This is a genomic window from Klebsiella sp. Q2, assembly GCF_009900705.1.
GTDB classification, from domain to species: Bacteria; Pseudomonadota; Gammaproteobacteria; order Enterobacterales; family Enterobacteriaceae; genus Klebsiella; species Klebsiella quasipneumoniae.
In genome coordinates this window covers 281720-737739 of sequence record NZ_JAAABE010000004.1, presented here as the reverse complement: position 1 = coordinate 737739, position 456020 = coordinate 281720, and the positions used below count along the sequence as shown (strand labels likewise).

At 57.6% G+C, this 456020-nt stretch carries 395 protein-coding genes, 8 tRNA genes, 1 rRNA gene, 4 pseudogenes and 1 riboswitch (1 of these 409 cut by a window edge); of the genes and pseudogenes, 252 read left to right on the top strand and 156 right to left on the bottom strand.

Annotated features, from left to right (window positions below; genetic code table 11):
* The first annotated feature begins 5 nt into the window (after positions 1-5).
* Both rrf and GT756_RS18925 read left to right on the top strand, forming a co-directional pair.
* Positions 6-121, top strand: a 5S ribosomal RNA gene (gene rrf, locus GT756_RS18930).
* Between the two features lie 382 nt (positions 122-503).
* A complete protein-coding gene (locus GT756_RS18925; protein WP_064187564.1) occupies positions 504-1802 on the top strand; it encodes an MFS transporter in 1299 nt (432 codons plus the stop codon).
* A gap of 3 nt (positions 1803-1805) precedes the next feature.
* On the opposite strand, the gene GT756_RS18920 is transcribed toward GT756_RS18925, so the two are convergent.
* From GT756_RS18920 to trxC, 5 genes are all read right to left on the bottom strand, one after another.
* Positions 1806-2129, bottom strand: a complete 324-nt coding sequence (locus GT756_RS18920) for a YfiM family lipoprotein (protein WP_004201811.1) — start codon at positions 2127-2129, stop codon at positions 1806-1808.
* Positions 2130-2170: 41 nt separating this feature from the next.
* Entirely contained in the window at positions 2171-3526 is a 1356-nt protein-coding gene (gene pssA / locus GT756_RS18915; protein WP_004201812.1) for a CDP-diacylglycerol--serine O-phosphatidyltransferase, read from the bottom strand.
* Positions 3527-3646: 120 nt separating this feature from the next.
* Positions 3647-6298, bottom strand: a complete 2652-nt coding sequence (pat, locus tag GT756_RS18910) for a protein lysine acetyltransferase (RefSeq protein WP_065878239.1) — start codon at positions 6296-6298, stop codon at positions 3647-3649.
* 34 nt (positions 6299-6332) lie between these two features.
* A complete protein-coding gene (gene tapT / locus GT756_RS18905; protein ID WP_065878243.1) occupies positions 6333-7031 on the bottom strand; it encodes a tRNA-uridine aminocarboxypropyltransferase in 699 nt (232 codons plus the stop codon).
* A 69-nt stretch (positions 7032-7100) separates the two neighbouring features.
* Positions 7101-7526: a thioredoxin TrxC gene (gene trxC, locus GT756_RS18900; protein WP_002914091.1), complete on the bottom strand. Its 426-nt coding sequence runs from the start codon at positions 7524-7526 to the stop codon at positions 7101-7103.
* A gap of 203 nt (positions 7527-7729) precedes the next feature.
* Between trxC and GT756_RS18895 the strand changes: the two genes are divergently transcribed.
* Positions 7730-8815, top strand: coding sequence for a tRNA/rRNA methyltransferase (locus GT756_RS18895; protein ID WP_023318890.1), 1086 nt, complete (start codon positions 7730-7732; stop codon positions 8813-8815).
* A gap of 56 nt (positions 8816-8871) precedes the next feature.
* Here GT756_RS18895 and ung read toward each other — a convergent pair whose 3' ends face one another.
* Positions 8872-9561, bottom strand: coding sequence for a uracil-DNA glycosylase (gene ung / locus GT756_RS18890; RefSeq protein ID WP_004201816.1), 690 nt, complete (start codon positions 9559-9561; stop codon positions 8872-8874).
* Positions 9562-9872: 311 nt separating this feature from the next.
* Here ung and grcA point away from each other — a divergent pair, with 311 nt between their 5' ends.
* Positions 9873-10256 carry an autonomous glycyl radical cofactor GrcA gene (gene grcA, locus GT756_RS18885; protein WP_094334407.1) on the top strand — a complete coding sequence of 128 codons (384 nt, stop codon included), beginning with the start codon at positions 9873-9875 and terminating at the stop codon, positions 10254-10256.
* 45 nt (positions 10257-10301) lie between these two features.
* Here grcA and srmB read toward each other — a convergent pair whose 3' ends face one another.
* On the bottom strand, positions 10302-11633 hold the full coding sequence (gene srmB / locus GT756_RS18880) for an ATP-dependent RNA helicase SrmB (RefSeq protein WP_114508353.1): 1332 nt from the start codon (positions 11631-11633) through the stop codon (positions 10302-10304).
* 131 nt (positions 11634-11764) lie between these two features.
* On the opposite strand from srmB, the gene GT756_RS18875 reads away from it, so the two are divergent.
* Positions 11765-12502, top strand: a complete 738-nt coding sequence (locus GT756_RS18875) for a tRNA1(Val) (adenine(37)-N6)-methyltransferase (RefSeq protein WP_053810078.1) — start codon at positions 11765-11767, stop codon at positions 12500-12502.
* Here GT756_RS18875 and nadB read toward each other — a convergent pair.
* Positions 12487-14106, bottom strand: a complete 1620-nt coding sequence (nadB, locus tag GT756_RS18870; RefSeq protein ID WP_017900412.1) for an L-aspartate oxidase — start codon at positions 14104-14106, stop codon at positions 12487-12489. The genes GT756_RS18875 and nadB overlap by 16 nt on opposite strands.
* A gap of 319 nt (positions 14107-14425) precedes the next feature.
* Between nadB and rseD the strand changes: the two genes are divergently transcribed.
* The 12 genes from rseD to acpS all read left to right on the top strand — a co-directional run bounded on the left by rseD (position 14426) and on the right by acpS (position 23896).
* Positions 14426-14530, top strand: a complete 105-nt coding sequence (gene rseD, locus GT756_RS26390) for a rpoE leader peptide RseD (protein ID WP_122383554.1) — start codon at positions 14426-14428, stop codon at positions 14528-14530.
* A complete protein-coding gene (gene rpoE, locus GT756_RS18860; protein WP_002914074.1) occupies positions 14527-15102 on the top strand; it encodes an RNA polymerase sigma factor RpoE in 576 nt (191 codons plus the stop codon). Before rseD ends, rpoE begins: the two co-directional genes overlap by 4 nt.
* Positions 15103-15134: 32 nt before the next feature.
* Positions 15135-15785 (top strand): anti-sigma-E factor RseA, encoded by a 651-nt coding sequence (rseA, locus tag GT756_RS18855; RefSeq protein ID WP_004201820.1) that lies wholly within the window; start codon positions 15135-15137, stop codon positions 15783-15785.
* Positions 15785-16741: a sigma-E factor regulatory protein RseB gene (rseB, locus tag GT756_RS18850; RefSeq protein ID WP_004201821.1), complete on the top strand. Its 957-nt coding sequence runs from the start codon at positions 15785-15787 to the stop codon at positions 16739-16741. Before rseA ends, rseB begins: the two co-directional genes overlap by 1 nt.
* Entirely contained in the window at positions 16738-17217 is a 480-nt protein-coding gene (gene rseC / locus GT756_RS18845; protein ID WP_004201822.1) for a SoxR-reducing system protein RseC, read from the top strand. Before rseB ends, rseC begins: the two co-directional genes overlap by 4 nt.
* 185 nt (positions 17218-17402) lie before the next feature.
* Positions 17403-19202, top strand: a complete 1800-nt coding sequence (lepA, locus tag GT756_RS18840) for a translation elongation factor 4 (protein WP_004201823.1) — start codon at positions 17403-17405, stop codon at positions 19200-19202.
* Between the two features lie 15 nt (positions 19203-19217).
* On the top strand, positions 19218-20192 hold the full coding sequence (gene lepB, locus GT756_RS18835; RefSeq protein ID WP_004201827.1) for a signal peptidase I: 975 nt from the start codon (positions 19218-19220) through the stop codon (positions 20190-20192).
* A gap of 249 nt (positions 20193-20441) precedes the next feature.
* A complete protein-coding gene (gene rnc, locus GT756_RS18830) occupies positions 20442-21122 on the top strand; it encodes a ribonuclease III (RefSeq protein ID WP_002914065.1) in 681 nt (226 codons plus the stop codon).
* Complete coding sequence (gene era, locus GT756_RS18825; protein WP_017900415.1) at positions 21119-22024, top strand: GTPase Era; 906 nt, start codon at positions 21119-21121, stop codon at positions 22022-22024. Before rnc ends, era begins: the two co-directional genes overlap by 4 nt.
* A gap of 11 nt (positions 22025-22035) precedes the next feature.
* Complete coding sequence (gene recO, locus GT756_RS18820) at positions 22036-22773, top strand: DNA repair protein RecO (protein ID WP_004201833.1); 738 nt, start codon at positions 22036-22038, stop codon at positions 22771-22773.
* A gap of 11 nt (positions 22774-22784) precedes the next feature.
* Positions 22785-23516 (top strand): pyridoxine 5'-phosphate synthase, encoded by a 732-nt coding sequence (gene pdxJ, locus GT756_RS18815; protein WP_017900416.1) that lies wholly within the window; start codon positions 22785-22787, stop codon positions 23514-23516.
* The gene (gene acpS, locus GT756_RS18810) at positions 23516-23896 is read left to right on the top strand and encodes a holo-ACP synthase (RefSeq protein ID WP_004201835.1); all 381 of its coding nucleotides are present in this window, start codon (positions 23516-23518) and stop codon (positions 23894-23896) included. Before pdxJ ends, acpS begins: the two co-directional genes overlap by 1 nt.
* 12 nt (positions 23897-23908) lie before the next feature.
* Here acpS and GT756_RS18805 read toward each other — a convergent pair whose 3' ends face one another.
* Both GT756_RS18805 and GT756_RS18800 read right to left on the bottom strand, forming a co-directional pair.
* Entirely contained in the window at positions 23909-24169 is a 261-nt protein-coding gene (locus GT756_RS18805) for a YfhL family 4Fe-4S dicluster ferredoxin (protein WP_004144350.1), read from the bottom strand.
* Between the two features lie 56 nt (positions 24170-24225).
* A complete protein-coding gene (locus GT756_RS18800) occupies positions 24226-25074 on the bottom strand; it encodes a MurR/RpiR family transcriptional regulator (protein ID WP_017900417.1) in 849 nt (282 codons plus the stop codon).
* 211 nt (positions 25075-25285) lie between these two features.
* Here GT756_RS18800 and yfhb point away from each other — a divergent pair, with 211 nt between their 5' ends.
* Complete coding sequence (yfhb, locus tag GT756_RS18795) at positions 25286-25921, top strand: phosphatidylglycerophosphatase C (protein WP_004201838.1); 636 nt, start codon at positions 25286-25288, stop codon at positions 25919-25921.
* A 62-nt stretch (positions 25922-25983) separates the two neighbouring features.
* Positions 25984-26493: a tRNA adenosine(34) deaminase TadA gene (gene tadA / locus GT756_RS18790; RefSeq protein ID WP_023318886.1), complete on the top strand. Its 510-nt coding sequence runs from the start codon at positions 25984-25986 to the stop codon at positions 26491-26493.
* Here the strand turns inward: tadA and mltF are convergent.
* The gene (gene mltF, locus GT756_RS18785) at positions 26490-28106 is read right to left on the bottom strand and encodes a membrane-bound lytic murein transglycosylase MltF (protein WP_004201842.1); all 1617 of its coding nucleotides are present in this window, start codon (positions 28104-28106) and stop codon (positions 26490-26492) included. The genes tadA and mltF overlap by 4 nt on opposite strands.
* 175 nt (positions 28107-28281) lie before the next feature.
* Here mltF and purL point away from each other — a divergent pair, with 175 nt between their 5' ends.
* From purL to glnB, 5 genes are all read left to right on the top strand, one after another.
* Entirely contained in the window at positions 28282-32169 is a 3888-nt protein-coding gene (gene purL / locus GT756_RS18780; RefSeq protein WP_065878254.1) for a phosphoribosylformylglycinamidine synthase, read from the top strand.
* A gap of 592 nt (positions 32170-32761) precedes the next feature.
* Positions 32762-34183, top strand: a complete 1422-nt coding sequence (locus GT756_RS18775; RefSeq protein ID WP_004201845.1) for a HAMP domain-containing sensor histidine kinase — start codon at positions 32762-32764, stop codon at positions 34181-34183.
* A 29-nt stretch (positions 34184-34212) separates the two neighbouring features.
* On the top strand, positions 34213-34899 hold the full coding sequence (gene qseG / locus GT756_RS18770; RefSeq protein WP_004201847.1) for a two-component system QseEF-associated lipoprotein QseG: 687 nt from the start codon (positions 34213-34215) through the stop codon (positions 34897-34899).
* The gene (gene glrR / locus GT756_RS18765) at positions 34886-36223 is read left to right on the top strand and encodes a two-component system response regulator GlrR (protein ID WP_004201849.1); all 1338 of its coding nucleotides are present in this window, start codon (positions 34886-34888) and stop codon (positions 36221-36223) included. The genes qseG and glrR overlap by 14 nt, the downstream gene beginning before the upstream one ends.
* Positions 36224-36288: 65 nt before the next feature.
* A complete protein-coding gene (gene glnB / locus GT756_RS18760) occupies positions 36289-36627 on the top strand; it encodes a nitrogen regulatory protein P-II (protein WP_002914032.1) in 339 nt (112 codons plus the stop codon).
* A gap of 74 nt (positions 36628-36701) precedes the next feature.
* Here glnB and hmpA read toward each other — a convergent pair whose 3' ends face one another.
* The gene (gene hmpA / locus GT756_RS18755; protein WP_160124996.1) at positions 36702-37892 is read right to left on the bottom strand and encodes an NO-inducible flavohemoprotein; all 1191 of its coding nucleotides are present in this window, start codon (positions 37890-37892) and stop codon (positions 36702-36704) included.
* A 325-nt stretch (positions 37893-38217) separates the two neighbouring features.
* Between hmpA and glyA the strand changes: the two genes are divergently transcribed.
* A complete protein-coding gene (gene glyA, locus GT756_RS18750; protein WP_002914027.1) occupies positions 38218-39471 on the top strand; it encodes a serine hydroxymethyltransferase in 1254 nt (417 codons plus the stop codon).
* Between the two features lie 55 nt (positions 39472-39526).
* Here glyA and GT756_RS18745 read toward each other — a convergent pair whose 3' ends face one another.
* Complete coding sequence (locus GT756_RS18745) at positions 39527-39949, bottom strand: DoxX family protein (protein ID WP_004201855.1); 423 nt, start codon at positions 39947-39949, stop codon at positions 39527-39529.
* A 300-nt stretch (positions 39950-40249) separates the two neighbouring features.
* Between GT756_RS18745 and GT756_RS18740 the strand changes: the two genes are divergently transcribed.
* Positions 40250-41386 carry a 3-phenylpropionate MFS transporter gene (locus GT756_RS18740; protein WP_160124995.1) on the top strand — a complete coding sequence of 379 codons (1137 nt, stop codon included), beginning with the start codon at positions 40250-40252 and terminating at the stop codon, positions 41384-41386.
* Here GT756_RS18740 and csiE read toward each other — a convergent pair.
* On the bottom strand, positions 41383-42660 hold the full coding sequence (gene csiE, locus GT756_RS18735; RefSeq protein ID WP_048325368.1) for a stationary phase inducible protein CsiE: 1278 nt from the start codon (positions 42658-42660) through the stop codon (positions 41383-41385). The two genes, GT756_RS18740 and csiE, sit on opposite strands and share 4 nt — an antisense overlap.
* 124 nt (positions 42661-42784) lie before the next feature.
* Here csiE and GT756_RS18730 point away from each other — a divergent pair, with 124 nt between their 5' ends.
* The 3 genes from GT756_RS18730 to GT756_RS18720 all read left to right on the top strand — a co-directional run bounded on the left by GT756_RS18730 (position 42785) and on the right by GT756_RS18720 (position 45329).
* The gene (locus GT756_RS18730; protein ID WP_004201860.1) at positions 42785-43423 is read left to right on the top strand and encodes a DUF1007 family protein; all 639 of its coding nucleotides are present in this window, start codon (positions 42785-42787) and stop codon (positions 43421-43423) included.
* Positions 43414-44394 (top strand): nickel/cobalt transporter, encoded by a 981-nt coding sequence (locus GT756_RS18725; RefSeq protein WP_064187555.1) that lies wholly within the window; start codon positions 43414-43416, stop codon positions 44392-44394. The genes GT756_RS18730 and GT756_RS18725 overlap by 10 nt, the downstream gene beginning before the upstream one ends.
* Before the next feature lie 98 nt (positions 44395-44492).
* A complete protein-coding gene (locus GT756_RS18720; RefSeq protein WP_049003911.1) occupies positions 44493-45329 on the top strand; it encodes a hypothetical protein in 837 nt (278 codons plus the stop codon).
* A 46-nt stretch (positions 45330-45375) separates the two neighbouring features.
* Here GT756_RS18720 and suhB read toward each other — a convergent pair whose 3' ends face one another.
* Complete coding sequence (gene suhB / locus GT756_RS18715; protein ID WP_002913995.1) at positions 45376-46179, bottom strand: inositol-1-monophosphatase; 804 nt, start codon at positions 46177-46179, stop codon at positions 45376-45378.
* A 120-nt stretch (positions 46180-46299) separates the two neighbouring features.
* Between suhB and trmJ the strand changes: the two genes are divergently transcribed.
* The 11 genes from trmJ (at position 46300) to sseB (ending at position 55187) form a co-directional block, all read left to right on the top strand.
* Positions 46300-47034: a tRNA (cytosine(32)/uridine(32)-2'-O)-methyltransferase TrmJ gene (trmJ, locus tag GT756_RS18710; RefSeq protein ID WP_017900427.1), complete on the top strand. Its 735-nt coding sequence runs from the start codon at positions 46300-46302 to the stop codon at positions 47032-47034.
* Between the two features lie 252 nt (positions 47035-47286).
* A complete protein-coding gene (gene iscR / locus GT756_RS18705) occupies positions 47287-47778 on the top strand; it encodes a Fe-S cluster assembly transcriptional regulator IscR (RefSeq protein ID WP_002913993.1) in 492 nt (163 codons plus the stop codon).
* A 178-nt stretch (positions 47779-47956) separates the two neighbouring features.
* On the top strand, positions 47957-49171 hold the full coding sequence (gene iscS / locus GT756_RS18700; protein ID WP_017900428.1) for a cysteine desulfurase: 1215 nt from the start codon (positions 47957-47959) through the stop codon (positions 49169-49171).
* A gap of 26 nt (positions 49172-49197) precedes the next feature.
* Complete coding sequence (iscU, locus tag GT756_RS18695) at positions 49198-49584, top strand: Fe-S cluster assembly scaffold IscU (protein ID WP_002913991.1); 387 nt, start codon at positions 49198-49200, stop codon at positions 49582-49584.
* Positions 49585-49601: 17 nt separating this feature from the next.
* On the top strand, positions 49602-49925 hold the full coding sequence (iscA, locus tag GT756_RS18690; RefSeq protein WP_002913979.1) for an iron-sulfur cluster assembly protein IscA: 324 nt from the start codon (positions 49602-49604) through the stop codon (positions 49923-49925).
* A 74-nt stretch (positions 49926-49999) separates the two neighbouring features.
* Positions 50000-50515 carry a co-chaperone HscB gene (hscB, locus tag GT756_RS18685; RefSeq protein ID WP_004201868.1) on the top strand — a complete coding sequence of 172 codons (516 nt, stop codon included), beginning with the start codon at positions 50000-50002 and terminating at the stop codon, positions 50513-50515.
* 15 nt (positions 50516-50530) lie between these two features.
* A complete protein-coding gene (gene hscA, locus GT756_RS18680) occupies positions 50531-52381 on the top strand; it encodes a Fe-S protein assembly chaperone HscA (protein ID WP_004201870.1) in 1851 nt (616 codons plus the stop codon).
* A gap of 1 nt (position 52382) precedes the next feature.
* Positions 52383-52718, top strand: coding sequence for an ISC system 2Fe-2S type ferredoxin (fdx, locus tag GT756_RS18675; RefSeq protein WP_004201872.1), 336 nt, complete (start codon positions 52383-52385; stop codon positions 52716-52718).
* 1 nt (position 52719) lies between these two features.
* The gene (gene iscX, locus GT756_RS18670) at positions 52720-52920 is read left to right on the top strand and encodes a Fe-S cluster assembly protein IscX (RefSeq protein WP_002913954.1); all 201 of its coding nucleotides are present in this window, start codon (positions 52720-52722) and stop codon (positions 52918-52920) included.
* A gap of 107 nt (positions 52921-53027) precedes the next feature.
* Positions 53028-54314: an aminopeptidase PepB gene (gene pepB, locus GT756_RS18665; protein ID WP_004201874.1), complete on the top strand. Its 1287-nt coding sequence runs from the start codon at positions 53028-53030 to the stop codon at positions 54312-54314.
* Positions 54315-54410: 96 nt separating this feature from the next.
* Positions 54411-55187, top strand: coding sequence for an enhanced serine sensitivity protein SseB (sseB, locus tag GT756_RS18660; RefSeq protein WP_004201877.1), 777 nt, complete (start codon positions 54411-54413; stop codon positions 55185-55187).
* Positions 55188-55253: 66 nt separating this feature from the next.
* Here sseB and GT756_RS18655 read toward each other — a convergent pair whose 3' ends face one another.
* The 3 genes from GT756_RS18655 to sseA form a co-directional block, all read right to left on the bottom strand.
* Complete coding sequence (locus GT756_RS18655; protein WP_160124994.1) at positions 55254-56096, bottom strand: hypothetical protein; 843 nt, start codon at positions 56094-56096, stop codon at positions 55254-55256.
* 101 nt (positions 56097-56197) lie between these two features.
* Entirely contained in the window at positions 56198-56848 is a 651-nt protein-coding gene (locus tag GT756_RS18650; RefSeq protein ID WP_160125002.1) for a DUF5066 family protein, read from the bottom strand.
* A 164-nt stretch (positions 56849-57012) separates the two neighbouring features.
* Positions 57013-57870: a 3-mercaptopyruvate sulfurtransferase gene (sseA, locus tag GT756_RS18645; protein WP_160124993.1), complete on the bottom strand. Its 858-nt coding sequence runs from the start codon at positions 57868-57870 to the stop codon at positions 57013-57015.
* Between the two features lie 206 nt (positions 57871-58076).
* On the opposite strand from sseA, the gene GT756_RS18640 reads away from it, so the two are divergent.
* The 12 genes from GT756_RS18640 to GT756_RS18585 all read left to right on the top strand — a co-directional run bounded on the left by GT756_RS18640 (position 58077) and on the right by GT756_RS18585 (position 76152).
* Positions 58077-63026 (top strand): alpha-2-macroglobulin, encoded by a 4950-nt coding sequence (locus GT756_RS18640; protein ID WP_160124992.1) that lies wholly within the window; start codon positions 58077-58079, stop codon positions 63024-63026.
* Positions 63027-65351, top strand: coding sequence for a peptidoglycan glycosyltransferase PbpC (gene pbpC, locus GT756_RS18635; RefSeq protein ID WP_160124991.1), 2325 nt, complete (start codon positions 63027-63029; stop codon positions 65349-65351).
* A 160-nt stretch (positions 65352-65511) separates the two neighbouring features.
* A complete protein-coding gene (gene ndk, locus GT756_RS18630; protein WP_004144312.1) occupies positions 65512-65943 on the top strand; it encodes a nucleoside-diphosphate kinase in 432 nt (143 codons plus the stop codon).
* Positions 65944-66301: 358 nt separating this feature from the next.
* The gene (locus GT756_RS18625) at positions 66302-67468 is read left to right on the top strand and encodes a bifunctional tRNA (adenosine(37)-C2)-methyltransferase TrmG/ribosomal RNA large subunit methyltransferase RlmN (protein ID WP_002913894.1); all 1167 of its coding nucleotides are present in this window, start codon (positions 66302-66304) and stop codon (positions 67466-67468) included.
* Between the two features lie 276 nt (positions 67469-67744).
* On the top strand, positions 67745-68737 hold the full coding sequence (gene rodZ / locus GT756_RS18620) for a cytoskeleton protein RodZ (protein ID WP_017900435.1): 993 nt from the start codon (positions 67745-67747) through the stop codon (positions 68735-68737).
* Between the two features lie 26 nt (positions 68738-68763).
* Positions 68764-69885 carry a flavodoxin-dependent (E)-4-hydroxy-3-methylbut-2-enyl-diphosphate synthase gene (gene ispG, locus GT756_RS18615; RefSeq protein WP_004201890.1) on the top strand — a complete coding sequence of 374 codons (1122 nt, stop codon included), beginning with the start codon at positions 68764-68766 and terminating at the stop codon, positions 69883-69885.
* Positions 69886-69976: 91 nt separating this feature from the next.
* Entirely contained in the window at positions 69977-71251 is a 1275-nt protein-coding gene (gene hisS / locus GT756_RS18610; protein WP_004201891.1) for a histidine--tRNA ligase, read from the top strand.
* Between the two features lie 34 nt (positions 71252-71285).
* Positions 71286-71906, top strand: coding sequence for a YfgM family protein (locus GT756_RS18605; RefSeq protein WP_004201892.1), 621 nt, complete (start codon positions 71286-71288; stop codon positions 71904-71906).
* A gap of 10 nt (positions 71907-71916) precedes the next feature.
* Positions 71917-73095: an outer membrane protein assembly factor BamB gene (gene bamB, locus GT756_RS18600; RefSeq protein WP_004201895.1), complete on the top strand. Its 1179-nt coding sequence runs from the start codon at positions 71917-71919 to the stop codon at positions 73093-73095.
* A 113-nt stretch (positions 73096-73208) separates the two neighbouring features.
* Complete coding sequence (der, locus tag GT756_RS18595) at positions 73209-74687, top strand: ribosome biogenesis GTPase Der (protein ID WP_004201897.1); 1479 nt, start codon at positions 73209-73211, stop codon at positions 74685-74687.
* A gap of 117 nt (positions 74688-74804) precedes the next feature.
* Entirely contained in the window at positions 74805-75884 is a 1080-nt protein-coding gene (locus GT756_RS18590) for a Gfo/Idh/MocA family oxidoreductase (protein WP_160124990.1), read from the top strand.
* A 49-nt stretch (positions 75885-75933) separates the two neighbouring features.
* Positions 75934-76152 carry a zinc ribbon domain-containing protein gene (locus GT756_RS18585; RefSeq protein WP_004201901.1) on the top strand — a complete coding sequence of 73 codons (219 nt, stop codon included), beginning with the start codon at positions 75934-75936 and terminating at the stop codon, positions 76150-76152.
* Here GT756_RS18585 and xseA read toward each other — a convergent pair.
* A complete protein-coding gene (gene xseA, locus GT756_RS18580) occupies positions 76136-77527 on the bottom strand; it encodes an exodeoxyribonuclease VII large subunit (RefSeq protein WP_017900437.1) in 1392 nt (463 codons plus the stop codon). The genes GT756_RS18585 and xseA overlap by 17 nt on opposite strands.
* A 158-nt stretch (positions 77528-77685) precedes the next feature.
* Here xseA and guaB point away from each other — a divergent pair, with 158 nt between their 5' ends.
* Positions 77686-79152, top strand: coding sequence for an IMP dehydrogenase (gene guaB, locus GT756_RS18575; protein ID WP_004151980.1), 1467 nt, complete (start codon positions 77686-77688; stop codon positions 79150-79152).
* A gap of 67 nt (positions 79153-79219) precedes the next feature.
* Positions 79220-80797 carry a glutamine-hydrolyzing GMP synthase gene (gene guaA / locus GT756_RS18570; protein WP_004201905.1) on the top strand — a complete coding sequence of 526 codons (1578 nt, stop codon included), beginning with the start codon at positions 79220-79222 and terminating at the stop codon, positions 80795-80797.
* 138 nt (positions 80798-80935) lie between these two features.
* Here the strand turns inward: guaA and GT756_RS18565 are convergent, their stop codons facing one another.
* Complete coding sequence (locus GT756_RS18565) at positions 80936-82156, bottom strand: MFS transporter (RefSeq protein WP_049003905.1); 1221 nt, start codon at positions 82154-82156, stop codon at positions 80936-80938.
* 73 nt (positions 82157-82229) lie between these two features.
* On the opposite strand from GT756_RS18565, the pseudogene GT756_RS18560 reads away from it, so the two are divergent.
* Positions 82230-83142, top strand: a pseudogene (locus GT756_RS18560) (LysR family transcriptional regulator).
* A 97-nt stretch (positions 83143-83239) separates the two neighbouring features.
* Here GT756_RS18560 and GT756_RS18555 read toward each other — a convergent pair.
* Positions 83240-83413, bottom strand: a complete 174-nt coding sequence (locus GT756_RS18555; RefSeq protein ID WP_017900441.1) for a YfgG family protein — start codon at positions 83411-83413, stop codon at positions 83240-83242.
* Positions 83414-83783: 370 nt separating this feature from the next.
* On the opposite strand from GT756_RS18555, the gene GT756_RS18550 reads away from it, so the two are divergent.
* Positions 83784-86012, top strand: a complete 2229-nt coding sequence (locus GT756_RS18550; RefSeq protein WP_160124989.1) for an EAL domain-containing protein — start codon at positions 83784-83786, stop codon at positions 86010-86012.
* A gap of 55 nt (positions 86013-86067) precedes the next feature.
* On the opposite strand, the gene ppx is transcribed toward GT756_RS18550, so the two are convergent.
* The 4 genes from ppx to purM form a co-directional block, all read right to left on the bottom strand.
* Positions 86068-87600, bottom strand: coding sequence for an exopolyphosphatase (gene ppx, locus GT756_RS18545; protein WP_004201914.1), 1533 nt, complete (start codon positions 87598-87600; stop codon positions 86068-86070).
* A gap of 3 nt (positions 87601-87603) precedes the next feature.
* The gene (gene ppk1 / locus GT756_RS18540; protein WP_002913838.1) at positions 87604-89664 is read right to left on the bottom strand and encodes a polyphosphate kinase 1; all 2061 of its coding nucleotides are present in this window, start codon (positions 89662-89664) and stop codon (positions 87604-87606) included.
* 179 nt (positions 89665-89843) lie between these two features.
* Positions 89844-90485 carry a phosphoribosylglycinamide formyltransferase gene (gene purN, locus GT756_RS18535; RefSeq protein ID WP_004201920.1) on the bottom strand — a complete coding sequence of 214 codons (642 nt, stop codon included), beginning with the start codon at positions 90483-90485 and terminating at the stop codon, positions 89844-89846.
* Positions 90482-91519 carry a phosphoribosylformylglycinamidine cyclo-ligase gene (gene purM, locus GT756_RS18530; protein WP_004201922.1) on the bottom strand — a complete coding sequence of 346 codons (1038 nt, stop codon included), beginning with the start codon at positions 91517-91519 and terminating at the stop codon, positions 90482-90484. Before purM ends, purN begins: the two co-directional genes overlap by 4 nt.
* A 263-nt stretch (positions 91520-91782) precedes the next feature.
* On the opposite strand from purM, the gene bglK reads away from it, so the two are divergent.
* The 5 genes from bglK to GT756_RS18505 all read left to right on the top strand — a co-directional run bounded on the left by bglK (position 91783) and on the right by GT756_RS18505 (position 97142).
* The gene (bglK, locus tag GT756_RS18525) at positions 91783-92676 is read left to right on the top strand and encodes a beta-glucoside kinase BglK (RefSeq protein WP_064187546.1); all 894 of its coding nucleotides are present in this window, start codon (positions 91783-91785) and stop codon (positions 92674-92676) included.
* Positions 92677-92685: 9 nt separating this feature from the next.
* The gene (locus GT756_RS18520; protein ID WP_043520157.1) at positions 92686-94116 is read left to right on the top strand and encodes a 6-phospho-beta-glucosidase; all 1431 of its coding nucleotides are present in this window, start codon (positions 92686-92688) and stop codon (positions 94114-94116) included.
* 226 nt (positions 94117-94342) lie between these two features.
* Complete coding sequence (gene upp / locus GT756_RS18515; RefSeq protein WP_004201927.1) at positions 94343-94969, top strand: uracil phosphoribosyltransferase; 627 nt, start codon at positions 94343-94345, stop codon at positions 94967-94969.
* 86 nt (positions 94970-95055) lie between these two features.
* Positions 95056-96342, top strand: a complete 1287-nt coding sequence (gene uraA / locus GT756_RS18510) for a uracil permease (protein WP_160124988.1) — start codon at positions 95056-95058, stop codon at positions 96340-96342.
* Between the two features lie 98 nt (positions 96343-96440).
* Entirely contained in the window at positions 96441-97142 is a 702-nt protein-coding gene (locus GT756_RS18505) for a DnaA inactivator Hda (RefSeq protein WP_020947395.1), read from the top strand.
* Here the strand turns inward: GT756_RS18505 and GT756_RS18500 are convergent.
* From GT756_RS18500 to bepA, 3 genes are all read right to left on the bottom strand, one after another.
* Positions 97139-98062, bottom strand: a complete 924-nt coding sequence (locus tag GT756_RS18500; RefSeq protein ID WP_160124987.1) for an Rpn family recombination-promoting nuclease/putative transposase — start codon at positions 98060-98062, stop codon at positions 97139-97141. The two genes, GT756_RS18505 and GT756_RS18500, sit on opposite strands and share 4 nt — an antisense overlap.
* A gap of 126 nt (positions 98063-98188) precedes the next feature.
* Positions 98189-98548 carry an arsenate reductase (glutaredoxin) gene (arsC, locus tag GT756_RS18495; protein ID WP_004201931.1) on the bottom strand — a complete coding sequence of 120 codons (360 nt, stop codon included), beginning with the start codon at positions 98546-98548 and terminating at the stop codon, positions 98189-98191.
* Positions 98549-98557: 9 nt separating this feature from the next.
* Entirely contained in the window at positions 98558-100021 is a 1464-nt protein-coding gene (gene bepA / locus GT756_RS18490) for a beta-barrel assembly-enhancing protease (protein WP_004201932.1), read from the bottom strand.
* Positions 100022-100072: 51 nt separating this feature from the next.
* Here bepA and GT756_RS25970 point away from each other — a divergent pair, with 51 nt between their 5' ends.
* Positions 100073-100189: a hypothetical protein gene (locus GT756_RS25970; protein ID WP_032425793.1), complete on the top strand. Its 117-nt coding sequence runs from the start codon at positions 100073-100075 to the stop codon at positions 100187-100189.
* 54 nt (positions 100190-100243) lie between these two features.
* Positions 100244-101308, top strand: coding sequence for an AI-2E family transporter (locus GT756_RS18485; RefSeq protein ID WP_004201933.1), 1065 nt, complete (start codon positions 100244-100246; stop codon positions 101306-101308).
* Between the two features lie 60 nt (positions 101309-101368).
* Here GT756_RS18485 and bcp read toward each other — a convergent pair whose 3' ends face one another.
* Both bcp and GT756_RS18475 read right to left on the bottom strand, forming a co-directional pair.
* Positions 101369-101839: a thioredoxin-dependent thiol peroxidase gene (gene bcp, locus GT756_RS18480; protein ID WP_004201935.1), complete on the bottom strand. Its 471-nt coding sequence runs from the start codon at positions 101837-101839 to the stop codon at positions 101369-101371.
* Positions 101840-101842: 3 nt separating this feature from the next.
* The gene (locus GT756_RS18475) at positions 101843-102409 is read right to left on the bottom strand and encodes a glycine cleavage system transcriptional repressor (RefSeq protein WP_002913804.1); all 567 of its coding nucleotides are present in this window, start codon (positions 102407-102409) and stop codon (positions 101843-101845) included.
* 153 nt (positions 102410-102562) lie between these two features.
* Between GT756_RS18475 and dapA the strand changes: the two genes are divergently transcribed.
* The 6 genes from dapA (at position 102563) to ypfH (ending at position 109214) form a co-directional block, all read left to right on the top strand.
* On the top strand, positions 102563-103441 hold the full coding sequence (gene dapA / locus GT756_RS18470) for a 4-hydroxy-tetrahydrodipicolinate synthase (RefSeq protein WP_017900447.1): 879 nt from the start codon (positions 102563-102565) through the stop codon (positions 103439-103441).
* A gap of 16 nt (positions 103442-103457) precedes the next feature.
* Positions 103458-104492: an outer membrane protein assembly factor BamC gene (bamC, locus tag GT756_RS18465; RefSeq protein WP_004201942.1), complete on the top strand. Its 1035-nt coding sequence runs from the start codon at positions 103458-103460 to the stop codon at positions 104490-104492.
* 228 nt (positions 104493-104720) lie between these two features.
* The gene (purC, locus tag GT756_RS18460; RefSeq protein ID WP_002913801.1) at positions 104721-105434 is read left to right on the top strand and encodes a phosphoribosylaminoimidazolesuccinocarboxamide synthase; all 714 of its coding nucleotides are present in this window, start codon (positions 104721-104723) and stop codon (positions 105432-105434) included.
* Positions 105435-105553: 119 nt separating this feature from the next.
* Positions 105554-106429, top strand: coding sequence for a neutral zinc metallopeptidase (locus tag GT756_RS18455; RefSeq protein ID WP_004201945.1), 876 nt, complete (start codon positions 105554-105556; stop codon positions 106427-106429).
* A gap of 9 nt (positions 106430-106438) precedes the next feature.
* Positions 106439-108442: a tRNA(Met) cytidine acetyltransferase TmcA gene (locus GT756_RS18450; RefSeq protein ID WP_065802928.1), complete on the top strand. Its 2004-nt coding sequence runs from the start codon at positions 106439-106441 to the stop codon at positions 108440-108442.
* Positions 108443-108518: 76 nt separating this feature from the next.
* Complete coding sequence (gene ypfH / locus GT756_RS18445; RefSeq protein WP_004201952.1) at positions 108519-109214, top strand: esterase; 696 nt, start codon at positions 108519-108521, stop codon at positions 109212-109214.
* 48 nt (positions 109215-109262) lie between these two features.
* On the opposite strand, the gene GT756_RS18440 is transcribed toward ypfH, so the two are convergent.
* From GT756_RS18440 to GT756_RS18430, 3 genes are read right to left on the bottom strand one after another with little or no spacing between them, the layout of a single operon-like run.
* A complete protein-coding gene (locus tag GT756_RS18440; RefSeq protein WP_002913768.1) occupies positions 109263-109466 on the bottom strand; it encodes a YpfN family protein in 204 nt (67 codons plus the stop codon).
* 26 nt (positions 109467-109492) lie between these two features.
* Complete coding sequence (dapE, locus tag GT756_RS18435; protein WP_004201953.1) at positions 109493-110620, bottom strand: succinyl-diaminopimelate desuccinylase; 1128 nt, start codon at positions 110618-110620, stop codon at positions 109493-109495.
* A gap of 3 nt (positions 110621-110623) precedes the next feature.
* On the bottom strand, positions 110624-110977 hold the full coding sequence (locus GT756_RS18430) for an ArsC family reductase (RefSeq protein WP_023290610.1): 354 nt from the start codon (positions 110975-110977) through the stop codon (positions 110624-110626).
* 366 nt (positions 110978-111343) lie between these two features.
* Here GT756_RS18430 and ypfM point away from each other — a divergent pair, with 366 nt between their 5' ends.
* The gene (gene ypfM, locus GT756_RS18425) at positions 111344-111403 is read left to right on the top strand and encodes a protein YpfM (RefSeq protein ID WP_100181659.1); all 60 of its coding nucleotides are present in this window, start codon (positions 111344-111346) and stop codon (positions 111401-111403) included.
* A gap of 127 nt (positions 111404-111530) precedes the next feature.
* On the opposite strand, the gene acrD is transcribed toward ypfM, so the two are convergent.
* The gene (gene acrD, locus GT756_RS18420) at positions 111531-114644 is read right to left on the bottom strand and encodes a multidrug efflux RND transporter permease AcrD (protein ID WP_017900450.1); all 3114 of its coding nucleotides are present in this window, start codon (positions 114642-114644) and stop codon (positions 111531-111533) included.
* A 376-nt stretch (positions 114645-115020) separates the two neighbouring features.
* Between acrD and aegA the strand changes: the two genes are divergently transcribed.
* The 3 genes from aegA to GT756_RS18405 all read left to right on the top strand — a co-directional run bounded on the left by aegA (position 115021) and on the right by GT756_RS18405 (position 118768).
* Entirely contained in the window at positions 115021-117003 is a 1983-nt protein-coding gene (aegA, locus tag GT756_RS18415; protein WP_160124986.1) for a formate-dependent uric acid utilization protein AegA, read from the top strand.
* A gap of 58 nt (positions 117004-117061) precedes the next feature.
* Entirely contained in the window at positions 117062-117658 is a 597-nt protein-coding gene (gene nudK, locus GT756_RS18410; RefSeq protein WP_002913754.1) for a GDP-mannose pyrophosphatase NudK, read from the top strand.
* 63 nt (positions 117659-117721) lie between these two features.
* Positions 117722-118768: a DUF1176 domain-containing protein gene (locus tag GT756_RS18405; RefSeq protein ID WP_004201962.1), complete on the top strand. Its 1047-nt coding sequence runs from the start codon at positions 117722-117724 to the stop codon at positions 118766-118768.
* Here GT756_RS18405 and tkt read toward each other — a convergent pair.
* Together tkt and tal are read right to left on the bottom strand one after the other, a co-directional pair.
* Positions 118758-120752, bottom strand: coding sequence for a transketolase (gene tkt, locus GT756_RS18400; protein ID WP_004201964.1), 1995 nt, complete (start codon positions 120750-120752; stop codon positions 118758-118760). The two genes, GT756_RS18405 and tkt, sit on opposite strands and share 11 nt — an antisense overlap.
* 16 nt (positions 120753-120768) lie before the next feature.
* Positions 120769-121725 carry a transaldolase gene (gene tal, locus GT756_RS18395; RefSeq protein ID WP_004201965.1) on the bottom strand — a complete coding sequence of 319 codons (957 nt, stop codon included), beginning with the start codon at positions 121723-121725 and terminating at the stop codon, positions 120769-120771.
* A 294-nt stretch (positions 121726-122019) separates the two neighbouring features.
* Here tal and maeB point away from each other — a divergent pair, with 294 nt between their 5' ends.
* A complete protein-coding gene (maeB, locus tag GT756_RS18390) occupies positions 122020-124299 on the top strand; it encodes an NADP-dependent oxaloacetate-decarboxylating malate dehydrogenase (protein ID WP_064187543.1) in 2280 nt (759 codons plus the stop codon).
* A 53-nt stretch (positions 124300-124352) separates the two neighbouring features.
* Here maeB and hemF read toward each other — a convergent pair whose 3' ends face one another.
* Positions 124353-125252 carry an oxygen-dependent coproporphyrinogen oxidase gene (gene hemF, locus GT756_RS18385; RefSeq protein ID WP_023318852.1) on the bottom strand — a complete coding sequence of 300 codons (900 nt, stop codon included), beginning with the start codon at positions 125250-125252 and terminating at the stop codon, positions 124353-124355.
* Positions 125252-126124 carry an N-acetylmuramoyl-L-alanine amidase AmiA gene (amiA, locus tag GT756_RS18380; RefSeq protein ID WP_004201984.1) on the bottom strand — a complete coding sequence of 291 codons (873 nt, stop codon included), beginning with the start codon at positions 126122-126124 and terminating at the stop codon, positions 125252-125254. The genes hemF and amiA overlap by 1 nt, the downstream gene beginning before the upstream one ends.
* A 211-nt stretch (positions 126125-126335) precedes the next feature.
* Here amiA and GT756_RS18375 point away from each other — a divergent pair, with 211 nt between their 5' ends.
* The 4 genes from GT756_RS18375 to GT756_RS18360 all read left to right on the top strand — a co-directional run bounded on the left by GT756_RS18375 (position 126336) and on the right by GT756_RS18360 (position 128828).
* Positions 126336-126761, top strand: coding sequence for a GNAT family acetyltransferase (locus GT756_RS18375; protein ID WP_002913637.1), 426 nt, complete (start codon positions 126336-126338; stop codon positions 126759-126761).
* A complete protein-coding gene (locus GT756_RS18370) occupies positions 126748-127197 on the top strand; it encodes a DUF2919 domain-containing protein (protein WP_017900453.1) in 450 nt (149 codons plus the stop codon). Before GT756_RS18375 ends, GT756_RS18370 begins: the two co-directional genes overlap by 14 nt.
* 61 nt (positions 127198-127258) lie before the next feature.
* Positions 127259-127834: an RpoE-regulated lipoprotein gene (locus GT756_RS18365; protein ID WP_048295270.1), complete on the top strand. Its 576-nt coding sequence runs from the start codon at positions 127259-127261 to the stop codon at positions 127832-127834.
* A 94-nt stretch (positions 127835-127928) separates the two neighbouring features.
* Positions 127929-128828: a Dyp-type peroxidase gene (locus tag GT756_RS18360; protein WP_160124985.1), complete on the top strand. Its 900-nt coding sequence runs from the start codon at positions 127929-127931 to the stop codon at positions 128826-128828.
* Between the two features lie 227 nt (positions 128829-129055).
* Here GT756_RS18360 and GT756_RS18355 read toward each other — a convergent pair whose 3' ends face one another.
* Positions 129056-129418: an endonuclease domain-containing protein gene (locus GT756_RS18355; RefSeq protein WP_072071552.1), complete on the bottom strand. Its 363-nt coding sequence runs from the start codon at positions 129416-129418 to the stop codon at positions 129056-129058.
* A gap of 200 nt (positions 129419-129618) precedes the next feature.
* Here GT756_RS18355 and cysP point away from each other — a divergent pair, with 200 nt between their 5' ends.
* The 5 genes from cysP (at position 129619) to cysM (ending at position 134457) form a co-directional block, all read left to right on the top strand.
* The gene (cysP, locus tag GT756_RS18350; RefSeq protein ID WP_160124984.1) at positions 129619-130635 is read left to right on the top strand and encodes a thiosulfate/sulfate ABC transporter substrate-binding protein CysP; all 1017 of its coding nucleotides are present in this window, start codon (positions 129619-129621) and stop codon (positions 130633-130635) included.
* A complete protein-coding gene (cysT, locus tag GT756_RS18345) occupies positions 130635-131468 on the top strand; it encodes a sulfate/thiosulfate ABC transporter permease CysT (RefSeq protein WP_160124983.1) in 834 nt (277 codons plus the stop codon). The genes cysP and cysT overlap by 1 nt, the downstream gene beginning before the upstream one ends.
* Positions 131468-132343 carry a sulfate/thiosulfate ABC transporter permease CysW gene (gene cysW / locus GT756_RS18340; protein ID WP_004201990.1) on the top strand — a complete coding sequence of 292 codons (876 nt, stop codon included), beginning with the start codon at positions 131468-131470 and terminating at the stop codon, positions 132341-132343. Before cysT ends, cysW begins: the two co-directional genes overlap by 1 nt.
* A complete protein-coding gene (cysA, locus tag GT756_RS18335; protein WP_004201991.1) occupies positions 132333-133427 on the top strand; it encodes a sulfate/thiosulfate ABC transporter ATP-binding protein CysA in 1095 nt (364 codons plus the stop codon). The genes cysW and cysA overlap by 11 nt, the downstream gene beginning before the upstream one ends.
* 118 nt (positions 133428-133545) lie before the next feature.
* Positions 133546-134457, top strand: coding sequence for a cysteine synthase CysM (gene cysM, locus GT756_RS18330; protein WP_004201992.1), 912 nt, complete (start codon positions 133546-133548; stop codon positions 134455-134457).
* On the opposite strand, the gene GT756_RS18325 is transcribed toward cysM, so the two are convergent.
* Together GT756_RS18325 and ptsJ are read right to left on the bottom strand one after the other, a co-directional pair.
* Positions 134454-134849 carry a nuclear transport factor 2 family protein gene (locus GT756_RS18325; protein WP_004201993.1) on the bottom strand — a complete coding sequence of 132 codons (396 nt, stop codon included), beginning with the start codon at positions 134847-134849 and terminating at the stop codon, positions 134454-134456. The two genes, cysM and GT756_RS18325, sit on opposite strands and share 4 nt — an antisense overlap.
* 163 nt (positions 134850-135012) lie before the next feature.
* A complete protein-coding gene (gene ptsJ / locus GT756_RS18320; RefSeq protein WP_160124982.1) occupies positions 135013-136311 on the bottom strand; it encodes a transcriptional regulator PtsJ in 1299 nt (432 codons plus the stop codon).
* Between the two features lie 82 nt (positions 136312-136393).
* Here ptsJ and pdxK point away from each other — a divergent pair, with 82 nt between their 5' ends.
* Together pdxK and GT756_RS18310 are read left to right on the top strand one after the other, a co-directional pair.
* Positions 136394-137260: a pyridoxine/pyridoxal/pyridoxamine kinase gene (gene pdxK, locus GT756_RS18315; protein ID WP_017900459.1), complete on the top strand. Its 867-nt coding sequence runs from the start codon at positions 136394-136396 to the stop codon at positions 137258-137260.
* The gene (locus tag GT756_RS18310; RefSeq protein WP_017900460.1) at positions 137257-137496 is read left to right on the top strand and encodes a hypothetical protein; all 240 of its coding nucleotides are present in this window, start codon (positions 137257-137259) and stop codon (positions 137494-137496) included. Before pdxK ends, GT756_RS18310 begins: the two co-directional genes overlap by 4 nt.
* 40 nt (positions 137497-137536) lie before the next feature.
* On the opposite strand, the gene crr is transcribed toward GT756_RS18310, so the two are convergent.
* From crr to cysZ, 5 genes are all read right to left on the bottom strand, one after another.
* The gene (gene crr / locus GT756_RS18305) at positions 137537-138046 is read right to left on the bottom strand and encodes a PTS glucose transporter subunit IIA (RefSeq protein WP_000522253.1); all 510 of its coding nucleotides are present in this window, start codon (positions 138044-138046) and stop codon (positions 137537-137539) included.
* 42 nt (positions 138047-138088) lie between these two features.
* Positions 138089-139816: a phosphoenolpyruvate-protein phosphotransferase PtsI gene (ptsI, locus tag GT756_RS18300; RefSeq protein WP_004201998.1), complete on the bottom strand. Its 1728-nt coding sequence runs from the start codon at positions 139814-139816 to the stop codon at positions 138089-138091.
* A gap of 44 nt (positions 139817-139860) precedes the next feature.
* A complete protein-coding gene (gene ptsH, locus GT756_RS18295; RefSeq protein WP_002913505.1) occupies positions 139861-140118 on the bottom strand; it encodes a phosphocarrier protein Hpr in 258 nt (85 codons plus the stop codon).
* Positions 140119-140498: 380 nt separating this feature from the next.
* Complete coding sequence (gene cysK / locus GT756_RS18290; RefSeq protein WP_004202001.1) at positions 140499-141470, bottom strand: cysteine synthase A; 972 nt, start codon at positions 141468-141470, stop codon at positions 140499-140501.
* 176 nt (positions 141471-141646) lie between these two features.
* Positions 141647-142408: a sulfate transporter CysZ gene (cysZ, locus tag GT756_RS18285; RefSeq protein ID WP_017900461.1), complete on the bottom strand. Its 762-nt coding sequence runs from the start codon at positions 142406-142408 to the stop codon at positions 141647-141649.
* Between the two features lie 230 nt (positions 142409-142638).
* Here cysZ and zipA point away from each other — a divergent pair, with 230 nt between their 5' ends.
* The 3 genes from zipA to GT756_RS18270 all read left to right on the top strand — a co-directional run bounded on the left by zipA (position 142639) and on the right by GT756_RS18270 (position 146005).
* Entirely contained in the window at positions 142639-143700 is a 1062-nt protein-coding gene (zipA, locus tag GT756_RS18280) for a cell division protein ZipA (RefSeq protein WP_004202003.1), read from the top strand.
* A 69-nt stretch (positions 143701-143769) separates the two neighbouring features.
* Positions 143770-145785 carry an NAD-dependent DNA ligase LigA gene (ligA, locus tag GT756_RS18275; RefSeq protein ID WP_160124981.1) on the top strand — a complete coding sequence of 672 codons (2016 nt, stop codon included), beginning with the start codon at positions 143770-143772 and terminating at the stop codon, positions 145783-145785.
* 1 nt (position 145786) lies between these two features.
* Positions 145787-146005, top strand: a complete 219-nt coding sequence (locus GT756_RS18270; RefSeq protein ID WP_004202007.1) for a DUF3820 family protein — start codon at positions 145787-145789, stop codon at positions 146003-146005.
* Here GT756_RS18270 and GT756_RS18265 read toward each other — a convergent pair.
* Complete coding sequence (locus GT756_RS18265; RefSeq protein ID WP_094309776.1) at positions 146002-147000, bottom strand: bile acid:sodium symporter family protein; 999 nt, start codon at positions 146998-147000, stop codon at positions 146002-146004. The two genes, GT756_RS18270 and GT756_RS18265, sit on opposite strands and share 4 nt — an antisense overlap.
* An 88-nt stretch (positions 147001-147088) precedes the next feature.
* Between GT756_RS18265 and GT756_RS18260 the strand changes: the two genes are divergently transcribed.
* The gene (locus GT756_RS18260; protein ID WP_004202013.1) at positions 147089-148015 is read left to right on the top strand and encodes a LysR family transcriptional regulator; all 927 of its coding nucleotides are present in this window, start codon (positions 147089-147091) and stop codon (positions 148013-148015) included.
* Positions 148016-148101: 86 nt separating this feature from the next.
* Here the strand turns inward: GT756_RS18260 and GT756_RS18255 are convergent.
* From GT756_RS18255 to GT756_RS18240, 4 genes are all read right to left on the bottom strand, one after another.
* Positions 148102-148177 (bottom strand) — tRNA-Lys (locus tag GT756_RS18255).
* A 4-nt stretch (positions 148178-148181) separates the two neighbouring features.
* Positions 148182-148257: transfer RNA gene (locus GT756_RS18250), tRNA-Val, on the bottom strand.
* Positions 148258-148303: 46 nt separating this feature from the next.
* A tRNA-Val gene (locus tag GT756_RS18245) sits at positions 148304-148379 on the bottom strand.
* Between the two features lie 45 nt (positions 148380-148424).
* Positions 148425-148500: transfer RNA gene (locus GT756_RS18240), tRNA-Val, on the bottom strand.
* 259 nt (positions 148501-148759) lie between these two features.
* On the opposite strand from GT756_RS18240, the gene gltX reads away from it, so the two are divergent.
* Positions 148760-150178, top strand: coding sequence for a glutamate--tRNA ligase (gltX, locus tag GT756_RS18235; RefSeq protein ID WP_004202014.1), 1419 nt, complete (start codon positions 148760-148762; stop codon positions 150176-150178).
* Positions 150179-150231: 53 nt separating this feature from the next.
* Here gltX and GT756_RS18230 read toward each other — a convergent pair whose 3' ends face one another.
* Positions 150232-150624, bottom strand: coding sequence for a YfeC-like transcriptional regulator (locus GT756_RS18230; protein ID WP_114508335.1), 393 nt, complete (start codon positions 150622-150624; stop codon positions 150232-150234).
* A gap of 3 nt (positions 150625-150627) precedes the next feature.
* Positions 150628-150981: a YfeC-like transcriptional regulator gene (locus GT756_RS18225; protein ID WP_004202017.1), complete on the bottom strand. Its 354-nt coding sequence runs from the start codon at positions 150979-150981 to the stop codon at positions 150628-150630.
* Positions 150982-151200: 219 nt separating this feature from the next.
* On the opposite strand from GT756_RS18225, the gene GT756_RS18220 reads away from it, so the two are divergent.
* From GT756_RS18220 to GT756_RS18210, 3 genes are all read left to right on the top strand, one after another.
* Positions 151201-151276, top strand: a tRNA-Ala gene (locus GT756_RS18220).
* A gap of 41 nt (positions 151277-151317) precedes the next feature.
* Positions 151318-151393, top strand: a tRNA-Ala gene (locus GT756_RS18215).
* 209 nt (positions 151394-151602) lie between these two features.
* Complete coding sequence (locus GT756_RS18210) at positions 151603-153774, top strand: EAL domain-containing protein (protein ID WP_004202018.1); 2172 nt, start codon at positions 151603-151605, stop codon at positions 153772-153774.
* Positions 153775-153822: 48 nt separating this feature from the next.
* Here the strand turns inward: GT756_RS18210 and nupC are convergent, their stop codons facing one another.
* A complete protein-coding gene (gene nupC / locus GT756_RS18205) occupies positions 153823-155025 on the bottom strand; it encodes a nucleoside permease NupC (protein ID WP_012540950.1) in 1203 nt (400 codons plus the stop codon).
* 345 nt (positions 155026-155370) lie between these two features.
* Here nupC and GT756_RS18200 point away from each other — a divergent pair, with 345 nt between their 5' ends.
* Complete coding sequence (locus GT756_RS18200) at positions 155371-156612, top strand: Nramp family divalent metal transporter (protein ID WP_004202021.1); 1242 nt, start codon at positions 155371-155373, stop codon at positions 156610-156612.
* A 57-nt stretch (positions 156613-156669) separates the two neighbouring features.
* Here the strand turns inward: GT756_RS18200 and GT756_RS18195 are convergent, their stop codons facing one another.
* Positions 156670-157029, bottom strand: coding sequence for a DUF2502 domain-containing protein (locus GT756_RS18195; protein ID WP_004202022.1), 360 nt, complete (start codon positions 157027-157029; stop codon positions 156670-156672).
* A 130-nt stretch (positions 157030-157159) separates the two neighbouring features.
* Positions 157160-158152, bottom strand: coding sequence for an aldo/keto reductase (locus GT756_RS18190; protein WP_069135910.1), 993 nt, complete (start codon positions 158150-158152; stop codon positions 157160-157162).
* 180 nt (positions 158153-158332) lie between these two features.
* On the opposite strand from GT756_RS18190, the gene GT756_RS18185 reads away from it, so the two are divergent.
* Positions 158333-159994, top strand: a complete 1662-nt coding sequence (locus GT756_RS18185) for an alpha-keto acid decarboxylase family protein (protein ID WP_004202025.1) — start codon at positions 158333-158335, stop codon at positions 159992-159994.
* Here the strand turns inward: GT756_RS18185 and GT756_RS18180 are convergent.
* Positions 159991-161226, bottom strand: coding sequence for an ion channel protein (locus GT756_RS18180; protein ID WP_043520431.1), 1236 nt, complete (start codon positions 161224-161226; stop codon positions 159991-159993). The genes GT756_RS18185 and GT756_RS18180 overlap by 4 nt on opposite strands.
* A gap of 263 nt (positions 161227-161489) precedes the next feature.
* On the opposite strand from GT756_RS18180, the gene glk reads away from it, so the two are divergent.
* Positions 161490-162455 (top strand): glucokinase, encoded by a 966-nt coding sequence (glk, locus tag GT756_RS18175; RefSeq protein ID WP_160124980.1) that lies wholly within the window; start codon positions 161490-161492, stop codon positions 162453-162455.
* Between the two features lie 54 nt (positions 162456-162509).
* Here the strand turns inward: glk and GT756_RS18170 are convergent, their stop codons facing one another.
* Together GT756_RS18170 and GT756_RS18165 are read right to left on the bottom strand one after the other, a co-directional pair.
* On the bottom strand, positions 162510-163247 hold the full coding sequence (locus GT756_RS18170; RefSeq protein WP_004202028.1) for a LytTR family DNA-binding domain-containing protein: 738 nt from the start codon (positions 163245-163247) through the stop codon (positions 162510-162512).
* Positions 163248-163258: 11 nt separating this feature from the next.
* A complete protein-coding gene (locus GT756_RS18165) occupies positions 163259-164956 on the bottom strand; it encodes a sensor histidine kinase (RefSeq protein ID WP_160124979.1) in 1698 nt (565 codons plus the stop codon).
* On the opposite strand from GT756_RS18165, the gene GT756_RS25965 reads away from it, so the two are divergent.
* Both GT756_RS25965 and alaC read left to right on the top strand, forming a co-directional pair.
* A complete protein-coding gene (locus GT756_RS25965; RefSeq protein WP_032428955.1) occupies positions 164955-165053 on the top strand; it encodes a hypothetical protein in 99 nt (32 codons plus the stop codon). The two genes, GT756_RS18165 and GT756_RS25965, sit on opposite strands and share 2 nt — an antisense overlap.
* 286 nt (positions 165054-165339) lie before the next feature.
* The gene (gene alaC / locus GT756_RS18160; RefSeq protein WP_004202031.1) at positions 165340-166554 is read left to right on the top strand and encodes an alanine transaminase; all 1215 of its coding nucleotides are present in this window, start codon (positions 165340-165342) and stop codon (positions 166552-166554) included.
* Between the two features lie 69 nt (positions 166555-166623).
* On the opposite strand, the gene ypdK is transcribed toward alaC, so the two are convergent.
* The 3 genes from ypdK to GT756_RS18145 all read right to left on the bottom strand — a co-directional run bounded on the left by ypdK (position 166624) and on the right by GT756_RS18145 (position 168684).
* The gene (gene ypdK / locus GT756_RS18155; RefSeq protein ID WP_099119320.1) at positions 166624-166695 is read right to left on the bottom strand and encodes a membrane protein YpdK; all 72 of its coding nucleotides are present in this window, start codon (positions 166693-166695) and stop codon (positions 166624-166626) included.
* 337 nt (positions 166696-167032) lie between these two features.
* Positions 167033-168229 (bottom strand): CynX/NimT family MFS transporter, encoded by a 1197-nt coding sequence (locus tag GT756_RS18150; RefSeq protein ID WP_004202032.1) that lies wholly within the window; start codon positions 168227-168229, stop codon positions 167033-167035.
* The gene (locus tag GT756_RS18145) at positions 168226-168684 is read right to left on the bottom strand and encodes a nucleoside deaminase (RefSeq protein WP_004202034.1); all 459 of its coding nucleotides are present in this window, start codon (positions 168682-168684) and stop codon (positions 168226-168228) included. The genes GT756_RS18150 and GT756_RS18145 overlap by 4 nt, the downstream gene beginning before the upstream one ends.
* 131 nt (positions 168685-168815) lie before the next feature.
* Here GT756_RS18145 and cynR point away from each other — a divergent pair, with 131 nt between their 5' ends.
* Complete coding sequence (gene cynR, locus GT756_RS18140) at positions 168816-169724, top strand: transcriptional regulator CynR (RefSeq protein ID WP_160124978.1); 909 nt, start codon at positions 168816-168818, stop codon at positions 169722-169724.
* A 30-nt stretch (positions 169725-169754) separates the two neighbouring features.
* On the opposite strand, the gene GT756_RS18135 is transcribed toward cynR, so the two are convergent.
* The 5 genes from GT756_RS18135 to GT756_RS18115 form a co-directional block, all read right to left on the bottom strand.
* A complete protein-coding gene (locus tag GT756_RS18135) occupies positions 169755-170615 on the bottom strand; it encodes a hypothetical protein (protein WP_160124977.1) in 861 nt (286 codons plus the stop codon).
* Between the two features lie 365 nt (positions 170616-170980).
* Entirely contained in the window at positions 170981-171463 is a 483-nt protein-coding gene (locus GT756_RS18130; RefSeq protein ID WP_004202038.1) for a WbuC family cupin fold metalloprotein, read from the bottom strand.
* A 118-nt stretch (positions 171464-171581) separates the two neighbouring features.
* Entirely contained in the window at positions 171582-172919 is a 1338-nt protein-coding gene (locus tag GT756_RS18125) for a sensor domain-containing diguanylate cyclase (RefSeq protein ID WP_064150940.1), read from the bottom strand.
* A 363-nt stretch (positions 172920-173282) separates the two neighbouring features.
* Positions 173283-173357: transfer RNA gene (locus GT756_RS18120), tRNA-Arg, on the bottom strand.
* Positions 173358-173446: 89 nt separating this feature from the next.
* Entirely contained in the window at positions 173447-174376 is a 930-nt protein-coding gene (locus GT756_RS18115) for a formate/nitrite transporter family protein (RefSeq protein WP_004201800.1), read from the bottom strand.
* 289 nt (positions 174377-174665) lie between these two features.
* Between GT756_RS18115 and mlaA the strand changes: the two genes are divergently transcribed.
* Positions 174666-175427: a phospholipid-binding lipoprotein MlaA gene (gene mlaA, locus GT756_RS18110; protein ID WP_004201799.1), complete on the top strand. Its 762-nt coding sequence runs from the start codon at positions 174666-174668 to the stop codon at positions 175425-175427.
* A 59-nt stretch (positions 175428-175486) separates the two neighbouring features.
* On the opposite strand, the gene fadL is transcribed toward mlaA, so the two are convergent.
* A complete protein-coding gene (gene fadL, locus GT756_RS18105; protein WP_004201798.1) occupies positions 175487-176809 on the bottom strand; it encodes a long-chain fatty acid transporter FadL in 1323 nt (440 codons plus the stop codon).
* 373 nt (positions 176810-177182) lie between these two features.
* Between fadL and GT756_RS18100 the strand changes: the two genes are divergently transcribed.
* The 4 genes from GT756_RS18100 (at position 177183) to sixA (ending at position 181775) form a co-directional block, all read left to right on the top strand.
* Positions 177183-177467, top strand: a complete 285-nt coding sequence (locus tag GT756_RS18100; protein WP_004201797.1) for a YfcZ/YiiS family protein — start codon at positions 177183-177185, stop codon at positions 177465-177467.
* A gap of 158 nt (positions 177468-177625) precedes the next feature.
* Positions 177626-178936 (top strand): acetyl-CoA C-acyltransferase FadI, encoded by a 1311-nt coding sequence (fadI, locus tag GT756_RS18095; protein ID WP_017899503.1) that lies wholly within the window; start codon positions 177626-177628, stop codon positions 178934-178936.
* The gene (fadJ, locus tag GT756_RS18090; RefSeq protein ID WP_023318793.1) at positions 178936-181080 is read left to right on the top strand and encodes a fatty acid oxidation complex subunit alpha FadJ; all 2145 of its coding nucleotides are present in this window, start codon (positions 178936-178938) and stop codon (positions 181078-181080) included. The genes fadI and fadJ overlap by 1 nt, the downstream gene beginning before the upstream one ends.
* Before the next feature lie 209 nt (positions 181081-181289).
* Positions 181290-181775, top strand: a complete 486-nt coding sequence (gene sixA, locus GT756_RS18085; RefSeq protein WP_004201794.1) for a phosphohistidine phosphatase SixA — start codon at positions 181290-181292, stop codon at positions 181773-181775.
* Positions 181776-181793: 18 nt separating this feature from the next.
* On the opposite strand, the gene smrB is transcribed toward sixA, so the two are convergent.
* Positions 181794-182345, bottom strand: coding sequence for an endonuclease SmrB (gene smrB, locus GT756_RS18080; RefSeq protein WP_017899504.1), 552 nt, complete (start codon positions 182343-182345; stop codon positions 181794-181796).
* A 167-nt stretch (positions 182346-182512) separates the two neighbouring features.
* On the opposite strand from smrB, the gene prmB reads away from it, so the two are divergent.
* Genes prmB through GT756_RS18050 form a run of 6 tightly spaced genes read left to right on the top strand, consistent with a single transcriptional unit; the run spans position 182513 to position 187070 of the window.
* Complete coding sequence (gene prmB, locus GT756_RS18075; RefSeq protein ID WP_002913346.1) at positions 182513-183445, top strand: 50S ribosomal protein L3 N(5)-glutamine methyltransferase; 933 nt, start codon at positions 182513-182515, stop codon at positions 183443-183445.
* 42 nt (positions 183446-183487) lie between these two features.
* The gene (aroC, locus tag GT756_RS18070; RefSeq protein ID WP_160124976.1) at positions 183488-184573 is read left to right on the top strand and encodes a chorismate synthase; all 1086 of its coding nucleotides are present in this window, start codon (positions 183488-183490) and stop codon (positions 184571-184573) included.
* Between the two features lie 2 nt (positions 184574-184575).
* On the top strand, positions 184576-185400 hold the full coding sequence (mepA, locus tag GT756_RS18065; protein WP_004201788.1) for a penicillin-insensitive murein endopeptidase: 825 nt from the start codon (positions 184576-184578) through the stop codon (positions 185398-185400).
* Positions 185400-186209, top strand: a complete 810-nt coding sequence (locus tag GT756_RS18060; protein ID WP_004201787.1) for a sulfite exporter TauE/SafE family protein — start codon at positions 185400-185402, stop codon at positions 186207-186209. Before mepA ends, GT756_RS18060 begins: the two co-directional genes overlap by 1 nt.
* Positions 186209-186757: an elongation factor P hydroxylase gene (locus GT756_RS18055; RefSeq protein ID WP_004201786.1), complete on the top strand. Its 549-nt coding sequence runs from the start codon at positions 186209-186211 to the stop codon at positions 186755-186757. Before GT756_RS18060 ends, GT756_RS18055 begins: the two co-directional genes overlap by 1 nt.
* A 31-nt stretch (positions 186758-186788) precedes the next feature.
* Complete coding sequence (locus tag GT756_RS18050; protein WP_004201785.1) at positions 186789-187070, top strand: YfcL family protein; 282 nt, start codon at positions 186789-186791, stop codon at positions 187068-187070.
* Positions 187071-187131: 61 nt separating this feature from the next.
* Here the strand turns inward: GT756_RS18050 and mnmC are convergent, their stop codons facing one another.
* Positions 187132-189120 (bottom strand): bifunctional tRNA (5-methylaminomethyl-2-thiouridine)(34)-methyltransferase MnmD/FAD-dependent 5-carboxymethylaminomethyl-2-thiouridine(34) oxidoreductase MnmC, encoded by a 1989-nt coding sequence (gene mnmC, locus GT756_RS18045; RefSeq protein WP_160124975.1) that lies wholly within the window; start codon positions 189118-189120, stop codon positions 187132-187134.
* 158 nt (positions 189121-189278) lie between these two features.
* On the opposite strand from mnmC, the gene fabB reads away from it, so the two are divergent.
* Together fabB and GT756_RS18035 are read left to right on the top strand one after the other, a co-directional pair.
* The gene (gene fabB, locus GT756_RS18040) at positions 189279-190499 is read left to right on the top strand and encodes a beta-ketoacyl-ACP synthase I (protein WP_002913291.1); all 1221 of its coding nucleotides are present in this window, start codon (positions 189279-189281) and stop codon (positions 190497-190499) included.
* A 209-nt stretch (positions 190500-190708) separates the two neighbouring features.
* The gene (locus GT756_RS18035) at positions 190709-191884 is read left to right on the top strand and encodes an MFS transporter (protein ID WP_043520214.1); all 1176 of its coding nucleotides are present in this window, start codon (positions 190709-190711) and stop codon (positions 191882-191884) included.
* Between the two features lie 86 nt (positions 191885-191970).
* Here GT756_RS18035 and flk read toward each other — a convergent pair whose 3' ends face one another.
* Positions 191971-192948, bottom strand: a complete 978-nt coding sequence (gene flk / locus GT756_RS18030; protein WP_043520216.1) for a flagella biosynthesis regulator Flk — start codon at positions 192946-192948, stop codon at positions 191971-191973.
* A 110-nt stretch (positions 192949-193058) separates the two neighbouring features.
* On the opposite strand from flk, the gene pdxB reads away from it, so the two are divergent.
* The 10 genes from pdxB (at position 193059) to GT756_RS17980 (ending at position 202875) form a co-directional block, all read left to right on the top strand.
* Positions 193059-194195 carry a 4-phosphoerythronate dehydrogenase PdxB gene (pdxB, locus tag GT756_RS18025; protein ID WP_004201779.1) on the top strand — a complete coding sequence of 379 codons (1137 nt, stop codon included), beginning with the start codon at positions 193059-193061 and terminating at the stop codon, positions 194193-194195.
* A 63-nt stretch (positions 194196-194258) separates the two neighbouring features.
* Complete coding sequence (locus GT756_RS18020; protein ID WP_004201776.1) at positions 194259-195272, top strand: aspartate-semialdehyde dehydrogenase; 1014 nt, start codon at positions 194259-194261, stop codon at positions 195270-195272.
* Entirely contained in the window at positions 195272-196084 is an 813-nt protein-coding gene (gene truA, locus GT756_RS18015) for a tRNA pseudouridine(38-40) synthase TruA (protein ID WP_004201775.1), read from the top strand. Before GT756_RS18020 ends, truA begins: the two co-directional genes overlap by 1 nt.
* A gap of 26 nt (positions 196085-196110) precedes the next feature.
* A complete protein-coding gene (locus tag GT756_RS18010; RefSeq protein ID WP_048295251.1) occupies positions 196111-196770 on the top strand; it encodes a DedA family protein in 660 nt (219 codons plus the stop codon).
* Positions 196771-196955: 185 nt separating this feature from the next.
* Positions 196956-197876: an acetyl-CoA carboxylase, carboxyltransferase subunit beta gene (gene accD / locus GT756_RS18005; protein ID WP_004201773.1), complete on the top strand. Its 921-nt coding sequence runs from the start codon at positions 196956-196958 to the stop codon at positions 197874-197876.
* A 75-nt stretch (positions 197877-197951) separates the two neighbouring features.
* Positions 197952-199220, top strand: a complete 1269-nt coding sequence (gene folC / locus GT756_RS18000) for a bifunctional tetrahydrofolate synthase/dihydrofolate synthase (protein ID WP_160124974.1) — start codon at positions 197952-197954, stop codon at positions 199218-199220.
* A complete protein-coding gene (gene dedD, locus GT756_RS17995; protein ID WP_004201770.1) occupies positions 199210-199896 on the top strand; it encodes a cell division protein DedD in 687 nt (228 codons plus the stop codon). The genes folC and dedD overlap by 11 nt, the downstream gene beginning before the upstream one ends.
* A gap of 217 nt (positions 199897-200113) precedes the next feature.
* A complete protein-coding gene (cvpA, locus tag GT756_RS17990; protein ID WP_002913214.1) occupies positions 200114-200602 on the top strand; it encodes a colicin V production protein in 489 nt (162 codons plus the stop codon).
* 33 nt (positions 200603-200635) lie between these two features.
* On the top strand, positions 200636-202153 hold the full coding sequence (gene purF / locus GT756_RS17985; RefSeq protein ID WP_004180758.1) for an amidophosphoribosyltransferase: 1518 nt from the start codon (positions 200636-200638) through the stop codon (positions 202151-202153).
* Positions 202154-202290: 137 nt separating this feature from the next.
* The gene (locus GT756_RS17980) at positions 202291-202875 is read left to right on the top strand and encodes a UbiX family flavin prenyltransferase (RefSeq protein ID WP_004180755.1); all 585 of its coding nucleotides are present in this window, start codon (positions 202291-202293) and stop codon (positions 202873-202875) included.
* Positions 202876-202940: 65 nt separating this feature from the next.
* Here GT756_RS17980 and GT756_RS25960 read toward each other — a convergent pair whose 3' ends face one another.
* Positions 202941-203102, bottom strand: coding sequence for a hypothetical protein (locus tag GT756_RS25960; RefSeq protein WP_064178354.1), 162 nt, complete (start codon positions 203100-203102; stop codon positions 202941-202943).
* A 40-nt stretch (positions 203103-203142) separates the two neighbouring features.
* On the opposite strand from GT756_RS25960, the gene argT reads away from it, so the two are divergent.
* The 5 genes from argT (at position 203143) to hisP (ending at position 207222) form a co-directional block, all read left to right on the top strand.
* Positions 203143-203925, top strand: coding sequence for a lysine/arginine/ornithine ABC transporter substrate-binding protein ArgT (gene argT, locus GT756_RS17970; protein WP_004180753.1), 783 nt, complete (start codon positions 203143-203145; stop codon positions 203923-203925).
* 267 nt (positions 203926-204192) lie between these two features.
* Positions 204193-204975 carry a histidine ABC transporter substrate-binding protein HisJ gene (gene hisJ / locus GT756_RS17965; protein ID WP_002913209.1) on the top strand — a complete coding sequence of 261 codons (783 nt, stop codon included), beginning with the start codon at positions 204193-204195 and terminating at the stop codon, positions 204973-204975.
* A gap of 66 nt (positions 204976-205041) precedes the next feature.
* Positions 205042-205728 carry a histidine ABC transporter permease HisQ gene (locus GT756_RS17960; protein ID WP_004201769.1) on the top strand — a complete coding sequence of 229 codons (687 nt, stop codon included), beginning with the start codon at positions 205042-205044 and terminating at the stop codon, positions 205726-205728.
* Positions 205725-206441, top strand: coding sequence for a histidine ABC transporter permease HisM (gene hisM / locus GT756_RS17955; RefSeq protein WP_002913207.1), 717 nt, complete (start codon positions 205725-205727; stop codon positions 206439-206441). The genes GT756_RS17960 and hisM overlap by 4 nt, the downstream gene beginning before the upstream one ends.
* A gap of 7 nt (positions 206442-206448) precedes the next feature.
* Positions 206449-207222, top strand: a complete 774-nt coding sequence (gene hisP / locus GT756_RS17950) for a histidine ABC transporter ATP-binding protein HisP (protein ID WP_002913206.1) — start codon at positions 206449-206451, stop codon at positions 207220-207222.
* 5 nt (positions 207223-207227) lie between these two features.
* Here hisP and GT756_RS17945 read toward each other — a convergent pair whose 3' ends face one another.
* A complete protein-coding gene (locus tag GT756_RS17945) occupies positions 207228-207755 on the bottom strand; it encodes a GNAT family N-acetyltransferase (protein WP_043520231.1) in 528 nt (175 codons plus the stop codon).
* A 119-nt stretch (positions 207756-207874) separates the two neighbouring features.
* Here GT756_RS17945 and GT756_RS25955 point away from each other — a divergent pair, with 119 nt between their 5' ends.
* Positions 207875-207991: a hypothetical protein gene (locus tag GT756_RS25955; protein ID WP_032425776.1), complete on the top strand. Its 117-nt coding sequence runs from the start codon at positions 207875-207877 to the stop codon at positions 207989-207991.
* On the opposite strand, the gene GT756_RS17940 is transcribed toward GT756_RS25955, so the two are convergent.
* The 3 genes from GT756_RS17940 to yfcG form a co-directional block, all read right to left on the bottom strand.
* A complete protein-coding gene (locus tag GT756_RS17940; RefSeq protein WP_065878310.1) occupies positions 207971-208864 on the bottom strand; it encodes a TIGR01777 family oxidoreductase in 894 nt (297 codons plus the stop codon). The genes GT756_RS25955 and GT756_RS17940 overlap by 21 nt on opposite strands.
* 18 nt (positions 208865-208882) lie before the next feature.
* Positions 208883-209245 (bottom strand): dihydroneopterin triphosphate 2'-epimerase, encoded by a 363-nt coding sequence (gene folX, locus GT756_RS17935; RefSeq protein ID WP_002913200.1) that lies wholly within the window; start codon positions 209243-209245, stop codon positions 208883-208885.
* A gap of 65 nt (positions 209246-209310) precedes the next feature.
* A complete protein-coding gene (yfcG, locus tag GT756_RS17930; RefSeq protein WP_004201763.1) occupies positions 209311-209940 on the bottom strand; it encodes a GSH-dependent disulfide bond oxidoreductase in 630 nt (209 codons plus the stop codon).
* A 169-nt stretch (positions 209941-210109) separates the two neighbouring features.
* Between yfcG and yfcF the strand changes: the two genes are divergently transcribed.
* Genes yfcF through yfcD form a run of 3 tightly spaced genes read left to right on the top strand, consistent with a single transcriptional unit; the run spans position 210110 to position 211971 of the window.
* Entirely contained in the window at positions 210110-210754 is a 645-nt protein-coding gene (gene yfcF, locus GT756_RS17925) for a glutathione transferase (protein WP_004201762.1), read from the top strand.
* Between the two features lie 56 nt (positions 210755-210810).
* Positions 210811-211362, top strand: a complete 552-nt coding sequence (gene yfcE, locus GT756_RS17920) for a phosphodiesterase (RefSeq protein WP_048325233.1) — start codon at positions 210811-210813, stop codon at positions 211360-211362.
* Positions 211363-211419: 57 nt separating this feature from the next.
* Entirely contained in the window at positions 211420-211971 is a 552-nt protein-coding gene (gene yfcD, locus GT756_RS17915) for an NUDIX hydrolase YfcD (RefSeq protein WP_002913197.1), read from the top strand.
* 88 nt (positions 211972-212059) lie between these two features.
* Here yfcD and pta read toward each other — a convergent pair whose 3' ends face one another.
* Positions 212060-214207 carry a phosphate acetyltransferase gene (gene pta, locus GT756_RS17910; protein ID WP_004201759.1) on the bottom strand — a complete coding sequence of 716 codons (2148 nt, stop codon included), beginning with the start codon at positions 214205-214207 and terminating at the stop codon, positions 212060-212062.
* A 190-nt stretch (positions 214208-214397) separates the two neighbouring features.
* Entirely contained in the window at positions 214398-215600 is a 1203-nt protein-coding gene (ackA, locus tag GT756_RS17905) for an acetate kinase (protein WP_004201756.1), read from the bottom strand.
* A 338-nt stretch (positions 215601-215938) separates the two neighbouring features.
* Here ackA and yfbV point away from each other — a divergent pair, with 338 nt between their 5' ends.
* The 4 genes from yfbV (at position 215939) to GT756_RS17885 (ending at position 219556) form a co-directional block, all read left to right on the top strand.
* Positions 215939-216394: a terminus macrodomain insulation protein YfbV gene (gene yfbV / locus GT756_RS17900; RefSeq protein WP_002913194.1), complete on the top strand. Its 456-nt coding sequence runs from the start codon at positions 215939-215941 to the stop codon at positions 216392-216394.
* 87 nt (positions 216395-216481) lie between these two features.
* Positions 216482-216976 carry a YfbU family protein gene (locus GT756_RS17895; RefSeq protein WP_004201754.1) on the top strand — a complete coding sequence of 165 codons (495 nt, stop codon included), beginning with the start codon at positions 216482-216484 and terminating at the stop codon, positions 216974-216976.
* 11 nt (positions 216977-216987) lie between these two features.
* The gene (locus GT756_RS17890) at positions 216988-217647 is read left to right on the top strand and encodes a sugar phosphatase (RefSeq protein WP_004201751.1); all 660 of its coding nucleotides are present in this window, start codon (positions 216988-216990) and stop codon (positions 217645-217647) included.
* A gap of 76 nt (positions 217648-217723) precedes the next feature.
* The gene (locus tag GT756_RS17885; RefSeq protein WP_004201750.1) at positions 217724-219556 is read left to right on the top strand and encodes an SLC13 family permease; all 1833 of its coding nucleotides are present in this window, start codon (positions 217724-217726) and stop codon (positions 219554-219556) included.
* A gap of 45 nt (positions 219557-219601) precedes the next feature.
* Here the strand turns inward: GT756_RS17885 and yfbR are convergent, their stop codons facing one another.
* Together yfbR and alaA are read right to left on the bottom strand one after the other, a co-directional pair.
* Positions 219602-220201: a 5'-deoxynucleotidase gene (yfbR, locus tag GT756_RS17880; protein WP_043520241.1), complete on the bottom strand. Its 600-nt coding sequence runs from the start codon at positions 220199-220201 to the stop codon at positions 219602-219604.
* Between the two features lie 81 nt (positions 220202-220282).
* On the bottom strand, positions 220283-221500 hold the full coding sequence (alaA, locus tag GT756_RS17875; RefSeq protein WP_004201748.1) for an alanine transaminase AlaA: 1218 nt from the start codon (positions 221498-221500) through the stop codon (positions 220283-220285).
* Between the two features lie 875 nt (positions 221501-222375).
* On the opposite strand from alaA, the gene GT756_RS17870 reads away from it, so the two are divergent.
* The 14 genes from GT756_RS17870 (at position 222376) to nuoN (ending at position 239107) form a co-directional block, all read left to right on the top strand.
* Positions 222376-223302 carry a LysR family transcriptional regulator gene (locus GT756_RS17870; RefSeq protein ID WP_004201747.1) on the top strand — a complete coding sequence of 309 codons (927 nt, stop codon included), beginning with the start codon at positions 222376-222378 and terminating at the stop codon, positions 223300-223302.
* A 650-nt stretch (positions 223303-223952) separates the two neighbouring features.
* On the top strand, positions 223953-224399 hold the full coding sequence (gene nuoA, locus GT756_RS17865; protein ID WP_002913181.1) for an NADH-quinone oxidoreductase subunit NuoA: 447 nt from the start codon (positions 223953-223955) through the stop codon (positions 224397-224399).
* Positions 224400-224414: 15 nt separating this feature from the next.
* Positions 224415-225089, top strand: coding sequence for an NADH-quinone oxidoreductase subunit NuoB (nuoB, locus tag GT756_RS17860; protein ID WP_002913178.1), 675 nt, complete (start codon positions 224415-224417; stop codon positions 225087-225089).
* Between the two features lie 87 nt (positions 225090-225176).
* Entirely contained in the window at positions 225177-226985 is a 1809-nt protein-coding gene (gene nuoC, locus GT756_RS17855; RefSeq protein ID WP_004201746.1) for an NADH-quinone oxidoreductase subunit C/D, read from the top strand.
* 2 nt (positions 226986-226987) lie between these two features.
* A complete protein-coding gene (gene nuoE / locus GT756_RS17850) occupies positions 226988-227488 on the top strand; it encodes an NADH-quinone oxidoreductase subunit NuoE (RefSeq protein WP_002913160.1) in 501 nt (166 codons plus the stop codon).
* On the top strand, positions 227485-228822 hold the full coding sequence (gene nuoF, locus GT756_RS17845; RefSeq protein ID WP_002913158.1) for an NADH-quinone oxidoreductase subunit NuoF: 1338 nt from the start codon (positions 227485-227487) through the stop codon (positions 228820-228822). The genes nuoE and nuoF overlap by 4 nt, the downstream gene beginning before the upstream one ends.
* Before the next feature lie 33 nt (positions 228823-228855).
* On the top strand, positions 228856-231582 hold the full coding sequence (gene nuoG, locus GT756_RS17840) for an NADH-quinone oxidoreductase subunit NuoG (protein ID WP_004201744.1): 2727 nt from the start codon (positions 228856-228858) through the stop codon (positions 231580-231582).
* The gene (nuoH, locus tag GT756_RS17835) at positions 231579-232556 is read left to right on the top strand and encodes an NADH-quinone oxidoreductase subunit NuoH (RefSeq protein ID WP_002913156.1); all 978 of its coding nucleotides are present in this window, start codon (positions 231579-231581) and stop codon (positions 232554-232556) included. The genes nuoG and nuoH overlap by 4 nt, the downstream gene beginning before the upstream one ends.
* Before the next feature lie 14 nt (positions 232557-232570).
* Positions 232571-233113, top strand: a complete 543-nt coding sequence (gene nuoI, locus GT756_RS17830) for an NADH-quinone oxidoreductase subunit NuoI (protein ID WP_002913152.1) — start codon at positions 232571-232573, stop codon at positions 233111-233113.
* A 10-nt stretch (positions 233114-233123) separates the two neighbouring features.
* Positions 233124-233678 carry an NADH-quinone oxidoreductase subunit J gene (gene nuoJ, locus GT756_RS17825; RefSeq protein ID WP_004201743.1) on the top strand — a complete coding sequence of 185 codons (555 nt, stop codon included), beginning with the start codon at positions 233124-233126 and terminating at the stop codon, positions 233676-233678.
* Positions 233675-233977 (top strand): NADH-quinone oxidoreductase subunit NuoK, encoded by a 303-nt coding sequence (nuoK, locus tag GT756_RS17820; RefSeq protein ID WP_002913148.1) that lies wholly within the window; start codon positions 233675-233677, stop codon positions 233975-233977. Before nuoJ ends, nuoK begins: the two co-directional genes overlap by 4 nt.
* On the top strand, positions 233974-235815 hold the full coding sequence (gene nuoL / locus GT756_RS17815) for an NADH-quinone oxidoreductase subunit L (protein ID WP_004201740.1): 1842 nt from the start codon (positions 233974-233976) through the stop codon (positions 235813-235815). Before nuoK ends, nuoL begins: the two co-directional genes overlap by 4 nt.
* 298 nt (positions 235816-236113) lie before the next feature.
* Entirely contained in the window at positions 236114-237643 is a 1530-nt protein-coding gene (nuoM, locus tag GT756_RS17810) for an NADH-quinone oxidoreductase subunit M (protein WP_004201738.1), read from the top strand.
* A 6-nt stretch (positions 237644-237649) separates the two neighbouring features.
* A complete protein-coding gene (nuoN, locus tag GT756_RS17805) occupies positions 237650-239107 on the top strand; it encodes an NADH-quinone oxidoreductase subunit NuoN (RefSeq protein ID WP_004201737.1) in 1458 nt (485 codons plus the stop codon).
* 56 nt (positions 239108-239163) lie between these two features.
* On the opposite strand, the gene rnz is transcribed toward nuoN, so the two are convergent.
* Entirely contained in the window at positions 239164-240084 is a 921-nt protein-coding gene (rnz, locus tag GT756_RS17800) for a ribonuclease Z (RefSeq protein ID WP_023318783.1), read from the bottom strand.
* 57 nt (positions 240085-240141) lie between these two features.
* On the opposite strand from rnz, the gene GT756_RS17795 reads away from it, so the two are divergent.
* The 7 genes from GT756_RS17795 to menE all read left to right on the top strand — a co-directional run bounded on the left by GT756_RS17795 (position 240142) and on the right by menE (position 247730).
* Positions 240142-240603, top strand: a complete 462-nt coding sequence (locus tag GT756_RS17795) for a GNAT family N-acetyltransferase (RefSeq protein WP_064178358.1) — start codon at positions 240142-240144, stop codon at positions 240601-240603.
* Between the two features lie 135 nt (positions 240604-240738).
* On the top strand, positions 240739-242028 hold the full coding sequence (gene menF, locus GT756_RS17790) for an isochorismate synthase MenF (RefSeq protein ID WP_049092498.1): 1290 nt from the start codon (positions 240739-240741) through the stop codon (positions 242026-242028).
* Between the two features lie 81 nt (positions 242029-242109).
* The gene (gene menD / locus GT756_RS17785; RefSeq protein WP_048295242.1) at positions 242110-243780 is read left to right on the top strand and encodes a 2-succinyl-5-enolpyruvyl-6-hydroxy-3-cyclohexene-1-carboxylic-acid synthase; all 1671 of its coding nucleotides are present in this window, start codon (positions 242110-242112) and stop codon (positions 243778-243780) included.
* Positions 243777-244535: a 2-succinyl-6-hydroxy-2,4-cyclohexadiene-1-carboxylate synthase gene (gene menH / locus GT756_RS17780; protein WP_160124973.1), complete on the top strand. Its 759-nt coding sequence runs from the start codon at positions 243777-243779 to the stop codon at positions 244533-244535. Before menD ends, menH begins: the two co-directional genes overlap by 4 nt.
* A 14-nt stretch (positions 244536-244549) precedes the next feature.
* Entirely contained in the window at positions 244550-245407 is an 858-nt protein-coding gene (gene menB, locus GT756_RS17775; protein WP_004201730.1) for a 1,4-dihydroxy-2-naphthoyl-CoA synthase, read from the top strand.
* Positions 245407-246372 (top strand): o-succinylbenzoate synthase, encoded by a 966-nt coding sequence (gene menC, locus GT756_RS17770; protein ID WP_064178359.1) that lies wholly within the window; start codon positions 245407-245409, stop codon positions 246370-246372. The genes menB and menC overlap by 1 nt, the downstream gene beginning before the upstream one ends.
* Positions 246369-247730, top strand: a complete 1362-nt coding sequence (gene menE / locus GT756_RS17765) for an o-succinylbenzoate--CoA ligase (protein ID WP_064178360.1) — start codon at positions 246369-246371, stop codon at positions 247728-247730. The genes menC and menE overlap by 4 nt, the downstream gene beginning before the upstream one ends.
* Here the strand turns inward: menE and GT756_RS17760 are convergent.
* The 3 genes from GT756_RS17760 to GT756_RS17750 are packed head-to-tail and all read right to left on the bottom strand — an operon-like array spanning position 247727 to position 250683.
* Positions 247727-249244: a tripartite tricarboxylate transporter permease gene (locus GT756_RS17760; RefSeq protein ID WP_064178361.1), complete on the bottom strand. Its 1518-nt coding sequence runs from the start codon at positions 249242-249244 to the stop codon at positions 247727-247729. The two genes, menE and GT756_RS17760, sit on opposite strands and share 4 nt — an antisense overlap.
* 11 nt (positions 249245-249255) lie before the next feature.
* Entirely contained in the window at positions 249256-249687 is a 432-nt protein-coding gene (locus tag GT756_RS17755; protein WP_004201725.1) for a tripartite tricarboxylate transporter TctB family protein, read from the bottom strand.
* A 15-nt stretch (positions 249688-249702) separates the two neighbouring features.
* Positions 249703-250683 (bottom strand): tripartite tricarboxylate transporter substrate binding protein, encoded by a 981-nt coding sequence (locus GT756_RS17750; RefSeq protein ID WP_017899284.1) that lies wholly within the window; start codon positions 250681-250683, stop codon positions 249703-249705.
* Between the two features lie 133 nt (positions 250684-250816).
* On the opposite strand from GT756_RS17750, the gene tctD reads away from it, so the two are divergent.
* Complete coding sequence (tctD, locus tag GT756_RS17745; RefSeq protein ID WP_004201723.1) at positions 250817-251494, top strand: transcriptional regulator TctD; 678 nt, start codon at positions 250817-250819, stop codon at positions 251492-251494.
* The gene (locus GT756_RS17740) at positions 251481-252887 is read left to right on the top strand and encodes a sensor histidine kinase (RefSeq protein ID WP_160124972.1); all 1407 of its coding nucleotides are present in this window, start codon (positions 251481-251483) and stop codon (positions 252885-252887) included. The genes tctD and GT756_RS17740 overlap by 14 nt, the downstream gene beginning before the upstream one ends.
* Here GT756_RS17740 and nudI read toward each other — a convergent pair.
* Entirely contained in the window at positions 252879-253304 is a 426-nt protein-coding gene (gene nudI / locus GT756_RS17735; RefSeq protein WP_048295238.1) for a nucleoside triphosphatase NudI, read from the bottom strand. The genes GT756_RS17740 and nudI overlap by 9 nt on opposite strands.
* A gap of 105 nt (positions 253305-253409) precedes the next feature.
* Positions 253410-253637 carry a hypothetical protein gene (locus tag GT756_RS17730; protein WP_108450940.1) on the bottom strand — a complete coding sequence of 76 codons (228 nt, stop codon included), beginning with the start codon at positions 253635-253637 and terminating at the stop codon, positions 253410-253412.
* A gap of 80 nt (positions 253638-253717) precedes the next feature.
* Here GT756_RS17730 and GT756_RS17725 point away from each other — a divergent pair, with 80 nt between their 5' ends.
* The 6 genes from GT756_RS17725 (at position 253718) to yfaU (ending at position 259913) form a co-directional block, all read left to right on the top strand.
* Entirely contained in the window at positions 253718-254260 is a 543-nt protein-coding gene (locus tag GT756_RS17725; protein ID WP_004201712.1) for a YfaZ family outer membrane protein, read from the top strand.
* Between the two features lie 102 nt (positions 254261-254362).
* Complete coding sequence (locus GT756_RS17720) at positions 254363-255559, top strand: nicotinamide mononucleotide deamidase-related protein YfaY (protein ID WP_048325207.1); 1197 nt, start codon at positions 254363-254365, stop codon at positions 255557-255559.
* 203 nt (positions 255560-255762) lie between these two features.
* On the top strand, positions 255763-256548 hold the full coding sequence (locus GT756_RS17715) for an IclR family transcriptional regulator (protein WP_048325206.1): 786 nt from the start codon (positions 255763-255765) through the stop codon (positions 256546-256548).
* Between the two features lie 10 nt (positions 256549-256558).
* On the top strand, positions 256559-257764 hold the full coding sequence (gene rhmD, locus GT756_RS17710) for an L-rhamnonate dehydratase (RefSeq protein ID WP_064150950.1): 1206 nt from the start codon (positions 256559-256561) through the stop codon (positions 257762-257764).
* Positions 257765-257805: 41 nt separating this feature from the next.
* The gene (locus tag GT756_RS17705) at positions 257806-259095 is read left to right on the top strand and encodes an MFS transporter (RefSeq protein WP_004201705.1); all 1290 of its coding nucleotides are present in this window, start codon (positions 257806-257808) and stop codon (positions 259093-259095) included.
* 14 nt (positions 259096-259109) lie between these two features.
* Positions 259110-259913, top strand: a complete 804-nt coding sequence (gene yfaU / locus GT756_RS17700) for a 2-keto-3-deoxy-L-rhamnonate aldolase (RefSeq protein ID WP_160124971.1) — start codon at positions 259110-259112, stop codon at positions 259911-259913.
* A 21-nt stretch (positions 259914-259934) separates the two neighbouring features.
* On the opposite strand, the gene glpC is transcribed toward yfaU, so the two are convergent.
* From glpC to glpA, 3 genes are read right to left on the bottom strand one after another with little or no spacing between them, the layout of a single operon-like run.
* Entirely contained in the window at positions 259935-261113 is a 1179-nt protein-coding gene (gene glpC, locus GT756_RS17695; RefSeq protein ID WP_160124970.1) for an anaerobic glycerol-3-phosphate dehydrogenase subunit GlpC, read from the bottom strand.
* Entirely contained in the window at positions 261110-262369 is a 1260-nt protein-coding gene (gene glpB / locus GT756_RS17690; protein ID WP_048295233.1) for a glycerol-3-phosphate dehydrogenase subunit GlpB, read from the bottom strand. The genes glpC and glpB overlap by 4 nt, the downstream gene beginning before the upstream one ends.
* Positions 262359-263981 (bottom strand): anaerobic glycerol-3-phosphate dehydrogenase subunit A, encoded by a 1623-nt coding sequence (gene glpA, locus GT756_RS17685; protein WP_040181368.1) that lies wholly within the window; start codon positions 263979-263981, stop codon positions 262359-262361. Before glpA ends, glpB begins: the two co-directional genes overlap by 11 nt.
* 272 nt (positions 263982-264253) lie before the next feature.
* Here glpA and glpT point away from each other — a divergent pair, with 272 nt between their 5' ends.
* Both glpT and glpQ read left to right on the top strand, forming a co-directional pair.
* Positions 264254-265600 carry a glycerol-3-phosphate transporter gene (glpT, locus tag GT756_RS17680; protein WP_023318769.1) on the top strand — a complete coding sequence of 449 codons (1347 nt, stop codon included), beginning with the start codon at positions 264254-264256 and terminating at the stop codon, positions 265598-265600.
* Positions 265601-265609: 9 nt separating this feature from the next.
* Positions 265610-266680 (top strand): glycerophosphodiester phosphodiesterase, encoded by a 1071-nt coding sequence (glpQ, locus tag GT756_RS17675; protein ID WP_065878332.1) that lies wholly within the window; start codon positions 265610-265612, stop codon positions 266678-266680.
* 463 nt (positions 266681-267143) lie between these two features.
* Here glpQ and yfaE read toward each other — a convergent pair whose 3' ends face one another.
* The 4 genes from yfaE to ubiG form a co-directional block, all read right to left on the bottom strand.
* Positions 267144-267398: a class I ribonucleotide reductase maintenance protein YfaE gene (gene yfaE, locus GT756_RS17670; protein ID WP_004201692.1), complete on the bottom strand. Its 255-nt coding sequence runs from the start codon at positions 267396-267398 to the stop codon at positions 267144-267146.
* The gene (gene nrdB / locus GT756_RS17665) at positions 267398-268528 is read right to left on the bottom strand and encodes a class Ia ribonucleoside-diphosphate reductase subunit beta (protein WP_004140835.1); all 1131 of its coding nucleotides are present in this window, start codon (positions 268526-268528) and stop codon (positions 267398-267400) included. The genes yfaE and nrdB overlap by 1 nt, the downstream gene beginning before the upstream one ends.
* Positions 268529-268629: 101 nt before the next feature.
* Positions 268630-270915, bottom strand: coding sequence for a class 1a ribonucleoside-diphosphate reductase subunit alpha (gene nrdA / locus GT756_RS17660; protein WP_043520274.1), 2286 nt, complete (start codon positions 270913-270915; stop codon positions 268630-268632).
* A 344-nt stretch (positions 270916-271259) separates the two neighbouring features.
* The gene (gene ubiG, locus GT756_RS17655; RefSeq protein ID WP_004201690.1) at positions 271260-271988 is read right to left on the bottom strand and encodes a bifunctional 2-polyprenyl-6-hydroxyphenol methylase/3-demethylubiquinol 3-O-methyltransferase UbiG; all 729 of its coding nucleotides are present in this window, start codon (positions 271986-271988) and stop codon (positions 271260-271262) included.
* 146 nt (positions 271989-272134) lie between these two features.
* Here ubiG and gyrA point away from each other — a divergent pair, with 146 nt between their 5' ends.
* Both gyrA and rcsC read left to right on the top strand, forming a co-directional pair.
* On the top strand, positions 272135-274768 hold the full coding sequence (gene gyrA, locus GT756_RS17650) for a DNA topoisomerase (ATP-hydrolyzing) subunit A (RefSeq protein ID WP_004201688.1): 2634 nt from the start codon (positions 272135-272137) through the stop codon (positions 274766-274768).
* 131 nt (positions 274769-274899) lie between these two features.
* Complete coding sequence (rcsC, locus tag GT756_RS17645; protein WP_043520276.1) at positions 274900-277740, top strand: two-component system sensor histidine kinase RcsC; 2841 nt, start codon at positions 274900-274902, stop codon at positions 277738-277740.
* A 45-nt stretch (positions 277741-277785) separates the two neighbouring features.
* Here rcsC and rcsB read toward each other — a convergent pair whose 3' ends face one another.
* Together rcsB and rcsD are read right to left on the bottom strand one after the other, a co-directional pair.
* Entirely contained in the window at positions 277786-278436 is a 651-nt protein-coding gene (gene rcsB, locus GT756_RS17640; protein WP_004201684.1) for a response regulator transcription factor RcsB, read from the bottom strand.
* A 15-nt stretch (positions 278437-278451) separates the two neighbouring features.
* On the bottom strand, positions 278452-281109 hold the full coding sequence (gene rcsD, locus GT756_RS17635) for a phosphotransferase RcsD (protein ID WP_160124969.1): 2658 nt from the start codon (positions 281107-281109) through the stop codon (positions 278452-278454).
* A 772-nt stretch (positions 281110-281881) separates the two neighbouring features.
* Here rcsD and GT756_RS17630 point away from each other — a divergent pair.
* From GT756_RS17630 to mgtE, 6 genes are all read left to right on the top strand, one after another.
* The gene (locus GT756_RS17630) at positions 281882-282982 is read left to right on the top strand and encodes a porin OmpC (protein ID WP_032733378.1); all 1101 of its coding nucleotides are present in this window, start codon (positions 281882-281884) and stop codon (positions 282980-282982) included.
* 103 nt (positions 282983-283085) lie between these two features.
* Positions 283086-284138 (top strand): FAD:protein FMN transferase ApbE, encoded by a 1053-nt coding sequence (gene apbE / locus GT756_RS17625; RefSeq protein WP_130939500.1) that lies wholly within the window; start codon positions 283086-283088, stop codon positions 284136-284138.
* A gap of 73 nt (positions 284139-284211) precedes the next feature.
* The gene (gene ada / locus GT756_RS17620; RefSeq protein WP_160124968.1) at positions 284212-285276 is read left to right on the top strand and encodes a bifunctional DNA-binding transcriptional regulator/O6-methylguanine-DNA methyltransferase Ada; all 1065 of its coding nucleotides are present in this window, start codon (positions 284212-284214) and stop codon (positions 285274-285276) included.
* The gene (gene alkB / locus GT756_RS17615; protein WP_065697571.1) at positions 285276-285929 is read left to right on the top strand and encodes a DNA oxidative demethylase AlkB; all 654 of its coding nucleotides are present in this window, start codon (positions 285276-285278) and stop codon (positions 285927-285929) included. Before ada ends, alkB begins: the two co-directional genes overlap by 1 nt.
* 74 nt (positions 285930-286003) lie before the next feature.
* Positions 286004-287647 carry a multidrug ABC transporter permease/ATP-binding protein gene (locus GT756_RS17610; protein ID WP_065697570.1) on the top strand — a complete coding sequence of 548 codons (1644 nt, stop codon included), beginning with the start codon at positions 286004-286006 and terminating at the stop codon, positions 287645-287647.
* 148 nt (positions 287648-287795) lie between these two features.
* The gene (mgtE, locus tag GT756_RS17605; RefSeq protein WP_160124967.1) at positions 287796-289232 is read left to right on the top strand and encodes a magnesium transporter; all 1437 of its coding nucleotides are present in this window, start codon (positions 287796-287798) and stop codon (positions 289230-289232) included.
* Here the strand turns inward: mgtE and GT756_RS17600 are convergent.
* Entirely contained in the window at positions 289195-290433 is a 1239-nt protein-coding gene (locus GT756_RS17600; protein ID WP_254067477.1) for a SulP family inorganic anion transporter, read from the bottom strand. The two genes, mgtE and GT756_RS17600, sit on opposite strands and share 38 nt — an antisense overlap.
* A gap of 280 nt (positions 290434-290713) precedes the next feature.
* Between GT756_RS17600 and mqo the strand changes: the two genes are divergently transcribed.
* The gene (gene mqo, locus GT756_RS17595) at positions 290714-292348 is read left to right on the top strand and encodes a malate dehydrogenase (quinone) (RefSeq protein WP_017899305.1); all 1635 of its coding nucleotides are present in this window, start codon (positions 290714-290716) and stop codon (positions 292346-292348) included.
* A 55-nt stretch (positions 292349-292403) separates the two neighbouring features.
* Here the strand turns inward: mqo and eco are convergent, their stop codons facing one another.
* The 5 genes from eco to GT756_RS17570 all read right to left on the bottom strand — a co-directional run bounded on the left by eco (position 292404) and on the right by GT756_RS17570 (position 296523).
* A complete protein-coding gene (gene eco / locus GT756_RS17590) occupies positions 292404-292895 on the bottom strand; it encodes a serine protease inhibitor ecotin (protein WP_004201671.1) in 492 nt (163 codons plus the stop codon).
* Between the two features lie 173 nt (positions 292896-293068).
* Complete coding sequence (locus tag GT756_RS17585; RefSeq protein WP_004201670.1) at positions 293069-294178, bottom strand: AI-2E family transporter; 1110 nt, start codon at positions 294176-294178, stop codon at positions 293069-293071.
* Positions 294179-294363: 185 nt separating this feature from the next.
* A tRNA-Pro gene (locus GT756_RS17580) sits at positions 294364-294440 on the bottom strand.
* A 76-nt stretch (positions 294441-294516) separates the two neighbouring features.
* Positions 294517-296277 carry an LPS biosynthesis-modulating metalloenzyme YejM gene (yejM, locus tag GT756_RS17575; protein WP_004201669.1) on the bottom strand — a complete coding sequence of 587 codons (1761 nt, stop codon included), beginning with the start codon at positions 296275-296277 and terminating at the stop codon, positions 294517-294519.
* A gap of 18 nt (positions 296278-296295) precedes the next feature.
* Positions 296296-296523 (bottom strand): YejL family protein, encoded by a 228-nt coding sequence (locus tag GT756_RS17570; RefSeq protein ID WP_004195346.1) that lies wholly within the window; start codon positions 296521-296523, stop codon positions 296296-296298.
* A gap of 186 nt (positions 296524-296709) precedes the next feature.
* Between GT756_RS17570 and yejK the strand changes: the two genes are divergently transcribed.
* Positions 296710-297717: a nucleoid-associated protein YejK gene (gene yejK, locus GT756_RS17565; protein ID WP_004144267.1), complete on the top strand. Its 1008-nt coding sequence runs from the start codon at positions 296710-296712 to the stop codon at positions 297715-297717.
* Between the two features lie 13 nt (positions 297718-297730).
* Here the strand turns inward: yejK and GT756_RS17560 are convergent, their stop codons facing one another.
* Entirely contained in the window at positions 297731-298498 is a 768-nt protein-coding gene (locus GT756_RS17560; RefSeq protein ID WP_160124966.1) for a DeoR/GlpR family DNA-binding transcription regulator, read from the bottom strand.
* Positions 298499-298579: 81 nt separating this feature from the next.
* On the opposite strand from GT756_RS17560, the gene GT756_RS17555 reads away from it, so the two are divergent.
* Positions 298580-299176, top strand: a complete 597-nt coding sequence (locus GT756_RS17555) for an NUDIX domain-containing protein (protein WP_043520291.1) — start codon at positions 298580-298582, stop codon at positions 299174-299176.
* A gap of 19 nt (positions 299177-299195) precedes the next feature.
* Here GT756_RS17555 and GT756_RS17550 read toward each other — a convergent pair whose 3' ends face one another.
* Positions 299196-300482: a serine hydrolase gene (locus GT756_RS17550; protein ID WP_094311371.1), complete on the bottom strand. Its 1287-nt coding sequence runs from the start codon at positions 300480-300482 to the stop codon at positions 299196-299198.
* 103 nt (positions 300483-300585) lie between these two features.
* On the opposite strand from GT756_RS17550, the gene GT756_RS17545 reads away from it, so the two are divergent.
* Positions 300586-301473, top strand: coding sequence for a LysR family transcriptional regulator (locus GT756_RS17545; protein WP_017899310.1), 888 nt, complete (start codon positions 300586-300588; stop codon positions 301471-301473).
* A gap of 58 nt (positions 301474-301531) precedes the next feature.
* Here the strand turns inward: GT756_RS17545 and rplY are convergent, their stop codons facing one another.
* Positions 301532-301816: a 50S ribosomal protein L25 gene (gene rplY / locus GT756_RS17540; RefSeq protein WP_004201664.1), complete on the bottom strand. Its 285-nt coding sequence runs from the start codon at positions 301814-301816 to the stop codon at positions 301532-301534.
* Between the two features lie 136 nt (positions 301817-301952).
* The gene (locus tag GT756_RS17535) at positions 301953-303710 is read right to left on the bottom strand and encodes a DEAD/DEAH box helicase (RefSeq protein ID WP_017899311.1); all 1758 of its coding nucleotides are present in this window, start codon (positions 303708-303710) and stop codon (positions 301953-301955) included.
* Between the two features lie 147 nt (positions 303711-303857).
* Here GT756_RS17535 and rsuA point away from each other — a divergent pair, with 147 nt between their 5' ends.
* The 3 genes from rsuA (at position 303858) to GT756_RS17520 (ending at position 306445) form a co-directional block, all read left to right on the top strand.
* Entirely contained in the window at positions 303858-304577 is a 720-nt protein-coding gene (rsuA, locus tag GT756_RS17530) for a 16S rRNA pseudouridine(516) synthase RsuA (protein ID WP_004201662.1), read from the top strand.
* Positions 304574-305770 carry a Bcr/CflA family multidrug efflux MFS transporter gene (locus GT756_RS17525; RefSeq protein WP_160124965.1) on the top strand — a complete coding sequence of 399 codons (1197 nt, stop codon included), beginning with the start codon at positions 304574-304576 and terminating at the stop codon, positions 305768-305770. Before rsuA ends, GT756_RS17525 begins: the two co-directional genes overlap by 4 nt.
* Positions 305771-306100: 330 nt before the next feature.
* Entirely contained in the window at positions 306101-306445 is a 345-nt protein-coding gene (locus GT756_RS17520; protein ID WP_002912974.1) for a YejG family protein, read from the top strand.
* A gap of 3 nt (positions 306446-306448) precedes the next feature.
* Here GT756_RS17520 and yejF read toward each other — a convergent pair whose 3' ends face one another.
* The 9 genes from yejF to GT756_RS17475 all read right to left on the bottom strand — a co-directional run bounded on the left by yejF (position 306449) and on the right by GT756_RS17475 (position 318105).
* Entirely contained in the window at positions 306449-308038 is a 1590-nt protein-coding gene (gene yejF / locus GT756_RS17515) for a microcin C ABC transporter ATP-binding protein YejF (RefSeq protein ID WP_160124964.1), read from the bottom strand.
* A 1-nt stretch (position 308039) separates the two neighbouring features.
* Positions 308040-309065 carry a microcin C ABC transporter permease gene (locus GT756_RS17510; protein ID WP_160124963.1) on the bottom strand — a complete coding sequence of 342 codons (1026 nt, stop codon included), beginning with the start codon at positions 309063-309065 and terminating at the stop codon, positions 308040-308042.
* Positions 309065-310159, bottom strand: coding sequence for a microcin C ABC transporter permease YejB (locus tag GT756_RS17505; protein WP_004201658.1), 1095 nt, complete (start codon positions 310157-310159; stop codon positions 309065-309067). Before GT756_RS17505 ends, GT756_RS17510 begins: the two co-directional genes overlap by 1 nt.
* 9 nt (positions 310160-310168) lie before the next feature.
* On the bottom strand, positions 310169-311974 hold the full coding sequence (locus GT756_RS17500) for an extracellular solute-binding protein (RefSeq protein WP_160124962.1): 1806 nt from the start codon (positions 311972-311974) through the stop codon (positions 310169-310171).
* A 68-nt stretch (positions 311975-312042) separates the two neighbouring features.
* The gene (locus GT756_RS17495) at positions 312043-313605 is read right to left on the bottom strand and encodes a cyclic di-GMP phosphodiesterase (protein WP_065878348.1); all 1563 of its coding nucleotides are present in this window, start codon (positions 313603-313605) and stop codon (positions 312043-312045) included.
* Between the two features lie 187 nt (positions 313606-313792).
* Positions 313793-314362 (bottom strand): bifunctional murein DD-endopeptidase/murein LD-carboxypeptidase, encoded by a 570-nt coding sequence (gene mepS, locus GT756_RS17490; RefSeq protein ID WP_004201653.1) that lies wholly within the window; start codon positions 314360-314362, stop codon positions 313793-313795.
* A gap of 427 nt (positions 314363-314789) precedes the next feature.
* Entirely contained in the window at positions 314790-315503 is a 714-nt protein-coding gene (locus GT756_RS17485) for a phosphatase PAP2 family protein (protein WP_172613748.1), read from the bottom strand.
* Between the two features lie 37 nt (positions 315504-315540).
* Positions 315541-316518 (bottom strand): GTP-binding protein, encoded by a 978-nt coding sequence (locus GT756_RS17480; protein ID WP_043520310.1) that lies wholly within the window; start codon positions 316516-316518, stop codon positions 315541-315543.
* 120 nt (positions 316519-316638) lie between these two features.
* Positions 316639-318105: a mannitol dehydrogenase family protein gene (locus GT756_RS17475; protein ID WP_160124961.1), complete on the bottom strand. Its 1467-nt coding sequence runs from the start codon at positions 318103-318105 to the stop codon at positions 316639-316641.
* Positions 318106-318312: 207 nt separating this feature from the next.
* Between GT756_RS17475 and uxuA the strand changes: the two genes are divergently transcribed.
* Positions 318313-319503 carry a mannonate dehydratase gene (gene uxuA, locus GT756_RS17470; RefSeq protein WP_048325164.1) on the top strand — a complete coding sequence of 397 codons (1191 nt, stop codon included), beginning with the start codon at positions 318313-318315 and terminating at the stop codon, positions 319501-319503.
* A 70-nt stretch (positions 319504-319573) separates the two neighbouring features.
* On the opposite strand, the gene yeiP is transcribed toward uxuA, so the two are convergent.
* Entirely contained in the window at positions 319574-320146 is a 573-nt protein-coding gene (gene yeiP, locus GT756_RS17465; RefSeq protein ID WP_002912951.1) for an elongation factor P-like protein YeiP, read from the bottom strand.
* 147 nt (positions 320147-320293) lie between these two features.
* Here yeiP and GT756_RS17460 point away from each other — a divergent pair, with 147 nt between their 5' ends.
* Positions 320294-320548 carry a YkgJ family cysteine cluster protein gene (locus tag GT756_RS17460; protein WP_004201647.1) on the top strand — a complete coding sequence of 85 codons (255 nt, stop codon included), beginning with the start codon at positions 320294-320296 and terminating at the stop codon, positions 320546-320548.
* A 2-nt stretch (positions 320549-320550) separates the two neighbouring features.
* Here the strand turns inward: GT756_RS17460 and GT756_RS17455 are convergent, their stop codons facing one another.
* The gene (locus GT756_RS17455) at positions 320551-321483 is read right to left on the bottom strand and encodes a LysR family transcriptional regulator (protein WP_017899320.1); all 933 of its coding nucleotides are present in this window, start codon (positions 321481-321483) and stop codon (positions 320551-320553) included.
* A gap of 213 nt (positions 321484-321696) precedes the next feature.
* On the opposite strand from GT756_RS17455, the gene GT756_RS17450 reads away from it, so the two are divergent.
* Together GT756_RS17450 and GT756_RS17445 are read left to right on the top strand one after the other, a co-directional pair.
* Positions 321697-322041, top strand: a complete 345-nt coding sequence (locus GT756_RS17450) for a DUF3302 domain-containing protein (protein ID WP_017899321.1) — start codon at positions 321697-321699, stop codon at positions 322039-322041.
* Position 322042: 1 nt separating this feature from the next.
* On the top strand, positions 322043-323179 hold the full coding sequence (locus GT756_RS17445) for an HlyD family secretion protein (RefSeq protein WP_004201644.1): 1137 nt from the start codon (positions 322043-322045) through the stop codon (positions 323177-323179).
* Between the two features lie 34 nt (positions 323180-323213).
* Here the strand turns inward: GT756_RS17445 and setB are convergent, their stop codons facing one another.
* Entirely contained in the window at positions 323214-324395 is a 1182-nt protein-coding gene (setB, locus tag GT756_RS17440) for a sugar efflux transporter SetB (RefSeq protein ID WP_048325162.1), read from the bottom strand.
* Positions 324396-324731: 336 nt separating this feature from the next.
* Between setB and fruB the strand changes: the two genes are divergently transcribed.
* From fruB to fruA, 3 genes are read left to right on the top strand one after another with little or no spacing between them, the layout of a single operon-like run.
* A complete protein-coding gene (fruB, locus tag GT756_RS17435; RefSeq protein ID WP_160124960.1) occupies positions 324732-325862 on the top strand; it encodes a fused PTS fructose transporter subunit IIA/HPr protein in 1131 nt (376 codons plus the stop codon).
* On the top strand, positions 325863-326801 hold the full coding sequence (fruK, locus tag GT756_RS17430; protein ID WP_002912941.1) for a 1-phosphofructokinase: 939 nt from the start codon (positions 325863-325865) through the stop codon (positions 326799-326801). It abuts the gene before it with no gap.
* A gap of 16 nt (positions 326802-326817) precedes the next feature.
* Entirely contained in the window at positions 326818-328512 is a 1695-nt protein-coding gene (fruA, locus tag GT756_RS17425) for a PTS fructose transporter subunit IIBC (protein ID WP_004201641.1), read from the top strand.
* A 52-nt stretch (positions 328513-328564) separates the two neighbouring features.
* Here the strand turns inward: fruA and nfo are convergent, their stop codons facing one another.
* Both nfo and GT756_RS17415 read right to left on the bottom strand, forming a co-directional pair.
* Positions 328565-329419: a deoxyribonuclease IV gene (nfo, locus tag GT756_RS17420; RefSeq protein WP_023318749.1), complete on the bottom strand. Its 855-nt coding sequence runs from the start codon at positions 329417-329419 to the stop codon at positions 328565-328567.
* A gap of 71 nt (positions 329420-329490) precedes the next feature.
* Positions 329491-330540 (bottom strand): YeiH family protein, encoded by a 1050-nt coding sequence (locus GT756_RS17415; protein WP_004201639.1) that lies wholly within the window; start codon positions 330538-330540, stop codon positions 329491-329493.
* Between the two features lie 265 nt (positions 330541-330805).
* On the opposite strand from GT756_RS17415, the gene yieE reads away from it, so the two are divergent.
* From yieE to cirA, 3 genes are all read left to right on the top strand, one after another.
* Positions 330806-331672: a DNA-binding transcriptional regulator YeiE gene (gene yieE / locus GT756_RS17410; RefSeq protein WP_023318748.1), complete on the top strand. Its 867-nt coding sequence runs from the start codon at positions 330806-330808 to the stop codon at positions 331670-331672.
* A 181-nt stretch (positions 331673-331853) separates the two neighbouring features.
* On the top strand, positions 331854-333323 hold the full coding sequence (locus GT756_RS17405) for an amino acid permease (protein ID WP_004201637.1): 1470 nt from the start codon (positions 331854-331856) through the stop codon (positions 333321-333323).
* Positions 333324-333623: 300 nt separating this feature from the next.
* Positions 333624-335597: a catecholate siderophore receptor CirA gene (gene cirA / locus GT756_RS17400; RefSeq protein WP_023318747.1), complete on the top strand. Its 1974-nt coding sequence runs from the start codon at positions 333624-333626 to the stop codon at positions 335595-335597.
* A gap of 70 nt (positions 335598-335667) precedes the next feature.
* Here the strand turns inward: cirA and fghA are convergent, their stop codons facing one another.
* Entirely contained in the window at positions 335668-336501 is an 834-nt protein-coding gene (fghA, locus tag GT756_RS17395) for an S-formylglutathione hydrolase (protein WP_004201634.1), read from the bottom strand.
* Between the two features lie 360 nt (positions 336502-336861).
* Here fghA and folE point away from each other — a divergent pair, with 360 nt between their 5' ends.
* The 6 genes from folE (at position 336862) to mglC (ending at position 343840) form a co-directional block, all read left to right on the top strand.
* Positions 336862-337530, top strand: coding sequence for a GTP cyclohydrolase I FolE (gene folE / locus GT756_RS17390; RefSeq protein ID WP_004201633.1), 669 nt, complete (start codon positions 336862-336864; stop codon positions 337528-337530).
* A gap of 15 nt (positions 337531-337545) precedes the next feature.
* Positions 337546-338703 carry a DUF418 domain-containing protein YeiB gene (gene yeiB / locus GT756_RS17385; RefSeq protein WP_004201630.1) on the top strand — a complete coding sequence of 386 codons (1158 nt, stop codon included), beginning with the start codon at positions 337546-337548 and terminating at the stop codon, positions 338701-338703.
* Positions 338704-338858: 155 nt separating this feature from the next.
* A complete protein-coding gene (galS, locus tag GT756_RS17380) occupies positions 338859-339881 on the top strand; it encodes an HTH-type transcriptional regulator GalS (RefSeq protein WP_160124959.1) in 1023 nt (340 codons plus the stop codon).
* 295 nt (positions 339882-340176) lie between these two features.
* Positions 340177-341175, top strand: coding sequence for a galactose/glucose ABC transporter substrate-binding protein MglB (gene mglB / locus GT756_RS17375; RefSeq protein ID WP_004201626.1), 999 nt, complete (start codon positions 340177-340179; stop codon positions 341173-341175).
* 118 nt (positions 341176-341293) lie between these two features.
* Positions 341294-342814 carry a galactose/methyl galactoside ABC transporter ATP-binding protein MglA gene (gene mglA, locus GT756_RS17370; protein WP_004201625.1) on the top strand — a complete coding sequence of 507 codons (1521 nt, stop codon included), beginning with the start codon at positions 341294-341296 and terminating at the stop codon, positions 342812-342814.
* A gap of 15 nt (positions 342815-342829) precedes the next feature.
* A complete protein-coding gene (gene mglC, locus GT756_RS17365; RefSeq protein ID WP_002912871.1) occupies positions 342830-343840 on the top strand; it encodes a galactose/methyl galactoside ABC transporter permease MglC in 1011 nt (336 codons plus the stop codon).
* A 69-nt stretch (positions 343841-343909) separates the two neighbouring features.
* Here mglC and sanA read toward each other — a convergent pair whose 3' ends face one another.
* The 4 genes from sanA to GT756_RS17345 form a co-directional block, all read right to left on the bottom strand.
* Complete coding sequence (gene sanA, locus GT756_RS17360) at positions 343910-344626, bottom strand: outer membrane permeability protein SanA (protein WP_004201624.1); 717 nt, start codon at positions 344624-344626, stop codon at positions 343910-343912.
* Between the two features lie 275 nt (positions 344627-344901).
* Positions 344902-345786: a cytidine deaminase gene (gene cdd, locus GT756_RS17355; protein WP_049093651.1), complete on the bottom strand. Its 885-nt coding sequence runs from the start codon at positions 345784-345786 to the stop codon at positions 344902-344904.
* Positions 345787-345914: 128 nt separating this feature from the next.
* A complete protein-coding gene (locus tag GT756_RS17350; protein ID WP_004201621.1) occupies positions 345915-346610 on the bottom strand; it encodes a CidB/LrgB family autolysis modulator in 696 nt (231 codons plus the stop codon).
* Positions 346600-347004, bottom strand: a complete 405-nt coding sequence (locus GT756_RS17345; RefSeq protein ID WP_004201620.1) for a CidA/LrgA family protein — start codon at positions 347002-347004, stop codon at positions 346600-346602. The genes GT756_RS17350 and GT756_RS17345 overlap by 11 nt, the downstream gene beginning before the upstream one ends.
* Before the next feature lie 357 nt (positions 347005-347361).
* Between GT756_RS17345 and dusC the strand changes: the two genes are divergently transcribed.
* The 5 genes and pseudogenes from dusC to GT756_RS17320 all read left to right on the top strand — a co-directional run bounded on the left by dusC (position 347362) and on the right by GT756_RS17320 (position 354417).
* Positions 347362-348294 carry a tRNA dihydrouridine(16) synthase DusC gene (gene dusC, locus GT756_RS17340; RefSeq protein WP_021313273.1) on the top strand — a complete coding sequence of 311 codons (933 nt, stop codon included), beginning with the start codon at positions 347362-347364 and terminating at the stop codon, positions 348292-348294.
* 356 nt (positions 348295-348650) lie between these two features.
* Positions 348651-350015: a carbohydrate porin gene (locus GT756_RS17335; RefSeq protein WP_064183471.1), complete on the top strand. Its 1365-nt coding sequence runs from the start codon at positions 348651-348653 to the stop codon at positions 350013-350015.
* Between the two features lie 155 nt (positions 350016-350170).
* Complete coding sequence (bglG, locus tag GT756_RS17330; protein ID WP_160124958.1) at positions 350171-351004, top strand: transcriptional antiterminator BglG; 834 nt, start codon at positions 350171-350173, stop codon at positions 351002-351004.
* Positions 351005-351032: 28 nt separating this feature from the next.
* Positions 351033-353007 (top strand): annotated as a pseudogene (bglF, locus tag GT756_RS17325) (PTS beta-glucoside transporter subunit IIABC).
* A gap of 15 nt (positions 353008-353022) precedes the next feature.
* On the top strand, positions 353023-354417 hold the full coding sequence (locus GT756_RS17320; protein ID WP_160124956.1) for a glycoside hydrolase family 1 protein: 1395 nt from the start codon (positions 353023-353025) through the stop codon (positions 354415-354417).
* 33 nt (positions 354418-354450) lie between these two features.
* Here the strand turns inward: GT756_RS17320 and GT756_RS17315 are convergent, their stop codons facing one another.
* Positions 354451-355185 carry a bifunctional 2-polyprenyl-6-hydroxyphenol methylase/3-demethylubiquinol 3-O-methyltransferase UbiG gene (locus GT756_RS17315; RefSeq protein ID WP_023318739.1) on the bottom strand — a complete coding sequence of 245 codons (735 nt, stop codon included), beginning with the start codon at positions 355183-355185 and terminating at the stop codon, positions 354451-354453.
* Positions 355186-355313: 128 nt separating this feature from the next.
* Here GT756_RS17315 and mdtQ point away from each other — a divergent pair, with 128 nt between their 5' ends.
* The gene (gene mdtQ / locus GT756_RS17310; protein ID WP_064189972.1) at positions 355314-356753 is read left to right on the top strand and encodes a multidrug resistance outer membrane protein MdtQ; all 1440 of its coding nucleotides are present in this window, start codon (positions 355314-355316) and stop codon (positions 356751-356753) included.
* A gap of 33 nt (positions 356754-356786) precedes the next feature.
* On the opposite strand, the gene GT756_RS17305 is transcribed toward mdtQ, so the two are convergent.
* On the bottom strand, positions 356787-357356 hold the full coding sequence (locus tag GT756_RS17305; RefSeq protein WP_023318737.1) for a DedA family protein: 570 nt from the start codon (positions 357354-357356) through the stop codon (positions 356787-356789).
* Between the two features lie 153 nt (positions 357357-357509).
* Here GT756_RS17305 and GT756_RS17300 point away from each other — a divergent pair, with 153 nt between their 5' ends.
* Together GT756_RS17300 and pbpG are read left to right on the top strand one after the other, a co-directional pair.
* A complete protein-coding gene (locus GT756_RS17300) occupies positions 357510-358097 on the top strand; it encodes a Yip1 family protein (protein WP_004201605.1) in 588 nt (195 codons plus the stop codon).
* Between the two features lie 188 nt (positions 358098-358285).
* A complete protein-coding gene (gene pbpG, locus GT756_RS17295; protein ID WP_170921485.1) occupies positions 358286-359236 on the top strand; it encodes a D-alanyl-D-alanine endopeptidase in 951 nt (316 codons plus the stop codon).
* A gap of 343 nt (positions 359237-359579) precedes the next feature.
* Here the strand turns inward: pbpG and GT756_RS17290 are convergent, their stop codons facing one another.
* Together GT756_RS17290 and dld are read right to left on the bottom strand one after the other, a co-directional pair.
* Complete coding sequence (locus GT756_RS17290; protein ID WP_002912829.1) at positions 359580-360134, bottom strand: GNAT family N-acetyltransferase; 555 nt, start codon at positions 360132-360134, stop codon at positions 359580-359582.
* 85 nt (positions 360135-360219) lie between these two features.
* Positions 360220-361965 carry a D-lactate dehydrogenase gene (gene dld, locus GT756_RS17285; RefSeq protein WP_004201602.1) on the bottom strand — a complete coding sequence of 582 codons (1746 nt, stop codon included), beginning with the start codon at positions 361963-361965 and terminating at the stop codon, positions 360220-360222.
* Positions 361966-362159: 194 nt separating this feature from the next.
* On the opposite strand from dld, the gene bglX reads away from it, so the two are divergent.
* The 5 genes from bglX (at position 362160) to GT756_RS17260 (ending at position 368337) form a co-directional block, all read left to right on the top strand.
* Positions 362160-364457, top strand: coding sequence for a beta-glucosidase BglX (gene bglX, locus GT756_RS17280; protein ID WP_160124955.1), 2298 nt, complete (start codon positions 362160-362162; stop codon positions 364455-364457).
* A 136-nt stretch (positions 364458-364593) separates the two neighbouring features.
* The gene (locus tag GT756_RS17275; RefSeq protein WP_049092377.1) at positions 364594-365511 is read left to right on the top strand and encodes an ABC transporter substrate-binding protein; all 918 of its coding nucleotides are present in this window, start codon (positions 364594-364596) and stop codon (positions 365509-365511) included.
* 7 nt (positions 365512-365518) lie between these two features.
* A complete protein-coding gene (locus GT756_RS17270) occupies positions 365519-366676 on the top strand; it encodes an ABC transporter permease (protein ID WP_160124954.1) in 1158 nt (385 codons plus the stop codon).
* Positions 366669-367616, top strand: coding sequence for an ABC transporter ATP-binding protein (locus GT756_RS17265; protein ID WP_017899338.1), 948 nt, complete (start codon positions 366669-366671; stop codon positions 367614-367616). The genes GT756_RS17270 and GT756_RS17265 overlap by 8 nt, the downstream gene beginning before the upstream one ends.
* Positions 367600-368337 carry an ABC transporter permease gene (locus tag GT756_RS17260; RefSeq protein WP_017899339.1) on the top strand — a complete coding sequence of 246 codons (738 nt, stop codon included), beginning with the start codon at positions 367600-367602 and terminating at the stop codon, positions 368335-368337. The genes GT756_RS17265 and GT756_RS17260 overlap by 17 nt, the downstream gene beginning before the upstream one ends.
* Here GT756_RS17260 and GT756_RS17255 read toward each other — a convergent pair.
* On the bottom strand, positions 368312-368425 hold the full coding sequence (locus GT756_RS17255) for a protein YohO (protein WP_002912762.1): 114 nt from the start codon (positions 368423-368425) through the stop codon (positions 368312-368314). The two genes, GT756_RS17260 and GT756_RS17255, sit on opposite strands and share 26 nt — an antisense overlap.
* A 229-nt stretch (positions 368426-368654) precedes the next feature.
* On the opposite strand from GT756_RS17255, the gene GT756_RS17250 reads away from it, so the two are divergent.
* Genes GT756_RS17250 through GT756_RS17240 form a run of 3 tightly spaced genes read left to right on the top strand, consistent with a single transcriptional unit; the run spans position 368655 to position 371574 of the window.
* Positions 368655-370343 carry a sensor histidine kinase gene (locus GT756_RS17250; RefSeq protein WP_004201596.1) on the top strand — a complete coding sequence of 563 codons (1689 nt, stop codon included), beginning with the start codon at positions 368655-368657 and terminating at the stop codon, positions 370341-370343.
* Positions 370337-371056 carry a two-component system response regulator BtsR gene (gene btsR, locus GT756_RS17245; protein WP_004144215.1) on the top strand — a complete coding sequence of 240 codons (720 nt, stop codon included), beginning with the start codon at positions 370337-370339 and terminating at the stop codon, positions 371054-371056. The genes GT756_RS17250 and btsR overlap by 7 nt, the downstream gene beginning before the upstream one ends.
* Before the next feature lie 47 nt (positions 371057-371103).
* The gene (locus tag GT756_RS17240; RefSeq protein ID WP_049092378.1) at positions 371104-371574 is read left to right on the top strand and encodes a DUF1456 family protein; all 471 of its coding nucleotides are present in this window, start codon (positions 371104-371106) and stop codon (positions 371572-371574) included.
* 109 nt (positions 371575-371683) lie between these two features.
* On the opposite strand, the gene metG is transcribed toward GT756_RS17240, so the two are convergent.
* Complete coding sequence (gene metG / locus GT756_RS17235; RefSeq protein ID WP_004201594.1) at positions 371684-373717, bottom strand: methionine--tRNA ligase; 2034 nt, start codon at positions 373715-373717, stop codon at positions 371684-371686.
* Between the two features lie 153 nt (positions 373718-373870).
* On the opposite strand from metG, the gene apbC reads away from it, so the two are divergent.
* Positions 373871-374980, top strand: a complete 1110-nt coding sequence (gene apbC, locus GT756_RS17230) for an iron-sulfur cluster carrier protein ApbC (RefSeq protein WP_004201592.1) — start codon at positions 373871-373873, stop codon at positions 374978-374980.
* On the opposite strand, the gene GT756_RS17225 is transcribed toward apbC, so the two are convergent.
* Entirely contained in the window at positions 374977-375438 is a 462-nt protein-coding gene (locus GT756_RS17225; RefSeq protein ID WP_043520347.1) for a GNAT family N-acetyltransferase, read from the bottom strand. The genes apbC and GT756_RS17225 overlap by 4 nt on opposite strands.
* Positions 375413-375730, bottom strand: coding sequence for an RcnB family protein (locus tag GT756_RS17220; protein ID WP_017899344.1), 318 nt, complete (start codon positions 375728-375730; stop codon positions 375413-375415). Before GT756_RS17220 ends, GT756_RS17225 begins: the two co-directional genes overlap by 26 nt.
* 183 nt (positions 375731-375913) lie before the next feature.
* Here GT756_RS17220 and GT756_RS17215 point away from each other — a divergent pair, with 183 nt between their 5' ends.
* A complete protein-coding gene (locus tag GT756_RS17215; RefSeq protein WP_004201589.1) occupies positions 375914-376813 on the top strand; it encodes a LysR family transcriptional regulator in 900 nt (299 codons plus the stop codon).
* Here GT756_RS17215 and GT756_RS17210 read toward each other — a convergent pair.
* Entirely contained in the window at positions 376803-378146 is a 1344-nt protein-coding gene (locus GT756_RS17210) for an NCS2 family permease (protein ID WP_004201588.1), read from the bottom strand. The genes GT756_RS17215 and GT756_RS17210 overlap by 11 nt on opposite strands.
* A 2-nt stretch (positions 378147-378148) precedes the next feature.
* Positions 378149-379960: an adenine deaminase gene (locus GT756_RS17205; RefSeq protein ID WP_160124953.1), complete on the bottom strand. Its 1812-nt coding sequence runs from the start codon at positions 379958-379960 to the stop codon at positions 378149-378151.
* Positions 379961-380080: 120 nt separating this feature from the next.
* Between GT756_RS17205 and GT756_RS17200 the strand changes: the two genes are divergently transcribed.
* The gene (locus GT756_RS17200) at positions 380081-380995 is read left to right on the top strand and encodes a LysR family transcriptional regulator (RefSeq protein WP_174562447.1); all 915 of its coding nucleotides are present in this window, start codon (positions 380081-380083) and stop codon (positions 380993-380995) included.
* On the opposite strand, the gene GT756_RS17195 is transcribed toward GT756_RS17200, so the two are convergent.
* Positions 380992-381414 (bottom strand): universal stress protein, encoded by a 423-nt coding sequence (locus tag GT756_RS17195; RefSeq protein WP_017899346.1) that lies wholly within the window; start codon positions 381412-381414, stop codon positions 380992-380994. The two genes, GT756_RS17200 and GT756_RS17195, sit on opposite strands and share 4 nt — an antisense overlap.
* Positions 381415-381599: 185 nt before the next feature.
* Positions 381600-381697: riboswitch (TPP riboswitch) on the top strand.
* Positions 381698-381731: 34 nt separating this feature from the next.
* Between GT756_RS17195 and thiM the strand changes: the two genes are divergently transcribed.
* The 3 genes from thiM (at position 381732) to fbaB (ending at position 384502) form a co-directional block, all read left to right on the top strand.
* Entirely contained in the window at positions 381732-382505 is a 774-nt protein-coding gene (gene thiM / locus GT756_RS17190) for a hydroxyethylthiazole kinase (RefSeq protein ID WP_004201581.1), read from the top strand.
* On the top strand, positions 382502-383302 hold the full coding sequence (thiD, locus tag GT756_RS17185) for a bifunctional hydroxymethylpyrimidine kinase/phosphomethylpyrimidine kinase (protein WP_009307429.1): 801 nt from the start codon (positions 382502-382504) through the stop codon (positions 383300-383302). Before thiM ends, thiD begins: the two co-directional genes overlap by 4 nt.
* A gap of 147 nt (positions 383303-383449) precedes the next feature.
* Entirely contained in the window at positions 383450-384502 is a 1053-nt protein-coding gene (gene fbaB / locus GT756_RS17180; RefSeq protein WP_004201578.1) for a class I fructose-bisphosphate aldolase, read from the top strand.
* 60 nt (positions 384503-384562) lie between these two features.
* Here the strand turns inward: fbaB and GT756_RS17175 are convergent, their stop codons facing one another.
* The 3 genes from GT756_RS17175 to GT756_RS17165 all read right to left on the bottom strand — a co-directional run bounded on the left by GT756_RS17175 (position 384563) and on the right by GT756_RS17165 (position 388311).
* Entirely contained in the window at positions 384563-385846 is a 1284-nt protein-coding gene (locus GT756_RS17175) for an RbtT/DalT/CsbX family MFS transporter (protein WP_032456388.1), read from the bottom strand.
* Between the two features lie 80 nt (positions 385847-385926).
* The gene (locus GT756_RS17170) at positions 385927-387534 is read right to left on the bottom strand and encodes an FGGY-family carbohydrate kinase (protein ID WP_160124951.1); all 1608 of its coding nucleotides are present in this window, start codon (positions 387532-387534) and stop codon (positions 385927-385929) included.
* Between the two features lie 27 nt (positions 387535-387561).
* Positions 387562-388311 carry an SDR family oxidoreductase gene (locus tag GT756_RS17165; RefSeq protein ID WP_174562446.1) on the bottom strand — a complete coding sequence of 250 codons (750 nt, stop codon included), beginning with the start codon at positions 388309-388311 and terminating at the stop codon, positions 387562-387564.
* A 255-nt stretch (positions 388312-388566) separates the two neighbouring features.
* Here GT756_RS17165 and GT756_RS17160 point away from each other — a divergent pair, with 255 nt between their 5' ends.
* The gene (locus tag GT756_RS17160) at positions 388567-389568 is read left to right on the top strand and encodes a LacI family DNA-binding transcriptional regulator (protein ID WP_004201573.1); all 1002 of its coding nucleotides are present in this window, start codon (positions 388567-388569) and stop codon (positions 389566-389568) included.
* 14 nt (positions 389569-389582) lie between these two features.
* On the opposite strand, the gene GT756_RS17155 is transcribed toward GT756_RS17160, so the two are convergent.
* Entirely contained in the window at positions 389583-390524 is a 942-nt protein-coding gene (locus GT756_RS17155) for a sugar-binding transcriptional regulator (RefSeq protein WP_004201572.1), read from the bottom strand.
* Positions 390525-390730: 206 nt separating this feature from the next.
* On the opposite strand from GT756_RS17155, the gene dalD reads away from it, so the two are divergent.
* The 10 genes from dalD (at position 390731) to GT756_RS17105 (ending at position 402379) form a co-directional block, all read left to right on the top strand.
* Positions 390731-392098 (top strand): D-arabinitol 4-dehydrogenase, encoded by a 1368-nt coding sequence (gene dalD, locus GT756_RS17150; protein ID WP_032456385.1) that lies wholly within the window; start codon positions 390731-390733, stop codon positions 392096-392098.
* Between the two features lie 9 nt (positions 392099-392107).
* On the top strand, positions 392108-393571 hold the full coding sequence (gene xylB, locus GT756_RS17145; protein WP_160124950.1) for a xylulokinase: 1464 nt from the start codon (positions 392108-392110) through the stop codon (positions 393569-393571).
* 69 nt (positions 393572-393640) lie between these two features.
* Positions 393641-394918 carry a D-arabinitol transporter gene (gene dalT, locus GT756_RS17140; protein WP_032418653.1) on the top strand — a complete coding sequence of 426 codons (1278 nt, stop codon included), beginning with the start codon at positions 393641-393643 and terminating at the stop codon, positions 394916-394918.
* Between the two features lie 49 nt (positions 394919-394967).
* Entirely contained in the window at positions 394968-395630 is a 663-nt protein-coding gene (locus GT756_RS17135; protein WP_160124949.1) for an HAD family phosphatase, read from the top strand.
* Between the two features lie 297 nt (positions 395631-395927).
* On the top strand, positions 395928-397082 hold the full coding sequence (locus tag GT756_RS17130; protein ID WP_004214749.1) for a mandelate racemase family protein: 1155 nt from the start codon (positions 395928-395930) through the stop codon (positions 397080-397082).
* A 119-nt stretch (positions 397083-397201) separates the two neighbouring features.
* Entirely contained in the window at positions 397202-398824 is a 1623-nt protein-coding gene (locus GT756_RS17125; protein ID WP_160124948.1) for an ABC transporter substrate-binding protein, read from the top strand.
* On the top strand, positions 398821-399858 hold the full coding sequence (locus tag GT756_RS17120) for an ABC transporter permease (protein ID WP_043520372.1): 1038 nt from the start codon (positions 398821-398823) through the stop codon (positions 399856-399858). Before GT756_RS17125 ends, GT756_RS17120 begins: the two co-directional genes overlap by 4 nt.
* Positions 399855-400760: an ABC transporter permease gene (locus GT756_RS17115; protein ID WP_004200464.1), complete on the top strand. Its 906-nt coding sequence runs from the start codon at positions 399855-399857 to the stop codon at positions 400758-400760. Before GT756_RS17120 ends, GT756_RS17115 begins: the two co-directional genes overlap by 4 nt.
* Positions 400732-401595 (top strand): ABC transporter ATP-binding protein, encoded by an 864-nt coding sequence (locus GT756_RS17110; protein ID WP_004175147.1) that lies wholly within the window; start codon positions 400732-400734, stop codon positions 401593-401595. Before GT756_RS17115 ends, GT756_RS17110 begins: the two co-directional genes overlap by 29 nt.
* A gap of 10 nt (positions 401596-401605) precedes the next feature.
* On the top strand, positions 401606-402379 hold the full coding sequence (locus GT756_RS17105) for an ABC transporter ATP-binding protein (protein WP_043520375.1): 774 nt from the start codon (positions 401606-401608) through the stop codon (positions 402377-402379).
* Between the two features lie 240 nt (positions 402380-402619).
* Here the strand turns inward: GT756_RS17105 and yegS are convergent, their stop codons facing one another.
* The 8 genes from yegS to GT756_RS17065 form a co-directional block, all read right to left on the bottom strand.
* Positions 402620-403516, bottom strand: coding sequence for a lipid kinase YegS (yegS, locus tag GT756_RS17100; RefSeq protein ID WP_017899357.1), 897 nt, complete (start codon positions 403514-403516; stop codon positions 402620-402622).
* A 242-nt stretch (positions 403517-403758) separates the two neighbouring features.
* Positions 403759-405120: a tRNA 5-hydroxyuridine modification protein YegQ gene (gene yegQ, locus GT756_RS17095; protein ID WP_017899358.1), complete on the bottom strand. Its 1362-nt coding sequence runs from the start codon at positions 405118-405120 to the stop codon at positions 403759-403761.
* A 318-nt stretch (positions 405121-405438) separates the two neighbouring features.
* Positions 405439-406161, bottom strand: coding sequence for a two-component system response regulator BaeR (gene baeR, locus GT756_RS17090; RefSeq protein WP_004201558.1), 723 nt, complete (start codon positions 406159-406161; stop codon positions 405439-405441).
* The gene (gene baeS / locus GT756_RS17085; RefSeq protein WP_057216225.1) at positions 406158-407654 is read right to left on the bottom strand and encodes a two-component system sensor histidine kinase BaeS; all 1497 of its coding nucleotides are present in this window, start codon (positions 407652-407654) and stop codon (positions 406158-406160) included. The genes baeR and baeS overlap by 4 nt, the downstream gene beginning before the upstream one ends.
* A complete protein-coding gene (locus GT756_RS17080) occupies positions 407651-409066 on the bottom strand; it encodes an MFS transporter (RefSeq protein WP_017899360.1) in 1416 nt (471 codons plus the stop codon). Before GT756_RS17080 ends, baeS begins: the two co-directional genes overlap by 4 nt.
* 1 nt (position 409067) lies before the next feature.
* A complete protein-coding gene (mdtC, locus tag GT756_RS17075; RefSeq protein ID WP_004201555.1) occupies positions 409068-412145 on the bottom strand; it encodes a multidrug efflux RND transporter permease subunit MdtC in 3078 nt (1025 codons plus the stop codon).
* Positions 412146-415268, bottom strand: coding sequence for an MdtB/MuxB family multidrug efflux RND transporter permease subunit (locus GT756_RS17070; protein ID WP_017899361.1), 3123 nt, complete (start codon positions 415266-415268; stop codon positions 412146-412148).
* Positions 415268-416506, bottom strand: a complete 1239-nt coding sequence (locus GT756_RS17065) for an MdtA/MuxA family multidrug efflux RND transporter periplasmic adaptor subunit (RefSeq protein ID WP_004201552.1) — start codon at positions 416504-416506, stop codon at positions 415268-415270. The genes GT756_RS17070 and GT756_RS17065 overlap by 1 nt, the downstream gene beginning before the upstream one ends.
* A gap of 300 nt (positions 416507-416806) precedes the next feature.
* Between GT756_RS17065 and GT756_RS17060 the strand changes: the two genes are divergently transcribed.
* Positions 416807-418081 (top strand): dicarboxylate/amino acid:cation symporter, encoded by a 1275-nt coding sequence (locus tag GT756_RS17060; protein ID WP_043520386.1) that lies wholly within the window; start codon positions 416807-416809, stop codon positions 418079-418081.
* Between the two features lie 274 nt (positions 418082-418355).
* Here GT756_RS17060 and GT756_RS17055 read toward each other — a convergent pair whose 3' ends face one another.
* From GT756_RS17055 to yegD, 5 genes are all read right to left on the bottom strand, one after another.
* The gene (locus GT756_RS17055) at positions 418356-418967 is read right to left on the bottom strand and encodes a LuxR C-terminal-related transcriptional regulator (protein WP_004201550.1); all 612 of its coding nucleotides are present in this window, start codon (positions 418965-418967) and stop codon (positions 418356-418358) included.
* Between the two features lie 116 nt (positions 418968-419083).
* Complete coding sequence (locus GT756_RS17050; protein ID WP_004146563.1) at positions 419084-419224, bottom strand: small membrane protein; 141 nt, start codon at positions 419222-419224, stop codon at positions 419084-419086.
* Between the two features lie 237 nt (positions 419225-419461).
* The gene (locus GT756_RS17045; protein ID WP_080847724.1) at positions 419462-420169 is read right to left on the bottom strand and encodes a response regulator transcription factor; all 708 of its coding nucleotides are present in this window, start codon (positions 420167-420169) and stop codon (positions 419462-419464) included.
* Between the two features lie 14 nt (positions 420170-420183).
* Positions 420184-422040 (bottom strand): sensor histidine kinase, encoded by a 1857-nt coding sequence (locus GT756_RS17040; protein WP_049093685.1) that lies wholly within the window; start codon positions 422038-422040, stop codon positions 420184-420186.
* Between the two features lie 288 nt (positions 422041-422328).
* Positions 422329-423681: a molecular chaperone gene (gene yegD, locus GT756_RS17035; RefSeq protein ID WP_004201546.1), complete on the bottom strand. Its 1353-nt coding sequence runs from the start codon at positions 423679-423681 to the stop codon at positions 422329-422331.
* Between the two features lie 137 nt (positions 423682-423818).
* Here yegD and alkA point away from each other — a divergent pair, with 137 nt between their 5' ends.
* The 4 genes from alkA (at position 423819) to asmA (ending at position 427973) form a co-directional block, all read left to right on the top strand.
* The gene (alkA, locus tag GT756_RS17030) at positions 423819-424667 is read left to right on the top strand and encodes a DNA-3-methyladenine glycosylase 2 (protein WP_048295154.1); all 849 of its coding nucleotides are present in this window, start codon (positions 423819-423821) and stop codon (positions 424665-424667) included.
* A gap of 114 nt (positions 424668-424781) precedes the next feature.
* The gene (gene udk, locus GT756_RS17025; protein ID WP_002912442.1) at positions 424782-425423 is read left to right on the top strand and encodes a uridine kinase; all 642 of its coding nucleotides are present in this window, start codon (positions 424782-424784) and stop codon (positions 425421-425423) included.
* Positions 425424-425513: 90 nt separating this feature from the next.
* Positions 425514-426095 carry a dCTP deaminase gene (gene dcd / locus GT756_RS17020; RefSeq protein WP_004151145.1) on the top strand — a complete coding sequence of 194 codons (582 nt, stop codon included), beginning with the start codon at positions 425514-425516 and terminating at the stop codon, positions 426093-426095.
* Between the two features lie 30 nt (positions 426096-426125).
* Positions 426126-427973, top strand: coding sequence for an outer membrane assembly protein AsmA (asmA, locus tag GT756_RS17015; RefSeq protein ID WP_160124947.1), 1848 nt, complete (start codon positions 426126-426128; stop codon positions 427971-427973).
* A gap of 416 nt (positions 427974-428389) precedes the next feature.
* Here the strand turns inward: asmA and GT756_RS17010 are convergent, their stop codons facing one another.
* Positions 428390-429973: a TerC family protein gene (locus GT756_RS17010; protein WP_160124946.1), complete on the bottom strand. Its 1584-nt coding sequence runs from the start codon at positions 429971-429973 to the stop codon at positions 428390-428392.
* Between the two features lie 759 nt (positions 429974-430732).
* Between GT756_RS17010 and galF the strand changes: the two are divergent.
* Both galF and GT756_RS17000 read left to right on the top strand, forming a co-directional pair.
* Positions 430733-431661, top strand: a pseudogene (gene galF / locus GT756_RS17005) (GalU regulator GalF).
* A 360-nt stretch (positions 431662-432021) separates the two neighbouring features.
* Entirely contained in the window at positions 432022-432651 is a 630-nt protein-coding gene (locus GT756_RS17000) for a phosphatase PAP2 family protein (RefSeq protein WP_072420689.1), read from the top strand.
* A 541-nt stretch (positions 432652-433192) separates the two neighbouring features.
* Here the strand turns inward: GT756_RS17000 and GT756_RS25950 are convergent.
* Positions 433193-433319, bottom strand: a pseudogene (locus GT756_RS25950) (hypothetical protein).
* Positions 433320-433605: 286 nt separating this feature from the next.
* Between GT756_RS25950 and GT756_RS16995 the strand changes: the two are divergent.
* The 15 genes from GT756_RS16995 (at position 433606) to GT756_RS16925 (ending at position 454046) form a co-directional block, all read left to right on the top strand.
* Positions 433606-435039, top strand: a complete 1434-nt coding sequence (locus GT756_RS16995; RefSeq protein WP_072420690.1) for a capsule assembly Wzi family protein — start codon at positions 433606-433608, stop codon at positions 435037-435039.
* A gap of 149 nt (positions 435040-435188) precedes the next feature.
* Positions 435189-436328: a polysaccharide export protein gene (locus tag GT756_RS16990; RefSeq protein WP_072420691.1), complete on the top strand. Its 1140-nt coding sequence runs from the start codon at positions 435189-435191 to the stop codon at positions 436326-436328.
* Positions 436328-436762, top strand: coding sequence for a protein tyrosine phosphatase (locus GT756_RS16985; RefSeq protein WP_275268340.1), 435 nt, complete (start codon positions 436328-436330; stop codon positions 436760-436762). The genes GT756_RS16990 and GT756_RS16985 overlap by 1 nt, the downstream gene beginning before the upstream one ends.
* A gap of 17 nt (positions 436763-436779) precedes the next feature.
* A complete protein-coding gene (locus tag GT756_RS16980; RefSeq protein ID WP_160124945.1) occupies positions 436780-438942 on the top strand; it encodes a polysaccharide biosynthesis tyrosine autokinase in 2163 nt (720 codons plus the stop codon).
* 282 nt (positions 438943-439224) lie between these two features.
* Positions 439225-440622, top strand: a complete 1398-nt coding sequence (gene wcaJ / locus GT756_RS16975; RefSeq protein WP_072420694.1) for an undecaprenyl-phosphate glucose phosphotransferase — start codon at positions 439225-439227, stop codon at positions 440620-440622.
* A 282-nt stretch (positions 440623-440904) separates the two neighbouring features.
* Complete coding sequence (locus GT756_RS16970) at positions 440905-441954, top strand: EpsG family protein (protein ID WP_072420695.1); 1050 nt, start codon at positions 440905-440907, stop codon at positions 441952-441954.
* A 27-nt stretch (positions 441955-441981) separates the two neighbouring features.
* Entirely contained in the window at positions 441982-443082 is a 1101-nt protein-coding gene (locus tag GT756_RS16965; RefSeq protein WP_160124944.1) for a glycosyltransferase, read from the top strand.
* Positions 443083-443093: 11 nt separating this feature from the next.
* Complete coding sequence (locus GT756_RS16960; RefSeq protein WP_072420697.1) at positions 443094-443975, top strand: glycosyltransferase; 882 nt, start codon at positions 443094-443096, stop codon at positions 443973-443975.
* 30 nt (positions 443976-444005) lie between these two features.
* Positions 444006-444980, top strand: coding sequence for a glycosyl hydrolase (locus GT756_RS16955; protein ID WP_160124943.1), 975 nt, complete (start codon positions 444006-444008; stop codon positions 444978-444980).
* Positions 444981-445346: 366 nt separating this feature from the next.
* A complete protein-coding gene (gndA, locus tag GT756_RS16950) occupies positions 445347-446753 on the top strand; it encodes an NADP-dependent phosphogluconate dehydrogenase (protein ID WP_072420699.1) in 1407 nt (468 codons plus the stop codon).
* Positions 446754-447111: 358 nt separating this feature from the next.
* Positions 447112-448374, top strand: a complete 1263-nt coding sequence (gene wcaK / locus GT756_RS16945) for a colanic acid biosynthesis pyruvyl transferase WcaK (RefSeq protein WP_072420700.1) — start codon at positions 447112-447114, stop codon at positions 448372-448374.
* A gap of 1 nt (position 448375) precedes the next feature.
* Positions 448376-449599, top strand: coding sequence for a glycosyltransferase (locus GT756_RS16940; protein WP_160124942.1), 1224 nt, complete (start codon positions 448376-448378; stop codon positions 449597-449599).
* Complete coding sequence (locus GT756_RS16935; RefSeq protein WP_160124941.1) at positions 449596-450921, top strand: oligosaccharide flippase family protein; 1326 nt, start codon at positions 449596-449598, stop codon at positions 450919-450921. Before GT756_RS16940 ends, GT756_RS16935 begins: the two co-directional genes overlap by 4 nt.
* Before the next feature lie 280 nt (positions 450922-451201).
* Positions 451202-452368, top strand: a complete 1167-nt coding sequence (gene ugd / locus GT756_RS16930; protein WP_132136536.1) for a UDP-glucose 6-dehydrogenase — start codon at positions 451202-451204, stop codon at positions 452366-452368.
* 652 nt (positions 452369-453020) lie between these two features.
* Positions 453021-454046 (top strand): acyltransferase, encoded by a 1026-nt coding sequence (locus GT756_RS16925; protein ID WP_072420704.1) that lies wholly within the window; start codon positions 453021-453023, stop codon positions 454044-454046.
* A gap of 1180 nt (positions 454047-455226) precedes the next feature.
* Here GT756_RS16925 and GT756_RS16920 read toward each other — a convergent pair.
* Positions 455227-455349 (bottom strand): small membrane protein, encoded by a 123-nt coding sequence (locus tag GT756_RS16920; protein ID WP_000429184.1) that lies wholly within the window; start codon positions 455347-455349, stop codon positions 455227-455229.
* Between the two features lie 399 nt (positions 455350-455748).
* Positions 455749-456020 carry the end of an NAD-dependent epimerase gene (locus tag GT756_RS16915; protein WP_094309014.1) on the bottom strand. It continues 733 nt past the right edge of the window, so 272 of the gene's 1005 nt are visible here — the last part of the coding sequence; its start codon lies beyond the right edge, outside the window — the gene reads right to left on this strand; the stop codon is at positions 455749-455751.

Below are 456020 nucleotides of genomic sequence, written 5' to 3'. Positions count from 1 at the left end.
ATTTGCCTGGCGGCACTAGCGCGGTGGTCCCACCTGACCCCATGCCGAACTCAGAAGTGAAACGCCGTAGCGCCGATGGTAGTGTGGGGTCTCCCCATGTGAGAGTAGGGAACTGCCAGGCATCAAATAAAGCAGAAAGCTCAGTCGGAAGGCTGAGCTTTTTTGCGTTTGTGTCATCCGGCGAGGGTGCCGGCATGCCTCCCCGGTAGCCCGGCCAGGGGGGCTCAGCACCGCCTCCGGCGAAAATCCCACCATATCTCCCTCATCATCTTCATTCAAAGCAACATAAAACCCCGTCGTGGCAATCCCTTCGCCATAATCCACTTTTTCCTTGCTCCTGCGCTGGCGTTGATCGCGAAAACCGTGCTTACGAAAAAAAATGTGAATGCAATCACATATAAAGATATAACAATTATATAACATTTAGTTTACTAACTAATTTGTCTGCGTGACGTGGTACGCCCGACAAGACAGATTGCAGTCTTTGCTGGAGCAATATAACAATGACAGAGAGTAGCATTACCGAACGGGCCGCGCCGGAGCTGGCTGACACCCGTCGTCGTATTTGGGCAATTGTTGGCGCTTCCTCGGGAAATCTGGTTGAGTGGTTTGATTTTTACGTCTACTCATTCTGCTCGCTCTATTTTGCCCATATCTTCTTTCCATCCGGAAATACCACCACTCAACTTTTACAAACGGCAGGCGTATTCGCCGCCGGATTTCTGATGCGTCCTATCGGTGGCTGGCTGTTTGGTCGGATCGCTGACCGCCGCGGACGTAAAACGTCCATGCTTATTTCGGTCTGCATGATGTGCTTTGGTTCACTGGTAATTGCCTGCCTGCCGGGCTATGCAGTCATCGGCACCTGGGCTCCGGCGTTGCTTCTGTTGGCCCGTCTGTTCCAGGGGCTGTCGGTCGGGGGAGAATATGGCACCAGCGCGACCTATATGAGTGAAGTGGCGATTGAAGGAAAGAAAGGCTTCTACGCCTCTTTCCAGTACGTCACGTTAATTGGCGGACAGCTACTGGCGGTATTAGTGGTCGTGGCGCTCCAGCAGGTGCTGAGCGACGAAGATCTGCATGCATGGGGATGGCGTATTCCTTTTGCTCTCGGGGCAGTACTGGCCATCGTCGCGCTGTGGCTGCGTCGCCAGCTGGACGAAACCTCAAAGCAGGAGACCCGGGCGCTGAAAGAGGCTGGCTCATTTAAAGGGTTGTGGCGTAATCGCCGGGCCTTCGTGATGGTGTTGGGCTTTACCGCCGCCGGATCGCTGACCTTTTATACCTTTACTACCTATATGCAAAAGTATCTGGTCAACACGGCGGGAATGACGGCCAGCACCGCCAGCGTGATCATGACTGCGGCGCTGTTCGTTTATATGCTGGTTCAACCGCTGTTCGGCGCTTTTTCGGATAAAGTAGGCCGCCGTACCTCCATGCTGTGCTTTGGCGTACTGGCGACATTATTTACCGTGCCTATCCTGAGCGCCTTGCAAAAAGTGAGCTCCCCCTATGCTGCCTTCGGCCTGGTGATCTGCGCCTTGCTGATTGTCAGTTTCTATACCTCGATCAGCGGCATCCTGAAGGCCGAGATGTTCCCGGCGCAGGTTCGTGCGCTTGGGGTAGGGCTTTCCTATGCCGTCGCGAATGCCCTGTTTGGCGGCTCGGCGGAGTATGTCGCGCTGTCGCTTAAATCGGCGGGGATAGAGCACGCTTTTTACTGGTACGTAACGGTGATGGCGGCCATCGCCTTCCTGGTCTCCCTGATGCTGCATCGCAAGGGCAAAGGCCTGCGTCTTTAGCCGCTACTGGTGCGCCAGTTGCCACACAGCGTAGCCGGTGGTCGCGCCGGCTACATCCCAGGCGAAATCCTTCCAGCTCCAGCCGCTCCCTGCCGGGCGGCTGTCCCAAAGCTCTTTTGAGGCGCCGAGGCTGACAGAAAACATCAGGCCGATAGCGGCGCTGCGGTCCCGGCTGTAACCCTGATGTTGCGCATATTCATTGCCCGCGGCAGACAGCATCGCCGAGGCCAGAAAATGCTGGGCTTTGTCCTGACCGGACCATGCATCATTTGCCATGTGGCTGCAGCCCGTTAACATCAGCGAAGCAATCACGATTATCGTACGCATAGTGCTTCCAGAAAAAAGCCCCGTCGAGGCGGGGCTGATTGTCAGAGAATACGGCTGATCAGCCGGTCGATGCGGATCCGCCGTAGTCGGCGGATCAGTTTACGCACTTTCACCGGGTAGTCGGCAATACTTTGCAGATCCCGATAATGTTTCACCACCGTGGTGTGGGTGCGGATGAGCTTCAGCTCTTTCTCCCGCATGGCCCCCAACTGCTGCTTTGGATCGTGGATCAGAATGGCATTTTCCAGATCGAGTCGCCAGGCGCGCGGGTTAAGGTTGTTGCCGGTGAGCAGCATCCACTCATCATCAACCCACATGCCTTTCAGGTGGTAGCTGTTATCGTCATCCTTCCACAGGCGGACGATCAGCTGATCGGTATTCACATAATACTGCAGCCGGCTGAGGAAACGCCGCAGGTTGATTTCATACAGATAAGGAAGCGCGCCGATGATTTTAAACGGCTGATCTTCGGGAATATAGAAATCGTTAGCGGTTTTATCGCCGACAATAATCTCCACCTGTTTACCGTCGCGTAGCAGCTGGATGATATTTCTTACCAGCACGGCAGGAAGGTTGAAGTAGGGGGTGCAGATCGTTAACTTGTGCTCGGCACAGGGCATCAGGTGAAAGATAGTTTTGTTCAGCAGGCTGGATTTCCCCAGGCCTACCAGCGGGGTGACGGAGAGTTCTTCGTCACCGGCGGTGCCGACAAAATGGTAGCTGCGGTCGCGGAGCTCCTGACGGTACTGGCGAATGTCGTTTTTGATTTCCGGACTTTTTGGCCGATCCGGTCTGTCGAGACGATTCACACCGCGTCCCTGAACCAGATTATTGTCGACCCAGTCAAACATGACGTCCGCCATTTTGCCGTTTCGGATGCACTGATAGCGATCATAGCGGTACTTATCATGCTGATGCAGATAAACATCGTTCAGGCTGGCGCCGCTGTAGAGGACGCAGTCATCGATAATAAAGCCTTTGAAATGGAGAACGCCGAGCGCCTCCCGGGTGTTAATCGGCACGCCGTAAACGGGGATCTCTACGCCCGGATTTTCAGTGGCCATCCGGCAATACCAGTCGGCGTTGGTGTTGGAGGCGGCGGCGCCGATACGGCCACGTTGAGCGCGGTGCCAGTCCACGAGGACGCGAACATCCAGTTGCGGACGCTGACGCTTGGCGTCATACAGGGCCTGCAAAATTCCTTTTCCGCCATCATCTTGCTCCAGGTAGAGCGCAATAATGCATATACGCTGAGTGGCGTTGGCAATCCGGGTCAGTAACGCTTCCCTGAAATCCGCAGGGGCGTAAAAGAACTCTACATCATCAACTGACTGAGAAAGCTTAGGGAGTTGGGCAAGGTGTTGTTGATGTTTATTACGCTTAAATTTTGACAACATCACAGTGCGTTTCTTCTCTGTTTATTGAAGGGTCTTCTGTACCATGCAGACGACGTAAGCGGGCAATAATACCATTACTACCCGCTAATGTGGTCAACAATTGCGGTCAGCGTCGCGCGATTATCCCTGATTCAGGGGCAGCGACAGACTGACAATCCCATCTTCCAGCTGAATATCAACGGTGAATCCCAGCTTTCTGGCGAGGCCGATCATGCCTCGGTTATTCGGCATCGTAATCCCATTCAGCCGTTGCAGGCCATGGCTTTGCGTATAGGCGATCAGCTTTTCCAGCAGCCTTCGGCCCAGGCCTAACCCTTTCAAATCTGAACGGACCAGCACAGCAAACTCGGCATCAATATTATCAGGGTCTGAGATCGCCCGCGTCACGCCAAGGATCTCGCTCTGTTCCGCGGTGGTCCTGACGGCGACAAACGCCATTTCTCGATCGTAGTCGATCTGGGTCATATTGGCTAAGTCGTCATGGGTAAATTCGTTGATCTCACTAAAATAGCGATAATAGAGATCTTCTTTGGTGACCTGGGCGATAAACGCGAGCAACTGCGGTTCATCTTCCGGCAGGATCGGCCGGAACAGACAGCGATCGCCATTTTTCATCACCACCCACTCCTCCAGCTGGTGCGGATAGGGACGAATAGCGAGACGGCTTTCACTGTCGCCGCTGAAGGGAGCAAGCCCAAGGGTAACATCCAGCGCCGTAAACTCGTTGCCGGAGGCGAGCAGGGGATGAATATCCAGGCGCTGGATCTCCGGGCAGTCGACGATCAGGTTCGAGACCTGAACCAGCAGCTGGCTTAAGCCCGCGATATCCAGCGGTCGCAATGCGCTGCGGCCGCGGATCTTCTTATTTTTGATCGCCTGGATCACCAGATAACGCGCCAGGTTCATATTCAGCGGCGGCAGCGCCACGGCGGCCTGGTCCTCGGCCCGCCACTCTACGCCGCCTTCGCCCAACATAATCAACGGGCCGAAGAGGGGATCGTGCTCAACCACCACTCTCAGCTCCTGGGCGCCGGCGCGATTGGCCATACTCTGCACCAGCAGGCCATGAATGCGCGCCCGGGGCCAGGCCAGCCTGACGCGATCGATCATCGCATCCGCTGCCTGCTGCACTTCTGCCGCGGTACGTAGATACAGCATGACCCCCTGTACTTCTGATTTGTGGGGAATATCCGGGGAACGCAGCTTCAACGCAACCGGATAGCCTATCTGCTCAGCAATATGCACCGCTTCCGCGCTGTCAGCGGCGATCCAGGTTGGCAGTGTGTGGATGCCGTAGGCCCGGAGTACCGGGCTGACCTCGTGGGTATCCAGCGTGGTGGCACCGTCATCGATCGCTTGCTGGAGCAGGGCATGCGCCTCGCTGGTATTGGCGGTTAACGAGTCCGGCAGCACGGGGGTCTCGCGTAGCTGTTTCTGGTTGCGGCGGTACTCGACCATATGCATAAAGGCGGTGATGGTCCCCTCCGGCGTACGATAGGTGGGAAGGCCGGCATCGCTGAACAGCCGTCGCGCCTCCTGGGAGGAGAATTCGCCGCACCAGTTGGTCAGCACGGTGACATATTTGCCACGCGGATGGTGCTTCAGGGCGTCGATCAGCGCCAGGGCGCTCTCGGTGCCCGGCGCGGCGGCGCTGGGAGAGTGGATCACCAGCAGCGCGTCATAGTCCTGGCTGTTAAGCAGAATATTCACCGCCCGCTGATAATGTTCGCTGCTGGCGTCATCGCGTAGATCCAGTGGGTTGGCGATCTCGACGCCGCCCGGCAGCGCCTGGCGCAGGGCGTCGCGCGTCTCCTCGCTGAGGGTCGCCAGCTTACCGTTACGCAGCCAAAGCTCATCCAACGCCAGCGCCGCCGGCGCCGCGCCGTTGCTGACGATCATCAGTTTTTCACCGCGCAGCGGGCGCATATGGCTCAGGGTTTCTACGGCGGAGAAGAGCTCATGGGTATCCTGGACCCGCAGTAGACCAGCACGCTGGATGGCCGCATCCCATGCCGGATCCATCCCGGAGTTGACGTGCAACAGCTTCTGAGCCGCGGGACTACGGCCGCTTTTAATCACCAGGATCGGCTTGTTTCGCGAGGCGCTGCGCGCGGCGGAAACAAACCGGCGCGCGTCGCTGAGATGCTCAAGGTAGAGCAAAATGGCGCTGGTTTTGCTGTCGCGGGCCAGAAAGTCCAGCAGGTCATCGACATCTATATCCAGACTATCACCCAGCGCGATGAAGTAGGAAAACCCCATCTCGCGCTGTTGCGCCCAATCAAGGATGGTGTTGGAGACGGCAGCCGATTGCGAGATAAAGGCCAGTTTACCGCGATGGATCGGCACCGGCGAAAAGCTGGCGTTCAACCCTTGCCACGGCGCCAGCAGGCCGAGACTGTTGGGGCCGAGCAGGCGCATCTGATGGCGGGTGGCGCACGCCAGCAGCACCGGATACTGCTCAGGCTGCGAAGAAAGAATGATGCAGGTCTTGCAGCCTTTCTGCCCCAGGGCTTCAAGCAACTCGAGATTACGCCGCGCGTTGGTACAGAGTACCGCCAGATCCGGCGTAAAGGGCAGGCTCTCGATGGTGGGCCACGCCAGCACCCCGAGCACCGCCTTCCAGGCGGGGGTCACCGGCAGCACCGGGCCATTGAAGCCACCGGCTAGCAGGTTGCGCATCATGAGATAGCCAGCGCGCTGCGGTTTCATTGATGCGCCAATAACGGCGATGGACTTTGGTCGCAGCAGTGCTTCCAGGCCTCGTTGGCTCATACCGGTCTCCTTTCATCCCAGTGACCGAATGATTTTAAACGTTTTCCACCGGGTCCGCTGTGATACTGCCCTTATGCTGGGTTTTTCCCGCCAGGTAACGGGTCCGGAAACGGGTGAAGTGTTCGCCAAGCGCTGCGGCGGCTGGTGCATCGCCCGCCAGGTCCAGCAGGGCGATGGCCACTTCTGCGGTACAATATTGTCCGTCGGCGTGCGCCTCGCGCAGATGGTAGGCTGAGATGCGGGACAGATCGACGGAGATTATCGGCAGCGCGTCCAGATAAGGGCTCTTACGGAACATTTTACGCGCTTCGGTCCAGGTGCCGTCGAGCATGATAAACAGCGGCGGTTTGCCAGACGGCGGCGCGCTCAGGACCTGGCGCTCCGGCCCGGCGTAGGAGGCGGGGAACACCACCATCGGCTGGTAATCGGGATGGGCGACCAGGTCAAGCAGCCCCTGCGGCGGCTCGGTTCTCGACCATTGATAAGCCTCGGTATTCGGCAGAATATCGGCGATGAGCCGACCGGTGTTGCTGGGCTTCATCGGTTCCGTATCAAACATCACCAGGCAAAAGCGGCTGGTGGCCTGCGCCGGCGTTAACGTGGCGCACAGACACTGCTTGAGCGGCAGCAGACAGCGCTGGCAGCGGCGGATGCGATTACCGCGCGCAAGGAAAGGGCGGGTGGCTCGCGCGAGACGTTCGGCGCGCAGGCGAAGGACAGCGTTATCAGTCATGGGAGTCGCTAATGAAAAGCGCTATTGTCGCAGAGGCTAAAACGGGGCACAAGCGGTGCCCCGGAAGGATTACTGCTGTCCGGCTTCGTTCAGCCAGCTATCAAATGGCGCTTTTGGCACCGCGCCATTGAGCATGTCGATCACTTCGCCATTTTTGAACATCATAATGGTCGGGATGCTGCGGATACGAAACCGTGCGCTAAGCTCACGTTCCGCTTCGGTGTTAACTTTCACAAAGCGCATCTTCCCGCTACGCTCTTCCGCAACGTCTTCAAAGATCGGCGCGAAGCTACGGCAGGGACCGCACCATGGCGCCCAGAAATCAACAACGACCGGCAGATCGTCCTTTAAGAGTTTATCCAGCGTTGCCCCGGTCGCGTTGATGACGTCGCCGTCAAAAAGATCGTGACCGCAGCGTCCGCACTTTGCGCCATCCGCGCTACGATCGTCCGGGAGGCGGTTCAGAGCCTGACAACTGGCACAAACGGTATTCATAACTAACCTCTGGTTATGGGTTGCAACGTGGCACGTGGCCGATATGTTTCTGTGATGTTACATATTATCGATTAAGTGTTATTTAAGGACAATGCGTTTTGTTCGATGAGTGCAATAGAGGCCGGCTTTTAAACGAAATCATGGCGAAGCGATGACACATCGGGTAATCTGCGCGCTTCGCGCAGCGCAGGTGGAGAAAATTGATGAGCGACGAACTGAAAAATAAAAGCGGCAAGGTCAAAGTGATGTATGTCCGCAGTGATGATGATTCTGACAAACGCACCCATAACCCACGTACCGGGAAAGGGGGAGGTCGTCCAGGAAAATCTCGTGTTGACGGCCGCAGCCGCCCTGCGCGTGACGAACGAAACAGCCGCGGTGACGATCGTAAACGCGATGACCGCAAGCGTGATGAGCGCAAGCGCGATGATTTTCATCGTGACGATGCGTCCCCGTGGCGTACCGTTTCCCGCGCCCCTGGCGATGAGACGCCGGTAAAAGAAGATCACGGCGGGATCAGCGGGAAGAGCTTTATCGATCCGGAAGTACTGCGTCGCCAGCGCGCGGAAGAGACCCGCGTGTATGGTGAAAACGCCTGTCAGGCCCTGTTCCAGAGCCGCCCGGAAGCTATTGTCCGCGCCTGGTTTATTCAGAGCGTGACGCCGCGTTTTAAAGAGGCGCTGCGCTGGATGGCGGCTAACCGTAAAGCCTATCATGTGGTTGATGAAGCCGAGCTGGCGAAAGCCTCCGGGACCGATCACCACGGCGGCGTCTGCTTCCTGATTAAAAAACGCCACGGCACCTCTGTTGCCCAGTGGGTCGCGAAGGCCGCAGAAGAAGATTGCGTTCTGGCGCTGGAAGACGTGGGTAACCCGCACAACCTCGGGGCGATCATGCGCAGCTGCGCGCACTTCGGCGTGAAGGGCGTTGTGGTTCAGGATGCCGGCGTGCTGGAGTCCGGCGCGGCGATCCGTACGGCGGAAGGCGGTGCGGAACATGTTGAGCCGATCACCGGCGACAGCTTCATCGATACTCTTGATCAATTCCGTCAGGCGGGCTACGCGATTGTCTCGACCTCCAGCCATAATGGTACCCCGCTGTTTAAAGCCGAGCTGCCGAAGAAAATGGTGCTGGTGTTAGGCCAGGAGCGCGATGGCCTGTCGGATGCAGCGATCTCCAGCGCGGACCTCAGCGTCGCCATCGATGGTACCGGCAATGTCGAAAGCCTGAACGTCTCTGTGGCGACCGGCGTTCTGCTGGCGGAGTGGTGGCGTCAGAACAAGGCGTAATACCTGTCCCTGAATAAAAAAAGCCAGCTGATGCTGGCTTTTTTTATGGCTGTTGATCACTCGCTTTCGGCGGGAAGGACCGGCATCCAGTCAATCGGCGCTTCGCCGCGCTCGGTCAGCCACTGATTGGTCTGCACGAAATGGTTGCTGCCAAAGAAGCCGCGATGTGCAGAGAGCGGTGACGGGTGCGGCGCCTTCAGTACGCAGTGGCGCTGGCGATCGATAATCGCGCCTTTCTTCTGTGCATGGGAGCCCCACAGTAGAAAGACCACTCCCTCGCAATGCTCATTGATTAACGCGATTACCTTATCGGTAAACGTTTCCCAGCCGAGACTGGCGTGCGAGTGCGCCTGCCCGGCGCGGACGGTCAGGACCGTATTCAGCAGGAGCACTCCCTGGCGCGCCCAGCTTTCCAGGTAACCATGGGTAGGGCGGGTAAAGCCAGGGATAGTGGCCTCGAGCTCTTTGTACATATTTAGCAGCGAGGGCGGGATGGCGACGCCCGGGCGAACCGAGAACGCCAGACCGTGGGCTTGCCCCGGGCCGTGATAGGGGTCCTGGCCGAGAATGACGACTTTGACATCGCCCAGTTCGGTAAAGCGAAACGCATTGAAGACGTCTTTTTGCGGTGGATAGATGGTGATCCCGGACTGGCGCTCTTCGGCGACGGTCTTCAGAGTATTGAGAAAATAGGGTTGTTGCTTTTCATCCGCCAGCACGTCATGCCAGGTTAAAGGGGTGGTCATCTTGCTCTCCTGCAAAGGGTCATTGCTATAGCTTAACGGCTTCTTTCTACAGAACAAAATCGGCACGGCTCAACGCGGGCCTTCATGCAAAAAAAATTGAAAATTTACAAAATTATTTATAGCAGCGCATGGCGTAACTTGATGTAAAACAATAAAATCCTTGCATACCCACTTAGAGTGAGTGGTTTTTATTGATTTACATCAAAGAATGCCGAAGGGGCGGCTGATATATATACACTCATACAACAATGGTTTTACCAATTGGCCGCGAAGAGGCCAAAATCGAATAAACACTGCCTGGGAGGCATCAAATGATTACTGGTATCCAAATTACTAAAGCGGCAAACGACGACCTGCTGAACTCTTTCTGGCTGCTGGATAGTGAAAAAGGCGAAGCGCGCTGCCTGTGCGCCAAAGGTGGTTTTGCGGAAGATGACGTGGTGGCGGTCAGCAAACTGGGTGAAATCGAATACCGTGAAATCCCGGTAGACATGAAACCAGAAGTTCGCGTGGAAGGCGGTCAGCACCTGAACGTTAACGTGCTGCGTCGTGAAACCCTGCTGGACGCGGTTGAACATCCGGAAAAATATCCGCAGCTGACCATTCGTGTTTCTGGCTACGCGGTGCGCTTCAACTCCCTGACGCCGGAACAGCAGCGCGACGTTATCGCTCGTACCTTTACCGAAAGCCTGTAAGGCTAACGCCAGATGTGAAAACGCCGGGATAACCCGGCGTTTTTTTTACTCTTCGTTGGGCGCTGATGGCGTCCCGGCTGCGCTTGGTTTCCGGCGCTTACCGATATTTTTCGTATCGCGGTGGCGCTTTTTCACCCGCGGCTTTTCTTTTTCTTTCTCTTTTTTCTCGGCGCGTTTCGCCAGCACTTTCTTCGATGGTTTACCGGTCAGCTTCTCGCTTGGCGCGCGGGTTTTTGGTCGCAATTCATCAATCACCCGAGCTTTCAGCGGTTCTTCAACGTAGCGGCCGATCTTGCCCAGCAACAGGTGGTCGTGCGCTTCAACCAGCGAAATCGCGGTGCCTTTCTTACCTGCACGCCCGGTACGACCGATACGGTGCAGATAGATGTCGGCGGTGCGCGGCATATCGAAGTTAAAGACGTGGCTGACGTCCGGAATATCGATACCGCGGGCGGCGACGTCGGTAGCGATCAGCACGTTTACGCGGCCATCGGTCAGACGCTTGATGGCTTCGTTACGCTTGGCCTGCACCATCTCGCCTTCCAGCCAGCAGGTGTTAATCCCGGCTTCACGCAGCCAGTTGGCCAGCTCATGCACGCGCTCGCGCTTGCGCACAAAGACGATAGCGCGGGTAGCTTCCGGCTGTTGCAGCAGATTCACCAGCAGTTTGGTTTTATGTTCGATATCGTCAGCGCGGTAGTACCATTGATGGATTTTCTTGCGCTCGCGAGTCGACGGGTTAGCGGAAACTTCAACCGGCTCCTCCAGAAGACGTTCGGCGAAGTCTTTGATCGCATCGCCTTCGAGCGTCGCGGAGAACAGCATAGTCTGCTTGCGCCAGCGGGTTTCACCGGCGATGGTTTCGATATCCTGCGCAAAGCCCATGTCCAGCATGCGGTCGGCTTCATCGAGGATTAGGGTCTCGACGGCGCGGCAGTCGAAGTTCTCTTCTTTTATATACTGCAGCAGGCGACCAGTGGTGGCGACCACGATGTCCTGGTTTTCGCTGAACACTTCCGCGTGGTTCATGTAGGCTACGCCGCCGGTAATGGTGGCGATATCCAGATGGGTATGCTTTGCCAGCTCGCGGGCGTGGTCAGCCACCTGCATCGCCAGCTCGCGGGTCGGCGTCAGGATAAGAATACGCGGCGGGCCGGATTTCTTACGCGGGAAATCGAGCAGGTGCTGCAACGCTGGCAGCAGATACGCCGCCGTTTTACCAGTGCCGGTCGGCGCTGAACCGAGGATGTCACGGCCATCGAGCGCAGGCGGAATAGCGGCGGCCTGAATGGCTGTCGGGCGAGTGAAATCTTTATCCTGGAGGGCCTCCAGCAGGTTTTCGTCGAGTTCAAGTTCGGAAAAAGTCGTTACAGTCATGTTCTACCTCTGAGTGGGCCGCCGATTATAGACGTTACTGACGTAATGTTCATCTGTTTGTAAGGCTATCTGTTCTCCGGTATTGTGCATAGCCTTACGTTCAGGAGTTTTTGTCGGCAAGGTTATTGAGGATGTCTCAGTCGAAGTTTGCGCTGCCGCGCAATGGTTTTACCTTCAAACAGTTTTTTGTCGCCCACGATCGTTGCGCGATGAAGGTGGGTACCGACGGCATTTTGCTCGGCGCATGGGCGCCGATTGCCGGGGTGAAGCATGTGCTGGATATTGGCGCGGGCAGCGGCCTGCTGGCGCTAATGCTCGCCCAGCGTACCGGCGATGATGTATGTGTCGATGCGGTTGAACTGGACGCAGAGGCCGCCGCCCAGGCGCAGGAAAATGCTCTCGCGTCGCCATGGGCTGCGCGGGTTGAGGTCTGTCAGGCCGATATTCATCAGTGGCAGCCGCCGCAGACCCGACGCTATCAACTGATAATCAGTAACCCGCCCTTCTTTGCGGAAGGGGTGCCTTGCGCCACCTCGCAGCGGGAGCAGGCGCGGTATACCACTACGCTCGATCACGCTTCTCTGTTGACCTGCGCCGCTGAACATATCACCGAAGAAGGCTTTTTTTGCGTGGTGCTGCCGGTAGATATCGGTAATGCGTTTATCGAACGGGCAACCGCGATGGGCTGGCACCTGCGACTGCGCACTGACGTGGCGGAGACCGAGCTGCGGCCGCCGCACCGGGTGCTGCTGGCTTTCTCCCCGACGGCGGGGGAGTGTTTCAGCGACAGGCTGGCGATTCGCGGGCCAGAGCAGCAGTATTCTGAAGGCTTTACCGCTCTGACCGAGGATTTTTATCTCTTTATGTGAGCCAGGGGCGACAGTATCGACGGGCCGCTGTTCGGCAGCGGCTGCGGATAGTCGAGGGTGTAATGCAGACCGCGGCTCTCTTTGCGCAACATCGCGCAGCGTACGATAAGCTCCGCCACCTGCACCAGATTGCGCAGCTCCAGCAGATTATTCGAGACGCGGAAGCGGGCGTAATACTCATCCAGCTCCTGCTGCAGCATGGTAATGCGCCGCAGGGCGCGCTCCAGCCTGCGGGTGGTGCGCACAATCCCCACGTAATCCCACATCAGCAGCCGCAGCTCGTGCCAGTTATGCTGGATAACCACCAGTTCATCCGGGATCTCCACCTGACTTTCATCCCACGCCGGCAGGGTGCTAACCTTCTGGGCCAGCGGCAGGCGTCGGGCAATATCTTCCGCGGCGGACCAGCCGTAAACCAGGCACTCCAGCAGCGAGTTCGAGGCCATACGGTTCGCGCCGTGCAGCCCGGTATAGCTGACTTCGCCGATAGCGTATAACCCATCGACGTCGGTGCGGCCATTATCATCCACCATCACGCCGCCGCAGGTGTAATGTGCGGCAGGGACGACCGGCACCGGATCTTTGGTTAAATCAATTCCCAGGCCGAGCAGCTTTTCGTAAATCATCGGGAAGTGCTGGCGAACAAACGCCTCGGGTTTATGGCTGATATCAAGAAACATACAGTCCACGCCAAGGCGCTTCATCTCATGATCGATGGCGCGGGCGACGATATCGCGTGGGGCCAGCTCGCCGCGTTCGTCAAAGTCCGGCATAAAGCGGGTGCCGTCCGGGCGTTTAAGGTGGGCGCCTTCGCCGCGCAGCGCTTCGGTAAGCAGGAAGTTGCGCGCCTGCGGATGATACAGCGCGGTGGGGTGAAACTGATTAAATTCCAGATTTGCCACCCGGCAGCCCGCCCGCCAGGCCATCGCGATACCGTCTCCGGAAGAGACGTCGGGGTTAGTGGTGTATTGATAAACCTTGGCGGCTCCGCCGGTGGCGAGCACCACCGCCTTCGCGCTGCAGGTTTCCACGCGCTCTTTATTGCGGTTCCAGATCCACGCCCCGACCACCCGGCGCGTACCTGGCAAGCCAATCTTATCCGATACGATCAAGTCGACGGCATTGCTGCGCTCAAGGATGCGGATATTGGGGTGGGCGAGGGCTTTATCGACCAACGTCGTCTCCACCGCTTTGCCGGTAGCGTCGGCGGCGTGGAGAATGCGCCGATGGCTGTGGCCCCCTTCGCGCGTGAGATGATAGCTCTCTTCGCCATTGGCCTGGACCTGAGTGTCAAACAATACGCCCTGATCGATAAGCCACTGGACGCATGATCTGGCATTGCTGGCGACGAAGGTGACCGCATGGCGATCGCATAACCCTGCGCCGGCAATCAGGGTATCTTCGACATGGGATTCAATACTGTCCGTCTCGTCGAAAACGGCGGCAATCCCGCCCTGGGCATAGAACGTAGAACCTTCGCTGATCGGCCCTTTACTCAGCACGGTCACCGAACTGTGCTCTGCCAGGCGCAGCGCAAGGGAGAGGCCGGCAGCGCCGCTGCCGATAATCAACACATCACAAGAGAAGTCAGGAGTGGTATTCATCGTCTTTGTTTAATTTACTAAACACATTTAGCTCACAATAGCACCAGCTCGTGAGGAATCGTACATTTTTTTTGGCGGGCGTTGTGACGGCTAAACAGCAGGCGAGCGGAAACGGTCTGGAGCACGGCGAAAATGAGACGCGTGGCAGGTTGATAGCATTGGATTTTATAGTGAAATAAACGCCGTGTTACGATACCCTTCAGACGGGCCTGCGCTTTTTCTTATTGACTAACCTATCGTTTAGCAACCAGGGCATATAATGATTGATAACGATCTGCCGCCGTTGCCAGACAAAAAACAAAAAGCGTAACGGAACTTTATTGTTTTCATACACTCCAACAGTCAGCTTGCTCATAATGCAGATTTTGGGTGGTGTTTTGAAGACGCATGGGAATTGGGTTTGGGGAGACATTACCTCGGATGAGCGAGCAGTTAACGGATCAGGTCCTTGTTGAACGGGTCCAGAAAGGAGATCAGAAAGCGTTTAATTTGCTGGTAGTGCGCTATCAGCATAAGGTCGCGAGCCTGGTTTCCCGCTATGTACCGCCGGGCGATATCGCTGACGTCGTTCAGGAATCGTTCGTTAAGGCATGGCGTGCGCTGGACTCTTTCCGGGGAGATAGCGCTTTTTACACCTGGTTATACCGTATCGCCGTCAATACGGCGAAGAATTATCTGGTTGCTCAGGGACGCCGTCCGCCGTCCAGCGATGTTGACGCCAACGAGGCGGAAAACTTCGAAAGCGGCGGAGCGTTGAAAGAAATTTCGAACCCTGAGAACTTAATGTTGTCAGAAGAACTGAGACAAATAGTTTTTCGTACCATTGAATCGCTCCCGGAAGATTTACGCATGGCAATTACGTTACGGGAGCTGGATGGCCTGAGCTATGAAGAGATAGCCGCTATCATGGATTGTCCGGTTGGGACGGTGCGTTCGCGTATCTTCCGGGCGCGAGAAGCTATTGATAATAAAGTTCAACCGCTTATCAGGCGTTGACGATAGCGGAATACTGGAAAAGGGTATCAGGCATGCAGAAAGAAAAACTTTCGGCTTTAATGGATGGTGAAACGCTGGATAACGAACTGCTCAACGAGCTGAGTCGTTCTTCTGAGATGCAAAAAACCTGGGAGAGTTACCACCTTATCCGCGATACGCTGCGTGGCGATACCGCAGAGGTGCTGCAATTTGATATCTCCGCCCGGGTGATGGCCGCCATTGAAAATGAGCCCGTTCGTCAGACGGCGCCGCTTATTCCTGAATCTCAGCCCGCACCACACCAGTGGCGGCAAATGCCGTTCTGGAACAAAGTGCGTCCGTGGGCCAGCTCACTAACCCAGATGGGCGTTGCCGCCTGCGTATCGCTTGCGGTTATCGTCGGCGTCCAGCACTATAATGGGCAGTCTGATGCCGCTCAGCAGCCAGAGGCGCCGGTGTTCAATACGCTGCCAATGATGGGCAAAGCGAGCCCGGTAAGTCTTGGCGTACCGGCTGACGCATCAGCAGGTAGCGGCCAGCAGGCTCAGGTCCAGGAACAGCGCCGGCGGATTAACGCCATGCTGCAGGACTACGAACTGCAGCGCCGCCTGCACGCTGAGCAGCTTCAGTTTGGCCAGGCCCAGACTCAGCAGGCCGCAGTCCAGGTGCCGGGTTATCAAACTTTAGGAACGCAATCGCAGTAATGAAGCAACTTTGGTGTGCCATGTCGCTCATGGCAGGCAGTCTGTTGTTCTCTGTCAACGCCTCGGCTGATACATCGTCCGGGGCGTTGTTGCAGCAGATGAACCTGGCCAGCCAGTCCCTCAACTATGAGCTCTCGTTCGTCAGCATCAGCAAACAAGGCGTTGAGTCGCTGCGCTATCGTCACGCGCGACTGAACAATCAACCGCTGGCGCAGCTTCTGCAGCTGGACGGTCCGCGCCGGGAAGTGGTCCTGCGCGGTACGGAAATCAGCTATTTTGAACCCGGCCTCGATCCGTTCACCCTGAACGGCGACTATATCGTCGATTCGCTGCCGTCGTTGGTTTACAGCGATTTCAAACGTCTCAGCGCAGCCTATGATTTTATCTCCGTAGGCCGTACCCGTATCGCCGACCGCCTCTGCGACGTGATCCGCGTCGTGGCTCGCGACGGCACGCGCTATAGCTTTATCGCCTGGCTGGACGCTGAGACTAAGCTGCCGCTGCGCGTTGATTTACTCGACCGCGACGGTGAAACGCTGGAGCAGTTCCGGGTCGTCTCTTTCAACGTTGGCGATAACGTCAGCGCCAGCATGGAGACGCTGGCAAAAGCGAATTTGCCGCCGCAGCTGTCGGTGCCTGAAGGGGGCGACAAAGCCAACTTCAACTGGGCGCCGACGTGGCTCCCTCAGGGCATGACTGAGGTTTCCAGCAGCCAGCGTCGTCTGCCCACCTTTGATGGTCCGGTAGAATCACGTCTCTATTCCGACGGCTTGTTCAGCTTCTCGATCAATATCAACCGCGCCACCGCGGCCAGCAGTGACCAGCTGTTGCGCACCGGCCGACGCACCGTCAGCACGACGGTACGCGATAACGCGGAGATCACTGTGGTGGGCGAACTGCCGCCGCAGACGGCGAAGCGTATCTCAGACAGCATTAAATTCAAGGCAGTACAATGATCAAAGAGTGGGCCACCGTGGTTTCCTGGCATAACGGCGTGGCGCAGGTGCACTGCGACGTTAAAGCCTCCTGCAGCAGTTGCGCCTCCCGCGCCGGCTGCGGCAGCCGGGTATTAAACAAGCTGGGGCCGCAGACCAGCCATACCATCAGCGTGCCCTGCGAGCAGCCGTTGACGGCGGGGCAAAAAGTGGAGCTGGGGATCGCCGAGAGCAGTCTGCTGGGTTCGGCGCTGTTGGTCTACATGGCGCCGCTGGTGGGGCTGTTTGTGATGGCGTCGATTTTCCAGGTGCTGTTTGCCAGCGATATCGCGTCACTTTGCGGCGCGCTGCTGGGCGGCGTCGGCGGGTTCCTGGTGGCGCGCGGTCTGTCGCCGCAGCTGGCAGCGCGCCAGTCGTGGCAGCCGGTGATCCTGAGCGTCGCGTTGCCGCCGGATCTGGTGCGTATCGAAACGCCTTCCTCCGACATGGGTCAGTGATTTCACTGGCCCTTATCTTTATTTACCCTTCCTGTTACAACGCCACAATTTCTGCGGTTATGCTGGATCTAACAGCATTTCCTGGTTTCAAGGATGTAGTGTAGAATGCGGCGTTTTCGGATTAAAAAACGTCAGGCACAGTACAGCGGCCTCATGATACTCGTAAGGCATAATTAACTCTAAATATGAAGAATATACGTAACTTTTCGATCATCGCTCACATCGACCACGGTAAGTCGACGCTGTCTGACCGTATCATCCAGATTTGCGGTGGCCTTTCTGATCGTGAAATGGAAGCCCAGGTTCTGGATTCCATGGATCTTGAGCGCGAACGCGGGATCACCATCAAGGCGCAGAGCGTCACCCTGGACTATAAGGCCAACGACGGTGAGACCTATCAGCTGAACTTTATCGACACCCCGGGCCACGTGGACTTCTCCTATGAAGTCTCCCGTTCCCTCGCCGCGTGCGAAGGCGCGCTGCTGGTGGTTGACGCCGGGCAGGGCGTAGAAGCCCAGACCCTGGCCAACTGCTACACCGCCATGGAGATGGACCTGGAGGTCGTTCCGGTACTCAACAAGATCGACCTGCCTGCGGCCGACCCTGAGCGCGTAGCGGACGAGATTGAAGATATCGTCGGGATCGATGCCCACGATGCGGTGCGCTGCTCGGCGAAAACCGGCGTCGGCGTGACCGACGTGCTGGAGCGTCTGGTGCGCGATATTCCGCCGCCGGAAGGCGATCCGGACGCGCCGCTGCAGGCGCTGATTATCGACTCCTGGTTCGATAACTACCTCGGCGTGGTGTCGCTGGTGCGGATTAAAAACGGCACCATGCGCAAGGGCGATAAGATCAAGGTCATGAGCACCGGCCAGGTCTATAACGCCGACCGTCTGGGCATCTTTACCCCGAAACAGGTTGACCGTACCGAGCTGAAATGCGGCGAGGTAGGCTGGCTGGTCTGCGCGATCAAAGACATCCTCGGCGCGCCGGTGGGCGATACCCTGACCGCCGCCCGCAACCCGGCAGACAAAGCGCTGCCTGGCTTTAAGAAGGTGAAACCGCAGGTGTATGCCGGCCTGTTCCCGGTGAGCTCCGATGATTATGAAGCTTTCCGCGACGCGCTGGGCAAACTAAGCCTCAACGACGCCTCTCTGTTCTACGAGCCGGAAAGTTCTACCGCGCTGGGCTTCGGCTTCCGCTGCGGCTTCCTTGGCCTGCTGCACATGGAGATCATTCAGGAGCGTCTGGAGCGTGAATACGATCTCGACCTGATCACCACCGCGCCGACGGTAGTTTACGAAGTGGAGACCACCTCCAAAGAAGTTATCTACGTCGACAGTCCGTCCAAGCTGCCGCCGCTGAATAATATTCAGGAGCTGCGCGAGCCGATCGCCGAGTGTCACATGCTGCTGCCGCAGGAGTTCCTCGGCAACGTGATCACTCTGTGTGTGGAGAAACGTGGTGTGCAGACCAACATGGTTTACCACGGTAAACAGGTGGCGCTGACCTACGAAATCCCGATGGCGGAAGTGGTGCTCGACTTCTTCGACCGTCTGAAGTCTACCTCCCGCGGCTATGCGTCGCTGGACTACAACTTCAAACGCTTCCAGGCGTCGAACATGGTACGCGTCGATGTGCTGATCAACGGCGAGCGCGTCGATGCGCTGGCGCTGATCACCCACAACGATAACGCGCCGTATCGCGGCCGCGAGCTGGTGGAAAAGATGAAAGATCTTATTCCGCGTCAGCAGTTCGACATCGCGATTCAGGCGGCCATCGGCAACCACATCATCGCGCGCTCTACCGTGAAACAGCTGCGTAAAAACGTGCTGGCGAAATGCTACGGCGGTGACGTCAGCCGTAAGAAAAAGCTGCTGCAGAAGCAGAAAGAAGGTAAGAAGCGTATGAAGCAGGTCGGTAACGTTGAACTGCCGCAGGAAGCGTTCCTCGCCATTCTGCACGTTGGTAAAGACGGCAAATAACCCTAAGGAGTTGGCATGGCGAACATGTTTGCCCTGATCCTGGTGATTGCAACCCTGGTGACGGGCGTTTTATGGTGCCTGGACAAGTTCATTTTTGCACCGAAACGTCGTGAGCGTCAGGCCGCTGCTCAGGCAGCGACCGGCGAGCAGCTGGACAAAAAGACGTTGAAGAAAGTCGGTCCGAAACCGGGTTGGCTGGAAACCGGCGCATCGGTTTTCCCGGTGCTGGCGATCGTTCTGGTGGTACGTTCATTCATTTATGAGCCGTTCCAGATCCCATCCGGTTCGATGATGCCGACTCTGCTGATTGGCGATTTCATCCTGGTGGAGAAATTTGCCTACGGCATTAAAGATCCTATCTACCAGAAAACGCTGATCGAGACGGGTCATCCGAAGCGCGGCGACATCGTGGTGTTTAAATATCCGGAAGACCCTCGCCTGGACTACATCAAGCGCGCGGTGGGGCTACCGGGGGATAAGGTCACCTACGATCCGATTGCCAAGCAGGTCACTATTCAGCCGGGCTGCAGCTCCGGACAGGCCTGCGGCAACGCGCTGCCGGTGACTTACTCCAACGTGGAGCCGAGCGATTTCGTTCAGACCTTCTCCCGCAGCAACGGCGGCGAGGCGAGCAGCGGTTTCTGGCAGCTGCCGAAGGGCGAAACCAAAGCCGACGGCATTCGCCTCACCGAGCGTCAGGAGACGTTGGGCGACGTCACGCATCGTATTCTGATGGTGCCGATTGCTCAGGATCAGGCTGGCATGTATTACCATCAGAGCGGTCTGCCGCTGGCCACCTGGATTGTGCCGCCGGGTCAGTACTTCATGATGGGCGACAACCGGGATAACAGCGCCGACAGCCGTTACTGGGGCTTTGTGCCGGAAGCAAACCTGGTCGGAAAAGCCACCGCTATCTGGATGAGTTTTGAAAAGCAGGAAGGTGAATGGCCGACCGGTGTGCGGTTATCGCGCATTGGTGGAATTCATTAATTTCATCTGCTGAATTCACGCCGCTGCTGTTATCGCAGCGGCGTGAATTATTTAGTATTTAAATCCATTCAAACTAACGACATCCCGTGTCGTTGCGTATAGAATATCCCCCCGAAGTTTTTGGTTGTCGCTCTGCCGGGTGACACTGCACACGAAAGCGTATTGGTCTGTTTCAACTTCCTGTTTGAAGCGTATGCTCAGGTCGGTTTCGTGTGCTGCATCTTTGACGCATTCATTTATTGGTAACGCATGAACCCCATCGTAATTAATCGGCTTCAACGAAAGCTGGGCTACACTTTTCATCATCAGGAGCTGTTGCAACAGGCATTAACTCACCGCAGTGCCAGCAGCAAACATAATGAGCGCCTGGAATTTTTAGGCGACTCCATTTTAAGTTTCGTGATCGCTAACGCGCTGTATCATCGCTTTCCTCGCGTGGATGAAGGCGACATGAGCCGTATGCGCGCGACGCTGGTGCGCGGCAACACGCTGGCAGAAATCGCCCGCGAGTTTGAGCTGGGCGAATGCTTGCGCCTCGGGCCGGGCGAACTGAAAAGCGGCGGTTTCCGTCGCGAATCGATTCTCGCGGACACCGTTGAAGCGTTAATTGGCGGGGTTTTCCTCGACAGCGATATTCAGAACGTTGAACGCTTAATTCTCTCCTGGTACCAGACTCGTCTGGACGAAATCAGCCCGGGCGATAAGCAAAAGGATCCGAAGACGCGTCTGCAGGAGTATCTGCAGGGTCGTCATCTGCCGCTGCCGTCCTACCTGGTGGTCCAGGTGCGCGGCGAAGCGCACGATCAGGAATTTACTATCCACTGCCAGGTCAGTGGCCTGAGTGAACCGGTGGTTGGCACAGGTTCCAGCCGTCGTAAGGCGGAGCAGGCTGCCGCCGAACAGGCGCTGAAAAAGCTGGAGCTGGAATGAGCGAAGAAAAAAGTTATTGTGGGTTTGTCGCCATCGTGGGTCGTCCAAACGTTGGCAAATCCACGCTGTTGAATAAGCTGCTTGGGCAGAAGATCTCGATCACCTCCCGTAAAGCGCAGACCACCCGTCACCGCATCGTCGGCATCCATACCGAAGGGCCGTATCAGGCGATTTACGTCGATACTCCGGGCCTGCATATGGAAGAGAAGCGCGCCATTAACCGCCTGATGAACAAAGCGGCCAGCAGCTCGATTGGCGATGTTGAACTGGTCATCTTCGTGGTGGAAGGCACCCGCTGGACGCAGGACGACGAGATGGTGCTCAACAAGCTGCGCGACGCGAAAGCGCCGGTGATCCTCGCGGTCAACAAGGTAGATAACGTGCAGGAAAAAGCGGATCTGTTACCGCACCTGCAGTTCCTCGCCAGCCAGATGAACTTCCTTGATATCGTGCCGATGTCGGCGGAAACGGGGACCAACGTCGACACCATCGCGGCGATCGTGCGTAAGCATCTGCCGGAAGCGATCCATCACTTCCCGGAAGATTATATTACCGATCGTTCCCAGCGCTTTATGGCCTCCGAAATCATCCGTGAAAAACTGATGCGTTTCCTTGGCGCTGAGCTGCCGTACTCCGTCACCGTGGAAATCGAACGTTTTGTGACCAACGAGCGCGGCGGTTACGACATCAACGGCCTGATCCTCGTCGAGCGTGAAGGGCAGAAGAAGATGGTGATTGGCAACAAAGGCGCCAAAATCAAAACCATCGGTATCGAAGCGCGTAAGGACATGCAGGAGATGTTTGAAGCGCCGGTGCACCTCGAGCTGTGGGTTAAAGTGAAATCCGGCTGGGCCGATGACGAGCGCGCCCTGCGCAGTCTCGGTTATGTTGACGACCTCTGAGTTAACGCAACGTGGATGGATGGCAGCGCGCCTTTGTCCTGCATAGCCGACCGTGGAGCGAAACCAGCCTGATGCTGGACGTCTTCACGGAAGAATCCGGTCGCGTGCGCCTGGTTGCCAAGGGCGCACGCTCCAAACGCTCGAATCTTAAAGGCGCTTTACAGCCCTTTACCCCCTTGCTGGTTCGCTTCGGCGGCCGCGGCGAAGTCAAAACCCTGCGCAGCGCGGAAGCTGTCTCGCTGGCGCTGCCGCTCAGCGGCATCACCCTCTACAGCGGTCTTTACGTTAACGAGCTTATCTCCCGTGTGCTGGAGCACGAAACGCGCTTCTCCGAACTCTTTTTTGACTATTTGCACTGCATTCAGGCGCTCGCCGGGGCCAGCGGCTCGCCGGAGCCGGCGCTGCGGCGCTTTGAGCTGGCGCTGCTCGGGCACCTGGGCTATGGCGTGGATTTTCTCCACTGCGCCGGGAGCGGCGAGCCGGTGGACGACACCATGACCTACCGCTATCGCGAAGAAAAAGGCTTTATTGCCAGCCTGGTGATTGATAACAACACGTTTACCGGGCACCATTTGAAAGCGTTGGCGAGTCGCGAGTTTCCTGATGTTGATACGCTGCGCGCCGCGAAGCGCTTTACCCGTATCGCCCTGAAGCCCTATCTCGGCGGCAAACCGCTCAAGAGCCGGGAATTGTTTCGCCAGTTTATGCCCGCGCGAAAGGCGCGAGCGGATAATACGAAGAATGATTAACGAGGATTGTCATGGCTGAATTACTGTTAGGGGTCAATATTGACCATATCGCGACCTTGCGTAACGCCCGCGGCACCGCCTACCCGGATCCGGTTCAGGCGGCTTTCATTGCCGAACAGGCCGGCGCCGACGGCATTACCGTGCATCTGCGCGAAGACCGCCGCCATATCACCGATCGCGATGTGCGTATCCTGCGCCAGACGCTGCACACCCGCATGAATCTTGAAATGGCGGTCACCGAAGAGATGCTGACGATCGCCTGCGAAACCAAACCGCATTTCTGCTGCCTGGTGCCGGAGAAGCGCCAGGAAGTGACCACCGAAGGCGGGCTGGACGTCGCCGGCCAGCGCGACAAGATGCGTGATGCCTGTCAACGCCTGGCGGATGCCGGCATCCTGGTCTCCCTGTTTATCGATGCGGATGAAGCACAAATTAAAGCGGCAGCGGACGTTGGCGCGCCTTATATCGAAATCCATACCGGCTGCTATGCCGATGCTAAAACCGACGCCGAGCAGGCGAAGGAGCTGGAACGCATTGCCAAAGCGGCCGCCTACGCCGCCAGCCTCGGCCTGAAGGTTAATGCGGGTCACGGTCTGACCTATCACAACGTGAAAGCGATTGCCGCGCTGCCGGAAATGCATGAGCTGAATATCGGCCACGCGATTATTGGCCGCGCGGTGATGAGCGGCCTGAAAGAGGCGGTGGCGGAAATGAAGCGTCTGATGCTGGAAGCGCGCGGCTAATGGCCATTCTCGGGCTGGGTACCGACATCGTCGAGATCGCCCGCATCGAAGCGGTGATCGCCCGCAGCGGCGATCGCCTTGCCCGCCGGGTGCTGAGCGACCATGAATGGAGTATCTGGGAGCAGCATCAGCAGCCGGTGCGTTTCCTGGCGAAACGCTTTGCGGTCAAGGAAGCGGCGGCGAAAGCGCTGGGGACCGGGATCCGCAACGGGCTGGCCTTTAATCAGTTCGAAGTTTACAACGATGAGCTGGGCAAGCCGAAGCTGCGGCTATGGGGTGAGGCGCAACGGCTGGCGGAACGGTTGGGGGTGAGCCATATTCATGTCACGCTCGCCGATGAGCGCCATTACGCCTGCGCCACGGTGATTGTCGAAAGCTAAGCGCGACGGCGGTTAAATTTTATCCGCGTGGTGCATCAGGACGAATTTATCCCACAGCTGTTCTTCACTCTCGACGTGTGCCGGATCTTTCAGAATAGTATTCGGGATCGGGCACACCTTCTGGCAGGTGGGCGTATCGTAATGGCCCACGCATTCGGTGCAGCGGTCGCTGTTAATTTCATAAATGCTGTCACCCATCGAAATGGCCTCATTGGGGCACTCCGGCTCGCACATATCGCAGTTGATGCATTTTTTGGTAATTAACAGCGCCATCAGGAAAATCTCAGAAACAACACAAACAGGGCGGGCATTATACGCCCATTTTCTGCTCAGACCAGCTTTTTCACCAGCGCTTCGCTATGGCGAATGCGCTCCGGCGCCCGCTCCAGATCCTGCTGCACCAGCCCCATAAACAGCAGGTCGGTGAGCATCATTTGCGCGCTGGTGGAGGAGATGGCCGCGCTGCGCGTCGCCTGCTCTTCGGCGATAGTATACAGGCAGTGGGTCGCCTGCTGCTGCAGGGCGTTAGGGCTAAAGCCGGTGATCGCCAGGATCTTACAGCCGACGCGCAGCGCTTCACCGGCCGCCATATTGATCTCCCGACGCTCGCCGGAGTAAGAGATCGCCAGCAGCAGATCGTCGCTGGACATGGCCTGCACCGTCGCCAGCAGAGCGTGCATATCCTGCTCAGAGACAGCGTTGACGCCGATCTTCATCAGCTTCCAGCTAAAGTTACGCGCCACCAGGCCGGACGCGCCAATCCCGGTGACGATCACCCGCCGGGCGTTGCGCAGCAGCGTGACGGCTTCCCGCAGCGTCTCTTCAGTGTTGACGTCCAGCGAGGCATGCATGGCGGCGACATTGTCTTTGATGAGTTTCTCGCCCACCAGACGTAGCGGGTCGTCACCGCGAATGTGGTTATGTACCGGGACGGAGTGCGGATCCGGGCTGCTGGCCAGCGCTTCACTCAGCGCCAGCTTCAGCGCCGGAAAGCCTTTGAACCCCAGTTTTTGGGCAAATTTAACCACGCTGGACTGACTCACCCCGGCTTCCGTCGCCAGCTGCTGTGAGCTGAGGTGCCGGGTGTCATCGGGTTGGCTCAGAATAAAATCGGCCAACTTTTTGTCGCTCGCCGCCAGGGTGGGATAGCGCTGACGAATACGCGTTAAACAGTTCATTGGAGCTCCGCTGGAGCCGTCCGGCTCGTGACTGAAAGAATTTTTATTCGATTATAAGGGGTATACCACGAATTAAAAATTCATAAGCCACAATTTTTCCTTCGCCTGCTAATTTAATTCTTCCTTAACGGCAGGGATGTTTTCCCTCTTCATGGCATAAGACTGTTAAGCTTACCCTAACGAGAAGTGAATCCTGAGAGAAGGGGGCAGTTTGCAGCACAGTGAACGGAGAGTGGTGTTTTTCGATCTGGACGGAACCTTACATCAACAGGATATGTTCGGCAGTTTTCTGCGCTACCTGCTGCGCCATCTGCCGCTGAACCTGCTGCTGGTGGTGGCGATGGGGCCGGTGATCCTTGCCGGGCTGGCGGTGTGCGGGCGGGCGGCGCGCTGGCCGATGAGCCTCCTGCTATGGGCGTCAACCTTTGGCCGTCGCGAGGCGGTACTGAAGCGGCTGGAAGCGGAGTTTGTCGGCTGGTTTCGTCATCATGTGACAGCGTTTCCCGTGGTTCATGCGCGGCTGACGGCCTACCTCACCAGTACCGATGCCGACGTCTGGTTGATCACCGGCTCGCCGCAGTCGCTGGTGGAACAGGTTTATCGCGATACCCTCTGGCTGCCGCGGGTGAATCTGATAGCCAGCCGCACCGCGCGCCGCTGGGGCGGCTGGGTATTGACCCTGCGCTGCCTGGGCCATGAAAAGGTGGTGCAGCTGGAGAAAAAGATTGGCGCACCGCTGCAGCTGTATAGCGGCTATAGCGACAGTGAGCAGGATAACCCGTTGCTCGGCTTTTGCCAGCATCGCTGGCGGGTCACCCCGCAGGGAGAGCTGCAGCAGCTGGAGTAATAGTGTGTAATTGATAGCTCCCATGTATAATGCGCCCCGCTTTTTCTGCTGGAGTGGCCGCTGTGTCTGACCTCGAACTCAATGATGAATACTGGATGCGTCATGCCCTGACGCTGGCGAAGCGCGCCTGGGAAGAGGGCGAGGTACCGGTGGGCGCGGTGCTGGTGCATAACAATCAGGTCATTGGCGAGGGCTGGAACCGGCCGATAGGCCGTCACGACCCTACCGCCCATGCGGAAATTATGGCCTTACGCCAGGGCGGACTGGTGCTGCAAAACTACCGCCTGATCGATGCCACGCTGTACGTGACCCTCGAGCCCTGCGTGATGTGCGCGGGGGCGATGGTGCACAGCCGTATCGCCCGCCTGGTGTTTGGCGCCAGGGATGCCAAGACCGGTGCCGCCGGCTCGCTGATGGATGTTCTGCATCACCCGGGAATGAACCATCGGGTTGAGATTAGCGAAGGCGTGCTGGCGGAGTCCTGCTCTGCCATGCTGAGCGACTTCTTCCGCTGGCGGCGGGAAGAGAAAAAAGCGCTGAAGAAAGCCCGGGAGCAGAACGGGGAAAGTTAATACAGGTGGCCCGGGAGTTTCATCCGGGCATTATCCATCTGTTTATCGGCGCGAAACTTGAAAAAGGGCAGGGTGGTCTCCTGCGGCTGTTCGAGCTCATTGGGGAGCACGGCCGGGTAATCTTCCGCCAGGGCCAGCGTTTGCTGCTGCTGGCGCTCCTTCTCTGACAAATAGCCGACAAGGCTTATCTGATATTTGCGGATGTTTTCCACATAGGCGTAGGCCTCATGGCCGCGGGCATAGCCGTATTTTAGTTTGCTGTAATAGGGTTTCTGGCTCAGCAGCGGTAAACGCAGCTTAACGTCCGCCCAGCTGTTAGGATTGCCTTTCTGTTTGCGGGTGAGGGCCATGGCGTCCAGCATATGGGCATAGCCCATATTGTAAGCGGCCAGCGCAAACCAGATGCGTTCATCTTTCGGGATCGAATCCGGCACTTTATCCATCATATCCTGTAGATAGCGCATGCCGCCGTCGATACTCTGCGCCGCATCGGTCCGGTCAGTCAGCCCCAGACTTTGCGCCGTATTGCGCGTGAGCATCATCATGCCGCGCACGCCGGTAGGAGAGGTGGCCTGTGGATCCCAGTGGGATTCCTGCCAGGCGATGGCGGCCAGCAGGCGCCAGTCGATCTCGCGGGCGTACTTTTCAAACAGCGGCTGCACCTCCGGAAGAATGTTTTCCACCGCGCGCAGGAAGGTGCGGGTATCGACGTAATCAAAATCGTTGCCGTGGCCGAGGTACTTCTCCTCCAGGCGCGCCAGGGTGCCGTCTTCATTGATGTTGTTGAAGAAATCAAGCATCGCCGCCGACAGGGAATTATCATCGTCCCGGGCGCTGAACCAGGTGACCGGCTGTTCGTCGGTGATATCGAGGGCTACCGCCAGCTCCGGATGGACGCGCTGAAACAGGCTGACGGCCACCGAGTCGGCGATGGTGTAATCGAGTTTGCCGTCAATCACCGCCTGCATCAGCGCCGTGGTGCCGCGTTTTTCGTCCACGCGCCAGGCAAGATCCGGGTATTTCTCGGCTTTTAAGGTCTGCAGGTCGTTGATCGCCACGTGGCCCGGAGCGATGGCGAGCTGCTCGGCGGTCAGCGCCGCGAGGGTGCGCGGCCGGGTATTGCCGACGCGGTAGACCAGCTGTTGCGAAACAGAATAGTAAGTGGGGCCGGCCTGATAGTTTTTCACCCGCTCCTGGTTATAGACCAGCCCGGCAGCCAGCATATCGGCCTGACCGTCGTCGAGGTCGTCAAACAGCTGGCTGATGTTCTGCCGGACGGTTATCTTAAGCGTCACGCCGAGGTAGTCGGCAAACTGCTTCGCCAGTTCGTAGTCCAGGCCGAACGTTTTATTGTTCATGGTGGCAAAGGTCATCGGCGAGTTGATGGTGCTGATGCGCAGCTCGCCGCGAGCGATAATACCCGCCACCCGGTTCTCGGGTTTACCGGACCAGGGGATCGACGGCCACAGGGCAGCCGCCAGCAAAAGGGTGACAATGCCGATCAGCAGATAATTAATCTTTAATTTTTTCAGCGCGTTAATCTTCTGCAGCTTCAGGTTCCTCAGCAGGCGATGTCCGGAAAAAACGCAAGGTTGTCGTCGAATGAGCGGCATTCTGCTTAAGAATGCGCCAGTTGGCAACTTATTCGCGATAGGCGTCACATTTATTGATAAACAGCATCAATGATTTTATTTCTACGCAAACGGTTTCGTCGGGGCGCAGGATTCACTATAATGACGCCCGTTTCCCCCCCTGGCTCACCCTGAAAGCTTCGAAGACGAGAGACTTATGATGGAAATTTTGCGTGGTTCACCTGCACTGTCGGCATTCCGTATTAATAAACTGCTGGCACGATTTCAGGCGGCCAACCTTCCGGTAAGCGCCATATACGCCGAGTATATTCATTTTGCCGATCTGAACGCCCCGCTGAGCGCTGACGATCGCGAGCGCCTGGCGCGACTGCTTAAATATGGCCCGAGCTTAAACAGCCATACCCCGACCGGTAAATTACTGCTCGTGACCCCTCGCCCTGGCACCATCTCTCCCTGGTCTTCTAAAGCTACCGATATCGCCCATAACTGCGGCCTGGCTCAGGTTGTGCGTCTGGAGCGCGGCGTGGCGTATTATGTTGAAGCCTCGACCCTGAGCGAAGCGCAGTGGACCGCGGTGGCGGCGGAACTGCACGACCGCATGATGGAGAGCGTCTTCGACGCGCTGGAAGCGGGCGAAAAGCTGTTCGCTCACCATCAGCCGACGCCGGTGACCAGCGTTGACCTGCTGGGCGAAGGGCGTCAGGCGCTGATTGACGCCAACCTCCGTTTGGGTCTGGCGCTGGCAGATGACGAAATTGACTACCTGCAGGACGCGTTTACCCGTCTGGGACGCAATCCGAACGACATCGAGCTGTACATGTTCGCCCAGGCGAACTCAGAGCACTGTCGCCACAAGATTTTCAACGCCGACTGGATCATCGACGGCGAACAGCAGCCGAAGTCGCTGTTCAAAATGATCAAAAACACCTTCGAAAAAACGCCGGACTACGTCCTGTCGGCCTATAAAGACAACGCCGCGGTGATGGAAGGGTCTGAAGTGGGGCGCTATTTTGCCGACCACCAGACCGGGCGCTACGACTTCCATCAGGAGCCGGCGCACATTCTGATGAAGGTGGAAACCCATAACCACCCGACGGCCATCTCCCCATGGCCGGGCGCGGCAACCGGCTCCGGCGGCGAGATCCGCGATGAAGGCGCCACCGGCCGCGGCGCGAAGCCGAAAGCGGGTCTGGTGGGCTTCTCGGTTTCCAACCTGCGCATCCCGGGCTTCGAACAGCCGTGGGAAGAAGATTTCGGGAAACCGGATCGCATCGTCACCGCCCTGGACATCATGACCGAAGGCCCTCTGGGCGGCGCGGCGTTTAACAACGAATTTGGTCGTCCGGCGCTGAACGGCTACTTCCGCACCTATGAAGAGAAAGTCACCAGCCATAACGGCGAAGAGCTGCGCGGCTACCACAAACCGATCATGCTGGCCGGCGGTATCGGTAACATCCGCGGCGAGCACGTGCAGAAGGGCGAGATTACCGTCGGCGCGAAGCTGATCGTGCTGGGCGGCCCGGCGATGAACATCGGCCTCGGCGGCGGCGCGGCGTCTTCCATGGCCTCCGGCCAGTCCGATGCCGACCTCGATTTCGCCTCCGTCCAGCGTGACAACCCGGAAATGGAGCGTCGCTGTCAGGAGGTGATCGACCGCTGCTGGCAGCTGGGCGACGCCAACCCGATCCTGTTTATCCACGACGTCGGCGCCGGCGGTCTCTCCAACGCCATGCCGGAGCTGGTCAGCGACGGCGGCCGCGGCGGTAAATTCCAGCTGCGCGATATCCTGAGCGATGAGCCAGGCATGAGCCCGCTGGAGATCTGGTGTAACGAATCGCAGGAACGTTATGTCCTGGCAGTCGCCCCGGAGCAACTGCCGCTGTTTGACGAGCTGTGCCGCCGCGAGCGCGCGCCATATGCGGTTATCGGCGAAGCCACCGCCGAGCAGCACCTGAGCCTGAGCGACAGCCACTTTAACGATCAGCCGATCGATCTGCCGCTGGACGTCCTGCTTGGTAAAACGCCGAAAATGACCCGCGACGTGCAGACTCTGAAAGCCCAGGGCAGCGCGCTGGATCGCCAACCGATCACCATCGCCGACGCGGTTAACCGCGTACTGCACCTGCCGACGGTGGCCGAGAAAACCTTCCTCGTGACCATCGGCGATCGCACCGTGACCGGCATGGTCGCTCGCGACCAGATGGTCGGCCCGTGGCAGATCCCGGTGGCCAACTGCGCGGTAACCACCGCCAGCCTCGACAGCTACTACGGCGAAGCGATGGCGATGGGCGAGCGCGCCCCGGTTGCTCTGCTGGACTTCGCCGCCTCCGGCCGTCTGGCGGTTGGCGAAGCGCTGACCAACATCGCCGCCACGCAGATTGGCGAGCTGAACCGCGTGAAGCTGTCGGCTAACTGGATGGCCGCTGCCGGCCACCCGGGCGAAGACGCTGGCCTGTATGAGGCGGTGAAAGCGGTGGGCGAAGAGCTGTGCCCGGCGCTGGGCCTGACCATTCCGGTCGGCAAAGACTCAATGTCGATGAAAACCCGCTGGCAGGAAGGCAGCGAGCAGCGTGAGATGACCTCTCCGCTGTCGCTGGTGATCTCCGCCTTCGCCCGTGTCGAAGATGTTCGTCATACCGTCACGCCGCAGCTCTCGACGGAAGATAACGCCCTGCTGTTGATCGACCTCGGTAAAGGGCACAACGCGCTGGGCGCGACGGCGCTGGCGCAGGTCTATCGCCAGCTCGGCGACAAGCCGGCTGACGTGCGCGATGTCGCGCAGCTGAAAGGCTTCTGGGATGCGATGCAGGCCCTGGTGGCGCAGCGTAAACTGCTGGCCTACCACGACCGCTCCGACGGCGGCCTGCTGGTCACCCTGGCGGAAATGGCCTTTACCGGCCACTGCGGTGTGGAGGCGGATATCGCCGCGCTGGGCGACGACCGTCTGGCGGCGCTGTTCAACGAAGAGCTGGGGGCGGTGATCCAGGTCCGCGCCGCAGACCGTGAGGCGGTGGAAGCCATTCTGGCGGTTAACGGCCTGGCGGACTCTGTGCATTACCTCGGTAAAGCGGTCGAGGGCGATCGCTTCGTGCTGACCGCCGGCGATCAGACGGTGTTTAGCGAAAGCCGCACCACGCTGCGCATGTGGTGGGCGGAAACCACCTGGCAGATGCAGCGTCTGCGCGACAACCCGGCCTGCGCCGATCAGGAGCACGAGGCGAAAGCCAACGACGCCGACCCGGGCCTCAATGTGAAGCTCTCGTTTGATATTAATGACGATGTCGCCGCACCGTACATTGCCACCGGCGCGCGTCCGAAAGTGGCCGTCCTGCGCGAGCAGGGTGTGAACTCTCACGTTGAAATGGCGGCGGCCTTCCATCGCGCTGGCTTTGACGCCATTGACGTGCATATGAGCGACCTGCTGGCGGGCCGCACCGGTCTCGGCGATTTCCATGCCCTGGTGGCCTGCGGCGGCTTCTCCTACGGCGACGTGCTGGGGGCAGGTGAAGGCTGGGCGAAGTCGATTCTGTTCAACGAGCGCGTGCGCGATGAGTTCGCGACCTTCTTCCATCGTCCGCAGACCCTGGCGCTCGGCGTGTGCAACGGCTGTCAGATGATGTCCAATCTGCGCGAGCTGATCCCGGGCAGCGACCTGTGGCCGCGCTTTGTGCGCAACCACTCTGACCGCTTTGAAGCGCGCTTCAGCCTGGTGGAAGTGACGCAAAGCCCGTCTCTGCTGCTGCAAGGCATGGTTGGCTCACAGATGCCGATTGCGGTCTCCCACGGCGAAGGTCAGGTGGAAGTGCGCGACAGCGCGCATCTGGCCCAGCTGGAGAGCAAAGGCCTGGTGGCGCTGCGCTTCGTGGATAACTTCGGCAAAGTGACCGAAACCTATCCGGCGAACCCGAACGGTTCCCCGAACGGTATCACCGCCGTGACCAGCGAAAGCGGGCGTGCGACCATCATGATGCCGCACCCGGAACGCGTCTTCCGCACCGTAAGCAACTCCTGGCACCCGGAAAACTGGGGCGAAGACAGCCCGTGGATGCGTATCTTCCGCAATGCGCGTAAACAGCTGGGTTAATTTTCCCGCAGCGTGTCACGCGAACGTATCGGCCCCCTGCTCAGGCAGGGGGCTTTTTTTTATCTGTGACGGCCGGCACGCCAGGGTGTCGGGAATCACCGACAACCGGCATATTGCAGTGTCGCCAAAAGGCGACACTTAAGTTATTGATTTAAATGATGAGTAACTTGGGATACATTTGGTGTCGCTAATTGGCGACGCTATGGATAAAAAGTGTACTGCGCTGGGGTGGCTGGCTTTTATGGTTAAAGCCATATATATCAATGTGTTAATAAAATGTTTGGAAAGGTGGCATAGTTCATGCATAATAATAACCAGTGGCTCATTCACCTTCTTATGTCAGCCCCTTCGGGACGCGCTACATAAACTTCGAATGACGCACAAACAGGTGCCTGCCGTCCAACTCCTGATAATAGCCTGGCTTTATCAGACATCGGGCGAAACGTCGAGTAAGGCACCGCCTCATTCCTGAACAAAGCCAGGCCTTGCGCCTGGCTTTGTTGTTTCTGGGGCGCCGTGGCGACGGGTATCGCTTTTGTCCGGCGCGCTCCTCAGTTAGCATCGACCAGAGCTAATGATTGAGACCACACCTTTGAAGCGACTCTCTCTTTTTCCCCGTTCGCTGCGTCAGCTGGTGACGCTCTCCTTTGTGCTGATCCTGCTGCCGTTGCTGGTGCTGGCCTGGCAGGCCTGGCAGAGCCTCAATGCCCTCAGCGCCCAGGCGGCGCATATCAACCGTACGACGCTGGTCGATGCCCGCCGCAGTGAGGCGATGATCAATGCCGCGCTGGAGATGGAACGCAGCTATCGCCAGTACTGCGTGCTGGACGATCCGACGCTGGCGCGCGTCTATCAAAACCAGCGGCAGCGCTACAGCCAGATGCTGGACGCGCACGCCGGCGTGTTGCCGGACGAAAAGCTCTGGCAGGCGCTGCGCCAGGATGTCAGCGATCTGGCGCAGCTGCAGTGTAACAACAGCGGCCCTGACGCCGAGGCAGCCGCCAGACTGGAAGTTTTCGCCAGTAATAACAGCGACATGGTCCAGGCGACCCGGGCGGTGGTCTATTCCCGCGGCCAGCAGCTGCAGCAGGAGATTGCCGAGCGCGGCCAGTTTTTCGGCTGGCAGGCGCTGGTGCTGTTTCTGCTGAGCCTGGCGCTGGTGCTGCTTTTCACCCGCATGATCATCGGCCCGGTGAAAGGTATCGAAAGAATGATCAATCAGCTGGGCGCAGGGAAGTCGCTGGACGACGCGGCATTGTTTACTGGCCCGCGCGAGCTGCGCTCGGTGGGCAAGCGCATCATCTGGCTCAGCGAGCGCCTGGCATGGCTGGAGTCGCAGCGGCATCAGTTTCTTCGCCATCTGTCGCATGAGCTTAAAACCCCGCTGGCCAGTATGCGTGAAGGCACCGAGCTGTTGGCCGACCGGGTCGCCGGACCGCTGACGCCGGAGCAGCAGGAGATCGTCGAGATCCTCGACAGCAGCAGCCGCAACCTGCAAAAGCTGATTGAACAGCTGCTGGACTACAACCGCAAACAGGCCGACGGCCCGGTAGCCCGGGAAGCAGTGGACCTGGTGGAGCTGGTGGAAAACGTCGTGGCGGCGCACAGTTTGCCTGCGCGGGCTAAACTGATGCATACCGAGCTGGCGCTGCGGGCGCGGCATTGTCTGGCGGAGCCTGCGTTATTGATAAGCGTAATGGATAATCTCTACTCCAATGCGGTGCACTATGGCGCTGAATCCGGTAACATTCGTATCCATAGCTACCGGCACGGAGAGCAGGTGCGTATTGATGTCGCCAACAGCGGCGAACCGATCCCGGCCGCGGAAAAAAATATGATTTTTGAGCCTTTTTACCAGGGAAGTCACCAGCGTAAGGGGGCCGTTAAAGGCAGTGGGCTGGGGTTAAGCATCGCCCGCGACTGCGTCCGTCAGATGCAAGGGGAACTCAGTCTGGTTGACGCCCCCGCCGGGCAGGTCTGTTTTCGCATTACGCTTCCCTCAGCGCCGGAATAATCCAACTAATGAATCGATATCGGGGAACTATGTCCCAATTCCTGGCCTGGCGCCGTTCCCTTAGCGGATGGCTGCTCTCAGGCATTGCTTGTCTGACGCTGGCGGGGTGTTCCGCCGGCTTCTCGCCGCATAGTGCGGAAGGTGCCGCCGCCCCCGGGCAGGCGCAGCACCAGGTGGCCGATTTTGTCGCCGTGGACTGCGCTGATATCTGGGCGCACAGCAGCGATGCCAGCGACAAAAACCCCCTCTACTGGCTGCGGGGCATTGACTGCGCCGATCGTCTCGCGCCGGTGCAGGCGCGAGCGGAGGCGAAACGCCATACCGACGACAGCTGGCAGGACGCATTCCGCCGCGGCATTCTGCTTGCCGATGCCAAAATTACCCCTGACGAGCGCCGCGAGCTGGTGGCGCGTCTCGACACCTTCAGCCCGCAAATCGCCGTTCAGGTCCGCCCGCTATATCAGCTCTGGCGCGACGGGCAGACCCGTCAGCTGCAGCTGGTGGAGGAGCGAGCCCGCTACGCGAAGCTTCAGCAGTCCAGCGATAGCGAGCTGGAGACGTTGCGCCAGCAGGAGCAGTCGCTGCGCCAGCAGCTGGAGCTGACCACCCGTAAGCTGGAGAATCTGACGGATATTGAACGCCAGCTCTCCAGCCGCAAGCCGGGCGGCAATTTCGGCAGCGAAAAAGTACCGGAGGTGATCCATGACGATCCGTAAACCGGCGCGTTTGCTGCTGGTGGATGACGATCCGGGGCTGCTGAAGCTGCTCGGCATGCGTCTGGTCAGCGAAGGCTATAGCGTGGTCACCGCCGAGAGCGGACCGGAAGCGCTGCGCGTGCTGGGACGTGAGAAAGTGGATCTGGTGATTAGCGATCTGCGGATGGATGAAATGGACGGCCTGCAGCTGTTCAGTGAGATCCAGAAGGGGCAGCCCGGCATGCCGGTGATCATTCTCACCGCCCATGGCTCGATCCCCGACGCGGTGGCGGCCACCCAGCAGGGCGTCTTCAGCTTCCTGACCAAGCCAGTTGATAAAGACGCCTTGTATAAAGCCATTGATGAGGCGCTGGAGCAGCGATCGCCAGCCACCGACGAAGCGTGGCGCCAGGCGATTGTCACCCGCAGCCCGCTGATGCTGCGCCTGCTCGAGCAGGCCGGGATGGTGGCGCAGTCCGACGTCAGCGTGCTGATTAACGGCCAGAGCGGGACCGGGAAGGAGATAGTCGCCCAGGCGATCCACAACGCCAGCCCGCGTCATGACAAGCCTTTCGTGGCGATTAACTGCGGCGCGCTGCCGGAACAGCTGCTCGAGTCCGAACTGTTCGGCCATGCGCGGGGCGCCTTTACCGGCGCGGTCAGCAACCGCGAAGGGTTATTCCAGGCCGCCGAAGGCGGCACGCTGTTTCTCGACGAGATCGGCGATATGCCTGTCGCCCTGCAGGTGAAGCTGCTCCGCGTCCTGCAGGAGCGTAAGGTTCGCCCGCTCGGCAGCAACCGCGATATCGAGATCAACGTGCGGATCATCTCCGCCACCCACCGCGACCTGCCGAAGGCGATGGCCCGCGGCGAGTTTCGCGAAGATCTGTTTTATCGCCTCAATGTGGTTAACCTGAAGATCCCGCCGCTCTCCGAACGCACGGAAGATATTCCGCTGTTGGCCAACCATCTGCTGCGTCAGTCCGCCGATCGCCATAAGCCGTTCGTGCGGGCATTTTCCAGCGATGCAATGAAGCGGCTGATGGCCGCCAAATGGCCGGGCAATGTGCGCCAGCTGGTGAACGTGATTGAGCAGTGCGTGGCCCTGACCTCGTCGCCGGTGATCGGCGATGCGCTGGTGGAGCAGGCGCTGGAAGGCGAGAACACGGCGCTGCCGACCTTCGTGGAAGCGCGCAATCAGTTTGAGCTGAACTACCTGCGCAAGCTGCTGCAGATTACCAGGGGCAACGTCACCCACGCCGCGCGGATGGCTGGACGCAACCGCACCGAATTCTATAAGCTGCTGTCGCGCCATGAGCTCGACGCCAATGACTTTAAAGAGTAGCTCCGCAACATAGCGCAAGATATGATACGGTAAGCAACCGGTTACGCGACTAAGACAGGAACACCATGAAAAAGATTGATGCGATTATTAAACCTTTCAAACTGGATGACGTGCGTGAAGCGCTGGCCGAAGTCGGCATCACCGGGATGACGGTAACGGAAGTGAAAGGCTTTGGCCGCCAGAAAGGGCACACCGAACTCTACCGCGGCGCGGAATATATGGTGGATTTTCTGCCGAAAGTGAAAATTGAAATCGTGGTGACCGACGATATCGTCGATACCTGTGTGGATACCATCATCCGTACCGCGCAGACCGGTAAAATCGGTGACGGCAAGATCTTTGTCTTCGACGTGGCGCGGGTCATTCGTATCCGTACCGGCGAAGAAGACGACGCGGCGATTTAACGCTCGCCGCTCGTTGCAGTATTGCCGGGTGGCGCTGCGCTTACCCGGCCTACAAATCCCCGCGGCGTCGGGGCTTACAGCACCTTATGCGGGCCGAAGCATTCGTAATGAATGTGGTCTTTATTGACCCCTAATTCTACCAGCTGCTTCGCTGCAAACTGCATAAACGCTACCGGGCCGCAGAGATAATACTGCATCTGCGGGTCGCGAATAGTTTCCGCCACCGCCGCTAAATCCATCAAACCTTCGCTATCAAAACGTCCTGCCTGACGGTCAGCCTCGCTCGGGTTGCGATACCAGACGTGAGCGGTAAACGCCGGCAGCGCCGCGCCGAGCGCCTGCACTTCATCGGCAAAGGCGTGGACCTCGCCATTTTCCGCCGCATGGAACCAGTTCACCTGACCCTGATGATGGCTCTTCGCCAGCGCATCCAGCATCGCCAGCATCGGCGTTTGCCCGACGCCGCCTGAGATCAGGGTGACCGGCGTCTGCGGCTCAACATTAAGGAAGAAATCTCCCGCCGGGGCGGCCAGATAGACCACATCGCCTTCGCTGGCATGGTTATGCAGCCAGTTGGAAACCTGGCCGCCTTCCTCGCGTTTAACCGCGATGCGGTAGCCCTTGCCGTCCGCTTTGCGGGTCAGGGAGTACTGGCGAATTTCCTGATATTCGAAGCCTTCCGGCTTCAGCCAGATGGCCAGATACTGGCCAGGCTGGTAATCGGCGACCGGCTGGCCGTCGACCGGCTCGAGCTCAAAGCTGGTGATAAGCTGGCTGCGCGGAGTTTTCCTGACGATGCGGAACGCGCGGGTCCCTTCCCAGCCGCCGGTTTTACTGGCGTTTTGCTGATAGATCTCGGCTTCGCGGCCGATAAAGACGTTCGCCAGCACCCCGTAGGCTTTACCCCAGGCATCGAGCACTTCCTGGCCCGGACAGAACATTTCATCGAGGGTCGCCAGCAGATGACTGCCAACAATATTGTACTGCTCCGGTTTGATCTGGAAGCTGGTGTGTTTCTGGGCGATCTTTTCCACCGCCGGCAGCAGGGCAGGCAGGTTATCGATATTGCTGGCGTAGGCGGCAATGGCGTTGAACAGCGCTTCACGCTGGTCGCCGTTGCGCTGGTTGCTCATATTGAAGATCTCTTTGAGCTCCGGGTTATGCGCGAACATCCGATCGTAGAAATGGGCGGTTAACTTTGGTCCAGTCTCTACCAGCAGAGGGATGGTGGCTTTGACCGTAGCGATGGTTTGAGCGTCGAGCATAGTGTGCTTCCTTGGGGGTTATCTTAATGATGTATTTTAAATGCATCTTAAGGAAATAACCCTGCGTTGTAAATGGTTCTTTAACACTTTCCGCCGTTGCAGTTACAACATGAAGAATTTGCATCACAATCCTGAAAAGAAATCCGTTGATACTGAGAGAGGCGTTATTGCTCAAAGCCTTGTGTCATGCGGAGCCAAACGTTTGCGTAAAATCCTTTGTCAAGACCTGTTATCACAGAATGATTCGGTTATACTGTGGGCCGTTGTCCAATCGGACCGCCTTTTTAGGCCGAAATTTTATTGTTAGCTGAGTCAGGAGATGCGGATGTTAAAGCGTGAAATGAACATTGCCGATTATGATGCCGAACTGTGGCAGGCTATGGAGCAGGAAAAAGTACGTCAGGAAGAGCACATCGAACTGATCGCCTCCGAAAACTACACCAGCCCGCGCGTAATGCAGGCGCAGGGCTCTCAGCTGACCAACAAATACGCTGAAGGATATCCGGGCAAGCGTTACTACGGCGGCTGCGAATATGTCGACGTGGTTGAGCAACTGGCTATCGACCGCGCGAAAGAGCTGTTCGGCGCTGACTATGCTAACGTCCAGCCGCACTCCGGCTCCCAGGCTAACTTTGCCGTCTACACCGCGCTGCTGCAGCCGGGCGACACCGTGCTCGGTATGAACCTGGCGCAGGGCGGCCACCTGACTCACGGCTCCCCGGTTAACTTCTCCGGCAAACTGTACAACATCATCCCTTACGGTATTGATGAGTCCGGCAAAATTGACTACGACGACATGGCGAAGCAGGCTCAGGAACACAAACCGAAGATGATCATCGGTGGTTTCTCCGCTTACTCCGGTATCGTTGACTGGGCAAAAATGCGTGAAATCGCTGACAGCATCGGCGCTTACCTGTTCGTCGATATGGCGCACGTGGCAGGCCTGATTGCCGCTGGCGTATACCCGAACCCGGTTCCGCATGCTCACGTCGTGACCACCACCACCCACAAAACCCTGGCGGGTCCGCGCGGCGGCCTGATCCTGGCGAAAGGCGGTAGCGAAGAGCTGTATAAGAAGCTGAACTCTGCGGTATTCCCAAGCGCGCAGGGCGGCCCGCTGATGCACGTTATCGCGGCGAAAGCGGTGGCGCTGAAAGAAGCGATGGAGCCAGAGTTTAAAGTTTACCAGCAGCAGGTTGCGAAAAACGCCAAAGCAATGGTGGAAGTGTTCCTGAACCGCGGCTACAAAGTGGTGTCTGGCGGTACTGAGAACCACCTGTTCCTGCTGGACCTGGTGGATAAAAACCTGACCGGTAAAGAAGCTGACGCCGCCCTGGGCCGCGCCAACATCACCGTCAACAAAAACAGCGTGCCGAACGATCCGAAGAGCCCGTTCGTGACCTCCGGTATCCGCATCGGTTCTCCGGCTGTGACTCGTCGCGGCTTTAAAGAAGCGGAAGTCAAAGAGCTGGCTGGCTGGATGTGTGACGTGCTGGACAATATCAATGACGACGCGGTCATTGAGCGTGTGAAAGGCAAAGTGCTGGATATCTGCGCCCGCTTCCCGGTTTACGCGTAAGCGTTAGCGTTGACATCAAAAAGGCCGCGTTTGCGGCCTTTTTTGCATCTGCAGATTAGCGACGGTCGAGGGAGATTGCCCCTGGGCCGGTGATTGCCAGCAGCAGGAAGGCGCCGGCGATGCTGACGTTTTTCCAGAAGTTAATCATGTTCGGCAATACCGCATCGCCAGTCATATCCCAGTAGTGATGGCCAATCACCGCCGTGCCCAGGGTGTAGAAAATAAAGATGACCGCCAGCGGGCGGGTGAAAAAGCCCAGCACAATTAAAATCGCGGCAGGCACTTCCATAATGACGGCGATAATCGCCGCCAGGGTCGGCATCGGCGCGCCGGAGGCGGCCATGTATTGCACCGTACCGCTAAAGCCCAGCAGTTTGGGGTAGCCAAAAAGTAGAAACAGAACCACCACGGCGATGCGGGCGATGAGCAGTAGCAGAGAGCGGGATGCGCCAAAATCAAAATAGCGGAGTGTGTTCATAATCAGCTCGTTATGAGAGACGTGTGATTTAAACGTAATACACAAAGTTGCCAGCCGCCATAGCAGGAAAATAATAATGTCGCGCTTCGTTTCATCAGGATTTCGCCGTATCGTTGGTCGCACTTTGATGCCCGGTTATCGGATTTTATTTAATACAACCGGTGACGGAGTGGGGAGTGCTCCGTGATGCGCGTCACGATTTAAAGACAAATGTACTCAACTTCCATATAGAGAGTGAGACACAGGTTTACTCACGATGGGGTTTATCGCCAGACTATCGCCACCATTCGGGAGGAAATCATGGTCTTGCACTCCACGCGCTGGCTGGCGCTCAGTTATTTAACTTACTTTTTTAGCTACGGTATTTTTCTGCCCTTCTGGAGCGTCTGGCTGGCCGGCAACGGGCTGACCCCGGAAACCATCGGCATTTTGCTTGGCGCCGGTCTGGTGGCCCGTTTTCTCGGCAGTCTGCTGATCGCCCCGCGGGTGAGCGATCCCTCCCGGCTGATCGCCGCGCTGCGCGTGCTGGCGCTGTTAACCTTGCTCTTCGCGCTGGCCTTCTGGGCCGGCACCCACGTAGCATGGCTGCTGGCGATTATCATCGGCTTCAACCTGTTCTTTTCACCGCTGGTGCCGCTGACGGATGCTCTGGCCAATACCTGGCAAAAGCAGATCACCATGGACTATGGCCGGGTGCGGCTATGGGGCTCTATCGCCTTTGTGATTGGTTCGGCGCTGACCGGCAAGCTGGTGAGCCTGTTTGATTACCGGGCGATCCTGCTGATGCTCAGCCTGGGCGTCGCCTCGATGCTGCTCGGCATGCTGCTGAAACCGTCGGTGATGCCCGAGGGGGCGTCGCGCCAGCAGCAGGGGGCCGGAATGGCGGCCTGGCTGACGCTGGTGCGCCAAAGCTGGCGCTTTCTCGCCTGCGTTTGTCTGCTGCAGGGGGCGCACGCCGCCTACTATGGCTTTAGCGCCATCTACTGGCAGCAGGCCGGCTATTCGGCCTCGGCGGTCGGTTATCTGTGGTCGTTAGGTGTGGTGGCGGAAGTGGTGATCTTCGCGCTGAGTAAAAAGGTGTTCCGCCGCTTCAGCGCGCGGGATCTGCTGCTGCTCTCTGCCCTGTGCGGGCTGGTTCGCTGGACGCTGATGGGCTGGACCACAGCGCTGCCGGGGCTTATCCTCGCGCAGATCCTTCACTGCGGGACCTTTACGGTGTGTCATCTGGCGGCGATGCGCTATATCGCCGCCCGCCAGGGCAGCGAAGTGATCCGCCTGCAGGCCGTCTACTCCGCGGTGGCGATGGGCGGGAGTATTGCCATCATGACCGTCTTCGCCGGTTTCCTCTATCAGCACCTGCACCAGGGCGTATTCTGGGTGATGGCCCTGCTGACGCTCCCGGCGATGGCTATACGGCCAAAAGCGGTGGCGGCCTAGTCCTCGAGCATCGCGCAGATATGCTGCTGCTGGCGTTCGGTGAAGCAGTTCTCCGCGTGGATCAGCGGCGGTGAAAACAGCGGCAGCGCCGTCGCATAGGGAGTGACGATAAGCGTCACCCCTTTGGGCGCGCCTTCCTTCTGAAAGCGCTCTACGCTCTGGTATTTGATATTCAGCGGCAGCAGCGTCAGTTCGCGCAGCTGCTGCTCCAGGGCCGCTTCCATATCCGGATTATCATCGGTCAGCAGCAGAACCTGCTTCTCATGCAGGTCGCTTTTCTGCATCAGCCAGGCGCCAAAGATCACCGCGATTAAGCTGGTCTCTTCCTCATTAAAACGGACGTGCCAGGCCTCCTCGAATTCGCTCAATGCCGCCTGGGTGGTGCGTAGTAAACGAGGATAGAGCCGGCTCACTTCCTCCGTGAGCGTGCTGTCGATGCCGATGGCAAACACGCTGCGGATCAATGCCTGCGACAAGTGAATATAAAGCTGGTCGCTCAGCCCCTGCTCGTCACTGAACGACCTGCCGGCGAGCATCTGGAAGCGGTGGATTAGGCCGGAAATAGCCAGCCGCAGGCGTCGATCCTGCGGGTGACCATCGCGAAGCGGATCGGGGGTTTTGAGCATCATAAACAGCAGCGAGAGGAAAAAAGGCTCTCCGACATGCGGCGGAGCGCCGACCCGGCGCTGCCAGTGGCGGACAATCTCCTTCGCCAGAGTGAACTCGGCGGCGGTCTGCGCCCAGCGTTGCTGTTCATCATTGAAGTCGGGTGAATAGCCCCGGTGATGCTCAAGCAGGCAGTACTGCAGGTACAGGCGCAGAAACTGGACGTCCCGGCAGTCGAACTGGCGATTGAGCGCTCGCGCGCAACGGTTCACCAGCGCCTGCAGGTTGGTATCATCGTACAAGGTACGGGCGATGCCTTCCTGTTTAAGCTGCGTTTTCAGCGCCGGGGTAAAATGATGGTTAACGAACTGCGGGCACAGGCGCAGCCCCCGCCGCAGCGCATGCAGCAGGCATAAACGTTGGTCGAGCGCGGCGCCTTCAATCCGATAGCTGCCGTCCACCTGTGACCGAAGGGTCAGGCGGTGGTAACGCTGAATTTCGCGTCCGGTCTCCTCGATATCCTGCCGGGCCGTGGTCTCATCAACGAGGTTGATTCTGCCAAGCCGTTCAGTCGTTACCGACTGTCCGGGCAGATAAAACATCAGGAGCACCTGGCTACGGCGCTGTGGACTGGAAAGCGCAGATGGTGGTTCAATGACGGTCATCATCTGGTAAGTTCCAGTTAGGGTTTCCGCTAAGGATAGACAATGACGGCGGCGGGGGCAGGGAAGTGCGCCCGCTTTAGCTCAGGATTGCTGGCGAAGTTCACAGAATTTTTCACGTGAGGAACAGATGAACAGAGTGAAACAATGCACCAGCGCGGCGTTTTTCATGGTTTTATCATGGACAGCCGCTGCGCATCCGCATAGCTTCATCAGTTTGCAGAGCGAGCCGGTGGTCAAAGACGGCCTGCTGAGCGCCTTTAAAATGCGCTGGACGATGGATGAAATAACCTCATCGGATCTGCTTTACGACGCCGGAAACGCTAAACCGGGCAGCGAAGTATGGAAAAAACTGGCGGCGGAGGTGATGGCCAACGTGCTCGGCCAGCACTATTTCAGCGAGCTGTGGCACAACGGCCAGCGGGTGAAATTTGACAATCGCCCCGACGGCTACGGTCTTGAGCGCGACGGCCTGCAGGCGGTACTGACCTTCACCCTGCCGCTGGCGACGCCGCAACCCGTTGCCGGGCAGACATTTACCTTTTCCACTTTCGATCCGACCTACTATGTCGATATGTTTTATGACAAAGATAGCGATTTTTCCCTGCCCGCCGCGCTGCAGGCCGTCTGTAAGGCAACGGTGATGACGCCAAAACCGAATGACAAAATGCTCTCATACGCCCAGTCGCTGGATAAAGCGGATGCGCCGCCTGAGGATATGGCGCTGGGCAGCTATTTTGCCCAGAAGGTGACGCTGACATGTCAGTAATTTTTACCCCTCGCGCGCGAACTTCGCGCTGGAAAGCGCTGTGGCCGCTGGCGCTGCTGCTGGCCGTGAGCGTAACGGGCGGCATCTGGCTGTGGCTGGCCTGGCCGCAGGTGCTGATGCAGAGCGCGGTCTGGCAGCGCGCGCTCAATCTGGAGCTCAGCCGCCTGCTGCAGGCGGTGGCGGAGAACCCGGCTGCGGCGGGGCTGTCGCTGCTTGGATTCAGCTTCGTTTACGGGGTGCTGCATGCCTTAGGGCCCGGCCACGGCAAAATTGTCATTACGACCTGGCTTGCCACCCATCCCTCAAAGCTGAAATCGAGTATTAACCTGACGCTGGCCGCCTCTTTGTTGCAGGGGCTGGTGGCTATCGCGCTGGTGGTGGTGGTGCTGGCGCTACTGCAGCTGCCAGCGCGCCAGCTGCATCTCAGCAGTTTCTGGCTGGAGAAGGGCAGCTATTTGCTGGTGGGCGCGTTAGGTCTGCTGCTCTGCTGGCGGGCGCTGAAAAAGCTGCGTCTGCTGCTGAGCCGGCCAACGTTTACCGCGTTCACCCCGCATCATGTTCATAACGAACACTGCGGCTGCGGGCATCAGCATCTCCCGGCCCCGGAGCAGCTGCAGGCCGGCGATGACTGGCGGGCTCGCACCGTGATTGTCCTGTCGATGGGCATGCGTCCCTGCTCGGGGGCGATCATGGTCCTGCTGTTCAGCAAAGTGATCGGGGTGTTCAACTGGGGGATGGCGGCGGCGCTGGCGATGGCGGCAGGGACCTCATTGACTATCACGGCGCTGGCGCTGCTGGTGCACAGTTTTCGCCAGCTGGCGGTGAAGCTGGGTCGGCATCAGGCGCCGCCGCTGTGGCGCCAGGTAGGCTGGCTGACGCTGGCGCTGGCCGGCGGCGTCATTTTGCTCGCGGCGGCAGGCGTGATGTGGTTCAGCGCCGTCCCGGCCAGCGGCGGGATCCGTCCGTTTTAGCAGGCGTCGGGCGCAAATCCGAAAGTGGGCGCCGGCGCTTGCCGCTGACGCGGCGATGCTCTAGTTTTCCGCTTTTCGGCGGATGACAAGGAGTCGCTATGGCCGCAAATATCGTTTCTCCCGCGCAGAGCGGGCGGTTCTATTATGGCTGCGCCGGCGCCGCCGGGCTGCTGGCGGGCCTGGCGATCGTCTTCTGGTTTCCAGCCCTGGCCAGCTGGTGGCCGTCCGATCTGGTGCGCGTCTACCACGCCATGCCGTATGTTATGCGATTCGGGGTGGCGAGTGTCGCGGATATCCCGCTGGTGGCCTACGCCACCCTGACGCTGTCAGGCTTCGTGCTGGCCTTTTGCCATCCCGGGCACAGTAAACTGCCCATCGTCGCCTGGGCTGTGCATAACCAACCCTCGCCGCGGGAGATGGTCGACTGGATCCTGCGCAGCTGGGCGTTGCAGTTCGGTTTTCTGGTGATCATTTTCTGGCGTTTCGCGTTTATGAGTAAGCTAAGCAGCGACAGGCTAATGCAGATTGCGGGCATCTGTAACGACGTTTGCTATCTGGCCACGCTGGTGCTGGCAGCAATACTGCTGCGCGACGGCTGGCGCGGCGTTAAAGGCGTTGCCGCACCGGCAGGCAATATTCGCATTCCGCTGATCGTTGCCCTGAGTTTTTATCTGCCGTTTCAGCTGGTATGGATTTTACTCAGTGCGCAGCAGTATGAGCTGCCGCTGTGGGGATGGCTGCTGCTGGTTCCGGCGATGGTGGGCGTGCTGCTCGCTCGCCTGGCGACGGTAGGAATAGCGCTGTGTTTCCGGTGCTGGCTGGGGCCGCAGGGCTGCCTGCGCTGGCGCGGACCGCTGGCTTTATTTAGCGGCCTGACGGTGCTCTGTATTGGCGGTAATGCGGTGATTCGCCAGATCCTGAGGATGCTGTCATGACATAAAAAAAGGAAGCCGCGGCTTCCTTTTTGACATCAGTAAGAGATTAACGCTTCAGCGCATCGCTCAGCTGCTCGCGCATGTTCGCCAGCATCGCTTTTACCACGCGCGGGTTACCGGCAACGATGTTGCCCGTCAGCATATAGTTATGACCGCCGGTGAAGTCACACACGATAGCGCCTGCTTCACGAGCGATCAGCTCGCCTGCGGCGAAATCCCATGGTTTCAGGGCGATTTCAAAGTAACCGTCAACGCGGCCGGCGGCAACGTAGGCCAGATCCAGTGCGGCGGAGCCGGTACGGCGGAAATCGGCGCATTCGGTGAACATGTTGCCGAGAATATTCATGTAAGTGGTGGCGTGCTGCTTCGCCTTGAACGGGAAGCCGGTCGCGATGATGGTGCCGTCGAGGTCGCGAGCGTTGCTGCCGCGCAGACGGTAGCCGTTCAGCTGCGCGCCCTGGCCGCGGGTCGCGGTGAACAGTTCGTTACGCATCGGATCGTAAACCACCGCGACTTCAGTACGGCCTTTGATGCGTACGGCGATGGAAACAGAGAAGTGCGGCAGACGTTTAACGAAGTTGGTGGTGCCATCCAGTGGATCGATAACCCATTGAACATCCTGCTCTTCACCAGCGTGTTCACCGCTTTCTTCGGTGATAATGGTGTGCTGCGGGTAAGATTTGCGAATGGTTTCGATAATAATCGCTTCGGCGGCTTTATCGACGTTGGTCACAAAATCATTGCTGCCTTTCTGGCTGGTTTCTACGGTGTCTGGCGTTTCGTAGTGTTTGGCAATTAAATTACCCGCCTTGCGCGCGGCGCGCACGGCGATGTTCAGCATCGGATGCATCGGTCTCTCTCACTGGATGTTAAAGAACGGGAAAAAACGGCGCATATAATAACAGCGAAATCTGCTTATGTCTCCGTTTTATGGTAGCATGCCCGAATAATCTTTAGCCGAAGAACCATAATGCTGCAAAATATTCGAATCGTACTGGTAGAAACTTCCCACACCGGCAATATGGGCTCCGTTGCCCGCGCGATGAAAACCATGGGCTTAACCAACCTGTGGCTGGTCAATCCGCTGGTGAAGCCTGATTCCCAGGCCATTGCGCTGGCCGCGGGTGCCAGCGACGTCATTGGCAACGCGCAGATCGTCGATACCCTTGATGAAGCGCTGGCGGGCTGTAGCCTGGTGGTTGGCACCAGCGCGCGCTCCCGCACGCTGCCGTGGCCGATGCTCGACCCGCGCGAATGCGGTCTGAAAAGCATCGCCGAAGGCCAGCATGCGCCGGTGGCGCTGGTGTTTGGCCGCGAGCGCGTTGGCCTGACTAACGATGAACTGCAGAAGTGTCACTACCATGTGGCCATCGCCGCCAACCCGGAGTACAGCTCGCTGAACCTGGCGATGGCGGTGCAGGTTATCGCCTATGAAGTGCGGATGGCCTGGCTGGCGGCGCAGGAGCAAGCGCAGCCGGCGGTTGAACATGAAGAGGCGCCGTACCCGCTGGTGGACGATCTGGAGCGATTCTACGACCATCTTGAGCAGACGCTGCTGGCGACGGGCTTTATCCGCCCGAATCATCCGGGGCAGGTGATGAACAAGCTGCGTCGTCTGTTCACCCGCGCACGTCCGGAAAGCCAGGAGCTGAACATCCTGCGCGGCATGCTGGCGTCTATTGAGCAGCAGAATAAAGGTAAGTAAGAGCGTTAACGCCGGATGGCGCTTCGCTTATCCGGCCTACGAATCTACATCTCTGTTGTAGCCCGGGCGAGGCCTTTGGCCGACCCCGGGAGCGGCTCGAAATTAATAACGGCACGGAAAGCCAAATACCTGACTAAAACAGTCAAGTAAATAGTTGACCAAATTACTCGGGAATGTCAGACTTGGCCCTGCTATGCAATACCCATATTAATAAAAAGCCCGGCCAGGGGCGAGTTTGAGGTTAAGTAAGACATGAGACTGACATCTAAAGGGCGTTATGCCGTGACCGCGATGCTTGACGTTGCGCTCAACTCTGAAACGGGCCCGGTGCCGTTGGCAGATATTTCAGAGCGTCAGGGAATTTCGCTTTCCTATCTGGAACAGCTGTTCTCTCGCCTGCGTAAAAATGGCCTGGTTTCCAGCGTTCGTGGCCCAGGCGGTGGTTATCTGTTAGGTAAAGATGCCGGCAGTATCGCCGTCGGCGAAGTCATCAGCGCCGTGGACGAATCCGTTGATGCCACCCGTTGCCAGGGCAAGGGCGGCTGTCAGGGCGGCGATAAATGCCTGACTCACGCGCTGTGGCGCGATCTGAGCGAGCGTCTGACCGGCTTCCTGAACAATATCACCCTCGGAGAACTGGTGAATAACCAGGAGATCCTCGATGTTTCCGGTCGTCAGCATCAGCACGAAACCCAGCGCAATGCGCGCACCCAGGACGCGATCGACGTTAAACTGCGCGCCTGAGTGACCCGTCCCGTTTCGGGCTGCGGCTGACAGGGCGAGGCAGCGCGAAACGGCGGGACAACGATTATAAAGAGCTTTCAGAATCAGGCCGGGATGCTCCGACATTCCGTGTACTCGGTCGTACATCAAGCCGGTTGCCTGATTCCTTGCATTGAGTGATGTACGGAGTTTAAGAGCAATGAAATTACCGATTTACCTCGATTACTCCGCAACCACGCCGGTGGACCCGCGTGTTGCCGAGAAAATGATGCAGTTCCTGACCATGGACGGGACCTTTGGTAACCCGGCCTCTCGTTCCCACCGTTTTGGCTGGCAGGCTGAAGAGGCGGTTGATATCGCCCGCAATCAGATTGCCGAGCTGGTCGGTGCCGACCCGCGCGAAATCGTCTTTACCTCTGGTGCGACTGAATCCGACAACCTGGCGATCAAGGGTGCTGCCAACTTTTATCAGAAAAAAGGCAAGCACATCATCACCAGCAAAACCGAGCATAAAGCGGTTCTGGATACCTGCCGTCAGCTGGAGCGCGAAGGCTTCGAAGTGACCTACCTGGCGCCGCAGAGCAACGGGATTATCGATCTGAAAGAGCTGGAAGCGGCGATGCGTGACGATACCATCCTGGTTTCCATCATGCATGTGAATAACGAAATCGGCGTGGTGCAGGATATCGCTACCATCGGCGAGATGTGTCGCGCCCGCGGTATCATTTACCACGTAGACGCCACCCAGAGCGTGGGCAAGCTGCCTATCGATCTCAGCCAGCTGAAAGTGGACCTGATGTCCTTCTCCGGTCACAAAATCTACGGTCCGAAAGGCATCGGCGCGCTATACGTGCGTCGTAAGCCGCGCATTCGTATCGAAGCGCAAATCCACGGCGGCGGCCACGAGCGCGGTATGCGTTCCGGTACTCTGCCTGTTCACCAGATCGTCGGCATGGGTGAAGCTTACCGTATCGCCAAAGAAGAGATGGAAAGCGAGATGGCGCGTCTGCGCACGCTGCGCAACCGTCTGTGGAACGGCGTGAAGGATATGGAAGAAGTGTACCTCAACGGCGACCTTGAGCAGGGCGCGCCGAACATTCTTAACGTCAGCTTCAACTATGTTGAAGGCGAGTCGCTGATTATGGCGCTGAAAGACCTGGCGGTTTCCTCCGGTTCAGCCTGTACTTCCGCGAGCCTTGAGCCATCCTACGTGCTGCGCGCGTTAGGCATGACTGATGAACTGGCGCACAGTTCTATTCGTTTCTCTTTAGGTCGTTTCACTACCGAAGAAGAGATTGACTACGCCATCAACCTGATTCGTAAATCCATTGGCCGTCTGCGCGAGCTTTCTCCACTGTGGGAAATGTTCAAACAGGGCGTGGATCTGAACAGTATTGAATGGTCACATCACTAATTCGGCACCAATAAGGAGAATTCATCATGGCATACAGCGAAAAAGTTATCGATCATTACGAGAACCCGCGCAACGTCGGCTCTTTTGACAACAGCGACGAGAACGTCGGCAGCGGCATGGTCGGCGCGCCGGCCTGCGGCGACGTGATGAAGTTGCAGATTAAAGTCAACAATGAAGGTATCATTGAAGACGCGCGCTTCAAGACCTACGGTTGTGGTTCCGCTATCGCTTCCAGCTCCCTGGTCACCGAGTGGGTGAAGGGTAAATCCCTGGACGAAGCGCAGGCGATCAAGAACACCGATATCGCCGATGAACTGGAACTGCCGCCGGTGAAAATTCACTGCTCTATTCTGGCGGAAGACGCGATTAAAGCCGCGATTGCGGATTACAAAAGCAAACGTGAAGCAAAATAATTAGTTGAGGTTTTGTTATGTCGATTACTCTTAGCGACAGTGCAGCAGCGCGAGTCAATGCCTTCCTGGCAAACCGCGGAAAAGGGTTTGGCCTGCGCCTGGGCGTGAGAACCTCCGGCTGCTCAGGTATGGCCTATGTACTGGAGTTTGTTGACGAGCCGGCGGCTGAAGACACCGTGTTTGAAGACAAAGGCGTGAAGGTCGTGATCGACGGCAAAAGTCTGCAATTCCTCGACGGCACGCAGCTGGACTTCGTCAAAGAAGGCCTTAACGAAGGGTTTAAGTTCACCAACCCGAACGTCAAAGATGAGTGCGGCTGCGGCGAAAGCTTTAACGTATAATCGGTACACCCCAACCCCACCGCGGTCACGCCGCGCGTGGGGTTTTCGTTTAGATGCATGACCCTGAGGTTACTATGGACTATTTCACCCTCTTCGGGTTACCAGCCAGCTATACCCTCTCGCTTGAACAACTGGCTGTCCGGTATCAGGATCTGCAGCGCCAGTACCATCCGGATAAATTTGCCAGCGCGCCCGCTGCGGAGCAGCTTGCGGCGGTTCAGTATTCCGCCACCATTAACCAGGCCTGGCAGACGCTGCGCCATCCCCTGACCCGCGCAGAATACCTCCTCTCGCTGCATGGCTTCGATCTGGCCAGCGAGCAGCATACCGTTCGCGATACCGCGTTCCTGATGGAACAGCTGGAACTGCGCGAAGAGTTGGATGAGATCGGCCAGGCGAAAGACGAAGCGCGGCTGGAAAGCTTTATCAAACGAGTGAAAGCGCTGTTTGATACCCGCCATCAGCTGATGGTTGACCAATTGCATAATGAGAGCTGGGAGGCGGCGGCGGACACGGTGCGTAAGCTCCGTTTCCTCGATAAACTGCGCAGCAGTGCTGAAGAACTCGAAGAAAAACTGCTCGATTTTTAATTTTCGGAAGCAATTATGGCCTTATTACAAATTAGTGAGCCCGGCCTGAGCGCCGCGCCGCACCAGCGTCGTCTGGCGGCCGGTATCGACCTGGGCACCACCAATTCTCTGGTGGCTACCGTGCGTAGCGGCCAGGCCGAGACTCTGCCCGATCATCAAGGCCGCTATCTGCTGCCGTCGGTGGTGAACTACCACGCATCGGGGCTGACCGTCGGCTATGACGCCCGGCTGAACGCCGCCCAGGATCCCGCCAACACCATCAGCTCCGTGAAACGGATGATGGGGCGCTCCCTCGCCGATATCCAACATCGCTATCCGCATCTGCCGTATCAGCTGCAGGCCAGTGAAAACGGCCTGCCGATGATCCAGACCGCCGGCGGCCTGCTGAACCCGATTCGCGTCTCCGCCGATATTCTGAAAGCGCTGGCTGCCCGGGCCACTGAAGCGCTGGCCGGCGAGCTCGACGGCGTGGTGATCACCGTTCCCGCTTATTTTGATGACGCCCAGCGTCAGGGGACCAAAGACGCGGCGCGTCTGGCGGGTCTGCACGTGCTGCGCCTGCTTAATGAACCGACCGCGGCGGCTATCGCCTATGGCCTTGATTCCGGCCAGGAAGGGGTGATTGCGGTCTACGATCTCGGCGGCGGCACCTTCGATATCTCTATTCTGCGCTTAAGCCGCGGGGTGTTTGAAGTGCTGGCTACCGGCGGCGATTCCGCTCTCGGCGGCGATGATTTCGATCATCTGCTGGCGGACTACCTGCGCGAGCAGGCAGGCTTCAGCGACCGTAGCGACAACCGCCTGCAGCGTGAGCTGCTGGATGCCGCCATCGCGGCGAAAATTGCCCTTAGCGATGCCGAGGTGGCGCACGTTGAGGTCGGCGGCTGGCAGGGCGATATCACTCGCAGCCAGTTTAACGATCTGATCGCCCCGCTGGTAAAACGCACGTTAATGGCCTGCCGCCGGGCGTTGAAAGACGCTGGCGTTGAGGCGCAAGAGGTGCTGGAAGTGGTGATGGTCGGCGGTTCGACCCGCGTGCCGCTGGTGCGCGAGCGCGTAGGCGAATTCTTCGGCCGCACTCCGCTGACCGCCATTGACCCGGACAAAGTCGTCGCCATTGGCGCGGCGATCCAGGCCGATATTCTGGTCGGCAACAAGCCGGACAGCGAACTGCTGCTGCTCGACGTTATCCCGCTGTCGTTAGGGCTGGAAACCATGGGCGGTCTGGTGGAGAAAGTGATCCCGCGTAATACCACCATTCCGGTGGCCCGCGCCCAGGAGTTCACCACCTTCAAAGATGGCCAGACGGCGATGTCCATTCATGTGATGCAGGGCGAGCGTGAGCTGGTGCAGGATTGCCGTTCGCTGGCGCGCTTTGCGCTGCGCGGTATCCCGGCGCTGCCGGCGGGCGGGGCGCATATTCGCGTCACCTTCCAGGTGGATGCCGATGGCCTGCTGAGCGTCACGGCGATGGAAAAATCGACCGGCGTGGAAGCCTCTATTCAGGTGAAACCGTCTTACGGTCTGACCGATGGCGAAATCGCCACCATGATTAAAGATTCGATGAGCTACGCCGAACAGGATATTCAGGCGCGCATGCTGGCTGAACAGAAAGTAGAAGCCGCACGCGTCCTGGAAAGCCTGACAAGCGCGCTGGCCGCCGACGCCGCGCTGTTAAGCGCCGCGGAGCGTCAGGCTATCGATGCTGCTGCGGAGCAGGTACGCGCCGCCGCGGCAGGCGACGACGCCGACGCCATTAAAGAAGCGATTAAAAATATCGACACACAAACCCAGGAATTCGCCGCCCGCCGTATGGATCAGTCGGTCCGTATCGCGCTGAAAGGCCAATCCGTGGACGAGGTTTAAAATGCCAAAAATTGTATTTCTGCCCCACCAGGACCTGTGTCCGGATGGCATCGTTGTGGAAGCTGAGACCGGTGAGACTATTCTGGATGCGGCGCTGCGTAGCGGCATCGAGATTGAACACGCTTGCGAAAAATCCTGTGCCTGCACCACCTGCCACTGCATCGTGCGTGAAGGCTTTGACTCGCTGGCGGAAAGTACCGAAGATGAAGACGATATGCTGGATAAAGCCTGGGGACTGGAGCCTGACAGCCGCCTGAGCTGCCAGGCGCGCGTCACCGACGAAGATCTGGTCGTTGAGATCCCGCGTTACACCATCAACCACGCACGCGAGCACTAATATGGCACTGAAATGGACCGACAGTCGTGAAATCGGCGAAGCGCTGTATGACGCTTACCCTGACCTCGACCCAAAAACCGTTCGCTTTACCGACATGCATCAGTGGATTTGCGATCTGGAAGAGTTTGATGATGATCCGAACGCATCCAATGAAAAAATTCTCGAGGCGATTCTGTTAGTCTGGTTAGACGAAGCCGAATAATTTTCGCGTCATGATTTATGCGGCGGTATAAAGTCGGATGAATCATCGAGCGAGAGAACGTTACGGGCTGCCATACGGTGGCCCGTTTGCTAAGAAGGATAATGATAATGACCGAAGCCATGAAGATTACGCTTTCCACTCAGCCAGCCGATGCGCGCTGGGGAGAGAAGGCGTCTTACAGCATTAATAATGATGGCATTGCCCTGCATCTCAACGGTAAAGACGACCTGGGCTTGATTCAGCGCGCGGCGCGTAAAATTGACGGCATGGGCATCAAGCATGTCGCGTTAAGCGGCGAAGGCTGGAACACCGACCGCGCGTGGGCGTTCTGGGCGGGCTATAAAGGCCCGAAAGGCACCCGAAAAGTTGAATGGCCGACCCTGGACGATGTGCAGAAAAGCGAGCTGGATAACCGTCTGACCATTATTGACTGGGTGCGCGACACCATCAATGCGCCGGCGGAAGAGCTGGGCCCGGAACAGCTGGCGCAGCGCGCCGTCGACCTGCTGTGCAGCGTGGCGGGCGAAAAGATGAGCTATCGCATCACCAAAGGCGAAGATCTGCGTGAGCAGGGCTATCTCGGCCTGCACACCGTCGGCCGCGGCTCCGAGCGTCCGCCGGTTCTGCTGGCGCTGGACTATAACCCGACCGGCGATAAAGAAGCCCCGGTATACGCCTGTCTGGTAGGTAAAGGCATCACCTTTGATTCCGGCGGCTACAGCATCAAACAGAGCGCCTTTATGGATTCAATGAAGTCTGATATGGGCGGCGCGGCGACTGTCACCGGCGCTCTGGCTTTCGCCATTACCCGCGGGCTGAATAAGCGCGTGAAGCTCTATCTGTGCTGCGCCGACAACCTGATCAGCGGCAACGCTTTCAAACTGGGCGATATTATTCATTATCGCAACGGCAAAACCGTCGAAGTGATGAACACCGACGCCGAAGGTCGTCTGGTGCTGGCGGATGGCCTGATTGACGCTTCGGCGCAGAAGCCTGAGCTGATCGTCGATGCCGCCACCCTGACCGGCGCGGCGAAAACCGCCCTCGGCAACGACTACCACGCGCTGTTCAGCTTTGACGATGCGCTGGCGAATCGCCTGCTGGCGAGCGCCCAGGCGGAAAATGAAGCGTTCTGGCGTCTGCCGCTGGCCGAATTCCACCGTAATCAGCTGCCGTCTAACTTCGCGGAACTGAACAATACCGGCAGCGCCGCCTATCCGGCCGGCGCCAGCACCGCGGCGGGCTTCCTGTCCCACTTCGTGGAAAACTACCACCAGGGCTGGCTGCATATCGACTGTTCGGCAACCTACCGCAAATCGGCCGTTGAGCAGTGGTCGGCGGGCGCGACGGGGCTTGGCGTACGTACTATCGCCAATCTGCTGACGGCTGAGTAATGGCCTTGCCGGGTAGCGCTACGCTTACCCGGCCTGGAAAATCCGCAGGCCCGTGCGGACGTCGCGCCGCCGGGCGATTTTTGAAGTAGCCAAACTATGTCCGAAACCAAAAACGAATTAGAAACCCTGCTGGAAAAAGCGGCTACCGAGCCCGCTCATCGTCCGGCATTTTTCAGCGCGCTGCTTGAGGCCACCGTCTGGGTACCGGGCAGCGCAGCCGATGGCGAGCAGATTGTCGAAGATAGCGCGCTGGATCTGCAGCACTGGGAAAAAGATGACGGCACGTCGGTCATTCCGTTCTTCACTTCGCTGGAGGCTCTGCAGCAGGCGGTGGAAGACGAACAGGCTTTCGTGATGATGCCGGCCCGCACGCTGATGGCGATGACTCTCGGCGAATCGCTGTTCCTCAACCCGAAGCTGCCGAGCGGTAAAGAATTCACCCCGCGGGAAATCAGCCATCTGCTCGGGGAAGAGGGCAGCCCGCTCAGCACCCAGACGGTGCTGGAGGGGGGCGAAGCGCTGCTGCTGTCTGAAGTCGCCGAGCCGCCGGCGCAGATGGTGGATTCGCTGACCACGCTGTTCAAAACGCTGAAAACCGTCAAGCGGGCGTTCCTGTGCTCGATCAAAGAGCACGCCGACGCGCCTGCTAATCTGCTTATCGGCATTGAAGCGGAAGGGGATATCGAGTCCATTATTCAGACCACCGGCAGCGTGGCCACCGATACCCTGCCCGGCGATGAGCCGATCGATATTTGCCAGGTGGTAGACGGCGAGAAGGGCATCAGCCACTTTATGATTGCCCATATCACGCCGTTCTATGAAAAGCGCTGGGGCAGCTTCCTGCGCGATTTCAAACAAAACCGCATTATCTGACAGCGGGGGCGCCAGCCCCCGGTTTCGCTATACTTTCAGCTCGATGCCAAAGCGGGTTGGTAAAGATTAATGCAGGGCGGCAACGATTCGCGGATAGGCTGACACCATGTGATAGAGCAGAAATCCCGCCACGCACAGCGTGACGATGCCGTTGAAGAGCGCCATATCCCCGCGCCAGGCCCGGCACCTTTCCTCTCCCAGCAGATAGCGTAGCGCTGCTACCAGCCCGGCGACCAGCATAAACGCCAGTAACACCCCCACCATCTGCGCGCTGACAATATACCAGCCCAGCGGCGTATTCACGCCCCGGGCGCTCATCAGCGCGATCTGCGCCGGCAAAATCGTCTGGAACCCGAGGGTGAGGAGCATCAGAAGGCGCAGATCCGCCAGCTGAGCATCGAATGTGCGGGCCAGACGTCGGGCGTCACGCAGCAGCAGCCCTCCTGATGTCACCGCCGCGGCAACGCTGATGTGCTGGAGAATAAAAATATATAACGCCAGGGTCCCGGATCCGACCCGGGACAAAAAGAACAGATTGCAAAAGACCATGACCAGCAGGCCAAATTTCGTCACCCAGGCACGGAGTACCTCGCCGGGCCAGCGGCGGCTTGACGCCGGATTGTGCATCATCCATGCGGCAAGCGTCGATTTACCATAACCGGGCGCGAGCAGCACCATCAGAAAACCCAGCAGCGCCTGATGACCATACGTGATCAGCGGGACGTCTGCCAAAGTGACGCCGAGAAAGCGGGTATCGACGGAAACGGGCGCAGGAACCAGGCTTAACCATGTTCGGTTCCATTGCGGCCAAAAATAGAGGATCGCGCCGCCGACCAGCAGGCCAGCGATGCCTCCCAGCCAGGGAAGGCGCGGGGAATAAGCAGAATGTGGGTTGGAGACTAATGCCATTTTCACTCCTTGTGGTGACATCAGGTTAGGGATTAAGCGCTCCCTCCTGGAGCTGGCCCCGACGGCGCCCGTTAAGCGCGCTTTCGGCGGGAGATGGTGAATTAGTCAGGGCAACCTTCGAGCCTGGCGTAAAGATCCTCATGAAGATATTCCAGCTCCAGCAAGGCGCCATCGCGTGCCTGGTTGAGGGCTTGCTGATGCTGCCATTCGTCGTGGCTCTCCTCTCCACCGGCAAAAATCTCCTGCAGATATTCAATCAGTGACGATTCTGCCAGCCAAAGGTCATTCTCTTTACCCTCGAAGCGGACGACAGGATATTCACCCTGTTCATCACGCTCGGTGACATAGATAAATACCTGCTGATCTCCGGGATGGCAGAGGCGAATCAGGGCAGGAAGACGCGGATCGTCGTTCCAGACGGGCATCAGCTCTTCAATATCCAGCCCGATCATATCAAGGCCATTCATATAATAAGCATCTTCATCCAGCGAGTCGGAAAGCAGGACGCCATGTTCATCAATGGCGTCCAGAACCGATTCCAGCACCCGTTGACCGTGGGGGCTTGTCAGCTGGCAATCGTAAGCCAGCAGCGCTTTCAAACTTTCCGGAAGCGCCACGGTTTCGCTATTTTGCGGATCGCGGTATTTCCGTACTCGCAGGCGATCCACTTCCTCTACGGACATCGGTTTTGGGGTGGGATTGCGGTTGTGCTTGTGTACGACATCCATGAGATCCGGTAATGAAAAAGCCATCATTCAATTTCCTTATATAGTGGGCGGCAGTAAAGCGAACACGGCAGGCGCAAGCCCTGCGGCAGCACAGAGTAACCGGTTTAGCGGCTGGCAGGAGAAAGAGGCGGGGAAAATCAGAAATTATTTAGTGGCCGCGGAACGGGGCGCCCGCGGCCATACGGCGTTTACTGAGCGGCAGGAGCCGGTTCAATCGGCAGATCGCTGCGCGCCCCCCATTCGCTCCATGAGCCGTCGTACAGGCAGACGCCGTTCACGCCAAGCGTGGTGAGCGCCAGCACCACCACCGCCGCCGTCACGCCGGAGCCGCAGCTGGCGATAATGGGCCGGTCAAAATCGACGCCCTGACGCAAAAAGATGTCGTTCAGCTCGTCGACGGTCTTCAGCTCGCCGTTAATCACCAGATCCGTCCACGGCACGTTAAGCGCGCCGGGAATATGCCCGCGCCGCAGGCCCGGGCGCGGTTCGTCAGCCAGGCCGTTAAACCGGGCCGCCGGACGCGCATCGACAATCTGCGCCGACCCTTCATGGCTGACCAGCAGCACGTCGGTCAGGCGCTTAATTTGCTGAGGATCGAAGCGTACGTCGAATTCCCCTTCGGCCACCTCCGGCACCCCTTGTTCCAGCGGCAGTTCGTCGCGGCGCCAGCCCTCCAGTCCACCGGCCAGAATCGACACCTTCTCCACGCCAAAGGCGCGCAGCATCCACCAGGCGCGAGGCGCGGAAAACAGATTGCCTTCGTCATAAACCACGAGGTGCTTATCGCTGCAGACGCCCAGTTCGCGCATGGCGACGGCAAACGCCTCGGCGCGCGGCATCATATGCGGCAGCGGGCTGGTGTGATCGGACAGCGCCTCGATATCGAAATACAGCGCGTTCGGCACATGGCCGGCGCGGTACTCCGCGGCCATATCGCGCAGGGCCTCCTGTCCGGCGGGCGCCATGCGGGCGTCGATAATCTGGATCTCCGGGTCATCAATATGTTCCGCCAGCCAGTCGGCGGCGACAAAAAACGAGGTGGACATAGGTGCCTCCGTTTTACTATTCATGACTGAATTGTCGGCGTTTTATCGGGTGCTGACAAGTTAAGGACGCCAGAGTGGGGACGACGTCACGGCACTTTTCTGATTAATCGGCAGAAACCCGCGTCATCACTGTTGAGAAGCGCCGCCTTAACGCATAATAAAAAGTGATAATTTGCATCAGGCCCACCGGCCGAGGGGTTAGAAGGATGAAACCATTTCGTTTAGCGGCGCTGTCACTGGCGCTCCTTACCGCATTTTCATTAACCGGGTGTGATGACAGCGGTGCACCGCAGGCTTCGGCCCCGACGCCGGCCGCCGATAGCGGCCCTGGCGCGGCGGCAAAACCGGACAGCGCCCAGCTGGCGGCGCTGGCGGAAAAAAGTCAGGGCAAAGCGCTGACGCTGCTCGACGCCTCGGAGGTGCAGTTGGATGGCGCCGCGACCCTGGTGCTGACCTTTTCCGTGCCGCTGCAGCCGGACCAGGATTTCTCCCGCAGCGTACACCTGGTAGATAAGAAGAGCGGTAAGGTAGATGGCGCCTGGGAGCTGGCGCCGAACCTCAAAGAGCTGCGTCTGCGTCACCTGGAGCCAAAGCGCGAGCTGATTGTCTCGGTCGACCCGACGCTGGTCGCCCTGAACAAGGCGACGCTCGATAAACCATTCGAGAAGACTCTGACCACCCGTGATATCGCGCCAAGCGTTGGGTTTGCCAGCCGCGGCTCGCTGCTGCCGGGCAACGTGATCGCCGGGCTACCGGTGATGGCGCTGAACGTCGATAACGTCGACGTGAACTTCTTCCGCATTAAGCCGGAATCGCTCTCGGCCTTCGTCAGTCAGTGGGAATACCGCAATTCATTAAGCAACTGGGAATCCGACGAGCTGCTGAAGATGGCCGATCTGGTATACAGCGGCCGCTTTGACCTCAATCCGGCGCGCAATACCCGCGAAAAGCTGCTGCTGCCGCTGAGCGACATCAAGCCGCTCCAGCAGCCTGGCGTCTACGTGGCGGTCATGAACCCGGCGGGTCATTATAGCTACAGCAACGCGGCGACGCTGTTTACCCTTAGTGACATCGGCGTGTCGGCGCATCGTTACCATAACCGGCTGGACGTCTTTACCCAGAGCCTGGAAAACGGCGCCGCCCAGTCTGGTATCGACGTCCAGTTGCTCAACGCCAAAGGGCAGACCCTGGCGCAGGCGAAAAGCGATAGCCAGGGTCACGTCACCCTGCAAACCGATAAAGAAGCCGCGCTGCTGCTGGCGCGCAAAGAGGGGCAGACCACGCTCCTTGACCTCAAACTGCCGGCGTTGGATCTGGCGGAGTTCTCCATTGCCGGCGCGCCTGGCTTCAGTAAACAGTTCTTTATGTTTGGCCCACGGGATCTCTATCGTCCGGGCGAAACGGTGATCCTCAATGCGCTGTTGCGCGATAGCGACGGCAAGCCGCTGGCGGAACAGCCGGTGAAGCTGGAGGTGGTCCAGCCGGATGGCCAGGTGATCCGCTCGGTGATGAGCAAGCCGGTTAACGGCCTGTACCAGTTTACTTATCCGCTCGACAGCGGCGCGGCCACCGGCATGTGGCACATTCGCGCCAGCACTGGCGACAATCAGCCCCGCGAATGGGATTTCCACGTCGAAGACTTCATGCCGGAACGCATGGCGCTGAAGCTGACGCCGCAGGCGGCGCCTGTCGCGCCGAATGCCGATGTCGCCTTTGGCGTCAGCGGCGCTTATCTCTACGGCGCGTCGGCCAGCGGCAACCAGCTGCAGGGCAAACTGTTCCTGCGCCCGCTGCGCGACGCCGTCGCCGCTCTGCCGGGCTTCCAGTTCGGCGATATCGCGGAAGAAAATCTCTCCCGCAGCCTTGATGAAGTCCAGCTGACGCTGGATGAAAACGGCCATGGTGAAGTGACGACCTCAAGCCAGTGGCAGGATAGCCATTCGCCGCTGCAGGTGGTGTTGCAGGCGAGCCTGCTGGAGTCCGGCGGGCGTCCGGTCACCCGTACGGTTATGCAGCCGATCTGGCCTGCCGAGGCGCTGCCGGGGATCCGCCCGCAATTTACCCTGAAGGACGTTTACGACTACCGCACTGACACTACGGTGAAGCAGCCGGTGGTGGATGAAAACAGCAACGCCGCGTTTGATATCGTCTATGCCGACGCCAAAGGCGAGAAAAAAGCCGTTTCCGGCCTGCAGGTACGGCTGATCCGCGAGCGCCGCGATTATTACTGGAACTGGTCCGACAGCGAAGGCTGGCAGTCGCAGTTCGATCAAAAAGATCTGCAGGAGGGCGAGGAGTCGCTGGATTTGCAGGCCGGCCAGATCGGTAAAGTGAGCTTTCCGGTAGAGTGGGGCTCCTATCGCCTGGAGGTGAGAGGACCGGACGATGTCGTCAGCAGCGTGCGCTTCTGGGCGGGTTACAGCTGGCAGGATAACAGCGAAGGCACCGGCGCAGCGCGCCCGGACCGGGTCACCATGAAGCTGGATAAACCGAGCTATAAGCCGGGTGACACCATCAGGCTGCACATTGCTGCCCCGGCGGCGGGTAAAGGCTACGCGATGGTGGAATCCAGCGAAGGGCCGCTGTGGTGGCAGGAGATTGACGTACCTGCCGAGGGGATGGACCTGTCGATCCCGGTGGATAAAGCCTGGAATCGCCACGACCTCTACCTCAGCACACTGGTGGTTCGTCCTGGCGATAAATCCCGCTCGGCGACGCCGAAACGCGCGGTGGGCCTGCTGCATCTGCCGCTGGGCGATGAAAACCGTCGCCTGACGCTGGCGCTGGAGGCCCCGGATAAAATGCGCCCCAACCAGCCGCTGACGGTGAAAGTGAAAGCCAGCGTCAAAGAGGGCGAGGCGCCGAAACAGGTGAACGTTCTGCTTTCGGCGGTCGATAGCGGGGTGCTGAATATTACCGATTACGCCACCCCGGATCCGTGGAACGCCTTCTTTGGCCAGAAACGTTATGGGGCGGATATCTATGATATTTACGGCCAGGTCATTGAAGGACAGGGACGTGTGGCCAGCCTGCGCTTCGGCGGCGATGGCGACGAGTTAAAACGTGGCGGTAAACCGCCGGTTAACCATGTGACCATCATCGCCCAACAAGCGCAGCCGGTGGTGCTGAACGATCAGGGCGAAGGGACGGTGACGCTGCCGATCGGTGATTTTAACGGCGAACTGCGGGTGATGGCTCAGGCCTGGACGGCGAATGACTTTGGCAGCAGCGAAGATAAAGTGGTGGTGGCCGCCCCGGTCATCGCCGAGCTGAACACTCCGCGCTTCCTCGCCAGCGGCGACACTACGCGTCTGGCGCTGGATCTCAGCAACCTGACCGATAAACCGCAAACCCTGCAGGTGCATCTTGCCGCCAGCGGGCTGGTGTCCTTGACCGAGGGTCAACTGCCGCCGGTGCAGCTGGCGCCGGGGGCACGCAGCACGCTGTTTGTGCCGGTGAGCGCGCTGGCGGGCTTCGGCGATGGCCAGGTGAACGCCACGATCAGCGGCCTGAGCCTGCCGGGGGAAACCTTCGCCCCGCTGCAGAAACAGTGGAAAATCGGCGTTCGTCCGGCGTTCCCGGCGCAGACCGTCAACAGCGGCGCCGTGCTGCAGCCCGGCGAAAGCTGGCAGGCGCCAGCGGCACAATCGGCAGGTTTCGCCCCGCAGACGCTGCAGGGCCAGCTGCTGCTCAGCGGCAAGCCGCCGCTGAATCTCGCGCGTTATATCCGCGATCTGAAAGCCTATCCTTACGGCTGCCTTGAGCAGACCGCCAGCGGTCTGTTCCCGTCCCTGTATACCAGCGCGGCGCAGCTAAAGGCGCTGGGCATCAGCGGCGATAGCGACGAAAAACGCCGCGCGGCAATCGATGTCGGCATCTCGCGCCTGCTGCAGATGCAGCTGGAAAACGGCGGCTTTGCGCTATGGGATAAAGAGGGGCCGGAAGAGTACTGGCTGACCGCTTACGCCATGGATTTCCTCGTTCGCGCCGGCGAGCAGGGTTACAGCGTGCCGGTCAACGCTATCAATAAAGGCAATGAACGCCTGCTGCGCTACCTGCAGGAGCCGGGGCTGATGACCGTACGCTACAGCGACGACGCCCAGGCCAGCCGCTTTGCCGCTCAGGCCTATGCCGCGCTGGTGCTGGCGCGTCAGCAAAAAGCCCCCCTCGGCGCCTTGCGTGAAATCTGGAGCCGTCACGACCAGGCGCGATCCGGCTTGCCGCTGTTGCAGCTCGGCATCGCGCTGAAAACCATGGGTGATGCGCCGCGCGGCGACGCCGCGCTGAAGCTGGCGGTTGCCACCCCGCGTCAGGATGAGAAACGCTGGCTGGGCGATTACGGTAGCCCGCTTCGCGATGACGCCCTGAAGCTGGCGCTGCTGGAAGAGAATAAGCTGCTGCCGGAGGTGCAAAATCAGCTTTTGAGTACGCTGTCGGAAGAGGCCTATGGCCAGCGCTGGCTGTCGACCCAGGAAACCAACGCCCTGTTCCTTGCCGGACGGACGCTGGCCGACCTGCCGGGCAGCTGGCAGGCGCAAACCTCGCTGCAGGCGGAGCCGCTGACCGGCGACAAAGCGCAAACCCGCAACCTCGACGGCGATCGGCTGGCGGCACTGCAGGTGAGCAACACCGGCAGCCAGCCGCTGTGGCTGCGCCTCGACAGCAGCGGCTATCCGCAAAGCGCGCCGCAGCCGGGCGGTAACGTCCTGGGGATTGAACGAACTATTTTCGATACCCAGGGGCAGCAGAAATCGCTGTCATCACTGCGCAGCGGCGAACTGGTACTCGTCAAGCTGGAGGTGACCGCCAAACGCAACGTGCCTGACGCGCTGGTGGTTGATCTGTTGCCAGCCGGTCTGGAGCTGGAAAACCAGAATTTGGCCAACAGCAGCGCCAGCCTGCAGGAGAATGGCGAAGCGGTGCAAAACCTGCTTAACCAGATGCAGCAGGCGGATATTCAGCATATCGAGTTCCGCGATGACCGCTTCGTCGCCGCAGTCGCGGTCAATGAAGGTCAGCCGGTGACGCTGGTCTATCTGGCGCGAGCGGTGACGCCGGGCACTTATCAGGTCCCGCAGCCGCAGGTGGAATCGATGTATGTGCCGCAGTGGCGGGCGACCGGAGCGGCCAGCGGCCCGCTCACCGTGACGCCGTAAATGCGCGTATTGCCTCGGGTAAAACGCTGCTGGCGCGGGCTGGCGGCGTTTATTTTTCTGCTGTGGCTGGCGGTGCTGGCGGCCGATCGCCTGTGGCCGCTGCCGCTACGGGACGTTACGCCCGCCCGCGTGGTGGTGGCGGAGGACGGGACGCCGCTGTGGCGGTTTGCCGACGCGCAGGGCGTCTGGCGTTATCCGGTCACTCTCGCCGACGTGTCGCCGCGTTATCTTCAGGCGCTCATCCAGTATGAAGACCGCTGGTTCTGGCGCCATCCGGGGGTCAATCCCTTCGCTGTAGTGCGCGCCGCCTGGCAGGATCTTACCTCCGGGCGGGTCATTTCCGGCGGCAGCACGATTACCATGCAGGTGGCGCGCCTGCTCGATCCCCACCCCCGCACTTTCGGCGGCAAGCTGCGCCAGCTGTGGCGTGCGCTGCAGCTGGAGTGGCATCTGTCAAAAAGCGACATTCTGACCCTCTATTTGAACCGCGCGCCATTTGGCGGCACCCTGCAGGGTATCGGCGCGGCCAGCTGGGCCTATCTCGGGAAGCCGCCTGCCAGGCTTAGCTACGGCGAGGCGGCGCTGCTGGCGGTGCTTCCCCAGGCGCCTAGCCGTTTACGTCCGGACCGCTGGCCGCAGCGGGCCCAGGCGGCGCGCGATAAAGTGCTTGCGCGTATGGTCAGTCAGGGCGTTTGGCCGGAGCAGGCGGTAAAGGAGGCGATGGAGGAGCCGGTGTGGCTGTTTCCGCGCCAGATGCCGCAGCTGGCGCCGCTCTTCGCCCGTCGGGCGCTGGCGAGCAGTGGTGATGAAAAGGTGGTGACGACCCTCTATGCCGGACTCCAGCGGCAGCTTGAGGATCTGGCGCTGAACTGGAAATCGCGCCTGCCGCCGCGCAGTTCGCTGGCGATGGTCGTGGTCGATCACACGGATATGAAAGTCCGCGGCTGGGTGGGTTCGGCGGATATTACGGACGACAGCCGCTTTGGCCACATTGATATGGCGTCGGCGGTCCGTTCGCCGGGGTCGGTGTTGAAACCCTTCATTTATGCGCTGGCGATGGATGAGGGGCTGATTCATCCGTCGTCGTTATTGCAGGATGTGCCGCGGCGCTTTAGCGATTATCGCCCCGGTAACTTTGACAGCGGCTTTCACGGCCCGGTGAGCGCCAGCGAGGCGCTGGTGCGATCCCTGAATCTGCCGGCGGTCCAGGTGCTTGAAGCCTACGGACCCAAACGTTTCGCGGCGAATTTGCGCAATGCCGGGTTGCCCCTGATGCTGCCCGCCGGTGCCGAGCCAAATCTGTCGTTGATCCTCGGCGGCGCCGGGGCGAGGCTGGAAGATATCGTCGCGGCATACAGCGCCTTTGCCCGCCACGGGAAGGCGGCGCGGCTGCGCATGAAGCCCGGAGACCCGCTGGTGGAAAGGGCGCTGCTATCCCCGGGGGCGGCGTGGATCGTCCGGCGCATCCTGGCCGGCGAAGCGCAACCGGTTCCCGATGCCTCACTCCCGCAAGTGGTGCCGCTGGCCTGGAAGACCGGCACCAGCTACGGGTATCGCGATGCATGGGCGGTGGGTCTCAATGCGCGTTATCTGATAGGCATCTGGACCGGGCGTCCGGACGGTACGCCGGTGGTGGGGCAGTTTGGTTTCGCCAGCGCGGTGCCGTTGCTCAATCAGGTCAATAATCTGCTGCTCGCCCGCCCGGCGATGAGCCGCGGCGGCCTGCCGGTCGATCCGCGCCCGGCAACGGTCAGCCGCGGGACGCTCTGCTGGCCCGGCGGCCAGGCGCTGCCGGCGGGCGACAGCAACTGCCGTCGTCGCCTGGCCAGCTGGCTGCTGGAAGACATCCAGCCACCGACCCTGCTGCTGCCGGGGCAGGAGGGCGTGCGCGGGATCCGCTTCCCGGTGTGGCGTAATGAACACGGCGAACGGGTGGCGGCGGATTGTCCCGGGGCGCGCGAAACGGTGGTTGAGGTTTGGCCGCTGCCGCTGGAGCCCTGGCTACCGCCGGGTGAGCGTCGCGCCGCGCGTCTGGGGCCGGCATCAAGGGCATGTCCGCCGCTGCAAACTCAGGATGTCGCACCGCTGGTGCTCTCCGGGGTCCGCGAGGGGGCGGTGATTAAACGTCTGCCGGGCGAGGCGCGGGTGATGTTGCCCCTGCAAACCAGCGGTGGGGAAGGGCGGCGCTGGTGGTTTATCAACGGCCAGCCGATAGATGCCGCCGGCGCGAGAACCACGCTAACCCTGGATAAGCCCGGCGAGTGGCAGCTGGTGGTGATGGATGAGGCAGGGCAAACGGCGGCCGCGCGTTTCACCCTGCAATAACCAGGGTAAATTTGTTGTTGGCGGTTTGTGTTTTCAATACTCATCTTATTTTAACAAAATGTTACCTTCATCCGTAGGCAGGGGCGGGGATGCTCATTATAATGCGCGCCAGGCCATACGATCGTATGTGCAACAACAGAACATTTAATTAGAGGTAATCATGGCTATTGAACGTACTTTTTCCATCATCAAACCAAACGCGGTGGCAAAAAACGTTATTGGCAGCATCTTTTCCCGCTTTGAAGCTGCAGGGTTCAAAATCGTCGGCACCAAAATGCTGCACCTGACCGTTGAGCAGGCTCGTGGTTTCTATGCTGAGCACGAAGGTCGCCCGTTCTTCGACGGTCTGGTTGAGTTCATGACCTCCGGCCCGATCGTGGTTTCCGTCCTGGAAGGTGAAAACGCGGTTCAGCGTCACCGTGATCTGCTGGGCGCGACCAACCCGGCAAACGCGCTGGCGGGTACCCTGCGCGCTGACTACGCTGACAGCTTCACCGAGAACGGCACCCACGGTTCCGACTCTGTAGAATCCGCTGCTCGCGAAATCGCGTTCTTCTTTGCTGAAGGCGAGGTTTGCCCGCGCACTCGCTAATCCTCGTCGTCTTTTCAACCGTCGCGGCGTTGGCTGCGCGCGTTCACCCCGGTCACATAGTTATCTATGCTCCCGGGGATTAATGAGAGGCTCCTGCCTCTCACCGGAGGCCAGCCTACGGCTGGTCAAATTCGTTCCCGACGAATTTGTCACTTGCTTGCCGCCTTGCGACAATCGAAAAGCCTTAGAGGATTGAGCAGTCAGTTACAGATTTTTTATCATTGCTTTGTGCAAACGTGGCAATGATGCGCCAGAATTTGTAGAATATAGCGCCCCTGGACGAGCTGTCGCTCTCCGGGGCGTTTCTTTTTCAACCCACCTGGGGCCATAACGTGTAATAACGAGGCCGGAAAACATTATGTCTGAACAAATTGTCACGCCTGATACCGCCGCTCTGACGGTGCCGAACAAAGATGCCAAAATCAACCTGCTGGATTTAAACCGTCAGCAGATGCGCGAGTTTTTCAAAAACATGGGCGAGAAGCCTTTCCGCGCCGATCAGGTGATGAAATGGATGTATCACTACTGCTGCGACGACTTTGATGAGATGACTGACATCAACAAAGTCCTGCGCAGTAAACTGAAAGAAGTGGCGGAGATCCGCGCCCCGGAAGTAGTTGAAGAACAACGCTCAACCGACGGGACCATCAAATGGGCGATTGCCGTTGGCGATCAGCGCGTCGAGACCGTCTATATCCCGGAAGAAGACCGCGCCACCCTGTGCGTCTCCTCCCAGGTAGGCTGCGCGCTGGAGTGTAAATTCTGCTCCACCGCCCAGCAGGGTTTTAACCGCAACCTGCGGGTTTCCGAAATTATCGGCCAGGTCTGGCGCGCGGCGAAAATCGTCGGCGCGGTGAAGACCACCGGCGTACGTCCGATCACCAACGTGGTGATGATGGGCATGGGCGAGCCGCTGCTGAACCTCAACAACGTCGTTCCGGCGATGGAAATCATGCTCGACGATTTCGGCTTTGGCCTCTCCAAACGTCGCGTCACCCTGTCGACTTCCGGCGTGGTGCCGGCGCTGGATAAACTCGGCGATATGATCGACGTCGCGCTGGCGATCTCCCTGCACGCGCCGAACGATACCATTCGTGACGAAATCGTCCCGATCAACAAAAAGTACAACATTGAGACCTTCCTCAACTCGGTGCGCGGCTATATTTCGAAGTCCAACGCCAACCAGGGCCGGGTGACCATCGAGTACGTGATGCTGGATCATGTCAACGACGGCACCGAGCACGCCCACGAACTGGCGGCGCTGCTGAAAGATACGCCGTGTAAGATCAACCTGATCCCATGGAACCCGTTCCCGGGCGCGCCGTATGGCCGCAGCTCCAACAGCCGCATCGACCGTTTCTCCAAAGTCCTGATGGAGTACGGCTTTACCACCATCGTGCGTAAAACGCGCGGCGACGATATCGACGCCGCCTGCGGTCAGCTGGCGGGCGATGTTATCGATCGTACCAAGCGCACGCTGCGTAAGCGGATGCAGGGCGAAGCGATTGACGTAAAAGCGGTCTGACAAATGATGGCCCGTGCAGCGCAGGCGGCACGGGCCATATTTATGACCTATAGCCAGGCGAAATACGCTGATTCGGTTAATAATTACGGTGCGTTTTTGTCGACTTTGAGGCAGTATGTAGCGGCACAACAACCGCTTAGCATTCAATTTTGATTCGTCTCTGTGATCGCGCGGCTGACAGTCCTATACTGTGAGGCTGACGTACCACAGATGTCTCGCGGCGCCGGCTTTTTCCCGCGCTGAACTTTAAATTTCACGTACCAGTAGTTGTAGCGAATGAATACTGAAGCCACTCAAGATCATCAAGAAGCAAACACCACGGGCGCGCGTCTGCGTCACGCCCGCGAACAACTCGGACTTAGCCAGCAAGCGGTGGCAGAACGCTTATGCCTGAAGGTGTCCACGGTTCGTGATATTGAAGACGATAAGGCGCCTGCCGACCTCGCTTCCACCTTCCTGCGCGGTTACATCCGCTCCTATGCTCGCCTCGTACATATTCCAGAAGACGAGCTGCTGCCGATGATGGCCAAGCAAGCGCCCATCCGTGCGGCGAAAGTCGCGCCAATGCAGAGCTTCTCTTTAGGTAAACGTCGCAAAAAACGCGACGGCTGGCTGATGAGCTTCACCTGGCTGGTGCTGTTTGTGGTTATCGGCCTGAGCGGCGCCTGGTGGTGGCAAGACCATAAGGCGCAGCAGGAAGAGATTTCCACCATGGCCGATCAGTCTTCCGCTGAGCTGAACAGCGGTGACACCAGTAGCCAGAGCGTGCCGCTGGATACCAGCGCCCCGGCAGCCCCGACCGCCGATAGCGCTGCGAACAGCGCGCCAACTGATACCGCCAGCGCCCCGACCACCAGCGCACCGGCTCAGACGCCAGCGGACAATAACGCCGTTGTCGCGCCTTCCCAGGCCAATGTCGATACCGCAGGCGCAGCCCCGACGGCGCCGGCTACCCCGGCCACGCCGTTGCCGACCAATCAGGCGAACGTGACGAACCCGGCGGCATCGGCGCAGGATCTGGTGATGAACTTTTCCGCCGACTGCTGGCTGGAAGTGAGCGATGCCACCGGCAAAAAATTGTTCAGCGGCCTGCAGCGTAAAGGCGGAAATCTGAACCTGAGCGGTCAGGCACCGTATAAGCTGAAAATTGGCGCCCCGGCTGCGGTAGAGATCCTGTATCTGGGCAAGCCTGTCGATTTAAGTCGTTTTATCAGAACTAACCAGGTTGCGCGTCTGACCCTTAATGCCGAATCATCACCGGCGCAGTAACAGACGGGTAACGCGGGAGATTTTTCATGCATAACCAGGCTCCGATTCAACGTAGAAAATCTAAACGTATTTACGTTGGTAATGTGCCAATTGGCGATGGGGCTCCCATCGCCGTTCAGTCAATGACCAATACGCGCACCACTGATGTGGCTGCGACCGTAAATCAAATCAAAGCGTTAGAGCGCGTAGGCGCGGATATTGTCCGCGTCTCTGTTCCGACGATGGACGCCGCTGAGGCGTTCAAACTGATCAAACAGCAGGTCAACGTCCCGCTGGTCGCCGATATCCACTTTGACTACCGTATTGCGCTGAAAGTCGCAGAATATGGCGTCGACTGCCTGCGTATCAACCCAGGCAACATCGGCAACGAAGAGCGCATCCGCATGGTCGTAGATTGCGCACGGGATAAAAACATCCCGATCCGCATTGGCGTCAACGCCGGCTCGCTGGAAAAAGATCTGCAGGAAAAATATGGCGAGCCGACGCCGCAGGCGCTGCTCGAATCTGCCATGCGCCACGTTGATCATCTCGATCGCCTTAACTTCGATCAGTTTAAAGTCAGCGTTAAAGCCTCTGACGTCTTCCTGGCGGTAGAGTCTTATCGCCTGCTGGCGAAACAGATCGATCAGCCGCTGCACCTCGGGATCACCGAAGCGGGCGGTGCGCGCAGCGGCGCGGTGAAATCGGCGATCGGTCTTGGGCTGCTGTTGTCCGAAGGGATCGGCGATACGCTGCGCGTCTCGCTGGCGGCGGATCCAGTGGAGGAGATCAAGGTTGGCTTCGATATCCTCAAATCGCTGCGTATCCGTTCCCGCGGTATTAACTTCATCGCCTGCCCGACCTGTTCGCGTCAGGAGTTTGACGTTATCGGTACGGTGAACGCCCTGGAGCAACGTCTGGAAGATATCATCACCCCGATGGATGTTTCGATCATCGGCTGCGTGGTGAACGGCCCGGGCGAAGCGCTGGTTTCCACCCTCGGGGTGACCGGCGGCAACAAGAAAAGTGGCCTGTATGAAGACGGCGTGCGTAAAGATCGCCTGGACAACAACGACATGATCGACCAGCTTGAAGCGCGGATCCGCGCCAAAGCCTCGATGCTCGATGAAGCCCGTCGGATTGACGTTCAACAGCTTGAAGCAAAATAACGTGTTGGGAAGCGATACGCTTCCCGTGTATGATTGAACCTGCGGGCGCGAGGCGCCGGGGTTCATTTTTGTATATATAAAGAGAATAAACGTGGCAAAGAACATTCAAGCCATCCGTGGCATGAACGATTATCTGCCGGGCGAAACCGCTCTCTGGCAGCGCATTGAAGGCTCACTGAAGCAGGTGCTCGGTAGCTACGGTTACAGCGAAATCCGTTTGCCGATTGTAGAGCAGACCCCGTTATTCAAACGCGCGATCGGCGAAGTGACCGACGTGGTTGAAAAAGAGATGTACACCTTTGAGGACCGCAACGGCGACAGCCTGACGCTGCGTCCGGAAGGGACGGCGGGCTGCGTACGAGCCGGCATCGAACATGGTCTGCTGTACAATCAAGAACAGCGCCTGTGGTACGTCGGGCCGATGTTCCGCCACGAGCGTCCGCAGAAAGGCCGTTACCGCCAGTTCCATCAGATCGGCGCCGAAGTTTTCGGCCTGCAGGGGCCGGACATCGATGCGGAGCTGATCATGCTGACCGCGCGCTGGTGGCGTGAGCTGGGCATCTCCGATCACGTCAGCCTTGAGCTGAACTCCATCGGTTCGCTGGAAGCCCGCGCCAACTACCGCGACGCGCTGGTGGCTTATCTCGAGCAGTTTACCGATAAGCTTGATGAAGACAGCAAACGCCGGATGTATACCAACCCGCTGCGGGTGCTGGACTCCAAAAACCCGGACGTGCAGGCGCTGCTGAACGACGCGCCGGCGCTCGGCGATTATCTCGACGAAGAGTCGAAAGCCCACTTTGCCGGCCTGTGCGCGTTGCTTGACGATGCCGGGATCCGCTATACCGTCAACCAGCGCCTGGTGCGCGGTCTCGACTACTATAACCGCACCGTGTTTGAGTGGGTGACCACCAGTCTCGGTTCCCAGGGCACCGTCTGCGCCGGCGGCCGTTACGACGGTCTGGTTGAGCAGCTTGGCGGTCGTGCCACCCCGGGCGTGGGCTTCGCCATGGGTCTGGAACGTCTTGTTTTACTGGTCCAGGCAGTGAATCCGGAATTTAAAGCCGATCCTGTTGTCGATATATACCTGGTAGCCTCCGGAACTGATACTCAGTCCGCCGCCATGCGTCTGGCTGAGCAGGTTCGCGATGCGCTACCGGGCGTGAAACTGATGACCAACCACGGTGGCGGCAACTTTAAGAAGCAGTTCGCCCGCGCTGATAAGTGGGGCGCACGCGTCGCGCTGGTGCTGGGTGAGTCAGAGATCGCTGACGGAAACGTGGTAGTGAAGGATTTACGCTCAGGTGAGCAAACTACCGTAACGCAGGAGAGCGTTGCCGCGCATTTGCGCACACTTCTGGGTTAATCTCCCGGGAATTATTAGTCAGGAGAAGGACTGCGTGGAAACTTTTAACAACGAGAACGATCAGGTCGATGCGCTGAAGCGCTTCTTTGCCGAAAACGGCAAAGCGCTGGCGGTCGGGGTGATTTTAGGGATTGGCGCGCTGGTTGGCTGGCGCTACTGGACCTCCCATCAGCAGGATACCGCCAGAGACGCGTCGCTGGCTTACGAACAGGCGACTTCCGCGCTGAAATCAAATACGCCAGAAGTGCTGTCAGGGGCGGAGAAGTTCGCGGCTGACAATAAAAATACCTACGGCGCCTTCGCTTCTCTCGAGCTGGCACAGCATTTTGTTGAACAGAACGATCTGCCGAACGCCGAAAAGCAGCTTCAGCAGGGGCTGGCTGCCGCGTCTGATGATAATCTGAAATCGGTTATCAGTATGCGTCTTGCCCGCGTTCAACTGCAGATGAAGCAGGCTGATGCGGCGCTGAAAACCCTCGACAGCATTAAAGGTGAAGGCTGGACCGCTATTGTGGCTGATTTGCGCGGCGAAATTCTGTTGAGCAAAGGCGATAAGCAAGGGGCCCGTGCGGCGTGGGAAGCTGGCGTGAAAAGCGATGCTTCTCCTGCGCTCAGCGAAATGATGCGTATGAAAATGAATAATTTGTCCATCTGAGAGGGACTCGATGCAATTGCGTAAATTACTGTTGCCAGGGCTGCTTTCCGTTACCTTGCTGAGCGGGTGTTCGCTGTTTAATAGCGAAGAAGATGTGGTGAAAATGTCACCGCTGCCGACGGTAGAAAACCAGTTTACGCCGTCCACGTCCTGGAGCACCTCGGTTGGCGATGGTATCGGCGAATTTTACTCTAACCTTCATCCGGCCTTCGCCGACGGCGTGGTTTATGCCGCTGACCGTAAAGGCACCGTCAAAGCGCTGAATGCCGACGACGGTAAAGAGGTATGGTCGGTGAATCTTGCGGAGAAAGATGGCTGGTTCTCGCGTACCCCGGCGCTGCTTTCCGGCGGTGTGACCGTCTCGGGCGGCCATGTTTATATCGGCAGTGAAAAAGCGCAGCTGTATGCGCTGAATACCAGCGATGGTACCGTGGCCTGGCAAACCCGCGTCGCCGGCGAAGCGCTGTCGCGCCCGGTGGTGAGCGATGGCATGGTGCTGGTCCACACCAGTAACGGCCAGCTGCAGGCGCTGAATGAGACCGATGGCGCCGTGAAATGGACGGTGAACCTGGATATGCCTGCGCTCTCCCTGCGCGGCGAATCCGCTCCGGCCACCGCCTACGGCGCGGCGATCGTGGGCGGCGACAATGGCCGCGTCAGCGCGGTATTGATGCAGCAGGGGCAGATGATTTGGCAGCAGCGTATTTCCACGGCCACCGGGCCGACGGAAATCGACCGTCTGAGCGACGTCGACACCACGCCGATTATCGTCAACGGCGTTGTCTATGCGCTGGCTTATAACGGTAACCTGACCGCGCTGGATCTGCGTAGCGGCCAGATTATGTGGAAACGCGAGCTGGGTTCGGTGAATGATTTCATCGTCGATGGCAACCGTATCTATCTGGTTGACCAGAATGACCGCCTGCTGGCGCTGACTACCGATGGCGGCGTGACCCTGTGGACACAAAGCGATCTGCTGCACCGTTTGCTGACCGCGCCGGTGTTGTATAATGGCAATCTGGTGGTCGGCGATAGCGAAGGCTATATGCACTGGGTGAACCCGGAAGATGGCCATTTTGTGGCGCAGCAGAAAGTGGACAGCTCCGGCTTCCTGACCGACCCGGTTGTGGCCGATGGTCGACTGCTGATCCAGGCGAAAGACGGTACGCTGTACGCGATTACGCGTTAATTACCGCTGTCGTGAGTGATTAAGAAACGGCCCCTGGCAGACAGGGGCCGTTTTGACTTTTTTAAAAACGTCGTTATGACGATGTTGCTTAGTGATTGTATGAGGCATTTAACATGATACCTGTGGTCGCGCTTGTCGGGCGCCCTAACGTTGGAAAATCCACGCTCTTTAACCGCCTGACGCGCACTCGTGATGCGCTGGTTGCGGATTTCCCGGGGCTGACTCGTGACCGTAAGTACGGTCGGGCCGAAGTCGAAGGCCGCGAATTCATCTGTATCGATACCGGTGGTATTGATGGTACGGAAGAGGGCGTGGAAACCCGGATGGCGGAGCAGTCGCTGCTGGCAATCGAAGAGGCCGATGTGGTGCTGTTTATGGTCGATGCGCGCGCGGGCCTGATGCCGGCGGACATCGCGATCGCTAAACACCTGCGCTCTCGTGAAAAGCCCACCTTCCTGGTGGCTAACAAAACCGACGGCATCGACGTCGACCAGGCGATGGCGGACTTCTGGTCGCTTGGCCTGGGCGATATCTATCCTATTGCCGCTTCGCACGGCCGCGGCGTGACCAGCCTGCTGGAGCAGGCCCTGCTGCCATGGGTAGATGAGGTTAATCCGCAGGAAGAGGTGGATGAAGACGCCGAATACTGGGCAAAATTCGAAGCTGAGCAGAACGGTGTAGCGGAAGAAGAGCCGGAAGACGACTTCAATCCGCAGGATCTGCCGATCAAACTGGCGATTGTCGGACGTCCCAACGTCGGTAAATCGACGCTCACCAACCGCATCCTCGGCGAAGATCGCGTGGTAGTTTACGATATGCCGGGCACTACCCGCGACAGCATTTACATCCCGATGCAGCGTGACGAGCGCGAATACGTGCTCATCGATACGGCCGGGGTGCGCAAGCGCGGCAAAATTACTGACGTGGTGGAGAAATTCTCGGTCATCAAGACCCTGCAGGCGATTGAAGACGCCAACGTCGTGCTGCTGGTGATTGATGCCCGTGAAGGCATCTCCGATCAGGATCTGTCGCTGCTGGGCTTTATCCTCAACAGCGGTCGCTCCCTGGTGATCGTCGTCAACAAATGGGACGGTCTGAGCCAGGAAGTGAAGGAGCAGGTGAAAGAGACCCTCGACTATCGTCTGGGCTTTATCGACTTTGCCCGGGTGCACTTCATCTCCGCCCTGCACGGCAGCGGCGTCGGCAACCTGTTTGAATCGGTACGTGAAGCCTACGATAGCGCTACCCGCCGCGTAAGCACCGCGATGCTGACCCGGATCATGAACATGGCGGCGGAAGATCATCAGCCACCGCTGGTTCGCGGCCGACGCGTGAAGCTGAAATATGCCCACGCCGGGGGCTACAACCCGCCTATCGTGGTGATCCACGGTAACCAGGTGAAGGATCTGCCGGATTCCTACAAGCGCTACCTGATGAACTATTTCCGTAAATCCCTGGACGTGATGGGCACGCCAATCCGTATCCAGTTCAAGGAAGGGGAAAACCCGTTCGCCAATAAGCGCAACACCCTGACGCCGAACCAGATGCGTAAACGTAAGCGCCTGATCAAGCACATCAAGAAAAGCAAATAATCATTAAACCCGCTTCGGCGGGTTTTTTGTGGCCGCCGCGCCGGTAAATGTCAAAACCTTGCGCCATAATCCCGCGATACTTCGCCGGAAACAGACCGGCTCAAAAGTGGACTTATTATGCAGATTGGTTTTATCGGCCTTGGCGCGGTGGTGGAAACTGCCTATTTACCGGCGCTGCGCCGCCTGGGATACCGTATTGATAGCTGCCAGGGCTATGATCTGGATAGCAGCAGAGCGCTGCCGGGGATCCAGCGCCGCAATTCGCTGTCGGCGCTGCTGGCCGAACCCCTGGATACGCTCTTCATTACCACCTCATCTCTCCAGCACTTGCCTGTGCTGGAGAGGACGTTAGCCAGCGCCATTCCCCGCATCGTGGTGGAGAAACCGATTGTGGCCAACCTTGAGCAGGCCGCCCGGCTGCGGGCGCTGCTGGCGCCGGCCGGGGAGGCCGGTCGCGTGCTGGCCCTCGACCACTGGATGGCGCGTGGGTTAGCGCTGAACGCTCTTGCTCCGCCGTGGCAGGCGGAAGAGGAGGCCAGCGGCCTGCCGCCGCCGCACCTTTCAGCGCAGGATATCGTCTGGATCGAAGGCTATTTGCTGGAGCCAAGCGGCTTTAACGCTGCCGGAGAACCGGTCGCGCTCAACTTTGCCACCGGCGAGCTGGATACCCGGCAGCTGCGTCATCCCGACGGCGTGATCCTCGATATCGGTACCCATGTCCTGGCGATGCTGCGTGAAACCCTGCTCGGCTGCGGAGGCGATGTGACGCTGGAGCTCGCCGTCCGGGCGGTGAAAGACCGTCTCGGCCGGGACATTGCTCATGGGGATATGGTCACCGCCGAGGGAGAGGCGCATCTGCAGGGACGTCTGGGCGATATCCCGCTGAATATCTGGCTTAACAAATATGCTGGTCCCGCGGGCGGGCAAAAGGGAATGCGGATAGGGCTGCGGGATGGGCGAATGCTCGCCCTCGATCGCGCCCCTGATGGCGAGGTGGCGACGCTACAGGACGGTGAGCGGATCCAGCGCTGGACCCGGCCCGGAGCGATCTATGCGCACTGTCTCGATGAGCAGATCCTTGGCGCGGAGAATGTGTTTACCCGGGCGACCGAAAGCGTGGCCGGGCTGACGCGGCGTCGGCTTGAGGAAGTGGAGTGGCTGCTCAGGTTGCAGCAGCAATTACGCGGCCCTCATTAAACCCGGAACATGGTAAAATAGATGCAGATAAACGTTGAAAGGAATGCTTATGGAACTTGATTGCCCTCTGTGCCACGCGCCGTTAGATGTCAAAGGCAGCAGCGCGCATTGCGCTCAGTGCGAAAGGGTATTTGCCCTTGAGGCGCGCTGCCCGGAATGCCACCAGCCGCTGGAGGTGCTGAAAGCGTGCGGTGCGGTGGATTACTTTTGCCAGCACGGGCACGGCCTGATCTCAAAAAAACGGGTGGAATTTATTCCGCTGGTTTAGGCGGCGATGGCTTTCTGGCCCGCGTTTTTTTCACCGGCGCAATCTGCCTCACTTCGCTTTCGACCCAGCCGTCTTTCAGGCGGGTGGTGAGCAGATCGCCGGTTTTGACCTGTTTTGTCTGCTTTAGTACCGTGCCGTCGCTCACCGAAGTGACGCTATAGCCGCGCGCGAGGGTGGCTAAGGGACTCACCGCCTCCAGATGGGTCACCGCGTGACCAAACCGTTCACGCCGCTCGCTGAGCCGGCCACGCATCGTTTCCGCCAGCCGGTATTCCAGCTGCTGGAGGCGCGATTGCGCCCGGTGGATGCGCGGCTGCGGGTTGTAGTGATTCAGGCGCTGGACAGTACGCTTTTGCCGCTGATCGGCGCGTTTCAACTGCGATTCCACGGCGATGCGCATCCGCTGGCGCAGGCGTTCCAGAGCGGTCTGCTGGCGGGCCAGCCGCAGCTGCGGGTGCTGCTGCTGCAGACGATGGAACAACTGGGTAAAACGGCGCTGGCGACTGGCGAGGAAATAGTCCATCGCCATCTCCAGCCGCTGCTGCCCGGCCTGCAGCTGGCGCAGCAGCTCCTGCTGATTGCGGCTGACGATCTCTGCGGCGGCAGAAGGGGTCGGCGCGCGCAGGTCGGCAACAAAATCAGCGATAGTGACGTCGGTTTCATGGCCAACGGCGCTGACGATAGGGATCTGGCTGGCGAAGATAGCTCGCGCCACCCGCTCATCGTTAAAACTCCACAGATCCTCCAGCGAACCGCCGCCGCGTCCGACAATCAGCACGTCACACTCCCGGCGCGCGTTCGCCAGCGCGATGGCGCGCACAATCTGCCCGGGAGCATCGTCACCCTGAACCGCGGTCGGGTAGACGATCACCGGCAGCCCGGGGTCGCGGCGCCTGAGGACATGAAGAATATCGTGCAACGCGGCACCGGTTTTCGAGGTGATGACCCCGACGCAGCGGGCGGGGGAGGGGAGCGCCTGCTTATGTTTTTGATCGAACAGCCCTTCCGCGGTTAACTGCGTTTTCAGCTGCTCATACTTCTGCTGCAGCAACCCTTCGCCGGCGGGCTGCATGCTTTCAACGATAATCTGGTAGTCGCCGCGCGGCTCATACAGGGTGATGTTGGCGCGAACCAGCACCTGCTGCCCGTGCTGCGGGCGGAACGTGACCCGGCGGTTGCTGTTGCGGAACATCGCGCAGCGCACCTGGGCGTTATCGTCTTTTAAGGTGAAGTACCAGTGGCCGGAAGAAGGCTGGCTGAAGTTAGAGATCTCGCCGCTGATCCAAACCTGGCCCATTTCGCGCTCAAGCAGCAGACGCACCGTCTGATTGAGGCGGCTTACGGTAAAAATTGCGGGGGATTGAGAGGGTAACATGTGAGCAAGATCAAACTTTAAATCAGCAGGTTATTCAGTCGATAGTAACGCGCTCAGAGGGGATGGCAAGTATTATTTGCAAAAAAGGGTAGATGCAATCGGTTACGCTCTGTATAATGCCACGGCAATATTTATCCACCCTGGTCGAGATATTGCCCATGCTACGTATCGCTAAAGAAGCCCTGACGTTTGACGACGTCCTCCTCGTTCCCGCTCATTCTACCGTTCTGCCGAATACAGCCGATCTCAGCACTCAGCTGACGAAAACCATTCGTCTGAATATTCCTATGCTCTCCGCAGCCATGGATACCGTAACGGAAGCGCGTCTGGCTATTGCCCTGGCACAGGAAGGCGGCATCGGCTTTATTCACAAAAACATGTCCATCGAGCGCCAGGCGGAAGAAGTTCGCCGCGTGAAGAAACATGAGTCCGGCGTGGTCACCGACCCGCAGACCGTTCTGCCGACCACCACCCTGCGTGAAGTGAAAGAGCTGACCGAGCGTAACGGCTTCGCCGGCTACCCGGTGGTTACCGAAGAGAACGAGCTGGTCGGCATCATCACCGGCCGCGACGTGCGTTTCGTTACCGATCTGAACCAGCCGGTCAGCGTCTATATGACCCCGAAAGAGCGCCTGGTCACCGTGCGTGAAGGCGAAAGCCGTGAAGTGGTCTTCGCTAAGATGCACGAAAAACGCGTTGAGAAAGCGCTGGTTGTGGATGAGAGCTTCCACCTGCGCGGGATGATCACCGTAAAAGACTTCCAGAAAGCGGAACGTAAACCGAACGCCTGTAAAGATGAGCAGGGCCGTCTGCGCGTTGGCGCTGCGGTTGGCGCCGGCGCGGGCAACGAAGAGCGCGTTGACGCGCTGGTGGCAGCGGGCGTTGACGTCCTGCTGATTGACTCCTCTCACGGCCACTCCGAAGGCGTTCTGCAACGTATTCGTGAAACACGTGCGAAATACCCAGACCTGCAGATCATCGGCGGCAACGTCGCCACTGGCGCAGGCGCGCGCGCGCTGGCGGAAGCCGGCTGCAGTGCGGTGAAAGTAGGCATCGGCCCGGGCTCCATCTGTACTACCCGTATCGTGACCGGCGTAGGCGTGCCGCAGATCACCGCCGTTTCCGACGCGGTGGAAGCGCTGGAAGGCACCGGAATTCCGGTTATCGCCGACGGCGGTATCCGTTTCTCCGGCGACATCGCCAAAGCGATCGCGGCCGGTGCGGCGGCAGTGATGGTCGGCTCCATGCTGGCCGGTACCGAAGAATCCCCGGGCGAAATCGAACTCTATCAGGGGCGCTCTTACAAATCCTATCGCGGGATGGGTTCCCTCGGCGCGATGTCGAAAGGCTCCTCTGACCGCTACTTCCAGAGCGATAACGCCGCTGACAAACTGGTGCCGGAAGGTATCGAAGGCCGCGTGGCCTATAAAGGCCGCCTGAAAGAGATCATTCACCAGCAGATGGGCGGCCTGCGCTCCTGTATGGGTCTGACCGGCTGTGGTACCATTGACCTGCTGCGTACCAAAGCTGAATTCGTACGCATCAGCGGTGCGGGCATCCAGGAAAGCCACGTTCACGACGTGACCATCACCAAAGAGTCCCCGAACTACCGCCTGGGCTCCTGATTTCTTCGCCCGACCTTGCGTCGGGCGATTTATTTACTCTGTTTCACTTGCCTCGGAATTAGCGTCAATGACGGAAAACATTCATAAACATCGCATTCTCATTCTCGACTTCGGGTCACAGTATACTCAGCTGGTGGCGCGTCGCGTGCGTGAACTGGGCGTCTACTGTGAGCTGTGGGCATGGGATGTCACGGAAGCACAGATCCGCGAATTTAATCCAAGCGGCATCATTCTTTCCGGCGGCCCGGAAAGCACCACCGAAGAGAACAGCCCGCGCGCGCCGCAGTATGTGTTCGAAGCCGGCGTGCCGGTATTTGGCGTCTGCTACGGTATGCAGACCATGGCGATGCAGTTGGGCGGCCATGTAGAAGGCTCTAACGAGCGTGAGTTTGGCTACGCGCAGGTTGAAGTGGTTAACGACAGCGCGCTGGTGCGCGGTATCGAAGACTCCCTGACCGCGGACGGCAAACCGTTGCTGGACGTGTGGATGAGCCACGGCGACAAAGTCACCGCCATCCCGTCTGACTTCGTCACCGTCGCCAGCACCGACAACTGCCCGTTCGCCATTATGGCCAACGAAGAAAAACGCTTCTATGGCGTGCAGTTCCACCCGGAAGTGACCCACACCCGTCAGGGTATGCGTATGCTGGAGCGCTTCGTGCGCGACATCTGCCAGTGCGAAGCGCTGTGGACCCCGGCGAAAATCATCGACGACGCCGTTGAGCGTATTCGCCAGCAGGTTGGCGATGACAAAGTAATCCTCGGCCTCTCCGGCGGCGTGGACTCTTCGGTGACCGCGATGCTGCTGCACCGCGCCATCGGCAAAAACCTGACCTGCGTATTCGTGGATAACGGTCTCCTGCGTCTGAACGAAGCCCAGCAGGTGATGGAGATGTTTGGCGACCACTTTGGCCTGAACATCGTTCACGTGGAAGGCGAGCAGCGCTTCCTCGACGCGCTGGCAGGTGAAAGCGATCCGGAAGCGAAACGTAAGATCATCGGCCGCGTCTTCGTGGAAGTGTTCGACGAAGAAGCGCTGAAGCTGGACGACGTCAAATGGCTGGCGCAGGGCACCATCTATCCTGACGTTATCGAATCTGCCGCTTCCGCCACCGGTAAAGCGCACGTCATCAAGTCTCACCACAACGTGGGCGGCCTGCCGAAAGAGATGAAGATGGGGCTGGTTGAGCCGCTGCGTGAGCTGTTCAAAGACGAAGTGCGCAAGATCGGTCTGGAGCTGGGTCTGCCGTACGATATGCTCTACCGTCATCCGTTCCCGGGCCCGGGCCTCGGCGTGCGCGTGCTGGGCGAAGTGAAGAAAGAGTACTGCGACCTGCTGCGTCGCGCGGACGCTATCTTCATCGAAGAGCTGCACAAAGCTGACCTGTACAACAAAGTGAGCCAGGCGTTCACTGTATTCCTGCCGGTTCGCTCCGTCGGCGTGATGGGCGATGGCCGTAAATACGACTGGGTGGTTTCCCTGCGTGCGGTGGAAACCATCGACTTCATGACCGCGCACTGGGCGCACCTGCCGTATGATTTCCTCGGCCGCGTCTCTAACCGCATTATCAATGAAGTGAACGGTATCTCCCGCGTGGTGTATGACATCAGCGGTAAGCCGCCAGCAACGATCGAGTGGGAATAATCCCCGGCGTTAGTTGAATAAAACGAAACCCTCTGTTGTTACAGAGGGTTTTTTAATTTATGCCCAGCCTCAATCCCGTCATCCCTCACCGCTATCCATCACTGGGTGGTTTCCTGTGTCCCCGGTGAATGTACCCGGTTATGGTTCCGGCAGATGTTCAGCCGGCCCACGTTTTGCCCCCGGGCAGAGGGCTGGACGCTTGTCCGGCTCTGTTTTACCCACCGATCGCGCCATCGCCAGCGCCAGTCCGGCAACGATCAGCGTTAACCCGGTGGAAATCCACATTCCACCCACGATACCCAGCCGATGGTTCAGCCATGCATAGGTAAAGGGGGCGGCCGCCGCCATCAGTTGCCCGGGGATCAGCAGGAGACCCGTGCGGCTGGCGTAGCTTTCTGCGCTAAACAGCGCCAGCGGCAGCGTCGCTTTCACAATCGTCACCAGCCCATTTATCGCGCCATAGCCGAGCACAAACCCGGCTGCGCACCCGGCATACGCCGTGCTGCTGACACCAAGGAGAAAACAGAGCGGCATGGCGAGCGCGGTAAAACGCGTCAGCGCGAGCGGGGTGATGCGTCGACCGGCCAGCACTTCCCCCAGCCGGGCGCCGGTCTGGCCAAATCCCCACAGCATTCCGATGGCAACCGGCAGGCCAAAGTGGCTGATAAACTCCGGCAGATGGGTGGAGGTGCCGGTGGAGATGAAGGTGATCAGCGCAATAAAGAGCGCATAACGTATGCCGTTACGCCGATTGCCATCCGCTGTTGGGGCCTTCGCTTTCGTCGATGAGCCGAGCCGCTGACGAGGCAGCTGATAACTCAGCCATGCGCTCAGCAGGCCAAACAGCGCATAGACCCGCAGGGCATCCTGCCAGGACATCACGGTGAGTAAAGCCTCCCCCAGCGGCCAGAAGAGGGCAGAGGCCAGACCGCCGGCGAGGGTGATTTGAGAGATGGTTTTCCGCGCCTGTTGGCCGTAAAGGTTCACTACCGCGGCGAACAGGGCATCATACAACGACAGCCGCATGCCGACGCCGGTCAGCAGCCAGGCGCCGTACCAGCCGACCAGCGAAGGGCTCCAGGCCATCATCGCGCAACTGGCGGCTATCAGTAAGGTTCCGCTGGTGACCACCAGTCGTCCGCCAAAGCGAGCCAGCAGACTGGCGACCAGCGGGGAGACCGCCGCCATGATCAGCATCGCAAGCGTCAGGCCAAGATAGATCTGCGGCGAGCTCCATCCCTTGTCGGCGGCGATAGCTCCGGCAAAGGTGCCGGGCATATAAAAAGAGATACCCCAGTTGATCAGTTGCTGAGCGCCCGCGGTGAAGGCTAGGCGTCGGGGAATAGCCGGTGTTCCCATGGTTTTTCATTCCGTTAAGAGAGTTGTCCTGAGCATACCCGGCAGGCTATTGTTCTGGCAGAGCGGCCACCTTATGCGCGGTATAAGAGAAACTTTGCATGACAACACTGAACCTGGGAAACCTGGCGACCTTCCGGCTGGTCGTACAGCGCGGCAGCTTCTCAGCCGCCGCCGACGCGCTGGGGATCTCCCAGCCTGCCGTCAGCCTGCAGGTGCGTCAGCTGGAGCAATTTTTACAGACCCGACTGCTGGAGCGCACCGGGCGCGGGATCAAGGCGACGGCGGCGGGAATGGCGCTGCTGGCCCACAGCGAGCAGATCGATCGGGCGGTGAATAGCGCGGTGCAGTCGGTCAGTGCATTTAGTCAGGAAGTTAATGGCTCACTGACTCTGGGGACCGGCGCGACGGCCTGCATTCATCTTCTTCCGCCGCTGCTGCAGCATCTTCGTCAGCAGCACCCACTGCTGACGGTGGGGGTGACCACCGGCAACACGCTGGATGTCGTCCGGGCGGTGGAGGAAAACCGGCTCGATCTTGGGCTGGTCACGCTGCCCGTTCAGGGACGCAGTCTGGCGGTGACCGCCGTGGTGGACGAGGAGTTCGTGGTCATCCATCCCAGCCACGAGGCGGGGATCCCGGCGGTGTGTACCCCTGAGGAGCTGCAGGCGCTGCCGCTCATTGCCTTCGAGGCGGGCAGCGGCACGCGGGATCTGATTGACCGCTGGTTCCGTTCGGCGGGCCTGGCGGTCACGCCGGTGATGCAGCTGGGGAGCATCGAGGCGATCAAACGCATGGTGCGGGCCGGGCTGGGCTACAGTATTGTGCCCCGCATGGCGGTAGAGCAGGCGGAGGATCGCTATGGCTTAACGGTACATTCTCTGGCCCCGTCGCTGTACCGTCAGCTGGCGGTTGTCATGCGTCAGGATAAAGTGATTACCAAAGGAATGGCGGAAATGCTGCGTCTGCTGCAGGCCGTGCGCTTATAAATCGTCAGCGGCAAAACATGCCTCGTCAGGGATAGTGCCTCGGAAACGGGCGTCTCTACCTGCGGATAGTGGCGTATCCGGCATCAGGATCAACGGGTTACTCGCGGGCGGAGGGCTCGACGGTGAGCGTTGACTCCTGCGACGCTTTTTTATCCTGGTGATGATACCAGGCGCCGATGGAGGAGTAGACAAAGCGTCCAAAGAAGAAGAGAAAGCTGATAAGCAGTACGATACGGGTCATGCGACGGTTAAATCGATGTCGTTTACGCATACTGGGTGCCTGACTCACAAAAGGTTCCTTGAAGTATACCCGAAGATGGGCGATGGGGGTATTAAGGCACAGGAACGAGGTGGGGTCAATTGATGCAGATGTAAAAGTGCGGCAGTGAAAACATTAATTAATGTTATATAAGATAATCCTCGTATTTACATGCTCTCTTTATTAGCCACGAAAAGCTGAAAAAATAAGTTTTATTAATGTTGGTGTCAGCATTTGTTGATTTACATCAACAGCCTCATTCTCTTCACCACTAAAATCAGCGGACGTTACCGTATCGTTATTACTTATGCGGTCAGCATGGGGTGGTTGGATGCCTGCCTGAATATGCCTCGCAGGAGCAGAGGCTCTCTGTAGAGCACCTATGAATTTATTAAAATACTATCAACAATATCGCGACAAATGGTGGGCCTTACCGCTTCTCCTGCCTGTGTTATTATTACCCCTTGCCAGAGGGATGAATACATATACCATGCTGAATGGGCACATGGTTTATCTTTATTATCTTCCCCTGGCGCTGGTGCTCAGCCTGATGATGTTTTTCGGCTGGGCGGCGATCCCTGGTATTATCGTTGGTCTGCTGCTAACGCTGGCCCGGGGCATGACGCCGGAGCAGGCCGTTGGCGTACTGTTCCATTTTCTGATCCCCTGCGTGCTCTGCTGGGGCGGATATCGCATCTTTGTTCCCCAACGGCAGCAGGTATCGCACGGTAACGTCAGGCTGATGCCGCATCGTCTGTTCTGGCAAATGCTGCTCCCTTCGGTCATTTTTCTGATTTTGTCGCAGATCGCCGAGTATCTGGGGCTACATCCGCGCACAACGGATATGGCCGGCGTCTCGCCGTTTAGTTTACGGTCGTTAATCACCTTTCAGGCGCTGATGGTGGGGTGCCTGACCGGCGTACCGTTATGTTATTTACTGCTGCGGGTAATTCGTAACCCTTTTTATTTGCGCGGGTATATTTCTCAGGTTCGCTTACAAATTGATCCAAAAATAAAGAAAATTGAAATCATCAGTTGGGCGGCGATATTAACCCTGTTGCTGGGGCTATTATTGATGCCGCTTAATGATACCAGCACCATATTTAGTACAAATTATACATTATCCTTATTGATGCCGGTGATGCTGTGGGGGGCGATGCGTTTTGGCTATCGCTTTATCTCGCTGATATGGACGCCGGTACTGATCGCCGTGATCCATTTTCATTACCGTTATTTACCTATTTATCCAAGTTATAACACTCAGCTGGCGATCACCTCGTCAAGCTATCTGGTGTTCTCGTTTATTGTCGCCTATACGGCGATGCTGGCAACACAGCAGCGGCTGATCTACGCCCGCATCCGACAGATGGCCTTCCTCGACCCGGTAGTACATATGCCGAATCTGCGGGCGCTGAGCCGGGTGCTGAACGGCGCGAGCTGGTCGACGCTCTGTTTTTTGCGTATTCCTGAGCTTGAACTGCTGGGCCGCCACTACGGGGTGCTGTTGCGTATTCAGTATAAGCAAATGCTGGCGAATCACCTGCGTGCGCTGCTGGAGCCGAACGAAGCGGTATATCATCTTGCCGGTCACGATTTAGTGTTTCGTCTCAACAGCGAAGGGCACCAGGCGCGCATTCACTTAATTGAGCGCTCCTTGCGACAGTTCCGTTTTCACTGGGACGGGGTCCCCCTGCAGCCGCGGATCGGCATGAGCTATTGCAACGTCCGCTCGCCGGTGAAGCATCTGTATTTGCTGCTTGGCGAGCTGAACACGATTGCCGACATGTCGCTGGCCAGCGGCCATCCGGAGAATTTGCAGCGCCGCGGCGCCGGGCATGTCCAGCAGGATCTGAAAGACAAAGTGGCGATGATGAACCGCATCCTCAAGGCGCTGGAGCAAGACTATTTTGTCCTGATGGCGCAGCCTATCCAGGGCATTCGCGGCGACAATTACCATGAAGTGTTGTTGAGGATGAAAGGCGAGTCGGGCGAACTGACGGGGCCCAACGAGTTCCTGCCGGTGGCGCACGAGTTTGGGCTGTCCACGCGCGTGGATCAGTGGGTCATTGAGCATACCCTGGCCTTTATGGATGCCAACCGGCGGGCGCTGCCCGGTCTGCGGCTGGCGATCAACCTCTCTCCGGTCTCGTTGAGCCGCAGTCAGTTTCCCGAGGAGGTCGAAAACCTGCTGCAGGCCTACAACATTGAGCCATGGCAGATTATTTTCGAGCTGACCGAAAACTATGCGCTCAGCAACCCCGAGCTAGTTTGCCAGACATTAGAGCACCTGCGGGCACTGGGCTGCCGGGTAGCTATCGATGATTTTGGTACCGGCTACGCCAGCTATGCGCGGTTAAAAACGATGAACGTCGATATTCTTAAAATCGACGGCAGCTTTATTCGCAATCTGCTCGCCAGCAGTCTTGATTACCAGGTGGTGGATTCAATCTGTCGTCTGGCGCGGATGAAGAACATGCAGGTGGTGGCCGAATATGTTGAATCGCCGGAGATACGCCAGGCGGTCATCGCGCTGGGGATCGATTATATGCAGGGCTATGATATTGGCGTCCCGGTGCCTCTGACGCAGCTGGCGGAGGGGATGAGCGCCTGAAGCCGTAAAAAAGCCGGGCGCGATGGCCCGGCTCGCATGATATCCATAGAGGCGATCAGGCGTCTGGCTCTTCTTCCGCAATTTTCAGCAGCCACTCCGGCACACCTTCCCAGTACTGCTGCTCTTTTTCCAGATCCAGCAGCACCAGCGCATTCTGGCTAAACCAGTTGTGCGGGAAGGTCAGCGTCCAGTGGTGAGCTTCCGTTTGCAGCCGTAGCGTCGGCGGCGTGGTGGTGGCCTGACGCTGGTTGTTCAGCAGCACGCCGAGGCGCAGCAGCTGGATCAGCGGCAGAAACTGCTTTTTCCTGAACAGCGTAAAGCGCGGCAGATCGTCGAGTTTTATCGCTTTGCGATGATAGCGCACCAGGGTGGCCATCAGCATCTGCTGCTCCTGGTTGAAGCCCGGCAGGTCGCTGTTCTGCAGAATATAGGCCGAGTGGCGGTGCATGCCGCTGTGGTTAATATTCAGGCCCACCTCATGGAGCATCACCGCCCACTTCAACAGCGCCGCCAGGTGCGGATTGGCCAGCTTGGGATTCTGCTCCTGCCACTGCTCCAGCATAAGGGTGGTGGTTTCCAGCACCCGGCGCGCCTGTTCGCGATCGATGTTGTACTGATTCGCCAGACTCTGCGCCGTACGGCTACGAATATCCTGGTGGCGGAAGCGGCCTTCCATTTCGTACAGCACGCCTTCACGCAGCGCTCCATCAGACAGACGAAGCTCTTTAATGGCTAGCGCGTCAAATACGCCGCACAGAATGGCCAGCCCCGGGGCAAAGACCGCTTTACGATCTTCCGAGAGGCCGGGCAGGCTGAGCGCGTCGAAGTTTTTATGCTTCAGCAGTTCACTGACCAGCATTTCGAGGCGCTCCGGCGTAATAAACCCGTCCTTCTCGCCCATAGCCACCAGCACTTCCTGGGCGGCTTTAATGGTACCGGAGGCGCCCAGCGCCACGGTCCAGCCCTGAATACGGAACTGCCAGGCCAGGGTTTCCAGTTTTTGCACCGCCGCCAGGCGAGCGCGCTGGAAATTTTCTTTATTGATGGTCCCGCCGGGGAAGTAGGCCTGGGAGAAACTCACGCAGCCCATGCGACGGCTTTCCACCAGCCGGGGCTCAAAATCTTCACCGATGACCAGCTCGGTCGAACCGCCGCCGATATCAATCACCAGCTTACGGCCGCGCTCCGGCTGCGTGTGCTCCACGCCCATAAAAATCAGGCGCGCTTCTTCATTACCGGAGATGATCTCGATCGGGTAGGGGATCACTTTTTCCGCGCGTTTAAGAAACTCTGCCGCATTGGTCGCCTGGCGCAGCGTATGCGTCCCGACGATGCAGACGCTGGAAGGGGAGAACCCCTGCAGGCGTTCGGCAAACAGCGACAGGCAGTTCAGCCCGCGGGTCATGGCTTCTTCGCTCAACACCGAGTTTTCATCGAGGCCATCGGCCAGATGTACGCGCTGTTTCAGGCGTCCGATGATCTGCATGGCGCCGTCGACGACACGGGCGATCACCATATGAAAACTGTTCGAACCAAGGTCAACCGCAGCGAACTCCTGCGGCCGAGGGGTTTTTTCGTTTATTGGCATAGGTTAGTCGGGTTGTTCGAGTGATTTGAGATAATCGTAAATCGCCATCTGAGCGCGCACTTTACGGCGATTGCCGCGCGGCACATAGCGATTACTCAGTTCTTTATCAAGATAGCGCGCTTTTACCGTATCGTTGAACAAGATATCAAAAATATCCAGCACCCGCTGTTTCAGGCGCGGGTCGAGCAGCGGGGCGGCAACTTCGATGCGATAATCAATATTACGCGTCATCCAGTCGGCAGAGGAGAGCCAGACCTGCTTATCGCCACCGTTTTCAAAACAATAGACCCGGTCATGCTCGAGGAAGCGGTCCACAATGCTGATGACGCGAATATTTTCGCTGATGCCTTCCAGACCGGGGATCAGCGAGCACATGCCGCGGATTAACAGGTTGACCGGCACGCCGGAGCTGGAGGCGGCATACAGTCTGTCTACCAGTCCTTTATCCACCAGGTTGTTCAGCTTCAGGGTAATACCGGACGGTTGCCCGTTCTGCGCATTGGCGATCTCGCGGTCGATCATCTCATACAGCAGACGACGCGAGTTCTGCGGCGACACCAGCAGGTAATCGAAGCTGACCGGGCGGTAGGGGTTTTCAATAAAGTTAAACACCCGGCGAACTTCATTGGTAATGCGCGCATCGGCGGTTAACAGCGAATAGTCGGTATAGATCCGCGCGGTCTTCTCGTTGAAGTTACCGGTGCCGATGTGGGCGTAGCGCACGACCTCATCGCCTTCTTTACGCGAGATCAGGAACAGCTTGGCGTGGATTTTCAGGCCCGGCGCGGAGAAGATAACGTGGACGCCCGCTTCCGTCAGGCGTTTCGCCCAGTGAATGTTGGCCTCTTCGTCAAAACGCGCCTGCAGCTCCACCACTACGGTGACTTTTTTACCGTTGTGGGCGGCGTGGATCATCGCGTCGATGATGCGCGAATCCTTGGCCACGCGGTAGATGTTGATTTTGATCGCCAGTACGCTGGGGTCGAACGAGGCCTGACGCAGCAGCTCCAGCACATGCTCAAAAGTATGATAGGGGTAGTAGAGCAGCACATCGCGTTCGCGAATGGCGTCGAAGCCGTTGCGGAATTTATCAAACCACAGATGACGCAGGCGCGGCATAGGTTTATTGACCAGATTGGCCTTACCCACGTTCGGGAAGCCGATAAAGTCTTTGAAGTTGTGATAGCGGCCGCCCGGCAGCATTGAGTCATAGTTGGAGATGGAGAGCTTATCGCGCAGCATTTCGACCATCGCGTCCGGCATATCGCGCTGGTAGACGAAGCGAACCGGCTCGGCGGTCAGGCGCTGTTTCAGGCTGGAGGACATCAGCTCCATCAGGCTCGACTCCATCTCATGCACCAGATCGTACTCGGCGTCACGGGTCATTTTCATCGAGTAGGCGTTCAGCGCATCGTAATCAAAGAAGCCTTTAAAGATGTCGTCCAGGCAATAGCGCAGAATGTTATCCAGCAGGATCATTGGTTTACGGCGGCGAGGCGCTTCCGGCGGCAGGTTTACGAAGCGCGGGACCTTATCCGACGGAATTTCCAGCAGGGCATAGTTGATGTTCTCCCCGCGGATAATCTCCACCGCCAGATAGGTGTAATCATCTTTCAGGAACTGCACGAGGTCCGTTTCGCGGTTAATCAGGATCGGCGAGATATGCTGCCGCAAATACTGTTTAAAGTAGTTGCGCAGCCAGGCCTGCTGATTGACGGACAGCTGGCGCTCGTTGATCAGGAAGATCTGGTTGCGCGCCATCTCCAGCAGCAGTTCGTTATACAGACTATCGAATTCCTGATCGGCCTTCAGAACGCGGGCCTGGATTTTGCCTAACAGGTGGCGAGAATGGGCGGTACTGCCTTGTTCTTCACTGATAATAATCCGGCGCTTAAGCTCAGCGAAGCGCACTTTGTAAAACTCATCAAGGTTGTTGGAGTAGATCCCTAAGAAGCGCATGCGCTCAATCAGCGGGTTACTTTTGTCCGCCGCTTCCTGCAGCACGCGTTCGTTAAAAGATAACCAGCTGAGTTCTTTTTCGATGTATAGCTTTTCCTGGCCCATTACCGCTCACACTCCGTTTTACTCACAGGACGTAGACTATTATGACGAATTTTTCTGCATAGCGATTTACTGTGTCACAACTATATGACAGTAAGAAGAATTATTTCTGTGAGATGTTTGATTAATAAACAATTTTAATTAAAAAAAAGCCCCGCGATAGAGAAAGGCGGGGCTGTTGTTCATTCTTCAGCGGCATAGCCCTGGGGGGGAAGTTGTCGTTCATCCAGCCAGGCGTGGTTGCCCACCATGCGCAGACGCCCCTCGACGAACCAGCTGATCACCAGCGGATAAATGGCATGTTCCTGGGTCTGTACCCGCGCCGTGACCTCTTCCTCGCTGTCGCCAGCAAAGACCGGCACTTTGGCCTGCAGGATAACCGGACCGCCATCCAGCTCATCGGTGACGAAGTGCACCGAGGTCCCATGCTCCTCGTCACCGTTTTCCAACACCTGGCGATGGGTATGCAGGCCAGGATACTTCGGCAGTAACGAAGGGTGGATGTTCAGCAGTCGTCCCTGATAGTGGCTGACAAAGGCCGGGCTAAGGATACGCATATAGCCCGCCAGCACCACCAGATCCGGGGCGTAGGCGTCAATTTCATGCATCAGCTGACGATCGAACGCTTCCCGGTCGGCAAACTGACTTTGCGCCAGCGCGTGGGCCGGGATCCCGGCCGCGCGCGCGCGCTCAAGGCCGAACGCATCGGCCTTGTTACTGAATACCGCACGCAGGGTGCCGTTTATCTGTTTCCGGCCACAGGCGTCGATGATCGCCTGCAAATTACTGCCGCTACCGGAAATCAGCACCACAATGTTTTTCATGCAATGACCACACGCTGTTCGGAATCGGAGGCTTTGATATACCCGATTTTCCACGCGTTTTCACCTTTCTCGTTCAGCAGGGCAATGGCCTTGTCTGCTTCTGCTGCCGGCAGGGCGATAACCATCCCCACGCCGCAGTTAAAGGTACGGTACATCTCATGCTGGCTGACGTTACCGGCGGTTTGCAGCCAGTTGAAAACGGACGGCCACTGCCAGGAAGACTCATCAATCACCGCCTGGGTGTTGTCCGGCAGTACGCGCGGGATGTTTTCCCAGAAGCCGCCGCCGGTCAGATGGGCGATGGCGTGGACGTCAACGCTGGCAATAAGGTCGAGAACCGATTTCACATAGATGCGGGTCGGCGCCAGCAAATGGTCGGCCAGCGGTTTGCCGTCAAGGTCGGTGGTCTGTGGGTCAACGCCGCTAACTTCAATAATCTTACGCACCAGCGAATAGCCGTTAGAGTGCGGGCCGCTGGAGGCCAGCGCCACCAGCACATCGCCGTCAGCGACTTTGCTGCCGTCGATGATTTCTGATTTTTCCACCACCCCGACGCAAAAACCCGCCACGTCGTAATCTTCGCCGTGGTACATCCCCGGCATCTCTGCGGTCTCACCGCCCACCAGCGCGCAACCGGACTGCAGGCAGCCTTCGGCGATGCCGTTGATGACGCTGGCTGCGGTATCGACGTCCAGTTTACCGGTGGCGTAGTAATCAAGGAAAAACAGTGGTTCAGCGCCCTGAACCACCAGGTCGTTCACGCACATGGCGACCAGGTCGATGCCGATGGTGTCGTGACGCTTCAGATCCATTGCCAGACGCAGCTTGGTACCGACGCCGTCGGTGCCGGAGACCAGTACCGGCTCGCGGTATTTCTGCGGCAGTGCGCACAGCGCGCCGAATCCGCCCAGTCCACCCATCACTTCCGGGCGACGGGTTTTCTTCACCACGCCCTTAATACGGTCGACGAGAGCGTTGCCTGCATCAATATCCACGCCGGCATCTTTATAGCTGAGAGAGGTTTTGTCGGTCACTGCGAAGTCTCCACGCGTTTGCGGTAAGCAAGAAAAATCGGCGCAATTCTAACAGGGAAAGCAAACGTTTGCGAGCCTGCTTTACAGTCGGCTTAAAACCGTTGGCGGATGGTCAAATTTGATACTGCTCACGAAAATGAAACCGGGTACAGCCTTGTGCTTGCCTCAGTGTCAGGTAATCCCCATCATATTACTGAAACCGGTTTCTGTGATTGATCGCCGTATGGATTACCGGTGATTTATGTTCGACAGGGGAGGGATGAATGAAGATTGCGGCATTTGATATCGGTGGCACCGCGTTAAAGATGGGCGTCATGACCCGCGACGGAAGGCTGCTGGAAACCGCGAAGCAGTCAATCAATGACAGCGATGGCGATCATATCTTACAGACCATGCTGTCGTGGCTGGCGGCCCACCCGTCATGCGAAGGCATTGCCATCAGCGCGCCGGGCTATGTCGATCCGCACAGCGGATTTATCACCATGGGCGGCGCTATCCGTCGCTTTGATAACTTCGCCATGAAATCATGGCTCGAGACGCAAACCGGGCTGCCGGTCTCGGTGGAAAACGACGCCAACTGTGTGCTGCTTGCCGAGCGCTGGCAGGGTAAAGCGGCGGAGATGGCCAATTTTCTGGTGCTCACTATCGGCACTGGCATCGGTGGAGCGATTTTTTGCCAACATCAGCTGATCCACGGGGCGCGTTTTCGCGCCGGCGAGTTCGGCTATATGCTTACCGATCGTCCCGGCGGACGCGATCCCCGTCGCTACTCGATGAATGAAAACTGCACCCTGCGGGTGCTGCGCTATCGCTATGCAGAACATATTGGCGCGCCGCTGGATAGCGTCACTGGCGAAATGATTTTTGACCGCTATGACGCCGGCGACCCGGTTTGCCAGCGTCTGGTCGCCGAGTTCTTCAATGGCCTGGGCCATGGCCTTTATAACCTCGTCAATATCTTCGATCCGCAGACCATTTTTATCGGCGGCGGCGTTGTGGAACGTCCTGGATTTCTGACGCTGCTGCGCCAGCATCTGGCCTGGTTCGGCATTGCCGACTATCTCGATACCGTCAGTCACGGCAACGATGCCGGCCTGATTGGCGCGGTTTACCATTTCAATCAGCACTATCGTTCGCCTGGCGACGATCGACCTTAGGGAGAGACTATGTCCGGATTTAAAGAAGGTTTTTTGTGGGGCGGCGCGGTGGCGGCGCATCAGTTAGAGGGCGGCTGGCAGGAGGGGGGCAAGGGGGTCAGCGTGGCGGATGTGATGACCGCCGGCGCCCACGGCGTGCCGCGGGAAATCACCGACGGCGTGGTGGCGGGAAAAAACTACCCGAACCATGAGGCGATCGATTTTTATCATCGCTACCCGCAGGACCTGGCGCTGTTTGCCGAAATGGGCTTCAAATGTTTCCGCACCTCGATTGCCTGGACGCGTATTTTCCCGCAGGGCGATGAACAGGAGCCGAACGAGGCTGGCCTGCAGTTTTATGACGATCTGTTCGACGAATGTCTGAAACACGGTATTGAACCGGTCATTACGCTGTCGCATTTTGAAATGCCCTATCACCTGGTCACCGAGTACGGCGGCTGGCGTAACCGCAAGCTGATCGACTTTTTCGTGCGCTTCGCCAGGGTCGTCTTCACCCGCTATCAGCATAAAGTGAAGTACTGGATGACCTTCAACGAGATCAACAACCAGGCTAACTACCATGAGGACTTTGCCCCTTTCACCAACTCCGGTCTGAAGTATTTACCGGGTGAAGATCGGGAACCGGTAATGTACCAGGCCGCACATTATGAGCTGGTGGCCAGCGCCCTGGCGGTGAAAGCGGCGCGCGAGATCAACCCTGCTCTGCAGATAGGCTGCATGATCGCCATGTGCCCTATCTATCCGCTGACCTGCGCGCCGGACGATATGATGATGGCGATGAACGCCATGCACCGTCGGTACTGGTTCACCGATGTCCACGTGCGCGGCCGCTATCCGCAGCATCTGCTCAACTATTTTGCCCGCCGCGGCTTTAGCTTGGACATCACCGAAGCCGATCGTCAGGCGTTAACCGAAGGCTGTGTCGACTACATCGGCTTTAGCTACTATATGTCCTTCGCCACCAAAGCCACCGAAGACAACCCCTTGCTCGATTATGATGAAACCACCAGCCTGGTCTCCAACCCGTACGTGAAAAAGTCGGACTGGGGCTGGCAGATTGACCCGGTCGGCCTGCGCTATTCGCTGAACTGGTTCTGGGATCACTATCAGCTACCGCTGTTTATTGTCGAAAACGGTTTTGGCGCGATCGATGTTCGTGAAGCGGACGGCAGCGTGGATGACCAGTACCGTATCGATTATCTCTCCGCGCATATAGCGGAGATGAAAAAGGCGGTGGTCGAGGATGGCGTCGATCTGATGGGTTATACCCCGTGGGGCTGTATCGATCTGGTTTCCGCCGGAACGGGGGAGATGAAAAAACGCTACGGCTTTATCTACGTGGATAAAGATAATGAAGGCAACGGCACGATGGAGCGCAGTAAGAAGAAGTCGTTCGACTGGTATAAGAAGGTGATTGCCAGCAACGGGGAGCAGCTATAATTCCCCCGTGGCGCTGCGCTTATCGGGCCGGCGGGGTTTGCGGTCCGGGTAAGCGTTAGCGCCGCCCGGCAGAACCCCGCGCTAAAACCGGAGCCTCGCCTCCGGTTTTTTTGTCTCTAAATCACTTTGCTTGATATACGTCAAGCAAGATGGGTATGGCCTAATCCGAAAAAAGCGGTATAATCCCGCGATTTTTTTTGTGGCTGCCCCTCAGAGGAGAAAGAGAATGAAGATTGTGGAAGTCAAACACCCACTCGTCAAACACAAGCTGGGCCTGATGCGCGAGCACGACATCAGCACCAAACGCTTCCGTGAACTCGCCTCTGAAGTGGGCAGCTTACTGACTTATGAAGCCACCGCCGATCTGGCGACCGAGAAAGTGACCATCGAAGGCTGGAACGGCCCGGTGGAAGTTGAGCAGATCAAGGGCAAGAAAATTACCGTCGTGCCAATCCTGCGCGCAGGCCTCGGCATGATGGAAGGGGTACTTGAGCACGTGCCGAGCGCGCGTATCAGCGTGGTGGGTATTTATCGCAATGAAGAGACCCTCGAGCCGGTACCTTACTTCCAGAAGCTGGTGTCCAACATCGATGAGCGTATGGCGCTGGTGGTTGACCCGATGCTGGCCACCGGTGGGTCGATGATCGCCACTATCGATCTGCTGAAAAACGCCGGCTGCACCAGCATCAAGGTGCTGGTACTAGTGGCGGCGCCGGAAGGAATTGCCGCGCTGGAGAAAGCGCACCCGGACGTTGAGCTGTACACCGCCTCTGTCGATAAGGGACTGAACGAGCACGGGTACATCATTCCCGGTCTCGGCGATGCCGGCGACAAGATCTTTGGTACGAAATAATCGCATAACGATAAATAAGCCGACTTTGAGAGTCGGCTTTTTTTTGAATAAAACACACATAACTAACCATCTCAGAGGAAAACACTATGACGCGCCGTGCTATCGGGGTGAGTGAAAGACCGCCGCTTTTACAGACTATCCCGCTTAGTTTGCAGCACCTGTTTGCCATGTTTGGCGCAACGGTGCTGGTGCCAATCCTGTTCCACATCAACCCGGCCACCGTGCTGCTGTTCAACGGTATTGGTACGCTGCTGTACCTCTTTATCTGTAAAGGCAAAATCCCGGCGTATCTGGGATCGAGTTTCGCCTTTATCTCTCCGGTGCTGCTCCTGCTGCCGCTGGGCTATGAAGTGGCGCTGGGCGGTTTCATTATGTGCGGCGTGCTGTTCTGCCTCGTCTCCTTTATTGTCAAAAAAGCCGGTACCGGCTGGCTGGATGTGATGTTCCCCCCGGCGGCGATGGGGGCCATCGTGGCGGTTATCGGTCTGGAGCTAGCGGGCGTGGCGGCCAACATGGCCGGGCTGCTGCCGGCCGACGGCCAGTCGCCGGACAGTAAAACCATTATTATCTCGATGGTGACCCTGGCGGTGACGGTGTTTGGTTCGGTCTTGTTCCGCGGCTTCCTGGCGATTATCCCGATCCTGATTGGCGTTCTGGTGGGCTATGCGCTGTCGTTTGTGATGGGCGTGGTCGATACCACCCCGATCGCCCAAGCGCACTGGTTCGCGCTGCCAACCTTCTACACGCCGCGTTTTGAATGGTTCGCCATCTTCACCATTCTGCCCGCTGCGCTGGTGGTGATTGCCGAGCACGTCGGTCACCTGGTGGTGACGGCTAATATCGTCAAACGCGATCTGATCCGCGACCCGGGCCTGCATCGTTCGATGTTTGCCAATGGCCTGTCGACGATCGTTTCCGGCTTCTTCGGCTCGACGCCTAACACCACCTACGGGGAAAATATCGGCGTGATGGCGATTACCCGCGTCTACAGTACCTGGGTTATCGGTGGCGCGGCGATCATTGCGATTCTGCTCTCCTGCGTCGGCAAACTGGCGGCGGCGATCCAGATCATCCCGGTGCCGGTGATGGGCGGCGTGTCGCTGCTGCTGTACGGGGTAATCGGCGCCTCAGGGATCCGCGTACTGATTGAATCGAAGGTGGATTACAGCAAGGCGCAGAATCTGATTCTCACCTCCGTGATCCTGATCATCGGCGTCAGCGGTGCCAAAGTGCACATCGGTGCCGCTGAGCTGAAAGGGATGGCGCTGGCCACCATCGTCGGTATCGCACTCAGCCTGATTTTCAAGCTTATCAGCGTCCTGCGTCCGGAAGAGGTGGTTCTCGACGCCGCGGATAGCGAAGAGGTTAAATAACGATCGTCTGACCGGGCGGCGATCCCGCCCGGTTCTCTCCGGACCTAAATCTGTGATAAACTCTTCGCGTTTTTCTGTAAGCCTATGTTGAGGTCCATCTGAACGCACCGGCACAGCTCTCTTTGCCACTGTATCTTCCTGACGACGAAACCTTCGCGAGTTTCTGGCCGGGTGATAATCCTTCCCTACTTGCTGCCCTCCAGAACGTACTGCGCCAGGAACACAGCGGGTATATTTATATCTGGTCACGTGAAGGGGCGGGTCGCAGCCACCTGTTACATGCCGCCTGCGCCGAGCTTTCCCAGCGCGGGGATGCCGTGGGCTACGTGCCGCTGGATAAACGCACCTGGTTTGTGCCGGAGGTGCTGGAGGGGATGGAACAGCTGGCGCTGGTCTGCATCGATAACATCGAGTGCGTCGCCGGGGATGAGCCCTGGGAAATGGCCATCTTTAATCTCTACAACCGGATCCTGGAATCAGGTAAAACCCGTCTGCTGATCACCGGGGACCGGCCGCCGCGGCAACTGAATCTTGGTCTGCCGGATCTCGCCTCGCGGCTTGACTGGGGGCAGATCTATAAGCTGCAGCCGCTGTCGGATGAAGACAAGCTGCAGGCCCTGCAGCTGCGCGCCAGACTGCGCGGCTTCGAGATGCCGGAGGACGTTTGCCGCTTCCTGCTGAAGCGGCTGGATCGCGAAATGCGCTCGCTGTTTATGACCCTCGATCAGCTGGATCATGCCTCGATTACCGCTCAGCGCAAGCTGACGATCCCCTTCGTGAAAGAGATCCTTAAACTCTAGTCCGCCTGCGGAGTCAGTTCCTCCTCCGTCAGCCCGGTCAACCGGGCGACCAGATCGCGCGCCAGGCCACTGTGTAGCATAGCGGCGGCGATACGCTGCGCCTCTTCCTTCCGGCCTTCCTGACGGCCCTGCGCCAGGCCCTGCGCCAGGCCCCGCTCCAGGCCCTGTTGTTCCAGATATTCCGCAATTGTCATCAACGTCTCCTTGTGCTGCGGCGTACGTAACGCCAGCTCGCGAATGAACTTGATCGGCTCTCGCGCGTTGCCTGCCTGCACCAGATAGTGCATCAGGGCTTGTACCTGCGATTCCGTCGCCAGACCAGTCAATAATAATTCGCTCAGCTTGTCGAGGAGCTGCGCCAGATCGCGTTGTCGAATATGTTTTTGCAGTAACTCCAGCGTCGCCATGCGCTGATGGGTGGCAATGTCGTCATCCGGAATGACGGTAATGTCCGCCAGCGGAAACGCCCCGTGATAAAGGTGGCCGGCCAGCTCCGGAGCGACGAATTCATCGAGCCAGCGCAGCGAGAACGGGTAGGGGCTCACCAGACCGTGGTAGAAGAGAACAGGGATCACCAGCGGCAGCCGATCGTGGCCGGCATCAAGGTGGCGCTGCATGGCTGCGATAGCGTAGCGCATCAGACGAAAGGCCATATGCCGATCGGGCGTGCTCTGGTGTTCGATAAGCGCATAAATATAGTCGTCTCCCGCCGTGGTTTTCAGGGAATACAGAATGTCGGCGTAAAAGGGACGCAGATCGTCTTCGACAAAATGCCCGGACTCGAGATGCAGCGTACGCAGATCGCACACCTTAAGCAGCGTCTCGGGCAGGTACAGCCGCAGAAAATCGCGGGCGGTATCAGGATGGGAGAGATAGCTCTTAAATACGGCATCATGAGGCGTTGAGGTTGGTTTTTTCATGTTCATCCGTCCAGTGGATTGAGCGATAGATGAACAGTAGCACTGCAAGGCGGGCGGGAGGGATTGGCGTGGAAGATCTGGAATCGGCTACGTAAAAAAGCGCCGCGATAGCGCGGCGCGGGTGGGTTAGCTTACGATCTCGAGGACCTGCTCCGGCGGTCGGCCAATACGCGCCTGGCCGCGGCTAACGACAATGGGGCGTTCGATAAGCTTAGGATTGGCGACCATCGCCTGTATCAGCGCCGCGTCGCTGAGCGCCGGGTCGGCAAGATTGAGCGATTTATACAGATCCTCTTTCTGGCGCATGAGCTCGCGGGGGCTCTCCATACCCAGCAGCTGCAGCAGTTGACGCAGCGTCCCGGCATCCGGTGGCGTCTCAAGATAAAGCACCACCTCAGGATCGATGCCGTGGCTCTTCAACAGGCTCAGCGTTTCGCGGCTCTTCGAGCAGCGTGGGTTATGGTAAATTTTTACCGCGTCGGTCATGGGGTCTCCTTACATTTTTTGGTAGGGGCGGAAGCGGGCCTGTAGCTCACGTAGCTGGTCGATGCGGGCATCGTAGCGGGCCTGCTGCAGACTACCGAGTTTCACTTGCGAGCTGGCGCTGCTGAGCAGGGAAATCGCCTGTTCCAGCTGGCCGACCAGCGCCATGCTTTCTGCCCGCGCCGCCAGCTCCTGGTCGCGATTGCCCAGGGCGCCTTCCGCCTGAGCCAGCAGGTCCCAGCCGTTGCCATCCTCTTTATAGGTAAAGGTATAACGATTCAGGATGGTCGCCGCTTCCCCGGGCTGGCCGCCCTGCAGCAGGGCGTTGGCCAGGTTCAACTGCAGCACCGGATTGGTGCGCAGCTCGCGGGCGTTTTTAAGGCGGTTGATGGCGTCGCCGGTTTTCTTCTGCCCGAGGTCGATATCGGTAGCCAGATCGAGATACCAGGGATTTTGCGGATCGGCACTGAGCAGCGGCTGCAGCGTTTTGCGCGCCTGGTCAAAGTTGTTGCTTTCCATCGCCAGCAGGGCGCGGCCATACTGCGCGGCATGCTGCTGGCGGATATTGCCTTTATCCCAGGCGTTGAGCAGATCGGTGCCTAGCTTATTGTCGCCGTTGGTGTACATTCCGAGAGTACGCGCCTTCGCCAGATAGAAGTCCGCTGAGGACTGTACGACAACCGGGCGCATCTGGTTGGCGCGGTTACGGGCATCGGCAAGCCGGCTTTCCGGCAGGGGGTGGGTGAGCAGCATTTCCGGCGGCCGCGTTGAGTAACGCGACTCATCAAGCAGTTTACCCATAAACATCGGCATGGCCTGCGGGTCGAATCCTGAGCGTTGCAGAACCTGAATACCGATCCGGTCGGCCTCTTCTTCGTTCTGACGGGTGAAGCTGATCATGCCCTGTTGGGTGCCGGCCAGCGTCCCGGTCAGCGCCGCCATTCCGGCCTGCGGGCTGGCCATCGCCAGCAGAATTGAACCCAACGCGCCGACCCAGGTCAGCGGCGCATTGCGCTTCTGATCTTCCATTGCGCGGGCAAGATGCCGCTGCGTAACGTGGGAAATTTCGTGCGCCATGACAGAGGCCAGTTCGCTCTCATTATCGGAATAGCGGAACAGGGCCGAGTGGAGGACCACATTGCCGCCGAAGAAGGCGAAGGCGTTGATTTGGTCGTTATTAATCAAATAGAAGTGGAACGGGGTGCGCACCGAATTCGCATGCGAGACCAGACGCATGCCCAGCCCGTTGATGTATTGCACCAGCAGAGGGTCGTTGATCAGCGGCGCGCTGCCGCGCAGCTGGCGGACGTAGTAATCCCCCATCTGCATTTCCTGACCAATCGACAGCGTGCTTCCTGCGGAGGTCCCCATGTCCGGCAGGGTATCTGCGGAGTCAGCAAAAGCAGGGCCTAACGAACCCAGCGTCAGCGACGCGATCACGGTCGCCACCAGCGTTTTCTTCAACTGCCTGAACATAACCTCTGTCCTGTAATGTGGGTGTGCCAGTTTGACCGATTGTGCGACGCAATGTTCCCTGGCCGCATCCCAGCGAGTTTAGCTGGCGTTAGACACATTGAAAATAGGTTCTTCACGGCGGAGACGGGTTTGTCTGCTGCGCATCAAAAAGCGAAGTCTTTTTTGTGACATTTCGATACAATTCCCCCGTTTGTCGCCGCTTTGCGCTTCAGGGAAGGTTTTATGCTCGAGATGTTAATGCAGTGGTACCGCCGTCGATTCAGCGACCCTGAGGCGATAGCGCTGCTGGTTATTTTGCTTGCCGGTTTCGGCATCATGTTCTTTTTCAGCGGCCTGCTGGCCCCGTTACTGGTGGCTATCGTGCTGGCCTATTTGCTGGAGTGGCCGACTGTGCGCCTGGAGCGCATCGGTCTGTCGCGCACCTGGGCGACCTCGCTGGTGCTGATCCTCTTCGTGGGCATCCTGCTGTTGCTGGCCTTCGTGGTGCTGCCGGTGGCCTGGCAGCAGGGGATCTACCTTATCCGCGATATGCCGGGCATGCTCAACAAGCTCTCTGATTTCGCCGCCACGCTGCCGCGGCGCTATCCGGCGTTAATGGATGCCGGCATCATCGATGCGATGGCGGAAAATATGCGCACCCGGATGCTGACGGTGGGCGACTCGGTGGTCAAGTATTCTCTCGCCTCGCTGGTGGGGCTGCTTACGCTGGCGGTGTATCTGGTGCTGGTGCCGCTGATGGTCTTCTTCCTGCTGAAGGATAAAGAGCAGATGCTCAACGCGGTACGCCGCGTGCTGCCGCGCAACCGCGGCCTGGCCGGGCAGGTATGGAAGGAGATGAACCAGCAAATCACCAACTACATTCGCGGTAAGGTGCTGGAGATGATTGTCGTCAGCGTCGCCACCTGGATAGGCTTCATCCTTTTCGGCCTCAACTACTCGCTGCTGTTGGCGGTGCTGGTGGGCTTCTCGGTGCTGATCCCCTATATCGGCGCATTTGTGGTGACCATTCCGGTGGTGGGGGTGGCGCTGTTTCAGTTTGGCGCGGGCACCGAGTTCTGGAGTCTGTTCGCGGTCTATCTGATTATTCAGGGGCTTGACGGCAATCTGCTGGTCCCGGTGCTGTTCTCGGAAGCGGTGAATCTGCACCCGCTGGTGATTATCCTGTCGGTGGTGATCTTTGGCGGTTTGTGGGGGTTCTGGGGCGTCTTCTTCGCCATTCCGCTGGCCACGTTGATTAAAGCGGTGGTGCATGCCTGGCCGGATGGCCTGGTGGTCGACGACGACTAAGGCATTGAGGATAAAAAAAGACGCCGGGCGAGGTTCTCTCACCCGGCGTCTTGCTTTGCATCAGGCGTTTTCTTTCAGCCAGTTCAGCACCACGTCGTGGTGATTGCTGGTTTTGAAGTCATCAAAGACGTGTTCGATTTTGCCATCGGCATCGACGAGGAAGCTGATACGGTGGATCCCGTCGTAGGTTTTCCCCATAAAGGATTTTTCGCCCCAGACGCCAAACTGCTCGCAAACCTGATGGTTTTCATCAGACAGCAGCGTAAAGTTCAGCAGCTCTTTTTCGGCGAAGCGGGAGAGCTTTTCCGGTTTATCGGTGCTGATGCCCAGCACTTCCACACCGGCTTTCTTCAGGTCGTCCATGTTGTCGCGCAAGCCGCACGCCTGGACGGTGCAGCCCGGGGTCATGGCCTTCGGGTAAAAATAAACCAGGACACGCTGTCCCTGGAAGTCGGTTAAATTTACTTCCTCGCCGTCCTGGTCCGGTAAGCTAAATTTCGGTGCAAGATCACCGGCTTTCAGTGGGGTCATGGGTTAAACTCCATCCTGTTCATCATGCTGTGAATAATTAACGATGTTAATACTGCCTTGTGCGTTGAGTTCTGTACATAGGGCTTTGAACGCTTGTTCGATATTTGCTGCATTTTGCGTCGCAGGACTGTGGGCAGTTATCTGAATAAAAAGCTGCGCGGAATCACCGTCTCCCGGCTGCGTGCGGGAAACCAGTTCCGCGATATTCATATTCCATGTATCGCACAGGGCAGTGAAGCGCTCGATGATATGCGGTGAGTCCGGCACCTCAACCTGGACCCAGACGGTGTTTGGCATGGCCTGCGGGGGGCGCGCGGTGGTGCGTTTCATCACGATCAACAGCTCCAGCTCCGCGCCTTTCAGCGGCAGGGTTGATTCGATCAGGTTAATCGCATTCCACGACCCGGAAAGCAGCATGATAAACGTAAACTCATCACCGAGCATGGCCAGCCGGCTGTCTTCGATATTACAACCGCAGCTGCTGACGTGGCGAGTGATCGTATTCACGATGCCGGGACGGTCAGCCCCCAGGGCGGTAATAACCAGATAGTGTTGTAATGAGGCTGTCAAACCTGTTCTTCCTTTAAAAAGGTGAGGTAACATTAGGAAAGCATAAAAAAAACCGCCATACAACATCCCTGATGGCGTCGGGTCTCTTGCTTTTATTGCAGCTCCAAACGTAACATTGAGAATCTTGTCGCACTTCTGCTCTGAGGATGGCCCATGTTCACGGGAAGTATTGTAGCGCTTGTCACGCCGATGGATGAAAACGGTAATGTCTGCCGGACAAGCCTGAAAAAACTGATTGATTACCATGTCGCCAACGGAACCTCGGCGATCGTTTCGGTAGGGACTACCGGTGAATCCGCAACGCTGAGCCATGAAGAGCACGGCGACGTGGTGATGATGACGCTGGAACTGGCTGACGGGCGTATCCCGGTGATCGCTGGAACGGGAGCCAATGCAACCGCAGAGGCGATTAGCCTGACCAAGCGTTTTAACGACAGCGGCGTTGTCGGCTGCCTGACGGTCACTCCTTATTATAACCGTCCTACCCAGGAAGGCCTGTTCCAGCACTTTAAAGCTATCGCCGAACATACTGACCTGCCGCAAATTCTGTATAATGTGCCGTCCCGTACCGGTTGCGATATGCTGCCGGAAACCGTTGGCCGTCTGGCGGAAATTAAAAATATTGTCGGTATTAAGGAAGCTACAGGGAACTTAAGTCGCGTTCACCAGATCAAAGAGCTGGTTTCAGACGACTTTATTCTGCTGAGCGGTGACGATGCGACCGGTATGGACTTCATGCAGCTCGGCGGCGTGGGCGTGATTTCCGTCACCGCCAACGTGGCGGCGCGCGAAATGGCCGACATGTGCCGTCTGGCGCTGGCGGGTCAATTTGCCGAAGCCCGGGCGATTAACCAGCGTCTGATGCCATTGCATACAAAATTATTTGTCGAACCCAATCCTATCCCGGTGAAATGGGGATGCAAGGCGTTGGGTCTTGTGGCGACCGATACGCTGCGCTTGCCGATGACGCCTATCACCGACCAGGGTCGTGAAGCCGTTACCGCCGCGCTGAAGCATGCCGGTTTGCTGTAAAGTTTAGGGAGATTTGATGGCTTACTCAGTACAGAAGTCGCGCCTGGCGAAGGTTGCGGGTGTTTCGCTGGTTCTACTCCTCGCGGCCTGTAGTTCCGACTCGCGCTATAAGCGTCAGGTGAGCGGTGATGAGGCCTATTTACAGGCGTCACCGTTGAGCGAACTTCACGCGCCGGCGGGGATGATCCTGCCGATTCAGGTGGGTGATTACAACATTCCGGTGGCCAACAGCACCGGCGCGGTTGGCAAGGCGCTGGACATTCGCCCGCCGGCGCAGCCGCTGGCATTGGTTAGCGGCGCCCGCACCCAGTTCAACGGCGATACCGCGACGCTGATGGTCGAGAACGGCCGCAGCGGTTCGCTGTGGGCGCAGGTTACCAGCATTCTTCAGTCGAAGAACTACGTTATCGCCAAGCGCGATGATGCGAGCCAGACGCTGAACACCGACTGGGTTGAGTGGAACCGTCTTGATGAAGATCAGCAGTATCGCGGTCGTTATCAAATCTCCGTCAAACCGCAGGGCTATCAGCAAGCGGTGGTGGTCAAGCTGGTGAATCTGGAGCAGGCGGGTAAACCGGTTGCCGATCCGGCGTCACTGCAGCGCTACAGCACCGCCATGCTGAACGTCATTTCGGAAGGCCTGGACATGAACGCCACCAGCGCCCAGAACGCCGCCCAGCGCAGCGCGGGCGCCACCTTCGACGTGCAGAGCGCTGCCGACGATACGGGTCTGCCGATGCTCGTTGTTCGCGCGCCGTTTAACATGGTGTGGCAGCGTCTGCCTGGCGCCCTCGAGAAAGTGGGGATGAAAGTGACCGACAGCACGCGCTCTCAGGGCAGCATGGCGCTGACCTACAAGCCGCTGTCTGACAGCAGCTGGCAGGAGCTGGGCGCACGCGACCCGCAGCTGGCCTCCGGTGACTACAAACTTCAGGTCGGCGACCTCGATAACCGCAGTAGCCTGCAGTTCATCGACCCGAAAGGCCACACCCTGACGCAGTCGCAAAATGACGCCCTGGTAGCCGTATTCCAGGCCGCATTTAACAAGTAAACGAAAGGGCTGGAGCAATCCGGCCCTTTTAATATATAGTGACGCAAACGTGTGCGTATGCACATCATCCTTCAAATTGCCTCTTTGTTGGCCGCCTTCGTTCACCCCAGTCACTTACTTTTGTAAGCTCCTGGGGATTCGCTCAGTTGCCGCCTCGATGCACTTTGAATGATTTTGTGTATAGGTGGAAACGTATTTTTAGGCTCAATATCACTGGAGTAGTGAAAGATGAAAAAGCAAGCTGAGTTGTATCGTGGTAAGGCGAAGACAGTATACAGCACCGATAATCCGGACCTGCTGGTACTGGAATTCCGTAACGATACGTCAGCAGGTGATGGCGCGCGCATCGAGCAGTTCGATCGTAAAGGCATGGTGAATAACAAGTTCAACCACTTCATTATGAGCAAACTGGCAGAAGCGGGCATCCCTACCCAGATGGAAGCGCTGCTCTCCGATACCGAATGCCTGGTAAAAAAACTGGATATGGTGCCGGTGGAGTGCGTGGTGCGTAACCGTGCGGCAGGCTCGCTGGTAAAACGTTTAGGCATTGAAGAAGGAATCGAGCTGAATCCGCCGCTGTTCGATCTGTTCCTGAAAAACGATGCCATGCACGATCCGATGGTCAACGACTCCTATTGCGAAACCTTCGGCTGGGTGAGCAAAGAGAATCTGGCGCGGATGCGCGAGCTGACCTACAAAGCCAACGACGTGCTGAAAAAGCTGTTCGATGACGCCGGTCTGATTCTGGTGGACTTTAAGCTGGAGTTTGGTCTGTTCAAAGGCGAAGTGGTCCTGGGCGATGAGTTTTCGCCGGACGGCAGCCGCCTGTGGGACAAAAACACCCTCGATAAAATGGACAAAGACCGCTTCCGCCAGAGCCTTGGCGGCCTGATCGAAGCCTACGAAGAAGTGGCTCACCGCCTGGGCGTTAAGCTCGACTAACCCGCCCGCCGCCAGAAGATGGCCTCATCTTCTGGCGTCTGTTGCTGTTTCCTGTGGTAATCCTGTGCTGAACCGCCTACGATCTCTGCTATTGATACATAACAGGGAATGAGGTGCTTATGCGCTGGCAAGGGCGTCGCGAAAGCGACAATGTTGAAGATCGACGTGGACAATCAGGCTCGCCGTTTGGCGGCGGCGGGGGCGGCGGCTTCCGTCTGCCGAGCGGGAAGGGCGGCATTGTACTGCTGATTATTGTGCTGGTGGCGGGCTACTACGGCGTGGATTTGACCGGCATGTTGACCGGCGAACCGATGCCGCAGCAGCAGACCTCCACGCAGCGCTCCATCAGTCCGAAAGACGATGAAGCGGCGAAGTTTACTTCCGTCATTCTGGCCACCACCGAAGATACCTGGGGACCGATTTTTGAAAAGATGGGCCGCCAGTACCCTCAGCCAAAGCTGGTGCTCTACCGCGGCGCGACCCGTACCGGCTGCGGTACCGGCCAGTCGGTGATGGGGCCGTTCTACTGTCCTGCCGACAGTACGGTCTATATCGACCTGTCATTCTACGATGAGATGAAAAATAAACTGGGCGCCGATGGCGACTTTGCCCAGGGGTACGTCATTGCCCATGAAGTGGGTCATCACGTACAAAAACTGCTGGGCATTGAGCCGAAGGTTCGCCAGCAACAGCAGCATGCCACCGAGGCCGAAGCCAACCGGCTGTCGGTTAAGATGGAGCTACAGGCAGACTGCTTCGCCGGCGTCTGGGGGCATAATATGCAGCAGCAGGATATTCTGGAAACCGGCGATCTGCAGGAGGCGTTAAACGCCGCCGAGGCCATCGGCGACGACCGTCTGCAGCAGCAGAGCCAGGGGCGGGTGGTACCGGACAGCTTTACCCACGGAACGTCAAAACAGCGCTACACCTGGTTCAAACGCGGTTTCGACAGCGGCGACCCGGCGCAGTGCAACACCTTCGGCAGCGCGCTGTAATCGCCCCTGATGATGGACGCGCTGCTTGACCTCACCGCGCAGATGGCGCGGGAGGGGATTCGCCGCCTGCTGGTGCTCAGCGGCGACGAGGCCTGGACGCTGCAGCAGGCGCAGGCGCTGCGGGAGCGGCTCGGCGGCGATGGCCTGTGGGTGGGCTCCGAGCCGGTTTCTGCGCCCGGCGTGGCGCCTGGCGCCCTGAAGACGCTGCTGGGGCGGGAAGTGATGCACGCCTTTTTCGATGCCCGGCGCGGGTTTGATGTGGCCGCCCTGGCGGCCCTGAGCGGTACGCTGCGGGCGGGAAGCTGGCTGGTGCTGCTGACGCCCTCTTTCGCCGACTGGCCGTCCCGGGTGGATGAGGACTCCCTGCGCTGGAGCGATACGCCCGACCCGATCTCTACCCCCAACTTTGTTCTCCGCTGCTGTCGGCAGTTTATCGCCGACCCCGAGGTGCTGCTCTGGCGGCAGTCGGACTCGCCGCGGCTCCCGCTGGCCGTCCGGCGCCCTGACTGGCATCCCGCCGATGGTCACCCGCTGGCCGAACAGGCGGCGATCCTTGGGCAATTATTGCGTCTACCGCCTGGTATCGCAGCAGTGACGGCTGAACGAGGGCGAGGCAAATCCGCCCTCGCGGGCATGCTGCTGCGCCAGCTCGCGGGCGAGGCCATTGTTACCGCCCCGACCCGCAGCGCCGTCGACGTGCTGGCGAGCTTTGCCGGCGAGGCGTTTCGCTTTATGGCTCCTGATGCGTTGCTGTCGTCGAAGGAAAAGGCGTCCTGGCTGATTGTCGATGAGGCCGCGGCTATACCGGCTCCGCTTCTCCGGCAGCTGGTTAGTCGTTTTCCCCGCACGCTACTTACCACGACGGTGCAGGGTTATGAGGGCACCGGTCGCGGGTTCCTGCTGAAATTTTGCGCCAGCCTGCCCTATCTGCAATTGTTCAGCCTGAGCGCGCCGATCCGCTGGGCCGCAGGCTGCCCGCTGGAGTCGGCCATCAGCCAGCTGCTGATCTTCAGCGATGAGGCATTTCGCGACGCGCCGACGGGGGAGGTAGTCCTGGAGGCGGTCAATCAGTCCAGCTGGCAAACGCAGCCGGCGCTGCCGGAAGCGATGTACCAGCTGTTATCCGGGGCGCATTACCGCACTTCTCCTCTCGATCTGCGGCGCATGATGGACGCTCCAGGCCAGGCTTTCCGCTGCGCTCGCGCCGGCGGTGCGGTGGCGGGCGCCCTGTGGCTGGTGGCCGAAGGGGGACTTTCTCCCGAACTCAGCCGGGCGGTGTGGGCGGGTTTTCGCCGGCCGCGGGGGAACCTGGTCGCCCAGTCGCTGGCGGCGCATGGCGGCAGTCCCCTGGCGGCGACGCTGCGCGGGCTGCGGGTCAGTCGGATCGCCGTCCACCCCGCCCGCCAGCGCGAAGGGCTGGGGCAACAGATGATTGCCGATATCGCCGCCGATGCCGCAGGTTATGATTATCTCTCCGTCAGCTTTGGCTATACCCCTGAGCTGTGGCGCTTCTGGCAACGCTGTGGGTTTATTCTCGTGCGGCTGGGCACCCATCGCGAGGCCAGCAGCGGGTGCTATACCGCGATGGCTCTGTTCCCGCTGACTGCAGCGGGGCATCAGCTTGCGCAACGGGAGGCACAGCGGCTACAGCGTGATGAATACTGGCTGCGCCCGTGGCGGCAAGCGTCCGCGCCGCTGCCGGCCGTTTCAGGGGCTATGCTTAGTGATGAGGACTGGCTGGAAGCGGCGAGCTTTGCCTTCGCCCATCGCCCGCTGGCCGCGGCGCTGGGTTGCCTCAATCGCCTGCTGTTGCAGGTCGACATCCCGTTGCCGGCCCTGCGCGGGCGTCTGCAGGGGGAAGAAGAGGCCGAACTCTGCGCCGCGCTGCAGCTAACAGGGCGTAAAGCCCTGCTGGCGAGATGGCGTCAGGAGGCCGCTGACGCCTTGCGCTTCCTCGATGCAGCGCGCGCCGAGGCGCTGCATCAGCAGGTGGCGAACCTGCAATTTTTTTAACTAACTCATTCAGTTAAATGGCATGGTCATATCTGGCGAGCGGCGTACACTGCCCGCATACACTAAGGAGACAGCCATGAAACACGATCATTTTATTGTTCAAAGCCCTGCGACGCCTGCGCAACAGCTGTTGCTGCTGTTTCATGGCGTGGGGGATAACCCGGTCTCCATGGGGCAAATTGGCAGCTGGTTCGCGCCGCAGTTTCCTGATGCGCTGATCGTGAGCATTGGCGGGGTGGAGCCTTGCGGTCCTGACGGTCGGCAGTGGTTTTCGGTGCAGGGAGTGACGGAAGAAAATCGTCAGCAGCGTATCGACGCCATTATGCCGACCTTTATTGAAATTGTGCGCTACTGGCAGGAAAAGAGCGGCATCAGCCCACTGGCCACCGCGCTGATCGGCTTCTCTCAGGGGGCGATCATGTCGCTGGAGAGCATCAAAGCAGCGCCGGATCTGGCTTCGCGGGTGATCGCCTTTAATGGCCGCTATGCGACGCTGCCGGTTACCGCAACGACGGCCACCACCATTCACCTGATCCACGGTGGTGACGATCGGGTTATCGATCTGGCGTGGGCGGTGTCGGCACAGGAGGCGCTGTTGCAGGCGGGGGGCGACGTGACCTTAGATATTGTGGACGATCTGGGGCATGCCATTGACGATCGCAGCATGCAGTTCGCGATCGAGCGACTGCGCTACACCGTGCCGAAGCACTATTTTGATGAGGCGCTGAGCGGCAGTACGCCGAAAGGGGACGATATCATCGAAATGCTGTAACCCCGGCGGGCGGGGTTACAGGCGGGCGCTACCGCGATAACGGCAAACTTACGGTTTCTTCGACTGGTCGTGCTTCGGCCAGTCGTCGTCATCGTCCCATTTATCGTTAAAATCACGGTGCGGCGGCAGATCGGGTTTGTTGTTGAGGAATTTTTTGTGGTCAACGCGGTTTAGATCTTTAATCACGTTGATAATTACCCCCACCAAAAAGACCAGCACCAGAATCCACCAGTGTTTAATAAGCCATTCCATGCGCGCTTCCTCTTTACGTCAGTACGTCAGGCGACCAGCTGTTCCATTACGCGTTGATACATCCGCGCCAGCAACTGCAGGTCGGCGGCGTTCACACATTCATTAATTTTGTGAATTGTGGCGTTCACGGGGCCCAGCTCAACCACCTGCGCCCCCATGCGCGCGATAAACCGTCCGTCTGAGGTGCCGCCGTTGGTTAACAGCTGCGGTTTGATCTCATTATAGTGCTCAATGGCATTGACGACCGCATCCACCAGCTTGCCCCGTCCGGTAAGGAACGGCTGTCCGGAGAGCCACCACTCCACGCTGTAACGCAGCTGGTATTTTTCCAGCAGGGCGACCACCCGGGCTTTGATCGTCTCGTCAGTCAGTTCCGTACTGAAGCGGAAGTTGAACTGGACGAACATATCGCCAGGGATCACGTTGTTGCTGCCGGTACCGGACTGCACGTTGGCAATCTGCATGCTGGTCGGCGGGAAGTATTCATTGCCTTTATCCCACTCGATATTGACCAGCTCCGCCAGCATCGGCGCGGCGCGATGGACGGGGTTATCGGCAAGGTGCGGATAGGCGACATGGCCCTGTACGCCGTGAATGGTCAGGTTGCAGGTCAGCGAGCCGCGGCGGCCGTTTTTCACCACATCGCCGACCACTTCGGTACTGGAGGGTTCGCCGACCAGACAGTAGTCCAGACGCTCGTTACGCGCCATCAGCGTCTCCACCACTTTGACGGTGCCGTTTTTCGCGCTGGCCTCTTCATCAGAGGTGATCAAAAACGCCAGTCGGCCCCGGTGGTTCGGGTACTGCGCGACAAAACGCTCTGCGGCAACCACCATCGCCGCCAGCGAGCCTTTCATATCCGCCGCCCCGCGGCCAAACAGCATCCCGTCGCGGATGGTGGGTTCGAACGGGGGGTTGATCCAGCGGTCGGCGTCGCCTGCCGGGACCACGTCGGTGTGGCCGGCGAAGGCCAGCGTCTCGCCGTGGCCGCGCCAGGCCCAGAAGTTCTGCGTATCGCCGAAATCCATCGGTTCAACGGTAAAGCCGATCGCACGCAGGCGTTCAATCATTAACGCCTGGCATCCCGCATCATCGGGGCTAAGGGAAGGGCGGCGAATAAGCTGCTGAGCCAGCTCAATGACCGGGCAAGACATAGACTATACCTCGTTAAACTGCTGATAACTTGCTTCACTAAAACCCAGCAGCATAGGACGACCGGGCGCGCAGAGCAATGGGCGTTTGATGATCGCCGGCATTTCCAGCATCAATGCGGCGGCGGCATCGGCATTATCGATGCTGTTGCGCAGCGATTCGTCCAGTTTGCGCCAGGTGGTGCCGCGGGTGTTCAGCAGCGCCTGCCAGCCCAGTTCGGCAATAAAGGTATCCAGTTGCGCGCGGTCGAGGCCATCGGCGCGGTAGTCATGGAAGCGATAGTCAATCTGATGTGCTTCCAGCCAGCGGCGGGCTTTTTTAATGGTATCGCAGTTTTTAATTCCGTACATGGTGAGCATAGATAAACCTTTAACATTCAATTAAGCGGTTAACTCAGATATTTCCGAATATATAAGCCTTATTGAAATAATACGTGATTCAGATGAATAAATATAACTTTTTACCAGGCAATTCATGCAATGCGTTAGGGTGATTAAAATTCGCCCAGCCGCGGGCATGATGTGAGGGCATTAACAATATTACGAAAATGTTGCTTGATGGTGCTCTGCATCACATAATTTTTACATACGAGACGGCATAGTGGCGGCAACCAGAGGTTTTATCTCTGTCAGCGGTCCACAAGACAATCAGAGCAATAGGGGAGCACAACTTCCCATCAGCAATGAAGTTATATAGAATCGACCATAATAATAAGAGAGGCTATTATGATTGAACATGAACTGGGGAACTGGAAAGATTTTATTGAAGGCATGCTTCGTAAATAAATTTCCGCAATGTGAGCAGGGGAATAACGCGACGTAAATAAGCGCGTCATAGTTCTGAACACATAAAGAAGGCGACCATCCAGGTCGCCTTTTCTGTTATTACGGCTCGCCGCCCACGTCCGAGGGTTTATTGCGGACGCTCCTTCAGCGGAAAGCGGCGACGCACCAGCACAAAGAACAGCGGTACGAAAAAGATGGCCAGCACGGTGGCGGAGATCATCCCGCCCATCACCCCGGTGCCGACCGCATGCTGGCTGCCGGAACCGGCGCCGGTGCTGGTGGCCATCGGCAGCACGCCGAAGATAAACGCCAGCGAGGTCATCAGGATAGGGCGCAGGCGCTGACGGCAGGCCGACAGCGTGGCGCTGAGCAGATCCTGGCCTTTCTCGTTAAGCTCATTGGCGAACTCGACGATCAGAATGGCGTTTTTCGCCGACAGGCCGATCACCGTCAACAGGCCCACCTGAAAATAAACGTCATTCTCCAGGCCGCGCATCCAGGTCGCCAGCAGAGCGCCAATCACCCCGAGCGGAACCACCAGCATCACCGAGAACGGCACCGACCAGCTCTCGTACAGCGCCGCCAGGCACAGGAACACCACCAGCAGGGAAATCGCGTACAGGGCCGGCGCCTGAGCGCCGGAGAGGCGTTCCTGATAGGACATGGCGGTCCATTCGAGGCCAAAGCCGGTCGGCAGCTGCGCGGCCAGCTTCTCCATCATGTCCATCGCGGTACCGGTACTGATGCCCGGCGCCGCTTCACCGACGATCTCCACCGCCGAGTAGCCATTGTAGCGCTCCAGGCGCGGCGAACCGGTCTCCCAGTGCGAGGTGGCGAAGGCCGAGAACGGCACCATCGTGCCGCTGCTGTTGCGGACGTACCAGAGATTGATATCGTCAGGCAGCATCCGATATTTCGCCGCCGCCTGGACGTAGACTTTCTTCACCCTCCCGCGATCCATAAAGTCGTTGACGTAGCTCGACCCCCAGGCGGTTTGCAGCGTATCGTTGATGTCATCAATGGAGACGCCCAGCGCCTGAGCTTTACGCTGATCGATATCGACCTGCAGCTGCGGGCTGTCGTCGAGCCCGTTATGCCGGACGCGGGTCAACAGCGGGTTTTTAGCCGCCAGCTCAAGCAGCGTATCGCGCGCCGCCATCAGCGCATCGTGCCCCTTACCGGCGTGATCTTCCAGCTCCATGTCGAAGCCTGCCGAACTGCCGAGGCCGCTGATTGCCGGCGGGCTGCTGGCGATGACCCGGGCTTCGTTGATCTGATTAAACGCTTTGGTGGCGCGTTCAATAATGGCAAAGGAGGAGCCGGTTTGCGGATCGCGCTGGTCCCAGTCTTTGAGGCGCACAAACATGCGGGCTACGTTCTGCCCGTTGCCGCCGGGGCCGGAGCCAACGGTAGCAAACACTGACTCGACGTTCTGCTTCTCGTTATTGAGGAAGTAATCTTCCGCTTTCTGTACCACTTTCAGCGTCTGCTGTTGGGTGCTGCCGCTCGGCAACTGTACCGAGGTGGTGAACATCCCCCGATCCTCCAGCGGCAGGAACGAAGTGGGCAGATGCAGGAACAAGAACACCATCCCGCCGAGCAGGACGATGTAGATCAGCATCCAGCGCAGCGAGCGGTGAAGGATCTTGCCGACGAAAGTTTCATAGCGGCTGGCGCTGCGGTTAAAGGTGCGGTTGAACCAGCCGAAGAAGCCTTTTCGCTCATGGGATTCACCTGGTTTAATCGGCTTGAGCAGGGTAGCGCAAAGGGCCGGGGTGAGGATCATGGCCACCAGCACCGAGAGGACCATCGCCGCGACAATCGTAATAGAGAACTGGCGATAGATAGCGCCGGTGGTGCCGCCGAAGAAGGCCATCGGCACAAACACCGCCGACAGCACCATCGCGATCCCCACCAGCGCGCCCTGAATTTGTCCCATAGATTTGCGGGTGGCTTCCCGCGGCGACAGGCCTTCCTCGCTCATGATGCGCTCAACGTTCTCCACCACCACGATGGCGTCATCCACCAGCAGGCCGATCGCCAGCACCATCGCGAACATCGTCAGGGTGTTGATGCTGTAACCACAGGCATAGAGCACCGCGAAGGTGCCCATCAGCACCACCGGTACGGCGATGGTCGGGATCAGAGTGGCGCGGAAGTTCTGCAGGAAAAGATACATCACGAGGAAAACCAGCAGGATCGCCTCCAGCAGGGTTTTCACCACGTCGGTAATAGAAGCCTTCACGAAGGAGGTGGTCTCGTAGGCGACTTTATATTCCAGCCCGTGCGGGAAATACTGCGAGAGCTCATTGAGGCGAGCGATCACGCGCTCCGCGGTGGCCATTTCGTTGGCGCCGGAGGCGAGCTTAATTCCCAGGCCAGAGGCGGCCTGGCGATTGTAGCGGCTAAGATAGTCATACTTCTCCGCCCCCATCTCCACGGTAGCGACATCGCCGAGGGTCACCTCTGAGCCATCCTGATTGACGCGCAGGGTGATATTGCGGAACTGTTCGGGGGTTTGCAGCAGAGATTGCGCGTTGATGGTGGCGTTCAGCGCCTGCTTATCCACGGAAGGCGTGCCGCCGAGCTGGCCGACGGCAATCTGGGCGTTCTGCGAACTAATAGCGTCGGTAACATCCTTGGTGGTCAGCTGGAAGCTATTGAGCTTTGCCGGATCGAGCCAGATGCGCATTGAGTATTGCGAGCCGTAGGCGTCGATATCCCCCACGCCGTTGACGCGACTGAGCGGGTCCTGAATGTTACTGGCGACGTAGTCGGCGATATCCTGTTTATCCATACTGCCGTCGGTGGAGACGAAGGCGAGGGTCAGGATATTGGTATCGCCGGTCTTGCGTACCGTAACCCCCTGGTTTTGCACCGCCTGCGGCAGTTTACGCATCGCCGACTGCAGCTGGTTTTGCACCTGCTGTACCGCTTCGTCCGGGTCGGTACCGGCGGTAAAACTGAGGGTGATGGTCGCCTGGCCGGTGGCGCTGCTCTGGGATGACATATACATCAGGTTATCGAGGCCGGTCATATTCTGTTCGATAACCTGGGTGACGGTATTCTCCAGGGTTTGTGCGGAGGCGCCAGGATAGTTGGCTGTAACCCGTACATTCGGCGGGGCCAGATCGGGATACTGTTCAACTGGCAGCGACAAAATGGCAAGGGTGCCCGTCAGGCATAACAGGATTGCCAGCACCCACGCAAAAATGGGGCGATCGATAAAGAAATTCGCCATCAGAATGAAAACCTCATATGCACATGTTCTTGTTATTGCACAGCCTGTGCCACTTTAGCGCCAGCGCCTCCGGCAATCGTGGAGAAATTAAGGAGATAGTGTAATTTATCATGTTGCTTTTGCCGTATCGTAAAGAAACATCGACCTTTCGTGCCGCCAGGTCGGCCACACCGCTTCGCCCGCCGCACCCGGGGACGCATTATCCCTTGCCGGTGTGAAACCTGATTTCATATAAGTCAAAAAAATTGATCCAAAACGGATTCTTTCCAGAAAAAGGGTATCCTGGGCAAATGAACATTGTTCCGGCCTCGTCTTGTCGGGTAATAAATAGGCATGCGCATTAAGGGGTTATTCACCAATAAGACAAAAGGAAGCCATGAACCACTTTATATTGAGCGATAGCCGAAAATGTATCGGTTGCCAGGCCTGCGAAGTGGCCTGCGTAATGGCGCATAACGAGGAGCAACATGCGCTGACCCCGCAGCGCTTTTTGCCACGTATCACCGTGATTAAAGCAGAGGGGCAGCGTAACGCCATCACCTGCCGCCATTGCGAAGACGCCCCCTGCCTCCGCAGCTGCCCCAACGGCGCCATCGCCCAGACTGGCGACAGCGTTCAGGTCTGTCAGGAGAAATGCATTGGCTGTAAATCCTGCATGGTGGCCTGCCCGTTCGGGGTGGTGGAGGTGGTGGTGACGCCGCAGGCCGCAGGCCAGGTGAAAGCCGGCGCGCAGAAATGCGATCTGTGCGCGGGCCGCGAGGCGGGACCGGCCTGTGTGGAAAACTGTCCGGCGCAGGCGCTGACCCTCGCCGACGATGAGACATTGACCACGATGGCCAGGCAGCGGCGTCTGCGTTCGGCCTGCCAGGAGGCGCAGCCGTGGCAGCGCGGCGCGGCCCCCGCCAGACAGCCCGACGCCGGCGAGAAGGTCAGGCAGATGGCGATGACGCCGCCGCGCGGAGAGCCGGATAAGCTGCCGGCGGAGGTGCGCAAGAACCACTTTGAGGAGATCTATCAGCCGTTCAGCCCGACCCAGGCCCGGCAGCAGGCCGCCCGCTGCCTGAAATGTGGAGAACACAGCATCTGTGAATGGACCTGCCCGCTACATAACACTATTCCGCAGTGGGTCGAGCTGGTGAAGGCAGGGGATATCGCCGCCGCGGTCGCCCTGTCCCATCAGACCAACTGTCTGCCGGAGATCACCGGCCGCGTCTGCCCCCAGGACCGGCTGTGTGAGGGCGCCTGCACCCTGCGCGAGGAAAGCGGTGCGGTCACCATCGGCAATATTGAGCGATTTATATCCGACCAGGCGCTGGCCAGCGGCTGGCGTCCGGACCTCTCGCAGATTAAGCCGAACGGTAAACGGGTGGCGATTATCGGCGCCGGGCCGGCCGGTCTGGCCTGCGCCGATGTGCTGGTGCGCCACGGCGTGCAGCCGGTGGTCTTTGACCGTCATCCGGAGATCGGCGGTCTGCTGACCTTCGGCATTCCGGCGTTCAAGCTGGATAAGTCGCTGCTGACCCGGCGGCGGGCGATTTTCAGCGAGATGGGCGTCCGCTTTGAGCTCAACTGCGAGGTGGGGAAAGATATCCCTCTGGCGACGCTGCTGGCCGAGTATGACGCGGTGTTCGTCGGCGCCGGAACCTATCGCTCCATGAAGGCCTGCCTGCCGAATGAAGAGGCCCCCGGGGTCTACGATGCGCTGCCGTTTCTTATCGCCAACACCAAACAGGTGATGGGGCTGGCGGAATCGGCGCAGGAGCCTTATGTCAACACCGCCGGGCTGAACGTGGTGGTGCTGGGGGGCGGCGATACGGCAATGGACTGCGTGCGTACCGCGCTGCGCCATGGCGCCCGCCAGGTGACCTGCGCCTATCGGCGGGATGAAGCCAACATGCCGGGCTCGAAAAAAGAGGTCAAAAACGCCCGCGAAGAGGGAGCGCTTTTTGAGTTTAACGTCCAGCCGGTGACGCTTGAGCTGGACGAGAACGGGCGGGTGAACGGGGTTCGCTTTTTGCGCACCGAGCTGGGTGCTCCGGACGCCGGGGGAAGACGCCGCCCGACGCCGATCCCCGGCAGCGAGTTTGTTATGCCGGCAGATGCGGTGATCATGGCCTTTGGCTTCCACCCGCACCGCATGCCCTGGCTGGAAGCTGCGGGGGTGGCACTGGACAGCCAGGGGCGTATTAAAGCCGGAGTGGAGAGCCGTTACCGTTATCAGACCAGCCAGGAGAAGATTTTTGCCGGCGGCGATGCCGTGCGCGGCGCCGACCTGGTGGTGACGGCGATGGCGGAAGGCCGTCACGCGGCGCAGGGGATCCTTGACTACCTGGGGCTGAAAACGACGCCGCTTCACTGACGACAAATCCGGCTCCGCAGCGTAGTATGAGGGCGTCCTTTTACGCTGTGGGGTCGGTATGTCACTCAATATTCACGTCATTAAAGATAAAATCCTCTCTGAGAACTGGTTCGTACTACGCAACATGACCTATGAGCTGACGCGGGCGGACGGCAGCGTGGTGCGCCACAAGCGCGAGGTCTACGATCGCGGCAATGGCGCCACCGTGCTGCTCTATAACCGCCATAAGCAGACGGTGGTCCTGGTGCGTCAGTTTCGGGTCGCCACCTGGGTCAATGGCAATCATGACGGCATGCTGATTGAAACCTGCGCCGGGCTGCTGGACAACGACGAGCCGGAGGCCTGCATTCGTAAAGAGGCAGTGGAAGAGACCGGCTATGAAGTGGGCGAGGTGCGAAAGCTGTTTGAGCTGTTTATGTCGCCAGGGGGCGTCACCGAAGTGGTGCATTTCTTTATCGCTGAGTACAGCGACGCGCAGCGAACGACCAGCGGCGGCGGGGTGGATGACGAAGCCATCGAGGTGCTGGAGCTGCCCTTTAGCCAGGCGCTGCAGATGGTCGCTGACGGGGAGATCCGCGACGGGAAAGCGGTCATTCTGCTGCAGTATTTGCAAACCTCTGGCCTGATGTCGGGGAACTCTGACAAATCCGATTGAGTCAGCGGCTGCCGTTGTCCAGGATAGGCGCCGTGGTTGGGTTTATCTGGGGTCGGGCGGTTCATGCTTTTTCGCATCATTTTTTTCCTCTTTCTGGCGGTGCTGCCTTGCTCACAGGCATGGTCGGCACCGGCGCAGCAGCGCTTCAACGACTGGCAGGTCACCTGTAATAACCAAAACTTCTGCGTCACCCGCAACGTGGGGCTGCATTATGGTCTGGTGATGACCCTCAGCCGCAGCGCCGGGGCGGCTACTGATGCCAGCCTGCGTATCGAACTGGGCGGCACCGGCAATCCGGTGGCGACGCTCGCGCCGATAGCGCCGCGCCTGCTGCTGGATGGTAAACCGCTGTCCCTGACCGACAAGCGCTGGCGCATTGAAGATAAACTCATTAAAACTGACGACAGCGTGACGATCGATGCGTTCCTCCAGCGGGTACAGGAGGGAAAAACCCTCTCGTTGGCCAACGGCCTGCAGACTATCTCCCTGCAGGGGCTGAAAGCGGCCCTGTTTTTTATCGACGCCCGGCAAAAGCGGGTGGGCAGCGAAACGGCCTGGGTTGGCAAAGGGGAGGAGCCGCCGCTCAGCGTACCGCCGGCGCCGGCGCTGCGCGCGGTGGCGAGCGCAGACATGGCGCAGTCGCCGCTGGGGCGTGATGAGCTCAACGATCTGATGGACTATGGCAATGAGCGGATGAGCAACAGTAACTGCTCCCTCGATCCGTTCCGCCGCGAAATTCGCGTCACTGCCCTGACGGATGACAAAGTGCTGCTGATGACCAGCTGCGAATCCGGGGCGTACAACACCGTCTGGCTGGCCTGGCTGGTCTCCCGCCAGCGCCCGTATGTCGCCCGCCAGGTGCGGCTAACGCTGCCATTTCAGCCGCCGGGCGAGGCGCCGCGGGAGATAGAGCTTATTAACGCCAGCTATGATGACCGCCGCCATGAGCTGGTGACCCTGGACAAGGGGCGCGCGTCTGGCGATTGCGGGATCCAGACCCGCTGGCGTTTTGACGGCCAGCGGTTCAGCCTCTCCCGCTACGCGCAGCAGCCGACGTGCGACAACTGGCAGGGGCCAGACGCCTGGCCCACGCTGTGGATCACCCGTTAAGCACCTGTTCGGCGGTGGCGACGATATGGTCGACCGTAAAGCCAAAGAACGGGAACAGCTGCTCCGCCGGGGCGGATTCACCGTAGCCGGTCATGCCGACAATCTTGCCTTTTAAGCCGACATATTTATACCAGTAGTCCGCTATCCCGGCCTCGACCGCCACCCGGGCGCTGACGTCCGACGGCAGCACCGACTCGCGCCAGGCCTCGTCCTGAGCGTCAAACACATCGGTGGAGGGGAGCGAAACCACTCGCACATTCACCCCGTTGGCCAACAATTTTTCCGCCGCCAGGACGGTGATCTCCACTTCCGAGCCGGTGGCGATGAGGATCAGGTCGGGTTTGCCTCCGGCATCCTTCAGCACGTAGCCGCCCCGGGCGATATCCTGCACCTGTTGCGGGGTGCGCGGCATCTGCGCCAGGTTTTGTCGCGACAGGATCAGCGCCGTCGGTCCGCCCTGACGCGCGATGGCCGCCTGCCAGGCGACAGCGGTCTCCACCTGGTCGCATGGGCGCCAGGTGCTGAAGTTGGGCGTCAGCCGCAGACTGGCCAGCTGTTCCACCGCCTGGTGGGTCGGACCGTCTTCCCCCAGACCGATGGAGTCATGGGTATAGACCATGATCTGCCGGGCCTTCATCAGCGCCGCCATGCGCGCGGCGTTGCGGGCGTATTCCACAAACATCAGGAAGGTCGAGGTATAGGGGATGAATCCCCCGTGTAGGGCGATGCCGTTGGCCACCGCGGTCATGCCGAATTCGCGCACGCCGTAGTGAATATAGTTGCCCGCGGCATCCTCTTTAATCGATGTCGAGCCAGACCATATGGTCAGGTTACTCGGCGCCAGATCCGCCGAACCGCCCAGCAGCTCCGGGAGGTGCGGGCCATACGCGTTCAGCGCGTTCTGCGAGGCTTTCCGGCTGGCGATCTTCGCCGGCTCGGCCTGCAGCTTCGCCACGTAGTCGCGGGCGGTCGCGGCAAAATCCTCCGGCAGGGCGCCATCCATGCGGCGGGTCAGCTCAGCGGCCAGCTCCGGGAACTGCTGCCGGTAGGCGGCGAATTTCTCGTTCCAGTCGTGCTCGGCTTTTTCGCCGCGTGGACGCGCATCCCAGCCCTGATAGATCTCTTTCGGGATCTCAAAGGGGGGATGTTTCCAGCCCAGCTGCTGGCGGGCCAGGGCCACCTCTTTTTCACCCAGCGCCGCGCCGTGCGACTCCTCTGAGCCGGCTTTGTTGGGCGAACCGAAGCCGATGATGGTCCGACAAATGATCAGCGACGGCTTATCTTTCACCGCCTGCGCTTCCGTAATGGCCTGTTTGATGGCCTGCGGATCGTGGCCGTCAATGTCGCCGATCACGTGCCAGTGGTAGGCGCGGAAACGTTCTGCCGTATCATCGGTAAACCAGCCGTCGGTTTTGCCGTCGATGGAGATGCCGTTGTGGTCGTAAAAACCGATCAGCTTGCCCAGTCCGAGCGTGCCTGCCAGCGAACAGGCCTCATGGGAGATCCCCTCCATCAGACAACCATCGCCCATGAAAACCCAGGTGTGATGGTCGATAATCTCATGACCGGGGCGGTTAAACTGCGCCGCCAGGGTGCGTTCGGCGATGGCCATACCGACGGCGTTCGCCAGCCCCTGGCCCAGCGGGCCGGTGGTGGTCTCCACCCCGGGGGTATAGCCATGCTCCGGGTGACCCGGCGTTTTAGAGTGCAGCTGGCGGAACTGCTTCAGCTCTGACAGCGGCAGATCGTAGCCGGACAGGTGCAGCAGACTGTAGAGCAGCATCGACGCGTGGCCGTTGGACAGAATAAAACGGTCGCGGTCCACCCAGCCAGGGTTCTGCGGATTGTGCTTGAGAAAATCGTTCCACAGCACTTCGGCAATGTCTGCCATCCCCATTGGCGCACCGGGGTGGCCGGAATTGGCTTTCTGCACCGCGTCCATGCTCAGGGCGCGGATGGCGTTGGCAAGCTCTCTTCGGGACATAGTTTTCTCCGTGAGACTAAAGTGACAGTTTGGCGGCAAGCAGATCTTCCAGTTTGCGTTGATCGACGGCGAACAGGCGGATACCCTCCGCCAGCTTTTCGACCGCCATCGGATCCTGATTATGTTCCCAGCGGAACTCCGCCTCGCTGAGCGGCACCGGGCGCGGCAGGATCTGGCTGGCAGGGATCAGTTTGCGCACCACCGGGGCGTCGCTGGCCTGCAGCTCTTTTAACAGGGGCGGGGCGATGGTCAGCCGGTCGCAGCCGACCAGGGCAAGGATCTGCTCGGTGCGGCGGAAGCTGGCGCCCATCACGATGGTGTTGTATTTATGCTGTTTGAAGTAGTCATAGATATTGCGCACGGATTTCACCCCGGGATCTTCCTCAACCACGTAAGGATCCAGCGGTTTGCGCGCCTGATACCAGTCATAAATACGTCCGACGAAAGGGGAGATCAGATAGACCCCGGCCTCGGCGCAGGCCCGGGCCTGGGCGAAGGAAAACAGCAGCGTCAGGTTGCAGTGGATCCCCTCTTTTTCCAGGGTCTCGGCGGCGCGGATCCCCTCCCAGGTGGAGGCCAGCTTGATCAGGATCCGCGACTTATCAATGCCCATCTCCTGATACAGCGCCACCAGATGGCGCGCTTTCTCGATGCTCTTCTCCCGGTTGAAGGAGAGCCGGGCGTCCACCTCGGTGGAGACCCGGCCAGGAATGCTTTTGAGGATCTCCGCGCCAAAATTGACCGCCAGCTTATCGCAGGCGTGAGTCACCTGCGCTTCACGGCCGCCTCCTTGCTTTTTCGCCCAGGCGATCGCGTCGTCAATGAGTCCGCTATAGGACGCCAGGCCGGCGGCCTTCAGCAGCAGGGAGGGGTTAGTGGTGGCATCTTCCGGATGGTAGTGGCGGATGGATTCGATGTCGCCGCTGTCGGCGACCACGGTGGTGAACTGCTTGATACTGTCTAGCTGATTCATAGATAAGTCCTCCTGGAACAAGGTGTTACATGAGTGCTTGCCGGTATGCGGTATAAATATTGATGAGGTACATAACCAAAAAGCATAGCAGACGGGGCTATTATTGGCGGCGAATCCGGGTAACATAACCGCTATAAATTGATAACAACCAGATCATAGCGATGGCCAGAGTTTGGCGGTGTTCAAAGTTTATCGCCCCGCCAGGAGGGATACTGTCTGCCACTGAAAGGTGAACGACAGGATGGTCATCACGCTTTTTCCCTACGAACGATACGTGAAAGAAAGGAATATAAAATGGATGAGCAGTTAAAACAGAGCGCCCTCGACTTCCACGAATTTCCGGTTCCCGGAAAAATCCAGGTCTCGCCGACCAAACCTCTCGCCACCCAGCGCGATCTGGCGCTGGCCTACTCGCCGGGCGTCGCGGCCCCCTGTCTGGAAATTGAAAAAGATCCGCTGGCGGCCTACAAATATACCGCCCGCGGCAACCTGGTGGCGGTGGTCTCCAACGGCACCGCGGTGCTGGGACTCGGTAACATCGGCGCGCTGGCCGGCAAGCCGGTGATGGAGGGCAAAGGCGTCCTGTTTAAGAAATTCGCCGGCATCGATGTGTTTGATATCGAAGTCGATGAGCTGGACCCGGATAAATTCATTAACGTCGTCGCCGCCCTCGAGCCGACCTTCGGCGGTATCAACCTCGAAGATATTAAAGCGCCTGAGTGTTTCTACATTGAGCAGCAGCTGCGCGAGCGGATGAATATTCCGGTTTTCCACGACGATCAGCACGGCACGGCGATCATCAGCACCGCGGCGATCCTCAACGGCCTGCGCGTCGTTGAGAAGAATCTGTCCGACGTGCGGATGGTGGTCTCCGGCGCCGGGGCGGCGGCAATTGCCTGCATGAACCTGCTGGTGGCGCTGGGGATGCAAAAGCACAACATCGTGGTCTGCGATTCGAAAGGCGTTATCTATAAGGATCGTGAGCCCAACATGGCGGAAACCAAAGCGGCCTATGCAGTGGAAGACGACGGCAAACGCACCCTCGATGACGTGATCGACGGCGCGGACATTTTCCTCGGCTGCTCCGGTCCGAAAGTGCTGACCCCGGAGATGGTGAAGAAGATGGCGCGCGCGCCGCTGATCCTCGCCCTGGCCAATCCGGAGCCGGAAATTCTGCCGCCGCTGGCGAAGCAGGTCCGCGATGATGCCATCATCTGCACCGGCCGCTCCGACTATCCTAACCAGGTCAACAACGTGCTCTGCTTCCCGTTCATCTTCCGCGGCGCGCTGGACGTCGGCGCGACGGCGATCAACGAAGAGATGAAGCTGGCGGCGGTGCATGCCATTGCCGAGCTGGCCCACGCTGAGCAGAGCGAAGTGGTGGCCTCCGCCTACGGCGATCAGGATTTAAGCTTTGGCCCGGACTACATCATTCCGAAACCGTTCGACCCGCGGCTGATCGTCAAGATCGCCCCCGCGGTGGCGAAGGCGGCGATGGACTCCGGCGTGGCGACGCGCCCGATCGCTGATTTTGACGCCTATATCGAGAAGCTGAGCGAGTTCGTCTATAAGACCAACCTGTTTATGAAGCCTATCTTCTCTCAGGCGCGCAAAGAGCCGAAGCGTGTGGTGCTGGCGGAAGGGGAGGAGACCCGGGTGCTGCACGCCACCCAGGAGCTGGTGTCGCTGGGGCTGGCCAAACCGATTCTGGTGGGCCGCCCAAGCGTGATTGAAATGCGCATCCAGAAGCTGGGCCTGCAGATCAAGGCCGGCGTTGACTTCGAGATCGTCAATAATGAATCCGACCCGCGGTTTAAAGAGTACTGGAGCGAGTACTATCAGCTGATGAAGCGCCGCGGCATTACCCAGGAGCAGGCGCAGCGGGCGGTGATTAGCAACACCACAGTGATTGGCGCCATCATGGTTCACCGTGGCGAAGCGGATGCGATGATCTGCGGGACAATCGGCGAATATCATGACCACTACCGCGTGGTGCAGCCGCTGTTCGGCTATCGCGACAGCGTCAGCACCGCCGGGGCGATGAATGCGCTGCTGCTGCCGAGTGGTAACACTTTTATCGCCGATACCTATGTCAATCACGATCCCTCGCCGGAAGAGCTGGCAGAGATCACCCTGATGGCGGCGGAAAGCGTGCGTCGCTTTGGTATTGAGCCGCGGGTGGCGTTGCTGTCGCACTCCAACTTTGGCTCTGCCGACTGCCCGTCAGCCAGCAAGATGCGTAAAACCCTGGAGCTGGTGAAGGCCCGCGCCCCGGAGCTGATGATCGATGGTGAAATGCATGGCGACGCCGCGCTGGTGGAAAGCATCCGCAACGATCGCATGCCGGACAGCCCGCTGAAAGGGTCGGCCAATATTCTGGTGATGCCGAATATGGAAGCCGCCCGGATCAGCTATAACCTGCTGCGCGTCTCCAGTTCGGAAGGGGTAACCGTCGGGCCGGTGCTGATGGGAGTCGCGAAGCCGGTGCATATTCTGACGCCGATCGCCTCCGTGCGTCGCATCGTGAATATGGTGGCGCTGGCGGTTGTCGAAGCGCAAACCGAACCGCTGTAAACGTCATAAAAAAGCCCCGGTACTCCGGGGCTTTTGGTCTGAATTGGCTTCGTTTAGATCCAAGCTTTCACTTTAATAAACTCGCTCAGCGCCGCTTCGGGGCTGCCGGCCTCCGGCTGGTAATCATATTCCCAGCGTACCAGCGGCGGCATCGACATCAGAATCGATTCCGTCCTACCGCCGGTCTGCAGACCGAACAGGGTGCCGCGGTCCCAGACCAGATTGAACTCGACGTAGCGGCCGCGGCGATAGAGCTGAAAGTGGCGCTCGCGCTCGCCGTACGGCGTGGCTTTCCGGCGTTCGACGATGGGTAAATAGGCGTCAGCATAGCCGTTCCCGACCGCCTGCATAAAGGCGAAGCAGTGGTCAAAATCCGGGGTGTTCAGGTCGTCAAAGAACAGACCGCCGATGCCGCGCTGCTCCTGGCGGTGCTTGAGATAGAAGTACTCATCGCACCATTTTTTATAGCGCGGATAGACTTCCTCGCCGAACGGCAGACACAGATCGCGGGCGGTACGATGCCAGTGGACGGCATCCTCTTCAAAGCCATAGTAAGGGGTTAAATCAAAGCCGCCGCCGAACCACCACACCGGGTCGGCGCCGGGCTTCTCGGCAATAAAGAACCGCACGTTGGCGTGGCTGGTGGGCACATAGGGGTTCAGCGGATGAACCACCAGCGAGACGCCCATGGCTTCAAAGCTGCGTCCGGCCAGCTCCGGGCGGTGGGCCGTGGCGGAGGCAGGCATGGCGTCGCCATGGACGTGGGAGAAGTTGACCCCGGCCTGTTCGAACACATTGCCCTCGCGCAGCACCCGGCTGCGTCCGCCGCCGCCGCCTTCCCGCTGCCAGGCGTCTTCAATAAACGGCGCGCCATCTACGGCGCTCAGCTGCTGACAGAGGCTGTCCTGCAGCTGGAGCAGAAAAGTTTTAACCTGCGCGGCATCGGGTTTCATTAACGTCTCTTCGAATGGGCTTTCTGGTTATCGAACCAGTGGAAATAGCTGATAATGCCGTTGGCAATCGCGGTGGCGATTTTCTGCCGGAAGGCGGTGGTGCCGAGCAGTTTCTCCTCGTTCGGGTTAGTAATGAACGAGGTTTCCACCAGCACGGACGGTATGGACGGCGACTTCAGCACCACGAACGCCGCCTGTTCGGTATTGCGGCTGTGTAGCTTATGCACCGGCTTGATCTTTTTCAGGATATGCGAGCCCAGCGTCAGGCTGTTTTTAATGGTGTCGGTCTGCACCAGATCGAACAGCACCTGCTGCAGCAGATGGTCTTTATCCGTCGCTTTCTTACCGGCGACCTCGTCGGCGCGGTTTTCGCGATCGGAGAGGTATTTCGCCATGGCGCTACTCGCCCCGCGGTTTGACAGGGCGAACACCGAGGCGCCGGCGGCGCTCGGGTTGGTGAAGCCGTCGGCGTGGATCGACATAAACAGATCGGCGCCGTGCTGATGGGCAATCTCCACGCGGTCATACAGCGGGATAAAGGTATCGCCGGTGCGGGTCAAGCGGGCGTCAATGCCGTTGCTGCGCAAGATGCTGCGCACGTTCTTAGCGATCGCCAGTACCACATGCTTCTCTTTCGAGCCATTATGGCCGATAGCCCCGGTGTCGATGCCGCCGTGGCCCGGGTCGAGCATCACAATGCGGCGGGCGCCGGCCTTTTTGGCGGCGGGTTTGCTGTGTCCATTTGATGTTTTCAGTGGCTGCTCTTTTGCGCTGACCTGTGCAGTGACGCCGCTCAGCGTCATGGCAGCCAGCCCGGCTTTCAGCACCTGACGGCGCGAAGCAAGTATTTTTAAGGGTTTAAAAGTGCTCATTCGGCCTGAATTGTAAACAAGTGATGTCCAATGTTATATCGTATCGCGTTTGCCGTTACGACCATTCAAAATAAGAATTGTTTTACTTTTCATTTCAATACATGACAAAGTCATATTATGCCATTTTTTGTCGCTGATTTCGCCTGATATTGGCTATCAGTCATATTCGCGCCATAATCACTGTTTTTAACCGTCAATGGTGGGGAATACCATGGAGATTCGCGTTTTTCGCCAGCAGGATTTCGAAGAGGTTGTGACGCTGTGGGAGCGTTGCGATCTGCTGCGTCCCTGGAACGATCCGGAGATGGATATTGAGCGCAAGCTGAATCACGATGTCAGCCTGTTCCTGGTGGCGGAAGTGAACGGCGAAGTCGTCGGTACGGTGATGGGCGGATATGACGGCCATCGCGGGTCGGCCTACTATCTGGGGGTCCATCCGGAATATCGCGGCCGGGGGATTGCGAACGCGTTGCTCAACCGGCTCGAGAAAAAGCTGATTGCCCGCGGCTGCCCGAAAATCAATATTATGGTCCGCGAGGACAACGACGTGGTGCAGGGGATGTATGAGCGGCTGGGCTATGAGTACGCCGACGTTCTGACCCTGGGCAAACGCCTGATTGAAGATGAAGAATACTGAGTTTATCCCCGCCGATTTTGATGCCCATGGCCGTCTGCGCCTGCCTTTTCTTTTCTGGTGCGTACTGTTGTTACAGGCCCGCACGTGGGTGCTGTTCTTGATGGCCGGCGCGTCGCGCCAGCAGGGCGACGCGATTCTGAATCTGTTCTATCCCGATCACGACCGCTTCTGGCTCGGTTTACTTCCCGGCGTGCCGGCGGTGCTGGCCTTTCTGCTTAGCGGCTATCGTCAGCGCCTGCCGCGCCTGTGGCGGGCGATGCGCTGGCTGCTGGTGCTATCGCAAGTGCTGCTGTTGCTCTGGCAGCCGATGCTATGGCTGAGCGGCGAATCGCCCTCATCGCTGACCATTGCGCTGCTGGTCGCGGATGGCTATGCCCTGTGGTGGCTGGCAACCAGCCGTCGCCTCGGCGCCTGTTTTCGCCAGACTAGCTTTTAATGGCACTTTTTACCGATCGTGAACTCCAACATGCGTTGAATGACTCAGAAAGGATTGTGAAATGAAATCGCTACGTGTAATGCTCTGCGCGCTTCCGCTGGCGCTCACCGGCTGCTCAACGATGAGCGCGGTCAACTGGTCGGCGGCCTATCCGTGGAACTGGTTTGGTTCTTCCACCGAGGTGACCGAGCAGGGGGTGGGTAAACTGACGGCGTCCACGCCGCTCAACGAACAGGCCATTAGCGATGCCCTGGGGGGCGACTATCGTTTGCGCAGCGGAATGAAGACCGATAAGGGCAATATCGTCCACTACTTTGAAGCGCTGAAAGACAACAGTGTGGCGCTGACCATCAATGGCGACAACGGCGCCATCAGCCGGATTGAGGTGCGTGATGCCGAAATCAAAACCGCCAGCGGCGTGAAAATCGGCACACCGTTCAGCGATCTGTACAGCAAAGCCTTCGGCAACTGCCAGAAAGGCAGCAATGACAACGGGGCGGTCGTCGAGTGTCAGGCCGAGGGGAGCCAGCATATCAGTTACGCCTTCACCGGCCACTGGAGCGGCCCGGACGAACTGATGCCCTCCGACGATACGCTGAAAAACTGGAAGGTCAGCAAAATTATCTGGCGTCGCTAAATTGATCTGAAGAGACACGACGGCCCTGAAAAACGGTTACAATGGCGCGTTAGCAACGCGACAGCGTTGTGGTTGCATCATTTCAGGAGGAGCGATGTCTCAGGTTCAGAGCGGCATTTTGCCGGAACATTGCCGCGCGGCGATTTGGATTGAAGCCAATGTCAAAGGGGACGTTAACGCCCTGCGCGAAGCGAGCAAAATTTTTGTCGATAAAGTGGCCACCTTTCAGGCTAAATTCCCTGACGCCAAACTCGGTGCCGTGGTGGCGTTCGGCAATAACGTCTGGCGTCAGCTGAGCGGCGGCGAAGGGGCGGAAGAGTTAAAAGATTTTCCGGTCTACGGCAAAGGGCTGGCGCCGTCCACCCAGTATGACCTGCTGATTCATATTTTATCCGCCCGCCATGAAGTGAACTTCTCGGTAGCGCAGGCCGCGCTGGCCGCCTTTAGCGACGCTATCGAGGTGAAAGAAGAGATCCACGGCTTCCGCTGGGTGGAAGAGCGTGACCTCAGCGGCTTCGTCGACGGCACCGAAAACCCGGCGGGGGAAGAAACCCGTCGTGAAGTGGCGGTGATCAAAGACGGCGTGGACGCGGGCGGCAGCTACGTGTTCGTCCAGCGCTGGGAGCATAATCTCAAACAGCTGAACCGCATGAGCGTGCCGGATCAGGAGATGATGATCGGCCGCACCAAGGAAGCCAATGAAGAGATCGATGGCGACGAACGTCCGGTCACGTCGCACCTGAGCCGCGTTGACTTAAAAGAAGATGGCAAAGGGCTGAAAATTGTTCGCCAGAGCCTGCCGTATGGCACCGCCAGCGGTACCCATGGCCTCTATTTTTGCGCTTACTGCGCGCGTCTGTACAACATCGAGCAGCAGCTGCTGAGCATGTTCGGCGATACCGACGGCAAACGCGACGCGATGCTGCGCTTCACCAAACCAGTGACCGGCGGCTATTACTTCGCGCCCTCCCTGGAGCGTATTCAGGCGCTGTAATTTGTCCCCTCACCCTAACCCTCTCCCCAAAGGGGAGAGGGGACGGTACGGTGCGGTTATGGAATCTGCGTGTGGACTCTCTTTCTCCCTCTCCCTGAGGGAGAGGGGACGGTTCGGTGCGGTTATGGAATCTGCGTGTGGACTCTCTTTCTCCCTCTCGTTGAGGGAGAGGGAACCGTTCGGTGCGGTTATGGAATCTGCGTGCGGACTCTTTTTCTCCCTCTCCCTCAGGGAGAGGGGCGGGGTGAGGGCATTGGCGACTCAAGCGCTTCAAGTATCCTCTCCATCACCGCCTCTTCATACTCTTCAAACTCATTATTCCAGAAGCGTAAAACCCGCCATCCCTGACTCTGTAGCCAGCGGGTACGGCGAACATCGTAGACGCGTCTCTGATCGTGTTGACCGCCGTCAAGTTCAATCGCCAGCCGTGTTGCGCAGCAGGCAAAATCGAGAATATAGGGGCCAACGGGATGCTGGCGGCGAAACTTATAGCAAGCAAAACGGCGGTTGCGCAGTAAGTACCATAGTCGACGTTCTGTTGGCGTTAAGCTACGTCTGAGCTGACGAGCAAATATCTGTGTGTTTTTCATATAAACACAGTGCGCGCCTGGCTGCCGTTTGTCACAATGACACGTCTAACCTGCGAGCAGCTTTCAGCTAAGCTTTGCCAGGTGCTTATTCCCTTTTCGACTTCCAAATCGCCAAACGGTATATAAAACCGTTACTCCTTTCGTACCCGTTATAAATATGATGATCATCAGTAAATGATCATTTTTGATAAGGGTGCGCAATGGCCGTTAAATCACTGAAAAAAGGATATCTGGCGCTGGCGGCTTCCCTGCTGCTGGTGGCGCAGGCGCAGGCGACGGAGCTGCTGAACAGCTCCTATGATGTCTCCCGCGAGCTGTTTGCCGCCCTTAACCCGCCTTTTGAGCAGCAGTGGGCGAGGGACAATGGTGGAGACAAGCTGACCATCAAGCAGTCGCACGCCGGTTCTTCCAAGCAGGCGCTGGCGATCCTGCAGGGCCTGAAGGCGGACGTGGTGACCTACAACCAGGTGACGGACGTGCAGATCCTGCATGACAAAGGCAACCTGATCCCGGCCGACTGGCAAAGCCGCCTGCCAAACAACAGCTCGCCGTTCTATTCGACGATGGGCTTCCTGGTGCGCAAAGGCAACCCGAAAAACATTCATGACTGGAACGACCTGGTCCGCTCTGACGTTAAGCTGATCTTCCCGAACCCGAAAACCTCGGGCAACGCGCGGTACACCTACCTGGCGGCCTGGGGCGCGGCGGATAAAGCCGACGGTGGCGATAAAGCCAAAACCGAACAGTTTATGACCCAGTTCCTGAAGAACGTCGAAGTCTTCGACACCGGCGGACGCGGGGCGACCACTACCTTCGCCGAGCGCGGCCTGGGCGATGTGCTGATCAGTTTCGAGTCGGAAGTGAACAATATTCGCAAGCAGTATGAGGCGCAGGGATTTGAAGTGGTGATCCCGAAAACCAACATTCTGGCGGAGTTCCCGGTGGCCTGGGTGGATAAAAACGTCAAAGCCAACGGCACGGAAAAGGCGGCGAAAGCCTATCTGAACTGGCTCTACAGCCCGCAGGCGCAGACCATCATTACCGACTACTACTATCGGGTAAACAACCCGAAAGTGATGGATTCGCTGAAGGATAAATTCCCGCAGACCGAACTGTTCCGCGTGGAGGACAAGTTTGGCTCCTGGCCTGAGGTGATGAAAACCCACTTCGCCAGCGGCGGCGAACTGGACAAACTGCTGGCGGCGGGGCGTAAGTAATGTTTGCTGTGTCGTCCAAGCGCGTGCTGCCGGGCTTGACCCTGAGCCTCGGCACCAGCCTGCTGTTTGTCTGTCTGATTCTGTTATTACCGCTCAGCGCGCTGGTGATGCAGCTGGCGCAGATGAGCTGGGCGCAGTACTGGGATGTGATCACCAACCCGCAGGTGGTGGCGGCCTATAAGGTGACCCTGCTGTCGGCGTTCGTGGCCTCGATTTTTAACGGCGTCTTCGGTCTGCTGATGGCGTGGATCCTTACCCGCTATCGTTTTCCTGGCCGCACGCTGCTGGATGCCTTAATGGACCTGCCGTTTGCGCTGCCGACGGCGGTAGCCGGCCTGACCCTGGCCTCGCTGTTTTCGGTAAACGGCATTTACGGGGAATGGCTGGCGAAGTTCGATATTAAAGTGACCTATACCTGGCTCGGTATCGCCGTGGCGATGGCTTTCACCAGCATCCCGTTCGTGGTGCGTACCGTGCAGCCGGTGCTGGAAGAGCTGGGACCGGAATATGAAGAGGCAGCGGAAACGCTGGGCGCCACGCGCTGGCAGAGTTTCCGCAAGGTGGTCCTGCCGGAGCTGTCGCCGGCGCTGCTGGCGGGCATCGCTCTGTCGTTTACCCGCAGCCTCGGCGAATTCGGCGCGGTGATTTTTATCGCCGGCAACATCGCGTGGAAGACGGAAGTGACGTCGCTGATGATCTTTATTCGTCTGCAGGAGTTTGACTATCCGGCGGCGAGCGCCATCGCCTCAGTGATCCTGGCCGCCTCGCTGCTGCTGTTGTTTTCCATCAATACCCTGCAGAGTCGCTTTGGTCGACGCGTGGTAGGTCACTAATGGCGGAAGTTACTCAATTGAAACGCTACGACGCGCCCCGCATCAACTGGGGCAAATGGTTTCTGATTGGCGTCGGGATGCTGGTTTCCGCCTTCATCCTTGTGGTGCCGATGCTCTACATCTTCATTCAGGCCTTCAGCAAAGGGTTAATGCCGGTACTGGAAAACCTGGCGAACCCGGACATGCTGCACGCCATCTGGCTGACGGTGATGATCGCCTTGATTACCGTGCCGGTGAATCTGGTGTTCGGGACCTTGCTGGCCTGGCTGGTCACACGCTTTACGTTCCCGGGACGCCAGCTGCTGTTGACGATGCTGGATATCCCGTTCGCCGTCTCGCCAGTGGTCGCGGGTCTGGTTTATCTGCTGTTCTACGGCTCTAACGGTCCGCTGGGCGGCTGGCTTGATGCACATAATCTGCAAATCATGTTCGCCTGGCCGGGCATGGTGCTGGCGACGATCTTTGTCACCTGTCCGTTTGTGGTGCGTGAGCTGGTGCCGGTGATGATGAGTCAGGGCAGCCATGAAGATGAGGCGGCGGTATTGCTGGGGGCTTCCGGATGGCAGATGTTCCGCCGGGTGACGTTGCCCAATATTCGCTGGGCGCTGCTGTACGGCGTGGTGTTGACCAACGCCCGCGCCATCGGCGAATTCGGCGCGGTGTCGGTGGTCTCCGGTTCGATCCGCGGAGAAACGCTGTCGCTGCCGCTGCAAATTGAATTACTGGAGCAGGATTACAACACCGTCGGCTCGTTTACCGCCGCGGCCCTGCTGACGTTAATGGCTATTCTGACCCTGTTTTTAAAGAGTATGTTGCAATGGCGTCTGGCCAATCAGGAAAAACGCGCGCAACAGGAGGGAAATCATGAGCATTGAGATTGCCAATATTAAGAAATCGTTTGGTCGCACCCAGGTGCTGAATGATATCTCGCTGGATATCCCTTCCGGACAAATGGTCGCGCTGCTGGGGCCTTCCGGCTCCGGGAAAACTACCCTGCTGCGGATTATCGCCGGGCTGGAGCATCAGACCAGCGGTCATATCCGCTTCCACGGCACCGACGTCAGCCGGATGCACGCCCGCGACCGTAAAGTGGGCTTCGTCTTCCAGCACTATGCGCTGTTCCGCCATATGACGGTGTTCGATAACATCGCTTTTGGCCTGACCGTGCTGCCGCGCCGTGAACGACCCAATGCGGCGGCGATTAAAGCCAAAGTGACCAAACTGCTGGAGATGGTGCAGCTGGCTCACCTGGCGGATCGCTATCCGGCGCAGCTGTCCGGTGGTCAGAAGCAGCGCGTGGCGCTGGCGCGCGCCCTGGCGGTAGAGCCGCAAATTCTGCTGCTGGATGAACCTTTCGGCGCGCTGGATGCGCAGGTGCGTAAAGAGCTGCGCCGCTGGCTGCGTCAGCTGCATGAAGAGCTAAAATTTACCAGCGTGTTCGTCACCCACGATCAGGAAGAGGCGATGGAAGTTGCCGACCGGGTGGTGGTGATGAGCCAGGGCAACATCGAACAGGCCGATGCGCCTGAACGCGTGTGGCGTGAGCCGTCCACCCGCTTCGTGCTGGAGTTCATGGGGGAAGTGAATCGTCTGCAGGGGGTTATCCGCGGCGGACAGTTCCACGTTGGCGCCCACCGCTGGCCGTTAGGCTATACCCCGGCATACCAGGGGCCGGTGGATCTGTTCCTGCGTCCGTGGGAAGTGGACATCAGCCGCCGAACCAGCCTGGATTCGCCGCTGCCGGTGCAGGTCCTGGAGGCCAGTCCGAAAGGACACTACACCCAATTAGTCGTCCAGCCTCTGGGGTGGTATGACGAACCGCTGAGCGTGGTGTTAACGGGCGATGAGGCGCCGTCCCGCGGCGAACGGCTGTTCGTCGGGCTGCAAAACGCGCGCCTGTACAACGGTACCGAGCGTATCGAGCCACGCGGCGAGCTTGCTCTGGCGCAGTCGGCCTGATAGCTTAAATCCATGTGCTTTTGCCGGGTGAGGTTGTGCTTACCCGGTCTGAAATTATCACGCGTCTGGTAGGCCGGGTAAGCGAAGCGCCGCCCGGCTTTTTTATTGAGTAAACATCGTGAATACACTCGAACACACCATCGGCAATACCCCTCTGGTCAAACTTCAGCGTCTCGGACCGGACAACGGCAGCGAAATCTGGGTCAAACTCGAAGGCAATAATCCGGCCGGTTCGGTGAAAGATCGCGCTGCGCTGTCGATGATCGTCGAAGCGGAAAAGCGCGGCGAAATTCAGCCCGGCGACGTGCTGATCGAAGCGACCAGCGGCAACACCGGTATCGCGCTGGCGATGATCGCCGCGCTGAAAGGCTACCGGATGAAGCTGCTGATGCCCGACAACATGAGCCAGGAGCGCCGGGCCGCGATGCGCGCCTACGGCGCCGAGCTGATCCTGGTCACCAAAGAGCAGGGGATGGAGGGGGCTCGCGACCTGGCCCTCGAGATGGCTCAGCGCGGGGAGGGCAAACTGCTCGATCAGTTTAACAACCCGGACAACCCCTACGCCCACTACACCACCACCGGGCCGGAAATCTGGCAGCAGACCGCAGGGCGTATCACCCACTTTGTCTCCAGTATGGGGACCACCGGCACCATTACCGGCGTGTCACGATTTCTGCGCGAACAGAGTAAACCGGTGACCATCGTCGGCCTGCAGCCGGAGGAGGGCAGCAGTATTCCCGGGATCCGCCGCTGGCCGGCAGAGTATATGCCGGGGATCTTTAACGCTTCGCTGGTGGATGCGGTGCTGGATATTCATCAGCAGGATGCCGAGAACACCATGCGTCAGCTGGCGGTGCGGGAAGGCATTTTCTGCGGCGTCAGCTCTGGCGGCGCGGTAGCCGGGGCGTTACGTATCGCCCGCGAAAATCCAGGAGCGGTGGTGGTGGCGATCGTCTGCGATCGCGGCGATCGCTACCTCTCCACCGGCGTGTTCGGCGAGGAACACTTTAGCCAGGGAGCGGGTATTTAATCATCGAGCAGGTCGGTGCCGTAGGAGTTATCGACCGTGCACAACCAGCGCTCCCCCTGCTTCTGAAAGACATAGGTTGCGCGTCGCGTAACCTGTGTTATTCCCTGTGCCGTCGGGATATCCAGCCGGGTCTCCATAATCACCAGCGCATTGCCGCCGCCCTCAATGACCTCCATTTTCCCCTGGGTCACTATCAGCCGGTGCTGGAAATAGTCGGCAATGGCGATAAACGCTTTGCGGATATTCTCTTTCCCTCTGACCACCATGCCCGGTTTGACGACCAGCGCGGCGTCTTCCGCGTAATAGCCCATCAGGGTATCGTAATCTTCCTGCGAGATAGCGCGGTCGCAGGCTTCGATGACTGCTTTTAGGGTCAGGTCAATGTGATGCATCTCTGGTGCTCCTTATTGTGAGCGATGTGTCCGCCACCGTGAGCGTTTCATCCGTTTCGACGATCCGGGCATGCAGGTAAGACTACGCCTGTTTTCGTTTATTTTTACAGTAACTTGTCGGCAGTAGCTACCACTCCCCGATGCGTTCGACGCACTGCCTGCGTCAGGGAGCGTCTAAGACCTGGGCTATATCGGCCGCCAGGCGGGCAATCTCATTGTCATTCAGGCGGCCCAGCGACAGGCGTAGCCCGTGGGAGGGCGTACGAATGCCAAACACCCCCCCCTCGCGGACCAGCCAGCCGGCGCGGGCCAGGCGTAAGGCGTAGGGCTGGCTCGCCGTTGGCAGCGGCAGCCAGAAATTAAGGCCGTCGCCAGGCGTAGCATGGCTGTAGCCGTGCCGGGCCAGCGCTGCCGCCAGTTTCTCATTCTGCTGGCGATAGTGACGGCGGGTTTCCGTCATCGAGGCGATAAACGCCTCATCGGTGAGACAGGCCAGCGTCAGATCCTGCAGCAGATGACTGACCCACTGGCTGCCGGCGTTAAGCCGCAGGCGCAGCGCCGAGGAGGTGTCGATATCGCTGGCGATAAAGGCCAGCCGCAGGTCTGGCCCGAGGGTTTTTGACATCGAACGCACCACCGCCCAGCGCTGGGTGCTCGCGGGCAGAGGAGAAAACCAGGGCGTAGCCGACAGCAGGGCAAAATGGTCATCGACGATCGCCAGCACCTGCGGATAACGGACCAGCACCTCCCGCAGGGCATGCGCCCGGGTTTCCGTCAGGCTACAGCCGGTAGGATTGTGCGCGCGCGGGGTTAAGATCACCGCCCGCGCGCCGTTGCGTAACGCCTCCTCCAGCCCGACAGGATCCATCCCCTCGGCATCCACCGCCACCGGGCAGGGGGTAAAGCCAGCGTAACGCACCATATTGATGCTGCTAAGAAAACAAGGATCTTCAACCACCACGCCGTCGCCGGGGAGCAGCAAGGCGCACAGCAGACGCTCCAGCGCGTCAATCGCCCCGCTGGCGAGGTTCAGGGCAAAGGGAACGGTTATCTCCCCGGCAAACCATGCCTCAGCCCATTCGCCAAGCTGCGGCTCGATGGGGGCATCGCCATACAGGTGGGGCGTGCGGGCAATTTGGCCCAGATAGCGTGCTAAATCAGGCAGTCTGGCGGGGTCCGGATTGCCGCTGGAGAGATCGTTCAGCGGCGTCGTGGGGTCACCGCCCTCCAGCGCCGGCAGCGGATCCCGTGCTTTGATGGCCGTGCCGTTTCGTCCCTGGCTCACGGCCAGGCCAGATGTCACCAGCCGTTTATAGGCGGCGGCGACGGTATTGCGATTCACCGCCAGCTGGCTGGCGAGCTCGCGTACCGGCGGCAGAACTTCTCCGGGCTGCAAGCCACCGCTCTGCACCAGATGGCGGATATGATCGAAGATATCGCTGGCGGTTTTTCCGGCAAACATTATTGACCTATGACAAAATGAAATTTAGCATAGGACGAATCATAATCAGAGCGTGACCCGCTGTCCAGCGGGGGGAGAAAAGATGGGCCAGCAAGATGACATACAATCGGTGCTCTTTCACGACAAAAGCCGGGCGTCGGAAGTCGATATCGTCGCCGTGCAGTCGCAGGTAGTTTACGGCAGCGTCGGCAACAGCATCGCGGTACCGGCGATTAAACAGCACGGTTTGCGCGTGCTGGCGGTGCCGACGGTGCTGTTCAGCAATACGCCCCATTATGAGACGTTCTATGGCGGCATTATCCCGGAGGAGTGGTTTGTCGGGTACCTGCAGGCGCTTGAGGAGCGCGACGCGTTGCGCGAACTGCGTGCGGTGACCACCGGCTATATGGGCAACGCCGTGCAAATTGAACGCCTGGCGCAGTGGCTAACGCGGGTCCGTGACCGCCATCCCGATCTCTGTATTCTGGTGGATCCGGTGATTGGCGATGTCGACAGCGGCATCTACGTCAAGGCCGAGATCCCGGAAGCCTATCGTCAGCACCTGCTGCCGCTGGCGCAAGGGATCACCCCTAATCTGTTTGAGCTGGAGACGCTGAGCGGCCGGCGCTGTCGCAATCAGCAGGAGGCGGTCGCCGCGGCGCGAAGCCTGCTGTCGGACAGTCTCAAGTGGGTGGTGATCACCAGCGCGCCAGGAGAGGCCGCTTCGACAATCAATGTGCTGGTGGTGACGGCCGATGCAGTGCAGGTGGTGGTTCACCCGCGGGTGGAGACGGACTTGAAGGGTACCGGCGATCTGTTTTGCGCTGAGCTGGTGAGCGGGTTGCTTTCGGGCCTGGCGCTGGGGGCAGCGACGGAAGCAGCCGCCCAGCGCGTGCTGGAGGTGATGAACTGGACTGCCGCGCAGGGGTGTGACGAACTGATCCTGCCGCCGCTGGAGCAACAGAGATGAAAAGCTATCGGTTAGTGATCCGTCAGCAGGGACGCATTGTTGGTCATTTTGATACCACAGGGGAGGCGGCGCTGGAGGATGCCTGCGTGGCGCGGTCGCTGTTCGGCCTGGCCGGAGGATATCAGTGCGAACTGCTGGTCTCTGACGGCGAGCGGCGCATTCTGGAGAGCACCCCGGAAGGATTGCGTCTCTTATCTCGCGAAAAATGCTATCAGCCGGTGACCCACGCGATATAAAAAAATGGCGCCTTTCGGCGCCATTTCTATGCAGCAATCATTACTTCTTGATGCGGATTACCGGGGTTTCACCCACGGTCACGCTACCGGACAGTTTGATCAGCTCTTTGATCTCGTCCATGTTGGAGATAACCACCGGAGTCAGGGTAGACTTGGCTTTCTCTTCCAGCAGCGGCAGATCGAATTCGATAACCGGGTCGCCGACTTTCACGCGCTGGCCTTCTTCAGCGATACGCTTGAAGCCTTCGCCTTTCAGTTCAACGGTATCAATACCGAAGTGAACGAACAGCTCGATGCCGCTATCAGATTCAATAGAGAACGCATGGTTGGTTTCGAAAATTTTACCAATGGTACCGTCTACCGGCGCGACCATTTTGTTGCCGGTCGGTTTGATGGCAATCCCATCGCCCACAATTTTTTCCGCAAAAACCACATCCGGCACGTCTTCAATGTTGACGATCTCACCGGAGAGGGGAGCAACAATCTCAATAGTTCCGGTGTCTTTCTTGTCATCAGAAACCAGAGATTTCAATTTATCAAACAAACCCATGATCTTCTCCTAAGCAGTAATTTGGGCCGCGCATCTCGTGGATTAGCAGATTGTTTTTTCTTCAATGAACTTGTTAACCAGCGTCATTAACTCGTCCGTTGTCGGTTGAGCAAGAGCCTGCTCTGCTAATACTTTCGCATCTTCGAAGTTCGTGTTACGAATAATCTTCTTGATGCGCGGGATGGAAATGGCGCTCATAGAGAATTCGTCCAGCCCCATACCCAGCAACAGAAGTGTAGCACGTTCATCGCCCGCAAGCTCACCGCACATGCCAGTCCATTTACCTTCAGCGTGAGAAGCATCAATAACTTGCTTAATCAGATTCAGTACAGACGGTGACATCGGCTGGTAAAGATGTGAAATCATATCATTACCACGGTCAACTGCCAGAGTATATTGCGTTAAATCATTGGTGCCGATACTAAAGAAATCAACTTCTTTGGCCAGATGACGAGCAATGGTCGCCGCAGCCGGTGTTTCCACCATCACGCCGATCTCAATGGATTCGTCAAATGCTTTACCTTCGTCACGCAGTTCCTGTTTGTAGATTTCGATCTCTTTCTTCAGCGCACGCACTTCTTCAACAGAGATGATCATCGGGAACATAATGCGCAGCTTACCGAAAGCGGAGGCACGCAGGATGGCGCGAACCTGATCGCGGAGGATCTCTTTACGATCCATGGCGATACGCACGGCACGCCAGCCGAGGAACGGGTTCTCTTCTTTCGGGAAGTTCATATACGGCAGCTCTTTGTCGCCGCCGATGTCCATGGTACGCACGATAACGGCCTGAGAGCCACAGGCTTCAGCCACCGCTTTATAAGCCGCAAACTGCTCTTCTTCGGTTGGCAGCGCGTCGCGATCCATGAACAGGAATTCAGTACGATACAGGCCTACGCCTTCGGCGCCGTTGCGCTCAGCACCTTCGACGTCGCGAACGGTACCGATGTTGGCGCACACTTCAACCTGATGGCCGTCGAGAGTAATCGCCGGCAGATCTTTCAGTTTCGCCAGTTCGGCTTTTTCTTCCGCAACCTGAGCCTGCAGATTACGCAGCGCTTCAATTTGCTCGTTAGACGGGTTGATCAGAACCTGGTTGTTCACCGCGTCGAGAATCAGATAGTCGCCGTTTTTCACCTGCGCCGTGATGCTGCCGGTGCCCACGATGGCCGGCAGTTCCAGGGAACGCGCCATGATGGAGGTGTGGGAGGTACGGCCGCCCGCGTCGGTGATGAAACCCAGCACTTTTTTCAGGTTCAGCTGTGCGGTTTCAGACGGGGTCAGATCGGCGGCGACGAGGATGACTTCATCCTGAATCGCGCTCAGATCGATGATAGCCAGACCAAGGATGTTGCGCAGCAGGCGCTTACCAATATCACGTACGTCAGCCGCACGTTCTTTCAGGTATTCATCGTCCAGCTCTTCCAGGGCAGTGGCCTGACCGTCGATAACTTCATTGGCTGCCGCGTCGGCAGTCATGTGCTTATCTTTAATCAGGGCTATGATTTCCTGCTCAAGCTCCTCATCTTCCAGCAGCATAATATGCCCTTCGAAGATGGCTTCTTTTTCTTCACCGAAAGTTTCACCAGCTTTGGTTTTGATGACCTCCAGCTGGGCGGAGGCCTTGGCGCGGCCGCTCAGGAAACGTTCAACTTCCTGATCAACCTTATCGGCAGAAATTTTCTTCCGGTCGATGACAATTTCATCTTCCTTCAGCAGCAGTGCTTTGCCGAAGGCGATACCCGGGGATGCTAAAATGCCTGAAATCATAACCCTACCTTACTTGTGACTGATATGAAAAAGAACCCGTGAACTTACTCGAGTTCAGCCATCAGTTTAACCAGATGCTCAACAGCTTTCTGCTCATCTTCGCCTTCCGCGGAGAGGGTCACTACGGTGCCCTGGGTCAGGCCCAGAGTCTGCAGTTTGAACAGGCTTTTGGCGCTGGCGCTTTTGCCGTTGGAGGTTACAGTGATCTCAGAAGTGAAGCCTTTAGCTTCTTTAACAAACTGAGCAGCAGGGCGGGTGTGCAGACCGTTCGGAGCGGTAATGGTAACTTCTTGCTGGAACATTATATTTCCCCAACTTATAGGTTTAGTGTTGTGGACCTAAAGTCTAGTCTAACGACTCGACTTTAGCCTGTATTGTTAGCGCCGGCGTTACGTTTCCGGCCTTGGCGTCGGCAGCGCCTGGCGCTGCGAAGACCTGCGGGCCATTGACGTCTAGCACGTCATTAAACATTATGCCGCGAAAGGAAGACTTGAACCAAATCATAAAATCGATTCAGCTGGCGGAAATCCTCTTCTGAATAATTTCGCGCATCAAAATAAATGTGCTGGTTAAATACCAGACCCTACGAGGTGAATCAATGCCAGGAGGGGTAAAACTTTGACGTATGCCACAAAAAAGCACCTGAAAAGGTGCTTTTTTACACATTATTTACAAGCTGGCACTACTGTTGCAGTTCTTTCTCGGTGAAGAGATCGGCAAACAGCGCGGTGCTTAAATAACGCTCACCCGAGGAAGGCAGGATAACCACAATATTCTTATTGGTAAAGGCCTCATCTTCCTGCAGCTTCAGCGCCGCGGCAACGGCGGCCCCGGAAGAGATACCCGCCAGGATGCCTTCTTCTTCCATCAGGCGGCGTGCGGTGGAGATCGCTTCATCATTGGTGATGCCGATTACTTTGTCCACCAGCTTCAGATCCAGGTTGCCAGGAATGAAGCCGGCGCCGATGCCCTGAATTTTGTGCGGGCCCGGCTTGAGCTCTTCACCCGCCAGCGCCTGGGAGATGACCGGCGAATCGGTCGGTTCAACCGCGACGGTGATCAGATCTTTTTTGCCCTTGGTGTTTTTAATGTAGCGGCTGACGCCGGTCAGCGTACCGCCGGTACCGACGCCGGAGATGAAGACATCCACCTGACCGTCGGTGTCTTCCCAGATTTCCGGACCGGTGGTCTTTTCGTGGATTTCCGGGTTAGCCGGGTTGCTGAACTGCTGCAGCAGCAGGAATTTTTCCGGGTTGCTGGCGACAATCTCTTCCGCCTTCTGAATGGCGCCTTTCATGCCTTTGGCGCCTTCGGTCAGCACCAGGTTGGCGCCCAGCGCTTTCAGAAGCTTACGACGCTCAATGCTCATGGTTTCCGGCATGGTTAGCGTTAGCTTGTAGCCGCGTGCCGCCGCCACGTAGGCGAGGGCGATACCGGTGTTGCCGCTGGTCGGTTCGACCAGTTCCACGCCAGGTTTCAGCACGCCACGCTTTTCAGCATCCCAGATCATATTGGCGCCGATACGGCATTTTACGCTAAAGCTCGGGTTACGAGATTCTACCTTTGCCAGGATACGACCGTTACCAATTCGGTTCAGTCGTACCAGCGGCGTATGACCGATAGTCAGGGAGTTGTCTTCAAAAATCTTACTCATGGCCCGTCCTTAACTGTATGAAATTTGGGGGTACGGCATCAGCATACCCGCTTAAAGAATATGCGGAAGTAAGGATTTAGCATATCTATATGCGTAAGGGAAATAATGATGAGCAAGAAGGAATAAGCGGAGATATAAGGAGCGGCGCTCGCCGCTCCCCGGGAGAGGTGTGACGACTACTTCCAGCTGGCGTGTCTGTCGCGATAGCAATCGACCCACATGGCGGTGGCGCCGCAGATAGCCACCGGGAGGATCACCAGGTTTAACACCGGGATCATGGTGAACAGGCTGGTGAGCGCGCCAAACTGCATATTCATCACCTTGCGGCTGCGCAGCGCTTCGCGCATGGTCCTGAAGGGGACCTTGTGGTTATCGAAGGGGTAATCGCAGTATTGAATCGCCAGCATCCATGCGCTGAACAGGAACCAGAGTACCGGAGCCACCGTCTGGCCAACGCCGGGTATAAAGTAGAGCAGCAACAGCACGATGGCGCGGGGCAGGTACCATGCCAGCTTCTGCCACTCACGCTTCATGATGCGTGGAATATCCTTCATGATGCCAAAGACGCCGACGTCCGGCGGGGTGGCGCCAGTCAGACGCGCTTCCAGCTGTTCCGCCAGCAGGCCGCTGAACGGGGCGGCAATCCAGTTGGCAATAGTAGAAAAGAAGTAGCCAAACACCAGCAGGATCGACAGCACCACCACCGGCCACAGCAGGTAGTTCAGCCACTGCAGCCAGTCAGGTACATGGCTCATCAGCGAAGGGATCCAGCTGTCGAGACGGGTAAACAGCCACCAGAAAGCACCGCCCATCAGCAGCACGTTAACCAGTAAAGGCAGGAAGACATAACGACGTATGCCCGGCAGCCCGATGAGTTTCCAGCCCTGCGAAAAATAGTGTACGCCGCTACGCGGGGTCGGTGCGGATGATGAAACCATAGCCAGGCATTGCTCCTTTTTTAACATCCAGTGTGAATGCTCGCTTATTTTATCGGGTCGTCAGACAATAACCAGTTAGGAAATGTTCGAAAAAACAGCAAAAAGCACGATTTAGTTCATCTTTATGTGGTGAAAGCGACCGACGCACTTGCACTTGAGGTAATCGGCAAATACTCTTAGTGAGTAAATGTTTGCCGTGGTGGCAAGGTGTTAGAACAACAGAGAATATAATGATGCAGGATTTGCGTCTGATATTAATCATTGTTGGCGCGATCGCCATAATCGCTTTACTGGTACATGGTTTCTGGACCAGCCGTAAAGAACGTTCTTCGATGTTTCGCGATCGCCCACTGAAACGTATGAAGTCGCGCGACGATGAGTCGGAAAACGACGACTTTGATGATAATGTTGAAGGCGTAGGTGAAGTCCGCGTTCATCCGGTGACTCACGCTCCGCACGGCGCGCATGGGGAGCATGAAGCCCCTCGTCAGGCGCCGCAGCACCAGTACCAGCCGCCTTACGAGCGCCAGATGCAGCAGCCTGTGCGTCCTGAGGAACCGGTTCGTCAGGCGCCGCCGCCGCGCCAGGCCCCGGTACAACCGCAGGGACAACCGTCTGCGCCGCATGCCGCTCCGCAGCCGGGCTGGCAACAGCCGCAACCCGCGCAGCCGCCCGTGCAACCGCAACACCAGCCGCAGCCTGTTGTGCAACAGCCTGTCGCGCCGCAGCCGGTGACCCCGACCGTCGCCCAGCCGCAGCCGGCCGCTCCGCAGCAGCCTGCGCCACAGCCTGTTGCCGCGCCGCAGCCCGCGGTGGCTGAACCGCAGCCGACAGAGCCGCAGCAGCCTGCAGCGCCGCAGCCGAAAGAGCGTAAAGAGACGGTCATCGTGATGAACGTCGCCGCGCACCATGGCGCGCAGCTTAACGGCGAGGTGCTTATCAATAGCATCCAGCAGGCCGGCTTCAAGTTTGGTGAAATGAATATTTTCCACCGCCATCTGAGCCCGGACGGCAGCGGCCCGGTGCTGTTCAGCCTGGCCAACATGGTGAAGCCGGGGACCTTCAATCCGGACAGCATGGCGGATATGATGACCCCTGGGGTGACTATCTTTATGCAGGTCCCTTCCTACGGTGATGAACTGCAGAACTTCAAGCTGATGCTGCAGTCTGCGCAGTATATCGCCGATGAAGTGGGCGGCGTGGTGCTTGACGATCAGCGTCGCATGATGACGCCGCAAAAACTGCGTGAATACCAGGATCGTATTCGCGAAGTGAAAGACGCGAACGCCTGACGTCCCGCGTTATCTCAACTCCTTCTCAACCCCCGCCTGTCGGGGGTTTTTTATCATTGATGGTGTGATATGGAACCGATCGAACAACAACTGACTGAACTGCGAACCACGCTTCGCCATCATGAATACCTGTACCACGTTATGGACGCGCCGGAAGTGCCCGATGCGGAGTATGACCGGCTGATGCGCGAGCTGCGCGAGCTGGAGAGCCAGCATCCGGAGCTGATTACCCCGGATTCGCCGACTCAGCGCGTAGGGGCGGCGCCACTGACCGCCTTCAGCCAGATCCGCCATGAAGTGCCGATGCTGTCGCTGGACAACGTGTTTGACGAAGAGAGCTTTCTGGCCTTCAACAAGCGGGTGCTGGATCGCCTGAAAAGCACTGACCCGCTCATCTACTGCTGCGAGCTGAAGCTCGACGGTCTCGCGGTGAGCATTCTCTACGAAAACGGCGTGCTGGTGCAGGCGGCGACCCGCGGCGACGGCACCACCGGCGAGGATATTACCTCTAACGTGCGAACCATCCGCACCATCCCGCTCAGGCTGCATGGCGATAATATCCCCGCACGCCTGGAGGTGCGCGGGGAAGTGTTTCTCCCGCAGGCCGGGTTCGAAAAAATCAATGAAGAAGCTCGCCGCACCGGCGGAAAAGTGTTTGCTAACCCGCGCAATGCGGCGGCGGGCTCGTTGCGCCAGCTGGACCCGCGCATCACCGCGAAGCGACCGCTTACTTTCTTCTGCTACGGCGTTGGGGTGCTGGAGGGCGGTGAGCTGCCGGCCAGCCACTCGGCCCGTTTACAGCAGTTCAAAGCATGGGGATTACCGGTGAGCGATCGCGTCACTCTTTGCCATACCCCCGAGGAAGTGCTCACTTACTATCGTAAAGTCGAGGAAGATCGTCCCCATCTGGGCTTTGACATTGATGGCGTGGTGATCAAAGTCGATTCGCTGGCGCTGCAGGAACAGCTGGGTTTCGTCGCCCGCGCGCCGCGCTGGGCCGTGGCCTTTAAGTTCCCGGCCCAGGAGCAGATGACTTTCGTCCGGGACGTGGAGTTCCAGGTGGGTCGCACCGGGGCGATTACGCCGGTGGCGCGCCTGGAGCCGGTCCATGTCGCCGGCGTGCTGGTGAGTAATGCCACTTTGCATAACGCCGATGAGATTGAACGCTTAGGCTTGAAAATCGGCGACAAGGTGGTGATTCGCCGGGCAGGCGACGTGATCCCTCAGGTGGTCAACGTGGTGCTTTCCGAACGTCCGGCAGATGCCCGGGATGTTGAATTCCCGACCCACTGCCCGGTTTGTCAGTCCGACGTTGAGCGAGTGGAAGGCGAGGCGGTAGCCCGCTGTACCGGCGGCCTGATCTGCGGCGCGCAGCGCAAAGAGTCGCTCAAGCACTTTGTCTCCCGTCGCGCGCTGGACGTTGACGGCATGGGCGATAAGATCATCGACCAGCTGGTGGAGAAAGAGTACGTCCATACCCCGGCGGATCTGTTCCGGCTGACCGCAGGGAAACTGACCGGGCTGGATCGGATGGGGCCGAAGTCCGCGCAAAACGTGGTCAACGCTCTCGAGAAAGCCAAAGAGACAACCTTCGCGCGTTTCCTCTACGCCTTGGGCATTCGCGAGGTAGGAGAAGCCACGGCGGCAGGCCTGGCGGCGCATTTTGGCACCCTCGAAGCCCTGGAGCAGGCTTCCATTGAGGAGCTGAAGAAGGTCCCTGATGTCGGCATCGTCGTCGCCACCCATACTTTCAACTTCTTTGCCGAAGAGAGCAACCGCGATGTCATCGCGCAGCTGCTGGCGGAAGGGGTTCACTGGCCGGCGCCGGTGGTGGTGAAGGCGGAAGAGATTGACAGCCCGTTTGCAGGCAAAACCGTCGTCCTGACCGGCAGCCTCAGTCAGTTGTCGCGGGATGATGCCAAAGCGCGTCTGGTGGCGCTGGGGGCGAAGGTGGCGGGCAGCGTGTCGAAGAAAACCGATCTGGTGATTGCAGGCGAAGCGGCGGGTTCTAAGCTGGCGAAAGCGCAGGAGCTCGGCATCGAGGTGATTGACGAAGCCGAAATGATGCGCCTGTTGGGAGAATAACGTGGATAAAGCGCAGCTGGTCGAGATCGCCAATACCGAGATGCCGTTCGGTAAATACAAGGGGCGTCGTTTAATCGATGTCCCGGAGGAGTATTTATTGTGGTTCGCGCGCAAGGATCAATTCCCTGCCGGCCATCTCGGCGAGCTGATGGCGCTGACCCTGCTGATTAAAAGCGAGGGGCTGAGCGATCTGGTCCAGCCCCTGAAGAAAGCGCGTTAGGCTTTGGCAGCGTTAGTCTTTTCCTGAGCGAGACGCGCATCGGTTTGCTGCTTATAGCGCCGTGCCAGCACCGCGCAGACCATCAGCTGGATTTGATGGAAGATCATCAGCGGCAGCACCATGATGCCGAGGATGGAGGTCGGGAAGAGAATATTGGCCATCGGGATGCCGTTGGCCAGGCTCTTTTTCGAACCGCAGAAGACGATGGTAATTTCATCGGCTTTGTTAAAGCCGCAGCGGCGGGCGACGAACACGTTGACCGCGATGACGATGGCCAGCAGCACCAGGCTGACTACCACGATAAACAGCAGCGATCCCAGGCCCACTTTATGCCAGATCCCGTTCACCACCGCCTCGCTAAAGGCGGAGTAGACCACCAGCAGAATCGAGGTCTGGTCGGTCTTACCAATCCACTTCTTATGCTTCGCCACCCAGTTGCCGATCCACGGCCGCGATAAATGGCCGAGCACGAAAGGCAACAGCAGCTGCAGCATGATCTTTCCGACCTGCTCGAGGCTACCGCCTGCGCCGTGAAGGTTCATCAGGACCCCCACCAGCAGTGGTGAAACAAAGATGCCCAACAGGCTGGAGGCCGAAGCTGAGCAGACCGCCGCCGCGACGTTGCCTCCGGCCAGCGAGGTGAAGGCGATGGCGGATTGCACGGTGGCCGGCAGAATGCACAAATAAATAAAACCGCTGTAGAGCATCGGATCGACCTTCACCGGCGCCCACCAGGCAAACAGAACCCCCAGCACCGGGAAGAGGATAAAGGTGCTGCACATCACCCACAGATGCAAACGCCAGTGGCTGCCGCCGGCGATAATTGCCTCCCGGGAGAGTTTGGCGCCATGCATAAAGAACAGCAGGGCGATGGCGGCGGTGGTGAGATGTTCAAAGAAGGGGACGAAAGTGCCACGGGCCGGGAAGAATGAGGCCAACAGGACAACAGTGACCAGGGTTGCCGTAAACGGATCGAGAATGCGGAAAAGTTTCATAAACGCTCCTGAAAAGAGATGCGCTATTGTGCTTTTTTTGATTTGAGAAATAAAATTGATTTATTGCATCTATTCATGAATTAAAAAGATGAATTACTCTCTGCGTCAGTTAAAAGTATTCGTTACCGTTGCCCGCGCCAGGAGCTTTAGCCGGGCGGGGGAGATGATTGGCTTAAGCCAGTCGGCCGTCAGCCACAGCGTCAAGGAGCTGGAGCATCAGACCGGAGTCCGTCTCCTTGACCGTACCACCCGGGAGGTGGTCCTCACCGAGGCGGGTCAGCAGCTGGCAGGCAGGCTGGAGCGTTTGCTCGATGAGCTTGCGGTGACGCTGCGCGATGCCGGTCGGGTAGGCCAGCAGCTGAGTGGCACCGTTAAGGTCGCCGCCAGTCAGACGATTTCCGCCCACCTTATTCCGCAGTGTATTGCTCACAGTAATCGACGTTATCCTGATATCGATTTTGTGCTGCACGACCGGCCCCAGCAGTGGGTCCTGGAGAGTATTCGCCAGGGAGAAGTGGATTTTGGCATCGTGATTGATCCGGGCCCGGCGGCCGATCTGCAGTGCGAGGTGGTCCTGGCGGAACCTTTTTTGCTGCTCTGCCGGGAGGATCATCCTTTTGCCAGCCTGACTGAAGTGCCGTGGCAGGCGCTACAGAATGAGAGACTGATCCTGCAGGACTATGCTTCCGGCAGCCGTCCGCTGATTGATGCGGCGCTCAGCAGGCTGGCTGTCCGGGCGAACATTGTGCAGGAGATTGGCCATCCGGCAACGCTGTTTCCGATGGTGGAATCGGGAATTGGCATCAGCGTACTGCCGGCGCTGGCGCTGCCGTTACCGCAGGGAAGCCATCTGGCGGTGAAGCGACTGACTCCGGTAATGGAGCGGCAGCTGATGCTGGCATGCCGGAAAAACCGCTCGCTGTCGACCGCCGCCCAGGCGTTATGGGAAATCGTGCGAGAAGAAGGGGGCAATCTCACCGCCGCCAGGGTTGAAGATCCGCTGTATCAGCGTTGATCGCGTTTTATCGCCACGGGGAAGCTCGTGGCCGGGGCTGTGTTCCACGCATAGCAAAAAGGCGCCTTTAGGGCGCCTTTTTACATTGGTGGGTCGTGCAGGATTCGAACCTGCGACCAATTGATTAAAAGTCAACTGCTCTACCAACTGAGCTAACGACCCGAAGTGGTGGGTGATGACGGGATCGAACCGCCGACCCCCTCCTTGTAAGGGAGGTGCTCTCCCAGCTGAGCTAATCACCCACTTCGGTACTTCACATTTTGACAGAAAATCCAGCTGGCGAGAAATTGGTGGGTGATGACGGGATCGAACCGCCGACCCCCTCCTTGTAAGGGAGGTGCTCTCCCAGCTGAGCTAATCACCCACTTCTCAATTTTCTGTTCTACACGGCGGAGACTACGTTAAGTAGTGGTGGGTGATGACGGGTTCGAACCGCCGACCCCCTCCTTGTAAGGGAGGTGCTCTCCCAGCTGAGCTAATCACCCCCGCTGTGTGGAGTCGCATTATAGGGAGAGTTGAAAATGAGTCAACGCCTTTTCTAAAGAATTCGTTCGTTCGTCGTAAAATTAAACAAAGCGATCGTAAAACCGGCGTCATAGCATGATTTATAAACAAAAATGGTAAACCGCGACGTTCCGACGGGAACAACATTGAGGAATCAGCCCACGGTGTTAGAATATTGACCCATAATTTCCACCGGACATTGCCGTCTATCGGCATCTTTATTAAACGTAAGGCCAATTCATGAAAATCAAAACTCGCTTCGCGCCAAGCCCAACCGGCTATCTGCACGTTGGCGGTGCGCGTACTGCTCTCTATTCCTGGCTTTTTGCCCGTAACCACGGCGGTGAGTTTGTACTGCGTATTGAAGACACCGATCTCGAACGCTCCACCCCGGAAGCAATTGAAGCCATCATGGATGGCATGAACTGGCTGAATCTGCAATGGGACGAAGGTCCCTATTACCAGACCAAACGTTTCGATCGTTATAACAACGTGATCGATGAGATGCTGGAAGCCGGTACCGCTTATAAATGCTATTGCTCGAAAGAGCGTCTGGAAGCGTTGCGCGAAGAGCAGATGGCGAACGGTGAGAAGCCGCGTTACGATGGCCGCTGCCGCCATAGCCACGAGCATCATGCCGACGATGAGCCGTGCGTGGTGCGTTTCGCCAACCCGCAGGAAGGGTCAGTTATTTTTGACGATCAGATCCGCGGACCTATCGAGTTCAGCAACCAGGAGCTGGACGATCTGATCATTCGCCGTACCGATGGTTCCCCGACCTACAACTTCTGCGTCGTCGTGGATGACTGGGACATGGCGATCACCCACGTGATCCGTGGTGAAGATCATATCAATAACACGCCGCGCCAGATCAACATCCTTAAAGCGCTGAACGCGCCGGTGCCGGTATACGCGCACGTATCGATGATTAACGGCGACGATGGCAAGAAACTCTCCAAGCGCCACGGGGCGGTCAGCGTGATGCAGTATCGCGACGATGGCTACCTGCCGGAAGCGTTGCTTAACTATCTGGTGCGTCTGGGCTGGTCCCATGGCGATCAGGAGATCTTCACCCGCGAAGAGATGATCGAGTTCTTCTCGCTGGGGGCGGTCAGCAAATCCGCCAGTGCGTTCAACACCGACAAGCTGCTGTGGCTGAACCATCATTACATCAATACTCTGCCGGCGGAGTATGTGGCGACCCATCTGCAGTGGCATATCGAGCAGGAAAATATCGATACCCGCAACGGTCCGCAGCTGGCCGAGTTGGTGAAGCTGCTGGGCGAGCGTTGCAAAACGCTGAAAGAGATTGCCCAGAGCTGCCGCTACTTCTATGAAGAGTTCGCTGAGTTCGACGCCGACGCGGCGAAGAAACATCTGCGTCCGGTAGCGCGTCAGCCGCTGGAAGTCGTCCGCGACAAGCTGGCGGCGATTAGCGACTGGACGGCGGAAAACGTCCACCACGCGATTCAGGCGACCGCTGATGAGCTGGAAGTGGGCATGGGTAAAGTCGGTATGCCGCTGCGCGTGGCCGTTACCGGTGCTGGGCAGTCTCCTGCGCTTGACGTAACCGTCCATGCAATCGGCAAGTCCCGTAGCGTAGAGCGTATCAATAAAGCGCTGGCTTTTATCGCTGAGCGCGAAGGCCAGGCGTCCTGACGGGGACGTAGATGATATAACGGCAGGATATAATCCTGCCGTTTTTTTGTCTGTTACGCCGGGCTGGCGATGCCGAGGCGGGCAAGAAAACCGCTAATCCCTTCCCGGGCCAGCAGGTCGCGGAGCTGCAGCTGTTCTGCCGGAGTCATCAGTTGCAGGGTTTCTGTGATTTGCCGCCAGATCGTGTCCGCCTCATTGACCAGGTAAGCGCCTGGCGATTCCGCGAGATGATTGTCGCTAAACAGATGGCGTCTGGCGGGAATGTTAGTTAAAAACTCACGCACCGGTTGGTCGATGACCACCAGTCGCGCTCGTCCCCCTTTAACGCCGGGTATCGCTTCTGTGCGCCATTTCTTCTCCCGAACCCAGCGATTGATCGTTTGTCTGGCCAGCCCCAGGCAGTCGGCAAGCTCTGCGGGCGTCATTTTATCTTTTAGTTTCATCATGGTTTACCGATCGCGGATCCCTAACCGAAGCAGTAACCCGGTGATCCCCTCGCGCAGCAACAGCGACATAAGCTGCTTCTGCTCGCTGGGGGTGAGTTCTTTACAGAGGGTCAGCAGCAGCGATTCCAGATCGCTGTCGTGGGGAGAATAGGTGCCGGGCGTCTCCGCCACGCGCTGGGCGCTGCGGATAAACTCCCTGACTTGCTCATTGACATGGACCAGGCGCGCCTTGCCGCCCTGGACGCCAGGCCGCGGAGAGGTCTGCCAGCCTTCTTTCCGCACCCACTTATTGATAGTTTGCCGACTGTAGCCGGTCAGATGGGCGATTTCTTCAGGTGTCATTCGTTCCTTGAGCATACTATTTCCTGAGTAAATGTATGGGAATTAGCTGTCCATGTTATAGCATCCTTTTACTGGAAAAGGTGACCTGTTTAACTTCTGGCTGCGATAAGGCTCGCAATGTCAGCAGGTTGCCTGCTTTTTCAGCGATTGAATCGAGAAGGATAATTTTGCCGTTGACACCTGAGCGAGGAATTCATATTATGCCGCCCGTCAACACGACACGCTTTACGTTACGGGGCTATAGCTCAGCTGGGAGAGCGCTTGCATGGCATGCAAGAGGTCAGCGGTTCGATCCCGCTTAGCTCCACCAAATTCTGCACCCAGCGGATTTGGTTCGTAAAGAGGTCCTGTGGGGCTATAGCTCAGCTGGGAGAGCGCTTGCATGGCATGCAAGAGGTCAGCGGTTCGATCCCGCTTAGCTCCACCAAAATTCAGAACCCTCGCTTCGGCGGGGGTTTTTGTTTTTATCTATTTTCATGTAAAGCATTTTCTGCTTAAGTCAGTTAATCTCCAGCAATTAAAATCGAAAGTAATTTCAGACTTTTTCCTGATAAATCACCTTGCCTGCCCTAAATAAGCAACATAACATTTCCCCCATTAAACGTAATGAGGTTGCCGGAGTTTTAATTAACAATAATGGTTGATAAAATTAACATTAATATCAAAAAAACTCTGTTGGCCTTTATCGTCTGTTTAGTCGCTATTCCGCTGGCTCGTTTTATTTCACCGCAAACGGTTATTGATGGCAATCTTATTTATATTGCCTGGCTGCCCATTAGCGTGATGTTTTCTGTTATTTTTATCTTTGGCCGCTATGCGATTGCGCCATTAATCCTCGCATTTGCCATCACCAATTGCTTTCTTATTAAATTAACGCTACCGCAGGCGCTTATCTTACTCTTTTGTCAGCTGTTTGCGGTGTTCTTCTCCTGCGCTATTCTAAGACTGATGGTGGGTAAGCGCTGGCGCTGTGGCCCGACGGCAAAACATATGGGAGCGCGGATCTTCTGGGGCGGCTTCTTCGCGCCGGTGCTGCTGAAACTCACCATGTACCTTGCCGGGCAATATTTTGCTTTTCCCTTATCTATTACCAGCTATTTTGGCAGTATGCCATTGATTTATACCGTAATAGATATTCAAAGTTTAATCAGCGCGGCATTAATTTTTACCACTTTTTTATATTATCCAATGCGGATGATTATCAATCCACGCTACGCCCGACGTTTCTGGCGGCAGGAATGTTTACCGTGGCTGGCAGCAAAATATCGTTCCTTTACGCTATATTGGTTTATTGCGCTGGCGGTGATATTAACGCTATTGTGTGCGCCGTATCAGTCTGAATTTATTGCCGGTTATTTAGTTCCGGTGATTTTTATCGTCTACTTTATCGGGATTAGCCGAATTGGTCATGCGCTGCTGCGTATTTCATGGTCGGTCTCGGCTTTTTTACTGGTGGTGTATAACAAAAACTTTCTCCAGGGCGTCCAAAGCGAGTATTCATTATCCTTTGTGCTCTCAGTGCTGATCTCCTTTACTATCTGTTTGTTTTATATGGCAGACACCTATGCCCGTAGCGACCGCAATAAACGCCGCTGGCGTAGTCAGGCGGAAGAAGATCCGCTGACTGGCTTGCCTAACCTGCGCGCGCTGGAGAGCCATTTACAGAGCTGTCCGCAGCAGGTTATCTGCAGCCTGCGTATTCATAATCTCGACTTTCTCAGCAGGCATTATGGCCTGATGATGGGGGTGGACTGTAAACGGCAGATTATTCGGGCGTTGCAACCGCTGCTGGGGGCGACGGATAAAGTTTTCCAGGTGCCGGGCAGCGAACTGATCCTCGTGCTTGACGGACCGGAGCCTTCGTCCCGTTTGCATCATATGGTCGCGGTTCTCAATCACAAAAAATTCAGCTGGCACAATCAGCCGCTGGATCTGGAGTTTGGCGCGGCCTGGGGCCGCGACGACGGTCAGCGCGAGGGACTTCACCAGATGCTGGGTCAGCTAAGCTGGCTTTCCGAACAGGCGGGTAGCGAACGTCGGGTGCTGGCCCTGGATGAGGAGCAGGAGCTGGTGGTGGATCAAACCACCGAGCAGGTGCGCCTCCTCATGCGCGTCAAGCAGGTGCTCAAAGAGCGGGCGCTGATGCTCTATGCGCAGCCGATTCAGAACAGGGAAGGGGAGGGATATCATGAGATCCTCACCCGCATGCGCTGTGGCGATAGCGTCATTATGCCCGATCAGTTTATCCCGTTGATTGTGCAGTTTAACCTCAGCCAACGTTTCGACATGCTGGTGCTTGAGACCTTGTTCAGCGTGCTTCATCAGCACCCTGGCCAGCGATTCTCGGTCAATCTGCTGCCTGCAACTCTAATGCAAAAGGACAGTGCCGTGCAGATTATCGCGCTGTTTCAACGCTATGCGGTCTCACCAGACCTTATCACTATTGAAGTCACTGAAGAGCAGGCCTTCTCCAATGCCGACATCAGCCAGCAAAATCTTGAAGCGCTGCGCGCGTTTGGCTGCGCCATCGCCATTGATGACTTTGGCACCGGGTATGCGAACTATGAACGGCTGAAGCATCTGCAGGCCGATATCATCAAGATTGACGGCTGCTTCGTTCGCGACATCCTCACTGACCCGCTGGACGCCATTATGGTGAAATCGATTGTCGAGATGGCGCGGGCGAAACAGATGAGCGTGGTGGCGGAATATGTCGAAAGCGAACCGCAAAAAGCGCGCTTGCTGGAGCTGGGGGTGAATTATCTGCAGGGCTACCTGGTGGGCAAGCCCCAGCCGCTGGGCGAATGACGAGTAAAAAAAAGCCGGGCATTGCCCGGCTCAGAGGACTGGCGCCTGTTACAGAACCAGAGCCGCAATTGAAGCAGACAGTACGCTGACCAGCGTGGAGCCGTAAACCAGCTTCAGACCGAAGCGTGAAACCACGTTGCCCTGTTCTTCGTTCAGACCTTTAATCGCCCCGGCGATGATGCCGATAGACGAGAAGTTGGCGAAGGAGACCAGGAAGATAGAGATAATGCCTTCCGCACGCGGGGAGAGCGTCGAGGCGATTTTCTGCAGATCCATCATGGCGACGAATTCATTGGAGACCAGCTTGGTGGCCATAATACTACCCACCTGCAGCGCTTCGCTTGCCGGCACACCCATCACCCAGGCGACCGGGTAGAAGATATAGCCAAGGATCCCCTGGAAGGAGATGCTGTAGCCGAACCAGCCGGTCACGGTGGCGAACAGGGCGTTCAGCGCGGAGATCAGCGCGATGAAGCCGATCAGCATCGCCGCCACGATAATCGCAACTTTAAAGCCCGCCAGAATGTATTCGCCCAGCATCTCGAAGAAGCTTTGACCTTCGTGCAGATTGGACATCTGCAGATTTTCTTCACTCTCTTCCACGCGGTACGGGTTAATCAATGACAGCACGATAAAGGTGCTGAACATGTTGAGCACCAGCGCCGCGACGACGTACTTCGGCTGCAGCATGGTCATATACGCGCCGACGATGGACATCGATACGGTGGACATCGCGGTCGCCGCCATGGTGTACATACGGTTGCGCGACATTTTGCCGAGAATATCTTTATAGGCAATAAAGTTTTCCGACTGGCCGAGGATCAGCGAGCTGACGGCGTTGAAGGACTCCAGTTTGCCCATGCCGTTGATTTTCGACAGCACGGTACCGATGGCGCGGATAACAATCGGCAGGATGCGAATATGCTGCAAAATACCGATCAAAGCGGAAATGAAGACGATAGGGCACAGAACCTTAAGGAAGAAGAAGGCCAGACCTTTGTCGTTCATGCTGCCGAACACGAAGTTTGTCCCTTCGTTGGCAAAGCCGAGAAGTTTTTCAAACATCTCGGAGAAGCCTTTCACAAAACCCAGACCGATATCGGAGTTCAGGAAGAACCAGGCCAGCAGGACTTCAATGACAAGCAGTTGAACAACATAACGAATACGGATCTTTTTACGGTCATGACTGACCAACAGGGCCAGTATAGCCACCACAACGATCGCGAGGACAAAATGCAAGACGCGGTCCATAGTTGCTCCAAATATGAGGCAGGTTAAATTTCCGTGCACATTCTATGCAACGGCTTTAAAGAAAACGAGATCAATTGCACACTATTGCAAGGAACTGTGACCAATGGCAAAAATAGTGATCAAACATCTACTTTTGTTATGTTACATAAAGGTTTTAAAAGTTGCATTCTTGTACTACTCTTAATATTTGGCGCGATCGGGTTTTCTGACGCCCTTTTCCATATCCGGCCAGCAATTGTTCCCTCCTATCACAGCAATTATTATCTCCATTCTAAATGAACTTGATAATCATTCGCATTTTGATAGCATGAAACATAGCAAAGGCTATATTTCCAGAGGCAGAAGATGACTAGCAGTCGCGTTGAGAATAGCAGTAGTCGCGCCGCGCGCAAGGTGAAGCTCGCCTTAATGGGGCCCGCTTTCGTCGCTGCCATTGGCTATATCGATCCGGGTAATTTCGCCACGAATATTCAGGCTGGCGCCAGCTTTGGCTATCAGCTGCTGTGGGTCGTAGTATGGGCCAACCTGATGGCGATGCTGATCCAGGTGCTCTCTGCCAAACTGGGCATTGCCACCGGTAAAAACCTGGCCGAGCAGATCCGCGACCATTACCCGCGCCCGGTCGTGTGGTTTTACTGGGTACAGGCGGAAATCATCGCCATGGCCACCGATCTGGCCGAATTTATCGGCGCTGCGATTGGCTTTAAGCTGGTGCTGGGCGTATCGCTTCTGCAAGGGGCGGTGCTGACCGGGGTGGCGACCTTCCTGATCCTGATGCTGCAGCGGCGCGGGCAAAAACCGCTGGAGAAGGTGATTGGCGGCTTGCTGCTGTTTGTTGCCGTCGCCTATGTCGTTGAATTGATCTTTTCCCAGCCCGCGCTGGCTCCCCTGACCAAAGGGCTGGCGATCCCTACGCTGCCCAACGGCGAGGCGGTATTCTTAGCCGCCGGGGTGCTGGGGGCCACTATTATGCCGCACGTGATCTACTTACACTCCTCGCTTACCCAGCATCTGCACGGCGGGACGCGAAAAGAACGCTATAACGCGACCCGCTGGGATGTGGCGATCGCCATGACCATTGCGGGGTTCGTTAACCTGGCGATGATGGCGACCGCCGCGGCGGCATTCCACTTCAACGGCCATACCGGCGTCGCCGATCTCGATCAGGCTTACAGAACGCTGGAGCCACTCCTGAGCCACGCGGCGGCGACCATCTTTGGCCTCAGCCTGGTCGCTGCAGGTTTATCCTCGACGGTGGTGGGAACTCTCGCAGGCCAGGTGGTCATGCAGGGCTTCATCCGCTTTCATATTCCGTTGTGGTTTCGCCGGGCGGTCACCATGCTGCCGTCGTTTGTCGTCATTCTGCTGGGACTGGATCCAACGCGTATTCTGGTGATGAGTCAGGTGTTGCTCAGCTTTGGTATTGCGCTTGCCCTGGTGCCGCTGCTGATATTTACCAGCAATGCAAAGCTAATGGGAGACCTGGTGAATACCCGTTGGGTGAGAGGCATCGGCTGGGCGATAGTCGCCATTGTGGTGAGCCTGAACGGCTGGTTAATTGTGGGATCGCTGCTCGGGGTGGATTGATGACTTCCTGCTGCGGAATAAAGCAAAGGGGAGCCGATGGGCTCCCCTTTTCGTCTGTTAGTGATGGCCATGTCCATGACCGTGACCGCGTCCGCCGGGACCACGTCCCCAGCCGCCGCGATGGTCGTCGCGGTCGCTCCAGCCCGCGCGATAGCCGCGCTCCCAGGCTTTATCTCTGCCTTTGTCCCAGCCGCGGTGCCAGCCGTTGTCATGACGATGCCAACGGTTATCACGCCATTCATAGTGACGACGCCAGTAATCACGGTCGCGCCAGCCGCCACCGTCCCAGTAGTTACCGTAATTGTCACGATCGCCTATTTGTAATTTTACCGATGGCAGCAGGGTGATTTCACCAGCGTTAGCGACTAGTGGCGCTGCGGCCAGCAGTACTGCTGCCAGAATCAGTGACCTGAACATACTCTTCTCCTTCACGATCGGGGCCGTAAGCGGCCTGTTAACCTGATATTACGGGCCGGTAAAGACCCGTCGCATCGGACGAACTCCGAAAGCGCAGAAAAGAGCACTTTTTGCTAAAGTAACATTTGCTTTACAGCGCCAGGATGGCATCAATCGCCGCGCACTCCCCGGCGCTGAAATGACGGTTTTTCAGCATCCCTACCGCATCATCCAGCTGGGCGGTTTTGCTGGCACCGATCAGCACGGAGGTGACTTTCTCCTCGCGCAGCACCCAGGCCAGCGCCATCTGCGACAGCTTCTGCCCGCGGGCTTCCGCCAGCGTATTCAGCTGACGAATTTTTTCTAATTTGGCGCGGGTCAGTTGCTCCGGCTGCAGAAAACGACTGCTGCTGGCGGCGCGTGAGTCTGCCGGAATGCCGTTAAGATAGCGGTCGGTTAGCTGGCCGCCGGACAGCGGTGAAAACGCTATACTTCCCACCCCTTCGGTCTGCAAAAAATCCAGTAATCCCTCTTCCACACCGCGTTCAAACATGGAGTAGCGAGGCTGGTGAATGACGCAGGGGGTGCCGAGGTCGTTAAGGATTTTCACCGCTTCTCGCGCCTGGGCGAGCGGATAGTTAGAGAGGCCGACGTACAACGCTTTACCCTGGCGGACAAGATGATCGAGCGCGCGCATCGTTTCCGTCAGCGGTGTCTCCGGGTCCGGGCGGTGATGATAAAAAATATCGACATACTCCAGCCCCATGCGCCGCAGGCTCTGGTTCAGACTGGCCACCAGGTATTTGCGTGAACCCCAGTCGCCGTAAGGGCCGTCCCACATGGTGTAACCCGCTTTGGTGGAGATGATCAACTCATCGCGATAGGGCAGGAGGGCCTCTTTAAGGATGCGGCCAAAATTGCTCTCCGCCGAGCCCGGCGGCGGCCCATAATTATTGGCCAGGTCGAAATGGGTAATGCCGAGGTCAAACGCGTGCAGGAGCATCTGCCGGCTGGTTTCCACCCGCGTTTCATCGCCAAAGTTATGCCACAGACCGAGAGAAATAGCCGGCAACTGAAGGCCACTGCGCCCGCAGCGACGATAGGCCATCGTTTGATATCGCGTGGTGCTTGCCTGGTAAACCATTCTTCCTCCGCAGATAAAACAAGTTGTGTATACGTTTACACTAATCAATGTTTTGCGTGGAGTACACCGCTTTTTGGGCGTAACTATTGCTTTACACCGGCTTTATCGTCCCCCTTCTGGACAGGCGGATCGCTTATTCAATACTCAAATTACACCTGCACCAAAATGAGGATAATGGACATGCAACCGACCTACACTATTGGGGATTATCTGCTGGATCGCCTCGTTGACTGCGGTATTGACCGCTTGTTCGGCGTACCAGGAGATTACAACTTACAGTTTCTCGATCGCGTCATCGCGCACAGCGCCTTGGGGTGGGTCGGCTGCGCCAACGAGCTGAATGCGGCCTATGCTGCTGACGGTTACGCACGCATTAAGGGGGCCGGCGCGTTACTAACAACCTACGGCGTCGGCGAACTAAGCGCCCTGAACGGCGTGGCGGGAAGCTATGCGGAGCATATTCCGGTATTACATATCGTCGGTGCGCCCTCCACTGGCGCTCAGCAGCGCGGCGAACTGCTGCATCACACCCTGGGTGACGGCGATTTCCGCCATTTTGCGCGAATGAGCGAGCAGATCACCTGTAGCCAGGCGCTGCTGACCGCTGGCAACGCCTGCCATGAAATCGACCGTGTTCTGCGCGATATGCTGACGCATCATCGACCCGGCTATCTGATGTTGCCGGCCGATGTCGCCAGAGCGGCAGCGATTGCCCCAGCGCAGCGCTTGCTGGTGGAGGCCGCTCCGGCGGATCAAAACCAGCTCGCCGGATTCTGCGAACATGCCAGCCGCCTGCTGCGGGGCAGTCGACGCATTTCCCTGCTGGCGGACTTCCTCGCGCAACGCTATGGCCTGCAGAACACGCTCCGGGAGTGGGTAGCGAAAACCCCCGTCGCCCACGCCACCATGCTCATGGGCAAGGGGCTGTTCGATGAGCAGCAGAGAGGTTTTGTCGGCACCTACAGCGGCATCGCCAGCGCGCCTCAGACCCGGGAGGCTATCGAAAACGCCGACACCATCATCTGCATTGGTACGCGCTTCACCGACACTATCACCGCAGGGTTCACCCAGCATCTGGCGCGGGAGAAGACGATAGAGATCCAGCCTTTCGCGGTCAGGGTGGGCGATCACTGGTTCAGCGGCGTGCCGATGGATCAAGCCCTGGCTGCGCTGATGTCCCTTTCCGCACCGCTGGCGGCGGAGTGGGCGGCGCCTCAGGTCGTGGCGCCGGAAGTGGAAGAGGAGGGCGAAGGCGAGTTAACCCAGAAGAATTTCTGGTCGACAGTGCAGGATGCGCTGCGCCCCGGCGATATTATCCTCGCCGATCAGGGGACGGCGGCATTTGGCATCGCGGCGCTTAAGCTCCCCTCTGAGGCATCGCTGATCGTCCAGCCGCTGTGGGGATCGATTGGTTTTACCCTCCCGGCCGCCTATGGCGCGCAAACCGCGGCGGCAGAGCGGCGGGTGGTGCTGATCGTCGGCGATGGCGCCGCCCAGCTGACGATTCAGGAAATGGGCTCTATGCTGCGCGATAAACAAAAGCCGCTTATTCTGCTGCTTAATAACGAAGGGTATACCGTAGAACGGGCGATTCACGGTCCGGAGCAGCGCTACAATGATATTGCCCTGTGGGACTGGCGGCGCCTGCCGGAAGCCTTCGCCCCGGACGTTGCCTCGCGCTGCTGGCGGGTTACGCACACTGCTGAGCTACGGGAGGCGATGGCGGAGAGTATCACCTCCGATACTCTCACCCTGGTGGAAGTGATGCTGCCGAAAATGGATATCCCCGATTTCCTGCGCGCGGTGACGCAGGCGCTGGAGGAACGAAACAGCCGCGTTTAGTCGGTATGGTGTCTGGCAATCATTAAGGGCCTCCCGGCCAGCAGCAGCCAGGCCGGGAGCATCACAATGCACAGCAGCGGCAGCAGCGTGGTGTCCGGAACCACCACAGCGGCCATAAACAGGCTCAGCCAGCCGTCGCGGGTGACGACCAGCACCATACCGAGGATCGCGCAGGAGACAGTAATTGCCGCCGGCACGGCGTCCACGTGGGCATGCAGCATCAGCCCCAGCGCCACGCCGACGAAGACCGCGGGGAAAATCCGCCCGCCGCGAAAGCCGCAGGCCGAGGCGAGAACCAGCGCAGCCAGTTTGACCAGCGCAATAAGCAGATAATCCGAGGCGGTCAGCGTCTGGCTGAAGGCCAACTGCTGCATCTCATCCAGCCCCTTAAACAGCGTTAAATGTCCGCCAATGGTTCCAAGGATCCCTAACAGCAAGCCGCCGAGGCCCAGCGTCAGGATTGGGTTTTTCAGGCGATGCATCAGCGTGTGCAGGCGCGGCAGACACCAGACGGCGACCATACCGACAGCGATAGCGATCAGGGCGACGATCATGCCGCTGACGATATCGACGAAGTGCATCTGGCTATAGTGCGCGATCGGCAGCGTGAAGTGGGGGTGGAAAAACAGCCCGGTCGTCAGCGCGCCCGCGGCGGCGGCAAGCATCGGGGCAAACAGACGATCCCACAGCGGCGACTCGTTGCTGCTGTTCAGGGTTTGCGAAAAAATCAGCGCGGCGGCCACCGGGGTGCCGAAGAGGGCGCCGATGGTGCCTGAGGCCGCGAGAATGGTCCAGTCCAGAGAGCTGACCCGGGGGAACAGTCGGGAGCCGACGGCGACGGCCAGCGCAATATTCACCACCATAATTGGATGCTCCGGGCCCAGGCTGACGCCGCCGGCGAGGCCAAGGATCAGCGCCGCCAGCAGCCCGGGCAGCGCGCCGGTGGCAATAGGCGCGCCGATTAACGACTCGGTCGCCGGGTCCGGCCCGGCGTGCCCCGGGCTGTAACGGACGACCAGGCCCACCGCGATCCCCGTCGCCGTGAGAATGGCGATGATCCACAGCGGGTTGTCGGCGCTCACCCCAAACTGCACAGGCAGATTGCTCCACAGGATGCGCTGCAGCAACGCGGCAACTTTCATCGCGCCGATCAGGATCAAACTGGAGGCGATGCCAATCAGGATAGCTGGCACCGACAGGATCAGCATTGTTCTGGCGCGAGGATGGAGCATGAAAATGTCCTTGTTAAAGTTCAGGAGCACTACTTTGCCTTTGTCGACGGGGACCGTCGATGCAAATGGTGCCGAAACGATAAAGTTAAGGCGGCGTCTGATACCCGTGGCCTCGTTAATAGGCTACTTTGCATTGATTACAAACTAAATGTGACCTGTGTCGCTAAACAAGGGGCGTCCGCGAGTTGGACGTTGTTGTTAAGCCGCCATGAATTTACAGTGTGCCAAAAGATTTATTTTGACTTTAGCGGAGCCGTAACGGAATGACAAAATTTGCTTTAGTAGGAGATGTCGGGGGGACCAACGCCCGCCTGGCGCTGTGTGATCTGGCGAGCGGAGAGAGCTCTCGTGCAAAGACCTATTCCGGGCTCGATTACCCCAGTCTGGAGGCGGTGGTGCGCGTCTATCTCGAGGAGCATCAGGTGACGGTCAGCGAAGGCTGTATCGCCATCGCTTGCCCGATCACCGGCGACTGGGTGGCGATGACCAACCATACCTGGGCCTTCTCCATCGCTGAGATGAAGCGCAACCTTGGCTTTGCGCACCTGGAGATTATTAACGATTTCACCGCCGTTTCAATGGCCATCCCGATGCTGAAAGCTGAGCACCTGATTCAGTTCGGCGGCAGCGCGCCGGTAGCCGGCAAACCGATCGCCGTTTATGGCGCCGGAACCGGGCTGGGCGTAGCCCATCTGGTGCACGTTGATAAGCGCTGGGTCAGCCTGCCTGGCGAAGGCGGCCATGTCGATTTTGCGCCGAACAGTGAAGAAGAGGGCATTATTCTGGAAGAGCTGCGCGCTGAACTGGGGCACGTCTCCGCAGAACGCGTGCTCTCGGGGCCTGGTCTGGTCAACCTCTATCGCGCGATAGTCAAATCGGATGGTCGACTGCCGGAGAACCTGCAGCCGCGTGAGGTCACCGAGCGGGCGCTGGCGGATAGCTGCACCGACTGTCGCCGGGCGCTGTCGCTGTTCTGCGTCATTATGGGGCGCTTCGGTGGAAACCTGGCGCTGACCCTGGGGACGTTTGGCGGCGTGTATATCGCCGGCGGCATCGTGCCGCGCTTCCTGGAGTTCTTTAAAGCCTCCGGCTTCCGCGGCGGTTTTGAGGACAAAGGCCGTTTTAAAGCCTATGTCCAGGATATCCCGGTTTACCTGATCGTGCATGACAACCCAGGCCTGCTGGGCTCCGGCGCGCATCTGCGTCAGACGCTGGGTCAGGTGCTGTAAGCGCATTCCTCCCGGGCTACCGCCGTAGCCCGGCAAGGCGGGGCTCCCCGTCGTCTACAGATTCATCAGCTGGCGAAACTCTTTCACTTTACTGCGACTGACCGGAACCTGAAACTCCAGGTCGCGCAGGCGTAGCACGTAGGTATTGTTAAACCATGGCTCAATTTCACGAATTTTGCTGAGATTCACACAGTACGAGCGGTGACAGCGAAAGAAATGTGCGGTGGGCAGTTTGCTGCAGAATTCGGTAATGTTCATCGGCATGACGAAAGACTCCCGGCGAGTGTAGACGAAGGTCATCTTCTCGTGCGCCTCTGCATAATAGATATCATGGATACTGGTGACGATGATCCGCTCATCTTTTATCAGATTGATGGTGTCGTTTTCCCGAGGCGCCGCGCTGGCTAGCCCGGAGGCGGCGTTATTTTGCTGCTGCCAGGCGGCGGTCAGCTTCTGCAGCATATTGATGATGCGCGACTCCTGGTAGGGCTTGAGGATGTAGTCAAACGCCTCCAGCTCAAAGGCTTCCACGGCGTGTTCTTTCCACGCGGTGATAAAAACGATAAAAGGCTTATGGGCGAACTGGCTGATGTTTTGCGCCAGCAGAACGCCGTCCAGCGACGGAATATTGATATCGAGAAAGATGGCGTCGACCTTGTTGTGCTGGAGAAATTTCAGCACGTCCAGGCCGTCGTCAAAGCTGCCTACGATCTCCATCTGGCTGTGGGTGTTGATAAGCCAGGAGAGCTCCTGTTGGGCCAGAAACTCATCCTCCACAATGATAACTTTCATCTTTTCTCCGCTCATGACAACAGAGACTCCGTCAGCGCCTGCGGCGTAGAGTGATTGGGGACATAAAAGGCGATTTCCGTTCCTGGCGTCAGGGTGCGGATATGCAGCCCCTCGCCGTAGAGCAGTTTCACCCGATGATGAACGTTGAGCAGGCCGATTTTGTTACCTGGCATTTCATCGGCTTCCACGCGGGCGACCACGGCGGGATCGATGCCGTTGCCGGTGTCGCGAACGCTGATGCGAACCCGATTGCCGCACTCATTGATGCCGATCGTCACCACCCCTTTCCCTTTACACGGCTGAATGCCGTGCACAATGGCATTTTCCACCAGGGGCTGGATAAGCAGGCTCGGGATCACGCAGCTGACGTCGTCGTCAATATCATAGATGACCGTCAGTTTGTCGCCGAATCGCGCCTGTTCAATGGCGATGTAATCTTTGATCTGATACAGCTCTCGTTTGATATCGATCTGCTCATCGTCTTTTAATTCGATGTTATAGCGCAGATAGCGCGACAGATTAAAAATGAGCTGGCGCGCGGTGTCCGGATTAAGGCGAATCGAGGAGGAGATCGCGTTCAGGGCATTGAATAAAAAGTGTGGGTTAATCTTGCTTTGCAGAGCGCGCAGCTCCGCTTTGTTGGCCATCTCCCGCAGCTGTTCGGCGCGGGAAACCTCCAGCTGGGTGGAGATGATTTGTGACAGGCCTATCGCCATCTCCTGCAGCGTCGAGGTGATGCGATGGGCGTGGCAGTAATAGATTTTTAGCGTGCCGGTGACCACCCCCTTTTCCCACAGCGGGATGACCATTAAGGAGTGGATCTCCTGCGTGCGGTGGGCTTCGTCATTGTTTTTTATAATGATCTTTCCATAACGAATGGCCTGTCGGGTAGTGGGGCTGATGACATCGTCATGGTGTTGATAGTTGGCTTCACCGACGCCCACGTAGGCCAGCACGTGTTCCGTATTGGTGATTGCCACCGCGTCGGCGGTAATGTCGCGGCGGATGATGTCGCAAACCTGGCGCAGAGAATCGCTGTTGACCTGACGGAACAGCGGCAGGGTTTTGTTGGCAATGTCGAGCGCCAGTTTCGCCTGCCGCGCGGCGCTGGCCTCCTTTTCACCTTCCACGCTCTGCACCAGCAGCACGATAAAGCCGATGCAGACGCTGCCAAGGATCATCGGGATACCAATTTTCGAGACGATATCCAGGCCGAGGCTCAGAGAGGGCGCCCAGACTATCACCAGGATCATGGTCAGGGTCTCGCAGACCATGCCGGCCAGAATGCCGATTTTCCAGCGTTGATCGCGGGCCACCTTGCGGTTAATCAACCCCGACAGCAGACCGGCGATGATGCTGGTGATAAAGCAGGGTACGGCGGTCACGCCGTCAATATCAATCAGATAGCGGTGCACACCGGCAATCACCCCGACAATGGCTCCCACCCATGGGCCAAACAGGATCCCGCCGGACATCACGGCGATGATGCGCACGTTTACCAGCGATCCTTCCACCGGCACACCGGACCAGGTACTGAAGAGCGCGAACAGCGAGAAGATGGCGGTGACAGCCAGCAGCTCTTTCGGCGTATGCGCTGATTTATGCAGCAGTTCGCGGAACAGGCGGAGGCGAATAAGGAAAAACAGGCAAATAAGCATCAGGGCCGCACGATCATAGACCGCCAGCATCATAGTAAAGATTTCGTGCATGGGTGCGCCGCGTCAGTGGCCAGAAAAGGACATGATAAAAAACCTGACGACAGAAGACCAGCCGCAGAAAAATAATGAGGAAAAGGCACACTTTTAAAAGGGGATTGAATCATGGCAAGGCGACAAACCGCTAGACGCCAGAGGAAACGATAAATACCCGTGATAGAAAAGATATCAATATGTTACCACTTGCATACAAAACGGTATTCATCCCGCGGCGTACTGCCGTATTTAGCGCAGACGATACCCGTTTTTAACGCCAGTGATTATTTTTCGTCAGGGCTCTCGACAACGTGTTTTTTTTCAGGTTATTTTCTAAACGAGCCGCAACAGCGGCAGCGTCGCTCGGACGGTCCGGGCGCTAACGTTAATCAGAGGAACCTATGGCTGAATCCAGTCCTGAACGCCGTTTTACGCGTATCGATCGTCTCCCCCCGTACGTTTTTAATATTACTGCCGAACTGAAAATGGCTGCGCGCCGGCGCGGCGAAGATATTATCGATTTCAGTATGGGCAATCCCGATGGCGCGACGCCGCCGCATATCGTGGAAAAACTCTGCACCGTCGCGCAGCGGCCTGACACCCATGGTTACTCTACCTCGCGGGGGATCCCACGCCTGCGTCGCGCTATTTCGCGCTGGTATGAAGAACGCTATAACGTCGATATCGATCCGGAATCGGAAGCGATTGTCACCATTGGTTCGAAAGAGGGGCTGGCGCACCTGATGCTGGCGACGCTGGATCATGGCGACACCGTGCTGGTGCCGAACCCCAGTTATCCGATCCATATCTACGGCGCGGTGATTGCCGGGGCGCAGGTGCGCTCGGTGCCGTTGGTGGAAGGGGTGGATTTCTTTAACGAACTGGAACGCGCCATCCGCGAGAGCTATCCGAAGCCGAAGATGATGATCCTTGGCTTTCCCTCGAATCCGACCGCGCAGTGCGTCGAGCTGGATTTCTTTGAAAAGGTTGTCGCCCTGGCGAAGCAGTATGACATCTTGGTGGTCCACGATCTGGCCTATGCCGATATCGTGTATGACGGCTGGAAAGCGCCCTCCATTATGCAGGTGCCTGGCGCGCGCGATGTCGCCGTCGAGTTCTTTACCCTGTCGAAAAGCTATAACATGGCCGGCTGGCGAATTGGCTTTATGGTCGGCAATAAGACCCTGGTGAACGCGCTCGCCCGCATCAAAAGCTACCATGACTACGGCACGTTTACGCCGCTGCAGGTGGCGGCGATAGCGGCCCTGGAGGGCGATCAGCAATGCGTGCGGGATATCGCGGAACAGTATAAGCGCCGCCGCGATGTGCTGGTGAAAGGGCTCCACGAGGCCGGCTGGATGGTTGAGTGTCCGAAGGCGTCCATGTACGTCTGGGCGAAAATTCCGGAACCTTATGCCGACATGGGCTCGCTGGAGTTTGCGAAAAAGCTGCTTAACGAAGCGAAGGTTTGCGTCTCTCCGGGGATTGGCTTTGGCGATTATGGCGATACCCATGTCCGCTTCGCGCTGATCGAGAACCGGGACCGGACGCGTCAGGCGATCCGCGGCATCAAGGCGATGTTCCGCGCTGATGGCTTACTGCCCGCTGCGAGCTAGCGCTTCGGCGAATACGCTATAACAAAAACGGGAGCCTGTGGGCTCCCGTTTTTTTGACACCGCTGCAGTCTAGATCATCAGGGCAAAAGTACCGGCCCAAACGATGACCATAAAAGAGAGACCCATAAAGAAGTATTTCACGACTCATCACTCCACGCGCTTATGCGACGTTCAAATGAATTAATTGTTCTGTTTTTCAAGGGCTGTCGCCGGTGAAATCTCGCCCTGCGGCAGCTCGCAATTCTGTGCGTTTAATGCTCCAGATGGCGCTAATGTACGCCTAAAAAATCAGGGAAACAAGGGGCATTTTTTTATTAATTTTTAGTTACTTACGAGTGTCGTGATTCGGCGACACATTAATTTCGCCCGGTAATAAATTTAGCGCCAGCGACGCTACCAAAACGGGTTTCTCGTTAGTGAGATTAGCGGGGCTAGTCAGGCTTGGCGCGCGGCATTCAGGTTGCCACGCGCCGCCGGTTTAATGCAGATCAGAGGCGCGCTGTCGCCACTCGGCCGGGTAGTGCGCTGGGATAAAGCGCAGCGTGAGCGCCATGAGTAACAGGACACAAAGCGCATGCCAGGACCAGTCAAGGGTGTAGTTCCCGCTCAGGCTACGCAGCAGGCCGGAAAGCCAGGGCGACAGGCCGGCGATGATAAATCCGATACCTTGCATAAAGGCTACCAGCCGGCCGGCCACCGTCGGTTGCCCGGCGTGATCGAGGGCCAGCACCAGGCACAGGGGAAACGCGCCGCCCAGACCCACGCCGCAGGCGAGGGCCCAAAGCGCTGGGAAGTGCTGCGGCAGCCAGATGAAGCCGCAGAACCCAATCAGCTGTAGCGCCAGAGCAAGCAGCAGAAGCTGGCGCCGGTCATCCTGGCGAGCCAGCGCCGGCAGCAGCAGCGCGCCCGCGGTTTGCCCAACCGTCAGCAGCGCCAGCAGCGAGCCGCTGTACTGGGCGCTGTCGCCAAGCTGCATATAGTAGGGCGGCAGCCAGGCGATTAGACTGGCGTAGCCGGCGTTGATCAGTCCGAAATAGAGTCCCAGCGTCCAGGCGCGGCGCTGGCCAATAATCGCCACCCGGGGCGCGGCGCTGGTCTGATGCGGGGCGCGGGGCAGGTGCCGACAAATCGCCAGCCAGCTGAACAGGGCGAGGAGGGCGGGGAGCGCCCACCAGGCCAGCGCATCCCGCCATGCTGTGCTATGCGACGCCAGCCATGGCGTAAACGCAGCACCTAACCCGCCACCGCCCATTAGCGCCGCTGACCATAGCCCCATCACCAGCGGCGTCCGGCGGGCGAACAAGCGCTTTATTACCGCCGGGATGGCAGCCTGGATTATGCCGATGCCAACGCCTCCGGCCAGGGCGCTGGTGAGCAGTAGGCCGCTATTCGGAGCGATTTCCCGCAGCAGGGCGCCCGCCGCGATAATCAGCAGGCTTAGCGCAATGCTACGGTTTTGACCGACATAACGATCGACCGAACCGGCGGCCAGCGCCAGCACGCCCATCGCTATCACCGGCAGGGCGGTCAGTAGCGCGGCCAGGGTATAGCTCATCCCGCTGGCGGCGCGGATCTCCGGAAGCAAAGGGCCGATGGAGGTGAGCAGTGGTCGCATATTTATGCCGATCAGCACCAGGATCCCCAGCGTCAGATTCTGTCGCAACACGGCTTTCATGGCTGCTGTTCCGCCCACCGCTGATAAACTGCCAGCCCCTCCGGCTGCGGGCGATGATGGATCGGCAACGTCTGCTGCGCCAGCGGCTGCTGCAACTGCTGATAAATCGCGGCTGTGGATAGCTGGAAAGGTTCTCCGTCCTGATTGCTGTTGGCGAAAAACACTTCCCGCACGCCGGTTAAATAGAGGGCGCTAAGACACATCGGACAAGGTTGTCCGCTGGCGTAGATAACGCACTCGCGCAGAACCTCGCTCCCCAGCCTGGCGGCAATATCGCGGACGGCATTCAGTTCGGCATGCGCCGTTGGGTCGCCGCTTAGATGAAAGGTATTGACGGCTTCGGCGACAACCTCGTCATGGCGCACCAGCACGGCGCCAAAGGGACGACCACCGTGGCTGATGTTGTGGTTTGCCAGCGTTAGGGCGCGCTGGAGATAGCGATCGTGAGCGGACATAGTCACTCCTGCATAAGATGATGTTCAGGGAAAAAAGGCAACGGGTCGTGCGTAGAGGGTACGTAACTTGTTTCATAAGTTAAAAGACTTATTTATGATTAACCCTAGTTGAATTACTTATAGGTAAGCGGATGCTCCTGCGCCATCTTTCCTACTTTATCGCCGTGGCAGAACACCGTGGCTTTACTCGCGCCGCCGCTGCGCTGCACGTCTCCCAGCCTGCGCTGTCACAGCAGATCCGCCAGCTGGAAGCCATGCTGGAGGTTCAGCTTTTCGACCGTTCTGGCCGTTATACCCGGTTAACCGATGCCGGAGAGATCTGGCTGGAGTATGCCCGCCGGGCGTTACGCGATCTTGAGGAAGGGCGGCGCGCTCTGCATGACGCTGAGGATCTACAGCGTGGCAAACTCCGCATTGCCATGACGCCGACCTTCACCACCTATATGCTGGGACCGCTGGTGGAAAACTACTATCGACGCTACCCCGGAGTGAAATTGCTGATTCAGGAGATGAACCAGGAGCGCATGGAAACGATGTTGCTGCAGGATGAACTGGATGTCGGCATTGCCTTTGACGAAAGCCGTTCCCGGGATATTGTCGTTCATCCGCTGCTGACGGAAACCCTCGCGTTGGTGGTGAGCCGCAGTCATCCTCTGGCCAGAGAGAGCGCGCTCCGGCTGCAGGCGCTCGACGCGCAGCCGCTGATTTTACTGAGCAGCGAGTTTGCCACCCGAGAGCAGATCGATCGTTATTGCCGTCGTCATCGGCTCGAACCTGACGTGCGGATTGAGGCCAACTCTATCGGCGCCGTTCTGTCGGTCATTCGGCGCACGCCCCTTGCGACACTGCTGCCGGCGGCGATCGCCGGGCAGTTTGATGATGTAGTGGCTATTGAGCTCGAACCTGCGCTGCTGCAGCGAACGGCCTGTTTGCTACAGCGCAGGGATGCATGGCAGAGCGCCGCGGCACGCGAATTTATCGCCCTGGCGCGGGAGATTGCGCTAACGCTTGAGCAGGAAAACCGCCCGCCTCCTGCCTGAAGGCCTGCGTCGCTCGGCGGCGAGCCTGGACTAACGGTGGGTTGCGCTGCTGAAGTCGGCCTCATCGGGCAGGACATCCTCTCTCAGCATGACTTCCTCCTTGAGCCTTTCCAGCACGTGATGAAAGAGCTGGGTCTTGTCTGGCTCAGCCATCTTCTGCAATTTCACATTAAATAAAGTATGGGACTGAATTAGATCGTGGATAAATTCCAGCAGTACCTCACTTTGCGGAAGGGAGGTTAATTCCTGATGGATATAACCGGTTTGTTGCCGTAGCGGATTTTTTGTGACATCCATCGGTCGGGCGCTAATGCTATGGGCAAATATTTTCTCAATTGCCTGACTGGTAATATAGAGCCGGTTCAATGACAGGGTGGGGTTTTCTGCCTCCTGCGGAATGAAGTGACAATATACAAACGGTTTCTCAGGCAGCATCATGCTGAGCCTGTTTTCATGATGAATATCGTCAGGCGCCTCCAGTAACGCCATTAAATTCCGGCTGTGCGGATGCCAGAGTCCTGACGCAGTGACCTTGACGTTGAACTGCGTGACGGTATTCCCGCGCAGGGTTTCCATGACGGGAATATCGCCATCAAGCCGCAGAATGCTATGGATATGAGAGTGTGGCGACCAGAAGGTTTCCACCGTCTCCGATGAATTGAGTGGATTAAATGTGCTGGTTACTTCTTTTTCCTGATGAGAAAGGACGGCGAGTTTTAAGGTTCCCCGCGTTGGGTTAAGCTTCAGGCATAGATTGATCGCGCCGATATCATGCCAGTGAAGAATGTCTTCAATTTCGCAGTTTAATAATTTTTGCGCCCGGGGGAGAGAACAATACTCCATTGGCGGTAAATTATTTAATTTCCAGATATTCCGTTCTGTTATATTCATAAGGTTTTTTGTTGCTGAAAAAAATAGCGGTTAGTATTGGGCATAATCATCTAACAGCCACGTTTTATTGCCTGGGTTTAATGACCTGATTAATGAAATGCATTCACACTGAGAATATTATATCGATAAGTTGATTATTCTTATTGTTACGTCAGATATTAACTTGACTGCGTTATCCTATCATTTATTTCGCTCGAGAAAAATAGTTTGCTTATCGCCTGAATACAACACTTTTTTATTATTTTTATTAATGACTCCGACGAGGGTGAACGCAGCATGAGGAGTACGCGGCTCTGGAGACAAATGCCGCGACGACCGGGATAACGCAAACGGATGCTCGCAGCATCCGTTTGCAGCGGCCAGGCTTACTGCGACACAGAGGGATAGCGATCCCCCGGCTGCGCGATGGCATACCAGGCCATCATCTCCGCGGTACCCGGCTGACCTTCGGCTGGCGCCCAGTCCATGGTGTCGATTTCAGCAAGCGGTTGATAAGCGCCTTGTTTGACTTCAAATACCATTCCTCCTGCGTCAAGTGAGAGCACCGTATGCCAGGTGCCGGGCTCCATTTCCAGGGCCGTGCAGGTTTCACCCAGCACCACCCGGTTAGTAATCACGCCATGGTCATCAAAATTTAGCACCACAAAGCGGCCTTTCAGCGGCAGCAAAAGTTCAAAAGTATGTCGGTGCCGATGCGGGCGGATATAGGTGCCGGGTTCCATAGCGATAGCCAGGCGCTGCACCGGATCGCTCAGCTCAGGGTGAAAATTGCGATGGGCACGTAAGCGCGGGGAAGTGGTTGCCGCTTCGCTCTGCTGCTGCATATCGCTAAGGGTGATCTGTTTCATACCAACGCCTGGCTCCTTTGTTGTCCAGAGAGTGTTGAATCGGCAGGGCGGCAGGTTGACGCCCAGGCCACGCGATATTGTACGCAGAAAGCGTGTTGCTGTCGGTTAATTGTCGAGGCTATCGAGTACAGGAGGACTTCTGCCAGGCAACCACACAATTCCTTCCTGCTTTTTTTGCCTGGTACAGGGCGTCGTCGGCGCGGTTAAGTAATTCAGTCTCTACCGTTTTAGGATCCTCCGTAGTGGCAAGGCCGATACTGATCGTGACGCTCTCGGGGAGTTTAACCCTGCTGCTGACGTCGCCTGGGGAGATAATAGCCTGGCGAATCCGCTCGGCGATGAGTTGCGCCTGCTGTTGGCCGACGTCAGGCAGTAATAGTGCAAATTCCTCGCCGCCTGTTCTGGCCACAATATCATCTCTTCGAACCTGATCCTGAAGAACCCAGGCTACATACTGAATAACAAGATCTCCCTGAAAGTGGCCATATTTGTCATTTATGCGTTTGAAATGATCGATGTCGCATAACAAGATAGACAATGGTTTTTGCACAGAGACCCGTTGCATTTTTTTTGTCAGCGCAAGGTAAAAATAGCGACGGTTGTACAGCTGCGTCAGATAATCACGAATCGAGTTCTGATAGGCATTCTCATATTTATTGTTGGATAATTGATATAGCTTAAACGCATTAAGGAAAATAATAATAATAAAGATCAGAGTGCCCAGCGTTTCGAAAAGCCTCGCTTTATACCATGTGTTTTCGCTAGCGACATCTGCGGTTGTTAAGAAAGAGAAGGTTAAGATATAAACGAAGCAGTAAAAATAGATTCCTGTCCAGAATATATTTCTGAAGCGGGTTAATGCAATCGTCGTGAAAAAGAGGAGCGTCCACATGTAAACCATTATATTACTGGCTAAGCGTATCGTTGGTTCATACAAGTGCATTGAGGAAAATCCAACAATCAGGACGATAGCTAAAGTAAGGCTTATGCAGGCAAAGGTAATAATAATGTGATTATGGGAGGCCAGCAGGCGATGCGAACGAAATCTGGATACTAATGCCGCGGTGGTGATTTGGGTGAGAGTTAAGGCGTTGCGGTAAAAGTAATATCGCAGAAATTCATTGTATGAGATTGAGTCGTTGAGATTGCAATAAAACAGTTTGCTGTAATTTTGTAACGCAAGAATCATCATTATTGCAGAGCCAATAAAGGCACAGGCTACTGGTATGAGAAACAGACAGCGTTTATCACTTAAGTATTTTAAAGCGATAGTTATTGATATTAAAAAGTAAAATATCAGAATAATAAGGGTCATGCCGTAAAACAACAACGGCGCCGGGGTCGTTATCGTGTTAATGTAGGTTGTGGTAAAATTAATTAAGCAAAATAGCGCCAGTATAGATACAATAAAAAACAACGGTGTCCGGAGCGTTGATGAGGCTGAAGGCCTGTTCATTAGGTCATACCTGTCAGGGTAAGAAAACTATGTTGTTATGATCGTGAATATCAATATTGTGAATGACGGTGAGGAGGGAGCAGTATGCTTTTCGTGCGGTTGCTGCTGAAGATATCATTACGTTTTACAACTCGTCTTTTCCTGTGAGTCTTTCATTTTATTTGTAAAATGATCACTGGTGTTTTCCTCTTTTTAAAAAGAGGAATGGCGCAACGGGTTTTATATCTATAAATAAATCACTTTGTGCGTTAACAGGGAGGGGCATTGATGATCAGGTCGGTACTAGCTTGAGTGAACTATCTACCGGAGCTGCAGAAAAATCATCAAAAATCGCCGTGGATCCGACATAAAACAGGAGAGTCATGGTGTCCCCTGCAGGAATCGAACCTGCAACTAGCCCTTAGGAGGGGCTCGTTATATCCATTTAACTAAGGGGACAAGGCGGCACGAGTATAGCGTTTTTCGCCCGCCTGAGTAAGTGCCATACCGTCTGACTGCTTAAACCCTCGCCATTCTGAGCGCTTTTTTTATGCCCGGTCGGCGTTTTTGGCTTTTCCGGCGGCCTGCGCGCGGGCTTCTGCTTTTCGCTTGTTGCTCATGTCGTTACGGATCTGCGCATGGCTCAACAGCGCGAAGATGAAGGTTCCGCCGCAGATATTTCCCGCCAGCGTCGGCAGGGCGAACGGCCAGATGAAGTCGCTCCAGGGAAGGCTTCCGTTAAATACCAGATAGAGGATCTCTACCGAGCCCACCACGATATGGGTGGTATCCGCCAGGGCGATAAGCCAGGTCATCAGAATGATCACCACGATCTTGGCGGCGCCGGCAAGGGGAAACATCCAGACCATGGTGGCGACCAGCCAGCCGGAAATAATCGCATTGGCGAACATCTCCGTCGGGCTGTTTTTCATCACATCTTCGGCGATGCTGACGAAGGCCTGGCGGGTCGGCTCATCAAAAACAGGCATATAATTGAAGGCCCATGCGGCCACCGCGGTGCCGATGAGATTGCCCGCCAGTACCACCGACCATAGCCGCATCAGCAAACCGACGTTTCCGGGGGTGGGATTGTGCATCACCGGCAGTACGGCGGTGACCGTGTTTTCCGTGAACAGCTGCTGGCGGGCCATAATCACGATAATAAAGCCGAAGGTATACCCGAGGTTCTCGAGTAAAAATCCGCCAGGGATCCCCTCCAGCTTGACGTGAAAAATCCCTTTCGCCAGCAGGGAGGCGCCCATCGACAGACCGGCCGCAATCGCCGACCACAGCAGGGCCAGCGCATCGCGCTCCATCTCTTTTTCCCCTTCCTGGCGAATATGTTCATGGATCGCCATCGCCCGAGAGGGAAGGCGATCTTCGTCAACTTCTATCTCTTCACCGCGCTGTTTTTCTTCACTTTCGACCTCGCGTTCGTCATCCGCAGGCTTTAATTTGTTATCGTCTGGTTCATCCATTTCACGGCCCTCGCTGACAAGTTATCTAGTTAAAGCGTAGCGGCTTTCCCTGGCGACTGGCTGGGGATACTCTTAAATCGCAAAAATGGTTACGCCAGATTTTTATCGCTCCGCTAGAATAGGAGCCCCGCGATCTCGTTATTCCCAGGCTATGATCAAATCAACAACTTGGGTGATATAGACATCGTTCAACGTGCTGTTACAATCGCTCACATCTTTACGGGCGGAAACGTTGTCTTTCCGTCATGGATGGCAACTCGCGATAGCCATAAAAACCAGGGAGACATCTATGAATTATCGCCTGTCGGCGCTTGCGCTTGGCGCCACATTGCTGGTGGGATGTGCCAGTTCCAGCTCTGGCGATCAGCCGCAGGGGCGCTCAGACCCGTTAGAAGGGTTTAACCGCACGATGTTCAATTTCAACTTTAACGTGGTTGATCCTTACGTGCTTCGTCCCGTCGCGGTGGCATGGCGTGACTATGTTCCGCAGCCGGCGCGCAATGGCTTAAGTAACTTCACCAGCAACCTGGAAGAGCCGGCGGTGATGGTGAACTCCTTCCTGCAGGGCGACCCCTATAAAGGGATGGTCCACTTTACCCGCTTCTTCCTGAACACCATCCTCGGGATGGGGGGGCTGATCGATGTCGCCGGGATGGCTAATCCGCAGCTGCAGCGCGTTGAACCGCATCGTTTCGGCAGCACGCTTGGCCACTATGGCGTCGGCTATGGTCCGTATGTGCAACTGCCATTCTACGGCAGCTTTACCCTGCGCGACGAAGGCGGCGATATGGCCGATGGCCTCTATCCGGTGCTCTCCTGGCTGACCTGGCCGATGTCGATCGGCAAATGGGCGGTGGAAGGCATTGAAACACGCGCTCAGCTGCTGGATTCCGACGGTCTGCTGCGCCAGTCTTCCGATCCTTACATTATGGTGCGTGAAGCTTACTTCCAGCGTCATGACTTTATCGCCAACGGCGGTAAGCTGACCCCGGCGGACAATCCGAACGCCCAGGCCATTCAGGATGAACTGAAAGATATCGATTCACAGTAATCGGCAAAGAAAAAAAAGGGTGAACATGATGTTCACCCTTTTTTGTTGTGTGCCGCTTATCAGAAGCGGTAGTTGAAGTTGGCGCCGTACAGCCAGGCGGTCCCTTCGGAGCGGAAGGTATACGGGCCTTCCTTGATTTCAACATGCTGCCCGTGCATATAGGAAATCCCGACGTCAACCGACGCATCCTTGTTGAACGCGTAGGTGGTACCCGCGCTCAGCCACAGGCGATCCTGATCCGGAATGGAAATGGAGCGATTGTTGGCTGGTACCGGGCTGTCATCGAAGGCGATACCGGTGCGGAAGGTCCAGTTATCGTCATAATAATAGGTGGTCCCCAACGCAAGTCGGTAGGCGTCCTTAAAGCCTTCCTCTTTATAGAACAGCGTCTGGCCGTTGCTGCCGGTGGCTTTCAGCTCCTGGAACTGACTCCAGCTGGTGTAGGTCAGACTGTAGTGGACCGCCCACTGCGGTGCTACGCGGTTATAACCCGACAGCTCCCACATTTCCGGCAGGTTAAGGGTCAGTGAACCGTCGGTGGTTTGGCCATTAGTACCTGCTGGCAGACCGAAGTTGCCGAGGATCTGGTTATAGGCTGCCGGCAGGCTGCTGCGGTAGTTACCGTCGAAGTCGATCTTGACCTCGGAACGGTAGGTTAAACCGTAGCGGTTATTTTTATCCAGCTCGTAGAGGATACCGGCGTTCCAGCCAAAGCCCCAGGCGTTGCCGTTAAGATGGGCGATCTGCGTGTCGGCCGGGATCTTCGCTACCTGGCCCGCCAGCGCCGGCGGCAGCGCGCCCGAGCCAGCGACAATCTGCCCCAGATCGCCAGCATAGCGCTCGATCTTCGCCTTAGCGTAGACCGCGTCAAAGCCTAAGCCGAAGCTCCAGTTGCTGTCGAGACGGTAGGCGCCGCTCAGGTTAAAGTTCGCGGTGGTCAGGTCGGTTTTCCCGCCCATGCTGCCGGCGGCATAGTCATCGTTGTATTCGGTTGCCAGGCCGTAGTTGGAGGTGATGGACGCCCCCCAACCAAACTGATCGTTAATCGGCGCGACAAAGTGGAAGTTAGGTACCCACGCCGTCGGGGCGATATTGTCTGCATTCAGGCTTTTGCCGGTGGGTGAAGTCCCGGAGACATTGACGCCCGGGTCGACAAAAACGGCGCCCGCCGACATGGTCGGACGGTCAAACATCATAATTAATGCCGGGTTACGACTGGCATTGCCTGCATCGTCTGCGATAGCCCCTTCACCGGAATAGGCCCGACCCAGCCCTGATGAAGAGAATTCGTTGAGCTGGAAGCCTGCTGACCAGGCCTGGGTGGAAACAAGTGCGACAGCCACTGCAAGGGCAGATTGGGTAAAGCGGGTTTTCTGGCTCATGCCCATAACCTCATTGAGTTATTTTTTTTTAAACTATGTTACATGCCGTAACAGAAGCGCGGAAGTGTAGGGTCTGCGGTACAACAGAGAAATCAGACCAGTGCGCTGAGTATAGGTCTGACCAGATGAGTTGTTGCAAGTTTGTTTATGAAGTTTTTCAATTGTGATAACAGAAACGCGATCCAGCTGGCAAAATTGTCGGGGGGAAGGAGAGAGAGAAAAGGTGATTTTTGTTTTAGATCATTTTTAAGTGTGATTTCTGTCACTTAACGCCGCGATGGCGATTATCGGCTGGAGGCAGACCAGGGAGCGGGCGTAAAATAGGCACATAAATTGTCTGGCACCGCAGGTGCATATCCAGAGGAAATCTACGATGAGTAAATGTAGCGCTGATGAAACCCCGGTTTGCTGCTGTATGGATGTTGGGACCATTGTCGACAACACCGACTGCACCGCCTCATACAGCCGCGTATTCGCCAACCGTGCGGAAGCAGAGCAAATGCTCGCCGCGCTGAGCGAAAAAGCCCGCAGTGTGGAATCTGAACCGTGCAAGATTAATCCCGTCTTCGCCGACGTTGACGGCGGCGTACAGCTGGATATCGATTTTGTGTTTAGCTGTGAGGCCGAATCCCTGATCTTCCAGTTGGGTCTGCGTTAATCCCTCCGCTTAACGCCCCGTGAAAGGGGCGTTATCTTTTCCGTTCAATGTGTTTTGGCTCGCAATTTTTCGCTTCCCCGATTGGCTTAATGTAAAAAATTAGTTAACAATGCTATCAGGTCAGACCACTTGTTTGTCTTGGTTAACAGGGGAGAGTTATGAGTCAGGCATTACCGCTTATCACCCGGCAGGGCGATCGCATTGCCATTGTCACAGGGTTACGCACGCCGTTTGCGCGTCAGGCGACGGCATTTCATGGCATTCCCGCCGTTGATTTAGGAAAAATGGTGGTTGGCGAAATGCTGGCGCGCAGCGACATTCCTGCGCAAGCCATTGAGCAACTGGTCTTTGGTCAGGTCGTGCAGATGCCGGAGGCGCCGAATATCGCCCGGGAAATTGTGCTCGGTACCGGAATGAGCGTGCACACCGACGCTTACAGTGTCAGTCGCGCCTGCGCCACCAGCTTCCAGGCCGTGGCGAATGTCGCCGAAAGCCTGATGGCCGGCACCATCCGCGCCGGTATCGCCGGCGGTGCCGACTCCTCCTCTGTGTTGCCTATCGGCGTCAGCAAAACGCTGGCCCGCGCGCTGGTAGATGCGAACAAAGCCCGCACGCTGAGCCAGAAACTGAAGCTGTTTTCCCGCCTGCGGCCGCGCGACCTGCTGCCGGTTCCCCCGGCGGTTGCTGAATATTCAACCGGCTTACGGATGGGCGATACCGCCGAGCAGATGGCGAAAAGCTGGGGGATCACCCGGGAACAACAGGATGCGCTGGCACATCGTTCACACCAGCTGGCAGCGAAAGCCTGGGAGGAGGGCAAGCTGTCCGCAGAGGTGATGACCGCCTATGCTTCTCCCTTCCGCGAACCGCTGGAGCAGGATAACAATATCCGTAAAAATTCAACCCTCGCGGATTACCAAAAGTTACGTCCGGCCTTCGACCGTAAACATGGCACCGTTACCGCCGCCAACAGCACGCCGCTGACGGATGGCGCGGCGGCGGTGATCCTGATGACCGAGTCGCGGGCCAAAGAGCTGGGTCTGACGCCGTTGGGTTATCTGCGCAGCTATGCCTTTACCGCCATCGATGTCTGGCAGGATATGCTGCTGGGGCCCGCATGGTCCACGCCGCTGGCGCTGGAGCGCGCTGGCCTGACGCTGGCGGATCTCACGCTTATCGATATGCACGAAGCTTTCGCCGCGCAGACGCTGGCCAATCTCCAGTGTCTGGCAAGCGACCGCTTTTCCCGCGAGGTGCTGGGCCGCGCGCAGGCCACCGGTGAGGTGGATGAGAGTAAATTTAACGTCCTCGGCGGCTCTATCGCCTACGGTCACCCCTTTGCCGCCACCGGCGCGCGGATGATCACCCAGACGCTGCATGAGCTGCGGCGACGGGGAGGGGGATTTGGTCTGGTGACGGCCTGCGCGGCAGGCGGTCTGGGCGCGGCGATGATTGTGGAGGCTGAATAATGGATACTGTTTCCGCTTTTAAGCTTGAGGTCCGTGCGGACAAAATCGCGGTGATCACCATTGATGCTCCGGGTGAAAAAATGAATACCCTGAAGGCCGAGTTCGGCAATCAGGTGCGGGGACTGATACGCCAGATACGCGACGATAAGTCGGTGCGCGGCGTGGTATTTATCTCCGCCAAAGCCGATAACTTTATCGCCGGCGCAGACATCAACATGATTGCCCGCTGCCGCAGCGCGCAGGAGGCGGAAGCGCTGGCGCGCCAGGGGCAGCAGATTATGGCCGAAATCCATGGCTTGTCGATTCCGGTCATTGCCGCCATCCATGGCGCCTGTCTGGGCGGCGGACTGGAGCTGGCGCTGGCCTGCCATGGCCGCATCTGTAGCGATGACGAAAAAACCCGACTCGGGTTGCCGGAGGTACAGCTTGGTCTGCTGCCGGGTTCCGGTGGGACGCAGCGTTTACCGCGGCTAATCGGCGTCAGCACGGCGCTGGATATGATGCTCACCGGCAGGCAATTACGGCCGCGCCAGGCGCTGAAGGCCGGTCTGGTGGACGAGGTGGTGCCGCAGACAATTTTACTGCAGGCGGCGGTGGAGCTGGCGCTGAAGGGACGCCCGACCAGCCGCGAGGTGCCGGTTCGCGAACGCGTGCTGGCGGGCCCCCTCGGTCGCCATCTGTTATTTCAGTACGTCGGCAAGCAAACGCAGCGCAAGACCCAGGGCAACTACCCGGCGGTGAAGCGAATTTTGCAGGTCGTCGAGAATGGTCTGGCCCACGGCTGCAGCAGCGGTTACGCCGAAGAGGCCCGCGCGTTTGGCGAACTGGCGATGACCCCGCAGTCGCAGGCGCTGCGATCGATCTTCTTTGCCAGTACCGATCTGAAAAAAGACCGTGGCGCTGAGGCGGAACCCGCTCCGCTGAGAAGCGTTGCAGTCCTGGGCGGCGGCCTGATGGGCGGGGGGATCGCCTATGTGACCGCCTGTAAAGGCGGACTGCCGGTGCGAATTAAAGATATTCAGCCGAGCGGGATCAACCACGCCTTAAAGTACAGCTGGGATCTGCTGAACAAACAGGTTCGCCAGCGCCGACTGCGCCCCAGCGAGCGCGATCGTCAGCTGGCGCTGATCACAGGCACTACCGACTATCAGGGCTTTGCCCATCGCGACGTGGTGATTGAGGCGGTATTCGAAGACCTGGCGCTGAAACAGCGGATGGTCAGTGAAGTGGAGCAAAACGGCGGGCCGCAGACTATCTTTGCCTCGAATACGTCGTCGTTACCAATAGGCGATATAGCCGCCCATGCCAGCCACCCTGAGCGGGTGGTCGGCCTGCACTTTTTCAGTCCGGTGGAGAAAATGCCGCTGGTTGAGGTGATCCCGCATAAGGGAACCGATCCGCAGACCATTGCCACGGTGGTGCAACTGGCTAAACGTCAGGGGAAAACGCCGATCGTCGTGGCGGACAAAGCGGGCTTCTATGTGAACCGCATTCTCGCGCCGTATATAAATGAAGCGATGCGTCTGCTGGTGGAGGGAGAACCGGTTGAGGTGATTGATAAGGCCCTGGTGAAATTCGGTTTTCCGGTGGGACCGGTTCAACTGCTGGATGAGGTGGGTATCGATACCGGCACCAAAATTATTCCCGTACTGGAGAATGCCTTTGGAGAACGTTTTAGCCCGCCTGCAAACATCATTGACGCGATTTTGAAGGACGATCGCAAAGGTAGAAAAAATAATCGTGGTTTCTATCTTTATGAGATAAAAGGGCGTAAAAGCAAAAAACGGCCCGACCCGGCAGTCTATCCGCTGCTGGGCATCGACCGCCCGCAGTCGCGGTTGTCCGCGCAGCAGGTGGCTGAGCGCTGTGTGATGCTGATGCTTAACGAGGCGGCGCGCTGCTTTGATGAGCAGATCATCCGTAGCGCGCGCGATGGTGATATCGGCGCCGTATTTGGTATAGGGTTTCCGCCATTTCTTGGCGGCCCGTTCCGGTATATGGATACTATCGGCGCGGGTGAAGTTGCCGCGATCCTGCAGCGCCTGGCCGCCCAGTACGGCCCACGTTTTACACCCTGTGACACTTTGTTACGCATGGCCGAACAGGGGACCACCTTTTGGCCAGCGGATGAACGGCTGACCTAAGTTGTGGTCAAAGAAGGTAAATCCGGCTGCGGATGACGCTGTTGATTGGCTGTTTTGTAAACAATCATTGACTATACTTACGCCATTGAGGTAAAAAACAGCGTTTCATTCGTTGAATGGATCAGGCACAATGCCCGGCCACCGGGTTGCCTGCGTATTGTCTTCGCAGGCTAAACTTCGGTGCTTCTGGTTAACAAAAGCGGTGCAATATGCAAGTTTTTATTATGCGTCACGGCGACGCTGCCCTCGATGCAGCCAGCGACTCGGTTCGTCCATTAACCGTATGCGGTTGTGATGAGTCTCGTCAGATGGCAACCTGGCTGAAAGGTCAAAAAGTGGATATTGAGCGCGTTCTTGTCAGTCCCTATCTGCGTGCGGAACAGACGCTGGATATTGTTGGGGAGTGCATGAACCTGCCGAAACATGTCGACGTGATGCCGGAACTCACGCCGTGCGGCGATGTAGGTATGGTGAGCGCCTATCTGCAGGCGCTGGCAAATGAAGGCGTGGCGACGGCGCTGGTCGTCTCCCACCTGCCGCTGGTGGGGTACCTCGTCTCAGAGCTGTGCCCGGGGGAAACGCCCCCTATGTTCACCACCTCGGCTATCGCCTGCGTCAATCTGGACGCCGACGGCAAGGGTGAATACCTCTGGCAGAAAAGCCCCTGCAACCTCAAAATGGCCAACGCCATCTGACGGCCCCGGAGCTCGCCGTCAAGGCAGCTCCGGTGGTTGCCACTCCTCGACCTCAATCAGAATCAGCAGTGCGGCGTCACCGCCGTACTCTTTTGGCGCCTGATGAAAAGCCATGATGTGTGGATGCTGCGCCAGCCACAGCGGGGTTTGCTGTTTGAGAATGTGCTTGCCGTGCCCGTGCATCACGCAGGCGCAAAACACATGCTCGCGGCGGCAGGCGGCAATCAGCGCGCCCAGTTCCTGTTTGGCCTGCTGCTGGGTGAGCCCATGCAAATCGAGAAACAGTTCCGGCGAATAATCCCCACGGCGCAGCTTTTTCAGCTCAAAATGGCTGACGTCGGCGCGGACATATTTCGTCGAGCCTTCGGTATTCAGTAGCGGCTGAAACTCATCGGAAAAATAGTGGCTGTTGTCGGCCTGTTCCTGCAACAGACGCTTAGGGGCAACCTCGGTGATTTTCTTGCGCTGCGGGCGGTGCACGATGGTGTCCTGTTTGATCTGCCGCGTGCCAGTCATCAGCTGACGGAACAGCGCCTGATCCTCCTCGCTAAGCGATGTCTTCTTTTTCATTGTCCGCTCTCATTAATACTTTGCGCTAGTTTACCCGACTCAATATCCCTTCGGGCAAGGAAAACCTGTTTTTTCCCCCGCCACCCCACGCAAGAATGCTGATTTATCGCCGTCTTCATGGCACACTAGCCGCCGAATTTATAGCAGAGTGTGCCCTGGAGGATGTCGTGGATAAAATTTTTGTTGATGAGGCAGTCAATGAGCTGCATACCATTCAGGACATGCTGCGCTGGGCGGTAAGCCGTTTCAGCGCTGCTAATATCTGGTACGGTCACGGGACTGACAACCCGTGGGACGAGGCGGTACAACTGGTGCTGCCTTCGCTGTATCTGCCGCTGGATATCCCGGAAGATATGCGCACTGCGCGCCTGACCTCCAGCGAGAAACACCGCATTGTAGAGCGGGTGATTCGCCGCGTGAACGAGCGTATTCCCGTCGCCTATCTGACCAACAAAGCGTGGTTCTGCGGCCATGAGTTTTACGTTGATGAGCGGGTGCTGGTGCCGCGCTCCCCGATCGGCGAACTGATCAATAACCAGTTTGCCGGTCTAATTAACCATAAGCCGCAGCATATCCTTGATATGTGCACCGGCAGCGGCTGCATCGCCATCGCCTGCGCCTATGCCTTCCCGGAAGCCGAAGTCGACGCCGTGGATATCTCCCCGGACGCGCTGGCCGTCGCCGAGCACAACGTGGAATCCCATGGCCTGATCCATCACGTGACCCCGATCCGTTCCGACCTGTTTCGCGATCTGCCGAAGCTACAGTACGATCTGATCGTCACTAATCCGCCGTATGTCGATGAAGAGGACATGGCCGACCTGCCGGAAGAGTATGAGCATGAGCCGGTACTGGGTCTGGCCTCCGGAAGCGATGGCCTGAAGCTGACGCGCCGCATCCTCGGCAATGCGCCGGATTATCTCAGCGACGACGGCATTCTGATTTGTGAAGTCGGTAACAGCATGGTACATCTGATGGAGCAGTATCCGGACGTGCCGTTTACCTGGCTTGAGTTTGATAACGGCGGCGACGGCGTCTTTATGCTGACCAAACAACAGCTGATTGACGCTCGCGCGCACTTCGGTATTTATAAAGACTAAAAAAAACAACACGCCAACATAACGACAAATAATGGAGCCGTGATGGCAGGAAATACAATTGGACAACTCTTTCGCGTCACCACCTTCGGCGAGTCGCACGGCCTGGCGCTTGGCTGCATCGTTGATGGTGTGCCGCCGGGCATTCCGCTGACCGAAGCCGATCTGCAGCACGACCTCGATCGTCGTCGCCCGGGCACCTCGCGTTACACCACGCAGCGTCGCGAGCCGGATCAGGTCAAAATCCTCTCCGGCGTCTTCGAAGGCGTCACCACCGGGACCAGTATCGGGCTGCTGATTGAGAACACCGATCAGCGTTCGCAGGATTACGGCGCGATCAAAGATCTGTTTCGTCCTGGCCATGCGGATTACACCTACGAACAAAAGTATGGTCTACGCGACTATCGTGGCGGCGGTCGCTCCTCCGCCCGCGAAACCGCGATGCGCGTGGCGGCCGGGGCGATTGCCAAAAAATTCCTCGCCGCGAAGTTCGGCATCGTCATTCGCGGTTGCCTGACGCAGATGGGCGACATTCCGCTGGCCATTAAGGACTGGGAACAGGTTGAACAGAATCCCTTCTTCTGCCCGGAACCGGAGAAAATCGACGCTCTCGATGAACTGATGCGCGGTCTGAAAAAAGAGGGCGACTCCATTGGCGCCAAAGTTACCGTCGTCGCCGACGGCGTACCGCCGGGCCTTGGCGAGCCGGTCTTTGACCGCCTTGACGCCGATATCGCCCATGCGCTGATGAGCATCAACGCCGTGAAAGGCGTGGAGATTGGCGACGGTTTCGAGGTGGTGAAGCTGCGCGGCAGCGAAAACCGCGATGAGATCACCAAAGCCGGATTCCAGAGCAACCACGCCGGCGGCATTCTTGGCGGCATCAGCAGCGGTCAGCAGATCGTTGCCAACATCGCGCTGAAGCCGACCTCCAGTATTACCGTTCCCGGTCATACCATTAACCGCTTTGGCGAAGAGGTGGAGATGATCACCAAAGGGCGTCACGATCCGTGCGTCGGCATTCGCGCCGTACCGATCGCTGAGGCCATGCTGGCGATCGTTTTAATGGATCATTTTATGCGTCAGCGCGCGCAGAATGGCGACGTGACGACGACAATTCCACGCTGGTAACCATGAAAAACACCGTTATCGCCCTGTTGGCGCTGCTGGCCAGCGCCGGCAGCCTGGCCGCCACGCCATGGCAGAAGATATCCCAGCCAATCGGCGGCAGCGCGCAGTCGATTGGCGCGTTCTCCAATGGCTGTATCGTTGGCGCCGAGGCGCTGCCGCTGAACGCTGTCGGCTATCAGGTGATGCGTACCGATCAGCGGCGCTACTTCGGTCATCCGGATCTGATTCAGTTTATTCAGCGCCTGAGCAATCAGGTGCACAATAAAGGCATGGGGACCGTGCTGATTGGCGACATGGGGATGCCGGCAGGCGGCCGTTTTAACGGCGGCCACGCCAGCCATCAGACGGGCCTCGATGTCGATATCTTCCTCCAGCTGCCGCAGACGCGCTGGACATCGTCCCAGCTGCTGAAGCCGCAGGCCCTGGATCTGGTCGCCAGCGATGGCAAACGCGTGGTACCGTCGCTGTGGAGTCCGCAAATCAGCCAGCTGATCAAGCTGGCGGCGGAAGATAGCGAGGTGACCCGCATCTTCGTCAACCCGGCGATTAAACAGCAGCTGTGCCTGGACGCGGGAAGCGACCGCCAGTGGCTGCGCAAAGTTCGTCCCTGGTTCCAGCATCGCGCCCATATGCACGTCCGTCTGCGCTGCCCGGCAGGCAGCCTGGAGTGCGAAGATCAGGCGCCACCGCCGGCCGGCGATGGCTGCGGAGCGGAGCTGCAGAGCTGGTTCGAGCCACCTAAACCCGGGTCTACCCCACCTGTGAAGAAGACGCCGCCGCCGTTGCCGCCTTCCTGCCAGGCGCTACTGGATGAGCATGTGCTGTAATGGATAGTTTTATCGAGTTGTTTTCCGTATCGCCGCTGGTGCTGGTGGTGCTTTTTTTTGTCGCCATCCTGGCCGGTTTTATTGATTCACTGGCCGGGGGCGGGGGCTTACTGACCGTGCCGGCGCTTATGGCGGCAGGCATGCCGCCGGCCCAGGCGCTGGCGACCAATAAGCTGCAGGCCTGCGGCGGATCGCTGTCGGCGACCCTCTACTTTGTCCGGCGCAAGGTGGTCAATCTCGCCGATCAGAAGCTGAATATTCTGATGACCTTTATCGGTTCAACCGCCGGCGCGCTGCTGGTCCAGCACGTGCAGTCCGATATTCTTAAGCAGATCCTGCCGTTGCTGGTGATCGGCATCGGTCTCTATTTTCTGCTGATGCCGAAACTGGGCGAAGCGGACCGGCAGCGTCGGCTCTACGGTCTGCCGTTTGCGCTGGTCGCTGGCGGCAGCGTCGGGTTTTACGACGGTTTTTTCGGCCCCGGCGCCGGTTCGTTTTATGCGCTGGCGTTTGTCACCCTCGCCGGGTTTAACCTGGCGAAGTCGACGGCCCACGCCAAACTGCTCAACGCCACCTCGAACGTCGGCGGCCTGCTGCTGTTTATTATCGGCGGGAAGGTTATCTGGGCCACCGGCTTTGTGATGATGGCCGGACAGTTTATTGGCGCCCGCGCCGGCTCCCGGCTGGTGCTGAGTAAAGGGCAATCGCTGATCCGACCGATGATCGTTATCGTCTCGGCGGTGATGAGCGCGAAGCTTCTCTACGACAGCCACGGGGCGGAGATTTTGCAGTGGTTGGGAATTCATTAATGCAACAGCAACACCATTATCAGCAGCTGATCGATCTCTTCGATAGCTGCTTTGCCGCAGATTTTAATACTCGCCTGGTGAAAGGCGACGATGAGCCGATCTACCTTCCGGCAGACGATGGCACGCCATATCACCGTATCGTCTTCGCGCACGGTTTTTTTGCCAGCGCTCTGCACGAGATCTCCCACTGGTGTATCGCCGGCAAGGCTCGCCGCGAACAGGTGGATTTTGGCTACTGGTACTGCCCGGACGGTCGCGATGCAATGACCCAAAGCCAGTTTGAGGACGTCGAGGTGAAACCGCAGGCCCTGGAGTGGCTGTTCTGCGTGGCGGCGGGATTTCCGTTTAACGTCAGCTGTGACAATCTGGAAGGTGACGTCGAACCCGATCGCATCGCCTTTCAGCGCCGGGTACATGCCCAGGTGATGACTCTGCTTGAACAAGGGATCCCCGAACGTCCGGCGCGTCTTATTCGCGCACTACAACACTATTATCAAACGCCGCCATTGACGGCAGAACACTTTCCGTGGCCGGAAGACCTGCACTAAGGCCACACATTACATGACAAGAGGTAAGACGATGATCGCGGAGTTTGAATCACGCATTCTGGCGCTGATTGACAACATGGTAGACCACGCCAGTGATGATGAACTGTTTGCCGGCGGTTATCTGCGCGGCCACCTGACGCTGGCGGTGGCAGAGCTGGAAGGTGAGGGCGAGCATTCAGCTGAAGCGGTACACAGCAAAGTCAGCCATAGCCTGGAGAAAGCCATCGGCGCTGGCGAGCTGTCGCCGCCGGACCAAATTCTGGTGCAGGGCATGTGGGAAAACCTGTATCTGCAGGCAAAAAATCAGGCCTGAGCCATGTTGTAGCCCGGGTCAGGCGTCAGCCGTACCCGGGAAATTGCCTGCCCTCATGGTTTTATTTCACCGCTTTTCCCTTCAGCAGTTTTCTCACCCATAGCCGATTCGGATTCAGCGCCGCCAGGGTGTCGCTATCCAGCGGCAGTGGTTCAGCGCTCATCTGCGCCGCCAGTATCTCAGCGCTTAACGGCGCGGTGCAAATGCCTCGCGATCCGAGGGCGCCAAGCATAAACAGGTTATGAAAGACCGGCGCGTTACCGGCGCTATCCTGCCGTTCGTGGAGGTCGGCGTATTGCGTCAATGTCGCCGCATAGTCCGGGACGTTGCCGACCATCGGCAGATGATCGCGGGTGGCGCAGCGCACGCCGCAGCGGGCGTCACTGGCGCTGATATCCACGTCCTGCGGCCACTCCGCGCCCGGGAAGCAGTCGATCAGCCGTTGCCGGTTGTGCTGCTGATCTTCTTCGCTGAAGGTGGTGTCGGTTTTGCCGCGATGGTAGCTGGCGCCAATACAATGCTGCTGGTTTTGCGGATTCTGCGGCGTCAGGTAGCCATCGTAGCACAGCACCTGGCGCAAGGCGGAAAGCCGCGGGGTGGTGGGTATATGGCTGACCTGGCCACCCACGGGATAAACGGGCAACGGCGCGGTTTGCGCAAAATCCGCGATGCGGTGGCCGTTGGCCAGCACGACCGCCTGATGATAGCGCTGGTGGTTGAGCAGCCAGCCATCGCCTTCTGCACTCAGCGTCTCGACCTGATAACCATAATGCACGTGCAGACCGCGAGTTGCCGCCAGCGCCAGCAGCTCGGCGGTGAGCTGCTGTGGACACAGCCAACCGCCGGCCGGATAGGTTATGCCGCCGCAGCCGGTCTCGACGCCGGTCAGCTCCGCGGCCTGATCCGCCGTCACCGCGCAGGCGATATCAGGGGGCAACTCCAGGGCCAGCATCTGGGCGATTTTGTGCGCGCTTTTTTCATCCCAGCCAAGCTGGGTGACCCCGCACCATTGATGATCGAACAGCACCGGCAGCGCGTCGTAGGTGCGGCGGGCGAAGGTAAAGGCGGCCGGGAAAAAGCGCGCCAGCGCCGGATCGTGCTGGCTTAACAGCGGGTAGAGCGCGCCCTGGCGATTACCGGAGGCGCCCTGCGCCGGGGCGTCGTCCGCGCAGTAGAGGGTCACCTGCCAGCCGCGACGCAGCAGCGCCAGGGAGAGCAGGGCGCTGGCGATACCGCCGCCGACGATGGCCGCTTCGCGGGCCTCGCTGCCTCGGCGGGCGAACCAGGGCGCGCGCGCCGGAAAGGCCAGCGTTTGCGCCATCTCGCCGGTCAGCATCTCCCGTTTGCGGCCGAAGCCCTTGGTTTTACGCAGGGTAAATCCGGCTTCCTGCAGGCCGCGGCGGACAAAACCGGCGGAGGTAAAAGTGGCCAGCGTTCCGCCGGGACGCGCCAGGCGCGCCATGGCATTGAACAGATCCTGGGTCCACATGTCGGGATTTTTCGCCGGGGCAAAGCCGTCGAGAAACCAGGCGTCCACCTGCTGATTCAGCGAATCATCCAGCTCTCTGGTCAGCTCGTTGATATCGCCAAACCACAGATCGAGCGTCACCCGTCCGCCGTCGAGCAGCAGACGATGGCACCCGGCGAAGGCCGAAGGCCATTGCGCCTGCAGCTGTTCTGCCCATGGGGCCAGCTCTGGCCAGCGCTGGTGCGCCAGGCGGAGATCTTCCGCCTTCAGCGGATATTTCTCAAAACTGATGAAATGTAACCTTTGCAGGGTAACGTCCGGGTTATCGCGAACAAAAACGTCAAACGCCTGCCAGAGGGTGAGGAAATTGAGCCCGGTGCCGAAGCCGCTCTCCGCGACGATCAACAGCGGGCGAGGGTGGCTGGAGAAGCGCTCCGGCAGGCGATTTCCGCCGAGAAAGACGTAGCGCGTCTCTTCCAGACCGTTGTCATTGGAAAAGTAAACATCGTCGAAATCTCGGGAAACAGGTGTACCCTCAGCATTGAATTCCAGGTTGGCGGGTTGTATAGCGTTTTGTTTCACGTAAGTTACTCGAATCACAAGGCGTAGCGCGATCTTAGCGATGTGTGCCTGAGGGCGCAAATTTATACACAAAATGTCTGATCGGACTTGTTCGGCGTACAAGTGTACGCTATTGTGCGACACGAAACTTAAAATAGTGCGACTTACAGAGGTATTTAATGAAACGTGCAGTGATTACTGGCTTGGGCATCGTTTCCAGCATCGGTAATAACCAGCAGGAAGTCCTGGCATCTCTGCGTGAAGGACGTTCAGGGATCACTTTCTCTCAGGAGCTTAAAGATTCAGGGATGCGCAGCCACGTATGGGGCAACGTTAAACTGGATACCACTGGCCTCATTGACCGCAAAGTAGTGCGCTTCATGAGCGACGCCTCCATCTATGCTTACCTGTCCATGGAACAGGCCGTTGCCGACGCAGGTCTGGCGCCGGAAGCATACCAGAATAACCCGCGTGTCGGCCTGATCGCAGGCTCCGGCGGCGGCTCCCCGAAATTCCAGGTCTTCGGCGCTGATGCCATGCGTAGCCCGCGTGGTCTGAAAGCCGTGGGTCCGTATGTGGTCACCAAAGCGATGGCTTCCGGCGTTTCCGCCTGCCTCGCCACGCCGTTTAAAATCCACGGCGTTAACTACTCCATCAGCTCCGCCTGCGCCACTTCCGCACACTGCATCGGTAATGCGGTAGAGCAGATTCAGCTGGGCAAACAGGATATCGTCTTTGCCGGCGGCGGCGAAGAACTGTGCTGGGAAATGGCCTGCGAGTTCGACGCCATGGGCGCGCTGTCCACCAAATACAACGACACTCCAGAAAAAGCCTCCCGCACCTATGACGCCAACCGTGACGGCTTCGTTATCGCCGGCGGCGGCGGTATGGTCGTGGTGGAAGAGCTGGAACATGCTCTGGCGCGCGGCGCGCACATCTATGCCGAAATCGTCGGCTATGGCGCAACCTCCGATGGCGCAGACATGGTAGCTCCATCGGGTGAAGGCGCAGTGCGCTGTATGCAGATGGCGATGCACGGCGTGGATACCCCGATCGACTACCTGAACTCTCACGGCACCTCCACGCCGGTCGGCGACGTGAAAGAGCTGGGCGCGATCCGCGAAGTGTTCGGCGATAACAGCCCGGCTATCTCGGCGACCAAAGCGATGACCGGCCACTCGCTGGGCGCGGCGGGCGTACAGGAAGCTATCTACTCCCTGCTGATGCTGGAGCACGGCTTTATCGCGCCGAGCATCAACGTCGAAGAGCTGGACGAGCAGGCAGCCGGCCTGAACATCGTCACCAAACCGACTGACGCTAAGCTGACCACCGTGATGTCCAACAGCTTCGGCTTCGGCGGCACCAACGCCACGCTGGTGATGCGTAAATACAACGCCTAATCAGCACTCGATGCACTGAGGGGAGCCACCGGCTCCCCTTTTTTGTCATCTTGACAGGGTAAGGTCCCGCAGGCACACTGCTGGCGAATCCATTAGTCTCTCCACTAATGCGTAAGCGTTTAACGTCAACCAACGCGCCTTAACCCTGATAGTCAGGTGGAGGGGGCGTGTCGCTTTGCTCGCCTTACTCTGCGAATCTGGAGTAATGCATGTCCGCAGTCACTGAAACAACATCTCATTCTTCCGCGAATTTTTCGCTTTTTCGCATTACATTCGCCGTCTTTTTGACCTATATGACCGTCGGTTTGCCGCTGCCGGTGATCCCGCTATTTGTCCATCAGGAGCTGGGATTTGGTAACACTGTGGTCGGCGTGGCGGTGGGGATCCAGTTCCTCGCCACCGTTCTGACCCGCGGCTACGCCGGGCGTCTGGCAGACCAGTACGGCGCCAAACGTTCCGTCCTGCAGGGGATGCTGGCCTGCGCCCTGGCCGGTGCGGCCTGGCTGGCCGCTGCGCTGCTGCCGCTGCCGGTGTTCGCGAAGTTGGGCCTGTTGCTGCTGGGCCGCCTGATCCTCGGGTTTGGCGAAAGCCAGCTGCTGACCGGCAACCTGAGCTGGGGGATGGGCCTGGTGGGGCCGGCCCGCTCCGGCAAAGTGATGTCATGGAACGGCATGGCGATGTACGGTTCGCTGGCGGTGGGCGCCCCGCTGGGATTGTTAATATATAGCCATTTTGGCGTGGCGGTCCTCGCCTGCGTCACCATGACACTGCCGCTCGTCGCCTGGCTCATCAACGGGACGGTGCGCAAAGTGGCGGCGCACGGAGGCGAGCGGCCTTCACTGTGGAGCGTCATCGGCATGATCTGGCGGCCGGGGATTGGTCTGGGCCTGCAGGGCGTCGGCTTTGCGGTGATCGGCACCTTCGTCTCCCTCTATTTTGCCAGCCATCACTGGCCGATGGCCGGCTTTACCCTGACGGCGTTTGGCGGCGCTTTTGTGCTGATGCGGGTGCTGTTCGGCTGGATGCCGGATCGGTTTGGCGGCGTTAAAGTGGCGATGGTCTCGCTGCTGATAGAGGCGGTCGGTCTGACGCTGCTGGGGCTGGCGTCGGGCGTCTGGGTAGCGCTGGCCGGCGCGGCGCTGACCGGATGCGGCTGTTCGCTTATTTTCCCGTCGCTTGGCGTGGAGGTGGTGAAGCGCGTCCCGGCGCAGGTGCGCGGCACTGCGCTCGGCGGCTATGCGGCCTTTCAGGATATCTCTTATGGCCTGACCGGGCCGCTGACCGGTCTACTGGCCACTTCGCTGGGCTACTCGTCGGTATTTCTTGCCGGCGCCCTCTGCGCGGCGCTGGGGATCCTCGTCACCCTCATCTCATTTCGCCGCTAGGTTGTTGTCCGGCCTGAAACCGCTGTAGTCAACACCGTGGCGTTTGGCATGAAAGGGAGCCGTAAACGCCACCTGTGCCTGCTGGGCTACAGCAGGAGCCACAGCACCAGGAGCAGGACAACCGCTCCCAGCGCCAGCTGCCAGGGCTTAGCGGCCCATGTCCGCCGGGTCACGGGCTCCTCCTGCGGGATCGCCAGCGTCTCCTGGGCGCGGGCTACCCGCAGCACAAACACCTTGTTCAACAGCGCCAGGATCTGCGCCGGGCTCAGCGTGGTCTGCGGCGTAACCTGCCAGTTGCGACGGGCAAAGTCGACAATCTTCTGCCACTCTGCGGTCTCAAGCGGCTGCTTGAGCGCCCCCTGCAGTGAGGTCAGCGTCGGCGCGGTTTGCGCGCTGAGGGTCTGCCGCGCCTGTAGCCAGTAGGAAAGCGGCGTGAAGTGCGTCGCCGGGATCAGCTCCCCTGACTTGACGCCGCAAAGTTCCAGCATGGACTGCCAAATCAGCTTGCTTGGTTCGCCGGTGGCGGCCGCCAGCTTCGTCACCAGCTGATTGAGCGTGTTGTGCTCGGCTGGCAACAGCGGGCGGAGGGTCGGCGGGCGCTGCTGCGGCTGCGGGATAGACAGCTGACCACGCTGCAGCAGATGCAGAATGTGCTCCAGTTGCGTCTGGCTGAGGGCATGCAGCGCCGTTTGCCCATAATGCTGACGAATATAATCGCTCACCGCCTGACGGTTATTGCCCTGGCCGAGCAGATCGCTGAGCTGCGCCAGGGTCTGGCGATGATGATGATTGTCCTGCGCGGCGGCTAAGCGCTGGTTGAGACTGGCCTCTGCGGCGCTGAAATGGCGGGCCAGCAGGGGCGTGTCGCCTTTTAGTCCGAGATCATGTTTGACGCAGGCCCACACTTCCGCATTCTGCTGCGAGGTCAGCGCCACCAGGCGCGTGATCAATCGCTCCAGGACGGTGCGTTGCTGCATGGAAAGCGAAGGTTCGCCGGTGGCGGCAGTGCCTGATGGGCCTCGCCCAGGAGGACGGTCTGGCATATCTGCAAGGGGGTGCGTCATGATTCATCCTTTCGATATCGCGGTACTGGAACCAGGTGATGAGTATGCCTGGCGGCCAGATTATGGCACACTTCCCCGGTTAACTCTCGTTCTCAGACAGGTACTGAACTGTGAAAATCCTCGTTGATGAAAATATGCCCTATGCCCGTGAGCTCTTTAGCCGTTTAGGCGACGTGCAGGCGATCCCGGGCCGCCCGGTTCCGGCCGATGCCCTGACCGATGCGGATGCCTTAATGGTGCGCTCGGTCACCCGGGTCAATGAAGCATTGCTTGCCGGCAAGGCCATCAGGTTCGTCGGCACCGCGACCGCAGGCACCGATCATGTCGATCAGGCGTGGCTGCAGCAGGCGGGGATTGGTTTCTCCGCGGCGCCCGGCTGCAACGCTATCGCGGTGGTGGAGTATGTCTTTTCAGCGCTGCTGATGCTGGCCGAACGTGACGGCTTCGCGCTGCGCGATCGCACCGTCGGGATCGTCGGCGTCGGTAACGTCGGCGGGCGGCTGCAAAAGCGCCTGGAGGCGTTGGGTATCAAAACCCTGCTTTGCGATCCCCCGCGTGCCGACCGCGGCGACGAAGGCGACTTCCGCTCCCTCGACGATCTGGTCCAGCAAGCTGATGTCATCACCTTCCATACCCCGCTGTATAAAGAAGGGCAATATAAAACCCTGCATCTGGCGGATGAGGCGCTGATTAGCCGCCTGAAGCCCGGAACGATTTTGATCAACGCCTGCCGCGGGCCGGTGGTGGATAACGCTGCATTGCTGAAACGGCTGGAAGCCGGTCAGTCCCTGAGCGTGGTGCTGGACGTTTGGGAGCCGGAGCCGGATCTCAACGTAGAGCTTCTTAAGCGAGTGGATATCGGCACGGCGCATATCGCCGGCTATACCCTTGAAGGGAAGGCGCGCGGGACGACGCAGGTGTTCGAAGCCTATAGCGCCTTTATCGGCCATCCGCAGCAGGTGGCGCTGGATACCCTGTTGCCGGCCCCGGAGTTTGGCCGCATCACCCTGCATGGCCCGCTCGATCAGCCGACGCTGAAAAGACTGGTTCATTTGGTGTATGATGTGCGCCGCGATGATGCGCCGCTGCGGAAGGTGGCGGGCGTCGCCGGTGAATTCGACAAGCTGCGTAAAAATTATCAGGAACGTCGCGAATGGTCTTCGCTGTACGTGCAGTGCAGCGATGAGCAGGCGGCGGCCCTGTTGCGCCAGCTCGGTTTTAACGCCGTGCATCATCCTGTTCGTTAATGTCTTCTTAATGCCCCTGCCGGATACTCCGGCAGGGCCGCTTTATTTCTGGAGTAAACCACCATGTCTGAAGGCTGGAATATTGCCGTACTGGGCGCAACGGGCGCCGTAGGCGAAGCCCTGCTCGAAACTCTTGCTGAACGCCAGTTCCCGGTGGGGGAGATTTTTGCTCTGGCGCGCAATGAAAGCGCGGGCGAACATCTGCGTTTTGGTGGCAAGTCGGTGATCGTCAAGGACGCCGCCGAGTTTGACTGGACCCAGGCCCAGCTGGCTTTCTTTGCCGCAGGCGCAGAAGCCAGTGCGGCGTATGTCGAAGATGCGACAAACGCCGGGTGTCTGGTTATCGATCTCAGCGGCCTGTTTGCGCTGGAGCCGGACGTACCGCTGGTGGTGCCGGACGTGAACCCGTTTGTGTTAGGCGATTATCGCAACCGCAATCTGATTGCGGTGCCCAACAGTCTGACCAGCCAGCTGCTGACGGCGCTCAAGCCGCTTATCGATCAGGGTGGACTGTCGCGCATTAGCGTCACTAACCTCCTCTCCGCCTCAGGGCAGGGGAAAAAAGCGGTGGATGCGCTGGCAGGGCAGAGCGCCAAGCTGTTGAACGGCATCCCCATCGATGAAGACGATTTCTTTGGCCGCCAGCTGGCGTTCAACATGCTGCCGCTGCTGCCGGATCGTGAAGGTAGCGTGCGCGAAGAGCGCCGTATCGTCGATGAAGCGCGCAAAATTCTGCAGGATGACGGGCTGATGATCTCCGCCAGCGTCGTCCAGTCACCGGTCTTCTACGGCCATGCGCAGATGGTGAACTTTGAAGCGATGCGTCCGCTGGCGGCGGAAGAGGCGCGTGACGCCTTTACCCGCGGCGAGGAGATCGAACTGTCTGAAGAGGGCGAATTCCCCACTCAGGTTGGCGACGCCTCCGGTAACGCCCGTCTCTCCATCGGCTGCGTGCATAATGACTACGGCATGCCGGAGCAGGTCCAGTTCTGGTCGGTGGCGGATAACGTCCGCTTCGGCGGCGCGCTGATGGCGGTGAAGATCGCCGAGAAGCTGATTGAGGAGTACCTGTACTGATGTCTGAGATGGAGCAACAGCCGGTCTGTAAAATCGCGCTGGGCATCGAGTACGACGGTAGCAAATATTACGGCTGGCAGCGGCAAAACGAAGTGCGCAGCGTGCAGGAGAAGCTGGAAAAGGCGCTCTCGCAGGTGGCGAACGAACCGATTACCGTCTTTTGCGCCGGCCGCACCGACGCCGGTGTCCATGGCACCGGCCAGGTGGTGCATTTCGAAACCCGGGCGCAGCGTAAAGATGCCGCCTGGACGCTGGGGGTAAATGCGAATTTACCTGGTGACATCGCGGTGCGTTGGGTCAAACATGTACCGGCGGATTTTCATGCCCGGTTCAGCGCCACGGCGCGCCGCTATCGTTACGTCATCTATAATCATCGCCTGCGTCCGGCGGTATTGAGTCATGGCGTCACGCATTTTCACCAGCCGCTCGACGCCGCGCGCATGCAGCGCGCCGCGCAGTGTCTGCTGGGGGAGAATGACTTTACCTCGTTTCGCGCAGTGCAGTGCCAGTCGCGAACCCCGTGGCGCAACGTGATGCACATTAACGTTACCCGTTACGGCGCTTATGTGGTGGTGGATATCAAAGCGAATGCCTTTGTACATCATATGGTCAGGAATATTGTGGGCAGCCTGATGGAAATCGGGGCCGGAAACCAGCCGGAGAGCTGGATGGCAGAACTGCTGGCAGCAAAAGACAGGACGCTCGCTGCGGCAACGGCAAAAGCGGAAGGGTTGTATCTGGTGTCGGTGGATTACCCGGCCCATTATGATTTACCGGTGCTGCCAATGGGCCCGCTGTTTCTGGCGGACTAATAGGGTCATTAAGGGTAAAGACAAACATGGACTTGATTCACTTTTTAATTGATTTCATCCTGCATATTGATGTGCACCTGGCCGAGCTGGTCGCCCAGTACGGCGTCTGGGTTTATGCCATTCTGTTTTTGATTCTGTTCTGCGAAACCGGGCTGGTGGTGACGCCGTTTCTGCCGGGAGATTCCCTGCTGTTCGTCGCGGGCGCGCTCTCGGCCCTGCCCACCAACGATCTTAATGTCCATCTGATGGTATTGCTGATGGTCATCGCGGCGATCGTCGGCGATGCGGTCAACTACACCATTGGCCGGCTGTTCGGCGAAAAGCTGTTCAGCAATCCGAACTCGAAGATTTTCCGTCGCAGCTATCTGGATAAAACCCATAGCTTCTACGAACGTCACGGCGGAAAAACCATTATCCTCGCGCGCTTTGTGCCGATAGTCCGAACCTTCGCGCCGTTTGTGGCGGGAATGGGGCATATGTCCTATCGTCATTTTGCGGCCTATAACGTCGTCGGGGCGCTGCTGTGGGTGCTGCTGTTCACCTACGCCGGTTATCTGTTTGGCGATCTGCCGGTGGTGCAGGAGAACCTTAAGCTGCTGATCGTGGCGATCATCGTGCTTTCCGTCCTGCCGGGCGTGATTGAGATTATTCGCCATAAGCGGGCGGCGACGAAGCAGGCGAAGTAGTTTAGCCTGTGTTGCGCGTGACGGTGCAGAGCGTCACGCGCAGCGGTTTGACCACTTTTTTATCCCATGTTCCGGGATGATATGATTTAATGTGCAACATTCATGGTCTGTAAGAGGCAAAAATGGCATTATGCGCCCCTTACGACAAAACTGGCATCGACCAGGTTCAGGCAGAAAGGTTATCAATGAGCTGGATTGAACGAATTAAAAGCAACATCACTCCCACCCGCAAGGCGAGCATTCCTGAGGGTGTATGGACCAAGTGCGACAGCTGCGGTCAGGTACTCTACCGCGCCGAGCTGGAGCGCAACCTGGAGGTTTGTCCTAAGTGCGATCACCATATGCGCATGTCGGCGCGTAATCGCCTGCATAGCCTGTTGGATGAAGGTTCTCTGGTGGAACTGGGAAGCGAACTTGAGCCAAAAGATGTGCTGAAGTTCCGCGATTCAAAAAAATACAAAGACCGCCTGGCGTCCGCTCAAAAAGAGACGGGCGAGAAAGACGCGCTGGTGGTAATGAAAGGTACGCTCTACGCGATGCCGGTTGTGGCCGCCGCTTTTGAATTCTCCTTTATGGGGGGGTCGATGGGTTCCGTCGTTGGCGCACGCTTTGTGCGCGCGGTGGAGCAGGCGCTGGAAGATAACTGCCCGCTGATCTGCTTCTCCGCCTCCGGTGGCGCCCGTATGCAGGAAGCGCTGATGTCGCTGATGCAGATGGCGAAAACCTCCGCGGCGCTGGCGAAAATGCAGGAGCGCGGATTACCGTACATCTCTGTGCTGACCGACCCGACCATGGGCGGCGTATCGGCGAGCTTTGCGATGCTGGGTGACCTGAACATTGCCGAGCCGAAAGCGCTGATCGGCTTTGCCGGTCCTCGCGTCATTGAGCAGACCGTACGTGAGAAGCTGCCGCCGGGATTCCAGCGCAGTGAGTTCCTGATTGAAAAAGGGGCGATCGATATGATCGTTCGCCGTCCGGAAATGCGTCTCAAGCTGGCCAGCATTCTGGCGAAGCTGATGAACCTGCCGGCGCCGGTTGCCGCTTCGGAAACGCCTCATGAAGGCGTGGTGGTGCCGCCGGCACCGGATCAGGAACCCGAGGCCTGATAAAGCAGAGGGCAGGGCCTGGCGGCGCTGCCCTTTTTTATTCATACGCGTTAACCGTCAATTCTTGCGGGCATCATGGAAAAAGATCCTATTCCTCAGGCCACGTCGCCCCTGGCTACGTGGCTTTCTTATCTGGAACATCTGCACAGTAAAACCATCGACCTGGGGCTGGCGCGCGTCAGCGAGGTCGCGCGGCAGATGGATATCGTCAAACCGGCGCCGTTCGTCTTTACGGTCGCGGGCACCAATGGCAAAGGCACCACCTGCCGCACGCTGGAAACCGTCCTGATGGCGGCCGGCTATAAAGTGGGGGTCTACAGCTCTCCGCATCTGGTGCGTTACACCGAACGCGTGCGCATTCAGGGAGCGGAACTGCCGGAGGCGGCGCATACGGCCTCGTTTGCGGAGATTGAAGCGGCGCGGGGCGACATCTCGCTGACCTACTTTGAGTACGGCACGCTCTCTGCGCTATGGTTGTTTAAGCAGGCGCAGCTGGATGTGGTGATCCTGGAGGTGGGGCTCGGCGGCCGTCTCGACGCCACTAATATCGTGGATGCCGATGTCGCCGTGGTTACCAGCATCGCTCTCGATCATACCGACTGGCTGGGACCGGATCGCGAAAGTATCGGCCGGGAGAAAGCCGGTATCTTCCGTGCCGGAAAACCGGCGCTAGTAGGGGAGCCGGATATGCCGCACACCATTGCTGAAGTGGCGAGCGAGAAGGGCGCCCTGCTCCAGCGCCGCGGCGTCGACTGGCGCTATGAGGTGGAAGGCGAGACATGGTCTTTCCGCGACGCGGGCGGGGCGTTAAGCCGCCTGCCTCTGCCTCAGGTGCCGTTGCCTAACGCCGCCACGGCCGTGGCGGCGCTGCGCGCCAGCGGACTTGCCGTGGATGACGCTATCCTGCGCGCGGGGATCCGCGACGCGATGCTGCCGGGACGCTTTCAGATAATCAGCGACGCCCCGCGGGTGATCCTCGATGTGGCGCATAACCCGCACGCGGCGGCTTATCTCGCCGGGCGTCTCAAAACGTTAGCGAAAACGGGACGCGTGCTGGCGGTTATTGGTATGCTGCATGATAAGGACATTGCCGGCACGTTGGCCAATCTGGCCCCGGAAGTCGACGCCTGGTACTGCGCGCCGCTGGAAGGGCCGCGCGGGGCGGCGGCGGAGCAGCTGGTGGAACATTTGCGTGGCGGCACAGTCTATAGCAGCGTGGCGCAGGCGTGGCATGCGGCCATGGCTGACGCTAAAGTGGAAGATACCGTGCTGGTGTGTGGTTCGTTTCACACGGTCGCACAGGTTATGGAAGAGATAGACGCGGGGAGAATCGGTGGCGAGTAAGTTTCAGAACCGTTTAGTCGGGACAATCGTGCTGGTGGCGCTGGGGGTGATTATCCTGCCAGGGCTGCTGGACGGGCAGAAAAAGCATTACCAGGATGAGTTTGCCGCGATCCCGCTGGTGCCGAAACCGGGCGATCGTGATGAACCGGATATGCTGCCGGCGGCGACTCAGGCGCTGCCTTCGCAGCCGCCGGAAGGGGCGGCGGAAGAGGTGCGGGCGGGCGATGCCGCCGCGCCATCGTTAGATCCGTCGCGTATCCCGGTGAACAGCAACAGCTTCGATGACGTTCAGGAGCCGGTAGTGGCCGCGAAACCCCAGCCTAAACCTCAGCCGAAGCCGCAGCCGCAACAGCAGGCCGCGACGCCAACGCCACCGCCTGCTAAGCCACAGCAGCAACAACCGCAGCAGCAGGCGGCCCTGCCGGCGCCGACCGGCAAAGCCTATGTGGTTCAGCTGGGCGCGTTGAAGAACGCCGATAAGGTGAACGAGATCGTTGGTAAACTGCGGGCGTCGGGCTTCAAAGTGTATACGTCGCCTTCGACGCCGGTACAGGGTAAAATTACCCGTATCCTCGTCGGGCCGGATGCGTCAAAAGACAAGCTCAAGGGCCAGCTGGGCGATCTGCAACAGATCTCCGGGCTCAGCGGGGTAGTGATGGGCTTCACCCCGAACTGATTGTTTTTTCCGCGATGCGGAAAGAACGCGGCGGGGCTAAACGCCCCGTAAACCCTGTCTCAGCCGCCCTGAAGAGGCGAAAGACAGTCTGGCGTTGAATGTTTTTTCAGCGCCATTTTTATTTCTGTAGGGCAAGGAAATCCCTACGCAAACGTTTTCTTTTTCTGTTAGAATGCGCCCCGAACTGGACGACAGGGCGTAAAATCGTGGTACGTATATGGTCTGGATTGATTACGCCATTATGGCGGTGCTGGGTCTTTCTTGCCTGGTCAGCCTGATCCGCGGCTTCGTTCGCGAAGCTTTATCGTTAGTCACGTGGGGTTGCGCGTTTTATGTCGCCAGCCACTACTACGCTGATCTGTCTGTCTGGTTTACGGGCTTTGAGGATGAACGGGTTCGAAATGGGATTGCTATTGCGGCGCTGTTTATCGTGACGCTCATCGTTGGCGCTATCGTGAACTATGTGATAGGCCAGCTGGTGGAGAAAACCGGTTTGTCAGGTACCGACAGGGTATTGGGGATCTGCTTCGGCGCGCTACGTGGGGTGCTGATCATCGCCGCTATTCTGTTCTTCCTTGACACCTTTACCGGGATGGCGAAGAGCGATGACTGGCATCAGTCGCAGTTTATTCCCTATTTTACCCCCGTCATCAGATGGTTTTTTGAATACCTGCAAAGCTCGTCAAGTTTCTTGCCTAAAGTATAGACTTTAGGTCGTTGCTGAACGAGGAAAAGACGTATGTGCGGTATTGTCGGTATCGCCGGTGTTATGCCGGTTAACCAGTCGATTTATGATGCGCTAACGGTGCTCCAGCACCGTGGACAGGATGCCGCTGGCATCATCACCATTGATGCCAACAACTGCTTCCGGTTGCGTAAGGCTAACGGGCTGGTAAGCGACGTATTCGAAGCCCGCCATATGCAGCGTATGCAGGGCAATATGGGGATTGGCCACGTGCGTTACCCCACGGCGGGCAGCTCCAGCGCCTCCGAAGCGCAGCCGTTTTACGTCAACTCGCCGTATGGCATCACGTTGGCGCATAACGGCAACCTGACCAACGCCCATGAGCTGCGTAAAAAGCTGTTTGAAGAAAAACGCCGCCACATCAATACCACCTCAGATTCCGAAATCCTCCTCAATATTTTCGCCAGTGAGCTGGATAACTTCCGTCACTACCCACTGGAAGCGGATAACATCTTTGCCGCGATTGCGGCGACCAACCGCTTGATCCGCGGCGCGTACGCTTGCGTGGCGATGATCATCGGTCATGGCATGGTGGCCTTCCGCGACCCGAACGGCATTCGTCCGCTGGTGCTGGGCAAACGTGACGTAGGCGATGGCCGCACCGAGTATATGGTGGCCTCGGAAAGCGTGGCGCTTGACACCCTTGGCTTTGAATTCCTGCGCGATGTGGCGCCGGGCGAAGCGGTTTATATTACCGAGAAGGGCCAGCTGTTTACCCGTCAGTGCGCCGATAACCCGGTCAGCAACCCGTGCCTGTTCGAGTACGTCTATTTTGCCCGTCCGGACTCGTTTATCGACAAAATCTCCGTCTACAGCGCCCGCGTTAATATGGGGACCAAGCTGGGCGAGAAGATTGCCCGCGAGTGGGAAGATCTGGATATTGACGTCGTTATCCCGATCCCGGAGACCTCCTGCGATATCGCGCTGGAGATCGCCCGCATCCTCGACAAGCCTTATCGACAGGGCTTCGTGAAGAACCGCTACGTCGGCCGCACATTTATCATGCCTGGCCAGCAGCTGCGTCGTAAGTCTGTGCGCCGCAAGCTCAACGCCAACCGTGCGGAGTTCCGCGATAAGAACGTGCTGCTGGTGGACGATTCCATCGTTCGCGGCACCACCTCGGAGCAGATCATCGAGATGGCGCGCGAAGCAGGGGCGAAAAAAGTGTATCTGGCCTCAGCCGCGCCGGAAATTCGTTTCCCGAACGTGTACGGTATCGATATGCCGACCGCCAACGAACTTATCGCTCATGGCCGCGAAGTGGATGAGATCCGCCAGATCATCGGCGCCGATGGCCTGATTTTCCAGGATCTCAACGATCTGATCGAGGCGGTGCGCGCGGAAAATCCGGATATTCAGCAGTTTGAATGTTCTGTGTTCAACGGCGTGTACGTCACCCGGGATGTCGACCAGCAGTACCTCGACTACCTCGATTCCCTGCGTAACGATGATGCCAAAGCGGTTCAGCTGCAGAACGAAGTCGAAAACCTCGAGATGCACAACGAGGGTTAAGCCGTTCACGCGTCGCGGGCCCGCCGTTCCTGATGGACGGCGGGCCTTTTTTTCGCCCGGCAACGGTGCGTCAATGGTTGCGCCAACGGCTATAATCCGGCAAAGTCTGCGGCACGACGCGCAAGGGGTAACAGAACGTGAAACGACTGATTATTGGCATTTCCGGCGCCAGCGGCGCCATCTATGGCGTGCGGATGCTGCAGGTGCTGCGGGATGTGCCGGATATTGAAACCCATCTGATCCTCAGTCAGGCGGCGCGCCAGACGCTGGCGATGGAGACCGACTTTACCGTGCGTGAAGTGCAGGCGCTGGCTGATGTGGTGCATGATGCCCGCGACATCGCCGCCAGTATCTCCTCCGGCTCGTTTAAAACCGCCGGGATGGTGATTTTACCCTGCTCAATGAAAACGCTCTCGGGTATTGTCCATAGCTACACGGATGGTCTGCTGACGCGGGCGGCGGATGTGGTGCTGAAGGAGCGTCGTCCGCTGGTGCTCTGCGTGCGGGAGACTCCGTTCCATCTTGGCCATCTGCGACTGCTGGTGCAGGCTGCGGAGCTGGGGGCGGTGATTATGCCGCCGGTGCCGGCCTTCTACCATCGGCCGCAAAGCCTGGATGATGTTATCAACCAGACCGTCAACCGGGTACTCGATCAGTTCGACATTAGCCTGGAACAAGACTTATTTACGCGCTGGCAAGGGTCACAGGATTGCACCAAATAGGTGCGTGAAATGTACGCTTGCGCTGCGCTGGTGCAAATTTGTCGTCCCGATCAAATCCTCGACATTTATTTCGTCTTTTTGCGCTCAGGCGCTGCGGTTTCGCCAGTAATGCTGGTATCTTCCCTTTTAAGACAATCCTGCAACTTTATTTTAACAAATTTAACCCTGTTCCCGGCACGCACCGGGAAGATGGCACAAAAACTGCAGGATTGATCGGCAATCAGCATAACAAGCAACGCACCACATCACGACACTTAAGGGTACTGTATGAAGAAGACGATTCTGGCTCTCTCTTTACTCGTGGGAATGAGCAGCACGGCCAGTGTGTTTGCTGCTCTGCCGCAGAGCATTCGCATTGGCACTGACGCGACCTATGCGCCCTTTTCGTCGAAAGACGCGAAAGGGGACTTTGTTGGCTTTGATATCGATTTAGGCAATGAACTGTGCTCCCGTATTAAGGTGAAATGTACCTGGGTCGGCAGTGATTTTGACTCCCTGATCCCCTCCCTCAAGGCGAAGAAAATTGACGCCATCATCTCCTCGCTCTCCATCACCGAGAAGCGCCAGCAAGAGATCGCCTTCTCTGACAAGCTTTATGCCGCCGACTCCCGGCTGATCGCGGCCAAAGGCTCGCCGATCCAGCCGACGCTGGAGGCGCTGAAAGGTAAGCACGTCGGCGTGCTGCAGGGCTCCACGCAGGAAGCCTATGCTAACGATCGCTGGCGCAGCCAGGGCGTTGACGTGGTGGCATATCAGAACCAGGACCTGATCTATTCCGACCTCTCCGCTGGTCGTCTGGATGCGGCGCTGCAGGATGAAGTCGCCGCCAGCGAAGGCTTCCTGAAGCAGCCTGCCGGGAAAGATTTCGCCTTTGCCGGCCCGTCCGTTAAAGACAAAAAGTACTTTGGCGACGGCACCGGTATCGGCCTGCGTAAGGACGACGCCGAGCTGAAAGCCGCGTTTGATAAAGCGCTGGGCGAGATGCGCAAAGACGGAACTTACGACAAAATGGCGAAGAAATACTTCGATTTTAACGTCTACGGCGACTAAGACTGCCGCAGGCCCGCGCTATCGGGTGGGCCTGCCGCCATGCTCGTGTAAAAGCCCTGAAAAGGTGCATCGCCAGACGCTGTGGATCATTTTAGTGCAAAGGCAGGCGCTTTTGTGGCTAAAAAATGCATAGTTAAGCGTTTGTGGTGCAAAAAAATGGCCTTTCTGGTGCATAAATCTTTGCCCTCAAGGGGCGAATAATGGCACGATAACTGGTGTTAATAGTTCTAATAAACCCGTTAGAATGACAGTCTGTCGAGGATAGTTATGAAAAAACTGGCGTTGTCTCTCTCTTTAGCGCTGGCCCTTTCCAGCGTTTCCACGGTCTTTGCCGCTATTCCGCAAAAAATTCGTATCGGTACCGATCCGACTTATGCTCCCTTCGAATCGAAGAATGCGCAGGGGGAATTGGTGGGTTTTGATATCGATCTGGCAAAAGAGCTGTGTAAGCGTATTAATACCCAATGTACCTTTGTGGAAAACCCGCTGGATGCGCTGATCCCCTCTTTAAAAGCGAAGAAAATCGACGCGATTATGTCTTCGCTGTCGATTACCGAAAAGCGTCAGCAGGAAATCGCTTTCACCGACAAACTGTATGCGGCTGATTCGCGTCTGGTGGTGAAAAAGGGCAGCCCGGTAACGCCGGATCTTGCCACCCTGAAGGGTAAGCGCGTGGGCGTGCTGCAGGGTACGACGCAGGAAACTTATGGTAATGAGCACTGGGCGCCGAAAGGTATCGAAATTGTCTCCTATCAGGGGCAGGACAATATCTATTCCGACCTGACCGCCGGCCGTATTGACGCCGCTTTCCAGGATGAGGTCGCGGCCAGCGAAGGGTTCCTGAAACAGCCTATCGGTAAAGATTATCAGTTTGGCGGTCCGTCGATTAAGGACGAAAAGCTGTTCGGCGTCGGCACCGGTATGGGGCTGCGTAAGGAAGACAACGAACTGCGCGAAGCGCTGAATAAAGCGTTTGCAGAGATGCGTAAGGACGGCACCTACGACAAGCTGGCGAAAAAATATTTCGATTTTAACGTATACGGCGAATAATTCTCACGCCTCACCATTGCGCGTCCGATTCACGCGCAATGGTGGATGACAGACAGGGTAGGCAGCATGCTGTATGGGTTTTCACAGGTTATTTTGCAGGGTGCGCTTGTCACCCTGGAGCTTGCGCTCAGCTCGGTCGTTCTCGCCGTCCTGATTGGGCTGGCGGGCGCTGGCGCAAAGCTATCGAGCAATCGTCCTCTGGCGCTGGTATTTGAAGGCTATACCACACTGATCCGCGGCGTCCCCGACCTGGTGCTGATGCTGTTGATTTTCTACGGCCTGCAGATTGCGCTTAACAGCGTTACCGACGCGCTGGGCATGGCGCAGTTTGATATTGACCCGATGATCGCCGGGATTATTACCCTTGGCTTTATCTATGGCGCCTATTTTACGGAAACCTTCCGCGGCGCCTACCTGGCGGTGCCGAAGGGGCATATCGAAGCGGCCACCGCCTTTGGCTTCAGCGGCGGGCAGACGTTCCGGCGCATCCTGTTCCCGGCGATGATGCGCTACGCGCTGCCGGGGATCGGCAACAACTGGCAGGTTATCCTCAAGGCGACGGCGCTGGTCTCGCTGCTGGGGCTGGAGGATGTGGTCAAAGCCACGCAGCTGGCGGGCAAAAGCACCTGGCAGCCGTTCTACTTCGCCATCGTCTGCGGCCTGATTTATCTGGTATTTACCACCCTTTCTAATGGCGTACTGCTGCTGCTCGAACGCCGCTATACCGTTGGCGTCAAGAGGGCTGACCTGTGATTGAAATTATTCAGGAATACTGGAAATCCCTGCTGTGGACCGACGGCTATCGCTTTACCGGCGTGGCGATTACCTTATGGTTGCTGATCTCTTCGGTGGTCATGGGGGGCATCCTGGCGGTCTTTCTGGCAATCGGCCGCGTTTCGAGCAATAAGTTCATCCAGTTTCCCATCTGGCTGTTTACTTACATATTTCGCGGCACGCCGCTGTATGTGCAGCTGTTGGTCTTTTACTCCGGTATGTACACCCTGGAAATCGTCAAAGGCACTGAACTGCTGAACGCCTTTTTCCGCAGCGGGCTAAACTGTACGGTGCTGGCGCTGACCCTGAACACCTGCGCTTATACCACCGAAATTTTCGCCGGCGCGATCCGCTCGGTACCGGCGGGCGAAATTGAAGCGGCGCGGGCCTACGGCTTCTCTTCGGTCAAACTGTACCGCTGCATCATCCTGCCTTCCGCGCTGCGGATTGCGCTGCCGGCCTACAGTAACGAAGTGATCCTGATGCTGCACTCGACGGCGCTGGCGTTTACCGCTACGGTGCCGGATCTGCTGAAAATCGCCCGCGATATCAACTCGGCCACCTATCAGCCGTTCACCGCCTTTGGCATCGCCGCGGTGCTCTATTTAATTATCTCGTATGTGCTGATTAGCTTGTTCCGCAAAGCGGAAAAGCGTTGGTTGCAGCATATCAAACCTTCTTCGACGCATTGAGAACGCCATGTCCGACAATAAATTAAACGTTATCGATCTGCATAAACGCTATGGGGAACACGAGGTGCTGAAGGGCGTCTCGCTGCAGGCGAAAGCCGGGGACGTTATCAGTATCATCGGTTCATCGGGTTCCGGGAAAAGTACCTTTTTACGCTGTATTAACTTCCTTGAAAAACCGAGCGAAGGCACGATCGTCGTCAGCGGCCAGAATATTGGCCTGGTACGGGATAAAGACGGTCAGCTGAAGGTGGCCGACAAGAACCAGCTGCGCCTGCTGCGCACCCGGTTGACCATGGTGTTTCAGCATTTCAATCTGTGGAGCCATATGACGGTGCTGGAGAACGTCATGGAGGCGCCGATTCAGGTGCTGGGCTTAAGCAAACAGGAAGCGCGCGAACGGGCGGTAAAATACCTGGCCAAGGTCGGGATAGACGAACGTCAGCAGGCGAAATACCCGGTGCATCTTTCCGGCGGCCAGCAGCAGCGTGTCTCTATTGCCCGCGCGCTGGCGATGGAGCCGGAAGTGCTGCTGTTCGATGAGCCGACCTCCGCGCTGGATCCGGAGCTGGTGGGCGAAGTGTTACGCATCATGCAGCAGCTGGCGGAAGAGGGGAAAACCATGGTGGTGGTGACCCACGAAATGGGCTTTGCCCGCCACGTCTCTTCACATGTCATTTTCCTGCATCAGGGAAAAATCGAAGAGGAAGGGCATCCGGACGCGCTGTTCGGCGCGCCGAAAAGCCCGCGCCTGCAGCAGTTTCTGAAAGGTTCGTTGAAATAAACGGCTTACCCGGCGTCTGCGGGCGCCGGGTGGGATTCACGCTCCAGCCGGTAAATCCAGTCATCGTAATCGACGCCGTTCAGATGATAGGCTTTCTCCAGCACCTGCGTGCGCACAAAGCCTTGCTTCTCCAGCAGGCGCGATGATCCACGATTCTCTCCCAACACCCAGGCATTGATGGCCTGTACCCCCAGCGTGCTGAAACCATAATCGCAGATCGCCCGCAGCGCTTCGCTGGCATAGCCTTTTCCCTGAGCCTCGGGCAGCAGCGCATAGCCGACGTCGGCCTCGTGCGGATTTTTAGGGCTGATGCGAAGCCCAATATCGCCCAGCGCATCGCCGCGCTTATTACGCAGAACATACACGCCGGGATCGGCGCAGCGACTGGCGAACACGCTGCGCAACACCTCCTCGCTTAACACTTCGCCCATAAAACGCATCACCTGCGGATCCTGGCGCAGGCGCAGAAAAAAGGGCCAGTCATCGGTAACAAAGCGGGTAAGCGAAAGGCGAGGCGTGGTGATGGTCGTCATAAAGCAGTCAATTCGAAGAAGGAAAGGCCTACCTTAGCACTTTGCTTCGCCAGGTAACACCGGCGAACCGGCCGGCTGGCGATGAACTCAGGCGCTTCAGGGCGCTGGCTGTCCGGGATATGGCGATGCTGCAGCGCCAGGCTGAGGCCATCCAAGCGTGGAGCATGAGCCAGCAGAATGGAATCAGGGGAGCCAATGCTCCCCTGTGTCAGCCATTAACTCAGCACATCCTTTAGCGCTTCGTCGAGATCGTACCAGCGGAAGGCGAAGCCGGCGGCTTCCAGTCGCTTAGGCAGCGCGCGCTGGCCGCCGAGCACCAACACAGCGGATTCGCCCATCAGCAGGCGGATGGCGGCGGCGGGAACGCGGAAAATCGCCGGTCGATTGAGCGCATGACTCAGCGCGTGGGCGAACTGCTCGTTATGCACGGGATAGGGCGAAACCATATTGAATGGGCCGCGCAGATCGTTATCCAGCAGCCACAGAATGCCGTTAACCATATCGTCGATATGGATCCAGGCCAGGTACTGTCTGCCGCTGCCGATAGGCCCACCGAGGCCGAGCTTAAAGGCCGGGGTCATTTTGCCAAGAATACCGCCCCGCGGCGCCAGTACCACGCCGGTGCGCAGCAGACAGACGCGGGTGCGCTCGCTTTGCGCTTCGCAGGCAATTTGCTCCCAGCGGGCGCAGAGCTTATGGGTAAACTCATTGTGCGGCGGCTCTTCTTCTGTCACCACCACTTCGCCGAGGTCGCCGTAATAGCCGGTGGCTGACCCGCTGATCAGCACGGAGGGAGGAGTATCGCTGGCGTGGAACAAGCCCACCAGCCGCTGAGTGAGATCCCAGCGACTATGGCATAAGCGCTGTTTCTGCTCGGCGGTCCAGCGTTTATCGGCGATGGGCTCGCCCGCCAGATTGATGACGGCATCGATGTCATTGAGGTGGTGATGGCCCTCGAAATCGCGCCACAGCGTGACGCGCGGATCGAGACGGGCGCGGGCGGTATCCGGATGTCGGGTGGAGACCGTGACGCTATGCCCAAGCTCCAGCAGTCTGGGTATCAGATGTCGGCCAATCAGGCCGGTACCACCAGTAAGCAGGATCTTCATACCACCTCCCTGACATGGTTAGCGCCGCCAGCTCATGGTCATGGATACCGAGTCGGCATAGCGCAGCGCGTGAAGTTTATCGATCTCCACTTCAGCATATGTGACCCAGTGATGTTCGCATGCGATATTCAGCACATCCTGAGTTAATTTTTCCAGCAGCGAGAAACGACCATTCTCAAGATGGCTAATGATGCGTTTGGTAATGGTGCGGTAGTTCAACGCATCATTAATGTCCTCGCTGTCGCGCGCTTTATCGGCAGGGTAGTGAATGGCCACATTCACTACCACGTCCTGGCGGTTGGCGATCTCTTCCTCTTTAATACCAATAAAAGTACGCAGGCGCAGGTTCTTAATACGAATAATGGCGTCTGGTTGAGACATTGCAGGCTTCCTCCGTGGTTTAAGTCCTGCAATCATACAACAAAGCGCGACGGGCGAGCAGGGGGTTAATAAGGCTGAATTTTTAGCATCGCTTCCACCGTCGCCGGCCGCTGCTTAATGCGCTCATACCAGTTATGCACCGCCGGATAGTTCGCCAGATCGATCCGCTGGCGGACATGGCAGTTTACCCAGGGCCAGGCGGCGATGTCGGCGATGCTGTAGTGGTCCCCGCCCAGCCACGGGCTGGATCCCAGGCGATGATTCAGTACCCCATAGAGTCGCTGGGTTTCCACCTGAAAACGCTCAATCGCGTAGGGCACGGTTTGCGGCGCTGAGTGGGAAAAATGCTGATTTTGCCCCAGCATCGGCCCCAGGCCGCCGACCTGCCAGAACAGCCACTGCAGGGTGGTATAGCGCGCCCGCAGTTCCCCGCTCAGCAGCTTGCCGCTTTTTTCCGCCAGATAGAGCAGGATGGCGCCGGACTCGAAGACGCTCAACGGCGCGCCGCCGTCGGCAGGCATGTGGTCGACGATAGCTGGAATTTTGTTATTCGGCGAAATCGCCAGAAACTGCGGATGAAACTGCTCCCCTTTGCCAATATCGACCCGAATTAGCCGATAGGCCAGCTGCGCCTCTTCGAGAAACAGGGTGATTTTGTGGCCGTTTGGGGTGGGTGCATAGTAGAGATCGATCATAATATTTCCCGCCGTCGTGGGTCGCAAACTGATCGAGTATAGGTGAAGCTGCGCGACCCGGGAAAAAATCCGCGAGCGGGGCGCCAGCCACGCAGCGGACGAGCAGTGACATCGCCGGTAAGACAGGCTATGTTGGTTTATTGCCCTGTCTACCAACCCTGAGGAAGTTATGAGCCAGCCTGTGATTACCCTGTGGTCCGATGCCGATTTTTTCTCACCGTACGTGATGTCTGTTTATGTCGCGCTGCAGGAAAAGAGCCTGCCTTTTAGCCTTAAAACCATCGACCTGGGCAGCGGCGAACATCTGCAGGCCGGCTGGACGGGCTATACCGCCACCCGTCGCGTACCGCTGCTGGAGGTTGACGATTTCGCGCTGAGCGAGTCTTCGGCGATTACCGAATATCTCGATGAGCGTTTCGCGCCGCCTGAGTGGGAGCGCCTTTATCCACACGATCTGCAAAAGCGGGCCCGCGCCCGGCAGATCCAGGCCTGGCTACGCAGCGATCTGGTGCCCATTCGTGAAGAGCGATCCACCGCCGTGGTGTTTGGCGGGGTGAAAATGCCGGCGCTCAGCGAGGCAGGCAAGCGGTCGGCGGAAAAACTGTTTGCCACCGCTACCACGCTGCTGGCCCACGGCGGGCAAAATTTATTCGGCGAATGGTCTATTGCCGATGCCGACCTGGCGCTGATGCTCAATCGTCTGGTTCTCAATGGTGATGAGGTGCCGGAGGCGCTGGCGGATTATGCGACTTTCCAGTGGCAGCGGGCCTCAATCCAGCGTTACGCGGCGCTTTCCGCCAAACGCGGAGGCTGATAACCCGCCGCGCTTCCGCTATCATAGAGGCATCGTAACCAGTGGAGATGGAACCTATGAAGCTGATGTTTGCCTCCGATATTCATGGTTCGCTACCTGCGACGGAACGCGTGCTTGAGCGGTTCGCGCAAAGTAGCGCCAGGTGGCTGATCATCCTCGGCGATGTGCTTAATCACGGGCCACGCAACGCGCTGCCGGAAGGCTATGCGCCGGCGGAGGTGGCCGAGCGGCTGAACAGCGTGGCGGAGCGCATCATTGCGGTTCGCGGTAACTGCGACAGCGAAGTGGATCAAATGCTGCTTCGTTTTCCCATGACCGCGCCCTGGCAGCAGGTGCTTGGCGAAGGCTACCGCCTGTTTCTGACCCACGGTCATCTTTATAGCCCGGACAATTTGCCGCCACTTGCCGCTGGCGATGTCCTGGCGTATGGCCATACTCATATTCCGGTTGCTGAAAAACGCGGGGCGTTCTCTCTGTTTAATCCAGGCTCAGTGAGTATCCCGAAAGGGGGATATTCCGCCAGCTATGGGCTACTGGATGAGGGGCGTCTGCAGGTTTTAGCACTCAATGATAATCAGGTTATTGCAGAGGTCGCAATTTACCCGTAATTTAGCCCTCAATCATAAAGACGCGCCGCAAGAGCGCTTTTAAAGTAAGGTTTCCTGATGGCGGAACAGAATCATTTGGCAAGCACAGAATGGGTCGATATTGTTAATGAAAACAATGAGGTGATAGCACAGTCCAGCCGCGAGCAGATGCGCGCGCAGTGCCTGCGCCACCGGGCGACCTATATCGTCGTTCACGACGGAATGGGGAAAATTCTGGTGCAGCGACGCACCGAGACAAAAGACTTTCATCCGGGCATGCTGGATGCCACCGCCGGCGGCGTCGTGCAGGCTGATGAGCAGTTGCTGGAGTCGGCCCGTCGGGAGGCGGAAGAGGAGTTAGGCATCGCCGGGGTGCCGTTTGCCGATCACGGCCAGTTCTACTACGAAGATAAATTCTGCCGCGTCTGGGGAAGCCTGTTCAGCTGCGTCTCCCACGGGCCGTTTGCCCTGCAGGAAGAGGAGGTGAGCGAGGTGTGCTGGTTAACGCCGGAAGAGATCACCGCCCGCTGCGATGAGTTCACGCCCGACTCGCTGAAAGCGCTGGCGCTGTGGATGACCCGTAACGCCGGCAACGAGTATGATGACGCGGAAGAGAGCGAGCGCGAATAAACGCGCTAACGCGTGGCAGCAACTGCTGTTCGCCTCCTGACAAAAAAGGCAGCCATCTGGCTGCCTTTTGCTTTCTCTCAGCGGGCGATTACTTCTGCTGCTGAGCTGACTGGATCGCGGTCAGTGCGATGGTGTAGACGATATCGTCAACCAGCGCGCCACGAGACAGATCGTTGACCGGCTTGCGCATACCCTGCAGCATCGGCCCGATGGAGATCAGGTCGGCAGAGCGCTGTACCGCTTTGTAAGTGGTGTTACCGGTGTTCAGATCCGGGAAGATGAACACGGTCGCGCGGCCAGCTACCGGCGAGTTCGGCGCTTTGGATTTCGCGACGTCAGCCATCACCGCGGCGTCATACTGCAGCGGGCCGTCGATCATCAGGTCAGGACGTTTTTCCTGCGCCAGACGGGTCGCTTCGCGGACTTTTTCTACATCGCTACCCGCGCCGGAAGTACCGGTGGAGTAGGAGAGCATCGCCACGCGCGGTTCGATGCCGAAGGCAATCGCGGAGTCAGCGGACTGAATCGCGATTTCCGCCAGCTGCTCTGCGGTCGGATCCGGGTTGATCGCGCAGTCGCCGTAAACATAAACTTGTTCCGGCAGCAGCATGAAGAACACGGAAGAGACCAGCGAGCTGCCCGGTGCGGTTTTGATCAGCTGCAGCGGCGGACGAATGGTGTTGGCGGTGGTGTGTACCGCGCCGGACACCAGGCCATCGACTTCGTCCTGTTCCAGCATCAGGGTGCCGAGAACCACGTTATCTTCCAGCTGCTCGCGGGCGACGGCTTCGGTCATGCCCTTGTTCTTACGCAGTTCGACCAGGCGAGCCACGTAGCTTTCGCGCACCACTTCCGGGTCGACGATTTCGATACCGGCGCCCAGCTCAACGCCCTGCGCTGCTGCAACGCGGTTAATCTCATCCGGGTTGCCCAGCAGCACACAGGTGGCGATCCCGCGTTCGGCGCAGATGGCTGCGGCTTTCACGGTACGCGGCTCGTCGCCTTCCGGCAGAACGACGCGTTTGCCGGCTTTACGCGCCAGCTCGGTCAGCTGGTAGCGGAAGGCTGGCGGAGAGAGACGACGGCTGCGCTCGGAGGTCGCGGTCAGCGATTCGATCCAGTCGGCGTTGATGTAGTTGGCAACGTATTCCTGAACTTTCTCAATGCGCTCGTGATCGTCAACCGGTACTTCGAGGTTGAAGCTCTGCAGGCTCAGGGAGGTCTGCCAGGTGTTGGTGTTGACCATAAACACCGGCAGGCCGGTGGCGAAGGCGCGTTCGCACAGCTTGCTGATGCGCGCGTCCATTTCATAGCCGCCGGTCAGCAGGATGGCGCCGATTTCCACGCCGTTCATCGCTGCCAGGCAGGCGGCAACCAGCACGTCAGGACGATCTGCGGAAGTAACCAGCAGCGAACCTGCGCGGAAGTGCTCCAGCATGTGCGGGATGCTGCGCGCGCAGAAGGTCACGGATTTCACGCGGCGGGTGTTGATATCGCCTTCGTTGATGATGGTCGCATTCAGGTGATGGGCCATGTCGATCGCGCGGGTGGCGATCAGATCGAAGCTCCACGGTACGGCGCCCAGCACCGGCAGCGCGCTGCCTTTTTGCAGCTGAGCCGGGTCGATCTTCACGACTTTCGCTTTGGATGAGTCGTCGAAAATTTCCGACAGGTCAGGACGGGTACGGCCCTGCTCGTCGACCGGCGCGTTCAGTTTGTTGATGATAACGCCGGTGATGCTGGTGTTTTTCGCGCCGCCAAAGCTGTTACGGGTCAGTTCAATACGCTCGTTCAGCTGTTCTGGCGTATCGGTGCCTTGCGACATGACGAAGACGATTTCCGCGTTCAGGGTTTTGGCGATTTCAAAGTTCAGCGCCTGGGCGAACTGATGCTTACGGGTCGGCACCAGGCCTTCCACCAGCACCACTTCCGCGTCCTGGGTGTTCGCGTGATAGTTGGCGATGATCTCTTCCATCAGCACATCTTTCTGATTGCTGGAGAGCAGAGATTCAACGTGGTTCATCTTCAGCGGTTCAGCAGCGGTGGTGGTGGAGGAGCTGGCGCGAACGATGGTGGTGGTCTGGTCCGGGGCATCGCCGCCGGAGCGCGGCTGGGCGATAGGTTTAAAGACGCTCAGACGAACGCCTTTGCGTTCCATAGCGCGGATCACACCGAGGCTGACGCTGGTCAGACCTACGCTGGTACCGGTAGGAATTAACATGATAGTACGGGACACGGTATATCCTCTTTCGTTACCGCCAGTATCAGGCGGGATACAAAACAGCACCACCAGCGACCCGTCATACTCCACGTTGCACGTGCGTTGGCTCTACTTGCTCACCCCGGTCGCGTATGCGCCGGGGATCTGCTGTGTCGCCGCCTTCCTGCAGCGCGAAGTATTGCGGGTCAGGGCTGGCGGTGTGGAATTATGCGGTCAGACGGCTGGCGTCTTGCGCGATGACCAGCTCTTCGTTGGTCGGGATAACCACGGCAGGACGGGTGCCTTCTTTGTTGATGAAGCCAGACTTGCCGAAGCGGGCAGCCAGGTTACGCTCATGGTCAACTTCGAAGCCCAGTACGCCCAGTTTGCCCAGCGACAGCTCACGCACCATCGCGGCGTTTTCACCAATGCCACCGGTGAAGACCACGGCGTCGAGACGGCCGTCCATCAGCGCGGTGTAGGAGCCGATGTATTTCGCCAGGCGGTGGCAGTAGACGTCCATCGCGCGTTTAGCGTCGGCTTTTTCCTGATAGTTGTCTTCCACGTAGCGGCAGTCGCTGGTGACTTCGGTCAGGCCCAGCAGGCCGGACTCTTTGGTCAGCATTTTGTTGATGGCGTCAACGCTCATGCCCAGGGTGTCGTGCAGATGGAAGATGATTGCCGGATCGATATCGCCGGAGCGGGTACCCATCACCAGGCCTTCCAGCGGGGTCAGACCCATGGAGGTGTCAACGCATTTGCCGTTACGAATAGCGGAAACCGAACCACCGTTGCCAAGGTGGCAGGTGATGATGTTCAGCTCTTCAACCGGCTTGTTCAGGATCTTAGCGGCTTCCTGAGTCACGTAGAAGTGGCTGGTGCCGTGTGCGCCGTAACGACGAACGCCGTGCTCTTTGTACAGGCTGTACGGCAGGGCGTAGAGATAGGATTCTTCCGGCATGGTCTGGTGGAACGCCGTATCGAATACTGCCACGTTTTTGTCTTTCAGGTGCGGGAAGGATTTCAGCGCTTCAGCGATGCCGATCAGATGTGCCGGGTTGTGCAGCGGTGCGAAGGACGCCGCGTCTTTAATGCCCTGAATCACGGACTCGTCGATGACGACGGAGCTGGTGTATTTTTCACCGCCGTGGACGATACGGTGGCCAATTGCGGTCAGCTGAGCAGACAGTTCTGGTTTTTGTGCCAGAATAGTGTTAACGATAAAGTTCAGTGCTTCGCTGTGCGCGGCGCCCGCGCCTAATTCGGCTTCTTGTTTGCCGCCGTCAATTTTCCATTTGATACGGGCTTCTGGCAGGTGGAAGCATTCCGCTAAACCGGACAGGTATTCGTCGCCGTTAACGGCGTCAAGGATAGCAAATTTCAGAGAGGAGCTACCGCAGTTCAGAACCAGTACTAACTTACTCGACATGGAAGTACCTTTTTATGATACGTGGCTAAAAAAACGTCAGTGTGTCATTAGCGTAGCGCAGGATGACCTCGACATTTATGATTAACATCATGCCTTGTTCTGTTTTCAGGCACGATGAGATAAGTACATTTGATTTTATGCCATTTTGCATAATTTTCAGCCAATGGCAGAATATGCGATAATTTGACTAGCCTGGCAAAAGAGTCTATCCGCCCTTTCAGGCGGGCACAGGATACCTGATTGCGGCATCCTTTGCCAAAATCTTTTGAACGATGTCATGCATAGTTGGTGTTTTGCACGAATTTTTTAAGTTTTATATGTAAAGTTGAGGTAAAGCCATGTCGACCCCTGAGAAACGCCCCGTTAGCTTCTTTAGCTTGTTCAACCGCGGGCAGCACTACGCGAAGACCTGGCCTCTCGACAAGCGCCTCGCGCCGGTATTTATTGAAAACCGCATCATTCGTGCCACCCGCTACGCCATCCGCATCATGCCGCCGATCGCCATTTTCACCCTCTGCTGGCAGATAGCGCTGGGCGGCCAGCTGGGGCCCGCCGTGGCCACTGCGCTGTTTGCACTGAGCCTGCCGATGCAGGGGTTATGGTGGTTGGGTAAACGTTCAGTGACGCCGCTGCCGCCTTCCATTCTTAACTGGTTCTACGAAGTACGCGGCAAACTGCAGGAGGCGGGGCAGGCGCTGGCGCCTGTCGAAGGCAAGCCCGATTATCAGGCGTTGGCTGACACGCTTAAGCGCGCCTTCAAACAACTCGATAAAACTTTCCTTGATGATTTGTAATTCACTACGGAAAACGCATATAAAAGAAGGCGCATGATTTATGCGCCTTCTTTATTTCACGCCCTACCGTGCTACAGGAGTCACAACATGGAAATGACCAATGCGCAGCGTCTGATTTTATCCAATCAGTACAAGATGATGACGATGCTCGACCCGGACAATGCGGAGCGCTACCGTCGTCTGCAAACCATCATTGAGCGTGGGTATGGGCTGCAGATGCGTGAACTGGACCGCGAGTTCGGCCAGCTGACGGAAGAAACCTGCCGTACCGTAATCGACATCATGGAGATGTACCACGCGCTACACGTCTCCTGGACCAACCTGAAAGATGCGGCGGGTATCGACGAGCGTCGGGTCACCTTCCTCGGATTTGATGCCGCCACCGAAGCGCGTTTTCTCGGCTACGTGCGCTTTATGGTCAACGTTGAAGGCCGTTACAGCCACTTTGACGCCGGCACCCATGGCTTTAACTCGCAGACCCCGATGTGGGAGAAATATCAGCGGATGCTGAGCGTCTGGCACGCCTGCCCACGCCAGTATCATCTGAGCAGTAACGAAATTAACCAAATCATCAATGCCTGAGGGAGGTGCCCGTGCAGTGTAAAGGTTTCCTGTTCGATTTAGACGGGACGCTGGTGGATTCCTTGCCGGTGGTGGAGCGTTCATGGTGCAAATGGGGGGATCGTTTCGCCATTGACCATGATGAAATTCTCAGTTTTATTCACGGCAAGCAGGCCATTACCTCCATTCGCCATTTTATGCCGGGTCGCAGCGAGGAGGATATCCAGGCCGAATTCCGTTATCTCGAGCAGATGGAAGCCACTGATATCGAAGGCATCGTCGCTCTACCGGGGGCGTTAGCCCTGCTGAATACGCTCAATGAGGCCGGGATCCCGTGGGCGATTGTCACCTCCGGCTCGATTCCGGTTGCCCATGCGCGTCACCGCGCGGCGGGCCTGCCGATGCCGGAGGTGTTTGTCACCGCTGAGCAGGTGAAGCATGGCAAGCCGGCGCCGGACGCCTATCTGCTGGGCGCCGAGCGGCTGGGTCTGCCTGCCGGGGAGTGCGCGGTGGTGGAAGACGCGCCGGCGGGGCTCCTCTCCGGACTGGCGGCCGGCTGTCGCACTATCGCGGTCAACGTGCCCGCCGATGCCCCCCGTCGGGATGAAGCTGACCTCGTGCTGAGCAGCCTGGAAGATCTGGTGGTTGAACGCCAGACTGACGGCGTGGTAAATGTGCGTCTTAAAGCGTAAACCCATGATTTCGCCCCGCGTCGTCGGGGCTTTTTTATGCCACTATGTCGACTCCCACTTGTGACAAGGAAACGTTGTGAACGGTGAATTGATTTGGGTTTTATCCCTCCTGGCCATCGCGGTTGTGCTGTTTGCTACCGGTAAGGTGCGCATGGATGCTATCGCCCTGATGGTCATTGTCGCCTTTGTCCTCAGCGGCACGCTGACGCTGACTGAAGCTTTTTCCGGGTTCAGCGATCCTAACGTGATCCTGATTGCCGCCCTGTTTATTATCGGCGACGGCCTGGTGCGTACCGGGGTGGCCACCAAGATGGGCGCCTGGCTGGTGAGCGTGGCAGGCAACAGCGAAACCAAAATGCTGATCTACCTGATGCTCACCGTCGCCGGGTTGGGCGCGTTTATGAGCTCCACCGGCGTGGTCGCCATTTTCATTCCGGTGGTCCTCAGCGTCTCGGCGCGGATGAATACCTCACCCTCGCGGCTGATGATGCCGCTGAGCTTCGCCGGGCTTATCAGCGGGATGATGACCCTGGTGGCGACACCGCCCAACCTGGTGGTCAACAGTGAACTGCTGCGCGAAGGACTGCACGGCTTCAGTTTTTTCAGCGTCACGCCGATTGGCCTGGTGGTGCTGATCCTGGGCATCGTCTATATGCTGGCGGTGCGCTTTATGCTGAAGACGGATAATGGCGATTCCGCGCGCGATGGGCGAAAAAGAAGTACCTTTCGCGATTTGATCCGCGAATATCACCTCACCGGCCGCGCTCGCCGGCTGGCGATCCGACCCGGTTCGCCGATGATCGGTCAGCGGCTGGATGATTTAAAGCTGCGTGAGCGCTACTGTGCCAACGTCATCGGCGTTGAGCGCTGGCGGCGGTTCCGCCGGGTGATTGTTAACGTCAATGGGGTCTCGGAATTTCGCGCCCGCGACGTCCTGCTGATCGATATGTCTGCCTCCGATGTCGACTTGCGCCAGTTCTGCGGCGAGCAAATGCTCGAGCCGATGGTGTTGCGCGGGGAGTATTTTGCCGATCAGGCGCTGGATGTGGGGATGGCGGAGGTGGCGCTGATCCCGGATTCAGAGATGATAGGCAAAACGGTGCGTGAGATAGCCTTCCGCACCCGGTTTGGTCTCAATATCGTCGGCATGAAGCGCGATGGCAAAGCGATGGATGGTTCCGTGGTCGATGAGCCGCTGCAGCTCGGCGATATTCTGCTGGTGGTCGGCAACTGGCGGCAAATTGCCCTGCTGGCGAAGCGCGGCCGGGATTTCGTGGTGCTCAATATGCCGGTTGAGGTTGATGACGCTTCGCCGGCCCACAGCCAGGCTCCGCACGCGATTTTCTGTCTGGTGCTGATGGTGGCCCTGATGCTGACGGATGAAATCCCCAACCCCATCGCCGCGATCATCGCCTGTCTGCTGATGGGCAAATTCCGCTGTATCAACGCCGAAAGCGCCTACAAGGCGATCCACTGGCCGAGCATCATTCTGATTGTCGGGATGATGCCGTTCGCCCTGGCGTTGCAGAAAACCGGTGGGGTGGATCTGGTGGTTAAGGGACTAATGGACGTCGCCGGAGGCGAGGGGCCTTATCTGATGCTCGGCTGCCTGTTTGTGATGTGCGCGGCGATAGGCCTGTTTATCTCTAACACGGCCACCGCGGTGCTGATGGCGCCTATTGCCCTGGCGGCGGCGAAGTCGATGGGTGTGTCGCCTTATCCCTTTGCCATGGTGGTGGCGATGGCGGCTTCGGCGGCGTTTATGACCCCGGTCTCTTCGCCGGTTAATACTCTGGTGCTTGGCCCGGGTAAGTACTCATTTAGCGATTTTGTCAAAATCGGCGTGCCCTTTACCGTGCTGGTGATGGTGGTCTGCGTTCTGCTGATCCCGGTGCTCTTCCCGTTTTAAGATATGCAGGCCGGGTAGGGGGCGACCGCTGCCCGGCCTGAAAAATTACAGCGGCGAATCCTGGCTGATTTCATCCAGCGACAGCTGGAAGCTCGGGACAAACACCTGCATAAAGTAATCCATCTCCGCGCTGCGCCGCGACGCCAGCGTTTTTTCCAGACGGCCTTTGGCCAGCAGAAATTCGTTGTTGCCCGCCGACAGCTCTTCGAGGCATTTCAGGTAGGCGCAGAGGGCGTCAGCCTGTTTGACGATCGACTGCTCTTCCTCACTGTAATGATGCTCGTCAATCAGCGGTTCGAAAATATCGCGCAGCTCGTCAGGCACCATATCCACCAGCTTCTGCTGGGCGATTTTCTCAATCGCCTTATATTCCTGAGCAATCTGTGAATTAAAATATTTCACCGGGGTAGGGAGATCACCGGTTAAAACCTCGGAGGCGTCGTGGTACATCGCCAGCAGGGCGATACGCTCTGGGTTGACCAGGCCGCCAAATTTGCGGTTTTTAATCGCCGCCAGCGCGTGGGCGACCATCGCCACCTGCAGGCTGTGCTCGGAGACATTTTCGGTGCGCACGTTGCGCATCAGCGGCCAGCGGTTAATCAGTTTCAGACGGGAGAGGTGGGCAAAGAAATGACTCTGACTCATAGGAACCCTTAATCAGTGACAACATCGGGTTCCATTGTGCGCAGGGATCGCCGCCGGATGCAAATGCCGGCGGCAGCACGACTAAAGCTGATGGTAGCCGGAGAGGAAGCGGCCAAAGCGGGAGATCGCCATCTCCAGGTCGTCTTCGCGAGGCAGGGTCACAATACGCACGTGATCCGGCCACGGCCAGTTAAAGGCAGTACCCTGCACCAGCAGCACTTTCTCCTGCAGCAGGAAATCGAGCACCATTTTCTGGTCGTCGTGAATATTGAAGCGTTTGGCGTCAATTTTCGGGAACATGTACAGCGCGCCTTTTGGCTTCATGCAGGAGACGCCCGGAATATCGTTGATCAGCTCCCAGGCGCGGTTGCGTTGTTCATACAGACGCCCGCCGGGAATGATGAATTCGCTGATACTCTGGTAGCCGCCCAGCGCGGTCTGGATAGCATGCTGGGCCGGCACGTTGGCGCACAGACGCATCGAGGCAAGCATTTCCAGTCCTTCGATATAGCCTTTCGCGTGTTTTTTCGGGCCGTTCAGCACCATCCAGCCCTGACGGAAGCCGGCGACGCGGTAAGTTTTCGACAGTCCGTTGAAGGTCACCGTCAGCAGATCCGGCGCCAGAGCGGCAATCGAGTGATGCTGGGCTTCGTCGTAGAGGATCTTGTCGTAGATCTCATCGGCGAAAATAATCAAGTTGTGCTGGCGGGCGATCTCCACGATCTCCTGCAGCAGCTCTTTGGAGTAGACCGCGCCGGTGGGGTTGTTGGGGTTGATGATCACGATCCCGCGGGTGCGAGGCGTGATTTTGGCGCGGATATCGTCAAGATCCGGAAACCAGTCAGAGGATTCGTCACACAGATAGTGCACCGCTTTACCACTGGAAAGAGACACCGCCGCCGTCCACAGCGGGTAGTCCGGAGCGGGAACCAGCATCTCATCGCCACTGTTTAACAGCGCCTGCATCGCCTGCACAATCAGCTCGGACACGCCGTTGCCGATGTAAATATCTTCCACGGTGACATCGCGCATTCCCCGCGCCTGGTAATGCTGCATGATAGCTTTACGCGCCGAGTACAATCCTTTCGAATCGCAGTATCCCTGGGCGGTAGGCAGATTGCGGATGACGTCGACGAGGATCTCGTCAGGGGCCTCGAAGCCGAAGGGCGCCGGGTTGCCGATGTTCAGTTTCAGAACCTTATTGCCTTCTTCTTCAAGACGTTTCGCTTCTTTCAGAACCGGTCCGCGGATGTCATAACAGACGTTCTCTAACTTGCTGGATTTTTCGATGGGGGACATGAATCTTGACCTTTTAGCTGTTATCGCCACTCCCTGCCGTGGAAGTCAGCACGGAACAATGTACTCCGCCTCCCCGCTGTTTTGAAGGCTTTGCAGGAGAAGATTTTGCTAATGCAGGATTTTAAGCGTAATTGATTTATCTGCTGGTTGCTGGTTTTTCCTATGGTTTATGCCTTTTCATGGCATTTTTTCGGTCGTCTATGTTGATGTAGTGCCTTTTTTACCATCATTTATCTGGTTTGTTGGTTAGGTAAACGGGGAGCTGGAGAATGGGTGACCGTTAGAAAACGCTATTCTTAATCTCATAGCGGTTGATTTGTAATTTTGATGTTAAATAATTTTAATAAAAAACTGCGCGCAAGCGCATTATTATTATTTTTGACAGGTAATAATCTGAGGTTTGTTAATTTATATAAAATGTTGAAAAAAATTTAAAATTATCTCAGTTAATCCTTATTAAGGCTTATAAAAAGGATGGGAATCGGTTAGAATATCGCCGTTAATATCAGTGGTAGTCGGCATGAATTATGGCTGAATTGATATTTAATATATTGTTATTACAGGATTTTATTGTTCGTTTTTCGCCAAAAAGAAGTCCGGCGAAAGAGAGGCTTTCTCACCACCACTGCGCGGTTTTCCGGGGCGACGTAAGACGCCTGGCTGGCCGTGGTAATAAATAATAATGAGAAATACGAACAATATATTACTCCGGTGTTCTGCGCATTTGCTCAGACGAGTACTTTGGCATGTAATAACGTTCGTCCAGTTGTTTATCCGCCATCAGACGGTGAGCACGAGGCTCAGGGAATAGCCGGAAACCTGGCGTAAAGCATCAACAAGGCAGGTCAGCGTTAGCCACCTGTAAGTGAAGAAAGATGATTAATACAACACGTCCGATACTCAACCTCGATCTCGATCTGCTGCGCACCTTTGTAGCAGTCGCTGATTTGAACACCTTCGCCGCCGCCGCCGCCGCAGTGTGTCGTACCCAGTCCGCGGTCAGCCAGCAAATGCAACGCCTGGAGCAACTGGTTGGCAAGGAGCTTTTCGCTCGTCACGGACGCAATAAACTGCTGACCGAGCAGGGCATCCAGCTGCTGGGCTATGCCCGCAAAATCCTGCGCTTTAACGATGAAGCCTGCATGTCGCTGATGTATGGCAGCCTGCAGGGGGGACTGACCATCGGCGCGTCGGAAGAAACCGCTGATACTATCCTGCCGTTTCTGTTAAACCGCATCGGCTGCTTCTATCCCAGAATGACGCTGGAGATTAAAGTCCATCCCCATGCCGTCATCATGGCGATGCTGAGCGCGGGAGAGGTCGATCTGGCATTAACCACCCATCAGCTTCCCGGTTTTACCGCTTTCACGCTGAGAACGTCGCCTACCCTCTGGTACTGTGCAGCGGACTACGTGCTGGCGAAAGGGGAATCGATCCCCCTCATCTTGCTCGAAGAGCCTGGCCCGTTCCGTGAGGACATCATCGCCGCGCTGGAGGCTGCCCGCGTCTCCTGGCATTTGGCTCACGGCGCCTCGTCGCTCTCCGGGGTGAAAGCGGCGGTGAAAGCCGGGCTGGGGGTCACCGCGCGTCCGGTCGAAATGATGAGCCCGGATTTGCGCGTGGCCGGCATCAGCGATGGCCTGCCGGTCCTGCCGGATACCCGGTACGTCGTTAGCTGCAATCCGCAGACGGTGGGCGAACTACCGCAGGCGATTTTTCAATCACTGAGCCAGGAGAGCGATCCCTGGCGCGCCGGGCCGGCACTTACTCCGGAAGAGGGAGGAAGCACCTTCATTTTGTGAGGTTATTTTGCTAACAAAGATCACAAAAACTGGTAACAGAATGTAAGTGCCCAAAAAGAGCCTCAAGGGTGGGTTTCCCGTCTGGTGGCTCTTTTTTTTGCACTATTATTGATGTTTTGAATCTTTTTTTTATTTCTTTGCAAGAAAATCAGCATATTGGCGTGACCTGGCGCTCACCTTGCCGACTTTTCCCAGCACTTTCAACACTTCCTGCTAATGTTAAAAAACCGGATGGATTGTTGCCGATTTCCTGGGGTAATTAACAAAACCGTGTCGCAGATCAAGAAAATACCCCTCTTTGGGGGGAGGAATCGAGGCTAAATCCTGTCAAAATAGCAGGGATTTTTGATTTACGACGGAAACGGACACGATTCAACAACACTAAAACCGAACAGTATGCAAGGTTATTTCGCATAAAAGGGCATTTAATGTTAATGAAAAGATTCCAATGTAAATTAATGTTATGAAAACTTTTGTTAAAGTTGACAAAAGGTTAAAGAAAGGGGTAAAAAGCCACGGCATCTGGGCTTCTCACATCTTCCAGGGACGCTTTTTTGCACGGTTATTTTTTATTCCTCCCGTGAAACGCTGTGGCGTTCATCTGCCAGTAAGAGCAGAGGGTTTTGGCGCTACACTTTTTTGGTTAAGCAATGCGTATGTCAACATCCACTGAAGTCATCGCTCATCACTGGGCATTCGCTATATTTCTCATCATCGCTATCGGCCTGTGCTGCCTGATGCTCGTCGGCGGCTGGTACCTTGGCGGTCGCGCGCGCGCGCGTAGCAAAAACACGCCGTTTGAATCGGGGATCGACTCCGTTGGTTCGGCCCGCTTACGTCTTTCTGCGAAGTTTTATCTGGTTGCCATGTTCTTCGTTATCTTCGACGTGGAAGCCCTGTATCTCTACGCATGGTCGACCTCCATCCGCGAGAGCGGTTGGGTCGGCTTTGTGGAAGCCGCAATTTTCATTTTAGTGCTACTGGCTGGTCTGGTTTATCTCGTTCGCATCGGCGCACTGGACTGGACGCCTGCGCGTTCCCGTCGCACGCTGGTTAACCCGGAAACAGACAGTCCCACTAACCGTCATATGCAGTAAAAGCGAGGCAATAAGATGGATTATACGCTCACCCGCATAGATCCTAACGGTGAGAACGACCGTTACCCCCTGCAGAAACAGGAGATCGTTACCGACCCCCTGGAGCAGGAAGTCAACAAAAGCGTGTATATGGGGAAACTCGAACACGCGCTGCATGACATGGTGAACTGGGGCCGTAAGAACTCAATTTGGCCGTATAACTTCGGCCTTTCTTGCTGTTATGTGGAAATGGTGACGTCATTCACTGCGGTGCATGACGTTGCGCGCTTTGGGGCCGAAGTTCTGCGCGCCTCTCCGCGTCAGGCGGACCTGATGGTGGTCGCCGGAACCTGCTTCACCAAAATGGCGCCGGTGATTCAGCGTCTCTATGATCAGATGCTGGAGCCGAAGTGGGTGATTTCCATGGGCGCCTGCGCGAACTCCGGCGGCATGTACGACATCTATTCCGTCGTCCAGGGCGTGGATAAATTCATCCCGGTCGATGTGTACATCCCGGGCTGCCCGCCGCGTCCGGAGGCCTATATGCAGGCGCTGATGCTGCTGCAGGAGTCCATTGGTAAAGAACGTCGTCCGCTCTCATGGGTGGTTGGCGATCAGGGCGTCTATCGCGCCAATATGCAGTCGGAACGCGAGCGTAAACGCGGCGAACGTATTGCAGTGACCAATCTGCGGACGCCGGACGAGATTTAATTTGCGCCTGCGGGCGGGAGAAACACTTCGCAAATCAATCTACAACAGCGCGAAGTCTCGCCCGGCAGTCACCACGGACCTTTTGCAATGGTGAACAATATGACCGATTTAACCGCGCATGACGCCGCACCAGCCTGGCAAACCCGCGATCACCTTGATGACCCGGTGATCGGCGAACTGCGCAACCGCTTTGGGCCGGATGCCTTTACCGTTCAGCCAACCCGCACCGGCGTACCGGTGGTATGGGTCAAGCGCGAACAGCTGCTTGAGGTGGGTGATTTCCTGAAGAAATTGCCGAAGCCTTACGTGATGCTGTTTGACCTGCACGGTATGGACGAACGTCTGCGCACGCACCGCGATGGCCTGCCCGCCGCGGATTTTTCCGTTTTCTATCACCTGATTTCCATCGACCGCAACCGCGACATCATGCTCAAGGTGGCGCTGTCTGAAAACGATCTGCATCTGCCAACCTTCACCAAACTGTTCCCCAACGCCAACTGGTATGAACGTGAAACCTGGGAAATGTTTGGTATTACCTTCGATGGCCACCCAAATCTGCGTCGCATCATGATGCCGCCGACCTGGGAAGGCCACCCGCTGCGTAAAGACTACCCGGCGCGCGCCACCGAATTCGATCCGTTTGAGCTGACCAAAGCCAAACAGGATCTGGAGATGGAAGCGCTGACTTTCAAACCGGAAGAGTGGGGCATGAAACGCGGCACCGACAACGAGGACTTCATGTTCCTCAACCTCGGTCCGAACCACCCGTCCGCGCACGGTGCCTTCCGCATTATTCTGCAGCTGGATGGCGAAGAGATCGTCGACTGCGTGCCGGATATCGGTTACCACCACCGCGGCGCCGAGAAGATGGGCGAGCGCCAGTCCTGGCACAGCTACATCCCGTACACCGACCGTATCGAATACCTTGGCGGCTGCGTCAACGAGATGCCGTACGTGCTGGCCGTAGAAAAACTGGCCGGGATCACCGTGCCGGATCGCGTCAACGTGATCCGCGTGATGCTCTCCGAACTGTTCCGCATCAACAGCCACCTGCTGTATATCTCAACCTTTATTCAGGACGTCGGCGCGATGACGCCGGTCTTCTTCGCCTTTACCGATCGGCAGAAAATCTACGATCTGGTGGAAGCGATCACCGGTTTCCGTATGCACCCGGCGTGGTTCCGCATCGGCGGCGTCGCGCACGATCTGCCGCGCGGCTGGGATCGTCTGCTGCGTGAGTTCCTCGAGTGGATGCCGAAGCGTCTGGACTCCTATGAAAAAGCCGCCCTGCGCAACACCATTCTGAAGGGCCGTTCCGTCGGCGTGGCAGCCTATACCGCCAAAGAGGCGCTGGAGTGGGGCACCACCGGCGCAGGCCTGCGCGCCACCGGTATCGGCTTCGACGTGCGTAAATGGCGTCCTTATTCTGGCTACGAAAATTTCGACTTCGAAGTCCCGACCGGTGGCGGCGTTTCTGACTGCTACACCCGCGTGATGCTGAAAGTCGAAGAGCTGCGCCAGAGCCTGCGCATTCTTCAGCAGTGCCTCGACAATATGCCGGAAGGGCCGTTCAAAGCGGATCACCCGCTGACCACGCCGCCGCCGAAAGAGCGCACGCTGCAGCATATCGAAACCCTGATCACCCACTTCCTGCAGGTATCGTGGGGCCCGGTCATGCCGGCCAACGAATCCTTCCAGATGATTGAGGCGACCAAGGGGATTAACAGTTACTACCTGACCAGCGACGGCAGCACCATGAGCTACCGTACCCGCGTCCGCACGCCGAGCTTTGCGCACCTGCAGCAGATCCCGTCGGCGATCCGCGGCAGCCTGGTATCCGACCTGATCGTCTATCTGGGTAGTATCGATTTTGTTATGTCAGACGTGGACCGCTAATTATGCACGAGAATCAACAACCACAAACCGAGGCTTTTGAGCTGAGTGCGGCAGAGCGTGAGGCTATTGAGCACGAGAAGCACCACTACGAAGACCCGCGTGCGGCGTCCATCGAAGCGCTGAAAATCGTTCAGAAACAGCGCGGCTGGGTGCCGGATGGCGCGATCTACGCCATTGCCGATGTGCTGGGCATCCCGGCCAGCGACGTCGAAGGCGTGGCGACGTTCTATAGCCAAATTTTCCGCCAGCCGGTTGGCCGTCACGTGATCCGCTACTGCGACAGCGTGGTGTGTCACATTACCGGCTATCAGGGGATTCAGGCCGCCATCGAGAAGAAGCTGAACATCAAGCCAGGGCAGACCACCTTTGATGGCCGCTTTACCCTGCTGCCGACCTGCTGCCTGGGCAACTGCGACAAGGGACCGACCATGATGATTGATGAGGACACTCACAGCCATCTGACGCCGGAGGCAATTCCTGACCTGCTGGAGCAGTACAAATGAAAACCGTAATTCGTACTGCGGAAACGCATCCGCTCACCTGGCGCCTGCGCGACGACAAGCAGCCGGTCTGGCTGGACGAGTATCGCAGCAAAAATGGCTATGAAGGGGCGCGAAAAGCGCTGACCGGCATGGCGCCGGACGAGATCGTCACGGCGGTAAAAGACGCTGGCCTGAAAGGGCGCGGCGGCGCGGGCTTCTCCACCGGTCTGAAGTGGAGCCTGATGCCGAAAGACGAATCCATGAACATCCGTTACCTGCTGTGTAACGCCGATGAGATGGAGCCGGGCACCTATAAAGACCGCCTGCTGATGGAGCAGCTCCCGCACCTGCTGGTGGAAGGCATGCTGATCTCCGCCTTTGCGCTGAAGGCTTATCGCGGCTACATCTTCCTGCGCGGAGAGTATATCGAAGCGGCCCAGCATCTGCGCCGCGCGATTGCCGAAGCCACCGAGGCGGGCCTGCTGGGGAAAAATATCCTCGGCACTGGTTTTGACTTCGAGCTGTTTGTCCACACCGGGGCAGGACGCTATATCTGCGGCGAAGAGACGGCGCTGATCAACTCCCTGGAAGGCCGCCGCGCTAACCCGCGCTCCAAGCCGCCGTTCCCGGCGAGCTCCGGCGTGTGGGGTAAGCCGACCTGCGTCAACAACGTGGAAACCCTGTGCAACGTGCCGGCGATTCTGGCTAACGGCGTCGAGTGGTACCAGAACATCTCCACCAGTAAAGATGCCGGCACCAAGCTGATGGGATTCTCCGGCCGCGTGAAGAACCCGGGCGTTTGGGAGCTGCCGTTCGGCACCACGGCCCGCGAGATCCTTGAAGATTACGCCGGCGGTATGCGCGATGGCCTGAAGTTTAAAGCCTGGCAGCCGGGTGGGGCAGGGACCGACTTCCTCACCGAAGCGCACCTCGATCTGCCGATGGAGTTCGAAAGCATTGGTAAAGCGGGCAGCCGTCTGGGTACCTCGCTGGCGATGGCCGTTGACCACGAGATCAACATGGTCTCGCTGGTGCGCAACCTCGAAGAGTTCTTTGCCCGCGAGTCCTGTGGCTGGTGTACGCCGTGCCGCGATGGTCTGCCGTGGAGCGTGAAGATCCTGCGCGCCCTGGAGCGCGGCGAAGGTCAGCCTGGCGATATCGAAACGCTTGAGCAACTGTGTCGATTCCTGGGCCCAGGGAAAACCTTCTGCGCGCACGCGCCGGGCGCGGTTGAGCCGCTGCAGAGCGCGATTAAATATTTCCGCGAAGAATTCGAGGCTGGCATTAAGCAGCAGTTCAGCAATACCCATGCAATCAACGGGATTCAGCCGAACCTGCTTAAGACGCGCTGGTAATCTAAAGGTTTTTTTATTTTTGGAAGCACGCTAATGGCTACGATTCATGTAGACGGCAAAGAATACGAGGTCAACGGAGCGGACAACCTGCTGGAGGCTTGTCTCTCTCTTGGGCTTGATATTCCCTACTTTTGCTGGCATCCGGCGCTAGGGAGCGTCGGTGCTTGCCGCCAGTGTGCGGTGAAGCAATATCAGAACGCGGAAGACACGCGTGGTCGCCTGGTGATGTCCTGTATGACTCCGGCATCCGATGGCACCTTTATTTCTATCGACGACGGCGAAGCGAAGCAGTTCCGCGAAAGCGTGGTGGAGTGGCTGATGACCAACCACCCGCACGACTGCCCGGTCTGCGAAGAGGGCGGCAACTGCCACCTGCAGGATATGACGGTGATGACCGGCCATAGCTTCCGCCGCTATCGTTTTACCAAGCGTACCCACCGCAACCAGGATCTGGGGCCGTTTATTTCTCACGAAATGAACCGCTGCATCGCCTGCTACCGCTGCGTGCGCTACTACAAAGATTATGCCGACGGCACCGATCTGGGCGTCTATGGCGCCCACGACAACGTCTACTTCGGCCGCCCGGAAGATGGCACCCTGGAGAGCGAATTCTCCGGCAACCTGGTGGAAGTCTGCCCGACCGGCGTCTTCACTGATAAAACGCACTCCGAGCGTTATAACCGTAAGTGGGACATGCAGTTTGCGCCGAGCATCTGCCAGCAGTGTTCCATTGGCTGCAACATCAGCCCGGGCGAACGCTATGGCGAGCTGCGTCGTATCGAAAACCGCTATAACGGGACCGTTAACCGCTACTTCCTCTGCGACCGCGGTCGTTTCGGCTATGGCTACGTGAACCTGAAAGACCGTCCGCGTCAGCCGGTTCAGCGCCGCGGCGACGATCTGATTACCCTCAACGCCGAGCAGGCGATGCAGGGCGCGGCGGATATTCTGCGCCAGTCGAAGAAAGTGATCGGCATCGGCTCCCCGCGCGCCAGCATTGAAAGCAACTTCGCGCTGCGCGAGCTGGTGGGCGCCGACAATTTCTATACCGGCATCGCCAAAGGCGAACAAGCGCGCCTGCAGATGATGCTGAAAGTGCTTCGCGAAGGTGGGATCCACACCCCAAGCCTGCGCGATATCGAATCCTACGACGCGGTACTGGTGCTGGGCGAAGACATTACCCAGACCGGCGCGCGCGTCGCGCTGGCGGTGCGTCAGGCGGTGAAAGGGAAAGCACGCGAAATGGCGGCGGCACAGAAAGTGGCCGACTGGCAGATTGCGGCGATCCTCAACATCGGCCAGCGCGCCAAGCACCCGCTATTCGTCACCAACATCGATGACACCCGCCTGGATGACATCGCCGCGTGGACCTACCGCGCGCCGGTAGAAGATCAGGCGCGTCTCGGCTTCGCCATCGCCCATGCGCTGGACGACAGCGCGCCGGCGGTTGACGGCCTGAGCCGCGAACTGCAGGGTAAAGTCGATGTCATCGTCCAGGCGCTGGCCGGGGCGAAAAAACCACTGATTATTTCCGGGACCAACGCCGGCAGCATGGAGATCATCCAGGCCGCCGCTAACGTGGCGAAAGCCCTGAAAGGCCGTGGCGCCGACGTCGGCGTGACCATGGTTGCCCGCGCGGTGAACAGCGTCGGTCTGGGTATGATCGGCGGCGGCTCGCTTGAGGAGGCGCTCGACGAACTGGAAAGCGGTGCCGCAGACGCAGTTATCGTGCTGGAAAACGACCTTCACCGTCATGCTTCCGCCGCCCGCGTCGACGCAGCGCTCTCCAAAGCGCCGCTGGTGATGGTGGTTGACCATCAGCGCACGGCGATTATGGACAAAGCGCACCTGGTGCTCTCCGCGGCAAGCTTTGCGGAAAGCGACGGTACCGTGGTGAACAACGAAGGCCGCGCCCAGCGTTTCTTCCAGGTCTACGACCCGGCCTACTACGACGCGAAAACCGTGATGCTGGAAAGCTGGCGCTGGCTGCATTCTCTGCACAGCACCGTTAACAACCGTCAGGTTGACTGGACGCAGCTGGACCACGTTATCGATGCCGCGATTGCCGCACTGCCGCAGCTGGCGGGCATAAAAGATGCCGCGCCGGATGCGACCTTCCGCATTCGTGGGCAGAAACTGGCGCGTGAACCGCACCGCTACAGCGGCCGCACGGCGATGCGCGCTAACATCAGCGTCCACGAGCCGCGTCAGCCGCAGGATAAAGACACGATGTTCGCCTTCTCCATGGAAGGGAACAACCAGCCGTCTGCCCCGCGTTCGCAGATCCCGTTCGCCTGGGCGCCGGGCTGGAACTCCCCGCAGGCATGGAACAAGTTCCAGGATGAAGTGGGCGGGAAACTGCGCCATGGCGATCCGGGCGTCCGCCTGTTTGAAGCTTCCGCCAGCGGGCTGGAATACTTCACGGCGGTGCCGGCCAGCTTCCAGGCGGAAGAGGGGAAATGGCGTATCGCACCTTATTATCACCTGTTTGGCAGCGATGAGCTGTCACAGCGCGCGCCGGTGTTCCAGAGCCGGATGCCTGAGCCGTACATCAAGCTGAACCCGGCGGATGCCGCGAAGCTTGGCGTCAACGCCGGGGCGATGCTCTCCTTTAGCGTGGAAGGCCAGACCCTGCGTCTGCCGCTGGTTATCTCTGAAGGTCTGACCGCAGGGCAGGTTGGCTTACCGATGGGCATGCCGGGCATTGCGCCGGTACTGACCGGATCGCGTATTGATTCACTGCAGGAGGCGAAAGCATGAGCTGGTTAACGCCGGATCTTATCGACATTCTGTTAAGCATCCTGAAGGCCGTGGTCATTCTGCTGGTGGTGGTCACCTGCGGCGCGTTCATGAGCTTCGGCGAGCGTCGTCTGCTCGGTCTGTTCCAGAACCGCTACGGGCCAAACCGGGTGGGCTGGGGCGGTTCGCTGCAGCTGGTCGCCGACATGATCAAGATGTTCTTTAAAGAGGACTGGATCCCGCGCTTTTCCGATCGCGTGATCTTTACTCTGGCGCCGGTTATCGCCTTTACCTCGCTGCTGCTGGCCTTCGCTATCGTGCCGGTCAGCCCGACGTGGGTGGTGGCTGACCTGAACATCGGGATCCTGTTCTTCCTGATGATGGCAGGCCTGGCGGTTTACGCGGTGCTGTTCGCCGGTTGGTCGAGCAACAACAAATACTCCCTGCTGGGGGCGATGCGTGCTTCCGCGCAGACCCTAAGCTACGAAGTGTTCCTCGGCCTCTCCCTGATGGGCGTGGTGGCGCAGGCGGGGTCATTCAATATGACCGATATCGTCAACAACCAGGCGCATCTGTGGAACGTTATCCCGCAGTTCTTCGGCTTCGTGACGTTCGCCATCGCCGGCGTGGCGGTGTGTCACCGTCACCCGTTCGACCAGCCGGAAGCGGAGCAGGAGCTGGCCGATGGTTACCACATTGAATACTCCGGCATGAAGTTCGGTCTGTTCTTCGTGGGTGAATACATCGGTATCGTCACCGTTTCAGCGCTGATCGTCACGCTGTTCTTCGGCGGCTGGAATGGCCCGTGGTTACCTCCTTTCATCTGGTTCGCGCTGAAAACCGCGTTCTTCATGATGATGTTCATTTTGATCCGCGCATCATTACCGCGTCCGCGCTATGACCAGGTAATGTCCTTTGGCTGGAAGGTATGCCTGCCGTTAACGCTGGTCAACTTGTTGGTAACGGCGGCTGTCATTCTCTGGCAGGCGCAATAAGGGGTGAATTGAACATGACCTTAAAAGAATTATTGGTGGGGTTCGGCACCCAGGTCCGGAGTATCTGGATGATTGGCCTGCATGCCTTCGCCAAACGTGAAACCCGGATGTACCCGGAAGAGCCGGTCTATTTGCCGCCGCGTTATCGCGGCCGCATCGTGCTGACGCGCGATCCGGACGGTGCAGAGCGCTGCGTCGCCTGTAACCTGTGTGCGGTAGCCTGCCCGGTGGGCTGTATTTCGCTGCAGAAAGCAGAGACGGTAGACGGCCGCTGGTACCCTGAGTTCTTCCGCATCAACTTCTCACGCTGCATCTTCTGCGGTCTGTGCGAAGAAGCGTGCCCGACCACGGCGATCCAGTTGACCCCTGACTTCGAGCTGGGTGAATACAAACGTCAGGATCTGGTGTACGAAAAAGAGGATCTGCTGATTTCCGGTCCGGGCAAATACCCGGAATATAACTTCTACCGGATGGCGGGTATGGCAATCGACGGCAAAGATAAGGGCGAAGCGGAAAACGAAGCTAAGCCGATCGACGTCAAGAGCCTGTTACCGTAAGGAGAGGGCAATGGAATTCGCTTTTTATATCTGTGGCCTGATCGCCATCCTCGCAACCTTGCGGGTCGTCACTCACACCAATCCGGTGCATGCGCTGCTGTACCTGATCATTTCGCTGTTAGCGATTGCCGGGGTGTTCTTCTCGCTGGGCGCGTACTTCGCCGGGGCGCTGGAGATTATCGTCTACGCTGGGGCCATTATGGTGCTGTTCGTCTTCGTGGTGATGATGCTCAACCTGGGCGGCAGCGAAATCGAACAGGAACGCAAATGGCTGCAGCCGGGGATCTGGATTGGCCCGGCCATCCTCTCCGCAGTGCTGCTGGTGGTTATCGTTTACGCCATTCTGGGGATTAACGACCAGGGTATCGACGGCGCGGCAATCAACGCTAAAGAAGTGGGTATTGCGCTGTTTGGGCCGTACGTCCTGGCGGTGGAGCTGGCCTCCATGCTGCTGCTGGCGGGCCTGGTGGTCGCCTTCCACATCGGTCGCGAAGAGCGCGCCGGCGAGGTGCTGAGCAACCGCGTGAACGACAGCGACAAAAGAAAAACGGAGGAACACGCATGATCCCCTTAACACATGGACTGATCCTCGCGGCCATCCTGTTTGTGCTTGGTCTGACGGGGCTGGTGATCCGCCGCAATCTGCTGTTTATGTTGATCAGCCTGGAAATCATGATTAACGCCGCCGCGCTGGCCTTTGTGGTGGCGGGCAGCTACTGGGGCCAGGCAGATGGTCAGATTATGTATATCCTCGCCATCAGCCTTGCGGCTGCGGAAGCGAGTATCGGTCTGGCGCTGCTGCTGCAGCTCCATCGTCGCCGCCAGAACCTGAACATCGATTCAGTAAGTGAGTTGCGTGGATGAACATGCTTGCCTTAACCATTCTTTTGCCATTGATTGGCTTTGTGCTGCTGGCCTTCTCCCGCGGGCGCTGGTCGGAAAACCTTTCCGCCACCGTTGGCATGGGCTCGGTAGGCCTGGCGGCGCTGGTCACCGCCTATGTCGGCGTCGACTTTTTCGCTAACGGCAAACAGGCGGTCAGCGTGCCGCTGTGGACCTGGATGTCGGTAGGGGATTTCAACATCGGCTTCAACCTGGTGCTGGACGGCCTGTCGCTGACCATGCTCTCCGTGGTGACCGGCGTCGGCTTCCTGATCCACATGTTCGCCTCCTGGTATATGCGCGGTGAAGAGGGCTACTCCCGCTTCTTCGCCTACACCAACCTGTTTATCGCCAGCATGGTGGTTCTGGTACTGGCCGACAACCTGCTGCTGATGTACCTGGGTTGGGAAGGGGTGGGTCTTTGCTCTTACCTGCTGATCGGCTTCTACTACACCGATCCGAAGAACGGCGCCGCAGCGATGAAAGCGTTTGTGGTGACCCGCGTCGGCGACGTGTTCCTCGCCTTCGCGCTGTTCATCCTCTACAACGAACTGGGTACCCTCAACTTCCGCGAAATGGTTGAGCTGGCGCCGCAGCACTTTGCTAACGGCAGCACCACGCTGCAGTGGGCGACGCTGATGCTGCTCGGCGGCGCGGTCGGTAAATCCGCCCAGCTGCCGCTGCAAACGTGGCTTGCCGATGCGATGGCGGGTCCGACGCCGGTTTCCGCGCTGATCCACGCCGCGACCATGGTCACCGCGGGCGTCTACCTGATCGCCCGTACCCACGGTCTGTTCCTGATGACGCCGGAAGTGCTGCATCTGGTCGGGATCGTCGGGGCGGTTACCCTGGTGCTGGCGGGCTTCGCCGCGCTGGTGCAGACCGACATTAAACGCGTTCTCGCTTACTCCACCATGAGCCAGATTGGCTACATGTTCCTCGCGCTGGGCGTGCAGGCATGGGACGCGGCGATTTTCCATCTGATGACTCACGCGTTCTTTAAAGCGCTGCTGTTCCTGTCGTCTGGTTCGGTGATTCTCGCCTGCCATCACGAACAGAACATCTTCAAGATGGGCGGCCTGCGCAAATCTATTCCGCTGGTGTACGTCTGCTTCCTGGTGGGGGGCGCGGCGCTGTCCGCTCTGCCGCTCATTACCGCAGGCTTCTTCAGTAAGGATGAGATTCTGGCGGGGGCGATGGCCAACGGCCATATCAACCTGATGGTGGCGGGCCTGGTCGGCGCCTTTATGACCTCGCTGTACACCTTCCGCATGATTTTCATTGTGTTCCACGGTAAAGAGCAAATTCACGCGCACGCAGGGAAGGGGATCACCCATCATCTGCCGCTGATTGTGCTGCTGGTGCTGTCCACCTTCGTTGGCGCGCTGATCGTGCCGCCGCTGGAAGGCGTCTTACCGCAGACCACTGAACTGGCACACGGCAGCGTGATGACGCTGGAGATTGCCTCCGGGATCATCGCTATTGCCGGCATCCTGATCGCCGCATGGCTGTGGCTGGGCAAACGCACCCTGGTGACCTCTATCGCCAACAGCGCGCCTGGCCGCTTCTTCGGTACCTGGTGGTTCCATGCCTGGGGCTTCGACTGGTTATACGACAAAGTATTCGTTAAGCCATTCCTCGGCATTGCCTGGCTGCTGAAGAGCGATCCGCTGAACTCGTTGATGAACATCCCGGCGCTCCTCTCCCGCTTCGCAGGTAAAGGCCTGCTGGTGAGCGAGAACGGCTATCTGCGCTGGTATGTGGCGTCAATGAGCATTGGCGCGGTGGTGGTGCTGGCGCTGCTGATGGTATTGCGTTGAGTTTGAGAACCTTTGTGTTGCCCGGCGGCGCGGTGCTTGCCGGGCCTACGGGAGCGTAGGTCGGGTTAGCATTAGCTCCACCTGACAAAACAAGCCTCAAACCGAAGTGAATTTTCTGTGAGAATTCGTTGAAAATCAGGTCGTAAAGGACAGGCGTTATCGGCGAAGTCAAAGTGGACGCCGCCTGCGCGGAGCAATCGGAGCGTACTAAAGTACGTGAGGATTGTGAGCACAGCCGGAGTTCGTTATGACGAGTAAGATAGCCTGAACCGGACTTAAATAAGGAATAAAAATCACCATGTTATTGCCTTGGTTGATATTAATCCCCTTTATCGGCGGCTTCCTGTGCTGGCAGACCGAACGCTTTGGCGTGAAAGTGCCGCGCTGGATCGCGCTGATTACCATGGGACTGACGCTGGTGCTTGGCCTGCAGCTGTGGATGCAGGGCGGCTATTCTCTGACGCAATCCGCGGGTATTCCGCAGTGGCAGTCTGAGTTCGTGCTGCCGTGGATCCCACGCTTCGGCATTAGCATTCATCTGGCGATCGACGGCCTGTCGCTGCTGATGGTAGTGCTGACCGGCCTGCTCGGCGTGCTGGCGGTGCTCTGTTCCTGGCGCGAAATCGAAAAATACCAGGGCTTCTTCCACCTCAACCTGATGTGGATCCTGGGCGGCGTCATCGGCGTGTTCCTCGCCATCGACATGTTCCTGTTCTTCTTCTTCTGGGAAATGATGTTGGTGCCGATGTACTTCCTGATCGCGCTGTGGGGCCACAAAGCCTCTGATGGTAAAACGCGTATCACGGCGGCCACCAAGTTCTTCATCTATACCCAGGCGAGCGGCCTGGTGATGCTGATTGCCATTCTGGCGCTGGCATTCGTCCACTTCAACGCCACCGGCGTGTGGACTTTCAACTATGAAGAGCTACTGAAAACCCCGATGTCCCACGGCGTGGAATATCTGCTGATGCTCGGCTTCTTCATCGCCTTCGCGGTGAAAATGCCAGTGGTGCCGCTGCACGGCTGGCTGCCGGACGCCCACTCCCAGGCGCCGACCGCCGGTTCCGTCGACCTTGCGGGGATCCTGCTGAAAACTGCGGCCTACGGTCTGCTGCGCTTTGCGCTGCCGCTGTTCCCGAACGCCTCCGCCGAGTTTGCGCCTATCGCCATGTGGCTGGGCGTGATCGGGATCTTCTACGGTGCGTGGATGGCCTTTGCCCAGACTGATATCAAACGTCTCATCGCCTACACCTCCGTGTCCCACATGGGCTTCGTGCTGATTGCTATCTACACCGGCAGCCAGCTGGCGTATCAGGGGGCGGTGATCCAGATGATTGCTCACGGTCTCTCCGCGGCGGGTCTGTTTATTCTCTGCGGCCAGCTGTACGAACGTCTACATACCCGTGACATGCGTCAGATGGGCGGTCTGTGGAGCAAAATCAAATGGCTGCCGGCGATGTCGATGTTCTTCGCCGTCGCCACCCTGGGGATGCCGGGCACCGGTAACTTCGTCGGCGAATTTATGATCCTGTTCGGCAGCTATAAAGTGGTGCCGGTGATCACCGTGATCTCGACCTTTGGTCTGGTATTCGCGTCCGTTTACTCGCTGTCGATGCTGCATCGCGCTTACTTCGGTAAAGCGAAAAGCGAAATCGCGGCGAAAGCGCTGCCGGGGATGTCCCTGCGTGAACTGTCTATCATCCTGCTGCTGGTGGTGCTGCTGGTGCTGTTGGGCTTCTTCCCGCAGCCGATCCTCGACACCTCGCATGCTGCGATGAGCAACATTCAGCAGTGGTTTGTTAATTCTGTTTCTACTACAAGGCCGTAATTCGCCATGACAATAACTCCACAACAACTGATCGCACTGCTACCGCTGCTGATCGTCGGCTTGACGGTGGTGGTTGTGATGCTCTCCATTGCGTGGCGACGCAATCATTTTCTCAATGCCACGCTGTCGGTTCTCGGGCTTAACGCCGCGCTGGTCTCGCTCTGGTTCGTCGGCCAGAATGGGGCAATGGACGTCACGCCGCTGATCCGCGTTGACGGCTACGCGATGCTCTACACTGGGCTGGTGCTGCTGGCGAGTCTCGCCACCTGTACTTTCGCCTATCCGTGGCTTGAGGGTTACAAGGACAACAAAGAAGAGTTCTACCTGCTGGTGCTGATCGCCGCCCTGGGCGGCATTCTGCTGGCCGGTGCGAATCATCTGGCGGCGCTGTTCCTCGGCATTGAGTTAATCTCGCTGCCGCTGTTCGGCCTGGTCGGCTACGCCTTCCGCCAGAAGCGTTCGCTGGAAGCGAGCATCAAATACACCATCCTCTCCGCGGCAGCCTCCTCTTTCCTGCTGTTCGGTATGGCGCTGGTGTATGCGAACTCCGGCAACCTGTCCTTCCTTGCGCTGGGCAAGAGCCTGGCGGACAACACGCTGCACGAGCCGCTGCTGCTGGCGGGTCTCGGCCTGATGATCGTCGGTCTTGGCTTTAAGCTGTCGCTGGTGCCGTTCCACCTGTGGACGCCGGACGTTTACCAGGGGGCGCCTGCGCCGGTCTCCACCTTCCTGGCGACCGCCAGCAAGATCGCCATCTTCGGCGTGGTGATGCGTCTGTTCCTGTACATGCCGGTGGGCAACAGCGAAGCGGTGCGCGTGGTGCTGGGGCTGATCGCCTTCGCCTCTATCATCTTCGGTAACCTGATGGCGCTGAGCCAGACCAATATCAAACGTCTGCTCGGTTATTCTTCTATCTCCCACCTCGGCTATCTGCTGGTGGCGCTGATCGCCCTGCAAAGCGGCGAAATGTCGATGGAAGCCGTTGGCGTCTACCTGGCCGGCTACCTGTTCAGCAGCCTCGGCGCGTTCGGCGTGGTCAGCCTGATGTCCAGCCCATACCGTGGCCCGGACGCGGACTCGCTGTTCTCCTACCGCGGTCTGTTCTGGCACCGTCCGATCCTGTCGGCGGTGATGACGGTGATGATGCTCTCCCTGGCCGGTATCCCAATGACTCTCGGCTTTATCGGTAAGTTCTACGTGCTGGCCGTCGGTGTTCACGCCCATCTGTGGTGGCTGGTTGCCGCGGTGGTTGTCGGCTCGGCGATCGGTCTCTACTACTACCTGCGCGTGGCGGTGAGCCTGTACCTGAGCGCGCCGGAGCAGCTGAACCGTGATGCGCCGTCGAACTGGCAGTACAGCGCTGGCGGTATCGTGGTGCTGATCTCTGCCCTGCTGGTGCTGGTGCTCGGTATCTGGCCGCAGCCGCTGATTAGCATCGTGCAGCTGGCGACGCCGCTGATGTAAGTGGATTGACTCAATAAAAAAACCGCCGGAATGGCGGTTTTTTTATGCCCGGAATGTTACGCCACCGTGTAAACCATAAAGTCTTCCGCCAGCAGGGTGTCCGGGAAAATCTCCCGGCATTCCGCCAGCATCCGCAGGCAGCCCTCGGCATCGTAGCGTGAGCTAAAGTGGGTGGCGATAAGCGTGCCGACGCCTGCCTCTTTAGCCAGCGTCGCGGTCTGCTGACTGGAGGAGTGGCCGCGACTATTGGCTTTCTCCGCCATCGCCTGCTCCAGGGTGGTCTCGTGGACCATCACATCCGCCCCGCGCGCCATCTCCAGCGCCTGCGGGCAGGGGGCGGTATCGCCAAAGATGGCCAGCGTTTTACCCGGCGTGGCGGGCCCCAGGTAGCGGCTGCCGTCGATCACCCGGCCATCCGCCAGCGTCACCTGTTCACCGCGCTTAAGGCGGTGAAACAGCGGCCCGGGAGGCACGCCGTCGGCAATCAGCCGGGCGGCGTCGAGGGCGCCGGGCTTGTCGTGTTGCTCAATGCGATACCCGTAGCACTCCACCGGATGGCTAAGCGGGAACGCGGTGACCCGATAGCCCTCTTCGTCGAACACCAGACCGGGGCCGACTTCGATGATGGTCAGAGGATAGTCGGTCCACGAGCCGCTGAGGCGCAGCGCGGTGTCAATGAATTCTTTTATTCCTGTTGGTCCGTAGACCGTCAGCGGCAGCGAATTCCCCTGCATCGAGCGGCTGCACAGCAGTCCGGGCAGGCCGAACAGATGGTCGCCGTGCAAATGGGTAATAAAGATCTTATTCAGTTTGCCAGGATGATGGGGCGTATGCAGAAACTGATGCTGGGTCCCTTCGCCGCAGTCAAACAACCACATTTCGGCGCGGGTTGGCTGTTGCAAATTGAGTATTATCGACGTCATATTACGCGTGCGGGTCGGCACCCCGGCGGATGTCCCCAAAAAAGTTAATTCCATCGTCCAGTGTCCTCAGGGCGAGTCGCAAAACATCAGTATATCAATAAGGAGCAGCAGATGATGACCTGGCAGGACCTCCATCATAGTGAACTCACCGTTCCCCAGCTGTATGCGCTGCTGAAGCTGCGCAGCGAAGTCTTTGTCGTGGAGCAGCAGTGCGCTTATCAGGATGTCGACGGCGATGATTTGGTTGGGGAAAATCGCCATCTTCTCGGCTGGCGCGATGGCGAACTGGTGGCTTATGCGCGGATCCTTAAAAGCGAAGAGATGTACGATCCGGTGGTGATTGGCCGGGTTATCGTCAGCCCCGCCGCGCGCGGCGAAAAGCTTGGCCAGCAGCTGATGGCGCAGGCGCTGGCCAGCTGTCAGCGGCACTGGCCGCAAAAGTCGATTTACCTTGGGGCGCAGGCGCACCTGCAAACTTTTTACGCCCACTTCGGTTTTACGCCGGTGACTGAGGTCTATGATGAGGATGGCATTCCGCACATCGGCATGGCGCGGGAAAGCCGCGCTGTTTGACCCCTCAACACTCACATTCCAACCCTGTTCCGGGCCGGCGAGCAGGTGAGATAAAACCCGCTCCCTCGTCATGGGTACTGCTATTCCGCCGTCGAACCCCTTATAATGTGGGGTTTTACTACCGTGGAGGTTTGCGTGCTGTCTGTTTCCACTGCGCTGGCCCGTTTACGTGACGGCCTGAGTGAGCCCTTTCCTGACTCACCCGGCACGCGAATTATCGATATTGCCTTTCCGCTGAATGATGCCTTCGATCCGCTGCTATGGTGCGGCCAGCAGCCGCAGTGGCCGCAGTTCTACTGGCAGCAGCGCAATGGCGACGAGGAGATGGCGGCGCTGGGGGCGGTAAAAAGCTTTCCCTCGCTCGACGCGGCGAACCGCTTTTTACACCAGGCCGGACGGCAGGATCTGCGCATCTGCGGCCTGAATGCGTTTGCCCCGCAGCAAGGCCGGCTGGTGCTGCCGCGTCTGGAATGGCGTCGGTGCGGCGGCAGGGCCGTGATGCGGCTGGTGCTGCACAGCGACCTCTCCCTGCGCGACGATGCCATGACGGCGCGTGATTTTCTCGCCAGCCTGACCACCGCCCAGGCGACCCCTGGCGGCGTACCGCCGCTGTTGTGCGAGCGCCACTCCTCCGATTATCCCCTGTGGCAGGCAATGATAGACCTGGCGACGCAGGCCATCGCCGCCGGCGACATGGATAAAGTGGTGCTGGCGCGGGCAACCGACCTGCAGTTTGCCGCCCCGCTGGATGCCGTGAGCATCATGGCCGCCAGCCGCAGCCGCAATCTTAACTGTTTTCATTTCCTGATGGCGTTCAATGCCCGTCAGGCGTTTTTCGGCTCCACGCCGGAGCGGCTGTGGCGCCGGCGCGGCGCGCTGCTGCGCACCGAAGCGCTGGCGGGCACCGTCGCTAATCATCAGGATGACGCGAAGGCGCAGCAGCTGGCCGACTGGTTGATGAAAGACGACAAAAATCAGCGGGAAAACATGCTGGTGGTGGAGGATATCTGCCAGCGCCTGCAGAGTGAGGCCTCGACGCTGGACGTTCTGCCGCCGCAGGTGGTGAGGTTGCGCAAGGTACAGCATCTTCGACGCTGCATCTGGACCGAGCTGGCGGAGCCTGACGACAGCCGCTGTCTGCTGCAGCTGCAGCCTACCGCCGCGGTGGCCGGCCTGCCGCGGCGGGCGGCGCTGGCATTCATTCAGCGCCATGAACCTTTTTCCCGTGAATGGTACGCCGGTTCCGCCGGGTATCTGTCGCTGGCGCAAAGCGAGTTTTGCGTGGCGCTGCGTTCGGCGAAAGTGGACAACGACACCCTGCGACTGTATGCCGGGGCGGGGATCGTCAGCGGCTCCGATGCGCTGCAGGAGTGGCAGGAGATTGACAACAAAGCGGCCGGGCTGCGCTCGCTACTCTGTCCATAAGCGGGAATGACGATGCATATCAAAACGCCGTCACTTTGGCTTATCTATACTTAGCATCAATATTTGATACCGGACAATTTCATGTCAGTAAGCGCATTTAACCGACGCTGGGCGGCAGTGATCCTGGAAGCTTTAACGCGCCACGGCGTGCAGCATATCTGCATCGCGCCGGGCTCGCGCTCGACACCCTTAACCCTGGCGGCGGCGGAAAACCGCGCCTTTATCCATCATACCCATTTTGACGAACGCGGCCTCGGCCACCTGGCGCTCGGTCTGGCGAAAGCCAGTCGTCAGCCGGTGGCGGTCATTGTGACCTCCGGGACCGCCACCGCGAATCTCTATCCGGCGCTGATTGAGGCGGGTCTCACCGGGGAAAAGCTGATTCTCCTGACCGCCGACCGTCCGCCGGAGCTGATCGACTGCGGCGCCAATCAGGCGATTCGTCAGCCGGGGATGTTCGCCTCCCATCCGTCGCAGACGATTTCTCTGCCGCGTCCCTCGCAGGATATTTCCGCCCGCTGGCTGGTCTCGACCATCGACCAGGCGCTGGGCGAGCTGCACGCCGGCGGGGTGCATATCAACTGCCCGTTCGCCGAACCGTTGTATGGCGATATGGATGATACCGGCGTGGAGTGGCAGCAGCAGCTCGGCAGCTGGTGGCAGAGCGATAAGCCCTGGTTACGTCAGGCGCTGCAGAGGGAAAGTGAGAAACAGCGCGACTGGTTCTTCTGGCGGCAAAAGCGCGGCGTGGTCGTGGCGGGCAGAATGAGCGCTGCCGAAGGGAAAAAAGTGGCCGAGTGGGCCCAAACCCTCGGCTGGCCGCTGATCGGCGATGTCCTGTCGCAGACCGGGCAGCCGCTGCCGTGCGCTGACCTGTGGCTGGGTAATGGCAAAGCGGTGAGCGAGCTGGCGCAGGCGCAGATCGTGGTTCAGCTCGGCAGCAGCCTGACCGGCAAGCGGGTTCTGCAGTGGCAGGCCACCTGCGAGCCTGATGAATACTGGCTGGTGGATAATCTGGCCGGTCGTCTCGATCCGGCACAGCACCGCGGCCGCCGTCTGCTCGCCAGCGTTGACCGCTGGCTTGAGCTGCACCCGGCGGAGAAACGCCAGCCGTGGGCGACGGCCATTCCTGAACTGGCCCGTCAGGCGTGGGAGGCGGCGGTCGCCAGCAACGAACCCTTTGGCGAAGCGCAGCTGGCGCAGCGAATTCGCCGCTATCTGCCGGAACAGGGGCAACTGTTTGTCGGCAACAGCCTGGTGGTGCGCCTGATCGACGCCCTGGCGCAGCTGCCGGCCGGCTACCCGGTTTACAGCAACCGCGGCGCCAGCGGCATTGATGGCTTGATCGCCACCGCCGCCGGCGTGCAGCGCGCCAGCGCCAGGCCAACCCTGGCCATCGTCGGCGATCTTTCGGCGCTGTACGATCTCAACTCGCTGGCTCTACTGCGCCAGGCGTCGGCGCCGCTGGTGCTGATCGTGGTGAACAACAACGGCGGGCAGATTTTCTCCATGCTGCCGACGCCGCAGGACGAGCGGCGCCAGTTCTACTTAATGCCGCAGGATGTTGATTTCAGCCACGCGGCGGCGATGTTCGGTCTGGCCTATCATCGCCCGGCTGACTGGCAGGCGCTGGATGAGGCGCTGGCCGGCGCCTGGCGCAGGGCAGGGGCGACGGTGATTGAGCTGGCGGTCAATGAGACCGACGGCACACAGACCCTCCAGCAGCTGCTGGCGCAGGTAAGCCGCCTGTGACCCTCAGCGCGGCTGTCGAACATGGCCAGCCGGGTTATCCCTGGCTGGTCTTTCTGCACGGTTTTTCCGGCGACCGCAACGAGTGGCGGGAAGTGGGCGACGCGTTTCGCACCTGGCCGCGGCTGTATCTCGATCTGCCGGGCCACGGCGGCTCCGCGAATATCGCAGTGCAGGACTTTGCCGGGGTCAATATTCTGCTGCAGGCTACGCTTAATAGTTACAACATACTTAACTACTGGCTGATCGGCTACTCGCTGGGGGGCCGGGTGGCGATGAACTTCGCCTGCCAGCCGCGCGCGGGTCTGCGCGGCCTGATCGTCGAAGGCGGCCATCCTGGCCTGCAGGATGCCGAAGCGCGGCGGGCGCGGCGCAGCAACGACAGCGCCTGGGCGGACCGTTTTCGCCATGAGCCGTTGGCGCAGGTCTTTGCCGACTGGTATCAGCAGCCGGTCTTCGCTTCACTGAACGCCGGGCAGCGCGCGGCGCTGGTCGCCTTACGCAGCCGGAACAACGGTGCGACGCTGGCGGCGATGCTGCAGGCGACCTCCCTTGCCGGGCAGGCCGATCTGCGCGCACCCCTGCAGGCGCGCGATTTCCCCTTTCATTACCTGTGCGGCGAGCGCGACGCGAAGTTTCACGCCATCGCCCAGGCGCTCGCGGCGGATCTCCATCTTATTCACCATGCCGGACACAACGCGCACCGGGACAACCCGGCGGCGGTGATTGCCTGTCTGGCGCAGATTTTGGCAAGTTAACTGAAGGACATTCTATGATCTCTCTTGATGAAGCAATGCTCTATGCCCCTGTTGAATGGCACGATTGTTCCGAAGGCTATACCGATATTCGCTACCACAAATCGGCCGACGGCATTGCCAAAATCACTATCAACCGCCCGCAGGTGCGCAACGCCTTCCGCCCGCTGACCGTCAAAGAAATGATCCAGGCGCTGGCGGATGCCCGTTATGACGACAATATCGGGGTGATTGTCCTGACCGGCGAAGGTGAGAAAGCCTTTTGCGCCGGCGGCGATCAGAAAGTTCGCGGTGATTACGGCGGCTATCAGGATGACTCCGGCGTACATCATCTCAACGTACTCGATTTTCAGCGCCAGATCCGCACCTGCCCGAAACCGGTGGTGGCGATGGTGGCCGGCTACTCTATCGGCGGCGGCCACGTGTTGCACATGATGTGCGATCTGACCATCGCGGCGGAAAACGCCATCTTCGGTCAGACCGGGCCGAAGGTCGGCTCCTTCGACGGCGGCTGGGGCGCCTCCTATATGGCGCGCATCGTCGGGCAGAAAAAAGCGCGGGAAATCTGGTTCCTCTGCCGTCAGTATGACGCGCAGCAGGCGCTGGATATGGGGCTGGTGAACACCGTGGTGCCGCTGGCGGATCTGGAAAAAGAGACGGTGCGTTGGTGTCGGGAAATGCTGCAGAACAGTCCAATGGCGCTGCGCTGCCTGAAAGCGGCGCTGAACGCCGACTGCGACGGCCAGGCCGGTCTGCAGGAGCTGGCGGGCAACGCCACTATGCTGTTCTACATGACGGAAGAGGGGCAGGAAGGCCGCAATGCCTTCAACCAGAAACGTCAGCCGGACTTCAGCAAATTTAAACGGAATCCCTAATGCGCATTTCGCAGGTTTACCGCTGGCAGATACCGATGGACGCGGGCGTGGTGCTGCGCGAACGGCGGTTAAAAACCCGCGATGGGCTGTTCATCCACCTGCGGGAGGGTGAACGCGAAGGCTGGGGGGAAATATCTCCCCTGCCGGGATTCAGCGCAGAGACCCTGGAGGAGGCGCAGGCGGCGCTATTGCTCTGGGCGCAGGCCTGGCGCGACGGCGCGGAGCCGGCGCTTCCTGCGCTGCCCTCTGTCGCGTTTGGCATCAGCTGCGCGCAGGCGGAGCTCAGCGGCGAGCTGCCGCTGGCCGCGGATTATCGCGCAGCGCCGCTCTGCTCCGGCGATCCGGATGAGCTGTTCGCCAGACTGGCGGCGATGCCCGGCGAGAAAGTCGCTAAGGTGAAAGTGGGTCTCTGGGAGGCGGTCCGCGACGGCATGGTGGTTAATCTGCTGCTGGAAGCCATCCCCGACCTGCAGCTGCGTCTGGATGCCAACCGGGCCTGGACGCCGCTGAAAGCGCAGCAGTTTGCGAAATACGTCAATCCGGCGTATCGCCAGCGCATTGCCTTTATTGAGGAGCCTTGTAAAACGCCGGAGGACTCACGAGCCTTTAGCCGCGAAACCGGGATCGCTATCGCCTGGGATGAAAGCCTGCGCGAGGCGGATTTTCGCTTCGTCGCCGAGCCGGGCGTGCGCGCGGTGGTGATCAAGCCGACGCTAACCGGCAGTTTACACCAGGTTCAGCAGCAGGTCGCCGCGGCCCATGCGCTGGGGCTGAGCGCGGTGATCAGTTCGTCGATCGAGTCCAGCCTCGGGTTAACTCAGCTGGCGCGGGTTGCCGCCTGGCTGACGCCGCAGACCATCCCCGGACTGGACACCCTGTCGCTGATGAGCGCCCAACTGGTACGGCCGTGGCCGGAAAGCACCCTGCCGATGATCAACATGGATACGCTGGAGGCGCTGTTGTGACCTTTTGCGACTGGCCCTGGCGCCACTGGCGCCAGCGGCGCGGAGAGGCGCAGGCGCTGCGCCTGAATGACCAGCCGCTGACCTGGCGCGACCTGTGCGACCACGTTGACGCGCTGGCGGCCGGCTTTGCCGCGCAGGGCGTAACGGCAGGTCACGGGGTGGCGCTGCAGGCTTTTAACCAGCCCTCGACGCTGCTGGCCTGGCTGGCGCTGCTGCAGTGCGGCGCGCGGGTGCTGCCGCTGAATCCGCAGCTGCCCGCAGCGTTGCTGCAGGAACTGCTGCCAGCGTTGACCGTCCAGCATCAGCTGGTGCTTAACGGCGATGCGCTGCCGGGGGATTTACCGGCGTTAACCCTGCAGGCGGCAGCGGGAACCCATGCTGTGCCGTGGCGCGGGGATCGTTTCGCTTCAATGACGCTGACTTCGGGGTCGACCGGTCTGCCGAAGGCGGCAGTGCATGATGCCAGCGCCCATCTGGCCAGCGCCGCCGGCGTGCTGGCGCTGATGCCGTTTGCCGCAGAAGATGACTGGCTGCTGTCGCTGCCGCTGTTTCATGTCTCCGGACAGGGGATTATGTGGCGCTGGCTGCTGGCCGGCGCGCGGCTGACGGTGCGCGATAAACAGCCGCTGGCGCAGATGCTGCAGGGCTGCACCCACGCTTCGCTGGTGCCGACTCAGCTGTGGCGCCTGCTGAATGACGGTGCTGCGCTCTCCCTCAAGGCGGTGCTGCTTGGCGGCGCGGCGATCCCGGTCGAGTTGACCGAGCGGGCGCGGGGGCAGGGGGTACGCACCTACTGCGGCTATGGCCTGACCGAGTTCGCTTCCACCGTCTGCGCCAAAGAGGCCGACGGCGCGGCGGATGTAGGCGCGCCGTTGCCGGGGCGGGAGATGAAAATCGTTGCCGGCGAGGTCTGGCTGCGAGCGGCGAGTATGGCCGCGGGCTACTGGCGCGACGGTCAATTGTTGCCATTGACCAACGACGAAGGGTGGTTTGCCAGCCGCGATCGCGGCGAGATCATCAATGGACGGCTCACTCTCCTCGGGCGCCTGGATAATCTCTTTTTCAGCGGTGGGGAAGGGATCCAGCCTGAGGAGGTGGAACGGATCATCGTGGCGCATCCGCAGATACAACAGGCGTTTGTCGTGCCGCTGGACGATGCGGAATATGGCCAGCGTCCGGTCGCGGTGGTGGAATGCGATGATGGCTGCGAAATGAGCGTGCTGGCGGCATGGAGCGCGGAGCGGCTGGCGCGTTTCCAGCAGCCGGTGCGTTGGCTGCGGCTGCCGGAAACGTTAAAGAACGGTGGGATTAAGATCTCGCGCCGGGCGCTGCGCGAATGGGTCAATTCGCCGGCTTAGCTGATATTGGCTTCGGCGCGACGCTGGCGCTGTTTACGCCGCAGACGCAGCAGCGGCGGCACCACCAGCACGGCGATGGCCAGCACCAGCAGCGTTTTGGTTACCCCGCTTTGCCACAGGATCGCCAGATTGCCGTTGCTGATGGACAGCGCGCGGCGCAGGTTCTGCTCCAGCATCTCCCCCAGCACGAAGCCAAGGATCAGCGGCGACATCGGGAAGTGCATTTTGCGCATAATGTAGCCAAGCACGCCAAGCCCCACCATCAGCAGCAGGTCAAAAGTGGTGCTGTGTACCGCGTAAACGCCGACGGCGGAGACCGCGGCGATGGCCGGGACCAGAAACCACAGCGGAATGGTCAGCATACGGGTGAACAGGCCGATCAGCGGAATGTTCATGATAAGCAGCATCACGTTAGCGATCAGCAGGGCGGCAATCAGCCCCCAGACGATATCCGGCTGTTCGGTGAACATCGCTGGGCCGGGCGTAATGTTATACAGCGTCAGCGCGCCCATCATCACCGCGGTGGTGCCGGACCCTGGCACGCCGAGCGTCAGCATGGGAATAAAGGAACCGCAGGCGGAGGCGTTATTGGCCGCTTCCGGCGCCGCCACGCCGCGAATATCTCCCTTGCCGAAGTTATCGCTGTTACCGCTGAGTTTTTTCTCCGTCATGTAGGTAATGGCGCTGGCGATGGTCGCCCCGGCGCCGGGCAGAATACCGACGAAGAAACCCACCACCGAGGAGCGCAGCGTCGCGCCGACGCACTGTGCGGCCTCTTTGGTGTTAAACAGCATCCGTCCGGTTTTCCGCACCAGGGTTTGTCCGCCGCTGGTGCTCTCCAGCATCAGCAGGATCTCCGAAACCGAGAACAGGCCGATCACTACCACAATAAACTGTACGCCGTCGGAGAGATGGACGCTGTCGAAGGTGAAGCGGTAAACCCCAGTATTAGCGTCTACGCCCACCGTCGCCAGCCCCAGGCCGATTAACGCCGCGAGGAACGACTTCAGCGGGTTCTGCGCCATCATGCTGCCAAGACAGGCGATGGCGAAGACCATCAGCGCGAAGTATTCCGCGGGACCGAACGCCAGCGACCACTGGGCGAGCAGCGGCGCGAACAAAATAATGCCGCCGATGGCGATCAGTGAGCCAAAGAAGGAACTGACGGCGGAAATCGACAGCGCAACGCCGCCGCGACCCTGCTGGGCCATCGGATAGCCGTCGAGGGCGGTCATAATGGCGGCGGCATCGCCGGGCACGTTCAGCAGAATCGATGAAATACGCCCGCCGTATTCGCAACCGATATAGACCGTCGCCAGCAGGATCAGCGCCGACTCCGCGGGTAAATGCAGGGCGAAAGCCAGCGGCAGCAGGATCGCCACGCCGTTGATAGGCCCCAGCCCCGGCAGCAGGCCGACGATAGTCCCGACAAAGCAGCCGATCAGGGCGATCAACAGGTTCTCCGGCGTCATGGCGACGGCGAAGCCCTGCGAGAGATAGATCCAGGTATCCATAAACGCCTCCGTTAATTAAACCAGATGCCGAGGGGCAGGGTGACATCGAGCAGGGTGTCGAAGGCGTACCATAACGACACGCCCATCGCGACGCCGGCAATGCCCGCCGCCGGCAGCGTCGCGCCGAACAGCAGACCAATGATCGCCGTCAGCAGCGCGGTGGCCAACGGAAAACCGAGCCATTCAAACCCCCAGGCGTACACCACCAGCACCACGACCATGGTCAGCAGACGCTGCAGCACATGCCGTCCCGGCCACTCGACGGCGTCCGGGCGACGCAGCAGCATTAACGCCGAGCACAGCAGCATCAGGCCGATGATCCCGAGCGGGAAGGGGCGCGGGCCGACGGGTTCATAGGAGTATTCGCTATGGATCTGCCAGGCGATAAACAGACCGCCAGTACATAACAACAGCCATACTCCGGCAAAAATACGATCGCTCATGAGCGCCTCCGCGGTTTATTTTGCCAGGCCAAAGGCTTTCGCCTGTTCGCGGTAGTCGCTGACCTGCTGCTTAACGTAGGTATCGAGCGCCTTGCCGTTCATATTGAATTCAAACAGGCCGCGCAGTTCACGTTGCTTTTTGAACGCTTCGGTTTGCTGCAGTTTAGTGAATTCATCGACCCACCACTGGTACTCGGCGTCGCTGACTTTCGGGCCCATAAAGAAGCCGCGAATAATCGGCCAGACCAGGTCGTAGCCCTGCTCTTTTGCAGTGGGGACATCGGCGAGCGCGCCCGGCAGTCGTTCACTGGAGAAGACCGCCAGCACGCGGATTTTATTACCCTGCAGATAGGGCACCATCTCGCTGAGATCGCCGGAGACTGCCTGCACATGGTTACCGAGCAGCGCGGTCACCGGCTCGCCGCCGCCTTCAAAGGCGACATAGCGCATTTTATGCGGGTCGACGTTGGCTTTTTGCGCCAGCAGCGCCGCTTTCATCCAGTCCTGACTGCCGATAGAGGCCCCGGCGCCAATCACGATACTGGAGGGGTTTTTCTCCATCGCGGTCATAAACGATTTCAGATCTTTCCATGGCGAATCGGCGCGCACGGCGATCATGCCGTAGTCGGTGCCGACGCTCGCCAGCCAGCGCACGTCATCGACGCTGTAACGGCCGAATTTACCCTGCGACAGGTTTAGCAGCGAGCCGCCGGAGAAGGCGACGACGGTCCCCGGCTCTGCCGGGCGCTGGGCGACAATGGCGTTGTAGGCCACCGCGCCCACGCCGCCGGGCATATAGGTGACGCGCATCGGTTTTTCGATGGCGCCGGTTTCCATCAGGCTCACCTGAATCAACTTACAGGTCAGGTCAAAGCCGCCGCCCGGTTTAGCAGGCGCGATACATTCGGTGCGGGACGGGGCCTCTGCGGCGAAGGCGGATGTGGTACAGAGGCACAGCGCGATGGCGCTCAGATGACGGAGAAATGGCGTTTTCATAGGCTTCCTCAGCAGGTACAGGGCAGGTTTTTTTGATTATGTGAACCGACATATAGCGATTCGGTTGCATGATTGTTAAAACAGTTACCTTTCATTTCCCTTTCAATGCGGCAGCAACGTTACAGGATGTGATATGCGTCTCTTATTAGCCGAGGATAACCGTGAGCTGGCTCACTGGCTGGAAAAAGCGCTGGTGCAGGGCGGTTTTGCTGTGGATTGCGTCGCTGACGGGCGTGCGGCCGACCATCTGCTGCAAAGCGAGCAATATGCGCTGGCGGTGCTGGATATCGGTATGCCGGGGTACGATGGCCTTGAAGTGGTCCAGCGGCTGCGCAAGCGCGGGCAGACTCTGCCGGTGCTGTTGCTGACCGCCCGCAGCGCGGTAGCGGACCGGGTGAAAGGTTTAAATGCCGGCGCGGATGACTATTTACCCAAGCCCTTTGAGCTGGAAGAGCTTGACGCCCGCCTGCGGGCGCTGCTCCGGCGCAGCGAAGGGCAGGTGCATGAGGTGCAGCAGCTTGGTGAGCTGGCGTATTGTGACGAAGGCTATTTTTTACTCCGTGGCCAGATGCTGTCTTTGACGCCGCGTGAGCTGGCGTTATTGAAGGTGCTGATGTTTCGCCGCACCCGCCCGGTTTCGCGCCAGCAGTTATTCGAACAGGTGTTCAGTCTCAGCGACGACGTCAGTCCGGAAAGCATCGAACTCTATATTCACCGTCTGCGCAAGAAACTTCAGGCGAGCAATGTGCGTATAACCACCCTGCGCGGGTTAGGCTATCTGCTTGAGTGCGAGCGCCATGAGATGGGGTAAGCCGCAATCGCTCTATGCCCAACTATTGCTGTTTCTCGGCCTGCCGCTGGTTCTGCTGTGGGGACTCTCCGCGTTTAATAGCTACGTCAGCGCGCTGCAGGCGGCGACGCAAGCCTACGATCGTACCCTGCTGTCGTCGGCGCGGACGGTGGCCGAGCGGCTGGTGGTGCGCGGAGGGCAACTGGAGGTGAATGTGCCTTGGGTGGTGCTGGACAGCTTCGAGCTCAACATGAACGATCGCCTCTATTACAAGGTGCTTGACCCGCAGGGGAAGGTCATTTCCGGCTATGACGATCTGCCCGCGATGCCGCCCTCCACCTCGCGAACTCAGCTCTATCCGGCGCTGGCATGGTTTTATCATACCGAATATCGCGGTCAGGCAATTCGCGTGGCGCGCCTGCTGCAGCCCATCAACGAAGGGGGCATCGTGGGCATGGCGGAGATCTATATTGCCGAAACGCTGCAGTCCCGCCGTTGGCTGGCTGGACAATTACTCTTCTCATCCTGGGTGTCGCAGGGCTTACTGGTCCTGTTGACGCTGGTGCTGGCAGCCTGGCTGCTGCGCCGCGTGCTGCGGCCCATGCGCCAGCTCTCCGCGCTGATGGTGCGCCGTGAACCTGGCCTGCTGACGCCGCTGCCGGAGCTGCTGCCCTGGTCAGAAACGCGGCTGCTGATTGTCGCGTTCAACCGCTATATCGACCGCCTGCGGGTGATGATCTCCCGCCAGGAGCGCTTCAGCGCCGATGCGTCCCATCAGCTGAAAACCCCGCTGGCGGTGCTGAAAACGCAGGCTTCGGTTGCGCTGGCCAGCGACGATCCGCAATTGTGGCGCGAAAGCCTGCAGGCGATGCGCGCCACGCTGGACGATACGGTCTTGTTAACGGAGCGGTTGCTGCAGCTGGCGACGGTAAAACAGCGGGAGCAGGCGTTTGCGGTGATTAACTTGCCGGAAATTGTGCGCAACAGCTGCTTTTCGCGTATTGCGCAAGCGCGGAGCAAACATATCGATCTTGGCTATGAGGGCGAGCAGTCGGCGGTACAGGTGGCAGGCGATAGCGTTCTGCTGGGGGAACTGTGCGCTAACCTGCTCGACAATGCCATTCGCTATACCCCGGAATATGGTACGGTCACGCTTAGCCTGCATCGCGACGGCGACGCCGTGCTGCTCAGCGTGGAAGACAGCGGCCCGGGAATTGACGACCAGAAGGTACACCAGGCGCTGATGCCGTTTCGCCGCCTCGATAACGCGGGCGCGATACCCGGCGCCGGGCTGGGGCTGGCGCTGGTAAACGATATCGCGCGTCTGCATCGTAGCCACCTGCAGCTTTCGCGCAGCGAAAGCCTGGGCGGACTGAAGGCGACGCTGCGCCTGCCGACCGTGGCGTCAGAGTAGCCCCTTCATGCTCAGGGTGAGGCGGGTAGCGGCGTTGAGATCGTAGTTTTTAAGCTCATCCGCTTTCACCCAGGCGTAATCGTCAAACTCCTCGTTGATCGTCACGTCACGATTGGCGCTGACGCAGTCGAAGATCAGATAGATCATATAGATCGTTTCCTGGCGCCCGTCGGGATAGGTTTTCACGCGGGTATCGTCGCGGAAGCTCCATGGCGTGATACGGGTCAACTGCAGTTTTTCGCCAAGCTCCTCGCGGACTTCGCGTCGCAGCGCCTCTTCGATACGTTCCCCTGGCTTCACGCCGCCGCCGGCCAGCGCCCACTGTCCGGGAAAAACCCCGCGGTCGGCAGCCATCTTGCACAACAGGTAATGGCCATCATTTTGGATTAGCGGGCAAACAATCGTCCTTTGACGCATGGTTTTTCTCCTTCAGGGGATAGGGCGGTAGGCTGATGAAACAGTTTGCGAGCCGCCTCGGTAAATCGCAACAGAAATAAAGCCCTGGCCTTGTCGAGTGCTACGTTAAGCGAAAATAACCGTATGGAGCACCGCCATGGAAAGGGCGACGAATTCCCACTCGCCGCGCCGATCGTGCGGTGTGCCCCTTTTAACGTCAATGTATTTGGCGTAAATCATATTAAACATCAATATGAATGACGCTGAATTCCCGACGCCCGCACCGGCAACGTCCGATGCCGTAAAAAGACGCAACTGGTTACACTCTTGTGAAAAATCATTTCGCCAGGTCATTGATTCCTGACGAGTGCGCAGTAGAATTTTCGAGTTTTTTCGGGACTTCTTTGATTTTAATTTTCTGGATAGAGTAAATAATGAAAAAAAGCATTTTTATGGCGCTGGCTGGCGTCATGCTGGTTTCTTCGGCGGCCCATGCGATCAGCGTTACCGGCGAAGCAGGCGAGCATTACACCAACCTTGGGGTCGGCTTCGGCACCGAGTCCACCGGTCTGGCTGTTTCGGGTAACTGGTTGCACAGCGATAACGACGGCGACGCCGCGGGTTTAGGCCTGGGCCTGAATATTCCGCTGGGGCCGTTCCTCGCGACCGTGGGCGGTAAAGGGGTATACACCAACCCGAAACAGGGTGATGAAGGCTATGCGGCAGCGGTCGGCGGCGGCCTGCAGTGGAAAATCGGCGACAGCTTCCGTCTGTATGGCGACTACTACTACTCTCCGGATTCACTCTCCAGCGGTATTGACAGCTATCAGGAAGCCAACGTTGGCGCCAGCTGGACCATTATGCGTCCGCTCAGCATCCAGGCGGGCTATCGCTATCTGAACCTGGCGGGTAAAGATGGCAACCGCGATAACACCATCGCCGACGGCCCGTACATCGGCGCCAGCGCCAGCTTCTAATCTCCTCCGGCGCGGTCTCTTCTTGCCGCGCCAGATTTTCCTCCTCGTCAGCATCCCGCTTTGCGTTATAGTATTTGCCACCTGGCAGGCAAGGAGTGAGCAATGTTGAATGTGGAAATGCTGTCCACTGGCGATGAAGTGTTGCATGGTCAAATCGTTGACACCAATGCAGCATGGCTGGCGGATTTCTTTTTTAATCAGGGTTTACCGTTAACGCGCCGTCATACCGTCGGCGACGATCTCGATGCGCTGGTGGCGATTCTGCGCGAACGCAGCGAACAGGCGGATGTGCTGATCGTCAATGGCGGCCTCGGCCCCACCAGCGACGACCTGAGCGCGCTGGCCGCGGCCACCGCGAAAGGCGAAGGGCTTATTTTGCATCCGGAGTGGCTGGATACCATGACCCGCTTCTTTGCCGAACGTGGGCGGCCGATGGCGGAAAGCAACCGTAAGCAGGCGGAAATCCCCGCCAGCGCCGAGATGATCAATAACCCGGTGGGCACGGCCTGCGGCTTTGCCATCCAGCTCAATCGCTGCCTGATGTTTTTCACCCCCGGCGTACCTTCTGAATTTAAAGTGATGGTCGAGCAGGAGATTTTACCGCGTCTGCGCCAGCGCTTTACGCTGCCGGAGCCGCCGGTATGCCTGCGTCTGACCACCTTTGGCCGCTCGGAGAGCGAGCTGGCGCAAAGCCTTAATCCGCTGACGTTACCGCCTGGCGTCGTGATGGGCTACCGCTCGTCGATGCCGATCATTGAGCTGAAGCTGACCGGACCGGCTGAGCAGCGTGACGCCATGCTGGCTCTGTGGCCGGAAGTGCGTAAAGTGGCTGGCGACAGCCTGATTTTCGAAGGCACAGAAGGGTTACCGGCGCAGATTGCGCGCTGCCTGCAGGAGCGGCAGCTGAGCCTGACGCTCAGCGAGCAGTTTACCGGCGGTCTGCTGGCGCTCCAGCTGTCCCGCGCCGGCGCGCCGCTGCTGGCCAGCGAAGTGGTCCCGGCGCAGGAGGAGACGCTGGCGCAGGCGGCCCGCTGGGCGGCCGAGCGGCGCATAAACCATTTTGCCGGCCTGGCCCTGGCGGTGAGCGGCCAGGAGAACGATCATCTTAACGTGGCCCTGGCCACCCCGGACGGCACCTTCGCGCTGCGGGTGAAGTTCAGCGTCACCCGCCACAGCCTGGCGGTACGTCAGGAAGTCTGCGCCATGATGGCATTAAACCTGCTGCGTCGCTGGCTGAATGGCCAACCGCTGGCCAGCGAACATGGCTGGATTAACGTGGTGGATTCCCTCTCGCTGTAAGTCGTTTCCCGGCGCACGGGCTTCTCCCTGGCGCCGGTTGTCCAGCCTGTTGTACTCTCCTGAAAAAATTCTGTGCGTTAAGTCGCAATTTTCCGCTGCGAACGGTCCAGCATACGGGAAAGCGATTGCCCCGCGATGTCGCTCACACTTTACCGCCCGGACAACCGCAACACTGATTCCAGTATTCAGGATTGGAGTCCAGTATGTTGGAATCAACGAAAGTCCCGGCGCTGACCCGCGCGATTGAGATCCTCAATTTAATTGGCCGCATCGGACCCTGCAGCGCGGCGACGATAATAGCGGAGCTGGGGATCCCGAAAAGCACGGTTTATCTGCTGCTGGGCGAGCTGAAAAAGCAGCGCTTCATCAGTATGGATAATCAGGATAACTACTGCCTGTGGACCAAACTGGTGGAGCTGGCCGGGCAGGCGCTAAGCAAAATGGACCTGCGCGAGCTGGCGCGGCCACGCCTGACCCGGCTGATGGATGAGTGCGGCCTGCTCTGCCATCTGGGCATTATCGATCACGGTAACGCCTACTACATTCTGAAAATTGAATCACCCGCCACCATTAGCGTGCGTTCGCACGAAGGAAAGAGCCTGTCGCTTTACCGCTCCGGGATCGGCAAATGTTTGCTGGCCTGGCAGCCCGCCGGGGTTCAGGCATCCATTATCGATGAACTGCAGTGGGAGCGGGCTACGCCAACGACCATCAGCAATGCTCAACAGCTGCGGGAGGAGCTGCGGCGGATCCGCGCCCGGGGCTGGAGCTTTGATAATGGCGAGGACTACCCGGATGTGCGCTGCGTGGCCGCCCCGGTTTTTAACGCCAATAACGACCTGACCGCCGCCATCTCGGTGGTGGGCACCCGTCTGCAAATCAATGAAGACAATCGCGATTATCTGGCCGGTAAGGCGATTGCCTGCGCGAAAGATATTTCACGACTGCTGGGGTGGAAAAGCCCCTTCGAACAACTCGCCTCATCATAAGGAGAACACCATGACCCTACCGAAAATTAAACATGTCCGTGCCTGGTTTACCGGCGGCGCCACGGCAGAGCAGGGCGCCGGCGGCGGCGATTACCACGATCAGGGGGCTAACCACTGGATTGACGATCATATCGCTACCCCGATGAGCAAATATAAACAGTATGAGCAGTCCCGCCAGTCGTTTGGCATCAACGTGCTGGGCACGCTGATTGTGGAAGTGGAGGCTGACAACGGGCAGACCGGCTTTGCCGTGTCGACGGCCGGAGAGATGGGCTGCTTTATCGTCGAAAAACATCTCAACCGCTTTATCGAAGGCAAATGCGTCAGCGATATCAAACTGAGCCATGACCAGATGCTCAACGCCACCCTCTACTACGCAGGATCCGGCGGTCTGGTGATGAACACTATCTCCTGTGTCGACCTCGCGCTGTGGGATCTGTTCGGGAAAGTGGTTGGCCTGCCGGTCTACAAACTGCTGGGCGGAGCGGTGCGTGACGAAATCCAGTTCTATGCTACCGGCGCTCGTCCGGATCTGGCGCAGGAGATGGGCTTTATCGGCGGCAAAATGCCCACCCACTGGGGGCCGCACGATGGCGACGCCGGGATCCGCAAAGACGTCGCCATGGTGGCGGACATGCGCGAAAAATGCGGCCCGGATTTCTGGTTAATGCTGGACTGCTGGATGAGCCAGGACGTTAACTATGCCACCAAACTTGCCCATGCCTGCGCCCCTTACAACCTCAAGTGGATCGAGGAGTGCCTGCCGCCGCAGCAGTATGAAGGCTATCGCGAGCTGAAGCGCCAGGCGCCCGCCGGGATGATGGTGACCAGCGGCGAGCACCACGGCACCCTGCAGTCCTTCCGCACCCTGTCGGAGACCGGGATTGATATTATGCAGCCCGACGTCGGCTGGTGCGGCGGCTTAACCACGCTGGTGGAGATAGCGGCTATTGCTAAAGCGCGCGGGCAGCTGGTGGTGCCGCACGGCTCGTCGGTGTACTCACATCATGCGGTGATCACCTTCACCAACACGCCGTTCAGCGAGTTTCTGATGACCAGTCCGGACTGCGCCACGCTGCGTCCGCAGTTCGACCCGATCCTGCTCGGCGAGCCGGTGCCTGAGAGGGGGCGCATTCATAAATCGGTACTGGATAAACCCGGTTTTGGCGTCGAACTCAATCGCGACTGCAACCTGAAACGTCCTTATCAACACTGATCCCCCGGGCCGCCCGGCGGCCCACGCCTGAGGATATTATGATGAGCAACACACTGCTGGAGAGCGTGGTGAAGAAAAACCGCGCCCGCTTAATCCCCTTTATGCTGGCGCTGTACGTGCTGGCGTTTCTTGACCGTTCGAATATCGGTTTCGCCAAAGAGACCTACCAGCTGGATACGGGCCTCAGCAACGAAGCCTATGCGCTGGGGGCGGGGATTTTCTTTGTGGTCTATGCCTTTCTCGGGGTACCGGCCAACCTGCTGATGCGCAAATTCGGCGCCAGAAAATGGATCGGCTGCACCACGCTGCTGTGGGGCGTGCTGTCGGCGGCGATGGCGTGGGCGGATACGGAAGCGAAATTCCTGCTGGTACGCACCCTGCTGGGCGCGGCGGAGGCGGGCTTCTTCCCCGGCATGATCTACCTCACTTCACAGTGGTTTCCCCAGCAAAACCGCGCCAGCATTATGGGGCTTTTTTATATGGGGGCGCCGCTGGCGCTGACGCTCGGTTCGCCTTTATCCGGCGCGCTGCTGGAGATGCATGGGTTTATGGGCCATCCCGGCTGGTTCTGGATGTTTGTGATTGAAGGCCTGCTTGCTGTCGCCGCGGGAGCGTTCACCTTCTTCTGGCTGGACGATTCGCCGCAGCATGCCCGCTTCCTGAGCGCTGCGGAGAAACAGGCGCTGATCGGCGAGCTGGCGCGAGAGGAGGAGAAAAAGGTCACCTCGCGCCTGTCCGATGCGCTGCGTAACGGGCGGGTCTGGCAGCTGGCGCTGATTTACATGACCATTCAGGTGGCGGTCTATGGCCTGATTTTCTTCCTGCCTACTCAGGTCGCCGCGCTGTTGGGCACCAAAGTCGGCTTCATTGCGTCGGTGGTGACGGCTATCCCATGGGTGGCGGCGCTGTTCGGCACCTGGCTTATCCCTCGCTACTCCGATCGCACCGGCGAGCGGCGCAATATTGCCGCGCTGACGCTGCTGGCGGCAGCGGTCGGGATTGCGGTTTCCGGACTGGTGGCGCCGGTGCTGGCTATCATCGCGCTGTGCGTGGCGGCGGTTGGGGTGATTGCCGTGCAGCCGGTCTTCTGGACGATGCCGACGCAGCTGCTCTCCGGCACGGCGCTGGCCGCCGGGATTGGCTTCGTTAACCTGTTTGGCGCCATCGGCGGCTTTCTGGCGCCAATCGTTCGCGTGCAGGCCGAAACGCTGTTCGCCAGCAGCGCCGCCGGATTGTTAACCCTGGCCGGTGTGGCCATCGTCGGGGTGATCATCATCTTCTCATTAAGCCTCACCCGCGCGGTTCCTCAGCGCGGCAGCGTACAGCATTGATTAAAGGAATCGCTATGAACGCACTATTATCTAACCCCTTCAAAAGTGGATTATTACGCGGTGAGACGCAAATTGGCCTGTGGCTGAGCTCGACCTCCTCCTATATGGCGGAGATTGCCGCCACCTCAGGATATGACTGGCTGCTGATCGACGGCGAGCATGCCCCGAACACCATTCAGGACCTTTATCATCAGCTCCAGGCCATCGCTCCCTATGCCAGTCAGCCGGTGATCCGACCGGTGGAGGGCAGCCGCAGTCTGATAAAACAGGTGCTGGATATTGGCGCCAGAACGTTGCTGGTGCCGATGGTCGATACCGCCGAGCAGGCGCGGGAAGTCGTCTCGGCAACCCGTTATCCTCCCGTCGGTAGCCGCGGCGTGGGCGCCGGCGTGGCCCGGGCGGCACGCTGGGGCAGAGTGGAGAATTATATGGCGGAGGCGAATGACGAGCTCTGTCTGCTGATTCAGGTAGAGAGCCGAACCGCGCTGGAAAATCTGGACGCTATCCTCGAGGTGGAGGGCATTGACGGGGTGTTTATCGGTCCGGCGGATCTCTCCGCTTCGCTGGGGCACCCGGACGATGCCGGCCATCCTGACGTGCAGCGGGTGATTGAGCAGAGCATCCGGCGCATTCGCGCGGCGGGTAAAGCGGCCGGATTTCTGGCGGTCGACCCGGCGATGGCGGAAAAATGTCTCGCCTGGGGGGCCAATTTCGTCGCCGTCGGGGTCGATACCATGCTCTACACCGAGGCGCTGGACCGCCGGCTGGCGATGTTTAAATCCGCCAGCGCTCAGCCGCAGGGGAAAGCGAGCTATTGACGGCGCAGGCTGGCGCCGGACTCAGACGAGCGCCTGCGCCAGCACCGTCAGCGGATGTTCGCAGCGTTTGCTGGTGGACATCTCAATCTGCCATTTGCAGGTCTCGCAGTCGGTGACGACGATGTCGGCTCCGCTCTCCTCAATCTGACGGAACAGCGGGGCGCCGATAGCCTGGGATACCGCGTAATTCTCAGTCTTAAAGCCGTAGGTGCCGGCGATGCCGCAGCACTGGGAATCCAGCACCTCCAGCTGCAGGCCGGGGATCAGCCGTAGCAGTTCGAGGGTATACAGCGACCAGCCCATTTTCTCCATATGGCACGGGGTGTGATAGACCACCTTCAGCGGCAGCCGGCGCAGCGGCAGCGTTTTGCCACTATCCAGTTGTTTCCAGATCCAGCGAGTGGCCAGTTCCACCCGGTCGCGGAGGTCGCTGTTGTCAACATCCAGGAGGTGAGGGTATTCATCGCGCAGGGTAAAGGTGCAGGTCGAAGAGGTGGCAATGATCGGCAGCGCGTTTTCCCGCATCGCGGCGACGTTGCTCAGCGCCTGCTTACGCGCTTTGTCAAAAAAGCCGTTGGCGATCAGCGGCACGCCGCAGCATTTTTCCCTTGATAACAACTGCACGCCGGTGCCCAGCGCATTGACGACGCGAATCAGGTCCTTGCCCAGCTGCGGGTGGTTATAGTTGACGTAGCAACCATGAAAGAAGGCCACCTGCTCAGGGTACTGCGTCTGGTGGGCCGCGAGCTGGCGGTAAGCGCGGCGGAAGGTACCGAAGCCATATTTCGGCAGCGTGCGGCGATGATCGATATGGAGCGCTGCGTCGAACAGGCGGCGTACCGGTTTTAAGCCGGTGGTGGCATTAACCAGTGGGGCAAAGGGGGTGGAAAGGGTGCCCATCAGGTCGGTATGGCTGAGGATGGCGTCGCGCAGGGTCGGCTTTTGCTGGCCGTACTGTGCCCGGGCGCGTTGAATGATATCGCCAATTTTCACATCCGACGGGCAGGCCACCTCACAGCGCTTGCAGTTGATGCAGTACTTGAGCGCCTCATCGTAAAGCGCGCCATCCTTCAGGCGGAGGCGTTCGCCATCCGGCCCCGCCTGTTTCGGCCCGGGATAACGCGGATTGACCCGGCTTACCGGACAGGTGGTGGTACAGACCGTGCACTTAATGCAGCTTTCAAAACGGGTATCGTTCATGGCCGGCCTCCGGCAAGAGCGTGGATCTGTCTGGCGGCGTGCAGCGCGGTGACGGCACAGACCCCGCCGCCGCAGCCGAGCTGAATGGCATCGAACCCGCCGAGCAGCGAACCGATGGCGAACAGATTGCTGAACGGCTGCCCGCCCAGCAGGGGACGCAGCAGGGCATCGGTTTTCACCCCGAAGCGCTGCCACGGCTGGGAGGCAAAGAAGTCCCGCTGGTACCAGTCGTCGCGCGGCAGGGTCTGTTGCAGATCGAGACCAAGAATGGGTTCGCGCACGCTCTCCCGCGTGGCGACAAGACCGTTGCTGAAAAAGCTGCCGCTGGCCAGCACGGTAAAACGCGGACGCAGCGCAATATCGCCGTGATTTCGCGTCCAGACGGCCTCGACGGCGCCCTGTCGATGGCTGATGTTCACCACTTCATCGCCGGCAAGCCAGGTGCCGCCGCCGCGAATAAACTGCCGCTGCAGCAGACTGTGCAGGCGCATCCCGGGAACCGAAGGCGGCAGCGTTGGCAGCAGACGCAGCGGGCAGGGCAGGCGCGCCTGCAGCCAGTGGTACAGGCGATCGTCGGCTAGACCAAAGCAGGCGGGCATGATCAGCAGCTCATGCTGCTGCGCCAGCGGCAGCAGCGCCGCGTGCAGGGCAGGCCAGTGGTTTTCATCGTCGAGGAGGCGGGCGATATTGGCGGCGCGAAATTCGGTGGGGTTGTCACGCAACACATCCAGCAGCGGTAACTCGATTTCCGCCGCCACGGCGGTAACGCCGGTTTGCCCGAGCGCGGCGGCGGCGAGATGCGGCTGAAAATCGGCAAAGCCGCTGATCCCCACCAGGCAGACCCCTTGTCGGGGGAGTGGCGCGACAGGCACCTCCTGCGGCGATAGCCACGCCGCGCGCAGCGTCCCCAGCGGCGTTACTCGCCGGTGCGGGTGGTGCGCGTCGCCCTGCATCACCGCCCCGCAGGTGGTCAGCAGGGCTTCAGTCTGTTTAGCGTATTCGAGCACCGCCCCGGCCCCGAGCCGGGAATAAGGGTGCTCAGGAAGCAGTTCAGCGAGCTGCTGCAGACCTTGCGCGAGGTCAGTGACGTTATCGCCGTTCGGCAGCGCCGAGAGCAGATCTAACGACGCGGAGGAAAAATGCAGCGCGCTTTGCCCGCGGCTGATGATAACGCTGCGCAGGCCGGACTGATTCAGCGTCAGGCCGCACAGCAGACCGGCCAGTCCGCCGCCGATAATCGCGCAGTCAAATTTCATCCTGATGCTCCTGTGGCAGTCCGCACAGGCCGAGGTAGACCCAGCGGGTGAATTCGCTTTCGCGCAGCGCGTCGCCCCAGGCGATGGGCTGCACGCCCTTCCAGCGTTCATTGAGAAACGCCGACAGCTGGGCCAACGACTGCGCGGGGGTGGTGACGTTAAAGCGCTGCAGCAGCCCGGCGGCGCGGCAGGCGCAGAGTTCCCCCTGGCAGGTCCCCATGCCAATCCGGGTACGGCGGCGCAGGTCGAGCAGGGTGTTAACCGCCAGATTTTCCACCGCGTATTTCACTTCACCAGCGGTGACGGCTTCGCATTCGCAGACCAGGCTACGGTGCTGGCGGCTGTCGCCAAGCCAGGCCGGAGTGCGATCGCCATGGCGGTAGACGGCAGAGCCGCGCAGCGGGCCAGGCAGGGAGATAATTTTTCGCAGGGTGCTTTCCGTCGGCTCCTGTGAGCCGGGCAGCGGGCTCTCGGCCGTGGTACAGGGGGTGGTGTTGCCCAGCTTACGACAGACGGCGTCGGTGGCCCACTCGGCCATCAGGCGATAGGTCATCAGCTTGCCGCCGGTGATGGTAATGAAGCCTTCCATGCCGTCACGCTGAGCATGGTCGAGCAGGACGATGCCGCGGCTGACGCTGCGTCCGCTGGGATCGTTGTCGCTGGCCACCAGCGGGCGGACGCCGGAGTAGGCGCGGAGGATCCGGGTGTGGCCCATGACCGGCGCCAGCTTTTCGCCTTCGCGCAGCAGGGTATCGACTTCCGCGGTCGTGACCCGGTTGTCGTCAATTTCATCATAAGGAATATGCATCGAGGTGGTGCCAATCAGCGAGATGGTATCCCCAGGCACCAGAATATCGGCATCGGCCGGCTTACGGCAGCGGTTGATCACCAGGTTGTTAATCCGGTGGTCGAGGATCAACAGCGATCCCTTCGCCGGGAACATGGTGATGCGCAGGTCGGCATATTCCGCAATGCGCTGCCCCCAGATCCCGGCGGCATTAACCACTACCCCGGCGTACAGCGTGCGGGCCTGGTGAAGCTGACTGTCGTATACCTGGACGCCGCAGACGCGATCGCCCTGGCGCAGCAGGCCAGTGACTTCGCAGCCGGTGAGGATCTGCGCGCCGTGTTCGCGGGCGTCGAGCATATTGGCCGCGGTGAGGCGAAACGGGTCAATGGTGCCGTCCGGAACCTGCACCGCCCCCAGCAGCGCCGGGTTGACGGCGGGCTCGCGGCGCAGCGCCTCCTGCGCAGAGAGCGGCGTGGCCTCTATGCCAGCCTGCTGGCAGGCGGCGATAAAGGTCTGCTGATATGCCAGATCGTCTTCAGGCAGGGTTATGAACAGACCGCCGGCTGGTTCGATACAGTGACGGGCGATGCGGCGCAGGATGCGGTTCTCACTGATGCATTCGCGGGCTGATTCGTTGTCAGTCACCGCATAGCGGGCGCCGCTGTGCAGCAGCCCATGATTACGGCCGGTGGCCCCGGTGGCGATATCATGACGCTCAATGAGCAGTGTGCGTAATCCGCGCCGGGCGCAATCGCGGGCGATACCGGCGCCGGTTGCTCCGCCGCCGATGATAATAACCTCGCTATCCAGACGTCCCGTCATCTTCAGCTCCTTTGCTTTCGTTTAACACCATTTAGCCACAGTCTATAAGGTTATTGTTTGATTTCGAGCATATTCGCGCGTTATTTGAGCGTGTTATGTGATTTCGTGCTCACATTGGAACCTTTTGTCATATTTCTGTAACAAATTGTGCGATGTTTCACAGTATCAGCTCTACGTATTGCCTACCATCGCGGCCAGATTCGAAGTTAGTGATTAATCTGGGATTGTTGTCGTGACGTTAGTAAAAAACAGCAAGGGCCACGGAGGCTGATATGTTAAGTATTTTTAAACCCGCCGCGCATAAAGCGCGTTTGCCAGCCGCGGAGATCGACCCGCTCTATCGTCGGTTACGCTGGCAGATTTTTATCGGCATCTTCTTTGGTTATGCCGCTTACTATCTGGTTCGTAAGAACTTTGCCCTGGCGATGCCCTATCTTATCGAGCAGGGTTTCTCCCGCGGCGACCTCGGTTTCGCCCTTTCGGGCATCTCCATTGCCTACGGATTTTCGAAATTCATCATGGGATCGGTCTCTGACCGTTCGAATCCGCGCATTTTCCTGCCGGCGGGGCTGATCCTCGCCGCGCTGGTGATGCTGGTGATGGGCTTCGTACCGTGGGCCACCTCGAGCATCATGATCATGTTCGTGCTGTTGTTCCTCTGCGGCTGGTTCCAGGGGATGGGCTGGCCGCCGTGCGGCCGTACCATGGTCCACTGGTGGTCGCAGAAAGAGCGTGGCGGAATTGTTTCAGTGTGGAACTGCGCGCATAACGTCGGCGGCGGGATCCCGCCGCTGTTGTTCCTGTTGGGTATGGCGTGGTTTAACGACTGGCACGCGGCGCTCTATATGCCGGCGTTCGCCGCTATCCTGCTGGCGATTTTCGCCTTTGCGATGATGCGCGATACTCCGCAATCCTGCGGCCTGCCGCCAATCGAAGAGTATAAAAACGACTATCCGGATGACTATAGCGAAAAGCACGAAGAAGAGCTGACGGCGAAGCAGATCTTTATGCAGTACATTCTGCCGAACAAGCTGCTGTGGTACATCGCGGTCGCCAACGTCTTCGTTTATCTGCTGCGCTACGGCATTCTCGACTGGTCGCCGACCTACCTGAAAGAGGTGAAGCACTTCGCGCTGGATAAATCCTCCTGGGCCTACTTCCTGTACGAGTACGCGGGGATCCCGGGCACCCTGCTGTGCGGCTGGATGTCGGATAAGGTGTTTAAAGGCAACCGCGGCGCCACCGGCGTGTTCTTTATGACCCTGGTGACCATCGCTACCATCGTGTACTGGCTGAACCCGGCGGGTAACCCGGGCGTGGATATGGCCTGTATGATTATTATCGGCTTCCTGATCTACGGCCCGGTGATGCTGATTGGTCTGCATGCGCTGGAGCTGGCGCCGAAGAAAGCTGCCGGTACCGCGGCAGGCTTCACCGGTCTGTTCGGTTATCTCGGCGGCTCCGTGGCCGCGAGCGCCATCGTCGGCTACACCGTCGATTTCTTCGGCTGGGACGGCGGCTTTATGGTAATGATCGGCGGCAGTGTGCTGGCGGTCGTCCTGCTGGTTATCGTGATGCTCGGTGAACGCCGTCATCATCAACAGCTGAAACAAGCCTAAGGAGCGGCGATGAACATGAAACTCACCGCGTTAATGAGCAGCATGATGTTGGTCGGTTCGGCACTGTGCTCCAGTGTCGTCGCGGCAGAAAAAATGGTTATCGCCCACCGGGGCGCCAGCGGTTATCTGCCTGAGCATACCCTGCCGGCGAAAGCGATGGCCTACGCGCAGGGGGCGGATTACCTTGAGCAAGACCTGGTGATGACTAAAGACGACCGGCTGGTGGTGTTGCACGACCATTATCTCGACCGGGTGACCGACGTCGCTCAGCGCTTCCCGCAGCGGGCGCGTCAAGATGGCCGTTTCTATGCCATCGACTTTACCCTGGCCGAGATTAAGTCGCTGAAGTTTACCGAAGGCTTTGAGCCGAAAGATGGCAAGAACGTGCAAACCTACCCCGGGCGTTTCCCGATGGGCAAATCCGATTTCCGCATTCATACCTTTGAAGAGGAGATTGAGTTTGTCCAGGGGCTGAATCATTCCACCGGCAAAAACATCGGTATTTACCCGGAAATCAAAGCGCCGTGGTTCCACCATCAGGAAGGCAAAGATATTGCTGCCAGCACCCTGAAAGTGCTGAAAGAATATGGCTATACCAGCAAGCAGGATAAGGTCTATCTGCAGTGCTTTGACGCCAACGAGCTGAAGCGCATTAAAAATGAACTGGAGCCGAAGATGGGCATGGATCTTAATCTGGTGCAGCTCATCGCCTATACCGACTGGAATGAAACCCAGCAGAAACAGGCCGATGGCCAATGGGTGAACTACAGCTATGACTGGATGTTCAAGCCGGGGGCCATGGCGCAGATTGCACAATACGCCGACGGCATTGGTCCGGATTACCATATGCTGGTGGCGGAAGGCTCAAAGCCGGGGGCGGTGAAGTTGACGGCGATGGTGAAAGAGGCGCACGCCAGCCATCTGCAGGTGCATCCGTACACCGTGCGCGCGGATCAGTTGCCGGAGTACGCGACTAACGTTAATCAGCTCTATGACCTGCTGTATAACCAGGCGGGCGTCGACGGCTTGTTTACCGATTTCCCGGATAAAGCGGTGCAGTTCCTGGACGCGAAACGCTAAAAAGCCGGGTGGCGGTTGCGCCTTACCCGGCGTACGAACTGCGGTTTTGTTGACACGGTTCTCGGCGTGCAACGATTTCGACCCGGGAATAACGTTTGTTCTATGATATTTCCTGGAAGATTGCGCTCCCGATATTTCTTCTGCGTTATGCCTTTCATAGCGCAGGGAGCGCACAGGGGGAGGCCAGTCGCCGCCTCCCCCTGTACCCCTGGGCTCCGGCCAGCAAAATCGCCGCTGCGCGGTCCCTTCGACTTATCCCTGCAGGCTTCGGATCGGGCCGAGGCAGCGTCCAAGCAAAACACGGCCCTCAGCCCGCATCCATGCGGGCTGCCCCGGCCTTCCGGGAACGTCTCAGCGATTTTGAGGCCGTCAACACCGGCAGTTTCAGCAGCCCAGGGCGGCAGTACGTAAACGGCCGGTCCTGGAACAGTAGCTCAGGTAAGCGTAGCGCCACCTGACAAGACTACATCTCGATCTCAATATCGCCTTTCGCCCGGCAGCAGCAGGGCAAAATCTCGCCCGGCTGGATAAAGGCCAGCGGCTCGGTCAGCCAGTCAACCTGGCCGGAGACCAGACGGGTGCGGCAGGAGCCGCAATAGCCTGCGCGGCATTGATACTCGACGTCGATATTATGCGATTCAAGAGCAGCCAACAGGGAAGGGTGTTCATCCTGACACTCAAGGCGAGTGTCAGAGATTTTCAAGAAGATCCGCTTCATTACAGCTGGAAGTTGCTCAGATCGTCGGCATCGACTTCAGAGTCGATCTGGCCGACCAGGTAAGAGCTGACCTCTACTTCCTGCGGCGCCACCTGAACGTTGTCGGAGACCAGCCAGGTGTTGATCCACGGGATCGGGTTGGAGCGGGTCTGGAACGGCAGATCAAGGCCCACCGCCTGCATGCGGATATTGGTGATGTACTCGACGTACTGGCAGAGAATATCTTTGTTCAGGCCAATCATCGAGCCGTCGCGGAACAGGTAGTCCGCCCACTCTTTCTCCTGCTGGGCCGCCAGCACGAACAGATCATAGCACTCCTGTTTGCACTCTTCGGCGATTTCCGCCATTTCCGGATCGTCGCTGCCGGAGCGCAGCAGGTTCAGCATATGTTGAGTGCCGGTCAGGTGCAGCGCTTCATCGCGGGCGATCAGGCGGATAATTTTGGCGTTGCCTTCCATCAGTTTGCGCTCGGCGAAAGCGAAGGAGCAGGCGAAGCTGACGTAGAAGCGGATCGCTTCCAGGGCGTTAACGCTCATCAGGCACAGATAGAGTTTCTTTTTCAGCTCGCGCAGATTGACGGTCACGGTCTTGCCGTTGACGGTGTGGGTGCCTTCGCCCAGCAGGTGCCAGTAGCTGGTCATCTCGATCAGCGAATCGTAATAGTGGGAGATCCCCTCGGCACGCTTCTGGATCTGCTCGTTGGTGACGATATCGTCGAACACGGTCGCCGGATCGTTGACGATGTTGCGGATGATATGGGTGTACGAGCGTGAGTGAATGGTCTCAGAGAAGGCCCAGGTTTCCACCCAGGTCTCCAGCTCCGGGATGGAGATCAGCGGCAGCAGAGCAACGTTCGGGCTGCGGCCCTGGATGGAGTCGAGCAGCGTCTGGTACTTCAGGTTGCTGATGAAAATGTGTTTTTCATGTTCCGGCAGCGCCTGGTAGTCGATGCGATCGCGGGAAACGTCAACCTCTTCCGGGCGCCAGAAGAAGGAGAGCTGCTTTTCAATCAGCTTTTCAAAGATGTCGTATTTTTGCTGATCGTAGCGGGCCACGTTAACCGGCTGGCCAAAAAACATTGGCTCAAGCAACTGATCGTTTTTCGTCTGTGAAAAAGTGGTGTATGCCATTGAAGTGAGTCCTGTTGAACTGTATTGCCCGGCGGGAATGGGTTGGCCGGGCCTACAAAATCGTAGGCCGGGTAAGCGTAGCGCCACCCGGCAAAAATACCTTAGATCTTACAAGCGCCGCTTTCGCAGCCGTCGTCCTGAATGGACGGGGCCAGGTCATCCTGAGCGTCTTCAGCGCCATCACGGGTGTTGTGATAGTACAGCGTTTTGACGCCGAATTTATAGGCGTTGAGCAGGTCTTTCAGCAACTGCTGCATCGGCACTTTTCCGGAAGGGAAGCGCGTCGGATCGTAGTTGGTATTCGCAGAGATCGACTGGTCGATAAACTTCTGCATGATACCCACCAGCTGCAGGTAGCCGTCGTTGTTCGGCATTTCCCACAGCAGCTCGTAGGCGTTCTGCAGGTTTTCGTAGTCCGGCACCACCTGGCGCAGGATCCCATCCTTCGAGGCTTTGATACTCACGTGACCGCGCGGCGGCTCGATGCCATTGGTGGCGTTGGAGATCTGCGACGAGGTCTCGGACGGCATCAGCGCGGAGAGTGTAGAGTTGCGCAGGCCGTGGGTTTTAATGGACTCGCGAAGCGCTTCCCAGTCGTAGTGCAGGGATTCGCTGACGATGCTGTCCAGGTCTTTTTTGTAGGTATCGATCGGCAGGATACCCTGCGCATAGGTGGTTTCGTTGAACCACGGGCAGGCGCCCTGTTCGATAGCCAGCTCGTTGGAGGCCTTCAGCAGATAGTACTGAATCGCTTCGAACGTTTTGTGGGTCAGGTTGTTGGCGCTGCCGTCGGAGTAGCGTTTGCCATGCTTCGCCAGATAGTAAGCGAAGTTGATCACGCCGATGCCCAGCGTACGGCGGCCCATTGCGCCGCGTTTGGCGGCCGGGATGGGGTAATCCTGATAGTCGAGCAGCGCGTCCAGGGCACGCACCGCCAGCACCGCCAGCTCTTCCAGCTCGTCGAGGCTGTCGATAGCCCCGAGGTTGAAGGCCGACAGGGTGCACAGCGCGATTTCACCGTTTTCGTCGTTGACGTCTTCCAGCGGTTTAGTCGGCAGAGCGATCTCCAGGCACAGGTTAGACTGGCGCACCGGGGCGACCACCGGATCGAACGGGCTGTGGGTGTTGCAGTGGTCGACGTTCTGGATGTAGATGCGGCCGGTGGAGGCGCGCTCCTGCATCATCAGCGAGAACAGCTCAACCGCTTTAATGCGCTGCTTGCGAATGCTGTCGTCCTGCTCGTACTGGGTGTACAGGCGCTCAAACTCGTCCTGATCGGCGAAGAAGGCGTCATACAGGCCCGGGACGTCGGAAGGGCTGAACAGGGTAATGTCGCCGCCCTTCAGCAGACGGGTGTACATCAGCTTATTGATCTGCACCCCGTAGTCCATGTGACGAACGCGGTTGGCGTCGGTACCGCGGTTGTTTTTCAGCACCAACAGGCTTTCCACTTCCAGATGCCACATTGGGTAGAAGAGGGTCGCCGCGCCGCCGCGAACGCCGCCCTGCGAGCAGGATTTCACCGCGGTCTGGAAATGTTTGTAGAACGGAATGCAGCCGGTGTGGAAGGCTTCGCCGCCGCGGATCGGGCTGCCCAGCGCGCGAATGCGGCCGGCGTTGATGCCGATGCCGGCGCGCTGGGAAACGTATTTCACGATCGCGCTGGAGGTGGCATTGATGGAATCCAGGCTGTCGCCGCACTCGATCAGCACGCAGGAGCTGAACTGACGGGTCGGGGTACGCACGCCGGACATGATCGGCGTCGGCAGCGAGATTTTAAAGGTCGACACCGCGTCGTAGAAACGCTTGATGTAGTCCAGACGCGTTTCGCGCGGGTAGTTAGAGAACAGGCAGGCAGCCACCAGAATATAAAGGAACTGCGCGCTCTCATAAATTTCGCCGGTGACGCGGTTCTGTACCAGATACTTGCCTTCCAGCTGCTTCACGGCAGCATAGGAGAAGTTCATGTCGCGCCAGTGGTCGAGGAAACCGTCCATCTGCTGGAACTCTTCTTCCGTGTAGTCTTCCAGCAGATGATGATCGTATTTACCCTTCTCGACCATCTTCACCACGTGATCGTAAAGCGCCGGCGGCTCAAACTGGCCGAAGGCTTTTTTACGCAAGTGGAAGATCGCCAGACGCGCGGCGAGGTACTGGTAATCCGGCGCCTCGCGGGAGATCAGGTCCGCAGCGGCTTTAATAATGGTTTCGTGGATGTCCGCGGTTTTAATGCCGTCATAGAACTGGATATGCGAGCGCAGCTCTACTTGGGAAATCGAAACGTTATTCAGTCCTTCTGCCGCCCAATCCAGTACGCGATGGATTTTGTCGAGATTGATGCGCTCGGTGGTCCCGTCGCGCTTTGTCACCAGCAGACTCTGATTCATGTGGATTTTACCTGTCCGTGAAAGAAAATATCCCCCGTTTATCCACAGAAGGCCGTTGTGACTAACTCTGTGGATAAATACTATATGTAGGGGGTTGTCGATAAAAGGAACGCTATATGGTGAGTATTTTAGTAAGGAATCTTTTGAGTACAAGGGTTGATTTTGACGTTAAATTGAGGTTGCGGAAGGGTAATAATCCGCAAGTCCACGTCGCATAAGGCCTGGAGAAGAAGTCAATAAAACAGAAAAAAAAATGAAAATTTGATCGAGTGCTGATTTCTTCATCGGAAGAAATAATCACGCGGCTTGATGCCGCGCAATCATCATAAGCGCAGCTGCTGACGTCACGCTTTTTTGGCGCTGGTATGCAACATATAGTTAACATCAACCCCTGGCGCCAACTTGAAGGTGTTGGTCAACGGATTGTAATGCAGACCGATGATATGCTGCTCTTTCAGAGTAGTCTGATCTACCCAGCCCAGCAGTTCGGCCGGCTTGATAAACTTTTTCACATCATGGGTGCCTTTGGGCACCATCTTCATGACATATTCCGCGCCGACCACCGCCATCAGCCACGCTTTACCGTTGCGGTTGATGGTGGAGAAGAAGACCTGACCGCCAGGCTTCACCAGCCGCGCGCAGGCGTGGACTACCGACTGTGGGTCAGGGACGTGCTCCAGCATTTCCATGCAGGTGACGACATCGTATTGCTGCGCGTGCTTCGCGGCATGTTCCTCAACCGTTTCCTGAACATATTCCACCTGAATACCGCTCTCCAGGGCGTGCAGTTTCGCCACCTGCAGCGGTTCGGCGCCCATGTCCAGTCCGGTGACCGTCGCGCCTTCGCGCGCCATACTCTCGGCGAGGATGCCGCCGCCGCAGCCGACATCGAGGACTTTTTTACCGAACAGGCCGCCTGAGCGTTCGGCGATATAGCCCAGCCGCAGGGGATTAATGCGGTGGAGCGGTTTGAACTCGCCCTCCAGATCCCACCAGCGCGAGGCGACGGCTTCGAATTTGGCGATTTCAGCATGATCGACGTTAGGGGCTACCGACGTTTTTTCGGCATTCATGGGCGCTTTTACTCCTTTTCTGTTCAGACCTGGGAGTATATCAGCAGCGCGCCATGAATAAACCGTATTGCTTTACCTCTCTTAGCGCGGCTGTGTTATAATTTGCGACCTTTGAATCCGGGATACAGTAGAGGGATAGCGGTTAGATGAGCGACCTTGCGAGAGAAATTACACCGGTCAACATTGAGGAAGAGCTTAAGAACTCTTATCTGGATTATGCGATGTCGGTCATTGTTGGCCGTGCGCTGCCGGATGTCCGAGATGGCCTGAAGCCGGTACACCGTCGCGTACTTTACGCCATGAACGTATTGGGCAATGACTGGAACAAAGCCTATAAAAAATCAGCCCGTGTCGTTGGTGACGTAATCGGTAAATACCACCCGCACGGCGACTCCGCGGTATACGACACCATCGTCCGTATGGCGCAGCCGTTCTCGCTGCGTTACATGCTGGTGGACGGCCAGGGTAACTTTGGTTCCATCGACGGCGACTCCGCCGCGGCGATGCGTTATACCGAAATTCGTCTGGCGAAAATCGCTCATGAGCTGATGGCCGATCTTGAAAAAGAGACGGTCGATTTCGTTGACAACTATGACGGTACGGAGCGTATTCCGGACGTCATGCCGACCAAAATTCCTAACCTGCTGGTAAACGGCGCCTCCGGGATCGCCGTCGGGATGGCCACCAACATACCGCCGCATAACCTGACGGAAGTGATCAACGGCTGTCTGGCTTATGTCGACGACGAAGACATCAGCATTGAAGGGCTGATGGCGCATATTCCTGGCCCTGATTTCCCGACCGCCGCCATTATCAACGGCCGTCGCGGCATTGAAGAGGCCTACCGCACCGGTCGCGGTAAAGTCTACATCCGCGCGCGCGCGGAAGTGGAAGTGGACGCCAAATCCGGCCGCGAAACCATCATCGTGCATGAAATTCCTTATCAGGTGAACAAAGCGCGCCTGATTGAGAAAATCGCCGAGCTGGTAAAAGAAAAACGCGTGGAAGGCATCAGCGCGCTGCGTGATGAGTCTGATAAAGACGGGATGCGCATCGTGATTGAAGTGAAGCGCGACGCGGTAGGGGAAGTGGTGCTCAACAACCTCTATTCCCAGACCCAGCTGCAGGTCTCCTTCGGTATCAACATGGTTGCGCTGCACCATGGCCAGCCGAAGATCATGAACCTGAAAGACATCATCGCCGCCTTCGTGCGCCACCGCCGCGAAGTGGTGACCCGTCGTACGATTTTCGAACTGCGCAAAGCGCGCGACCGGGCGCATATCCTCGAAGCGCTGGCCGTGGCGCTGGCCAACATCGACCCGATTATCGAACTGATCCGTCGCGCGCCGACCCCGGCTGAAGCGAAAGCGGCGCTGGTTGCCCAGGCGTGGGATCTCGGTAATGTCGCGGCGATGCTGGAACGTGCCGGTGATGACGCCGCGCGTCCGGAATGGCTGGAGCCAGAGTTCGGCGTGCGCGAGGGTAAATACTACCTGACCGAGCAGCAGGCTCAGGCGATTCTGGATCTGCGTCTGCAGAAACTGACCGGCCTTGAGCATGAAAAACTGCTCGACGAATATAAAGAGCTGCTGGAACAGATCGCGGAACTGCTTCACATCCTCGGCAGCGCCGACCGTCTGATGGAAGTGATTCGCGAAGAGCTGGAGCTGATCCGCGACCAGTTTGGCGACGAACGTCGTACCGAAATCACCGCCAACAGCGCTGATATCAACATCGAAGATCTGATCAACCAGGAAGACGTGGTGGTCACCCTGTCGCATCAGGGCTATGTGAAGTATCAGCCGTTGACCGACTACGAAGCACAGCGTCGTGGCGGTAAAGGCAAATCGGCAGCGCGCATTAAAGAAGAAGACTTTATTGACCGCCTGCTGGTGGCCAACACCCATGACACTATCCTCTGCTTCTCAAGCCGCGGTCGTCTGTACTGGATGAAGGTCTATCAGCTGCCGGAAGCCAGCCGCGGCGCGCGCGGTCGTCCGATCGTCAACCTGCTGCCGCTGGAAGCCGATGAGCGTATCACCGCTATCCTGCCGGTCCGCGAGTACGAAGAGGGCGTTAACGTCTTTATGGCCACCGCCAGCGGTACCGTGAAGAAAACCGCGCTGACCGAGTTCAGCCGTCCGCGTTCCGCTGGCATCATCGCGGTGAACCTGAACGAAGGCGATGAGCTGATCGGCGTCGATCTGACCTCTGGTCAGGACGAAGTGATGCTGTTCTCCGCGGCCGGCAAGGTCGTGCGCTTCAAAGAAGATGCCGTTCGCGCCATGGGCCGTACCGCCACCGGCGTACGCGGCATTAAGCTGGCGGAAAACGACAGCGTCGTCTCGCTGATTATTCCGCGCGGCGAAGGCGCGATCCTGACGGTGACGCAAAACGGTTACGGTAAACGTACCGCCGCGGCTGAGTATCCGACCAAGTCGCGTGCTACCCAGGGCGTTATCTCGATCAAAGTCACCGAGCGTAACGGTTCCGTGGTCGGCGCCGTACAGGTGGATGATTGCGATCAGATCATGATGATCACCGACGCCGGGACGCTGGTGCGTACCCGCGTTTCCGAAGTGAGCATCGTGGGCCGTAACACCCAGGGCGTGATCCTCATCCGCACCGCGGAAGATGAAAACGTGGTGGGTCTGCAGCGCGTCGCTGAGCCGGTAGACGATGAAGAGCTGGACGCCATCGACGGTAGCGCGGCGGAAGGCGATGATGATATCGCCCCGGAAGCAGATACCGATGACGACATCGCCGAAGACGAAGAGTAATCGTCCCAGGTAAATGTTCTGAAAGGGCCGGGTATTCTCCCGGCCCTTTTTGCATTAACATTGCGGCAAAGCCGGTTTACCGCTACTTTAACCCCATTCTGTTGAGTCCCTGACGGCCGAGCATCGCCACATTGAAATATCTTGCCTCTTTCCACACAACCCTGAAGGTTTCACGTTATCTGTTCAGAGCGCTGGCGGTATTGCTGTGGCTGCTGATTGCGTTTGTCTCTGTGTTTTATATCGTCAACGCGCTACACGAGCGGGAAGCCGAGATCCATCAGGAGCTCAATCTCAATGCCGATCAGGCCCAGCGCTACATTCAGCGTACGGCGGACGTGATTAAAGAGCTGAAGTATGTCGCCGGTAACCGGCTGTCGGCAGGGGATGCGGTAGCGCAAGGGCAAAGCGGCGATATTGCGATCCCCAGCTTTGAACCCCTGTATCCTGACTCCGACTGCAGCGCGATGAGTAGCGCCTGGCGTAATTCGCTCCAATCGCTGGCGTGGTTTATGCGCTACTGGCGGGATAATTTTACCGCCGCCTACGACCTTAACCGCATCTTTCTCATCGGCAGCGATAATCTGTGTATGGCCAACTTTGGCCTGCGGGACGTGCCGATTGAGCGCGATCAGGCGCTGAAAGTCCTGCATCAACGCATTGAGCAATACCGCAATGCGCCGCAAAACGAGCGCGGCAACAACCTGTTCTGGATAAGCCAGGGCGTGCGCCCCGGGGTGGGCTACTTTTACGCCCTGACGCCGATCTATATGGCCAATCGCCTGCAGGCGATGCTCGGCGTGGAGCAGACCATCCGCATGGAAAGCTTCTTTACGCCGGGCAGCCTGCCGATGAGCGTGACGATCTTCGACGATAACGGCCAGCCGCTGATCTCGCTGGCCGGCGCGGAAGGCAAAATCCAGAGCGAAGCGAAGTGGATGCAGGAGCGAATGTGGTTTGGCTACAGCACGGGTTTCCGCGAGCTGGTGCTGAAGAAAAGCCTCGCGCCGTCCTCCCTGAGCATCGTCTATTCCGTCTCGGTAGACCAGGTGCTGGAGCGGATCCGCATGCTGATCATCAACGCCATCGTTCTCAATATCCTCAGCGGCGCGATGCTGTTTGCGCTGGCGCGGATGTATGAGCGGCGCATTTTTATCCCGGCGGAAAATGACGCTCAACGGCTGGAAGAGCATGAGCAGTTCAACCGCAAAATCGTGGCCTCCGCCCCGGTGGGGATCTGTATTCTGCGCACCCTCGACGGAACCAACATTCTCAGTAACGAGCTGGCGCACAACTATCTGAACATGCTGACCCACGAGGACCGCCAGCGGCTGACGCAGATTATCTGCGGCCAGCAGGTCAACTTTGTCGATGTGCTGACCAGCAACCATACCAACCTGCAGATTAGCTTTGTCCACTCGCGCTATCGCAATGAAAACGTGGCGATTTGCGTGCTGGTGGACGTTTCCGCCCGCGTGAAGATGGAGGAGTCGCTGCAGGAGATGGCCCAGGCGGCGGAGCAGGCCAGCCAGTCGAAATCGATGTTCCTTGCCACCGTCAGCCATGAGCTGCGTACCCCGCTGTATGGCATCATTGGTAACCTCGATCTGCTGCAGACTAAAGCCTTGCCGAAAGGCGTCGATCGCCTGGTGACGGCGATGAACAACTCCTCGAGCCTGCTGCTGAAAATCATCAGCGATATTCTCGATTTCTCCAAAATCGAGTCCGAGCAGTTGAAGATCGAGCCGCGGGAATTTTCCCCGCGCGAGGTCATGAACCATATCTCCGCCAACTATCTGCCGCTGGTGGTGCGCAAGCAGCTGGGTCTGTACTGCTTTATCGAACCGGACGTTCCGGAACAGATGTCCGGCGACCCGATGCGTCTGCAGCAGGTGATCTCAAACCTGCTGAGCAATGCGATCAAGTTCACCGACACCGGCTGCATTATCCTCCACGTTCAGTGCGCGGGAGATTATCTGCAGATTAGCGTCCGCGACACCGGGGAGGGGATCCCGGCGAAAGAGGTATTGCGCCTCTTCGACCCTTTCTTCCAGGTGGGGACCGGCGTGCAGCGCAACTTCCAGGGCACCGGTCTTGGCCTGGCGATCTGCGAAAAACTGATCAGCATGATGGATGGCGATATCGCCGTGGAAACGGAGCCGGGAATGGGCAGCCGCTTTACCATCCGCATCCCGCTGTATGGCGTGCAGAACACGCCGCAGGTGACGGCGGACGGTTTCGCTGGCAAGACCTGCTGGCTGGCCATCCACAATACCTCGTTGGCGATGTTCGTCACCTCGCTGCTCAGCTATCACGGCCTGACGGTACGCCGCCATGCCGGAGAAACCCCGGACGCCGAGGATGTCTTACTCACTGACGATGAAGCGCTGAGCGGCTGGCAGGGAAGGGCGATGGTCATCTTCTGCCGTCGTCATATCGGTATTCCGCAGGAGCGGGCCGCCGGCGAGTGGCTGCATAGCGTGACGACGCCGCATGAACTGCTGCCGCTGTTGGGACGTATTTTCCACGTCGCGCTGGCCAGTGCGGAGAATAGCCGGGCGCTGATGGCGCCGGAGGCGCAGGTCGGCAATAACGACGACATGATGATTCTCGTGGTCGACGATCATCCGATCAACCGCCGCCTGCTGGCGGATCAGCTGGGATCGCTCGGCTACCAGTGCGTGACCGCCAACGACGGGGTCGACGCGCTCAACGTCCTCAGCAAGCAGCACATCGATATTGTGCTCAGCGACGTCAACATGCCTAATATGGATGGTTATCGTCTGACGCAGCGCATTCGTCAGCTTGGCCTGACGCTGCCAGTGATTGGCGTAACGGCCAATGCCCTGGCGGAAGAGAAGCAGCGCTGTCTGGAATCGGGGATGGACAGCTGTCTGTCCAAGCCGGTGACGCTTGACGTGCTGAAGCAAACGCTGACGGTATATGCGGCGCGGGTACGTAAAGGGCGGGAATAATCGGGAGCTCCGTCTCGCCGGGGCGAGACGGAGAGCGCGTCGGGATTACTCTTTGTCCGTCGAGCTCAGCGAGACGGAGGAGAGGTAGTTCAGCAGGGCGATGTCGTTTTCGACGCCCAGCTTCATCATCGCCGACTTTTTCTGGCTACTGATGGTTTTGATGCTGCGGTTCAGCTTTTTGGCGATCTCGGTCACCAGGAAGCCTTCGGCGAACAGACGCAGCACTTCGCTCTCTTTCGGCGACAGACGTTTATCGCCATAGCCGCTGGCGCTGATTTTTTCCAGCAGACGAGAGACGCTTTCCGGGGTGAATTTCTTTCCTTTCTGCAGCGCGGCCAGCGCTTTAGGCAGATCGGTCGGCGCCCCCTGCTTGAGGACGATCCCTTCGATATCCAGATCCAGCACCGCGCTGAGGATCGCCGGGTTATTGTTCATGGTCAGAACAATGATCGACAGATCCGGGAAGTGGCGCTTGATGTATTTGATCAGCGTGATCCCGTCGCCGTATTTATCACCGGGCATGGACAGATCGGTGATCAGCACATGGGCGTCCAGCTTCGGAAGATTGTTGATAAGGGCCGTGGAGTCTTCAAACTCGCCAACGACGTTCACCCACTCAATTTGCTCAAGTGACTTACGAATACCGAACAGTACAATCGGATGGTCATCGGCAATAATTACGTTCATAGTGTTCATGTATAAGGCTACCTTCTACAGCAAGCTCTTGACGTAAGCGTCAATGTCGCTGATATATTTTTCTATGCCTTGCGCATCCTTTTCGCGAATCAGATGCTCAAGCGTTTCACATAACTGCTTGCCGGGTATCAGATTAAGCATAGCAAATGCCCCTTTGAGGCGGTGGGCGGTTTGCGCCAGAGCAGCAAAATCACCCGCTTCGTTTTCAGTATACAATCTCTGAACATCATCCGGTACCGTATCGGCAAACAGTGCGTAATAGCCGCTGGCATGGAGTTCGGCGTTACTCTCGTTTCCTGAGGTGGCGGGCTGAACCGCCTCCTCCGCCAGCTGCTGCTCAATAAGCTGCAGGATAGCCTCCTGCATCGCCGTGCTAATATTAAAGTTGACCCGCAGTTGGCCCGGGCCGATTTTGCGTATCCCAACCTCATCATCGCTTAAAAGCAAGCCCGAAGCAGTAAGATTAGACGGATTATCCGTTAAATACAGATCGAACGCTTGACTTGTCGCTCGATCGTCCGGCGTGATGCAGGACGCCCCCCAGCTCTCCAGCTGGCGGGTGACAATCCGCCGTACTTCGCTGGAGGTCACATCCAGCAGGACGATAACGTCATCCAGCAGATGTTCTCCCGCCTCTGGCGCCTCTTCGCTGGCCGGCATTTTCAGATGCAGGCTATAGCGAGTCCCCAGCGACTCCCGCGCTTTGATGGTCAACTGCCCGCCCAGCTTGAGCGTCATACGGTCACATAACCAGAAGGTAAGGGCGTTCGCTTTGCCGTACAGATCGCTCTGAGTCTCATTGAGATACGGGAAGTGCATATTGTCGATCTCGTTTGCCGAGACCCCGTTGCCAGTATCCAGTATGCGGAAGGTCAGGCGATCGCTGGCCGACTCTTCCTGGCAGACGTCGAGGGAGATCTTGCCGATAGGCGTGGTGGTGATGGAATACTGGATCAGCAGTACCAGCGTGCGCCGCAGGGCTTCACGGTCGCCATAGCGTTGCTCGCCGGCAGGCAGCGCGTTATTGATAAGCAACTGCAGACCCTTGCGCTTCATCGCCGGCAGCACCTCCGGTACGACGTCGTCGATCAGCTCCTGCACCGAGAACAGCGACTGGCTGGTTTTCCAGGCATCGCTTTCCAGCAGGTTGGCGAGCTGAATATCATCGATCAGTTTGACCAGCTCATCGGCATGCTGCGCCAGCGTCCGGCTCTCCGCGCCGTCGAGCGCCGCTGCCTCAGCCGCCAGGTTAAGGGCTGGCTGCTTCAGGGCGCTGCCGATATGCCGCATAAAGGTCGTCCGGCCCTGCTGGTTTTTCTCATACAAGCGCTGGGCCTGTTTGAGCTTTTTATTGACCAGCACTTCGCGGTCCTGGTCTCGGATAATCAGGATCTGCGTGCGCGGCGCAACCTGGCTGCGATACTGGCGGATCTCATACTGTTCGTTGTTGACGGTGGCCTGGATCACCCCCTGATGCTGGTCCGCCATGTTAGTGATGTTCTGCAGATTCAGGTGCGGAAGCAGATGGTCGGCAATCGGGTTGCTGATCACCGTTCGGTTGGCTTCCTGATCGTGGACCAGCAGCCCCAGCGGCAGCAAAGAAACAATTTCTTCATTAAGGGCACGCAGTAAACGCAGTTCGCTATTGGCGGCGGAGGGGAGCCCGGCGCCCGAGGCGCTGCTGCGACCTTTATAATGCCGAAAGGTCGTGAAACCGAACAGCGCCAGCGCCAGCAGGCCAATGTTAAGCAGCAGCGGCAGAAGAATGTTTTGCAGGGATTCCAGCAGCATGGTGCTCATCGGTACCGTCCACACTAACTGCATACCGGTGGTGCTGATGTCGGTGGCGATGTCAATCTGCATGCCGTTGAAGGTGATCCCGATATGATCGCTAGCCTCTTTCTCGGGGCTGGCGGCCACATTTTGCGTGGGATCAGGCTCGATACGAAAGCTATCCAGCGCCATGCCCGGCGGGATCAGATCGTTAATCGGCAGGTCGAAGGCGACCACCGTTGCCAGGTGTCCTGGCTGATTGAAGGTAGTACGTAACGTAAAGTAGTGCGCGTTCTGCCAGGCAAGATGGCGCAGCGGCGAGAAGGTCTCGCGCTCATCAAGGGTATTGGCCTGCAGCAGCATTTCCGCGCGCCGGGATTCCACCACGCTGCTGATCGTTGACTCTTTAAAGCTTGAGGAGAGGTCCTTCAACGGCAGGGTGGAGATAAGGATCAGGCTATTGTCCAGCCCATTGAGATAGTACATCGACCACGGAATGGTCTCCGCGCCCCACAAAATATCCAGATAATCGGACATTTTCTGCGTCATCTCGAGGGTCGAACTGTCGTGGGAGCCAAAGATCAGGGCTTCGGTTTTACGCCGGGGCTTCTCCAGATAGTACACGTCCTGCTTTAAACGCGTCTCCTGCAGACCGCCGCTGGCGGTGTTGGCGGAGGTGGCGGCGATATTGTCGTAGATCTGCCAGGTGGCATAGCGCCAGGTATCAATGCGTTGGTGCAGGGCATGGGAGACATCAACTACCTGATAGCTCTTCTCTTTCAGCCAGGCATTGACGGCGCTTTGAATCATCACCCCCATCGTCGCCAGCAGGACAATAACCATCAAAATGAAGAAGCGGCTGATGTTGCCGGGGATCAGAGAGAATTTTTTCGGGGTCATCTTGTGGCTGAACGACTCATCATTGTTTGTAAACAGGATGTAGCGCCAGAGTAACTGGCAACAAAGCAGATGCTGCAGGCAGTATAAAGGCTAATGGCGTAAATCCATACTACAGATTGGTGCCAGCGGCGCGATACCGCCCAGGAATTATCTTAGAAACGAAGCGTAAATGAAACCGCGTCCGCAAGACTGACCAGTGACGATATTGACAGAAACAAAAGCCAGGAATCGCACGAAATAACAAGACATTGGCAGAATAAGCGCAAAAGACGGCCTAATTGATTGATTAATAGTCGTTAGGGAATCATTGGCTGTAGCACAGATAAATTAAAGTTGTGTAAAGAAGGGTAAAAAAAACCGGATGCGAGGCATCCGGTTGAAATAGGGGTAAACAGACATTCAGAACTGAATGACGGTAATAAATAAAGTTAATGATGATAGCGACTATTATTTTAGTCACCGATGATCATTTTGTTTTACCATTCAGTGCTATAGGCTTAGTTTTGTATATCGTGTTGATTTTAAATGGCTAAATAATTTTTTTGATTATTAGTGCGTATTTCCCTGGCCATTTTGGGGTAAAAAAAAGTTCCGCCATATTTACAAATTGAAACATATTGTGGGAACTTTGAAACATCTTAGAAGTTTTAGTATCATATTCTTGTTGGATTATTCTGCATTTTGCAGCACAATGAAATAGCCGACTGATTAGAAGGGTAATCAGTAAGCAGTGGCATAATAAAAGGCATATAACAAACAGAGGGTTAATAACATGAAAGTTAAAGTACTGTCCCTCCTGGTACCGGCTCTGCTGGTAGCAGGCGCAGCAAATGCGGCTGAAATTTATAACAAAGACGGCAACAAATTAGACCTGTACGGTAAAATTGACGGTCTGCACTACTTCTCTGACGACAAGAGCGTCGACGGCGACCAGACCTACATGCGTGTAGGCGTGAAAGGCGAAACCCAGATCAACGACCAGCTGACCGGTTACGGCCAGTGGGAATACAACGTTCAGGCGAACAACACTGAAAGCTCCAGCGATCAGGCATGGACTCGTCTGGCATTCGCCGGTCTGAAATTTGGCGACGCGGGCTCTTTCGACTACGGTCGTAACTACGGCGTAGTATACGACGTAACGTCCTGGACCGACGTGCTGCCGGAATTCGGCGGCGACACCTACGGTTCTGACAACTTCCTGCAGTCCCGTGCTAACGGCGTTGCAACCTATCGTAACTCTGACTTCTTCGGTCTGGTTGACGGCCTGAACTTTGCTCTGCAGTACCAGGGTAAAAACGGTAGCGTCAGCGGCGAAGGTACTTCTCCGACCAACAACGGTCGTGGCGCTCTGAAACAGAACGGCGACGGTTACGGTACCTCTCTGACCTATGACATCTTTGATGGCATCAGCGCTGGTTTCGCGTACTCTCACTCCAAACGTAATGGCGACCAGAACACCCAACTGGAACTGGGTCGTGGCGACAACGCTGAAACCTACACCGGCGGTCTGAAATACGACGCCAACAACATCTACCTGGCCACTCAGTACACCCAGACCTACAACGCGACCCGCGCTGGTTCTCTGGGCTTTGCTAACAAAGCGCAGAACTTCGAAGTGGTTGCTCAGTACCAGTTCGACTTCGGTCTGCGTCCGTCCGTGGCTTACCTGCAGTCTAAAGGTAAGGATCTGGAAGGCTACGGCGACCAGGACATCCTGAAATATGTTGACGTTGGCGCGACCTACTACTTCAACAAAAACATGTCCACCTATGTTGACTACAAAATCAACCTGCTGGACGACAACAGCTTCACCCGTAACGCCGGTATCTCTACCGACGACGTGGTTGCACTGGGCCTGGTTTACCAGTTCTAAGTCGCAAGCTGCATAACAAAAAGGCGCCTCCGGCGCCTTTTTTTATGTCTGGTTTAACCTCGCTGGTATACTCTTGTCGCCCTGGTAAGAGGAGCCTCGATTAATGGATATGACTTTCTTTCGCGCCGCGCTGTTGGGCGCCTGCGTACTGTTCTCTGGCTGCGATTCAGCCACCACTCCCGCGACACCCGCCTCAACGGCCACCGTGCTGGATGGCAAAACAATGGGCACCTTCTGGCGGGTCAGCGTTATCGGCGTGGATGAGGCAAAGGCGCAGACGCTGCGCGCCAAGGTTCAGGCCCAGCTGGACGCCGACGATCGCCTGCTGTCGACCTGGAAAAACGACTCGGCGCTGATGCGTTTCAACCACGCGGCGGATACCCGGCCCTGGCCGGTGAGCGAAGCGATGGCGGACATCGTGACCCTGTCGCTGCGGATTGGCGCCAAAACGCATGGCGCGATGGATATCACCGTCGGGCCGCTGGTCAATCTGTGGGGCTTTGGCCCGGATAAACAGCCGGTCGCCACTCCGGATGCGCAGGCGATCGCCGCGGCGAAAGCGCGCACCGGCCTGCAGCATCTGCAGGTTATCAATCAGAGCGGCAGGCAGTTCCTGCAAAAAGATATTCCCGATCTGTTTGTCGACCTCTCCACCGTGGGGGAAGGCTATGCCGCCGACCACCTTGCGCGCTTGATGGAGCAGGAGGGGATCTCCCGCTATCTGGTGTCGGTGGGCGGGGCGCTGGTGAGCCGCGGGATGAACGGCGAAGGCAAGCCCTGGCGGGTGGCGATCCAGAAACCGACCGACCGGGAAAACGCCGTTCAGGCGATTGTCGACATCAATGGCCACGGCATCAGCACCTCCGGCAGCTATCGCAACTACTATGAACTCGATGGCAAACGTATCTCGCACGTCATCGATCCGCAGACCGGGCAGCCGATAACCCATAAGCTGGTCTCCGTGACCGTCATTGCGCCAACGGCGCTGGAGGCGGACGGCTGGGATACCGGGCTGATGGTGCTGGGGCCGGAAAAAGCGCAGCAGGTGGTGCGCGAGCAGGGCCTGGCGGTCTACATGATCGTCAAAGAGGGGGAGGGCTTTAAAACCTGGATGTCGCCGCAGTTCCGTACCTTTCTCGTCGGCGAAAAAAATTAAAAAGCAAGATTGCGGGTTTTTTGCTGCGGGCTTTTCCGCAGACTGAGGATACACTTACAGCAGGAGACCCGTGATGAAATCGATAGTTGCCGATACCGATGACCGCCGCTGGCAGGCGGTCTGCGAGCGTGATACCCGGGCCGATGGTCAGTTCGTCTTTGCGGTACTGACCACCGGCGTCTGCTGCCGTCCCTCCTGCCGCTCGCGGCGCGCGCGGCGGGAAAACGTGCGCTTTTTTGCCGACGTCGCTGCTGCCGTGACGGCGGGATTCCGCCCCTGCAAACGCTGCCAGCCGGATAAAGACTCTCGGCAGCAGCAAAGGATCGACAAGGTGGCGCAGGCCTGTCGGCTGCTGGAGCAGGAGGCGCCCCTGACCCTCGAGGCGCTGGCGCGCGAGCTGGCGGTCAGCCCGTTTCATTTCCACCGTTTATTCAAATCCGTCACCGGCATGACCCCGAAAGCCTGGCAGCAGGCGTGGCGCGCGCGACGCCTGCGGGAGGCGCTGGAGCAGGGGAAACCGGTGACCCGCGCCGCGCTGGCGGCCGGCTTTCCCGACAGCAGCAGCTATTATCGCCAGGCCGATGCCGCCTTAGGGATGACCGCCAGCCAGTTTCGCCGCGGCGGCGCCGCCACCGTGGTGACCTGGACGACAGGCGACTGTGCGCTGGGCCGCTGCCTGGTGGCGCAAAGTGAACGCGGCGTCTGCGCTGTGCTGCCGGGTGATAACGATGCTGCTTTGCTCGACGATCTGCGTCAGCGCTTTCCCCGCGCCGAGCTGCGTCAGGGCGACCCTGAGTTTCGTCGTCAGATGGCGGAGATTTTCGCCCACCTCGACGACAGCCGGCGGCCGGTGTCGCTGCCGCTGGATCTGCGGGGCACCGCGTTCCAGCTGCAGGTCTGGCAGGCGCTGCGGCAGATCCCGGCGGGGGAGACCCGAAGCTACCGCCAGGTGGCCGAGCATATTGGCCAGCCGCGGGCGGTAAGAGCCGTGGCCGGCGCCTGCGCGGCGAATTCACTGGCGGTGATCGTTCCCTGCCATCGGGTGGTGCGTGAAGATGGCGCGCTATCCGGTTATCGCTGGGGAACGGCGCGAAAAGCGCAGCTGCTGGCGCGCGAGGCGCAACGAGAGGAGGAGTAATGCTCGATCTGTTTAGCGATACCCCACCGTGGCAGGAGCCGCTGGCCCCCGGCGCGGTGGTGCTTCGCCGCTTTGCCCGCGAGCGTGCCCCAGGGCTGCTGCAGGCGATTGCCGACGTCGCCCGCCAGTCGCCGTTTCGCCAGATGGTCACGCCGGGCGGGTACACCATGTCGGTGGCGATGACCAACTGCGGCCGGCTGGGCTGGACCACCGATCGCCACGGCTACCTCTACGCCCCGGTCGATCCGGTCACCCGTCATACCTGGCCGCCGATGCCGGCCGTATTCCATGAACTGGCGCTGGCGGCAGCCGCGGCCGGCGGCTATCCGGGCTTTTCCCCCGACGCCTGTCTGATTAACCGCTACCAGCCCGGCGCAAAGCTGTCGTTGCATCAGGATAAAGATGAACAGGATCTGCGGGCGCCGATCGTCTCGGTCTCCCTGGGCCTGCCGGCCATCTTTCAGTTTGGCGGGTTGCAGCGCAGCGACCCGCTGCAGCGGCTGTTGCTGGAGCATGGCGATGTGGTGGTCTGGGGCGGGGAGTCGCGCCTGTTTTATCATGGCGTTCAGCCGCTGAAAGCGGGCCATCATCCCGAGACCGGCGACTGTCGATATAACCTCACCTTTCGGCAGGCGGGCCGTCCCGGCGATTAAAATAAGAATTATTCTTGATGTCACCGGCGAGCCGTTTAAACTGCTGGCTGTTTTGCTTTTCCGGATAGCCTGTTATGGAACTTCTTTCTCTCGTCTGGCGCCAGTATCGCTGGCCGTTTCTGGGCGTTATTGCCCTTAGCCTGCTCAGCGCCGCGCTGGGTATCGGCTTAATCGCTTTTATTAACATGCGCCTGATCGCCACTGTCGATACCTCGCTGCGGGTGCTGCCGGAATTTCTTGGCCTGCTGGGGCTGTTAATGGCGGTGACCCTGGGTTCGCAGCTGGCGCTGACCACCCTCGGCCACCATTTTGTTTATCGCCTGCGCGGCGAGTTTGTGAAACGCATCCTCGATACCCAGATTGAACAGGTGGAGAAGATCGGCAGCGCGTCGCTGCTTGCCGGGCTGACCAGCGATATCCGCAATATTACCATCGCCTTTGTACGCCTCCCTGAGCTGGTGCAGGGGATCATTCTCACCTTCGGCTCCGCCGCTTATCTGGCCTGGCTGTCAGGAAAAATGATGCTGGTGACGGCGCTGTGGATGGCGCTCACCATCTGGGGCGGCTTTGTGCTGGTGTCGCGGGTGTACAAACATATGGCCAGCCTGCGCGAAACGGAAGATAAGCTCTATCACGACTACCAGACGGTGCTGGAAGGGCGTAAAGAGCTGACCCTCAACCGGGAGCGCGCGGAGTATGTGTTTAATCAGCTCTATCTCCCGGACGCCCGCGACTACCGGCACCACATCGTTCGCGCCGATACCTTCCATCTCAGCGCGGTCAACTGGTCGAATATTATGATGCTTGGCGCCATCGGGCTGGTGTTCTGGATGGCCAACAGCCTCGGCTGGGCCGATACCGCCGTGGCGGCGACCTACTCCCTGACGCTGCTGTTTTTGCGCACGCCGCTGCTCTCCGCCGTCGGCGCGCTGCCCACGCTGCTTAGCGCCCAGGTGGCGTTTAATAAGCTGCGCCAGTTCTCGCTCGCCCCTTACCGGGCGGATTTCCCCCGGCCGCAGCCGCAGGCTGACTGGCAGACGCTGGAGCTGCGCGATGTCACTTTCCATTATCCGGACCAGCGCTTTGCGGTAGGGCCGCTTAACCTGACGCTAAAACGCGGCGAGCTGGTGTTTCTGATCGGCGGCAACGGCAGCGGCAAATCAACCCTGGCGATGCTCCTGACCGGCCTGTATCAGCCGATTTCCGGTCAGATTCTGGTGGACGGCCAGCCGCTGGCGGCGGATAAACCGGAGGCGTACCGCAAACTGTTCTCCGCGGTGTTTACTGACGTCTGGTTGTTCGACCGTCTGCTCGGGCCGCAGGGCGAGGAGGCCGATCCGGCGCTGGTGGCAACGTGGCTGGAGCGTCTGCAAATGGCCCACAAGCTGCAGCTGGAAAACGGTAAGATCGGCGACCTGCGGCTGTCGAAAGGGCAGAAGAAGCGCGTGGCGCTCCTGCTGGCGCTGGCCGAGTCCCGGGATATCATTCTGCTGGATGAATGGGCGGCGGATCAGGACCCGCATTTCCGCCGCGAGTTCTACCAGGTCCTGCTGCCGCTGATGAAGCAGATGGGGAAAACCGTGTTTGCCATCAGCCATGACGATCACTACTTCCAGCACGCCGATCGCCTGCTGGAGATGCGTGCCGGGCAGCTGTCCGAGCTCACTGGCGAAGAGCGGGCGCAGGCCTCCCGCGATGCGGTGGCCCGCACGGCCTGATTCACGCTGCGCGCCCGGGGAAAGCCGGGCGCCGCTGAAATTTTCAGCGTCTACAGTGCTGACGGTTATTATTTCCCCCTCCTCGCGCTATGCTTAAGGCTTCCGGCCCGCAGGCCGGCTCACTATTCTCAAAAGGATTGCCTGACCGATGTCCGTTTTGCATAAAAAAAGCGCCCGCTTGCGTGACGAAGAGCGCGCCCGTCTGATTTGGCTCTTGAGCACCGATAAAGCGGTGACCTCCGCGCTGCTGGGCAAACTGACGCTGGCCGAACGTTACGATGAAGGGACGCTGGCCGATGACCTGGCTGAAGTGGAAATGCTGGTCTCGCATCTGCCGCCGCCGGATCTCGCCGATGCGCTGGAAGCGCTCCCCTATGACGCCCGCACCGCGCTGTGGTGCCTGGTGCCCGACGATAAACGCGGCGAAGTGCTGCTGGAAGCTTCAGAAAACGTCTGGGGCGACCTCATCGATAAGATGAGCGACCACGAGCTGCTGCAGGCGATGCAGCCGCTGGATATCGATGAACAGGTTTACCTGCTGCAGCATCTGCCGCGCAATCTTACCGGACGGTTGCTGGCGACCCTGCCGGCTGAGAAGCGCGCCCGTATTCGCCAGATTATGCGCTACGCCGACAACAGCGTCGGGTCGATCATGGAGTTTGAGGTCATTACGGTGCGGCCGGAGGCCACCCTGGCGGCGGTCCAGCGCTATCTGCGGCGTCTCGGGAAAATGCCGGAGAACACCGATAAACTGTTCGTCACCACCCGCAATAAGCTGCTGCTCGGCGAGCTGGAGCTGCAGACCATTCTGCTCAACGATGCGCAGAAGCGGGTGGGGGAGGTGATGGAGGGCGATCCGGTCACCTTTCAGCCGCATGAAGAAGCGGAGAAGGTGGCGCGCACCTTCGAACGTGATGACTTGCTCAGCGCCGCCGTTATCGATGCCGATGGCAAACTGATCGGCCGTCTGACCATCGATGAGATCGTCGATGTGGTCTATGAAGAGACCGACAACGATCTGCGGCGGATGGGCGGCCTGAGCGATGAAGAAGATGTCTTCGCCCCGGTCAGCAAAGCGGTGAAAACGCGCTGGGCGTGGCTGGCGGTGAACCTGTGTACGGCGTTTATCGCTTCCAGGGTCATCGACGGCTTCGAACATACCATTTCACAGCTGGTGGCGCTGGCCTCGCTGATGCCGATCGTCGCCGGGATCGGCGGCAATACCGGCAACCAGACGATCACCATGATCGTTCGGGCGATGGCGCTGCAGCAGATCCAGCTTGGCAGCTTTACCTTTCTGATCCTGCGTGAAATGGGCGTTGCGCTGATTAATGGCCTGGTGTGGGGCGGGATCATGGGGGCCATCACCTGGTGGCTGTATGACGATCCGCAGCTTGGTGGGGTGATGACGCTGGCCATGATGCTCAACCTGCTGATGGCGGCGATGATGGGCGTGATAATCCCGATGCTCATGGTGAAGCTGGGGCGTGACCCGGCGGTCGGCTCCAGCGTAATGATCACCGCTATCACCGACACCGGCGGCTTCTTTATTTTTCTGGGTCTGGCGACGCTGTTTCTGATGTAGCCTGCGCTTTTGCCCGCAGGCGGCGGGGGATGATCGCCATCGCGACAATCCCCGCCAGCACGCCAATCGCCAGATTGCTGGTTCCCACCGTCGCGGCGACGGTCACCAGCATCACCAGCGTTTCCGGCCACGGATTGCGCGCCAGCTCGCCCGGGAGAATGCTGTGCCAGCTAAAGGTCTTCACCGCCACGATCACCATCACCCCGGCCAGGACCGCCATCGGGATCTTCGCCATCACCTGGCTGAGCGCTGTCACCAGCAGGAGCAGCACCAGGCCGGCGATAACCGTTGAGAGACGGCTGCGGGCCCGGCCCATTTCCACGTTAACGATAGTCTGGCCGATCATCGCGCAGCCGGCGATACCGCCATAACAGCCGGCGAGGATGTTGGCGATCCCCAGCCCGGCGCTCTCCCGCGATTTATTCGACGGCGTATGGGTCAGGTCATCCACCAGCTTAGCCGTCAGCAGAGACTCCATGAGGCCGACAAAGGCGATGCTGAGGGCGTACGGCCAGATTATCTGCAGGGTGGTCAGGTTCAGGGGAACGGTCAGGGCGGTGAACCCCGGCAGGCCGCCGCTCATTGACCCTTCATCACCCACGGTCGGCAGCAGCTGGCCGGTGGTCGCGGTATAGAGAGTGAGCGCGACGATGGCGATCAGCGGCGCCGGGATAGTCTTAATAAAGCGCGGCGCCCACAGAACGATAAGCAGCGTCAGGACGAACAGGCCGACGATCAGCGGCTGGCGGCTCCAGAAGTGCGGCACCTGGGCGAAGAAAATCAGGATCCCGAGGGCGTTGACGAACCCGGTCATCACCGCCGGGGGAATAAAGCGCATCAGGCGCGCCATGCCGCACAGACCAAACAATATTTGAATCATACCCGCCAGAATGACGGCTGGCAGAATGTAACCCACGCCGTGCTGATGCACCATCGGGCCAATGACCAGCGCCACTGATCCCGCGGCGGCGGTGACCATCGCCGGGCGTCCGCCGAGTAGCGACATCGCCAGACAGAGCACGACGGAAGCAATCAGGCTCACCTGCGGGTCAACGCCGGCAATAACCGAAAACGAAATCACTTCAGGAATTAACGCCAGGGCGGTGAGCACGCCGGCCAGGACTTCGCGCGTCAGCAGCGACGGAGAACGAAGGATTGGACGCAGGTTGCCGGAAGCGGCGGGGTCTGAAACTGGGGGCATAAAAAAAGTTCGCAGATTATAAAAAAAGGAGGAGCGGTGTCAGGCCCTGCTTCCGTGCGGTCTGTCACAAAACCAGGGATGATAGCGCGGAATCTGCCAGGGCACCAGTACAAAAAGTGATTTGGTGTATACATTTATTAAACATTTTTATAACGGATCTCAAAACAGAACTTAAAATTTAAACAATATTTAAATTTTTGAGCTTCGGTGGTAACGTGAGGGGTGACAATCGTATCACCTGCGCTAAATAAAACAGCGAGTAAAGTAAGGCTCAAATCCGATGAATAAAAAGATGGCCGTACCACGCTCACAGGCGGTTGGTCCCAACAGCACTCGGACCAACACCCGCCATGAGCAAGAGACGGATGTATTGTTGATTGGCGGCGGCATTATGAGCGCCACACTGGGAACCTGGCTGCAGGAGCTTGAGCCAGACTGGTCTATTACCATGGTTGAGCAGATGTCCAGCGTGGCGGAAGAGAGCTCAAACGGGTGGAACAATGCGGGTACCGGCCACGCGGCGCTGATGGAGCTGAACTATACGCCGCAGACCGCCAACGGCATCAATATCGACAAAGCGGTCGACATCAACGAAGCCTTCCACATCTCGCGTCAGTTCTGGGCGCATCAGGTGACGCGCGGCGTCCTGAACAAACCAAAATCATTCATTAACAGCGTGCCGCACATGAGCTTTGTGTGGGGCGAAGATAACGTCAACTTCCTGCGCGCGCGCTATGCGGCGCTGCAGCAGAGCGAACTGTTCCGCGGCATTCGTTATTCTGAAGACCATCAGCAGATCAAAGCCTGGGCGCCGCTGGTGATGGAAGGCCGCGACCCGCTGCAAAAGGTGGCCGCCACCCGTACGGAAATGGGAACCGACGTCAACTATGGCGAAATCACCCGCCAGCTGATCGCCAGCCTGCAAAAGCATGATAATTTCTCCCTGCAGCTGGGCACCGTGGTGCGTCGCTTCAAGCGCAACGCCGATAAGAGCTGGACGGTGACCCTCGCGGATGCCGACAACCGTCGTCAGAAGCGGGTTATTAAAGCCAAATTTATCTTTATCGGCGCCGGCGGCGCGGCGCTGACCCTGCTGCAGGAAACCGGCATTCCGCAGGCCAAAGAGTATGCCGGCTTCCCGGTCGGCGGCCAGTTCCTGGTCTGCGAAAATCCGGAGGTAGTAAACCACCATCTGGCGAAGGTTTACGGCCAGGCCGAAGTGGGCGCGCCGCCGATGTCAGTGCCGCACATCGATACCCGTATTATCGACGGTAAACGCGTGGTGCTGTTCGGGCCGTTCGCGACCTTCTCGACCCGCTTCCTGAAGAACGGTTCGCTGTGGGATCTGCTGGCCTCGACCAATACCTCGAATATCCTGCCGATGCTCAACGTCGGCCTGGACAACTTCGATCTGGTGAAATACCTGATTAGCCAGGTGATGCAGAAAGATAAAGATCGTCTGGCCGCGCTGTGCGAATACTATCCGGAAGCGCGGAAAGAGGACTGGCGGTTGTGGCAGGCCGGTCAGCGCGTGCAGATCATCAAGCGCGATGCGAAGAAGGGCGGGGTACTGCGCCTGGGCACCGAAGTGGTCAGCGATGACGAAGGCACCGTCGCGGCGCTGCTCGGCGCATCGCCAGGCGCCTCCACCGCGGCGCCTATCATGCTGCAGCTGATGGAAAAAGTGTTTAAAGACAAAGTGAATTCGCCCGAATGGCAGGCCAGGCTGAAGGCGATCATCCCGACCTACGGTATTCGCCTTGATGGCAACCCGGCGGAGATTGAGAAAGCGCTGGCGTGGACCAGTGAAGTGCTGGAGCTGAAATATGAGCCGGCCGCGGCGGCGGATGAAGCTCCGCAGGCGGAGCTGAAGCCGCTGAGCGGCGGCAAGCCGATGGCGGACATCGCGCTCTGACAAAAACGGCAGCCTGCGGGCTGCCGTTGTTTTATTACTGATTTAATTGCGCGCCTTAGCGGATCTCGGCGTTGCCGATAGTCTCGTCGGCGCGCCAGATGCGATATTTTACATCGACATTAGTCGGCGTGTAGATGACGATCGGCAGCTTGCTGTTGTAGCGCAGCATAGCGTCATCGCCGAGGCCGGCAGTAACAAATTTCTTCGTTTTCTTGCCGTCCGGGCAGGCCATCATGGTGGATACCGGGCCGCTCAGCTTATCAAAGACATAGTAGTCATAACCCCAGCCTTCCAGGGTTTTGCTTTCCAGCTGCCCGCCAAAACGATGGTGGTTGCAGTCGACTTCCAGCGTCTGGCCGATCATCAGCTCAACCTTCAACGCCGACTCATCCTGCTGCTGCGGCAGCTGAATAACCTGACGCTTCATGCCTTTTTCCGCTTTCGGGAACGGCGCGACTTTTTCCAGCGGCTGGTCTGCGGCCAGGGCGCCGGCAGACATGCAGGCGGCGGTGAGCAGAGAAACGGCTAGCGTAGTGATTTTTTTCACGGTTGATCATCCTTTATTTTCGTTCCTGACAGGGATAGCCTATCATCACTTAGCTGAATGTTAAGATTTATTTACCATTTTTTGCAAAGTGAACAGTGTTATCTACTGGCAAAAAGGCAGCATTCAGAGCGCAACAGAGGCGCTGGCGGGCCGCCAGACGCCTGCCGGAGAAGCTATTCAGTACGGCTATTTTTCGCCTCCTCAATAAACTCTTCATCGATTTCATCGGTGTTGCCAGCATGTTCCCGTCCCGACAGCAAATTCCAGCAGGCGATAAACAAGGCGGCGATCAGTGGCCCGATCACGAATCCATTGATACCGTAGATCTCCATGCCGCCTAAAGTGGCGATCAGGATCAGGTAGTCCGGCATCTTGGTATCCTTGCCCACCAGCAGCGGACGCAGAATATTGTCCACCAGACCAATCACAACGACAAAGAAGCCCACGATAAAGGCGCCCTGCCACAACTGGCCGGTAGCAAAAAGGTAAATAGCCGCCGGCACCCAGATAATAGCCGAGCCCACCGCCGGGATAAGCGACAGGAACGCCATCAGCGCCCCCCAGAGAATGCTGCCGTCCAGACCGGCGATCCAGAAGGCTAAGCCGCCCAGCGCCCCCTGCGCCAGCGCCACGGCGACGGTGCCTTTTACCGTGGCGCGGGCCACTGCGGCGAACTTAGCGAACAGGTGCTGCTTCACATAGCTGGATAACGGCAGAGATTCGAGGATCAACAGCACCAGGTAAGGTCCATCCTTCAGCAGGAAAAACAGTAGGTACAGCATGATGCCGAAGCTGACGGTAAAGCCAAAGGTCCCTTTGCCAATCAGAAACGCGCTGCCGGCCAGATACTGGCCACCTTTCAGGGCGACATCGGAGAGCTGCTGCTGGATCTGCTGCGCGCTATCAAGGTTATGTTCGGCGAGGAAGCTTCTGGCCCAGCCGGGGAGGTGGGCGATCAGGCTGGCGACCACCGTCGGGAACTGGGTATCGTTATGCTGCAGTTTGCTGTACACCACGTTCAGCTCGTAGGCCAGTGACGACAGGATAATCGCCAGCGGCGTAAACACGATAAGGCAGATAATGACGATGGTCATCAGCGCCGCGAGGCCATTACGCTCGCCGAGGCGGGTGCGAATTTTGTTTTTGACCGGATTAAAAATCACCGCGAGGATCGCGGCCCAGAGAATGGCGGAATAGTAGGGTGAGAGAACATCAAAAAAGGCCAGGGTTACAATGAAGACGATAAGGATGAAAAATCCTTTGGTAAGTCCATTAACTCTCATGTCATCCGCTCCTGCTTATGAGTCATACGGTCGAATAATAGATGCTACGACGTAATTTACCATCAGGATAGTCGTACTCTATACGCTGTGGCGCGGAAAGGGCACAATTTCAACGAGGTGGGGGACGGGTGTAAAAGAGAGACATAAAAAAACCAGCCTTAAAAGGCTGGTTTCTCTGGGATTTTTGGTCGGCACGAGAGGATTTGAACCTCCGACCCCCGACACCCCATGACGGTGCGCTACCAGGCTGCGCTACGTGCCGACGCGTGGGGAACAATATTACCCGTTCCCCAGGCGAATGCAAGCGGGTCGCGCGCGATTGATTCATAATTAATCAATCAGTTAGCGATAAAGCGTTTTTCGTCGGTCAGGACCTGCAGCAACAGGCTGAGCTGCGGTTTCTGATCTTTGATTTTCTCGCCGTCGCGGCTCCAGGTGGTGTAGGTGCCGTTATGGTTGAGGACCACGGTGATGGTCGGGGTGGTAATGGCCAGCGTATCGCCGTTGGCCGCGGTGACCCAGTTCCGACGCCGCGCGGCGCTGAACAGATCTTCACCCTGCGAATACTCATTGGCCGGCGTCGAAACGTGAAGCAGGCGCTGCATCAGCGTGGTCATCACATCTTTGTTATCGGTCAGGGTGGCAATTTCCTGGGCCGGCGTGCCCGGCCAGTGAATAACCAGCGGCACCTGCAGCTGCTCGCGCGACCAGTCGAATGAGTCGTGTTTGACGTTAAGCGGCTTGCCGTGGCCGCCGGTGATAATCACCACCGTATTATCGAGCTTGCCGGCTTCGCGCAGCGCGGTCAGCACCCGATCGATCTGGGCATCAACGTCGCCTGCCGCCTTGCTATAACGGCGGACAAAGTTCTGCTGCTGCGTGTCGTCGAGAGTGGTGCCATTCAGCGAGATCCACGAGAACCAGCGATTCTCATCCTGCGCGTAACGGTCCAGCCAACTGATCCACTGATTGGCGGTCTGTTCGTCGCTCTGGGTCTTCGCGCTCGGCAGCGAGAAGTCGGAGAGCAGCGCCTGGCGATACAGCGGGCTGCTAAACCCATCGGAAGAGAACAGCCCCAGCTGGTAGCCCTGCTGGTTGAGGGCGGTGATCAGCGCTGCGGGAATACGCGCCGAGAGGACACCGTCCATATAGGCTGGCGAAATGCCGTAGAACAGGCCAAACAGGCCGCTGTCGGCGGTATTGCCCGAGCTCATATGCTGGGTAAAGTTGACGTTTTCTTTGGCAAATGCCGCCAGCGCCGGCATCGTCTTTTCAAACCGCGAGTAGTTCAGGTTGTCGACGGTGATCAGCAACACGTTATAGCCCGCGCCGAGGTCGCGGTAGCGCAGGTTACTGAGCGGATACTGGACCGATACCGCCTCCGGCGCCCCTTGTTCCACCAGGCGACGCTGATAATCCTGGGCGTCGAGCAGGCCATGTTTCTCAAGGAAACGACGGGCGGTCATCGGATAGGAAAGCGGTAGATTCGCTCGCTGCATGGTGATCGGGCGATAGAAATTGGCATCCGCCCAGATATAGACCAGGTGGCTGCTGACGAACGACAGAAAGAAGAACCAGGCGACCGGACGGGCGTAATGGCGGCGACGCGTCAGGCTGCGCAGCTTTTGCCAGCTCCAGGTGGCGAAGAGCATTTCAATCAAAAAGATGACCGGAACGCTGATAAACATCAGCTGCCAGTCGCGCGCCATCTCATTCTGGTCAGGGTTGATGACCAGCTCCCAGACCACCGGATTTAAATGAAGATGGAAGCGGGTAAAGACCTCGCTGTCTATCAGCAACAGCGTCATCCCGGCGGTGGCAAGGATCACCGACAGGAAGCGCATTAGGCGCTGCGAGACCACGATAAAGGTCAACGGAAAGAGGATCAGCACATAGCTGGTAAACACCAGGAAGCTGAAGTGCCCGACGAGACTGACGTACGAAAAGAGTCGTCCGGCAAGCGTCGTCGGCCAGTCGGCGACAAAAAGGTAGCGGCTGCCGAGCACCATGGCCAACAACATGTTGAACAGGGCGAACCAGTGCCCCCAGCTAACCATCTGGGAGACTTTTTCTCGGTAGGGCTGACGTAGAGTCACCATATACTGTTGCTGTTATCCTTAATGCGCTGGATCGTCGTTAATCGAAGATTGCAAAGCCTGCGCGAAAGAACGGGCGATGGCCTGACGCTGCGCCGGCGCGACGCTACTGTTGATCAGGTTGGTCACCATATTGCCTAACACCATCAGTGAAAGGTCAACCGGGGCTTTGTGTGATTCCAGGACGTTCGTCAGCTCGCTGAGCAACTGTTCGACCTGTTGATCGCTATAGCGGGAAATTTGCGGCATAAACTCAAAATCTGTTTGTTCGTGAAAGGGCAACATATTACCGTAGCAGCAGCTTTTTTTCCGCATTTTTTCGCCGCGGCGCAAAAGCGCACCGATCGTCAGTCATGACGTCGAAATGTGTGGCGCCAGTTGCGTCGGCTACCCGGCGGTGGTTGAATACCGCCCGGTCTAAAAGGAGAGTTTAACATGAGTCTGGATATCGACCAGATTGCCCTGCATCAGTTAATCAAACGTGATGAACAAAATCTGGAGCTGGTGCTGCGCGAGTCACTGCTGGAGCCGAACGCGACGGTCGTCGAGATGATGGCTGAACTGCACCGGGTTTATAGCGCCAAAAGCAAAGCCTATGGGCTGTTCAATGAAGAGAGCGAACTGGCGCAGGCGCTGCGCCTGCAGCGTCAGGGCGAAGAGGAGTTTCTGGCGTTCAGCCGCGCGGCGACCGGCCGCCTACGCGATGAGCTGGCGAAATACCCGTTCGCCGAAGGGGGCATTGTCCTCTTCTGCCAGTATCGTTACCTGGCGGTCGAGTATCTGCTGGTGGCGGTGCTCAATAACCTGAGCAGTATGCGCGTCAACGAAGAGCTGGATATCCGCTCGACCCATTATCTGGATATTAACCATGCCGATATCGTCGCGCGCATCGATCTGACCGAGTGGGAAACCAACCCGGAGTCGACCCGCTACTTAACCTTCCTGAAAGGGCGGGTGGGGCGCAAAGTGGCCGATTTCTTTATGGATTTCCTCGGCGCCAGCGAAGGCCTCAACGCCAAAGCGCAGAACCGCGGCCTGCTGCAGGCGGTAGACGACTTCGCCGCCGACGCACAGCTTGATAAATCCGAGCGACAGAATGTGCGTCAGCAGGTCTATGCGTACTGCAACGAACAGCTGCAGGCCGGGGAAGAGATTGAGCTGGAATCGCTGTCCAAAGAGCTGGCCGGCGTCAGCGAAAAGAGCTTCCAGGAATTCACCGCCGAACAGGGTTACGAACTGGAAGAGAGCTTCCCGGCGGATCGCAGCACCTTACGTCAGCTGACCAAGTTTGCCGGCAGCGGCGGCGGTTTAACCATTAACTTCGACGCGATGCTGCTGGGCGAACGCGTATTCTGGGATCCCGCCACCGATACTCTGACCATTAAGGGCACCCCGCCGAACCTGCGCGACCAGCTGCAGCGCCGGACCTCCGGCGGCAACTAAGCGCCGCGCCCCGTCAGCGCGACCGCTGAACGGGGACGATCTCCACGCCGCGCTGCACCAGCTGCTGGCGCAGCGCGGCGTCGGGATCCCCATCGACGATAAGCGTACTGGCGAGGTTCAGCTCGCCGATGGCAAAGGCCGACGCGGCGTTGAGCTTTTCCCGGGAGGCCATCACCACGGTTTCCGCGGCCCTGGCCGCCAGCGCGCGCTTGATGCCTGCCTCTTCATAATCACCGGTGGTAAAACCCGCTCGCGGGTGGACGCCGGTCACCCCCATAAAGAACACATCGGCGTTGATCCGCGCCATTCCTTCCAGCGTTTCGGGGCCGACGGCGACAACTGAATGCTTAAACACTTTGCCGCCAAGCAGGATCACCTCGATTCGCGGGTGATCGACCAGCGCCACGGCGATGCCGGGGCTGTGGGTGACCACCGTGCAGCTGAGGTCGGCGGGTAAGAAGCCGATCATCGCCGCGGTGGTGGTGCCGCCATCGACAATCACCACCTGTCCAGGCTGGATCCGGGCGGCGGCGGCGCGCGCTACCGCCTGCTTGGAGGCGATTTGCACGCTTTTGCGTGTTTCAATAGGGGCGATGGCAGCGGAGACCGGCAGCGCCCCGCCGTGGACCCGCTGCAGTTTTCCTTCCGCCGCCAGCTCGCGCAGGTCGCGGCGAATGGAGTCCTCTGAGACGTTAAACCGCTGGCTTAGCTCCCCGGACATCACCTGTTTTTCCTCCGCAAGAATCTGCAGGATTTGCTGTTTTCGTTGACTGGCGAGCATGAGTTTTCCTTCACGAGTGATCTTGTTTGTGCACGATTATGCATGTTATGGTGCCTGCTGTCATCTTAAAGGGGATATAACATGCAAACTCATGCACCGCACGTCCGCCACATTCGCGAGACGCTGCTCTCTGATAACTGGTACACGCTGAAAAAATATACCTTTGAACTGCAGCGCCGGGACGGACGCTGGCAGGAGCAGAGCCGCGAGGCCTACGATCGCGGCAACGGCGCGGTCATTTTACTCTACAACCGGGAAAAGCGGACGGTGGTCCTGACTCGTCAGTTCCGTTTTCCGGTGTTTACTCACGGTCACGACGGATATCTCATTGAAGCGGCGGCCGGGCTGTTGGATAACGCCTCGCCGGAGACGAGGATCGTTGCCGAAGCGGAAGAGGAGACCGGCTTTCGGGTGACGCGCATCGAGCCCGTCTTCACCGTCTTTATGAGCCCCGGATCTGTCACCGAAAAACTCTACTTTTTTATCGCCGAATATCAGGCCGATGACCGGCAGGGAGAGGGCGGCGGGCTGGCGGCGGAAGGTGAGGACATTGAAGTGCTGGAGTGGCCGCTGGCGCGGGCGCTGCAGGCCATTCGCGATGGCGAGATCATGGATGCCAAAACCATTATCCTGCTGCAGCACCTGGCGCTGAATGCCGACACGATCCTCGCCGGCTGAGCGGCAAGGAGCGGGGGGGTTAACGCAGCTCGCGGGCAATGGCGCTGTACATCAGCGCCGCTTCCAGCGGCTGGGCGTTAAAGGAGGGTTCCGCCTGCGGCCAGGTCGACCACTGGACGATCACCAGGTGTTCCGCGCGGTTCACCATGATCACCTGGCCGTAGATACCCAGCGCCCACAGCGAGTCCTTCAGCCCTTCCTGCGGCGTCGGCTGGACGTTTTGCGCATTCGCCGGAATGGCGTTATTCCACCACTGATAGCCGTAGATACCTTCCGGATGCGCCGCCGAGACCGAGTTCAGCGCTGTGGTCCAGCTTGCGGCCTGATCGAACCAGCCCGCAGGCACCAGCTGTTTGCCGTTGCTTAACCGACCATCGCGGGCGACGAATTCGCCGAAGCGGCCCCAGTCTTCGAGGGTGGCGTTAAAGCCGTGGGCGCCGACATCGTGCTTCCCTTGCTGATAAGCATGCCATACGCCGTCGTGGGCCATCCCGACGGGCTGCCACAGCGACTGCTCAAGCCAGGCGGCCAGCGACATGCCGGTGGCGCGCTCCAGGATATCGCCCAACAGCCAGGCGCCGCCGGAAGAGTAGGACCACTGCTCCCCCGCCGGATGCTGGCGCGCCAGGCCGGTGACGATCTTGCGCACGCAGGCATAGGCGCCGGGCTGCGCCTCGCACTGGGTCAGGCGGGCGAAGTGCGACTGCGGGTCGGTGTAGTCTTCATTCCATTCCACACCACTGGTGTGCTGAATTAACTGCTTCAGCGTCACGCCGTCCCAGGCGGTGCCTTTCAGTTCGGGCTCATAAACGGTAATCAGATCATCGAGGGAGTGGATCTTACCCTGCTGAATGGCGATACCCACCAGCGTCGAGACCACCGATTTTCCCACCGAGCGTGAGGTCCACAGGGTGGTATCGGTGTTGCCGTCGCCAAGATATTTCCAGGCGACTTTGCCGTCTTTCAGCACCAGCATACCGCTGACGTTCTCGCGCTTCAGGTAATCCTGCAGGGTCCAGGTATGGCCGTTAAGGGTATAGCGGGCATCGGTCAATTGTTTTTCAGCGCGTTCCAGCGGCACTGAGGCGCCGTGGCGGAAGACATCCCCGGCATAGTTGCGATAGTCATTGCGAAAGCCAATCACGCGTGAAGTCTGATCCCAGCTGAGCATGTCTTTGGCCGCGGGTAGCGTTTGATCGTAAGGCGTTGGGCAGACATCCAGCGTCAGGCCGCCGCAGTTTTGCGCCATTGCCGCCGCCGGCAGCGCCGCCAGGATTAACGCCAGGGCCAGTGGTTTTCTTATCATCTTCCTTTCCTCGTTTGCCATAGATTCGCTGCGCAGTATATAAATCGGCGCGCGCCGGCTAAAATCAGCACAGGGGGGATTTTCCCCCGTAAGGGAGAGAAGGATGAAAACCCTGCAATATTCTTTCGCGCAGATTGAAGCATTCGCCACCATCGCCGAGACCGGCAGCCTGTCGCGGGCGGCCATTCGGTTAGGTAAAGACCGAACCACGCTGCGCGATCTGCTGGACTATCTGGAAGACGCGCTGGGTTACCATCTGTTCAGCCGGGAAGGGCGTACCCTGACCTTAACCGACGAAGGCGAGCAGCTTTTTCGTCAGGCGCATCTGCTGTTGCGCCAGGCGCAGGCTTTCGAGTCTTTTGCGCAAACGCTGCCGCAAACCACCGGACAGGCGCTGCGTCTGGTGTACGATCCCTTTATCCCACGTGATTTTCTCTGCGCGCTGGCCGATACGCTGGCCCGGCGGCAGATCCGCCTGAGCTGCTGGAGCGCCTCGCGGCGCGAAGCCGAGCAGGCGCTGAGCGATGGCGTGGCGGATATGGCGCTGTGCCAGGCTAACAACCGCACGCTGGGGAGCGAAATGGAGTGGCGGGCGCTCGGCACCGTGGATCTGCGTTTCTACGCGGCGGACAGCCTGTTCCACGACGCTCCGCGGCCGCTGACGCTATTGAATCTTTCGTTGACGCCGCAGTTAGTGATGCACCGGCGCAGTGACGATCAGATTGCCCGCCGGCTGCAGATCTCCGGCCATACGCTGTATATGAACGAAATTACTCTGCTGCGCCATGCGCTGGAGCAGGGGAGGGGCTGGGGGTTTTTACCGGACCATTTGCGGCCAGGCGAGTGGCAGGGAGTCAGTGAAATCGCGACGGAGGTCGGCAGTCAGGGGCTGAACGTCACCATGGTGATGCTCTGGCTGCCCGGAATGAATAAGCACCGGATGCTGAGCGACATCGTGGACAAGGCGCCGGAGCTTTGGCGGCGCGGATAACAAAACGCCCCGGAGCCGAAGACCCCGGGGCGCTTGCCATACAACTTGCTATCGGCGATTACGCGCGAACGAAGTCGATGTGAGTCAGTTTCGGCTTGAACGCGTGGCGCTGAACAGCCTGAACTTTGACTTTTTCTTCTTTGCCATCAACCACGACGGTCAGAACTTCGCCGTAAAACTCAGCTTTGTCCTGCATGTTCCAAACTTTGTCGTGGTCCAGTTCGATAGCAACCGGAGCAGCTTCGCCACCGTAGATGATTGCCGGGAACTTGTTAGCTGCGCGCAGGCGGCGGCTCGCACCCTTACCCTGCTCTTTACGTACTTCTGCGTTGATAGTAAACATTGATGTCTCTCTATATATAAAGCCTGCTACAGGCGACCCAGCAACAGGCGGATTATCTGCTTTGCGAATGCAAAAGCGGGCGGCATTATAGCCGCCAAACGACACCCGGGCAATCAAAACCTCAGCTTTCGGGTGATTAACGCAGCTCGTTGGCGCGGCGAAAACGCCCCTGATAATCGAACACTTTTTCCCGCACCTGCCAGTACTGGCCTTTCATGCGGGCGACGACAAAGTCCGGATGGCGCAGCAGCGCCTGCTGGGCCACGATATCCGCCGGCGTTATCCAGCGCAGCGGCACCCCCGGCGTGCGGGTATGCGGGCGAATAAACAACTGCTCAAAGGCGGTACGCTGGGCGGGCGTCTGCAGACGGAAGCGCTCACTGACGTCGGCGCCGTCTTCATCGTAGTAGGTGATTTTCAGCCACGGGCCTTTCTCGTCGCCGCCGTGCTGCAGGGCCATGCCGCTGCAGCGTAGCACCAGCGCGTCCTTCAGCTTCAGCGCCGCCTTCAGCATATCGTCCGGGTCAACCAGAATGGTGTCGCACTCCCGGCAGCGGCGGGCGGCGATATCGTTTTCCGCGTTGCACTGCGGACAGTTTTTGAAGCGAAAGCGGAAGTCGCACTGTTCGCGGTGGCCGTCGTTATCTTCGAACCACCCCTGGCAGCGGCGGCCAAAGTGTTCAATCAAGGTGCCGTCGGCGGTGGTTTTGCCCCAGAAGGTATTGGCGAAGCCGCAGGCCGGGCAGAAGACCTGCACCGGCACGTTGTCGCTTTTACCCTTCGGCGTTCCCACTTCCGGGGCGTACAGGTCGTGCGGGTTGCCGGCGTAGTCGAGGATCAGGCAGTCGGTTTTTCCCGGCGCCAGGCGCAGGCCGCGGCCAACGATCTGTTGGTAAAGACTCACCGACTCGGTGGGGCGGAGGATGGCGATCAGGTCGACGTGCGGGGCGTCGAAGCCGGTGGTCAGCACCGCGACGTTCACCAGATAGCGATACTCCTGCGCTTTAAACGCCTCGATGATGCGATCCCGTTCCGGACCCGGGGTTTCCCCGGTGATCAGCGCCGCCTGGCCTGCCGGTAGCAGGCCGGTCACTTCCCGGGCGTGCTCCACGGTGGCGGCGAAGATCATCACCCCTTTGCGGCTTTCGGCGAACTCCACGATCTGGCTGACGATATGTGGGGTGATACGCTGCTGTTTTTTCAGCTCATGGTTAAGATCGGCTTCGCTGAACAGGCCGTTGCTTTGCGCCTGCAGGCGACTGAAATCGTACTGCACCACCGGCATATCGAGGCGCTCCGGCGGCGTCAGGTATCCGTGCTTAATCATATAGCGCAGCGGTAGCTCATAGATGCAGTCGCGGAACAGGGCCTTTTCATCGCCGCGCACCATCCCGTGGTAGTGGAACTGATAGATCCAGCCCTTGCCAAGGCGGAACGGAGTGGCCGTCAGGCCGAGCAGCCGGATCTGCGGATTAACCTGCCGCAGGTGGCCGATGATCTGCTGATACTGGCTGTCGTCATCATCGCTGATGCGGTGGCATTCATCGACGATGAGTAGCGAAAATTCGCTGCGAAACTGGTCGAGATTGCGCGCCACCGACTGTACGCTGCCGAACACCACTTTGCCGTGGCTCTCTTTTCGCTGCAGACCGGCGGCAAAGATATCCGCCTCAAGGCCAAGGGCGCAGTATTTGGCATGATTCTGCGCCACCAGCTCTTTGACGTGGGCCAGCACCAGCACGCGGCCGCGGGCCAGGCGGGCAAGCTCGGCGATCACCAGGCTTTTGCCCGCGCCGGTGGGCAGGACAATCGCCGCCGGCTCGGTATGGCGACGGAACCAGGCGAGGGTGGCATCGACGGCTTCTTGTTGGTAAGGACGTAATGTAAAAGTCATGAATTCACGGGGCTAATTAACTCGCGAATAGTATGCCATGAATCTTTTCCCTTGAGTGGTGTTAAGAGCCCGTTATACTAGCCAGTGAAATTCTTCTTTTTCGGGCGATTTGCCCGCTCCAGCACTTTGACAGGCTAAAAAAATCTCATGCGACTTGATAAGTTTATCGCTCAGCAGCTTGGCGTCAGCCGGGCTATTGCCGGGCGTGAAATCCGCGGCAGCCGCGTTACCGTGGACGGCGACATTGTAAAAGATGCTTCCTTTAAGCTTCAGCCGGAGCACGAGGTGGAGTATGACGGGAACACGCTGACCCAGCAGAACGGCCCGCGCTATTTTATGCTCAACAAGCCGCAAGGGTACGTCTGTTCCACCGACGATCCCGATCATCCGACTATCCTTTATTTCCTCGACGAGCCGGTGGCGCATAAGCTGCACGCCGCCGGACGGCTGGATATCGACACCACCGGACTGGTGCTGATGACCGATGACGGCCAGTGGTCGCACCGCATTACCTCGCCACGCCACCATTGTGAAAAAACCTATCTGGTGGCGCTGGAAAGCCCGCTGGCGGAAGGGACCGCGGAGCTGTTCGCCAAAGGGGTCCAGCTGCATAACGAAAAAGATCTCACCAAACCGGCGGTGCTGGAAATTATCACTCCGACCGAAGTGCGCCTCACCATCAGCGAAGGCCGCTACCATCAGGTGAAACGCATGTTCGCCGCCGTGGGTAACCACGTGGTTGGCCTGCATCGGGAACGCATCGGCGACATCCAGCTGGATGAATCGCTGGCGCCGGGTGAATATCGTCCGCTGACGGAAGCGGAAATCGCCAGCGTGGGCGCCCCGCAGCCACGGAGTAAAACGTGACGCTGAAGCAGAATTCTTCACTGGGGATTGTGTTTATCCTTGGCCTGCTGGCCATGCTGATGCCGCTGTCGATCGATATGTACCTCCCGGCCCTGCCGGTGATCGCTGCCCAGTACCACGTGCCGGACGGCAGCGCGCAGATGACCCTCAGCACCTATATCCTCGGCTTTGCGTTGGGTCAGCTGCTGTACGGTCCGATGGCTGACAGCCTCGGCCGCAAGCCGGTGATCCTCGGCGGAACGCTGGTCTTCGCGGCGGCCGCGGTGGCCTGCGCCCTGTCGCAGACCATCGAGATGCTGATCGCCATGCGCTTCTTCCACGGTCTGGCGGCCGCGGCGGCCAGCGTGGTGATTAACGCCCTGATGCGCGACATCTATCCGAAAGATGAGTTTTCGCGGATGATGTCGTTTGTCATGCTGGTGACGACCATTGCGCCGCTGGTGGCGCCGATGGTCGGCGGGGCGGTGCTGGTCTGGTTCAGCTGGCATGCCATTTTCTGGATCCTTGCCCTGGTGGCCCTGCTGGCCTCGCTGATGATCGGCCTGTTTATCCGCGAAACGCTACCGGCTGAAAGGCGTCAGCCGTTCCACCTGCGCACCACGCTGGGTAACTTTGCCACCCTGTTCCGCCATAAGCGGGTCCTGGGCTATATGCTGGCGAGCGGCTTTAGCTTCGCGGGCATGTTCTCTTTCCTAAGCGCCGGGCCTTTCGTCTATATCAATATTAACCACGTTGCGCCTCAGCACTTTGGCTACTATTTTGCGCTGAACATTGTCTTTTTGTTCCTGATGACCATGTTCAACAGCCGGTTTGTGCGGCGGGTAGGGGCGTTGCGCATGTTCCGCGCCGGGCTGTGGATCCAGTTTGCCATGGCGGTGTGGATGGTGGTTTGCGCGCTGCTCGACGTCGGTTTCTGGTCGCTGGTGATCGGCGTGGCGGCCTTCGTTGGCTGCGTATCGATGGTGTCGTCTAACGCTATGGCGGTGATCCTCGATGAGTTTCCGCATATGGCGGGCACCGCTTCGTCGCTGGCGGGGACTTTCCGCTTTGGTATCGGGGCGATTATCGGCGCGCTGCTGTCGATGGCGACCTTTACCACCGCCTGGCCGATGCTGATCTCTATCGCCTTCTGCGCCACCAGCTCTATTTTCTTCTCGCTTTACGCTTCCCGCCGGCGAAAAATCGCACGCTAGGTCACATTTTCAGGGGCGAAATCGCCCCTTTCTTGATGCATGTCAACCGTAATGGGCTTCAGGGTTCTGTGATTTGTTTCCTTTATGTAAAATCAATTAGTGTAAAAAGTCGCATTGTTGCGATAAAAAAGTTGTTTTGGATCACAGAAACGGGTACATATAGCGCCAATCGGCTTGCCGGGTTAAAAAATAACACGCTGGAATATAAGCGCTTAACCCTGGTCCGACGCGGCTGTAAACGTTTTCTGCGTCTGAGTAGGACTATTTGTCAACAGTGTGTTAATATTGATGTAAATTTATTGTGAAGCCTTTTGCTTCCGGGGAAACCACGTGAATACACAACAACTCTCTATCGTACACCGTCTGCCGCAGAGCTATCGCTGGCTGGCCGGTTTTGCGGGTTCCAGAGTTGAACCGATTCCGCAAAACGGCGCGCAGAACGAAAACAGTCTCGTCGCCCTGAAACTGCTGAGTCCGGACGGTGAAAAAGCCTGGCCGGTGATGCATAAGCTCAGCCAGGCGTTAAGCGACATCGAAGTCGACTGTTCCGTTCTTGAGTGCGAAGGCGAACCCTGCCTGTTCGTTAATCTGCAGGATGAGTTTGCCGCCACCTGTCGTCTGAAAAATTTTGGCGTGGCGATCGCCGAGCCCTTCTCCGGCAATAACCCTTTCTGACCGTCAGCTTAGCGCCAGCAGCTGGCGGGTATACTCATGCCGGGGCGCGCTGAAGACGGACTGGCACTCGCCCTGTTCAACCACCATTCCCTGCCGCAGCACCATCACCTGGTGACACAGCGCGCGCACCACGCCTAAATCATGGCTGATAAAAATATAGGCCAGCTGATGCTTCAGCTGTAATGCTTTCAACAGATTCAGGATCTGCGCCTGAACGGTTTTATCCAGCGAGGAAGTCGGCTCGTCGAGGACGATCAGTTGCGGCTTGACGATTAACGCTCTGGCGATGGCGATACGCTGGCGCTGGCCGCCGGAGAATGCCGCCGGGTAGCGCTGGCGGCTGGCCGGATCGAGCCCGACCTCCTGCATGGCAAGGATCACCGCCTGTTCGCGTTCGACTGCCGTCAGCGTCGGCTGGTGGACGCGCAATCCTTCTTCAATAATCTGCTGCGCCGTCAGGCGCGGATTGAGCGACGAGTTCGGATCCTGAAAAACCACCTGCATTTGTCGGCGCAGCGGCAGCAGCTGTCGACGGTTACGCCCCTGAATCGGCTGACCGGTAAAGGTTATCCTGCCCTCGGATGAGATCAGGCGCAGCAGCGCCAGACCGGTGGTGCTTTTCCCCGATCCCGATTCGCCCACCAGCCCCAGCGTCTCGCCGGCGCGTAGCTGAAAACTGAGGCTGTTGACCACCCGATGGCGATCGACAACCCGGCGCAGGATCCCTTTGCGAACAGGAAATGCCACGTTTAAATCGTCCACCTGCAGCAGCACCGGGGCATCGACGGCCAACGGCACCGGCTCACCGTCCGGTTCGCTATCCAGCAGGCGTTGGGTGTAGGGATGAGCCGGCGCGCTGAACAGCGCCCGACAGTGATTGTGCTCCACGCAGCGGCCGTTCTGCATTACCGCCACCCGGTCAGCCAGCTGGCGGACGATGCTCAGGTTATGGGTAATAAACAGCATCCCCATGTTCAGCTCCCGCTTCAGCTCGCGCAGCAGCTGCAGAATTTGCGCCTGCACTGACACATCGAGGGCGGTGGTCGGCTCGTCGGCGATCAGCAGCTCAGGGCGCGTCAGCAGCGCCATGGCGATCATCACCCGCTGGCGCTCGCCGCCGGAGAGCTGGTGCGGATAGTCCGCCAGCCGCCGCGGCGCCTGACGGATCCCGACGCGCTCCAGGCAGTCGAGGATCTCCCCGCGCGCCGCCTCTTTGCGCATTCCCCGGTGTAACGACAGCACCTCGTAGAGCTGTTTTTCCAGGGTGTGCAGGGGATTGAGCGACACCATCGGCTCCTGAAAGATCATCGCGATCCGGTTGCCGCGCACGCCGCGCAGGGTCGCCTCATCAGCATGCAGCAGCGACTGGCCATGAAAACGGATATCGCCGCTGGGGTAGCTTGCCGGCGGGGTAGGGAGCAGCCGCAGCACCGACAGGGCGGAGATGCTCTTACCGGAGCCGGATTCTCCCACCAGGGCCAGCGTTTCGCCGACCGCCACTTCGAGCGACAGATTATGCACGACGGTCTGCGTCTCGCCCTGCTGGCGAAAGGCGATAGAGAGATTGTCGATAGCTAACAGCGGGTGGGTCATATTACACCGCCTTACTGGGGTCAAAGGCGTCGCGAACCGCTTCACCGATGAAAATCAGCAGCGTCAGCAGCATGGCGACGGAAAGAAACGCGGCAATACCCAGCCAGGGCGCCTGCAGGTTGTTTTTGCCCTGCAGGAGCAGCTCGCCGAGTGAGGGCGAGCCAAGCGGCAGGCCGAAGCCGAGAAAATCCAGCGACGTCAGGGTGGTAATAGAGCTGCAGAGAATAAAAGGCAGGAAGGTGAGGGTCGCCACCATCGCGTTGGGCAGCATATGCCGCAGGATGATCTGCCGGTCGCTGACCCCTAACGCCTGCGCCGCCCGGATGTAGTCGTAGTTGCGGGTGCGGAGAAATTCAGCGCGCACCACGCCCACCAGCGTCATCCAGCCAAACAGGACGGTGATCGCCAACAGCCACCAGAAGCCCGGCTGCACCACGCTGGAGAGCAGAATGATCAGAAACAGCGTCGGCATGCCGGACCAGACTTCGATAAAACGCTGCCCCCAGAGGTCGATTTTACCGCCGTAATAACCCTGGATCGCCCCGGCCAGCACCCCCAGCACGCTGGAGAACAGCGTCAGCAGCAGGCCAAAGAGTACCGAGATGCGCGTCCCATAGAGGATCCGCGCCAGCATATCGCCGCCGTTGGCGTCGGTGCCGAGCCAGTTGCTGGCTGAGGGCGGCGAGGGAAAAGGAACCGTGCTGGCAAAATTGATCGTCGTCGCGCCGAAGCGCACCGGCGGCCAAAGCGCCCAGCCGTGGCTGGCCAGCTGGTGCTGCAGCCACGGATCCTTATAGTCAGCGGCGGTGGCGAATGCGCCGCCGAAGGTCTGCTCGGTGTAGTTTTTTAATACCGGGACGTACAGCTGGCCCCGGTACTGCACCAGCAGCGGCCGATCGTTGGCCAGCAGCTCAGCCCCCAGGCTGCAGAGGAAGAGAATTAAAAACAGCCACAGCGACCAGTAACCGCGACGGTTGTGGCGAAAGCGCGCCCAGCGGGCCTGATTAACGGGACTGAAGAACGACATTAGCGGCCCTCAAAATCAATACGCGGGTCGACCAGCGTATAGCTGATATCGCTGACGATATTAAGCAGCAGGCCGATCAGGGTGAAAATATAGAGCGTCCCGAACATCACCGGATAGTCGCGGGAGACCGTCGCTTCATAGCCCAGCAGCCCCAGACCATTCAACGAGAACATCACTTCGATCAGCAGCGAGCCGGTAAAGAACATACTGATAAAGGTGGCCGGGAAACCAGCGATCACCAGCAGCATGGCGTTGCGGAACACGTGTCCCCAGAGGATCTGTTTCTCCCCGACGCCTTTGGCGCGGGCGGTAACCACATACTGTTTGCGGATCTCGTCGAGGAAGCTGTTTTTGGTCAGCATGGTCAGGGCGGCGAAGCCGCCGATCACCGTCGCCAGCACCGGCAGGGTGATGTGCCACAGATAGTCGAGGATCTTTTCATACCACGGCAGGGTGTCGAAGTTTGGCGAGACCAGACCGCGCAGCGGGAAAAGGTCGAAATAGCTGCCGCCGGCAAAAATCACGATCAGCAGGATGGCGAACAGAAAGGCGGGGATCGCATAGCCAATGATAATCAGCGTACTGCTCCAGATGTCAAAGCGGCTGCCGTTGCTGACGGCTTTGCGGATGCCCAGCGGAATGGAGACCAGATAGATGATCAGCGTGCTCCACAGCCCGAGGCTCACCGAGACCGGCAGGCTGTCTTTAATCAGCTGCAGCACGGAGGCGCTGCGAAACAGGCTGTCGCCAAAATCAAAGCGCAGATAATCGCCCAACATCTTCAGGTAGCGCTCATGCAGCGGTTTGTCGAAGCCGTAGCGGTGGGTGATCTCGGCGATGACTTCCGGATCGAGGCCGCGCCCGCCGCGATAGTGCCCCTCGCTGATATTGCCGGCGCCGGTGCGGGCATGGCTGGCGCCCATCCCGCCGTCGCCGGCGCCTGGCATTCCGCCGTGCTGACCAAATTCGATGGCGGCGATGGCCTGGTCGACCGGGCCGCCGGGGGCGATCTGCACAATAAAAAAGTTAATGGTGATGATGGCCCACAGGGTGGGGATCACTAACAGCAAACGGCGGATCAGGTAACTGCCCATGGTATGTCCTTAGCGTCTGTCCGCGGGGAGGGTGGCCGCTTTGTTCGCGTCATACCACCAGGTATCAAGGCCGGACGAATAAATGGGGCGGGTTTTCGGGAACGAGAATTTATTCCACCACGCGGTGCGGTCCTGCGCCATATACCACATCGGCAACATATAGTGGTTCCAGGTGAGGACGCGGTCCAGCGCCCGGCCGAGCGGGATCAGCTTCTGCTTATTACCCTGCCACTGCAGGATCTGCGCAATCAGTTTATCTACCACCGGACTCTGCACCCCCGGCGCGTTGTAGCTGGAGTGAATATAGTCTGACGCCCAGGAGATTTGCAGGTCGGTCCCCGGCCAGGGCATGGCACGCCACAGGCTTGGCATCATGTCGTAATCGCGGCTGCGGCGGCGGTTGCTGTACTGCGAGTTATCCACCTGACGAATATCCATGACGATCCCCAGGCGCTGCAGGTTGTGCTGGAACGGCAGCACCCAGCGGTCATTGCTTCCGGCCGGCATCAGCAGCTCAAAGCGCAGCGGCTTGCCGGTGGCGGCGTTAACCCGGCGCTGGTTCTTCACCGTCCAGCCTGCCGCGTTGAGCAGGGCGTCGGCTTTGAGTAAGTTGGCGCGGTCAAAGCCATCGCCGCGGGAGACCGGCGGCTGGTAAACCTGACTGAAGAGCTCGGGGGGCAGTTCGTTTTTCATCGGCGTCAGCAGGGCCAGTTCGGCCGCGTCGGGCAGGCTGCGGGCGGCATATTCGGTGTTCTGGAAATAGCTATTGGCGCGCTGATAGGCGCTGTAGAACAGCGCTTTGTTCATCCATTCAAAATCAAACGCCAGGGTAATAGCCTCCCGCACCCGGCGATCGGCGAATACCGGGCGCTGGATATTGAACGCCAGCCACTGGGTATCCTGCGCCGAGGTGTTGGCATACTCCTCTTTGATGATGTAGCCGCGGCTGAAGTTGCGGCCGACGTAGCGGGTGGCCCAGTTTTTGGCGACCGTCTCTTCCCGGCGGTCGACGGCCCCGGCTTTAAAGGCTTCGAAAGCGACGTTGTCGTCAAGATAATAGTCATAGCGCAGCGTATCGAAGTTCCAGCGACCGCGGTTGACCGGCAGGTCGGCCGCCCAGTAGTCGGTGACCCGGGAATAGGTAATATACTGTCCCATCCGCCAGGCGCTGATGCGGTAGGGCCCGCTGGCCAGCGGCGGCTTTGACAGCGGGTCGCTGAGTTTGTGATGACGCCAGAACGCCTCGGGCATCACCGGCAGGCTCAGCAGGCTCAGCATGTTCTCTTTACCGGGCTGGCCGAGGTCGATACGCACGGTCAACGGCGCGATGGCCTTCACGGTGGTGCCTTTATAAAAGAGGCGGAACTGCGGCACCCCTTCGGTCATAAACTTATTGAAGGTAAAAGCGACATCGCGGGCGGTGATCGGCGTGCCGTCGTGAAAACGGGCGCGCGGGTTGAGGGCGATCTCCATCCATGAATAGTTCCCGGCGTAGCGCGCCCGCTCGGCAATCAGCGGATAGTAGCTGCCGGGCTCATCATCCGAGGTGGTGAACAGGGGATCGTAGAGCGCCTCAGTGCGTACCGCGGGATTGCCGCGCAGCGCGTAGCGGTTGAAGTTGTCAAAGGTGCCAATCGCCGCCAGGGTGAGGGTGCCGCCTTTCGGCGCCTGTGGATTAACATAATCAAAATGGCTGAAACCGGCGGCGTATTTGGGTTCGCCGATAATCGCGAAGGCGACGCTTTCCTGAATGGATTGCGCGTTAGCGCTCAGGCTAAACAGAGCAAGCAGAAGCAGAAAAAGTCGCGCATACATAGGCGGCAGAATACCCCGTCATAGCCGGCCCCCATGGCCGACTTCTGTTCCCGCATCATAAGTGAGACTTAACGCGTTGTGAAATAGTTCGCGGGTTCATCGTGCGCGGCCACCAGCGCCGCCAGCGACAGCGGCCGGCTGATCCAGTACCCCTGCAGGAAATGAACCCCCTGAGCGCGGAGCCACTCCGCCTGCTCCTGGGTCTCCACCCCTTCGGCGACGGTCATTAATTTCAGCCGGCGGCTGAGGGTCAGTACCGCATCCAGCACCGGCGAGGTAACGGTTTCGGTGCCGATCGCCTGCACAAAACCGCGATCGATCTTCAGATAGTCGAAGTTATAGCGCTCAAGGTAGATCAGCGCGCTATGCCCGGTGCCAAAATCATCAATCGCGATTTCGAATCCCTGGCGGTGGAGCCAGGCGAAGTTAGCCATCGATTTTTCTTTATCAATCATCGCCCGCTCGGTCACCTCCAGCACCACGTGAAAATGGCCGGCGGGCAGCGCGGCGGCGAAGCGCAGCATATCGTCGCGGAAGCTGTCGGCCTGCAGATGGGCAGGGGATATATTGAGCCCCAGCTTGACGCCGCGCGGCAGAATACGCTTCAACACCGCAGCATCGCGGGCGATCAGCGCCAGCAGATGATGGGTCAGCGGCACGATCATCTGCTGGGTTTCGGCCAGGTTAATAAAGATGTCGGGCGGGATTTCGCCCACCACCGGATGGCGCCAGCGCATCAGGACCTCGACGCCGCTGATATGCAGAGTCTGGGCATTCACCACCGGCTGATAGACGACGTAGAACTGGTTGTTTTTGATCCCCAGGAGAATGGATTTTCGCGGATCGGATTTGATCGTCAGCACGTAATAGCAGAGTAGCCCCGCCAGCAGGCCGCACACCACCCCGAGCAGCAGAGCAAACTGCGTATTTTCCGCCAGCCAGCTGTTGGCATACAGGTAGACTTTCAGCGGTAAACCCTCGATCTGTGTCTGGCGGATCGGCGCGTTATGCAGCGTTTGCGGATCCACCAGCCGGTTACTGAAGGTGGAGATGGCGGTGTGATCGATGGCCAGCGCAATGCCGCTGAAATCATTCTGCCGTGCAGAATAGAGGATATACGGTGTGAGATTGGCGTTAATCGACACGAAAATGCCGCTGTTTTTATCACCAGGTTTTCCTACCCACAACGCCAGCGCCGCGCTCTTCGGCATCATCGGCGTGCCCGGCAAAATGGCCATATCAAGGGGTTTGCGGATATCAATGGCTGGGATCAGCTGGGTGAGGGGGGTATCCATGGCGCCGGTTGCCGAGGAGCAAAAGGCCACGCCGTTTTTGACCAGCAGAAAGGCGCGGACGTTAGGGCTGAAAGCGGCATGGGAGGTGAGCCCAGAGTCAATATTCTCGCAGGGCTGGTCCACCAGCGGCTGCAGGCCGTTGATGGTCTGCCGCAGGTCGTGAAAGTAGCTCTTCAGATAGGTATTAACGTTGTTGATAATGGCGTCGAAACGCTCCGCCCGGTTATGGTAAATCACCATAAACTGAATGCTGCCGGCCAGTAGCGCGACGATAATTCCCACGCACAGGCTGGTTAGCCAGGTTTTACGCTGGGGCGAAAAGTAGCGAGTCAGCATAGCTATAGTCTTTCCGTGTTATTGATGCGCAGCAACGGGTTGTCAGTCGTCGTTTTTCTCATTCCCACTTAAAAGACATAGCTTATTTTGCGTCGTTCAGAATCAGGTGGCAAAAAAAAACACTGCCGGGGCAGTGTTTTTTATCCCGCTTCCAGCCAAGGGATAACCGGCGGCGGTAGAGGACAGTTTACGAGCGGCTCAGGACTCGACGCGCTTCGTTGTAGCGCTTTTTCCAGTATGGCTCATCCATGCTGGAGATAGTCACCCCGCTGCTGGTAGAGGCGTGAACAAACTGGTTGTTGCCGAGGTAGATCCCGACATGGCGGCCGGTAGAACCGGCACGGAACAGAACCAGATCGCCGGTACGCAGCTGGGTACGGGAAATCGATTTTCCGGTTTCCTGCTGTTCAGAAGTTGAACGCGGCAGTTCCAGACCAAATTGTTCGCGGAAGGTGCGCTGCACGAACGCCGAGCAGTCGATACCTTTTCGGGTGCTGCCGCCGAGGCGGTAACGTACGCCTTTCCAGCTGGCATACTGATCCATTAAACGGGACTTCACGTCCAGGTTACGGACCATCGTTTCAAATTCATCCTGAGAGGCTTGCAGTGATGATAAATCGCCACTACCCACAGCATGCGTCTCAGAATGCATATTCCTGGCGGTACTTGTTGAACTACACGCGGAAAGCAGAACCGCTACTGCAATCGCGGGGGCTACCCGCAAGATGTATCTCAAAATCGGCTGAGATTTGACCATGCTGTTTATTTTCCCTTGTTGTCCTTAACGACAATGTCGTTATAAAAAATGCCAAACGTGTTAGAGCCTAAATACCCATCCGCAATGAGACAATTCCTTAAGCTTAAATTTGTGCAGTCACGCACAATTTTATTCACGCCTTGAATTAATGTTGCGGAAAAGGCAAAACGAGAACGAGATTACCCTATCAAACGCCGCATGGCGAGCGGTTTTGCGCGATTTCTTATAAGTATTTTGGTGACAAAAAGTGAATCATCGGGAAAGGCCAAAATAGCGACAATATCGGGCAAAAAACAGACAATTCCTTCATTTGTCACGGGATTAATGTGACAAGAAGATGAACGTGATGTAGAAAAAAAGGACAATTGAAAAAAAGGGACCCAAAAGGTCCCCTTATAGATAATGAGTCTGGCGACTGCCGGAGACATTATTTGGCTGATATTCCACCGGGTAAGTAGCGATCGAAAAAGGCGATCAGTTTATCGCTCAAGGGAGTCATCAATACCCAGGGCGCGCAAATCAGCACGGCGGTCAGCGAGCCGACGGCAATATCGCTGAACCAGTGGGCGCCAATCATCACCCGCGGGAAAGCAAAGACCACAAATATCACCAGCGCCACGGCCAGCGCGCGGCGACCAAAATAGCGCCACATAAAGCTCGCGAAGATCAGCAGCATCATCCCATGATCGCCGGGGAAGCTGTCCTTGGAAGCATCCTTAGTGGGGAAGTTAACGACGTCGCTGACGCGGGTCACATCGCTGAAAAACAGCGACGGGCTGGCGCGCTGAACCGGCATCAGGTGCTGCGCCAGCTGGTTGATGATCACCGCCGCCAGCAGCATCACCAGGCCCATAATGGCGATCTGACGACGGCCTGCCGCCGGCGCCTTGAGCCAGTAGCTAAGCATCAGGCACCCCATCGCCAGCAGCGAGCAGGCGTCGAAGGCGCGATTGTTGATGATCGCCAGCAGCCAGGCGTAAGCGCGGCTGACGCTGACGCCATGGTTAAAGAAATGGAAGATCGCGGAGTCAACAGGCGCCCACGCGCCGTGGTTGGCTGGCAGATACCAGGAGCAAAATAGCGCCACACCCGCGATGTTTAGCAGCAAGATTAAAGGAATTCGGTTTTTCATCATAGCCATTGCGATTTTGTGACAGTCGGCGGCAACCTTAGCCGCCTTAACTTAAACGAAGCCTCAACAATGAGGTCTGGAGCGCATTCCAGTCGGCTTCATTAGCGGAGATAAGCTCGATGCGGCTATCGGGCGGGGCAACGCTGAGGGTCTCGATATGCAGATCCTCACCCTGGCGGTTGATCCGCACCGCCCCTTCGGCAATGCGCAGCACACCTTTGACGCGCGCCACCGGCGCCAGCCGGGCCCACTCCAGCAGGGCGATGGTGTCAAAGACCGTTTCCGCGTCGAAGATCCAACCGCAGGCCTGATAGCCCTGGCCGCTGTTAAGGTGGCGGCGCCAGCGCTGGTGTTCCGCCAGGCTAAGGGCGGCGAGACCGGCTGTTGGAGGATGGCGATGGGCGTGCTCCGCGCTCGCCGGCAGTGGGGCGGTGTTGCGCCGGGGTTCATCAAGCAGGGCGAGGTCGATATTCCCCTGGGTCGCCGACACCTGGCGGCGCTCGCCGCCCCAGCGTTGCCACCAGTCGGCAAACGCCTGAGCGCTTTCGGGCGTTTCCCGATCGCTTTTATTGGCCACGATGATATCCGCCGCCGCCAGCTGGTCGCGAAAGTTGTCGTTGTTGACCGCTTTCTCGTCCAGTAGCTGACGCGGATCGAGGATGCACAGGGTCGCGCGCAGATCGATCCAGGGTTCATACACCGCCGCGGTGAGAATATCGAGGATCTGCTTTGGATGGCCAAGTCCGGTAGGTTCGATCAACAGACGATCGGGTTTCCCCTGGCGCAGCAGGGTGTTCAGTCCGACCTGCATCGGCAGGCCATTGACACAGCACATGCAGCCGCCGGGGATCTCTTTGAGCAGGGCGCCGCTGTCGGCCAGCAGCGCGCCGTCTATCCCGACTTCGCCAAACTCGTTAACCAGTACGGCCCATTTTTCATCCGCAGGCTTCTGCGCCAGCAGATGAAGAATCGAGGTCGTCTTACCGCTGCCGAGAAAGCCGGTGATCAAATTGGTTCTGGTCACTCTTTTCTCCAGGATAAATGTAATGTTGTAACAGTTATGCCTATCCTGACGAAAAAAGAGGGAAAAGAGAAGTCCTGAGGCGGACAGAAGGGAATTCTGTCCGCATAAGCGCAAATATTGTTAAGAATCGAGCGCGCGGGCAACTGCCTCGCGGGCGCCGTGCATCGCCAGCTGCTGCCAGGCGGCGCGGATCCCGGCGACAAACAGGGCGTTGCGCGGCAGGTCGCGGCCAAATATTTCCTCCAGACCCAGCAGGGCGTCAACACGCTGCTGCTCATCGCTCTGCGCCACCCGCTGCTGGATCTTGTCCACCAGCGGATCGCGCACGTCGATGGCCTGACCGGCATCGTCAGTGCCGCTGACGTAGCGCATCCAGCCGGCCACGCCGAGGGCCAGCAGCGGCCAGCGGCTGCCGCGCTCAAGATGCACGCGAATACCGTCGAGCATGCGCTGGGGTAGCTTCTGGCTGCCGTCCATGGCGATTTGCCAGGTACGGTGTTTGAGCGCCGGGTTGCTGAAGCGCGCGATTAAGCTGTCGGCATAGGCCGCCAGGTCGACGCCGGTAATGGTCAGCGTCGGGGCCTGTTCGTCAAGCATCAGCTGGCGGGCGGCGCGGCGGAAGACCTCATCCTGCATGCAGTCGCTGACGTGCGCATGACCTGCCAGATAGCCAAGCCAGGCGAGGAAAGAGTGGCTGCCGTTGAGCATCCGCAGCTTCATCTGCTCCCAGGGCAGCACGTCGTCGGTCATCTGCACGCCTGCCGTCTCCCAGGCGGGGCGCCCGGCGACAAAGTGGTCTTCGACTACCCACTGAATGAAGGGTTCGCAGCTGATGGCGCAGGGATCTTCCACTCCCAGCACGGCGGCGATTTCCGCCAGCGACTCGGCGGTGGCGGCGGGAACAATGCGATCCACCATGGTGCCCGGGAAGCTAACGTTGTCGGCGATCCAGCTCGCCAGCGCCGGACTGCGTTTTTCCGCCATGCCGAGGACGGCATTTTTCACCACGTGGCCGTTATCGGGAATGTTATCGCAGGAGAGCACGGTAAAGGGCGGCAGGCCGCGTTCCCGGCGGCGGGCCAGCGCTTCAACTAAAATACCGGGAGCCGACTGCGGGAGCGTCGGATTTTCCAGATCGTGAACGATGCGCGGATGCGTCGGATCCAGCTTGCCGGTCGCCGGATCGATGCAATAGCCTTTTTCCGTGATGGTCAGCGAGACAATCGCCACCTGCGGCTCGCAGAATTTCTCGATAATCGCCGCCAGCGAATCGAGCCTGGCGTTCAGGCATTCGTGCACTGCGCCGATAATAATGGGCTGATCACCGTCGGCGCCTTTTTCCAGTACGGTAAACAGGTGGTCCTGTTCGCGAAGCTGGCTCATCAGCGTATCGCCGCTGAACAGACTGATTTCGCAGATCCCCCAGTCGCCGCCGAAGTTATTCAGCACGCGATCGGTCAGCAGCGCCTGGTGCGCGCGATGAAACGCGCCAAAGCCGAAATGGACAATACGCGAGCGGAGCTGGCTGCGATCGTACTGAGGACGTTGCACGTTTTCCGGTAGCGTAGCGGTTGCAATTGTTGTCATTCTTTACACACCTGTTTAACTGCTTATTAACATTACCAGTCTAAAGTTATATGACAGGAAATTAAATTGGTAAGCCGAAATTATCCGCTGACTGTGAGCTGGATCAATCAATGCGCCGGCACTGTTTGCAGCCTGCTGAGAAACATGTATGGTAGTCGTCATGAGTGTCGCCATTATTGGTATAACAACTTTTGTGAGGGCATAGCGATGGAGCAAACCTGGCGGTGGTATGGGCCGAACGATCCGGTATCGCTTGATGATGTACGGCAGGCAGGGGCGACCGGGGTCGTCACTGCGCTGCACCATATTGCAAACGGTCAGGTCTGGCCGATCGACGAGATTAAAGAGCGTCAGGCGCTGTTAGCGGCGAAAGGGCTGACCTGGTCGGTGGTCGAAAGCATTCCGGTGCACGAGGATATTAAAACCCACAGCGGGCAGTATACGACCTGGATTGCCAACTATCAGCAGAGCATCCGCAACCTCGCGGCCTGCGGCATCGATACCGTATGCTACAACTTTATGCCGATCCTCGACTGGACGCGCACCGATCTGGAATATGAGCTGCCGGACGGCTCCCGGGCGCTGCGTTTCGATCAGATCGCCTTCGCCGCCTTTGAACTGCATATCCTCAAACGCCCGGGGGCGGAAGCGGATTACAGCGAAGAAGAGCAGCGCCAGGCCGAGGCGTATTACAAGGCGATGAGCGAAGCGGACATTGAGAAACTAACCCGCAATATCATCGCCGGCCTGCCGGGGGCGGAAGAGGGTTACACCCTCGACCAGTTCCGCGCGCGTCTGGCGGAATATGACCACATCGATAAAGCGCAGCTGCGCGAAAATATGGCCTATTTCCTGCGGGCCATCGTGCCGGTGTGCGAAGAGGTGGGGATCCGTCTGGCTGTGCATCCGGACGATCCGCCGCGGCCGATCCTTGGCCTGCCGCGTATCGTCTCGACCATTGAAGATATGCAGTGGCTGAAAGAGACAGTGGACAGCATTAATAATGGCTTTACCATGTGCACCGGATCCTATGGCGTCCGCGCCGATAACGATCTGGTGAAGATGGTGGAGACCTTTGGCGATCGCATTCACTTTACCCATCTGCGCTCCACCTGCCGTGAAGCGAACCCGAAAACCTTCCACGAGGCGGCGCACCTTAGCGGCGACGTTAATATGGTGGCGGTGGTGGATGCGATTCTGCGTGAAGAGCAGCGGCGTAAGCAGGCCGGCGATCTGCGCCCGATCCCCTTCCGTCCGGATCATGGTCATCAGATGCTCGACGATCTGCGCAAGAAAACCAACCCAGGCTATTCGGCGATTGGCCGTCTCAAGGGGATGGCGGAAGTACGCGGCGTGGAGCTGGCGCTGAAGATGACCAAATACCCTGAACTGTTGTAATCGCGGCAATGGGGATAATAAAAAGGACAGCCAGCGGCTGTCCTTTTTTATGTCAACTCGTCACGGAAGATTAATCCGCGCGGCCCATATAGCGGCACTCTTCGATATGAATGCGGATTTTCTCACCGGTGGTCAGGTATTCCGGCACCTGAATCACCAGGCCAGTGCTCATGGTGGCGGGCTTGGTGCGGGAGCTGGCGGATGCCCCTTTAATCCCCGGCGCGGTTTCGATAATTTCCAGGTCCACGGTCTGCGGCAGCTCAAGCGCCAGCAGTTGCCCATCCCAGGTCAGCACCTGCATATCCGGCATGCCGCCTTCCGGAATAAACTGCAGCTCTTCTTCGATCTGCTCTTTCGTGAAGGTGTAAGGGGTGTAGTCTTCTTTATCCATGAACACGTATTCGTTGCCATCGACATAAGAGAAGTCAACGAAACGGCGGGTCAGGGTCACGGTATCGACGATATCGTCGCCTTTGAAGCGCTCTTCTACTTTCAGGCCGGTACGCACATCGGAGAAGCGCATTTTATACAGTGTCGCAGCACCGCGGGCGCTGGGTGACTGAATATCGATATTTTTCACAATCAGCAGCTTGCCGTTGTAATTCAGCACCATACCTTTTTTAATTTCATTCGCTCTTGGCATTGCAGTAATCCTGTCACTTAACGAGTCAAAAATATCGCGTAAAACTACTCGCGCCCGGGCGTTCAGGCAAGTGGAATTCGCGAGTTTTGCTATCTTCTGGCAAAACGTTTAGGCTGTGGCGCAAAATGAGCGTTCGGGAGCTGGGTTGTGGAATGTCGTACTGATTGTGGCGCATGTTGCATCGCCCCCTCTATATCATCGCCGATCCCCGGCATGCCGCAGGGCAAGCCGGCCAACACTCGCTGTATTCAGCTCTCCGAGCACAATCTGTGCCTCATTTTCGGTTCCCCACTGCGCCCGAAGGTGTGCGCCAGCCTGCAGCCCTCGCCGGAGATGTGCTTGACTCATCGTGATGAAGCCATTACCTGGCTGCTGGCGCTTGAGCTGGCCACCGCGCCCTGAGCTTAAAGCAGCAAATGAGACAGGTTTTTGATATGGACGCTGAGGCCGTCCAGCAGCGCCTGGACGCGCAGCGGAAGAATGTCCCGTCGCTGGTAGATAAGCCAGGCCTGCAGATCGATACAGCGCTCCTTTTTCAGACAGGGAACCAACTGTCCTGCCGCCAGCTCGGTGGCGAGTGAATAGTAGGGCGCATAAACGATCCCCATCCCCAGCTTCGCCAGCTCCACCGCCGGCAGCGTGTTATCGCACACGAATCCCCCCTTTACCGTGAGATTAAGCGGTTTGCCGTTTTTGCTTTTGAAGGTCCAGATATTGTCGCTGCCGCCCAGCATACGCAGGGTGATGCACTCATGATCCACCAGCGCCTCCGGTTCGGCGATAGGGTGTTGCGCGAGGTAATCCGGGGAGGCGAAGACGCCGGTACGAAAGCGGGTAAACGGGCGGGCGATGAGGTTTTCATTCTGTGGCTTAAAGGGGCTTATCAGCAGATCGCAGTCGCTATTGAAAATGGCGCCGTATTTCTGTTCCCGCTCGCTGGCGTTGCGGGTGACCAGATTGATCTGCAGCTCCGGCAGCGTTTTTCTTAGCGCTGGCAGAATATAGCGCCCGAGAAACTGGTGGATGCCGATGGGCGCTCCAAGGGTGACAACGCCCTGCAGTGTGTTCTTATAACGGTCGGCGAGGTTGATAAGCTGCTCATGCTGCGCAAGAACGGCGCTGCTGGCGTGAATAAACTGCTCGCCGAACTCGGTACGCACCAGTTCCCTGGCGGTGCGCAGAAAAATAGCCAGACCGACTTTCCGCTCCACGCTGGTCAGCGTCCGTGAGACGTTAGACTGGGGCATATTCAGGCGCTGGGCTGCCCGGCTTACGCTGGCGGTTTCGGCGATGGCGCAGAGGATCCTCAGCTCGTCCATTTTAAAGTCTTTCAACATCTTATCGCTGCCTGATATTAATGGTATATCAAAAATGATATATCAGTTTGGCTGAATTGCCATGTGATTTATTGATCCGCTGAACGTATGATGGCCTTTGCGTTGAACAGTCGTTTATTTAAGGAAATCTGTGCGTTTTATTGCTTCTTTTGTGGTTCTCGACGTGATTAAAAATAACGATCTTCCCGCTGGCTTACTGAGTGTATATGCACCATGCTGCTTAATTATTTTGCTTTGTTTGTATTAATACTGGTATTTCTCATATTGTTTTATGGAGTTATTATTATCCACGATATTCCCTATCACATCGCGCAAAAACGCCAGCATCCCCATCAGGACGCGATTCATGTAGCAGGCTGGATAAGCCTGTTTACCCTGCATGCTATCTGGCCTTTTCTGTGGATCTGGGCCACGTTGTACCGGCCTGATCGTGGCTGGGGGATGGCCTCACAGACCGAGGGACATCAGCAGCGAGCGGAGCTGGAGAAACGCATTGCGTTACTTGAAGCGGCATTAAAAAACAGCCAGCAGGCGTCGGTGGAGAATAGCGAGAAATAATATGGATCTGTTAATTATCCTTTGCTATGTCGCCATTGCCTGGGGCGTGTTTAAAATATTTCGCATTCCAGTAAATAAATGGACGATCCCCACCGCTATATTAGGCGGAATAGTGATCGTCGGTGCGCTAATATTAACGATGAACTATAACCACCCCTATACGATGCGAGCGCAAAAAATTGTCGTCTCCATTCCGATGGTGCCGCAGGTATCAGGCGAGGTGGTGGAGGTGACCAGTAAAACCAATGTGTTAATGAAGAAGGGCGAACTGCTGTTTCGCATCGACGATACCCGCTACCGCGCACGGCTGAACAAGCTGAAAGCCGATCTGGCGGCCGAGGAGGCCACGCTGCGGGCGAAGCAGGCAACCATTGACGATGCCAGCGCCAGAGTACAGCAGGCGCAGGCGGAGTACGACCGGGTCACCCGCGACTACCAGCGCTATGCCCAGGGAGCGGCCATGCCGGTGAATCCTTTTTCGGAACAGGATGTGACTCATGCCAGGCAGCAGGTGCAGATCCAGTCGGCGGTACTGCAGGCGGCGAAAGCGCAATTACAAAACGCCCGAGAGCAGGTATCCGGACGCTACCACGGGCTGGATGCCAATATTGCCAGCCTGAAATCGCAGATCCTTGAAGCGGAGTATAATCTGGCGCAAACCGTGATTCGCGCGCCGAGCGACGGCTACGTCACCCAACTTCTGGCGCGGCCGGGGATGACCGCGGTGCGTCTGCCCTTCAAGCCGGTGCTGGTGTTTATTCCCCAGCAAAAGCGCCAGGTGGTGGCGGTATTCCGCCAGAATTCGGTCCTGCGTCTGACGGCCGGGGATAGCGCGGAGGTGGTGTTTAACGGTCTGCCGGGCAGCGTCTACAGCGGTAAGGTATCGCGGGTGTTGCCGACCGTCCCGGACGGCAGCTACCAGGCCAGCGGCGCGCTGCAAGGACTGAACGCCGGGGCAGGGAAAGAGGGCATTTACGTGCTGATCGACCTCGATCCCCATCCGGAAGTGGAACATTTACCGGACGGGGTCAGCGCCCAGGCGGCGGTGTATACCGATTATTTTGCCCATGTGTCGATTATGCGCAAAGTGCTGCTGCGCATGACCAGCTGGCTGCATTATCTCTATCTGGATCATTAATCCCCATTGCCCGGCTCCGGCCGGGCAGCCTTATCTAGACGTCCCTGATCCGCCACAGGCAGGCCTGCGTGGCGATCCCCATGACCAGCGCAATCCAGAACACCGCATGATAGCTCCAGATCTCTGCCACCACGCCCGCCAGTGAGCCGGCGATGATCCAACCGACGCGGGTGGTATTGGTGTAGAGGGTGGTGGCAGCGCCTGCCTGCCCGGGCATCAAATCCTGGAAATAAAGCATGCCAATCCCGGCGAGGATCCCAATATAGATGGCGTTCAGCACCTGCATCGCCAGCAGCAGCCCCGGCGTATGCACCGTCAGCATGCCCACATAAAACAGCACCCCAGCCACCGCGGAGAGGCGCATCAGAAAGCGTTTACCGAAGCGCCGGGCATAGTAACCGGCAATCAGCATGGTGGGGATTTCCAGCCCGGCGGCGGTACCCATCATCAGGCCGGCCAGCTTCTCCGGCAGATGCAGCTCGTTAATGATAAACAGCGGCATATTAATGATGTACAGGCTGTTCGTGCCCCACATCAGCGTGCAGATGCTGAACAGCAACAGCGCATCGCGGCGGTGCGTGCGCGGGGCTTCCAGCCGGCCGGTCGCCACCGCCTTCGCTTTGCGCATGCTGGGCAAGAACAGCCAGACCATTATCCCGCAGACGATAAACGCCGCCGCGGCGCTGAGGTACATCGCGGTAAAGCCAAACCCCATGGCCAGCGCATAGGCCAGCGGGGGACCAATCACCCATGCCAGGGAAACCTGGGCGCGCAAAATGGAGCTGAACATTACCGCTTCGCGGCCGGTTTTGTCGGCATGCTCGCGCGCGAGGGCGAACATCTGTGGGTTGGCGGTCGAACCAAAGCTGCTGAGGAAGACGCCGACGAACAGCAAAATGAAGTAGTTCCGGTTCCAGGCAAACAGCACGCAGGCCAGCACTCCCAGCAGGCAGCAGACGACAATCAGCTGCTTGCGGTCGCCCTGACGGTCAGAACGTCCGGCGAGGAACTGGCTGACCAGAATGCCTATGACGGCGCTGCCGGTAAAAAAGAAACCCACCATCGCCGGGCGGACGTGTACTTCATTGGTCAGAAACAGGCTCAGGGTCGGCGTCTGCAACGCCCCGGCAATGCCCGTCAGAAAGGCGACGATCAGGAAGGCGGAAGAGGTGACATCGAACCCGCGTCGGGGAAGGGCGGCGCTTCGGTTTTCCATGTGTTTGGTTTTCTGTAGTTTCAGGAGACGGCGCGGAGTTTACGCCTGCTGGCTGAAAATAAACAGTAGTATGGCACGAATAATTAAAAAGGCGTTTCAAAATACAAGGTTCAGCAAAAAGCTGACGCTTACCCCAGCCAGGCGCCAGGGCTTCAGCAAAAGTGTGCAGTACCTCTAAGTTCTGCAATCAAGTCGCTGACGTACCTTGCGCATTGAGCAAGAAAGGTACAAAATTCTTGAAACGTTTCAGCGTCATTCGACATATCGTTCACCGTCAGATGGCGCCTTTTTTCTCAAGTTAGCTGAAACGATTCAATTCAGCAGGAGAGGAGAACCATGTTCCAGTTATCTGTGCAGGATATTCATCCCGGCCAGCAGGCCGGTAATAAAGAAGAGGCCATCCGGCAGGCCGCCGCCGCGCTGGTCAGCGCCGGCAACGTGGCCGATGGCTACGTGAACGGCATGCTGGCACGCGAGCAGCAGACCTCGACCTTCCTCGGCAACGGGATCGCGATCCCGCACGGCACGACGGATACGCGTGATCAGGTGCTGAAGACCGGCGTTCAGGTGTTTCAGTTCCCGCAGGGCGTCACCTGGGGCGAAGGGCAGACCGCCTATGTGGCGATCGGGATTGCCGCCAGCTCAGATGAACACCTCGGCCTGCTGCGTCAGCTGACCCACGTGCTGAGCGATGACGCCGTCGCCGCCCAGCTGCAGTCCGCCACCACCGCGGAAGAGCTGCGTGCGCTGCTGATGGGAGAGAAACAGAGCGAAGCGCTGAAGCTGGATAACGAGACCCTCAGTCTCGACGTCGCGGCCAGCGATCTGCTGACCCTGCAGGCGCTGAACGCCGCGCGTCTGAAAGAAGCAGGCGCGGTGGATTCCGCCTTCGTTAGCCACGTCATTAACGATACGCCGCTGAACCTCGGTCAGGGCATCTGGCTGAACGACAGCGCTGAAGGCAATCTGCGCAGCGCCGTGGCGGTCAGCCGCGCCGCCACCGCCTTCACCCGCGACGATCAGCCGGTTTCCCTGCTGGTCACGGTGGCGATGACCGACGAGCAGCCAACCGCGGTGCTGAACCGCCTGAGCAAGCTGCTGCTGGACAAGAAAGCTGAGCATCTGCTGAAAGCCGACGCCGCCACCGTGCTGGCGCTGCTGACCAGCGACGACGCGATTGCCGAAGATGTGCTGAGCGCCGAATTTGTGGTGCGCAATGAGCATGGCCTGCATGCCCGTCCGGGCACCATGCTGGTCAACACCATTAAACAATTTTCCAGTGACGTCACCGTCACTAACCTCGACGGTTCCGGCAAGCCGGCCAACGGTCGTAGCCTGATGAAGGTCGTGGCGCTGGGTGTGAAAAAAGGTCACCGTCTGCGCTTTACCGCGCAGGGTGAAGATGCGCAACAAGCGCTGGATGCGATTGGCGAAGCGATCGCCGCAGGCCTTGGGGAGGGCGCATAAATGAGCAGACGTGTAGCAACCATTACTTTAAACCCGGCGTACGATCTGGTGGGCTTCACCCCGGAGATCGAGCGCGGTGAAGTGAACCTGGTGCGTACCACCGGCCTGCACGCCGCCGGGAAAGGCATCAACGTGGCGAAAGTGCTGAAAGATCTTGGCATTGACGTCACCGTCGGCGGCTTCCTGGGGAAAGACAACCAGGATGGCTTTCAGCAGCTGTTCAGCGAGCTGGGGATCGCCAACCGTTTCCAGGTGGTGCAGGGCCGGACCCGCATCAACGTTAAGCTGACGGAAAAAGATGGCGAAGTGACCGATTTCAACTTCTCCGGCTTTGAAGTGACCCCGGGCGACTGGGAACGCTTCGTCAACGACTCCCTGAGCTGGCTCGGGCAGTTCGATATGGTCTGCGTCAGCGGCAGTCTGCCGTCCGGCGTCAGCCCGGAGGCCTTTACCGACTGGATGACCCGTTTGCGCAGCCAGTGCCCGTGCATCATTTTCGACAGCAGCCGCGAAGCGCTGGTTGCCGGACTGAAAGCGGCGCCGTGGCTGGTGAAACCGAACCGTCGCGAGCTGGAAATCTGGGCTGGCCGTAAGCTGCCGGAGATGAAAGACGTTATCGACGCCGCCCATGCGCTGCGCGAGCAGGGGATCGCTCACGTAGTGATTTCCCTGGGCGAAGAGGGCGCGCTGTGGGTGAACGCCTCCGGCGAGTGGATTGCCAAGCCGCCTTCAGTCGAAGTGGTCAGCACCGTTGGCGCCGGCGATTCGATGGTCGGCGGCCTGATTTACGGCCTGCTGATGCGTGAATCCAGCGAACATACCCTGCGCCTGGCGACCGCTGTCGCTGCCCTGGCCGTCAGCCAGAGCAATGTAGGGATCACCGACCGTACCCAGTTGGCCGCGATGATGGCGCGCGTCGACTTACAACCCTTTAATTGACAGCAGGAGAGGCATAATGAAAACGCTGCTGATTATTGATGCCGGACTCGGACAGGCGCGCGCCTATATGGCGAAAACCCTGCTGGGCGCCGCCGCGCCAAAAGCGCACCTTGAACTGATTGATAACCCCAACGACGCCGAACTGGTGATTGTTCTCGGGTCGGCGCTGCCCACTGACAGCGCGCTGAACGGCAAACAGGTTTTCCTCGGCGATATTAATCGCGCCGTGGCGCACCCGGAGCTGTTCCTGAGCGAAGCCAAGGGCCATGCGACGCCGTACGCGGCGCCTGCCGCCGCGGCAGTCCCGGCGGCCACCAGCGGACCGAAACGTATTGTCGCGGTCACCGCCTGTCCGACCGGCGTTGCCCATACCTTTATGGCCGCTGAAGCCATTGAAACCGAAGCGAAAAAACGCGGATGGTGGGTGAAAGTGGAAACTCGCGGCTCCGTCGGCGCGGGCAATGCTATCACCCCGGAAGAGGTGGCCGAGGCGGATCTAGTGATCGTCGCCGCTGATATCGAAGTCGACCTGGCGAAATTCGCCGGCAAGCCGATGTATCGCACTACCACCGGTCTGGCGCTGAAGAAAACCGCCCAGGAGCTGGACAAAGCGGTGGTGGAAGCCAAACCGTACCAGCCTTCCGGGAAACCTCAGGCTGCTGGCGAAGGTAAAAAAGAGTCGGCGGGCGCCTACCGCCACCTGCTGACTGGCGTCTCCTACATGCTGCCGATGGTGGTGGCGGGCGGCCTGTGTATCGCGCTCTCCTTTGCCTTCGGGATCAAAGCGTTTGAAGTAAAAGACACCCTGGCGGCGGCGCTGATGCAAATCGGCGGCGGCTCGGCCTTCGCGCTGATGGTGCCGGTGCTGGCGGGCTTTATCGCCTTCTCTATTGCCGACCGTCCGGGTCTGACCCCGGGTCTTATCGGCGGTATGCTGGCGGTCAGCGGCGGCTCCGGCTTTATCGGCGGGATCATCGCCGGTTTCCTTGCCGGTTACGTGGCGAAAGCCATCAGCACTAAGCTGAAACTGCCGCAGAGTATGGAAGCGCTGAAGCCAATCCTGATCATTCCGCTGGTTTCCAGCCTGATCGTGGGCCTGGCGATGATCTACCTGATCGGTAAACCGGTCGCCGGTATCCTCGCCTGGCTGACCCACTGGCTGCAAACCATGGGCACCGCCAACGCGGTTCTGCTGGGCGCGATCCTCGGCGCGATGATGTGTACCGACATGGGCGGCCCGGTGAACAAAGCGGCCTATGCCTTCGGCGTTGGCCTGCTGAGTACCCAGACTTACGCGCCGATGGCGGCGATCATGGCGGCCGGTATGGTGCCTCCGCTGGCGATGGGTGTCGCGACGCTGGTTGCCCGCAATAAGTTCGACAAAGGGCAGCGGGAAGGGGGCAAAGCCGCGCTGGTTCTCGGCCTGTGCTTTATCTCTGAAGGGGCGATTCCTTTTGCCGCCCGTGACCCGATGCGCGTGCTGCCTTGCTGTATCGTCGGCGGCGCGGTAACCGGCGCTATCTCGATGGCAATTGGCGCAAAACTGATGGCGCCGCACGGCGGGCTGTTTGTTCTGCTGATCCCGGGGGCGATTACGCCAGTGCTGGGCTACCTGCTGGCGATTGTCGCCGGGACGCTGGTGGCGGGCCTCTCCTACGCGGTGCTGAAACGCCCGGAAGCGCAGGTAGCGGAAGTCGAAAAAGCGGCATAATCTCTCCGCAATAAAAAGGGCCGACTGTTCGGCCCTTTTTTTATGTCTCTGTTTACGCCACTTCGGCGATCTGCTGCGCCCGCAGCCAGGCTATCTCTTCCGCCCAGATATCCGGGTTGATGGTTTCCAGAATCAGCGGAATGCCGTCGAAGCGGCTGTCCTGCATGATCCAGCTGAAGCAGTCGTGGCCGATGTTGCCTTCCCCCAGACTATGGTGACGGTCAACCCGGCTGCCAAAGGCGCTCTTGGCATCGTTGAGGTGCATGCCGCGCAGATACTGAAAGCCGACGATACGCTCGAAGTCGGCAAAAGTCTTCTCGCAGGCTTCGGCGCTGCGCAGGTCGTAGCCGGCGGCGAAGGCATGGCAGGTATCGATGCAGACGCCGACGCGGGTTTTATCTTCCACGCCATCGATGATGGCTGCGAGATGCTCGAACTTAAAGCCGAGGTTGCTGCCCTGGCCGGCGGTGTTTTCGATCACGGCGGTGACGCCTTCGGTCTTGGCCAGCGCGATATTGATCGATTCGGCGATGCGCGCCAGGCACTCCTCCTCCGGGATCTGCTGCAGATGGCTGCCGGGGTGGAAGTTGAGCAGCGTCAGCCCCAGCTGCTGGCAGCGGGTCATCTCATCGATGAAGGCATCACGGGATTTTTCCAGCGCTTCTTCCACCGGATGGCCGAGGTTAATCAGGTAGCTGTCGTGCGGCAGGATCTGCCCGGGGCCAAAGTGATACTTTTCACAGGCGGCTTTGAATTCGGCGATGGTCTCGTCGCTGAGCGGCGCGGCGCGCCACTGGCGCTGGTTTTTGGTGAAGAGGGCGAAGGCGGTTGCTTCGATTTCGGCGGCGCGAATGGCGGCATTGGCCAGTCCACCTGAGGCGCTCACGTGCGCTCCTACGTATTTCATAAAAAAACTCCAGTTAAAGCCGCTGGGGGGTGGGTAATGATAGCGGCTTAACTGGAGAAAGATGTAGTGCTTTATGCCATCAGGCTGTGGATCGCGACGTTAATGGCCCCGCCGCCGACAATCAACCAGACGAACAGCATCAGCGCCATCAGCAGCGGTTTCGCCCCGGCTTTTTTCAGCGCGCTGACGTGAGTGGTCACCCCAAGAGCGGCCATGGCCATCGCCAGCAGGACGGTATCCAGCGTCACCAGCATATCCACGACCGCTTTCGGCAGCAGATGGAAGGAGTTAAACACTGCCACCAGGATGAACATAATGGCAAACCACGGAATGGTGATTTTGCTTTTCTCGCCGTTACCCGCCGGGGTCAGCTGTTTAACACGCGCCGCCAGGAACAGCAGGAACGGGGCCAGCATCATCACGCGCAGCATTTTAGCGATAACCGCGGCATTCTCCGCATCCGGGCTGACCGCATGGCCGGCGGCGACGACCTGCGCCACTTCATGCATGGTGGAACCCATATAGATCCCGTAGGTCTCCGGGGTAAACCAGTGCGCCAGCAGCGGGTACATCGCCGGGTAGAGGAAGATGGCGATGGTACCGAAGATCACCACCGTGGCGACGGCGACGGTCACTTTACTGGCTTCGGCTTTGACCACCGGCTCGCTGGCGAGCACAGCTGCAGCGCCGCAGATGCTGCTGCCGGCGCCGATCAGCCAGCTGGTGTGCTTATCGAGCCCAAACACTTTCTGGCCCAGGAAGCAGGCGATGAAAAAGGTGCTGGAGAGCGTCAGAACGTCAATCAAAATACCGCTCACGCCGACGTCGGCAATCTGGGCGAACGTCAGGCGGAAGCCGTAGAGGATGATCCCCAGGCGCAGCAGATGCTGTTTGGCGAAGATCACCCCGCCGTCGCAGGGTTGCCAGATTTTCGGATAGACCGTGTTACCGACGACCATCCCGAACAGGATAGCGAGGGTCAGGGCGCTGAAGCCCGCCCCGGCGATGGCCGGAAAGCTACCGGCCCACAGGGCGGCGCCGGTCAGGGCGGCGGTCAGCGCCAGGCCTGGGACAAAATGCCACAGGGAACGATGTTTGGTGGGTAAAGTGAGTGCTGTCATAACCTTCTCCTTTGTCTGCCTAAAGGTTACGCCGCGCGGGATTAAATATAAAATTGATTATATGTTTATAATCAATCGTAATAAGTGGTTAATGACCGCTTCGCCGGTGACAATGGGGCAGGGGAGTGAGGCGCGGAGGCGAGCTGTTCTTGTCAGCAAGACGATGATTTTGTGACGTAAGGGGATTTTCCTTCCATCAGCCGCCTCGATTTGTGTCACCATAGTAAGAAAGGTTATTCAGACTGGATTACTCAACGGGTGGGTTATGCATATTACGCTGCGGCAGCTGGAAGTGTTCGCCGAAGTCCACAAGAGTGGGTCGACCACTCAGGCGTCACAGATGCTGGCGCTTTCGCAATCTGCGGTCAGCGCCGCGCTGACCGATCTGGAAGGGCAGCTCGGCGTACAGCTGTTCGACCGCGTCGGCAAGCGGCTGGTGGTCAATGAGCATGGACGGCTGCTCTATCCGCGCGCCCTGGCGCTGCTGGAGCGGGCCCTGGAGATCGAGCAGCTGTTTCGCGGCGACAACGGGGCGATTCGGGTCTTCGCCAGCAGCACCATCGGCAACTATATTATGCCGGAGATCATTGCCCGCTATCGCCATGACTTCCCGGATCTGCCGGTTGAGCTGAGCGTGGGCAACAGCCTGGACGTGATCAACGCCGTTGCCGACCTGCGGGTGGATTTCGGTCTGATCGAGGGGCCGTGTCATGCCGCCGATATTATTGCCGAGCCGTGGCTGGAAGATGAGCTGGTGGTGTTTGCCGCGCCTGACTCGCCGCTGCTGGCGGGGGAGGTGACCCTGCAGCAACTGGCCGAGGCGCCGTGGATCCTGCGCGAGCATGGATCCGGCACCCGGGAGATTGTCGATTACGTTCTGCTGTCGCATCTGCCGGCGTTTCATCTGGGGATGGAGCTCGGCAACTCGGAGGCGATCAAACACGCGGTACGCCATGGGCTGGGGATCAGCTGCTTATCGCGGCGGGTGATTGCCGAACAGCTGGCCTCCGGCACGCTGGCGGAGCTGAAAGTGCCGCTGCCCCGGCTGACGCGCACGCTATGGCGGATCCACCACCGGCAGAAGCATATTTCCAAAGCATTACAACGTTTTCTGCAGTATTGCCAGGTGTAGCGATCCGGCTTTATCGCCTGATAATGGTGGGGGGAATTTGCTGGCAATTCCGCAGGTTAGTGCTTTACTAATAATTTGCGGTCGATCATGAAGCTCTCTTATAACTTTGCATTTGTACCGGATGGAACCCCGATCGTCTGCTACAATCGCGCCTCATTTTTTGGATGGATAGCATTATCACATGGTTTCGGAAACTAAAACCACAGAAGCGCCCACGCTACGTCGTGAACTGAAGGCGCGCCACTTGACCATGATCGCCATCGGCGGTTCCATCGGTACGGGTCTTTTTGTTGCCTCTGGCGCAACGATTTCGCAAGCAGGTCCCGGCGGGGCGCTGCTGTCTTATATTCTGATCGGTCTGATGGTCTATTTCCTGATGACCAGCCTGGGCGAACTGGCGGCGTTTATGCCGGTGTCCGGTTCCTTCGCCACCTACGGGCAGAATTATGTTGAAGAGGGCTTTGGCTTCGCGCTGGGCTGGAACTACTGGTACAACTGGGCGGTAACGATCGCCGTTGATCTGGTGGCCTCGCAGCTGGTGATGAGCTACTGGTTCCCTGACACCCCGGGCTGGATTTGGAGCGCCTTGTTCCTCGGCATTATGTTCCTGCTGAACTGGATCTCGGTGCGCGGCTTTGGCGAGGCGGAATACTGGTTCTCGCTGATCAAAGTGGCCACCGTCATTATCTTTATCATCGTCGGCGTGATGATGATTGTCGGCATCTTCAAAGGGGCGCAGCCTGCCGGCTGGAGCAACTGGGGGATCGCGGATGCGCCGTTTGCCGGCGGCTTCTCGGCGATGATCGGCGTGGCGATGATTGTCGGCTTCTCCTTCCAGGGCACCGAGCTTATCGGTATTGCCGCCGGTGAGTCTGAGAACCCGGAGAAGAACATTCCGCGCGCGGTGCGCCAGGTCTTCTGGCGTATCCTGCTGTTTTACGTCTTCGCGATCCTGATTATCAGCCTGATCATTCCATATACCGATCCGAGCCTGCTGCGCAACGACGTTAAAGATATCTCCGTCAGCCCGTTCACGCTGGTCTTCCAGCACGCCGGTCTGCTGTCGGCGGCGGCGATCATGAACGCCGTTATCCTGACGGCCGTTCTGTCGGCGGGTAACTCGGGGATGTACGCCTCTACGCGTATGCTGTATACCCTGGCCTGCGACGGCAAAGCGCCGCGCATCTTCTCGAAGCTGTCGCGTGGCGGCGTGCCGCGCAACGCCCTGTACGCGACCACCGTTATCGCGGCGCTGTGCTTCCTGACTTCAATGTTCGGTAACCAGACGGTCTACCTGTGGCTGCTGAACACCTCCGGGATGACGGGCTTTATCGCTTGGCTGGGGATTGCCATCAGCCACTACCGTTTCCGTCGCGGCTACGTCCTGCAGGGTAACGATCTCAATAACCTGCCGTATCGTTCCGGGTTCTTCCCGCTGGGGCCGATCTTCGCCTTCGTGCTGTGCCTCATCATCACCCTGGGACAGAACTATGAAGCGTTCCTCAAGGACACCATTGACTGGGGCGGTGTGGCGGCGACCTACATCGGTATTCCGCTGTTCCTCGTCATCTGGTTTGGCTACAAACTGGCGAAAGGCACCCGCTTCGTTCGTTACAGCGATATGACCTTCCCGGACCGCTTTAAGCGTTAATCCCGGCGGTGATACAGCATAAGCCCTCTGATACAGAGGGCTTTTTTTATGTCCGCGCAGTTACAGCCTGACACAATTCTTCATAATTATATTGATAATAGAAATCATTATCTTTATCATTTCCGACCATTACGGATGAAGCCACTCCCCCGTCTCTGCCATGTGTACAGACTGACATCGGGCGACCAGCCACATCGACAAGAAAACAGCGAGTCTACCGCCGACAGAGCGGCAGGCCGCCAGCGCGTGTGAGCAGCACCTTTTTTGTTTGTTTGGTTGTACACCTCATGGAGATTTGGAATGTTCAGGTTAAACCCTTTCATCCGGGCGGGATTGTCTGCGTCCGTCGTATCGTTGGCGTTTCCGGCCCTGGCCGACGTGAATGAAGAAACGCTGGTGGTGACCGCCTCGGCGACTGAACAGAGCGTCAAAGACGCGCCGGCGAGCATCAGCGTCATCACTCAGCAGGATTTGCAGCGCAAGCCGGTCCAGAACCTGAAAGACGTACTGCGCGATGTGCCCGGGGTCCAGCTCACCAACGAAGGGGATAACCGCAAAGGCGTCAGCATCCGCGGTCTGAGCAGCAGCTATACCCTGATCCTGGTTGACGGCAAGCGCGTCAACTCGCGGAACGCCGTCTTCCGCCACAACGACTTCGACCTTAACTGGATCCCGGTGGATGCCATCGAACGTATCGAAGTGGTGCGCGGCCCGATGTCTTCCCTGTACGGCTCCGATGCGCTCGGCGGCGTTGTCAACATTATTACCAAAAAAATCGGCCAGAAATGGACCGGGACGCTGAGCGCTGATACCACCATCCAGGAGCACCGCGACCGCGGGGATACCTGGAACGGCCAGTTCTTCACCAGCGGCCCGCTGATCGACGGCGTGCTCGGGATGAAGGCCTACGGCAGCCTGGCGAAACGCGCCAAGGACGATCCGCAGTCCTCCAGCAATGCCACCGGCGAAACGCCGCGCATCGAGGGCTTCACCAGCCGCGATGGCAATGTTGAATTCGCCTGGACGCCGAACGACAGCCACGATTTCACCGCGGGCTATGGCTTTGACCGCCAGGATCGCGACTCCGATTCCCTTGACCGCAACCGCCTTGAGCGTGAGAACTACTCCCTGAGCCATAACGGCCGCTGGGATATGGGCAACAGCGAGCTCAAGTTCTACGGCGAAAAGGTGGATAACAAAAATCCGGGGCAGAATGGGACCATCACTTCGGAAAGCAATGCCATCGACGGCAAGTACGTTCTGCCGCTGGACATGATTAACCAGCTGGTGACCTTCGGCGGCGAATGGCGCCACGACAAGCTGAAAGATCCGGTCAACCTGAGCAGCGGCGGTCAGTCAACGTCGGCCAGCCAGTACGCCCTGTTTATTGAAGACGAATGGCGCATCATCGAGCCGCTGGCGCTGACCACCGGCATTCGTATGGACGACCATCAGACCTATGGCGATCACTGGAGCCCGCGCGCCTATCTGGTGTATAACGCCACCGATACCGTCACCGTTAAAGGCGGCTGGGCGACGGCGTTTAAAGCCCCGTCCCTGCTGCAGCTTAATCCCGACTGGACCACCAACTCCTGCCGCGGCTCGTGCAGCATCGTTGGTAACCCGGATCTAAAACCGGAAACCAGCGAAAGCTTCGAGCTCGGTCTCTACTACCGCGGGGAAGAGGGCTGGCTTGAAAATGTCGAAGGCAGCATCACCACCTTCCAGAATAATGTCGACGACATGATCGATGTTCTGCGCACCTCCAGCGCCAGCGAAGCGCCGGGCTACCCGAACTTTGTCGGCTGGAAAACCGTCAACGGCAAGCGCGTGCCGATCTTCCGCTATTTCAACGTCAACAAAGCGCGCATCAAAGGGGTGGAAACCGAGGTGAAGATCCCGTTTGGCGATGAGTGGAAGCTGACGGTGAACTACACCTACAACGATGGTCGCGATCTGAGCAACGGCGGCGACAAACCGCTGCAGACGCTGCCGTTCCATACCGCCAACGGCACGCTCGACTGGAAACCGCTGGATGACTGGTCCTTCTACGTGACAGCCAACTATACTGGCCAGCAGCGCGCGGTGAGCGCCACCGGCAAAACGCCGGGCGGCTATACCCTGTTTGACGTCGGCGCGGCGTGGCAGGTCACCAAGAATGTGAAACTGCGCTCCGGGGTGCAGAACGTGGGCGATAAAGATCTCAGCCGGGACGACTACAGCTATACCGAAGAGGGCCGTCGCTACTTTATGGCGGTGGATTATCGCTTCTGATTGCCGGCGCTAAAACGCGTCCTGTAGGCCTGAACATGCGCCGCGAAGCAGCTTCGCGGCGCATTTGCGTTTAGCCAAAGAGATGCTGCGCATGGAAGCGCAAATGGTCTTCAATAAACGAGGCAATGAAGTAGTAGCTGTGGTCGTAACCGGGCTGGATGCGCAGCGTTAACGGCCAGGCCTTCTGCCGCGCGACCTCCGCCAGTACCGCCGGCTGCAACTGTCCGGCAAGGAATGGATCGCTGTCGCCCTGATCGATAAGCGTCGGCACAGCGTCCGCCGGCTGGCTGGCCTGCATCAGGGCGCAGCTGTCCCAGGCGTGCCATGTCGATTCATCGGCGCCGAGATAGGCGGTAAACGCTTTCTTACCCCACGGCACCTGGGAGGGATTGACGATCGGCGCGAAGGCGGAGACGCTGACGTAGCGGCCGGGATTGTTGAGCGCCATGATAAGCGCGCCGTGACCGCCCATCGAGTGGCCGCTGATGGCGCAGCGGTCGCCGATGCTAAACTCGCTGCGGATAATCGCGGGCAGTTCGTCGCGCAGGTAATCGTACATTCGGTAGTGCGCCGCCCAGGGCGCCTGGGTGGCGTTCAGGTAGAAGCCGGCGCCTTGCCCCAGATCGTAACTGTCGTCGTTGGCCACCTCGTCACCGCGCGGGCTGGTATCCGGCATCACCAGCGCGATGCCCAGCTCGGCGGCAATGCGCTGCGCGCCCGCCTTGGTGGTAAAGTTTTCATCGTTACAGGTCAGCCCGGACAGCCAGTACAGCACCGGCGGCGGCGTTTCGCGCTCAGGCGGTAAAAAAATGCTGAACGTCATGGCGCAGTTCAGGACAGGGGAGTGATGACGCCAGCGTTGTTGCCGGCCGTCAAAACAGCGATGCTCTTCAAGCAGTTCCATGCAAGGCTCCTCGGAAGGGGTGTGCGCGTAAACGTTCATAATACAGATATTTCATTAGCCGGTGAGCAACTTTCACTTTCTCCTTTTGAGAACTTACTGCATCATTAATGCAACTTATAGCCAACATGCCGGTGTAGCGATGGCGCTTATGGATGCGTACAGCGGTTGGATCATTCCGGATTCGGCGGTAGGGATTTGGCGCCGCGCTTGAGGCGAGACTTCGCGCCTTAATAAAAGGCAGCGCCAATTTCAATAATTATCGTTACGGCTACTGGATTCTGTGCGCCGCCTCACGCACAATGAATACAAACTTTGCCCCCAGAAAAAGCAAAGAGCGCCACACCTGCAGGAGAAACCCAAATGTCATCACTGAGTAAAGAAGCCGTCCTCGTTCATGAAGCGCTGGTCGCTCGTGGGCTGGAGACGCCGATGCGTGCGCCAGTACAAGAAATTGATAACGAAACACGCAAGCGTTTGATTACCGGTCATATGACCGAGATTATGCAACTGCTGAATCTGGATCTGAGTGATGACAGTCTGATGGAGACCCCGCATCGCATCGCCAAAATGTATGTCGATGAGATCTTCTCCGGACTGGATTATTCTCGCTTCCCGAAAATCACCGTCATTGAAAACAAAATGAAGGTCGATGAAATGGTCACTGTACGCGATATCACCCTGACCAGCACCTGTGAACACCATTTCGTCACCATCGATGGTAAAGCGACGGTAGCCTATATCCCGAAAGATTCGGTGATCGGCCTGTCGAAAATCAACCGTATCGTGCAGTTTTTCGCCCAGCGTCCGCAGGTCCAGGAGCGTCTGACGCAGCAGATCCTGATTGCGCTGCAGACGCTGCTCGGCACCAGCAACGTGGCGGTATCCATTGACGCGGTGCATTACTGCGTGAAAGCGCGCGGCATCCGCGACGCGACCAGCGCCACTACTACCACCTCCCTCGGTGGCCTGTTCAAATCCAGCCAGAATACCCGCCAGGAATTCCTGCGCGCAGTACGTCACCACAGCTAAAACGGAGCAGGGTACATGGAGAGAAATGTCACGCTGGACTTTGTCCGCGGCGTCGCCATCCTCGGTATCCTGCTTCTCAATATCAGCGCCTTCGGCTTGCCGAAGGCCGCTTACCTCAATCCGGCCTGGTCAGGAAGCGCGACCCTCGGCGATACCTGGACCTGGGCGCTTCTCGACCTGCTGGCGCAGGTGAAATTTCTCACCCTGTTCGCGCTGCTGTTTGGCGCCGGTCTGCAGCTTCTGCTCCCCCGCGGAAAACGCTGGATCCAGTCGCGCCTGACCCTGCTGGCGCTGCTTGGTTTCATTCACGGTCTTTTCTTCTGGGATGGCGATATTCTGCTGGCCTACGCCCTGGTGGGGCTGGTGAGCTGGCGCATGGTGCGCGAGGCGCAGCATGTCAAATCGCTGTTCAACACCGGGGTGGTGCTCTACCTCACCGGCATTGCGGTGCTGGTCCTGCTGGGGATGATCTCCGGACCCGCAGCCAATCGCTCCTGGGTCCCGGACGCGGCCAATCTGCAGTATGAGCAGTACTGGAAGCTGCACGGCGGCATGGAGGCGGTCAGCAACCGGGCGGATATGCTGTCGGACAATCTGCTGGCGCTCGGCGCGCAGTATGGCTGGCAGCTGGCGGGGATGATGCTGATAGGCGCGGCGCTGATGCGCAGCGGCTGGCTGAAAGGGCAGTTCAGCCAGCGTCACTATCGGCGCACCGGCGTGCTGCTGGTGGCGGCCGGGATGGCGGTGAATGTGCCGGCCATCGTCGCCCAGTGGTATCTGGCCTGGGACTATCGCTGGTGCGCGTTTTTACTGCAGGCGCCGCGTGAACTGAGCGCCCCGCTGCAGGCTATCGGCTATGCCTCGCTGGCCTGGGGCTACTGGCCGCAGCTCTGCCGTTTCCGCCTGGTGGGGGCTATCGCCTGCGTTGGACGCATGGCGCTGACCAACTATTTGCTGCAGACCCTGATCTGCACCACCCTGTTTTATCATCTCGGGCTGTTTATGCGCTTCGATCGTCTGCAGCTGCTGGCCTTTGTTCCCCCCATCTGGGCCGTAAACCTCCTTCTGTCATCACTCTGGCTGCGCCGCTTCCGCCAGGGGCCGGTGGAATGGCTGTGGCGTCAGTTAACCCTGCGTGCGTCAGGGACATCATTGAAAGACACATCCAGATAACGATCTCGATCACAATCATTAACAAAACGGATGTAAACGTTTCCAGCCGTGTGACCTCACTCACGTAGCGGACCGCGGGTCGCTGCCAGAATAGCCTCCTTGCTGAGCACAGGAGGTGAATGTGACGTGCTGTAATTCTCTTAAGGTCGCTGAGTATGATCACCATTCGTGATGTCGCCCGCCAGGCGGGCGTATCCGTGGCCACCGTGTCGCGGGTGCTGAACAACAGCGCGCTGGTGAGTCCGGATACGCGCGACGTCGTGATGAAAGCGGTGACCCAGCTGGGCTACCGGCCAAACGCCAATGCCCAGGCGCTGGCCACCCAGGTCAGCGATACCATCGGCGTGGTGGTGATGGACGTCTCCGATGCCTTCTTCGGCGCGCTGGTGAAAGCGGTGGATACCGTCGCCCAGCAGCATCAGAAGTATGTGCTGATCGGCAACAGCTATCACGAGGCGGAAAAAGAGCGCCACGCCATCGAGGTGCTGATCCGCCAGCGCTGCTCGGCGCTGATCGTCCATTCGAAAGCGCTCAGCGATGCTGAACTGAGCGACTTTATGCAACATATCCCGGGGATGGTGCTGATCAACCGCATCGTGCCGGGCTTTGCCCATCGCTGCGTGGGTCTCGACAACGTCAGCGGCGCGCTAATGGCTACCCGCATGCTGCTCAATCACGGCCACCAGCGCATCGGCTATCTCTCCTCAAATCACGGCATTGAAGACGACGATATGCGCCGGGAAGGGTGGAGCAAAGCGCTGCAGGAGCAGGGCATCATCGCCCCGGACAGCTGGGTCGGGTCCGGCTCCCCGGACATGCAGGGCGGCGAAGCGGCGATGGTCGAACTGCTGGGGCGGAATCTCGGCTTCACCGCCGTGTTCGCCTATAACGACAGCATGGCGGCCGGCGCGCTGACAACGCTAAAGGATAACGGCATTGTCGTGCCGCAGCATCTATCGCTGATTGGCTTTGATGATATTCCTATTTCCCGTTACACCGATCCTCAACTGACCACCGTGCGCTATCCGGTGATGTCGATGGCGAAGCTGGCCACCGAGCTGGCGCTGCTGGGGGCGGCCGGCAAGCTGGATCGCGAGGCGACGCACTGCTTTATGCCGACCCTGGTGCGCCGTCACTCCGTTGCCCAGCGGCAAACTGTGGGGCCGATCACTAACTGAAGCGGCAGCGGGATGTAACCGCTTTCAATTTGTGAGTAAATTCACAGTATATTAACATTCGCCTGATTATGATGGCAGCGTTTACCAGTCTGAACCACAAGGTGATGGGAAATCCTCACTTTTACTATTAGGAACAAGGCGTTAAACGAGTATTAGAGTCGTATTTTCCTGGAGCGTTACCCGACACGGAAGACCGAATTTTCGTCGTGAAATGCGTTGTGCGGTAACACTAATGCAACAAGTCCCGCCCGCACTTTTCACAAAAATGACCCTGCATAATAAAACCGGAGATTCCATGAATAAGAAGGTGTTTACCCTCTCTGCTGTAATGGCTGGTCTGTTATTTGGCGCCGCAGCACACGCAGCAGATACCCGTATCGGCGTGACGATTTATAAATATGACGACAACTTTATGTCGGTGGTGCGTAAGGCGATTGAAAAAGATGGCAAATCCGCGCCTGACGTCCAGCTGCTGATGAATGACTCGCAGAACGACCAGTCGAAACAAAACGATCAGATTGACGTGCTGCTGGCGAAAGGCGTGAAAGCCCTGGCGATCAACCTGGTTGACCCGGCTGCGGCGGGAACGGTCATCGAAAAAGCGCGCGGGCAGAATATTCCGGTGGTGTTCTTCAACAAAGAGCCTTCCCGTAAAGCGCTGGATAGTTATGACAAGGCTTACTACGTCGGTACCGACTCGAAAGAGTCCGGGATTATTCAGGGCGATCTGATCGCCAAGCACTGGAAAGCAAACCCGAACTGGGATCTGAATAAAGACGGCCAGATCCAGTACGTCCTGCTGAAAGGCGAGCCGGGCCATCCGGATGCGGAAGCGCGTACCACCTACGTTATCAAAGAGCTGAACGATAAAGGTCTGAAGACCCAGCAGCTGCAGATGGACACCGCTATGTGGGATACCGCCCAGGCGAAAGACAAAATGGACGCCTGGCTCTCCGGCCCGAATGCGAACAAGATTGAAGTGGTGATCGCCAACAATGACGCCATGGCGATGGGTGCGGTTGAAGCGCTGAAAGCGCACAACAAGAGCAGCATTCCGGTGTTCGGCGTTGACGCCCTGCCGGAAGCCCTGGCGCTGGTGAAATCCGGCGCGATGGCCGGTACCGTGCTGAACGATGCTAACAACCAGGCGAAAGCGACCTTCGAGCTGGCGAAAAACCTTGCCGACGGAAAAGAGGCGGCGGCAGGCACCAACTGGAAAATTGACAACAAGATTGTTCGCGTCCCCTACGTGGGGGTCGATAAAGACAACCTGAGCCAGTTTACCGGCAAATAATCGTGATGTGAGTTGCGGGCGTGGGTTATCCACGCCCGATTATTCCTGATACAGAACCAGACTCCTGCTGGCGTTATTGCGCCGGACGGGGAGTGCATGAACGCAGCCAGGTATAACTATGGTCAGCAATAATAGCGAACGGTCAGGCGAATATTTGTTGGAGATGACCAACATCAACAAATCGTTTCCTGGCGTCAAGGCTCTTGATAATGTCAACCTGAAGGTTCGTCCGCACTCCATTCATGCGTTAATGGGTGAGAACGGCGCCGGAAAATCGACATTATTAAAATGCCTTTTTGGGATCTATCAAAAAGATTCCGGCAGCATTCTTTTTCAGGGAAAAGAGATCGATTTCCATTCGGCGAAAGAAGCCCTGGAAAACGGTATTTCGATGGTGCATCAGGAATTAAACCTGGTCTTACAGCGTTCGGTCATGGACAACATGTGGCTCGGCCGCTATCCCACCAAAGGCATGTTTGTCGATCAGGACAAAATGTACCGGGATACCAAGGCTATTTTTGATGAGCTGGATATTGATATCGATCCGCGCGCCCGCGTCGGGACTTTATCGGTATCTCAGATGCAGATGATTGAGATCGCGAAGGCGTTTTCCTATGACGCCAAAATCGTCATCATGGACGAGCCGACGTCATCGCTGACGGAGAAAGAGGTCAACCATCTGTTCAAGATCATCCGCAAGCTGAAAGATCGCGGCTGCGGTATCGTCTATATCTCGCACAAAATGGAAGAGATTTTCCAGCTGTGCGATGAAATTACCATCCTGCGCGACGGCCAGTGGATCGCTACCCAGCCGCTGGAAGGGCTGGATATGGACAAGATCATCGCCATGATGGTCGGGCGTTCGCTCAATCAGCGCTTCCCGGATCGTGAAAACACCCCGGGGGAAGTCATCCTCCAGGTGCGCAATCTCACCTCCCTGCGCCAGCCCTCCATTCGCGATGTCTCCTTCGACCTGCATAAGGGCGAAATTCTCGGTATCGCCGGTCTGGTGGGCGCGAAGCGTACCGACATCGTGGAGACCCTGTTCGGGATCCGTGAGAAGGCCAGCGGCACCATCACCCTGCACGGGAAGAAGATCAACAACCACAGCGCCAATGAGGCGATTAACCACGGTTTTGCGCTGGTAACCGAGGAGCGGCGCTCCACCGGAATTTACGCCTATCTGGACATCGGTTTTAACTCGCTGATCTCCAATATTAAGAAATATAAAAACAGCGTCGGCTTGCTGGATAACTCGCGGATGAAGAGCGATACCCAATGGGTGATTGACTCCATGCGCGTTAAAACCCCCGGCCAGCATACGCAGATTGGTTCGCTTTCCGGTGGTAACCAGCAAAAGGTCATTATTGGCCGCTGGCTGCTGACCCAGCCGGAGATCCTGATGCTGGACGAGCCGACGCGCGGTATCGACGTCGGCGCCAAATTCGAGATCTATCAGCTGATTGCCGAGCTGGCTAAAAAAGATAAAGGGATCATTATTATTTCTTCCGAAATGCCGGAACTGCTGGGGATTACCGACCGCATTCTGGTAATGAGCAACGGCCTGGTCGCGGGCATTGTTGAGACTAAAACCACCACGCAAAACGAAATACTGCGTCTTGCGTCATTGCACCTTTAAGATCAGGGGCTTCACATGAGTGCGTTAAATAAAAAGAGTTTTCTCACTTACCTGAAAGAGGGTGGGATATACGTCGTCCTTCTGGTCCTGTTGGCCATTATTATTTTCCAGGATCCGACATTTTTAAGTCTGCTCAACCTGAGTAATATTCTGACCCAGTCCTCGGTGCGTATTATTATTGCCCTCGGCGTGGCCGGGCTTATCGTCACGCAGGGCACGGACCTCTCCGCCGGCCGTCAGGTGGGACTGGCGGCGGTGATTGCCGCGACCATGCTGCAGGCGGTGGATAATGCCAACAAGGTGTTCCCGGATATGGCGACCATGCCGATCCCACTGGTCATCCTGCTGGTATGCGCCATCGGGGCGGTCATCGGGCTGATTAACGGGATCGTCATTGCCTATCTGAACGTAACGCCGTTTATTACCACCCTCGGGACCATGATCATCGTCTACGGCATTAACTCGCTGTACTACGATTTCGTGGGCGCGTCGCCGATCTCCGGCTTCGACAGTCACTTCTCCCATTTCGCGCAGGGGTTTGTGGCGCTGGGCTCGTTCCGCCTGTCCTACATTACCTTCTACGCGCTGATTGCCGTCTTCTTTGTCTGGATCCTGTGGAACAAGACGCGCTTTGGCAAAAACATTTTCGCTATCGGCGGTAACCCGGAAGCGGCGAAAGTCTCCGGGGTTAACGTGGCGTTGAACCTGCTGATGATCTATGCCCTCTCCGGGGTGTTCTACGCCTTCGGCGGCCTGCTGGAAGCCGGTCGTATCGGCTCGGCGACCAATAACCTCGGCTTTATGTACGAACTGGACGCCATCGCCGCCTGCGTGGTGGGCGGTGTATCGTTCAGCGGCGGGGTAGGGACCGTATTCGGCGTGGTGACAGGGGTAATTATCTTCACCGTGATCAACTACGGCCTGACCTACATTGGCGTCAACCCTTACTGGCAGTACATCATTAAGGGGGCGATCATTATCTTCGCCGTGGCGCTGGATTCCCTGAAATACGCCCGTAAGAAGTAATTTATGCCTGAGTAAAAACCCGCGCCTGGCGCGGGTTTTTTATACCTGAAACGGATGCGATGATGGAGGCTACTTTTCTTTCTGCAGCTCCAGCAGCTGCTCCGGCGTGACCGCCGGGTAGGACTGGGCGTCATCCGGCACGTCGTGCTGCTGCGCCGGAATCGGGATTAAAGGGCCAAGGAAGCGCGGTTCCCGTTTGAAGATGTAGAGGTCCGCCAGCGCGCCAAAGCGGGCGCCGAATTCGCGCAGCCGCACGCTCCACATATCCTTCGGCGACGGCACCGCGTAGCACTGGGCCTGGATCCCCATATGCAGGGCGATAAACAACGCCCGTTCGCAGTGGAAGCGCTGGGTGATGATAATGAAGTCGTTGGTGTCGAACACTTTGCGGGTGCGGACGATCGAATCAAGCGTGCGGAAACCGGCATAGTCCAGCACGATATCCGCCGGATCGACGCCGCCTTTGATCAGGTCCCGGCGCATCGTCATCGGTTCATTGTAGCTTTGCAGGGCGTTATCCCCGCTCAGCAGCAGATAGTTGACCTTGCCGCTGTTGTAGGCGTTGAGCGCGCCCTGGATGCGGTAGCGGTAATACTGATTGATTACCCCGGTGCGGTAGTATTTAGCAGTGCCCAGCACCACGCCGACCTGGCGGTAGGGGAGATCCTGCAGCTCGTCATAGATATAGGGCGCGGTTTTCCAGCTCATCCAACGGTCAAGACCCAGCACGGTCAACAGCAGCAGGCCGAGCAGGACTAACAGGCTGTAGAACACACGCTTTAACATGAACTTGGCTCAATAATAGACAACGGAGTCTTCAGGCTACTTTACCCGCCGGGTAAGCGCAAGAAACCCGCGTTTGATTGCGGGGATTTTCAGCAATATAGACAGATCGCCGAACGCAGGCCGGGTAAGGCGTGAGCCGACACCCGGCATAGGGATCTTCAGCTCGCCATGGCGCGAACCGTAGGTCGGGTAAGCGTAGCGCCACCCGACACCTAAGGGTATAAAAGGTCGGCCGGATAAGCCGAAGACGCCATCCGGCCGTCTGCGCAGGCGGATTAACCTAACAGCACCCGCTCGATATTGTGGCAGCCCAGCGCCTTCAGGGTGGCGACGGTGGCGTCCCACTGAATTAGCGCCGCATCGGCTTTCTCCGCCAGGATCGCCCGCTGGATGTCCGGATAATCATAGCCGTTGAGGCTGAGGAGATTCAGCGCCCCCTGCAGCGGCGGCAGCGTCGGGTTGAACGCCGCGTTTTCCGCATAGCTGCCGCTGAAAAGGGTGCCATCTTTCAGCTCCAGCGCTACGCCGGAAGGCGAGTGGCTGTACGGCGCGTGGCAGCGGTTAGCGGCCTCAATCGCCGCCTGGGACAGGGCATCGCCGCTGACCGGGAAGCCGTGGTTCTGGTGGTCCATCAGCAGGGTTTTGATCTCCAGGTCTTTCGGGCCGAAGGCATCCGGCAGATAGTGCTGCAGCGCATGGGCTTCGCGACCGGGCAGATGAATGCGCAGCGCCAGTCCGCTGTTCAGTTCGTTCATAAACTGACGACAATGGCCGCACGGCGTGTAGTTCACCGTGATAGCGCGCAGGGAGGTTTCACCGCGCAGCCAGGCGTGGCTGATGGCGCTCTGCTCTGCATGGACGGTCTGCTGCATGGTGGCGCCGAGAAACTCCATGTTGCCGCCAAAGTACCAGCGGCCGCTGACGCCGCGGGCGATAGCCCCGACGTTAAAGTGAGAAAGGTCGGCGCGCGCGCAGGCGGCGGCCAGCGGCAGTAGCGCAAAGGCCAGCGCGTCTTCGTCCAGACCTGTCGCCTGTTGCAGCGTCGCCACCTGATCGGCTTCGAGCAGCGCCGGGAAGTGCGGGTCGGCGAGCATCGGGGAGATGGCCGCCTGCAGGTCTGCTGCCAGGGTAGTCAAAGCAGCTTGAAAACGTGAGTGCATAGCGTTGCCTCATAACAGTGTAATGGGGAACCAGTGTACGGGCGTCAAGGGGTTTCAAATGTGATTTACATCCCATTGCTAATGCAACTTTTCTTTGTTGCATTAAGAAATGTGACTTGAATCACAATTCATCCCACCACCGCGAGGATCAGCGGGAATAAAAATGGCGCCATCAACGAGGTGATGATCCCGCACAGCACCAGCGCCAGCGAGCTGAACGCTCCTTCCTGATAGTCCAGTTCCGCACAGCGGGCGGTACCGAGGGCGTGCGAGGCGGTGCCCATCGACAGGCCACGCGATGCTTTGGTGCGAATACGCATCAGGTTGAGCAGCGTATGGCCGAATACCGCGCCAAGGATACCGACAAAAATCACGCACACGGCGCTGATGGCCGGGATGCCGCCGATACTGCCGCTCACCGCCATCGCAATCGGCGTGGTCACCGATTTGGGCAGAACAGAGGCGGCGATTTGCGGCGTGGCGCCCATCAGCAGGGCCACGGTGGTGCCGGTGATCATCGCCACACAGCTGCCGATAAAGCAGATGGTGATGATCGATTTCCAGCGCGCGCGGATCTGGTGCAGCTGTTCATATAGCGGGAAGGCTAGCGCGACCACCGCCGGCTGCAGCAGATCGTTCAGGATCTTGCTGCCGGCAAAATAACGTTCATAGGAGATCCCGGTCAGCAGCAGAAAGGGAATAATCACCACCATCGCCACCAGCAGCGGGTTGAGCAGCGGGAATTTGAAGCGGGCCGCCAGTTTGCGGGCGAGGAAAAAGACGATCAGGGTAAGCGGTAGCGACCACCAGATTTCATGCATCATTTTTCTTTTCCTTTTGCCCAATCACTTTACGTTCGCCATGCACCAGATGGGAACTCCAGCTCACCACCACAAACACCACCAGCGTGCTGATGGCGCAGGAGATAACGACAGGCCCAAGCTGGGCGCGTAGCAGATCCCAGTACTGCATCACGCCGACGCCGATCGGCACGAACAGGAGCGCCATATAGCGGATCAGGATATTGCAGCCGGGGTTGACCCACTGCGGCGGCATGATTTGCAGCGCCAGCAGCACGAAGAGGATCAGCATGCCGATGATGCTGCCGGGGATGGTGATGGGCAGCAGCCCGGCGATAAATATTCCGGCGTACAAGCAGGCGTAAATCAGGACGAAAGCCCGCAGGTACTGCCAGATAATAGTCAGCGATTTACTCATGGTAATAACCCTTGATGAAGTGAATTCATCATACAATTAATCCCTAAAATGTGCTACCGATCACATCATGAATTCTATGCATAGCGCTTATAGCTTACGGGAACCATCGTCTCGCCCGTCAGAGTCCGAAGCCTTGCGGCTTAGACGGTTTCTCTCCCCACGCTACCTTGCTGGACGAGGCGCGGCAAATAAAGGTAAATGAGACGCCACAGGCCCCTGTAAAGCATAGAGATTATCTCGCCGTTTTGCCGCCTCGGGCGTCCGGGGACCGGAGTGCGCCGGGTCGGACGCATTGAGCGCTTTCAACCAACGCCCGGAGGCGCTACCATAGCGCCTCTTTTTTTTCCGGGTAACGATATGCGTGTACTACTGGCGCCGATGGAAGGCGTGCTCGATTCGCTGGTGCGCGAGCTGCTGACCGAGGTTAACGATTACGATCTGTGCATCACCGAATTTCTGCGCGTGGTGGACCAACTGCTGCCGGTCAAATCGTTCTACAGGCTGTGCCCGGAACTGCATCATCAAAGCCGCACTCCGTCCGGTACCCGCGTGCGCGTCCAGCTGCTGGGACAATATCCCGAGTGGCTGGCGGAAAACGCCGCCCGCGCGGTGGCGCTGGGGTCGTGGGGCGTTGATTTAAACTGCGGCTGTCCGTCGAAGCTGGTGAACGGCAGCGGCGGTGGGGCGACGCTACTGAAAGATCCAGAGCTGATCTATCGCGGCGCGAAAGCCATGCGCGAAGCGGTCCCTGCGGATTTACCGGTGACCGTCAAGGTGCGTCTCGGCTGGGACAGCGGTGAACGGCGCTTTGAAATCGCCGACGCGGTGCAGCAGGCGGGGGCCAGCGAACTGGTGGTTCACGGCCGTACCAAAGAAGATGGCTACAAAGCCGAACGCATCAACTGGCAGGCGATCGGCGAGATCCGCCAGCGCCTGACTATCCCGGTGGTCGCCAACGGTGAAATCTGGGACTGGCAAAGCGCCCAGGATTGTATGGCTGTCACCGGCTGCGATTCGGTGATGATTGGCCGCGGGGCGCTCAATGTGCCGAACCTCAGCCGGGTGATCAAATACAACGAACCGCGCATGCCGTGGCCGCAGGTGGTCCAGCTGTTGCAAAAATATACCCGCCTGGAAAAGCAGGGTGATACCGGTCTGTATCATGTGGCGAGAATTAAGCAGTGGTTAGGCTATTTACGCAAGGAATATACCGAGGCGCTGACCCTGTTTAATGAAATTCGCGCCCTGCAAACGTCTGCTGAAATAGCGGCGGCGATCGGCCGCTATTAACCGCCATACTGTTATTCGCTTCACATATTATTACTTGCATGCCTATTGATGATAGGCATGGGTTGAATAAATTGATAATGTGCGGTCAATCAATTCAGGATTGCTACTGAACTCAGGCAAAACCTAAGCACTTTCGTCATTCGTGGCGCAAAGTGCTTAGGTTTTTTTTTGGTAAAAATTCAGGGTGGATAAAATGATGATGTAAAACAATGAGATGTGAATAACGATTTCTCTGGCATTGTCGCGGTTTTATTACCGACGGACGCTTTTTGCCATTCATTTTTAAAAAAAGAAAACGGGTAAATAAATAGCCTGGGGATCCCCTTTGTTTTTATTCAGTCACGGTGGATATCACAATGCATAACAAAAAAATAAATCAGCTTTTGATCGGCGCTATGCTGGCGACCATGGCGCCTGCCGTGAGCGCCGCGGACATCCCGGCGTGGAACGGCAGCGCGCTGGGGTTTGAAGCCGGGCAGCAAGGGCTGCTGGGCGATATGCTAGGCATTCGTCCGATCCTTGAAGAGAACGGCTTTCATTATAATCTCGGCTATCTTAACGAGATGGCCTACAACGCCGGCGGCGGTTATGACCATGATAAACACCTGGCCTATATTGACCAGGTGTCATTGACCTTTACCCAGGATCTGGAGCGCTGGACCGGCATACCGGACGCGCGGCTTGAGGGCAATATCGTCAACCGCAACCATGATGATAACCTCACCACGAAACGGCTGCAGGATCCGCGGGTGAGTTTCAACGATCTATCGCAGGAGAGCTGGGGCGGCGGGTCGATTACCCGCCTTGGCTGGCTCACCTTTGCCCGCAGCTTTGACGACCGCCGCCTGACCTGGCGCATCGGCATGATGAACAAGGTGCAAACCTTCGACCAGATCATTCCCTGCGATTTTCAGCTGCTGACCCAGTGCGGTGGGAAATCGGCCAACTCGCTGACCTGGAATAACTGGAACATTCACACCTGGGGCACCACCCTGGAGTACAAGCTGACGCCGACGGTCACCCTGAAAGGCGGGGTGATGGAGCAAAACCCGCAGGCTACCGCGCGCAGCCACGCGTGGAGCTGGTCGACGAAGGGCAGCAAAGGCATTTTACTGCCAATGGAGATCGAAACCCGTCCGCTGATTAATGGCCTGCCGGGAGCCTATAACCTTGGCGTTGTCTGGACTAACGCGCCGCAGAGCGACCTCTACAGCGGTAAATCCGGCGGCGCCGGGGCGACCGATCCGCAAGGTTACGCCGAGCACGACAGCACCTGGTTTATGTACGCCGGCCTGAACCAGCAGATCACCCGCCACGCCGACGACCCGCTGCGGGGAATGAGCGTCTCACTGAGCGGCAGCCTCAGCGACCAGCGCAGCAACTATATCCACTCCGCCGTCGCCGCCTCAATGCGCTACCGCGGTCTGTTTGACGCCCGGCCGGAGGACTGGATTGGCTTCGGCCTGACGTGGATCGACATGAGCAGCCACTACGCACGTAATCAGCGCTATATGAATCAGATAAGCGGCGCCACCGACTATAACGATCCGGCTTACCAGCCGGTGGCCGGTCATTCGCTGAACGGTGAGCTCTATTATCGCTTCCGCCCGGTCTCCTGGCTGGAGCTGCAGCCGGGCCTGCAGTACTGGCACCGTCCGGGCGGCGTCGCGCAGACCCAGGACGCGTGGGTAGTGGAGTGGAAAACCGTCGTGACCTTCTGATAGTCGCGATCTTAATCACGTTTTTTCACTTGTCAGGTTGAGCGCGCAGCAGAAGTTGTTACAGTGCGGGTGTTGGATTGCAACTGCTGCGGCAGGCAAAACCTGATCACCTGGCGTTTCGTCGGGGGTCAGGTTTTTTTGTTTCTGGGGTCTATATGCAAATCGCCAAAGTACTCAATAACAATGTGGTGGTGGTTCTCGACGAGCACCGGCGCGAACAGGTGGTGATGGGGCGAGGGCTGGCCTTTCAGAAACGCCCGGGCGACGTGCTGGACGACAGTAAAATTGAAAAAGTTTTCGCCTTACAAAGCGATGAGCTGGTCGGCCGCTTAGGCGAGCTGCTCAGTCAAATACCGTTAGAAGTGATGACCACCTGCGATCGCATTATCGACCTGGCACGCGGACGGCTGGGCAAGTTACAGGAAAGTTTGTACATCACGTTAACGGATCACTGTCATTTTGCTATCGAGCGGCAGAAAAAGGGCATCGCACTGCGTAACGTGCTGCTGTGGGAGATTAAGCGGCTGTATCCGAAGGAGTTCGCGCTGGGCCAGGAGGCAAGGGCCATCATTGCCAAAAGGCTAGGCGTGGCGCTGGCGGAGGATGAAGCCGGATTTATCGCCCTGCATCTGGTGACGGCGCAGCTCAACAGCGAAATGCCGGAGGTCATGCACGTGACCCGGGTGATGCAGGAGATCCTGCAGCTGGTGAAGTATCAGCTGCAGCTGAACTACGACGAGGAGTCACTGAGCTATCAGCGTTTCGTCACCCACCTGAAGTTTTTCGCTCAGCGGATGCTGACCCGCACGGTGGTGGAAGATGACGACGTCTCGCTGCACAGCGCGGTGAAAGACAACTACGCCAAAGCGTGGAACTGTGCGGAAACGGTGGCGACGCATCTGCAAAAGCAGTATCAGCGTGCGCTGACCACCGAAGAAATTATGTTTCTTGCCATTCATATTGAACGGGTAAGAAAAGAGGGACGCTAAGTCTCCCGACAAACTGGATTGTTACTGCATGATGCAGGCAAAACCTGAGCGCGACGCCTACCGGCGTGGTTCTCGGGTTTTTTTTATTTTTACTACTCAGTCGCCGGTTGTCTGCGGGCAGCGGCAGTAAGGAAAAGAGCATGGAATATAAAGCACTCGCGCAGGATATTCTCAACCGCGTCGGCGGCAAAGAGAACATTGTGAGTCTGGTTCACTGTGCGACACGTCTGCGTTTTAAACTGAAGGATAACGGCAAAGCCGATGCCGAAGGGCTGAAGGCCAATCCGGGCGTGATTATGGTGGTGGAGAGCGGCGGCCAGTTTCAGGTGGTGATTGGCAACCACGTTCACGACGTCTGGCTGGCGGTGCGCCAGGAGGCGGGGTTAAGCGATGACAGCGAACCGGTTGCCGAGGAAAAAGCGGCCAAAGGATCGGTGTTAAGCCAGCTTATCGACATCATCTCCGGCATTTTTACACCGTTTATCGGCGTGATGGCGGCAACCGGTCTGCTGAAAGGCCTGCTGGCGCTGGCGGTGACCTGCGGCTGGCTTACGCCGGAGCAGGGGACTTATAAAATCTGGTTTGCTGCCAGCGACGCGCTGTTCTTTTTCTTCCCGCTGTTTCTTGGCTATACCGCCGGGAAGAAGTTTGGCGGCAACCCGTTTATCTCGATGGTGATTGGCGGGGCGTTAACCCACCCGCTGATGATTCAGGCCTTTGAGGCCAGCCAGGCGCCGGGCGCGGCGGTGGAGTACTTTCTCGGCATTCCGGTGACCTTTATCAACTACAGCTCGTCAGTGATCCCGATTATTCTCGCCTCATGGGTCTCCTGCTGGCTGGAGCGCAAGAGCAACGCGCTGTTGCCGTCATCGATGAAAAACTTCTTCAGCCCGGCCATCTGCCTGGCGGTGGTGGTCCCGCTCACCTTCCTGGTGATTGGCCCGGTCGCCACCTGGCTGAGCCATCTGCTGGCCAACGGCTACCAGTTCATTTATGCGTTTGCGCCATGGCTGGCGGGCGCGGTACTGGGCGCCATGTGGCAGGTGTGCGTTATTTTCGGCCTGCACTGGGGGCTGGTGCCATTGATGATCAATAACATGACGGTGCTTGGTCACGACTCCATGCTGCCTATTATCCTCCCGGCAGTGATTGCCCAGGTGGGCGCCGTGCTCGGTATTTTCCTCGCCACCCGCGATGCGCGCCAGCGGGTGCTGGCCGGTTCCGCCTTCTCCGCCGGGCTGTTCGGCATCACCGAGCCGGCTATCTATGGCCTGACTCTGCCGCTGCGCCGTCCGTTTATCTTCGGCTGTGTCGCCGGGGCGATTGGCGGGGCGATCACTGCCTTTAGCAACAGTTATGCCTACTCGTTTGGCCTGCCAAACATCTTTTTCCCGGCGCAAATGATCCCGCCCGGCGGGATTGACGCCAGCGTCTGGGGCGGGCTTATCGGCACCGGCGTGGCTTTCGTGCTCGCCTGCGTGCTGACCTTCTTCGCCGGCCTGCCGCGCGCCAGCGCCGCGCCGGGCGCCGTGGCGGTAGCGCCGGTCTCGGCAAATGACATCCTTGCGCTGATGAGCGGCAGCGTCATCGCCCTCGATCAGGTGCCGGACAGCACCTTCGCCAGCGGCCTGCTGGGGAGAGGAGTCGCCATTATCCCGGCTGTGGGCAAAGTCATTGCCCCATTCCCGGGCGAAGTGGCTTCCCTGTTTCAGACTAAACACGCCATCGGCCTGCAGAGCGACAGCGGCATCGAGCTGCTGATCCACGTTGGCATCGACACGGTCAAACTCGACGGCGTGCCGTTTACCGCGCATGTGAAAGAGGGCGACAGGGTACAGGCCGGCGATCTGCTGATTGAGTTCGATCGTCAGGCGATTCTGGACGCCGGCTACGACCTGGTGACCCCGATCATTATCAGCAACAGCGACGACTACCGGGAGATTGATACGGTGGCGTCCAGCACCGTCGAAGCCGGTCAGCCGCTGTTGTCAGTCAGCCATTAATCACAGGAGAAAAAGATGAAAACATTCCCGACGGATTTTTTATGGGGCGGCGCGACCGCGGCCAATCAGGTGGAAGGTGCTTATCTGGAAGATGGCAAAGGCTTATCCACCTCCGATGTGCAGCCGCACGGCGTGTTCGGCGAAGTGGTCGAGCGCGTACCCGGCGACAGCGGCATAAAAGATGTGGCGATCGATTTTTACCATCGCTATCCGGAAGATATTGCCCTGTTTGCCGAGATGGGCTTTAACTGCCTGCGAGTCTCCATCGCCTGGACCCGCATCTACCCCAACGGCGACGACGCCGAGCCGAACGAAGCCGGCCTCGCGTTCTACGACAAGCTGTTCGACGAGATGGCGAAGCACAGCATCACCCCGCTGGTGACGCTGTCGCATTATGAAATGCCATGGGCGCTGGTAAAAAACTACGGCGGCTGGGGCAGCCGGGAGGTGATTAGCTTCTTTGAGCGCTACGCCCGGACGGTGTTCAGCCGCTATAAAAATAAGGTCAAACTGTGGCTGACCTTTAACGAAATCAATATGTCGCTACATGCCCCGATGACCGGCGTCGGCCTGCCGGCCGGCAGCAGCAAAGGCGAGGTGTATCAGGCCATTCATCACCAGCTGGTGGCCAGCGCTCTGGCGGTCAAAGCCTGTCATGAGCTGGTGCCCGAGGGCAAAATCGGCAATATGCTGCTCGGCGGGCTGATGTATCCCCTGAGCTGCAAACCGGAAGATGTGTTTGAGACGCTGCAGGAGAACCGCAGCTGGCAGTTCTTCGGCGACGTGCAGGCGCGCGGGGCGTACCCGGGCTATATGCAGCGCTTTTTCCGCGACAACGGCATCACGCTCGACATCACCGAGGCCGATCGCGAAACGCTGAAAACCACCGTCGATTTTATCTCCTTCAGCTACTACATGACCGGGTGCGTCACCGCCGATGAGGCGCTGAACCAGCAGGCGCGCGGCAATATACTTAGCATGGTGCCGAACCCGCACTTGGCGAGCTCGGAGTGGGGCTGGCAGATAGACCCCCTCGGCCTGCGTACGCTGCTGAACGTGCTGTGGGATCGCTATCAGAAGCCGCTGTTTATCGTGGAAAACGGTCTGGGCGCCAAAGATAAGGTGGAAGCCGACGGCAGCATTAATGATGACTACCGCATCAGCTACCTGAACGACCACCTGGTGCAGGCGCGGGAAGCCATTGACGATGGCGTTGAGCTGATGGGCTTTACCAGCTGGGGGCCGATTGACCTGGTGAGCGCCTCGAAGGCGGAGCTGTCGAAGCGCTACGGCTTTATCTATGTTGACCGCCATGATGACGGCACCGGCACCCTGGCACGCAGTAAGAAGAAGAGCTTTGACTGGTATAAAGAGGTGATTGCCAGCCGCGGCGCCAGCCTGAAAGCGTAATGCTTCCCCGCCCGGCCATCGCCGGGCGAGGGATCAGCCCGGTTTACGCGCGCGCAGTAAAAAGATCATCGGACGCTCTTTCTCTTCATCCAGGGCGGGCTGTTGAGCAATCTGTTCGGCGCTCGGACCCCACTCATCCAGCTGCTCCAGCACAAAACCAGCGGCGATAAGCGCGTTTACCCAGCTTGAGAGTTTGCGGTGCTGTTTAATGACGCCCTCGGCAAACCAGTTGCTTACGCGCTCGCCCTCCTGCTGATAGTGGCTGACCGGCCAGCTTTTTTGCCCCTGCTCATTTACCTGCCATCCCTGCTGCAGCGGCGCGGTATAGATGGGATGTTCCGCGGAAAAGACCAGGATGCCGCCAGGGACCAGCGCCTGCTGCAGGGCGGTGAAGAGCGGGGCGATGTCTGGTAAGTAATGGAGCGCCAGTGAGCTGTAGACCAGATCGCAGCTGTTGGCGGGCAACGTCAGGGTTTGCAGATCGGCGCAGCGGTAGTCAATCTCATCCCCGCGGGTCATCTCTCGCGCCTGCGCCAGCATACGTCGGGAGATATCAAAACCAATTATCTGGCTGGCTCCCTGCTGCAGCGCCCAGCGGCAAAACCAGCCGTAGCCACAACCGAGATCCACCACCCGCAAACCGGTTACTGGCGGCAGCATTGCCTGCAGCGATGGCCACTCTGGTGCACCCTCCAGTCCCTTCACCGAGCGATCGAGGGTCGCATAGCCGGCAAAGAACTGCGGGTCGTCATAAATATTCTGACTCATATTCATCCCTTGAATTGATAAGGTTGTTTATTTTTAGCTAACTAATAATTTAGTCACACGCTTTACTAAACGCGTTTAATTCAATTAATTTATGATAACCAACCTGATTACGTTATCTGACCTGTTAAATGAAATTGATATTAAAAAATAGCGTGCTGGCGGCGTTGCCCCTGGCCATCGCGCTGGCTGGCTGCGCGCCTTCTCATGAGGTCGCTAATCCGCCGCAGCAGCAAATTCCGGCTTCCCACGTTTCCATGGATCTTCCCGCCGCCGTCCAAAATGGCTGGCCACACACCGACTGGTGGAAAGACTACCACGATGCCCAACTGGATAATCTGATTCAGCGCGCACTCGCCTACGCGCCGGACATGCAGATTGCCGAACAGCGCATCAGGCTTGCTGAAGCGCAGGCGCGAATGTCGCAGGCGAATCTTGGCCCGGAGATGGATTTCTCCGCCGATATCGAACGGCAGAAAATGTCCGCTGAAGGCCTGATGGGGCCGTTCGCCACCGATACCGACGGCAATACCGGCCCGTGGTACACCAATGGCACCTTCGGCCTGACTGCCGGCTGGGATCTCGATCTGTGGGGCAAAAACCGCGCGCTGGTGAAAGCGCGCATCGGCGAGCTGAAAGCCCAGGTGGCCGAGCAGGCCCAGACCCGCGAGCTGCTCTCCGGCAGCGTGGCGCGCCTGTACTGGCAGTGGCAGACGGAAGCGGCGATCAAAGCGGTGCTGCAGCAGGTGAAAAACGAGCAAAATAATATCGTGACGGTCGACAAGGCCCTGTATCAGCGCGGGATCACCAACTCCGCCGAAGGGGCGGAGAACGATATTAACGTCAGCAAAACCGACCAGCAGCTGGCGGACGTGGCGGGCACGATGAAAGAGATTGAAGCGCGGCTGATGGCCCTGACCAACAGCCAGAGCCAGTCGCTGAACCTCAAACCCGCCAGCCTGCCGACGGTCAGCGCGCAGCTGCCGGATACCCTCGGCTATGAGCTGCTGGCGCGCCGCCCGGATCTGCAGGTCGCTCACTGGTATATCGAGGCGTCGCTGAGCGAAGTGGACGCGGCGAAGGCGGCGTTTTATCCGGACATCAACCTGATGGCGTTCCTGCAGCAGGATGCCCTGCACTTAAGCGATCTTTTCCGCCATTCGGCGCAGCAGATGGGCGTCACCGCCGGACTGACGTTGCCGATCTTCGACAGCGGTCGTCTCAATGCTAATCTGGATATCGCCAGCGCGCAGAACAGCCTGTCCATCGCCCAATACAACAAAGCGGTGGTGGACGCCGTCAACCAGGTGGCGAAAACCGCCAGCCAGGTTGAGACGCTGATGGCCAAAAGCCAACAGCAGCAGCAGGTTGAAAAAGACGCCCAGCGGGTGGTGGATCTGGCGCAGGCCCGAATGGCGGCGGGGATCCTGCCCGGCTCCAGGGTGAGCCTGGCGAAACTCCCGGCGCTGCAGGAGCGTATCACCGCCTTGCGCCTGCACGGCCAGTGGATTGACGCCAGCATTCAGCTGACCTCGGCCCTTGGCGGCGGCTACCATCAGACGGTGAAGTAACCGCCAACCACGGTGCGCCCGCGGGCGCGCCGCTCAGTCTTTCTTCTTACTCTCGCGCCGCCTGAGCCACCAGTGGGCGGCCACGACCACCAGCACCGCGAGGATCAGCCAGATCCAATGCTTAAGATGGGCGTCCAGATGGTGCAGCCACGGGCCGACCACCTCGCCGCCAAGATAGCCTATGGTAGTAAACAGCAGGGCCCACACCAGCGCTCCGACAATATTCAGCGGCAGGAAAATGCGCGGCGGCAGGCGGCTGGCGCCGATCAGCAGGGGGCCGATCACCCGGAAGCCGTACATAAAGCGGGTGCCGATGACAAACAGCCACGGCCGGTGCTGGATCATGCGCTGCGCTTTCCGGATCCGCGCCTTCTGGCTGGCGAAACGGCGCAGAATGCGCCCGCCGAAGCGGCGACCAAGCAGATAGAGCAGCTGATCGCCAATCATCCCGCCGAGGGCGACGGCGATCACCACCAGGGGAAACTTCAGTAGCCCCTGATGCGCTGCGACGCCGCCCAGCAGGGTAATGGTCTCACCTTCCGCCATGCTGCCGACGATCAGCGCCGCGTAGCCATACTGGGAAATCAGGTGATTGATATCCATAAACAGCTTTTCTCCTTACCTCATCACCTCTTAATCATACACCCTGCTGACCAAAACGCGGCGAAGCAGATTTTTTGCGCTGTACACAAAATAATCTGCAGGGTGAATTATACTTGAATCAGTGCAGTACGAAGCCGTGACAAGGGGGACGCTATGAACCATGTCTGGGGGCTCTTCGCTCATCCCAACCGGGAGATGAGCGTGATTAAGAGCGAGAATGAAACCATTTCTCATCACTATACGCACCATGTGCTGCTGATGGCGGCGGTTCCGGTGGTTTGCGCCTTTATCGGCACCACGCAGTTGGGCTGGAACTTCGGCGACGGCACTATTATTAAACTGTCGATGTTGACCGGGCTGGCGCTGGCGGTGCTGTTTTATGCCGTGATGCTCGCCGGGGTGGCGATCATGGGGCGGGTCATCTGGTGGATGGCCAGGCAGTATCCACAGCAGCCTTCCCTGAAACGCTGCATGGTATTTGCCGGCTATGTGGCCACACCGCTGTTCCTGAGCGGGATTGTGGCGCTCTATCCGCTGGTCTGGCTATGCGCGCTGATCGGTACCATTGCCCTGTTCTATACTGGCTATCTGCTCTATCTCGGGATCCCGACCTTCCTGAGCATTAACCGGGAAGAGGGGCTCAGTTTCGCCAGCTCAACCCTGGCCATCGGGGTGCTGGTGCTGGAAGTCCTGCTGGCGATCACCGTGGTGCTGTGGGGGTATGGCTACCGACTCTTCTGATCGGACGTAGCGGGTCAATATGCATTGCCGGCAAATATGTATTTTATGTCGGCAATGCAGCATTTCTTCACGATTCTTATTAGGCACAGGGCCTTACAGCGCGGTATGATGGCGTTTGCCAGCGAAGTTGCCCACTTAACCTCGCGGCGTACGTTGCATAACGTGCAAAAATACTTTTCAGAATGCCCATGATGCCGAAATTTCGAGTCTCTTTGCTCAGCCTGACCTTGCTGATGGCTGTGCCTTTTGCGCCCCAGGCGTTAGCAAAAACCTCCGCGGCGGTGACCGCCTCGCAGCCGGACATCGCTTCCGGCAGCGCCATGATCGTCGATCTGGCCACCAAAAAAATCATCTACGCCAGCCAGCCGGATCTGGTGCGCCCGATGGCGTCGATCACCAAGGTGATGACCGCCATGGTGGTGCTCGATGCCCATCTGCCGCTGGATGAGATGCTGACGGTGGATATCAGCCATACCCCGGAAATGAAGGGGATTTACTCGCGCGTGCGTCTCAACAGCCAAATCAGCCGCCGCGATATGCTGCTGCTGGCGCTGATGTCTTCCGAGAACCGTGCGGCCGCCAGCCTGGCGCATCACTATCCTGGCGGCTACGACGCCTTTATTCGCGCGATGAACGCCAAAGCGCAGGCGCTGGGTATGACCCATACCCGCTACGTGGAGCCCACCGGACTGTCAGTGCATAACGTCTCCACCGCCCGCGATCTGACCAAACTGCTGATCGCCAGCGAGCAGTACCCGCTGATCGGCCAGCTGAGCACCACCAAAGAAGAGACCGCCACCTTTGCCCATCCGGCCTACAGCCTGCCGTTCCGCAACACTAACCATCTGGTGTATCGCGACAACTGGAACATCCAGCTGACCAAAACCGGCTTCACCAACGCCGCCGGCCACTGCCTGATTATGCGCACGGTGATCAACCAACGCCCGGTGGCGCTGGTGGTGATGGATGCCTTCGGCAAATATACCCACTTTGCCGACGCCAGCCGTTTGCGCACGTGGATCGAGACCGGGAAGGTGATGCCGGTGCCGGCTTCGGCGCTGAGCTATAAGAAGCAGCGCGAAGCGCAGATGGCGGAGGCGATGCTGAAAGGCGGCGCCCAGACCGCGCAGAACGATTAACCTGCACATCCCCCGGATGGCGGCTGACGCCTTATCCGGCTTGGGTGATTTGGCGCCGGGTTCGCCCCCTTCGTAGGCCCGGCAAGCGCAGCGCCGCCGGGCAATCAGGCCGATTGCCGGTGTTTGTGCCGGATGGCGGCTGACGTCTTATCCGGCCTGGGTGATTTGGCGCTGGGTTCGCCCCCTTCGCAGGCCCGGCAAGCGCAGCGCCGCCGGGCAATCAGGCCGAGTGCCGGTGGTTGTGGCGGATGGCGGCTGACGCCTTAGCCGGCCTGGGGAACCGCGCTGAACGGTAGCCCGGCTGAGGCGTTTACGCCGCGAGCCGGGGATTTGACGCCGAATATTACTCCGGGAGCGTCCAGTCGCCGTCACCCAGCGCGCGCTGCATAATCAACGTATCCCGCCAGTCGCCCATCTTATAGCCGACGCTGCGCAGCTGACCCGCCACGGTAAAACCGAACTTTTTATGGATCGCCAGCGAGCCGGCATTGTTATGGCCATCGCCGATGATCGCCAGCATCTGCCGCCACGGGCCTTTCTCGCATTCGGCGATCAGCCGCGACAGCAGCGCGCTGCCGATGCCGCGCCCGCCCATTCCGGATTCCACGTAGATCGATTCCTCGAGGGTATAGCGATAGGCCGGGCGCGGGCGATAGAAAGTGGCGTAGCAGTAGCCGACGATAGCCCCGCGCCACAGCGCGACCAGCCAGGGCAGCCCGTTATCGCGCACGGTCTGGATCCGTTTACGCATTTCGTCAACGGTGGGGGGGATCTCTTCGAAGGAGGCGCGGCCATTAAGCACGTGCCAGACATACAGCGCGGCGATGGCGTGCGCATCGTCGGGCAGCGCTTCACGAATTTCTAAATCACTGTCGAGTAACGGGGCCTCTGCGGGCATGGCGGCGCTCCTGAATCTGCCGGAGAGACATTCTCCGGCGTGCAGCGTAATACAGAAGCGCCAGGCTGAATAGCCCTGCCGCCGATTATTGCGGATCCGCCGGGGAGACCGGCGCCGGGGCCGCTTCACCCCAATATTTCTGCTTACTGGTTTTACCAATCCCCGGGTTCATGCTGTTGGTCGGATCGTTCTGGCGATAGAACTGCTGCAGGCTCTCCGGCGCTTCATACAGATGACCCACGTTATGCTCCGCCGGGTACTGGGCGCCGCGCGCTTTCAGCAACTCCAGCATCTGCTCCTTCAGCGCATGGGCATCGACCCCTTTCTTGACGATGTAATCCTGATGGAACACATGACACATAAAGTGGCCATAGTAGAGCTTGTGCACCAGCTGGCTGTCGATCTCCGGCGGCAGATGTTCGAACCACTCGGTATCGTTGCGGCGCAGGGCGATATCCAGCGCCAGAATATCTTCGACTTCGTCGGCATGCACCGCCTGATAGCGGATCGCCGCGCCGGCGGCGGCAAAGCGGTGGAGGAATGCCTTGCTGCCTTCTTCTGGCGTACAGGCGAAGAAATCTCCCTCGGCCTGCTGGAAGTATTCCGTCAGCCAGCGCTGTGCTTCTTCGATGCCGTCGCCGGCCATCTTCAGCAGCAGATGGTGTTCATATTTGTCGCGCCAGGTTTTCATCCGCTCCGGTAAATGCGCCGGGAAGACGTGGCCGAGCTTCTGCATAAAGCGGTCGGTAAAGTGCGGTTTAAACAGCGACACTTTCTCCAGCATCGCGTCGGTGCGCCCCTTCATGGTGAAGAAGAACGGCATTTTGTCGGTGCCGAGCTTGTCGATCATCAGGAAGGTGTCTTTGCCATACTTCTCGGCGATATCGTAAATATCGCGGTGCATATATTCCCCGGCCACCGGCAGATGCTGGAACTCGGCGAGGATATGGCGGCGGATCTCGGTCAATACCTGCGGCTGGTTGGTGCCAATGTAAAACACCTGCTGGCGCTTTTCCGCCGGGAAGGTATCGAGACGCACGGCGAAAACCGCCAGCTTGCCGGCGCAGCCGGAGGATTCGAACAGGCGGTCCGGGTCAGCGTTGTAGCGTGCCGGGGTGTCGGCATCGACATCGCGCACGCGGGTAACATAGTCGTGATCGTGGGCGTGGCGGCCATCGTGCAGCACATCGCTATCACTGATCCGCTCGTCGTCGAGTCGGCTGAGGATCTGCTCCGGCGTACTGCCGAGATCGATGCCCAGATGGTTGACCAGCTTCAGCTTGCCGTCGGCGTCAATCTGTGCGAACAGCGACATCTCGGTGTAGGCCGGCCCGCGCTGCACCAGGGAACCGCCGGAGTTGTTGCAGATCCCGCCGATCACCGACGCGCCGATGCACGATGAGCCGATCACTGAGTGCGGCTCGCGCCCCAGCGGTTTCAGCGCTTTTTCCAGTGAGTAGAGCGTGGTGCCGGGCCAGGCCAGCACCTGCTCGCCTTTGTCCAGCAGATGCAGTTTATCCAGGCGCAGGGTGCTGATAATCACGATCTCGCGATCGTAATCATTGCCGTTGGGGGTGGAGCCTTCGGTCAGGCCGGTGTTGGCCGCCTGCATCAGAATGATTTTATCGGCGTCGACGCAGGCGTTGAGCACGCGCCAGAGTTCCAAAAGGGTGCCGGGAAAGACAACCGCCAGCGCCTCGCCCTGACCGGAGCGGAAGCCTTTGCGGTAGCGCTGGGTTTTTGCCGGGTCGGTCAGCAGATGCGAAGGGCCAACCAGGCGCGCGAGGTCAGCCAGAAACGTTTTATTGGTGTTAGTGGGTGCAGATGACATGTTCCACTCCTTGTGGTGGTGCGCGAAATATCGAGGATAAGCATAGCGCTTTGTATGACAATTTGATGCATGAATGTTTCGCAAAAATCAGAGAAGAACCTTAGCATTCTGCGGGCGCGTTGTTTATATATATGGCAAACTGCGGTTTTTATTATGTTTTACCGAGTCCCCGTCTGAGAAAAAGCGAGATAACAATGAAATGGCTCTGCACTGTAGGCGTCGCCGTGAGTCTGGCGCTGCAACCCGCGCTGGCGGATGAACTGTTTGGTAACCACCCCCTGACCCCGCAGGCGCGGGATGCTTTTGTCACCGACCTGCTGAAAAAAATGACCGTAGACGAGAAAATCGGCCAGCTGCGTCTGATAAGCGTCGGCCCGGATAACCCCAAAGAGGCGATCCGTGAAATGATCAAAAACGGTCAGGTGGGGGCGATTTTTAATACCGTTACCCGGCCGGATATCCGCGTTATGCAGGATCAGGTGATGCAGCTCAGCCGCCTGAAAATCCCGCTGTTCTTTGCCTACGATGTGCTGCACGGCCAGCGTACCGTGTTCCCGATAAGCCTCGGCCTGGCCTCGTCGTTTAACCTTGACGCGGTGAAGACCGTGGGCCGGGTGTCAGCTTATGAAGCTGCCGATGACGGGCTGAATATGACCTGGGCGCCGATGGTCGACGTCTCCCGCGACCCGCGCTGGGGACGCGCTTCCGAAGGGTTCGGGGAAGACACCTATCTGACCACGATGATGGGTCAGGCGATGGTGGAGTCGATGCAGGGCAAAAGCCCGGCGGACCGCTATTCGGTGATGACCAGCGTCAAGCACTTCGCCGCCTACGGCGCGGTGGAGGGCGGGAAAGAGTACAACACGGTCGACATGAGCCCGCAGCGCCTGTTCAACGACTATATGCCGCCGTATAAAGCCGGGCTGGATGCCGGCAGCGGCGCGGTGATGGTGGCCCTGAACTCGCTGAACGGCACCCCGGCGACCGCCGATTCCTGGCTGCTGAAAGATGTCCTGCGCGACCAGTGGGGCTTTAAAGGCATTACGGTCTCCGACCACGGCGCCATTAAAGAGCTGATCAAGCACGGCGTGGCCTCCGACCCGGAAGACGCGGTGCGCGTGGCGCTCAAGTCCGGCATCAACATGAGCATGAGCGACGAGTATTACAGCAAGTACCTGCCGGGGCTGGTGAAGTCCGGCAAGGTGACCATGGCCGAGCTGGATGACGCCACCCGTCACGTGCTTAACGTCAAATATGATATGGGGCTGTTCAACGATCCGTACAGCCACCTGGGGCCAAAAGATTCTGACCCGCAGGACACCAACGCAGAAAGCCGTCTGCATCGTAAAGAGGCGCGGGAAGTCGCCCACGAGAGCCTGGTGCTGCTGAAAAACCGGCTTGATACGCTGCCGCTGAAAAAATCCGGCACTATCGCGGTGGTGGGCGCGCTGGCGGACAGCAAACGCGACATGATGGGCAGCTGGTCGGCAGCGGGCGTGGCCGACCAGTCGGTGACCGTCCTGACCGGCATCAAAGAAGCGCTGGGCGATAACGGCAAAGTGATTTACGCCAAAGGGGCGAACGTTACCGACGACAAAGGCATTGTCGATTTCCTCAACCTGTATGAGAACGCGGTGCAGGTTGACCCGCGCTCGCCGCAGGAAATGATCGACGAAGCCGTCGCGGCGGCGAAGCAATCCGACGTGGTGGTTGCCGTAGTGGGCGAGGCGCAGGGCATGGCCCATGAGGCCTCCAGCCGGACCGACATCACCCTGCCGCAGAGCCAGCGCAACCTGATTGCCGCCCTCAAGGCCACCGGCAAACCGCTGGTGCTGGTGCTGATGAACGGCCGTCCGCTGGCGCTGGTGAAAGAGGATCAGCAAGCCGATGCGCTGCTGGAGACCTGGTTTGCCGGCACCGAAGGCGGGCATGCCATCGCCGACGTGCTGTTTGGCGACTATAACCCGTCGGGCAAGCTGCCGATGTCCTTCCCGCGCTCGGTGGGGCAGATCCCAACCTACTACAGCCACCTGAATACCGGTCGTCCGTATAATCCTGAGAAGCCGAACAAGTACACCTCGCGCTACTTCGATGAAGCCAACGGCCCGCTGTACCCGTTTGGCTACGGCCTGAGCTATACCACCTTTAGCGTCTCCGATGTCACCATGTCGTCGGCCACCCTGCCGCGCGACGGCAGCGTGACCGCCAGCGTGCAGGTGACCAACACCGGCAAACGCGAAGGGGCGACGGTCATTCAGCTGTATCTGCAGGACGTCACCGCCTCCATGAGCCGGCCGGTGAAAATGCTGCGCGGCTTTAAAAAGGTCAACCTCAAGCCGGGCGAAACGCAAACCGTCAGCTTCCCGATCGACGTCGACGCGCTGAAGTTCTGGAACCAGCAGATGAAATACGTCGCTGAGCCGGGCAAATTCAATGTCTTTATCGGCGTGGACTCCGCCCGCGTGAAGCAGAGCGAGTTTGAGCTGTTGTAAGGCATAGCCCTTAAGCCCAACGTCACACTTAAAAGGCCGATTAATCGGCCTTTTCTTTTTCGTATCGCTGGCAAATGGACTACGCTTTTCTCTTAAGCTTCTGTAAGCGAAGCGCAAAAGAACTGAGGGATGCGGGATGAAGATGGCGACGAAATGGTCCGGCGCGCTGGCGCTGGCCGCCCTGATAAGTATGCCGCTGCAGGCGGCGGAGCCGGTGAAGGTCGGCTCGAAAATTGATACCGAAGGGGCGCTGCTCGGTAATATGATCCAGCAGGTGCTGGAAAGCCACGGCGTCAAAACGATTAACAAAATCCAGCTCGGCACCACGCCGGTGGTGCGCGGGGCGATTGTCGCCGGCGAGCTGGATATCTACCCGGAATATACCGGCAATGGCGCTTTTTTCTTTAAAGATGAAAACGACCCGGCATGGAAAAATGCCCAGCAGGGCTATGAGAAGGTGAAGCGCCTGGATCAGGAGAAACATCAGCTGGTATGGCTTACCCCGGCGCCGGCCAACAACACCTGGACCATCGCCGTGCGTCAGGAGCTGGCGGAGAAAAATCACCTGACTTCGCTGGCCGACCTCAGCCGCTATCTGCAGCAGGGCGGCGAATTTAAGCTGGCGGCCTCGGCGGAGTTTATTGAACGCCCGGACGCGCTGCCGGCGTTTGAAAAAGCGTATGACTTCAAACTTAACCAGAACCAGCTGCTGTCGCTGGCCGGGGGCGATACGGCGGTGACCATCAAAGCGGCGGCGCAGCAGACCTCCGGCGTCAACGCGGCGATGGCCTACGGCACCGACGGCCCGGTGGCGGCCCTGGGATTACAGACGCTGAGCGACCCGCAGGGCGTGCAGCCGATTTACGCCCCAACGCCGGTGGTGCGCGAGACGGTGCTGAAAGCCTACCCGCAGATCGCCGACTGGCTGAAGCCGGTCTTCGCCAGCCTCGATGAAAAGACCCTGCAGCAGCTGAACGCCCGCATCGCGGTGGAAGGCCAGGATGCGAAGCGCGTGGCGGCAGATTATCTGCAGCAGAAAGGCCTGCTGAAGTAAGCCACCGGTGACCATTCGCTGTACTCACCGCGTCGGCCTGCTGCTGACAGGCCTGCTGCTGGTTACGCTGGCGCTGCCGTTTATCACTTACGCGCCGAATCGCTTACTCTCCGGGGAAGGGCGCGGGCTGTGGCAGGTGATGCCCTGGCTCGCCGGCGTTCAGCTGGCGGCAGCCCTCGCCGGGATCCTGCTCTGCTGGCTGCCGGGCAGGGTCGCGCCGCTTCTCCATCTGCTGCTGGCCGAACTGCTCTTCCCGCTGCTTATCTGGGGCAGCGGCCAGGCGGCGCTTGAGCTCTCCCGGCACGGCTCGCCGCTGGCGCGCACCTCGCCCGGCAGCGGCCTGTGGCTGTCGCTGGCGCTCTGCCTGCTGCTGGCCAGCGAGGCCATTCGTCATCTTACCGCCCGGCCGCTGTGGCGCTGGCTGCTCAATGCGCAAGTCTGGCTTCTGCCCATCATCCTGCTCGCCGCCGGGGCGCTCGATCAGCTCTCGCTGCTGAAAGAGTATGCCAACCGCCAGGAGGTGTTTGACGACGCTCTGCGCCAGCATCTGCTTCTGCTGTTTGGCACCCTGCTGCCGGGCCTGCTGATCGGCCTGCCGCTGGGGGTATGGCTCTGGCGGCGTCCGCGCTGGCAGGCGCCGGCCTTCACTGTGCTCAATGTGATCCAGACTATCCCGTCGGTGGCGCTGTTCGGCCTGCTGATTGCCCCGCTTGCCGGTGTGGCGCGCTATTTTCCGGCGCTGGGCGAGCTGGGCGTCTCCGGGACCGGCGTGGCGCCGGCCCTGATTGCCCTGACGTTGTATGCGCTGCTGCCGCTGGTGCGTGGGGTGGTGACCGGCCTGCAGCAGGTGCCGCAGGATGCGCTGGAGAGCGCGACGGCGATGGGCATGAGCGCCGGGCAGCGCTTTCGCCAGGTGCAGCTCCCGCTGGCGATGCCGGTGCTGCTGCGCAGCCTGCGGGTGGTCAGCGTGCAAACCGTCGGCATGGCGGTGGTGGCGGCGCTGATCGGCGCCGGTGGCTTTGGCGCGCTGGTATTTCAGGGGCTGCTGAGCAGCGCGCTGGATCTGGTGCTGCTGGGCGTGATACCGACCATTGCCCTGGCGGTGGTGGTGGATGCTCTGTTCGCCCTGTGGGGCGCCTGGCTAAAAGGAGAGGCCAATGATTGAGTTTCAAGGGGTCAGCAAAGCGTTTGCCGGCCACCCGGCGGTGAAGGACCTGACCCTGGAGCTGCGCGAAGGCGCCTTTTCGGTGCTGGTGGGAACCTCCGGCTCGGGCAAGTCGACGACGCTGAAAATGATCAACCGCCTGCTGGAGCCGGACCGGGGCATGATTCGCTTTGCCGGCGAAGACATCCGCCAGCAGCCGCTCCTGACCCTGCGGCGACGGATGGGCTATGCCATCCAGTCTATCGGCCTGTTTCCCCACTGGACGGTGGCGCAGAATATCGCCACCGTGCCGCAGCTGCAAAAATGGCCGCGGGCGAGGATCGCCGACCGGGTCGACGAGCTGATGGCGCTGTTGGGGCTGGAGGCGACGCTGCGCGACCGCTACCCCCATCAGCTTTCCGGCGGCCAACAGCAGCGGGTCGGGGTGGCGCGGGCGCTGGCGGCAGACCCGGAGGTGCTGCTGATGGATGAACCCTTCGGCGCTCTCGACCCGGTGACCCGCGAGGCGCTGCAGCAGGAGATGCTGCGCATTCACCGCCTGCTGGGGCGGACGATTGTCCTGGTGACCCATGATATTGACGAAGCGCTGCGTCTGGCGGACCACCTGGTGCTGATGGACGGTGGCGAGGTGGTCCAGCAGGGGGCGCCGCTGGCGATGCTCCTGCGGCCAGAGAATAGCTTTGTGCAGACCTTTTTTGGCCGCAGCGAGCTGGGCGTGCGCCTGCTGTCGCTGCGTGAGGTGCGGGACTATCTGCGCCCCGACGAGCGGCTGGCGGGCGAGGGGCTGATCGTCACCATGACCCTGCGGGAAGCGCTATCGCAGTTTGTCGCCCGGCGCTGCGAGGCGCTGCCGGTGGTGGATGCCGAGGGGCAGCCCTGCGGCACGCTGCATTTTGCCGATCTGCTGCGCCAGGAGGCGAGTCATGAAGGCGCTTCGTGAGCCGTTGTGGTGGCTTATCGCGCTGTTCATCGGCCTGCTGATGGGGCTACCCTACAGCGCGCCGCTGTTCAGCCGGCTGTTTCCGGAGCTGCCGCGGCCGGTTTACCAGCAGGAGAGCTTCTGGGCGCTCACTCTCGATCACGGCTGGCTGGTAGTGGTATCCAGCCTCGTGGCAACCGCCGTCGGGCTGGGGGCAGGGGTGGCGGTTACCCGGCCCGCGGGCAGCGCGTTTCGTCCGCTGGTGGAGACCATCGCCGCTATCGGGCAGACCTTTCCGCCGGTGGCGGTGCTGGCGATGGCGGTACCGGTGCTGGGCTTTGGCTGGCTGCCGGCGCTGATCGCCCTCGCGCTGTATGGCATACTGCCGGTGCTGCAGGGGACGCTGGCCGGGCTGGGATCGATACCGTCGGGCGTGTCAGATGTGGCAGAAGGGATGGGAATGACCGGCTGGCAGCGTCTGTATAAGGTGGAGCTGCCGCTGGCGGCCCCGGTGATCCTGGCGGGGATCCGCACCTCGGTCATCGTCAATATTGGTACCGCGACGATAGCCTCGACGGTGGGGGCCAATACGCTTGGGACGCCGATCATCATCGGCCTGAGCGGGTTTAATACCGCCTATATTGTGCAGGGGGCGCTACTGGTGGCGCTGGCGGCGATCATTGTCGACCGCGCGTTTGAGCGTCTGACCCGCTGGATCAGCCGACACCGCCACGCACAATAAAGGAATAGCCGGCCAGCATTACGCCGCTGATCCCGCCGATGGCCATAAGTAAGAAGAGAGTGACGACCGCGATTTTCGCTGGCTTCATAATAGGCTCCTGATGTTAACAGGGGGATTATACGGTGAAGCGCAGGTGTTAATGAAACATTAATTGCGGTTTAGCGCGCCGCGCCGGGCTTTTTGCCGCTTTGGCTGAGCAACGCGCCGCAAAAAAGTGTGATCCTGCCCGTCATTTTTCATTTTTATGCAGGGCTTCAAAGAAAGTTTTCGCCAGTCAGGGTATGGTACGCGCTTTCTGAAATGTGTGGTTTGCGGGTATGTACGAGTTTGATCTGGTGTTGCTGCTGCTTCAGCAGATGTGCGTATTTTTGGTCATCGCGTGGTTGATGAGCAAAACCCGACTGTTTATCCCCCTGATGCAAGTCACCGTTCGCCTGCCGCACAAGCTGCTGTGCTACGTCACCTTCTCCATTTTTTGCATTATGGGGACCTATTTTGGTCTGCATATCGAAGACTCTATCGCCAATACCCGCGCCATCGGCGCCGTGATGGGCGGCCTGCTCGGCGGCCCGGTGGTCGGCGGGCTGGTGGGGTTGACCGGCGGCCTGCACCGCTACTCGCTGGGGGGGATGACCGCCTTAAGCTGTATGGTCTCCACCATCGTCGAGGGGCTACTGGGTGGTCTGGTGCACAGCGTGCTGGTCAAACGCGGCCGGCCGGACAAAGTCTTTAGCCCGCTCACCGCCGGGGCGATCACCTTCGTGGCCGAGCTGGTGCAGATGATGATCATTCTGCTGATTGCCCGCCCGTTCCAGGACGCCCTGCATCTGGTGCAGAGCATTGCCGCGCCGATGATGGTGACCAATACCGTCGGTGCGGCGCTGTTTATGCGCATTCTGCTGGACAAGCGGGCGATGTTCGAGAAGTACACCTCCGCTTTTTCCGCCACGGCGCTGAAGGTGGCGGCGTCCACCGAGGGGATCCTGCGTCAGGGGTTCAACGAAGAGAACAGCATGAAGGTGGCCCAGGTACTTATCCAGGAGCTGGATATCGGCGCGGTGGCGATCACCGATCGCGACAAGCTGCTGGCGTTTACCGGCATCGGCGACGACCACCATCTGCCGGGCAAACCTATCTCCTCGTCGTATACGCAACGGGCGATTGAGACCGGGGAGGTGGTGTATGCCGACGGCAACGAGGTGCCCTACCGCTGCTCGATTCATCCGCACTGTAAGCTGGGATCGACGCTGGTGATCCCCTTACGCGGTGAGAACCAGCGGGTGATCGGCACCATCAAACTGTATGAGGCGAAAAACCGTCTGTTCAGTTCGATCAACCGCACCCTCGGAGAGGGTATTGCTCAGCTGCTGTCGGCGCAGATCCTCGCCGGGCAGTACGAGCGGCAGAAGGCGCTGCTGACGCAATCCGAAATCAAGCTCCTGCATGCCCAGGTTAACCCGCACTTCCTGTTTAACGCGCTCAACACCCTGAAGGCGGTGATCCGTCGCGACAGCGAGCAGGCCGGCCAGCTAGTGCAGTATCTGTCGACCTTCTTTCGCAAGAACCTGAAGCGGCCGACGGAAATCGTCACCCTCGCCGATGAGATAGAGCATGTTAACGCCTATCTGCAGATTGAGAAGGCCCGCTTTCAGGCTAACCTGCAGATCCAGATGGCGGTGCCGGAAGGGCTGGCGCATCACCAGCTGCCGGCCTTTACCCTGCAGCCGATCGTGGAGAACGCCATTAAGCATGGCACATCGCAGCATCTAGGCGTCGGCGAAATTACCATTCGCGCCAGCCAGGACGATCGCTGGCTGCAGCTGGATATCGAAGATAACGCCGGGCTGTACCAGGCCAACCCTCAGGCCAGCGGGCTGGGGATGAATCTGGTGGACAGGCGGCTGCGGGCGCGTTTTGGCGCCGACTGCGGCATCAGCGTCACCTGCGAGCCGGAGCGCTTTACCCGTGTCACCCTACGTCTGCCCCTGGAGGAGAATGCATGCTGAGAGTATTGATCGTCGATGATGAGCCGCTGGCGCGGGAAAACCTGCGTATATTGCTGGAGACACAGCGCGATATCGAGATCGTCGGCGAGTGCGGCAACGCGGTGGAGGCGATTGGCGCGGTACATAAGCTGCGTCCCGACGTGTTGTTTCTCGACATCCAGATGCCGCGCATCAGCGGTCTGGAGATGGTCGGGATGCTCGACCCGGAGCACCGCCCCTATATTGTGTTTCTCACCGCCTTTGATGAATACGCGGTGAAAGCCTTTGAGGAGCACGCTTTTGATTATCTGCTTAAGCCGATTGAAGCTGCCCGGCTGGAGAAAACCCTCGCCCGCCTGCGCCAGGAGCGTAATCTGCAGGATGTGTCGCTGCTGGATGATGCTCAGCAGACGCTGAAATACATACCCTGTACCGGTCACAGCCGTATCTGGCTGCTGCAGATGGAGGATGTAGCCTTCGTCAGCAGCCGGATGAGCGGCATCTACGTGACCGACCGCGAGGGCAAGGAAGGGTTTACCGAGCTGACCCTGCGCACCCTTGAGAGCCGCACGCCGCTGCTGCGCTGCCATCGCCAGTATCTGGTGAATATGGCGCACCTGAAGGAGATTCGCCTGGAGGAGAATGGTCAGGCGGAGCTGCTAATGCGCGCCGGGCAAACGGTGCCAGTGAGCCGACGCTATTTAAAAAGCCTGAAAGAGGCGATTGGCCTGTAAAGCTGCTACACTGCGCCCCATTGCATCATCGACAGTAAAAGGCACTCATGCTCAGTAATGATATTCTTCGTAGCCTGCGCTACACCCTGAAAGTCAATAATAACGATATGGTGCGCATTCTTGCGCTATCCGCTATGGAATCCACCTCCGCCAGCTTCGACACCTGGACCACGAAAGAGGATGAAGAGGGCTTTGTCCGCTGCCCGGACATTATTCTGTCGGGTTTCCTCAACGGCCTGATCTATGATAAGCGCGGCAAAGACGATTCGGCGCCGGAGTTAGCGCTGGAGCGTCGGGTGAATAACAACACGGTGCTGAAAAAGCTGCGGATCGCCTTCGCGCTGAAAACGGACGATATTGTGGCGATCATGAGCGAGCAGAAATACCGCGTGTCGGTGCCGGAAGTGACCGCCATGATGCGATCGCCTGACCACAAAAACTACCGCGAGTGCGGCGACCAGTTTCTGCGCAATTTCCTGCGCGGGCTGACCCAGCGGGTGCATCACCCGAAACCGTGATTTTTGCCGGGTGGCGGTTTCGCCTTACCCGGTCTACATAACCCGTAGGCCCGTGCAAGCGCAGCGCCGCCGGGCAAAAAAAAGCCGGAGATACTCTCCGGCTTTTTTGTTATTTCACCTGCTGACCCGGCCTGGCGCCGTCGTCAGGGCTTAACAGGAAGATATCCTTCCCGCCAGGGCCGGCGGCCATCACCATCCCTTCCGAGATACCGAAGCGCATTTTGCGCGGCGCCAGGTTGGCGACCATCACCGTCAGGCGGCCAATCAGCGGCTGCGGATCCGGATAAGCGGAGCGGATGCCGGAGAAGACGTTACGTTTCTCGCCGCCCAGATCCAGCGTCAGGCGCAGCAGCTTGTCGGAGCCTTCAACAAATTCCGCGTTCTCAATCAGCGCCACGCGCAGATCGACTTTGGCGAAATCATCAAAGGTGATGGTGTCCTGAATCGGATCGTCCGCCAGCGGGCCGGTCACTGGCGCAGCTGCGGCTTTCACCTCTTCTTTTGACGCTTCAACCAGGGCTTCGACCTGTTTCATCTCAATGCGGTTGTACAGCGCCTTAAACGGATTGACCTTGTGCGCCAGCAGCGGCTGCTGAATGGCGTCCCAGCTCAGCTCGCTGTTGAGGAACGCTTCCGCACGCGCGGCCAGCTGCGGCAGGACCGGTTTCAGCCAGGTCATCAGCACGCGGAACATGTTCAGACCCATGGTGCAGATGGCCTGCAGGTCGGCGTCGCGGCCTTCCTGTTTCGCCACCACCCACGGCGCCTGCTCATCGACATAGCGGTTGGCCACGTCGGCGAGCGCCATGATTTCGCGGATGGCCTTACCGAACTCGCGGCTGTCCCACGCTTCGCCGATGCTTTCCGCCGCGTCGGTGAAGGTTTTGTACAGCGCCGGGTCGGCCAGCTCAGCGGCCAGCACGCCGTCAAAACGCTTGCTGATAAAGCCGGCGTTGCGCGAGGCGAGGTTAACCACCTTGTTGACGATGTCGGCATTCACGCGCTGGATAAAGTCTTCCAGGTTAAGGTCGATATCATCGATGCGCGAAGAGAGCTTGGCGGTGTAGTAGTAGCGCAGGCTGTCGGCATCAAAGTGTTTCAGCCAGGTGCTGGCCTTGATAAAGGTGCCGCGCGACTTGGACATCTTCGCGCCGTTGACCGTCACGTAGCCGTGCACGAACAGGTTGGTCGGCTTACGGAACTGGCTGCCTTCCAGCATCGCCGGCCAGAACAGGCTGTGGAAGTAGACGATGTCCTTGCCGATAAAGTGATACAGCTCGGCCGTGGAGTCTTTCTTCCAGTATTCGTCGAAGCTGGTGGTGTCGCCGCGCTTGTCGCACAGGTTCTTGAAGGAGCCCATGTAGCCGATCGGCGCGTCCAGCCAGACGTAGAAGTATTTGCCCGGCGCGTTCGGAATTTCGAAGCCGAAGTACGGCGCATCGCGGGAGATGTCCCACTGCTGCAGGCCGGACTCAAACCACTCCTGCATTTTGTTCGCCACTTGCTCCTGCAGCGCGCCGCTGCGGGTCCACGCCTGCAGCATTTCGCTGAATGACGGCAGGTCGAAGAAGAAATGTTCGGAGTCACGCATCACCGGCGTGGCGCCGGAGACCACCGATTTCGGGTCGATAAGCTCGGTAGGGCTGTAGGTCGCGCCGCACACTTCGCAGTTATCGCCGTACTGGTCTGGAGATTTACACTTCGGACAGGTGCCTTTCACAAAACGGTCCGGCAGGAACATGCCTTTTTCCGGATCGTAGAGCTGAGAGATGGTACGGTTTTTGATAAAGCCGTTCTCTTTCAGACGAGTGTAGATCAGCTCCGACAGCTCGCGGTTCTCATCGCTGTGCGTCGAGTGATAGTTGTCGTAGCTGATGTCGAAGCCGGCAAAATCGGTCTGATGCTCCTGGCTCATCTCGCCAATCATCTGCTCCGGAGTGATACCGAGCTGTTGCGCCTTGAGCATAATCGGCGTGCCGTGGGCGTCGTCGGCGCAGATGAAGTTGACTTCATGGCCGCGCATTCGCTGGTAACGGACCCAGACATCAGCCTGGATGTGCTCCAGCATGTGGCCGAGGTGGATGGAGCCGTTGGCGTACGGCAGGGCGCACGTTACCAGAATTTTCTTCGCGACTTGAGTCATAGTGAGCATTACATCTTCTGTTGTAAAAAGGGCTTCCGATATTACCAAAAGGGCTGTGGGTGCGCCATAAATGGCTGCCCATATATGGATAATCCTTACCTGTGATAAACTCTGTGATTACTGAAAGCATCTCAAAACAACAAAGGAGTCGGGATGAATTCGCAATCCCAGGCCAAATCCCCCGAGCGCCTACGTGCGATGGTCGCCGGGACGCTGGCCAATTTCCAGCACCCAACCCTGAAGCATAACCTCACCACCCTCAAGGCGCTGCACCATGTCGCCTGGCTGGATGATACCATTCATATTGAGCTGCAGATGCCGTTCGTCTGGAGCAGCGCCTTCGAAGCGCTGAAAGAGCAGTGCAGCGCCGAGCTGCTGCGCATCACTGGCGCGAAGGCTATCGACTGGAAGCTGACCCACAGCATCGCCACCCTCAAGCGCGTGAAAAACCAGCCCGGGATCAACGGCGTGAAGAACATTATCGCCATCAGCTCCGGGAAAGGCGGCGTCGGTAAATCCTCCACGGCGGTAAACCTGGCGCTGGCACTCGCCGCGGAAGGGGCGAAGGTGGGCATTCTGGATGCCGATATCTACGGCCCGTCGATTCCCACCATGCTTGGCGCGGAAGACAGCCGCCCGACCTCGCCGGACGGCACCCATATGGCGCCGATCATGAAGTACGGGCTGGCCACCAATTCCATCGGCTACCTGGTGACTGACGACAACGCCATGGTCTGGCGCGGCCCGATGGCCAGCAAGGCGCTGATGCAGATGCTGCAGGAGACCCTGTGGCCGGATCTGGATTACCTGGTGCTGGATATGCCGCCGGGCACTGGCGACATTCAGCTGACGCTGGCGCAGAACATTCCGGTCACCGGCGCGGTGGTGGTCACCACGCCGCAGGACATCGCGCTGATCGACGCCAAAAAGGGCATCGTGATGTTCGAGAAAGTGGAAGTGCCAGTGCTGGGGATCGTGGAAAACATGAGCATGCATATCTGCAGCAACTGCGGGCACCACGAGCCGATCTTCGGCACCGGCGGCGCGCAAAAACTGGCCGAGAAATACCACACCCAGCTGCTGGGCCAGCTGCCGCTGCATATTACGCTGCGGGAAGATCTGGATAACGGCACGCCGACGGTGGTGGCGCGTCCGGAAAGCGAATTTACCGACATTTACCGCCAGCTGGCGGGCCGGGTGGCGGCCCAGATGTACTGGCAGGGAGAAGTGATCCCGGGTGAGATTGCCTTCCGCGCCGTTTAAGGCCGCGGCGAGCGCATCAGCCAGTATCTGCCCTCGGGCGAGGCGCCCTGTGCTTCGATGGTCCAGCCGTGACGCTGGTAGAAGCGCAGGGCGTTTTTATTTTCCATCAGGCACTTCAGCGTCCCGCTGGCGGTAAAGGTCCGTTCGACCTGCGCCAGCAGCGCGCTGCCGATATGTTTGCCCTGCCAGTCCGGGTCGACGAACAGATGGTGAAGGAAATTATCGGCGGTCCATACGGCGGCAAAGCCCACCGGCAGGCCGTCGCATTCCGCGACCCACAGCTGTTCATCCGCGGTGGCGGCATCGAAATCTTCCAGCCGCCACGTCGTGGAGGGAAGCCAGGTCCACGACACACTGCGCGCCCGCAGGAAGAGCTGGCGCAGCGCCGGAGAGTCCGCTGGTTCGCCGGGGCGGATGCGGATATTAAGCGGATCAGCGATGATAGAAGATCTCGCCATCGTACACCTTGAGGATTTTGCCTTCGGTGTCGGTGATCAGCACGTAGTTACCGCCCATATAGGTCCAGTGGCTGCCGGCGTCCGGCGCGGGAAGATTACGCTGCTGCCAGCCTTTGATGTTGTATTCCGGGGTAAGGTACATCGCCGGAACGGTGTCGCCAATGTGAAACTGGGTGAAGTCGGCGGTGAACTCTTTCAGCGCATACTGTTCGATCCCCGCGGCAGAAGCCGTCCAGCTGGCGCCAGCGGTGGCAAGGAGTACGCCCAGAAGCATCATTTTTGTTTTACGCATAATTTCCTCAATATTACCTGGACTCAAAATAGCAGCCTCGTATCATTCCTGATGCGTTGCTGAAATGGCAAGCACTGGATTTTTAAAAAGTGTAAGCAAAACACGGCGCAAGTCCGGCGCCGCTTGCGTTGCAGCGACGGTGATGCGTATTTTGGGAGCAATCTGAAGCAGGGGAGAATCGGCATGTTCAGGTTGGAAGATCTGACCTTATTTGTCCGCGCCGCGGCACTGGGCAGTTTTAGCGACGCCGCGCGCGAGGCGGGGCAGCAGCCGGCGCAGGTGAGCGCGGCGATTAAACGTCTGGAGACGATCCTCAATATTCGCCTGTTCGCCCGCTCGACCCGCAGCCTGCGCCTGACGCCGGAGGGGGAGACCTGGCTGCCGTATGCCACCCAGATGCTCGATACCCTCGAGGCCGGCCTGCAGAAGATCCAGACCCCAGATGATGAAATTCGCGGCATGCTGCAGATTGCCGTGCCGTCAGACCTCGGGCGTAACCTGCTCCTGACCTTGTTCCGCGACTTTCGGCAACGCCATCCGGCGCTGCGCCTGCGGCTGCTCTTTTCCGACCAGCTGACCGACGTGTTTAAAGATCCGGTGGACGTCGCGTTTCGCTATGGCAATAACGATGACGCCTCGTTTATTTCGCTGCCGGTGGCGCCGGAAAATCGTCGGGTGCTGGTGGCCTCCCCAGAGTGGATCGCCCGCCACGGCGAGCCGCAGACCCTTCAGGAGCTCGGCCAGCACAATGCGTTGATCTACATTTTGCGCGGCCGCCCGTTCGACCGCTGGTCACTGAGCCTCGACGGAGAAGTTCAGCAGCAGAAGGTCTCCGGCACGGTGATGAGCGACGACGCGGAGGTGATCCGGCGGCTGGCGGTGGCCGGGGAGGGCATTGCCTATAAATCGATGCTCGACGTCAGCGACGATCTGCGGGCGGGCCGCCTGCGGCGCCTGCTACCGCGTTACCAGGGGGATATGGTGCCGTTGAACCTGATTTGTCCGCACCGCAAGCAGCTCTCTGCCGCGGTGCGTTTGTTATATGAAGAGGTGAAAGCACATTGTGAAGGGCTTAATGTCTGACTAAGGTCGCGAAGTAGTAGACCAGCGGGACGGCCAGCACCCACAGGCCAATCGGGATTTCCCGCCACTTGCCGGCGATGGCCTTGATCACAATGTAAAACAGCAGCCCGCCGGCGATACCGGTGCCGAAGCTGTTGGCGATGAGGGTGATCATCACCATCATCAGCACCGGCAGGCCGTCGGTGAAGTTGCCGAGATCCACTTTGCGCAGGCCGCTGAACATGTTCAGGCCGATCAGGATCAGCGCCGGGGCGGTGGCCTCCTTCGGGATCATCAGCGCCACCGGCGTGAACAGCAGCATCAGCAGGAACATCACCGCTGCCGACAGCGCGGTGAGGCCGGTTTTGCCGCCGGCTTCCGCTGCCGCAGATGACTCGATTAGCGCCGTTGCCGCCGGAATCCCCACCCACGGGCCGAGCGCCGCAGCAATCGAATCGACCATAAACGGGCGATTAATCTGCGGCATGTTGCCTTCTTCATCCAGCAGACCTGCCTCGCCGCCCACCGCCAGCGTCGTCCCCATGGTGGAGAAAAACTCAGAAGCGAAAAAGACGAACAGGAACGGCAGGAAGGCGATGTTTAACGCCCCCAGCAGGTCGACCTGTCCCAGCACCGGCGCCAGCGAGTGGGGGACATCGATAAAATGCGTCGGCAGTTTGGTCACGCCGAACGGGATCCCCACCAGGGTAGCGCACAGAATGGCCCACAAAATGGCGCCCGGCACCTTACGCGCCTGCAGGGCTATCGCCAGGAACAGGCCGCACAGCGCCACCAGCGCGCTGGGGGCGAGAAAGTCGCCGAGCATCAGGGCGTTGGTTTTCGCATTGGCGAGCACCAGCCCGGCGTTGCGAAAGCCGAGAACGGCGACAAACAGGCCGATGGAGGCCGTCAGCCCCAGCTTGATCGACTGTGGCACCGAGCGGGTGACCACTTCGCGCAGGCCAAAGCGGGTCAGCAGGAAGAAGAGAACCCCTGACCAGCAGGCGATCCCGAGGCCTGTCTGCCAGCCAATCCCCTCGCTACCTGCCAGCGTGACCCCTACCAGCACCGAGCCGCCAATGCCCGGGCCGACGATAAACGGCAGGTTGGCGTAAAACGCCATCAGCAGCGAACCGACGACGAAGACCAGAATGGTGCCGGTGGTGGCGGCGCCTTTGTCCATCCCGCCGATCGCCAGCAGTCCCGGGATGACCACCAGTAAATAGGCGGCGGCGAGGAAACCGGTGATCCCGGCCAGGCATTCAGTGCGTAGCGTGCCGCCGCGCGAGCGCAGCGCAAAGCGGCGCTCCAGCCAGTTATCGCGGGCGGAAGAGTGAAGTGTGTTATCGGCCATGCTCAGGCTCCCTGAGGATTATTGTTGTGAGGCGTTGGCGCCGGGGTCTCCCGGCAGGCTATCAACGGGTCGACTATCTGGCGGCTGCCGCCGTCGGTGAGACCCAAATCGGTTAAATGCGGCCCGGCGTTACAGGCAAGACAGGTGCCTTCAATAGCCTTGAAGACCCGGTACGGCGGCTCCCAGTCAGCGACTCTGCTGCTCAGATCGCGCAGCTCGCGGAACTGACGCGCCAGCTCGACGGCCGGCAGATCCGACAGCATGCCGGCAATCGGCATCGCCACATGGGCGAGGATCTCGCCCTGTTGCGCCAGCGCCATCCCGCCGCCGGAGGCGATAAGCTGGTTGGCCGCCAGCGCCATATCCTCAGCATCGCGCCCGAGCACCACCAGATTGTGTGAGTCGTGGGAGTAGCTGGTGGCGATGGCGCCGCGCAGCTCGCCCCAGCCTTCAAGCAGGGCGATTTGCGGCGTCGCCTGATGGCGGCCGTGGCGGTGCTTGACCCAGATCAGGGTGAAGCCGGCGGGCAGCTGGACCTGGCCGTCGCGGATCTGCACCTCGACCTCACCCCACTGGGTGAAGCGCGCGCCGCGGATATGGCGCAGGCGGGCGACGCCGTGGCGAATGCCCTTGATGCGCAGGATAAAGTCATCGGCGGCGAGGGGGGCTATCTGTAAGGTATCGCGCGGCGGCGTTACGCCCGGCGCCGGGGCGATCGGCTTCAGCAGGCGGCCGGCCTGGGCCAGCCGTTCCCCGCCAACATAGACTTCGCGGGCCGCCAGTTTTTCCAGGGAGTCAAACACCACCAGATCGGCGCGCCGCCCGGCGGCAATCAGCCCGAGATCGTGGCGCTGCAGACGAATAGCGGCGTTGAGGGTGGCGAAACGCAGCGCGTCGACCGCCGGTAAACCGTGCTCGATCAGCAGGTTGAGCAGGGCGATGATCCCGCCTTTCTCCAGCAGCATATCCGGCGGCACGTCATCGGTGCAGACGGTGATCTGCGAGGAGAGGTGCGGCAGCGTTTTCAACGCCGCGACGATATCCGGCAGCAGATAGGGGTGCGAGCCGCGGATCTCGATCGTCAGACCGGCGCGCAGTTTTTCCAGCGCGTCGTCCGCCGAGGTCAGTTCATGATCGGAGGTGACGCCGGCGGCGAGGTAGGCCTGCAGGTCGGCGCCGCTCAGGCCGCGGGCGTGGCCTTCAATCAGTTTGCCGCTGTTGAGACCGGCCTGGACAATCTCCTGCATCCGCTCGCTGCCGTGCAGCACGCCGTGCATATCCATCACTTCTGCCACGCCGCGCACTTCCGGCCAGCCGAGCATGGTCTCCATTTCCGCGCCGGCGAAATCGGCGCCGGACATTTCGAGGCCGGGGGTGGAGGGCACGCTCGACGGCGCGGCGACCATCACCTGCAGCGGCAGGTGGCGGCTGGCGTCTACCGCGTAGCGCACGCCCTCGACGCCGAGCACATTGGCCAGCTCATGCGGATCCCAGAACACCGCGGTGGTGCCCTGGGTGAGGACGATTTCGGCGTAGCGCTCAGGTGGCAGATGCGAGCTTTCGAGGTGCACGTGGGTGTCCATCAGGCCGGGCGACAGGTAGCTACCGGCCAGGGAATGCACTTCATGGGCGTCGGCGCGGCTGCCGCGGGGGTGGACGCTGGCGATCATCTCGCCGACGATACCGATGTCAGCGGGACGAATTTCGCCCGTGGCCATATCGACGATCTGCGCATCGACCAGCAGCAGATCAAACGGGGATTCGCCGCGCGCGGCCTGCACGGCGCGACGGCGGACTTGAGCATTGCTGGACATAACCACTCCGGCACAAGGATAATGCGGATACTCTAGGGGCACAGCAAACGTTTGCCCAGATGAATAAATTTATCACCCGATAAGCTCGGGTTATTGTGCAGGACCACCGTAGCGAACCCGATAATGAAAGAACCCTGGCAGCGGCTGCCCGCGCTCTCACTTAAACAGCTTCAGTATTTCGTCACCCTGGCCCAGCTGCGCCATTTTACCGATACCGCCAGTCGGCTGGCGATTAGCCAGCCGGCGCTGAGCAGCGCCCTGCGGCAGATTGAAACGGTGCTCGGCGGCAAGCTGGTCAACCGCACCGCTTCGGCGGTCACCCTGACTGAGCTGGGGGCGGCGATTTTACCCCACGCCCAGCGGATCCTCAGCGTGGCGCAGGCGGCCTTTTTCGATATGCAGCAGATCGTCGAGGCGGGCGGCGACGGGACGGTGCGCATCGGCCTGGTGCCGTCGGTCAGTTCGCTGCTGTTTCCTCTGCTGCCGCAGACCCTGGCCCAGGCCTTTCCCCGCCTGCGCATTGAATTTCACGATCAGACCAACGATGCGCTTATCCTGGCGCTGCAGCGTGGCGAGATTGATTTCGGCATCGGGGCGATCGACAGCTCACTGCCCGCGGAATTGCTGGTCTATCCGCTGCGCGACGATCCCTTCGTGGCGGTGCTGCACCGCGACGATCCGCTGGCCGTGCAGGCGCATCTGCCGTGGAAACAGCTGGTGGGGCGGGACATTGCCGTGTTCTCGAAGGGCAATATCCAGCGGCTGGTGGCGGCATTAGTGGAGAGCCATCGCCTGACGCTGACCACCCGCTACCAGGTGGACTATATCGAAACCCTGTATGGCCTGGTACGCTCGCGCTTAGCGGTGGCGATTCTGCCGGAGCTGTACACCACCCATCTGCAGGACCCGGCGCTCAAGGTCGCCCAGCTGCAGCAGCCGGCGTTGACCCGCACGGTGGCCCTGATGCGCGGGCCGCAGGCGCTGCCGCCGCTTATCGAAGACTGTTTTTCCCTGCTGCAGGCCGCCTTGCGCTAGGGCAGGTGCTTGATCAGCACGTCTATGGTTAAGTGGTTGATGTACTCCAGCGAGTGTGAGGAGAGGACGCCCAGCAGCCGGTTATGGTGCCCGGCAATAATTAAATCGATCTGCCGCTGTCGAATGCAGGCTTCGACATCTTCAAACCGGCGAGTGGTCACCAGCGAGAGAGTATCCACCGGCAGGGAGACGGTGCAGGCCAGCTCGTTGAGCAGGGCTTTGGCCTGGATCACCTCCTGCGAGACCTGATCGTCGCGCAGGCTGTCGGAAACATAGTTCAGCGCCCGGTAGTCGGTGCTGATGTGGGCGATGGTGATGCGCATGCCGTTCTCTTCTGCCATTCTGGCGGCATGCTCGAGCAGCGGGACGCCGTCCTGACTGCTGTTGATCAGTACCAGCGCATGGTGATAAACGGCCATGGCGTATATCCTCAGTAGGCTAATTAGCTCATGATGTCATCATTTTCCGCCCGCCAGCAGCGGAATGCAATCTTGCCCGGTCGCTTGATGAGCATGATGGCCGCGATGGTGTCGTATGCAGGGCTAAAGGCTTGTTGTATGAACCGGTGAGTTGCGGTAAATTCCACAACGCTTAACAATTTCACTATTTTGACTCGGGGTGCCCTTCTTCGTTGAAGGCTGAGAAATACCCGTACCACCTGATCTGGATAATGCCAGCGTAGGGAAGTCAGAGACCGCAGGGTCATTGCTTCTACCTCGTCTGGCGGGAGCAAACCATGCCTGAGCTGCTGAATCCCGCGCCTGTCGCGCACCTGCGCCATCTGCTGCGCGCCCATTCCCCCCTTGTGCACTGCATGACCAATGACGTGGTGCAGACCTTTACCGCCAATGTTCTGCTGGCCGTCGGCGCCTCGCCGGCGATGGTGATCGATCCCCGCGAAGCGGCGCAGTTCGCCGCCATCGCCGATGCGCTGTTAATCAACGTCGGCACCCTGACCGCAGACCGCGCCGTGGCCATGCGCGCCGCAGTGGAGCAGGCCCGCCAGGCCGGCAAGCCCTGGACGCTGGATCCGGTGGCGGTCGGCGCCCTGACCGTGCGCACGGCCTTTTGTCACGAGCTGTTGGCCCTGCAGCCGGCGGCCATTCGCGGCAATGCCTCTGAAATTCTGGCGCTGGCCGGGATGAGCGGTGGCGGGCGCGGGGTGGATACCACCGATACGGCCGCCGCAGCGCTGCCGGCGGCCCAGGCGCTGGCTCGTCAGCTGAGTACCGTAGTGGCGGTCACCGGCGAGGTGGACTACGTCACCGACGGCGAGCGGGTGCTCAGCGTGGCGGGCGGCAGTGCGCTGATGACCCGGGTGGTGGGCACCGGCTGCGCGCTGTCGGCGGTGGTGGCGGCGAGCGCGGCGCTGCCGGGCGACCGGCTGGAAAACGTGGCCGCCGCCTGCGGGCTAATGAAGCAGGCCGGGGAAATCGCCGCCCGTCAGGGAGGCCCAGGCAGCTTTATTCCGGCGTTTCTCGACGCGCTGTATCAGGAGGTGCAGGGATGAAACGCATCAACGCCCTGACCATCGCCGGCACCGATCCCAGCGGCGGGGCCGGTATCCAGGCCGATCTGAAAACCTTCTCCGCGCTGGGAGCCTATGGCTGCTCGGCGATCACCGCCCTGGTGGCGCAGAATACCCGCGGCGTGCAGTCGGTCTATCGTATTGAACCGGACTTTGTGGCGGCGCAGCTCGATTCGGTATTCAGCGATGTGCGCATCGATACCACCAAAATCGGCATGCTGGCGGAGACCGATATTGTGGAAGCCGTGGCCGAGCGGCTGGCGCGCTACCGGGTGGCCAATGTGGTGCTGGATACCGTCATGCTGGCGAAAAGCGGCGATCCGCTGCTGTCGGCCTCGGCGGTGGAGACCCTGCGTCAACGATTGTTGCCGCAGGTGTCGCTGATCACTCCAAACCTGCCGGAAGCGGCCGCTCTGCTTGACGCCCCCCATGCGCGCAACGAGCGCGAAATGCTGGAGCAGGGGCGGGCGTTGCTGGCGCTGGGCTGCGGCGCAGTATTAATGAAAGGCGGCCATCTCGACGATGCCGAAAGCCCGGACTGGCTCTTCACCCGCGAAGGGGAACAGCGATTTACCGCGCCGCGAGTGCAGACCAAAAACACCCACGGCACCGGCTGCACACTCTCCGCCGCGCTGGCGGCGCTGCGCCCGCGTCACGCCGACTGGGCGGCCACCGTTACCGAGGCCAAGGCCTGGCTGTCGGCGGCCCTGGCCCAGGCCGACTCCCTGGAGGTGGGCCACGGCATCGGACCGGTACACCATTTCCACGCCTGGTGGTAAATGGCAGCGTAACGGGACAGCAGAATCTCCTGAAAAAATGCCCTCCCGGCTGGAAAATAGGCTAAGTCGGTACCAGGCTTAACCTGCCCAAAATAATTGGGTTGGGATAATGCATGCCGGCTCCGGCCGGCCTTACGGGAGATTGCTATGACTGATATTACACAGTTGCTGGGCAAAGATGCCGAGAGCCTTTTGCAGCACCGTTGTATAACCATTCCGGCCGACCAGCTGTATCTGCCTGGCGCAGATTATGTTGATCGGGTGATGGTGGATAACAACCGGCCACCGGCGGTGCTACGCAATATGCAAACCCTGTACAACACCGGACGTCTGGGGGGGACCGGCTACCTTTCCATTCTGCCGGTCGACCAGGGCGTGGAGCACTCGGCGGGGGCTTCCTTCGCCGCCAACCCGCTGTACTTCGATCCGAAAAATATCGTCGAGCTGGCGATCGAAGCCGGCTGTAACTGCGTGGCGTCGACATACGGCGTGCTGGCCTCGGTGTCGCGCCGTTACGCGCATCGCATTCCTTTCCTGGTGAAGCTCAACCATAACGAAACGCTGAGCTACCCCACCGAGTACGACCAGACCCTCTACGCCAGCGTTGAGCAGGCGTTCAATATGGGGGCGGTGGCCGTGGGCGCGACGATCTATTTCGGCTCGGAACAATCGCGTCGTCAGATAGAAGAGATTTCCGCTGCCTTTGAGCGGGCGCATGAGCTGGGCCTGGTCACCGTGCTGTGGGCCTATCTGCGCAATTCGGCTTTCAAGAAAGACGGTGTCGACTATCATGTTTCCGCTGACCTGACCGGTCAGGCCAACCACCTGGCGGCCACCATCGGCGCCGATATCGTTAAGCAGAAAATGGCGGAGAATAACGGCGGCTACAAAGCGGTTAACTTCGGCTATACCGACGACCGGGTGTACAGCAAACTGACCAGCGATAACCCTATCGATCTGGTGCGCTACCAGCTGGCCAACTGCTATATGGGCCGCGCCGGGCTGATTAACTCCGGCGGCGCGGCGGGCGGGGAGACCGACCTTGCCGACGCGGTGCGCACGGCGGTGATCAATAAACGCGCCGGCGGCATGGGGCTGATCCTTGGCCGTAAAGCGTTTAAGAAATCGATGGCCGACGGCGTGAAGCTGATCAATGCCGTGCAGGATGTCTACCTCGACGGCAAAGTCACCATCGCCTAAGGCGAAAATCCGGGCGTTACCGCCCGGATTGCTCGTTGTTCCTACCTGATGTCGGGTTTATTAAGACTCCGCCGCGTTGGCGGTAAACGGTTTTGCACTCTGAGCACTGGCAAAGCCAGGCTGTTCAACGCGGATTAACGGGCACAGGAAGAAGGCCAGAATATATAAGGCGGTATAGGCAATCACCACCCCGATGGTGCTGAAATAGGGCAGCAGCACCACGGCGATCGCCGGCGCCAGAAAGTTCGACAGCCCGGCTGACAGGTTATAGACCGAAATCGCCGCGCCTTTATGGTTCGGCTCCAGCGCCGGGAACACCGCCGCCATCGGCACGAATGCGGCGACGAAAATACCCAGGGCAATAGCCGGCACCAGCGCCATCGCAAAGCTGTGGCCAAAGTGCTGAGGGATGTAGTAAAACGCCAGGCTGGAGAACGCCATCCCGATGCAGCCGAACCAGCGAATCACCTTCATCCAGCCCATTTTCTCCGCCACGATCCCCCAGAAAACGTTCGAAAAGATAGTGGTGAAGAAGAAGGCCGCCCACACCTGGAGCCACTCCGAGGTGGTAAAGCCCAGCTCATCAACGAACATCATCGGCATAATCACCGCAAAACCAAACAGCGACAGGGTGTTAATAATGCGCACAATGCTCGAGAACAGGATGCTGCGGTTGGTATAGAGCAGCGTCGCGGCGCGCCCCAGTTCGGCGAGTTTTTCGCGAGTGGTCAGGTTCTGCATATGGCGCGGCGTTTCGGTATGACGCATCGACACCAGCGCAATGATGCCGCCGGTGGCGCAAAAGACCAGCGCCAGCCACAGGGTGCCCATTTCGCCAATGTGGGGAATGGTGAAACTCGGAATATAGCTGCCGAACACGCCGATGCCCACGGAGTAGACCGCCCAGAACCAGCCCAGCGCAGAGCTGGAACTGTCGCTGCGAACGTTGTGGATAATGGCGACGATAAATGAGTAGAGGAACAGCGGGTAGGCCAGGCCGCGGATGCCATAAAACAGCAGGATCAGCGCATAGTTGGCGCGACCGAGGCCGAAGACGAGGAACAGTACATGGAATACGCACCACAGCACGAAGCCGATCATCATGGCCTTGCGTGGGGTGATGATCTCCGCCACCACGCCGGAGACCCACGCCGACAGGGCGGCGGCCAGACCGTATAGCGTAAAGGCAAAGGAAGCCTGCGCCGGGGTGAATCCGAGTGCTTTGATGTAGTGCGACAGAAAAGCCAGCTCAAAGCCGTCGCCGGTCATAAACACGGCGATGGCGACATATCCCCAGATGAGGTTGAGCGGTAGACCGTACCACTGTTTGTTATTAACGGACATGTTGACCTCGATTTCAGAGTGCAGATGAGTGTCTCCGCTGCACAGCAGCGGAGCATTATTGTTATTAAAAAAGAGGGTTGTTATTCGCGAATCAGCCTGCCGGCCTGTTGTAGCGCCTTATAGGCCTCATACCTGCGCTGATGTAGCGAGCTAAACGCAGTCTCGCTGTGATAGGTGGCATCCACCTGAGTAAATTGCTTCATGGCCTCCGGCAGCGAAGCCGCGATTCCGCCCGCGACGGCGCCGAGGATGGCGGAGCCTAACAGCACCGGCTCGCTGCAGGCGGTGCTCACGACGCTAACGCCGCAGGCGTCGGCCAGCAGCTGCCGCACCAGCGGATGCTGTCCGGCCCCGCCGCTGATGACGATATTTTCACTCTCAATTCCGCAGGCGCGCTGGGCGTCGAGGATCTGTCGCAGGCCATAGCCAATCCCGCATAACCCGGCAACGTACAGCGCGGTCAGGTTATCCAGGTCCCGCTCCATCCCCAGCCCGGCAATCAGCGCTTTCGCGTGGGGGTCGGCAAGCGGCGCGCGGTTACCGAGAAACTCGGGCACCACGTGTAGACCGGCGGCCAGCGTGACCGCCTCAGAAGGCGAGGCAGCCTGCGCCAGTACGCGATCTGCCAGCCAGACCGGCAGAGGGACGCCCGCGGCTTGCGCCTGCTCGCGAGCCGCCGCCGCCGCCGGATGGAAGCTCAGCAGCTGGTCGATAGCTGCGCCGGCGGCGCTTTGTCCGCCTTCAATCAGCCAGTAGCCCGGGACCATCGCCGAATAGTAGGGGCCCCAGACGCCGGGGACGAACACCGCTTCCTCAGTGGTGGTCATGGTGCAGGAAGAAGTGCCGAAGACGTAGGCCATATTGTTGACCGCGCCGTTAAGCACCCCAACGGTGCCAATGCCGCCCGCGTGGGCGTCAATCATCCCCACCGCCACCGGCGTGCCGATCGGCAGGCCCATCTCTTCTGCCGCCGTGGCGCAAAGACCGTCGCCGCAGGGGGTTCCAGGGTCGACAATCCGCTGGCCGATGCGGACAAAATCTTCATCCGCCAGCTCGTCGAGGCCAATCTGGCGGAAGTAGCCGGCATCCCAGCGTTGTTCATGCGCCAGGTAGGTCCATTTACAGGTCACCGTGCAGACCGAGCGGGCGTCATCGCCGGTTGAGCGCCAGGTAAGGTAATCGGCGAGGTCGAAGAAGTGGCGCGCCTGCTGATAGATGTGCGGGCGATTCTCCTTCAGCCACAGAATTTTCGGCGTTTCCATCTCCGGCGAGATTTTGCCGCCAACGTACTGCAGCACCGGGTGGCCCGTCGCGTTGATCTTTTCCGCCTGCGCGGTGGCGCGATGATCCATCCAGACAATAATATTGCGGTCCGGATCGTCCGAAGGCCCGACCGCCAGCGGCGCGTCGTTATCGCCAATCACCACCAGCGAGCAGGTGGCATCGAAGCCTAGCCCGGCGATCGACGACGGCGGGACGCCGGCGCTGGCCACCGCGGTTTTAATGCAGTAGCACACCGCCTGCCAGATTTCACGGCTCGACTGCTCAACCCTATTCCCGGCGCTGCGAAACAGGGTAATGTCCTGAGTCGCGTGGGCAAGAAGCTCGCCCCGCAGATTGAAGACTCCGGCGCGCACGCTGCCCGAACCGACATCCACACCAATCATGTTTTGCGTATCGTTTTGCATCACATCCTCTCACAGGCTGGTTACGGGTCAGAGATCCACGCTGTTCGGCAGGATCACAATGTCGCGTACGGTGACGTTTTTCGAACGCGTCACCATAAACAGCACTGACTCCGCCACTTCAATCGGCTGCATCAGACTGCCGTTGGCCAGCGCTTCATCCATTTTGGCTTTTGGCCAGTCGTCCAGCAGCGCGGTCACCACCGGGCCCGGTAGTACGGCGCCGACGCGCACGCCATACTGCGCCACCTGACGACGAGTGGTGTGGACAAACGCCTGCACAGCGAATTTCGACGCGGTATAGACAGGCTCCCAGATCACCGGCACCACGCCCGCGATGGAGCTGGTGAAAATAATATCCCCGGATTGTTGCGCGATCAGATGCGGCAGGACGCTGCGCACGCAGCGGAAGGCGGCGTTGATGTTGAGGTGCAGCACGCGGTCCCAGACGTCCGGGTCGCCCTCGGCCACCGGCCCGCCGATATAGGCGCCGGCGTTGGCGTGGAAGATATCGAGACGCCCGGTAAGCTGCAAAATGCCCTGCAGAAGATTATCGACCTGGTCCGCCTGCATCAGATCCACCTGCAGAGCGAAGGCGTTTTCGCCAAGTTCGGCGACCAGTTTGTTGAGCTTTTCGCCTTCGCGGTCGATTAGCACTACTTTTGCGCCATCCCCCAGCAGGGTCTTCGCGCACTCGAGGCCGATACCGGACGCCGCGCCAGTGATCGCGGCGACTTTACCGCTGAGGGAAGTATTCATAGAGGAGACAGAGTGGTTCATTTTATAATCCTTTGCCGTGTCTGGTTAAAACTATCGAACCCGAGGGCATCGCGTTCGAGGTTATGGACAAAAACCTGGTAACATATTGAATATCAGCATCATTATTCAGGCTTGCTGGCATGTTAAGGCAGTATGCGCGCGTACTTCCTGGCGTGAAATGGATGCTCAATCGATGAAGCTATGTTGCGCTCGCTTCATCGATTGAGCAAGTGGGGAAATTAACAGCGACATGATTTTGTGACGCAAGTTGGAAAAATGAAGAAGATAACGATTTACGACCTGGCGGAGCTTTCCGGCGTTTCGGCGAGCGCGGTGAGCGCTATCCTCAACGGTAACTGGAAAAAACGCCGCATCAGCGCAAAGCTTGCCGAAAAGGTGACCCGGATTGCTGAGGAGCAGGGCTATGCGATTAACCGCCAGGCCAGCATGCTGCGCAGTAAAAAATCACACGTCATTGGCATGATTATCCCCAAATACGATAACCGCTACTTCGGTTCCGTCGCCGAACGCTTTGAGGAGATGGCCCGCGAGCGTGGCCTGCTGCCGATTATCACCTGTACGCGCCGAAGCCCGGAGCTGGAGCTCGAAGCGGTAAAAGCGATGCTCTCCTGGCAGGTTGACTGGGTGATCGCGACCGGGGCGACCAATCCGGATAAAATTTCCGCGCTCTGCCAGCAGGCGGGCGTGCCTACGGTCAATCTCGACCTGCCGGGGTCTCTCTCTCCGTCGGTGATTTCGGATAACTACGGCGGTGCGAAAGCGCTGACCCACAAGATCCTCGCTAACAGCGCCCGCCGTCGGGGATCGCTGGCGCCGCTGACCTTCATCGGCGGGCGCAGCAGCGACCATAACACCAGCGAGCGTTTACGCGGTTTCCACGATGCGCATCACGAGCAGGGGCTGAGCGTGCCGCAGGCGAATATTCTGGCTCCCGGCTATTCGAAAGGTCACGTTGAGGAATGCCTGCAGGAGCGGTTTGGCAGCGCGAAGACGCTATTGCAGGGGATATTTGTTAACTCGACGATATCCCTTGAAGGGGTTGTGCGCTGGCTGTCGCAGGTGGGGCTGACCGGCAGCGAGCAGCCGCCGATGGGCTGCTTCGACTGGGATCCGTTTGTCTATCTGCTGGGGCACGATATCGACATGGTGCAGCAGGACGTGCCGGCGATGCTGGACGCTGTTTTTTCGATTATTGACGCCGGCGAAGCCAGCCAGCAGCGGATTGAAATTCCGCCGCGACTGATGAGCAGCAGCTGAGTCGCTGTTTGCCGTTAGCGCGTCAGCAGCCAGCGAGCGGTATGTTCATCGGTCACCAGGCCGTTGATCCAGCCGCCTTTAAGGGCGGCCAGGATCGCCGGTCGTTTGTATTCTCCACAGGCCGCGGCAATCCGCGGGCAGTGGTTCTGGCGGATATCATAGCTGGTGATCATGCGGTTGATCTCGCTGTCGACCACCTCGCCTTCTGCATCAATAAACCGCCCGAGGATCTCCCCGATGCCGCCGCGGGCGGTCAGCTCATCCATCTGCGCCTGATTGATAAATCCGTCTTTAAAGATCGGGCTTTGCGTGCCCAGCGGACCAATACCGACAAAAATCACGTCCGCCTCCCGGGCGACGCCAGAGACGCTGCGGAATAAGCGATTGGTGCACCACATCTCATACTCATCCGCGGTCTGGGCGTAGCGCGGCGCCGGCCACTGATAGTACTTGGCTTTTATTTTGCTCGTCAGCAGCAGGGGCACGTCATCGTAATAGTTGCACTGCCCGTCGGCGTCCATGGCGCTGATCAGCGCCACGCAGCGGGTATTCAGGCTGTCGAAATCGATGCGCTGCAGCGCTTTTTTCAGGGTCAGGCCCGAGCCCAGACCGATGATTTTCTCTTTATCATCCTGCAGGTAGCGAGCCATCAGCTGATAGCAGCCAAACGATACGCTGTCGAGGGTGCTTTCTTCGCTAAAGGCGGGGACCACATTGCACTCAAGAAGCCGATACTTTTCCTGCAACAACTGCGCATAATCGAGGCAGTTCGCCACTGGATGGTGCAGATTAATCGACACAATCCCTTCTTCTTTCGCGGCGGCGATCAGCCGTTGCACCACCGGTCTGGAGGTGCCCAGCTGGCTGGCAATCTCGCTCTGATTCTGGCCGGCGATGTAGTACATCCATGCGGCACGCACCTTCTGATCCAACCGGATATCGTCTTCTTTACTCATGGTTTCCCGCCCTAAGTTGCTGGCCTGGGCACGCAATTGGCCCGGCGAATACCCGCATTCTCGCCGTGGTTGGCATAACTGGCAAGCTTTTGCTCTCGACTGGTCATTTGTAATTTAATTGGGTAATTGTTCTTTTGTGATCTGTGGCTCTTATTTTGGTCAAATGATCAATTACAGTGGCGCCATCAACTCAAGGAGAGCAGAACATGAACAATCAATTCACATGGCTTCACATTGGTCTGGGTTCTTTTCATCGCGCGCATCAGGCGTGGTATCTGCATCGTCTGATGGCTTCCGGGGATAAGCGCTGGCGCATCGCGGCCGGCAATATCCGCAACGACGCCGAGCAGGTGGTGCAGGCGCTGGCGGCGCAGGGAGGACGTTACGTGCTGGAGACCGTCAGCCCGGAAGGGGAGCGCGAATATGAAGAAATCACCTCTATTCAGAAACTGCTGCCGTGGCAGGCAGGGCTGCAGCCGCTGATTAACGAAGGGGCCAATCCGCAAACAAAAGTTATCGCCTTTACCGTGACGGAAGGGGGGTACTACCTGAACACCCGCCATCAGCTGGAAACCAGTAACCCCGATCTGCAGGCCGACCTGAAAGGCGAATGCAAAACCATTTACGGCACCCTCGCACGAATTCTGGAAAAGCGCATGGCGGACAACGCCGGGCCGCTGACCCTGCTCAACTGCGACAACGTGCGGCATAACGGTGAGCGCTTCCACGACGGGATGGTGGAGTTCCTGCAGCTTACCGGCAAACAGGCGGTGATTGACTGGATGGCCGCGAATACCACCTGTCCGAATACCATGGTGGACCGCATCACCCCGCGTCCGGCGGCCGATCTGCCGGCCCGTATCAAAGCGCAAACCGGCATTGACGATAAGGCGCCGGTAATGGGCGAGACCTTTATCCAGTGGGTGGTGGAGAACAACTTCCGCGATGCCCGCCCAAATCTGGAAGCGGTCGGCGTGGAGATGGTCGAGTCGGTTATCCCCTATGAAGAGGCGAAAATCCGCATCCTGAACGCGTCCCACAGCTGCATTGCCTGGGCGGGGACCTTAATCGGCCAGCAGTATATTCACGAAAGCACGCTCACCGATGCTATCTACGCCATTGCCGACCGCTACGTCACGGAGGATGTCATTCCTTGCCTCGGCGATAACGGCATTGATCTGCCGACCTACCGCGATGTGGTGCTCAAGCGCTTTACCAACCCGCATATCCAGGACACCAACCAGCGCGTTGCCGCCGATGGCTTCTCAAAGATTCCGGCGATGATCGCGCCAACCTTGCAGGAGTGCTATCAGCGCGGCGTCCGTCCGGAAGCGACCGCCATGCTGCCGGCGCTGTTCTTCGTCTTTATGGAGCAGTGGCATAAGGGAACCCTGCCGTATCAGTACCAGGACGGCATCCTGGATGAGCAGGCGGTGCATGAGATGTATGAGGCTCAGGATCCGGTGGCTGTCTTCGCCCGTGATAAAGCCCTGTTTGGCGACCTGGCCGACAACGCGGATTTCCTGGCGCTGATGCGCGAGAAAGTCGCCGCTGTTTACACGCTGATTAAATAAGAGGTGGCTATGTATCTGGGTATCGATCTTGGCACATCGGAAGTCAAAGCGCTGGTCATTGATGAGAACAATCAGGTTATCGCCAGCCATAGCGCGCCGCTGAGCATTCAGCGGCCTCATCCGCACTGGTCAGAACAATCGCCGGAGTTATGGTGGGAGGCGACGGAGTACCTGATGGCCACCCTACGGGAAAAATGCGCTCAGCACTGGTCGGCCGTCAAGGCGATTGGCCTCTCCGGACAGATGCACGGCGCGGTGCTGCTGGATGAAAAGGGGGAGACGATCCGTCCGGCCATTCTGTGGAACGACACCCGCTGCGCCGCAGAGTGCGCCGAGCTGGAGGAGATGGCGCCGGAGCTGCATCAGGTGGCGGGCAACCTGGCGATGCCGGGCTTTACCGCGCCGAAGCTGCTGTGGGTGCGTCGTCACGAGCCGCAAAACTTTCAGCGCACCGCCACGGTGCTGCTGCCGAAAGATTATCTGCGCTACCGGATGACCGGGAAGAAAGTCTCCGATATGTCGGACGCCGCCGGAACGCTGTGGCTGGACGTGGCGAAGCGCGACTGGTCCGACTCGCTGCTGGATAAATGCGGCCTGTCGCGCAGCCAGATGCCGATGCTGGTGGAAGGCTGTGAGGTTTCCGCCACCCTTGACCCGCAGGTGGCTGCGCGCTGGGGGCTGAACGCCTCGGTGGTGGTGGCCGGGGGCGGCGGCGATAACGCAGTCAGCGCCATTGGCGTCGGCGCGGTCTCGCCGGGGGACGCGTTTATTTCGCTCGGTACCTCCGGGGTGCTGTTTGTGGTGACCGACGCCTATCGTCCGGCGCCGCAGTCGGCGGTCCATGCGTTTTGTCACGTTCTGCCGAACCTGTGGCATCAGATGAGCGTGATGCTTAGCGCCGCCAGCTGTTTGCAGTGGTTCTGCCGCCTCACCGGTACCACGGAAGTGGCGCTGCTGGCGGAGATTGCCGAGCTAAGCGAGGAGGATAAAGCCAACGCGCCGTTCTTCCTGCCTTATCTCTCCGGGGAAAGAACCCCGCATAACGATCCTGACGCCCGCGGCATCTTCTGGGGCATGACCCACTCCAGCCTGCGTGCCCAGCTCGGCTACGCGGTGCTGGAAGGGGTGAGCTTTGGCATCAATGACGGTCTGCAGGCATTGAAAGAGAGCGGGACGCCGATCGCGCAGTGCTCGCTGGTGGGCGGGGGCGCCCGCAGTCCGTTCTGGGCCCAGCTGCTGGCCGATATTCTCGCTATGCCGGTGGTGACCCACAAAGGCGGAGAGACCGGCGGCGCACTGGGCGCGGCGCGGCTGGCCTGCCTGGCGACGGGCAAACCCATTGACGCGGTGTGTGAAAAACCGGAAGTCTGGCAGACCTGGCGTGCGGATCCTGTTCGCCACCACACCCTGATGCAACGCTACGCGCAGTTTAAGGCCCTGTATTTAAACGATCTGCACTATCGGCAGCACTGATTTTACCACCACAGCCGCTTCGTTGAACGTCGCGGAGCGGCCACCCTGTACCCTGAAAACGAGGTCATTATGTCTATCAATAATAAACAGTGGCTCGGTTTACCCCTGAACCTGCTCTGGGGATACATCGCCATTGCCGTATTTATGACCGGCGACGGTTTCGAATTAGCTTTTCTCTCGCACTATATCAAAGCGCTCGGCTTCTCTCCGGCGGAGGCCTCCTTTGCCTTTACCCTCTACGGCCTGGCCGCCGCGCTGTCGGCGTGGATTTCCGGCGTGGTGGCGGAAATTATCACCCCGCTGAAAACGATGATGATTGGCTTCGTACTGTGGTGCGTGTTCCACGTGCTGTTCCTCGTTTTCGGCCTCGGTCACGCCAACTATGCGCTGATCCTGCTTTTCTACGGCATCCGCGGCTTCGCCTATCCGCTGTTCCTCTACTCGTTTATCGTGGCGATTGTCCATAACGTCAAAAGCGACAACGCCAGCTCGGCCATCGGTTGGTTCTGGGCGGTCTATTCCATCGGCATCGGGGTCTTCGGCAGCTATATTCCGAGTTTCACCATTCCGCATATTGGCGAAATGGGCACCCTGTGGCTGGCGCTGGCCTTCTGCCTTACCGGGGGGGTGATTGCTCTGGCTTCCCTGCGCCATATTCAAACGCCGCAGCATATGCAGAATCTCACCACCCGTGAGAAGTTTGCCGAGCTGGGACGCGCCGCGACGCTGCTCTATACCAACCGCAATATTCTGCTGTCGAGCATGGTCAGGATCATCAATACCCTCTCGCTGTTCGGGTTTGCGGTGATTATGCCGATGATGTTCGTTGATGAGCTGGGCTTTACCACTTCAGAATGGCTTCAGGTGTGGGCGGTCTTCTTCTTCACCACCATTTTCTCTAACGTGCTGTGGGGCATTTTGGGTGAAAAACTGGGCTGGATGAAGGTGGTGCGCTGGTTCGGCTGCATCGGGATGGCGCTTTCCAGCCTGGCGTTTTACTACATCCCTCAGCACTTTGGCCACAGCTTTGCGATGGCGCTGATCCCGGCCATCGCCCTGGGGATCTTTGTCGCCGCCTTTGTGCCGCTGGCCGCCGTGTTCCCTGCGCTGGAGCCGAAGCACAAAGGCGCGGCGATTTCGGTGTATAACCTGTCGGCGGGGATGTCTAACTTTCTCGCTCCGGCGATCGCCGTGGTGCTGCTGCCGTTCTTCAGCACCATTGGGGTAGTCATCGCCTATACCGCATTGTACGTGGTGGCCTTTTTCCTCTGTGCGTTTATCCGCGTGGAGCAGCCGGGATTTTCCCACAAGGAAGCGACTGCCCGTGAGCAGGTTGAATTCTCTTAAGGTGATGCGGCTGGCATGGGCTCCATGCCAGCCTTAATGAGGTGAACGAATGAGTATGCAGGCGGTTATTTTTGACATGGATGGCGTGATTATTGATTCCGAGGCGCTGTGGCGCCAGGCGCAGATTGACGCCCTCGCGCAGTGGGGAGCAACGGCGAGCGTGGCTGAGTGTGAAACCCTGACCAAGGGCAAACGCCTCGACGAAATCGCCGACACCTGGTGCCGCTATTTTCAGCTTAACCTTGCCCCATCGCTGCTGGAAGAGGCCATATTGCAGCGCATCACCGGCCTGATTGCCGCCGATGGCGAGCCGATGCGTGGGGTGCAGGAGGCGTTAGGCTATTTTCGCGCAGCTGGCAATAAAATTGCGCTCGCCACGTCATCATCCCGCCAGGTTATCGCCGCCGTGCTGAACAAGCTCTCGCTCTGGCACTTTTTTGACGCGATCTCCAGCGCAGATGATGAACCACGCGGCAAACCGCACCCGGCGGTGTACCTCACGACGCTGCGGAAGCTCAATCTCAACGCCAGCCAGTGTCTGGTGATTGAGGATAGCTTTACCGGCTTTTGCGCGGCCCAGTCGGCGGGGATTGCCACGATAGTGATTGCAGAAGATAGCCAGCACGCGCGTTTTCAGGCCGCCGCTGGCCGCTATCAAACCTTACCTGAACTGCTGGAAGCGCTTAGCGCGGAGCCAGCGGCGGCGGTTTAAGTCAGCCATTTGTGGGCGCAGACATTCCCGGGATGTAGCTGGTCGGTTAATCTCTTCTCTGCGCTCACGCCCTTTTTTCTCCTGGTCGATCTGCCTCACATTTCGCTCATCTTTTGTGAAAACAGTCACGTCTTGTTGTGCCAATGCCCAAATTTATGGCCTTGCTTAGCGGTGTTTGTCCGAGGCACTACTACGAAGTTGTGCTTAGATTATATATTGAAACGTATTTTCAATAATGTGAAACCGCTTTGCCGATTTGATTATGTCGATCGGATTTGGCCGTGATAAGGACCGAGCATGAAAATTGAATCTGTGAATGTCACCGTTTTCCAATATCCCACTCGTCGGGTTTCCGACAGCGCCGGGCACTCCCATCCGGGGGGTGAAAGCATGGCCAAAATGGCGATGCTGACCATCACCGCTGATGATGGGGCGCAGGGCTTTTCGTTTGCGCCTCCGGAAGTCGTGCGCCCGTTCGTGGTGAATACTTTTTTTCGCAAAGTGCTGGTGGGACAGGACCCGTTTAACCGTGAGCGTATCTGGCAGGATCTTAACCACTGGCAGCGCGGCAGCGCACATCAGCTAACGGAGCGCGCGCTGTCGTTTGTTGAACAGGCGCTGTGGGACCTGATCGGCCGCAGCCTTAAGATGCCGGTTTATAAGCTGCTCGGCGGCTATCGCGACACTGTCCCGGCTTACGGTAGCACCATGTGCGGCGACGATCTGCCGGGCGGCCTGTCGACCCCGGAAGAGTATGCCGCTTTTGCTGAGAAGCTGGTCGCCCGCGGCTACAAGGCCATCAAGCTGCACACCTGGATGCCGCCAATCTCTTTTGCGCCCAATCCCAAAATGGACATTAAAGCCTGCGCGGCGGTGCGCGAAGCCGTAGGGCCGGATATTGACCTGATGATTGATGGCTATCACTGGTACAGCCGCGCCGAGGCGCTGTGGATCGGCAAAGAGCTGGAAAAACTCAATTTCGCCTGGTTTGAAGAGCCGATGGAGGAGGATTCGATGTCCTCCTATGCGTGGCTGGCGGAAAACCTGTCGATTCCCATCGTCGGGCCGGAGAGCTTCGGCGGCAAGCACCACATGCGCGCCGAATGGGTGAAAGCCGGGGCCTGCGACATTCTGCGCGCCGGCGCTAACGGCGTGGGGGGGATTACACCGACCATGAAGGTGGCGGCGCTGGCGGAATCTTTCGGCATGGATTGCGAAGTCCACGGCAACGGAGCGGCAAGCCTGGCGGTGGTGGGCGCGATCCGCAACTGCCGCTGGTACGAGCGCGGCCTGCTGCATCCGTTCCTCGACTACGATGAACCGGCGGCCTATCTCAACAGCATTGTCGACCCGATGGATGACCAGGGATTTGTGCATTTGTCACAACGTCCGGGTCTCGGTGAAGACATTAATTTTGCGTATATCGAAGCCAATACCGTTAGCCACGACTGATTTAAAAAAATAAATACCCGATGGCGCTGCGCTTATCGAGCCTGCGGCCCGGTAGACCGGATAAGCCGAAAATGCCGCCATCCGGCAACATGTACCCTACAGTACAGGCAAACAGAGATATGAAAAAAACCTCCTTACTGGGAGCGTGTATTCTCGCGCTCGCCATGTCGATGGGGAGCGGGGAGGCGGTGGCGAAAACGCCGCCCGACCAGCTGATCATCGGCATGAATATGAATAACCTGCTCACCCTTGACCCGGCGGCGATGACCGGTAACGAAGTGGTGGGGATCGTGGTCAACCTCTACGACTCGCTGGTGGAGCTTGACCCTGAGCAGCTCACCACCGTCAGGCCCGCGCTGGCGAAATCCTGGGATATCAGCCCCGACGGCAAAACCCTGACCTTTCATCTGCGCGATGACGTTAAGTTTCACTCCGGCAACCCGCTGACCGCCGCCGACGTCGTGTGGTCAATGCGGCGCATCCTGCACCTCAACCTGGCCCAGGCCTCAGTATGGAAATCCTATGGCTTCAGTAAGAAAAATATCGACAGCCAGGTCAGCGCGCCGGACCGCTTCACGGTGCAAATCGTATTACCCAAAGATAACGATCCGCAGCTGGTGATTTACTCGCTGGCGGCGCTGGGCAACCTCGGAGTGCTGGACAGTAAAACGGTGCAAAGCCACCAGCAGGATAACGACTGGGGTAACCGCTGGCTAACCACCCATGAAGCCGGTTCCGGGCCGTTTATCCTCGAAACCTGGCAGGCGAAAGATGTGCTGCGCATGAAGCGCAACCCTGGCTACTGGCGCGGCGAGGCGAAAATGAGCCGCGTGGTACTGCGTCATTTCCAGGAGTCGCAAACTCTGCGCCTGATGATCGAAAAAGGCGACCTTGATATTGCCAACAATATGGCGGTTTCCGATATCAACGCCCTGCGCAGCGATCCGCAGCTGACCGTCGATGCGGTGCAGCGCGGCACCATGTACTACGTGGCGATGAGCATGAAAGAGGCGCACTTCGCCAATCCGAAAGTGCGCGAGGCGGTGCGCTATCTGATTGATTACCAGGGTATCAATAAAGCGCTGATGCCGGGCTACGGCGTGCTGCACCAGCGGCCTATCAAAGCGGGAATGCCGTCCACGCTACCCGATCCCGGCTACAGGCTGGATGTGGCGCGGGCGAAAAAGCTGCTGGCGGAAGCGGGATATCCCAACGGCTTTGATACCACGCTGCGGGTACTCTCCGATCAGCCATTTCTTAACATCGCTATCGCCGTGCAGTCGACGCTGATGCAGGCGGGGATTAACGCCAAAATCATCACCGGCACTGGTAACCAGATCTACGGCGCAATGCGCGAGCGTAAATTTGACCTGCTGGTAGGTCGCGGCGGCAGCGGGATGGAGCCGCATCCGCACTCCAGCCTGCGCGCGCTGGTCTATAACCCGGATAACAGCGATAAGGCGCGCCTGACCAACTTCCAGGGCTGGCGTACCGGTTTTTACGACCCGCAACTGAATACGATGATTGACCAGGCCCTGCTGGAACGCGATCCGCAAAAACAGGTGGCTGACTACCAGGCCATCCAGACACGCTACGACCAGCTGGTTCCGGCTTTAATTCCGCTTTCGCAGATGGTTGATTCGGTCGTCGTGCGCAACGAGGTACGGGAGTATCAGCCGCACCCCTCCGCCACCACTTTTCTGCGTGACGTCTATAAAGTCCGCGAAGGAGAGAAAGGATGAGTACCGCAATCCTTGCGCCCGGCTCACGCGGCCGGCGCTTATCAAAACGGCTACTGCAGGTGGTGATTACACTGTTCGGCCTGCTGCTGCTGACCTTTACCATTGGCCGCGTCATGCCCATCGACCCGGTGCTGGCGATTGTCGGCCCGGATGCTGACCAGAGTACCTATCAGCAGGTTTACCAGCGGCTGGGGTTTGATAAATCGCTGACCACCCAGTTTGGCATCTATTTCGTCAACCTGTTGCACGGCGATCTGGGCAACGCGCTGCTGACCGGGAAACCGGTGGTGGACGATATTATCCGCGTCTTCCCGGCCACCATGGAGCTGGCAACGATGGCGATTATTGTCGGCGCGGGTCTTGGTATTCCGCTGGGCGTGTTGGCGGCGGCGCGGCGCAATAGCGTCTCCGATTATGTGGTACGCATTATCAGCCTGGCGGGCTACTCGATGCCGATCTTTTGGGTCGGGATGATGGGGCTGCTGGTGTTCTATGCCTGGCTTGGCTGGGTAGGCGGCGCCGGGAGGGTAGAGCTCGGGCTGGATGGTGTGGTGCCGCGCTGCACCGGGCTGATGACCGTTGATGCGCTGCTGGCCGGCAACGGCCAGGTGTTCTGGAACGCCATTAATCATCTGATTCTTCCCGCCTCGCTGCTGGGTTTTCACTCGCTGGCTTATATCAGCCGTATGACCCGCAGCTTTATGCTGGCCCAGCTGTCGCAGGAGTTCATTATTACCGCCCGGGTGAAAGGGCTGACCGAGCGCCAGGTTATCTGGAACCATGCGTTTCGTAACATCCTCGTGCAACTGCTGACGGTGGTGGCGCTGGCCTACGGCGCGCTGCTGGAAGGCGCGGTGCTGATTGAAACCGTCTTCTCATGGCCGGGGTTTGGCTCCTACCTTACCGGAAGCTTGCTGCTGGGCGATATGAATGCGGTGATGGGCTGCGTGCTGCTGGTGGGGGTGATCTTCGTGATGCTCAACCTGCTCTCCGACATGCTGTATCAATTCTTTGACCCGAGGACAAAATCATGACCGTTTCTCTGGATTCGCCGCTTTCGGGTGGTGCGGGCGAAGGCCGTCAGCGGCTGCAACGCGCGGCGGCGCGGGCCGTCGGGTTTATCGGCAAAATGGCGCGCAATCCGCTCACGGCCATCGGCGGAGGAATTATCTTTATGCTGCTGGTGGTGGCGATTTTCGCGCCGCTGATTGCGCCTTATAACCCGCTGGTACAGGACCTGAATAGTGCGCTGGTCGCGCCGAATGCGCAGCACTGGTTCGGCACCGATGAGTTTGGCCGAGATATCTTTAGTCGCCTGGTGTACGGCTCCCGCATCACGCTCTATATCGTGCTGCTGGTCTCAGTGACCGTCGGTCCGCTCGGACTGCTGCTGGGCGTCAGTGCCGGCTATTTCGGCGGTAAAGTCGATATGGTGCTGATGCGCGTCACCGATATTTTCATCTCCTTCCCGAGTCTGGTCCTGGCGCTGGCGTTTGTCGCCGCTTTAGGACCAGGGCTGGAGCACGTGGTTATCGCCATCACGCTGACCGCCTGGCCGCCGATTGCCCGTCTGGCGCGCGCCGAAACGCTCTCTCTGCGCCAGGCTGATTTTATCTCCGCCGTGCGTCTGCAGGGCGCTTCATCGGCCCGCGTCCTCTGGCGCCATATCGTGCCGCTGTGTCTGCCCTCGGTCATTATCCGTATCACCATGAATATGGCCGGGATCATTCTGACCGCGGCCGGCCTAGGCTTTCTCGGCCTCGGCGCGCAGCCGCCAGAGCCGGAGTGGGGAGCGATGATCTCCAGCGGGCGCACTTATATGATGGAGTGCTGGTGGGTCGTAACCATTCCGGGGCTGGCGATTTTGATCAATAGCTTAGCGTTCAACTTCTTAGGAGATGGCCTACGTGACATCCTCGATCCCCGTAGTGAATAATGCACCGCTGCTCGACGTGCGCGATTTGTGCGTCGACTTTGTTAACGGTAGCGCGGTGACCCACGCCGTGCGCGGCGTCTCCTTCCAGCTGGGGCATGAGAAGCTGGCTATTGTCGGCGAGTCCGGTTCGGGTAAGTCCACCGTTGGGCGCGCGCTGCTGCAGCTGCATCCGAAAAAGGCCCGCGTCAGCGCCAGCCGGATGCAGTTTGCCGACCTCGATCTGCAGCATCTTAGCGAAGCGCAGATGCGCGGCGTACGCGGCAAACGTATCTCTATGATTATGCAGGACCCGAAATATTCGCTTAATCCGGTGGTCTGCGTGGGTAAGCAAATCGCCGAGGCCTGGCTTACTCATCATCCCGGGCGCAAAGATGAGGCGAAAGCCAGGGCGCTGGAGATGCTGGAGGTGGTGCGTATTCGCCAGCCGGAGCGCGTTTATCAGCTTTATCCGCATGAAATATCCGGCGGACAGGGGCAGCGCATCATGATCGCCATGATGCTGATTACCGACCCGGAGCTGATCATTGCCGATGAGCCCACCTCCGCGCTGGACGTGTCGGTGCGCCTGCAGGTGCTGGGCCTGCTGGATGACCTGGTTCAGTCGCGCGGGCTGGGGCTGATTTTTATCAGCCACGATATCAACCTGGTGCGCAGCTTCTGCGACCGGGTGCTGGTGATGTACGCCGGACGGGTAGTGGAGTCCATCGCCGCTAAAGATCTCGATCACGCCCGTCACCCCTACACTCAGGGATTGATTAACTCGCTGCCGGATATGCAGCATCGTCGCCCGATACTGCCGGTGCTGCAGCGTCAGGCCAGCTGGTTAACGGATTAAGGAGCGGATAATGATTGAAGTTCAACATCTCAACCTCGCGTTTGGCGAGGGGGAGAAGCGTAACCAGGTGCTGTATGACGTCAGTTTCCACGTTAAGCCCGGCGAGATCTACGGTCTGGTAGGAGAGTCCGGTTCCGGTAAAACGACGGTGCTCAAGTGCCTGGCGGGGCTGTTTACCCACTGGCAGGGGGAACTGACCATCGATGCTCAGCCCTTAGGGCATGAAATTAGCCGCGAGCGCTGCCGTCAGGTGCAGATGGTATTTCAGGACCCTTACGGATCACTGCATCCCCGTCACACCATTGGCGATATCCTCGAAGAGCCGCTGCAGATCCATCGTATCAACGACCGCGACCGGCGGATCAATGTGCTGCTGGATAAAGTTGGCCTCAACCGCGCCTTTCGCGAGCGCTATCCGCATCAGCTCTCCGGCGGGCAGCGGCAGCGCGTGGCGATAGCCAGAGCGCTGATTCTTGAGCCTCAGGTGCTGCTGCTGGATGAGCCGACGTCGGCGCTGGATGTGTCGGTGCAGGCTGAGATCCTTAACCTGCTGGCAGAATTGCAGCGGGAGGCTAAGCTCACTTACCTGATGGTCACCCACGATCTTGGGGTTATTGCCCACTTATGCCAGAAAGTGGCGGTGATGCAGTACGGGAAGATCCTCGAAACCCTGACGGTCGATGCGCTGGTCAGCTGCCAGGCGCAGACGGCCTATACGCAGATGCTGGTTAACGCCAGTCGGCAATATACGCGCGAAATGGCGCGTGAGGTGGCGGAATACTAAGCTTTATGGCGCATTGTCTCACGGCAGATGCGCCCATTTTAATAGGTAACTATATGATGTTATAGGTTTTTTGTGGTTGTAGGTATCGTCTATTAATGTAAGCGCGTTGTTTGGATCAATATCCTGCCTAGGTTTTTCCTGCAGCCGCAGGTGCCGTTTTACCTTAACATTCAGAGGCTCAATCAACGAACCCGGCTGCTGTATACCAGCCGGGCACCGTCTTTGCTTTGCGAAGCCTGATCAGCGTAGCAGCGGGCAGTCGGGCGGCAGCCGGCAGCGCAGGGCCGCCGGTAACAGCTCCATACGGAAGGTTTTTCCGCTGAGCGGCTCGCCGTCGAGGTTAAACGTCATCTCATGGGGGGCGGTGATCTCAAACCAGGAGGAGACGCCGTCGACAATATTCGGCGAGTTTTCCGGATTCGCCAGGGTGCTGAAGAGGGCAGGGATCAGCTCTTCGCCGGTGAAAATGCGCAGATGCAGCAGACCATCGTTAATCAACGCCTCCGGACATAGCTGCTGGCCGCCGCCCGCCTGGCGGCCGTTGCCGATGCCGATGACCAGCGCATCGCCCTGCCAGTGAAAGTTCTCCCCGCGGATCTCGCAGCGGTCCGGCTTCAGGGTATCCATGCGCATCAGGCCGTGGATTAAATAAGATACACCGCCGAGCGCGGCTTTGAGCTTTTCCGGCGTTTCGGTGGTGATCCGGGTGCCGAACCCGCCGGTCGCCATATTAATAAAGCCGGTCTTATCATTAACCCGGGCGATATCTATCGGCACATCGCGACCGACGATCGCCAGCTTGAGGGCGCTGGCCAGATCCTGTGGAATACCGACGCTGGTGGCGAAGTCGTTGGCCGTGCCCAGCGGTAAAATCCCCAGCGCCATGTTGCTGCCGCGCTCCACCAGCGCGGTCGCCACTTCATTAATCGTGCCGTCGCCGCCGCCGGCGATCACCGTTTCAACGTTCAGCTGCAGGGCTTCATCGATAAACCGCGCGGCATCGCCCTTTTCCCAGGTCACGCGGACGTGAATATCAATCCCTTCATCGCGTAACAGGTTAACCGCTTCGCGTAGCTGCGGTTCATTGGCACCTTTGCCGTTAAGGATCAGTAAGCTGGCAGGAAACGTAGACATCATCAAGGGAACCTTTATTGCTCAATGTTGCATAAAGTGTACCGCATGACGCAAGCGAAGGCCGGAAGAGAGGCAAAAAAATAAGCCCGCGTAAGGGAGATTACGCAGGCTAAGGAGGTGGTTCCTGGTACAACTAGCATTTATGGGTTATGTTTTTCAGCGAAATGGATGATACCTGTTTCGATCGAAACGGTATGTGATCCGATTCTAATATCCTTACATCGTGAAAAAATAACGCAAATTAACTAGTTACCGTGCGGGTTTCTGGTTGTCTGACCAGTAAAGTTGCGCATCAGCAGCGCATACTGCAGGGGCAGGTCGTCCGGCACAGGCAACCATACGGTATAGCCGTCGCCCGGGGCCACCGGCATGGCTTCGCCTTTGCCATTTACCATATGCTCGAGGGTGAAGTTGACGTTACCCTGCGGAGTCATCAGTTCAAGGCTGTCGCCAACGCTGAACTTATTTTTGACCGCCACTGCCGCCAGCGGGCCGTTCCGCTCCCCGGTGAATTCGCCGACAAACTGCTGGCGTTCGGAGAGGGAGTAGCCATATTCGTAGTTCTGGTAATCGTCATGGGTATGGCGGCGCAGGAAGCCTTCGGTGTACCCGCGATGGGCCAGCCCCTCAAGGGTTTCCAGCAGGCTGGTATCGAACGGTTTGCCGGCGGCGGCATCATCGATCGCCTTGCGGTAAACCTGGGCGGTGCGCGCGCAGTAGTAGAAGGATTTGGTGCGGCCTTCGATCTTCAGCGAGTGAACGCCCATCTGGGTCAGACGCTCAACGTGGGCGATAGCCCGCAGATCTTTCGAGTTCATGATGTAGGTGCCGTGCTCATCTTCGAAGGCGGTCATGTACTCGCCCGGACGTTTGGCTTCCTCGATCATAAAGACTTTATCGGTCGGCGCGCCAATGCCGAGGGTTGGCTCCACGGTCTGCACCGGAATCGGCTCATATTTGTGAACGATGTTGCCGACGTCGTCCTCTTTACCTTCCGCCACGTTGTATTCCCAGCGGCAGGCGTTGGTGCAGGTTCCCTGATTCGGGTCGCGCTTGTTGATATACCCGGAGAGCAGGCAGCGGCCGGAGTAGGCCATGCACAGCGCGCCGTGGACGAAAATCTCAATTTCCATCTCCGGCACCTGGCGGCGGATCTCTTCGATTTCATCCAGCGACAGTTCACGCGACAGGATCACGCGGGTGAGGCCCATCTGCTGCCAGAATTTGACCGTCGCCCAGTTGACGGCGTTGGCCTGCACCGAAAGATGGATCGGCATATCCGGAAAGTTTTCCCGCACCAGCATGATTAAACCCGGATCGGACATGATCAGCGCGTCCGGACCCATCTCCACCACCGGCTTCAGATCGCGAATAAACGTTTTCAGCTTGGCGTTATGCGGGGCGATGTTGACCACCACATAGAATTTTTTACCCAACGCGTGGGCTTCATTGATGCCGAGCTGCAGATTTTCGTGATTGAATTCGTTGTTACGCACGCGCAGCGAGTAGCGCGGCTGGCCGGCATAAACGGCATCAGCGCCATAGGCGAAAGCGTAACGCATATTCTTCAGCGTTCCCGCCGGGGAAAGGAGTTCTGGTTTAAACATGGTGTTCTCGTTCTGATGACAGGTCAGATTCGCCGCACCGGGTGCGGCGAGTTGGGGAGTGTCCCCACATTAAGGGCGGGCATTGTAGCGCCGCGGCGAAGGGGAGTAAATATCAGATGGGTATCTTTCAGTATGGCTAATTTGTTTGCCATTTTGAACCTGGGCAGTGCTCACACTGACAGCGCTCATAACGCCTGGTGGGATAGACTCTATGGAGTTTCCCGGGTTGCGGCGTAAACGCCTTACCCGGGCTACGGATTGCAGAGGGCGGTGGACTTGTAGCCCGGCTAAGCGCAGCGCGAGCCGGGAAAAGGCTCACTACGCCAGTCGACAGGCGTCGGCTTCCCAGCGGTAGCCAACCCCGTACACGGCGCGGATAAACGACTGTTCGGCGTCCAGCGCCTCCAGCTTGCGCCGCAGGTTTTTGATGTGGCTGTCAATGGTGCGGTCGGTCACTACCCGATAGTCGTCATACAGATGGTTGAGCAACTGTTCGCGGGAGAAGACCTTCCCCGGCTCCTGGGAGAGGGTTTTCAGCAGCCGGAACTCGGCGGGGGTGAGGTCCAGCAGCTTGTCGCGCCACGAGGCCTGAAAACGGCCCTCGTCGACAATCAGCGGACTCTGCGCGTCCAGCGCCTGCAGGTCGCGCTGCGGCTTGCAGCGGCGGAGAATGGTTTTCACCCGGGCGACCACTTCCCGCGGGCTATAGGGCTTGCAAATATAGTCGTCGGCGCCAATCTCCAGCCCCAGCAGGCGGTCGATCTCTTCGATTTTCGCCGTCACCATCACCACCGGAACGTCGGAGAAGCGGCGAATTTCGCGGCACAGCGTCAGGCCGTCGGTACCGGGCAGCATCAGATCCAGCAGGATCAGGTGCGGCGGAGTCTGGCGAACGTAGGGCAGGACCTTGTCGCCATGGTTAATCAGCGTAGGCGCATAGCCGGCGGCCTGCAGATAATCAATCAGCAGCTGGCCGAGCTTGGGTTCATCTTCCACGATAAGAATGCGCGGGGTGTTTTCATCTACAGGCAATTCAGTCATACGTCTCTCGGTAAATCATGTTCCAGAGGTAACTCAACTTTAATGCTAACCCCGCCAAAAGGCGAATGGTCGGCACGCAGGGTGCCGCCGTGGGCCGCTACGATATTGAGGCAAATCGCCAGCCCAAGGCCGGAGCCACCGCTGGCGCGGTTGCGCGATCCTTCTGCCCGGTAAAAGCGCTCGCACAGGCGGGCCAGCTGCTCATCGCTGACCCCGGGGGCGCTGTCGGCGAAGTCGATCACCAGCATCCGTCCGCTGCGGCGGGCGGTGATGTGCAGGCTGCCGCCGCTGTCGGTATAGCGCAGGCTGTTTTCCAGCAGATTGTTGAAGAGCTGCATCAGGCGGTCGCGGTCGCCGAAGATCATCGCCTGCTCCGGGAGCGACACCTGGATGCTCAGCTGCCGGCCGGCGAAGCGCTCGCGAAAAGCGCCTGCGGCTACCTCCAGCAGGGTGATGATATCCAGCGAGGTTTTCTGGTAGGCCAGCGCTCCCTCATCGGACATCGACAGCTGATGGAGATCGTCTACCAGCTTGGTGAGGGTGGCCACTTCAGCCTGCAGAGAGGGAATGGATTCAGGGGTAAAACGCCGGACCCCGTCCTGAATCGCCTCCAGCTCGCCGCGCAGCACCGCCAGCGGGGTACGCAGTTCATGGGAGATATCGGCCATCAGGTCGCGACGCATCTGCTGGTTGCGCTCCAGGGTGCTGGCGAGCTGGTTAAAATCCTGCGCCAGGCGGCCGAGCTCATCGCCGCCGGTCACCGTCACGCGGGTGGAAAAGTCGCCCGCCGCCAGCTTATGGGTGCCTTCCACCAGCCGTTTCACCGGCGCCAGCAGGCCGCGGGCCAGCGGGAAGGTGGCCAGCGCGGCAAGCAGGGTGGCGAGGGCGACAATCAGCCAGCTGGTGCGCTTCTGCTGCCGGTCGAAGTTAATGTCGGTATTGCGGGTTAGGCGCTCCACCGGCGAGGCGATCACTCTGCCTACCTCCACGCCGTTGACCATAATGCTGCGCTGGCTGCCGTCCTCCGGCACGCGCTCGCGGGGGCCCACCAGCACCCGGCCAGACTGATCAACCACCCAGAACATGGTGCGCCAGCCGTGGGGCGGCATTTCCGGCCTCGGGCGCGGGCCGTCAGGGGGACCATCCGGCGGCGGCCCATCGGGACCGGCGTCCGTCGCGTCCATCGCCCCCGGCTTCATGGCGTGCCCCGGCGGCGAGCGGTCGTCATTATCCCGTTCGAAGGTGCGCAGCAGCTGGAAGATAAAGCGGTCATTGTTGCGCAGAAACGCCCAACTGCCGTGCTGGGCATACTGCTCGCTCAGCGCGTCGCTAAGCATGGTTAACCGCTGCTCATTGCCGCGCTTGATGTAATCGATAAACCCGCGTTCGAAACTGATGCGCACCGCCCAGTGCATGCTGATCAGCAGCACGATGCAGGTGGCGAAAATAGCGAGGAACAGCTTGCCGGTAATGCCCGGGCGCCAAAATTTCACGATCCACTCCTGTTGCGTCGACGGATGACGGTATTGCTGCCGACGTCATCCGGTACCCGGGAAAAGATGAGCGCCGGCAGGGCGATGATCGCCGCCATGCTCAGATAGGTATAGAGAAAGACCTGATGGGTGCCGGCGGCGTCGAGGCTCAGATGCTGCTGGCCGTACAGCCCCAGCAGCAGCCCGGCGATGGTCACGCCAATACTCATCGACAGCTGCATCACCATCGACAGCAGGCTGTTGCCGCTGCTGGCCAGATCGTCCGGGAGATCTTTCAGGGTCAGGGTATTCATCGACGAGAAGCGGCTGGCGTTGATCATCCCCTGCAGAAACAGGATCAGCGGCAGCGCGTAATACCAGCCCGCCAGGGCACAAAACATAAACAGCAGGCTGACCGCCGCCAGCCCCAGAGTGCTGGCGACCAGCACCCGACGGTAGCCGAAGCGGTTGACCACCTGGACCACGATCCGCTTCATCCCCATGCTGCCGAGCACCATCGGGATCATCATCAGCCCGGCGTGGAAGGGGCTAAAACCGAGGCCGATCTGCAGAAACACCGGGGTCATAAACGGCAGCATGCCGCTGCCGATGCGCCCGGCGAAGCTGCCGCCGAGGCCAAGGGAGAAGGTGCGGTTGCGAAACAGGTTAAGGCTGAACAGCGCCCGGGCGTTACCGCGGGCGTGCCACAGGTAGAGCAGCAGGGCGGCGAGGCCGACGGCCACCAGTCCCGCCAGCCAGGCGGGGGAAATGCCGAGCCCTTTCTGGCCATCCAGCGCCAGTGTCAGGGTCGCCATCCCGGCCGCCAGCAGCACAAAGCCGGCGAGATCGAAGCGTCGGGTCTGCATGGTGTAGTTGGGCATCAGGCAGAGGGTGGCGATGGCGCCGACGATCCCCACCGGGATGTTAATGAGGAAGATCCAGTGCCAGGAGGCGTACTCCACCAGTACCCCGCCCAGCGCCGGGCCGAGCAGCGGGCCGATCTGGCCCGGCAGGGTAACGAAGGTCATCGCCGCCATGTACTGATCGCGCGGGACGATCTTCATCACCGTCAGGCGACCGACCGGCACCATCATCGCGCCGCCGATACCCTGCAGCACCCGCGCCATCACCAGCTGGTCAAGGGTGCTGGCCTGGGCGCAAAACAGCGATCCAGCGGTAAACAGCACGATGGCGGTAAAGAAAATATTGCGCACCCCGACCCGGTCGGCCAGCCAGCCGCTGGCCGGCAGCATCACCGCCACCGTCAGGACATAGGAGACGATGATCATATGCATATGCAGCGGACTCTCCCCGAGGCTTTTGGCCATCGAGGGGAGGGCGGTGTTGACGATGGTGGTGTCCAGCGACTGCATAAAGAAGCCGAACGCCACTATCCATAGCTGCCAGCGCACGCTGGCCGGGAGGTCTGTCATCTTATTCGCTTACCGGTTGAGTGGAATGACGCGAAAAACGCAGCCGCAAACGGTCAAAGAAAAGATAGACCACCGGCGTGGTGTAGAGCGTTAACAGCTGGCTCATCACCAGACCGCCGACGATAGTGATCCCCAGCGGCTGGCGCAGTTCGGAGCCGTCGCCGCCGGAGAGCACCAGCGGCAGGGCGCCGAACAGCGCGGCGAGGGTGGTCATCATAATCGGCCGGAAACGCAGCAGGCAGGCCTGGAAAATCGCCTCTTCCGGCGTCAGGTTGCCGGTGCGCTGCGCCTCAAGGGCAAAATCAACCATCATGATGGCGTTTTTCTTCACGATGCCAATTAATAACATGATCCCGATAAGGGCGATTAGGCTGAACGGGGCATCGAATATCTCCAGCGCCAGCAGCGCGCCCACCCCGGCGGAGGGCAGCGTCGAAAGGATGGTCAACGGATGTACATAGCTCTCGTAGAGCATCCCCAGCACGATATAGACCGTGGCGATGGCCGCGAGGATCAGGATCACCTGCGCGTTCATGGTCTGCTGGAACACCTGAGCGGTACCGGCAAAGGAGCCACGTACGGTGGACGGCACCCCGAGCTGGGTCATCGCGCGGTTAATCGCCTCGCTGGCTTCCGACAGCGAGCGGCCGGTGGGCAGGTTAAAGGAGATAGTGGACGCCGCCGACAGCCCCTGGTGGTTCACCGACAGCGGGGCGTTGGCCGGCTGCCATTTGGCGAAGTAGGCCAGCGGGATCGGCTTGCCCTCGCTGTTGATGACAAACATCTTATCCAGGGCGCTGACGTCCTGGGTGTAGGCCGGATCCACCTCCATCACCACCTTGTACTGGTTAAGCGGCTGGTAGATGGTGGAGATCTGCCGCTGGCCGAAGGCGTTGTTCAGCAGGTTGTTAGCGTCCTGAACGCTGATGCCGAGGCGCGACATGGTATCCCGGTCATAGACCAGGTCCATTTCGGCGCCATTGTCCTGCTGATCCGAGTTGACGTCCGCCAGCTCAGGCAGCGCCGCCAGCGCTTTGCGGATCTTCGGCTCCCACTCGCGCAGCGCCGACAGGTCATCGGACAGCAGGGTGTACTGATAGCTGGCGTTCGACTGCCGGCCACCGACGCGGATATCCTGCACCGCCATCAGGAACAGGTTAGCCCCGGGCTCGTTGGCCAGCTTTTTGCGCAGCCGGTCGATCACCTGCTGCGCCGTCTCGTGGCGCTGGTCGCGCGGCTTGAGGGTGATAAACATCATCCCGCTGTTGACCCGCGAGCCGCCGGTAAATCCGGTGACGTTATCCACCGCCGGATCTTCGCGAATGATTTTCATAAAGTCCTGCAGCTTGCCGCGCATCGCCTGGAAGGAGATGCTCTGGTCGGCCTGAATGCCGCCCATCAGCACGCCGGTGTCCTGCTCCGGGAAGAAGGTTTTCGGGATCGAGATATAGAGCCAGACGCTGAGGGCGATGGTGCCCAGCACCACCAGGCCGGTCAGGCGGCTGTGCTTCAGCACCCATTTTAACGATTTACCATAGCCGCCCTGTACGGCCACCAGCAGGCGGCCAAAGCCGCGGTTGCGCGTCGGCTGGTGGGGTTTGCCGCTTTTCAGCAGCCAGCCGCACATCATCGGCGTCAGGGTGAGGGAGACCGCCAGCGAGATGCCGATCGCCACCGACAGGGTAACGGCGAACTCGCGCAGCAGGCGGCCGGGCAGGCCGCCCATCAGCAGCAGCGGCAGAAACACCGCCACCAGCGACAAGCTCATCGACAGGACGGTAAAGCCGACCTCGCGGCTTCCCTGCAGCGCCGCCTGCAGCGGTTTCATCCCCGCCTCCAGATGGCGGGAGATATTCTCCAGCACCACGATGGCGTCATCCACCACGAAGCCGGTGGCGATAGTCAGGGCCATCAGCGACAGGTTATTGAGGCTGAAACCGCATAAGTACATCGCGGCGAAGGTGCCGATTAAGGAAACCGGGACGGCGACGGCGGGGATCAGCGTGGCGCGCCCGGAGCGCAGGAACAGGAACACCACCAGGATCACCAGCGCCACCGAGATCACCAGCGTCTGCTCCACCTCCTCCAGCGAGGCGCGGATGGTCGGCGAGCGGTCCTGGGCGATCTGCAGGTCGATGGCCGCCGGGATGGTCTGCTGTAGCTCCGGCAGGCGGGCGCGGATGCTGTCCACCGTCTGAATGATATTGGCTTCCGGCAGTTTGCGGATCATCAGCAGGATCGCCGGCTTGGCGTTGGTCATCCCGGCGTTGCGCACGTCCTGCACCGAATCTGAGACGGTGGCAACATCCCCCAGCCGCACCGCGGCGCCATTCTGGTAGTGGACGATCAGCGGCTGATAGTCGGCGGCGGTCTTCAGCTCATCGTTGGTATGCACCTGCCAGCGGTGGGCGCTGTCCTCCAGCGCCCCCTGCGGCTTGCGCACGTTGGCGTCGCTGATGGCGGTGCGCACCGCGTCCAGCGACACGCCCTGGTTGAACAGCGCCTGCGGGTTGAGGTCGACGCGCACCGCCGGCAGGGAGCTGCCGCCGACGTCGACATCGCCGACGCCGTCAATCTGCGCGATGGTCTGCGCCAGCTGGGTGGAGGCGAAATCATACAGCTCACCCTGGGAGTAGGTGTCCGAGGTCAGCGTCAGGATCATGATCGGCGCATCCGACGGGTTGGCTTTGCGGTAGGTCGGCCGGCTGGGCATCCCGCTCGGCAGCAGGCTTTGCGCGGCGTTGATCGCTGCCTGGACATCGCGCGCCGCGCCGTTGATATCGCGGTCGAAGTTAAACTCGAGAATGATGCGGGTGCTGCCGAGTGAACTGGAGGAGGTCATCTCATTGACCCCGGCAATCCGCCCCAGGGAGCGCTCCAGCGGGGTGGCCACCGACGAGGCCATGGTCTCCGGCGAGGCACCCGGCAGCGAGGCGCTGACCATGATCACCGGGAAATCGACCTGCGGCAGCGGGGCCACCGGCAGCAGCCGGAAGCCGAGAATGCCGCACAGGGTGATGGCCAGCGAGATGAGGATCGTCGCCACCGGGCGGTAAATGAAGAGGGCGAAAAACTTCACTTACGCCTCCTCTTCCTGACGCGGGAAGCGGCGCTTCAGGTGCAGCGACAGGCGGTCGAACAGCAGATAGATCACCGGGGTGGTGAACAGGGTCAGCACCTGGCTGAGCATCAGGCCGCCAACCATGCCGATCCCCAACGGACGCCGCAGCTCCGCGCCGACGCCGGTGCTCAGCATCAGCGGCAGGGCGCCGAGCAGGGCGGCGAGGGTGGTCATCAGGATCGGTCGGAAGCGCAGCAGGCAGGCCTGGTAGATCGCCTCCCGCGGCGGCATGCCCTGCTCGCGCTCGGCGGCCAGCGCGAAGTCGATCATCATGATGGCGTTCTTCTTCACGATGCCGATCAGCAGAATGATGCCGATAATGGCGATCACGTCCAGCTCGCTGCCCGCCAGCCACAGCGCCAGCAGCGCCCCGACCCCCGCGGTGGGCAGGGTGGAGAGAATGGTGATCGGATGGATAAAGCTCTCATACAGCACCCCCAGGACGATATACATCGCCACTACCGCGGCCACGACCAGCCAGACGGTGCTGCCCAGCGCCGACTGGAAGGCCAGCGAGCTGCCCTGGAACTGAGTGCGAATATCGCTCGGGAAATCCAGCGACTGTTCGGCGGTGAGGATAGCCTCTACCGCTTCGCCCAGCGAGTAGTTGTCCGGAACGTTAAACGAGATGGTGGTCACCGGGAACTGATCGAGGTGGTTCACCGACAGCGGGGTAAAGCGCTGCTCCACCGTGGCGATGGCGGTCAGCGGCACGATGCCGCCGTCGCTGCTGGTCAGGCGGATATTATCCAGCGCCGCCAGGCCCGGCGTCGCTTCGGTATCCTGCTCTAGCACCACGCGATACTGATTCGCCTGGGTGTAAATGGTGGAGATCAGCCGCTGGCCGAAGGCGTTGTACAGCGCGTTATCGACATCGGCCATCGAGATGCCGAGGCGGCTGGCGCTGTCCCTGTCCACCTTGATATAGGCGGCCAGGCCTTTGTCCTGCCAGTCGCTGCTGACGTCGGCCAGCTGCGGCTGGGCCTGCAGGCGACTGAGCAGCGGCGGCACCCAGGTGCTCAGCGCCTCGAGGGAGTTCGCCTGCAGAGTGAACTGGTACTGGGTGCGGCTCACCGTGGTGTCGATGGTCAGATCCTGGGTCGGCTGCAGATAGAGCGCCACGCCCGGGACACCGGCCACCGCCTGCTGCAGACGGCTAATCACCGTCTGGACGCGGTCGTCGCGTTCATCCAGCGGCTTGAGGTTGATCTGCAGGCGGGCGCTGTTCAGCGCCGGGTTGGTGCCGTCGACGCCGACGAACGAGGTCAGGCTCTCCACCGCCGGATCCTTGAGAATAATGTCGGAAACCTGCTGCTGGCGCTGGGCCATGCTGGCGAAGGAGACCGACTGCGGCGCCTGGAGGGTGCCCTGGATAATGCCGTTATCCTGGATCGGGAAAAAGCCTTTCGGGATAAAGACCCACAGCAGAATCGACAGCGCCAGGGTGCTCAGGGCGACGCCGAGCGTCAGCCAAGGATGGTTCAGCACCCGGCTCAGCCAGCGGCCATAGACGGCGATCACCCGGTCGAAGAAGCGCTCGCTGGCCCGCGAGAAGCGGTTCTGCTTACGCAGCGATTCGTGGCTTAACATGCGGGCGCACATCATCGGCGTCAGGGTCAGGGAGACCACCGCCGAGATCAGGATGGCGACGGCGAGGGTAACGGCGAATTCGCGGAACAGGCGGCCGACGATATCGCCCATAAACAGCAGCGGGATCAGCACCGCGATCAGCGAGAAGGTGAGGGAGATGATGGTGAAGCCGATTTCTCCCGCGCCTTTCAGCGCAGCGGCCAGCGGCTTCTCGCCTTTCTCGATATAGCGCGAGATGTTCTCGATCACCACGATAGCATCATCCACCACAAAGCCGGTGGCGATGGTCAGGGCCATCAGCGTCAGGTTGTTGATCGAGAAGTCGAGGAATACCATCACCGCGAAGGTGCCCACCAGCGACAGCGGCACCGCGACGCCGGGAATAATGGTCGCCGGCACGTTGCGCAGGAACAGGTAGATGATCATCACCACCAGGGCGATGGCCAGCATCAGCTCAAACTGGGTGTCGCGCACCGAGGCGCGAATGTTGGTGGTCCGGTCGGAGAGAACCTGCACCTTCACCGATTTCGGCAGGCTCTCGGTGAGCTGCGGCAGCATCTGGCGAATGCTGTCGGCGGTGTCGATGATGTTGGCCCCCGGCTGGCGCTGGACGTTCATCACGATCGCCCGCTGCTGGTTGGCCCACGCCCCGAGCCAGCTGTTTTCGGCCCCTTGTTCGACGCTGGCGACATCGCCGAGCCGGATCGGCGCCCCGTTCTGATAAGCGATAATCAGGCGGCGGTAATCCTCAGCGGACTGCATCTGATCGTTAGCGGAAAGCGTTACCGCGCGGGCCGGGCCGTCGAGGCTGCCTTTCGCCGAGTTAACGTTGGCGCTGGTGATGGCGGTGCGCACGGTTTCGCTGGTCAGGCCGAGGGCGGCGATGGCCTGGGCGTTAAGCTTCACCCGCACCGCCGGGCGCTGGCCGCCGGCGAGGGTCACCAGACCGACGCCGGAAACCTGAGAGATCTTCTGCGCCACCCGCGTCTCCACCATATCCTCTACCTGGGTCATCGGGATCGCGGAGGAGGTAACGGCGAGGGTCATGATCGGCGGATCCGCCGGGTTCACCTTGCTGTAGACCGGCGGGTTGGGCAGATCGTTCGGCAGCAGGTTGGTGGCGGCGTTAATGGCCGCCTGCACTTCCTGCTCGGCAACGTCCAGCGGCAGGGTCAGCTGGAACTGGAGCGTGACGACCGAGGCGCCGCCGGAACTTTGCGATGACATTTGCTTGAGGCCGGACATCTGGCCGAACTGGCGCTCCAGCGGGGCGGTGATGGCGGAGGTCACCACGTCCGGGCTGGCGCCCGGATAGAGGGTGACCACCTGGATGGTCGGGTAATCGACCTCCGGCAGGGCGGAGACCGGCAGAAAGCGGTAGCCGATGATCCCGGCCAGCAGGATCGCCACCATCAGCAGCGTGGTGGCCACCGGACGCATAATAAACAGCCGGGACGGGCCGCCGGTGCGGCCTGGGGGTAACACCTGCATCAGGAACGCGCTCCGTGTTTACCGCTCTGGCGCGGGGCGGGCTGCGCCTGCTCGCTGCCGCTGGCGGTGACAACTTCCACTTTCGCCCCTTCGGTCAGGCGGTCAATCCCGTCGGTGACCACGCGATCCCCGGCGGAAAGCCCGGCGCTGATGACCACTTTCTGGCTGTCCTGGATCCCCGGGGTGACGCTATGTTTGCTGACCTTATTCTCATCGTTCAGCACCCATACAAAATGCCCTTCGTTACCCATCTGCAGAGCGGCGGCAGGGATGACTACCGCGTTCTGCTGGGTGTCCACCAGCAGGCGGGCGTTAACGAACTGGTTGGGGAACAGGGCGTCGTCCAGATTGCTGAAGCGCGCCTTCAGCTTGATGGTCCCGGTGGTCGCATCGATCTGGTTGTCGAGGCTCAGCAGCTCCCCGACGCTGATTTTCTGCTTATTTGTGCGGTCCCAGGCTTCGACGCTGAGCGCTTTACCCGCTTTCTGCGCCTGCACCACCGTGGCGATGCTGTTTTCCGGCAGGGTAAAGACCACGTCGATCGGATGCGTCTGGGTGAGAACCACAATCCCGGTGGTATCCCCGCTGGAAATTTGGTTGCCGATATCCACCTGCTTTAACCCAACGCGGCCGTCGATCGGCGCGGTGATGCGCGTCCAGTCCAGCTGCAGCTGGGCGCTGGCGACGGCTGCTTCATCGGCTTTTACGGTGCCAGCGGATTCCACCACCAGCGACTGCTGGGTGTCGAGCTCCTGGCGGGAGACGAGATTGGTTTTCACCAGCTGCTGGTAACGGGCGAGATCGCGGCGGGCATTCGCCAGAGTGGCGTTATCTTTCGCCAGCTGACCCTGCGCCTGGGCGAGGGCGACTTTAAACTGGCTGGGATCGATCTGCGCCAGCAGATCGCCGGCTTTGACCTGCTGACCCTCCTGGAAGTGAAGGCTAAGCAGCTGGCCGTCGACCCGGCTGCGCACGGTGACGGTATTGGCTGCCGTCACGGTACCCAGTCCGGTGAGATAGCGCGGGACCGCTTGTTCGGTCGCGGTGGCGGCCTGCACCGGCGCCAGCGCGCCGCCAAAGCGGCCATGGCGCGCGCCGCCCGGCCCCTGCGGACCCTGCCCGGCGGCGGGCGTCCCGCTGCCGCTCGTTCCACGATCGTGCCAGAACCAGTAGGCGGCCCCGGCGATAATCACTACCGCCAGCGCGGCGCCCCAACGACGTATGTTACTGCCTTTCATTAGTTTACGGTCTCATCCTGAAGCGTTTCGCTGAATGATACTAGTTTAGTGAGGGAAGGGGCCGTAAAAATGGAGGAATTATGAAAAGAAGATTGAGAAATGTCTGGATAACGGCCGCGACGCCGGGCGTTCTCGCCGATGATTTCCGGGGTGATATCAACTTTTAGTTTAAAAAAGCAAAAAATAGTTGTATCCGCGGGGGCTTTAATTAGATTTATGCGGTGAATAAATCAGTGCATTCTCATAATAATAAAATATGCACTTAAAAATCAACGTGTTAAATAATCAGGGGTCATTGCTGTGGCAAACGCAAACAAACTCACGCTCTTCATCGTCGTTTTTATGCTGATGGGGATCCTCTCCGGCGCGGCTATCCATGCCTACGCGACGCCGACTACTATCTCCGCCTGGGCAGACAACATCACGCTGCTGACCGATCTGTTTCTGCGCTTAATCAAAATGGTTATCGCGCCCTTGGTGTTCAGCACCCTGACGGTCGGGATCATGCGTCTCGGCGAGACGGCGACCATCGGCCGGGTGGGCGGTAAGGCGATGGTGTGGTTTATCACTTCATCGGTATTATCCATTCTCGTCGGGCTGGTGATCGTCACCTTCCAGCACCCGGGCGCCGGGCTGAACCTGACGGTACCGAAAGAGGCGGTGGATACCGGCCTGGCGGTCAGCGGCATGACCCTGAAAGGGTTCCTGTCGCATACCATCCCTACCAGCATCACCGAGGCGATGGCCAACAACGAGATCCTGCAGATCGTGGTGTTCTCGATGTTCTTTGGCATCGCCGGCGCGTCGCTGGGCGAGAAGTTTAATGCTCCGCTGGTGGCGGCCCTTAACGTGGTGTCGCACATTATGCTGAAGGTGACCGGCTATGTGATGTACGTTGCGCCGCTGGCCATCTTCGCCGCCATCTCGTCGGTGATTGCCTCGCAGGGGTTGGGGATTTTACTCAACTACGCTTCGTTCATCGGCGGTTATTACCTGGCGGTGCTGCTGACCAGCGCGGTGCTGATTGCCGTCGGCTATATGGTGCTGAAGAAAGAGGTCTTCCGTCTGCTGAACATGCTGAAAGATCCGGTGCTGGTAGCCTTTACCACCAGCAGCTCGGAGGCGGCCTATCCGAAGACCCTCGAACGGCTGGTGAAGTTTGGCTGTTCGCGCAATATCGTCTCGTTCGTTCTGCCGATTGGCTACTCGTTTAATCTCGTCGGCTCGATGGTCTACTGCTCCTTCGCCGCGATGTTTATCGCCCAGGCCTATAACGTCCCGCTGAGCTTTAGCGAGATTACGGTCATGATGTTGACCCTGATGCTGGCCTCGAAAGGCATCGCCGGGGTACCGCGCTCGGCGCTGGTGGTGCTGGCGGCCACTATCCCCAGCTTCCATATCCCGGTTGCCGGGATCCTGCTGCTGATGGGCATCGACCATTTCCTCGATATGGGGCGCTCCGCCATCAACGTACTGGGTAACGGCATCGCCACCGCTATGCTGTCGAAAAACGAAGGTCTGATGACCGACGAGGAAGCGCAGCCGGACTGGCAAGTGGAGAAAGTGGAAGCCTGATCCTGCCGCGCCCTCGCGCAGAGGGCGCCATTCCACACCGAAAAAAAGACCCCTGACAGGCACGTCAGGGGCAATGTGACGAAGTATCAGTTTTCCTCGTAAATAGTCTTTTTTCTTATATAAAGGCGCGCGGTAACGTCTTTATACCGAGGAAGCGTCAGAGTTTAACGTTATGTCTGGCAGCGCTGGCGCTTTTTTAGCATCCTGTGGCTATTTTCGGATTTACGACAATATCGCCAGGCGAATATCTTATTCTCTTCTGCTCGCTATTTACCTACCAGCGCTCTCGTAACAGATTCATAAACTGGAAAAAGTCATGGTTATTATTCAGACTGTATTTTTCCATAATCTTATTTTTATGATAGGCGGCGGTACGGGGACTGACGCGCTGCAGGGCGGCGATTTTACTCATATCCATCCCTTCGAGAATACCGTGCACCACGGCGGTCTGCGAGCGCGACAGCACGCGGTGCGGGCAGCTGGCGCAGCTGAGTTCCCGACCCGCGGCGTCGGTGGCTGACGGGCTCATACAATGCTGGAGCTCGCTTTTAATGATTGTCAGCAGTTGCGGAATACTGGCGGTTTTTAGCGAAACAAAAATAACCCCTTTCAGGCAGTTAATCATGAAATCATCTTCCGGCAACTGGTCGTAGCTGTGGAGGATAATCAGCGAACTGCCTTTTTTCCTGTTTTTAATCAGCGTATTGCACAGGTAGATTTCGCCGGGGATCACTTCGCAAATGATGATGTCTTCCCCTGACAGGTCATTATTACGCCAGGAAAAACGCGCCCGTATTTCGCCCTGCGTGAGGTCATTGACCATAGCCATCAGCGATTCACGGACAAAGGTATTGCGGGTGTTGATGGTGACATTAATGTTTCTCATGGCGTTATTTCCTTACGCAAAAACATAACGCCATGCTGTGACACATCCTCCGGGCGTATGCGGTGTGTTGACTGTATTAAAGTACCTACAATATGTTTTTATTATTCTACAGTGAATTATTTACGACGCATTGAACGCTTATCGTTAAAGGTAAATTTCTGCCGTCTCCTGTCTTTCAGATAGGAAATAAAACTGTATACAGAGATGCTGAAGAAAAAAATGCATAGCAATAAAACTAACCACGTTTGCATGGCCATTGTTTATACCTTGTTTGTGTTGCATGGTGTCAGAATTTGCCGCGAACGGCTAATACGTTTTGTTATATGCTTTTCTGTCCGATGAAAATCATACGACATCATCCTGATGTAGTAGCACTATAAGAAAGTTCTTAAGGTTATCGTCAGTCTCATTCCTCTCATTTCTCTCAGAAAATGAGAAAAATTAACACTTGCGAGTCATTCATATCCCGCGCGGCCGCCGACATGCCCCGTCGTTCAGGAGATAAAGGCCAGCCCCTTACCAAAGATTGCGCGTACGGGCAGGTGGATCCCCTGCTGGCGAGCCTTGTGGCGCAGGCGGCTAACCACCACGTCGATACGGTGCAGGTCAGGCTCGTTTTCATGGGCAAACAGGCAAGCATGAAGATCCAGTTTGCTACACACTTCGTTGCGATTGCGCATTAAGAGTTCCACCAGGCGATATTCCTGCTGGGTTAATTCCAGCGTCCGGGCGTCTGGGGAGATCAGTTTATCCTCATGCAGACGCCACAGTCCGGTGGCGGGAGCGGGAGCGGGGGCGGCGCTGGCCATCTCTGGCTGCTGGGGGGCCGGCCGATCCTGTTGCAGGCGGGCGCCGAGGGCGGTCAGGGTCTCCGCGAGATGGGCAAAGTTAACCGGCTTGATCAGATAGGCATCGGCCCCGAGGCTCAGCGCCTGCAGTTTATCCTGCTGTTGGCCGCGGGCGCTGACCACCACCAGACCGTAGTGCCCCAGCTCGTGCAGGTAGCTCAGCACGCTGAAGCCATCCTCGCCGGGCAGACCGATATCAATCAGCACGATGTCCACCGGATGGCTGTGCAGTTGCCGCCAGAAGGCCTCAGCGCTCCGCGTCCCCCATACCTCGAAGCCGCGATAGCCCAACCAGGCCAGCAGTTCATCCAGCAGATCGGGGTTATCTTCAATTATCGCCAGCCGTAAAGCCATGCGTCGTTCTCCTCTTAAGCAACCGTGGGGAGGGTGAGAATAAAGGTGCAGCCGTCCGGGCCATGCTCGGCCAGCCACAGTTTGCCATCATGAGCCTGCACGATCTGACGCGCAACATACAGTCCGAGACCGGTGCCGCCCGGCACCGGCGACGTATGTTCCCCGCGGCGATAGCGCTCAAAGATCAGTTCCGCCTGTCCGGCGGGGAGCCCAGGGCCGTAGTCGCGAATGCGCAGCTCTGTTTGCCCGGCATCAGCGTGAATATCGATGGTGATTTCGCCCGGCGGCGAATACTTGACCGCGTTATCCAGCAGGTTAGCGATGGCGATGCACAGCAGACCGGCATCGGCCTGCAGCTGGGGGCTTTCCACCGCGCCGTGATGGCGGATGTTCAGGTAGTGATCATGGGAGATGGCTACCACCGAGGCGGCCATGTTGATCACCGCCAGCAGGGCGGTCTGCTGGCGGTCAACGTGTAGATCGTGGGAGGCGAGGCGCGCGTCGGCGAGGCAGTTATCGGTGAGCTGTACCAGACGGGTGGCGGCGCGGCCGATGCGATCGAAGCGCGCCTCCTGGCTGGCGGAGGCCGCCGAGAGGCGGAGATTCTCCAGCGCAGCCTGGATCACCGCCAGCGGGGTGCGGAATTCGTGCGCCACCATGCCCATAAACTGCCGCTGGTGGAAGCTGGCCTCGCGCTCAATCTGCAGCTCGCGCGCCAGGCGCTGCTTCTGCTCCAGCTGGCGGTTTTCAGCCCGCACCCGCAGGATGGCAATGATCAGCACCGTAATGATGTGGACGATCAGCGCATACTGCCAGAGGGAATAGATCGCCATATGAAACGGGATAATACCGTGGATCGACAGCTGCACCAGCACCGCGGCGGCGACATAGAACGGCGGCAGGAGCCCCAGCAGGAGAGTGTTGCGGTCGATAGCTTTTTTGCGCCACAGCCACCAGGAGGTGAACAGCAGCACCGGAGTGATAATGATAAAGATCACTCCTTCAATCTGCATCGCGAGGCCGTAAAAACCCAGCGGAATACTGACCTGCAGCAGCAGGTTAAGCACCACGGCGGCGATCAGCAGCCGGTAAAGCCGCGGCATATTTTTCTTTAAATCGAATATCTCACTGTGTAGCCAGAGGGCGGTGGCATAGCTGAACAGCGAGAGGCTGCTGATCATAAAATCCTGGAAGGGCAGCGCGGCGTGGCCGAAGAACCACTCCGGGAAGCCGTGCAGGGCAGCCACCAGCGGATAATTGAGCGAGAAGAAGCAGATGCCCCATAGCAGACGCCGGCGCAGGGCCAGGGCCAGCCACAGCGCCACGCCGCTGGCGACCGCCGCGAGACCAAAATAGAAGCTCCAGAAGGCGGTGTCGGCGGCGGCCCGTTGCACATAGGCCTGCGGCGAAGAGAGCGAGGCCAGCAGGATCAGAGTGCTGGTGCTCTGCAGACGAAAGACTATCTCATAGCCGGCGGCGGTCGGCGGCGGAGGGAGGATCAGCACGCTTTCCCGATAGTGAAGATCGCTCTCGCGGGCCGGGTCGCGGTCGCCAAAGGTACGCGCTGTCCACGGCGCGTCGCTGCCCAGTGGCCGGTAATAGAGAGTCAGGTGGTCGACGAAAGAGGGACCAATCTGCAGCCAGCGCGACTCGCCGGCAAACCAATCACCCGGCAGCTCGCTGCGCAGCCACAGGGTTTTGCGTGAATAGCCGAAGGAGGGGATTTGCCGGGTGGTGGCGAGCCGGTCCGCGGGCAGGGCAGTAAAACCATCGATGGTCATCCGACCGCTGTCGTCCGCGTACCACTGGACCGGAATATCAATGCCCACCTGGCGCGTCGCCGCCTGCGCCTGTGGGGCGGCCAGCAGCAAGAGCAATCCGCAGCTGACCAGCCAGCCTGCCAGGAACTGCGGCCGGCAACGCCGGACCGCCGCGAAGATCGCAGACACCCTTTTCAATCACGCCCCCTTGCGGCATGCAAAGATTACTGACCGCAGACGACTGGCTACGGTATGGATAATACGCCCCCGGAAGCGGAGGAAAGTGGACAGGCCTGTCCGGAAGAACAGGCCATTTTGCGTGGGAGACCAGGAATATTCCAGCGTAATCTGCAGCGCCACGATCAGGACAGACCTGCTGCGCGGCAGCGCCGGGGGGGACTAGCGGAAAACCACCTGCGCCCAGCGGGCCAGCCCGGCGGTTACCGAGCCAAAATCATCGCCACCGGCCAGCGGAATACCGGGCAGCCGGGCCGCCAGCGCCTTTTTGATCAGCGGCGAGCGGGCGCTACCGCCGGTAAGATAGATCACATCCGGGGTGGTCTGGCTGCTGTCGAGGGCGAGCTGCACCTGCTCCATAATGCGGGCCAGAGGCTGATCCAGCGCCGCTTCCAGACCCTGCTGAGCGATATCGGTAGCCAGCTCGTCCTGAATAAACGGCAGCGCGGTCTCAACGCGGGCGGCGCTGGAGAGGGCGATTTTGCTCTCTTCGGCGCTGCGCACCAGGCGATAGCTCAGACGCTGACGCCAGACCTTCAGCAGCAGGGCCACCTTATCGGCATCCCGGGCGCTGCGCAGCAGGTCGTTCAGCAGTCGGCCATTGGCGGTACTGTAGAAATCGCTCTGCGCCGGGACGTCGTTGATCGCCACCGCATTCCACCACGGGAGGATCGGCAGCGCGGTGCCTTTCTCCGTTTCACCGCCCATGCCGAGAAGGGGCATCAGGCATTTAAAGGCCAGGGCAATGTCGAGGTCGTTACCGCCGATGCGGCAGCCGCTGTGGCCGAGCAGGCTCTGCTGGCGGTCGGCGCGCTCCCGCCACTGCGGGCCCATCAGCAGCAGGGAACAGTCGGTGGTGCCGCCGCCGATATCGACGACCAGCACCCGCTTCTCTTCATTGAGGGTAGCTTCGAAATCCAGGCCGGCGGCCACCGGTTCAAACTGGAAGACCACGTCGCGAAAACCGGCGCGGAGGGCTGCCCGCTCAAGGATCCCCTGCGCCTGGGCGTTGGCGTCGTCGCCGCCGAGGCCCTGGAAGTTAATCGGTCGGCCAATCACCGCCTGGTCAATCTGCTCGGGCAGCTGGCTTTCCGCCTGCAGTTTGATGTGCAGCATCATGGCGCAGACCAGGTCTTCAAACAGGGCCACCTGCTGCGGCTTGAGGCCGCTGGCGCCGAGGAAGGACTTTGGCGATTTAACGAAGTAGACCTCTTGCGGATCTTCAACATATTGATGCAGTGAGGCGAGGCCGAACTGCACGCTGTTGCGCAGCACCTCGATGTCTTCGTCGCGGTTGGCGGCAATCGCCCGGCGCAGCAGCGCCTGGTTTTCGTCGCTGTGGGTGGGCACATCGTGATGGCGATAGAGCCACTCGCTGACCGCTTCGCGCGTCGGCGCGCAGAGCATCGAGGGCAGCAGGGCGCTGCCGTTTTCCAGCGTCAACAGCTGGGGCTTGTTTTCCCGCATCACGGCCACCGAACAGTTGGCGGTGCCGTAGTCAAAACCAATAAACATCGTCTGCAAAATCCCCATGCCGGTGAAGAAGGGGGGCGACTTTAGCGGATCGCCGTCATGCCGACAACCGGAATTTAAAAGCAAGGCGCTGACGGTGAAGGGCGACTATCATTGAAACGCTATATAAAGGAGAGCTTATGGTGTTGTTACCCTGGACCCCGCCTTACGACTGGGCGTGGATGGTTGGTTTTCTGCAGGCGCGTGCGGTCGCTGGCGTTGAGCGTTTTCATGACGGCGGCTACAGCCGCAGCTTTCGCGTAGCAGGCCACGGCGGGCTGATTCATCTGGCGCCGGACGAGGAGGCGCAGGGCCTGCGGGTGACGCTCTCCCCGGGGCTGCAGCCGGTGGCTGAGATCTGCTATGCGCGAATTGGCCAGCTGTTCGATCTGGCCTGCGACCCGCAGCAGGTCGCTCGCACGCTGGGCGACCTGGCACAGGCGCGACCGGGGCTGCGCCTGCCCGGGGCGCTGGACGCTTTCGAACAGGCGGTGCGCGCGGTGCTCGGCCAGCTGGTGAGCGTGGCGATGGCCGCCCGGCTCACCGCCAAAGTGGCGGCCGGCTGGGGCGAACCGCTGGCGGACGCCCCCGGCTATGTCTTATTTCCGACGCCGGAGGCGCTCTCCCGGGCCGATCCGCAGGGGCTGAAGGCGCTGGGGATGCCGCTTCGCCGCGCGGAGGCGCTGATCCACCTCGCCCGGGCGGCGCTCAGCGGCGAGCTGCCACTGACGGCGCCGGCGGATATCGACGCCGGGCTGCGTCAGCTGCAGACTCTGCCCGGGATTGGCCGCTGGACGGCAAACTACTTTGCCCTGCGCGGCTGGCAGGCGAAGGATATCTTTTTGCCGGACGACTACCTGATTAAACAGCGCTTTCCGGGAATGACGCCAGCCGCCATCGCCCGCTATGCCCGCCGCTGGCAGCCGATGCGATCTTATGCGCTGTTGCATATCTGGTATACCGATGACTGGGCGCCGGCGGCGGAATAGCCGTCCGGGGCGCATACCACTGGTATCGGGACGCTGAAATCCCTATAATTGCCGCGTTTGGCGGTCCGCCGCCACCCTCCATCTCTATCCAGGTTAATCAGGTCGCAAAAATTTATGACTGATATGTCCCATCAGTGCGTCATTGTAGGTATCGCCGGCGCATCGGCTTCTGGCAAAAGTCTTATTGCCAGTACTCTCTATCGCGAATTGCGTGAACAAGTTGGCGACGAACATATTGGCGTCATTCCGGAAGACAGCTATTACAAAGATCAAAGTCATCTGTCGATGGAAGAGCGCGTCAAAACCAACTATGACCACCCGAGCTCAATGGACCACAGTCTGTTGTTCCAGCACCTGCAGATGCTGAAAAGCGGCCAGCCGATTGAACTGCCGGTCTACAGCTACGTCGAGCATACCCGCACGCCGAACACCATTCACGTCGAGCCGAAGAAGGTGATTATTCTTGAAGGGATCCTGCTGCTGACCGACGCGCGTCTGCGTAACGAGCTCAACTTCTCTATTTTCGTCGACACCCCGCTCGATATTTGCCTGATGCGCCGCATTAAGCGCGACGTAAACGAGCGCGGCCGCTCCATGGACTCGGTGATGGCCCAGTATCAGAAAACCGTGCGCCCGATGTTCCTGCAGTTTATTGAGCCGTCGAAGCAGTATGCCGACATCATCGTGCCGCGCGGCGGCAAAAACCGCATCGCGATTGATATTCTGAAGGCCAAAATCAGTCAGTTCTTTGAATAACCTGGCCGAATTGTGTAACGTGCAAAGAGTAGCCCTGTTGCCCTCTCCGCCGCGAAGCGTGCGGGAAGCAGCCTTATAAGGAGAAAGCCCATGCGTCTGTGTGACCGAGATATCGAAGCCTGGTTGGATGAAGGGCGACTGGCCATCAATCCGCGCCCGCCCGTTGAGCGTATTAATGGCGCGACGGTTGATGTACGGCTGGGTAATAAATTCCGCACCTTCCGCGGCCACACGGCGCCGTTTATCGATTTAAGCGGCCCGAAGGCCGAGGTCAGCGCCGCGCTGGACCGCGTGATGAGCGAAGAGATCGTACTGCCGGAAGGGGAGGCCTTTTTCCTGCATCCAGGCGAACTGGCGCTGGCGGTGACCTACGAGTCGGTCACCCTGCCTGCCGACCTGGTGGGCTGGCTGGACGGACGCTCCTCGCTGGCGCGCCTGGGGCTGATGGTGCACGTGACTGCGCACCGCATCGACCCGGGCTGGTCCGGCTGCATCGTGCTTGAGTTCTACAACTCCGGCAAACTGCCGCTGGCGCTGCGCCCGGGGATGCCCATCGGCGCGCTGAGCTTTGAACCCTTATCGGGCCCGGCGGCGCGGCCATATAATCGCCGTGAAGACGCCAAATATCGCGACCAACAGGGCGCGGTGGCGAGCCGAATCGACAAGGATTGATAACGTCAACGGGGTGTTGCTGAGGGTGCCATGAGACGAATACTGACAACGCTGATGATCCTGCTGGCGGTCATTGTCGCCGGGCTTACCTCGTTGGTATTGCTGGTCAATCCCAACGATTTTCGCGCCTATATGGTGCATCAGGTGGCAGAGCGCAGCGGTTATCAGCTTGAACTCGATGGCCCGTTGCGCTGGCACGTCTGGCCGCAGCTCAGCATTCTCAGCGGACGCATGACGCTGACCGCCCGAGGCGCCGAGGAGCCGGTGATCCGCGCCGACAACATGCGCCTCGACGTGGCGCTGCTGCCGTTGCTGTCGCACCAGCTGCAGGTGAAGCAGGTGATGCTCAAGGGGGCGGTGATCCAGCTGACCCCGAAAACCGAAGCGGTTCGCGACAGCGCCGCGCCGGTGGTGCCGCATGACAACACCCTGCCGCTGGCTCCGGAGGACCGCGGATGGTCCTACGACGTGCGCCAGCTGCAGGTGGCCGACAGCGTGCTCTTCTTCCAGCATGAGAACGGCGAGCAGGTGACCGTGCGCGACATCCGCCTGCAGATGGAGCAGGATGAGAACCACCGGGCCACCGTCGACTTCTCCGGCCGGATCAACCGCGACCAGCGCGACCTGGCGCTGAGCTTCTCCGCCACCGTGCAGGGTGGCGACTATCCGCACTCGTTAAAAGCCGACTTTAGCCAGCTCAGCTGGCAGCTGCGCGGCGCCGAGCTGCCCCCCGACGGCATCAATGGTCAGGGGAGCCTGCAGGCCAGCTGGCAGGAGGATGGCAAAACCCTGCGCTTTGATAATCTGAACCTGATGGCCAGCGGCAGCACCCTCACCGGCAACGGCAGCGTGGTGCTGGGAGACCGCCCGGACTGGTCATTGGATCTGCACGCCACCACCCTGAATCTTGACAGTCTGCTGGCATCCTCTTCGCCGGCGACCGACAGCAGCGCCAGCCCGCAGGGCCAGAGCCAGACGCGACCGCTGCGTCCGGTGATCGCCGACAGCGATGAGCGCGAAGATTACCAGAGCCTGCGCGGCTTTAACGGCCGGATGGCCCTGAGCGCCGACCAGCTGCAGTGGCGCGGCCTGAACTTCACCCAGGTGCAGAGCGAAATCAGCAATCAGCAGGGGCTGCTGACGGTCAGCAAAATGCAGAGCAACCTCGACGGCGGCCAGCTCTCCCTCCCCGGGACCCTTGATGCCCGCGGCGACACGCCGCAGGCGACGTTCCAGCCGGCGCTGCAGAACGTGGAGATTGGTTCGCTGATCAAAGCCTTCAACTATTCATTAAGCCTGACCGGCAAGCTGTCACTGACCGGCGAGTTTTCCGGAACGCGCATTGACGCGGATGATTTCCGCCGTCACTGGCAGGGCCAGGCGCAGCTCCAGATGACCGATACCCGAACCGAAGGACTTAACTTCCAGCAGCTGGTGCAACAGGCCGTTGAGCGCAGCACCAACGTGCGGGCGCAGGAAAACTATGACAATGCCACCCGCCTGGATGCCGTGAGCAGCCAGCTCACGCTGGATAACGGGCTGGTGACGCTGAACCGCCTGCAGGGGCAGTCCGATGTGATGGCGATGACCGGCGAAGGTCAGCTCGATCTGCAGAAAGAGAACTGCGATATGCGCTTTAACGTGCGCGTGCTCGGCGGCTGGAAAGGCGAGGGCAAACTTATCGACCGCCTGAAACAGACCGCTATCCCGCTGCGCATCTATGGCGACTGGCAGTCGCTGAGCTACAGCCTGCAGGTCGACCAGATCCTGCGCAAACAGCTGCAGGATGAAGCGAAGCAGCGCCTCAACGACTGGGTCGAACGTAATAAAGGCAGCAAAGAGAGCAAAGACGCCAAAAAACTGCTCGATAAGCTGTAATCGTCCAGACCAGCAGCCCGGGACTTCCGGGCTGTGTCATTGCCGTCAAAGTGTGTTGTCATATTGATGCCGGGCGGCGGATACGCCTGATCTGGCCAGGGCTGTGCGATAGGGGTAATCCCTCGGTCTGTGTCGCCCTCCCGTAGGCCTGATAAGCGAAGCGCCATCAGGCAGTGTGGCGGCTGTAGAGCATCAATTCCCTGTGATGTGAGCATGTCGTCAAAGTGTGATGTCACGTTAATGCCGGGCGGCGGCTACGCCTGACTCCGCCTGGGTTGTGCAGCAGGGGGTAATTCCCCGGTTTGTGTCGCCATTCTGTAGGCCTGATAAGCGAAGCGCCATCAGGCAATAAACAGGGTACCTGGCTATCAATTTTACGGCCCGGGATACCCCGGGCCGTTATTTATCCCTTAGGATTACACCTCATAATCCAGCTCTTCCTGCTTTACCGGCGGGACGATCTGCACCTTTTGCACCCGATGGCTGTCGACCTGCAGCGTGCGCAGGGTATAACCGTCAATCTCAATGGTTTCCCCCACCTGCGGCACATGCTGCAGATACTCCATCAGCAGACCGGCAACGGTGTGGTACTCACGTTTATCATCCAGCGGCAGCGGAACATACTGCACCAGATCCTCCAGCGGCATATGGCCGTTAACCGTCCACGAACCGTCCGGATGGTGCTGAATATCGTGCCGGGCGTCGATCTCCTCCACCTCGTTGGGCAGATTGCCGGCAATGGTCTCCATCACGTCGCTCAGGGTCACAATCCCCTCGACGGAGCCAAACTCATCCACCACAAAGGCAAAATGGGTGCGGGCCTGACGAAACTGCTCAAGGGCTGAGAGGAGCGGTAACCCTTCCGGAAAGACCAGCGGCTGGCGCACCAGCGCCTGCAGATCCAGCGGCTCCTGGCGCAGGGACTGCTGGAGCAGGTCGATAACATGCACCACCCCCAGCAGGTCTTCATTATCCTTTCCGCCGGTGACCACCAGGCGGGTGTGCTGATTTTTTTTCACCAGGCTGCGGATCTCTTCCTCCGGCGCGCTGAGGTCGATGCGCTCGATATCATGGCGGGAGGTCATAATACTGCTGACGCTGCGCTGATTAAGGTTCAGCACCCGCTCAATCATCAACCTTTCCTGCGGATTAAACAAAGGATGATGGTCCTGATCGGCCACCAGCGACGCCGTGTCAGCATCCAGTTCAGCTTTTTCCTTCTGACCGCTCAGCAGGTTCATTACCGCCTCGGTAGTGCGCTGACGCAGCGTCATATTGGCGGAGAGAAAGCGACGGCGGTTAAACAGCGCCAGCTGGTTAAGGGCTTCAATCATCACCGAGAAGCCAATTGCCGCATATAAATAGCCTTTCGGAATAATAAAGCTGAAGCCTTCAGCAATCAGGCTGAAGCCGATCATCAGCAGGAAGCTCAGACAGAGGATCACGATGGTCGGGTGGCTGTTAACGAAGCGCGTCAGCGCCTTGCTGGCCATCAGCATCAGGCTGATAGCGATGATCACGGCGGCCATCATCACCGCCAGGTGGTCGACCATGCCGACCGCGGTGATCACCGAGTCGAGCGAGAAGATGGCATCAAGCACCACGATCTGCGCCACCACTGCCCAGAATTTGGCCCCTCTGCGCTGGGTGGGATTATCGCTGTCTTTTCCCTCCAGCCGCTCATTAAGCTCGACGGTCGCTTTAAACAGCAGGAACAAGCCGCCGAACAGCATAATTAAATCGCGGGCGCTGAAGCTGAAGTCGTGAAAAACAATCAGCGGTTTGGTCAGGGTGACGAGCCAGGAGATAGAGGCCAGCAGCAGGAGACGCATCACCATCGCCAGCATCAGGCCAGTGATCCGCGCGCGGTCGCGCTGGGCGGGCGGGAGCTTCTCAGCGAGGATAGCGATAAAGACCAGGTTATCGATACCTAACACCAGTTCGATAACGACCAGCGTGACGAGACCTGCCCAGATTGACGGATCGGCAATCCATTCCATATGTATTAAAACCTGTACGACTGCGGTATGTGTTACCACGATCATGGATAAGATGAGTATAAAATGCAATAACGACGCGGATAGCGCCCTGCCATGGGTGGATATATTTCCAGCAGATTAAGCGAACCGATAAGAATTATGTTCCGGTAAAGAACAGTGAAAAAATAACACCATGGCGGTTGCCCTGGAATAAGCGGGCCAATATCAGAACGTCTGCCGCTGCGCTTCCGCCAGGGGCGCAAAAGCGGCGCTGTGACACCGCTCGTCGCAGCGAGAGGTGATGCTTACGCTATGGGGGAAGAGCGTAATCCCTCGCAAAATCGGCATAATTCAGCTCATAAAGGGGGCGCAGAATAGGGCGGCTCCTGGTTTTATTCCGCCGATTATGGCTTGTATAGCGACCTGTCCAGCGGTAAATGCTGAAATATATTGCCTGGATAAATTTATTATCTATACCTATTCTTTGCGGGCATAGGTGCGGCACGGCAGCCCTGGCGTGCTGGCGCGCCCTGTGGACGGGGATCTCGGCCACATTGCACGGCGCAGAGAAACGCACCGCTGAATAACCTGATCGAGAATAAGATTATTCTCACTTCTAACTGTTGGTAAAAGGGAGTTATGTGTATTCTTTTACGTGACAGTGAATTTAAGAATTTGGCGGGCAGATGCCCGGGCAGTATCCGTGTATTATCAGTTTCAATGGATTTGTGACATGTACAATTTTGCAAAACCGCGTGTTTTGCAACCAAACAGGTGAAGATGAATATGGCGAATTTGAAAGCGGTTATTCCGGTCGCAGGACTAGGCATGCATATGCTGCCGGCCACAAAGGCAATTCCAAAGGAGATGCTGCCGATCGTTGATAAGCCAATGATTCAGTACATTGTTGACGAAATCGTCGCCGCCGGGATCAAAGAGATTGTTCTGGTGACGCACTCCTCGAAGAACGCGGTGGAAAACCACTTTGATACCTCCTACGAGCTGGAAGCCCTGCTTGAGCAACGCGTGAAGCGCCAGCTGTTAGCGGAAGTCCAGGCCATTTGTCCGCCTGGCGTAACTATCATGAACGTGCGCCAGGCGCAGCCGCTGGGTCTGGGCCACTCCATTCTCTGCGCCCGTCCGGTCGTCGGGGATAACCCGTTTGTGGTGGTGCTGCCGGATATCATCCTCGACGGCGGCACCGCTGACCCGCTGCGCTATAACCTCGCCGCTATGGTCGCCCGCTTTAACGAGACCGGCCGCAGCCAGGTGCTGGCGAAACGCATGCCGGGGGATCTCTCAGAATACTCCGTGATCCAGACCAAAGAGCCGATGGTGGCGGAAGGGCAGGTCGCACGTATCGTCGAGTTTATTGAAAAACCGGACGAACCGCAGACTCTGGACTCCGACCTGATGGCGGTGGGCCGCTACGTGCTGTCGGCAGATATCTGGGCCGAACTGGAGCGCACCGAGCCGGGCGCCTGGGGGCGTATCCAACTGACCGACGCCATTGCCGAGCTGGCGAAGAAGCAGTCCGTCGACGCGATGCTGATGACCGGCGAAAGCTATGACTGCGGTAAGAAAATGGGCTATATGCAGGCCTTCGTCACTTACGGAATGCGTAACCTGAAAGAAGGCACCAAATTCCGCGAAAGCATTAAAAAACTGCTGGCCTGAACGCCAGCCTGAGACCGGGCGGCAGGTTCTGAACATCGGTCCTGCCGCTCATAACGTTATGCAGAATTTATTCATAACGTGAATGTTATAACGATTGTAAAGAAAAGTATGGCTTCGGAGACTTCTGGTAGTTTGTCTCGGGCCTCTGTGGTGCAATGGTCGGAGTAGCGGCAATAATGCTTTATGAATAGTCACTTAGTGCGACAATTCCTAAAGTGCAGGGAAAGCGGTCAACGTCAGCCAAAAATAAAACTTGACTGCGATCATGTTTCCGCTTTAAACATCTCACTTGCATGCATAAAAATGTGAAATGAATTGGCATGCGAGCTGGTACAGACATTATGGATAATCCCTGAGCACGGCAGTGGACATCATCGAAGGATCACAGGTATATGAACTGGCAACTCATCTCATTTTTTGGCGATAGCACCGTTTTGCTGCCCAGCGCAGCGGCGCTGTTTATTGTCCTGATGCTGCGTAAAACGTCGCGGTTGCTGGCGTGGCAGTGGAGTTTGCTGTTCGGCATCACCGGCGCCATCGTCTGCGCCTCCAAACTGGCCTTTATGGGCTGGGGACTGGGTATTCGCGAGCTGGATTACACCGGCTTCAGCGGCCACTCAGCGCTCTCCGCAGCCTTCTGGCCTATCTTCTTATGGCTGCTTAGCGCCCGTTTCTCCGCGGGTGTGCAAAGAGCAGCGGTCGCCACAGGCTATGTTTTAGCCGCAGTGGTGGGGTATTCACGGCTGGTCATCCATGCGCATTCCGTCTCGGAAGTGATCGCTGGCCTGCTGCTGGGTGCTGCTGGCAGCGCTTTGTTCCTGCTGCTGCAAAAACGTACCACTCATTCGGAAAGCGTGAGTATTTCATGGGGCGGCGTCGCGTGCCTGATGATGGTCCCGCTTATCCTGTTGCATAGCGGCAATAAAGCGCCGACTCAGTCCCTGCTGGGACAAATCGCCATCGCAGTAGGACCGTTGGACAAACCCTATACCCGAAACGATCTGCACAAGCAGGCCTGGTAATTGTCATTTGTTTTACAGGGGAAATTAAGTTTTCGCTGGTTAATTAGTCAAATAAGAAAATAATCTACTATATGCCGGGCAATTGATAATTCATATTTATGAAATAATGAAGTGCTACTACATTGCTATTGCCTGTTTACATGGATATAGGGGTGATCAGACGTTACTTAAATGCATACAAAAAGCACCTGATACAGATTTAATGTATATCGAGATATTGGAAACTATTAGAAATTGTAGTTGACTATGACGACATTATCTGATTTTTGAATGACGCGGGTGTCATGAAAAATATATGTTTTTTCAGAGGGTTAGCTGTGTATGCGTCGGCGCAGCGATGTCGTATAGGTGTTCGATTGTTGAGAGCAGTAAATAATCTTTATTGGCGAACCGCTAATTTTCGCCAATAAAACAGAGGATAGGATTAATTGGCAGATATTCGGCAGTAAGACTCCCAATTGTGACCGAAATCCCGTAGACTTAACGCCGCAAAAATAAAGGCCTGACCAATTATTCATCCACAGGCCGATAAAATAGTCGTTCAGGTAGTCAGTGCGCTGGTAGCTGTTAAGCCAGGGGCGGTAGCGTCGCTGAAGCCGCTTGCTGCTGTACAATAGTTCCTGTTCAACGGCTGTAAAAATCGACCTAGTCAGGATGAATACCCTCATCGGATATCCATCCATCTTCCACGGATAGCCTCAGAAGTTGGTCAGGAGCGCTGCTGATATCACCTGGATATTATTTTTCCCATCTCATCGATAGCCTATAGGGTAAAATTCGCCTACATTGTGAGCTGGGCGGATGTTATAAAGATGACAAGCAGCTTAGGGTAACTGTACTTGCCTCGTCGGTGTTGCACAGTGAAGTCAGCTGGTGCCGCGAGCGCTTTCTATCTTGCTATTCCCCTCATTCTCATTGAGATACGACAGCGGGGCTGAAAATGGATCTTGTACAATGATAAAAATTGCGCGCATTGCCGTGACGCTGGGTTTGCTTTCCTCACTGGGAGCCCAGGCTTACGCGGCCGGGTTAGTAGTAAATGATAACGATCTGCGAAACGACCTTGCCTGGCTTTCCGATCGCGGGGTCATCCATCTGAGCCTGTCGACCTGGCCGCTGAGTCAGGAAGAGATCGCCCGGGCGCTAAAAAAGGCCAAACCGTCCTATTCTTCTGAGCAAGTGGTTCTGGCTCGTATCAGCCAGCGACTGTCTGCTTTAAAAGCCGATTTCCGGGTCACCGGCTACACCTCGACCGACCAGCCGGGCACCCCGCAAGGGTTTGGCCAGACGCAGCCAGCAGATAACTCGTTAGGCCTGGCGTTTAACAATAGCGGCGAGTGGTGGGATGTCCACCTGCAGGGCAATGTCGAAGGGGGAGAGCGGATCAGCAACGGATCGCGGTTCAACGCCAACGGCGCCTATGGCGCGGTGAAATTCTGGAACCAGTGGCTCTCCTTTGGCCAGGTACCGCAGTGGTGGGGGCCGGGCTATGAAGGCAGCCTGATCCGTGGGGATGCCATGCGGCCGATGACCGGCTTCCTGATGCAGCGGGCAGAGCAGGCGGCGCCGGAAACATGGTGGCTGCGCTGGGTGGGCCCATGGCAGTACCAGATCTCCGCAAGCCAGATGAATCAATATACCGCGGTGCCCCATGCCAAAATAATCGGCGGACGTTTCACCTTTTCACCTTTCCAGTCTTTAGAGTTAGGCGCATCGCGTATTATGCAGTGGGGTGGGGAAGGGCGGCCGCAATCATTTAGTAGCTTCTGGGATGGCTTCACTGGGCATGATAATACCGGTACCGATAACGAGCCGGGCAACCAGCTGGCCGGGTTTGATTTTAAATTCAAACTGGAGCCGACTCTGGGCTGGCCGGTAAGCTTTTATGGGCAGATGATCGGCGAGGATGAGTCTGGTTACTTACCATCAGCCAATATGTTCCTCGGTGGGGTCGAAGGGCATCATGGCTGGGGTAAAAATGCGGTGAACTGGTATTTCGAAGCGCATGACACACGTACTAATATGAGTCGAACGGGCTATACCTATACACATCATATTTATAAAGATGGTTACTATCAGCAGGGCTATCCGCTAGGCGATGCTATGGGGGGAGACGGTCAGCTATTCGCCGGTAAGGTTGAGCTGATAACAGAGGATAACCAGCGTTGGAGTACGCGTTTGGTTTATGCCAAAGTAAATCCCAAAGATCAATCAATTAATAAAGCATTCCCGAATGCTGACACATTGAAAGGTATACAACTTGGCTGGAGTGGGGATGTCTATAAAACAGTCCGCCTTAACACCTCGCTGTGGTATACCAACGCATCTCATAGCGATAGCGATGATGTTGGCGCAAGTGCTGGGATAGAAATCCCTTTTAGTTTATAGGCTGAATGCGGCAGATTGGTAAAGAGATTTGGGTAACGTTGCAGGAAGCAAATCGTATACATCTCTATATCTACCCACACAAGGATGTGCTGGATAATCAATAGCTGTTCAGGAAATGGCAAATTTTGGTTTACTGATGATGTGACATTATGAAGAAAAAAATTGTTAGATTTTCCGCGTTAGCTTTAGTTTTAGGATTTTTATCGGGTTGTACGATTATTCCTGGGCAAGGATTAAATGGCTTACGAAAGAATACGATTGAACTCCCTGATAGTGATTACGATCTGGATAAACTTGTGAATGTATATCCTATGACTCCAAGTTTGGTAGATCAGTTACGTCCGGAAACGCTGATGGCGAGACCAAATCCGCAACTAGATACTTTGCTTAAAAATTACGAGTATCGTATTGGGGTTGGGGATGTACTAATGGTGACAGTGTGGGATCATCCAGAATTGACCACACCTGCTGGTCAATATCGGAGTGCAAGTGATACGGGAAACTGGGTCAATTCTGACGGAACTATTTTCTACCCTTATATTGGAAAGGTCCAAGTTGCAGGTAAGACACTGAGCCAGGTGCGACAGGAGATTGCGGGTCGCTTGACTACTTACATCGAAAGTCCTCAAGTTGATGTGAGTATAGCCGCATTTCGCTCCCAGAAGGTATATGTTACTGGAGAAGTAACCAACTCAGGAAAGCAAGCGATAACAAATATTCCATTGACGGTCATGGATGCTATTAATGCCGCTGGTGGGTTATCTGCTGATGCAGACTGGCGCAATGTAGTGCTTACGCATGATGGCAAAGATACCAAAATTTCTCTTTATGCCTTAATGCAAAAGGGGGACTTAACGCAGAATCATCTGCTATATCCGGGTGATATTCTATTTGTGCCCCGTAATGATGATCTTAAAGTTTTCGTAATGGGTGAGGTTGGTAAACAGAGCACTATGAAGATGGATCGTAGTGGTATGACCCTTACTGAAGCGATAGGTAATGCTGAAGGTATGTCACAAGCATTTAGTGATGCCACTGGTGTATTTGTTATTCGCCAGCTGAAAGGAGATAAGCAAGGGAAAATTGCTAATATCTACCAACTCAATGCACAAGATGCTTCAGCAATGGTGTTGGGAACTGAGTTCCAGTTGCAGCCTTATGATATTGTATACGTGACTACAGCTCCTTTGGTTCGTTGGAATCGGGTTATTTCACAGTTGGTTCCGACGATTACTGGTGTGCATGATATGACAGAAACAATGCGTTATATAAAGAGATGGCCCAACTAATGTTTGATTCAATTCTAATAGTATGTACTGGAAATATTTGCCGATCACCTATTGGTGAACGTTTTCTACGCCGCGAGTTGCCTAATAAAAAAATAGATTCAGCTGGTACATCTGCATTAGTCGATCATGATGCTGATGAAAGTGCAATCAAAGTTTCGGTTAAACATGGATTATCCTTAGATGGGCATAAGGGGCGGCAATTCACAGCCTCTCTAGGGCGCCAGTATGATTTAATACTAGTCATGGAAAAATATCATATTGAACAAATTGGCCGTATTGCACCCGAAGCCCGAGGGAAAACTATGTTGTTTGGTCAATGGCTGAATTGTAGAGAAATTCCAGATCCGTATCGTAAGAGTGAAGAAGCATTTAACTCTGTATATCAATTGATTGAGCAAGCCGGCTTGCGCTGGGTTGAGAAATTAGGCGCATAAATATCAGGAAAAATTGCATGTCATCAGTTAAGCATAAATCTGTTGAGAAAGAGACAGATGAAATAGATTTAGGACGGATAGTTGGGGAAATAATTGATAATCGAAAATTAATTATTTCGATAGTGTCATTATTTACATTGCTAGCCATAGTATATACGTTATTTGCTACTCCAGTATATCAGGCAGATGCCCTAGTGCAGGTTGAGGAAAAACAAGCAAACGCTATATTGAGTAATTTGAGTCAAATGCTTCCGGATAGTCAACCTCAATCTGCTCCAGAAATTGCTTTGTTACAATCGAGAATGATCTTAGGCAAAACCGTAGATGATCTAAATCTACAAGCTGAAGTCAGACAAAAATATTTTCCTGTCTTTGGCAGTGGCTGGGCTAGACTGATGGGGGACAAACCAGGCGAAATATATGTTTCAAGATTATATATTTCGATGGCTAATGAAGACATCCCTGAATTAACATTGAAAGTAATAGATCACACTAATTATACGATATCTGGAGATGGATTCGAGTTATCAGGTAAAACAGGTGTTTTATTAGATAGTAAAGGATTATCAATAAAGATAGATAAAATAGATGCAAACCCAGGAACGGAATTCACAATTACGTACCTAACTCGTTTGCAAGCTATTACGGAATTACAAAAAATACTCACAGTCACGGATCAAGGTAAAGACACTGGAATCTTAAGCATATCGCTTACTGGTGAAAATAAAAAACTTATTGAAAATATCGTTGATAGTATAATTGGAAATTATTTAGCGCAGAATATTTCTCGCCAGGCTGCCCAGGATTCTAAAAGTCTAGAATTTTTAAGTTTACAATTACCAAAGGTCCGTAGTGAGTTAGATTTGGCTGAGGATAAGCTTAATGCCTATCGTCGTCAAAATGATTCTGTCGATCTTTCTTTAGAAGCAAAGTCTGTTTTAGATCAGATAGTTAATGCAGATAATCAATTAAATGAATTAACTTTTCGTGAGTCAGAAATTTCTCAACTTTATACTAAGGAGCATCCTACATATAAGGCATTAATGGAGAAAAGAAAAACGCTACAAGATGAAAAACTAAAACTTAATAAAAAAGTTTCGTCAATGCCAGAAACACAACAGGAAATTTTGCGTCTGAGTCGTGACGTAGAATCCGGGCGTGCTGTATATATGCAATTGTTAAACCGACAACAAGAGCTTAATATTGCAAAATCTAGTGCAATTGGCAATGTTCGAATTATTGATGAAGCCGTTACGCAACCAAAACCGGTTAAACCGAAAAAGATATTGGTGGTTTTAGCAGGGCTTATTCTTGGCGGAATCATTTCACTTGGATTAGTAATGATTCGGATGTTCTTGCGTAGAGGTATTGAAACTCCCGAGCAATTAGAGGATTTAGGTATTAATGTATACGCAAGTATTCCTATTTCAGATGACTTTGCAAAGAGAGTGGCCCAGGAACAAAAATGGAAAAGAAGGAAAATTAGTGAAGTAAACGGACTATTAGCAATTGACAATCCAGCGGACCTTGCAATTGAGGCAATACGAGGGCTACGTACGAGCTTGCATTTTGCAATGATGGAAGCAAGGAATAACGTGCTAATGATTTCGGGAGCTAGTCCAAATGCTGGTAAAACATTTGTGAGTTCAAACCTTGCTGCCGTTATATCTCAAAGCGGAAAAAGAGTTTTATTTATTGATGTTGATATGCGTAAAGGTTATACGCATAAGTTATTTAATGTAAGTAATGATAATGGGCTGTCTGATATACTTTCGGGTAAAGTTGATGCTCAAAAGGCTGTAAGAAAGATTCCGACGGTTGAATTTGATTTTATTCCTCGGGGAATGGTACCGCCTAATCCAGCTGAACTACTGATGCATCGACGCTTCGGGGATTTGGTTTCGTGGGCAAGTGCTAATTATGATATGGTTATTCTAGATACACCACCAATTCTGGCTGTTACAGATGCTGCAATAATAGGTAACTATGCTGGGACTACTTTGCTAATTGCACGCTTCGAGACTAATACTGCAAAAGAAATAGAGGTAAGTGTTAAGCGATTAGAACAGAGTGGTGTAATAGTGAAAGGATGTATTTTGAATGGTGTTGTCAAGAAAGCCAGTAGTTATTATGGATACGGATATAACTATTATGGCTACAAGTATACTGATGGTAAATAGATGATGATCTTGGCACTGAAGGAATATTCTTCAGTGCCAAGAAAATACTATAACGTGTTTTTGTGAGAAAAAGAGAGTGCGTCCTTCAATACACATAAATTTCATATTTCAAATATATTAAAAATACATAAATCGACAATTATTACTGTTGAAAAGCTAAATTTAATAAAATGCAACTTGTAATTAGAGTAGAGTTTGAAGTTATATAGCGATATACGTTGTAATATTTATCATCATTGATATCTACTTTATATTCAATTCTATGACCTAATGGATTAAATAATGAATATTCTTCCTGAAAGGTATCAAATCTCTGGTAATGCTTCAATTATATCTATGTTACAGAGATTGTTTGATATTTTAGTTGTTTCTTCTTCCCTATATATAGTCTATCTAATTAACAATATACAATATGATTTAGCATTTGGAGTGTTAATATTATTCGCTCTTGTTGTTTTTCAAATGATAGGTGGGATTACTGATTTTTATCGTTCATGGAGGGGAAATAAACTCTCACTTGAATTGTTAATGATAATAAAAAACTGGACTTTGAGCTTAATAATCCTTTTTTTAATTTCTAATATATATCCTATACCTAATGCTGAGCATTTTGTATTTTATCAATGGTATGTAATTGTATGTGTTGGTTTTATATTTTTTAGGTGCTTCATTAGATATGGAATTGGTATACTAAGAAATCTTGGTTATAACCGTCGCACTGTAGCTATGGTAGGTGCTATGCCAAGTGGTGTTGCATTATTCAAAAGTTTTCAGGAACAGACGTGGCTTGGGTTTGTAGTCAAAGGTATTTACGATGACGAGTGTACAGATAATTTACAAGGAATACCATATGCTGGCGATTTAAATAAACTTGTGGAGGATGCAAAATCTGGAAAGATCGATAGAGTTTATATCGCTCTTGCTATCGAAGATGAAGATAAAATAAAGCATGTTCTTAAAGAATTGACTGACACAACATGCTCAGTTCTATTAATTCCTGATCTATTTACATTCAATATATTACAATCTCGAACAGAGGAAATTAATGGTGTCCCTGTTGTACCTTTATTTGATACCCCACTTAATGGTATCAATATGGTTTTCAAGAGATTAGAAGATATAGTGGTTTCAACAATTATTCTGATCTTGATTTCTCCTGTTTTGATACTTATTTCTTGTGTTGTGAAGTTTACCTCTCCTGGTCCCGTCTTTTTCCGACAGATACGATATGGAATGGATGGAAAACCAATCAAAGTTTGGAAGTTCCGCTCAATGACGGTTATGGAAAATGATGGTAACGTTAAACAAGCGACAAAAAATGATGTCAGGATTACTAAGGTAGGTAGGGTCTTGCGTAAGACCTCTTTAGATGAGTTACCGCAATTTTTTAATGTTCTCTTTGGGCAGATGTCTGTAGTTGGACCAAGACCACATGCAGTTTCTCATAATGAGCAATATAGAGCACTTATTCAAGGATATATGCTCAGGCATAAAGTTAAGCCAGGGATTACGGGGTTGGCGCAGGTTAATGGTTGGCGCGGCGAAACTGATACACTTGAAAAAATGGAAAAAAGAATTGAATATGATTTACTTTATATCCGTAACTGGAGTATATGGTTAGATTTGAAGATTATTTTCCTTACGATTTTTAAAGGATTTATAAACAAATCAGCATACTAAGCCTTATCATACAAAAGAGCAGGAGATAATCAAATATTTGAAATCTCCTGTTCGCTACTTGTAATAATTATAGATACTATAAATTAGTTACACTATAACATGCAAGATATCCGCCCTCACAGGTGTTTTTTATATATCAAAATACGCATTTTTATTATTTTTACCTTATCAGCGTTCAGATATATATACAAAGTAGACTCAGTAATCTTAATTATCTATAATAGAAAATATCGTATAATGGATAAAAGGAATTTGACAAATTTAATTTTCACGAGATAAAAAATGCTCCCATATATTATTGCACTTTTACTTGTCTATTCATGGGTTGTTGCTGAATATAAGATATTAAATAGAAAAGCTGTCTTGTTTCCATTGCTTATATTGGTGGTATTAGCCACAATGAGACATTATGAGATTGGGACCGATGCGAATGTTTATACTCGTTATTTCCGTTTCCCATTCAATAATTATTCATTTCAATTTGATCCAGAAGTAGAGACTGGATATCAATATTTGGTATATTTAGTACGTGAGATTTATAGTAGTGATTATTCCCTATATTTTTTCGCGATGGCCCTAGTTTCTATTTTTCCAGTTATATATACTTTAAAATCACGATCAGTAGATTATCCCCTCTCAATATATATTTATATAACATTTGGTTTGTATATGGCGATGTATAACCAAATTCGCCAATGTATTGCAATGGGAATCTGTTTTTTGGCTACAAAGTATTTAGTTAATAAGAATTTTATTAAATATTTTGTTGTAATATTAATCGCATCACAGTTTCATGTGACAGCATATCTGATGTTAATATTTTATTTCGTCTGTCATAATAAACTGCGGATAGAATATAAAATAATACCTATAGTCTTAAGTAGCGCCATAGCTGCGCCACTTATGATAGCACATATGGCTTTAAATAACTCAAGATATGAGCATTACACAGAAGAAGCGACAAAAGGCAAAAATGGCTTGTTAACCGTTATGCTATATGTAGTGATTGCGTTATTCTTTTACATAATAGGAAAGCGGTTAAGGAAAGAGAATTTAGAATATAGAATTTATGAGTGCATGTATCTATGTGGAGTTGCCCTGTTACTCCCAGTTGCTATGCTAGGAACAGATCCTGCAGGTCCTCAACGAATTATTCAATATTTTTTATACTATGTCATGTTGATGTTTCCTATAGTATTCAAAAAAATAAATAACAAGTTTATTTACGTTACATTCATTATTGTATCTTTTATATATTTTGTACTGATGATTGCAAGCAATATTGCTGGTGTTTATCCATATCAATTCAACCCAGTTTTTGATTTTTTTTGACAATAGATAATTATTGAGGTCATATAAATGAAAGTACTACATGTAGCAGAAACCTTTAAAGGAGGTGTTGCTACCGTTATTAATAGCTTGGCCACATACCAAATAAATAATAAAGAAATTGATGGTGTAGAAGTCATTGTTCCTAATGAGCATATTTCGGAAATAACGTCAGTATTGAAGTGTAATGTGACAACATTTGATAGAAAAAAGAGAGGGCTAATATCATTAATAAATCTTGGAATTGTTTTATATAAAAAGATAAAAGTATATAAACCTGATATAGTTCATCTTCATAGCACCTTTGCTGGATTTATTGGACGTATATTAATACTTTTTCTATTTAAAAATAAAAAGATTAAAGTCGTATATTGTCCTCATGCTTTTCCATTTTTAATGGATTCACATAAACTAAAGAAAACATTATATATTAAATGTGAAAAAATATTAGCAAGGTATACTAGCAAAATTATATGCGTTGGTGAAAGTGAATATAACGATGCTTCTTTAGCAGGTATTCCTAAAGATAAGATGGTGGTGATTAATAATGGTGTGAGTATTCCGGAAGTTACAAATCAGGTTAATTGTAATAATTGTGAAGAATATATTTTGTTATATGTTGGTCGTTTCGATTACCAGAAAGGTACTGATGTTTTCATAGATGCACTGAAAATTATAGATAAAACAGCACTCGATTATAAAATTAAAGTTATAATGATTGGCGAACCCGTCAATGATAGTGTTGATTATAAAAATCAGAAATTTAAAAATATTAATTTAATATTTACAGGTTGGATTAATCAAGAATTATTATTTGAGTATTACCTAAAGGCTAACTGTTTAGTTATTCCTTCGCGATGGGAAGGGCTAGCAATGGTCCCACTTGAGGCAATAAGTTATAAATTACCTGTTATCGCAAGTAATATAAGTGCCTTTCAAACAATAAACAGTCTAAGTGGCCTTTCATTCTCTAATGAAGATCCTGCTTCACTAGCAAAATTATTATCTAGTTTAAATGATTTTGATTTGAACAAAATAAAAGATACCTTGTATGACAAGGTCTCAACCGAATATACACAAGAATTAATGAATGAAAAAACTATCGTAGCATATAAAAATTTAATTCCATAAGAGATATTGAAATGAAAGATAATCCATTAGTCACGATCTATATTCCAACATTTAATCGTATTGAGTTATTGAAACGCGCACTTAATTCAGTTGTTAATCAGACGTATGAGAATTTGGAAATCATTGTTGTTGATGATAATTCGAGCGACGGTACACAAGAGTTCCTTAAGAATTTTAGTAAAAAGGATCCACGAGTTAGCTATATTTTAAAGACAGATAATTCTGGCGCTTGTGTGAGTCGAAACTTAGCAATAGATAAAGCAAATGGATTGTTTATAACTGGATTAGATGATGATGATTACTTCTCACTAAACAGGATCGAGCAATTGATGGATAAATCACATCTTCTGAACAAGTATGTGTTTTTATATACATACTACCTGACTGTTGTCGCTGGAGGTAAGTATAAAAAGGTCAGATATCTAAATTCAATTTTGCCAACAACAATAACAGGTAAAGAGTTATTACATAAAAATATTATTGGTAACCAATGTTTTACATACACAAAAAGATTGAGAGATGCCGGGAAGTTTTCTCCTGACATGCCGGCATGGCAAGATATGGAGCTTTTCTATAGATTGCTTACATATTCCGAACTAAATGAAGCATATCTGATTAATATGCCTTTATATTTCCAAGATACCTCACATGATAAAAATAGAATAACGCTAAGCAATAAGCAAAAAATTTATAATGCATTTGAAGTTTTCTGCCAAAGAAACAATATACAAAATAGAGAGCGAGAAATACTTAAAGCGCAGTTAATTAGTTATGGCATTAAAATAGAATATTCTTCACTATTCAAACGTTTCATAGGAAATACGAATATTTATTCATGTTTGGTAGATATGTTTCTACTTATAAAAAACATGGGTAATGAAAAAATAGTATGATAGGCATATTAGATGAGGAAAGGTATTCTTATGCGAAAATTTCTATTAATAGTGTTTTTTTTATTTTTCTCATCCGTTTCGAATGCAGATGATAACACAAAAATCCTTGGAGTGTGCTTTCATCCCGAAAAGTTAAACATAGATAACTCTAAAATATTCGAGTTGCTAAAAAAATATCATTTCGTTTCATATCGTACAGATTATAGATGGCAGTATGTTGAAAGGAAGAAAGGAATATATAAGGTACCTAATGACAGTTTAGATAAATTAATTAAAGAATCAAATAACAATAATATTACACCTTTACTAATATTAGGATATAAAAATCCACTATATAGTCATGATAAACCGATCGACGCAGCGACCAGAAGTGCGTTTGTGAACTATGTCGATTGGGTTGTGAATAGATACAAAAATTACAATGTTACATATGAGATTTATAATGAATGGTGGTCGAAAGATATTAAGGGTTATAATTTAGACGGAATAATGATGTCTGCAAATAATTATGTTGAATTGATTAAAGAAACGAGCGAAAAAATTCATTCTATTTCTCCGAATGCTAAAATAATAGCTGGCAGTTTGAATCCTCTAGATCGTCGTCATGTATATTGGCTTGAAGTGATGATGCAAAACGGTTTAATGAACTACGTTGATGGCATATCTATACACCCCTATTCTGTAAATGATCCTGATATTGATTTCAAGAAAATAGATAACTTTCAAGAAGAAATAACTAAAAGATTTAACAATGGAAAAACAGTAGGCATTTATATCACTGAAATGGGATATTCGAACTCTCGAAAAGGGAAAATCAATGCATTAGAACAAGAGCAATATATTGCTAAATATATTCGTCTTGTTAACTCAAGGCCTTATATTAAAGGGATATGGTGGTATCAATTGATCAATGAAAAAAATACAACGGAATATGAATCCAATTTAGGTTTGCTCAATTCTGATTTATCAGAAAAAAGTATTATGAAAGGCTTCATCTCGAGATAGTTGTTTTCATTATTGTTTTTAAATTCCTGATTTTGATTGTTATCATGTGACTTCTCACTTACACAGTATCTCTTAGTAATTGCTTACGTGGTTTATAAAAATTACTTTGTCTTATAAAAATTAACGATAATTGTATGGTTGTTACTTTTATTAAGAAGCATCTCTTACTCATTAATGCAGAACAAAGTAGCCTTATTGTACTATTAAGCTCAACATAATGAGTCGAGTTGATGGCCGTTTTATTTTCTCACAAGGTCAATCATAAAAATAAATTTACCCTATGCTCTTAACCATCTTTGAGCTAAAATTATCACTGTTTTTAAGCTGCGAACGTGTCGCAGTGACCACACCTGACAGGAGTATGTAATGTCCAAGCAACAGATCGGGGTTGTCGGTATGGCCGTGATGGGGCGTAACCTTGCGCTGAACATCGAAAGCCGTGGTTATACCGTCTCCGTTTTCAACCGCTCCCGTGAAAAGACCGAAGAAGTGATTGCCGAAAACCCAGGCAAAAAACTGGTTCCTTACTACACAGTAAAAGAGTTTGTTGAATCCCTTGAAACACCACGTCGTATCCTGTTGATGGTAAAGGCCGGGGCTGGCACCGATAGCGCCATCGATTCCCTGAAGCCTTACCTTGATAAAGGCGACATCATTATTGATGGCGGCAACACCTTCTTCCAGGACACGATCCGTCGTAACCGTGAGCTGTCTGCCGAAGGTTTTAACTTTATCGGTACCGGTGTTTCCGGTGGTGAAGAGGGGGCTCTGAAAGGGCCTTCCATCATGCCTGGTGGGCAGAAAGAAGCCTATGAACTTGTTGCTCCGATTCTGAAGCAAATTGCTGCGGTTGCTGAAGACGGTGAGCCATGCGTGACCTATATCGGTGCTGACGGTGCTGGCCATTATGTGAAGATGGTTCATAACGGCATCGAGTATGGTGACATGCAGCTGATTGCTGAAGCTTATGCGCTGTTGAAAGGCGGTCTGGCACTCTCCAACGAAGAGCTGGCGCAAACCTTCACCGAATGGAACGAAGGTGAACTGAGCAGTTACCTGATCGACATTACCAAAGATATCTTCACCAAGAAGGATGAAGAAGGTAAATACCTCGTTGATGTCATTCTTGATGAAGCTGCAAACAAAGGTACCGGTAAGTGGACCAGCCAGAGCTCACTGGATCTCGGCGAACCTCTGTCTCTGATCACCGAGTCCGTATTTGCTCGTTACATCTCTTCGCTTAAAGACCAGCGTGTAGCTGCTTCGAAAGTGCTGAGTGGACCCCAGGCTCAGCCAGCTGGCGATAAAGCGGAATTTGTTGAGAAAGTGCGTCGCGCATTGTATCTCGGTAAAATCGTTTCCTATGCTCAGGGCTTCTCCCAGCTGCGTGCTGCTTCTGATGAGTACAACTGGGATCTGAACTACGGTGAGATCGCCAAGATTTTCCGCGCTGGCTGCATCATTCGTGCGCAGTTCCTGCAGAAGATCACTGATGCTTATGCGCAAAACGCTGGCATTGCTAACCTCCTGCTGGCGCCGTACTTCAAGCAGATCGCTGATGACTATCAGCAGGCGCTGCGTGATGTGGTAGCTTATGCCGTGCAGAATGGTATTCCGGTACCGACGTTCTCTGCCGCAATTGCCTACTACGACAGCTACCGTTCCGCAGTTCTGCCAGCTAACCTGATTCAGGCTCAGCGTGATTACTTTGGTGCGCACACCTATAAGCGTACTGATAAAGAAGGTGTATTCCACACTGAGTGGTCTAACTAATTTTAGATGCCCAAGTAAAGTCTTAATTCACATATTTATACTTTAAACCACCTCTATGGAGGTGGTTGTTACATATCAAATATTTTGTCAATTATCCTTAAGAGCATCTCTGTATATTATTTTTGTGTGTCTAATAAATTAATTAAATAATTTTAATGAGTTAAATTTTCGTGTGTTTAAATTGGATGTCAGGTGATTTTATAATTATATAGAACATAAAGGTAATCATGAGTAAAGTACAAATCAGTTTATTATACTTAAAATAAAGCTATTAATACTACTGAATTTCATTCGTAAATATAAAGTTCAGTTAATAATCTAATAAAGAAATATTGTATTGAAAATAATTTGAGGGCTTATGAAATTATTATTAGTAGGTAATCATACTTGTGGAAACCGTGGAGATGCTGCAATTCTCAGAGGTCTTTTAGATACTCTGAGGAAGTTAGAGGCAAATCTTGAAATTGATATTCTTAGCCGATACTCAAAAAGTTCAGAATATCTTCTGGGGGAGACAATTATTCAAGATCCTCTTTTTGATAAAACTTCTAAGAAGAAAGCAGGGGCATTATCAATCATTTTCAATAAAATTAAAAACAAGTGTTTGCCGCTTGTTATGATCAGCCATATAGAAAAGAAAGGGGTATTAAAGGCATTCCCATTACCACAATATATTAGAGAATTCACTGAACAACTCAAAGAATATGATGCTGTAATTCAAGTCGGTGGTTCTTTTTTTGTCGACTTATATGGCGTATCTCAATTTGAACATGTTTTATGCTCCCTGCTTGCTAATAAAAAAATTTATCTCATTGGGCATAGTGTTGGCCCTTTTGAAGGAAAAAACTTCAATCGTGTAGCAAAATACTCATTCTCTCATGTTGAGTTGGTTCAGTTACGAGAAAGAGTAAGCTACGATATTATGGTTAAATATGGATTTAACATGAAAAATGTGTCGTCAAGTGTCGATACTGCTTTTTTAGTTGATCCTAATTCTGATGAGTCAAATAATTATATGATTCATCATTGGAATAATTTAATTTCTGAAAAGAAAACAATAGCTATAACTGTAAGAAAATTAGCGCCGTTTGATCAAAGACTTGGTGTCACTCAGGGTCAGTATGAAGAGGCTTTTGCGAAAATAATTGATCATTTTATTGATTTGGGATATCAAATAATTGCGTTCTCTACCTGCACAGGTATTGAGAGTTATAATAATGATGATAGAATTGTTGCTCTTTCAATTAAAAAACTGGTAAAAAATAAAGAAAACTATCATGTTGTCATGGATGAATTAAATGATCTTCAACTCGGCACTTTATTCCATAAATGTATGCTGACAATCGGAACAAGATTACATTCTGCAATAATATCAATGAACTTCGGTACGCCAGCTATTGCTTTTAACTATGAACATAAATCACGAGGGGTAATGAATGAACTTGACATGGATTTTCTGTCATCGGATATAAATGAATTAATAACAGGTAGTGTTGTAGATAAAATAAACCATGTATTAGCAAATAATGAGGATGTAAAAAGCACCCTAATGCAGAGAATTAATACAACAAGAACTAGGGGATATAATAACATCAAAGAAATTGTTGAAGGCTTGAAATAAAATGAATATTACTTTTTTTTGTGCCACATTCCCCGTTGCTTCGGAAACTTTCATTCAGAATCAAATTATCTCATTCATAAAAATGGGACATAATGTTCGAATATTGGCGCTTTACCCTGGAGATATGAGCTGTTTGCATGAAGATTTTCTAAACTATAATCTAAAGGAAAAAGTTGATTACGTATTTCCTTCAAACTTTACTACACAAGGGCGATTGACTGTACTCACAAAAAGATTTTCTCATGCACTAAAGTGTCTGACGTCGGGAAAAGTAAATGCATTTAATATAGTTAAATATGGGCATTTGTCTCATAGTTTATATTTGCCTTCAATTATTGGGAGTATAAAGTCAGTATATAGAGCTGATTATTTTGTTGCGCATTTTGGGACATGTGGCACAATAGCTAACTCTTTAAGAGAGTTAGGCGTGCTGGATGGTAAAATAGTTACTATTTTCCATGGTTTTGATATTTCAATAAAAGACGTACTTGCTAGATATAAAAAACAGTATGTTAATTTATTTGCTGAAGGCGATTTATTTTTTCCTATAAGTCATTTGTGGAAAGAAAAAATGATTTCATTGGGTTGTGAATCTTCAAAAATTGAAGTTATTAGAATGGGTATTCATGTTGACGAATTTGTATATAAGGGAAGAGATATTAAGGATGTATTAAATATAGTCTCTGTGTGTCGGCTAATTGAAAAGAAAGGTATCGAATATTCTATTCGCGCTTGCTCAATACTAAAAGAAAATAATATTCCATTCAAATATACCATTGTAGGTTATGGTCCTCTAGAGTCAAGTTTAAGGTCATTAATCGATGAATTAGGGCTGGCAGATGTGGTAAGGATAACAGGATTTCAATCTCAATCAAACGTTAAAGCTATTCTTGATAAAAGTAATGTTTTTGTATTGCCCTCAATAACATCTCAAAATGGCGATATGGAAGGGATACCTGTTGCACTGATGGAGGCTATGGCTTGTGGTTTACCTGTAGTATCTACATATCACAGCGGTATTCCAGAATTAATTGAAAATAATAGTAGTGGATATTTATGTGATGAAAAAAGCATAAAACAAATTTCTGAAAAATTAATGTTTATTTATAATAATCCCGCGTCTGTTCTTAGCGCTACAGTTAATGCCCGCAAAAAAATTGAAGAGTCATTTAATATAGACATTGAATACAAAAAAATGACCTATCTTATGGAGTACCATCTGTGAGTGGGATAAAGGGGCAGGCAGTATGGTTATTAGGAAGCAATTTTATTTCTGCACTTCTACAAATAATACAAATAAGTATTCTTGCACGAGTGTTAGAATTACATGAACTAGGGGTCTTGGCTATAATAAATACCGTACTTGCTATTGCTATGATTTTGCAAGATATGGGAATGAGTAGTTATATTGTTTACAAACAGGATATGACCAGAGAGCAACAAAGTACGATATATTGGATTAACTTTTTATTGAGTCTTTTTACTGGGATTATTGTATTCGCATCATCGTTGCCGATCACCGAATTCTATAAGATGCCACAGTTAGAATCATTGATTATGTTAGCCAGTATTAATTTTGTTTTCCTTGGTTCCTTGTCGCAATACCAAGCCCATTATATAAAAGCTAAAAAAATGATTTTACTATCTCAAATTGAAATTGGGGCTAAGTTTATATCATTCTTTTTCGTTGTATGGGCTATTTATAAAACAGATCTTAGAACTTCTGCTGTAGTTTTGGGACTAATTTTGAATGCAGTTTTAAGATTATGTTTCATGTCATTGTTTGGAAATAGAGAATGGAGGCCTCTTTTCAAATTTGAAAAAGAAATTGTACATGATGTTTTTAAATATGGTGTATATCAATTAGGGTCACAAGTTATTAATCAATTGCGTACGCAATTAGATGTAATTATTGTTGGGAAAGTTCTTGGTGGAGAATCTCTTGGCTTGTATTCTTTGGCAAAAGATATGATTCTTCAACCGCTGAAATTAGTTTCACCTGTAATTAATAGATTAGCATTACCAAGATTTGCAGAACATCAACGAGAGTTGCATGAATTAAAAACAATATTCCTTAAAGGCACATTTGTTATTGCAGCATTTAGTTCCTGTATTTACATATTTATTTACTTATTTTCCCCTGTAATTATAACATTGCTTTATGGTAGTGAAAGAATGCCTATTATGGACATCTTGCCATTTATGCTGATCTTTGGAGCACTAAGACCTATGGGAGGATTGACAGGTGCTATTGCACAAGCAAATGGAAAAACAAATGTTGAATTCATATGGAACATAGTTGCAGGCATAGCTGTGTTATGTATTAGTTTTACCATAATTCTGTTCCCGACATTGTGGTATGTTTCATTAACACTTTCCATAGCACAAATATTAGTGTCATTTTTAGTTTTTCCTTTCTTTATCAAATCTATTGTAAGTGTGAGTTTTGTTTCTTATATTCGACAATGGATTCCTGTAATTTTTATGTTTATCATAATCACGTCATTAATATATGTGTTCAAAATTAATGTTTATCCTTTCTGGTGAAGAATTATATTGTAAATTTAAAATATAGATACATTTATATAGGTTTTTACTAAACGTTTTTTAACAAAGCAGAGAAGTATAATTATTTCTTCCATTATATGCTATGATATATCATGGCATAAATATTAATTTTTATATTTGTAGCCAAAGAGGTTGATTTGAAAAAGACAGTAAATGGTTACTTTGACATGGATTATACCTCAAGGTAATAACATTAACCGTGTTGATTCATAACGTGGCTATTAGCCGTTATCCAGTTAACTGATAAAAGTGTAATCGAATGAAAATTACTATTTCCGGTACAGGTTATGTTGGTTTATCTAATGGTATCCTTATTGCACAGCATCATGAAGTTGTTGCATTAGATATCATACAAGCCAAAGTGGATATGCTTAATCAGAAACAATCTCCTATTGTTGATAAGGAGATACAGGAGTATTTGAGCGAGAAATCCCTAAACTTTCGTGCAACGACGGATAAATATGATGCATATCGTGGAGCTGATTATGTCATTATTGCAACTCCAACAGATTATGATCCGAAAACTAATTATTTCAATACTTCAACAGTTGAAACTGTAATTCGCGACGTTTCTGAGATTAATCCTGAAGCTGTTATGATTATCAAATCGACAATTCCCGTTGGATTTACAAAAAGCATAAAAGAGCGATTGGGAATTGATAATGTTATCTTCTCTCCAGAATTTCTCAGAGAAGGACGAGCCTTATACGATAATCTTTATCCTTCTCGGATTGTGATTGGTGAACGCTCTGAACGCGCTCAGCGTTTCGCTAATTTATTAATAGAAGGTGCCATTAAGGAAGATATACCTGTTTTGTTTACAGATTCAACTGAAGCCGAAGCGATAAAACTATTTGCAAATACTTACCTTGCTTTGCGAGTGTCTTATTTTAACGAGCTTGACAGTTATGCTGAAAGCCAAGGGCTAAACAGTAAACAAATAATTGAAGGTGTATGCCTTGACCCGCGTATTGGTGATCACTATAACAATCCTTCTTTTGGCTATGGAGGTTATTGTTTGCCAAAAGATACTAAGCAACTCCTTGCTAACTACGCGTCAGTGCCAAATAACATTATTTCTGCAATAGTCGATGCCAATCGTACTCGTAAAGATTTTATTGCTGATTCAATTCTAAGTCGCAACCCCAAAGTGGTAGGTGTATATAGACTCATAATGAAGAGTGGTTCAGATAATTTTCGGGCTTCCTCTATTCAAGGGATTATGAAGCGTATTAAGGCCAAAGGTATCCCAGTCATTATTTATGAACCGGTTATGCAAGAAGATGAGTTCTTTAATTCTCGCGTAGTCCGTGACTTGAATGCTTTCAAGCAAGAAGCTGATGTTATCATTTCTAATCGAATGGCAGATGAGCTTGATGATGTGAAGGATAAGGTTTATACTCGCGATCTTTTTGGTAACGATTAATTTCTGCTTTAAGCCGGCTTCGTTTGTTGCCGGCTTTTATAAATGATATATATCATATTTTTTCATTAACTTGTGATCTATAGTTCTATATTTTTGGAAATAACAATCGTGTGATTTATAATTTTCGCGTATAGTTATGCTTATGATAATTAATTATTTGAAAAGATCGGCGCTCATTAAATATTTGCATGTGTTCACTTTATTAATTTTATTTAATGGATTGTAACCGTGATATGTTTTAAATTTCGTGGTGATGTTCTATGGAGTTTGTTTTAGTGTATTAATGTGTCGTCTCGTATTCAAAAAATATAATAATATTGTGCCAAAATTTAATATTTTATTTTGTTTATTCTAAATGGAACTAATGTTTACATGGGGTGGGGATGTTCCTATTTAGTTAAATAAATGTATGCTTGGCTAGTTTACTTATTTGTTAAGCAGAATGAAATATCAAACAGATTTAAAAGACTAATTTTCGGTTTATTTCTTAATTTTCTTTAGGATCAAAAAAGAGTACTGATAAATTTATGTTTTTGAGGAGGGGGTTTGTATCAATCAACTAATGATATTGATAAATACATATTTATAATTTACTTAACTGCTAAATTAACATAGCATGACTTTATCATAAATCTCATATTCAGAGCTATTAATGAAAATTTCTGGACAAATCAATTCAATACAAATACTACGGGGAATTGCTGCATTGGTAGTTCTCTTTAGTCATGCAAATCACAAGACCGTACAGTTGGGAATACAAGATACAAATATATTTTCCTGGGGTGGAATTGGTGTAGATATTTTCTTTATTATATCAGGCTTTATAATGATGCTTGTAACTACTAAGGATAGCTCCAAGTTACAGTTTATTAGTAATAGGATTATTAGAATAATACCGGCCTACTGGACAGTTTCCTTTTTGGCATTGGGCGTATATTTGATCGCCCCTTCTTTGGTTAACTCTTCTGGAGGACAGACAGGGATTATTCAATCCTTCACTTTGATAAAAATTCCTTTTGATATAAAATTCTTGGTACAGAACGGATGGACTTTAACATTTGAGTTCTTCTTTTATCTTACATTTATCTTCTTTATAAACAGAAGTAACGTGCAAAAGGTATTTCTCACTTTTATATTATTCCTTTTTATTGATATTATCTTTCTTTCGACTGGAGAAGTAGTTCGGTCATTTCTAAATGATCCCATAAAGTATGAGTTTATTTTTGGAGCAGCGCTATTCCTTATTTACTCTGGTTCTTTGAAGGAAAAAGTCGTCGGGCTTTTACTTATTATATCAGCTTCTTTTGCTGCTAAATTATTCTCAGTATCAATTGCAGTGAGAACAATTGAGTTTGGTCTTCCAGCATTGTTTTTTGTTGGTGGACTTCTTAGCATTGAACGATTATTAGTGAAATATATAGATAAAATTAAGTATCCTCTTTTTCTTGGTGAGATATCATATAGTCTGTATTTAATTCACCCTTTTGTTATCCAGACCATTGCTATCCTAACTAAAAAAATAAAATTTTTACAATATAGCCCTTTATTTTATTTTTTAGTTGTTCTTTTCTCGATAATAGCATCTAATATTTTTTATCATTTAATTGAAAAAAAACTAACTATGAAGATAAAGGAATCTTTATTATCAAAATCTAGGTTTAAATCTAGAGCAGAATGAATAGTAGGCCTTTTTTCAGTTACTCTCGAGAAAAGGCCATATATGTTTTAAATTTTACGCGCGTTAATCTATCGTTCCTCTCTATTATTTTTAAAAATTAATATTCCTTGATTTTCATTCTGGAGTTGTTAATTATAATTAAATTCATTTATTTTAATGTAATTATCAGATAAGATATGCTTTTTCCACAACATTCACCCCCTGGCACTTCTGAGTCGACCTCTGAACTTTTATTTCATAGCCTCCTAAAATTGCACCTTATATCGGCTCAGGTATGCCGCGAACTCCTCCAGAAGCTGATTTTGATCCTCTAGTTGCCGCAGACGTCGCTGTTCTTTACGCACAGATAAGCACATCACTTTTTTCAATAATAAATAGTGGCATCACGAATCACGATCTTTCTGCAGACTTCTCTGCCGCTGATACGGGTTCAGCCTACTTCCGTACAAATGCAATCAGTTCATTGATATTATGGTTCTTTTACATTAATGGGTGGTCTCATTTGTTAAATGAAAGAAAGGTTAAGAATTTCAGTTTGGCTTGGAACTTTTTTGTCGGAAATATCAATTGTTAGAGCTAATATCCCGAGCATAAGGGAACATTTGACAGATTTATAGGTTTAAGAGATGTATGTTAAAAAACGTGACTTAGCTATGATTATATCTGCTAAATTTAGCCTGATGAAAAGTCATATAACATTGATGATTGTTTGAAGTAAACTGTTAGGCCCTTGCAATGCGTAATTGGCTATGTCTCATTGTCATTATGGCCGTTACCAGAAATTAAGATTTGTTAATTTTCTTCACTTACAAGGAGATGCATTTTGAAACGCGATTAACCGTAAAGTACGCGTAGTTTTCTTGATTTGTGATGAACCTAACGATCCTGCTCAAAACCCGTTGCGGGTTGAAAACAGGTCCGATAAGTTAAACTTACCTTGTGAAGAGCTACCGTCACTGTGATGTAGATGCCGGAGATAAGCGCCGGGAGGTAAAACAAAGCCTGCAACGCAGGCTTTTGTTATTTATGCCCTGGGGAAATACGAGGGACAGGGCGCGAGTAGCTTTATTTTTTTTCTTGCCTTAAGGCCATGCCAAAACGCAGAATGAACGGTCATTCTGTCATATCATTTTTTTATCTCTTAATATTATCTTAATCTAATTGCAATATGGAGCGGGCCTTACCACTTGCGTTTATTAAACGTCAGTTTCGTTTTCTTTCTGTCTTTCAGATATGAAATTAAAAAGAAAACAGACACAGCAAGTAGTATGGCAGCCACCACTAAGAAAAACAGGTTTTCCATAATATCTACCACAGCTTTAGTTGGTTGAATCATTAGCAAGTTAAGCAATATATCAGCGTGGAAGGTGCTGTATTGCGATCTCTAACATATCCTCTTCTTAAGAAAATTCCTACAGAAAGTAATGTCTTTTATTTATCAGGAGAAAATGCTGAAGGAGCCATTAAAAATAGTATTGAAAAGAGTGACAGCAGGGGACCAGGCTTATAGTTGTTGTCTTTTTCGCTGGCCGGCAGATGAAACTGGTTTCAGCACCGTCGTTAAAACCAGTAAAAATTATTCTTTAGCACAAAAAATTATAGCCTGTGCCAGGCTCGGGTAAAGAAATGAATGATAAATGAAGGCAATACGGGATGTTTATCCATTGCCGCAATCAGCTGATCGCGGCAGGGCAGAGATAGGTTAGATCTGATAGTAATCCTTATACCACTCGACGAAGTTCTTCACGCCTTCCTTCACTGACGTCTGTGGCTTGAAGCCCACCAGGTCATACAGCGGTTGGGTGTCTGCGCTGGTGTCCAGCACATCGCCCGGCTGAATCGGCATCATATTCTTCTTCGCTTCCATCCCCAGCGCCTCTTCCAGAGCGGTGATGTAGTCCATCAGTTCCACCGGCGAGCTGTTGCCAATATTATAGACCCGATACGGCGCGGAACTTGTCGCCGGGGAACCGC

What these genes read in the sequence shown, in the direction of transcription:
- GT756_RS25960 (WP_064178354.1), bottom strand. Translation starts at nt 203,102, where the DNA reads ATGCTGATTGCCGATCAATCCTGCAGTTTTTGTGCCATCTTCCCGGTG.
- GT756_RS17215 (WP_004201589.1), top strand. Translation starts at nt 375,914, where the DNA reads ATGTTCAGGTTGGAAGATCTGACCTTATTTGTCCGCGCCGCGGCACTG.
- yieE (WP_023318748.1), top strand. Translation starts at nt 330,806, where the DNA reads ATGCATATTACGCTGCGGCAGCTGGAAGTGTTCGCCGAAGTCCACAAG.
- GT756_RS16995 (WP_072420690.1), top strand. Translation starts at nt 433,606, where the DNA reads ATGATAAAAATTGCGCGCATTGCCGTGACGCTGGGTTTGCTTTCCTCA.
- fdx (WP_004201872.1), top strand. Translation starts at nt 52,383, where the DNA reads ATGCCAAAAATTGTATTTCTGCCCCACCAGGACCTGTGTCCGGATGGC.
- nuoA (WP_002913181.1), top strand. Translation starts at nt 223,953, where the DNA reads ATGCGTATGTCAACATCCACTGAAGTCATCGCTCATCACTGGGCATTC.
- GT756_RS18115 (WP_004201800.1), bottom strand. Translation starts at nt 174,376, where the DNA reads ATGGATGAACCAGACGATAACAAATTAAAGCCTGCGGATGACGAACGC.
- GT756_RS18130 (WP_004202038.1), bottom strand. Translation starts at nt 171,463, where the DNA reads ATGAAACAGATCACCCTTAGCGATATGCAGCAGCAGAGCGAAGCGGCA.
- GT756_RS17115 (WP_004200464.1), top strand. Translation starts at nt 399,855, where the DNA reads ATGACCGTTTCTCTGGATTCGCCGCTTTCGGGTGGTGCGGGCGAAGGC.
- GT756_RS17570 (WP_004195346.1), bottom strand. Translation starts at nt 296,523, where the DNA reads ATGCCGCAAATTTCCCGCTATAGCGATCAACAGGTCGAACAGTTGCTC.
- btsR (WP_004144215.1), top strand. Translation starts at nt 370,337, where the DNA reads ATGCTGAGAGTATTGATCGTCGATGATGAGCCGCTGGCGCGGGAAAAC.
- xylB (WP_160124950.1), top strand. Translation starts at nt 392,108, where the DNA reads ATGTATCTGGGTATCGATCTTGGCACATCGGAAGTCAAAGCGCTGGTC.
- rnz (WP_023318783.1), bottom strand. Translation starts at nt 240,084, where the DNA reads ATGGAATTAACTTTTTTGGGGACATCCGCCGGGGTGCCGACCCGCACG.
- der (WP_004201897.1), top strand. Translation starts at nt 73,209, where the DNA reads ATGATACCTGTGGTCGCGCTTGTCGGGCGCCCTAACGTTGGAAAATCC.
- pdxK (WP_017900459.1), top strand. Translation starts at nt 136,394, where the DNA reads ATGGGCCAGCAAGATGACATACAATCGGTGCTCTTTCACGACAAAAGC.
- nuoM (WP_004201738.1), top strand. Translation starts at nt 236,114, where the DNA reads ATGTTATTGCCTTGGTTGATATTAATCCCCTTTATCGGCGGCTTCCTG.
- GT756_RS17265 (WP_017899338.1), top strand. Translation starts at nt 366,669, where the DNA reads ATGATTGAGTTTCAAGGGGTCAGCAAAGCGTTTGCCGGCCACCCGGCG.
- nuoK (WP_002913148.1), top strand. Translation starts at nt 233,675, where the DNA reads ATGATCCCCTTAACACATGGACTGATCCTCGCGGCCATCCTGTTTGTG.
- wcaJ (WP_072420694.1), top strand. Translation starts at nt 439,225, where the DNA reads ATGAATATTCTTCCTGAAAGGTATCAAATCTCTGGTAATGCTTCAATT.
- ndk (WP_004144312.1), top strand. Translation starts at nt 65,512, where the DNA reads ATGGCTATTGAACGTACTTTTTCCATCATCAAACCAAACGCGGTGGCA.
- cysK (WP_004202001.1), bottom strand. Translation starts at nt 141,470, where the DNA reads ATGAGTAAGATTTTTGAAGACAACTCCCTGACTATCGGTCATACGCCG.
- guaA (WP_004201905.1), top strand. Translation starts at nt 79,220, where the DNA reads ATGACGGAAAACATTCATAAACATCGCATTCTCATTCTCGACTTCGGG.
- GT756_RS17720 (WP_048325207.1), top strand. Translation starts at nt 254,363, where the DNA reads ATGTTGAATGTGGAAATGCTGTCCACTGGCGATGAAGTGTTGCATGGT.
- GT756_RS17350 (WP_004201621.1), bottom strand. Translation starts at nt 346,610, where the DNA reads ATGATGCATGAAATCTGGTGGTCGCTACCGCTTACCCTGATCGTCTTT.
- iscA (WP_002913979.1), top strand. Translation starts at nt 49,602, where the DNA reads ATGTCGATTACTCTTAGCGACAGTGCAGCAGCGCGAGTCAATGCCTTC.
- GT756_RS17120 (WP_043520372.1), top strand. Translation starts at nt 398,821, where the DNA reads ATGAGTACCGCAATCCTTGCGCCCGGCTCACGCGGCCGGCGCTTATCA.
- upp (WP_004201927.1), top strand. Translation starts at nt 94,343, where the DNA reads ATGAAGATTGTGGAAGTCAAACACCCACTCGTCAAACACAAGCTGGGC.
- GT756_RS16965 (WP_160124944.1), top strand. Translation starts at nt 441,982, where the DNA reads ATGAAAGTACTACATGTAGCAGAAACCTTTAAAGGAGGTGTTGCTACC.
- rseA (WP_004201820.1), top strand. Translation starts at nt 15,135, where the DNA reads ATGCAGAAAGAAAAACTTTCGGCTTTAATGGATGGTGAAACGCTGGAT.
- ypfH (WP_004201952.1), top strand. Translation starts at nt 108,519, where the DNA reads ATGAAACACGATCATTTTATTGTTCAAAGCCCTGCGACGCCTGCGCAA.
- GT756_RS18895 (WP_023318890.1), top strand. Translation starts at nt 7,730, where the DNA reads ATGAGCGACGAACTGAAAAATAAAAGCGGCAAGGTCAAAGTGATGTAT.
- mlaA (WP_004201799.1), top strand. Translation starts at nt 174,666, where the DNA reads ATGAATTATCGCCTGTCGGCGCTTGCGCTTGGCGCCACATTGCTGGTG.
- GT756_RS17585 (WP_004201670.1), bottom strand. Translation starts at nt 294,178, where the DNA reads ATGAGAGTTAATGGACTTACCAAAGGATTTTTCATCCTTATCGTCTTC.
- purL (WP_065878254.1), top strand. Translation starts at nt 28,282, where the DNA reads ATGATGGAAATTTTGCGTGGTTCACCTGCACTGTCGGCATTCCGTATT.
- gltX (WP_004202014.1), top strand. Translation starts at nt 148,760, where the DNA reads ATGAAAATCAAAACTCGCTTCGCGCCAAGCCCAACCGGCTATCTGCAC.
- GT756_RS18450 (WP_065802928.1), top strand. Translation starts at nt 106,439, where the DNA reads ATGATGGACGCGCTGCTTGACCTCACCGCGCAGATGGCGCGGGAGGGG.
- thiM (WP_004201581.1), top strand. Translation starts at nt 381,732, where the DNA reads ATGCCTGAGCTGCTGAATCCCGCGCCTGTCGCGCACCTGCGCCATCTG.
- GT756_RS17050 (WP_004146563.1), bottom strand. Translation starts at nt 419,224, where the DNA reads ATGGCCATGCAAACGTGGTTAGTTTTATTGCTATGCATTTTTTTCTTC.
- wcaK (WP_072420700.1), top strand. Translation starts at nt 447,112, where the DNA reads ATGAAATTATTATTAGTAGGTAATCATACTTGTGGAAACCGTGGAGAT.
- yegD (WP_004201546.1), bottom strand. Translation starts at nt 423,681, where the DNA reads ATGTTTATTGGTTTTGACTACGGCACCGCCAACTGTTCGGTGGCCGTG.
- iscS (WP_017900428.1), top strand. Translation starts at nt 47,957, where the DNA reads ATGAAATTACCGATTTACCTCGATTACTCCGCAACCACGCCGGTGGAC.
- menB (WP_004201730.1), top strand. Translation starts at nt 244,550, where the DNA reads ATGATCTCTCTTGATGAAGCAATGCTCTATGCCCCTGTTGAATGGCAC.
- GT756_RS17290 (WP_002912829.1), bottom strand. Translation starts at nt 360,134, where the DNA reads ATGCCCGCAGAGGCCCCGTTACTCGACAGTGATTTAGAAATTCGTGAA.
- yfcG (WP_004201763.1), bottom strand. Translation starts at nt 209,940, where the DNA reads ATGATCGATCTCTACTATGCACCCACCCCAAACGGCCACAAAATCACC.
- sanA (WP_004201624.1), bottom strand. Translation starts at nt 344,626, where the DNA reads ATGTTAAAGCGTGTGTTCTACAGCCTGTTAGTCCTGCTCGGCCTGCTG.
- GT756_RS18135 (WP_160124977.1), bottom strand. Translation starts at nt 170,615, where the DNA reads ATGAATATAACAGAACGGAATATCTGGAAATTAAATAATTTACCGCCA.
- mgtE (WP_160124967.1), top strand. Translation starts at nt 287,796, where the DNA reads ATGTCCGTTTTGCATAAAAAAAGCGCCCGCTTGCGTGACGAAGAGCGC.
- GT756_RS17510 (WP_160124963.1), bottom strand. Translation starts at nt 309,065, where the DNA reads ATGTCGTTCTTCAGTCCCGTTAATCAGGCCCGCTGGGCGCGCTTTCGC.
- GT756_RS18190 (WP_069135910.1), bottom strand. Translation starts at nt 158,152, where the DNA reads ATGGTTTACCAGGCAAGCACCACGCGATATCAAACGATGGCCTATCGT.
- ligA (WP_160124981.1), top strand. Translation starts at nt 143,770, where the DNA reads ATGGAACCGATCGAACAACAACTGACTGAACTGCGAACCACGCTTCGC.
- yfaU (WP_160124971.1), top strand. Translation starts at nt 259,110, where the DNA reads ATGAACGCACTATTATCTAACCCCTTCAAAAGTGGATTATTACGCGGT.
- GT756_RS17305 (WP_023318737.1), bottom strand. Translation starts at nt 357,356, where the DNA reads ATGGATATCAATCACCTGATTTCCCAGTATGGCTACGCGGCGCTGATC.
- yfbV (WP_002913194.1), top strand. Translation starts at nt 215,939, where the DNA reads ATGTCGACCCCTGAGAAACGCCCCGTTAGCTTCTTTAGCTTGTTCAAC.
- GT756_RS18060 (WP_004201787.1), top strand. Translation starts at nt 185,400, where the DNA reads ATGGATAGTTTTATCGAGTTGTTTTCCGTATCGCCGCTGGTGCTGGTG.
- GT756_RS17750 (WP_017899284.1), bottom strand. Translation starts at nt 250,683, where the DNA reads ATGAAAACGCCATTTCTCCGTCATCTGAGCGCCATCGCGCTGTGCCTC.
- ackA (WP_004201756.1), bottom strand. Translation starts at nt 215,600, where the DNA reads ATGTCGAGTAAGTTAGTACTGGTTCTGAACTGCGGTAGCTCCTCTCTG.
- nuoC (WP_004201746.1), top strand. Translation starts at nt 225,177, where the DNA reads ATGGTGAACAATATGACCGATTTAACCGCGCATGACGCCGCACCAGCC.
- dusC (WP_021313273.1), top strand. Translation starts at nt 347,362, where the DNA reads ATGCGTGTACTACTGGCGCCGATGGAAGGCGTGCTCGATTCGCTGGTG.
- GT756_RS18310 (WP_017900460.1), top strand. Translation starts at nt 137,257, where the DNA reads ATGAAAAGCTATCGGTTAGTGATCCGTCAGCAGGGACGCATTGTTGGT.
- GT756_RS18360 (WP_160124985.1), top strand. Translation starts at nt 127,929, where the DNA reads ATGTCTCAGGTTCAGAGCGGCATTTTGCCGGAACATTGCCGCGCGGCG.
- rseB (WP_004201821.1), top strand. Translation starts at nt 15,785, where the DNA reads ATGAAGCAACTTTGGTGTGCCATGTCGCTCATGGCAGGCAGTCTGTTG.
- GT756_RS18430 (WP_023290610.1), bottom strand. Translation starts at nt 110,977, where the DNA reads ATGCTCACCATGTACGGAATTAAAAACTGCGATACCATTAAAAAAGCC.
- fghA (WP_004201634.1), bottom strand. Translation starts at nt 336,501, where the DNA reads ATGGAACTGCTTGAAGAGCATCGCTGTTTTGACGGCCGGCAACAACGC.
- GT756_RS17610 (WP_065697570.1), top strand. Translation starts at nt 286,004, where the DNA reads ATGGAACTTCTTTCTCTCGTCTGGCGCCAGTATCGCTGGCCGTTTCTG.
- cvpA (WP_002913214.1), top strand. Translation starts at nt 200,114, where the DNA reads ATGGTCTGGATTGATTACGCCATTATGGCGGTGCTGGGTCTTTCTTGC.
- GT756_RS25970 (WP_032425793.1), top strand. Translation starts at nt 100,073, where the DNA reads ATGTTCCCTGGCCGCATCCCAGCGAGTTTAGCTGGCGTTAGACACATT.
- menC (WP_064178359.1), top strand. Translation starts at nt 245,407, where the DNA reads ATGCGCATTTCGCAGGTTTACCGCTGGCAGATACCGATGGACGCGGGC.
- mqo (WP_017899305.1), top strand. Translation starts at nt 290,714, where the DNA reads ATGAATAAAAAGATGGCCGTACCACGCTCACAGGCGGTTGGTCCCAAC.
- GT756_RS18740 (WP_160124995.1), top strand. Translation starts at nt 40,250, where the DNA reads ATGGTCTTGCACTCCACGCGCTGGCTGGCGCTCAGTTATTTAACTTAC.
- nuoG (WP_004201744.1), top strand. Translation starts at nt 228,856, where the DNA reads ATGGCTACGATTCATGTAGACGGCAAAGAATACGAGGTCAACGGAGCG.
- nuoB (WP_002913178.1), top strand. Translation starts at nt 224,415, where the DNA reads ATGGATTATACGCTCACCCGCATAGATCCTAACGGTGAGAACGACCGT.
- GT756_RS25965 (WP_032428955.1), top strand. Translation starts at nt 164,955, where the DNA reads ATGGGTGCGCCGCGTCAGTGGCCAGAAAAGGACATGATAAAAAACCTG.
- GT756_RS17125 (WP_160124948.1), top strand. Translation starts at nt 397,202, where the DNA reads ATGAAAAAAACCTCCTTACTGGGAGCGTGTATTCTCGCGCTCGCCATG.
- arsC (WP_004201931.1), bottom strand. Translation starts at nt 98,548, where the DNA reads ATGACCGACGCGGTAAAAATTTACCATAACCCACGCTGCTCGAAGAGC.
- GT756_RS18805 (WP_004144350.1), bottom strand. Translation starts at nt 24,169, where the DNA reads ATGGCGCTGTTAATTACCAAAAAATGCATCAACTGCGATATGTGCGAG.
- hemF (WP_023318852.1), bottom strand. Translation starts at nt 125,252, where the DNA reads ATGAAACCCGATGCCGCGCAGGTTAAAACTTTTCTGCTCCAGCTGCAG.
- GT756_RS18200 (WP_004202021.1), top strand. Translation starts at nt 155,371, where the DNA reads ATGACTAGCAGTCGCGTTGAGAATAGCAGTAGTCGCGCCGCGCGCAAG.
- glpQ (WP_065878332.1), top strand. Translation starts at nt 265,610, where the DNA reads ATGAACATGAAACTCACCGCGTTAATGAGCAGCATGATGTTGGTCGGT.
- mdtQ (WP_064189972.1), top strand. Translation starts at nt 355,314, where the DNA reads ATGAAATTGATATTAAAAAATAGCGTGCTGGCGGCGTTGCCCCTGGCC.
- GT756_RS16960 (WP_072420697.1), top strand. Translation starts at nt 443,094, where the DNA reads ATGAAAGATAATCCATTAGTCACGATCTATATTCCAACATTTAATCGT.
- fbaB (WP_004201578.1), top strand. Translation starts at nt 383,450, where the DNA reads ATGACTGATATTACACAGTTGCTGGGCAAAGATGCCGAGAGCCTTTTG.
- purC (WP_002913801.1), top strand. Translation starts at nt 104,721, where the DNA reads ATGAAAAAGCAAGCTGAGTTGTATCGTGGTAAGGCGAAGACAGTATAC.
- nudK (WP_002913754.1), top strand. Translation starts at nt 117,062, where the DNA reads ATGTCACTCAATATTCACGTCATTAAAGATAAAATCCTCTCTGAGAAC.
- GT756_RS18265 (WP_094309776.1), bottom strand. Translation starts at nt 147,000, where the DNA reads ATGAAACTTTTCCGCATTCTCGATCCGTTTACGGCAACCCTGGTCACT.
- ugd (WP_132136536.1), top strand. Translation starts at nt 451,202, where the DNA reads ATGAAAATTACTATTTCCGGTACAGGTTATGTTGGTTTATCTAATGGT.
- GT756_RS18210 (WP_004202018.1), top strand. Translation starts at nt 151,603, where the DNA reads ATGGTTGATAAAATTAACATTAATATCAAAAAAACTCTGTTGGCCTTT.
- GT756_RS18035 (WP_043520214.1), top strand. Translation starts at nt 190,709, where the DNA reads ATGTCCGCAGTCACTGAAACAACATCTCATTCTTCCGCGAATTTTTCG.
- yeiB (WP_004201630.1), top strand. Translation starts at nt 337,546, where the DNA reads ATGGAGAGAAATGTCACGCTGGACTTTGTCCGCGGCGTCGCCATCCTC.
- GT756_RS17495 (WP_065878348.1), bottom strand. Translation starts at nt 313,605, where the DNA reads ATGCTGACTCGCTACTTTTCGCCCCAGCGTAAAACCTGGCTAACCAGC.
- GT756_RS17175 (WP_032456388.1), bottom strand. Translation starts at nt 385,846, where the DNA reads ATGTCCGTTAATAACAAACAGTGGTACGGTCTACCGCTCAACCTCATC.
- GT756_RS18145 (WP_004202034.1), bottom strand. Translation starts at nt 168,684, where the DNA reads ATGTCCGCTCACGATCGCTATCTCCAGCGCGCCCTAACGCTGGCAAAC.
- rplY (WP_004201664.1), bottom strand. Translation starts at nt 301,816, where the DNA reads ATGTTTACTATCAACGCAGAAGTACGTAAAGAGCAGGGTAAGGGTGCG.
- GT756_RS17450 (WP_017899321.1), top strand. Translation starts at nt 321,697, where the DNA reads ATGCTGCTTAATTATTTTGCTTTGTTTGTATTAATACTGGTATTTCTC.
- glpB (WP_048295233.1), bottom strand. Translation starts at nt 262,369, where the DNA reads ATGAAATTTGACTGCGCGATTATCGGCGGCGGACTGGCCGGTCTGCTG.
- GT756_RS16985 (WP_275268340.1), top strand. Translation starts at nt 436,328, where the DNA reads ATGTTTGATTCAATTCTAATAGTATGTACTGGAAATATTTGCCGATCA.
- GT756_RS18800 (WP_017900417.1), bottom strand. Translation starts at nt 25,074, where the DNA reads ATGAACTGTTTAACGCGTATTCGTCAGCGCTATCCCACCCTGGCGGCG.
- folE (WP_004201633.1), top strand. Translation starts at nt 336,862, where the DNA reads ATGTCATCACTGAGTAAAGAAGCCGTCCTCGTTCATGAAGCGCTGGTC.
- glpA (WP_040181368.1), bottom strand. Translation starts at nt 263,981, where the DNA reads ATGACGGGACGTCTGGATAGCGAGGTTATTATCATCGGCGGCGGAGCA.
- srmB (WP_114508353.1), bottom strand. Translation starts at nt 11,633, where the DNA reads ATGACTGTAACGACTTTTTCCGAACTTGAACTCGACGAAAACCTGCTG.
- GT756_RS17010 (WP_160124946.1), bottom strand. Translation starts at nt 429,973, where the DNA reads ATGGAATGGATTGCCGATCCGTCAATCTGGGCAGGTCTCGTCACGCTG.
- GT756_RS18730 (WP_004201860.1), top strand. Translation starts at nt 42,785, where the DNA reads ATGAACAGAGTGAAACAATGCACCAGCGCGGCGTTTTTCATGGTTTTA.
- GT756_RS18555 (WP_017900441.1), bottom strand. Translation starts at nt 83,413, where the DNA reads ATGCGTAAACGACATCGATTTAACCGTCGCATGACCCGTATCGTACTG.
- GT756_RS17170 (WP_160124951.1), bottom strand. Translation starts at nt 387,534, where the DNA reads ATGCAAAACGATACGCAAAACATGATTGGTGTGGATGTCGGTTCGGGC.
- nuoL (WP_004201740.1), top strand. Translation starts at nt 233,974, where the DNA reads ATGAACATGCTTGCCTTAACCATTCTTTTGCCATTGATTGGCTTTGTG.
- guaB (WP_004151980.1), top strand. Translation starts at nt 77,686, where the DNA reads ATGCTACGTATCGCTAAAGAAGCCCTGACGTTTGACGACGTCCTCCTC.
- nuoF (WP_002913158.1), top strand. Translation starts at nt 227,485, where the DNA reads ATGAAAACCGTAATTCGTACTGCGGAAACGCATCCGCTCACCTGGCGC.
- GT756_RS17550 (WP_094311371.1), bottom strand. Translation starts at nt 300,482, where the DNA reads ATGATAAGAAAACCACTGGCCCTGGCGTTAATCCTGGCGGCGCTGCCG.
- bamB (WP_004201895.1), top strand. Translation starts at nt 71,917, where the DNA reads ATGCAATTGCGTAAATTACTGTTGCCAGGGCTGCTTTCCGTTACCTTG.
- csiE (WP_048325368.1), bottom strand. Translation starts at nt 42,660, where the DNA reads ATGATGACCGTCATTGAACCACCATCTGCGCTTTCCAGTCCACAGCGC.
- tkt (WP_004201964.1), bottom strand. Translation starts at nt 120,752, where the DNA reads ATGTCCCGAAGAGAGCTTGCCAACGCCATCCGCGCCCTGAGCATGGAC.
- mglB (WP_004201626.1), top strand. Translation starts at nt 340,177, where the DNA reads ATGAATAAGAAGGTGTTTACCCTCTCTGCTGTAATGGCTGGTCTGTTA.
- GT756_RS18170 (WP_004202028.1), bottom strand. Translation starts at nt 163,247, where the DNA reads ATGAAAGTTATCATTGTGGAGGATGAGTTTCTGGCCCAACAGGAGCTC.
- mepA (WP_004201788.1), top strand. Translation starts at nt 184,576, where the DNA reads ATGAAAAACACCGTTATCGCCCTGTTGGCGCTGCTGGCCAGCGCCGGC.
- GT756_RS17940 (WP_065878310.1), bottom strand. Translation starts at nt 208,864, where the DNA reads ATGAAGATCCTGCTTACTGGTGGTACCGGCCTGATTGGCCGACATCTG.
- hmpA (WP_160124996.1), bottom strand. Translation starts at nt 37,892, where the DNA reads ATGCTCGACGCTCAAACCATCGCTACGGTCAAAGCCACCATCCCTCTG.
- nfo (WP_023318749.1), bottom strand. Translation starts at nt 329,419, where the DNA reads ATGAAATACGTAGGAGCGCACGTGAGCGCCTCAGGTGGACTGGCCAAT.
- ptsJ (WP_160124982.1), bottom strand. Translation starts at nt 136,311, where the DNA reads ATGTTTGCCGGAAAAACCGCCAGCGATATCTTCGATCATATCCGCCAT.
- yegQ (WP_017899358.1), bottom strand. Translation starts at nt 405,120, where the DNA reads ATGTTTAAACCAGAACTCCTTTCCCCGGCGGGAACGCTGAAGAATATG.
- sixA (WP_004201794.1), top strand. Translation starts at nt 181,290, where the DNA reads ATGCAAGTTTTTATTATGCGTCACGGCGACGCTGCCCTCGATGCAGCC.
- fadL (WP_004201798.1), bottom strand. Translation starts at nt 176,809, where the DNA reads ATGAGCCAGAAAACCCGCTTTACCCAATCTGCCCTTGCAGTGGCTGTC.
- rnc (WP_002914065.1), top strand. Translation starts at nt 20,442, where the DNA reads ATGAACCCCATCGTAATTAATCGGCTTCAACGAAAGCTGGGCTACACT.
- pssA (WP_004201812.1), bottom strand. Translation starts at nt 3,526, where the DNA reads ATGTTGTCAAAATTTAAGCGTAATAAACATCAACAACACCTTGCCCAA.
- GT756_RS18500 (WP_160124987.1), bottom strand. Translation starts at nt 98,062, where the DNA reads ATGAAAAAACCAACCTCAACGCCTCATGATGCCGTATTTAAGAGCTAT.
- lepB (WP_004201827.1), top strand. Translation starts at nt 19,218, where the DNA reads ATGGCGAACATGTTTGCCCTGATCCTGGTGATTGCAACCCTGGTGACG.
- GT756_RS17210 (WP_004201588.1), bottom strand. Translation starts at nt 378,146, where the DNA reads ATGGCCGATAACACACTTCACTCTTCCGCCCGCGATAACTGGCTGGAG.
- GT756_RS17275 (WP_049092377.1), top strand. Translation starts at nt 364,594, where the DNA reads ATGAAGATGGCGACGAAATGGTCCGGCGCGCTGGCGCTGGCCGCCCTG.
- GT756_RS17335 (WP_064183471.1), top strand. Translation starts at nt 348,651, where the DNA reads ATGCATAACAAAAAAATAAATCAGCTTTTGATCGGCGCTATGCTGGCG.
- GT756_RS18375 (WP_002913637.1), top strand. Translation starts at nt 126,336, where the DNA reads ATGGAGATTCGCGTTTTTCGCCAGCAGGATTTCGAAGAGGTTGTGACG.
- bglK (WP_064187546.1), top strand. Translation starts at nt 91,783, where the DNA reads ATGAAGATTGCGGCATTTGATATCGGTGGCACCGCGTTAAAGATGGGC.
- GT756_RS18355 (WP_072071552.1), bottom strand. Translation starts at nt 129,418, where the DNA reads ATGAAAAACACACAGATATTTGCTCGTCAGCTCAGACGTAGCTTAACG.
- nuoN (WP_004201737.1), top strand. Translation starts at nt 237,650, where the DNA reads ATGACAATAACTCCACAACAACTGATCGCACTGCTACCGCTGCTGATC.
- GT756_RS18590 (WP_160124990.1), top strand. Translation starts at nt 74,805, where the DNA reads ATGCAGATTGGTTTTATCGGCCTTGGCGCGGTGGTGGAAACTGCCTAT.
- GT756_RS17630 (WP_032733378.1), top strand. Translation starts at nt 281,882, where the DNA reads ATGAAAGTTAAAGTACTGTCCCTCCTGGTACCGGCTCTGCTGGTAGCA.
- bglX (WP_160124955.1), top strand. Translation starts at nt 362,160, where the DNA reads ATGAAATGGCTCTGCACTGTAGGCGTCGCCGTGAGTCTGGCGCTGCAA.
- fruB (WP_160124960.1), top strand. Translation starts at nt 324,732, where the DNA reads ATGTTCCAGTTATCTGTGCAGGATATTCATCCCGGCCAGCAGGCCGGT.
- nudI (WP_048295238.1), bottom strand. Translation starts at nt 253,304, where the DNA reads ATGCGTCAAAGGACGATTGTTTGCCCGCTAATCCAAAATGATGGCCAT.
- GT756_RS17045 (WP_080847724.1), bottom strand. Translation starts at nt 420,169, where the DNA reads ATGGCTTTACGGCTGGCGATAATTGAAGATAACCCCGATCTGCTGGAT.
- GT756_RS17485 (WP_172613748.1), bottom strand. Translation starts at nt 315,503, where the DNA reads ATGGCTATGATGAAAAACCGAATTCCTTTAATCTTGCTGCTAAACATC.
- glnB (WP_002914032.1), top strand. Translation starts at nt 36,289, where the DNA reads ATGAAAAAGATTGATGCGATTATTAAACCTTTCAAACTGGATGACGTG.
- GT756_RS18050 (WP_004201785.1), top strand. Translation starts at nt 186,789, where the DNA reads ATGATCGCGGAGTTTGAATCACGCATTCTGGCGCTGATTGACAACATG.
- acrD (WP_017900450.1), bottom strand. Translation starts at nt 114,644, where the DNA reads ATGGCGAATTTCTTTATCGATCGCCCCATTTTTGCGTGGGTGCTGGCA.
- GT756_RS18640 (WP_160124992.1), top strand. Translation starts at nt 58,077, where the DNA reads ATGAAACCATTTCGTTTAGCGGCGCTGTCACTGGCGCTCCTTACCGCA.
- GT756_RS16980 (WP_160124945.1), top strand. Translation starts at nt 436,780, where the DNA reads ATGTCATCAGTTAAGCATAAATCTGTTGAGAAAGAGACAGATGAAATA.
- GT756_RS18100 (WP_004201797.1), top strand. Translation starts at nt 177,183, where the DNA reads ATGAGTAAATGTAGCGCTGATGAAACCCCGGTTTGCTGCTGTATGGAT.
- GT756_RS18720 (WP_049003911.1), top strand. Translation starts at nt 44,493, where the DNA reads ATGGCCGCAAATATCGTTTCTCCCGCGCAGAGCGGGCGGTTCTATTAT.
- crr (WP_000522253.1), bottom strand. Translation starts at nt 138,046, where the DNA reads ATGGGTTTGTTTGATAAATTGAAATCTCTGGTTTCTGATGACAAGAAA.
- GT756_RS18325 (WP_004201993.1), bottom strand. Translation starts at nt 134,849, where the DNA reads ATGCATCACATTGACCTGACCCTAAAAGCAGTCATCGAAGCCTGCGAC.
- GT756_RS18455 (WP_004201945.1), top strand. Translation starts at nt 105,554, where the DNA reads ATGCGCTGGCAAGGGCGTCGCGAAAGCGACAATGTTGAAGATCGACGT.
- rhmD (WP_064150950.1), top strand. Translation starts at nt 256,559, where the DNA reads ATGACCCTACCGAAAATTAAACATGTCCGTGCCTGGTTTACCGGCGGC.
- GT756_RS17255 (WP_002912762.1), bottom strand. Translation starts at nt 368,425, where the DNA reads ATGAAGCCAGCGAAAATCGCGGTCGTCACTCTCTTCTTACTTATGGCC.
- GT756_RS17220 (WP_017899344.1), bottom strand. Translation starts at nt 375,730, where the DNA reads ATGCGTAAAACAAAAATGATGCTTCTGGGCGTACTCCTTGCCACCGCT.
- GT756_RS16920 (WP_000429184.1), bottom strand. Translation starts at nt 455,349, where the DNA reads ATGGAAAACCTGTTTTTCTTAGTGGTGGCTGCCATACTACTTGCTGTG.
- GT756_RS17135 (WP_160124949.1), top strand. Translation starts at nt 394,968, where the DNA reads ATGAGTATGCAGGCGGTTATTTTTGACATGGATGGCGTGATTATTGAT.
- GT756_RS17405 (WP_004201637.1), top strand. Translation starts at nt 331,854, where the DNA reads ATGGTTTCGGAAACTAAAACCACAGAAGCGCCCACGCTACGTCGTGAA.
- pepB (WP_004201874.1), top strand. Translation starts at nt 53,028, where the DNA reads ATGACCGAAGCCATGAAGATTACGCTTTCCACTCAGCCAGCCGATGCG.
- GT756_RS18655 (WP_160124994.1), bottom strand. Translation starts at nt 56,096, where the DNA reads ATGGCATTAGTCTCCAACCCACATTCTGCTTATTCCCCGCGCCTTCCC.
- ppx (WP_004201914.1), bottom strand. Translation starts at nt 87,600, where the DNA reads ATGCCAATAAACGAAAAAACCCCTCGGCCGCAGGAGTTCGCTGCGGTT.
- pat (WP_065878239.1), bottom strand. Translation starts at nt 6,298, where the DNA reads ATGAGCCAACGAGGCCTGGAAGCACTGCTGCGACCAAAGTCCATCGCC.
- GT756_RS25955 (WP_032425776.1), top strand. Translation starts at nt 207,875, where the DNA reads ATGGCGATGCTGCAGCGCCAGGCTGAGGCCATCCAAGCGTGGAGCATG.
- GT756_RS17160 (WP_004201573.1), top strand. Translation starts at nt 388,567, where the DNA reads ATGAAGAAGATAACGATTTACGACCTGGCGGAGCTTTCCGGCGTTTCG.
- GT756_RS17795 (WP_064178358.1), top strand. Translation starts at nt 240,142, where the DNA reads ATGATGACCTGGCAGGACCTCCATCATAGTGAACTCACCGTTCCCCAG.
- GT756_RS18370 (WP_017900453.1), top strand. Translation starts at nt 126,748, where the DNA reads ATGAAGAATACTGAGTTTATCCCCGCCGATTTTGATGCCCATGGCCGT.
- yegS (WP_017899357.1), bottom strand. Translation starts at nt 403,516, where the DNA reads ATGATGTCTACGTTTCCTGCCAGCTTACTGATCCTTAACGGCAAAGGT.
- metG (WP_004201594.1), bottom strand. Translation starts at nt 373,717, where the DNA reads ATGACTCAAGTCGCGAAGAAAATTCTGGTAACGTGCGCCCTGCCGTAC.
- bglG (WP_160124958.1), top strand. Translation starts at nt 350,171, where the DNA reads ATGCAAATCGCCAAAGTACTCAATAACAATGTGGTGGTGGTTCTCGAC.
- GT756_RS18520 (WP_043520157.1), top strand. Translation starts at nt 92,686, where the DNA reads ATGTCCGGATTTAAAGAAGGTTTTTTGTGGGGCGGCGCGGTGGCGGCG.
- GT756_RS17080 (WP_017899360.1), bottom strand. Translation starts at nt 409,066, where the DNA reads ATGACAGACCTCCCGGCCAGCGTGCGCTGGCAGCTATGGATAGTGGCG.
- tal (WP_004201965.1), bottom strand. Translation starts at nt 121,725, where the DNA reads ATGAATCAGCTAGACAGTATCAAGCAGTTCACCACCGTGGTCGCCGAC.
- GT756_RS18180 (WP_043520431.1), bottom strand. Translation starts at nt 161,226, where the DNA reads ATGCTCCATCCTCGCGCCAGAACAATGCTGATCCTGTCGGTGCCAGCT.
- ptsI (WP_004201998.1), bottom strand. Translation starts at nt 139,816, where the DNA reads ATGATTTCAGGCATTTTAGCATCCCCGGGTATCGCCTTCGGCAAAGCA.
- iscU (WP_002913991.1), top strand. Translation starts at nt 49,198, where the DNA reads ATGGCATACAGCGAAAAAGTTATCGATCATTACGAGAACCCGCGCAAC.
- alaA (WP_004201748.1), bottom strand. Translation starts at nt 221,500, where the DNA reads ATGTCCCCCATCGAAAAATCCAGCAAGTTAGAGAACGTCTGTTATGAC.
- alaC (WP_004202031.1), top strand. Translation starts at nt 165,340, where the DNA reads ATGGCTGAATCCAGTCCTGAACGCCGTTTTACGCGTATCGATCGTCTC.
- rseC (WP_004201822.1), top strand. Translation starts at nt 16,738, where the DNA reads ATGATCAAAGAGTGGGCCACCGTGGTTTCCTGGCATAACGGCGTGGCG.
- tctD (WP_004201723.1), top strand. Translation starts at nt 250,817, where the DNA reads ATGCGTCTCTTATTAGCCGAGGATAACCGTGAGCTGGCTCACTGGCTG.
- cysZ (WP_017900461.1), bottom strand. Translation starts at nt 142,408, where the DNA reads ATGGTTTCATCATCCGCACCGACCCCGCGTAGCGGCGTACACTATTTT.
- setB (WP_048325162.1), bottom strand. Translation starts at nt 324,395, where the DNA reads ATGGAAAACCGAAGCGCCGCCCTTCCCCGACGCGGGTTCGATGTCACC.
- trxC (WP_002914091.1), bottom strand. Translation starts at nt 7,526, where the DNA reads ATGAATACCGTTTGTGCCAGTTGTCAGGCTCTGAACCGCCTCCCGGAC.
- truA (WP_004201775.1), top strand. Translation starts at nt 195,272, where the DNA reads ATGTCTGAGATGGAGCAACAGCCGGTCTGTAAAATCGCGCTGGGCATC.
- trmJ (WP_017900427.1), top strand. Translation starts at nt 46,300, where the DNA reads ATGCTGCAAAATATTCGAATCGTACTGGTAGAAACTTCCCACACCGGC.
- grcA (WP_094334407.1), top strand. Translation starts at nt 9,873, where the DNA reads ATGATTACTGGTATCCAAATTACTAAAGCGGCAAACGACGACCTGCTG.
- GT756_RS18920 (WP_004201811.1), bottom strand. Translation starts at nt 2,129, where the DNA reads ATGCGTACGATAATCGTGATTGCTTCGCTGATGTTAACGGGCTGCAGC.
- asmA (WP_160124947.1), top strand. Translation starts at nt 426,126, where the DNA reads ATGAGACGAATACTGACAACGCTGATGATCCTGCTGGCGGTCATTGTC.
- GT756_RS18565 (WP_049003905.1), bottom strand. Translation starts at nt 82,156, where the DNA reads ATGGGAACACCGGCTATTCCCCGACGCCTAGCCTTCACCGCGGGCGCT.
- GT756_RS17130 (WP_004214749.1), top strand. Translation starts at nt 395,928, where the DNA reads ATGAAAATTGAATCTGTGAATGTCACCGTTTTCCAATATCCCACTCGT.
- GT756_RS17730 (WP_108450940.1), bottom strand. Translation starts at nt 253,637, where the DNA reads ATGACCTGGCGAAATGATTTTTCACAAGAGTGTAACCAGTTGCGTCTT.
- gyrA (WP_004201688.1), top strand. Translation starts at nt 272,135, where the DNA reads ATGAGCGACCTTGCGAGAGAAATTACACCGGTCAACATTGAGGAAGAG.
- yejM (WP_004201669.1), bottom strand. Translation starts at nt 296,277, where the DNA reads ATGGTGACTCTACGTCAGCCCTACCGAGAAAAAGTCTCCCAGATGGTT.
- GT756_RS18650 (WP_160125002.1), bottom strand. Translation starts at nt 56,848, where the DNA reads ATGGCTTTTTCATTACCGGATCTCATGGATGTCGTACACAAGCACAAC.
- xseA (WP_017900437.1), bottom strand. Translation starts at nt 77,527, where the DNA reads ATGTTACCCTCTCAATCCCCCGCAATTTTTACCGTAAGCCGCCTCAAT.
- dapE (WP_004201953.1), bottom strand. Translation starts at nt 110,620, where the DNA reads ATGTCTTGCCCGGTCATTGAGCTGGCTCAGCAGCTTATTCGCCGCCCT.
- yejF (WP_160124964.1), bottom strand. Translation starts at nt 308,038, where the DNA reads ATGACCCACCCGCTGTTAGCTATCGACAATCTCTCTATCGCCTTTCGC.
- purN (WP_004201920.1), bottom strand. Translation starts at nt 90,485, where the DNA reads ATGAAAAACATTGTGGTGCTGATTTCCGGTAGCGGCAGTAATTTGCAG.
- bamC (WP_004201942.1), top strand. Translation starts at nt 103,458, where the DNA reads ATGGCTTACTCAGTACAGAAGTCGCGCCTGGCGAAGGTTGCGGGTGTT.
- mltF (WP_004201842.1), bottom strand. Translation starts at nt 28,106, where the DNA reads ATGCCGCTCATTCGACGACAACCTTGCGTTTTTTCCGGACATCGCCTG.
- uraA (WP_160124988.1), top strand. Translation starts at nt 95,056, where the DNA reads ATGACGCGCCGTGCTATCGGGGTGAGTGAAAGACCGCCGCTTTTACAG.
- iscX (WP_002913954.1), top strand. Translation starts at nt 52,720, where the DNA reads ATGGCACTGAAATGGACCGACAGTCGTGAAATCGGCGAAGCGCTGTAT.
- bcp (WP_004201935.1), bottom strand. Translation starts at nt 101,839, where the DNA reads ATGACCCCACTGAAAGCCGGTGATCTTGCACCGAAATTTAGCTTACCG.
- GT756_RS17155 (WP_004201572.1), bottom strand. Translation starts at nt 390,524, where the DNA reads ATGAGTAAAGAAGACGATATCCGGTTGGATCAGAAGGTGCGTGCCGCA.
- GT756_RS18020 (WP_004201776.1), top strand. Translation starts at nt 194,259, where the DNA reads ATGTCTGAAGGCTGGAATATTGCCGTACTGGGCGCAACGGGCGCCGTA.
- purF (WP_004180758.1), top strand. Translation starts at nt 200,636, where the DNA reads ATGTGCGGTATTGTCGGTATCGCCGGTGTTATGCCGGTTAACCAGTCG.
- GT756_RS17300 (WP_004201605.1), top strand. Translation starts at nt 357,510, where the DNA reads ATGAACCATGTCTGGGGGCTCTTCGCTCATCCCAACCGGGAGATGAGC.
- glrR (WP_004201849.1), top strand. Translation starts at nt 34,886, where the DNA reads ATGACGATCCGTAAACCGGCGCGTTTGCTGCTGGTGGATGACGATCCG.
- GT756_RS18585 (WP_004201901.1), top strand. Translation starts at nt 75,934, where the DNA reads ATGGAACTTGATTGCCCTCTGTGCCACGCGCCGTTAGATGTCAAAGGC.
- GT756_RS17205 (WP_160124953.1), bottom strand. Translation starts at nt 379,960, where the DNA reads ATGTCCAGCAATGCTCAAGTCCGCCGTCGCGCCGTGCAGGCCGCGCGC.
- GT756_RS17105 (WP_043520375.1), top strand. Translation starts at nt 401,606, where the DNA reads ATGATTGAAGTTCAACATCTCAACCTCGCGTTTGGCGAGGGGGAGAAG.
- GT756_RS17240 (WP_049092378.1), top strand. Translation starts at nt 371,104, where the DNA reads ATGCTCAGTAATGATATTCTTCGTAGCCTGCGCTACACCCTGAAAGTC.
- GT756_RS18625 (WP_002913894.1), top strand. Translation starts at nt 66,302, where the DNA reads ATGTCTGAACAAATTGTCACGCCTGATACCGCCGCTCTGACGGTGCCG.
- GT756_RS18230 (WP_114508335.1), bottom strand. Translation starts at nt 150,624, where the DNA reads ATGATGAAACTAAAAGATAAAATGACGCCCGCAGAGCTTGCCGACTGC.
- apbC (WP_004201592.1), top strand. Translation starts at nt 373,871, where the DNA reads ATGAATTCGCAATCCCAGGCCAAATCCCCCGAGCGCCTACGTGCGATG.
- GT756_RS18745 (WP_004201855.1), bottom strand. Translation starts at nt 39,949, where the DNA reads ATGAACACACTCCGCTATTTTGATTTTGGCGCATCCCGCTCTCTGCTA.
- fruA (WP_004201641.1), top strand. Translation starts at nt 326,818, where the DNA reads ATGAAAACGCTGCTGATTATTGATGCCGGACTCGGACAGGCGCGCGCC.
- nuoJ (WP_004201743.1), top strand. Translation starts at nt 233,124, where the DNA reads ATGGAATTCGCTTTTTATATCTGTGGCCTGATCGCCATCCTCGCAACC.
- GT756_RS18925 (WP_064187564.1), top strand. Translation starts at nt 504, where the DNA reads ATGACAGAGAGTAGCATTACCGAACGGGCCGCGCCGGAGCTGGCTGAC.
- GT756_RS18125 (WP_064150940.1), bottom strand. Translation starts at nt 172,919, where the DNA reads ATGAACAGGCCTTCAGCCTCATCAACGCTCCGGACACCGTTGTTTTTT.
- rodZ (WP_017900435.1), top strand. Translation starts at nt 67,745, where the DNA reads ATGAATACTGAAGCCACTCAAGATCATCAAGAAGCAAACACCACGGGC.
- ptsH (WP_002913505.1), bottom strand. Translation starts at nt 140,118, where the DNA reads ATGTTCCAGCAAGAAGTTACCATTACCGCTCCGAACGGTCTGCACACC.
- maeB (WP_064187543.1), top strand. Translation starts at nt 122,020, where the DNA reads ATGGATGAGCAGTTAAAACAGAGCGCCCTCGACTTCCACGAATTTCCG.
- alkA (WP_048295154.1), top strand. Translation starts at nt 423,819, where the DNA reads ATGGTGTTGTTACCCTGGACCCCGCCTTACGACTGGGCGTGGATGGTT.
- lepA (WP_004201823.1), top strand. Translation starts at nt 17,403, where the DNA reads ATGAAGAATATACGTAACTTTTCGATCATCGCTCACATCGACCACGGT.
- flk (WP_043520216.1), bottom strand. Translation starts at nt 192,948, where the DNA reads ATGACGCACCCCCTTGCAGATATGCCAGACCGTCCTCCTGGGCGAGGC.
- GT756_RS17475 (WP_160124961.1), bottom strand. Translation starts at nt 318,105, where the DNA reads ATGACAACAATTGCAACCGCTACGCTACCGGAAAACGTGCAACGTCCT.
- hscA (WP_004201870.1), top strand. Translation starts at nt 50,531, where the DNA reads ATGGCCTTATTACAAATTAGTGAGCCCGGCCTGAGCGCCGCGCCGCAC.
- GT756_RS17600 (WP_254067477.1), bottom strand. Translation starts at nt 290,433, where the DNA reads ATGCCCCCAGTTTCAGACCCCGCCGCTTCCGGCAACCTGCGTCCAATC.
- GT756_RS18150 (WP_004202032.1), bottom strand. Translation starts at nt 168,229, where the DNA reads ATGAAAGCCGTGTTGCGACAGAATCTGACGCTGGGGATCCTGGTGCTG.
- GT756_RS18195 (WP_004202022.1), bottom strand. Translation starts at nt 157,029, where the DNA reads ATGTTCAGGTCACTGATTCTGGCAGCAGTACTGCTGGCCGCAGCGCCA.
- udk (WP_002912442.1), top strand. Translation starts at nt 424,782, where the DNA reads ATGACTGATATGTCCCATCAGTGCGTCATTGTAGGTATCGCCGGCGCA.
- rpoE (WP_002914074.1), top strand. Translation starts at nt 14,527, where the DNA reads ATGAGCGAGCAGTTAACGGATCAGGTCCTTGTTGAACGGGTCCAGAAA.
- nrdB (WP_004140835.1), bottom strand. Translation starts at nt 268,528, where the DNA reads ATGGCATACACCACTTTTTCACAGACGAAAAACGATCAGTTGCTTGAG.
- GT756_RS17250 (WP_004201596.1), top strand. Translation starts at nt 368,655, where the DNA reads ATGTACGAGTTTGATCTGGTGTTGCTGCTGCTTCAGCAGATGTGCGTA.
- fadI (WP_017899503.1), top strand. Translation starts at nt 177,626, where the DNA reads ATGAGTCAGGCATTACCGCTTATCACCCGGCAGGGCGATCGCATTGCC.
- cdd (WP_049093651.1), bottom strand. Translation starts at nt 345,786, where the DNA reads ATGCACTCACGTTTTCAAGCTGCTTTGACTACCCTGGCAGCAGACCTG.
- ada (WP_160124968.1), top strand. Translation starts at nt 284,212, where the DNA reads ATGAAATCGATAGTTGCCGATACCGATGACCGCCGCTGGCAGGCGGTC.
- cysT (WP_160124983.1), top strand. Translation starts at nt 130,635, where the DNA reads ATGTTTGCTGTGTCGTCCAAGCGCGTGCTGCCGGGCTTGACCCTGAGC.
- GT756_RS17065 (WP_004201552.1), bottom strand. Translation starts at nt 416,506, where the DNA reads ATGAAAGGCAGTAACATACGTCGTTGGGGCGCCGCGCTGGCGGTAGTG.
- GT756_RS17055 (WP_004201550.1), bottom strand. Translation starts at nt 418,967, where the DNA reads ATGAGAAACATTAATGTCACCATCAACACCCGCAATACCTTTGTCCGT.
- nuoH (WP_002913156.1), top strand. Translation starts at nt 231,579, where the DNA reads ATGAGCTGGTTAACGCCGGATCTTATCGACATTCTGTTAAGCATCCTG.
- dalT (WP_032418653.1), top strand. Translation starts at nt 393,641, where the DNA reads ATGTCTATCAATAATAAACAGTGGCTCGGTTTACCCCTGAACCTGCTC.
- amiA (WP_004201984.1), bottom strand. Translation starts at nt 126,124, where the DNA reads ATGAGCACTTTTAAACCCTTAAAAATACTTGCTTCGCGCCGTCAGGTG.
- GT756_RS17500 (WP_160124962.1), bottom strand. Translation starts at nt 311,974, where the DNA reads ATGTATGCGCGACTTTTTCTGCTTCTGCTTGCTCTGTTTAGCCTGAGC.
- glpC (WP_160124970.1), bottom strand. Translation starts at nt 261,113, where the DNA reads ATGAACGATACCCGTTTTGAAAGCTGCATTAAGTGCACGGTCTGTACC.
- GT756_RS18010 (WP_048295251.1), top strand. Translation starts at nt 196,111, where the DNA reads ATGGACTTGATTCACTTTTTAATTGATTTCATCCTGCATATTGATGTG.
- GT756_RS17455 (WP_017899320.1), bottom strand. Translation starts at nt 321,483, where the DNA reads ATGTTGAAAGACTTTAAAATGGACGAGCTGAGGATCCTCTGCGCCATC.
- yfaE (WP_004201692.1), bottom strand. Translation starts at nt 267,398, where the DNA reads ATGAAGCGGATCTTCTTGAAAATCTCTGACACTCGCCTTGAGTGTCAG.
- aegA (WP_160124986.1), top strand. Translation starts at nt 115,021, where the DNA reads ATGAACCACTTTATATTGAGCGATAGCCGAAAATGTATCGGTTGCCAG.
- GT756_RS17000 (WP_072420689.1), top strand. Translation starts at nt 432,022, where the DNA reads ATGAACTGGCAACTCATCTCATTTTTTGGCGATAGCACCGTTTTGCTG.
- aroC (WP_160124976.1), top strand. Translation starts at nt 183,488, where the DNA reads ATGGCAGGAAATACAATTGGACAACTCTTTCGCGTCACCACCTTCGGC.
- bepA (WP_004201932.1), bottom strand. Translation starts at nt 100,021, where the DNA reads ATGTTCAGGCAGTTGAAGAAAACGCTGGTGGCGACCGTGATCGCGTCG.
- ung (WP_004201816.1), bottom strand. Translation starts at nt 9,561, where the DNA reads ATGACCACCCCTTTAACCTGGCATGACGTGCTGGCGGATGAAAAGCAA.
- GT756_RS18550 (WP_160124989.1), top strand. Translation starts at nt 83,784, where the DNA reads ATGAATTTATTAAAATACTATCAACAATATCGCGACAAATGGTGGGCC.
- glpT (WP_023318769.1), top strand. Translation starts at nt 264,254, where the DNA reads ATGTTAAGTATTTTTAAACCCGCCGCGCATAAAGCGCGTTTGCCAGCC.
- ispG (WP_004201890.1), top strand. Translation starts at nt 68,764, where the DNA reads ATGCATAACCAGGCTCCGATTCAACGTAGAAAATCTAAACGTATTTAC.
- menD (WP_048295242.1), top strand. Translation starts at nt 242,110, where the DNA reads ATGTCAGTAAGCGCATTTAACCGACGCTGGGCGGCAGTGATCCTGGAA.
- GT756_RS17725 (WP_004201712.1), top strand. Translation starts at nt 253,718, where the DNA reads ATGAAAAAAAGCATTTTTATGGCGCTGGCTGGCGTCATGCTGGTTTCT.
- GT756_RS17555 (WP_043520291.1), top strand. Translation starts at nt 298,580, where the DNA reads ATGCAAACTCATGCACCGCACGTCCGCCACATTCGCGAGACGCTGCTC.
- GT756_RS18725 (WP_064187555.1), top strand. Translation starts at nt 43,414, where the DNA reads ATGTCAGTAATTTTTACCCCTCGCGCGCGAACTTCGCGCTGGAAAGCG.
- cysA (WP_004201991.1), top strand. Translation starts at nt 132,333, where the DNA reads ATGAGCATTGAGATTGCCAATATTAAGAAATCGTTTGGTCGCACCCAG.
- GT756_RS18225 (WP_004202017.1), bottom strand. Translation starts at nt 150,981, where the DNA reads ATGCTCAAGGAACGAATGACACCTGAAGAAATCGCCCATCTGACCGGC.
- nuoE (WP_002913160.1), top strand. Translation starts at nt 226,988, where the DNA reads ATGCACGAGAATCAACAACCACAAACCGAGGCTTTTGAGCTGAGTGCG.
- nupC (WP_012540950.1), bottom strand. Translation starts at nt 155,025, where the DNA reads ATGGACCGCGTCTTGCATTTTGTCCTCGCGATCGTTGTGGTGGCTATA.
- GT756_RS18485 (WP_004201933.1), top strand. Translation starts at nt 100,244, where the DNA reads ATGCTCGAGATGTTAATGCAGTGGTACCGCCGTCGATTCAGCGACCCT.
- GT756_RS17715 (WP_048325206.1), top strand. Translation starts at nt 255,763, where the DNA reads ATGTTGGAATCAACGAAAGTCCCGGCGCTGACCCGCGCGATTGAGATC.
- GT756_RS18405 (WP_004201962.1), top strand. Translation starts at nt 117,722, where the DNA reads ATGCTTTTTCGCATCATTTTTTTCCTCTTTCTGGCGGTGCTGCCTTGC.
- GT756_RS17760 (WP_064178361.1), bottom strand. Translation starts at nt 249,244, where the DNA reads ATGGATACCTGGATCTATCTCTCGCAGGGCTTCGCCGTCGCCATGACG.
- GT756_RS17535 (WP_017899311.1), bottom strand. Translation starts at nt 303,710, where the DNA reads ATGACTTTTACATTACGTCCTTACCAACAAGAAGCCGTCGATGCCACC.
- GT756_RS18185 (WP_004202025.1), top strand. Translation starts at nt 158,333, where the DNA reads ATGCAACCGACCTACACTATTGGGGATTATCTGCTGGATCGCCTCGTT.
- GT756_RS16940 (WP_160124942.1), top strand. Translation starts at nt 448,376, where the DNA reads ATGAATATTACTTTTTTTTGTGCCACATTCCCCGTTGCTTCGGAAACT.
- pbpG (WP_170921485.1), top strand. Translation starts at nt 358,286, where the DNA reads ATGATGCCGAAATTTCGAGTCTCTTTGCTCAGCCTGACCTTGCTGATG.
- GT756_RS17960 (WP_004201769.1), top strand. Translation starts at nt 205,042, where the DNA reads ATGCTGTATGGGTTTTCACAGGTTATTTTGCAGGGTGCGCTTGTCACC.
- fabB (WP_002913291.1), top strand. Translation starts at nt 189,279, where the DNA reads ATGAAACGTGCAGTGATTACTGGCTTGGGCATCGTTTCCAGCATCGGT.
- GT756_RS17755 (WP_004201725.1), bottom strand. Translation starts at nt 249,687, where the DNA reads ATGAGCGATCGTATTTTTGCCGGAGTATGGCTGTTGTTATGTACTGGC.
- zipA (WP_004202003.1), top strand. Translation starts at nt 142,639, where the DNA reads ATGATGCAGGATTTGCGTCTGATATTAATCATTGTTGGCGCGATCGCC.
- cysW (WP_004201990.1), top strand. Translation starts at nt 131,468, where the DNA reads ATGGCGGAAGTTACTCAATTGAAACGCTACGACGCGCCCCGCATCAAC.
- era (WP_017900415.1), top strand. Translation starts at nt 21,119, where the DNA reads ATGAGCGAAGAAAAAAGTTATTGTGGGTTTGTCGCCATCGTGGGTCGT.
- accD (WP_004201773.1), top strand. Translation starts at nt 196,956, where the DNA reads ATGAGCTGGATTGAACGAATTAAAAGCAACATCACTCCCACCCGCAAG.
- rsuA (WP_004201662.1), top strand. Translation starts at nt 303,858, where the DNA reads ATGCGACTTGATAAGTTTATCGCTCAGCAGCTTGGCGTCAGCCGGGCT.
- GT756_RS17195 (WP_017899346.1), bottom strand. Translation starts at nt 381,414, where the DNA reads ATGGCCGTTTATCACCATGCGCTGGTACTGATCAACAGCAGTCAGGAC.
- rcsB (WP_004201684.1), bottom strand. Translation starts at nt 278,436, where the DNA reads ATGAACACTATGAACGTAATTATTGCCGATGACCATCCGATTGTACTG.
- GT756_RS17165 (WP_174562446.1), bottom strand. Translation starts at nt 388,311, where the DNA reads ATGAACCACTCTGTCTCCTCTATGAATACTTCCCTCAGCGGTAAAGTC.
- yeiP (WP_002912951.1), bottom strand. Translation starts at nt 320,146, where the DNA reads ATGCCAAGAGCGAATGAAATTAAAAAAGGTATGGTGCTGAATTACAAC.
- mepS (WP_004201653.1), bottom strand. Translation starts at nt 314,362, where the DNA reads ATGGTCAAATCTCAGCCGATTTTGAGATACATCTTGCGGGTAGCCCCC.
- iscR (WP_002913993.1), top strand. Translation starts at nt 47,287, where the DNA reads ATGAGACTGACATCTAAAGGGCGTTATGCCGTGACCGCGATGCTTGAC.
- GT756_RS17560 (WP_160124966.1), bottom strand. Translation starts at nt 298,498, where the DNA reads ATGCTCGCCAGTCAACGAAAACAGCAAATCCTGCAGATTCTTGCGGAG.
- GT756_RS17895 (WP_004201754.1), top strand. Translation starts at nt 216,482, where the DNA reads ATGGAAATGACCAATGCGCAGCGTCTGATTTTATCCAATCAGTACAAG.
- rcsD (WP_160124969.1), bottom strand. Translation starts at nt 281,109, where the DNA reads ATGACCCCGAAAAAATTCTCTCTGATCCCCGGCAACATCAGCCGCTTC.
- mglC (WP_002912871.1), top strand. Translation starts at nt 342,830, where the DNA reads ATGAGTGCGTTAAATAAAAAGAGTTTTCTCACTTACCTGAAAGAGGGT.
- dcd (WP_004151145.1), top strand. Translation starts at nt 425,514, where the DNA reads ATGCGTCTGTGTGACCGAGATATCGAAGCCTGGTTGGATGAAGGGCGA.
- folX (WP_002913200.1), bottom strand. Translation starts at nt 209,245, where the DNA reads ATGTCTCAACCAGACGCCATTATTCGTATTAAGAACCTGCGCCTGCGT.
- hisP (WP_002913206.1), top strand. Translation starts at nt 206,449, where the DNA reads ATGTCCGACAATAAATTAAACGTTATCGATCTGCATAAACGCTATGGG.
- folC (WP_160124974.1), top strand. Translation starts at nt 197,952, where the DNA reads ATGGAAAAAGATCCTATTCCTCAGGCCACGTCGCCCCTGGCTACGTGG.
- nrdA (WP_043520274.1), bottom strand. Translation starts at nt 270,915, where the DNA reads ATGAATCAGAGTCTGCTGGTGACAAAGCGCGACGGGACCACCGAGCGC.
- GT756_RS17945 (WP_043520231.1), bottom strand. Translation starts at nt 207,755, where the DNA reads ATGACGACCATCACCACGCCTCGCCTTTCGCTTACCCGCTTTGTTACC.
- GT756_RS16990 (WP_072420691.1), top strand. Translation starts at nt 435,189, where the DNA reads ATGAAGAAAAAAATTGTTAGATTTTCCGCGTTAGCTTTAGTTTTAGGA.
- GT756_RS18365 (WP_048295270.1), top strand. Translation starts at nt 127,259, where the DNA reads ATGAAATCGCTACGTGTAATGCTCTGCGCGCTTCCGCTGGCGCTCACC.
- GT756_RS17070 (WP_017899361.1), bottom strand. Translation starts at nt 415,268, where the DNA reads ATGCAGGTGTTACCCCCAGGCCGCACCGGCGGCCCGTCCCGGCTGTTT.
- GT756_RS17260 (WP_017899339.1), top strand. Translation starts at nt 367,600, where the DNA reads ATGAAGGCGCTTCGTGAGCCGTTGTGGTGGCTTATCGCGCTGTTCATC.
- GT756_RS17545 (WP_017899310.1), top strand. Translation starts at nt 300,586, where the DNA reads ATGAAAACCCTGCAATATTCTTTCGCGCAGATTGAAGCATTCGCCACC.
- GT756_RS18875 (WP_053810078.1), top strand. Translation starts at nt 11,765, where the DNA reads ATGTCTCAGTCGAAGTTTGCGCTGCCGCGCAATGGTTTTACCTTCAAA.
- GT756_RS16955 (WP_160124943.1), top strand. Translation starts at nt 444,006, where the DNA reads ATGCGAAAATTTCTATTAATAGTGTTTTTTTTATTTTTCTCATCCGTT.
- yfcE (WP_048325233.1), top strand. Translation starts at nt 210,811, where the DNA reads ATGAAGCTGATGTTTGCCTCCGATATTCATGGTTCGCTACCTGCGACG.
- nadB (WP_017900412.1), bottom strand. Translation starts at nt 14,106, where the DNA reads ATGAATACCACTCCTGACTTCTCTTGTGATGTGTTGATTATCGGCAGC.
- GT756_RS16970 (WP_072420695.1), top strand. Translation starts at nt 440,905, where the DNA reads ATGCTCCCATATATTATTGCACTTTTACTTGTCTATTCATGGGTTGTT.
- nuoI (WP_002913152.1), top strand. Translation starts at nt 232,571, where the DNA reads ATGACCTTAAAAGAATTATTGGTGGGGTTCGGCACCCAGGTCCGGAGT.
- cysP (WP_160124984.1), top strand. Translation starts at nt 129,619, where the DNA reads ATGGCCGTTAAATCACTGAAAAAAGGATATCTGGCGCTGGCGGCTTCC.
- cynR (WP_160124978.1), top strand. Translation starts at nt 168,816, where the DNA reads ATGCTCCTGCGCCATCTTTCCTACTTTATCGCCGTGGCAGAACACCGT.
- GT756_RS17705 (WP_004201705.1), top strand. Translation starts at nt 257,806, where the DNA reads ATGAGCAACACACTGCTGGAGAGCGTGGTGAAGAAAAACCGCGCCCGC.
- qseG (WP_004201847.1), top strand. Translation starts at nt 34,213, where the DNA reads ATGTCCCAATTCCTGGCCTGGCGCCGTTCCCTTAGCGGATGGCTGCTC.
- hisJ (WP_002913209.1), top strand. Translation starts at nt 204,193, where the DNA reads ATGAAAAAACTGGCGTTGTCTCTCTCTTTAGCGCTGGCCCTTTCCAGC.
- GT756_RS17505 (WP_004201658.1), bottom strand. Translation starts at nt 310,159, where the DNA reads ATGGGCAGTTACCTGATCCGCCGTTTGCTGTTAGTGATCCCCACCCTG.
- GT756_RS18260 (WP_004202013.1), top strand. Translation starts at nt 147,089, where the DNA reads ATGAATTACTCTCTGCGTCAGTTAAAAGTATTCGTTACCGTTGCCCGC.
- yfcF (WP_004201762.1), top strand. Translation starts at nt 210,110, where the DNA reads ATGAGCCAGCCTGTGATTACCCTGTGGTCCGATGCCGATTTTTTCTCA.
- gndA (WP_072420699.1), top strand. Translation starts at nt 445,347, where the DNA reads ATGTCCAAGCAACAGATCGGGGTTGTCGGTATGGCCGTGATGGGGCGT.
- ppk1 (WP_002913838.1), bottom strand. Translation starts at nt 89,664, where the DNA reads ATGGGCCAGGAAAAGCTATACATCGAAAAAGAACTCAGCTGGTTATCT.
- yfcD (WP_002913197.1), top strand. Translation starts at nt 211,420, where the DNA reads ATGGCGGAACAGAATCATTTGGCAAGCACAGAATGGGTCGATATTGTT.
- dld (WP_004201602.1), bottom strand. Translation starts at nt 361,965, where the DNA reads ATGTCATCTGCACCCACTAACACCAATAAAACGTTTCTGGCTGACCTC.
- acpS (WP_004201835.1), top strand. Translation starts at nt 23,516, where the DNA reads ATGGCCATTCTCGGGCTGGGTACCGACATCGTCGAGATCGCCCGCATC.
- sseA (WP_160124993.1), bottom strand. Translation starts at nt 57,870, where the DNA reads ATGTCCACCTCGTTTTTTGTCGCCGCCGACTGGCTGGCGGAACATATT.
- baeR (WP_004201558.1), bottom strand. Translation starts at nt 406,161, where the DNA reads ATGACTGAATTGCCTGTAGATGAAAACACCCCGCGCATTCTTATCGTG.
- GT756_RS17345 (WP_004201620.1), bottom strand. Translation starts at nt 347,004, where the DNA reads ATGAGTAAATCGCTGACTATTATCTGGCAGTACCTGCGGGCTTTCGTC.
- mglA (WP_004201625.1), top strand. Translation starts at nt 341,294, where the DNA reads ATGGTCAGCAATAATAGCGAACGGTCAGGCGAATATTTGTTGGAGATG.
- yfbR (WP_043520241.1), bottom strand. Translation starts at nt 220,201, where the DNA reads ATGAGTCAGAGTCATTTCTTTGCCCACCTCTCCCGTCTGAAACTGATT.
- dalD (WP_032456385.1), top strand. Translation starts at nt 390,731, where the DNA reads ATGAACAATCAATTCACATGGCTTCACATTGGTCTGGGTTCTTTTCAT.
- apbE (WP_130939500.1), top strand. Translation starts at nt 283,086, where the DNA reads ATGGATATGACTTTCTTTCGCGCCGCGCTGTTGGGCGCCTGCGTACTG.
- tapT (WP_065878243.1), bottom strand. Translation starts at nt 7,031, where the DNA reads ATGACTGATAACGCTGTCCTTCGCCTGCGCGCCGAACGTCTCGCGCGA.
- GT756_RS17415 (WP_004201639.1), bottom strand. Translation starts at nt 330,540, where the DNA reads ATGACAGCACTCACTTTACCCACCAAACATCGTTCCCTGTGGCATTTT.
- hscB (WP_004201868.1), top strand. Translation starts at nt 50,000, where the DNA reads ATGGACTATTTCACCCTCTTCGGGTTACCAGCCAGCTATACCCTCTCG.
- GT756_RS17740 (WP_160124972.1), top strand. Translation starts at nt 251,481, where the DNA reads ATGAGATGGGGTAAGCCGCAATCGCTCTATGCCCAACTATTGCTGTTT.
- GT756_RS17870 (WP_004201747.1), top strand. Translation starts at nt 222,376, where the DNA reads ATGATTAATACAACACGTCCGATACTCAACCTCGATCTCGATCTGCTG.
- GT756_RS18440 (WP_002913768.1), bottom strand. Translation starts at nt 109,466, where the DNA reads ATGGAATGGCTTATTAAACACTGGTGGATTCTGGTGCTGGTCTTTTTG.
- GT756_RS18165 (WP_160124979.1), bottom strand. Translation starts at nt 164,956, where the DNA reads ATGCACGAAATCTTTACTATGATGCTGGCGGTCTATGATCGTGCGGCC.
- pbpC (WP_160124991.1), top strand. Translation starts at nt 63,027, where the DNA reads ATGCGCGTATTGCCTCGGGTAAAACGCTGCTGGCGCGGGCTGGCGGCG.
- GT756_RS17315 (WP_023318739.1), bottom strand. Translation starts at nt 355,185, where the DNA reads ATGAGTCAGAATATTTATGACGACCCGCAGTTCTTTGCCGGCTATGCG.
- dapA (WP_017900447.1), top strand. Translation starts at nt 102,563, where the DNA reads ATGTTCACGGGAAGTATTGTAGCGCTTGTCACGCCGATGGATGAAAAC.
- suhB (WP_002913995.1), bottom strand. Translation starts at nt 46,179, where the DNA reads ATGCATCCGATGCTGAACATCGCCGTGCGCGCCGCGCGCAAGGCGGGT.
- uxuA (WP_048325164.1), top strand. Translation starts at nt 318,313, where the DNA reads ATGGAGCAAACCTGGCGGTGGTATGGGCCGAACGATCCGGTATCGCTT.
- glk (WP_160124980.1), top strand. Translation starts at nt 161,490, where the DNA reads ATGACAAAATTTGCTTTAGTAGGAGATGTCGGGGGGACCAACGCCCGC.
- cirA (WP_023318747.1), top strand. Translation starts at nt 333,624, where the DNA reads ATGTTCAGGTTAAACCCTTTCATCCGGGCGGGATTGTCTGCGTCCGTC.
- glyA (WP_002914027.1), top strand. Translation starts at nt 38,218, where the DNA reads ATGTTAAAGCGTGAAATGAACATTGCCGATTATGATGCCGAACTGTGG.
- yejK (WP_004144267.1), top strand. Translation starts at nt 296,710, where the DNA reads ATGAGTCTGGATATCGACCAGATTGCCCTGCATCAGTTAATCAAACGT.
- smrB (WP_017899504.1), bottom strand. Translation starts at nt 182,345, where the DNA reads ATGAAAAAGAAGACATCGCTTAGCGAGGAGGATCAGGCGCTGTTCCGT.
- argT (WP_004180753.1), top strand. Translation starts at nt 203,143, where the DNA reads ATGAAGAAGACGATTCTGGCTCTCTCTTTACTCGTGGGAATGAGCAGC.
- galS (WP_160124959.1), top strand. Translation starts at nt 338,859, where the DNA reads ATGATCACCATTCGTGATGTCGCCCGCCAGGCGGGCGTATCCGTGGCC.
- thiD (WP_009307429.1), top strand. Translation starts at nt 382,502, where the DNA reads ATGAAACGCATCAACGCCCTGACCATCGCCGGCACCGATCCCAGCGGC.
- fruK (WP_002912941.1), top strand. Translation starts at nt 325,863, where the DNA reads ATGAGCAGACGTGTAGCAACCATTACTTTAAACCCGGCGTACGATCTG.
- GT756_RS17445 (WP_004201644.1), top strand. Translation starts at nt 322,043, where the DNA reads ATGGATCTGTTAATTATCCTTTGCTATGTCGCCATTGCCTGGGGCGTG.
- GT756_RS16925 (WP_072420704.1), top strand. Translation starts at nt 453,021, where the DNA reads ATGAAAATTTCTGGACAAATCAATTCAATACAAATACTACGGGGAATT.
- GT756_RS18055 (WP_004201786.1), top strand. Translation starts at nt 186,209, where the DNA reads ATGCAACAGCAACACCATTATCAGCAGCTGATCGATCTCTTCGATAGC.
- sseB (WP_004201877.1), top strand. Translation starts at nt 54,411, where the DNA reads ATGTCCGAAACCAAAAACGAATTAGAAACCCTGCTGGAAAAAGCGGCT.
- alkB (WP_065697571.1), top strand. Translation starts at nt 285,276, where the DNA reads ATGCTCGATCTGTTTAGCGATACCCCACCGTGGCAGGAGCCGCTGGCC.
- ubiG (WP_004201690.1), bottom strand. Translation starts at nt 271,988, where the DNA reads ATGAATGCCGAAAAAACGTCGGTAGCCCCTAACGTCGATCATGCTGAA.
- fadJ (WP_023318793.1), top strand. Translation starts at nt 178,936, where the DNA reads ATGGATACTGTTTCCGCTTTTAAGCTTGAGGTCCGTGCGGACAAAATC.
- GT756_RS17225 (WP_043520347.1), bottom strand. Translation starts at nt 375,438, where the DNA reads ATGGCGAGATCTTCTATCATCGCTGATCCGCTTAATATCCGCATCCGC.
- pdxJ (WP_017900416.1), top strand. Translation starts at nt 22,785, where the DNA reads ATGGCTGAATTACTGTTAGGGGTCAATATTGACCATATCGCGACCTTG.
- GT756_RS17320 (WP_160124956.1), top strand. Translation starts at nt 353,023, where the DNA reads ATGAAAACATTCCCGACGGATTTTTTATGGGGCGGCGCGACCGCGGCC.